Consider the following 461373-nt stretch of genomic DNA (forward strand, 5'->3'; position numbering starts at 1 on the left):
CTCATTGATACCGTCAAGTTCGTAAGTGATGGTGATGGCCAAGTCGGTCATGTCGAACCAAGTACCTGCAAGATCTTTTGTCTTGCTCCAACCATAGAGGCTTACAGATGTCATTCCGTCGCTGGAAATAGTGGTAGTCTCTGTTTTCGCATCATCCTCAATAAACAGCACAGAAGCTTCACCATCAGCCCAATTGCTGTAGTCAGTTAAGAGACTTACAGGAGTGAATATTACCTCATCAGTAGTCGTTCTTGCTTCGTCTACATAGAATGCTACTGTACCAAGTACCTGATCAGCACTGATTGTAACTTGAGTTCCATCATCAGATTTCTCCATGAACACCCAAGCATCATCCAATCCTAAACTTGCAGGATAGATGCCGCTTACATAATAGCCATCGTAAGCAAGGTATACATGGGCATCGCCACCAGCAAGGTCTTTTGTTTCCACTTGGTTTGTTTGTGAATTATAGCTCATTTCTTTGGCTGTCCATGTAGCCTTAGAGACATATTTGTTGATGTTTGATGCAGGCTGAATGTCAGGATTAGCAATCAGTGTACCAGCAACGGGTGCGGTGGGGTTTTCGCCGTTCTCATTGAAAATAGCGATGAAATGATTCATTGACAAAGCAGGGATGTACAATTCCTTATTCTCTGCAAAGTAATATGCACCGATGGTCGTCATGTCGTTTCTTGTAGCTGTGATGGCTGTTTTGGTCATTGCAACAGTTGCAGCGCCGTAAACAAACTTGCCATTCTTGCTCTCAAAACCTACTGTGCCGAGATTGAAGGTGATAGAGTCGGCACCCATTGAACTGTACTTATTGCTTGCTGTCTCAACAGTTCCTTCCATATAATCCAAGCCATACAGAGACAGATAGGCTTTTTTGTCAGCAACATAGTATTTGATCTCAGAGAACATGTTCTTCTGAGTGACACCCATAAAGTCGTTGATGACATATACTTGCTCTGAAATACCTTGCTCGCCGTTGTCGTCTGCAGCTCTCTTTGATGTCTGTGCCTTTGCGAAATCAGCCTTGAGCTGCTTCAGGGTAATTGTGTTGTCAAGATTCACAACCTTTGTGTTGAATGCCTTATTGGTATTTTTCTTCACTAGGTTCTCTACCGGTGACTTCGGTAAGTTTGCTTTCTGCTGAGCCATTACTACAGTAACAGTGGCTGCGGCAAGTGTTAAGAGTAAAAACTTTTTCATAATTAAATAATTTAATGTAAATAATAAAGAGTTGATTATCTAGTTAGTTATTGCTGTTCAGGACCGTCACCGAATGGGAAGTAGACAGGTTCTGCCATTAGTTTCATGTAATTACCTGATGTTTTCTGATCTATGAGTTTCAGATACGTTGGCTCCTTGATGTTGTCGGTTTCAATCTTGAAAGTACGGCTGTTTGTTTTGCTTTCACCAAAAGTCTGTACGGCATATTGCATACGCGCACCGTCCTTATTTGGATAGAATACCTCGGCGTTTCCAAGTTCGTCGAATTCACCATTGAACCATACCTCAATCTCATCGTTACTCTTCTCCTTATAGTCGAAATAACATTCTGATACAAAGACAGAATAGGGACTTGCTTTGTCAACAGGACCTACGGTTAAACCGAAGCGGTTACGCATCGTTCCGAAAACGGCATATCTGATGACCAGTTCCTGGTTATAGGCTTTACCAAAAGAGAGAAGGCCATTGCGGAACTGATTCCAGCGTGGCTTAGCAAAAGAGCCTAACTCTTCTGTTGTAAGATACCAGATACCGTCAACTAATTGTTCGCAGAGTGTTGGCGTGAATTTCTCCAGTGTAATGTTACCTGTACCTTCCTGTTTGTAGGTATCTGTATCAGATGCATAGCGGAAGCCATTCACCTTTTCGCCTTTAAAGTTGAAGGTTTCGTATAATGTTATACCGTTTGGAGTGATGATATAAGGCAATTTCTTTGTAAGACGGTTACCTTCTTCATCAGTAGTAGTATAACTTAACACGCGGTTACGTCGGTTGGCTTTCATTTTAATGCTGTCATTGCCAAGAATCATGTGGTAGCTACCTTTCTGCATGACTTTTGCAACGGCGGCAACCTCTCTGAGGTATTTGGCCCATACAGAGTCTGTGATTTCTGTGGTGTCATCGGTAAGTGGTGTCATCACGATCTTGGTGTCGTGCTTCTTACCGCGCATCACTACTGAGTCAGCAGATGCTGAGATGATACGGAACTCCAGGTCGGCGCCAAAGCCGTTCTCTGTCTGACTGTTGTAACCATCGTTGTTGACAGGGTCAGAGAAGTAGTGGAAGAGTTCACAGTATTCGTCGAACGACAAGACGACCCCGCTACTCTGTTCCAGTTTGAAGTGGCTGACAGCTGTCGTATCTGCAGCAAACTTCTCGTTGGCAATAGTTACTTTGCCGTTCTTCTCGAATTTGCACAATACGTTGAAGCCTCCGAAATCCAGGTCTCCATACATGGTCATGGCCCATCCGTTAGGAGCTGATGTCAGGATATCCATATATTTGGCTGTGGCCTCTTGCAGACGTTCGGAAGGACTCTTCAAGTCGTTGTCGTCACTGCAGGATGTATAAACAGTCAGCGCTGCCAGCAGCAGAGTTGCTTTTAATAGTATCTTCATCATATATTGTTTCCTCCTTCTGATTAGTCAAGTGTTCTTAAATCCATTTCCAATACCTCGTGAGAGCGGCGCAGTACAACCGTACGCAGATCGTCGAGTTCGAATCCCCATGATTCTTTCATGTATTTCTTGATGATCTCCAGCTTCTTCTCGATGGCCTCACGTCCTGTCTTATCGCTGCCTTTCTCGCCAGCTTTCAGAACTTTCTCCCAAGCTTCAGGAGTATGTGTGACGTATGTGGCATAGATTTCTGCCATATCCTCACGAGCCTCACCGCTGGCATAACCCGTAACGAAGCCTTCAAGGGGAGCTTCCTCATCTTTCACGTTAATCCAGTCGTTAGCATGATACTTGCCGGCAGAAACTGTATTGAATTCCATAGGATAGCTCTTGGTCTGCTGCAGGATATGCAGGAACTCGTGGTGCATCGTGTGGAAGAACCAGTAGTTCATATCAATGGGCACAGCAGCAGAATTGGGGAATGGACTGATACTGTCAATGAAGATATTGTCAATGTCCATCGCGTTGACGCGGAACAGCGTAATCTTCAAACCACCTTCAGCGGTACCCAGCACCATTGCACCATCGCTGCGATACTCAGCAGAGCCGATGTACTGGAAAATACGTGGGCTGTAGCTCTTGATGAAATCTGCACCTACCACCTCTTTGTAAGCGTCAATCCAAATATGTTTCATCATCTTGGCCAGTGCCTTGACGTTTTCCATCTTGGCGGGAATCACGTTGTATTTCTGGTCAGTCTCATCGTCCTGATAACGGTAGATAATATGGATGTTGTAAGGGTCCATATAATTTTTACGCAACCAGCGGTCAAAATCAGCCGAATCGGTCTTCAAATCGTTGGCAAAGATGCTTGGCTGCTTGGGCTCGTCGTCAGAAGAGCAAGCTGTAAAGCCCAGTGCTATAGCACATCCAATCAGAAAATATGATATCTTTTTCATCTTGTTGTTCATCATGAAAATAATTAATAGACTCTTTCATTATACATTTTCGAGGTGTTGGGCTTGTTCAGGTCAGGGTTCTGTCCTGTCATATGCTCAGCACCATTGCCAGAGAGGTCGTCTGTGGTGCGGGGGTTAGCCTGCAGACCAGCCGCAATGACGTCGGCAGGCAACTGGATGGCACCACGCAGGTCACCGGCAGTAAATGTAAGAGGATCCTCGTCCTCTATGTAGTGTTCATACTCAATACCATAACGCTTCAGGTCCATGAAACGCAGGCCTTGGAGCATGTTGGTGACACGGCGCATATAAAGAATCAGCTGAATCAGATTCTCCTGAGTGCCTGCCTCAACGGTGAAGCCCTGGGGATGGAGTGTCTTCTTGATGCTTCTCTCAAACTCGCTCGCAGGGTGAACGGCAGCATACTTGATGCTGTTCATGAAAGCATTTACGCTACTTTCAGTGAAACTCTTGCGGGTTGTACTGCCATACGATTTCTCTAGGTTGGCTTCAGCCCATGTGTTCATATCAGCCAGGGCTTTTGTATACTCCTTCTTATGAGCGTAAGCCTCTGCACGACACAAGATGGTCTCGTCGCCGGTGAAGAGTACATCGACAATATGTACATAGCCGATGCCGTTTACCTTGTCGGTATATTCAAAAATCTCTTCCAGCTTTGGTTCCCTGACGATGTTGTTGTTACCATACAGACTGTGAGCCGACCAAAGCAGACTGCTGCCTGATGTGGCCGTTGAGGGATTCCAGGGAGAATAAGCCCAGTAGGTGTCGTAACTCAGTACGGTCATATTGTGGGCGTAGCGCAGATAACCACCATCCAGTACACGGGCAGCGATAGAATAAGCGGGACCCATCAGGAAGTTACAGGGCTGACTTGACTGGATATACATATTGAAATAGTCGTCAACACCGGCTGCGGTATTATAGGGTTCACGCTGGCGCAGACAGTCTATAGGAGAACCACCCAGGGCCTTGGTTGCATATTCAATCACCTTGTCCCAATTCTGATAGTAGAGGTTGAAACGAGCGGCAAAGGCATAAGCAGCCTTGGTGTTGAAGTGATATTTGGGAATGTCGTAAGCGGCATCGTCAATCAGTGGCAGAGCCTCCTCAATATCAGCATTGATATGCTTATAGAGTTCAGCCAGTGTGCCGCGTTCGTAATGGGTATTTACAGACTGCTCTGGCTCCAGAGGGTAGGGCAGACCAAGATACTTGTCGGCCTTGAGTGAGTCGTATGCCATGCAGAACACGGTGCTCATCTGGAACATGCTGAAAGCGCGGCACAACAGGGCCTCGCCACGCTGGGCTTTCAAATCATCGGTATTACCCATGTCGTTAATAGCCTGAAGAGCTTCGTTGGCTGTAGCCACTGCTTCGTAGTAGCCATTCCAAAGGTTACGAGGACAGTCAATATCGCTGGCTGTAATGGTCTTGAAACGATACATCTCGTCCACCTGAGGAAGTGTGCTGTATTTCTTTCCGTTGTCGGTAACGTTGTCTGATGATATTTCCGATACCAGGATGGTGCTCACCGTAGGATAAGCTGAGGTGATGAGTTTAGACACCTTTGTTTTTGAATCTATGATAGCACGGTCATCGGGCAGTTTGTCCAGGTAGTCGTTACATGAGGTAACTGCTATGCTGAATAACAGAAGTGCAGGCGTTAGTTTATTTATCTTAATCATAATCTTCTTTTCAATTATCAATTATCATTTGTCGATTCCTTTACAGTCCGGCACGGAGCGTGAAGGTGAACTGGCGAGCCATAGGAACGGCTACACCACCTGTGTTGAAGAACTCGGGATCCTGACCGTTGAGTTTGCTGTCAGAATAGATCAGGAACAGGTTGGTACCCTGCAACTTCAGGTTGAGTGAGTTGATACCCAATGGGTTTATCCATGAGGCGGGCACATCGTAAGAGAGCGAAATCTCCTTCATACGAATGAAGTCACCCTTGGCAATACGAGCCGTAGAATAGTTGTAAGCGTTATAGGCATAGCTCAGATAAGGGTCTGCCTGGTTCATACGACGGTCTGCCAGAACGGGGATGTTGGTCTTCAGTTCGTCGCCACCTACTACCCAGCGGTCATTAAACTCCTTAGGCATAGCATCCAAATCGCTGTAGCTTGACCTGAATACGGGGTCAAGGCGAACGACATTGCCAAATGAATATGAAGCAAATACATTCAGGTGGAGGTTCTTATATGTAAAGGTGTTACCCAGTGAACCGGTGATGGTGGGATCCGTAGGACCTTCATAAACCAGGTGATCGAGTGCGTAAGACTGGAAGTCGTGATCACTTGTTGTCAGGTTACCGTCCTGGTTGATGAATGTGGGAAGACCATGTTCGTCAAGTCCCTGGAAGTCAATGCTCCAGAGGGCACGGTAGGGATAGCCCACCATCGTGAAACCATTACGCTGGTACTGACCGGTGAGATAGTAGATAGGACTACGGGAATCCAGGTCGGTTACCTCAGTCTTGTTGTGTGAGAAAATGAAATCGGTGTTCCACTTGAAATCACCAGCCACAATGTTCTTGGTTGAGATGCTCAGCTCCTCACCGTGTGATTTCATTGTAGCCACGTTGGCATACTTGGTAATAGCGCCGCCAACACCCGTTGTCATGCGAGGACCAATCAGGTCGAAGTTGTTACGCATCCACCAGTCGAAGGTCACGTTGATGCGGTTGTTCAGCAAACCGAGGTCAACACCTACGTTAAACTCGTGCTTCTTCTCGTATGTCAGGTCGGGGTTGCCAAACTGCTGAATGTCAAGCGCTGTCTCCTTGTCGGAAGCGAAGGGACGCCAGGGGTTCACACTCTCAATGATAACCATGGCATTGTTGACAGCAGGCTTGTCGCCAGTCAGAGAGTATGACAAACGCAGTGTAGCATGGTTCAGGATGTTCTTGAAGGTATCGGCAAACCAAGACTCCTCATGTGCATTCCAAGCACCAGAGATATTCCAAGTAGGCAGCCAGCGTGCTTTGAGGCTACGGCCCAACTGGTTGCTACCCTCGTAACGTACGGTTGGGGTGATGGTGTAGCGATGCTTCCATGAGTAGGTGGCTGTGCCGAAGAAGGCGACATTACGCTCGTAGTTGTTGCTTACCTCGTAGTACATGTTGTTCTCCTCGCTAGCCTGCTTGAAGAAGTGGTAATCATAAGCACCGAGCATACCCATCTCGTACTGCATGCCTACACCGTTGAAATAGTTAGCGTTACGCTCAATATCGTTGACCTCCATACCACCGAAGACATTGACGATATGCTCTTCTTCCTGTCCGAAGGCATCGTTATAGCTTGCGGTAGCGCGGAAGTTCTTACTGTTCATCACGTTCTTGTATGTGCGGTAGAAACCACCCTCTGGCAATACAGAGTATTTCAGTGAGTTGGGCACATCGGGATCCTGATAGAGGAAGGGGTTGTTGTCACGCATGGTGGCATCGTCCATGGCACGGAAAGCCATAGACTGGTTTGAGTTCTCCTTGATCATGTGTGTGCGGGTAGCCACAGAATAGTTGTAGGCTCCCAATGCAGCCAGCTCCAACTGACGGATGGGCTTGTATTTCAGTTCAGCCTGGAACTTCAGGTTCACCACGTCAAGATCCATGTAGTTGTTGGCCAACTCGTTATGGATATTGAAGGGAGCATAGTTACGTGTATAGAATGTATTAGGATCCAGCGCACGACTCGTGTTGATAGCATACGAATAAGGGTTGATGTCGAAGTCACGAGTTACCTGTCCTGACACGGGGTCAGCGCTTTGGTTGGTGGTACCCGGAGCCTCCTGTTTACGATAGGCAGCATTGCCAATCAGGTTCAAAGAGAGTTTCTTTGACAGGTTATAGAGCGCGTTGATGTTTGCTGTGTAACGCTGCACCTTGCTGCGCTCAGTCCATCCTGGATCGTTCATCACAGAGAATGAAGTATAGTACTGAGCCTTATCGGTACCTGAAGACATTGAGATAGAGTGGTTCTGTGAGATACTTGTTGAGAAGAGCTCGTCAAACCAGTTGGTGTTGCGGAACTCAGCTTCCTGCAGGTAGGCATACATAGCCTCGTCGGTATTGGGCAGGAGGAACTGTCCCGTGGCGGAATCGTAGGTGTTCATCAACTGGTACATCTTACCGTAAACACCGCTCTCTGAACCGCGGTAGGTGTCAGAGAATGTCAGCCAACCGGCGTTGTACATCTCTCTGTATGTGCTCATCTGCTCCTGAGAGTTCATGATGTTGAACTGTGAGTAGCTGGGCTTCAAACGCATGGTGAACTCACCTGTATAGCTGATATGTGACTGTCCGGCCTTACCTTTCTTGGTGGTTACGACAATCACACCACCCATCGCGCGCGCACCATATATAGAGGTAGCACTACCATCCTTCAAAACCTGGAATGACTCGATGTCGTCGGCGTTCAGTCCGGCAATGGCACTTGAAATCAGGGTATTGGCGTCACCACTTGACAAGGCGTCTGCGTCTACCTCGGTAACATCTTCCATTACGACGCCGTCAACAACCCACAGGGGCTTTGAGGCACCATAGATAGAAGTAGCACCACGCACACGAATCTTGGGCGCAGTACCAAAGGTACCAGATACGTTCTGTACAGACACACCGGCTACACGTCCTTCCAGAGAACGTGAGATATCGGCCACACCGTCAATCTTTGCTTTCTCAGCATCAATCTTGGTGGCAGCACCTGTAAACAGACGCTTGTCCTGTTTCTGCATACCAGTTACCACAACCTCTTCGATAACCTTAGAGTCTTGAGTCATCGTGACCTTCATGCCATTCTTTGGGGCAAGTCTCTTAGTTACGTAACCGATATAACTAAATTCGAGTTTTTTTCCGGAAGGTACATCGATTGTGAACTTTCCGTCTACGTTGGTAACGACACCATTGTTGTTTCCTACAACCTTCACTGTAGCACCGATCGCGGGTTCGCCGTCATCCTGCATCACAGTTCCTGTTATCTTGTTCTGTGCGAATGCTACTCCGATTGAGAGTAATAAGGCCGTCAGGAAAACTGTTAGTCTTTTTTCCATAAATTGCTAAAAAATCAATCTTTTTACTTTGTTTTTGATTTACTACTTTTACCAGATTTAATGGTTGAGCGTGCAAAAGTAATACTTTTTTCCGTTATTTCAATAAAATTTCAAAAAAAATGCGCTATTTTGCGTCATTTTTTCGTTTTTATCAACGGAAAAGTAACTATTTGGAAAGTTTTTGTTCGATTTCGGTTAATTTTGTGACTACAAAAATGTAGTCCTGCCAGTGCCCGCGAATGACCCCTTTCTGTTGTAAATCATCCATGCAATTGATAAGGGAATCCCAGAAGCCTTTCATGTTCCAGAGTATGATAGGCTTCTGATGAAACTGAAGGGTAGCCGCTGCTGCCACGGTAAAGAGTTCGTCGAGTGTGCCGATGCCGCCAGGAAGGATGATAAAAGCATCACCCTGTAGCATCATCAGGTCTTTGCGGTCCGTTAGGTTTTCTGTTGGGATATGTACGTCCAGATAGGGACTGAGTCGTCCCATCTCCTCTATTTTGCGTGGAACGACGCCGATGACTTGTCCTCCAGCCTCTTTTGCTGCCTTGCTTACGGCATGCATCAAACCGGCGTCATGACCTCCAAAGACAATGGAATGGCCATTCCGCGCCGCCCAACGCCCGAGTTCTTCTGTCATTGTGAAGAACTCGGGGTCGATATCCTGGTTGGCGGAACAGAAAATGCAGAGTTTCATTTCTTGTCGTTTGTGGGGAAAATCACCTGATACTGTCCACTGAGGTGCATGAACGCGAAGAGGCGGAGCAGACCGTCATAGTAGGCATCGAAGTAGCCATCCTCAAAAGGCTCGTGCTTAGCATTCCACAGTGCTTCGATGAATTCCTTCTTCTTGTCGTGCTGACAGAGCACAGAGGCGGCAGCAGAGGTGGCTACCAGTCCTATACTGTGACGCAGTTTGCGGAAGCCGCCAGCCTGCAGAATCTCATTGCCCTCAGGCAGACTGCCATCTACACGGTACTGGTCTACGAAGCTGTCGATGCCCTGGCTATAGAGGAAGTTCTGTATCTTCTCGCCATACTGCTGTTGCCATTCGCGGTCGGCACAACTCCATTCATAGTCCAGCGCAATATTCATGGGTACGCGCCAGGAATCGTAGCGGAAGTTATTGTTTCCATTCCTGCGTGGTGCTGCGTTCTGCTGTTGTCCCTGAGGCCTGCCCGGGAATCGCATCATCTCCATCTCGCTGCCGTCGTATTGGCATTGGTCACCGTTCAAGCCTGTTGTATCGTTGATGCACTTGTGCAGGAACTCACGGCTTTTCTGTGCGCATTCCATCCAATAGTCGCTCCGTCCGTCGTCGGCCCACTTGGCCCATACCTCATAGAAAGCAGGGATATGGTAGCTGGGGTCGGTGAAACGCTGGCCGAAACCATCAGGGGTAAAGGTGATGAGCTTTGTCTCAGGGTCAATCAGGTACATCTTCTGCGGACCTTGCTGCTGGGGACCAAAGCCTCCGAAACCTCCGAAGCCAGGACGTGGCTCAGGCGTATATTCCTTAGGCTGGATACAGTTCAGGATATGCTGTGCCTCGGCTTTGTAGTTGATACCCGTATCATTACCCCAACGGTTAGAGGCAAAGAGGAGCGAGGTAATATAATAGAGTTCGCCATCACTGGCTGCCCCATCGGCATTGCGTGTGCCGTCGGTCCTGCAGCTCCAGGCGAAATAACCCTTACGGGGACCGTCCTGATGCTGCATGTATTTCTTGCTCCAGCGCCACAGACGGTCGAAGATATCCTTCTTGTCCATCTGTACGGCAATCATCATGCCGTATGACATACCCTCTGTACGGGCATCATGGTTCTTGATATCCGAGATGTAGCCCATGGAGTCGCCTACCTCGAAATAGACTTTGTTGGGACCGTAGAACACGTCGTTGAAGACTTCCTGTAGTTTTTTGTCAACCTCCTCACGACTATGGCCAACTTCGGCAAAGAGGTTACGGTAGCGCTTGGTCTCGAAACCACCTTTGCTCCAGGGCTTACCGTCCAAGAGATATTTGTCGATATAAGCCTGTACGATGGGATACTGAATCTGAGGCAACTGACAGTGACCGTGACCACCGATGATGTCACAGCCCATACGGTCGGCAATGCCGAATTTCTCCCATACCTTCTGGGCTGCCTCGGCAGAAACCTTCATAGAGGGGTCGGCCAGCCATTCGTAGTCGGGATTACCCAGCAACAGCAGGGCGCGTGGACAAACCATTGCACAGAGCTCGTGCTGGTCGTAGGGCAGACGGTAAACGCTGTCGCCATGGAAGTTCTCCTTCTGACTCTCCAGGAACCAGTGGTAGTCGGTCTTGTCGATATCCTCCAGATTCTTGCCAGCCAACGTTAACTCATGCGATTTGCGCCAGGCGGCAGCACCGCCTCCGCCAGGCTCCTGTGCGATAGTCAGGGCGATGCGCTCATCGAAGGCACCGCAGTAGAGTGCCATCTTTCCTGCGTAAGAACAGCCCGTGACGCCAATACGACGGGTGTCGATCTTCGTCACCTCCGGACCCAGTTGCTGCAGACCGTCAATCAGTCGGCTCATGCCCCAGGCCCATTCGCTATAGGCACCATTATTCTTCAGTTTAGGATACAGACGGTCGAAGTTGTGCTCGCCGCGGTCATGATGCTTGCCAAACTGTTTATAGTCATTGACCTGTGCCGACGAGAACGTTGTCGTGGCGATAGGCCTGTCGTCGAAAAGCTGACGGGGCAGCGCTATCATATCCGTGCCAATCATCAGCGCATAGGGGGGCTGCCCAACCTTCGGATAGCGAATCTGCGACTTGAGTGTCAGCGTCTCTTTACCAACGGTGACATCGACTATCAGCGTGTCGCCCATCATACGTGCCTTCACCTGGTTAGCCTTTACTGCTGGTTTCTCACCAATGCCGTAGTGCTGGATGAGCGAGCCAATCTCGTTGCGGCGACGCTCCCAGTCCTCGAAGTTCTTGACCCCCTCAAGGGCGTTAGGCAGTTCGCGGATAACGGGTAATTTCTCAGGTGCCTTGAATTTCTTCAATGCATAACGGCTGCCTGTGTTCTCCTGGTCATATACCTGTGGCTGCGCCATGGCTGTCGCAGAAAGACAGACCATGAGCGAGCCAGCAAAAAAAGTTTTTAATGGTTTCATATTTCTATTATTACATATTTTTATTTATTGGGGACCGCCAAAGCCACCGCCAAAGCCGCCACCGAAGCCACCAGGTCTGCCGCCTCCGAAGCCACCGCCACCGAAGCCTCCGGGTCGGCCACCACCGAAGCCAGGGAACTGAGGAGCCTGTTCGCGTCCTACCTCAAGGAGCATCCTGACGAGTGCACGGCGACGCTGTGTCCATGTGGGATAGTCGTCAGCACGCAGTGTGCGCATCTTGAACCCACCCATCTGCTGGGCGCCCTGCATGAAGTCCAGCGAACTGGTTGTAAGAATCAGCGGTTTCGTCTTGCCCTCGGCCACCAGACGGTCGGCAATGGCGTCAGCACCACCAATCTTAAACCAACTCTCCATCGTGTCACCTTCGCCGGGAACCAATTGGATAAACGTTGGAATAGTCATGGTACGAGGCATCACCGAGGTGTACCACGCCTCCATGTGGTCTAAGTCGTACGACACCTTTCCGTGCTCAATCTCTCCCTGAGAAGCGAAGTTGAACGGTGAATGAGGATTGTCGGCAATACTGTATTTAAAGCCCTTGTCAGGTGATAAGTACATGTTGCTGGGGTCGCAAACGGGTGTGCCGTCAACCACGAAGCAGTATTTGAACGTATCAAAGAGATAATCATTGAGGGTGATGCTCCATACACCGTCAGAGTCGCGCTTCATGTCCAGATAGTCGGGCAACATCTCGCAGTCCAGCAACACCTTCTTGGCCTCAGGAGCCTTGAAACGGAATGTGATACCCTCAGGGGTATATTCTGGAGAGATGATGGGGCGGGGGAACAGGCGTGCCATCACATTAGCAGTGAACTGCTGTTCCTTTCCTGTCTTGGCGGGAGCAGGCTGTCCAGCTTTCATCGCAGCCTCGGAAGCTTTCTTGTTGAACAGCAAAGGCAGGGTCTTGGCCAGGAAATACTTGGCATTCATCCAGGTGTGGCCGAACTTGTCCGTTGTAAACTCCTTCACGCTCTGGATACCCTTGTCGTCCAGGAACTGCATGTAGTCGCGGGCATTGCCATAGAGGAAGTCATCCGTACCCACGCCCAACCAGAACAGATGCAGTTTCTTGTTGGTGTCGCCGGCCTTGTCATAGACATTTGGGATGTCTGTTGACGTGAACGAACTGTAAGAGCACAGATAAGAGAACTTGTCAAGATTGGTCAGACCGTTAAACAGCGCCTGGTTGCCGCCACGCGAGAAACCACCGATGGCGCGACTGTCGCGGTCGTTCTTGGTACGGTAGTTCTTCTCGATATAAGGCATCAGGTCGTTGATGAGGTCCTTGCTGAACACGTCGCCGCCGAAGCGTGTCTGAGGAGCAGAAGCCTCGGGACGTCCCTTCGTTGCTGCATCAGGAGCATCGGGGAGTTTCAGCTTTGAGGGATTACCATAGGGCATCACCACAATCATCTCCTTAGCTTTGTTCTCTGCCAGCAGGTTATCCATGATATAGTTCACGCGTCCCACCTTATAGTAAACTTCCTCAGTATCGGTAGTACCACTAATCAGGTAAAAGACGGGATATTTCTTCTGCTGGTCCTCCATATAGCGAGGAGGCAGATAGACAATAGCGTTATTCGTGGCCCCCAGACTCTTAGAGTAGTAGTGTACATATTCTACACGACCGTGAGCCACATCGCGGATGTCGTGAGCCAGCGGACTGCCCTGTGAGGGAATCTCCAACAGACTGTTCTTGAAACCTTCGTTGGGGAAATACTGAGGATTCATGGGGTCCATCACGCTGATACCGTCCACGATAAAGCAATAAGGATACATATCGGGGGCTGCAGGACCAAGGGTGACCGACCATGTGCCGTCGGCACCGCGCGTCATCTCTTTGCGACCGGCAAACTGCACATCGACCAGCACATTCTTTGCTGAGTCGTTCTTGTATTGGAAGGTCACTGTCCCGTCGTTATTCGTACGGGGTTGCGCCATGACCGTAGCTGCACAGGTCAGGAGCGTAAACATAAGCATTGTCTTTTTCATATTGTTTTAGTTTGTAGGATTTTTATTTCACGGTAAAGTCAAATGCCTGCAGGTCTTTATCGAGTGAAGACGTGCCATAAAGAATCTGGTAGCGACCAGGCTTTACAGCCAGTTCGTCGATCATCTCGTCGTAGTATTCAAAGGCCTCGCCATCCAAGGTGATAGTAGCTTTCTTGGTCTCGCCAGGCTTCAGTGTCAGTTTCTCGAAGCCCTTCAGCGCCTTGATAGGTGCACCTGGGTCGTCCAGACGCTTCACGTAAACCTGTACGGTCTCTGTTCCCTCTCGTTTGCCCGTATTGGTCACAGGCACGGTGATGGTCACCTTGCCGTCTTTCTTCATGTTCTTAGCACTCAGTTTACCCTTGCCGGTAGCAAAGGTGGTATAGCTCAGACCATAACCGAAGGCATACTGGGGGACACCGGTGAAGTAGCGATAGGTGCGGTTCTTCATAGAGTAGTCCATGAAATCAGGTAGGTCTGCTGTAGAGCGATAGAACGTCACGGGCAGTTTGCCGCCAGGGTTGTAGTCGCCCAGCAGTACCTCAGCCAGGGCCTTTGCGCCACCCTGACCAGGATACCACGCCTGCAGCAGCGCATCGTATTCACCCTCTACGCTACCGAATGCGATAGCAGAACCAGAGCAGTTCACGAAGATAACGGGCTTGCCGGTCTTATGCATGGCACGTACCAACATCTGCTGCACCTTGGGCAGTTCGATGTCCTGCTTGTCGCCACCTTCTCCCTCCATGCGTGCAGAGATACCACCGATGATGATGATGGCGTCGGCCACGCTCACCTCCTTAGCCAGGTCGGTGAAATCAGCCAGTTTGCGCTCGCAGATGTCGCCACGCAACATGGCGAAGTTGCCTGTGCCGCGACGATACTCAATCACCACGTCGTAGGTCTTGCCCTTCTCCACATTGAACGACTTATAGTCGGCACCACCGCGACGTCCGAAGCCTCCGAAGCCACGACGGCCACCGCCTTTGTTCTCCTCAACTACCTGACCATTCACCTTCAGCACATAGCCGTTATCGGTAGAGAGGGTGTATTTCATCTCGCCAGTAAAGGTAGCCTTATAGGTACCGCTGATGCGTACGGCCAGGTTATCGTTGGTGATACCCTCGGCAAAGCCCCAGGCACCAAAGGTAGAGAAGTTCAACTCCTTATAATATCCACTCTTGACGGGGTTCTCGAAGTTGGTGTTTCTGTCGTTCCAGAACTCTACCTTCACACCCTTTCCATCGTTGAATTCCTGCAGATGGTGTACGGTGGTATATTCATCATTCAGTTCACAAGCCTTGTTGTAGATGATTTTTGTGTTGGGCAGAGCGTTCTTGATGCCTTCGAGCAAAGAGTGCTGGTGGTTCTTGGTAGGCGTGCCGCCATAGTTACCGTTCAGCAGTTCCACATCATCGGCATTAGGACCGAGCACGGCCAGCGTCTTGATACTCTTTGAGAGCGGCAGTATGCCGCTGTTGTGCAGCAGCACCATAGACTCGCGTGCAGCCTGTGTAGCCAGTTGGTCGTGCTTCTCGCAACTGATGGTTGAGGCTGGGAGATTAGCCCAAGGCAGCATTTCGGCAGGGTCGAACATACCCAGTTCGAAGCGTCCCATCAGCGTCTTACGCAGGTGGTTGTCGAGGTCGCTCTCCTTGATGAGGCCCTTCTTCAGACCGTCGGTGAGGTTCATCATCACTTTGCCGCACTCCAGGTCGGTGCCGTTGAGCACAGCATCCACCGTAGCCGACAGAGGGTCCTTGTGGGTCTCGTGCTGACCGCGGTTAAAGAAGTTGTTGATAGCGTCACAGTCGGTCACCACCAGTCCGTCGTAGCCCCATTTGTTGCGCAGGATATCGATGAGCAGGCGGTCGCTGGAACAGCAGGGCTTGCCCTCGAAACGCTGGTAGGCACACATCACCTCCCTCACGTTGCCTTTCTTCACCAGGGCCTTGAAGGCTGGCAGATAGGTCTCCCAGAGGTCACGGTTGGTGGGCTCTACGTTCATTGAGTGGCGCAGAGGCTCTGGTCCGCTGTGCACGGCATAGTGCTTGGCACAGGCATGCGTCTTGATGTACTTGTCGTTGTTTCCCTGCATACCTAGTACGGTCTGCACGCCCAGCACGGCATTCATGTAGGGATCTTCACCACAGGTCTCCTGTCCGCGTCCCCAACGGGGGTCACGGAAGATGTTCACGTTGGGACACCAGAAAGTCAGTTCGGGATTACCAGGATAGTAGGTCTCGCCCATGCCCACATGCTTCACGCTGTGGTCAGAGCGGTTCCAGTTGGCACGAGCCTCGTCGCTTACCTGCGAGAAGACATCATACACCAGTTTGGCATTAAAGGCAGCTGCCATACCGATGGGTTGGGGGTAAACAGTATAGTCACCCTGACGCACACCGTGGCAGGCCTCACTCCACCAGTTGTACGACGGTATGCCCAGTCGCTCAATGGAGATGCTCTTGTTCATCATGAGTCCTACCTTTTCCTCGGGCGTCAGCATGCCCAGTAGGTTCTCTACGCGTTGGGTCCTTGGTAGTTTTGTATCCTGCCAGGGATATTGCGTTTGTGCACTGACGTTTTGAATCGCAAAGGCGCATAAAGCGGCCATCATTACTTTAGTCTTCATGTTAATGCTTATAGTTTTATGGTTCTACCGTGCAAAAATACAAAACATCCGGCGCATTGACTGCGTCGGATGTTTCATAAGTTATTCAATATGTCGCATGAGCGACAAAATCAGTGTTTACGGTTGGCTCGTTGCTCGCGATACTTGGCTTTTTGCCTGGCAGAACCGCTGCCGTGAGCTCCCGTAATGTACTTTTTCTTCTTGGCTTTGGTCTTCACCTTTCCTTCGTTGGGGTCTTTGCGTTCGCCACCTCTTCCGAAAGAAATGCCATTCTCAAGAATGCTTTGAAAATCGTCTTCGCCAACCATAGTATAAAAGGATTAATGATGGAACAAACGTACACCTGTGAAGGCCATGGCGATGCCGTATTTGTCGCAAGTCATGATCACATGGTCATCACGAACGCTACCACCAGCCTGAGCGATATACTGCACGCCACTCTTGTGGGCACGCTCAATATTGTCGCCGAAGGGGAAGAAGGCATCACTGCCCAGACTTACCTCGGTGTTCTTGGCAATCCACTCTTTCTTCTCGGCCAGGGTCAGCACCTCGGGCTTCTCAGAGAAGAACTGCTGCCAAGCACCGTCGCGCAACACGTCGTCGTGCTCGTCTTCAGAGATATACACATCAATGGTGTTGTCGCGGTCGGCACGACGGATACCCTCCTTGAAAGGCAGGGCGAGCACTTTGGGGTGCTGGCGCAACCACCAGATGTCGGCCTTCTGACCAGCCAGACGGGTACAGTGGATACGGCTCTGCTGACCGGCACCGATACCGATAGCCTGTCCGTCCTTCACGTAGCACACAGAGTTTGACTGTGTATATTTCAGGGTGATGAGGGCAATCATCAGGTCGCGACGAGCCTCAGCAGAGAAAGTCTTGTTCTGTGTGGGGATATTCTCGAACAATGCGGGGTCGTCCAACTGGATCTCGTTGCGGCCCTGTTCGAAGGTAACGCCGAATACCTGCTTCGTCTCCACGGGAGCGGGCTTGTAGGCGGGGTCAATCTTAATCACGTTGTAGGTGCCCTTACGCTTGTCCTTCAGAATCTCCAGAGCCTCGGGAGTGTAGTCGGGGGCAATGACACCATCACTTACCTCGCGCTTGATAATCAGGGCGGTGGTCTTGTCGCAGGTGTCGCTCAGGGCGATAAAGTCGCCATAAGAAGACATACGGTCGGCGCCGCGGGCACGGGCATAGGCGCAGGCAATGGGACTCTCGTCCAGGCCTGGGATGTCATCTACGAAATAGATGTGCTTCAACGTGTCGCTCAGGGGCAGACCTACAGCAGCACCAGCAGGTGATACGTGTTTGAAAGAGGCTGCAGAGGGCAGACCGGTGGCCTGTTTCAGCTCTTTCACCAACTGCCAGGAGTTCAATGCGTCCAACAGGTTGATGTAGCCAGGGCGGCCGTTAACAACTTCGATAGGCAGTTCGGTGCCATCGTTCATAAAAATGCGGGAAGGTTTCTGATTCGGATTACATCCGTACTTCAGGGCTAGTTCTTTCATGTTTTTGAGAAGAATTATTATTTCCGACTGCAAAGGTACGAATAAGTGAGAACAATACAAAACAAAAACTCCTTTTTTTTGTTTTTATTGTCGAGCGCAAGTACCTAAGAGCGTTAGCTCAAAGGTACGAATAAGTGAGAACAATACAAAACAAAAACTCCTTTTTTTGTTTTTATTGTTCTCTGCTACTGTAGACTAACCTTTGTTCTTGTTGGAGTGCAACAAGCAAATATACCTGTTCCTCCTTGTATATTTGAGAATATTTTCACAGGCTGTACTAATCCCTTCTCTGTCATGTTACCATGCCATGTTATGTCAGAATTGGCCATAAGACCAATTACATATTTGTAGTAAGATTCTGTTATGGAGAAAATAGTAATCACCCTTTCACAGCCTTCTGGCTGATTGTAATAAAAGGGTGCGCCCCGTTCCTCCATCATGATGGTATGGTGCTGTGTGGAGTCTCCAATATTGGTGAATGGAAATCCGTAGGTTGAAATAGTTTTTAAAGAACTGAGACTCTGGTTGATTTCTTGTGCGGTCAACATAAAATGCGGGTCTTTGGAATAGTCTACATTACCCATAGGCATATTATTGGCTGACGAGATGTATACGAAATAATAGTGATTTCCTGGAACCTTGTCCGTAAATGAGATATTGTAAGTATATGCAAGCTCATAGTCGTATCTTATTATTTCGTATGGCGTCACTTGTACGCTCTCAGGACCAGGCACTTTTTCTTTCTTTATCTCTATCTGGTCAATGATCACCCCTTGTGGTATTGTATCTGATGCAGTCAGTTCTTTCCCGTCTACTACAGTTCGAATTGTTATTCTATCGCCTGCATTCGGTCGTGCATCAGAACGATAAAATCCATTGCTATATGGCATAAGACCTTTAGGTTGATCGTTGATTAGCAACTCTACTTTGAGATTCGTGTAACTACTGGGTTTTTGTGTGTCCGTAAAAAACCATGTGGTTGATATGTCAGCCATAATCGTTGTGTCTGTATTCGCTACAACATTGAGAACTAATGTCGGTTCGCCCTTGTACTTATCCAGGTCGATAGTCTCCTCGCAACTGGAAAAAGTGTATCCTGCCACGAAAAATAGTACAATTTTCGTCAGCTCGCTCATGAATCTATTATGAAAATATCTTATTGTCATCTTTTTATATCTTCAGCGTATATGATAATGAAGGAATAATAGATAGCAGTCCATAAGTCTTGAATCTTTTTGTATCCCCTTGTCCTGTCCACTTTATCTCCTTGGTGATAACTACAGGATTCTCGCGGTTATAGGCGTTATACAAACTAACATTCCATGTGCCCTGCCACCCGTTGCGATAGTGCTGATAGAAGTTAACTCCTACATCTAAACGATGATAATCGGGAAGTCGGACATTGTTGCGTGATGTATAGAAGTCGGCCCCCCATTTAGCTGTGGGAACTCCTATTGGTGCTATGCTTGATCCAAAGCCTGCATTATCAAGGCGTTCATAGTTTTCAAGAGCCAGCGTTACACGGTTTCCTGAAATGAATGTCCAGCCCATAAAGAATTCCCATTGTGTTGATGCCTTATAATTAAGATTGATATTTAGCTTGTGGCGGTTGTCATATTTGGCAGGAAAACGTCTGCCCTCGTTAAGCATATCAAACAATCTTGTGTTCCACATCAAACCATAGGCAATGTTACCCGTAAGCTTTCCCTTCCTCATGCTTAGGCTAACATCAGTTCCGTATGCACGTCCATCACCTTGAGTAACTTTATCGCTCCACGACTCATCGGTTGTAAACAAACCTATGCCGTCGCGATATTCTAGTAGTCCTCGCATCGTCTTGTAGTATCCTTCTATTGAAACACGACAGTTGGCAGAGGGACTCCCATAGATGCCAACTGACCATTGGTCACTGCGTAGTGGTTGCCAAATGTTGCCAATAGGTAGCCATGCATCTGTAGAAAGGCTGATGAAACTGTTTGATACCTGTTGTTCAAACTGGTTTGTTTGCATATAGCTTCCCTTAATGCTCATCCTGTCGTGTACCTGCCAGCATACATTGACACGAGGTTCAAGCATCTTGTGGTGTTTGTGCTGTGACGCATATATCACTCCGCGAAGGCCAACTGAAGTCTGCAGTCTGTGGGTCAACATAAAGGTGTTGTGAATCCAGGTTGATATCTCATTAGCATGCACAATGCTATTGGGTGTACTAAGAAGTGCCTCATCGGCCTGTATGTTGCTACTAATACAAAGCCTTTCAGGGCGATAACGGTGGTGAATCATGCCAACACCACCTCTAATCACTATCGTCTGACCTATGCTGAGGCTACCCTGTGCAGAAAGCCCCATATCGGTAATTCCATTATCATTGGTCTTATGACTGAAGGTGTAGTTGTCATTTTTTTGCTGGTTGTTATCTAGAATAAATTGTGAAGTGTAATCGCTAACATAAGCATTTAATTCCAAATATTGCCCAGCATTAGGAGTGTAGTTCAGTCCGGTAGCAACACCAAAGTTGCCCCATTTCAGTCTCATTTGGTCAGTTTCCGTGTATGCACTCTCACTATCCTCTTGCAGGTACGATTCCTCATCCCCCATACTCATACGGTCTGTACTATAGTAGAAGTGAGTGTATCCCTTTAGCCGTTGACTTATCTTATAGTCTAGTTTTACATTGGCATCCAGAAAATAATAGCCATTAGATTGACTGTTTCCATCGTCAACCTTCATGCTGTTTACTTTATCCACTAATTTATCTGTCAGAAATCCAGCCCATGAGCGTCTGAAACCGATGGTAATACCCATGCGGTCTTTAATGATAGGGCCTGTCATGAAAATATTTCCTGCAAGCGCACCAAGCGTGGCCTTTGCATGAAATTGTCTGAAGTCCGACTCCTGTAGGGTTACGTCGCAGATGCCAGACAGACGTCCACCATAGTTAGCAGGGAAGTCGGACTTCAAGAATTGCACTCTGTCAACCATAGCGACGTTAAAAGCTGAGAACAAACCGCTTAGATGGTTGACCTGATAGAGTGGCAGATGATGTAGTAAGAATAGATTCTGGTCGCTCTCGCCTCCCCTTACCAATAATCCAGAGAGGCCTTCTATGCCTTCACTTACGCCAGGTTCACTACGAAGGGCACGTAATATATCTGGTTCGCCTAGCATCTGCGGACGCCTTTCTATCTCAGCACCTTGTAGCATTACCATGCTCATCTGTGGATGTAGGAGGGGGTTGTCACCCACAACTTCCACTTCACGCAACTGAAGGGTTGTATCGGCACGTTCTTCTTTTAGTTCCCCCTGCGCAAATGCGCACAGGGGGACTAATAGAAATTGTATAAAGAAAAACAATCTTATCTTACCTAATGATATCATTTTAAATATCTTTTTACCTTTAATAAATTGTGACAGGCCTTGTCGGGTGCAAAGATACTACACATATTGTACATGTAGATAGTTATCCGTATTTAAAACACCTTTCAAAACTTGTCAAAATGATATTTAAAGGAAACGAAAGGCTTATATTATCCTCAAAATCCTGTCGTCCAACTCTTTGGGATTGCCTGTTGTATCATATATTTTTTTTAGTAATCTCCTTCTGATATTTGAAATGTATGCATCATCCCTACCTAAGAGTTTGCTAATGGAGGCTGGTTTGAAGTGACAGCGTATCAAAAGGCATACTTCGTATTCGATTGCGCGTAATGGGGTTGAAGAGTTAAGCGCCCCATAAAAATTGGGAATCAATTCATTAATAAGATTTTTAAGTTCGCGGATATCGCTTGTTGTTGCTTCCTGAACTGGATTTGACTCTAAATACTCATGGAATCGTTGAATGACTTTTGCTTCAAGTATTTTATCTTCCAATGCAGGATCAATAGTTTTGGAAAGTCGCTTTTGGAATTCAGAGATTTTTGTTTGCAACTCTGCTATCTCAGTATTTCTCTTGGAAATAATTGTACTGATGTCAGCATCTCCACCACATAAATCCTGCAATTCTGACTGTACTTTCTCTAAGGCAATTAAGTTTGTTCTATATTCTGCAAGTTGTCTTGCTTTCTTTGATCTATAACGCATAAATAGGAGAATGCTTATTAGCAGGAGGGCCATAACCGAAAAAAGAGAAAGATGTTGGATTTTCTCAGCCCTTCTCTCGCTTTTCTCTGCAAGAATCTTATGATGGTTGTAGTTATATGATAATTGTAGCTTCTGAATATTCTGCATTTCAGATAATGAGTAAGCAGAATCGTTTAGAATATAGCTGAGATTTGCATATTTAGCTATAGAATCAGAATTATTTTTGGTGATAAATACCTCCTGTAGCCCTTTACATCCAGCTATCTGGTTATTTAAATCTTTACCTATGCGAAGTTCTTTACGGAATAGATATTCTGCAGAGTCAGCCTTGTTAACCGCTAAATAGTATTGACCTTTTATATAATAATATATTTCCAAGCCCTCGTCAATGTTTCCATCATTATCAAAGAAACCTGAATTGCTTTCATACAAATTACAATACTTTCGAGCTTTATCTAGATCTCCAATATTTATTAAAGATAAGATGGTTGTACTTATGGTCTGAGCAGCCCGGTCATGCCTATTAATGCTTGTAAATAATTGAGCCGCATGTTCTTGAATAAATATAATGGAATCGTGTTTATGTAAATAATCATAAGCGTCAGCTCGCTGTGCATAGCATTCTATTGCCATTAATGTATCTTTCCCTTTCCAGGCATAATATTCTGCAAGTTTTAGTTCTTTCAATTCGCTACGAGGCTGTACTTCTTTATGAAATATATTAGCACTTTGCGCATGAATACGGCTTAACTTAGCGTAGTCACAGTTGATGTCCAAAGTATCTGCACAATCAGCAGCCTCATAATACAACTCCAGGGCATGAGGAAGTTCGCCAAGGCAATAGTAGGTACGACCAAGGATATATTTTGCGCGCATACGTTCGTTTGGGGTACCATGACTGTCGAAATAATCGCAAAGGCTAATGGCCAATGTGTCGTTGGTCATCAAGGAGCCTGCAAGGTTTTGTCGTTCCAGTTCTTCCAACTGACTCAGCATCTGCTGATGATCGTTGCATGCGCAAACAGCTATGAAAAATATTGTGATTAGGAAATGTTTAATACAATGCATGCTGCAAAGGTAAGTAAATTCTTTTTACCTTGCAAATATTACTGAGCCTTTTTTGAAAAAAACGAATGCAATCAAAGAGAATTATGTATCTGTCCCGCTGATCTTAAGTGCTCGTCGAAATCGCGTGCACCACCCTGTATATGAAATACCTTCTGCAACAGACGCACACGCAGGTTGGTGACCGACTGGGGTGATGAGGCTGTGAGCACAGCAACCTCAGAAGGCTGGAAGCGCAGGCGGATGAGCAGACAGACGTTGAGTTCGCGCGACTGCAGGCTGTTGATGGATGAAAGCATCGTGAGGAACTGCGGACAATGCTGTCGGTAGGCCTCCACGAGAGCCGTCCAGTCAGCTTCAGATGCTGGTTGGCCACGTTGTGCCAAGGTACGCAGCCGGGCTATGATGTCAGCTGCAAGCAGTTGCTGTTGCTGGTCGGTCTGCTGTTGCTGATTCAGTTTCTGCCGCAACTGTTCCATGTCCGTGAGTTGTATGGATATATCGCTTACCAGTTGATTGTAATGCCGGATGCGCCATCGGTGGTAATAGCTGAGCGATAGCAACAGTAACAATAGTAGTGAGGCGATGCCTAATAAGATGATGACGAGCCGATACTGGCGTTGCTCAGCCTGTGCACGCTCGTACTGCTGTTGCATACCGTGAATACCAGTACGGTCGCTCAGTTCGCTACTTCTGCGATAGAGATCGTTCAGACGCTGCGACAGTTCGCTGCTCCTGCGGAAGTCCTGTTGTTGGCTAAAATGCCTGATGAGCTGTTCGTGGGCTTTGATTTGTAGGTCCAGCTCCTCCGCCTGTAATGTCTGATACCACAGGTTGGTGGCTCTGTTAAAGTCACCCTCACCTTTGGCAATATTGGCCAGCAGATAGTTGGCTTTGTCTAGATATGTCAGTTTAAGTGCCTGTAGTAGGCTCTGTTTGGCTGCTATTGTGTCGCCCTCCTTTAATTGGTAGCTTCCCATGTTGCAAAGCGCAACAGCCCGAATCACACCGTCGAGCTTAGGAAGTAGTGGTTCCACTTGTTGCATGTAGTACATGAAACTGTCGCGTTCTTCCAACTGGTCGAAAGTGGTAGCCATGTTGTTGAGCATTCGGGCTGCCCACTGGTCGTTGCGTGCCTGTCTGGCAGCATCCAACGAACGCTGATAGTAGTGCAGAGTGGCTGTCTTGTCGTAGGCGTTGTCGTACATATCGCCAAGTACGGCATACAGTTCGTAGCAGAAAGCGGGGTCGCCAAGCTGTGCAGCCATCTCTTCGGCCTCCTTGATGAGTGCGAATGCCTCGGCATAGGATTGCTGACTGTAGAGTACGATAGCGTGATGGAGCAGGCTTCGGGCTAATCTGCAATCGTTGTTGCCGACGTTTCTGTAATATTTCTCACTTTGGGCAATGAGCGTGTCGTTGTTGAAGGTGAGGCCCTTACGGTGGATGGCTTCCGTGAAGAGAAGTCCGTAAAGGGCGCTGTCCTGCGTGGTGGCGAGCGAGTCTGTGTTGAGAGGAGCCAGGAGCAGCATGGCTGAGTCTGGATACTGGTCTATGATTCGCTCTGCCTGCAAGAGAGAGTCTTGGCAAGGCTGCTCGTGTGAACAGCCTGCCAAGAAGAGAGATATCATTATTATGATGGAAAAGGTCTTCTGCATGAGTTTATTTCATTCGGAAAGTGACGGGAAGGGTGAAAAATACGCGTACTTCTCTTCCATTCTGCTTGCCAGGCTTCCATTTCGGCATACAGCGAATCACACGCAGAGCCTCTTCGTCGAGTGCGGGATACACAGAGCGTACAACCTTCGGAGTGCTTACCTGTCCGTCTTTCTCAACGATGAATTTTACAACAACGCGCCCCTGTATACCTTTAGCCATAGCCTCCTTAGGATACTTTATGGTGTGCATAAGAAAACTCATCAAACTGTCCTGGCCTCCAGGGAACTCGGGCAGATTCTCTACAACGTCGAATACCTTTTCTTTCGACTGGTTCATTGATATTACGGTCTTCTGTGCCGTTATCGTTGTTGTGCTCAGCAGGGCTACAAGCAACAAAAAAGCGATTTTCTTCATAATCTTTACATTTTAAGTTTTTAATGTTCTTTTGTCATGACGCTGCAAAAGTAGAAGTTTTTCCGTAAAACCGCAAATTTTCGATTACATCATATTACACAGACGGCATTTTTTGTGTATTTCCATGGTGTCTGGACATTTTTCATCTAGCCATATGCTGTTCTTTGATTTTTATCGCAACTCAATGGTTTCCTGTTTCCAAATTATAGGTTTACGATGCCTTTGTCCCTGACTTAGGATGCCTTAACCTATGGTTTCTAACTAAGCAGTAAAATTTTCCTAACTAGCCAGTAATATTTCTCAAGTTAAGCAGTAAAAAACGAAGGTTAAGGAGTAGTGAAACGACGTGTTGCTAATAGAGAAACGACGAGTTGCTCCTCAAAATGGCCTGAATGACGAGGGTGTAGTGTTGGGGTTAGTGTTAGGTGTAGTGTTGGGGTTACTGTTAGCACAACACTAACCCCTCCGTTCTCCTTTTATATAAAGGCCTTTTCTGAGATTGGGTGGGGTGTATGCTGAGATCAACGAGTTACGACCACTAACTCATCGAGTTGCTATGTTAAGATTGTTAAAACGCTTTGACATATAAACTATTCTCTTTATTTTTGCGAAAGATTTTATAACCAGAACTTAAACATTAAAGGTATTAAGCCGATGAAATCTTTCAGAGAATTTGCGATATTACTGCTTTCATCTTTTTGTTGCATCATGGTGCATGCCCAGAAGGAGTATAATGGAGTGATAACAGATACCAGTCCCCGTGACAGCTTTGCATATGCGCAACAATCTTGTAAAGACTGTTTATATGATCTCTATAATTGTATAGAGACGAGACAGTTGAAAACCATAGAAATCGGAACTTGCACTTATCCTGTTGAGCAACTATATCAGGGCAAGAATGATAGCATTATTATTACAGCAATCACAAATGCTCGTGTATTTAGTTATGGAAATCTCTTAGATTCCGTTGTAGAACTTCATTTAGGTGACAGGGCTCTATATTTTATGGTGTCAATAGAACCGCCTCGCAGTTTCAAATACCATGATATTAATTGCATCTATGACAGCAAAGGACAGCATCTTATATATGAAGACGAAAAAATGGTATTGCCTGCAGTTATTAATGACCCTGATGGCTTTACCTATGTTAGAGAGAAACCATCTATAAAATCTCGGATAACGTCTAAGTTGCTAACGAATGAAGTCTTTTTATACACACCAATCTTTGGTAGTGATTGGTATAGAGTTTACTCAGGAGAAGACGGTGTGTATATTGGGTATATTTACAAAAAACGAGTTCTTCCGTACGATAAATGTTCAAATTATAATAAAAAGAAAATGTCCAGGTTATTTTTTGACTAAATAATCAGTGGGACCTGTCCCCGTGGCATCTGAGAATCAGCGCCTTACTCATTCCCTGAACTTTTCCAAATAGACAGTTATCTTCCTTGCTGTACTCAACACTCCCTTTATAGCCTTTATACTCCAAAAAATCCATATTAATGTTTTGTGGCAAAAGTACCAAAAAATAGTACTAACTTCCAAGTTTTTTGTCGATTATTTACATTATGGTTACATGGTTACAGCTGTAACCATGTAACCGCTAAAGTATGAAGATATGGTAAAATTCATAGTAATATGTTGATATTCAATATCTTGCATACGTGTAATAGTATCCGTAATAGCAAAATGGTTACATGGTTACAGCTGTAACCATGTAACCGTTCTGTGTACTTGCAGCGTTTAGTATTAGTTCTAGTAAGTGCCCGTATTAGTTCTCGCAGGGAAAAACCTAGGTGTAGCAGGGGAAGAAACGGCTGCTCTCCATCGTTTGCCTACACCCAAACGGTTGTGCGCCCATACGCAAACAACTGTGCGCCTATACCCGTTTTAAATCGCAAAAAATATGAGTGATGCTCGTTATGCTCTCCAGTTTTTTTCCTATACAGGATTGTTCTCTGCAAAATCTGCATGCGCTCTTCAAGTTGGGCGATAAGATCAGCGGGACAGAGGTCTTTGATTTTTATAATAAAGGCCCTTTATCTCCGTTATATAGGATATATAAAGATTAATCACTATGTCGAAGAAAAAACGTGATGACAGATACTGTCCCCGTGGCATTTCAGGCATTTCATGTTAAGATTGTTAAAACGCTTTGAGATACAAACTATTATATTTATTTTTGCAAAAAGTATAATAACCAGAACTAAAACATTAAAATATTACGCTATGAAATCTTTCAGAGGATTTATAGTCTTATTGCTTTCATTTTTCTGCAACATCATGAGGTATGCGCAGAAAGAGTATAATAAAAGGTGCCAGTCCCCGTGGCACTCTTGTGATTTCAGAACTCGTCTGGTGGTTATCATTATTGTTTTTTGCACGATTTTGTCATGTATACCACCAATATGCAGCTCAAGACATGCTGCTATTTTTCAGAATATAACAAATGATACGTTGTTAATATGCGTTTCCCGTTATGATTGTATTGACAGCATGCTTTTTATTCTGTCGCCACTCTACAGACATGCTGATAACAACCTTGGTTCTGCCGGCATTGCACAATGGGAGGGAATAACCATTAAAGACAATGATTATGTTTCTCCTGACTCTTCATGTGTGACAGACGCAGATGCTTTGTTTGTAAGTCAAGACACCTGTTATTTCTTCTTAGTCAAATGGAAGGATGTGAAACAATATTCATGGGATGAGATCCGTGCAAAGAAACTGTATCGCAGGTGGATGACAGTAAAGAATAAGGATGGCGATTGTGATAGGAATATAAGATACTAATTCAGATTAGAATGAAGAAAGCAATCATTTAAGTTCTCGCTCTTTCTTGTCCCCGTGGCATCTATAGAAAACAAATAGAATAAAAAAAGTATGAAAAAGATAAATTTCATAATGTATCTTTTCTGTTTGCTCTTATGCTCTTGCACAGAAAAATGTAATGAAGAACATGTTGATGTGACAATATGTAATAATTCGTCAGAAAAGATTTATTATGCTGTTGAATTTGGGAGAAATATTCCAAAAGGAGATAGCTTAAAATCTAGTTCATTTCGGTATAAAGATTATTTTGTTTCTCTAGACGCTGGTCAGAAAGATGCAATAGATTTTCAAAAGAGGTACTTATATGATGGTTTGCAGATGCTTATCATCAAGTCTTCTACGATGGACATGTATGACAATAAGTCTTTTTATGAAGCAGACGACGTTTGTGACAAACGCTTCATCCTTTCCTATAATGAATTAGAGAAGATGGGATTTACGATACAATACGAAGATGATTTCTAATTAGTAATAATCAGCGGGACAGATACTGTTTTATAATAAACACCTCATCTCTCCGTTATATTATGCAAGAAATCCGCATTGGTCCTCGACAAATGTCACGCATTAGCGGACTGACATACTCTGTTATATATAAGTTGGCAAAACAATAAATGTATGGAAATCTATTTGAAGAAATCAAAGACCTGTCCACCTGATTTGTTCCAACCAGAAAGGATTGTTTATAAAATGAAAACGGGTAAAAGTTATGGCGTCTATGAAAAATATGAGTGAAATTAGTTTTGTATCAGAGTTTCTACATCCAACAGATTCTAGCAGTTATTATGCTGATATACTAGTAGTGGATTCTAAAGATGGTCTTTTTGAAGAGTTGAATAGTAAATTGGCTTTTCCTTATTTTGGCTTTAATTGGGATGCATTATGGGATCTTTATTGTGACTTTCATTGGATAGAGCAGAGGTATATAAATATATATCATCAAGGCATTACGCAAATGCCTTTTCATGAGTTGTCAGTATATCTTGGTATCGTAGTTGACTCTTGTGAAGAAAGGAAAAATTATTCACAACATAATGTGCATTTTATTTTTAATTCAAACGAAAAGGACTTTATTATGGATGTCATAAAGAAGAAACAGTAATGAATCAAGAGATCAGCGGGTTTTATAATAAAGGCCCTTTATCTCCGTTATATAGGATATGTTAAGGATTAATCACCATGTCGAAGAAAAAACGTGATGACAGGTACTGTCCCGCTGCATCTGTGGAAAAGAACTTTAAATTGAAATAACAATGAAACCCATAAGATTTCTCTTATTACTTGTTATCTTTGCAAGCTGCAAAAATGCTGATGTGAACAGAGGTGAACGTCAGTTGGATTCTTGTACGGTGACAGAAGGAAATGTAGAGGCTTGTCTGTCTGCAGAAGATTCGATAGTCGTAATGAAAGACATTGCGAAGTGTGATAGTATGATTCGTTTGGAAAAAGACACGAACGTTCTTTTCATGCTTTATCAGCAAAAGGTCAACTTGTTGGCAAGTATAGGAAAGGTAAGAGATGCCTATTATAACCAGGGACTGGCAATGAGACTATTGCCAGAAGATGATGCTAGACGTTTGGAGTACGAAGCATTTGGTGCTTACCTGCAGAATGACATGGACAGGTATTCAGTATTGCTGCACAAGGCAATCGATGATTATAAAAAGAATCCTAGCGATGCGACTCAGACGTTGAGTCAGGCTACCTGCTATACATTACTAGGTGATGACGAAGCTTCAAAGTCCATCCTAAAGAAGTTCCTGAATCATCAGGAGGATCAGACAATCTTGTATGCCTACGAGGATTATCCTCTCTTTAGAAAGCAGGTACTGGAAGGGCGCTCAAAGCTAGTTGAATTGCTAAAATCTGGTGATAGATAAGTGATGAAAGAACTCGTTACATTGATAAAACATAAAGAATTCGCGAAGGCAAAACGACTTCTGAAGAAGGCTCTGCAGACAGAGCCGGATAATGTCTATCTGCTCACGCAAATGGCGGGCGTACTGTGGAACCTCGGAAAAGACGAGGAGGCTCTGACTTTTGCGATGAAAGCAAAAGAGATTGACTCAGACTATCCGTTAATGCTCTTTACGTTGGGACAAATCCTGTGGTCATTAGAAGATAACTCCGCGTCAATCGAAGTATGGGACAAATTACTCTGTGCAGACATATCATCTGTGGCTGATAAGGGATGGGGCATAAAATGGGCCCAATCTGTGATGAATGACGCCAGATTCTACAAGGCTATGTGTCTCGATTCTCTTGATAGAATGGCAGAGGCGAAGGAACAGATGGAAAAGCACCTTGCTTGCAGGCGAAAAGGCTTGGAGAGTGATTTCACCCTGAAAGAAGCGAAGGAATTTCTTTTGGGGCTCACCTATTGTACTATACCAGACTCCTCCTCAGAGGATGATGATATTGGTTGGGTATCTCCAAAGCAGTGGAATAGGATAAACAGAATGCTCGCCAAGAAGAAATCTGACGAGCAGGCTTTGGTGTCATACCTGAAAAGGAAAAGTCGCGAGTTTCCACGTGAGTATTACCTAAAGACGCTCCTCGCAGAACATCTGGCTGACATGAAGAGATATGCCGAATCGTTACGATATGCAGAAGAGGCCTATGAGCAGGAACCCACAGACATGCTGGTGGCTTACGACTATGCTAATGCCTTGTGTTATAATGGCAAATATGACGATGCAATAAAGATTAGCAGCATTGTTATACAAACAGATGTCAACATTATAGCTTATGGTGACCATGGGGAAGGGCTGCGATGGGCCAAGACATTACAACGAGATGCGAAGAAAGTTTTGGAAGTATGTATGAAAGAGAAAAACGAGAGGGGCCTGTAGAGAGCCCCTTTCGTTTTAATCAGAACTTCCAACGCAGTTGGATGTCCAGGTCGGTGGTGTGTGATTGTGCGATTTCCTGCAGGCTGGTGCCGATGGATGAACGGTCGAAATAGTTGGTGTAGCCCAGACGGGTGGCTAATCGCAGGTGGTCGTTGAGGCTGACGTGTGCATAGAGAGACAGTCGCAGGCCGTTGCCATAGAAGGACGGGAAGGTGAACTCGTGCTGCAACTGTCGTTCGTAGAGATAGATACGCGCCGCGTAACTGTCGGTATCGAAATAACCCAGCGACAGACTGGCTTGCCAGTTGGCCTGCTGATAGCCTGTCTGCTGACTGATCATCCAACCTTGCGACATCTCTTTATATACCGAATAGATATAGTCGGCCTGTGTCTTAGACGTCCAACCGGCTTCTGAGGAATAGGTGATGCTGAGTCGAGTGCGGTGCTCGTTGCAGGGTATCAGACTGTTTTTGTCGCTGCCGTCTTTCTGTTGCAGGCGGGTGCGATGGCGTGCCTGAACGGTCCAGTCCAGCCATTGCCATGTGCCTTGCAACAGCATATCCCACGTATGTGAGTCCTGTGATACCTGATAGCGGGGCCAGGGGGAATAGGCGTAGTCTATATATCCCTGCAGGACCAGATGGGTGAGAGGGGCACACGTGATTCCCAGGTACAGGCCACTCTCGTTTTGTGTGCGTGTGGTGTTGCCAAAACCGTGGGCATACAGACCATTGTACCGATAGCTGTAGAAACGCTGGATGGCTATGAGGCTCAGGTCGCCTGATGACCGGAAGGTCAGGGCGTTGACGGTGGCGAGGGCGCCGTCCTTGTTGATGGCTGTCTCGCCGTTGATGGAAAAGCGATAGTGCAGGTAACCGTAGTCCACACTGGCATTCAGGAAGTTGTCGCCCTGGGGATAATAGCGGCGATAGGTTTCCGAGGTTTTGGGACGCAGGGTGCGGTCAATAGTTGAATAGACGGCATTCGCCCCGAAATGCAGTCCGTTTAGTCGATAACTGATGCTGCCGCCGTAGGCCGACAGATGGGTGTTGTATTTCTTTTTCATCTCATCCTTCGAACGGTGATAGCCACTGGTAATCAGCGTTTTTGCTGAGCCGTCGTCATTTAGTGTGGCGTCGATAGGACGAGAGGAGACAAAGGTGGTGAGTGTCAGTGGCTTGCAAAGTCTGACGACGGCTGCAGCCCCTTGGAAATAGTCGGCTTCCGAACGTGAACCATGTGCCCTGAGTGTGTTGGGCTGTCGGCCCATGTTCTGTAGCGTGGTCAGCTTACCCAACTTGAAACTCGTGTTGAGTATCAGTCCCATACCTGCTCCCATCTTGTATTTTCCTACGACAGCATTCTCAAGGATACCCAGTTTCTTCAGCTGAAGGTAATAGGAATAGGTGTCATAGCCCATGCTGTTCTGGTTGGCAAGGAAGGGCTCGCCGGCATCCTGTGCGCCAATGATGCCAGCCTTGACGTAGGAACTATAGTGAAACTCATAGCGCAAAGAGTGACGATAGCGGTATCCCAGATAGCCGTTTCGGTCGCCCTTTCGTTCGTAGAAGGGAACATGGCCTGTGGCCATCACCGTGTGTTTGCCGTATTTCATGATGTTATGAAAGGAGGGAAAGTGGGGTTGCTCCCTGGATACTTCGCCCACATAGGTGAAAAAAGGCAACAGGGCTATCTGCTGATAGTCGAGCGAGCCAATCATCTTCAACTCGTTCAGCGAGCGCATCGGCCCATACCTGTCCAGATACTCAATGATGTCCATCACCTGTTGGAAAGATAGAAACGGCAGTTGCTCCAGGTCCTCGCGACTTGTATGGTTCAGGTCTATGGGATGGTCGGCCAGTTGCTGCAGATATCCGTGGTAATCTTCCCATGCCTCATCCATGTCTTCCATATCTTCTGGTGTCATCGTCTCCTGCCATACGTCCTCCCATGTTCGCTCTTGTTGGGCAGAGACTGTGATACTCCAAATCATCAAAATAACGAGGCAACATTGTTTCATAGGTGCAAAGGTACATAATAATTCTTAATTTTTGACTTGTTATTCATTTATATATAGTAATTTTGCAGGCATGAAACGCATCACGATACTGTTGACGGGCATCTTGGTGGGGCTGACGGCCTCGGCACAGGATGAGATAGGTGAGCCGACGTTTGTGCCTTCGGTGAAGGTGGGCAAGACGCTGGTAGATGGCGATTCCATACAATATATGGAAATGTCGAATGTCTATGTGTATCCCGAACTGACGTTTAAGAGCAAGCGTCAGCAACAGGCATATCTACGACTGGTGAAGAATGTAAAGAAGGTGCTGCCCTTAGCCAAACAGGCGCGTCAGATTATTATTGAGACGGCTGAGTTTACAGAGACATTGCCACCAGAGGAGCGCAAGGCACACCTGAAACGCGTGGAACAGTCGGTGGTGAAGCAGTATAAGCCTCAGATGAAGAAACTGACGTTCTCACAGGGTAAGTTGCTGATTAAGCTTGTGGACCGTGAGTGCCACTCTACGGCTTATGAGGCAATGCAGGCTTTTATCGGTCCTGTGCGCTCAGGCATGTGGCAGGCATTTGCCTGGATGTTTGGTGCCTCATTGAAAAAAGGGTATGACGCAGAGGGTACCGACCGCCTGACAGAGCGCGTGGTACTGATGGTTGAGGCCGGTCAACTATAAGATCTTGAGGAGTTAAAGGAGTCAAGGAGTTAAAGGAGTTAAGACGTTAGTCTTTTTCCGTGTAAAGTACTTGTATCAGGGTTTGACCGACGGCTTTGAGCGTGTTGCGGTCCAGGTGGTCCATATCGTCGATAACGGTATGCCATGTGGGGCCAAAGCTACTCTCTTCGCAGTCGGGGTAGTAGTTGATGATATCAATGCAGGGAATCTTTGCCACTTCATTCACGGGTACGTGGTCATCGGTAATGCCGCCACCGTCTTCCTGTGGGAAATAACTGCTGAAGCCTGCGATAGCTGCTGCCTTCCATACACGCTTCACCACGTGGTTGGCATAATACTTCGAATAGCCTTCCTGATAGAAACGGGCACCTTGTCCGCCTACCATGTCAAGCAGGATGCCATAGCGATAGGTTTGAGGTTTGAGATTGGAGGTTTGAGATTTAAATTGTTTTGACCAATATTGTGCGCCCAGCGCCCAAGAGTCGTTGTCGTCATGACTGCCCCAGTCTTCAGCATCAAAGCAAACGAAATCTATACCTACAGGTAATAGACAGGTGTCTGCCTGAAGCAGACGGGCTATCTCTAACATCACGCCAACACCGCTGGCACCATCGTTGGCAGCCATGACGGGTTTTGTGTGGTTGGCTTCGTCAGGGTCGTTGTCAGCCCAGGGACGACTATCCCAGTGGGCACAGAGCAGGATACGCTGCTCTTTTTCTGGCTGATAGCGTGCAATGATATTATTGCTCTGAAGGGGAGTGCCGTCGAAACCTTTAAGTGTGGCTCGCTGTTCGGTCACATCCATGCCGTAGCCCTGGAACTTCTCAACAATCCATTGTCCACACTGTTCGTGAGCCTCACTGTTCATTGTGCGAGGACCGAAGTCGCATTGCTGCTGACAGAAGGTATAAGCGGAGTCGGCAGAGAACTGCGGTCCTACGGGCTTTTCTGTTTCTGACATCGTTTTCTTTCCGCCTCCACAGGCAGTCAGCAGCATGGCTACGGCCATAAGTATATATACTTGTTTCATTTTTCCTGTTCAAAAAAGTTTCTGCAAAGGTACAACTATTTTTTGATATAGTCGCCTGGTTTGATGCCAAATTGCTTCTGGAAGCACTTGGTGAAGTAGGAGGGATTTGAGAAACCTACCATATAACCCACCTCGCTGACCAGGTATTTACCTTCCTGGAGCAGTTGGGCTGCCCGCTTCAGACGTATAATCTGTATCATCTCGTTGGGCGTGACATCTGCCAGGGTCTTTATCTTGGCGAAGAGACCGCTGCGACTGATGCCAAGCTGTTCGGCCAGGAGGTTCACCGACAAGTCGCTATTGGCAATATTCTCCTCGATAATCTGGGTCATCTGCTTCAGGAATTTATCATCGGTGGGGTTGCTGGCAATCTCGGTGATAGGGGCTGTGGGCTCACTGGAGAACTTCTCAATGAGTTTTCTGCGCATGGCAATGATATTGCGGATGCAGGCCTCAAGATACTGCAGCGAGAAGGGTTTCTCGATGTAGGCATCAGCACCGACGTCCATTCCTTCCACCTTCGACTGTTCGTCGGTCTTGGCCGTGAGCATAATGAGGGGGATATGACTGGTAAGGGGATTGCTGCGTACCTGTTTGCAGAAGGTTGCACCATCCATACGGGGCATCATCCAGTCGCTGATAATGAGGTCGTATTCATGTTTGGACAGCAGGTCGAGTGCTTCAATACCATCGTGGGCTGTCGTGACCTGATACTGCTGACTGAAACTGCTGCTGAGGAATTCCAGCATATCCTCGGAATCGTCGACGATGAGGAGACGGGGAAGTTGAGAGCTGGGAGTTGAGGACTGAGAGGTCTGATTAGAATGTCCGTCCTGAGTGTAATCATACCTCTCCGTTCTCCGTTCTCCGTTCTCCGTTTTCAACTCTCCGTTCTCTGTTACCTCCTGACTGACAGGCAGGCAGATGGTAAAGGTGGAGCCTTGTCCTACTTCTGAGTCAACGCTGATGGTACCATGATGCAGATCTACGATATGCTTCACAATGTTGAGGCCGATACCAGTGCCTGGCTTGTTGTCCTGGGCCTGGAAGAAAGGTTCGAAGATACGCTGGCGGTCTTCCTCACGTATGCCCACGCCGTCGTCGCTGACGATGAGACGGAAATGTTCCTCGTCGGGCTCAACGACACAGCTTACCGTGACGTTCTTCTTACTGTATTTATTGGCATTGGTGAGCAGGTTGCTGACCACCTTGGTGATGGCCTCTCCATCGACGATGGCCGTGAAGTGCTCATCAGGATAATTCACCTTGAACTGTCGGCCGTTCTGCAGGAAGGTGGGCTCGAAACGTTCGCAGACGGCATGGAGCAGCTCGTTGATATTGCGTGGCTTGAAATCACTTACGATCATGTGCTGCTCAGCCTTGCGGAAGTCAAGTAGCTGGTTGACAAGTTCCAGCAGACGGTGTGCATTACGGTCAATGATACGCAGTTCCTCATTGTCGGTCTTCATCTTCTCCAACGGTCCGATGATGAGTGATACTGGCGTGCGTATCTCGTGGGCCACCATCGTGAAGAAGTTCAGGCGGGCCTCGCGTGCTTCTTTCTCTTTCTGCTCCTGTAGGCGCTGCATCTCGTACTTATGACGCTTCTCGGCTCGCTTCAGCCGGACGTGAACGTAATACCAGATAATGAATCCAATCAACAGAAGATAGAAGAGTTTGGCATACCATGTCCACCAGAAGGGAGGTGGTACAACAATCGTGATGGTTGCCTCTTTATCGCTCCATATACCATCATTATTGGTGGCTTTCACACGGAAGGTATAGGTACCTGCAGGCAGGTTGGCGTAGGTGGCGCGTGTCTGGTTGCCTACGTAGTTCCACTCTTTGTCATATCCTTCGAGCATATAGGCATACTGGTTCTTTTCTGGTGAACAGTAGCTGAGTGCCACGAATGAGAAGATCATCTGGTTGTGTGCCTCCTGAGCCGTGATATAGACAGGAGGTATCGTACGGTTGGCCTTGATTTGATAAGGGAAGAAGGCGTTGAAGCCGTTCACCGCACCAAAGAAGATGCGTCCGTCACTGGTCTTGATGCCGGCATTAGGCTGGAACTGTTCGCAGACCAGTCCGTCGTGGCGTGTGAAACGCTGGCAGTTGAGGTCCGAAACCGCAGATTTGGGGTTTAGGTTCTGAGGCTCGTATTTCACGATGCCGCGCTCAGTAGACAGCCATAATGCGCCTTGGTCTTCAATGATACTCATCACATTACCAGTCTCTACCGATAGCTCTACCCTGTTGAACTGTTTCTTGGCTATATCGTAATAGCAAAGACCTTCCAGCGTTCCTATCCAAAGACGTCCACTGGCATCTATCATCGTGCAGTTTACCTGGTTACTGGGTAGTGAGTACTTGTCGTCCTCATCGTGGAGATACTGCTTAAACTCCTTGCTATCGGGTGAATAGCACCACATGCCCGCTCCCTGGGTAGACAGCCATATACGGTGCTTGTCGTCCTCGTCGATGTCAATGGCAAGGGCATTGGTGGAACCAATATGCTGGAAATTGTCGGCCTCAGGGAGATAGAGGTTGAATCCTTCCATTGTGGCAACCCATGTGCGCCCCTTGCTGTCATGGCAGATGGCATAGGAACTGGCATCTCTCAGTTGGTTATAGTCATAGTGGCGCAGCTGACCTGTGGTGGTGTTTAAGACATAGACACCTCTGGTATAAGTGCCAATCCATAAGTCTGAGCCCTTTAGGGCAAGGGCATGGGCATTGACCGTGCTCAGTTCGTCCTGGTGGGCATAGTCGATGAATGCCTGTTGCTTGGGTGAATAGCACATAATACCACCATCGTCACTGGCCACCCACACGTTTCCTTCGTGATCTTCGCAGAAACGGGAGATAACGTTACCTCTCAGTCCGTTGTCCGTAGTAAAACTGTCAAACCGCTTGCCTATGGGTGACACATAATTGACGCCTCCATAGAATGTGCCTATCCAGAGACCTCCTTCGTTGTCGTCGGTGATGGCATATACAAAACGGTCTCGCTGTGACTGCTGTTGCCACAGGCGGTTCCATTGACGGGTGTTGGGATTGAAGCAAATCAGTCCGTCGTCACAACCAATACAGATGGTATTGTCGGGGCGTTCGAAAAGCGTATGGATATGGGTGGCACTACCTTCGGGAAGCATTTGTTCCAGATGGCCGTCGTTATGCATGAGCATAAGACCATTTTGCCAGGTGCCAAGCCATAGGCGTCCGTCATGGGTCTGCAACATGCATAGGGAATTGTAAGGGACGGGTGAATTGAAGGATATTCGCTCGAATTTCGCATGCAACCGGTTCAGGCGGCTCACACCATAGCTTCCCCAGTTGGTGACAGCCCATATCTGATTGGCATTGTCAGCAAAAACCTGTGACACATACCCATTCGTCTGAAGGAAATCGTAATGACGAACTTCCTTCTTGTCGCTGTTAATAGCGTAGCACCAGATGCCTTGCTGGTTGGTTGACATCCAGAGATTGCCTTCTTTGTCTATTGACAGGGAGGTGACTGCAGAATGAATATTGATAGGCAGACGTTCAAAGCCATCAGTGTCGTATCTGAGTAGGAAGACGCCACCCTCGGTGCCAACAAGGAGACCCTCGTCAATAGGGAGCAAGGCGGTGATATACTGATTACTCTTGTTTTCAGCTATACGGTAGGGCTGCACTTTGATACCATCGTAGCGGCAGAGGCCGTTGTCAGTGCCAAACCACATGTATCCATATTTGTCCTGAGTAATATGACGTACGGTATTGGAAGTCAGTCCATCCTCCATGCCGATATGCCGATACTGGAAATCATTCCCGCCCCAACTATTGGTAAGGGAACAAAGAATAAAGACAAGGACAAAGGGTAATTTTCGTAACATTGGTTTCATCGTTTTTAGCATTAGCCGTGCAAAAGTAATACTTTTCCAGTGTCTGTGCAAATAAAAGTGTGTCAAATATTATAGTATTCGCTTTTTTTAATTATGAGGTCTGACAATATCATCCAAATGATGTAAATATTGTCCAAATCCCTTAATTTAATACTTTTTTTGCATTGTTGAATGAAAAATAAATGTATCTTTGCCCGTGATTTCGAGAACAAAGATTTCATAACTATATTATTAACGAACTAACTAATTTTTCAGATGGTATGATTACTACTCATTTTAAAAAACTGATGGCAGTCGTCGTTTGCCTTTTGGCTGGAATGACAGCGCAGGCGCAGTTGACGGCAACCTATGAACCGTATGCAGCTACCGAATGGGGTAAAGAGAAAGCTGTAGATTTTAAGTTGACGGATGTGGCACAGGCATTGGAGACTGATACAACCACACTTGTTGCTGCACTTAATTCCTGGACGGCAGAGGGTAGTACCGATGCTAATATGTTCTTCCTGACTACAGCGGAAGGTCTGAGTGACAATTATACACAAGGCGGCAAAGGTGGCTTCTGGGTAAATGCAGAAGGTCTCCCTCAGGCTTGGAGTGATGATAATAGTGGTCTGCGCTGGTTTAATACCATCAGTTGGACATCCGCTGAGAATGAAGATGGAAAGTTTTCTGTTATGATTGGTCAGTTCCCTGGTCAATGCGCTGTAGGCGATACATTCAAGCCTAAGTTCGTGTTGAAGTTGGGCGACAAGGAAGCTACCTTGGAAATTACCATTAATATCATTGAGAAGCCAGCTGTTGATATACCTGAACCTGAATTGGCATGGGGTAAGCTCACCATTGTGGAAGAAATCACGAAGGATGTAACACAGAAACCTCGTTCTGGCTATGATGCAGATAAGGTGGAAGTAGATCTTACGGAGGCTCTCACAAAGCTTGGTGTCAGCGGAGATTTACTGAAAGATGAGTTAAGCCAGTTGCTCTTTGCAAAGATTGCCTATGTAACAGAGGATGCTGTGATGGGTGCTCAGATGAGTGACTCTTTGACTAACGAATCATCAGCAGGTGCCCCTGGCTTCTGGTTGCGCAATTTCAGCGATGCCGAGGGTAATCCTACTTTCGAATGTGGACGTTTTGCTTATGATGGTGATGATTGCTTCTATGCAGAAGCTTTCGCCTTCGATACTGAGACTGGTATCCTTTCTTGTAATATCGGCCAGATGCCTAATAAACTAAAGGGTGGTAATACATATTTTGCTGATATCTATATTGTATATGGTGACAAGGCCATCAAGATTCGTTATAACCTGATTCTGCCTGAAGTAAAGGTAGGAACCCTGGAAGATTATGAGAAGGCAGGTGAGAATACGATAAGAGTGGAAATGGAACCTGCGGAGAGTTATGACACCAAGAATTTCTCTATTGATATTGAGACTATGGTCAATGCCTTAGGTTGTCAAGTTGGAGAGATTGATGACTTCTATATGCTTGACAGTGAAATCGACTTTGCTACTGGTAAGAATCAGGAAGGTGTAGGCTACTGGGTCAGCATGGAAGGAAAGGTGATTAGTTGGGGTAATGATGCGATGTTCTATGTCACGCCAAAGGCTGATGACTACTCAAAGTTCGGTGTTGGTCAGTATCCTGGACATATGAATATTGGCGACTCTGCTCGTGCCACTCTTTATTTCGTGGCTGGCAGTAAGTATTATCAGCTGAATGTTGATTTGGTGATTGTTGCACCAAAACAGGTTGAAGTTGTCTTTGAAAGCGTGGCTCAGCGTTCTATCGAGGTGCAGCAGGTGCCTGGTGAATATGAATGGACATCTGGTGTGGAGATTCCTACAGAGTGGGTAGAGCAGCAGATTGGAACTAGTGATTGGGTTCTTTATGCCCTGGCTAAACTGAATGATGATGGAACAGAAAAGGAAGGTAATGAACGTTACTCAAAGTCATATACCTGCACACCTTATCCTGGCTTCTGGATGGATGGCGAAGGCCGCAATGTAGGTTGGAATCAGACTCCTACCCGTGTCGGTATTACTGTAGCAAGTCCTGAAGGTAAGTTCTCTCTGATGCAGCATCCTGGTGTGGTTCTTGGTGATGTATTCCGCTTCCCCATCTTCTTAGTTAATGAAGAGAATGGTAAGATGGTGACCTTCAACTTCACCTATAGCATTGTGGAGTCTGTCGTAGAAATCGAGGAAGTTGGCTCAGAGGATATTGTATTGCCAGTGTCAGCTGATGACGATGGTGCTTCTGCAACAATCGATCTGTCAGATGTTCTCAAAGCTTTTGATATTACCTTGGATGCATTAGCTAATGGACAATATTTGCACGGCATTACTGCTGATGGAACTTATGGTTCTGGCGTGTCTTTATATGATGGTCTGGCATTCAATGATAAGGGCGTCTGCGTAACAGAAGATCCGTTTATGTTCTTTGATGCAGAATTGAATGAGGATGGTAAGTCTATTACAGTGACAACCTGTGCTACAGCAGACGTTGCTGACGACTATAGTGCAATAGGTACTGTCTGCTTCCTTATAGAAGGCAAACGCTATGTCCTCAACGTGAAGTTTGTTTCTGAAGCAATCTATACTGGTATCACGGAGCATCACTCAGTACCTCATACATCTCTGTCAGCCGTTTATGATCTGCAGGGTCGTAAGGTGGTGAAGACACAGCGTGGTCTCTATATCCAGAACGGACGTAAATATATGGTTAAGTAAGCCATCGATAGACAATAATTAAGGAATCCACCTCGTTTTATAGCGAGGTGGATTCAATTAAAATGCAAAATGAAAAAATTTACTACATTAGTTTTCCTGATGACATTGGCTTCTGTTGCTTTCGCACAGAAGACCGTCTATATCCCTAATGAATGGCGTAATCCGTGGCCATCTGACTCGCTGCTCTACAAAGAGAGCGATCCGGATAATAAGTACACTTGGTCGAAAAGTCGCTCTGTGGAGAGTGATAACGTGATTATCTTCTGGGATAAGAACTACGGAAACAAGAAACCCAACGAACTGGCTACTAGCGATTGGAATTACGTAGATATACCTGACCTTTTGAATAAATGTGAGGCTTTCTACGATTTGGAAATTAACAAACTGGGCTTTGTTGACCCAGTGAAGAGCAACCACAGCAAGTATAAGATGATGGTGCTCATGAACTATTCAAAACCTGGCGACTGGGCATGCTACGGTGGTGGCTACGATTTCGTCATCTCTGCCTTGTGGCTTAATTCGGCAACGTGTAAGCCCGTAGGGCATTCTGTTGCTCATGAGGTGGGACACTCTTTCCACTACATGTGTTATTCTGAGCATGCCGGGCACCAGGATTCCAATACTGATAATACGGGTTTCCACTTGGCGTGCGGCAATGGTCAGGCTATCTGGGAACAGACAGCTCAATGGCAGGCTGCACAGTCATATCCGGAATTGATGTTTGACCAGAGCATCAGCGTGTTCCGTCGTTCTCATAACTATGCCTTCTCGCACGAGTGGCATCGCTATCAGTCATATTGGTTCCATTATTATCTGTGCCAGTATTACAATGATATTACGACTGTTGCTCAGGTATGGAATCAGCCTATGACAGGGCAGAGCAGGGGTAATGGAACTGATTTCAACCAGGCGCTGATGAAACTGAAAGGGCTGGATGCTACCGGACTGTTCCGCCTTTATTATGATTATGCTGCCCGTTGTGCTACATGGGATATTGACGCATGTCGTTCCTACGGAAAGAACTATATTGGTGATTTCGATTACCGTTGCGTCTTGGTGGGTGATACTGCATATCAGGTGGCTCTGGCTTCTGTACCACAGGCTTCAGGATTTAATATTATCCCACTGACCGTTCCTGCTGCAGGTACAAAGGTGACCACGCATTTCACGGCCTTGGCAAGGTATTCCAAACTGGCTGCAGGCGATCCTGCTGAGATGATGACAGGTGAAACACAGTGGGGTAAGACCTCACGCACCTCGTATGTGAGTGCTTCAAACTATAAAGATCGTGGTTTCCGCTTGGGCTATGTGGCATTGATGAATGACGGCACGCGTCAGTATTTCAATGCAGACTCCGTGTATTGCGAGGGACAAACACAGAAGACCTGTGAGGTGAGCATGACAGTACCAGAGAATGTGAAGCAGATGTGGCTCGTCGTGGTACCAGCCCCCAAGAGCTATATCCAACATAAATGGGATGAAAAGGCAGACAATGATGATATGTGGCCTTACCGTTTCCGTCTGGAGGGTGCTGAACTGGGTTCGAAGGCTCAGGTCTATGTGGCTTCTACAATCGATGATCGTGATGTGGCCGATATCACTTTTACTTACGATGTAAATCTGCCCCGTTTGAACTCTTATGACGCTGTGACTGTCAACGTTTCTGGGAAAGCTCAGGCTATGCTGGGTACTGCTTTTCAGATGAATGCCTCTGACATCGCAGACAAGATGCAGGCGTGGACCTCCAGTGGTCCTTCGGAAGGTAAGGTGATGTTTTACCCGATGAATCCAAAGTCGCAGGCACGTGTGAACCGTGGTAGTACGGCTAATGGCTATGGTCACTGGTTTAATGCGTCAGGTGGTGCCACTGATTATGGCAGCAGCGCTTATCTCTATAGCGAGTTCTCGCCAACTGGTCTTTCCTTTAATGTGGGTCAATATCCTAATCGACTGACTATCGGAAATGATTACACCATCGGTCAGATTCTGCGTTATAAACAGAGTGCCGACAAGGAGGCAATGGCCCGCTTCATCTTCCGCGTCCATGTGACAAGCAGTGACTATGGGGCTGAGTTGGCCAGTGTTGAGTATACTGACCCACGTACCACAGGTATCGAGGAAACAAAAACTCAAACCTCAAATCTCAAACCTCAAATCATCTATGACCTGCAGGGTCGTAGGCTCTCTAAGCCTCAGAAGGGATTGAATATTATCAATGGACGTAAAGTTGTTGTAAATAATAAATGATAAGAAGATTCATCACCGTTGTGCTGTATGCAGTTACGCTCTCGCAGCCTCTGCAGGCACAACAAAAGGAAAGCCCGCTCTGGAACGCACCAGGTGCGGGCAATCCGTTTATTCCAGGTTATTTCGCTGACCCAACTATTCGTAAGTTTGGCGATACCTATTATCTCTATGCTACCACCGACGGTACGGGTAATGGTTATGGACCGGCTCAGGTATGGGTGAGTAAGGATTTCGTGAATTGGAAGAACATCATTATGAACTGGCCTACAACGGAAGTGGTTTGGGCACCAGATGTGATGCAGGCTCCAGATGGCACCTATCGTTACTTCTACTGTGAACCATGTGTGCTTCACGAGGGTGTAGGCGATTCTCCTATTGGGCCTTGGAAAAACGTGTTAGGAAAGACAGATGCCGTACTCGTGCCCGACCGTTTTGTTCATAATGCGATTACGTTGGACGGTCAGACCTTTGTGGATGATGACGGTTCTACTTATCTCTATTTCGGTACATGGGGCATATATAAAGGTTTTGGTTGTGGTGTGGCCCGACTGAACGGAGATCTCAAATCTTTTGCAGAGAAGAAGTTGATTCCCAATACGGAGATTACCGATTTCTTTGAGGCACCTTATGTCTTTAAGAAAGACGGCGTGTACTATTTTACCTATAGCAGTGGCTCATGTCATGATGATACCTATCGTGTGCAGTATGCTACTTCTACGGTAGGTCCGATGGGACCGTATGAATATAAAGGTTGTATCCTCAAGACTAATGCTGACCAGACGGTTCATGGTCCTGGTCACCACAGTATCCTGGAGAAGGATGGCAAATACTTTATTGTCTATCATCGTCATAACCTGCCTCGCAGCGTTCATGGCTTTAATCGACAGATATGTATCGATGAGATGAAGTTTGATAACGAAGGAAACATTCTGCCTGTGGTGCCTACGCATCAGTCACCCTTACATCTCAAACCTCAAACGTCAGACCTCAAACCTATTGCAGTCACAGCGTCCTCTTATTACGATGGGTGGTTTAAGCCAGAATATGCTGTAGACGACAATAATGCCACGCTTTGGAAAGCTGCCAACACCAACTGGGGTAGGGGACTGCATCAGGACGAGTGGTTGCAGATAGACTTGGGTAAGGTGCAGAAATTCTCTGAGATATGGACGCAGTTTGAATATGCCACTTTCTTCTATCAATATAAGATAGAGACTTCTGTTGATGGCAAGTCATGGTTGCTCTATGCTGACCGCACCAACAATACCATGCAGGGTTCACCCATGATTGATACGGGCAAGTGCAAGGCTCGTTATGTGCGCATTACTATCACCGACACACAGAAAAACGGGCACATGCCGGCTATCTGGAACGTAAAGATATGGAAGAAGGCTCCAGCTTTACCTGACATCAATGTTGCAGGTAATGATGATTACCCTGGAATGCATCAGAAAGACGTAGAGACATCTGAACGTCAGTTTGCTTCTTTCACGCTCGATGCTTCCCTGCTGTCAGAAGGACATAAAGCTCCTTTTGATGTAACGGAAGTACAGTCCTTCAAGGCTAACAAGCCTATTCGTGTCAGGGTGAAAGACGGTCGTTGGGCACTTTTCTTCAATGGCACACAACGTCTGACAAGTGATGCGTTTTTACCGACAACTTATCGTTATAATGCTCCTTATACGATATCTGCCTGGACGTTAAGTACCAAGGTAGGCCCAGTGTCTACCGTCGCATCGCTTACTACTTCGCGTGCCGACCTTGCCACTACCGAATTTCGCTTGGGGTCAGATCCTCAGACGGGCCTTATCAATCATAATGGCTCGTTCGAAAGTTGTGGCCTGCCTCAGCAGATTAAGGAGGGCGAAGGAAAGTGGCAGTTCTGGACTATTACTTTCGACGGCTGGAAAGAACGTGTTTATCTGAATGGTGAATTGGCTCGTGAGCAGAATAACTTTCTGATGATCCGCCCGGAGGGACATATCACGATTGGTGCCGATGGCTCAGGGGCTAATAATTTTATGGGGTATATCAGTATGCTGACCATTTCTCCTAAGGCTACGACAGCCGAAGAGGTGATGGAACTCTATGACAAAACAAAACTGTCGGCTATTCCCTCCTTGGGCGATGATGATTTTGAGGAGGCCGATCCTGACAGCAAGTTCACGCTCTCACCGCTGATGAAACCTGTATTTGAGAAGAAGGAAACCTTCAAACTCAGCACTCAAAGTGCAGACTTCAATCAGGCTCCACTTAGTCATGGCGGTACTGTCTATAAAGAGTTAGAAGGCGACTTCGTCGTGATGACACGTGTCAATGATATGGAAGGTCTGAGTCAGCATAGCGTAAAAGGTTACAACGAAGTGGGATTACTCGTTGCCAATGGTAATACTTACTACCAGTTGGGTGCTTTCCCGCTCTATAACTGCGGCAATATGCTTACGGTACTGAGTCCTCATGGTCGTCCGCAGTTCCCCAACTCCAAGGGTTACGACTTCGACCCTGTCATGCAGTTTGAACGTCGTGGCGATTTGCTCTTTGCCCGCACCAGTAAGGATGGCGTGACATGGAATAACATGCCAGGTTCGCCGATTGAAGTAAAAACGAAGAAATTGTCTGTTGGCGTTTATCAGACCACCTATTCCGAAAACTATTCTTGGGCTACACTTAGTGACTTCACCATCTACCAATAGATTTCTATTGGGCGATGGTGAAGTTCGCCTCTATATTCACTTTTAGTAAGGTGCCGTTATAAGGATACTGGTATTGCATGGTCACTGCGTGGGCATCGTGCCAGCAGTTTTCCTTGTATAGGCCGCAACTCCAGTTCCATAGGTCGTTGAACACCTCGATATATACATGGCCTTGGGCATAATAACCTGGGTCGCCATCGCTATTAAACCATCCGCCAAAGACGCCGTTGGTGTGGTTCTCTCCTTCAGTACCATCAGTATATAGGGGCACAATGCTCAGTTCTGCTTCATTCATCTCGTTGGTGCTGAGGCCCATCAGATTGCATACCTGTTGCTTGCTGATGTGGACTTTGTTGTCCTGGCTATACCCCTGATACCAGTTCATGGCTGTATTTACCGTGATGCTTCCGCAGTATCTCTCTTTGTTGACTGGTTCACTGGGTGTGGGAATGTCAGCTACGAGATAGGAGAAATGGGTATTCCTGTTCTGAAGCCATTTTTGCATCTTGTTGAGTTCGGTATCAAAACGTTTTCCACTGATAGGCCAGCGCTGGAATTCGCGGTCAATAGCACCTGATGCACGCATCTGTTCTACATATTTCATGCACTCATTCCATGCATGAGTGACAATCGTATCCTTTACCGCTGCCCATTGCGCTTTATAGGCTTCTACGAATTCCGGACATGCAAACAGGTCGGTAAAGAATTGTGGCACGTAGTTATACTGTCCGTTTCGTTTCAGGGGGTTAGAGCCCATCACGGTCTCTGTAAAATCTGTAAAGAAGGTGTGTCCTGTGGTCATCTGTCCCCAGTCGAAGTCATAGCCGGCGTCAAAGTCCCATAGGGGTCCCATCACCCAAGGACCGTCACCATCCTTATGCATATAGATAGAGCGAGGGGCTGACAATTCTACGTTATACACAAATTCCTGAATGAGCAGGTATTTGATGAATGAGGGAACATCAAGCAACTGCTGAACCTGTGTATAATCCTTGTTCTTGATTGCTGTCTCAAGTTCGGCAAAGACATTGCGCACGGAATCAACGGTATTCACTGTCCAGCGTTCGTCATCGGGATACTTTACGCATACAGGCATTCTGTAGACCGTCGACCAGAAATTATCATTGGCATAAGGATTCTCGCCAGGACCATCATCCACATCGAGTGCAATAAGGATGCCATGCTCGTCGCTCACAGCCACGCGGTTTTTATTCTGCTGAACCTGTTCAGTCAACTGATAAATCCCTTTGTAGTCGCCATTCAGAAAGAGTTCTACGTAGCGAGTGTGGTTCGTATAGGGCAAGCCTAAGTCACGTCCCATCTCGAATACAAAGGTGTTCATGATGTCCGTCACATCACGATAGTTGGCGAGCAGTACCCAACTCTTGGCTTTGTCAAGTCCCAGCACTTTGTGTTTATCATTAAGCTTGATACGATAGGGCTTCTTGTCGTACCACAAAAAAGAACTGTTTCCGCGTCCGCGCATTTGGATATTGGCAGAGTAGCTGGTGAATGATTCCTGGGCATTCAGTGAGAGGTGAGCATCGGTATATGTCTCTTTCGAGGTGATATCCTGACCGTCCTTCGTGGTGATGTAGAGTTGGAATACTTTATATGGGTCTTTCGTTTCGGTAAGAGGCTCGTCTTCAAACGTTATACTATCAATGTGGTTCACGTCGAAAGGTATTCTTAATTCACCTGTGACGTCCGTCATCATTTGACGTCTTGCTTTGTCAAACGTCATCTCGTTGAGACTATCCACAACGATGGGAAAGTTCCATTTGCCTCCCATCTGGTTCATATAGACATGGGCCCGCTGTTGTGCTCCTGCAGTCAATGTGCAGAATATTGTTAGCAGTATAATAAGTAGTTGTTTCATTAAAAAGTTATTGCGTTATTAACGATGCAAAGTTACACATTTATTCTATAACGGGATTAAAACTTTCGTCCAAAAAGATACAAATAGCGTCTAATCTTCAGATTATTTGGACTATTTTTTTACGTTAGGGAAAATTTATTGCATACCTTTGCAACATGGTCAAGAAAAATGGACATAACATGAAGAGAATCCTGGTGGCGGGCATCATGTCTGCACTTGTGTTTGTTGGTGTGATGGCAACTCCTCGTAGCATTGTGAGCGTGAAAGACGTCAATGTGAAAGTGGCTGCTGGTAATGCACCCCAACTGCCTTATCAACTGTGGGTGACTTATACCGACGGGAAAGGTGAATATCGACAGGTGCGCTGGCTTAATTCGTCGCTCGACGTGGAGCAGGAACAGGCAGATGCCACACATCATCCTGTGGGTTCCACCTATGAGGTACGTGGTTTCATTGTGGGTGATAACACCACTTCCAATGGCTATCCTATCAAGGCGCGTGTCAGTGTGGTACAGCAGACAGAGAGACCTGCCTCGCATCCCGTTGCCCAGCCACTGCCATTGGACAAGGTGCAGCTGACGGGTGATGATCGTCTGACGCATAACCGTGATCTGGATATCGACAACCTATTGTCGCTTGATCCAAAACAGCAACTCTATAACTATTATGATACATATGGCTTGCCAACTACTGACTGTCCTGTCAGCGATGGTTGGGACTCACCTACTACAAAACTGAAGGGGCATGGTACAGGACATTACCTCTCTGCTATGGCCATGGCTTATGCCAGTTGTCAGGACAAACAGAAAAAAGCATTACTACTGAGTCGCATTGAATTGATGTTGAATGAGATGCGACGTTGTCAGGAACGGACTTTTGTCTGGAGCGATTCCTTAGGCCGCTATTTCGAGGCCCGTGACGTGGCACCAGAGGCAGAGCTGCGTGAACTGAAAGGCTCGTGGAAAGATTTCGATAACTATAAGCAGGACTATCGTCACTACGGCTATGGCTACATCAATGCCATTCCACCACAACACTGCGTGCTCATAGAGATGTATCGTCCCTATAACAACGAAGACTGGGTATGGGCACCTTATTATACCGTGCATAAGCAGTTGGCCGGATTGATTGATATAGCCAGTATCATTGATGATAAAGCCATCAGTGAGAAAGCGCTGCTCATTGCCCGTGACATGGGACTCTGGGTGTGGAACCGCCTGCACTATCGAACCTACGTCAAAAAAGATGGTACGCAGGCTGAGCGTCGTGAGCATCCTGGTAATCGTTACGAGATGTGGAACATGTACATTGCCGGTGAGGTGGGAGGTATGGCTGAGTCACTGGCCCGACTGTCGATGATGGTCACCGATAAAGAACAGCGTGCACACCTGTTGGAGGCTGCCACTTGTTTCGACTCACCAGCTTTCTTCGACCCCTTGGCTCGTAATGTCGATGCTATCCGTACGCGTCATGCCAACCAGCATATCCCTATGATAACGGGAGCCCTGAAATGCTATGAGGCGGGGGGCGGCACCTATTATTATAATATCGCACAGAATTTCTGGCACACCATTCAAGGGCGTTACCGTTATGCTATGGGAGGCGTGGGCAATGGCGAGATGTTCCGGTTGCCCTATACGCAGATGCTGTCAATGGCCAACAATCCTGAGCCTACGATTAATGAGACTTGTTGTGCCTACAACCTGGCTAAACTGACAAAGGATCTGAACTGTTTCAATCCTGATGATGCCAGCTATATGGACTACTACGAGCGCTTACTCTACAACCAACTCGTGGGTTCTATCAATCCCCATCAGTACCAGGTGCTCTATCAGTATGCCGTGGGTCTTAATGCCTCGAAACCTTGGGGTAACGAGACTCCGCAGAGTACCTGTTGTGGTGGTACGGGCGCTGAGAACCATGTGAAATATCAGGAGGCGGCATATTTCGTGAATGACAACACGCTTTGGGTGGGACTTTATCTGCCTACAATCGCTACGTGGGATGCCCAGAAAACCGTGATTCGTCAGGAATGCCAATGGCCCGCAGAGAAAAGTATCATCCGTATACAGAAGGGTGGGGGACGTTTTGCCATGAAACTTCGTGTGCCCTATTGGGCTACTGAGGGTTTCGACGTCAGACTGAATGGTAAATCCATCACCCATCACCCCACGCCTGGCACCTATGTCGAGATTCCGCTTCGCAAATGGACAAAGAAGGATGTGGTAGAGGTCATCATGCCCTTTACACGTCACCTCGACTATACCCCTGATAAACTGGAAGTGGCAGGAAGACAAACCTACAGCCCTATGTGGACGGCTGCGCTGATGCAGGGACCATTAGTGATGGCTGCTACGGGTGTGAAGACATGGGACGAGGCTACCATTCATGATGAGGCCGACTGGGACCGTTTTCATTTCGTGCCCGATTATGATGCCGACCGTCATGTCACCCATTACTTCCGACTGGATGCTCCAGTGCCTCCTGCTACTGAGGTCGATACATTGGTGCTGAGTCAGACATTGGCAATGGCAAAGGGCCGAATTGACGCTCAGCAGGCTTGGAATGCGCTAACGATAAAAGTGCCCGAACATGCGCCATGGGCGCCTCATGGTTATGCCCGCATGACGGAACAGTATCAGCAATGTGCAACCATTCTGACCTCCAGGATTAATCCTGTTGATGCGGAGAAGTTGCTGTCCAAACTGAATGCTGCGCTCACAGCCATGCGTCCAGGTAATCTGGCTGAGATGGAGGATATGGATGAACTGAAACAGCTGATGCAGCAAGTTCGTGACCTGCCACGTTCTGAAGTTCGGCGTGATGCCTTGTGGCGTGCAGAGCGTGTGGTGCGTTACGTCACCGATGGCAGTGGCACCAAGGATATGATTGATAAAGCAACCAACCAACTAAAAGACATATTGAAGTAACGATGAGAATAGGAATGACGATGGTGCTGGCCCTGGCATTGACGCAAGGAGTTTCAGCACAAGACAATACCAATATCAAGGATGCCTATCAGCGTGCCTTTGGCATAGGCAGCAGGTATTCCTGGAAGATGAAGTATGGCGATGTGAACGTGCACTTGAAACGTGGCACACATCAGTTCTGGTATTCCCTGTATGATGGCAAGGGACAGGTGTATAAATTGGTTGATGCCGACAAGAACACGGTAGAGGTGTTGACAGAGAATCCGGAGAAACCGCGTCAGCGCCCTGAATGGCGTGGACCGCAGCGTCACTGGATGGAGGTGCCCGATGAGAAGGATGGTTTCAGGATGTCGCCAGATGGTAAGTCTCAAGTGTATCTTAAGGACAATAACCTTTGGGTGAAACTAAATGGGGAGGAACGTGCTCTGACTACCAATGGTGATTCCACTTATTACTATTCGGCCTGGGGCTCGTACTCTGCCGACGGTCGCTATTATGCCACAGTGCGTATCAAACCAGCCCCCAAGCATTATGTCTATTATGTGGAATCATCACCCAAAGACCGTTTGGAACCCGTATTACACAAACAGGAATATGCCAAGCCTGGTGACTCGCTGAATTATCGTGTGCCTGTCATTGTAGAGATGGCGACAGGTCGCGTGATAGAACCTTCAACGGATTTGTTTAAGAGTCAGTATCAGGTGACTGCTCCCCGTTGGGATGCCGATAACGAACATGTGACGTTTGAATTCAACGAACGTGGTCATAAGACCTATCGTGTACTGGAACTCTCTGCGAAAACTGGTTTGGTACGAACGCTTATTGAGGAGAAAAACGACAAGTATATCAACTATAACCGTCAGCGCCGCATCGATCTGCAGGATGGTAAACGGATCGTTTGGACCAGTGAGCGTGACGGACGTAACCATATCTATTTGTATGACAGACAAAAAGGACAGTTGATACGTCAGGTGACGAAAGGTGAGTATTATGTGCGTGGCATTCAGCATGTGGATGAGAAGGCTGGTATCATCTATTTCTCGGCCTGTGGCATGAACAAAGGCGAGGATCCCTATCTGATACATTATTATAAGATAGGCCTGAATGGCAAGGGTCTGGTATGTCTTACACCCGAGGAGGGCAACCATAGCGTGACCTATACCGAAGATATGGTTTATCTGATTGATACTTATTCCACCGTTACGACGCCCCCTGTCACAGTATTGCGTTCGGGCAAGGATGGAAAAATCCTTCGTACCTTGGAAACTGCTGATATCACAGCTTTGGAAGCAGTGGGTTGGAAGGCCCCTGAGGTCTTTGTGGCCAAGGGACGTGATGGCAAGACGGATATGTGGGGACTGATTCAGCGTCCGTCGAACTTCGACCCCAACAAAAAATATCCCATCATAGAATATATCTACTCAGGTCCTGGCGATCAGTATGTGCCAAAGACGTTCACACCATGGCTCTATTACCTCCAGAATATGGCTGAACTGGGCTTTATCGTAGTGCAGGTTGATGCGATGACTACCTCATATCGTACCCGTGAGTTCGAGGAGGTATGCTATAAGAACCTGAAGGATGGCGGACTGCCAGACCGTATTGCCTGGATTAAGGCGGCTGCAGAGAAGTACCCTTATATGGATATCGACCGTGTGGGTATCTATGGCTGTAGTGCAGGCGGACAGAATGCGCTGGCTGCTGTGCTGTGGCACGGAGATTTCTATAAGGCTGCCTATGCTGCCTGTGGCTGTCACGATAACCGAATGGATAAGATCTGGTGGAATGAACAGTGGATGTCGTACCCTATCGACAGCTCTTACGTAGAATGTTCAAATGTGGAGAATGCCTACCGACTGGAGCGTCCGCTGATGCTAGTCGTAGGTGAACTGGATGATAATGTGGATCCAGCCTCTACTATGCAAGTGGTCAACGCATTGGAAAAAGCTGGTAAGGACTTTGAACTCGTGGTTATCCCTGGTGCCCATCATACGATGGGTGAGAGCTACGGCGACCATAAGCGCTACGATTTCTTCGTGCGTCATCTGTTGGGCGTTGACCCACCGAAATGGAGCGAACTAAAATGATTCAATAACAAAAAACGATATTAACATGAAGAGATTCTTATTTTCACTTGTTACTTTAAATCTGTCGCTACTTACTGGCATGGCGCAGACGGGTTATCCTATCACGCCTGTGCCTTTTACGTCGGTAAAGGTAACCCCTGGTACGTTCTGGGGACAACGTCTGGAGGCCAGTCGTAACACGACCATACCCCTCGCTTTTTCAAAATGCGAGAGCGAAGGTCGCTACAAGAACTTCGAGAATGCCGCTGCCCATCTGAAGGATCCTTCAAAGACGTTCAAGGTGAATGGTGTCGGTTACTCTTTCGACGATACCGATCCATACAAAACTCTAGAGGGTGCTGCCTATATCCTGCAGACCTATCCGGACAAGAAACTGGAGGCTTACTGCGACTCCGTTATCGATATCATTGCGACAGCCCAGGAGCCCGATGGTTACCTGTACACTGCCCGTACGCAGAACCCTGCCGACCCGCACCATTGGGCCGGTGATCGTCGTTGGGTTAAGGAGGAGGATCTCTCTCACGAGCTCTATAACCTGGGTCATATGATTGAGGGTGCTGTGGCTTATTGGCAGGCTACAGGAAAACGTAAATTCCTTGATATTGCCTGTCGCTATGCCGACGTGGCCTGTAAGGAGGTAGGGCCTAATCCTGGACAGATGTGCGTGGTGCCCGGTCATCAGATAGCAGAGATGGCAATGGCGCGCCTTTACCTGGCTACTGGTCAGCAGCGCTACCTTGACTTTGCCAAGTTCCTGCTTGATTATCGTGGCAAGACGAGTATCAAGACCGAGTATTCGCAGAGTCATAAGCCTGTCATTGAACAGGATGAGGCTGTTGGTCATGCAGTTCGTGCTGCCTATATGTATGCAGGTATGGCTGATGTGGCTGCCCTCACAGGTGATAAAGGCTATATTGATGCTATCGACCGCATTTGGGATAATATCGTCTCTAAGAAACTTTATATCACGGGAGGCATTGGTGCCACCAGCAATGGAGAGGCCTTTGGTAAGAACTATGAACTGCCTAATATGAGCGCCTACTGTGAGACTTGTGCTGCTATCGGTAATGTGTATGTTAACTATCGTCTGTTCTTGCTGCATGGTGACTCAAAATACTATGATGTATTGGAGCGTACACTCTACAATGGTCTCATTAGTGGTGTCTCACTGCAGGGTGATGGTTTCTTCTACCCCAACCCCTTGGAGTCAATGGGTCAGCACCAGCGTCAGGCTTGGTTCGGCTGTGCCTGCTGTCCTTCAAATATATGCCGTTTTATCCCCTCGCTGCCTGGATATGTCTATGCTGTAAAGGATAAGGATGTCTATGTGAACCTGTTCCTCTCAAATAAGAGTGAACTCACAGTTGGCAAGAAGAAGGTGGCCCTCTCTCAACAAACCAACTATCCTTGGGATGGCGATATTACTATTCATGTGGATAAAACCAATGCAGGTCAGTTTGCTATGAAGATTCGTATTCCTGGTTGGTTGAAGGGTAAGGTGGTTCCCTCTGACCTTTATTCCTATACCGATGGTAAGCGTCTTGGCTATACGGTAAGTGTCAACGGTAAGGCTTACTATCCTGAGAACCGTGATTATATCACGATAGACCGCAAATGGAAGAAAGGCGACAAGGTGCAGATTCATTTTGATATGGAACCACGTATTGTTCGTGCCAATAACAAGGTGGAGGCCGATAGAGGCATGGTGGCTATTGAGCGAGGACCATTGGTTTACTGTGCAGAGCATCCAGATAATCAGTTCGACATCTTCTCGGCACTCATCAATCAGGAGCCGAAGTTCACGTTGGGCAAGGGAGAGATTGCAGGAACTCCCGTTGTGACTTTAAAGACAGATGCACAGACCCTGGACTTCAATAAGCAGGGTAAACTTACCACAAAGGACGAGACGCTGACCCTTATCCCTTATTATGCCTGGTGTCATCGTGGAAGTGGTAAGATGCGCGTATGGTTGCCTCAGGACTTAAAGGCCACTACACCGGCACAGCCTGCTACGTTGGCCAGCGAGAGTAAGGTTACCAGTGGTTCACGTGTTCCAGCCTTGTCGTCTATCAACGACCGACTGGTGCCCCGTGACGAGAACGACCGTTCTGTGCCCTATACTCACTGGTGGCCCAAGAAAGCCTCTACGGAATGGCTTGCTTACGAATTCCCTGCAGCTGCTACTGTTCAGAGTTGTACCGTCTACTGGTTCGATGATGCTCCCTGGGGTGGCTGTCGTGTGCCGAAGTCTTGGCGCATCCTCTATCAGGACGAACAGGGACGGTGGAAGCCTGTAGAAGGTGCTGATGGCTATCCTACCGCCCGTGGCACTGCCTGCACAGTGAACTTCAATCCTGTGAAGACGAAGTCCCTGCGCCTGGAGGTTACCCAGCCAGATGATTTCTCGTCAGGTCTGTTTGAGTGGATAGTGAAGTAGATATAAAAAAGAATCCCGTGGTCATGTTGACTTCGGGATTCTTTTTGTGGTTGGACGACTCGGATTCGAACCGGGAATGACAGAACCAAAACCTGTAGTGTTACCATTACACCATCGTCCAATCGCTTTTTAGCAGCTGCAAAGGTAGGAAAAATTTGGCATATTACCAAATTTTTCCTATTCTTTTGTTATTTTACCGTAATCAGGTAATAGTTCTTCTTACCCTTCTGAGCAAGCAGGTACTTACCGTCAATCAGGTCTTCTGCAGTGATAGCACGGTTCTGGTCGGTCAGCTTCTCCTTGTTCAGTGAAACACCACCGCCCTGAACCATCTTACGCATCTCGCCCTTTGAGGGGAATACGGGGGCTACAGTGGTAAAGAGCTCTACTGCGGGCTGACCCAACTGGTCCTTGCTAATCTCAAACTTCTCTACACCATCGAATACGTCGAGGAAGGTCTGCTCGTCAAGCTTCTCCAGTGCTTCCTTTGTTGACTTACCAAAGAGGATGCTTGAGGCCTCAATGGCCATGTCGAGGGCCTCGCGAGAGTGTACCATCACGGTTACCTCTTCTGCCAGGCGCTTCTGCAGTACGCGGCGACCAGGATCCTGCTTGTGCTCTTCTGTCAGAGCGTCAATGGTCTCTTTGTCGAGTGATGTGAAAATCTTGATATAGCGCTCAGCATCCTCGTCGCTCACGTTCAGCCAGAACTGATAGAAACGATAAGGTGTGGTGCGCTTGGGGTCGAGCCAGATATTTCCAGACTCAGTCTTACCAAACTTCTTACCGTCGCTCTTTGTAATCAGCGGACAGGTCAGGGCAAAGGTCTCTACGTCATTACCTAAGGTTCGACGGATAAGTTCTGTACCGGTGGTCATGTTACCCCACTGGTCGTTACCGCCCAACTGCAGTTTTACACCCTTGTGCTGATAGAGATAGAGAAAGTCGTAGCCCTGGAGCAACTGGTATGTGAACTCTGTGAATGAAAGACCATCACGTGCAGTACCATTCAGACGCTGCTGAACGCTCTCCTTGGCCATCATGTAGTTCACGGTGATATGCTTACCTACCTCACGGGCGAAGTCCAGGAAGGTGAAGTTCTTCATCCAGTCATAGTTGTTCACCATCTCAGCAGCGTTCTCGTCCTTTGAGTCGAAGTCCAGGAACTTTGCCACCTGAGCCTTGATGCACTCCTGGTTATGACGCAGGGTCTCATCATTCAGAAGGTTACGCTCCTGTGATTTGCCTGAGGGGTCGCCAATCATGCCTGTAGCACCACCAACAAGGATGATGGGCTTATGACCACAACGCTGCAAGTGGCGCAGCATCATGATACCGCACAGGTGACCAATGTGCAGTGAGTCGGCTGTTGGGTCGGTACCCAGATAAGCGGTCACCATCTCCTTCTGCAGGAGTTCCTCTGTGCCAGGCATAATCTGTGCCAGCATTCCACGCCAGCGCAGTTCTTCTACAAAATTCTTTCTCATATTCTAATTTTTTATTTATGTCGATGTTGTGTTATCTCGTTATCACGAATGTTACGGCACGGGGTCGTACCCGCTTCCTCCCCAGGGATTACATCTTAAGATGCGCCAGATTGCCAGTCCGAGTCCCTTTATTGGACCATGTTTGATAATCGCCTCTTTAGCATATTGTGAGCACGTGGGAGTGAAACGGCAGGCAGGTGGCGTGAAGGGACTGATAATCCGCTGGTAGAAAATGATGGGTATCAGCAGTATCCACTTCAGCACGAGTGCGATATAATGCCATAAGCGCTTCATAAGCCTCAGTAAACAATCTTTTTTGCGATTCTTTCAAGCAGACTGCACACTTTATGGCTTATCTCAGCAGTAGGACAGGGGCGGTCGGAGAGCCAGATGAAAGCGATATCAATAGCTTTTCCCTCGGGAATCTTCTCAATGAGCACCTGTTTCTGTAGGCGGTAGGCTTCTCGTACTTGTCGTTTCGCACGGTTGCGGTCAACGGCGTGATGAAGCCTCTTCTTAGGAACGCTAATGAGCACCTTGACGGGTTCAGACCTGTCTTGGCGCTCTTGTTGCATATACACGGCTCTTAGTGGAAAGGCTGCCAGCGTGTGGCTTTGACCTCCACCGAAGAGTTCCTCTATCAGTTTCTGGCTGACGATTCGCTCCTGTTTCTGAAAACGAGCTGGAGCCGTCATATAATATATTCTTATATAATAAGGTGAATTAGTCTTCCTGCATCAGCAGATAGTGCTGCAGCGCACCTGTCATGGATGGATACTTCTCTGTGGGAGCTTCCAAATCCAGTCTCAGGCCTGCGTCATGAACAGCCTTTGCCGTGGCGGGACCAAAAGTTGCGATAGCGATATCACCCTGATTGAAATCGGGGAAGTTCTTGGTGAGCGACTCGATACCTGCGGGGCTGAAGAACACCAGCATGTCGTAGTCGAACGTCTTAATCTCTTCTTCAGTGAAGTCGTTGCTGACAGTCTTATACATCACGCATTCCGTGTGCTGCAGTTTCTTAGAGTCAAGCAGTTTGCTGACAGCATCGTTATGTACATCGCTCATGGGCACAAGATACTTCTCGGTCTTATGCTTCACCATGGTGGGCAGCAAATCGTCCATCTTGCCGGTAGTGCCGAAGAATACCTTACGCTTGCGATACTGTACATATTTCTGGATATAGAGAGCGATGGTCTCTGTTACGCAGAAGTATTTCATGTCTTCTGGTATGGTGACACGCAGTTCCTTTGCCAGCGTGAAGAAATGATCAATGGCATGACGTGATGTAAACACAACAGCTGTGTGGTCAAGTATGCTGACTTTCTGTGTACGGAATTCGCGTGCACTCATTCCTTCCACTTTGATAAACGGGCGGAATACCAGTTCTACATCAAAGCGGTTAGCAATGTCATAGTAAGGTGACTTTTCGCTTGAGGGTTTTGGTTGCGAAATCAGGATCTTTTTAATCATTCTCTAATGTCCTAAAAATTTATTTTCAAATTATTGACCGTCATGAGCCATACTCCGCTGAATGCAAGCAATGGCGTTATTTCGAGGGCACAAAAGTACAAAAAAGTTTGCAGAAAAAAGCCTTTTTGCCTAAAAAAGATGAACCAACACTTGTAAAATGTCAGTATTTTGTTCAAAATCAGAACTGAACAGAAGTAAAAGATGCATTTTTCTACACTTAAATCAAAGAATACCAGCAACATGACTAATGGCAGCGTAAGGGTGGTAGAACAGGCGGTAATGAATAGCTGCACCTTAAATAGCTGTATTGTTTTTTTACCTCCAAAGAAGACTGGATCTACGACGAAATGCATCAACCACTTGCAGAGGAAGTAGCCGCCCAAGAGTGCTGATAGTATGATGATGTTGGTGAAAACTGTGTCCCGGACAAAGATGCCAGGTATCTTTTCTGATGCCGCTATATATGAGGCGATGCCTAACAGCATACAGTCAATCACTACGAGTAAGATCTCAAAACGTAATTCATTGGAGGTAACGTTGTTAAGTTCTTCAGAGTGAACCTCATAGAAGAAATTCCTCAGTTGCCTGCTGATAAAATTGCGTGTGAAAGCGATAGATGCTGCGATGGTGACAAAGCACAACAACAATGTGATGGTGGTCAGGTCGTCATTACCCAGCTGACTGGGTATAGGGTGCCCTAACACACCAAAACGACTGCTGTGTGCCTGAGCGGCACACAGCAGCGAGTCGTTTATCAATGGCTCAAAGCCCAAATGCGTGCTTGATGTCATCTACCCGATCCAGTTTTTCCCATGTGAACAGTTCCACTTCGATTGTCTTTGTCTCATGGTAGTGGCTGGTGAAGGTTTTCTTCACAATCTCAGACTGACGTCCCATGTGTCCGTAGGCGGCTGTCTCCAGATACATGGGCTGACGCAGTTTCAATGTGCGCTCGATAGCCTTTGGACGCAGGTCAAACAGTTCCTCAATCTTCTTGGCAATCTCGCTGTCGCTCATGTTCACGCGTGAACGTCCGTAGGTGTTGACGTAGATATTCATGGGTTTTGCCACACCGATGGCATAGCTTACCTGTACGAGCATCTCGTCGGCTACACCTGCAGCCACCATGTTCTTGGCGATATGGCGAGCGGCATAGGCAGCAGAACGGTCTACCTTAGAAGAGTCCTTTCCGCTGAAGGCACCACCACCGTGTGCGCCTTTACCACCGTAGGTGTCAACGATAATCTTACGGCCTGTCAGACCGGTATCGCCGTGAGGACCACCAATCACAAACTTACCTGTGGGGTTCACGTAGTATTTGATGTCGTCGTTGAAGAGTGCGAGTACCTTCTCACTGTGAATCTGTGCTTTTACACGGGGAATCAGGATGTTGATAACGTCTTCCTTGATCTTTGCCAACATCTTCTCGTCCTCGTCAAACTCGTCATGCTGTGTAGATACCACAATGGTATCGATACGCTCGGGGATACCTGCATCGCTGTACTGGATGGTTACCTGGCTCTTTGAGTCGGGACGCAGGTAAGGCATCTGCTTACCTTCCTTACGGATGTCGGCCAGTGTACGCATGATGAGGTGAGCCAAATCCAATGAAACAGGCATGTAGTTTTCCGTCTCGTTGGTAGCATAGCCAAACATCATACCCTGGTCGCCGGCTCCCTGGTTCTCGTCATCCTCACGGTCTACACCGCGATTGATGTCGGCACTCTGCTCGTGGATAGCCGTCAGGATACCACAGGAGTTGCCATCGAACTGGTACTCAGCCTTTGTATAGCCAATTCTCTTGATGGTGTTGCGGGCAATAGTCTGCAGGTCGATATAAACCTCGCTGCGCACCTCGCCCATGATAACTACTTGGCCTGTCGTTACAAAACTTTCGCAGGCTACGCGTGCGTGGTCGTCGTAGGCCAGAAACTGGTCTAATATGGCGTCGCTAATCTGGTCGGCCACTTTATCGGGATGTCCCTCGGATACTGATTCTGATGAAAATAAATATGACATTTCTTACTTTGTAGTTAAATTTTGAGGGTGCAAAGTTACTGAGTTTTTGTGAGATAGCCAAATTTTAGTCTGTTTTTCGGTTAAAATCGATACGACAGCGCCAACCCCACGCTATTTGTCTCAGGCTGGTAAGTAGGCACAATCAGCATATCATCTTCCTTGTCCCAGCCAAGGATACGTTTCTCCATAGGCAACAGCCAGTAGGCGATATGTGTTGATAAGATACCGATGGCCGCGCCTGCTGCCACGTCGTGCCACCAATGCCGGTCGTTGTAAACACGAAGACAGCCTACGCCGATGGCGGTACCATAGGCAGCGATGCCCAGTCCGGTGCCATATTCCATCCTTACCAGTTCGGCTCCCATGAAAGCTCGTGCAGCATGTCCTGATGGAAAGGATTTGTTGTCTGTGCCGTCAGGCCGTTCTTCATGAATCGTATATTTCAGGCCGCCAGCCAAAGCCGTCATCACACAGAAGGCCGTTCCTGTGGTGAGGACACGTTCCCTGCCCGTATGCCTGGCCTCAATACCAGTCCATCCCATGCCGATATTAGCTGCCATGGGCGCATACTGCACATAATCCTCCAGATGCGTATGCTCATGAGCCTGCCCTTGGGTCTGAGACAAGGCTGTCCTGCTGAAACACAGCAGGACAGCACAAGTTAATATCAATGAGATGTCTCTCTTCATATGAAATCAGATTACTCCTCTGGCAACATAATCACCTCTGCACGGTTGCCTGGCTTCAGGAATTCCTGCATGAAGGCAGCGATGCTCTCAGGTGTCTGTGCCTGAACGGTAGCCTTGTAGTCTGTATGGGTATCAACACCGAAGAGACGCAGACGGTTGATCTGACGCAGCCAGTAGTTGTTGGTCTTTGCCTGGTCGTCAATATCCTTCAGCATGTACTCCTTCACCTTGTTCAGCTTCTCGGCGTCAACGCTCTTGGCCAGGTTCTCTACCTCTTCCTTCATGATCTTGGTGGCGATGTCACCCTTCTCAGGCTTCATGGGGCAGTAAACGAGCAACTGTGTCAGTGTGCGGAAATCGTCGCGTGATATGCCAGACTGAGCGGCAACGCTGTAGGCTGCAGAAGCCTCCTCACGAATCTTCTCCGTGTAAATCATGGTCAGGATCTGTCCCACCATAGAAGTGCGGATGACATTCTGGAGAGAATAGTCCATCTTGTCGTTCATCCATGTCATCACGGCGATAGCCTTTGGCGTCTCCATCTTACGTGTGAAGTCGTTGATGACCTCGCCCTTGAAGAGCTTCTCAACATCCTTGCCCTTCACAATCTTCTTCTGAGAGGGCAGTGCGCCAAGGTACTTCTCAATGAGCGGGCGGATGGTGGCCTCGTCATAGTTACCAATGATGGTGAATGTGAAGGCAGCGGCATTGCTGGTCTGCTCCTTAGCCATCTGGAGGATGCGGTCGTAGCTTACGTTCTTCAGGTCCTCAGTAGCAAGAGGTGCCTGACGCTTGTCGTGGCAGGTGAGTGTGAGCGACAGAGAATCGCTGAACACAGACTCGGGCTGCAACAGCTTGTTCTTCAGCATCAGCTCCGTGGTCTTCATCATATTGTCGTATGACTCCTGATCCTTATTGATATTGGTGAAGTAGAGGTAAACCAACTGCAACATGGTCTCTACGTCGGCAGGTGTTGATGAACCGCTGATATGAGCACGGTCGCTGCTCAGTGACAGACTGGCGCTGGCAATCTTACCAGCCAGAGCCTTCTCCAGTTCGGTGTGTGAGAAATTGCCCAGTCCGCTGGCTTCGATAACATCGTCGAACATCTTGATATTGGCAAAGTCGGCCTCGCCATACAGTGAGCTACCGCCAAAGCCCTCACCACTCAGGATGACCTGGTCTTTCTTCAGGTCGGTCTGCTTCAGAATCACCTTCGCACCGTTGCTCAGGGTCAGTTCCTTGTAGTCGAACTTCTTGCCAGCCACTTCCTTCTGAATCTTACCAGCCTTGGGCATGGTAGTAATCAGGGGCTCGTTCTTGACATTATCTACGTAGGCTTCAATTTGAGTGGCGCGTGCCTCGTCGATGGCCTTCTTCAGTGAAGCCTCAGTGGGATAAACGGCACCCTCTTTCTCCTGGTTGAAGTTGAGTACCACCATGTTAGAGTCCTTATCCTCGAAGAATCCCTTCATCAGTTCGTTGACAGATTCCAGTGGCAGGGCGGGAGCCAACTGCTTCATCACCTGATAGTAGTCATCCAGACTGGGGATAGGTTCCTTTGCCAGGTAGTTCTGCACATACTTGTTCACAAACTGACTGTTATAGCGCTTCTCCTTGTTAGAGTACTGCTTTTCCAACTGACTGATGAAGTTTGACTTGTAGCGCTGGTATTCTGTGGCAGTGAAGCCAAACTGTGCAGCACGGCGAGCCTCGATGAAGGCTGCCTTCAGAGCAGCTTCCGTCTGACCCTCTTTGGGCAGTACGCTCACCTCGAAAGCATCCTTGGTCTTTGACAGCAGGTACTGACCATAGTCTACGCTACCCTGCAGATATGGACAGTCGGCTTTTTGAGCCAACTCTGCCAATCGGTCGTTCAACATACCGAGGCAGGCATTCTTCATGTAGTTGATGACCAGATACTGCATGTTCTCCTTGATCTCATCGGGGATAGGATCGCTCTTGAACATCAGTTCCACGATGCTGTACTGCATCTCCTTATCCTTGTCGATGACGATAATAGCCTCCTTGTTGTCGGGCACGTTCTCGGCTACAACAGCAGCGGGGTTGGCAGGCATCTTGATAGGACCGAACAGGTTCTTGATTTTCTGTTCTACCTTGTCAACGTCCACATCACCTACCACGATGATGGCCTGGTTGTCGGGACGGTACCATTTCTCGTAATAGGCACGCAATACCTCGGGCTTGAAGTTATCGATGATTTCCATCAGACCGATAGGCATGCGGTAGCCGTATTTTGAGTTGGGGTACAGACGGGGCAGGTCGCGCTCCAGCATGCGCATCTGGGCGCTGGTGCGCATACGCCATTCCTCATGAATCACGCCACGCTCCTTGTCTATCTCCTCGGCTTCCAGCAACAGACCGTCGGCCCAGTCGTGCAGGATCAGCAGACAAGAGTCTACGATACCCTCGCGTGTGGTGGGCACGTTAGAGATGTTATACACCGTCTGGTCGATAGAGGTATAGGCATTCAGGTCGCGTCCGAACTTCACACCGATGGTCTCACACCATTTCACGATGTCGTTACCCTTGAAGTTCTCCGTGCCGTTGAAGCACATGTGCTCCAGGAAGTGGGCCAGTCCGCGCTGGTCGTCGTTCTCCTGAATAGAACCCACGCGCTGGGCAATGTAGAACTCGGCACGCTGTTCGGGCCATGCATTGTGACGGATGTAATAAGTCAGTCCGTTGTCCAACTTACCGATTTTTACGTCGGGGTCGGTGGGGATGGCTGGCATCTGCTGAGCCATCGCTGTTGATGCGCCTGCTACAAAGAGCAGTGCAGCAACCAATAGTTTTTTGTAGTTTCTCATATCTATTGTTTTTACTCCTCCAATTCTTACAACACCTTTATAATACCCATCAGGTAAACCAGTCCGAAACCCAGCACCATTGAGATCATACCCATGATGAATCCAATCTTCGCCATATCCTTCTGCTGTACCAGGTTGGTAGAGAAGGCCAGTGCGTTTGGTGGGGTAGAGATAGGCAGAATCATAGCGCTTGATGCTGCGATGGCCACACCGATGAGTACTGTTGCCGTACCACCGATAGGATCGAGCTTGTCGCCCATTGCACCGCAAACGATGGCCAGGATAGGCATCAGTAGGGCTGCAGTTGCTGAGTTAGAGATGAAGTTACTCAGCAGGTAGCAGATAGCACCACCGAGAATCAGGATGAGCAGGGGCGAGAAGGTGTCGAAGGGAATACTCTCAATGGCATTCTCTGCCAAACCCGATTTGTTCAACCCGTAGCCTAGTGCGAAGCCACCAGCCACCATCCAGATAACACTCCAGTTGATCTGCTCCAGGTCACGCTTGGTGATAACGCCTGTCAGGGCGAAGATACAGAAGGGAATCATAGCCACGGTGTTGGCATTGATACCTGTGAAACGGTCGGTCAACCACAAAGCAATGGTCACGAAGAAGGTCACGATGACCACGTTGGCGTGGAAACCTTTCTTCATCTCGCCGTCGATATTTAGTTCGATGGTCTTCTGTGTGAAAGGGAACATCTTCTTCAGAATCATCCAACTGATAAACAGCAGGATGATAACCAGTGGGAACATAAACATCATCCACTGACCGAAGCCCAGGTTCATGTTCAGACCCTCGGGGTCGTTCAGGTATTTCAGGGCGATATTGTTTGGAGGCGTACCGATAGGCGTACCCATACCACCCAGGTTAGCTGCTATGGGAATACTCAGTGCCAAGGCGACGCGGCCTTTTCCTTCGGGGGGCAACTGACGGAACACGGGGGTCAGGAATGTCAGCATCATGGCAGCCGTAGCTGTGTTTGATACGAACATGGAGAACAGACCTGTTACGAGCAGGAAGCCCAGCAATACCATCTCACTGCGTGTACCGAAAGGTCTGAGCAGGATTCTTGCCAACTGTGCATCAAGACCAGTCTTTGTGGCTGCGATAGCCAGTACGAAACCACCGATGAACAGCATGATCACAGGGTCGGCGAATGTGGCCATCACACCTTTGTATGAGAGCAGTGGACCAACCTCTTCCTCGTTGACCAGTGGCAGAATACCGCTATCCGTACAGAATAGTAGCATAATCACGATGACCGCTACCGATGTAGCCCACGAACTGACAATCTCAAAAATCCACATCAGTGTGGCGAAAGCAAAGATGGCAATGACACGCTGCTGGATAATCGTCAGGTTATTAATGCCAAACCAGTCGGTAGGCATGAACCAAAGGGTTAATGTGACTAGCAATACCAAGAATATCTTGATGAGTCTCAAGGTGGCATTACTTGGGTGATACTTGTGATTATGACGCAAGTTTCGGGCGGCCTGTACCAGGTGAAGCCCTCTGTAGTTAGTTAACATGTTATTTTATTTTTAGTGTTATTTGGCAGTTATGATTGTTCCCTTTTTCCAAAATTGTGCGCAAAGGTACATATTTATTATGAAATGAGCAAGTAAATGTAAAAAAAATCCTTTTTTATGCTATCTTTTTCGGAAAAAGGTAGTCGGATACGCTGGTTTCTATCTCAATGAGTTTGGGGTAGCAACTTGACGTGTACTGAATAAGTTTTCTTGACAAATCACTTTGGCTCCATTTTCTTGCTGATAGGACTATATTGCACAAAAATGGCCCTAAAAATTTGAGTTAACTCATTTCATGATTTGAGTTAACTCATTTCATGATTTGAGCTAATTCAAATCATCAAATGAATCAGCTCAAAATTATTATTGATTTAGCAAGAAATCCCGACGCAATTTAAGTAGTAAAAAGAAGTTACATTCTCCGTTTCTATAAAATATCATTCCGTAACCTGAAACTCATAGGGATATTGCTTATACTCTGGCGTATTTCCATGAGTCATTACATCTGCATGGTGTTCAGGGGCTCCCATTATAATAAGGAATAGATGCTTGAGGGGTTGGCCATTGGAAGTGAATGATGTTGCATTGACATCGCTATAGATGCTTTCGCCATTGGTAGTAATGCCAACAAAACCATAGCGAAGTTGGTTGCCACGCAGATGCAGATGGAAGATTGGCGAATTGAGGTTTACGAGATTGTCGAGTTTTATGGCATTGAATCCATAGCCCTCTGGCAACAATTTTGGACGAAGCCAACCATTGGAACAGGTCTCTAACTCAGTGTTGAAAGTAGCTGCATACTGACGTGTCTCTTTGTAGGCGTGGGTGAAGTCGAAGTTCACAAGATGCTGGTATCCGCGGAATATCTCGTCGCAGAAGGCTGACTGCGATAAACCGTTCATACGCTTGTAGGTCATGACGGGATCCTCGCCTATGACGCCCTGACGAAATAGTTCGGCAATGAACTGACGGCCGTGAAGGTCGCTCCACCACTGAAGTACATAAGGTGAGTGATAGATATTGTCCATATGCAGAAAGGCTTTATGGGTGAGTGTCTTGAATGCCTCGAAATGGTAGTTCTCATCAGTGATCCAGTCAGGGTTAACCTGCCAGAGCATCCATTGTGATGCCATTTCGAAAAATCCTGTACCGCCCCAGCACTGGCCAATGCTGTCGGCCATTATCTGTGCCTGGAAAGAGTGCCCCAACTCGTGGGCCATGCAGTTCATCTTTGTGTCCTGTATGCGATTGGGTGCCACCCAAAGAGCTCCGATGAAGTTGTCGTAGGTGCCACCATAGGCTGTGCCGTCGAGTGAGTAGTTCACCATGACCATCATCTTGTAATGGTCGGCCTTGCTTTGGTAGTTAGGGGTGACAAATCCCAGTGTGTCGCGGAAAAAGTGATAGAATGTCTGAATGCGGTCACGCAGATTCAGTAGATTAAACGACATATCGTGGCCTTTCAACTGCGGTGGGTTGCTTACATCGTTGCCGAAGCCCCGTTCCCACATAAAAATAAGGTCATCGGTCTCGATGCTCCGATTCAGTGACCACTTCGACGTGTCGGCTTTAAGATTCATACCCTGCAAGTCCTTTGGTATGTAGAGCTTCTTCTGTGCATATACCAGATTGCTCACCAATGATATGGTGATAAGACACAAGCATTTGATTGTAGTATTCATAGTTATAGTTTTTTTCTGAGTTGCAAAGGTATATGTTTCGCCTGATGAGCTCTAACACATTAGACCAAAATGATAGCAAAATCGTCTAATAGAAAAAGCGGATACGCAAATCTGCGCATCTGAAGTGAACCCTTTTAGTTGTGTTCAACTATTGGGATTTACTTTTGCTATTGATCTGATTGATGAGTCAAAGATATGTTTTGATCATCTTTCTTAAAAGATTACTTTTCCTGCTGGATATTCATCTGACACGATGGAGACATGACCATCCAAGAAGGAAAGATAACCACATTTTATAGGGTTTTCAGAATAAAGCTCTCTAGCGAGGAAAACCTTGCCATCTTCTATTTTCTCTATAAAATACTCTTGGTTGTAAATGAGTTTCACTTCATCACCACTCAATACGAATACCGTTAGGATTGGTGTACCAGCGGCATACGCACCGCCCCTAAACACAACAGCCGTGTGGTCAGAGTCAATTCTAAAGGATTTGAACATCTTTACTTTGGAATTCTCAACGCCAATATACGACCATCCTTCATCATCACTGAATGATGCAATTAGTGTATCACCTTTTTTAAACTCTATTTTTGAATAGATGTGATTTGTTTGTGGATCAAAATCCCACTCTTCTGTATCTACATACCAACTAACAGCATATTGATTATTTCCAAAATCCGGGATTGTTTGGGTGTTCGCAATCCTGTATGCGTGATTTCTTTCTCCATTAAAATAAAAGGGCATAATCAACGATGAGTCAGTTTCACAAATTACAGAGGAATTAACTCTACAAACTGCGGGTATTGAATTCATAAAACCCATGAGACACACCGCAAATAAAAAAAATTGTTTCATAACTTCTTATTTATAATAATATATTCCAAAATGACCGATTGTACCGAAGATGCCACAGGGACTGGTCTCTGTCATAACTCCAAAGTGAAGTGAACCCAGAAAGTTTTCTGTCCAAACTTTGGGGTTCACTTCATAATCTGTCCCCATGATCTATAATTGTCCTGGGGTCATATAGCCATCAGATGGGCGCTTAGTGTGACTAATCTTCCCATCTGCGTTAACATATACATACACAGTAATCATATTTATATCCCCTTGCCATCCATGAAATTTAAATGATACCAAGTAATAATCTTTTTCCTTTTTCACTGAAAGACTTTTCTTTATAAACTCAAGATCCTCTGAAGTTGAACCTGAGCCTTGTGTCAAGGGATCATATAATCCAATATCGTATACATCTTCAAACCATGCCTTATAAAAACCTTTAGTACAATATAAAGAAACCAATGAATTTAGCCGATTTTCATCTTCTAATTTTACGTCATATGTAAAATAATTGGTGTAGAACACTTTCAAACTATCCGCACAAGTTATTTTTTGAGCTGAAATGCTTAAAAATTGTGAGACAAACACTACTAATAAAATAACTTTTTTCATAATTAGCGATATATTTTATAACTTGTATTATTAAGTCGGTGGGGCAAAGTTATTCTTTTCTTTTTTCAAACAAAAAAATCTCCGTGTCATTTTCTTTCCTTTTTGTTTCATGGAGATAACACCTATCATATAAACCATTTTTTTTTCAGTGCGTGACACTGTTTTTACATCAAAATACATCAAATGTGATTATAGGTGTAGCTATAATACCCCCAAAAACCTCACTCGAGTGAAATCATCGATTGAGCTAGCCTTACCTTTGCAGAAAAATTATCATCGAAGGATGAATGATGAACAAAAGTTAATTCGTACCTTTGTTGTAGGAAGGACGGATTAACCTCCAGTGGGTAATCTAGTGAGCTAGCCAGACCATGAGTCTAATTTGAGTTATAGTCCCTCTGGGTTCTATCTGCGAAGGCTTAATAGGAAGATAGGCTCGGAGCCTGAGTAAGGTGATAGCCCTAGGCAGAAGATGGTTAATCACGTCCTGAGAATAATAATTCAGACACAAAGGTATGAAAAAAATCTTTATTGGCATCGATGTTTCGAAAAAAACTATAGATGCAAGCGTGATTATCCCGTCAATGACTGGTGACAAGCCCTCACTCCAAGTCTATGGCAAGTTCGACAACAGACCTTCAGGCTTCCGTAAAATGGTCGCTATGGTGCGTAAGGCAGCTGCAGGCATAGATACGTCCGAATGGACATTCTGCTGTGAGACAACAGGCGGATACGACATCGCATTGTGTGACTACATTACATCCAAACAGATGATTATCTGGCGTGAACATGCGGCGGAGATTGCAAAGATTCGCAGAGACCACGGCAAGGACGACCGCAGGGACTCGCTGCTCATTGCAGAGTATGCATGGCGCAACCAGGACAAAACACGCCCTTATACGCCAAAAAACGTTGAGATTCTGAATCTGCGACACCTGCTTCTCTATCGCAGGCAGCTGGTGGAGATGCGCAAGCAACTGGTCGTTAGATCAAACGAATTGAAACAGATTGCCGAGAACTGCGAACAACTCAAATTCATGTACAAGGACAGCCAGAAACTCATAAAAGAGATAACAGAGCGAATAGAGAACTGTGAGGTAAAAATGCGTGAACTGATGTCAACAAGTCCCACGATTGCTGCCAATTTCAGTCATATCATATCCATCACAGGCATAGGACTGGTCAGCACAGCGGCCATCCTCATCTATACGAATAACTTCATTGGCATAACATCATATAAGAAGTTTGCAAGTTACTGCGGTATAGCGCCATTCTACGAGGACTCCGGAACGACCGTGCACAAACGCGACTATATAGGACACAAGTCCAACAGTATAGTACGAACATATCTCACACAGGCTGCACAGGTCGCATCACGCTTCAACGTGGACATGGTTGAATACAAACAGCGCATGGCATTAGCTGGAAAACCTCAACAGGTGATTATCATCAATATTGCCAACAAACTGCTCAGAATCGTATTCTCTGTCATCAAGAACGACTGCGACTATGAGCCAAGACATGAGTACATGCGACAACAACGCATTGCACAAGAAAAAACTGTTGCATGAAACATATGAATTGAGAAAGGGCGTAGCCCCCTTAAACATCAAAAACATCGTCACAGGCGATAAACATATAAGAAATAATTGAAATTTAAATATTTTAATACTCAAAATTCGTGATTTACCATAGGAAGCTGAATTCATGAAATCACCCGGCTCAATTCATGAATTCAGCTATATAGTAAGATTACCTGCTTTTTGTGCTGTTTTTCTACCTTGCATCAATATACAGTTCGCCCTTCAGACATTCGCAGATGTGCTGAAGGGCGACGGGGAACCAGTGGAATATGTTCAGAGGTTGAGGAGATAATAACTGATGTAACAAACTAAGGATACGGCAAGTGGTTTTAATGGTGCCAATGTTTTGGTAAAATCAAAAATACAGAATGAGAATTATCAAATAAACAGATTAAAACGCCTCAAAAACACCGAATGAAATACCTCAAAAAACAAGATTTCCTTGCGTAATCCAAATATTTACATTAAGGTGGTCAGATGGCATACACCCGTCCTGATGGGGTAAAGATTATACCATTAGGTTGCCTTAAAGATTAGTCCTCTTAAAAGGTGAAGGACAAATTAAATAGGTTAAGTACTATAATACCCTTAAAGAAAAAAAAGCGGATACGCAAATCTGCGCATCCGCTTTTTCATTTATGGAGTTAATTCTTACTTTACCTCCCAGATGTCGTTGGTCTCGAGCAGCTCCTCGAAGTTGTGATACTTCTTCTGGGCGCTGACCTCTGCGAGCTGTGCGTGAACGGCATCGTTGTAGGTAGGAGCATCCACGTCGCGAATCACACCGAGGGCGATGGGGAATCCATCCTCAGGCGTCATCATGGCGAGCTTCAGCTGTAGGGTGTTGTCCTCGCAGTGAGCATCGTGAACCAATACGTCGTCGATGGTGTAGCCATCCTTACCGATCTCTACCACCTTCAATCCGAAGCCCTGCTGTACCAGTCCGAACTCATTGTTCTCACCGAACACGAGTTTCTCGCCGTGACGTACGTAGATGGCGTTCTTCTTACGACCTTCGTTGTTGTAAACCACATCGTGGCAGTGGTCGTTGAAGATGACACAGTTCTGCAGTACCTCAGTAACGCTGGCACCCTTGTGCTCGTAGGCAGCCTTCAGCACCTCCACAGTACCCTTGGCATCAGTAGCCACACAACGGGCGAAGAAGTGTCCGCGGGCGCCGAAACAGAGCTCTGCTGGGCGGAAGGGATCCTCAACGGTGCCGTAAGGGCTTGACTTAGACACGAAGCCACGGGGTGAGGTAGGTGAGTACTGACCCTTGGTCAGACCGTAGATACGGTTGTTCAAGAGGATCATGTTGAGGTCGATGTTTCGACGATTGGCGTGGATGAAGTGGTTACCACCGATAGCCAGTCCGTCACCATCACCACTAACCTGCCAGACGGTGAGGTTGGGGTTAGCCACCTTGGCACCAGTAGCGATGGCAGCGGCACGACCGTGGATAGTGTTCATGCCATAGGTAGCCATGTAGTGGGGCAGACGGCTTGAACAGCCGATACCAGAGATAACTGCTACGTTCTCGGGAGCTACGCCAATCTCGGCCATAGCCTTATGGAGTGAAGCCAGGAAGAAGTGGTCGCCACAACCAGGGCACCAACGGGGCTGGCCTTTCTTAAAATCTTGTGCTGTATAACTCATAACGGTTTACTTCTTTAAAATGTCCTCGAATGCGTTAACTAACTCTTCTACAACGAAGGGCTGACCCTTGACCTGATTGAACTGAGCAGGTACGAAGTTGTCGACCTTCATGCGCAGATAACCTGCCAACTGACCCATGTTCTGCTCGGCTACAACCACCTTCTTGTACTTCTTCAGTACCTCGGTGGTGTTCTTGGGCAGCGGGTTCAGGTACTTGAACTGTGCCTGAGCTACCTTGTATCCCTTAGCCTTCAGCTCGTCCATGGCAGAGTGCAGATGGCCGTAGGTAGAACCGAAGCCTACAATCAGCAGGTCGGCATCATTCACATCGCCATCTACCTCAAGGTCGGGCACCTGGATATTGTCAATCTTCTGCTGACGCAGACGAGTCATCAAGTCGTGGTTCTCAGGGTTGGTAGAGATAGCACCTGTCTCTGAGTCCTTCTCCAGTCCACCGAGGATGTGTGCGAAGCCCTCACGACCAGGAACAGCCCAGTAGCGGGTACCGTTCTCAGCACGCATGTATGGTGTCCACTTACCCTTCAGTTCCTCAGGAACATAAGGAGGATTGATAGCGTCGAGCTGAGCCATCTGGGGCAGTTTGAAAGCGCCAGAACCGTTAGCGATATAAGCATCGGTGAGCAGTACCACAGGCGTCATATGCTCAAGTGCAATCTTACAAGCCTGGTAGGCAGCATCGAAGCAATCGGCAGGACTGGTAGCAGCCATCACAGGCATGGGGCTCTCACCGTTACGGCCAAACAATGCCTGCAGCAGGTCGGTCTGCTCAGACTTCGTAGGCAGACCAGTAGCAGGACCGCCACGCTGTACGTCGAGTACCACCAGAGGCAACTCCATGATGACAGCCAGGTTCATGGCCTCGCTCTTTAGGCAGATACCAGGACCAGATGTAGAGGTGACACCCAGAGCACCGGCGAATGAAGCGCCGAGAGCCGAAGCACAACCAGAAATCTCGTCCTCGCACTGTACGGTGATAACGCCGCAAGACTTGTGCTTAGAGAGCTCGTGGAGCACGTCGGTAGCAGGGGTGATAGGATAAGAACCCAGGTAGAGGCGCAGACCAGCCTTCTCGGCAGCTGCGATGAAACCGTAGGCAGTAGCCTTGTTACCGGTGATATCCATATAGCGTCCAGGAGTCTTCTCCTTGGTTTCTACGCGATAAACATTGATGGCGTTAGAATGGGTGTTGTGTCCGTAGTCCCAACCAGCCTGAATCACCTTGATGTTGGCCTCGGCAATAGCGGGCTTCTTGGCGAATTTCTCCTTCAGGAAGTTGCCTACAAGGTTCAGGTCGCGGTCGAACAGCCAGCATACGAGACCCAGCGCAAACATGTTACGGCATTTCAGCATGGCCTTGTTGTCCATGCCAGAGTCTGCCAGACAGTCTTTCACCATCGTGGTCAGCGGGCACTGGATGACGCGATCGGGGTCGATACCCATCTCGCCCAGATAGTCCTCAGTCTGGAACTGAGCTTTCTCCAGGTCCTTAGGACCGAAGGAGTCGGTGTCGATGATGATGGTGGCACCTGGTTTGGCATAGCGATACTGTGTTTTCAGGGCAGCAGCGTTCATTGCTACCAGCACGTCGCACTTGTCGCCAGGGGTGTAAACCTTACCTGCACCGATGTGTACCTGGAATCCAGACACACCTGTCAGTGAACCTTGCGGGGCGCGGATGTCTGCGGGGTAGTCTGGGAATGTTGAGATACCGTTACCTACGGTAGCTGAGACCGTAGAGAAAATGTTGCCGGCAAGCTGCATGCCATCGCCGGAGTCACCTGAAAAACGAACGACCACTTGGTCGAGCTCTTTCACTTCCAATTGTTCAGCCATAATATATATTGGTTTAATAACGTATTGTACTACTAAAAAATCGACCGCAAAATTATTCATTTTTAACGGGAATACCAAAGAAAATACGTAAAAAATGCATATTTGTAGCAAAAAAGCCGCAAATATGCATTTTTATTGCGATAAATATGCAATTTAGTATTCAAATGATGAACCACCCAGGAACTCACGCAACAGAGAGGTAGGTGGAATCTGGTCCTCGGGAATAGGACGGATATACTTCAGGAACTTGCGCAGACGGTAAGCCTCGGCATACTCTGGACAGTCCTCGGGAACCTGTTCCAACAGAGGTTCTGCCTGACTCTTGATTACTGCCAGTTCGAAGAGCATGGCAGAATTGAACATCTGGTCGCAGTTCTCCTGGAAGGGGAATATCCATTTGTTCTCGCCCTTACGTACCGATGGCCAGCGACGGATGGTCTCCTGTGCGGATACCCCGCGATATTTGTAGTCGCGAATGATGCGTCGCAGCAGTCGGTTGTCGGTAGTGGGGATATAGTTGTGATTATCGAGCAGCAGCGTGGTCAGTGCCGAGGCATACACACGGTATATCTGTTCCTGAGGCACGGTGGCCATGAGTTCGGGGTTCAGAGCGTGGATACCCTCAACCACCAGAATCTGGTCATCCTCCAACTTCAGTTTGCGGCCGCTCTTCACGCTCTTGCCCGTGGGGAAGTCGTAACGGGGCAGTTCTACCTCCTCGCCACGGAACAGGGCATTCATCTGCTCGTTGAGCAGGGGCAGGTTGAGTGCGTGCAAGTTCTCGAAGTCGTAGTCGCCGCTCTCATCGCGTGGTGTCAGTTCACGATCCAGGAAGTAATCATCCAGTGAGATACCGATTGGCTTGATGCTGTTCACAGCCAGTTGCACGGACAGACGCTTGCAGGTTGTGGTCTTGCCACTTGACGACGGACCGGCGATGAGTACCAGTTTGATGCCTTTGCGGTTGGCTATCTCGTCGGCAATACGCGCAATCTTCTTCTCCTGCAGAGCCTCACTAATCTGAATGAGGTGCGAGCTGAAGCCCTTGTCGATACATTCGTTCAGGTCGCCAATGGTGCGCATGCCCAGGATGTCCTGCCAGCGGTGGTGCTCCTTGAAGATGCCAAACATCTTGTCCTGCATGATAAGCTCACCCAACTCGTCGGGGTGCTCGCGCGAAGGGATGCGCAACAGCAGTCCGTCATAGTATTTCTCCAGTCCGAAGAGATAGATCTGTTTCGTATTGGTGAGGATGGAACCATAGAAATAGTCGTAGTATTCGCCGATGTCGTAGAAGGTGGTGTAGAGCGAACCGGTGCTCTTCAGGAGTTTTACCTTTGAGAAGGTGTGCAAGGCGTTGAACATCTCGATGGCCTCCTTGGTTGTTGTCTCATGACGATGGATGGGCATCGCTGCGTCAATAATCTCCTGCATGCGCTTGCGGATACGGCCGGCATCCTCCAGCGTCACGGGATGTCCGATGTTCAGGTCCACATAGTAACCATTGCTCACAGGGATATCGATAGCCACCTTGCAAGGCGTGTACAGGTCGCGTACGGCCTTACAAAGGATGAAAAACAGGGTGCGCGTGTAGGCACGCTGGCCCGATGCCGAGGTGATATCGAGGAATTCCACGCGTTTGGGTTTGTAGATGCGATAGTGCATTCCTTCCACCTTGTTATTTACATGTGCGAGGATAGGCTCGTGCTCCATGGTGAGATTCATCAACTGCAAAGCCTCACTGAGGTTACTTCCCATGGGGATATCATAGTCCTGCCCATTGTTCAGACAGGTTACTTTTACTGTTTTTTCCATATCTTATATTGTTTTATCTGCATTTTTTTTATTCGTTTTAGGGCATGCGAGTGCAAATATACGAAAAGTTTTTTATTCAAACATGCAATTGTATGAAAAAAATTCGTATCTTTGCACGCAAAAGCAAACTAAAAAGAACATTCATAAAGTTATGATGCTCACACTATTTACCATGCTCGGCTCATTGGCACTTCTCATGTTTGGTATGAAGTCCATGAGTGAAGCCTTACAGAAGATGGCTGGTCCGCAGCTACGTCATGCCCTTGGAGCCATGACATCCAATCGTTTTACAGGTCTTTTAACTGGTTCGGTAGTTACCGCCTCTGTGCAGTCATCAACGGCTACAACCGTGATGACTGTTTCGTTTGTTAATGCCGGACTGCTCACCCTGACGCAGGCTATCTCCGTGATTATGGGTGCCAATATCGGTACCACGTTCACGGCATGGATTATCGCCCTGGGTGCGTCGTTCGATATCAGTATCGTGTCCTACATCGGATTCTTCCTGGGTATCATCCTCATCTATATGAAGAAGCACCGCTATATCGGTGACTTCCTCTTCGGACTGGGCCTGCTGCTCCTGGGACTGACCACTTTGCGACTGACGGGTCAGAAGATGGATCTGGGACATAATGAGGCTGTGCTGAGTTTCTTCAACTCGTTCGACATGCACTCCTATTGGACTATCTTCGTCTTCCTGGTGATGGGTGGCGTACTGACGTTCTGCGTGCAGTCGAGTGCTGCCGTGATGGCTATCACCATGCTGCTCTGCGGTAGTGGCGCCATGCCTATCTCCATGGGTATCGCCCTGGTGCTGGGTGAGAATATTGGTACGACAATCACCTCTAATCTGGCAGCCCTTTCAGCCAATACACAGGCTCGTCGTGCAGCCTTGGCACACATGTTCTTCAATATCTTTGGTGTTATCTGGATTCTGTGTGTGTTCTACTGGTTCGTAGAGGGTGTTGAATTGGCTGTGCAGTATGTTGGTGGCGAACTGTTTAACCAGGATATGACCAGTCTGCCGAAGGAGAAATACCTCACTTTCGTGCTGGCAGCCTTCCACTCAGGCTTTAATATCATCAATGCGGGCATCCTGATTTGGTTCATTCCGCAGATTGAGAAATTTGTTTGCTGGGTTATCAAGTCGAAGAAAGTGGACGAGGAAGAGGATTTCCGCCTGCACTTCATTACAGCTGGTATCATGAAGACGCCGGAACTCTCTGTGCTGGAGGCTCAGAAGGAGATTCAGGCTTTCTCCAACCGTATGCAGCGTATGTTTGGCATGGTGCAGGAACTGCTTGACCTCTCGTCAAGTGAGCGTCGCAAGGAGAAGAACAACGAGCAGGACTTCAACAAGCTCTACACCCGTATTGAGAAATATGAGGGCATCAGCGACAATATGGAACTCGAGATTGCCAAGTATCTGGAGAATGTGAGTGATGCTCACCTCTCTGACGATACGAAGGGAAAGATTCGCGCCATGCTGCGTGAGGTCAGCGAGCTGGAGTCTATCGGTGATGCTTGTTTCAATATGGCGCGTACGATTAATAGAAAATATGCGGCTAAGTCCGATCACTTCATTGAGAAGCAGTATAATCACCTGCATCAGATGATGGGGCTCACCGACCAGGCTCTTACGCAGATGAACAAGCTGATGCTGGGGCGCAAGGAGGCATACGACGTGAACCGCACGTTTAATATTGAGAACGAGATCAACAACTACCGCAACCAGTTGAAGGCTCAGAATATCATCGACGTGAACAACCAGGTTTACACTTATGCAGAAGGTACGATCTATATCGACCTTGTGAACGAGTGTGAGAAGTTGGGCGACTATGTGGTCAACGTCGTTGAGGCCCGTATGGGTACCAGGCAAAAGGATGCGTAACTCTGCACACGAAATCTGCGATTTGTTTCTATCGCAGAAAAAAGGAATCCGTGGTTTACATGGATTCCTTTTTCTCTAGGTAGTCGCAGTAGATGCGTGCCGCAGAGATAATCTGGTTGACGCAAGGGCGCTGCTTGTAGTATTCGGCGGTGCGCTCTGAGGCTTCGTAGGTTAGGGGAGCCCCCTTCTTGAGTTTCAAGAGTTCGGCACAAATCAGACTGCCGTGCTCTTCCTTGAAGCGTGCTGCCAGTTCCTGTACCACTTTATAATTATAAGACTTCCCCTCACGATCGCCGGGGGTCACCGAACCGCAATCCAGTCCTGCTAGTAAAGCTAATGCGTTGAAGGCGCCACACGACAGGCGTAGGCGTCCGATGCCACCGCCAAAGCCGGCGCTCATGCGCAGAGCCTGTTCTTCTGTATAACCATAGATGTCGGCAAAGGCAGCCACCACTGACTGTGAGCAGTTGAAACCCTGCATAAAGAGTTCCTCTGCCTTGCGGATACGTTGTTCCCTGTCTATTTGCATGATGCTATTCTGTTTAATGCTTCTAGTAATAATGCTTTGGGACACGCTATGTTCAGGCGGATATAGCCTTCGCCGCTTTGGGGACCATACATGGTGCCTGGGTTCACCCACACCTTAGCATTCTGCAGCAGGTGGTCGGCATATTCCTGAGAGGAGAGACCGGTGGCGGTGATATCTACCCATGGCAGGTAGGTGCCTTCAAGAGGCGTCATTTTCCATTGGGGGAGGTTCTTTGCGACGAAATCGCAAAGAACAGTGTAGTTATCCCAGAGATAAGCGTTGAGTTCGTCTAGCCAGTCCTCGCTCTCGTTATAGGCTGCCATCAGGGCTACGGGACCAAAGGGATTCACGTCGCACACCTCATTAATATTGATGGCACGGTCCAGTCGGCGGCGCCATTCGGGTTGACTGCAGATGATATTGGCAATCTGCAGACCGGCTATGTTGAATGATTTCGAGGGCGAGTTCAGGATAACGCTGTTCTGTCGGCAGACCTCGCTCACAGCCGCAAAGGGTTGAAAGCAATGACCGGGCATGATGAGTTCACAATGAATCTCATCGCTCACCACCTTGACACCATATTTCATGCAGATAGTGTTCATGCGCTCCAGTTCTTCCTTTGTCCATACACGACCCGTGGGGTTGTGAGGATTACAAAGCAGGAACACGGTGGTTTTCTCGTCGGCGCATTTCGACTCGAAATCCTGCCAGTCAACCTCGAAGCGGTTGTCGCTGCTGCTGAATTGCAGTATGCTCTCTGATACCTCACAGCCGTTATTACGGATGCTGGAGAAGAAACAGTTGTAGTCGGGCGATAGGATAAGTACTTTCTCTCCTGGCATTGTCAGCGCCTTGATGGCAACCGACATGGCAGGCACCACACCGGTGGTGTAGAGAATCTCTTCACGGCGGATGGTCCACTGGTGGCGACGCTGGAACCAGGAGATAATAGAATCGTAGTACGGCTCTTCGACAATAGTATAGCCAAAGATGCCATGCTCCATCCGTTTACGCAAGGCAGCCTGAATGGCTGGTGCTGCCTTGAAATCCATATCGGCCACCCAGAGGGGTATGACGGACCCATTTGGCATCTCATCCCACTTCACACAGCCTGTGCCGCGACGGTCTACTATTTCATCGAAATTGTATTTCATTGTCTGGTTTCTATCACACAGTCGTTGGGCTGTTTCACGTTCTTGTCGATGGTGATGCTGCCGATGCTGTCTGCCACGATATGTCCGCTTGAGGGGTTCTTGATATTCTCAATATGTCCGCGGATGTCGGCATTGACATGACTGTATTCAAACACGCGGTCGCACGATTTGTCGAAGGTACAGTTCTCGAGCACCAGATTGTCGGCATAGCACAGGAGCTGTTCGCCAACGAGGTGACAATTCACCAGGCGTACATTCTTAGAGTGCCAGGCCAGGTATTCACCGTCGAGCACGGAGTCGTAGATGTTGACGTTCTCGCATTCCCAGAAAGAGTCTTTTGTAACGATGTTCGCATTTCTCAGTTCCACGTTCCTGCAATACTGAAACACGTATTTTGAGTCGCATTTCAGACCATCGATTCGTACGAAGTCACAGAACATGAACGGATAGGTGCCTTCATGCAGCTCAAGATTCTTTGCCTCAATGAACTGGCATCGCCAGAATGTCTCGTCGGCATCATTGATAACAACGTTGTCCAGGTGGAGATGGTGCATCTCGCGGAACATCTTTGGGGCATCGATACGTGTGTCGCGCATCAGCAGGTAGCTGCTATACCAAAGGGCTGAGCGGGCACCGGCATCAAACTGACAGTCTTGTATGATGAATTTATCTACATGCCAGAAGGGGTATTTTCCCCAGAAACGGCAGTTCTCGGCTTCAATGTCCGAACATTCCTTGATGGCGCTCTCGCCATCGCCAATAGTGACATTCTCGAGTCGCAGATGGTGCGACTCAAATAGTGGGCGTTCGCCCTCAAAATGCTGATTCTTTATTAATTCCATTATTAGTATGTTGGTTTTTCGTGTGCAAAGTTACAATCTTTTCTGCATAAAACTGCAATAATATGTTTCAGTTTACGATTTATTAATTATCTTTGCACTCAAATAAACAATTAAGACTGTGTGTGTTATGAAGAAGAAAATTGTTGTGTTGACAGGTGCTGGCATGTCTGTGGAAAGCGGGTTGCGTACATTTCGTGATGCTGACGGCTTGTGGGAGGAATATCCCGTGCAGCAGGTGGCTACTCATGAGGGATGGGAGGCCAATCCGACGTTGGTGACAAATTTCTATAACATGCTGCGTAAGAAATGCTGGGGCGTAAAACCTAATGAGGGCCATAGGCTTTTGGCTGCGCTGGAAGAAAAATATGAGGTCACGGTGGTGACGCAAAATGTGGATAATCTGCATGAACAGGCCGGTTCGACCAAGGTGATACATCTGCATGGTGAACTGATGAAGGTGTGCTCCAGTCGTGATGTGGACAATCCGCGCTTCCAGCAGACGCTGACGCCTGACAACTGCGAGATTGTGCCAGGTACAAAAGCTGGCGACGGCTCTCTTCTGCGTCCTTTTATTGTGTTCTTTGGTGAGGCCGTACCCTTGATATCTGTGGCCGCCGAAGAAGCTCAGACTGCTGATATCTTCATCGTGATAGGCACCAGCTTGAATGTTTACCCTGCTGCCGGACTGCTGCATTACGTGCGCCCGGGTGTACCTATTTATCTTATAGACCCCAATCCTGTGAGTGCTGGAAGTGAGGTGAAGCAGATTCAAAAAGGAGCCAGTGAGGGGATGCGCGAATTGACGCAATTACTGATGTAAAGTAATTTGGTGGAAATAGAGAGAAAACTCGTTTTGTTTGATTAATTTTTGTTAATCCCGTTAAAATAAATAAAATTTAACGGGATAATCTTCTGTTTTGGTACTTTTGTAGTCAAAAAAGACTATATTTGTATTTTAAAAATGTAAAAGTGCGTAAATTATGTATACGCGTAGAGCCATAAACAGTAGAATAAAGCAACGCATTGCCCTATTAGTAGTGCTGATAATTTCTGTCGCGTTTTCAGAAACTATCAGTGCCCAGAATGTGGCTGTGCGTAATAATCTGCTTTATGACTTAACGCTGACACCAAACCTCGGTATTGACGTGAAATTAGGCGACCAATGGTCGGGAGGCCTGAGTGCCGGTTTCAATCCTTGGCCAACAAGCGATGATGTTAGCAAGAAATGGCGCCATTTGCTGATTGCTCCGCAGTTGCGTTATTGGACAAAGGGGGTCTTCGAGGATCGTTCTACCTATTGGGCACTTAATCTGATATATAGCCATTACAATGTAGCCGATGTGAAATTCCCATTTGGCATGTATCGCGACGTACGCGACAAGCGACTGCAGGGTGACCTGGGCGCGCTGGGCGTGTCGTTTGGCTATACGTGGCGTCTGAGCCGACTGTTCCGTATGGAGGCTGAGGCTGGCATGAGTGGTGGCTATGCGTGGAGCAAGCAGTATGCCTGCGGACATTGCGGTACGTACGAGGGACGTAATGACAAGGCATTCCTGATGCCGAAGCTGGCACTTAACCTGGTATTTGACCCAAGGAAGAAACCTGTACCTGAGCCAGAGCCAATCATTGTGATACCAGTGGATACCATGAAACCAGAACCTATCCCTGTAGTGAAGCCTGATATCATCAAGCAGCTAATGGCGGAGAATCCTGTGCTTTGCGATATCTCAGACTATCGTCCTTACGACCCCACGAAACCCATGCGTCGTGACTCTGCCGCTTTGCTGGTACACTTCGAATTGGATAAATACGACTTGAAACGTGACTTCCGTCAGAATGCCGCAACACTGGATCGTGTTATCAGTCTGACGCGTCAGATTGTGGCCGACTCTACTGCAGAGGTTCGTCTGATTCAGATTATCGGTTTCGCCTCTATCGAGGGTCGAATCAGGCACAACGAGATGCTGGGTGAACAGCGTGCTATTGCTCTGAAGCGCTACATCCAGAATGCTGTGGAAGTGCCTGACTCCATGTTTGAACTGAATAATGGCGGTGAGGCATGGGCCGAGTTCCGCGACCAGATTGCAGAATTAATAGAGAAGCACGATGATAAGTCGGGAACTACGGTTGCCGAACTGAAGCGTGCCATCAGTATCATAGATAATGAACCCGCTGCCGACCATCGTGAACAGCGCCTGCGTGTGCTCAATGGTGGACGTACCTGGAACTATATCAAGGAGCACGTTCTGGCCGATCAGCGTAACTCTGGATATATGCGTATATACTTAGAAAGAAAAACTCCTTAACTAAGAAAAAATATTTCCTTAACTAAAGAGTAAAAATGACCTAACCGAAGAAACAATAAACTTCCTAACCAGAATACGTGTAATACGAAAATAAATTAACATAAATATTAACTAATTCTTTAAGAACAATGAAAAAGCTACAATTACTAGCCTATGCAGGAGCGATAGCACTGCTAAGTACAGGGTTCACCGCCTGCTCTGATGATAACCTTACACAGGAGGTTACCCCCAGCCCAGGTTACAACCCTGAGACCAATGAAGTGAATGCCGACTTCGTGTTTAACGTGTCTACAGGAACGGGATCTACTACCCGAATGAGTTCTGAAAACGTTCAGGCTGCTATTACTTCATCAAACGAAGTGTTTCGTGGTATTGACAATGCGAAACTGTTCACTTACAAAATCAGAAATACTGACAATAGTGGCGTAAAGGATGGCTGGCATATTGCCTACGCCCCAACACCAACACCGGTTGTGAAGATGTTTGACCTCGGAAATGTTATGGGTAGGGGCTCAATCGCGCCTGCCAGCACAGACAAGACTAAGTCGCGCCGTGTGGTGGAACTGAACCTCCCAGTTGAGACCAACACTCTCCTGTTCTACGGAAAGGCCATCAAAGATGGAACAGACGTGACACAGGGTGCAGTGGATATGGAAATTAGCGCAAATGGTAACATGAATGCCAATTTCTTCCGCCTCAAGAAAATTATTGCTGACGGCTCAGACACGCAGACCGAGTTCCTTCAGTCTGAAACCTTGATATCCGCTGTGCTGAACAAGATTATCCGCTCAAGTTACGCTCTCCCGGCAGACCTGACCATGGAGGGAAGAACAATCCCTTCAGGTAGGAGCGTCAAGTGGCAGGACTATGTGACTATCACAAGAGATGGAACCGATGAAACCAAAATCACCAGTATCGTGGCAAAGACCACAGAACCAGTCTACCCGAGCGGTGAGTCGGCACCTGCCATGAAAGCTTTGGGAGAAATCCTTGCAAATACTTATGTGACCTTTAATACAATCTATGTCAGAAACTCACAAAGCGAACTCCGTGCCGGTTCAGGACCAGCCATCAAGCGTATGATGAACGACCTCTATACTACTATTGCTGCCGTAAGGGATGCATCTCCAACTAACGTGGAGGAGACAATGGCTAAACGTTTGGCAGGGGTTATTTGTAACAATATCGCAACTTGTTTCGACACGTCTGCTGGATGTGAGTGGAAAGCGAACTCTAACCTTAAGACCTTTACAGAATTGGTTGACGCTCAGGTTAACAAGATAGGCGACGATGAGAAATTTACAGATTTTCCAAAGACTGAGTTCAATTTACCTTATGGTGCAACCATACTCCAGATTTCTTATAACCCGACATTGGGTATTAGTGCTCCTGAGTACTCCTATATGGGTGCCATTCCTACTTACGCAATGGGTGGCTCTTCGGGCTCAACCTCAGCCTTTGACCCCTCAAACTGGGTTTATGCACCGGAACTTATGTACTTTGGCAACAGTCCAATCCGCGTGACTGACGCAACCAAGAGTACTGCTGATTATCCTGACGGAACAACAAACTGGGTAGATAATGACAATTCTCTATGGTCCGATTGGACAGACAACTCGCATGTGAAGTCTACCACACGCTCAGTTGCCATGCGCAACTGCATCAATTATGCCAACGCCCTGCTGAGAATGAACGTGAAGTACGGAACTAATGTCCTCAAGGATAATAACCACCAGATTCAGTATGAGCGCAACAACGGCGCCAACGAGCCTGATAACGTAATTAACGTGCAAAATGCAGGTATGTTTCAGCTCACAGGTATTGCTATCGGTGGTGTAAATCGCTCAGTAGGCTGGAACTTCCTGCCACGATATGACGCAACCGTTGATGGTACTAGTGGTGAACAGAAACCTAAGTTCGGTTGTATGGTATATGACAGCGCTATCCCAGATGGAACTATTCCAATGGCAACAGGTACTGCTGGTGGCGGTGCCTCTGCCTACAACTACACCCTCTTGTGGGATAACTGGGATGACGACCTCAAAGGTTCGGCTCAGCGTGTGGTATATGTAGCCCTTGAGTTTAAGAATATGTCAGGTAAGGACTTCTGGGGAATGAACAACCTCATCCGCAAAGAAGGTACATTCTACATCACAGCCAAGCTTGACCCGGATGCAGTCTCAGTTGAGGGTAAGAATGCACAACAGGTTATTGACGACAAGTCACTCGGTATTACTTGGCCAGATACCTACGAAATGCCTCCTTACTACACAACAGATCAGGCAACTGCCGATGGTGATCAAACACTTGATTCCAAGACCATTAAGGAACGCCGCGTATTCATGCAGGACTACATGACAGACGTGACCTTCGTGCTGACAGAGAACTCTCTGAAACATGCACTGGTTGCTGTGCCCGACTTGCGTTCTACACAGATCTCACTGGGTCTGAGTGTTGACCTCAAGTGGAATAAGGGCTTGGTATTCGATGACGTAAAACTGGAAGGTGGCCAGTAATTGTTTTATTATAATGTACGCGCGTAAGCGAAAATGAGATGAAGAGGTATATGAACATATGGAACCAGATAGGCATGATGATAACATCTTGCCTACTGGTTCTATGCCTCTTCACAAGTTGCTCGATGATTGACGACGACTTGGACAACTGTACGCAGTTGGACTATGAGTTGCAACTCATCACGAATATGACGACGGAGGTGCAGACACAACTCACGGCAGAGACGGATGTCAGTGTGGCTTCCGTGTTGCGTGCTCACTTGTCGGATATCTTCACCGACTATGCCCACGATGTGGACTTGTCGTTCTACGATACCAAGGGTGACTCTGCTCGCCTGCACCATGACGAACATATCATGGATGCCAACCAACATAGTTACACACTGTACATCCCTCGCCAGAAGTATATGCACCTGGCTGTGGCCAATATTGTGGACGACCCACTTGTTGACCTGATGTATGATGATCGCTGCTATACGGCGCAGGTGGCTTTGAGAGACCTGGCTACCTCACGAGGAGCAACGTCGATTCCTGACACTATCGACTCGCAGACAACGGGGCTGTTTACGGCCCGTCAGCTCATGGAGATGATTGAGGGTATTAACCAGACCTTTAACGTGAAGTTGTATATGGCCAACTGTGCTGCTGCCTTGGTGATGGACCCGCAAGGTCATAGCACCGATGGCATCAAGGTTTATTCTACTGGCTTCGCCACTGCATTTAATATTGCTGACAGTTCTTACGTGTTCAGCAATCCTTCGCCTATAGTACGCACAAAACTGCTGCATAGGGAGTCGGAGAATGATAACCTCACCTTCTGTTCGGTGACCTTCCCTTCGCGAGAGCCATTGGCTACCCGTACGGTGATAGAGACTGAAGAGCCGTTTATCGCTCAGCCCGATGAGAATGCCTTGTGGGAACTCCGTGTTTATGTGCCACAATCAGACGGCACTATTACAGAGACAGTACTGCGAGTGAAGGAGCCTCTGCGTGCCGGACAGTTAAAGATTATCAAGTGCAGGATAGGCAGTAATGGTGGTATAGAGGTGGATGGTGGCAGTTCGGAGGTGAGCACCTCTGTGACGCTTGACTGGAAAGATGGATTGGAAATAGAGACATGAGGAGCCTATATTATTATAATAAGGTGTTGATGGGAGCAGTACTGATGGGGCTGTTTCTGATGATGGCTTGCACTTCTGATGATGATCAGGGGGCAGGCCAGCCCTTGCGTTTGGTGAATGCAAACCTGACAATCTCTCTGCCCAAACGCATTGCCAACATACATCGCATCACCCGTATGTCGTCGGACATCGTGCAGGCTAATAGTGATGAGAACGACTTCCGTGGCCTGTCCGACATACACATGCTTTGCTTCAATCAATATCCCACACAGACTTCAAGTAACCTGGGGAATATGATCAGTATAAAAACCTCTGGCGATGAGGTCAATGATACTGTCACAGAGGAAGACTATTCCCTCTGTCAGGAGATAAGTATCCCCGTGGGTACCTCGCACTTTGGTTTCTATGCCCGTGCCGACGATGCTCCGAAGAACCACGAGGAGCGTATGAAATATGGTGTGATAGAGACGGTGGGCTTAGGTCGCAGTTCTTATCAGGGAAATAGTGGTATCCGCTTCCGTCCTGTACAGATATGCACATCGAGAGACAGCTTGGGCGACAGTCCTGCAGGACATGCTCTTCTCCGTTTGCTGGATGACCTGATGAATACCACCGTGGATGTGGCTGCTCCTAATAACTGCTGGCCTACGGTAGGCAATCTCTACATGAATGAGGCCTGGCAGCAGATGACACAGTTGACCACGCTATCTTCTTTTCATATCCAGACGATGCTGGATTATGTCTATAGGATGATGAATATGGAAAGCCCCGATGAACAGGGAAAGGAATTGGCAGAGGCTATATCTGCGAAGATTGCCAGCTGCTGTGTGGAGGTGCCAGACTCTGCAGGAAAACAACTGATTTTGAAAGACAACTATCTGGGCTTCCCTGCTGACATCAACCTGCCTGATGGTGCTGCACGCATCAGCTGGAACGCAGCAGAGAAACATTTCGTGGTGCCCAGCACTTATACTTATGGTAATAACCTTAATGCTACGTCAGTCACCGACTATGTCTACCCTATGAACCTGCAGTATCAGGTATTCTCTGATTTGCTGGCTTCTGAAGAGCAGGTCATCAATAAGATTGAGCCTGCAAGTAGCGATACGTTGACCGCGGATACAACCCAATACAAGAATTGGACAGACTTGATTAACAATGGCTATGCCGGTGCCGACAAGACCGTTCAGCCAACGACTCAGTCGGTGGCGATGGTTCAGCAGGTGCAGTATGCCATAGGACGTATAGCAGTAAAAACGCGTATTGGTACTGGCACCATCTATGATGCGAAAGGAAATTATGTGCCTGCTTTTGATGGCATGTTCACCCTGAAGGGCTATGTGGTGGGCGGACAGCATGAGGTGGACTATGACTTTCAGCCCATGACAACCAGTCGTGCCTATGCCATCTATGATACAGATGTCAATGGAGGACCGCAACCTCTGAAACGCCGTTATTTTACTGAGCAGGATCATATCCTTGCACTCGGTACGGCTCCCAATACAGCCATCCTCATTGCTTTGGAATTGGTAAACAATGGTGATGACTTCCAAGGAGCTGATGGCGTGATAGTGAAAGGGGCCACCTTCTATCTGGTGGCATCTATGAAGCCTCAGGATGGCATCAACTATAGTGAGACGCTGAATCAGATTGTCTGCAAAGACCGATATACCTCGGTGAATATCACAATCAATAGTCTGGCAGAGGCAACCTATGGCTTACCCAATATGCAGATTCCTCGTCCGGTGGTTGGCCTGAGTGTCGATCTGAAATGGGAGGAGGGCCTTTGGTATGATGAAGTGCCGTTAGAGCCTGTAATATTGTAAAACTATAATGAGAAAAAAAATAATAACCAAAATGATAACGATATGAAGAAATCTAAAACATTTACCTCGATGGTGACCGTTGCCCTTGTGGGCACAATGGTCTGCACAGCTTGCTCGTCGTCTGATGATGCCGTTAATGAGCAGCTTGTTTATAATGAGAATGGACAGGCTGGTGTAAAATCAGAGTTTGTCATCTCCATTCCCCGTTCGGTGGTTGGTACTCGTATGAGTAATGATGTGACGCAGGAGAGTGGTAGCGTGAGTCAGTTCCGCGGAATCGACAATATCCGCCTGATCCCGTTTGATGCGAAGCCTACTACGTCATCTGCCAAGCTCACCGATATCATGCGCCTGAGTTCTATCACAGCCTTGAGCAGTCCAGGTGCTGTGAACTACAAGGTCTATAGTGACAAGTTCGTACCTGTAGGAACCAAGTACTTTCTGTTCTATGGTAAGGCTATTGATGCTGTTGCCGATGAGGCTATCAGTTCTCGTAGCGAGAAATTTTATTATGGTACTCTGAATGCGAAAGGTTTGTCGGATGATGAGTTTACTACTGTTAACGACATTCTGTTCTCACCTGTTCAGATTAATACCTCTGCTGTAGCGCAGGCCGGTAACGCTACAGGACAGGCAATCGTGTCTTTCCTGACTCAGATGGCTAATATCAGTGTGTCGGGTGTAGCAGCACCTAATGATAAATGGAGCACTACCAGCAATGTGGCACTGGCCAGTCTTTACAAGAACTTCCTGGGACTGACCACTGGTTCTTCTAATTCTATGGCTATCATGCTGAGCAAGCTTTATTTCTCCATGGATATCGTGAAGAGTAATGATCCTGCACGTCCTTTGGCTGATGCTATCAAGAACAAGATTAAGTCGGCCTGCTCTTCAACGCCAGTCAATAACGATCCCGTTAAATTGACAAGTACTTATAGCGGCTATCCTGAGAATATTGGTCTGCCCGATGGTGCTGTACGTCTGCGTTGGAATCAGACTTCAAAGATTTTCGAGGATATTTCGGCAAACTATACCAAGGGCTTCCGCTTGAAGATTACCGACTATGTCTATCCTGCAGCTCTGTGGTATTATGCCAATACTTCGCTGAAGGCTGCCACAGAGAAGAAATCTGACCAATATGATAATGCCGGCACATGGAGTGGCGTGATAAATTCGGTATATAGTGGTGCTGAGGATGAGGTGGAAGCCGGTACGCGTTCCATTGCCCTGCGTAGTCCTGCCAATTATGGCGTAGGTCGCTTGCAGACCAAGGTGAAGATGGGAAGTGGCACCTTCTATGACGGTAACAGTAAGGAGGTGAATACGACTGCAGGCTACACTCTGAAGGGTATCCTGATAGGTGGACAGAACAGCGTGGGTTACGACTTTACCTCTAGGGGTGACGAGAACCTGGCTATCTATGACTGTATGATGTCGTCAAACAGCATTATTGCCAAAGCTGACTATACCACCTCTGCTAACCAGACACTTGCTTTGGAGACGAAGAGCAATCAGGTGGTACACGCTGCCCTTGAACTTGTCAATAATGGTGATGCCTTCATGGGCTTCGATGGCGTGATTCCTCATGGAGGCACCTTCTATCTGGCTGTAAAGCTTGATCCTACTACCGCTACTAACTATAAGAATACTGGTGATGAGGATGACTTGAATAAGATTGTGATGCAAGACCACGTTACGAAGTTGACTGTGACTATCAAAAATGGTGGTGCTACTGTTGACCGCAACAATGATGGCACGCCTGATGTCTATATCAAGGACGAGAATGGTGTTCCCACCGGTGTTGATGTTGATGGCGACGGATTAGTGGATCCTTACGATATCGATGGCGACGGAAATGATGATGTATTCATCACAGACCCTGTACACGGTGGTCCCGGTTGGGATATTGATAATGACGGTGAAGTGGATATCCATGTAACGCCCGATCAGGAGACAGGAAAATATCCTGATGCGCCTAATAATCCCGAGGGACTTGGCGGTGCTACCAATGGTGTGCCTGACCTTACAAGTCCTGGTATCGAACTGGGTACTTCTGTCGACTTGGAGTGGCAGGAGGGATTGATCCTGAATCCAGAAATCTAATTTGTTAAAAACTGGCAGAGAGTGATTAGAAGAAGATTATATCGCATGTTGCTGATGCCTGTGCTGATGGCGCAGGCATTCAGCGCGTGTACTTTCGTTGATCAGACCATCGACGATTCTTCTGAAAACTCTCCTCTTAGAATCGTAGACTCTGTTGCCGTAGGTTTAGGAGTCAGTTTTGAGAAAGGACATACGGGACAGACACGTATGTCTGCTAATGCCACACAGACTAATGGCACTTTTCGGGGAATATCAGACTTTTTCCTGATTCCTTATGCTACGGAGGGGGTAATCGGTCCTAATGACGTCCCTTTGAAGAAGAATATTGAACTGGGACGCTATATCAGCGAGACGCGTCTCATCAATAATAACAATGCAGCCTTCTATAAGCCCGTCTACGTACCTCGTAAGACGGCTTCATTCCTTATTTTCGGTCATGCTCCAGCAGGCGCGGATCCCTTTACTTACGGATCCCTTTCAGGTTTCGAGGATATAGAGAACCATACAAAGCCCAGTGATATCACGTTCTCGCTGAATCCTATCTATAACCAGACAGAAATCCCTGCTGTGGCTCAGGAACTGGCTGACTTCCTGACGGGTATTGCAACGATTCGTTATGAATTGCCTGAGGGTTATTATGGGGATATCTTCTACCGCGTGTTGCGTCATCCAGTCTATGTGTGGAGTAATCCAGACAGCTATGAGCATGAGGGGCTGGCAGATGCTTTCTCGCTTCTCTCGAATGACGATAGAGTGATGGGTGGTTCTTCACAACATGTCAGTTGCCTATTGACAGCTCTTTATAACAGACTCTATCAGGTGGCTACCTCTGATCCTACAGCAGTGAGTTATTACGTTAGCAGTAATGCTCCGACACCCGTAGGCACCATTTATCCATATAGAGAACTGTCAAAAGCTATTCGTACAGCAATAAATAATTCGGATTTTGTGCAACTAAGCGGTTATGGAAGTAACGTAACCGTTAGTCTGAAGACTCCTCGGAATCAGTATCCTACAAGTCTCAAACTGCCTGATGGCGCTGCTGCTATCCAGTGGAATGCTGATGCACAACGGTTCCAGGTGGTATTGCAAACAAGGGCTTCTGCAAAGGTGTTGAGTGCCAGTCGTATCTGTTATCCTCCATTACTGTGCTATTATGGCAATAGTCGTATCAAGACTTCGGATGCCGACTCTGAACAGGAGCATTATGTGCCCTCTAATAGTTGGAGCCAGATTTTGGATGAATATCAGAATTCATCGGCTGTGGTCAACTCAAAAACACAGTCGATAGCCATCAAGGATGCTATCAACTATGGGGTGGCTCAGTTGCGTGTTTGTATAAAAAGTCCGCTCATTTTGCATGACCGGGGAAATATGCATGAAATCAGTGTGACTGGAACGAACTTCCCCCTGACGGCACTTATTGTCGGTCCGCAATATGACGTGGCGTATAATTTTGATCCACTGGCATCATCCGACGAACATACGGTTTATGACCCACGGATTATTGATGAAGATAACAAGACAATTTATTTGTTACCGTATAATGTCGCTACGGCCTATGCCAATACCTTGGTATTGCCTACCAGAAAGGATGAGGTGATCTACCTGATACTGGAGTTTGAGAATAATAGTGGGGTAGATTTTAACGGGGCAAATGGTGTGATTTTGAATGGCTCGAAATTCTATATGACAGCAAAACTCGACCCCACGAAGGCTACAGGCTATAATGCTGACGACAACACGTTGAACCGTGTGTTCTCGCAGGATGGCTATACAGAGGTGACCTGTGTGGTGAGTGACCTGAAGGGCGCATGGAATGTGGTGCCCGACACACGTGACCCGCAGTTGGAGATTGGCGTGTCGATGGAAATGAAATGGACACATAGCACGACAACGAATGTGTTGCTGGATTGATATGATGAGATATTTAGTACTGATACTGACCTTAGTGCTTGCTGCATCTTGCGGGCATGACTCAGAGACAACATCTTCTCTGAAAGATGCTGGCGTGCTGAATATCTATGTCTATCCGGCAGACGACCCGATGGTGACCCGTGGTGACGAGGGACTGATTAGTGCGAAGGTCTTGGAGAATGCGGTGAAATCTCTGAAGATATGGGTCTTCAGACATGCGGGAGGTGCTGCTACGGATTTGCCGCTTCACTATCTGGCGCCGGCAGAACCAGAGTTGCAGGGCAGTCGTGCAAAACTGTTTCAGATAGCTTTGACGGAGGAGCAGGTAAAAGCGATAACAGGTGATGGCAATCAGGTGGATGTCTATGTGCTGACAAATGCAGAGAGTATCGGCTTGGGCACCTTGAATGGCAGTTCCAAGCGTAGTGAGGTACGCGATGCGGTGATTGCGTCCGACTATTTCGGAACAACCAGTCTGACAACGGACATCTCTGCAGCCGGACTGCCGATGGCGGGCTGTGCGGAGAATATCTCTGTTCAGGGCTCCTATCCTGTTCTGAGTCTCCCCGTGGTGAAGCTGACACGTTGCGTATCAAAGATTCGTTTCGTGATGGCTCAGAACAAAGATGTGGATGCGCAGTTCTCTATCACCAGTATCCAGTTGCATGGCAACCAGTTCCCTGAGGCGGAGCATGTGTTTAATACGACTGCCAACCCCTACTATATCAGCGACGGATATGTGACAGACCCAGTATCCATCACACCTCCTGCTGTCGTGGCAAAGACGGAGCGTATTTTTGATCTTGTGTATAAGTCGCAACAGATACAAGACTACGAGGATATCCTCGATAAGTTTGTAGCGGATGGTGAGGTCTCGCAATTAGGACCATATTATTTCCGTGAGAGTGACAAACGCCTGTCGGGTACGATTGGTTATCGTATTGAGGAGAATAATCAGGTGTATAACAAAACGGTGAACTTCCAGATGAACGAGGTTCCTGGCAACTATAACTTCAGTAGAAACCATTCCTGGATAGTCTATGTATATTATCTCGGAGGTGAGGAACTGCGTATGCTTCAGGTATATATCCGCTCATGGGAAGAGGCCGAGAGAGAACGTGATTTATATAATTGGTAAGGAGTGTGGTGATGAAACGTAGAATGACGATATATGATAATCTGTTATGGACAGTCTTACTGCTCATGATATGGGGTGTGTCGTCATGTTCTGATGATAATGAACCTATGGACGGGGATACGTTGCAACTGCTTTCCTACAGTCGTGAGTTTGAAGACGTAACGCGCAGCGCTACTGTGCCTGCAGGCTATCAACTTTATTCTGTGCAGCATCCAGAGGTGGCAGAAGAGGGACACGCTATCTGCACGTATCTGACTGTCGCGCCTCAAGAAGCAAGTCTTCGACGCTTTGTCTATGAGACAGACCGCTGGCATTCCAACGCCATCGTGAAGGACGGAGTGGACTATTATATCTATGGCTATCTGCCGATGAATGCGGTAGAGGATGTAGGGATATCTCCTTTCCAGGACGACTATAGTCTGGGTGCTACGCTTCATATGTCGGGGATAGATTATTTCTCGAATAAGGATATCAGTCTGATAGTCGGGGTGAAGGGTACTGAGAGTGTTGATGCCAATGTTGAGGTGAAAACGGGTAATTTCCTCTATCAAGGTAAGGGACGTAATCAGAATCATGTCTATCTGCTGTTCGATCATCTCTATTCTGCCTTGCGATTCAGCATTCGTGTCGATCAGAATTACGCGGAGATGCGGAAAATTCATATCAAGTCAATCGTGCTGACATCCAGTGCAACATCAAAGGTGAATGCTGATATCGTGATGAAACCGGGTGCTACACCTATTAACAGCATCACTTACACACCGACAGACGAGGCAAAGGGAGAATATACGCTGCTAGATACCGAACATGAGTTGACAACAGCCTATGAGACTCTGGGTGTTCCAACTTATTTCGCCAGTGGTGCCAGCGTGAATCTGAAACTGCAATGTATCTATGATGTGTATGACAGGAAGAATAACCTCGTACGTAAAGACTGTACCAGCGAGAATAAACTGCAGGATGTGCTGCAAACTATCAAACGTGGTGAGAGGAGAACGATAAAACTGACAGTGAAACCAACCTTCATTTATGTCCTGTCCGATCCGGATCTGGACAGTCCTACGGTGGTAACTGAATAACAATAGGAGAATGGACAATTGAGAATCAAAGATACGATAATAGGCTTCATGATGTTCCTGGGCGCCGTGACGGCTCAGGCACAGATTACCATTGGTGGTAACGTCTATGGCGGTGGTAATGCCGGTGATATGAACGGCAAGACGAGTGTTACCGTGCGTGCCGGCGATATCAATGGCTCGGTCTATGGTGGTGCTCGTCAGGCTAATGTGGGCGGTCATACCTTCGTTAATATCGATGGCGAGAATATGAGTGGCGATATCCTTATCAATTATGTATATGGTGGTAACGATATCGCAGGAACGATTGGAACATCGGTCTTGCCAACGAAAACGGTTCAGAAAATCAATCAGGCTACCAGTGAGATTACCTATGAAGAGGTGCCGCTGCTGAAGAAGGCAGAAGAAAATGGTATTGACAATTCTTATAATTCCTTGGTTCTCACCACAAAAGAGAAGATGGTAGGTTCAACCCAGCCATACAAGATTTATATTGGACAGGTCTTTGGCGGTGGTAATGGCGACTATGACTATACTTCGCAGACGAGTGAGTTCTATGGTATGGTGAAGCCGGAACTGAGAAAGGCGTATCTGGAAATCCGTGGCGGTTCTATTGTTATCCTCTATGGCGGTGGCAACAATGCCACAGTGACTGAGGCAACAGATATTTGTATTGATAATGAGAGTGCGATTACCTATAATATGACAGATGAGAAAGGTAATAGTAAACTGACTACCGAACGTCTGAAAGCCATGGGTATTTTCGCTCTTGGCAGTGCTGGTGAAAATGTGGCCACGAGTGATGCCTACCAGTTCTCTCGTGTGTTTGGCGGAAATAATAAGGCACCGATGGATATTCGTCCTAAGTGGCACCTGAACAGTGGTAAGATACGTAACCTGTATTCTGGTGGTAACCGTGGTGCGATGACATACGAGAAAGGTATCTTCCTGCCGGTGAACTCTGATGCTTTGGAAATCAATAATGTCTATGGTGGCTGTCGTATGGCAGACGTGAATCCAGGAAAGGCTATCGATGAAGAAACCATCGAAGGTGTGCTCTGTCCGGCTGGTTATGCAGCCCGTGTGCATATTGGTGGTGGTAATATCTATAATGTCTATGGCGGTAATGATATCTCGGGCATGGTCTATGGCGGTTCGGCAGTGGGTATCCACAGCACGGTCAATGGACAGGTGTTCGGAGGCGGTAACGGTTCTTACCCATATACAGATAATAAACAGCTGAAGACATCCGACCTCTATGGTGATTATTTCTACGATGTCAATGATATCCTAGGGCATGATAGTAATACTGTCTTTAACGGACAGGAGAGTGCTGAGGCACTTTATCAGTTCCGACCAAATACGGAGGCTGTGACTGTACGTCTGATAGGTACGGAGGCAAAGCCAACCTATATCGGCGGTTCTGTGTACTGTGGAGGCAATAGCGCAACACTACGTTCTACGAGTAGTACGGCAAGAGCTGAATTGAAAATTGGTGCCAATGTCTATGCTCACCAGGTGTTCATGGGCAGTAATGGTGAGAACATGCTGACAGAGAGTGTGCTGGCGCGCTTGGCTAAGTATGTGGATGAGAATGGAAACACCACTGACAACACGTCTGATGCCGACTTCAGTCAGATGAATCTTCTTGATGCCACTCAGTTTGCTACCTATATGAAAGGCTGCGAGATGGGCATCAAACCACGTGTGGTGTTCGATCCTGATTATGTGAACAAAAAGACCTATTTCGGCTCGTTCTTCTGCGGCGGCAACAGAGGTAGTGTGAATACTGAGGGCATGAACACTATTGACTTTAACTATGGTGTGATTATCTATGACAAACTGGTGGGCGGCAGCAATAACGCTTATATCAAACCTACGCAGTATAATGCGGCTTACAATGGTGGAATTATTGGTAGTCCTGACAGCGCTCCGGATGGGAAGATTGGAAATAAGCTGACGCTGAACCTCTCCGGTTTGGAAATCAGACCTATGCGATGGAAGACTGACTCATACGGAAATCTGATATTGGATAATAATGGCAAGCCACAGCTGGAATGGAATGTCTATACGAATCTGGGTGTGAAATCAGGAACACCGACGACGATAGGCGCGACGGATACAAGCGGTGGTAATACGACTACGGATGACTTGAACCGACGTCTTGTCGGTGGAAATATCTATGGCGGCTGCTATAATAGTGGTCACGTGAATGGTAATGTGATTATTAATATCAATGCCAGTCTGGTAGATACGAACGTTCTCTTCGACAAGGTGACCTTGGATGCAAATGGTGAAGAGAAACTCTTTGCAAGTGATGAGCTGCATCCTGGTAACGACAAGTATTTTATTGAGGAACGTCGCACGGGTGTCATCCGTGGTCAGCAGGGTATTGACGTGCTGGGTAAGAGCCTCAACGTATTTGGCGGCGGTAAGGGACGAGATACCGAGATATGGGGTAGTACCACCATTAACCTGAATGAGAAATCGTATGTGTTCCAGATCTTCGGTGGTAGTGAGGAAGGCATCATCGGTGAAGCTACTGGCACCTCAACAGAGCTTGATGGTACTTATGTCAATGGTGTCTATTCCTTCAATGGGAAGAGCTATCTATATAACCCGAACTACAGCTGCTATGTTAATCTGAGGGGTGCTAAGGAAGGTGTGCCGAAGAGTGCAACGAGTAGTGAGGAGATGGCTGACTGTGAATATATCTACGGTGGTGGCTTCTTAGGTCCTATCTGTGGTAACACAGTTATTAATCTTGGCAAGGGGCGTGTCTACCAGACCTTTGGTGGTTCTTGTAATGCTGATATCCTTGGTCATACTGAGACCTACGTGGGTAGGCAAGTGAATGCAGACGGCTCTTTCACAGAGGGATTCCCTTATGTTCGTGACTATATATATGGTGGTAATGACCTAGGTGGTCGTATTCTTAATAAGGCCGATTTCACCAGCAGAATACGTCAGGGGGTAAGTGGCCTGACGCTTCCAGGCATAAATGCAGCCAAGGAGGTGTCGGCTTATACAGAGTATACGCAGGGACATCTGGTGGGAATCTATGCTGGTTGCTACGGTACATATGACTATACGGAATTCCAGTTCAGGAAATTCTTCGATGAACATGGCAACGCCCGAGTGACTGCTGATGCTATCTATACCAAACCACGAATGGATAATGCCTTCGTGAATTTCCGGCCAACAGCGACAGCTCTCCTGAAGAATAATGCCAATAACACTGTGACAAAGGTCTATGGTGCCGGACAGGGTAGTCCAGGTGATGCTGACCGTGATATCATGCAGGACCGCAGCTATATCCTGATTGATATTCCGCAGGATATGGAGAACTACAAGCAGATGGAGGTCTTTGGTGCCGGTGCATGGAGCGGATTGGGCATGAGGGAATACGTAGCTCCTATAGCGACACCTAATGCTACGGAGAAAGCTGCCCTGGATAAGGTGTCGGCTATTATCGACTTGCCTCGAGGCCAGATTAACGCTGTCTATGGTGCCAGCTATCAAGAAGGATTTACGCGTCGTACGGAAGTGAATGTGCCTGAGAAATCTACCATCAGTCTGAATAAACTCTTCGGTGGTGCCTATGGTTTGAGCAATGACACTATCTGTGATGCCTATGAGGCTAATGTGAACTGGAATAGTTCTGATGCGCTTGTAGGGTATATCTTCGGAGGTAACAATAATGCGCGCCGCACACTCTATGGACGTGTGAATATCAATGCACCAGTTTGGACTAATAAGACATCCGGATATATGGCTTCTGTCTTTGGTGCTGGCTGTGGTGAGGATACGTGGTCACAATATACGGAGGTGAACTTCAATAAAGGGGCACAGGCTTATATTATCTACGGTGGTGGTCAGAATGGTCGTGTTTGTAATGTGGCTACAGCCCGCAGGATGTTGGTGGAGGAATTTAATGATCCTGCCTATAAAGGACTGGCTATTGGCAACGACTACGAAGAAGACGGTTTGAAGAATCCTTTGGCAAAGCCACGTCACGATGGCAGGAAATATAATACCAACGTCATCATCAACAAGGGCTCTGTTGTTGGTTCTTACCTTGGCGGCTATCAGGTAGGAGGTGGCTATGCCTATGGTGGTGGCATGGGTACCGTTGGTAAGAACAGAAGTGGTGATGTCAATGGCACTACCTATATCGCTCTGCTTGGTGGACTGGTTGAGAAGGATGTTGTTGCTGCAGGTTCTGTCGGTTCTGTGTTTGACCGTTACGGTAATCTGACGGATGAGTACGATAATCCCTTCGAGGCTTCTACGACTGCTTATATCGCTGCTGGTGTTGCACGTAACGTGTTCGGTGGTGGATATAAGGGTAGTGTAGGTAAGCACAAGACAACGGAGCCACTGTTGGACAAGGATGGTAATCCGGTTAAGGACAAGCAAGGTCAAAACATGATGGTAGAAGTGGATGCCGACCTCAATGCCACTACAGAGGGTGATATCCCTGCTCAGGCAAATATCATCATCGGTATTCGTAAGGACCAGGTAACCGATAGTCTGAAGAAGGCTATGAAATACCTGAAGGATGAGGCTGCAACTAATGGCTATGATACCGATACGGAGAATGACTATCAGTATGGTTATTATAATGGCGTACCTGCCATCCAGCGTAACGTTTATGGCGGCGGTGAGGGCGAGACTGAGAAGGGAGGCCGTGGCGGTGCTATCTATGGAACGGCCAATGTGACTCTCAACAATGGCTATATCGGTTATGACTATATCAATGGTGATTTCATTGAGAAGCTGAATGATGAGACCTGGACGGTGAGCGACAGTATCGGTCGCCTGAAGGACTATGGAAACATCTTCGGTGGTGGCTATAGTGATAAGAGTAATGTAGACGAGACCAATGTCGTGATGTGGGGAGGCGTAGTCCGTGGCAGTGTGCATGGCGGTGCCGAGATTGCTGCTATCGGACGTGGTGAGACGACTGAGAGTGGCGAGGTGAACCATATCCGTACGTTCGGCAAGATTACGAAGCCTGGTAAGACTCATGTGACCATGTATAATGGACATGTGAAGCGTAATGTGTTTGGAGGAGGTAAGGGCTATAACGTCTTAGGATTTGGTGGCTCCAATGATCTCTATACTGATGGTTATGTATTCGGTCAGACGGAAGTCTATATTCATGGTGGTGAGATAGGTACTGCAGAAGCTGTAAAGGAAGGCAAGAACTATGGTAATGTGTTTGGCGGTGGAGACCTGGGCTATGTCTATAGTAAAGGCTTCGATAATCCCAAGACAAAGGCTGACAAACAGGCCGGTATTACTACGGGTTCTCCTCAGCACTACTACTATTATTACGGGGAGAATGGTGAGGATAAACTGATAGAAGACTGTAAGGTGGTGGTTGAACCATACCTGCAGGTAAAGGCTGATCAGGCTACAATCAACGGAAAGACAAAAAACAAGTATGAGTATTTCGAGACCAACGACCTGAACACACTTCCGAAAGATAAATCGGCATGGGCTGATTTGTTTACAGGTGATAAGGATGCCAATGGTAATCCTGTTCCTGGTGATACCGAGGAGCGTGGTGTGCTCATTCATAATGCTGTGTTTGGCGGTGGCAACGTGTCGTCAAACAGTGATACGCATTATGCCAATGCTACCACGGTGTTTGGTAATACCACGGCAACGCTCTATGACTGTTATCACCGTGACTTTATCACCGTTGGTACCGAACATACCGGTGGCTTGTATGGTGGTGGTAACCTGTCGAAGAGTGATGGCTATCGTGAGTTGAATATCACGAACTATGGTACCGACTACTATGGTCTGTCTAGTCGTATCACCTTGGAAGAATACCGTAACTTGTCGAACCGTGAGCATGCTTACTTCCAACTGGAATATGTTTGTAAGGATGGTACGGAGCCCCATGAGGTGGAGGGCGTTACTAAGTATGGTGTCTATATAGATGGGGATTTCTACGAGAATGGACAGCGTGTCAAGGAGGAAGACTTTGAGAAACTGAAGAAGGCATCTGACTTCAATGCGTCCAACTGGGAGCAGTTCGGATTCTGTTCTATCTATGCCGGACGCTTGTTGAACACCATCCAGCGAGCAGACTTCTGTGCTGTCTTCGGTAGTCGTATGGTGCTTCAGGGCGCTAAGGACCGTGTGGCAGAGGTAGGCGAGGATATCGATTATACCATTAACCGTGTCGGCGAGTTGTCATTGAACAAACAGCGTTCGGTACGTACCGATGCGGCTGGTTATACAGGCAGTAATCCTGATACCGGTAGTGAGGCTTTGCATGGCAACTACTTTGGTATCTATAGTATTGTGAATTATCTGGGTAACCTGACCAGTGATGTGGCATTTGGTGATGACTATGTGGATAGTAATGGTAATCCGGTGACAGACCTCACAACCAATCAGCCATATACTTATTACAGTTTTAAGAAGTCACGCCCAACGGGTAATGACAGAAACTATGGCATGAGTCCTAACCAGGTGGCACTGGCCTCGGGTGTGTTCCTGGAACTGACCACTGAACTGACGGAACAGAATCCAAATAAGGAGAAAGACTATGGTCTGATAACCGGAGTGGTGGAACTTGACCTAATCAATGTGAAACGTTCTACAGAGGGTGGTGGCTTCGTCTATGCAAAGAACGAACACCGTGTGCCAAGATTCTATCCCAACAAGAAGAATGTAGTTCTCTCAGAATATAATAAGCCCAGAATAGTCAATGGCGAGGAAGTACGCGACGATGCACGTACCTATAAGCAGTATCGCTATTCTGAAGACCAGAAAGGTGACTGGAGCAGTACGGGCAGTTATATCATTAGTGGTGATGTGGAGGAGAATGCTTATAAGCCACAGCTTATTGAGACATCTGGAAACTTCATCCATCCCAGCGACAAGCGTATTATCGACGACTGTTATCCCACGAATAATGCCTACATCATCGGTGCTGACCCTTACTCTAAGGCTCATTACTGGTATGTAAAGGGTTCGGTATATGTTTATAAACAGGTGGTATCGGCCTATACTGGTAGTGCCAATGCCTACTCCAAGGATGTGCGTCTGCCACTTACTATTACGGCGGCTTCTAACGGACGCCTGAAGTTACTTGATGTCAAACCAAATCTCTATGCCTACTACTTTGAGGAAGGCAAGAAGATTGGTACAGAGGGAAATGATGGCAGTGCATGGGTCAATAACAATGCCGACAGGTATCATTTGAATGACGTTATCACTTGGTGGGACTGGAATCACCTGAGTGTGTCTGATAAGAAACTCTTTGTTACCGAGACTGTTGTCAACAGCAGGTCGTGCAAGATTGACGGACAGGAATATAAGATTGGAGAGTATGTGATGTTGCCAACGGATGTGAGCTCCTTCAAAGCGGATAATCATACAATCACCGACCTTGAGGGACATCCTTTCGTTGATATCCATGGACATCCTATGAGTAATTCGGAGGTGGTGGACGACGTGTTCCGCACATCAAATAATATCGGACATGATACTGGTTATGTGCTGACCTTCGATATGGACACACCAAAGATTTGGAGCGACTGGTATAGCCCTGTTACTGGTAATAGCACCTATACCGTCAATGGTAATACCGTTAGCACCACTAGAAAGACGAAGGAAGAGTATGACGCCCTCTCGTCAGAAAGTAAGTCAGACTGGGTGGAAGGTCCTACCTTCAGTCCTCAGACAACGGCGGTCTATGGTCGTCGTGACTATTCCGAGGGTGATATCATCACAAAGGCTGTCTATGAGAATACGAATGATGGCAAGGAGCATATGGAGGAGGCCTATGTGGCTCTTGAGACTGTAAGCTATACCTATCATGGTCAGAACAAGACGGCTAATTCGGGTACCGCTATTCCTGCCAAGGAGTATGGAGAACTGACCACAGAACAGAAGAAGTGCTTTGGAAAGGCCTGGGTTTGTATCGGTTCTTTGAAACTGGCTGAAGAAGACTATCTGTTGAATGGCGACCTGCTCACTGCATCGCAGATAGCAGCACTGAAGACTAAGTACCATAATGTGATAGACGAAGAAGAGATAGATGCTATCATGACGGAGGCCTATATCTGTACGCTGACAGGAAAATACGGTGGACTGACCTATGAGGCTAATATGAACTATAGTGCGAAGGACTCGTGGTGCTCATTATCTGAAGACGACCGTAAACACTTCGACTTCAACCACGATGCCTTAGACCTCTTCGCCGATCCTAACTATCTGGGCTTCTATAACCCTAACCCGTCTGAGAAAAAGACCACAGAGCAGGCCTACAGGGCGCCATATAGTAGCCAGGTGCCTGTGGAGTATAATGCAGTGTACAATTCAGATAACACACAGACGTTGATGTTTACAGATGGAACAACACGCACGTTCACGTCTAATACACCTGGAGCAGTACTTACAAGTGGCGAATTTGAGAGAATACGTAACGACAAACGTTATTATACTCGTATAGAGACCGGAACAACAGATACCGATGCCTATGTGGCTATCGACAACTTTACTGATGCTCAGGGAACACCGTATGGTAAGGGACAGGTGGTAGATGCAGATGTCTATAGCGCACATGCCGGTAAGGTAAATAAAGTCACGGGACTGACACCAAACTCAACGACCTACTACTGTTTTGAAGCACATCAGGAGGGAGACAATACGATAAGTGTCGGTCATAGAATTGATGAGAGTCGCTATAACGAGTTGATAGACCATCAGAAGTTCTTTACCATCCAAGGACAGGAACCTACAGAGACGACAACGCTCTTTGTGAACCGTGAGAGTGATATCAGGGATCTGACTAAGGAGAAAGTGGTTACGGTGGTATATCAATATACGTATTATGAGAATGGTGATAATGGTGATGTCAAGATGACTAATGAACTGCATGTGGTGAATATCCACCTGCAGTTGGAAAGTGGCGCACCTTCTATTGGCACGCTGAACGAACCGCCAATTGTATTGCCGGGTAGTGCCGTTGGTCTGGACCGACCTGAGGTAAGAGCCGGTATCTATGAGGTGCTTATCAATGGTTGGGAACTCTATTCCGATAAGAACGATGCCGACCACCATCGTAATGGCGTACCGTTTACGAACAACAAGACGCCGGTTTACTGGTATCAGAATAATGACCACTATATTGCGTTCTATTCAAAGACTTATCTGGGTAAGACCTATTCTAATAGTGTGCCTGTGAGGGTGGCCAACTATCACGACTTGGGTGAGGTGATGGAACGCTATAAGGATAATCACCTCTATATAGACCGTGCTGATGTGGACCGCCCAGCAAAGGTTTATATCAATGACTACACAACAGTAAGCGATGATGATCCACGCAAGGATAAAAATGGGCTGGATGAATTGAAGAACCTCTTCGACTTGAGTCTGCTCACACCATCTGAAGATGAGCTGGATGAGGATGGGCTCATCAAGACGGGAACCTTCCAGGGACATGCTCCTCTGGGTAGTCATATCCGTGGTGCTCAGAATCTGGAGTTCATCCTGCGTACAGATATTGATGGTTCTGTGCCTGATGGTTCTCCTGCCCGTCAAGCCATAGCTCCTGTCACAGGCGAGACCTGTTTCGGTGGTAATATGCATGGTGACGGACATCAGATAACAGGACTGACGAATTCTCTCTTCGGAAAACTCTGCGGTAATGTGTATAACCTCGGGGTGACGGGTTCATTTACTTCTGCCGGTGTGGCTGACGAGGGTGATGGCTTCGTCGAGAACTGTTGGGTAAAGACGTCTGCGACATCCCTCCCTGCTAATGCGGAGAAGGTGAATGCAGTATTCGGCAATCCGAGTGATCCGACGAATCCTAACTGTGTTCAGGTGGTGAACTGCTACTATCCGGAGAGTAATGCGGCTATCTATGCCGGCGGTCAGGCCCGCAAGATGGCGGATAAGGCTTTCTATGACGGTGAAGTGGCTTACAACCTGAATGGCTTCTACTTGTGTAAACGCTATTACGATGGCATCCACCTCGGCACCGGACAGGCGTATGAATACTTCCCCGCTCATGTCGATGGTACGCTGCCTACCAATACGGAAGGCACGAAAAATGTGACGAGTACGGCTTACTATCCAGAATCGTATGCTTACTATACGCCGCAGGGTGTACCATTGAAACAAGGTGTTACGCAGGCGCCAAAGATGGGCTATGTGGAACAACGCTACTATGATGGTGACTTCCGTTATGCCGCTGGTCAGATTCCTGAGGGCTACAACGTACGTAGAAGGGAGAGTGAAGACATCGACGAGTATGGTAACCCGATCGTTGCGTGGGCTCCTATATGGCCCGACGACTATCTGTTCTTTGGACAGACGCTGAGTTATGGCTATGTTGACGGACGCTCGCATCAGCATTTGCCTTCGGTTATCAATAAGTCGGATGAACGTCTGCTCACCACCGATGCCAATAACCGTGTCTATCGTGCACCAGCCTACTTCCGTAGCAGTAAGATGCGTATGGCCCACTTCAATCCTAATGCCGTCTTTGCCGAGACCATGAATGGCGATGCCACCAAGGTGGCCTATAAGGATATGACAGCTATCGACTTCACTGGCTATGGTGACGTATCTAATGGCTATCAGATAGAATGGACAACAGCTGCTCCTTACAACCATGTCGAAGGTGGCGTGTTCTATCCGCCATTGCTCGATGATGGTGGTCTGACGGCATTCCAGAATGTGAACCTGACGAAGAACCTGCTGGCATATACGGAAGCAGAGAGTGATGCCGCACAACTCATGCCGGCTCAGAAGACAGCCAATGTCATCAGCGCTAAGTTGCACGACTATGATTATATAGAGACTGATGCCGATTATAAGACTGTGGCAGAATGGGACTATACCTCAAACTATGAGGGTATGCACGGTCACTGGGTATATAAGTCGGGCACGGATTATATCGCCTCACTCGACCATTTCCTGTTGGATAAGCATGACTTCAATGCACCTATCGCCTATCAGTTTGACGACAGCCATCGTATGTGGTATCAGCGCAAGCCGGATATGTTCGTAGACCGTACAAAGGGGTGGGAGGGCGTCAGTCTGCCGTTCACTGCAGACATCGTTACTACTAATACGAAGGGTGAGATAACACACTTCTATAGTGGAAGCAACTCCGAGGACGAGACCACAAAGACTAAGGTGGGACATGAATACTGGTTGCGTGAACTTAAGGATGGCGGCACACTGTCTGATGACCAGAAGGTCTATACAGCCAACTTTGCCTATCCTACTTCCGTCAGCACCGATTTGAATAAGGAGGTGACAAACACGTTCCTTTGGGATTTCTATTATAAGGCCGACTATGACCGCCAGGATGCCAATAGTGATCTCTATCAGACCTACTATAGCAATACGCGTGAGTATGAGAAATATGCACGTCTCACTTCGGGTAAACCGTATATCATCGGATTCCCAGGTGCCACTTACTATGAATTTGACCTCAGTGGAACGTTCATTCCCGCTAACACAGCACCTGGCAGTTCTAAGGAACTGAAGAAGCAGGTGATTACATTTGCATCTGCCACAGGTGCAGAGATCAGCGTGAGCGACGAGGAGACGGCTAAGACTCAGGGTGGCGACGAGGCAGGTGTGACAGAAGATGGCTTTACCTTCAAGTCAACCTATCTGAATAATCCAGAGATAGCAGAGGGTAGGGATGTGTTCCTGATGGATGCTGATGGTAGCAGTTTCGACAAGACCGCTCCCGGCGAGGTGACTATCGCTGCTTTCCGTCCATACTTCACGAAACCAGCCACAGCCGGTTCACGTGCAAGAAAGGTCGAACAGATTGTATTCAGCCAGACCAACAGCAAGTTTGGTGTTGATGATCAAGACCCGAGGGATGATGAATACAGCGGTACGCTGAATATCTTCACCAAGAAGCACAAGATTGTGGTAGAGTCAACGCTGAAGCAGACTGTTGACGTTAATATCATCACACCTGCGGGCGTCACGCTGAATACCGTCACGGTAGAACCGGGTCAGACTGTCGAGACCAGAATGACCAATCGTGGCGTCTATATCGTTCAGAGTGCTGACGGACGCCATAAAAAGAAGCTGGCAGTAAGATAACAACACCCGCTGAAATAAAAATACATCTGATATGAACAAAATATATGAGAAGGGAGTAACAAGGAATCAGCAAGCCTATAGCCATACTATAGCCATACTCATGAGTATGCTTAGAGTATGGCTAGAGTATGGCTGGAGTATGCTTAGAGTATGGCTAGAGTATGGCTGGAGTATGGCTAGAGTATGGCTAAAGTATGCCTCGCCTACAACGAGGTTCTTGCGTCCTTTCAGTAGCAAGCGAGCAGAGCTCGAGCGACGGCTCGTCGGTCACGAGATTACTACTCACTCATGGCGAGATTACGGCTCACTCATGACGAGATTACGGCTCACTATATCCATGCTCCTGATGCTCACATTGGGAAGCGGCAGCGTATGGGGACAGACATCGGATTATTCGGGAGTGTATTATATCGGTACTGTAACTCATAGTACCGAAAGTACTACCGATAACTTCTATCTATGTCCCACGGAAAATTATTATTATTATCAATCTACATCCCCATACTATACTAATGGAGATAATGGCATGCCTTTCCTTACTACCTACAAATGTCGAAGTACGGAAGAATATGATGAAAGGAAAGCTCTGTGGGTTATTGAGAAGCACCCTAGTTTAGATTGCTATTATATCAAACATGCTATTGATGGGAAATATCTAACTTACAATGCTGGCTTTTTAACGAACAAGGGGCGTGTACGTTTTCATCTTGAAGAATCACCTTCTAATAATGATTACGCATTGTTTTATATTAACTACTACGACAATACATCTTCTTATGAAATCATTTCTAAATATGCCTCAGACAATAATATCGACCCCGATAGTAATAAGCCAAGAAAATATCTAAATATTAATAAAGGAAACCAACAGTCCCTTGCAGGAACTAGTGCTGATGCGACCCAGGCGATTTTGACTGGTGGTATCATTGGTCTATGGACAGCTGGTAATTCTGAAAGTTCAGGCAGTGGCAAGTTTTACCTTGAATCTGCAGTATCAATCGACCCTCCTACCATTACCAATAATTTTGATGGCACAATAACCATTGCGGCAGCGACTGGCGCCACCATATATTATACTACTGATGGCAGCACGCCAACCACAGAATCTTATGCAGGTACTGGTACTACTTCCGTTAATGTCAACCAGACGGAGAGCATGACAGTCATTAAGGCGATTGCCAAGGTGGAAAGTGATTACTTCCCTACGGTTGCTACTACATACAACCTGCCCAGCTGCGAAAGACCTTCTATTTCTGTTAGTGGTGGTTATGTTACCATCACTTGCACTACTGAAGGTGCTACGATTCATTATACAACAGATGGTACCCACGCCACATCATCTTCAACTGTCTATACTGGACCATTTGCTAAGGGCAGCGCTAATGAAATCAGAGCCATTGCCACAAAAGAAGGTTATGTAAACTCCAATGAGGCCGCTCTGTTGCCTCCAACAGAAGTTTCTTTTTCGAGTGAGATAACAGACATGAATGGTAATTATTCACTGGCGTCAAATTTCAGTTCTGATGTTTCTATAGGTACTTCAGAAAATCCTTTTAGTGGTACCATTGACGGCAACTACCAAACCTTCTCTCTTAGTCAAGCCTTTATAGACGTGGCCGATGGAGCTATCATCAAGAATATTATCATCAGTAGTGCTAACATAAGTGGCTCAGGCAATGCAGGAGCCATCGTAAATACAGCAAAAGGATCAACGAGAATCTATAATTGTGGAGTATTAAATGGTTCTATCAGTGGTGATGACAATGTAGGAGGCATTGCGGGTGAACTGCAAGGCTTATCACGTGTTATTAACTGCTACAACTATGCCGACATTGAAAGCGGAGATAATTGCGGCGGTATTGTAGGGTACAACCGAGTGGCATCCACCAGCAGCAACTTGCAGACTATGGTGATGAACTGTATGTTCTATGGTAACATTACAGGTGAAAACGCTGCTCCTATCTATGGTGGAGAAATAATCCACAACAAATATTCCAATGCAAACAATACAGGTCTTAATAATTACTGCTACTTCCTGTATGATGAAGAGAAAGTTCCTTATGTAAAAACGATTGCTAATGATAAATATCATGGTGCCCTTGGTGCAGAGGAACGCTTTCTGAATCGTTTCGAGTTCTTCCGCATGACACTGAATTCTACACGTAATATGGCGGCATTCTATGTCACAGGAGATGCTACTCAGAAGGATGAAATGGCTAAGTGGGTGCTTGATAAGAGCATAGCGCCTTATCCTATACTCAAAACACAAGGCAAATATCCTTCTGTTGTAAATCCTGATGCCGCTCATGCCACAGCACAGACTGACAGGAATAAAGGTGGATTGTTGGGCACCTTGTCTGTTACCATTAGTGGCGTAGGAGGCGGTGCGCAATTCACTGCACCATCAGGAGCTTCAATCACAACTAACAATCTGACTCTTAACATCACCGATAAGGACTACGACAACTTCAACTACAACTACAAGAAGGTACAGTTACCCTACTACAATGAGGTGGGAACTGGCAACTATACAAGTGGTCGCGTAGTAACAGGGTGGAAGATTACATCAATCACTGGAGGAACACCTGGCAGTTTTACTACTGACACCTATGACTATCCCTCCTTCAACTATGTCGACCGAAAATGCACTAACAAAGACCTCTATGGAACAGGCGGCAGTAATCGTGTGTTTGCACAAGGCGCATATTGGGAAGTGCCTGATGGCGTGGAATCCATCACCATCGAGCCATATTGGGCAAAAGCTGTCTATCTGAGTGATGCCAACTACGACGTCACATACAACGGAACATCAAAATATGGTGTTACTGTAGGAGGCTCTTGTCCTTCGACTTATAATGGACAGCAGGTGTATAATTCTGTATCTAGCGCTATGACTGCTTTAGGTAGCAATGCCTCACATTCCGTTTATGACTATGCTGTTGTATTAGTAGGAAACTATCATCAGTATTCCAATGATGCACTTGTCAAAGATAATAAACCTGTAACCTTTATGAGTGCCGACCTTGATGGAGACGACGAGCCGGATAACACTCTGTTCTATTATCACAATCAGCGTAAAAGAGTATCTCCGATACGTTTTGATTTCCTCAACATACCTGGTGTAGGTATGGTGAAACGCACCCATGATGCTACTATGGATCCAGAGCCAGGCATCTTTAAACCACGAGGATGGTTTGAAATAACCAATACCGTGTTCATCCGTTTTGGTCAGTTTGAATATGCTGGAGGAAACAATGGAGACACGAAAGATATTATGGCACCTCTTATTCTGCAGGGCGGAATTTATGAGCAGTTCGTGTCATGTACGCGAGCCAATGCCCAAAACACCAACTACCTACTTATTGGTAGCAATGCATGGTTTAAGAATTTTGCAAATGGATGCCACACGGCACAGGCAAACATAACCCCGAAAGTTCCTGTCAATGTATCTGGCGGTGACTACACAAACTTTTATCTCACAGGAATTTATCAGCCAAATACTAATGAAAATGAAGAGAACGCAGAATGTTACATCGACGGAGGACGCTTCACTGAGGTTGCTGGTGCCGGTATGCAACAAATAAAGGGTGATGTCACATGGCTTATTAATGCTGCAGACATTACAAGTTTCTTTGGCGGTGGCATCAATGCAACCAAGCCTATTACCGGTAGTATCAGCACTACCATCAGCAACAGTAATGTCGATGAATTCTATGGAGGTCCAAAGTTTGGAGATATGTACGAAGAAAAAACTGTCACTACCAATGCGACAGACTGCCATTTTGGTAAATTCTTCGGAGCAGGCTATGGCGGAACGGCATTCAACCGTGTAGGTTGCGAAGACGACAGTAAAACTGACAACAGCCGCGGTTGGGATTCTTGGGTAACTAAATACTATAAACGAGCATATGATGAAGGTAATGGCGGCATCAGTACTAACTATGATTATGAATTTATCTTACACTCCGACGGAAACCAGACTGTAGCACGTTTCTTTGTAAACTATGCATCTCTGTCATTGGCTTCTACAAGAAATGTCACAAACACACTATCAGGTTGCACCATTGGAACTTTCTATGGTGGAGGTAGTTTAGGAGCTGTTAATGGCGATGTCAATTCTACGCTTACGAACTGTACTGTTACAGGTAGCGCATTTGGAGCTGGTTTCTCTGCATCAGTACCAACGGTTGAAGTATGGAATAAATCAGCGTATCTCAATCCTAAGCCTACCTATAACCGCACGGCTAACGTATTTAATAATGCTAATGTTAAGACTCCAAAAGATAACAACCAATTTGTTGTATATACCTGGAGTAAAGAATACGGCACTAATGCGAACCCATTCACCGATACTGAAGATGGAAAGCACTATATCCATACCGATGTATCTCTGGATGGTCTAGGTGCTGTAACAGGCAAGGCGACCCTCACCATCAATGGCACAACCACCGTTGGTAAAAGTGTCTATGGCGGTGGTGAGGAATCCGGTGTAGCTGGCGATACTGAAGTGAATGTCACCAGCGGTACCATTGGTAGTCAGGGCCAGGGTGGTGTTGAGTATGGCAACGTCTATGGCGGTGGCAAAGGTAAGGTTGGTGACAAGGTGGCTGGCTACGTTAAGGGTAATACGACAGTTAACATCAGTCAGGCATCAGCAGACAAACCTACAACCATCTATCACAATGTCTATGGCGGTGGTGCTTACGGCTCTGTGGGTGATTTTACTTACGATGGCACAACAGGTATGCCTACGGCTTTGGCAACAGCAAACACAGGTGCTTGTACCATCAACATCACCGGCGGCACTTTAGGTAGCGACGGTAAGGAGAACGGTATGGTGTTCGGTTCGTCACGTGGTGATGTAGCCACTCCGGAAGGCGAGCCTGCCGTTGACCCCAATGACCGCATGGCGTGGGTTTACAGCACGCATGTCACCATTGGCGATGCCGATGCTGCAACGAGTCCTGACATCAGGGGCTCTATCTATGGTGGTGGCGAGAACGGTCACACCTTCCAGAATGCCGTTGTAGATATCAACAAAGGTAAAATCGGTATTACCGATACCAGCATTGATGGAGGCGCTGCTTATGCTTATCGTGGCAACGTCTACGGCGGTGGTTGCGGTACGGACAAGTACGACTCCAACGGCGACGGCATCAAAGACAAGTACAACCCGCTGGCAGGTATCGTACAGGGTACTGCCACTGTCAACATTACTGGTGGACAGGTAGTACACAATGTCTATGGCGCTGGTGCTATGGGTTCTGTAGGCGGTGGTGCTGAAGCCAACAGTGGTAAGACAACGATAAACGTTACTGGTGGTCGTATCGGCTATAATGGCGACGGGAATGGTTATCTGTTCGGCGCTGCCCGCGGTGAGTTTGGCGTGAGCACTGCTGCTTCAGGTCTCGCTAACGTTAGGGAGACGGTGGTAAACATCAACTATGCGACGACGCCTGCTGCCGATAATGCCGACAAGAATGTTCAGCTCATCGCCGGTTCTGTATTCGGTGGTGGTGAGGCCGGTACTGTCAAGGAGAGCGTAGCCGTCAACATGACGGGTGGTCTGATTCTGAAAGACGTCTATGGCGGTGGTGCCTTGGCTGATACGCAGACCGGCAACTGGGATGCTACTGCAAATGAAGATGCGGGCGACTGGGCTGACGCAGAAAAGAAATCTGCACTCCATACCACTACCGTTCGTCTGACTGGCGGACGTGTCGGTGAAGAGGTCTTTGGCGGTGGACTGGGAGAAGCCGGTAAACCTGCCTATGTATGGGGTGACGTACTGATTGACCTGAACGGAACGACATCGTCGGGCACAACAGGCACGCCCATCGCTGATGACGCAAAGGGTTGTGTTGTCGGACAGGTCTTCGGTTGCAACAACATCAACGGAACGCCAAAGGGCACCGTCACCGTACACGTCTATGCCACACAATCTCCTGACAAGGACAACATCAGCACCAAACCGGCTAAGGGTACTGAGACGTTTGACGTCGAGGCTGTCTATGGCGGTGGCAGCCTGGCTGCTTATGAGCCTGAAGGCGGCAAGAACACCAATAAGTCTACCAAGGTCATCATCGATGGCTGTGGACTGACGAGCATCCGTCAGGTCTATGGTGGTGGTAACGCTGCTTCTACACCTGCTACCAATGTGGAGGTCAATGGCACCTACGAAATCCTGGAGCTCTTCGGCGGTGGTAACGGTCTTGATAATCTTCCCGACGGCAGACCTAACCCTGGTGCTAACGTGGGTTACAAGAACTATACGATTTACGAGCAAGACGACGAAGACAATTGGATTGCCAAGGATGACCCTGCTTATGACACAAAAGAGGAGCGTACCGCAGGAAACAGTGCCATCACCTATGGCACCGGCCAGGCTTCTGTAAACGTCTTCGGCGGTACCATTCACCGTGTCTTTGGTGGTTCTAACACCAAGGGTAATGTGAGAAAGAGCGCTGTCACCCTGCTGGACGAGAACAGCGGATGTGACTTCTGCGTGGATGAAGCATACGGTGGTGGTAAGAGTGCACCGATGGATGCCGAGGCTAAGCTGCTGATGGCTTGTATCCCAGGTCTGAACGCTGCTTACGGTGGTGCTGAGGCTGCCGACATCCAGGGTGATGTGGTGCTCAATATCACTAATGGTACCTTCGACCGTATATTTGGTGGAAATAATGAGAGTGGTACCATCCGTGGTTCTATCGTCGTGAATATTGAGGAGACTGGCTGCCGACCACTTATTATCGGTGAACTATATGGCGGTGGCAACCAGGCCGGTTATTCAAAGTATGGTTATAAGAAAGTGGATGACGTGTGGGTGCCCCGTGAGGCTAAAGATGGACAGGAACCGGGCACTGTGCTTGCTGCTGATCCTCAGGTAAATGTCAGGTCGTTTACCAGTATAGGTAGTATCTATGGCGGTGGATATGGTGAGACGGCTGTCATGGTGGGCAACCCGCATGTGAACATCAATGTGACGGAAGGTAAGCATGCTGACAAGGTGGCTACAGACGCTTCCGATCCCGACTATGGCGTCTATGATGCAACAGGCTATAAAGGTGCAGAGAAAACCATTGATGGCCATCAGGTGATTATTCCTCCCCACGTAAAGGGTAAAATAGGTGCTATTCAGAATGTCTATGGTGGCGGTTATGGTGCCAAGGTGGATGGTGATACCTATGTGAATATCGGAACACAGGTTGGTGAGAGCATTGTGTTTAATACGCCCTTTACGAAAACGGTGAACAATATAGAGGTGAACACGACTTCTGAGGACCGTACCCATGAGGTGAAGGGTGTGGACATTCGTGGAAGTATCTATGGCGGTGGATATGGTTCTACTGCTGTGGTTACAGGTAATACAAATGTGCAAATAGGAAAGTGATGCGTAGATGGACCATATTGCTGCTGTTTTTTGTCTGTTCTGTGAAAGGATGGACACAGGAGAATGCATTCCCGTATCCAGAGATACCGGTATCGCTGACAGACGAGAAAGCACGGTTAGCCTATACGTTGGAACATTTCTGGGAAAACTATGACTTTAGAAACTCTTCGCAAACCAACCATCAGATTGGCGAACAGGGTTTTGTTGACTTTGCCAATCTGATGGCATATGCTGATTCTGCAACTTGTGCCAAGGCTGCGGGCATCTTTGCAGAGGGTGTGATATCTTCGGAACAAAGACTGAACTTCTTTGAAGAGTTGGCTCGTCATTATTTGGAGAACCCACAGTCTCCGCTTCGCAACGACATGGTGTATTGCCATCTGCTACGTGCTTTTCCTGCATCGCCGCAGCGGCAGTTCCTCATTCGTCAGTTGTCCCTGAATCAACCGGGAATGATACCGGCAGACTGTTCCTTTGTTGATGCAGAAGGAAACAGACAACGTCTTTATACTCTTCAGGGGCAACACATCCTTATAGTGTTCTTTGACCCTCAATGTGAGCATTGTCAGGAGCAAATGCCTCAGATAAAACGTGAGCCTTTGTTGCAAAAAACATCGGGACTCAAGGTCGTTTATATTGATACGAACTTGAATCCCGATGTGATGAAGGTTTTTTATTTGCCAGCGTTACCGTCGCTTTATCTCTTGGATGCCCATAAGCGGGTTGTCGTCAAGGACGGGTCGTTACAGCAGATTGTCAGTCAGCTTAACGTACTACTTCCGTAAACTCAGCTTTGGCATCCTTGCCTACGGTGACGTAGATAATGGATGTTGTCTCACCGCCACCGTTCATGCCACGGCTGGCAACCGTAAATTTGTAATCGGTGCCATCGGGTGTCTGACGCTTGCCTACTGTTTGTGGTGTGCCCAAGGGGAACTGATAGCTGGAGCAGGCGGCGTCGAAAATTTTTTTGTCGGTTTCTGTCACGGGCTTTTGCTCAGAGTAGTCGGGCAACTTCTCTACGCTCCCTTTCTTGTAACCATTCTCTTTCAGGAAACGATCCAGTTCTTTGGCGGCGGCATTTACGCGGGCAGTGCGTACACCATAGCCTTTTGCAATAGTGGCTTTGGGTAATGCTTTCTTGAGCGCATCTGAAGAGGTGTTCAGACCGCCACTGCCGAAAGTACAGAATGGTACTATCGTCTTACCGGCAAAGTCTTGCTCTTTTACCAGTGTGATGATAGGATTGGCATAGGTGCCAAACCAAATGGGGTAGCCTAGGAAAATGATGTCGTAGTCGGCAATCTGTTTCTTTAAAGGCTTAATAGCTGGCATCTCGCCGCTCTGCATCTCGCGTTGTCCGCGTTGGATTGTCTCTTGGAAATTGCCAGAGTAGGGCACTACAGCCTCTATCTCTTCGATATCGGCTCCTAACTGTTTCTGCAGCTCCTGAGCAATGGTCTTCGTTGTTCCTGTCTCAGAATAATACAGCACCAGCTGCTTTTGTGCATAACTTGTTGTCATTGTTGCCATCATGACGATAAGTGAAAATAGTTTTCTCATAAGTTTTTAGTTTATATGGGTTGATTTAAATGAGCTCGCGGTAGATATCAGCCATCTGACTGGCGACACTGTTCCCTTGAAAGCGCTTAATGTATTGCATGCTGCGTTCTATGCGCTGTTCGCGGCCTTCAGCGCCGTGTAGTGTTGCCATGATGGCATGCGCCATGCCCTCAGCATCATCTGGCGCCACATAGAAAGCGTCGGGACCGCCTGCTTCCTCGAGGCAGGAACCTGTGCAAGCTACAACTGGCAGACCGGAACTGATGGCTTCGATGATAGGAATGCCAAAACCTTCGTAGACGGAGGGGTATACAAAAGCCTCGGCATTGGCATAATAGGGCACGAGTTCGGGATTGCTGACAGCATGGAGCATGATAACACGATGTTCGAGACCATGCTTCTTGGCATAGGCTTTTACCTCATCGGCATAAGGCGTCTGCCTACCGATGATAACAAGGGATAAGTCCTCAGGCAAATATGGCAGTGCCTTCACAGCCAGCAGAATGTTCTTGCGTCGCTCAATCGTACCTACGCTGAGAATATAACGGGCAGGAAGACCGCTTCTGTCGGCTGAGGCTGACCTCTGGAACTTTGGAGAACAGCTCTGGTAGACCAAAGAGATGCGACTCTCGTCAACACCGCCAAGTTCTATGATATCCCGTTTGGTACATTCGCTGATAGCCACGATATGACTGGCCTCACGGATTGTCTGACGGAACTTCCAGGTGTATATCTTGACGTCAATCCAGTTGTAGAACTCAGGATGACGCATGAATATCAGGTCGTGGATTGTGACGATACTCTTGATGCCACTCTTGCTGATGTTAATAGGCAGTTCGCCGGAAAGTCCGTGATATAACTGAACACCATCGCGTTTCAAGTCGTTGGTGATGCCGCGACTACGCCATATGGCAGCCCGTAGTCCGGAAAGTCCCTGACCGGGGTAACAGAAAGTGACGTTGGGGCGCTCAATAATCTGTCCCCTTAGATTCGTACGTCCGGAATTGGGGGCATACAGACGAAGGGACAAGGAGTCATCCTGTGCAAGGTCATTGATAAGTGTTCGTCCGTAACTTCCCAATCCTGTGCCATTGCTGACAATTCTTTTTGCATCGAAGCCTATAATCATGCTTTTATTCATATTTTCGGCAAAGGTACGAAATAAATCACAGACGTAGTGTTATAATTCATAATTATTTCATACCTTTGCATACAAATAGTATAAAAAAGACTTGAGATTTGATAGAATGACGAGGATTCTGGTTATACACGCAGCTTCATTGAAAGAACGTGGTGAGCACATAGACCGAATGCTGAAAGGCATGGGGCTGGAGTATGAGTTCATAGCGGAGGCTGACCGTGACCTGTTGACCGATGAGCTGATGAACCGTTATCTTGCTGATGGACCGGAAAAGATGCGTGAGAAATTATCAACGGCATCGTGTACCATAAAACATTTTATAGCCTGCGAGAAAGTCCTGGAGGCTCATGATGACGGTGCTTTGATATTGGAGGACGACATCGTCCTGCACAAGGATTTCCAATCGCTTTTTGGAAGGTGTATGAGCGAGTATCAGCAGCATCATGCCGACAGCCCGATCCTGATTTCATTAGAGGATAGTTCTTTGCGGTTTGTCCCTCGTAGTCAACGCACTAAGGGACAAATGCTTTACCCTGCAGAGAAAGGCCGTATGGCAGGTGCCTATTATGTGAATAAGCAGGCCTGTCAGGCTATCATTGACAGTTTGAAGGCAGAGCGTTGCAGAATCCCGATTGACCACTATCACAACCTATTGATGAGTCGTGGTCTTATTCAATGCCTATGGGCTCAGCCAGCCATGGCCACCCAAGGGTCGTTTATGGGTGTCTTTGGCTCATCGCTCTCAAAGCGCAATGACCGGATGATCAAGTTGCGTTGGATATTTAAGAAAAATTACAAACGATTTCTTTATTGGTTAAGATAACCACAAATGATATAAAAATATGGGTACCCCAAGACGATTCTCGATACTTATCCCTACTTGGAATAACTTGGCTTTTCTGCAACTGTGTATTCAGAGCATCAGAAAGAATTCAGCCATAGATCATGAGATATTGGTTCATGTCAATGATGGTAGTGATGGCACTTTGGCGTGGGTCAAGGCGCAAAGCGATATTAAATATACGCATTCTGATGAGAATATAGGTGTGTGCTATGCCCTTAATGGTCTTCGCACGCTGATGACAACGGAATATGTGCTGTTCATGAACGACGACATGTATGTGTGTCCGGGATGGGATACGGCTCTTGATGAGGAGATTACGGCCATTGGCCATAACAGGTTCTTCTTGTCAGCCACACTCATACAGCCTCGTCCTTTCTTCTGTAAGAGTGTCATAGCTCCGGCAGACTATGGTCAGACGGTTGAGTCCTTTGATGAAGAACGTCTGTTAAAGGAATATCAGGAGCTGAAACATGATGACTGGCAGGGTGCAACATGGCCTCCTAATGTGGTACACCGTGATATGTGGGACTTAGTGGGAGGATATAGCATAGAGTATAGCCCGGGCATGTATAGCGACCCTGATTTTTCTGCCAAGCTGTGGAAGGCTGGTGTCAGACTGTTCAAAGGCGTGAGTCGTAGTCGTGTATATCATTTTGAGGCACGTTCAACACATCGCATCATTAAGAACGACGGTTCTACTCAGTTCCTCCGCAAGTGGGGTATTACATCTGCATCGTTTATCCGTGACGTGCTTCACCGGGGCGAAAAATGGAACGGCCAGCTTGATGCTCCGTCTTCACGTTTGAAGGCAGACTTGCTGCGCAGTCGTCTGAAACGTCTGCTGACGATATTCCGTGATGTACGTATCAAGAATATCTGGGAAGACTAGGTGTCCTGTTTCATGAACACCCGTTTGTCGTCATATTCGCGATAGGGGAGGTTATAGTCGAGATAGAAGAAGTTGTGCTGACGCTGATGATCGTGAGGAGGTACGACCATGTAGTCACCGTATTTCTGCGTGAGATAAGTATCAGCGTGCTCAACTCCCATCAAGGTCTTTCCTTCAAATTCAATGGGGGTAGGACGGCCTAATACAGATTTGTCGCAGATACCGTTCATGCCGTCATCATAGTCGGCCACCAGTGTGCAATCATCAAATGAGTAGCGTGTCATGATATTGCGCAAACGACGTTGTACGGCAGCATTGCTTGTCAGCCATTGACACAATAAGGGTATCCATGATGAAGGACCATGACCATGCTTGAAAGGATCGCGATGAAGAAAATATATGATGCGTTTCTGAATCTCGTAGTGTGAGAACTGAAAACGCTGTTTCCATGACTGTTGTGGTACACCATCGAGTGGGAATACATCAATATAGAGGCCTCCGATATAATTGATGTGGGCACGCTCTATTAATGTTGTGGAACTGTCCTGGATCTTCCCGAACGGACCTGGATAGAGCGGGTCGGTCTCAGCACTGACAGCTTCGTATGGAGCAGGGAGCCATTCGTGTGCGTGAGCCATCAGACGGTCGTAATCGGGACGTGGCATACAGATATCCATATCATCGTCCCAGGGAATGAACCCACCATGTCGCACTGCGCCTAACATGGTGCCTGCCCAAAGATAATATCGCAAATCATGTTCACGACAGACTTTGTCAACAGCTAAAAGTATGTTGAGTATATGTAATTGTAAGGGTCTGATGTCGTAATTCGCCATAGTGTAAGATGTGTTTCTTGCGTGCAAAGTTACATATTTTTCTTTAATTTTAAGACGATTTGTGCAGAGAGTTGCATTTTTATTTGTACTTTTGCATAACTCAAGAAATGGAGAACGAATGAAGGTTGTCATTGATCAGCAGTTCCAGAAGTACGAAAACTTCATCAGACAGATACCTCGTCTGATAGAAGACGGTGTTGGCACTACCGTGTATGATGGGCGTAATAAGGTAGTAAGACTGGAATATGAAGGAGAGACGATGATGGTGAAGTGTTTCAAGCGCGTGAACATCATCCAGCAGATTGTCTACACCTTCTTCCGTAAGTCTAAGGCTGAGCGGGCCTTTCTCTTTGCAGGAGAATTTGCCAGTCGGGGAATCAACACACCCCAGCGTATTGCCTTTTTGGAAGAGAAACGCTGTGGCTTGTTCCTGAAAGGCTATTTCGTCAGTAAGGAGGTTGAGGGAACGGAATGCCATCTGTTGCTGAGAGAGGTGAAAGAGTTCAGTCCTCAGTTGGCTGATGCCGTGATGAAACAGACTCTTTTGATGCATAGCAAAGGCATCCTGCATGGTGATCTGAACCTGTCGAACTTCCTCTGTACAGAGAAGTCTGGCAACTATTATTTTAATATGATTGACATCAACCGTTCCCGTTTCTGTGACGGTTATCCCTCCAACAAGGAATGTCTGAAGAATCTGGTGAGGACAACCCATCGGCGAGACCTTTATGAATATCTCGTTGCCAGTTATGCGCGTCAAAGAGGGTGGGATGAAAAGGAAACGGTCCAACAGGCTGTTGCACTGCTCGACCGTTTTGAACATCGGAGGTTTAAACTTTAGCTCTTACTTCCTCTATTGTTGTTTCCCGATATGGCTGATTCAGATCCATACGGAAGAAATGATGCTGTATCTGCTTCTCTTTTGGTGGCAGTTGCATATAGTCACCATATTTGTTTGAGAGATACTCATCAGCACGTTCTACTCCCATGAATGTCGTATCAGCAAAAGCGTATGGCTGAGGCGTTCCTAAGATGGTCTTCTTGATTGCTCCGCGAACACCGTCATCGTAGTCGGCCACATATTCCGAACTGTCATAGTCATATTTCGTCATCAGGCGTTTTACACGCTTCTGCAGATCCTCTAGAGAGAAGACCTGATGCAGCAGCCAAGGATACCATGAGCGTGGCCCGTAGCCATGCTTGAATGGGTTGCGACCACGTAGGAAGAGCAAATGGCGCCAGAACTTATAGCGCTTGAAGTGCTTTTGTCTTTCCTTCTCATCAGAAGGAACACCGTCAATGGGGAAGACGTCTATATAGATACCCTCAAGGAACGGAAAGTCTGGACGTTCCAGGACTGTTGTCGAAGCGTCTTCAATCTTTGCAAACGGATAAGGATAGGTGGGGTCGTTCTCGGCGCTGATCACCTCGTATGGTGCCGGGAGCCACTCTTTCCAATGCGCTAACAGCTTCTCGTAGTCCGGACGTGGCATGCAGATGTCCATATCGTCATCCCAAGGGATAAAGCCCTGATGACGAACGGCACCCAACATGCTGCCAGCCCACAGATAGTAGCGCAGTCCATGTTCACGGCATACCTGGTCAATAGCCTTGAGGTTACCCATTATCTTCTGTTGCAGGATATGGATATCGTAATTTGTTTCGTTATAGAGTCGCATATGTTGAGTCCTAAATATGGAGTAATTGACGATAGAGAGCGATATACTGTTCAGTATAGTGGTCGTAATTGAAGGTGCGTGAGTAAGCACGGGCATCCACGGCTTCCTGACCGTCTCTGCTCCATCCTTCCAGTCCTTTCCTTACTACCTCTGCCATAGCCTCTGGCTCATAGCTGTCCCAGTAGGAGGCATGTGTGCTGCAGACCTCTGGCAGACAACTGAAGCGTGACGAGAATACTTTCGTGCCGAAACGCATGGCTTCGAGGACAGGGATGCCAAACCCTTCCAGCTTACTGGGGAATAATAGGGCATCGGCATGAGCCATGAGCCAGCATTTCTCCTCATCCGCAATCTTTCCTGTCAATACAATGCGGTCTTTATCCTCCGGGGCTACCATGCTGCGTATCTTGTCGGCATAAGCCCAGTGGTTTGCGCCGCAGATGTAAAGATGATGATTGGGGAAGTATTTCATCATGGGCACCACGGTATGGATGTTCTTCTTCTCCCTGACATGTCCTATGCAAAGGAAGAAGGGAGCATGCTCATCCTTGACGAATGATGGTTGCTTGCGAGGGTGGGCCTCCACGTCGTCTATACCATTATAGATAACCTGTGGCTCTTTGTCAAGGAATGGAATGTGTTGCTCCACATCTTTCTTTACGTATTCGGAAATCACCGTGATAGCGTCGCTGCGATGGATAAGCCATGGCATCTCTATCTTGTGACGTAACAGATGGATGCCGTGCTTCTCGTAGAGGTAGTTCAGGTCATGCACCGTCAGCAGTTGCAGGGTGCCTTTTGTATGGCGACGGTAGCCGAACTGCTGATCCGTGGCATGCCACAGGTCGATATGGTTAGGATAACGACGTATTTCCCGCTTGCGGTTCTCGGTGGCTATATAGTCAATATGCGGACCGAACTCTCCGATATGTTTCTTTGGGATGATAAAGATGAAATGCATATCGGGCACATCAGCCACGGCCAGTCGGCGACAATAGTTGCGTACTATCTCGCCAAAGCCACTCAGTGCATCATAATTGGAAAAGTCAACAAGTACGTTCTTCATCTGTCTGATGGCCTAGGGGTTCATAATATCCAGATAGCGTTTCAGTACCAGGAGAGAGATGAGCTTCTCACGCTCACGGTCGCGGAACTGGTCTATATACTCGTGGGCATGGTCAATAATCTCCTGTGCTTTCTCCGGATGGGCTATGTAATATTCCATCTTGTCGATGAGGTCGCTATAGTCTTCCTCCACGCCGATATAGTGATAGTCGGGTTTCAGCTTACCCTCCATGAACCAGGTCTCACAGCGCAGCTTCGGACTGATGGCAATAGAGTTGGACGACATCACCCATTTCAGGTTTGACGCAACGTCATTACCTTCGAGTGACATGATGAACTTATAGTCCAGATGTTCTGGGATGGTCATCTTCTGCACTTGCCATTTGGGTTCCACACCACCTATCTCACCTACATCAACCATCGGGTGGCCGAAGTATTTGCAGGCAAAGTCGTAGCGGTTACGTTTCATCTCCTTGCTATTGGCCTGACCAATCTTTCCACGGAAGATGGCCATATCCTTCTTGTCGGTAAATTTCAAACGGTCCTTCACAAAGATAAAGTGGCGTACCTTCTCAAGCTTCATGATGACATTATTCGTCATGTCGCCTTCGATGAGGCGGCTCTTCACAATAGACGGCAGGGGTAGGGCATAGTCTATATCGCCAGCCTGAAGAATCCAGCGCAGGGACTGGTTGAACCAACGGGAGAACTCCAGCGCATCGTAATAGTAGACGGATGCACCGGTCTTTTTCGTATGACGCAGTTCTGTTGATGCTTTCAAAAAGGCTTCGCGGTCATAGGGTGTCTCGGCTGTCAGCCTGCAATAGTAGTCCACACGACTCAGGATATATTCCTTGTCAGGACGACTGTCAAGCTTGCGGAGCTCATGGTCCAGCATGGCGTTGAGTAAGGGCTTTGGTACAGCCTGACGAACGAAATTCACCAGGTAGTAGATGAATTTCGGGTTCTTTCCGCTGTGGAAAGTATAATAGAACTTGCGTTTCAAATCACTCATAGTTGTGTCTTTATATGTTTTGTTGTAAATTCTTTCAGCATCTGCCATACATGGTCTACCGTTGCTTCCTCGTTGCGGATGGCTACGGCTGGTACTTCATCCTGTGGTATCCATACCTGTGGATTGGCGACTGGTGAACAGACAACCAGTGACGGCTTCTGCATGGCATGTACGATGTGGCGTGCCCCACCTTCGTTTCCGAAGTACAGGTTGATGGCGTCACACATGGCAGCCAATTGTCTGCTGCTTCTGGCCTGTACGTCAATGAAGACGGAGGCCGGTGCGCCAAGGCGCTGGTAGATGTCGCGTGCATTCTCTTCCTCCTTGCCTGGGGCATAGTTGAAGATGAGTTGTATCTCCGGGAAACACTCAATAAAACGCTTAAGTACCTCGGTCATCTTTTCTTTTGGCCAGGTCTTATTCTCCAATTTGGCGGTGACACCTATCAGGGCAATAGGACGACTGAGGTCCATTCCCTGCTGATGGAGATAGGTCCTGAAGTCTTCCTTCTCCTGTTCTGATACCCAGAGGGTCATCTTCCGGTCGTATTGCACAGGACAGATACGCTCCAGGGGCTCCAGATGCTCCAGAATGTGGTCAATCATTGGTGTGTTCTCTACCGAACCGACACGGTGGTTATACAACAGCCAGGTGTAGGGCTTCTTCAAGGCCACACGGATGGGTGTGTGTAAGGAGAAAAGGGCAAATGGTGTCGTATTGAAGGTCGAACGTTTGTCGATGATGACGTCATAACGGGTCTCATGCATGATGCGCCACACCTTCTTCAGGTATGTCATCGTATCGTGACGTTCTTCCTTCGTAAAGGTGATGATGCGGTCTATAGAGGGATGGCCCTCGAAAAGCGCAGCCAGGTTATCATTGAGCACATAGTCGATGCGTGCATCAGGGAAAGTCTTCCTGATGGTGTTGCAGATAACTGTGGTCAATACGGCATCGCCCAGTTGTCGGAATCGTACTACGAGTACATTTTTTACTTCCATAGTCTTGTCTTTATGATTAACTGCCTGTGACATTGGGATCCTTGGGAATGGTACGTCCGTTCACCAGGTTATAAACCCGGTCGAACTCCTCCTTTGTGCGCTTCCAACGGTTGTGTGTCCACAGGTAGTAAACCGGGGCACGATAGATAGCTTTCTCCAGTAGCTGGAAGAACTGCTTGGTCACTTCGTTCTCGGGCAGTGAATTGATGTCATCTGTTATCTTACGGAACGTACAGGTATAATAGCCGCGTCGTGGACGGAACATGTCAACATAGAACACGGCATCGTTTGCCTTGCGCATGATGCGCTCTCCACCCGTGAAGACAGCGGTATCCTGATTCAGGAACTTAATCCATAGGTGGATGTTCATCCAACGTGGTGCCTGGTCGCTGATATAGCCGAAGAGATAGGGCTTCTGCTCCTGTCTGCATGTGATGAGGTGGCGCAACACATCCTTCTTGGGAATGCAACTGCCACCATGAGCCGAACGGACTGCAATGAAGAGCTTGTCAAACGCGTCATTATAGAGCGGATGATAGATAAGGCCCATCACAGCGTTGGGATAGCGACGGAAGGCCAGTCCTGTAGCTGACAGCCATTCCCAGTTGCAGTAATGGCCAAGGATGGCAGCGCAGTTCTGACCACGGTCGTAGCATTCCTCCAGTTCCTCTACATTCTGGAACTCAATATGCTTCAGGAGTTCCTTGTCGCTGATACTTAACAGCTTGATCGTTTCAACGATATAGTCGCACAACCACTGGTAGAATTCGTATTCTATACAGGATAACTCAATATCGTCCTTTTCAGGAAATGATGCCTTGAGGTTCTTCCACACTACTTTTCTCCTGTATTTCACGACGCGATACATCAGGAACCAAATACAGTCAGACAGTCCGTAAAGCACCTTGAAGGGCAACAAGGAAATCAGGTATGCGAAACCATACAGGAGATAATATAAGAGATTCTTCATCATCGTTAATTGGATTTTAGTTTAAATGTATTGAGAGCCTTAACCACCTCACGGGCCTCGTCGGGTGTCATCACTGGACTGATGGGCAGACTGAGTTCCTGGCGGTGGATCTTTTCCGTGACAGGAAGCGACAGACTGTTCCATTGGCTGTAGCATTCCTGCTTGTGAGGCGGGATAGGATAGTGGATGAGTGTCTGAATACCTTGCTCTTTCAGGTATTCCTGTAGCTCCTCCCTGTGTTCGCAGAATACGGGGAAGATGTGATAGACGTTCTGCTCATCTTCCAGGTAATCGGGGAGAGTCACCAGAGGATTGCTGATTCCCTCATAGTAAATCCTGGCGTTGGCACGGCGCGCGTCATTGTCTTCATCCAGATGATGCAGTTTGACATCCAGCACGGCAGCCTGTGTCTCATCCATTCTGCTGTTTCGTCCTGTATATTTGAAGATATATTTCTGTTGACTGCCGTAATTGGCCAGCGCACGGATGGTATCAGCCAATTCCTTGTCGTTGCAGGTTACGGCTCCTGCATCGCCTAATGCGCCAAGGTTCTTTCCTGGGTAGAAACTGTGTCCTGCCGCATCACCAAGACTGCCTGTCCGTCGGCCATCAGTATATCTGCAGCCGTGAGCCTGCGCATTATCCTCCACCAGCTTTAAGTTGTGTTTCTGGCATAATCTGCCAATCTCTTCCGTATATGCACACCGGCCGTAGAGGTGAACCAACAGGATGGAACGGGTCTTTGGTGTGATGAGGGCTTCCAACTTGCTGTCATCCAGCTCCAGTGTGTCATAACGAGGTTCGGCCAGGACCGGAACTAATCCATTCTCGGTCAGGGCAAGAATGGATGCGATAAAGGTGTTGGCCGGCACGATGACTTCATCGCCTGGCTGCATCACCCCCATCTCTATATAGGCGCGATAAATCCAAATCAGGGCATCCAGACCATTTCCACAGCCCACGCAATAGCGACTGCCGATATAGGCGGCATAGTCAGTCTCGAAGCGTTTGTTCTCCGCTCCTTGCAGATAATAGCCCGAGTCCACGACGCGTGTGATGGCTTCGTGAATCTCTTCTCCGTATTTCTGCGTGATGCGCTGTAGGTCTAAGAATTTTATCATCGCTCTAATTTATCTGTTTTGCAAGTCCGTAGTGGTCTGCTGTATGATGGCCTTGTTCAGGCGTGTCATCTGTTGTGCATCTTCGCACTCATTGATGAGGGGCCGCTTCAAGTCGAAATCATAGAGCTGTTGTCCAGTGGCGTTGTAAATCCATTGGGCATTGCTGTAGTTGTTCACCACTGTTGGGAGGGTATAGCTCTCTGAGAGCACGTCGCGACTGAATATAAAGTCGTCGTGGTTCAGATGGAGTTGCCCGAAGAGGGTAGCGGCCAGGTCGCTCTGATTACAGAGCCTGTCGATGACTCGTGGTTCACGAATGGTACCACCCACCCATAGCATGGGGATGTGGTTCTTCTGTAAGGGCTTTGTCTGGTCTATCTCTCCGTGAATGATACCATGGTCGGCAATCATCACGATGAGCATGTTGTCCCATCGGGGCGTCTGTTTCAGTTTGTTGATGAAATCATCAATGCAGTCATCCAGGTAACAGAATGCGTTATCGACCTCGTCATCCAGTTTCTTGACGGGTACCTCCCAGGGCTCATGACTGGAGAGTGTGCTGTATCCCCACAGGTGAGGAACATCTGGTGACGACTGAATCATCTGGTTGTAAATCCTCTGGAAAGTGATATCATCCCGCACGCCCCACTGACCAGTCTGCTGTTCCTTGAACGAGAAGTCCTTGATGTCCGTGAGCCGGTCCCAGCCTGTGGAGAACAGGTAACTGCGCATATTCGTAAAGTTGGCATCGCCACCGTACAGATAGCTGGTCTGATAGCCCTTTTCCTTTAATCTGCCGGCAATGCTGGGCAGGAACCCACTCTTCTCTGGCGTCTTCATGATAGAGATGGCGGGGAACGAAGGATAGCCGCTCAATACGCAGAGCGTTCCGCGGTCAGTACGCCAGGAGTTGGCAAAACACTGACTGAAATAGATGCCTTCTTTCTTCAGTTCCTGAAGATGTGGCATGACACTGGCAAACTGTTCTCCCGCACTTTCCAGAAGGATGATGAGGATATCGGGACGTTCGGTGGTGAGGAGGGTGTCCTGGTGCAGACTCTCTGTGGTGTAGACCCCTTGGAGCAGTTCTTCACATTCTTCCGGCTCAAAGAACAGGTATTGTGATAAATCTTCCAGTTGGTGAGACATGGAATAGAAGAAACAGAATATGGGGTTTACTGCAGAATGGTTCAGGAACTGGTTCTGCGAGTAGTATACCTGTCCGGTATTGGTTGTCGCATCTCCAAATCCGCCGCGAATGCCAATGACCATCAATGGGGCCGTCACGACATAGAGAATCAGCTCTTTCCAGTTGCCGCGTGACGAAGCAGGTACGCCTGCATGTCTGTCGTATGCAAAGAAGAAGACAATTGTGCTGAAAACCAAGACGATAACCCTGATAATCATATAACCAACGGATACACTGGCCATCACCTCGTTGGGCGATTCCAGGTATTGCAACCATGAGAAGTCAAGCTTGAAATGCCAGAATGCATACATGCTGGTGTCGCTGACGAATGCCAAGGCGAAAGCCAGTGCTATCAGGGCATAATAAGGTCTCATCAGCCATTTGGGTATCCTGACCCAGATGCTGACCATGGTGATGAGGAATGGCAGTATCAGGAAATAGAGAGCTGTTGACAAGTCAAGGCTCAGTCCATGCCATAACACGGCAAACATATCACCTACAGAGAATGTGCCTTCGGCATGATTACATATCATGAATGCCCATTTGGCAGCCATGAAAATCAGAACTGTCAATAGGTAGAACCTGATGAGATATAATAGTCGTTTCTTCACTATCCGCTATGCTCTTTTAAAGACTTTGCATGTCGTTCAGTTTCTTGTAGTAGCCATCCATGCTGAGCAGTTCATCGTGGGTGCCGCGCTCTACGATACGTCCTTCGTGGAGTACGCATATCTCGTCTGCATTCTTGATGGTCGACAGGCGGTGGGCAATAGCCACGGTGGTGCGTGTCTTCATCAGACGTTCCAGGGCATCCTGTACCAGTCGCTCACTCTCTGTATCGAGGGCTGATGTGGCCTCATCGAGAATCAGGATGGGAGGATTCTTCAAGATGGCACGGGCAATGCTCACGCGCTGGCGCTGACCACCCGACAATCGTCCGCCACGGTCTCCGATGTTAGTCTCAAATCCCTGTTCCGACTGCATGATGAAATCATAGGCGTTGGCAATCTTTGCTGCCTCGGCAATCTGCTCGTCTGTAGCTTTGTCCACACCAAAGGCGATGTTGTTACGGAAGGTGTCGTTAAACAGGATAGCCTCCTGGTTGACATTGCCTATCAGCTGGCGCAGGTCGTGTATGCCAAGGTCCTTCACGTTAATGCCATCAATCAGCACTTCTCCTTCCTGTACGTCGTAGTAACGTGGAATCAGGTCTACGAGTGTTGACTTACCGCCACCGCTCTGTCCTACCAGCGCGATGGTCTTTCCCTTTGGAATCACTAAGTTGATGTCCTGAAGCACCCACTTGTCGCCATAGCGGAAGGATACATGACGGAACTCAATCTGGTGTTCGAAAGAGCCGATATGCTTAGGATTCTCTTTCTCCTTGATGGTGTTCTCTGCCAAGAGGATTTTGTCAATACGCTCCATGGATGCCAGTCCCTTGGGGATGTTGTAGCTGGCCTTTGAGAATTCCTTCAATGGATTGATGATAGAATAGAGAATCACCATGTAGTAGATGAACGTAGGGCCGGTGATAGCCTGGTTGTTGAGTACCAGCATGCCGCCAAACCAAAGTACGATGACAATCATCACGGTACCGAGGAACTCACTCATGGGGTGAGCCGATGACTGACGGATATTAACCTTCATCAGATGGTCACGATAAGAAGAGTTGATCTTGTCGAAACGCTTGTTCATCTTCTCCTCTGCACAGAAAGCCTTGATGATGCGCAGACCACCAAGCGTCTCCTCTGCCTGACTCATCGTGTCGCTCCATAGGGCCTGAGCCTCGATACTCTTGCGCTTCAGCTTACGTCCTATCATTCCCATGATCCATCCCATGACGGGTACGATAATCAGGGTGAAAAGGGTCAGCTGCCACGATACAAACAGCATCGTAGAGAAATAGGCGATAATCAGTACGGGGTTCTTGAACAGCATGTCGAGTGATGACATGATGCTCGACTCTACCTCCAGTACGTCGCCGCTCATACGGGCAATGATATCTCCCTTTCGTTCCTCAGAGAAGAAACCCAGGGGGAGAGACGTGATCTTCTGATAAATCTGGTTACGTATATCGCGTACCACACCGGTACGGATAGGTACGATACAGGCTGAGGTGAGGAAGTAGAATCCCGTCTTCAGCATGGTTGTGCTTGCCAGGAACAGACCGATGAGCAACAAGGTAGTGGTTGGGCCATAGTCGGCTATCAGGCCGTTGACATAATAGTTCAGGTTGTTCATCAACACCTCCTGTACATTTCCCCAGTCCCATGCCATCACGGAGGTCGCAGCCTCTGCGTCGCCGGTCTGGAACAGGATTTGCAGGATAGGTATCAGGGCTGCAAATGAGAAAATGTTGAGCACTGCCGATGACACGTTGAAGAATATCGACAGGAGCAGGTATTTCTTATAGGGAGGCACGAAACGCCTCAGTACTTTCAAAAACTCTTTCATTTATCTTTTTTCAACTTTCACTTTTTGATTACCAACTGGTCGTTGTTCATACGCTGCATGTACTGCTGGATGATGGACTTCATCTGTCGCGTCATCTGGCTGAGCGTGTCGGCAGGTATGGATTTCAGTATATTGTGCGTAAAGGTGGAGTCTGTACGATAATGGAAGGCTGACGTGACCTGTTCGCCGTCAAACTCCAGTGCATAGGGGCCCTTCACGAATTCATAGCCATTGCTGCTCGCTACCCAGTGGAGTGCGTGGCTCTCTTCTGCTGACGTGTTGAGCATGTCCTTCCCGAAAGCCAGGTAAGGCTTGTCGTAATGCAGGTATGAGAGCACGGTGGGCATGATATCAGTCTGCTCCACGATGTGCTGCGTGTCATAGCCTCGCAAGGCCTTGTCGCCAGGAGCGTAGAGGATGATAGGCACGCAGTAGTTGCCCAGCGTGGTGCGGTAGAATGGGTCTGTGGCGCCACTGGTGTGGTCGGCGGTAATCACGAAGAGCGTATTCTTGAACCATGGCTGCTTTTTGGCAGTCTCAAAGAAGAGGCGGAGGGCATTGTCGCTATAGGCCACGCATTCCATCACGTCGTCTTCACCCTTGGGGAACTTCCCTTTGTATCTTTCGGGCACGACGCAGGGCGTATGCGATGAGGCCGTGAATACAGCAGTCATGAAAGGCTGTTGCATCTTGGTCATCTGCTGGGCATAGAACTGCAGGAACTCCTCGTCCCAGATGGCCCAGGTGCCGTCGAAATCATCGTCGCCATGGAAGTTGGGGTCTTCATTATATTCCGTTCTGCCGTAATAATTCTTAAAGCCAGTAGCACGGGCAAAGGCCTGGAATCCCATGGAATTGTTCTGTGCGCCGTGGAAAAATGCCGTGGTGTATCCTTTCTGCTCTCCCAGCTCGCGTGCCAGTCCTGACATGTGGTTCAGGGATGCAGGTGTGAGGAACAGCGGTTCTACATAGTTGGGCAGCGACGACAGTACCGATGGCATGCCCTCGATACTCCTTCGTCCGTTGGCATAGGAATACTGCCATGTCATGGCCCCGTTGGCTATCAGTGAGTCAAGGAATGGTGTGTATCCCTTGTAGGTGCCATTACGCAGCGTCTTGTTGTAATAGCCGAAATGCTGTTTGCCGAAACTCTCCAGAATAAACACAACCACATTCTTCGGCGTGAAAGCTACAGAGTCGGCCGGCGTATGAATAGGGGAGTAGAGTGCCAAGGCCTCTTCCTCGCTCATGTAATCGGGTGTGATGAGTGGTTTCTTGCTCAGCGTGCGATAGATGCTGAAAGGCGTGTTCAGTACGATACCTGTCTCAGCAGGACGGTCTACAAACTGATTGGCATTGCTGATGGTGATAGGACGCACAGCGGCGGTAAAGCCTCCACGCATACCGGCCACCGTCAGGGGGATGGTTACCAGTAACGCTACTGTCTGCACAATATAATATCTGAGCAGAGGTGATGTGAAAGCAGACTTTTCACTTTTCCCCTTTCCTTTTACTCTTGGCAGGAAGGTCTTCCACAGCACCCACGACAGCAGGAATGCCAGCAGTACCAGGTACCAGTTGGCGATAAACTGCTCGCCCATAATCTTGGTCATGCCGCCCACGCCTTCGTTACTGAACTCGTAGAAAACCGAGGTTGTGGTGCGCTTGCCCGTAAAGGGGAAATATACACAGTCGCAGAGATTTGCCCAGATGGCAACGGAGTTACAGATAACGTAAATCCACCTGACTACTTTGTAGTAGCCTTTACGCTCTTTCCAATGCAGGGGGAATAGCATCATCAGGATGACCAGGGCATTGGTATAGAGAATGGCTGTGGTATCAAAAATCAGTCCAGCGCCAAATAAGTCAAGGGCGTGACCCCATGTCATGGTGTCAGCATACATACCCCAGTTCAGCAGTAGGAATACCAGTCGGCAGAATGTGAACATCAGGTAGACAATGCCTAAGTTGCCAACCAGTGCTATTACGGGATGATTATAAAATGAACTTTTCATTTTTGTAAATGTACTTTTCATACTTTAAAGGTGCAAAAGTACGAAGAATTTACGAAAAATCAGCGTAGTAAAGGCTTTATTTCAAAAAATTGTACTACTTTTGCAGTCATATGGCAAAAAAAAGAGCAAAAAGAACGACTTTAGTCGTTATTCTCCTAGTTTTGATAGGGGCTGGTTTTTGGGCATCCAGTCGTTGGGATGCCTGGTTTCGTAATCCTGAAGAGGCGCCTTATGTATCTGAGGCAGAACCCCATCGTGTGCTGCTCACCTTTGGTGACAGTCTGGAATCGTCAAGAAATGTCAGTTGGCAGGCCGACAGTATCCTCCATCCCTCGTATCTGGAGCTGGCCCAGTTGCCTGATGGTGATACCGTAAAGGTTGAGGCCTATGGCGAAGTGTTCCGTTCACGCAGTGGCGTGGCCGCCTATTATGTGGCCCGTCTCCGTCAGTTGCGCCCTGATGCCCAGTATGCCTATCGTGCTGTGACCGACGGGAAAGCCTCTCAATGGTATCATTTCCAGACCTACAAGGAAAACCGTAACAACCTGTCGTTCATGTATGTTGGTGATGTGCAGGATACGGTGGGCGGAGCTTCCAACCGTATTCTGAAGGAAGCCTTGGCTTATCATCCCCAGACCGAGTTCCTGGTTTGTGGAGGCGACCTGACGGATCGTCCGAAAGATGAGTGCTGGGCAGAGACCTTCCGTGATGTGGACAGTATCTGTCAGGCGATGCCCCTGCTCACCGTGACGGGTAATCACGACTATCTGAAGGGCGTCATCGTATCTTTGGAACGCCGTTTCCCCCTGATTTATTCCTATTTCCTTGATTCCAAGATTGAGGATAACCAGGTCTATACCGTCCGTTATGGTTCTGCACAGTTCTTCCTGTTGGACAGTAACCGTGAACTGCCTTACCTGCTGACCCAGCGCAGTTGGCTGGAACGTGAGTTGCAGAACAGCAGCGCACGTTGGAAGATTGTGGTTCTGCATCATCCTCTTTTCTCGTTGAAAGGCCATAACAACCTGATTCAGCGATGGGTGTTCAATGACCTGATTGAGGAGTATGGGGTTGACCTGGTGATGCAGGGTCACGAACATGCCTATGGACGCATGACGCGCCATGATGACAATGACAAGGCAACGACGCCGGTCTATACCGTGAGCCATTGTTCACCCAAGAATTATCGCATACAGTTTGATGATGAGTTTGATAAGTTTGGTATCTCCAGTCGCTATTATCAAACCGTTGATATTAAGGGAGATACATTGGTGATGGCTACCTATGAATCCTATCATCACTCACTCTATGACTCCCTGCGTATTGTAAAGAAAGGTGATAGTGTGAATATCCTGGACTTTGGTCGTGATATTCCTGAATATATGGAATATACGCCCGACCCTTCCAGTAAGAAAGACCGGGCGTATGCCGAACGAATCGAGGCGTATAAGGCAAAGCATCCTGAGAGGATGCGGAAGTAGTCCTTATACTTCCTCGCCGAAAAGAGTAGCGCTGGTGCTGCCTGTGATGCGCACCCGTACTGTTTCTCCAATATGGTGGTTTCCTTTGTTGAAGACCACCATTTTATTTTGTTCCGTGCGACCGCAGAGCTGCTCACGACTGCGCTTGGAGAAACCTTCTACCAGCACGTCAAACTCCTTGCCCTCGTCCTTCTTGTTCTGCTGGGCAGAAATCTCAGTCTGCAGGGCAATGAGCTCGTTCAGTCTGCGAATCTTCTCTTCTTCTGCGATATTGTCGGGCAGATGTTTTGAGGCGTATGTGCCGGGGCGCTCAGAATATTTGAACATAAAGGCAGAGTCATAGCCTACCTCGCGCATCAGACTGAGACTGAGCTGATGGTCTTCCTCTGTCTCGTCGTGATAGCCTACGAAGATATCGGTGGACAGCCCGCAGTCAGGTATAATCCTGCGGATGGCAGCCACACGGTCCATATACCACTCACGGGTATATTTGCGGTTCATCAGTTTCAGGATACGGTCAGAGCCGCTCTGTACGGGCAGATGGATGTGCTTGCACACATTGGGCTCTTCGGCAATGACGCGCAAGGTCTCGTCGCTCATGTCCTTAGGGTGTGAGGTGGTGAAACGGATGCGCATCTGGGGTGCCTCGTGGGCCACCAGTCTGAGGAGCTGGGCAAAAGTGACTTCTTCATTGCCACTCTCCTTCACGACTTCACTCTTGTATGAGTTCACATTCTGTCCCAGCAACGTTACCTCCTTGAAGCCACGGTCACGCAGATCGCGTACCTCACGCAGGATGCTCTCTACGTCGCGGCTGCGCTCACGACCACGGGTGTAGGGCACGATGCAGTAGTGGCAGAAGTTGTTACAGCCACGCATGATGCTCACGAAACCGCCAATCTTATGACCCAGGCCAATGCGCTGAGGCACAACGTCCTTATAGGTCTCTGAAGTAGACAGTTCGATATTCATGGCCTTATGTCCCAGTTCGGCCTGGGCCACCAGGTCGGGCAGAGTCATATAGGCATCGGGTCCGGCCACGAGGTCGGCCCCATGATTCTCCAGCAGGTCCTGTTGCACGCGCTCAGCCATACAGCCCAGCACGCCGATAACCAACGGACGCTTGCGCTTGATGGCACCCAGTGCCTCCAAACGATGGTATATCTTCTGTTCGGCATTATCGCGCACCGAACAAGTATTCAAAAATACAGCATCGGCCTCTTCCAGACTTTCACAAGTCTCATAGCCAGCCATTTGCATTACTGAGGCCACTACCTCAGAATCGGCCACATTCATCTGACAGCCATAAGTTTCTATAAACAGTTTCTTCATCATATTAATTTAAATCCGGGTGCAAAGGTACGAACTTTTTTCTGCATATAGCCTTAAATAAAACTAATTTTTATCCACAGTTGGCACATGTGTCGTAGAAAATGTTTAATTTTGCACGCAATTTTTGACAATACACATTATTATATAATAAAAAAGCATGGATAAAGTAAGTTATGCCCTGGGTTTGGGCATCGGACAGCAGCTGGCACAGATGGGTGCTACAGATCTGAATGTAGATGATTTCGCACAGTCAATCAAGGATGTGCTCGCAGGTGCTGAGCTGAAGGTGTCGCATCGTGATGCCCAGCAGATTGTGCAGGAATATTTTGCAAAGAAGGAAGCCGCTATGAATGCAGAGCGTGCCGAGAAGGGCAAGGCTGCTAAGGAAGAGGGCGAGAAATATCTGGCTGAGAATGCCAAGAAGGAAGGTGTTATCACGACTGCCAGCGGCCTGCAGTATCAGGTGCTGAAGGAGGGTAACGGTAAGAAGCCTACCGCCAAGGATTCTGTGAAGTGTCACTACGAGGGTTTCCTCATCGACGGTACCGTGTTCGACAGCAGTGTACAGCGTGGTGAGCCCGCCGTGTTCGGCCTGCAGCAGGTTATCGCTGGCTGGACCGAGGGTCTGCAGCTGATGTCTGAGGGTGGCAAGTACCGCTTCTTCATCCCTTACCGCCTGGCTTATGGCGAGGGTGGCGCAGGTGCTATGATTCCTCCCTTTGCTACCTTGATTTTCGATGTAGAGCTCATCGAGGTGATGTAATTGGTATATCGACAAATAACACAATAAAAATTTAAAACAAAAATGAAAAAGATTTTTTCTATGGCTGTTGCAGCCATTGCTGTTGCTGGCATGATGTCATGCAACGGAAACTCGCCTAAGGCAAGTTTGAAAACTGATGTTGATACCCTGAGCTATGCTGTCGGTATGAGTCAGAGTCAGGGTCTCATGGATTATCTGTCACGTGCCAAGGGCGTAGACACCACCTACATCGCAGAGTTCCTGCAGGGTGTTAACGACGGTGCCAATGCCGCTGATGATCCTAAGAAGGCTGCTTATTTCGCTGGTATCGAGATTGGTCAGCAGATTTCCAACAACATGGTGAAGGGTCTGAACTATCAGCTCTTCGGTGAGGATTCTACTCAGACCGTATCTCTCCGCAATATCCTTGCAGGTTTCGTCAATGGTGTAAAGGGCGACGGCAAGATGACTGTTCAGGAGGCTGACTCAGTTGCCAATGTTCTGTTCGAGGCTATCAAGGCCAAGGCTCAGGAGAAGCAGTTTGGTGCCAACAAGACTGCCGGTGAGAAGTTCCTGGCTCAGAATGCCAAGAAGGAAGGTGTGAAGACCCTGCCTTGCGGTGTTCAGTACAAGGTGATTAAGGAAGGCAACGGTGCTATGCCTGCTGATACCTCTACCGTAGTGGTTAACTACGAGGGGCGTCTGGTTGACGGTACTGTGTTCGACGCTTCTAACCGTCATGGTGACCAGCCCGCCGAGTTCATGGTTGGCCGTGTTATCAAGGGTTGGCAGGAGGCTCTGAAGGCTATGCCTGCTGGTTCAGAGTGGGAGATCTACATTCCTCAGGAGTTGGGCTACGGTGCCAACCAGTCTGGTCAGATTCCTCCTTTCTCTGCCCTGATTTTCAAGGTAGAACTTGTTGAAGTGAAGTAATTCTGATATGAAGAAGATACTGACTATAGCACTCGCCCTCGTGGTGAGTGCTTCTTTTAGCACCATGGATGCTAAAAAGAAGAAGGATAAGAAGGCCGACAAGACCGAGGTGGTGAAGGCTCCCGTGAAGCTGCTCTCAAGCAGTGACTCGCTGAGCTATACCGTTGGTATGTCTGTTACCGAGGGCCTGGTAGGCTATCTGCAGTCTCAGCTGGGTGTTGACACCGCTTACATGACTGATTTCGTGGCTGGTTTCGAAGAGGCTGTCAAGGCACTGAAGGATCCCCGTCAGAAGGCGCGTATGGCTGGTGTGACGATTGCCGAGCAGGTGAGCGGACGTATGCTCTCTGGTTTGAAGCAGGAGGCCGATGGTGCTCCCGATTCCATCAACGAGCAACTCTTCTTCCGTGGCTTTGCTGATGCTTTGCTGGGTGATACCACGGTGATGACTACCGCAAAGGCTCATACCGTGTCTAGTCAGAAGACCGAGGCTAACCGTCAGGCCAAGATTGCTGCCCTGACAGAGAAAGGTCGTGCTTTCCTGGCCGAGAATGCCAAGAAGGAAGGTGTGATTTGTCTGCCCAGCGGTTTGCAGTACAAGGTGCTGAAGCAGGGTGATGGCATCGTGCCTCAGAAGACCGACAAGGTGAAGGTGCACTATGAGGGCCGACTGATCGACGGCACCGTGTTTGATGCTTCTTCTAAGCATGGAACCGAACCCGCTACCTTCCGTCCCGACCAGGTTATCAAGGGATGGACAGAGGCGCTCACCATGATGCCTGTTGGTTCTAAGTGGCAGCTCTATATTCCTCAGGAACTGGGTTACGGCGAGCGTGCTGCAGGACAGATTCCTCCCTATTCAACCTTGATTTTTGACGTAGAATTGGTAGGTATTGATAAATAAATCATCAATTTTTCCGAAAAAAGTTGCATGATTAAATAAAAAAGTGTACTTTTGCTATCAGATTGCAAAAGTACACTTTTTAAATGGAGAAAATTGATAACCTAGACAAGAAAATTCTGAGCATCTTGTCACAGAATGCACGCATTCCTTTTAAGGATGTTGCCGCTGACTGCGGTGTGTCGCGTGCTGCTATTCATCAGCGTGTGCAGCGCCTTGTTGATAATAATGTTATCACGGGCAGCGGCTTTGACGTTAACCCCAAGTCTTTGGGCTATCGCACTTGTACCTATGTAGGTATCACCCTGGAGCGTGGTTCTATGTACAAGGATGTGGTGAAGCGTCTGGAACTCGTCCCTGAGGTTGTGGAGTGCCATTTCACCACAGGTCCTTATACCATGATGGTGAAACTCTATGCGCGCGACAATGAGCAGTTGATGGACCTCATCAATGGCCAGCTGCAGGAGATTCCCGGCGTGGTGGCTACAGAGACGCTGATCTCGCTCGAACAGAGCATCAAACGTGAAATACCTGTTCATTTCGAAGAAATAGAATTGTAAATGAGGCATTTTGATTTGAATGCTATACTGGCCGAGGCTCATCAGGAATTCCCTGTCGCGCAGCGTCGGCCGGTTATTGGTATTACAGGCAACTATGGTGAGCTGACCTGTAAACTGGGTGAGGGATACTATAAACAGATAGTGGCTGCTGGTGGTGTGCCTATGATTATTCCGCCTGTGGCTGACAAGACAGTGCTGGCCGACACGCTCGACCGTATTGATGCCCTGATGCTCAGTGGCGGAGCCGATATCAACCCCCTCTATTGTGGTGAGGAACCTGTGCCGGGCCTGGGAGGCATCAATAGTGAGCGCGACCTGCCCGAACTGCTCATTGCCCGAATGGCCTATAACCGTCAGTTGCCTATCCTTGGCATCTGTCGTGGCATCCAGACCTTGGCTGTGGCTTTGGGTGGCAAGGTGGAGCAGGATATCAAGTTGACTACCGTGAAACATTCACAGGATGCCGATCGCTCAGAACCTACGCATTCTGTCTCCATTGAAAAAGATTCTACCTTGTATAAAATATACAGCGGTAGCAAGTCTTTCACTCTTCACTCTTCACTTTTCCCTCTCTATGTCAACTCCTTCCATCATCAGGCGGTGAGCGATGCCGGACCCCGTTTCCGTGTTGTCGGCCGTGCTGCCGATGGGGTGATAGAGGCTATTGAGAGTACTGAGTTCAAACCTATCCTGGGTGTGCAGTGGCATCCGGAGTGTATGGGTGCCGACGGACTGCCTGTCTTCCAGTGGCTGGTGGACGAGGCACGGAAGTTCAAGGAGGTGAAGCGTGTGCATCATCACACCTTGACGCTCGACACCCATTGCGACACGCCGATGTTCTTCCCTCAGGATGTGAACTTCGCCGCTCGCGACCCACGTATCCTCGTTGACTTGCATAAGATGACCGAGGGACGCCAGGATGCTACGATTATGGTGGCTTACCTGCCTCAGCAGAGTGACCAGTGGCAAGGCGTTAAAGGCGAGAAACGTGCTTTTGCTGACGATATCTTTGATAAGATTGAACAAATCGTGGCACAGAATGCCGATTATCTGGCGCTTGCCCGTACGCCTCAGCAGTTGTGGGATAATAAGCATGCCGGACGCAAGAGTATCATGATGGGTATCGAGAACGGTTTGGCACTTGATGGTGACATCCACAATATTCAGCATTTCAAGGACCGTGGCATCGTCTATATCACCCTTTGTCATAATGGCGATAATGACATCTGCGACTCTGCCCGTGGCTCTGAGACCCATGGTGGCGTGAGTGCCTTTGGGCAGGAGGTTATCCGCGAGATGAACCGACTGGGTATTATGGTCGATCTGAGTCATGCCCACGAGAAGAGTTTCTATGATGCCTTGGAACTGTCAAGGACGCCTATCGTATGCAGTCATAGTTCGGCTCGTGCCCTGTGTGACCATCCGCGCAACCTGACCGACGACCAGATGCGTGCCCTTGCCGCCAAGGGTGGCGTGTGCCAGATAACGCTTTATCATGGGTTTCTGAAGAAAGAGGGCGAGGCTACCATCTTGGATGCTATGCAACATTTGGACCATGCTATCCAGGTGATGGGTATCGACCACGTAGGGCTGGGTACCGATTTCGATGGCGATGGTGGTATCCGTGGGTTGGCAAACAGTAGTGAGCTGACCAACTTCACCCGCCAGCTGCTGGCTCGTCGTTATAGTGATGCCGATATCCAGAAGATATGGGGCGGCAACTTCCTGCGTGTCATGCAGCAGGTGCAAGGTAATAATGGATAATGGATAATTGAAAATTAAAAGACCTGATGAATATGAAGAAGATTTTTAGCTGGATGCTGACCGCCATCCTTGCTTGCGGTGCTATGAGTGCTCAGGCACAAGTGATGAAAGCGGCCGATTTGGAGAAATATGCTAAAGAGAAATATGGTGATAAGTGGCTCGATGCTGCTGCTAACCTGGCCAAGGAACTGACGCTGGATAAGAACGAGTCGCTGTCTTATCAGCAGGTTATCGAGGCCCCTGGTAAGACGAAGGCGCAGCTTTATGTGGCGCTGAACTACTGGGCTACGGCTACCTTTAAGGACAAGCAGGCTATCACGCTCAATGACAAGGATGCAGGCTGCATCATCATCTCTTCTTCTATCGATGGTATCGCTGATCATACAGGTACCCTCAACCGTTATGTGGTGAGCATCACGCCCGTCATCAAGATTGATATCAAGGAAGGACGTGTGCGTGTCACTTATACCGTACAAAACTATGACATCCTCAAGGCTGAGGCTGCTGGCTGGATTGGTGGTATTTTCGATAACAGTTCCAACCGTACAGATCGTCAGAATGTCTATGGTGATGGCAAGCGCCTGAAGGGTGACAATACCGATCGCCGTCTCTACGACGAGCAGTGGGAGATTGCCAAGCATTATCCTTTTGTGGAGAAAGATAATAAGAAGCGTACCTGCTCTAAGGCTCTCGTGATGACCCACGCCTATTCCAACGCTATCATGGATAAGGTGGAGGAAGCCATCAAGAATGGTATCGTGGGCAACGAGGACGAAGACTGGTAAGTCCGGCGGTATTTATTAAAAGTATTTCTTGAGTTCGCGGGTTCCTTCCCTGACCTCTTCAATGATTTGTTGGCAACGTTCACGAGACATGCGGATGTTCATGCCTACAGTTATCATGTCTTCGTCTGAGGGTAATCCTTTGAAGTTGATGGTTGAGGCGTGTTCCCCCAGAGTGGCATCGTTGGTCAGGTCGTAAGCGGGAGCCAACGACCACTTCCCGTCACGACAGATGAAACTGAAGTTGCGTGCATGGTCATCCATGTTGTGGGCAAAGACATTGAATGCCATCCGTCGGAACTGTTGTTCTACGGCCTTGGGCGATTGTGTCAGATAGCCTGTCAACTGCAACAGATTATGGTATTCCATCTTTGGGGGAGTGATGGGTTCATTCAGTAAGGCGCTGGCTGTGGCAACATGTAGGCGGACGTCGTTCTCAATGTCAAAGCGGCGAACGGCAAAGTATTTGCCTTCTATCAGTTTGAACTCTGGTACGTCTATGCCGCATTGGCGAGCAACCTTATTATAATCGTATTCTAATTGGCCGATGTACTTGGGGTCGTAGGTGTGGCGGAATTTTACCAGCCAATGTCCGTCAGCATCGGAGAAGATGGCCTTTGGACGTACACCACCAGAGTTCCCGCTCTTAAAATAGAGCATGTCGGCATTCTCTTCCGTCCGCTCTGACAGTACATCTAGTGCTATCTGCTGCATCTCATCAAAAGAGCGTTGGCTATCCTCTTGTTGTAGTTTCGTTTCAGGCAGATAACACAGAGCTCCCATTCCGGAATTGCCAACTATGCTCAGCCATTGTACGGGTGTTAATCCTTGTGGGTCAACGCCAGACTTCTTGAGCACTTTTCGTAGAAGGTATTCGCCATAGCCACCAGGCAGACTGTCTTCGAACACTCCGAAGTTACCATTGAACGGCTGGTAATCGGCAGTAAACAAACCAGCTTTCAAGGGTAATTGTAAAGGAGAAATTGAAAAACCGTCCGAAAGCCAGTCATTGTCATACTCAAATTGACAATTCGACCTGTTGCCCATAGACAGTGTTCCCACTTTTCGCCCATGATACATCACGCTGACTGCTTGTACATTCTTTATCATACGCCACGCTTTCTAGTACGGTTCTTGTTAATCTCCAGCAGTTCCTCCATTGTGTCGTATTTCGGTTCTGCCAACAACTGCATGATTTCCTCAGAATAGCCTAAGGCTTTCGCTAATTTTACATACGATTCTAAAGAAATGGAGTGCTTCAATTCAAAGCGCTGAATGGATGAAGCAGGCACACCGCTCATCTCCGCAAGACTCTTTGTGGAGAGTTTCTTCTCCAAGCGTCTTGTCTTCAGGTTCTCTGCCAACCGCTGCATCGTTGTTTGCAGCGGATAAGGATCAAATACGTATTTCTTATGCATCGTATATTATGCGTAATTCGCTAAATTTTCGTTTTATACATCAAATATGGTGTACAAAGTTACGAATAATAATCCAAACTACCAAATATTTAGTCCTTTTTCTTCGCATCGAGGTGATAGCTGAAGCTGAGCCCGATGTAGTGGTGGCGGAAGTCGCTCCACGAGGTAGTTTTCTGGTAGGCGGTCTGGTCGGCACGGAAGCTGTCCTCGTTGTTAAGAATGTCCTCAAACTCCAAGCCCAGTTTGGCTTTATTCTTGAGAATCTTCCAAGATACCGAACCATTCCACAACAGGAGGTCCTTGTTCATAGACTGCACGTTGTAGCCTCGGCGGGTGCTTTCTGTAAGATCGGTGTTGAAAACAAAGTTGCCAACGGTGACCTCGCCTTTGATACCAAATCTGTTGTTCCACAGCGTGGTGTTCTGCTCGGGTGAGGCATCATAACGCTGGCGGTTGGCATCAATCTCGGCAAAGACGGAGGTCTTCAGCCAGTTGCGGTCGAACGACAGGGTAATCTTTTCTTTTGGATGGAAGCTGCTTTGCTGGTTGAGCGTACGCTCCGTTTGTGTGGGCAGCAAGGTCAGATAGCCATAGCGTTGCTCAGTGCTGATTTCCAGGTTGTTTTGCAGACGGAAGTAATCGCCCAACGCCTGATCGAGGTTCAGACGGAACGACCATGTCTGACTGCCCTTCACATTCTCTGTGCGGCTGACATAGACGGCAGTCGTGGGGTCATAGCTCAGGGCGCTGATATGCTCGCGGTCAGAAGAGCGATAGCTCATGGTGAGGTTGAATGAGGTCTGACTCTTTGACAACACCATATTGTATGACAAAGAAGCATCATGGGTGTGGGTGTCTTTCAGATAGGGGTTGCCTTCGACGATGTAGAGAGGATTGGTAAGGTCGCGATAGGCCAGCGTGTTGAGTAGGGTGGGCATCTTGGTCTTGAAGCTATAGTTCACATTGAGGCCGATGGTCTTGGTGATTTTCCAGTTGGCACGCAATGATGGGTCTATCTGGAAACTATGACGTACGGCAGCCGTGTCGAGTTGTCCTCGCTGGTAGTCCTGATTCTCACGCTGCCATTGGGCTGATACGTTGGGCATCAGCTGGAGGGCTTTGAGGTTGATGGTCTGACTGATGTTAAATTCGTGAAGCAGTGTGGTGTGTCGGTCCTTATAGCTGTTGGCTTCGTCAACCAGACCGTCAGTCAGGAAATCGCAGTCCCTACGGTTGCGTTCATACGACAGTTTGTAGGTTGCTTTCATCCGCCATTTCTGGGTGAGCCAGCGATTGAAGAAGAGTTCGCCGAAGGTTTGGAACGTTTTTGAGGGTGAGGTGTAGAACTGGTTTAGTTGCGAGGAGCTGATAGATGCAGTATTTGAGGTGATGGTGCGCGTGGTCCAGCTCTCAGTCTTATTCTCTCTGTATCTGATGTAGTAGTTGATGCCCAGCGACCCATCCTTGACAAAATGTTCCCATCCTCCGCGAGACCAAAGGTTGGTTTGGTGTCCTTCGTCGTGCTGGGAGGTGAGTTGCGACAGCGTTGGCGCATAGGTGGAGGTGCCTGCCTGCATCTCCTCTTCCTCGACGGCCTGACGGCTGTGTGAGCGTGTCTTGGAATAATTCACACCGCCTCTTATATAGAAGGTGTTAAGTGTGTCTGGGCTCCAATCCGCTCCTGCTTGGATTCTTGGCGCCAGTCTATGGTTGCGCTGATAGTTCTTGGAAGTGGAACGGGTGGCAGCAGTATTGGGGAAATAGTTCTCTGTAATCTGATTGTTGGTTTTCCAATCATCATGGTGAATCAATCCTGCAGTGACGTCGTAAGAGTTCTCCAGATTGTGGTTTCCCATCTTCTTGGGCCAGTTGTGCTGATAGCCCGTGGAAAGGCCTTGTTCGATGCCGTAGCCTCTGCCGCCATTAAAGATCATCCAGTCGCGCATGTTGCGCTCATGTCCTACTCCTGTGTTGTTGGCATTGGCAAAGACCAAGACGGGGTCGGTCTTCGACAGGCGGTTCATCACCAGCATGCCTTCATAGTGCTGAGGGCTTTGCGCGCTGGCTGTGACGTCGCCATACCAGCGGTCCAGAAAGCCGGGCTTAATGGTGAGGTCGAGCACCATATCCTCTGTGCCGTCGTCCTTGCCTGTGCGCTCGCTGAATGTGGATTGCTTGTTGTAGGCTTTGATATCCTGCACAGCTTCGGCAGGCAACTGTCCCACGATGTCATCGTCCCCCAAGAGCCTCTGGCCACCCATCGTGATGCGGATGGGTTTGCCGTTCCATGACAGTTTGCCGTTTTCGTCAACCTGTACGCCTGGCAACTGGCGGATGAGCTCGTCAAGGCGTGCACCTTCCTGCAGGTGGAATGCCTCTGGATGGAAGACGATGGTGTCGCCTTTGACCGTGAAGCGACGGGCGCGCCCCTTCACCTCTACCATTTTCAGCATCTGTGGCGACATGGTCAGTTCGATGTCGCCCAGGTCGAGCGTATCTTTCCTGCTGTCACTAAAGGCAAGGAATGTTTTCGTCTTGGAATAATAGCCTAACATCGCAGCAGTCACTTTGTTGCGGCCTTCTGCGTTTATAGAGAAGCAGCCAAGCGAGTCTGTCTTAAAATAGGCCCATGTCCAGCCTTCATCGATATGATCAAACTTCAACTGCGCCTCGGGCAGCGGTTCCTTGGTCTCCGCGTCCACTACACGACCTTTGACGACGTCCGCGTATGCAGTTGTATTGCCGAAAAGTAGCGCAACGAGAATGAGAAGAGGGTTAAGGATGGTTTCCTTCATGATTGAATATGGTTGTTTAATGTTTTATCTTGAAGTACTCGAGTAGGGCTTTGTATTTAGCTCGTTTTCTGCTGCAAATATATTAAATTTTGTCGATACCGGCAAGAATTTGAGTGCGTTTTTTATTATTTCTTGTTGCTGAACACTTCAGTCAGTTTCTTTTCTATGTCCTTTCCATGCAGGCCGTCAGGGCAATGAGGGCAAGCAGGAGGGTCGTTAAGGCGTTTTTAATCATTGGTTTCCTATTTTTGTTTTTTTCTGTCACCCTCACCATGAACCGTCTGAAATGCCGATGTATAAAGGGGTTGATGGGTGTTGAGGATGCTCTTCATCCTACACTAATCCTACACTCACCCTACACTGCCCCCTCACTTACACCTCATGAAAAAATACGTCGTTGAGGTACTCCGATTACGTCGCCCACGTACTCTGAGTACGTCCCCTGCGTACGGACAGTTATACATGAATTTCATGTACTTTTCTTTTGTCTGCGACGCTACACGAATGACCATGAAAATCCATAAATGACTCATAAATATTGATTCATGAAATAATTTTTGTCCATTTATGATTATTTATGTAGCGCCGCAGGCAGACTAAAGGTTCTTTGGCAAAAGATTCTGAGGTAAGCGTATCCGCTTTGACGCCTTGCAGGCTATAGTGCCTTCCATCTGTCAGGCAGTAGCTCCCTGTATTTCTGTATGTCTACAGGTTTCTTAGGAGGTATCGCAGCAGCCCTGTTGATAATGTCAGAGATGTATTCAAAGAAATTAATCCCCAGGAGCCTGCACGAGCATGCCAGCGAGTAATATATGGCTGCACGCTCCGCTCCCTTATGGGATCCAAAGAAGAGTGAGTTCCTTCTTGATAGGGATATGTATCTGTTGAGTCTTTCTACAAGATTGTTGTCCAGATTGTAGTCGCCTCTGGTGAAGATATTCTCGATGGCTTCCCATTCGTTGATCATATAGTTCACGGCATTATGCCTGTCCGACTTGGGCAGCATCTCCGGATCAGCAGCCATCTGGTCGAGCTTCCTGCGTATCTTCTTCAGTATCCCTGGGGCATACTTCCTCCTCCAGCGGAGATTCTTCTCCGTTGTCCATCCGTCTGTTCCGATCTTGTGCTGATGCTCCATCTGATAGAGCTCATTGATGAGCCTGACTATAGCCTGTGCCTCTTCGTCATCGTCGCCGCAATCGAGGAATTTCCTCTTCACATGCTGCAGGCAGGACAGTCTCGTAAGCTGTGCCGCCATCTTCCTGTAGGGAGCAAAACCGTCTGACTGGAAGGTCCCTCCATAGTCGCCTATATAGTTAAGGATGACGTCCTGTCCTCTTGATCCGTCATGATAAAAGTAATAGACCAGGCCTGTATGTATCGCTGTCACTACCCAGATATATCCTTTCTTCGAGCCCTTTCCGCCAGGCACCTTGACAAGCACGCGGTGATAGGTCTCGTCGCCTGCCAGATAGTCGTCCTCCTTGACTGCCTGCCCCATCGCCTTGTACAGGTTTTCAAAAATGGCCTCTGTCTTGCGCAGCAGTCCGTGGGCCGTCCCCTTGTCCATATCGAAGCCGTTCTCAGCAAAATACTTCACGATACGCTCCACGGGCATGGAGTAGATGTAGCGCAGCTGGGCGATGCCTGCAATGAAGGAGCCGTCGTAGTTGGAGCCCTGCAGAGGAGCAAGGGGAGCCCTGCCCTCCATGATGCTTCCGTCCTGGGTATATACATGTACGTGATATATTTTCTTGATGAAGCGCATGGGTACGAGGATATAGCGTACCACGTCACGGGTATCGATCAGGCGTGCCTTCATCTCGTCGAAACGGGCATCGGTGGGATAGACGTCTTCTTCCTCTATTTCTACCTCGTAGTGTTCCTTACGCCTGGCACCGTAGTTGGTCTTCTCCCTCGGCTTCGGCTCTGGATCTGCCTGCACATCGTTGGAGTTTGGAGCAGGCTCATTGGAAGCAGCGACTGACGGAGTCTGCTTCTCCGACCTGTTCTGCTGTATCTTCGTCAGTCCCTTGATGATGTTGTGCTGTTTCTGTTCCTCGGCATTCTTCTGGACGAGCAGGTCCTCCAGCGATGACACCTTCCTGAGAAGCTCATCCACCTTACGGTTGGCATCTCCAAGCTGCTGTTGGAGAAAGGCAATCTGCTGCTGGAGCATACTGATAATCTCGTCCTTTTTCATACCACAAAGGTACAAAAAAAAGACGAGAGCACCAAAGAAAAACCAAACTATTTTTAAATTAATTTACTGATAATCAGACGATTGCAAAACACAAGAATTTTCAATTCTCAGTCTCTTGCGATATCTGACACTCTTGAGGCTCACACCCCGCATGATGGCGGAAAGTGTCCTGTAGGGCATCTCTACGGCCTTCTGACCAGGCCTGAAACGGGGAAGCTCGAAGGTGCCTCTCTCCAGCCGCTTCTGGTAGAGAAGGAAACCGTCGCCGTCCCAGCAAAGGAGTTTCACCATCTGACGGTTCTTGCCAAAGAAGATGAATACATCACCATTGAGCAGCGGACGCTTCAGTTCCTGAATTACCAGTTTTGAGAGTCCGTTGATTCCCATATTCATCCGCACATAGCGCTGGCACACATAATACTGTCTGCTTTCCTCTAATCCGAACATGGCACGCCCTCCCCGGAATAAAGTTTAAGGAATGAAACGACTGCCTCGGCACTGCCGCGACGAATATTGATCACCGTCCCGTCAGGAAGTGTCAGGCTGATACCCGTAAGAAGGTCACAAGGACGGATGGGAACATCTGGTTCAGATGCCAGACGGACTGGAAGAATCGATGGTGCTGACGACATAGATGAATCCAACGTGTCTGACTCATTACGAAACTGGAGAACGCGGCTCTTCGCATCGTGCACACTGTAGCCACGACCGTAAAGCCACTTCTCGAAACATCGTTGCTTTACGTGGACAGAACGAAGATATGCAGCAAGGCGCAAGCGAGGCTGCTTCTCTAATTCTGAAAGAAATTGATGCCAGGTCTTCTCATGACGGGCATCGGCTGTCTGTAATTCCATATTGCATAGTCTATTTAAATTAAGAATATGCAAAGGTACCGACTTTTGGGATACGAGTCAAGACGTCAAAGCGGATACGCTTACATTCTGAGTGTAGGGTCAGTGTAGGATATGGTGAGGGTGAGTGTAGGGTTGAGAGCACCCTACACTGGCCTCAAAGCCTTTGTTGCAGGGCGTTTCCTGCGTTTGGAGTGAGGGTTGATGGTAAAACGTTTTTCTTGTCGAGAAACGTCGTTTTGCTGATAGAGAAACGACGAGTTGCTCGTCAAGATGCTCTGAAATGGAGAATGTAATTTCTTTTTACGACTTAAATTACGTCGGGATTTCTTGCTAAATCAATAATATTTTTGAGCTGATTCATTTGATGATTTGAATTAGCTCAAATCATGAAATGAGTTAACTCAAATCATGAAATGAGTTAAGTGAATTTTTTAGGGTCATTTTTGTGCAATATAGTCCTATCAGCAAGGAAATGGAGCCAAAGTGATTTGTCAAGAAAACTTATTTGCCTTTTTTGCACGAAATCTCATGTCCAGTCAGAAACCATAGGTTAAGGCATCGTAAGTCATAGACTAAGGACTCGTAAACCTATGGTTTAGCAACCGTAAACCATAGAGTTACTACCTCAAACTCATTGAGTTGCGATCCCAAACTCATTAGTTCCTACAGGTAAGCCAAACATGTTGGCAATAGCTACATCTACCATTCTGATTCCTCCTTGTTATTGATGTTAATTTGCCCTGTAGCACGTTTCCTTTGATGGGCTTTCGTTGATTGAACTAATTGATAGTATTCGCTTGGACTTAACTGGTCTTCTTCAACGAGGGGTTGTAAAACGTCCAGCTTCCCCAGTGTGCGTAATAGTCTTACTAACGAGTCAAATGAACGAATCTCGCCTTTCTCAATTTTCTTAATAGTAGAAAGGGATACATTTGCAGCTATAGATAAACTTTTCTGTGTGATGTCTTGTCTTAGTCTAATAGACTTCAGTTTTTCTCCAATCTTTGTGAGAAGAGCCACATCTGTAAGCATGTAAATATCGTCCATAATAGTTTTGTTTTAAACCTTTACGGTGCAAATATACGTATAAAAGTTTAATTTAGAGCTGTTACTTGGTGATTATTTAATAGACTTTAACTGTAGCTGATAGAAACCATATCATTGAATTGTTACCTCAAACTCATTGAGTTCCGGTCTCAAAGTCGCTGTACATAGATTATTAAGTGAAGTCCCGCTGATTCCAAAGAAAAGTCTCAGTATTATTTGCATGATAAAAAGATTTTACCTATCTTTGCAGCATGCAACGAATTAGTAACTTTGCATCAGGAAACCTAAACCGAATTATATAATGATCAGGCTAAACCTTATGATAGGAAATCAAAGACCAGTCTCTCTGATCTTTGTGTTGTTTTGGACTTGTAGTCAGATAGTTTCTGCACAAGCTAGGATGAGTGATCCCTTGTATGACTTGCTCAGAAATGAGATAACCTATTACTATAAGCATCTGAGTCAGGACTCTGTGCCCGTACAGTTCATGTCGTTTGGCGCACTGGATGAGCAAACCGTCAGTATCGACAGCGACATGGGACACGCTTCGGTGCATGAAACGAATGGCCGCAAGTTCTGCCCGCAGATTTCGTTTGGCACGCTGAATGACGGAAAGGGCCTGAATCGTTATGCTTATAAGGAAGATGAATGGATGGACAGTCAGATGCAGATGGCTGATCTGCCTTATGAAAACGACACGGTAGCTATCAAGTCGGTGATATGGAATGCCTTGAGCCGGATGTATCGTGGGCAAATGGCTGTATGGCAAAAGACGAAAAAGAAATCCGCGCAAACGCCACTCGCTGCAAGGAAATCGGCGAACGTATATTATGAAGAACCGCTTGCCGATGTGTCTTTCGATAAGGAATATTGGAAGCATCTTCTGAATGAAATCACAGCGGCACAAGCACGCAAAATGCCTGAGGCCCGTTGCCTGGCACATATCGAAAGCCTGAACCAACGACGATATGTTATCGATTCAGAGGGTACGGCCGTGGTGAGCAACAGACAGTCGTTCGTCTTGGCTATTCGTGTGTCGGTCAAGGACTTCAGGGGTGTGGAATGTGCATTAGACAAGGAATATTTCGCCTACAAGACTTCAGAGCTGCCTAGTCAGGAAACACTTGCCCGAGATATGGAGGTTTTGGCCCAGCGGACTATTGCACTGAGCAAGGCACCGATGGCAGAGGCCTATAGCGGTCCTGTGATTCTGTCGGGAAATGCCAGCGCAGTCTTTTTCCACGAGGTGTTTGGACACCGGCTGGAACGTAAGGACTCTGAGTTTGCGTCCATGAAGGGGCATCAGGTGTTACCTTCGGATTTCAGCATCACCTGCAACCCTCAGCAACAATATTCCGGTGGAACCCCGCTGACCGGCTATTATCAGTATGATGACGAGGGTTCGATGGGGAAGAAGGTGGAATGTGTGATTGATGGAAAGATGGCGAACATGCTGACATGCCTGTCACAGCAGGCTGCCACCAATGGCCACGGCCGTTCTGCGTTTGGAAGTGAAGCCGCCCCAAGACAGTCAAACCTGATGGTGGAGACTTCTCATCCCTATACGGAAACTGAACTGCGCCAGATGCTTATCACCGATTTGAAGCGACAGAACAAGGACTATGGCTATTATATCAAGTCTGTCAGCAATGGATGGACAACACTCAGGGGTAGTGCGAAGGTAGCTTCTTCTTTCAATGTTTTCCCCATGGAGACCTACAAAGTCTATGCTGACGGAAGGGCCGACGAACTGGTACGTGGCGTGTCGCTTATCGGTACACCGTTATCCGCCTTCAGCAACATCAGGGCAGCAGGTGGAGATGTGGAAGTGTTCAACGGCCGATGCGGCTCCGGGTCTGGATGGATTCCTGTGTCAAGCCGTTCACCGATGATTTATGTATCGCAGATTGAAACCCAGGTCATTGATCATGGCGAGGGAGAGACGGATACGTCTTCCCGTCCAGACTTCCAAACTTGGGCTGAGAATGGATCGCAGGATGCCGACTCCGTCATTTTTAAGGCGATGAAGGATGAGATGGGTAAGGGAATGGCATTAGAAATCAACGGCCAGCACCCGATGTTCCTGGATTATTACGTACGTCGCCAGGCAACGACCAAGATTGTCTCGTCGTTGGGTAGTTGTCTGAAATATGAACCAGAAGGCGTGAGGAACTCCGGACTTGTCCAGGTTATTGCTGGCAACAGAATGCAGACCTCTCGTAGCGGTAATACATTGGGCCGGCCATTCCTCCTGCCAGACGACATTGGCTATTATCATCTGCGAAGTGAGTTAAGTCAGCGTACGGCTGCACAATTCCGTCACGCTACAGACTGGTTGACAAAGAATCAGAACGAAGTCAGGGCAGACAGTCTGCCAGAGTGGCTGGAATTGCCAGGCAGAACCGTCATCGAGCCCTCTGCGCTGGACGGATGGCAGGAAGATGCAGAACAGTTGAAGGCGCTGGCGGATAAGTTGTCGGAAGTCCTGGGTACATATCCAGAGTTTACTTCATCACGTGTAGAAATTGAGCAAAAGTATGCCGACTGCTACCGCACCACATCTGAGGGACTGAAGATGAGAACGCCATCCAAGCAGATCAAGCTTCTCCTGTATGCTGATTTACCGATGGCAAACGGCACAAAACTGAATGTGATTGATGGCTATGCCTCTATTTATGATGTGGTCGATCTGCCTCCGACAGATTCGCTTATTGCTTTCGTGAGGAGAATGGCAGAATTAAATATCGCTCAATGCAGGGCACCACGTTGTGATGACCAGGAATATATGGGACCCGTGCTGTACGAAAACTCTGCCGCAAATGTGTTCCTTCATGAGAATACTTACGATAAGACGCTCTCAACATATATCCACACCCACTTTAATCCGAACAAGAGAGAATATGATAATACCTGTCAGAAGATAGGCAAGAAGGTGGTCAGCAATCAAATTTCCCTGACTCAGTTGAGCGAAGATTCTGTGTTTGATGGGCGCCGACTATTGCGCTACAGACATTATGATGCAGATGGGGTTCGTCCACAGACAGTAGAATTGGTGCGTGACGGTATCTTGCTCAGACAGTTATCGGGACGTATTCCTTCTCCAGGAGCCAGGACTTCTACGGGTAATGAGGCGCTGAGGGAGGTGCAGGTACCATCATGGCCAACCATGTTTGAAAGTGGTGTGATGCGCATTGATTGCAAAAAGACCATGTCCCGCAGCAAGTTGCTGAAGAAACTTTGCGCCATAGCCCGTCAGCAAGGACTGCCTTACGCCTATATCTTGAAAGGCAGGGCTGTCCTGGTGCGTGTCGATACAAAGACTGGAAAAGAAGAACTGATGCAGCAGCGGTGCAACGACCAACCATCCATGCTGGAACTGATGGGCGACGTGATGGCATCGAATGGGATGACTGCAGAGCCGGAGACTTCCGTCATTCATCCTCAAGCCATCCTGCTGCCGATGGCTGACCTTTCGTTTGAAGACCAGAGAACATCTGCTTTGTGTGAACGGTTCCTGGAGTTGAGACATTGATAGAGGCTAATACTTGCATCCGATTAGTTTAACCAATGTTATGTAATTTAAACCTAAAACCGATAGATTCCTGTTGGACAGTAGTGATTAAAAATAGTATTATTATGAAACGATTATTATTATCTTTGTTTATGTGTATTACTGTTTCAGTGGTATTTGCACAGACAGGTTTTAAACAGTTGCAGTTCTATACCCAAATGATGGAAGGATCTGCTTATTGGGAAAGCATGCATCAGTATTTTATGAAGGAGCATCAGTATCGTTATGCTTGTATTACGTGCCCTTCGTCTGAGCCAGAGTCTTGTCTTCTTATCGGTGATTCAACTCTGACTATCGTGACGCTAGACAAGATGATCTATTCGTATTTGCGTGATAAGAAGTTGGAGAAAAAGCCAAAGATTACTCAAAAGACATTGTCTGTAAGTAAACGTTTTGTTATTGATCTTTGTAATCTGATAGACTTGGGATCTTTGACTTCTGATGCTTATGAAACCAGTAGAATGACTGATGGCACCACGACTTATTTCTTATCCTATTCCCAGATATATCATTCTTCAAAGACGCGCGCAAATGGGAGTGCTAATGGGGGCAACGAGGCTTCGCAGTTGATGAGATTATTGAATCAGATTCGCGATGCTGTTATTGGTAAGTGTCCTTTTGTGGAGTCTGACCTTATGACACAAATACATAATCAGCATAAACATCTTTTCACGCTCTTGCCCTCAAACTTTGCAGACCGTGAAATGTACGACTTGTATTTACCCCAAACTCATTGAGTTGTAGATTAGCGATATGGATTTGATAATATATCAGTTCGGGTATAATATTTAATGACTCTAATAAAATTATACCCGAACTGATATAATGTGAGATCACGGAATCTTAAAGTTATGAATTTTGCGATTTGCATAATATGATCTGGATAATATGAGAATGAGGATATGTGCGAGCTCTTGTGGCTTACGCAAAAAAGACTTAATCTTGATTTAATTTTTATATCTGTAAGTTTTTCTAAGGGTAAGGACGATTCGTGTTGGCGAAATAATTGGTATTTTTGCAGGCGATAACCAACAAACCGAAGTGATGGCTCGACTCTATCTTTGTTTGCTTCTGGTGCTCTGCTGCATCGACTCACTGGCTCAACGACGGCTGGTGGTGGTTGATATGGACCTGCTGGTGCCTGTGGCTGGGGCCAATGTGGTGAGCAGGCAGGGTGTGCAGACTACAGACTCGATGGGTGTGGTCTATGTGGCTAAGGACAGTAAGACCATCACTATCTCGCATGTGAACTACGAGAGTCTTATCCTGAACCTGAATAAGGAGGAGGGCGACACCATCTATATGCTGTCGAAACTGCTGAACCTGCAGGAGGTGCTGGTGCTTGGAAAAGGTAAACTGCCTGACTACAGGGAACTGAACAAGGGTTTTCAGTTGGATAAGACAGAGGCGCAGTTGGTAGGGGCGGATCCCAGTAAAGCTGCCAGTTTCGACCTCGGCAAGGTTATCTCGGCCCTGATTCCTAAGAAATGGCGCCCAGGTTATAAGAAGGCGCAGCGGAAGAAACGGCTGAAGGAAATACTGGAAGAGTATTGAAGAAAAATGGCTTTTCCTTTTGCATTTCACTCGCTTTTTTGTAACTTTGCACACAAACTAATCAAAACGGCAAATGAAAACTAACTACGAAATACGTTATGCTGCTCATCCTGAGGATGCCCGCCATTATGACACTGCACGTCTGCGCCGCGATTTCCTCATAGAACACCTGTTTGTTGGGGACGAGGTGAACATGGTGTATTCTATGTACGACCGTATGGTGGTGGGGGGTGCTATGCCTGTGAACGAGGTGTTGCCCCTGGAGGCTATCGACCCGTTGAAGGCACCGTTCTTCACCACCCGTCGTGAGGTGGGTATATATAATATAGGTGGAACGGGTGTCGTGAAAGTTGGTGACGAGAGCTTCGAACTGGGCTATAAGGAGGCTCTCTATATAGGACGAGGTGACCGTGAGGTGACTTTTGCGTCGAAAGATGCGCAGAAGCCTGCCCTCTTTTACTTCAACTCCACAACAGCGCATGCCGCATATCCCTGTAAGAAGGTGACGAAGGCGGATGCTGTGGTGGCTCATATGGGTGCCCTGGAGACGAGCAACGAGCGTAACATCAACAAGATGCTGGTGAACCAGGTGCTGCCCACCTGTCAGTTGCAGATGGGTATGACGGAATTGGCTACTGGTAGCGTGTGGAACACGATGCCGGCACATGTGCACAGTCGTAGGATGGAGGCTTACTTCTATTTCGAGTTGCCCGAGGACCAGGCCGTCTGCCACTTTATGGGTGAACCGCAGGAGACGCGCCATATCTGGATGCATAACCAGCAGGCGGTGCTCTCGCCTGAATGGAGCATCCACTCTGCTGCTGCCACGCATAACTATACCTTTATATGGGGCATGGGAGGCGAGAACCTGGATTATGGCGATCAGGACTTTTTTGACATAAAGGATCTGAAATAAGGTTTTTCTTGCCTGCGGCGCTACGTGAATATCCATAAATGAACACGAATGTTTCATAAATATTTATTATAAGAATTCTTTCCATGCGGAATTTTAAGGGATATAAGGATATCGTTTATGCCATTATAGGCTCAGCAATGGAGGTCCATTCAACTTTACATTGGGGACTTCTTGAGGCTGTTTACAACGAATCATTATGTTTGGAGCTTGCTGATCGAGGTATAAAGTGCGAGTCAGAGAAGTTGCTGTCATGCTTTTATAAGAGTCATAAATTGGAAAAGACTTATAAGATGGATGTAGTGGTTGACGATGTAATCGTGGAACTAAAGTCTGTAAAGACAATCATGCCTGCGCATAGGGCACAGTTGTTTAATTATATGCGTTTAACAAAGCATCCAATTGGAATCCTTATAAATTTTGGAGCTTCCAAGTTGCAGGGAGAACGATATGGGTATATAGAAGAAACCAACGAATGTGTGCTTCTTGACCGAAATATGGATATTTTGAGTGAAAGCGTTGATTGGGACGAAGATGACTACGATGAATAAAAAAATATTTGTGAATAATTCATGTACATTAAAGGTCATTCATGTAGTGTCACAGACATAATAGAATGATATTTATGAAACATTCGTGTTCATTAATGGGCATTTATGTAGCGTCGCAGACAAAATAAAAAGAGATATTAATTGTTTAACATAAAATAATTCAAGTAAAATGGCAAATTTGTTTTCATTAGAGGGTAAGAATGCGTGGATTACTGGCGCATCTTACGGTATCGGTTTCAACATCGCAAAGGCTTTCGTGGCTGCTGGTGCTAAGACCATTATCTTCAACGACATCAACGAGGCTGCCCTGCAGCGTGGTTTGGACAACTACAAGGAGGCTGGCATCGAGAACGTGAAGGGTTATGTGTGTGACGTGACCGACGAGAAAGCTGTGAAGGCTCTCGTTGAGAAGATTCACGCTGAGGTAGGTCAGATTGATATTCTGGTGAACAATGCCGGTATCATCAAGCGTATTCCTATGCACGAGATGAAGCGCGAGGAGTTCCAGCAGGTTATCGATGTGGACCTGGTTGCTCCTTATATCTGTGCAAGTGCTGTGATTCCTGAGATGATGGAGCGTCGCGAGGGTAAGATTATCAATATCTGCTCTATGATGAGTGAACTGGGTCGTGAAACTGTGAGCGCCTACGCTGCTGCTAAGGGTGGCTTGAAGATGCTGACCCGTAATATCTGCTCAGAGTATGGTGAGTACAACATCCAGTGTAACGGCATTGGCCCGGGTTACATCGCAACACCTCAGACAGCACCTCTGCGCGAGCGTCAGCCCGACGGCAGTCGTCATCCGTTTGATTCATTCATCTGCGCTAAGACTCCTGCAGGCCGTTGGCTCGATCCTTCAGAGTTGGGTGGACCTGCAGTCTTCCTGGCCTCTCATGCATCAGATGCAGTGAACGGTCATGTGCTCTATGTGGATGGTGGTATTCTGGCCTACATCGGAAAACAGCCTAAATAAAGGAAAATGCAACGTAAAGAAAATCCGGATTGAAAAAATTCGGATTTTTTTACGTTAAAATCCATTGTTATATTATTCTTTTTTTGTATCTTTGCAAACGATTTCGGTTACCAATTTCGGGAAACTTTTTGGAATCGAAAAATCAAAAAGTTGTCCAAAACGGATAACTTGCTGAAGACCAAGAACCTAAAAAATAATGATTAAATAATATAATAATGGAAATCAAGAACTTTACCATCACGAAGCGAGATGGCTCTAAGGATCGCTTCTCTCTTGACAAGATTATGAACGCTATTACGAAGGCGTTCGAGAGTGTTGAAGAACCTGCTGATTTGGGTGCTATTTCTAAGATTATCAGTCACTTAGATATTCATGATGATATCAAGGTGGAGGATATCCAGAACCAGGTCGAGGAGGCGCTGATGCGTGAGGGTTACTTCAAGGTGGCAAAGTCTTTTATCCTGTACCGTCAGGAGCATACGGAGGATCGTGAGACGCTGGAGAAGATGATGTTCCTCTCTGAATATATGGAGGAGTCGAAGAATGCAGCAACTGGTTCAAAGTATGACGCCAATGCAAACGTGGAGCACAAAAATATTGCAACTTTGATTGGTGAACTGCCTAAGTCAAACTTCATCCGTCTGAACCGTCGTCTGCTGGTTGACCGCATCAAGAAAATGTATGGCAAGCAGTTGGCTGATGAGTATATCGACAAGCTGACACACCACTTTATATATAAGAACGACGAGACATCGCTGGCTAACTACTGTGCCTCTATTACGATGTACCCCTGGCTTATCGGTGGCACACTGGCTATCGGCGGTAACTCTACGGCTCCTACGAACCTGAAGTCTTACTGCGGTGGCTTCGTGAACATGGTGTTTATGGTCAGCTCTATGTTGAGTGGCGCCTGTGCCACGCCTGAGTTCTTGATGTACATGAACTACTTCATTGGCAAGGAGTTTGGTCTGGACTACTGGAAACGTGCCGACGAGGTGGTTGACCTCTCACTGAAGCGTCGTACGCTCGACAAGGTGATTACGGACTACTTTGAGCAGATTGTATATTCGCTGAACCAGCCCACAGGTGCACGCAACTATCAGGCTGTGTTCTGGAACGTGGCTTACTATGATAAGTATTATTTCCAGAGCATCTTCGGTGAGTTCTACTTCCCCGATGGCTCTCAGCCCGACTGGGACGGTCTGTCTTGGCTGCAGAAACGCTTCATGAAGTGGTTCAACAAGGAGCGCACGAAGACCTTGTTGACCTTCCCTGTAGAGACCATGGCGCTGCTGGTTGACGAGAATGGTGAGTGCCGCGATAAGGAGTGGGGCGAGTTTACTGCCGAAATGTATAGCGAGGGTCACTCGTTCTTCACCTATATGAGTGACAATGCTGACTCTCTGAGCTCTTGCTGTCGTCTGCGCAATGAGATTACGGACAATGGCTTCAGCTACACACTGGGTGCCGGTGGCGTTTCTACGGGTTCTAAGTCTGTGCTGACCATCAACCTGAACCGTTGTATCCAGTATGCGGTAAACAATAAGATTGACTATCTGGAGTTCCTGGGTGGCGTTATCGACCTCTGCCACAAGGTGCAGACGGCCTACAACGAGAACCTGAAGGAGTTGCAGAGCCACGGCATGCTGCCTCTGTTTGATGCCGGTTATATCAACATCAATCGCCAGTATCTCACCATCGGTATCAACGGCCTGGTAGAGGCTGCCGAGTTCATGGGTCTGAAGATTACGCCAAACGATGAGTATCAGAAGTTTGTTCAGGGTATCCTGGGGCTGATTGAGAAGTATAACAAGCAGTATCGCACCAAGGAACTGATGTTCAACTGTGAGATGATTCCTGCAGAAAACGTAGGTGTGAAGCATGCTAAGTGGGACCGTGAGGATGGTTATTTCGTGCCACGCGACTGCTACAACTCTTACTTCTACGTGGTAGAGGACGACTCACTGAGCGTTATCGATAAGTTCAAGTTGCACGGTGCTCCTTATATCGAGCACCTCACAGGTGGTTCTGCCCTGCATATGAACCTGGATGAGCACCTGTCGAAGGAGCAGTATCTGAAGCTGCTGAAGGTGGCTGCTAAGGAGGGATGTAACTACTTCACATTCAATATCCCCAACACCGTATGTAACGAGTGTGGATATATCGACAAGCGCTACCTGCACGAGTGTCCGAAGTGTCACTCTAAGAACGTGGACTACATGACGCGTATCATTGGCTATCTGAAGCGTGTGAGCAATTTCTCACAGGCTCGCCAGGAAGAGGCTTCACGTCGTTTCTACGCACATGCGGAGTAATATTTAATGCTTATCATTAAAAATGCTGAAGTACGTAAATACTGGAGTTGTTTTTCAGGAGATACCCGACGAGGTGACGCTGGCTATCAATATCAGCAACTGTCCCTGTCGGTGTCCGGGCTGTCACAGCCATTATCTTTGGGACGATATAGGTATTCCCCTTACTACCGAGGCGCTCGATGATTTTGTTGAGCGCTTCGGTACGGATATCACCTGCTTCGCCTTCATGGGAGGTGATGCGGATCCGAAGGGAGTCAACCGCTTGGCGCAGTATATTCACGAGACGTATTCTGAATATAAGGTGGCGTGGTATAGTGGTCGCCTGCGTGTGGCGCCCGAGGTGAGGAAGACCGATTTCGACTATATCAAGATAGGTCCTTATATCCGTCACCTAGGACCGCTGAAGAGTCCTACCACCAATCAGCGTCTCTATCGGAAGACGGAGAGCGGAGATTTTGAGGATATCACCCACCGCTTTTGGCGCAAGGTGGCGCTATAGGAAGGTGGTTATACAAGACATAAAAAAAGATGCACAAGAGAGAATCCTGTGCATCTTTTTTCTTGGTACCCCGACCGAGAATCGAACTCGGAACTAAGCTTTAGGAGAGCCTTGTTATATCCATTTAACTATCAGGGCCCATTGGTTTTTGCGCGGCAAAGGTACTACTTTTTAGTGAAGAGTGAAAAGTGAAGAGTGAAAAATTTGCTACCGCTATACATTTATTAACAAAATTGTATGTGCGGCAGCAAATTTTTCACTCTTCACTATTACCTTTTACCTTAGAAGGTCAGTGTGTTGAGATTACCCTTGCTGTCCTTCTTTTTCTTGCTGCCAAAGGCAATGTTCATACCCATATTGAAGCTGACATTGCTGTTGAGGGGAACCATGTTGGCACCGGTCTTGCCGATGATATGGTCCATACCAAGGAAGAAGTTGAAGCCAGAAGGATGCACGTTGAGTACCCAACCCATGGTGGTGCAGAAAGAGGTCATGCCTAAGTTGATACCACCATTGAGCCAGTTCAGAGGAGCTACGTTGGCACTGAGGCGCCAGTCATTCCAGTTATAGATACCATCGAAGTGGTGGGTGTACAGGGCACCAGCACTCAGCTTGTCGTAGAAAGGCATGGGGTATTCCAGACCTACGCGTACGGTAGATGCCAGGCCAGTGGTCTTGCCACCCTTGTCGGGCTTTTCTTCCAAGTTGGCAAAGTCGGCCAGGTCGTCGCTGATATCATCGCCACCATTATCAAACTTACCATCCTTATACTTCATTTGGAAACCTTCGAATACGAATGGGTTGCCAGATGACTCTGCCACCATGGTGTTGCTCCAGCTGATGAAGCCAAGGTCGGTCAGCGCAAGGCTCACCTTCAGACCGTCGAGCCAGTCAACAGAACAATCCTTGAACTCGTAGATACCACCAAGGTCAAAACCGAGACCCCATCCGCCGACGCCGGCACCGTCGGTATCAAGACCTGTTACTTCATCATAGTACTTGCCTGGAACGGACTTGTACTCCTTGTGCTTGGTCTTGAACTTACCGCCTTTCATATTGATCTCGCCCTTGGCCTTACCTTCAAGAATCCACTGGTTGTTGTCGTTGAGCTGGGCATGCATGCCTTCCATAGACAGGTCGGCATAGGCTGCACCAAGCAGGATCTTTACCTTGGCACCAACGCGAAGGTTGTCGAAGATCTGACGAGAGTGGCCTAATCCTAATTCGGCATAACCCCAGGCGCGGGCACCCATATCGTCGAAGTAGTAGTCCTTATTGCTCATGCTCTTGGCGAAATCGAAGAAAGAGTAGGGCATTGACATAGCGAAGTGGTTGCGCTCCTTGAGTTCAACGGTATTGTAACCGCCCATACCCTTGAAGCCTACTGATACAATGGGGATGTCCATGTCGAAAATCAGGTTGTTACCGTCCTTGTCGAATCCCTTCATGGCTTCATCGTAGGAGATGTCAGGATGCAGGAATGTGGTGGTCTTCTTGGCACCGGGCTTCTTGCCGTAGTCGGGGTTCTTGAAGAGCACGTCGCCTACGCCAAAAGAGCCTTGCAACTTGAAGTTGAAGTTACCCAGGACAGGGATAGCTACATAGCCCTGGTCATTGCCATAGGCAGGGTTCATATCGTGACGATACTTGAAGTCGTCTGTGAAGTAGGCCGAAGTCAAGTCTTGCGCCATCATAGTGCCAGCCGTTGCAGTCAGTACTGCGGCCATGATATATCTTTTGAATGATGTTTTCATATCCTATATAATATATGGTGAATAAATTCTTTTCGCTTTCACTAATATGTCAAGACTTATTTCTTGTCGTCTTTCTTCTTGTCAGCATCGATAGAGATCTCACTGTTGACGCTGATCTTCAAGTCGTTGATATTGATGTAGTGGTTGTCCTTGTTGAGCGTGGTAGCATCCTTGGAGACAGCCGTAGCCTTGAACTTGATGCCGTCGAACTTCACATCCTTCAGGTTGACATTAGCGTCCTTTGTCAATGTGATCTTCAGGTCGCTTGGTGTCTTGTCGGTCAGGTTAGACTTGATGGTATTGGCAGAAACCAGCTTGATACCTTTCAGGGTATTGCCGTTGACGTCAATAGCTGTGGGGGCAAGGGTCAACTCCAGCGGACTGTTGTTGGTTACCTTACCGGTAATAACCAGTTCTGCTTCTCCACGCAGGTCAATATCGTTCTCGTCAATGTCCTCGTAGAAACCATCTGTCTTGTCATCATAAACAATTGTAGAACCTGCTTCCAGAGACAACGGAGCCTTGAAGCTATAGCTGGTAGAGATGGTGTAAGGAGTTCCCAGTTTGATGGTGCCGGCCTTGGTCTTGTCTACACGGGCATTAGCCTTAAACGTCACCTTCTCAGGAATCTTTGTCATTAGGTCTGACAGGTTTTCTACGACGTACACCTTCGTATAGTCTTGATAAGGCTCATTCTTGGGCTGACGGCAAATCAGAATCTTGGAGTTCTTCTTGCGTGGGATCTCGATATTGCTAATCTTAACCTCGCTGGTGGTTCCGTTGTTGAAAGTAGAGGTGAGCGTACCGTCGACAATAGCATCGAGGTCCACGTCGCTATTGATGTTCAGTGTAATCTGTGGGTCGGTAAGTGTGATGTTGACCTGTGGATCGTCCAGGAAGTCAGGCACATCCTTACTGTTAATCTTAATGTCGCCAATATCGTCTAAGTCGATTTTGGGGTCGAACTTACCCGTGGCGCTGGTAATCTTCACGGTAGTAATAGATGTGATACCGTTGATCTGCATCTTGGTAATGTCGCTTGAGCTGTTCTTCTTTACCAGGTCTGGGTATGTCACGTCTACCTTGACATCACCAAGCATCGTGATGTTTCCATTTTGGATGACAAGCTTGTTGGCTGCGTCAATCTCCTGGAATTTCAGACTCTTAAGCTTTACCTTGGAGTAGATGGTCGAGTTTGTGGCAACTTCGCCAAATTTCAGTTTGTTGCCAACCAATGTACCTTGGGTAGGTTCCTCTAGTGTCATATAAGCAGGGAACTCAATGTCGAACGAGGTAAACTTGTCAATGAATCCCTGAAGATGGGTATTGAAGTTAACGATAATAGTTGCTTCTCCCTCAACCTCCGCAGTTGTCAGGTCTAAAACGTCGTCGGGCTTGGCTGCACTATAGTTAAACGTCTTAAGTTCCTTAGAGATGCTGCCGGCTGTGCCAGTCAATGTTGTTCCTACAGGTAAGAGGTCAAAACCGGCAGGTTTCTCAGAAGGACCGATAAAAGGATCCTCGTCCTTAGATGTCTTCTCTGACACATTGATGATGTCAACCTGTGGATGGGCGGGATCAGCGGCATCGCCCTGCTTGAAGAACTCATAGTCGCCATTGGCTGTGGTGCTGATACAATCGTCATCCTTCAAGTCAAGCACGTCACCAAGGGTAATCTTTTCTGCCTGGCCAAGGGGAACGGTGAAATTGTTGAGCTTCACACCGATAGTGGTGTCTACTTCGCCTACGTCAATGCTGTCGTCGGTAGAACATCCTGCCAACGTCAAGCCGCCTGCTAAGAAGCAGCATGATAGCATCTTAATCTGCATCTTTTTTAGTTCCATATTCTTAAGTTTTTAATTATTTGTGAAATCAGGATAGTTGATTCTTTGGATTATTTTGCAAATTTAAATAATTTTAATGAAAGTACCAAATATTACGCGGATTATTTTTCTTTTTGACGTAAAAAATGTTTGATTTTAGATGTAAATTGTCTTTTTTTCTATGAAAAAGGATAAAAAATATGACGCATTTATTAAAAATAAGGATTCCATTGACAAGGGTGAGAGATTTTTTTTGTACCTTTGTGCCCATTATAAAATAGGAGAAAGCAAAATGGAATCAAAATTGGTAATCTACAATACGCTGACGCGTCAGAAGGAACGTTTCGAACCACTTCATGCTCCCAATGTGGGTATGTATGTCTGTGGTCCTACTGTTTATGGTGATCCCCATCTGGGACATGCCCGTCCTGCTATCACATTTGACCTGGTGTTCCGTTATCTGAAGCACCTGGGATACAAGGTGAGATATGTGAGAAATATCACCGATGTAGGTCACTTGGAGCACGATGCTGACGAGGGCGAGGACAAGATTGCCAAGAAGGCTCGTCTGGAACAGTTGGAGCCTATGGAGATTGCCCAGTACTACACCAACCGCTATCATCAGTATATGGATGCGCTGAATGTGCTGCGTCCCTCTATTGAACCTCATGCTACTGGTCATATCATTGAGCAGCAGGAGTTGGTACAGCAGATCCTGGATAATGGATTTGCCTACGAGAGCAATGGCTCCATCTATTTCGATATTGAGGCTTATAACAAGAAGTTCAAGTATGGCATCCTCTCTGGTCGCTCACTGGAGAATATCAAGGACGAGAGTCGTGAGCTGGCTGGCGTAGGCGAGAAGCGCAACCAGGCTGACTTTGCCCTGTGGAAGAAAGCACAGCCCGAGCATATCATGCGCTGGCCTTCACCTTGGAGCGATGGTTTCCCCGGCTGGCACTGTGAGTGCACGGCTATGGGCAGGAAGTATCTGGGCGAGGAGTTTGATATCCACGGTGGTGGCATGGATCTGATCTTCCCTCATCACGAGTGTGAGATTGCCCAGGCACAGGCCTCTATGGGACATCCCGCTGTGAAATACTGGATGCACAACAATATGCTGACGATTAATGGCCAGAAGATGGGTAAGTCGTACAACAACTTCATTACCTTGGAGCAGTTCTTCACTGGTAATCATCCGTTGTTGGAAAAAGCCTACTCGCCCATGACCATCCGTTTCTTCGTGCTCTCTGCCCATTATCGTGGCACGGTGGACTTCTCAAACGAGGCTCTTGTTGCTGCCGAGAAGGGATTGGAGAAACTGATGAATGCTATCAGCGACCTGGAGCGCGTACAGGTGAGCGACAAGTGTGATGCCGAGACGGAGAAGGTTGTCAAGGCTTTGCGCCAGAAGTGCTATGATGCGATGAATGACGACCTTGCCACACCTCAGGTAATCAGTAACCTGTTTGAGGCTTGCACCGTTATCAATAAACTGATTGACCACAAGGCTACCATCTGTGCTGACTGCCTGAAGGAACTCAAGGAGACGATGCATCTCTTTACTGAGGATATCCTGGGCTTGAAGGCTGAGAAGAGTGGCTCAAATGATAGTCGTGAGGAGGCCTTCGGAAAGGTGGTTGACATGGTGCTCGACCTGCGTGCCAAGGCTAAGGCCAATAAAGACTGGGCCACTTCCGACCAGATTCGTGACGCCCTTGCTGCTGCCGGCTTTGAGGTAAAGGATACCAAGGACGGTGCCACCTGGCGACTGAATAAGTAGGAGAAAAGAAAGGAGGAATATCTTATGAGACGTGTTGCATTTGTTCTGGTTACTGTTATAACCAGTGTTGCTGCTTATGCACAACTGGAAGTCAAGGAACTGAAACTGAGTAACGGCATGACCGTTTGGCTGAATGAGGATCACTCTCAGCCAAAGGTCTTTGGTGCCGTTGTGGTGAAGGCGGGTGCCAAGGATTGTCCCAACACGGGTATTGCCCATTATTTCGAACATATCATGTTCAAGGGCACCGACCGTATCGGCACCACCGACTATGCTGCAGAGAAGCCTTGGCTTGACAGTATCTCCGCGCAATACGATCTTCTCAGTCAGACGAAGGATGAGGCTATTCGTACACGTATTCAGAAACATATTAATGAACTGAGTATCAAGGCGGCCGACTATATCATTCCGAATGAGTACAGCCGTTTGATTTCAAAATATGGTGGCAGTTCGCTGAATGCTGGTACTGGTCAGGACCTGACCTATTATCATAACTCGTTCCTGCCTCAGTTCATGGAACAGTGGTGCTGGCTTAACTCAGAACGTCTCATGACACCCGTATTCCGTGGTTTTCAGGGTGAACTGGAGAATGTGTATGAAGAGAAAAACCGTGCCGCCGATGACATGGGCGATGTGCAGGATAAGATTTTCAAGGCTGTGTTTAAGACACAACCCTATGCGTATCCGGTCCTGGGCTCTACGGAGAACCTGAAGAATCCACGCCTGTCGGATATGGCGGCATTCTTCAAAAAATATTATGTGGCTTCGAATATGTGTCTGATTCTTTGTGGTGATGTCAGACCTGACGCAGCGTTGGTGACGTTACTGGAAAAGACCTTCGGACGCGTACAGACAGGTCCTGTGCCAGAGCGTCGTAAGAGTCCGATGTCTGCGATTGAGGCGGGCGACCGTCAGCAGATAAAACTGCCCATTCCGCTTATCGGTGCTGAGGCTTTGGTGTTTAAGGCTCCCACGGAATATGAGGCTGATGCCAACGCCTTGGATTTGGCTAATATGCTGTTATATAATGGCAAGGCAGGACTTCTTGATTCCTTGACCAATGAGCATAAGGTGCTGGTGTCTGCGGCAATGACCGCAGGACTGGATGATGCGGCTGGTTCGGCTATTATCGTCATTCCCAATCTCTTTGGCAAGATGAAGAAGGCTGAGGGACGTGTGTTGGAACAGGTTCAGCAGGTGATGGACGGTAACTTCAGTGAAGAGCAGGTGGAAATCCTGAAACAGCAGATGCTGATGGATGCACAGCGGGAGCTGGAGACCATCAGCAGCAGGTCTCAGCGCATGGTGATGACTTTCTCAAAGGGACGCTCCTGGCAGGATGTGCTGGATAAGATAGAGGGCATACGCCGACTGACGAAGGCTGATGTGGTGGCTGCGGCAAGGAAATACTATGGTGGCAACTATATCACATTGTCCAAGAAATACGGTACGCCCCAAAAGGAGACTCTGAAACAGCCAGGCTATAAGCCGGTCAGTCCGAAGAACCTGGATGCGAAGTCGGCTTTCGCCCTGCAGTTGGAACAGATACCTGTCAAGGATATGGCTGTGCGCACGGTTGATTTCGGACAGGATATCGAGATAAAGCCACTCAATAATCATGTGACGCTATATTACAAGGATAACCCCGTCAATGATGTGTTCACATTCACTTTACGTTATAAGGATGGTGAACTCCATACCCCAGCGCTTAGCGTGTTGGGCTCCTGTCTGTCACAGTTGGGCACAGATTCCTTGAACAGACAGCAGCTGGGTCAGGCCTGGCAGCGTATCGGTGCCACGATGGAGGTGGTGCCTGGCGATGTGGCCTTCAGTATCAACCTTACTGGTCCTGATAAGCAACTGGTGCCTGCCCTGCGGTTATTGGCTCATTTCCTGCGTTCGGCAAAGGGAGATCAAAAGGCCCTCAAAGATGCGAAGGATGAGGATAGGATAGACCGTAAGAGTTTTGGTAAACAGAAAGACGACGTGTTGCGACCAGCAATACATCGTATCGCTTACGGAGAAAGGTCGTCTTACCTCAAGCAGTTGAGCAGGAAAGAGGTGAAGGCTCTGAAGAACGATGACCTGATGGCCCTTTTCCGTGAGTTGCAGCAGTATGACTGTGAGCTCTTTTACTGCGGACGCCAGCCTATTGAGTATGTTGCTGCTCAGGCACAACAGGCGCTTCCCTTGAGTCAGTGCACGAAACCCCAGACTGACACCTTCCGTCCTTTCCTGCAGTATGACGAGCCTGTGGTCTATTTCTATCATGTCCCAAAGTCGCGCCAGAACTATATTGTCAGCTATGATGCCATCGGGGCGTTGCCTACACAGGAAGAACGCGTGAAGTTCAAGCTGTGGGATGAGTATTTCGGAGGTGGCATGTCGTCTGTGCTTTTCCAGAATGTGCGTGAGTTCCGCTCGTTGGCTTATGCTACAGGAGGAAGTGCTTTTACTACAAGTCTTGCGCAGCATTCCGATGCGTCTCAAGGTTATGTCACTGTTACTGGCACGCAGGCCGACAAGACGCTGGAGGCTCTCTCTACCGTTGACTCCCTGCTGCGTCAGTTGCCCATGAAGGAGAACAATCTTGAGGCGGCGCGTCAGAGTGTGCTGAATGATATCCAGAATAACTATCCCACCTTCCGTACATTGGGCAAATATGTGGCCAACCAACTAAGGGATGGGTATGTGTCGGATCCCAATACCGGTATTGCCCGTGGGATTCCTTCTGTCACGTCACAGGATATCATGCAGTTCCATCAAAAGCATGTCACTTCAAATAAGAACCGGATATGGATTGTTATCGGTGACAGGAAACTTACTGATATGAAGGCTCTTGCCCGATATGGCAAAGTGGTGGAACTGAGGAAAGAGGATGTGTATCGGTAAGGATTATTCTAGGTTAAGAAATGACTTGCCATACAAAGAAAGATATTCTTTCTTTTTGCTATTCGCTGACTTATTCGTACCTTTGCAGGCAGAATGAATGAGACATTAAAGGATTTTGAAATCATGGCGCCCGTGGGGAGCCGCGATTCTTTGGCTGCAGCCCTGAAGGCTGGAGCTGATTCGGTATATTTTGGCGTGGAGCAGTTGAACATGCGCTCGCATTCTGCCAACCACTTTACGATTGATGATTTACGTGAAATCGCTGCCACTTGTAATGAGGCTGGCGTGAAGACTTATCTCACCGTGAATACGATTATCTATGGTGAGGATATCGAGACGATGCATCAGATCGTGGATGCGGCCGTTGAGGCAAAGATATCTGCCGTCATTGCCTGCGATATCGCGGTGATGACCTACTGTCGTCAGAAGGGGATGGAGGTGCATCTTAGCACACAATTGAATATCTCTAATGTGGAAGCCCTGAAGTTCTATGCCCAGTTTGCTGATGTGGTGGTGCTGGCTCGCGAGCTTCGTATGGACCAGGTGGCAGAAATCTACCGTCAGATAGAAGAGCAGCATATCTGTGGTCCCAGTGGTGAACTGGTACGCATAGAGATGTTCTGTCACGGTGCGTTGTGCATGGCCGTGAGTGGTAAGTGCTATATGAGTCTTGACAATACAGGGCGTTCGGCTAACCGTGGTGCCTGTATGCAGATATGTCGCCGCTCGTACATCGTCACAGACAGGGAGACCGGTACCGAACTTGAGATAGACAATAAGTATATTATGAGTCCTAAGGACCTGAAAACCGTTCGTTTCATCGATAAGATGATGAAGAGCGGCGTGCGTGTCTTTAAGATAGAGGGCCGTGCCCGTGGTCCTGAATATGTGCTTACTGTGGTGCAATGCTATAAGGAGGCTATCCAGAGTGTGCTCGACGGCACTTTCACAGAGGAGAAGAAAGATGCCTGGGATGAGCGTCTGGCAACCGTCTTCAACCGTGGTTTCTGGGATGGTTACTACCAGGGACAGACGCTGGGTGAGTGGAACTCGAACTACGGTTCTAATGCTACGGAGCGCAAGAAGTATATTGGCAAGGGCGTGAAATATTTTTCAAAACTGGGCGTGGCTGAGTTTGCTGTAGAGGCTGGCACCTTCAGCGTGGGTGACAAAATGCTTATCACTGGTCCTACGACGGGAGCGCTTTACGTCACCGTTGATGAGATTCATGATGATACCAGCAGTGTGCAGACAGCCCAACAGGGCACACGTGTCAGCATCAAGGTGCCCGAGAAGGTGCGCCCAAGCGATAAACTATTTAAGATAATAAAGAACAATGACAATTAACGAACGACAAGACGAGGTTATAGAGGAATTCCAGGGGTTTGATGACTGGATGGATAAGTATCAGTTACTTATCGATCTGGGCAATGAACAGGCGCCTCTTGATGAGAAATATAAAGTGGAGAGCAACCTGATTGACGGTTGTCAGAGCCGAGTATGGCTGCAGGCCGACTATGAGGACGGAAAAATTCATTTTCAGGCAGAGAGTGATGCTCTTATCGTGAAGGGTATTGTGGCACTGCTTATCCGCGTGCTCAATGATTCGACACCTCAGGAGATTCTGGATGCCGACCTCTATTTTATTGAGCAGATTGGCTTGAAGGAACATCTGTCGCCAACACGCAGCAATGGTCTGCTGGCCATGGTGAAACAGATACGCATGTATGCGCTGGCTTTCTCCCAGCGTTAAGATCACTCTTTGTAATTGTTGATGCGTTGTAAGTAGTAATTCCGGAAGTCATTCCAATGGTAATACGGGGCTACATCTGTCTGCAAGGGCAGGGTGGCCTCGTTTTCGTTGAGCAGTACCTTGATAAGCACGTCTTTGTCGGCAGGGTTCTTGCGATAGAATACAATCTGCAGGTTGCCGGCCATCGGAATCATATGGTAGTCAACCCACCCCCGCCGTTCTAACTGTTCCAAATCGGTTGTGTTAAGGTCATAGCCATTGACGCCCAGCAGACAGATTAATGGCAGGAGGGCGGTGTCGTGACCATAACGCAGGTTGGCACCAGGATGAGCTAATTGGATGCAGCTGTCTGCACGCTCTATGATATTGCTGAGCAGGAAACGCTGGGAGTATGGCATTTTTCCACCGTTGGTAGGGCAGAAACTCCAGCCAAGATACCATTCTGTGTTCTTTTTCTTCCAGTTCAGGTAGAGTTCTTCTTCTGTAAATATGTCGTAGAGTGTCAGCTTGTTGCTGATATCCGTATCTTGTAAGTCAGAAGCCAGTTGAAACAGGTTGCCTACAATGCGCTCCTTGTTGACGTGCTTGCTAATGAAAGCTGTGTCTGAGAAAAGGGATGTGATAAGTCTGTCTGCCGTAGGGTATTTCTGGCAGAAGGCATCATAATAGGCCTTGTTCTCCTCAGACAGGGACCTGGCCGTAAGTACCGTGTCAATATGAAACAAGTGGTGCATATCACGCAGGCTGGCATCCTGGTTGATGACGAGGTTAGGACGCATCGCCTTCAGTTGTGCCATTGCGTTACACATAGACAGGATGCTGCGTATGGATGTGGTGCTTCTGGCTGTGATGGTTACCTTACCATTAAAGACCTCTGGAAAGCGCTCTACCATGCGACGCATGATATCCATATGTTGCCGGGCACCAATTGCTGTCAGTTCGCCCATACGCTCATGGGCATCGGCTTCTATCATCATGATGCGCTTCATGACGTCGATACCTAATGGCGTCAGAGCTTTCTGCTCTTCTGCCTGCGCCATGATCTGCAGCAGGTTCTGGAATACCTCTGGCTTGGTGATGTTGCGCGAGCCGTGGCGACCATAGTGGCTGATGTAGAAAGGTTTCTTGCCCTTTGGTGCTGGTGTCAGTTTATGCTGTTTTGGCCCAGGATAGTTCAGAAAGGAACCACCTGAAAACCTGAAGTCGTTTTTGATATCCTGCTTAGGTGTCTGCGCTGTCATCATCATGCTCAGACAGGCTATCCATAGTATAGAAATAATACGTTTCATAGAATTCATGTCAAAATCGTGCGCCAAAGTTACAAAAAGATTCTGATAGAAGAGCGATATTTCAGATTTTTTTGTAATTTTGCGACAAAATATATGAGGACATGGCAAAGAGTACTGTTTGGCAAGATGACTATTGGCTGATGCTGATGCAGATTTATCTGCACAAGCCTGTTGGTGTGAAGCCACTGTATAGTCGTGAGATGATTGATTTGAGCGTGGAGTTGCACATCGCTCCGCAGATATTACGCTCGCGTATGCAACAGATAGCTACGCTTGAGACACCTCGTATAGAGCGTATATGGCGTACTTATGCGGATAATCCCCGGAAACTGGCACGTGCTGTGAAACTGTTGCGCGAGATGAAGGGCTTTGGCTCTGCCGGCGACTTCTTCCAGGGTGTAGAGGTGCAGGAGACCTTCGAGAAGGATTTCCGTCCGTTAGCAGAGGATGAACGTTTTACGCCTGTAATGCTCATCCTGATACTTGATCTTTATTTTTGCCTGTCTACAATCACAATGGTTGAGGAGACACCGGAAGTACAGGAGTTGGCCAAACTGCTGAAGCTGAAATCATCTGATATCGTGATGGTACTCGATGTCTTCCAGACATGTGATCCATATCTGAATCGTGAGGCATCTGTCGATTCTGCCCTGTTGCTTCCGTGTCAGCAGATATGGCAGCGTTATGGTAATATGGAACCGCATGTGCTGGCAGCTTATGCGGAGGAGTTGAAAGAGTACTTTAGGAGTTAAGAGTTAAGAATTAAGAGTTAAGAGTTCTTGGCGGAGCCAAGCGGCGAAGCCGAGCGAAGAATTAAGGTTTAAGGTGGCACAAAGTCAGATACAGGAACAGAAACAGGAACAACGGTTGCAGCAGGCCGTATCGCAGCAGCAGTTGTTACAGTCGCATCTTATCGAATTGCCTATCCAGCAGTTTGCTGAGCGCATAGAGACTGAGATGCACGATAATCCTGCACTGGAGAGTGATTCGGAGAATCCCGATTTACAGGAATATCCTGACTATCCGGACAGTCCTGAGGCAACTGACGACTTTGATGTCCAGCGTGAGCGTGAGGAGCGCAGTGATGCTCTTGATGCCGCCTTGGAGAATATTGGACGCGACGATGAAGACCTGCCTGTCTATCATGGAGGACAGTCATCGGTGGAAGAGCGCGAGGAGATGGTCTATGGACAGTCGGTATCTTTCTATGATGAGTTGCTGGAACAGGTGGGTGAAATGGAACTCTCTGATCAGGAACGTTATGTGATGGAATACCTTATCCGTTCCCTGGATGATGACGGTTTCCTCCGTACGCCTCTTGAGAATATAGCCGATGAACTGGCTATCTATCATAACATTGACTTGTCGACAGGGCAGTTGGAAACTGTGCTGAAGAAGTTACAGCGTTTGGATCCGCCAGGTATTGGTGCGCGTACATTACAGGAATGTCTGTTGCTACAAGTAAACCGCAGGGAGAAATCTGCGATAACTCTGTCGATGGAGAAGGTGCTGACCGACTATTTTGATGAGTTTACCAAGAAGCACTGGGAAAAGATTGCCCAGCAGATGACGATGGATGAGCTGCAGGCAGAGACAGTATTCCATGAATTACGAAGACTGAATCCGAAGCCTGGTGCGGCCATGGGCGAGACGATAGGACGCTCCATGCAGCAGATAACGCCCGATTTTGTGGTTGACACTCAGGATGATGGCACTGTGACCTTCTCACTGAATAATGGGGATGTGCCCCAGTTGCAAGTGTCACAATCGTTTGCTGACCTGCTCAAGGAGTATCAGTCTAACAAGGATGGCCTGAGTCGTCAGATGAAGGAAGCTCTCCTTTATACCAAACAGAAGGTTGATGCAGCTCAGAGTTTTATTGATGCAGTACAGGTTCGTCGTCGCACGTTGACCCTGACCATGAAGGCTATTATTCAATTGCAACACCGTTTCTTTGAGGAAGGTGACGAAGCCTTGCTGCGTCCAATGATACTGAAGGATGTGGCCGAGCGAACCGGGTTGGATCTGAGCACGGTATCGCGTGTGTCAAATTCCAAATACGTACAGACACGATGGGGTATCTTCCCCCTGAAATATTTCTTTAGTGACGGTTATGTCACAGAGAGTGGGGAAGAGTTGTCTACTCGCGAGATAAAAGCTACGTTGCGTGAGCTTATTGACGCAGAGGATAAGCGGAAACCCATGAGCGATGATGCTCTGAGTGAGGCATTAAAGGAGAAAGGTTATCCCATAGCCCGTCGTACGGTGGCAAAATATCGTGAGCAGTTGGGAATACCTATTGCAAGGTTGAGAAAGTGAAATAATCATGATAAGCAGAGAGAAAAGTATTATCTATACCGCCAGGGTCGTCAGTTTGATATTCACCCCGTTCTATTTGCCTCTTGTGGGTCTTGTCATCATGTTCCTGTTCAGCTACATGAACCTGCTTCCATGGGAGTATCGGCTGATGGTTTTGACACTGGTCTATTTCTTTACCATTTTATTGCCTACGTTTCTGATACATCTGTATCGACGGGTGCAGGGTTGGACACGCATGGAACTGGGCCATAAGCGTCGGCGTATCATACCTTATGTGTTGAGTATCGTGTGTTATCTGATGTGCCTGTATGTGTTGGAGTCGCTGCACATCTATCATTTCGTGTCGAGTATTGTTATTGGCGCGCTGGTCGTTCAGGTGATGTGTGCCTTTATTAATATATGGTGGAAGATATCAACCCATACAGCTGCTATCGGTGGCGTGGCTGGAGCCTTGTTTGTCTTTGCCGACATCTTTGGTTTCAATCCCGTATGGTGGTTTTGCCTGGTTTTTGCCGTGGCTGGTGTGCTGGGGTCTGCGCGTATGATTCTGCGTCAGCATAGTCTGTCGCAGGTCGTAGGCGGTTTTGGTGTCGGTTTCGTTTGCGCCACCCTCGGTATTATCTTTTTGTAAGTATTGAAAAATATCATTATATGAAACCTATTGTCAGTATTATCATGGGCAGTACCAGTGATCTGCCCGTTATGGAAAAAGCCTGCAAGCTGCTTGATGAGATGCAGGTACCGTTTGAAGTGAATGCCCTCTCGGCTCATCGTACGCCTGATGCTGTGGAAGAGTTTGCCCGTACGGCAAAGGACCGCGGCCTGAAGGTGATTATTGCTGGTGCTGGTATGGCAGCAGCCTTGCCTGGGGTGATTGCTGCCAGTACTACACTGCCTGTAATTGGTGTGCCTATCAAGGGTATGCTCGATGGTCTTGATGCCATGCTTTCTATCATCCAGATGCCCCCAGGCATCCCTGTAGCTACCGTGGGCGTGGATGGAGCACAGAATGCTGCCATCCTTGCTGTTGAGATGCTGGCTTTGAGTGATGAGGCTTTGGCGCAGCGTCTGAGTGACTATAAGAGTGGTCTGAAGACTAAGATTGAGAAGGCTAACAAGGAATTGGCTGAGGTGAAATATGAGTACAAGACGAATTAGTAGTGTGACCCACGTGGGTAAAGTTGCCATTGGTGGCGACAACCCCATCCGTGTCCAGTCAATGGCAACCACGGATACGAATGATACCGAGGGTAGTGTGGCCCAGGCGAAGCGTATCATTGATGCTGGTGGCGAACTGGTGCGTTTTACCACTCAGGGTATTCGTGAGGCTGAGAATATGAAGAATATCTCAGCACGTCTGAAGGCTGATGGTTATGATACTCCCCTCGTGGCTGACGTCCACTTTACAGCACATACGGCTGATGTGGCTGCACAGTATTGCGAGAAGGTACGTATCAATCCTGGTAACTATGTGGACCCAGGACGTACCTTTAAGCATCTGGAATATACCGATGAGGAGTATGCTGAGGAGCTGAAGAAGATCGATGCTAAGCTCGTACCTTTTATTAATATATGTAAGGAGCATCATACGGCTGTACGTATTGGTGTGAACCACGGTTCCCTGTCTGACCGTATCATGAGCCGCTATGGCGACACGCCCGAGGGTATCGTTGAGAGTTGTATGGAGTTCCTCCGTATCTTCCGTCGCGAGAACTTCAATGATGTGGTTATCAGTATCAAGGCTTCCAATACGGTGGTGATGGTAACAACGGTACGTCTCCTGGTGAAGACGATGGATGCGGAGGAGATGCATTATCCCTTGCACTTGGGAGTGACTGAAGCTGGTGAAGGCGAGGACGGGCGTGTTAAGTCGGCATTGGGTATCGGTGCTCTGCTCACGGAGGGTATTGGTGACACTATCCGCGTGTCGCTATCAGAGGAACCTGAGTGTGAGATTCCTGTGGCTCGCAAACTGGTGGAACTGATTCCGGAATGTACCCGCTTGCGTGCGGAGGCTGAGGCCAGTATCAAGAATGATACGATAACGCTCGATGTGGATGCTCCCGATTGGGAAACCTTGCAACTGAAGGCTGCGATGGCTGTGGGTGCCCTGCTCATTGATAGAAAAGCCACTAAACTGGTAATTACCAGTCCTGCCGGTTATACAAGTCCTGCACGTCTGGTTAGTCTTGCTGATGCTATCCTCCAGGCTGCTCGCATCAAGTTCACTAAGACGGAGTATATCTCATGTCCTGGTTGCGGACGCACACTCTACAACCTGCAGGAGACGATAGCGAAGATAAAGGCGGCTACCAGTCATCTGGTAGGTCTGAAAATTGGTATCATGGGATGTATCGTCAATGGTCCTGGTGAGATGGCTGATGCCGACTATGGTTATGTAGGTGCTGGTCGCGGAAAGATTAGTCTGTATAAAGGCAAACAGTGTGTTGAGAAGAATATCCCCGAAGAGGAGGCTGTTGACCACCTGTTGTCGCTTATCCAGAATGATAGGAAATGAGACGCTCAAGCATAAAAAAGCACCGCTGTCCCTTTGTGGAATAGCGGTGCTTTATTCTTTTGTTGAAGGTGATTCTTAATCCTCGTTGTTAGCGATGATAGCCGAACGCTTCTCCTTGATGCGGGCTGCCTTACCAGTGAGTTTGCGCAGGTAGTACAGCTTAGCGCGGCGAACCTTACCAACCTTGTTCACTTCAATGCTGTCGATATTGGGCGACTCAATGGGGAAGATACGCTCAACACCTACGGTGCCAGACATTTTGCGAACAGTGAAACGCTTCTTCTCACCATGACCTACGATCTTGATCACTACGCCACGATAGAGCTGAATACGCTCCTTGGTACCCTCGATAATTTTGTAAGCGACAGTAACAGTATCACCAGCCTTGAAGGTGGGATGCTGCTTGCCGGTTGCAAATGCTTCTTCAGCAACTTTAATTAAATCCATTTTTCTTTTGATAATTAAATTTGTTGTATCGTTCCTACGCAACATAACAGGCAACTCTCCTATCTTCCTGCCAGCGATTACGCGGAAAGCGGGTGCAAAGGTACGATAATTAATTGATAACTGATAGTTGATAATTGATAATTGTGACTTTAATTAACTTTTTTTAGGATAAAAGTGGGCGCGTAAGTCGCAGAGAATGAAGGATTTTTCATAATTTTGCACCAAATAAATCTAAGTATGAGAAAGTTTCTACTTTTTTTTGTTATAGTAACAACCATGTTGTTCTCGGCTTGTGCATCCCATTATCAGGTGACTGGCGTGAGCCTTACAAGGATTCTGGTCGATACCGTTTATGATGCTCATCCCGACGAGACTGCAGTTGCTTTCCTGGCTCCTTATAAGCATCAGGTGGATTCTGTGATGGGACCTGTAGTAGGAATAGCGGCTTGTGATATGGCGGCTAATCGTCCGGAGGGTAATCTGTCAAACCTGCTTCCTGATATCTTTGTCTATATGGCGAAATACTATCAGGAGACACCAGATTTCTCTGTGTATAACATGGGCGGTATTCGCGCTGCTCTGACCAAGGGTGAAGTGACCTATGGTGATGTGCTGGATGTGGCTCCTTTTGAGAATAAGATCTGCTTTCTGACCTTGACGGGTGAGAAGGTGATGGAACTGTTTTCTCAGATAGCGAAACGTGGTGGCGAAGGTGTGAGCAGGGGTGTACAATTGGTGATTACCCGTGAAGGTGAACTCGTGTCGGCTCGCCTGCATGGCAAGGAGATAGATCCCCAGGCCGACTATCGTATAGCTACCATTGATTATCTGATACAGGGTAATGATGGTATGCCGGCTCTTGCAAGTGGCTTTAATCTGAATACTCCTAAGGACAAGAAGAATAATGCCCGTTTTATAATCCGCGACTACTTTCATGAGATGCTGATGAAGGGAGAAACGGTAGATGCTAAGGTTGAGGGGCGTATCGTGGTAAGATGAAGTGGAATATGAAACATGCTACTGCAATGAAGTATATGAAAAATGTATTGATTATTATAGTGTTGATGCTGGCTACGGTTGCCGGTGCGAAAGAACCTAAGAAGATTACCGTGCTTCATACCAGTGACACACATTCGTGTATTCTGCCTCTAAAGAGTAATCTGGAAGATAAGCGGATAGCGGGTCGTGGCGGTTTTGTGCGTCGTATCTCGATGCTTCAGCAGGAGCGCCTACAGAATCCAGATTTGCTGCTCTTTGATTGTGGCGACTTCTCGCAAGGCTCCAGCTATTATACGATGTTTAAAGGTGATGTGGAAGTGGGGCTGATGAATCAGATGCACTATGATGCTGTGACCATCGGCAACCATGAGTTTGACTTCGGCCTGGATAATATGGCGCGTCTTTTCAAGATGGCTAATTTTCCTGTTGTCTGCTCAAACTATGATTTCGGTGACACAGAACTGAAAGATATCGTGAAGCCTTACCTGGTTCTGAAGCGTAAGGGTGTGAAGATTGGCGTCTTTGCCCTCTGTCCTGAGATGAAGGGACTTGTCTCTCCCAAAAACTACGAACCTCTCCGTTTCCTGGATCCTATAGAAGTAACGGAAAAGATGGTTCCTTTCTTGCGGAATAAAAAGAAATGTGACGTTGTCATCTGTCTGTCTCACTTAGGTTGGGAAATCTCTGACTATACAGACAACCAGGTTATCCAGAATACCTCTGGTATAGATCTGGTTCTGGGTGGCCATACACATACCTATATGGAACGGCTCTCTTATGTAAAGGACAAGTCTGGACACATGGTGCCTGTAGACCATGAAGGAAAGAGTGGGGTCTATGTGGGCAAGATAGAGATAACGTTAGACAAGTAGAAGCCATGCAGTTTTCTACCTTGCACCAATAAACAGTTCGCCCCGCATCCATTTGCTGATTACAGCTTATTTTTCTCATAGAGTTATTGGTTAAAGTAATATTAAATGAGGTTACAAAAACAGAGCTTCATCTTGACATTTTTGAACTCAATGCTGCTGAAAGAAAAGCGGGTGAGTCAACAATTTGACTCACCCGCTTATGGGTTTATGAAGCTAATAGGATATTAGCCCAAGCTGATAGCCTCTGAAGGACAAACGCTAGCGCAAGTACCACACTCTGTGCAAGCATCAGCATCGATTACATACTTATCTGCACCCTCTGAGATAGCCTCTACGGGGCACTCACCCTGACATGTACCGCAAGAGATACAATCGTCACCAATTACATATGCCATAATGATATAAATTTAAATTGTTAATAATTTATTGTGATGCAAAGGTAACAACTTTTTTCTGTCCTACCAACTTTTTGGTATTTATTTTTCTAATTTATACATTATCGAAATAGATTCCGATATAATATCCTGCGTAATTTGCCGTTATTATTCATAGTAGATGAAAAGATTCACCATAACAGTTGTAATGGTTCTTGTAGCATTGGTGTCGTCGGCACAGATGCGCAAGGTGCAGAACAAGCCTTATATAGACTTGCGACCACTCCATTTTGGTATTAGTCTGGGGCTGAATCTGATGGACGCAGAATTTACCAATGTGGGAACACAGGTTCTGGAGGAAGGCATGACTCGTACGATTGCCTGCGATGTGGATAATTGGAACCCTGGCTTTAGTGTCGGTGTAGTGGGGGATATGCGTCTCAGCGATAACTTTAACCTTCGCGTATCACCTACGATGCATTTTGGCTCACGTCGTCTTACATTCCTGGATTTTGATAACCTGAATGATGCCGGACTGCCTGTTCACAGCACTCAGGATTTGAAGAGTTCCTATATGGCCGTACCTGTTGACTTAAAGTTCTCTGCCCCCCGATTCAATAACTATCGTCCTTATGTGGTGGCTGGAGTGAGTCCTATTATCAATCTTGCAGGAAAGGATCAGGAATATGTACGACTGAAACGTTTCGACAGCATGATTAACGTCGGCATGGGTTGTGATTTCTATCTCCGGTTTTTTAAGTTGATACCCGAGATAAAGTTTTGCTATGGCCTGACAAATGCGCTGGGCAATAATCATGTCAATGACCTTGATGATGTGAATAAGCGGCCTTTTGCTACGAGTATCAACGATTGCCGTACGAAGATGTTCCTCTTTACATTATACTTCGAATAAAATAAATCCTCATACCCTATGCAGAGTATGAGGATTTATTTTGGTATTAACCTTCTTCTTTATTAGTTGGCAGCCTTAGCCAGGGCTTCTACCACCTTGCGGATTTCTGCATCCTCAGGCTGTAACTCCTGCAATTTCTTTGCATAGTCGTAGGCTATCTTGTGAGTCTTCTGCTTGACGTAGTAACGCATCAGGAAAGAGTAGGCATCGAAGAGACGGGCCTTGTCGGTGTCGTCGATGGTCTCGTGTGCGTTGATGAGCTCTGCCAGGCGTTCGAAATAGGGCTTTGCAAGACCCTTTGAGAGGTCACCGTCAATCTGGGCGTTGATACGTCCACGCTGCCACAGTGCATACTCCTCGGCATCAGCAAATTTCTCTGTAAGTGAAGCGTAGGTCTGATCGGCTGTCTTCAGGGCTTCTACCTTTGCTTCACCCTCGAGGGTACGTGCGTAGGCGTTCTGGAGAATACCCAGTCCAGCCCAGTCGGTAGCATCAGCATTGGCGTTAGCCTCCAGGAACTGCTTGTAGCTGTCAATAGCCTTGGGATAGTCCTTCATGCCCTTATAGGCATCAGAGATGCTCTTATAAAGGTCGGCGTGAAGTGTGTTGTCTTCAGCGGGCAGTGCCAGTGCCTCGTTGAACTTGGCAATAGCCTCCTCGAACTGGTTGTTGCCTGCGAGTGCATTACCATAGTTCTGGTAGTCGATATCCTTCAGTTTGACGCTATCCTTGTCAACTTTGGTGAACAGCACCTCAGCGTATTTGATGGCTTCGGGGAACTTCTTCATATCGTTATTATTCATCAGGGCAAAACGGTTCAGTGTACCGTTCAGGGGCTCTTTAGCCAGACCAGCTTCTACAACACGCTGTGACTCCTCGAACTTTCTGCCGAGCTGCAGGGCACGCGCATAGTTGATGTAGTCGATACGCTCCATCTTGTCGAGGGGCACCTTGCTATAAGCCTCGATGGCGGTGCTATAACGCTGTACGTTGTAGTTGATATTACCAATCAGGGCATCTACGGGGTAGTCAGGACGCTCGTTGCGAAGCTCTTCAAGTTTCTGGGTAGCACCCTCCGGAGAGATGCGGCTATACACGATAGCATACTTGCGGTAGGGCTCTGGATCCTTGGGATTGGCAAAGATAGCCTGCTCGTAGTTTGATGCAGCAGCACCACCATTATCCATCTTTGAAGCGATGTCGCCCAGCAGGATGTAAGCAGGAGCGAAACTGTATTTCTTAATGCTCAGTGCCTGATTGGCAAATACTGCAGCCTGAGCCGTGTCACCCTCCTCAAAGAGAGCACGACCAATGGCTACGAGATTGTCGGCATTCTTCTTGTTAGCCTTGATGAAGTTCTTCATCTGTTTCTCATAGTCGGCAGGCTTGTTCTTCACTAAGTTTCTTGCGGCCTCCACATCGGCAGGTGTGCCGTCCTGGGCCATTGTGCCAAGGCTGCATCCAAACAGCAGGGCACCCATCATAAAATATTTCATAGTTTTCATAATCATTCTCATTATAGTGTTATACTTCTGTTGTTTATTTGATGTTTCTTTTCCATGTTGGTTTAATCAGTCTATAACGACGTCACGTACGGAGTAGTCGGCACGGGCAGGGAACAGTCCTGCGTTGAAGAAGATGAGCTGACCAGGGTTAGGCAGCCAGCAGAAGTTTGAAAAAGCACGAGGCACACCTGTTGAGCGTGGGTCAATGCAGATGGCATAGAGCGTGCGGATGAAGGGGTAATAGGCGTAGGCGATGTTGTACTGGTCTGGTGTATAACTATTAGCCCGCGTAGCCTCTGCAGCCTTACTGACGCGCATCACCTTAATGGTGCGGTTATAAATCAGATTGGTGGTGTCACGTTGGTCGTTCAGCCAGATGCTGCCCACCACACCAATGGCATTCTCGTGGTTCTCCACATACTCTACCACTTCAGCACTGGTCATGACTGCTTTTACGTTACCGTCTGTCTTTACCTTCTTGTCTTTCATGATAGAGTCGACAACGAAACGCAGGGTGCCTGACTTTGGATTATCGAAAGCGACTTTTATCTTGCCTAGTTTAGAGTCGGGGTTCAGTTCTTTCCATGTAGTAATCTCTCCGGCCATAATCTTGCGGAAATTCTCCACTGTCATTAATGAGTCCGGATTGGCCTTGTTTACAATGAGTGCCAATGCATCATAGGCCAAGGGTATGCAGCGTGGCTTATATTGTTGTTCTTTGAGGAAATTTTCTTCTTTGGGGGTGAGCGCTCTGGTTGTAAAGACGAGCAGAATCTCACGGTTCATCAGTTTCTCTATTGCCTCCTGCTCATTGATATAGAGTGGGTAGATAGAGTCACGTTTATTCTTCATATTGAAGATGTCCAGTTCCTCGTCAATGACGGGACTCAGACTTTCATCGGCAGCAAAGTAGCGGGCTTGCTCCTTGTATGCATTATCAGAAGGCTTGTCCCCACAAGAGGGGAACAAGCCTATTGAGAGTGCCAATCCAATAATCAAATTGTTGAATTGAGTTCGTTTCATGTTAAAAATGTGCTTACTGCAAACGGAAGGTTACAGGGAGTGTGAACTTCACACGTACGGCAGAACCGTTCTGCTTACCAGGATTCCACTTCGGCATTGACTTCACAACGCGAACGGCTTCCTTGTCGAGTGAGGGGTCAACAGATTTGATAATCTTGACATCGGTGATAGAACCGTCGCGCTCAACCACGAATGTGGTAACAACACGGCCCTGAATACCGTTCTCCTCAGCAATAACGGGGTACTTGATGTGGCTGTTCAGGTAAGCCATCAGGGCAGCATCACCGCCTTTGAACTGAGGCATCTGTTCTACAACATCGAAGACCTTTGTTTCTTCTACCTTTGGTGGAACCTCGTCCACAACCTTCTCATTTACCTTCAGAACGTGCTCAGCCTCGTTGCTACCCTGATCGTAGTCGATAGCACCGATTGCAACATCACTCTGGGCAACCTCATCCTGTGTCTTGGTAACCTGCTCGGGAGCATCGTCTTCCATTTCATAGGCGGTAAACTTCTCAGAGTTCATCACAGTCTCCTCAGCAACGAGCTGTTCCAATTCTTCAAGTTCGTAAACGATCTCTTCATCGTCCTTATCTTCCTCCAGCTCTTCCTCAATTGCCTCAAGAGCAACTTCGGTTTCGTGCTCTGCCTGAGCAGCTGCGATAGCATTCTGTGCTACGTTAACACCCAGGAATGCGATAACGATAAAGGCAAGACCGCCAACCAATGCCAACATGGCATAAAGGTTACGTCTGCTGGTGTCCTGACGAATAGTATAAGCACCATATGCCTCGTTTTTACCTTCGAATACGAGGTCAATCCATTTTTGGTCTAACAGATCTATCTTTGACATAGTTCTTTCGTTTTAATGGGTTATTGGAGTTTAATACCATTCTCTTCCAGAATTGGCATATCTTTTTCGTTAACCTTATCGATTACGTACTTACCGATACAACAAATCTGCATTTCGTCCAGTATTGTTACCAGGTTGTCATAATTAGAATTGTCCAGAGGCTTGATATTCACGGCCAGCGTGGGTACCATGTTTGTCTCTTCGTAATTCCTCATGTCCTTGTCAACCTTATCATACCTGGCCTTGTTCAGCTGACCATTTTCAACAATATCCACGTGACCTTTCTTAATCATAATCAAAGCACGGTTGTAGATAGAGTCGTTAGTCTCCTGCTGAGACTTTGGCAGTGTGTTGAACCAAGTGTCAAGCTGCTTCTTGGCATCCATCAGCACCTTGGTAGGAGCGTGACGGTGGTTGCGCAGTACTTCACGGATACCTTCCTTACCCCATGTGGTCTCTTTCAGGTATTCGGGTTTACCGAAATCTTCCTTCTTGTCCACGATGTAGTAATAGAGCTTGTTGTCTGCAGCCAGATACAGTGTGATCGTGTTCTCTGTCTTTGACTTATCCTTATCCTCAGCGGTCATGTTATCATCCTTTGCAGGCATGGTAAGGTGCATGGCCTGAGGCTTCTGCAGTGAACCCACCAGCATGAAGAAGGTAATAAGAAGCATCATCATATCCACCATAGGCGTGAAGTCCACGCGGGTGGTCATTTTCTTCTGCTTGCTTTCTTTTTTCTTAGCCATATCTTATTCCTCCAATTTCTTAGCTTGTGTAACCAACTTGTAGCGGCTCTCATTGATGTCCTGCAATTCAGCGATGACCAATTTGACAGCACTGTAAGGAGTATCCTTGTCGGCCTTGATATTGATTTCGAGCTTAGCGCTTGAAACCTCGGTCTTCTCTGCGTCAGACAGATCGTTGTACCACTCTTTGTAGCCATTCTTCATAGCTTTTACCCAAAGCTGGAATTCACTCATCTTGTCTTCGCGATTCTGCAGACTATCGGTTGGAATACCTGTCACCTTCATCAGTTTGATCTGATCCTCGTGGCTCTTGCTCAGGAATTCGGGCATGCTCTTCACGGGAATACCAATCTGATTGAAGTTGATAATCTCTTGCTTCTGGTCTGGCGTGAGATTGGTCTCACGGTCCTTGAGCATCTGATCGAGTGCCTTCTGCATCGTCACCGTCTTGTCAGTGCTCATCAACACGCGGCCTTCGGGGTCGATCGTGATATCAAGAATGGCTGATGAAGATACCTTGGCCATGGTTGTAGAACCTGGCGTTATGACCTTCACCACCTCGTTCTTCGTGAAGTTTACTGACAACATAAAGAATGTCAGCAGCAGCACCATCACGTCCGACATAGGCGTCATGTCGATCCAGACATCGTTTTTCTTAATTTTTATCTTACCCATAGTAGTAAATTGATTAAAGGGTTAGACAAAATTAAGCCTCGTCTGCGTGTGTAGCGTTGTAGGTCTGAGCAAGTGAATAACCAATCTCGTCCAATGCAAACGAAATCTTATCGATGCGGTTGGTGAAGAAGTTATAAGATACAACGGCGAGCCATGATGTACCGATACCGAATGCGGTGTTGATCAGAGCCTCAGAAATACCGGTTGACAGCTCAACAGAGTCACCGCCACCACCTTGTGCCAGAGCCTGGAATGACTTGATCATACCAACCACAGTACCGAGCAGACCAGTCAGAGTACCCAGAGTAACGATGGTTGCAATCAGAGGAAGGTTCATTGTCAGAGTAGGCATCTCTACTGCGATAGCCTCCTCGTGAGCAGCCTGGATGCGAGCGATCTTCACTTCCTTCTTAACACCCTGAGCGGCGTCAGCCTCTTTGTAGGCAGTGATAGTAGCGCGAACCACGTTAGCTACAGAACCACCCTGCTGTGCGCAGTGCTGCAGAGCAGCGTCGAAGTTCAGAGCCTTCAGGTCAGCCTTGATCTTAGCCAGGAATGTAGCGAGCTTCTCCTTACCGATACACTTGCTCAGAGCGAATACGCGCTCGATAGCCATGAAGAGCACAGTAAGCAACAGTGTGTGGATCACAGGCACGATAACACCACCTTTATAGATAGTACCCCAGATGTTCAGAGGAGCACCAGCGGCGTCACCACCTTCGAAGTTAGCGGCCTGACCGAAGTTGAAGAAGAAGTTGCAGAATGCAATAGCTGCACAAAGTACGATTACCCAGATAGCATCCTTGATACCGACGCTACTAGTTTTTTTTGCTGCAGGAGCAGCGGCTTTCTGTGTTGTTGCCATAATTGTTTTGTTTTGTTTTTAAGTTATAAGAATTTATTAAATTGTAATTGTTCGATTAAGTATTATTTAGCCGACGAATGCCCATAGGCTATTAGCCTCTGGGCGCAATCACCTCGCAAAGGTAGCAAATAAATGCGTACTTCCGCTTTAATTAACTACATTTAACGCTTATTTTAAGGATTTTAGTGCCTCTCCTATACGGCGCATTGCCTCACGGATATTGTCGTCGCTGGTGGCATAACTCATGCGGAAGCAGTCGGGGTCACCGAAGGCATCACCTCCCACGGTAGCCACATGTCCTACTTCGAGCAGATACATGGCCAAATCTGTACTGTTCTCAATTTTCTGGCCGTCGGGCGTTGTCTTGCCATAGAAACTTGAGCATTTGGGGAACAGATAGAACGCGCCCTCGGGAACATTCACTTCCAGTCCGGGAATCTGCTTGGCAAGTTTCACGATGAGGTTGCGACGACGCTCAAAGGCCTGACGCATCTCTTCCACGCACTGCTGACTCTGTGTGTAGGCAAACTCTGCAGCCTTCTGGCTTACAGAGCAGGGACCACTGGTGTACTGGCCTTGCAGTTTGTTACAACCCTTTACAATCCACTCAGGACCGGCGATGTAGCCAATGCGCCAGCCGGTCATGGCATATGCCTTGCTGACACCGTTGACGATGATGGTGCGCTCCTTCATACCAGGGAACTGAGCGATAGACTCATGATGACCCACGTAGTTGATATGCTCATAGATCTCGTCAGCCAGGACGTACAGATCCTCGTGTTTTAATATAATGTTCGCGAGCGCACGCAATTCCTCTTTATTGTAAACCGAACCAGTTGGGTTGCTGGGTGAACAGAGAATCAGCAGTCTGGTCTTTGGGGTGATGGCAGCCTCCAGCTGTTCGGGAGTCATCTTGAAGTTCTGCTCGAAGGTTGCCTCTACAAATACAGGCGTACCACCAGCCAGCAGCGCCATCTGTGGATAGCTGACCCAGTAGGGAGCGGGTATGATGACTTCTTCGCCGGGGTTCACCAATGCCATTACGGTGTTGCAGACACTCTGCTTGGCACCATTACTTACCAGAATCTCGCTCATCTGATAGTCCAGTCCGTTCTCACGCTTCAACTTCTCTACGATAGCCTTACGCAGTTCGGGATAGCCTGGTACGGGCGAGTAGCGCGAAAAGTTTTCGTCTACGGCTCGTTTGGCAGCCTCCTTTATGTGGTCGGGCGTGTTGAAGTCGGGTTCTCCGACGCTCAAGTTAATCACGTCAATACCCTGAGCCTTCATCTCAGAGCTCTTTTGCGACATAGCCAGTGTAGCTGAAGGTGCAAGTCGCTGCAAACGGTTAGATAATTGTGCCATATGTTTTCAAAATGTTTCTTTCGGCGTGCAAAATTAATCAAAAAGTTTCTCTTCGCAAAGAAAAAAATTCTAATTTTTGTTTTTTATGCACTATCTCCTGCTATTTGTTAAGATGTTGTACATACTTCACCTGTTCTCCGTCTTTCTTGAGTGCGTCGGCAAATGACTGTGGGGTGATTTTGACTGCACCTTTCATCAATTCAGGGATATTGTAACTCTTCATGAACTGGCGGTGATAATCGGGATCGGCACAGGGCAATTCGAACGGTTTTCCTCCATGCCCGTTTTTATCGATGTGAGCAATGAACGGACGCGTGAAATTCCCATCGTCACGACGGCTGCTGAAGACCACCCAGCGACCGTTGCTTGACCATGAGTGATAGCTCTCCACGTCGGGCGAGTTGATTTCGTCCATGCAGCGAACCTTTCCATTGGCAAGATCCAGCATATACAGGTCAGCGTCCTTATGCCAGATATGGAATACTCCATATTTGCCCATTGTAAACATCAGATAACGGCCATCGGGTGAGACACGGGGCAGGGTGGTGCTCATGTCTAGGGTATCTGCACGGAACACCAGTTCGCGCGGCCCGAATGTCTTGGTTCCCAGGTCAAAACGCTTCCTGTAGATATTATATTTCACCTCCTTGAAGCGCTGAATGAGTTCTACGCCAGGTGACACCGTATCCTTGAACTCGAAATGTGCACTGCAGTAGTAGAGTGCCTTGCCGTCAGGAGCCCAGGTCGGGAACACCTCAAATTCTGTTGCTTCCTTTTCAATATTCGTCACCTCGTTGCGTTCCACGTCGTAGGCTATCAAGTCGCTCTCCGTGTCAAACACTTCAATCTTGTCTGGATTGGTGATGTGGAAGGTCTGCATCGTCTTGTTCGTGGAATAGACTATCAGCGGCAGCCATGGATGCCAGGCAGGATAGACACCGGCCGAAAGGATTGAGTCGGACGTCATGTTAATCTTACGTATCTTTCCGTCGTAGGCGATGACGGTTCCTCCCTGATACTGACGCGCATGAAACTGCATCCGCTCAGGGTTGTACTGCTGATAGCTATGGCAGTTGACACACTGTCCGTCTACGGGATTCTGACAGAGCATGTTATCGTAGATCACCTCCTCGTCATAGTTCTCCAGGCACCGTTGGTTGATGGTTAGCTCCTCGTAGGTAATATACGATGGCGCTATCAGTCGGTAACTGATATACGGGTCGATGGAGTCGGGAGATACATAGATGTCAAATGGCTTGAACTTAGTCCACTGACCATCCTTCTGGATATAAACCTCCACCTTGATGGCCTGTCCTTTCGCACATTCTGTAAGACGGTGCCAGTCGTCGAAGTCCGGTTGTACCTTTGTGCCTCCGCAGATAATCTCCTTGTCACCAGCAGTCAGTCGTGCCACGATGCCATCGCTTTTCCCGTCAGGTTCGAAGGTTAAAGGTGCGATGTTGATGGGTACCGTGACACCGGTGTAGTCGGGATAGATGGCCGGCGACTCCTCTGACTCGGCGTATGTGGTGGGTATCTGGTTGCCGCAGGCCGTCAGTGACAGTGCGACGATAATGATAGCAAACAGTTTCTTCATATCAAAAATAAGTAATATCCTTTAGGAAGAAGAATTCAAAATAATAGGTTGTACCGTATCTCTGGTACAGATAGTTGCGTACCTGCGCATTAGGTTTCCAGTTGCATTGCTGCATGACCTGTATGAAGCCGTGGAGATTTTCCTTCACGTCCTTGTTGACAGGCAGTTCTTCTGTGAATGACAGGTTCTCCATATTGCCAAAGAGGTAGGCTGCCTCCTGGAAGATACGTGGCACAGGCCTGTTGGGATGCATGTTGACATAATGTTCAAAGCGTGCCCAGAAATCAGCTGTGTTCCTGGTCCACATCGCAGCCAGCACAGCCTGTTCCTGGAAATAAGGTTCGTTGGCGTCTGTCTTTGAGAGCACCTCCATGAGGTTCTTCTCTACGAAACCGTCACCAGCGCTTTGCACATCAGGATAATGCATCATGTGTGTGATGGGCCCCGTCTCCATATCACTGGCCATCAGGTCAGGCCGGTTGATAAGACCCTCAAAGTGGTCGGCCCAGTCGCCATAATAACAGGTCTGCCTGAGCAGGTTCAGGAACTTCATCGTGGCCCGTGCTTCATTGTTGAACAGCGCATTCCTTGCCATATATTGCAACCGTTCTACGCTCCATCCATACTCTACGCCTTCTTCCATGCATATACGGTGGCACTCGTTCATCATGCCGTAATGATAGTATATCAGCCGTCCGGCCGTGTTATACATGAATACATGCAAAGGTGTGTTGGGCTTTTTCGATCCTTTAGGAAAGCTGTACATCATGTCGCACTGTAGTCCCAACCGGCTCAGCGCCAGGTTGTGCATCATCACAATAGCACGTGTGGGCTCCCCTTCCTGCTTCTTTCCCTCGTCAATCACGCCTTGCCAGTCGGCCTGTTCTATGCAGCGCTGCATGCGTAGCTCGTGGTGGTAGTTGTCGTCCTTATACCAGAAATGCCAGATGCAGGCGATGAGGGCGACTAGGAGCAGGGCTTGGAGGAGGATGGGTTTAATGGGCTTAGTGGGCTTAATGGGTTTTGTGGGGTTCAGGCGGACAACCGCCATGACGAGAAAGTACAACGCCAACAGATGGTACGGGATATAGTAGGCGTATAGCGTCTCTGTTTCTGTGAAGACGGGAAGTGCCGTCAGGTAGATATCGCTGATGTGAGTCTGATAGTACACATAGCGATAACAGGCCAGGGGGATGACGATGATGCTCAGTAGGGCAATGACAGACACGCAGATGTTTTCTTTTCTTGCGTTTGTCAGCCGCCATGTCCAAATCCCCATCAGCAAGGCTGTGGCCAGGGCATAGGCACCCATCAGGGGATAGCCTGTTGCCACGGTCAGCACGACAAGCCCCATGCGTAACCAAATGTTATGTGGCAGGATGCGGAACAGCCATAATAATGCCACGCCAACTGTGGTGCCGATGGTTGCCGAGAAAAAATACCCCTTCAGCTTCAGGATGTAAATCCAGTAGTCCAGACTCGTGTCGGCTATCAGCAGGAACCCCACCGGTATGAGCGTCAGCAGCATCCACCTGTCGGGTATCTGGAACGCTCGTTTCACCAGCCACATAAGCAGCCACCACCAGCCGCATAGCATCACGACGCCTATCCATGGATGGTAGAAAAACTGTGTAAAGAATGTGCCAAGATAGGAGAGCATACCACCTGACGTCACCATCATTTGCTTAAAGAACAGTGATGAACAGAGGAACAGGTTCTGTTGCTGTACCTTCCAAAGCAGGTCGGACTCAAAACACAGCAGGGCGCAAGCTATCAGTGATAGTGCGCCCAGCCATAGTGCTATCGGTATAATTTTTTTCATTTGGGTTAGTGTTATTGGTGTTTGGTCTTAGGTTTTCGTCAGCGTGGTGGACTACAGGTGTAGTGTGTGTCCCATGCGCTCTTGTTTTGTTCTCAGATAGCGGAGGTTGTATTCGTTCGGTGTTACCTCGATGGGCACATTCTCCGTGATTTCCAGTCCGTAGGCCTCCAGTCCTACGCGTTTCACGGGGTTGTTGGTCATCAGACGCATCTTGTGTACGCCTATGTGGCGCAACATCTGTGCACCGCAACCATAGTCGCGCTCATCAGCCTTGAATCCCAGACAGAGGTTGGCATCTACCGTGTCATAGCCTTCCTCCTGCAGTTTGTAGGCGGCCAACTTATTCATCAGTCCTATGCCGCGGCCTTCCTGCTGCATATATACGATGACACCCTTGCCCTCTTTCTCTATCTTCTGCATGGCCTTGTGGAGCTGTTCGCCACAATCGCAGCGTCGGCTTCCCAGGATGTCGCCCGTCATACATGAAGAATGTACGCGTACGAGGATGGGTTCATCCTCTTTCCATTCACCCTTTATCAGGGCGAAGTGTTCCTGTCCGTTGCTCTTCTGACGGAAGGGGATGATACGGAAATGACCGTATTCTGTAGGCATATCCACCTCTTCGCCCACCTCAATCAGTGACTCCTGCTGCAGGCGGTAGGCAATCAGGTCCTTGATGGTGATAATCTTCAGGTTGTGCTCCTGGGCAAAGGCCTGCAGCTCCGGCATACGGGCCATCGTACCATCATCATTCATGATTTCCATCAGTGCACCTGCGGGGTAGAGTCCTGCCAGACGGCACAGGTCTACTGCAGCCTCCGTGTGTCCACTCCTGCGCAGTACGCCGTTGTCCTGTGCATAAAGCGGGTTGATATGACCTGGACGTCCAAACGTCTGAGGGGTTGATGCAGGGTCGGCCAATGCCTGGATGGTAGCGGCGCGGTCGTGAGCCGACACACCGGTGGTACATCCTTCCAGCTTGTCCACCGTCACTGTGAAGGGCGTACCCAGCACAGAGGTGTTCTCACTGACCTGATGGGGCAGGTCCAGTTCCTCACTGCGACTGATTGTGATAGGTGCGCACAATACGCCACGTGCATATTTCAGCATGAAGTTCACCATCTCAGGTGTAATCTTCTCTGCGGCACAGATCAGGTCACCCTCGTTCTCGCGGTCTTCGTCGTCTACCACGATTACAAACTTACCATCACGAAAATCATCGATGGCCTCACTTATCTTGTTCAGCTTGAATGTCTCCATCATTTTGTTGTATTTCAAGTTTTGTATAATCTTTATAAGTCTCGTCCAGCAACTTGTCCTTTTGCTTGTCGGCCAGCTCCTGGATAATTGGCATCAACTTGTTGCTAGTATTGCTGATGTCGCGCAGGTCGCGGTACAGGCGCAGGCGGAAGCGTATCATGCGGCAATAGAAGAAGATACCCAGGGGCAGGAACAGACCGCTGACGATATTCAGCCATTTCTTTTCAAACGGACGCGTGTGTGCATGCGTGGCTATGATAGGATACTCGTTGAGTGTATATAGTACATGCTTGTCGCGTGCGTATCCCAGGTCCTCGATAGTCGTCTCCAGCACCTCGTTGATATGTTCTATCTCATGATCGTCACCGGCACGGAAGAATACCTTGATGGGTGACGGCCAGCGTAATAGCTTGTGTGTTTCCGAATAGATGGCGATATCCTCGTTGATAGTCTGGAGCATATTGGCATCCATGCGGTATTTCGGCTCCTCGATAATCACCTCCTTGCGTGTGATGTTGCGCTTCATGCGCAGACCCAGTATGCGCATGAGGAAGAGGCGGTAGGCGTCAATGTTGAAGACCGTAGAGTCGCGGTTGGCCTTATACGTGAAGAAGACTGCCAGCGGTGCCAGTACTACCGTGGATATGCTGCGCCCGAACCATACGGTCCAGTTGTCATCACGGGCCATACGCATGCCTGTCATATCCAATAGGTAGAATACCAGGAACACAATGACCGACACGATGACAGGCACACCCAGTCCGCCTTTTCGGATAATAGCTCCCAGTGGTGCACCGATAAAGAAGAAGATGATACATGAAAGTGCCAGGGTGAATTTCCCGATGGCCTCCAGCAGGTGCACACGCTCCAGGCGGTTCTGGTATTTTGCGTAGTCGCTCTTCATCTCCACATCGCTCAGTGCGTTTTGTGCCTGACGTGCGGCCTGTCGTGCCACTTCGCGTTGCTTGTCCTGGTTCATCTTCGCATAGACGCTGTCCATGACGGGGATGTCCTCGGCGGTCAGTGACTGGAGCTTAACCGAGTCCTGCGGGGTCAGCTCCTCTGTCCTGAAGGTATAGTTCCTGGCCTCCTCGAAGAAGGAACGTCCTATAGAATCGTTGGATAACTTGATAGAGTCCAGGTCGTGCAGGATGCGCATGACACTCTTCGCACTGGCATCATTTGTGAAGTTGCTGGCATCGGCCAGATTGAAATCACCGTCAAAGTCCAGCAGAATCTGTTTATGCCCGAATGACTCGCGGCGATAAGGCACCTCGGCCGTGCCACCCATATCCTGTGAGCGCATGTTCTCAAACCATTCGCCATTCCATAGCGTCAGCAGCAGGTGCTTTTTCTCCGCTGTAGACTGCAACATGCCTGAGTCGGCAAGGATAATGGTCTGATCCTCATACGAGCCTGTCTGACGGTAAATCATGATGCCGTACAGGTGGCCGGTTTTCAGGTCCTTCTTCTCAACGTATAGGTTTGAATTGGGAATTCCGTCGTAGAATGTACCTTCAGGAATCTCCAGTTCCGGACTCTTCTGTTTCATGGATACCAGCAGTTGCTTCAGCTGCATGTTGGCACTGGGCACCACGACGTTCTGGAAGTAGAATGAGATACCTGCGATGCAGAGTACAATGAAAATGAGTGAACGCATAGACTGCATCAGGGAGATGCCTGCCGCCTTAATGGCAGTCAGCTCACTGCTTTCGCCCAGGTTTCCGTAGGCAATCAGCGATGACAGCAGTATAGCCAGGGGGAAGGCCTGCGGCATCAGTCCCAGGGCCATATACCAAAAGAACTGTGCCAGGATTTCCATGGACAGTCCCTTTCCGATAAGTTCGTCAACATAACGCCATAGGAACTGCATCATCAGCACAAAGAGGCAAATGAAGAAGGTTCCTACGAAAAGCAGTCCAAACTGTTTCGCGATAAATATATCTAATTTCTTTATCCTAAACATAATTCAGGCTGCAAAGGTACTCATTTTTTTTGAGGTTTGGGGTTTGAGGTTTGAGATTTCTCGTGTACCTTGTTATTTTTTAACAATAAACCTCCGCTCGCTTGTTACCGGAGGGATACAAAAACCTTAAACCTCAAACCTTAATCCTTAAATCTTAAAATCCGCTCGACTGATGCAGTCGGTCTAGATTGTCGTCCCACAGTTCGTGCAGGTCTTCAATATCTTCTGCTGGGGCAAAGTCCACTACGCACAGACAAAGTTCTTCCGTCAGTTCGCTCTTGCCAATTCTCATTTCCCAATAAGCTTCCGGTTCTTCTTCGTCTACCCATTGCAGACGTATATGACTGTTTTTCTGTCGCTCTACTATGTTGGCACTTAGTGTGTGATGTTCACCGTAAGGACTGCCCCACGTCAGCTGCATCACGCCGTTGTTTTCTACAACGCGGTCGGCCAACCAACGCTCCAATCCATGATCTGTGCTCAGTAACTGCCAAAGCAGGTCGGGTTTTCCTGCGGCAAGGGGATATTCCAAGTTTAATCGTTGTTTCAGCATATCGTTACTGGTAAGTTTTTACTTTATCACAAGATTAGTTATTCGGGTACAAAAGTACAAAAAAAGACGGAAAAAACCGCCATAGATACGGAAAAAATACGTGTTGTTTCATAAAAAATGTTAAGTAGAAGAAAATTCTTAATTCTTAATTCTTAATTCTTAATTTTTAGCAGTACCTTTGCACCCGCTTACAAGCAGATGGCGGGATAGCTCAGCTGGTTAGAGCGCATGATTCATAATCATGAGGTCGCCGGTTCAATCCCGGCTCCCGCTACCGAAAGAGGCGAAATGCTGGATTGTGCCGAGGATACTTTCTCGGCATTTTTTTTTAAGGTATTAGTATTATGCAAGACATTAGGAACATTGCAATTATTGCACACGTAGACCACGGTAAGACAACACTGGTCGACAAAATGATGCTGGCAGGAAATCTTTTCCGTGAGGGACAGAACCTGAGCAACCAGGTACTTGACGCCAATGACCTGGAGCGCGAGCGCGGTATCACCATTCTTTCCAAGAACGTTTCTATCAATTGGAAAGGCACCAAAATCAATATCATCGATACTCCGGGACACAGCGACTTCGGTGGCGAGGTAGAGCGTGTACTTAATATGGCCGACGGCTGTCTGTTGCTCGTCGACGCTTTTGAGGGCCCCATGCCTCAGACCCGTTTCGTGCTGCAGAAGGCACTCCAGATTGGTCTGAAGCCTATCGTGGTGGTTAATAAGGTAGATAAGCCCAACTGCCGTCCTGAGGAGGTCTACGAGATGGTATTCGACCTGATGTTCTCGCTGAATGCTACCGAGGACCAGCTCGACTTCCCCGTTGTCTATGGCTCTGCCAAGAACGGATGGATGGGTGAGGACTACAACAACCCCACCACTGACATTACCTATCTTCTTGATAAGATTGTAGAGGTGATTCCTGCTCCTCAGAAGCTCGAGGGTACCCCTCAGATGCTGATCACCTCTCTCGACTATAGCTCTTACACAGGCCGTATCGCCGTGGGTCGCGTACATCGCGGCACCCTCAAGGACGGTATGCAGGTCACCATTGCCCATCGTGATGGTTCTATGGAGAAGACCAAGATTAGGGAGCTCCACACCTTTGATGGTATGGGTCACCAGCGCACTGACGAGGTTGAGTGCGGTGATATCTGTGCAGTAATCGGCCTGGAGAAGTTCGAGATTGGCGACACTATCTGCGACCTCGAGAATCCCGAGCCCCTGCCTCCTATTGCTATCGATGAGCCTACCATGTCTATGCTCTTCCAGATCAACGACTCTCCCTTCTTCGGTAAGGAGGGTAAGTTCGTTACCTCTCGTCATATCAACGACCGTCTGCAGAAAGAGCTTGAGAAGAACCTCGCCCTCCATGTAGAGCAGTTCGAGGACTCTACCGACAAGTGGATTGTCAGTGGCCGTGGTGTGCTCCATCTCTCTGTGCTTATCGAGACCATGCGTCGCGAGGGCTACGAGCTGCAGGTTGGCCAGCCCCAGGTTATCTATAAGGAGATTGACGGTGTGAAGAACGAGCCTATCGAGGAACTCACCATCAACGTGCCCGAGGAGTTCGCTTCCAAGATGATTGATATGGTTACCCGCCGTAAGGGTGAGATGACCTCTATGGAGGCTCAGGGCGAGCGCACCAATATCGAGTTCGATATCCCCTCACGTGGTATCATCGGTCTGCGCACCAATGTGCTGACCGCTTCTCAGGGTGAGGCTATCATGGCCCACCGTTTCAAGGAGTATCAGCCCTATAAGGGAGATATCGAGCGCCGTGCCAACGGTTCTATGATTGCCCTTGAGACCGGTAATGCCTTTGCCTACGCTATTGATAAGTTGCAGGACCGTGGTAAGTTCTTCATCGATCCAGGTGAGGATGTCTATATGGGTCAGGTTGTAGGTGAACATGTTCACGACAACGACCTCGTGGTCAATGTCTGCAAGGCTAAGCAGCTTACCAACGTGCGTGCCTCTGGTACCGATGATAAAGCCCGTATCATCCCGAAGGTGATTATGTCACTGGAAGAGTGCCTTGAGTATATCAAGGAAGACGAGCTGGTAGAGGTTACGCCCAAGTCTATGCGTATCCGTAAGGCCATCCTCGACCACGACCAGCGCAAGAAGGCCAACAAGAATTAATACACATTGTTTTTCGTATATAAATGATAAAGGCTCCCGAAGATTCGTCTTGGGAGCCTTTTCTTGTATATGGTATGTAGTTCGTTTTTATTGATTCTTCATTTCCTGGAAATCAGAAGGTGTCATGCCAGTCTCCTTTTTAAACACCGTCTGGAAATAGCTGCGGTCACTGAATCCGCAATGCTGTGCCACCGTCTCATTGTTCCAGTCAGGATGCTCGCATAGCATACGCTTGGCCTCTTCGATGCGCAGGCTGGTTATCCAACCGGCATAGGTGAGTCCCTGCTGTTTGACCCATGCAGAGAGCTGGTATTGCGGTATACCGATGGCTTCGGCGGTAGTAGGCAACTTCATTCCTATCTGCAGGTATCCGCCATTATTAATCCATTTCGTGATTAGTTGGGCACTGAAGTCGGCTTGGTCGGTGTCCTCCTCCTTTTCATCTTCACTCTCCTCAGCCTCCTGCATTCGTTTAGGAGCCGAACTGACCACATAGTTTGAGAAACTGTCTACCAGGTAGAATATTCCCGCAAAGAACAGGATGCCGAATATGGCCAGTCCTTTACTCTCCACAAAGATGAGCAGTGGCACCATCAAGGCCAGTACCATCAGCACCAGGATGCTGAGCTGCATCCATAGCAGCATGCCGTCCATATCGCGGTCGTAGTAGTTCTGCAAGGTATTGCGCATAGAGCGCAGGTTCTTCAGGTGTCGCCAACTGTAATGGCCCTGTAGCAACAGGTATAGCACGGATGACGCTACCTCCGCCCAGTGCAGTTCCGGTGTGTCGCTGAATAGCGGCTGTCCGTCAATATAGGCGGCAGTGCCTATCAGCAGCAGTGCGATGAGCCATACGATGCCTCCCAGCCATCTATCCAGTGTGCTGACATGACCTCTGCGCTGCAGGAAGAGTATTGACAGTGAGATATTCCAACTGCAGGGGATGAACAATAACAGGTTGACCATCACTGCCTGGGTCACACCCATGGCGCGCAATCCTAATGTATATTGCAACAGGAACTGAATATCCAGTAAAACGATACCGGCAGTCATCAGCCAGCGTGCATTTCCCACCACAGGATTCACTCCCACCTTCTTTGGCAGGAGCAGCAGCTTCAGCGCAAGTAGCGTCAGCAATACGACGGCAGAAAATTGCATCAATTCCATTTCGGAGTGCAAAATTACGAAAAAATGCGGAAAAACGACGATTTAGGTGTTAAAATTCGCGGAATTTAAACACCTTATTGTGGAATTTCTAACACCATTGTGGAATTTTTAACACCTTCTTTTATATAAAAACATTACTTTTGCAGCCGAAAAATGGAATTAGTCAACCATAAACTTTAATGGCACACGAGTTATACCATATTGTTCTTCTGATGGCAGCCGGCATCAATTTCCTGATAGCCTTCGTGCTGCTGTATAATAATATCTGGTACCGCAATTATGGTGTTTACTGTCGTGCGCGTATGCTGGTAGCCCTTTGCTACGTCATCTTTGCCATCGGTTTTGCCATGCATGCCTATTTCGAGTGGCGCACCTCATGGCCGGCAGCTGCCTCTGCCCTTTCAGTCAGTTATTTCCATATCGGCGGTGTCCTCTTCGGATGGAGCCACACCTCACTGATGCGTCCCGACTATCTCAAGAAGAAAGTCGTCCTTCGCGACCTCACCATCCTCCTGGTCGGTCTCGCATCCTATTGGACAGCGGTAGCAAATTATTCACTTTTCGTTATCCACTTTTCCTTTATCATTTTCTTCGCTCATGCCAGTTATATTGCTTTCATTTTCTACCGCACCTATTTCCTTGTACGGCGCAACCTGATAAGCATGCCAGCCGATGAAATGGCGCCAAAATGGTGGACACCCGAAGCCAAGCGTACCGTACTCAGCGGTCACCACTCGTTTGTGATATCCTGCCATCTCATCGTACTTTTTGGGCTTGGCGGGATAGTGGTCACCGCCGTATTCCCTCACCAAATAACCCCCTATACCGTGTTGCTCTGCATGGGCATCGCGGTCTATTGCTATATATTCTACTCCCTGTCGGAGTATGGCAATGTGATCGATGCGGCCACCTATGCCACAGAAGATGCCGAGAAGCTATGAATAAAGAATAAACAATAATAATGATGAAACAAAACAGATTCTTTACCTTCCGTGTGTTGCTTGCCTGTCTGCCACTGCTTTTGTGTGGCATTCAGGCACACGCCTCTTCCAGAACGGTCAGACCTTCGTACAGAAGATGACCCGATAACGCAAAGGGCTTTATAGTCCAAAAGGTCCTTTAAGTCCGTAGACCAAATAGAATCCTAAGAAAAAAGAAACTCCGCAGACCAAGACGATCTGCGGAGTTTTTTATTTCTTTTTCTCCAGTCTCTCCTTAGCCCTGTGGTAGGCCAGGTACGACGTGAAGCCACTGGCTTCCGCTGCCGCCTCCGTCGTGGCCAGCGGGTTCTCCTTCATATACGCGTCATACTGCTTCAGGCGCAGCGTGTTCACATAGTCCGAGAAGCCACCGAAACGATCCGACAGCACCCCGGAAACATACGAACGGCCGTAGCTGCAATGCTCCACCACATGCTCCAGCTTCAGGTGCGCATCCATATAGCCCTTGTCCTTCTCCACGAACTGCACTATCTCCTCGGCTATCTTCCTCGTACGCTCCTCTACCAGCTCGTCGTGCTCCTCATCATGCTCCTCGTCCTCCTCTGAGAGCGACAGGATCACTACACGTCGCCATGCAGGCATCACATTAATCAGCAGGATGATATTCAGGACTGCCAGCACCAGGTTCGCCACAATCATCACATCGGGCGAGTCTGTGATAAAGCTCACCCAGAGCCATGGTGTGAACAGTACCGGGGCCAGCCACACACGATGGGCATAGTCTGCAGGGAAGTCCTCAGGGTTAGAGTAGTTCTGGTCGCGCGTCTCCTTCATCCATTTCCATATCTGGACCATGGCCATGACGGCATATCCCATCATCAGGATGCTCACCGCCACGATGACACTGCCCCATATCTTAGCACAGCTTCCTTTCAGCATACCCCCCGGAATCCATGCATCCAGTACCAGCGGCACCATGGCCACCATGGTGATAGCACCGGCAAGCGTGCTGACCTTCTTCCATTCATTCCATTGCTTCACCGAACCGAAGAAACAAAACAGCAGTGCGCCGCAATAGAAATAATAGGTACAGGGGAAGTACGACTTCCACAGCATCCATGCCGACTCGCTCCCGGGATTCAGCACATAGGGTAGCAAACAGGTGCCCAGCAGATAGAAAAAAACTTGCATCTTCCTGTCTGGCCAAATATAACTATGACGCTCCTTTGGTGCCCTGCAAGTGTGAAACCATCTCACACCAGCAAACACCCAGCAAGTCACCAAATAGGCCGTTGCCGACACGCCATACCAGTAGAAATTATCTGTACACATCATATCAGAGTGCAAAATTACGGAAAATCAAACACTTTCACGAAAATTTAACACCAAATTTTTCGGTACAGTGTACAATTTGATAGGTATTTGTATCATTTGATACCTTTTTTTTCCCCAATTCATCGTACTTTTGCACCCGTGAATGAGCAACCATAAACCTTAACCCTTTTTGGTAGAGCTACGACCACGACCTTAATTTTTTAAATATATATATTCAGATGTTTAATTATTTACAAACAAAAGCTTCAATGCGAGTAGTGATGACATTCCTGCTCGCATTGCTCGCGTCCGTGGGGACGTGGGCAACAGGAGGTACGCCTGCTGGTAGTGGAACTAGCAGCGACCCCTATGTGATTGCTGATGCCGACGACTGGACAACCTTCGTTGGCTGGATTAACAACAGTAATGGCACTTATGGCAGTAAGTGCTACAAACTGGGTGCCGACATCACCATCTCTTCGATGGCGGGAACCAGCTCTTACAAGTTTATGGGTACCTTCGATGGCTGTGGCCATACGATGACACTCGACAACTTATCTTCTTCTGGCGAGTTCTGTGCTCCATTCCGTTATGTCGATGGTGCAACCATTAAGCGCCTCCACACTACAGGAACGGTCGTTGCAGGTTCTAATACTTCCGATGACAAGTACCGCACCGGTCTTGTTGGTGAAAGCAAAGGTACTACCACTATTAGCAACTGCTGGAGCAGCGTCACCATTACTAGCGAAATCGCTGGTGATGGTACTCACGGTGGATTCGTAGGTGTTGTCAATGGTGGCACACTTACCCTTAACAATTGTCTTTTCGATGGTACTATCTCTGGTGCTGATACCTATGCCAATGGAGGTTTTGTGGGTTGGACAGGTAATTATACTACCAACATCAACAACTGTTTGATGGCAGGAACCATCAACACCGACACCCAGAATGGCGCTACCTTTATGCGTGGTAGTAATAATAATGCGAGATTCAATATTATAGTTAATAACAGCTATTATGTAAAAGCCTACGGTACTGTTCAGGGTACAGCCGTTGGCGATATGACCAATACCCAATTGCAGGCTGCTCTTGGAAGTAACTGGGAAATCAGTGGCAACAAGGTTGTGCCCATCATTGACATCAGGAACCTCACTACAGGCAGCATTGAATGTCCTAATTTCTATCCTTACACCGGCTCAGAGATTGCAGTGACACCTATCGTTAAGGATGCGGAAGGCAACACTGTTGCTGCCGAGAACTATGGTGTAGTTTTCTCGCCCAGCCCCGTACAGGCTTCTGGCAATTACACCATGATGGTGACAGGTAATGCCAACGGCTACAGCGGCACACTGACCCACAGTTTCCGTGTGGGTCTTCAGCTGAGTGGTGCAGGTACCGAGGCTGAGCCTTACACCATTGCTACCACTGCTGACTGGAATAAGTTTGCCGAGATTGTTAACGAGGGTTACAACTATGAGGGCGAGTTCGTGAAACTCACAGCAGATATCGACAACGTTACGACGATGGTCGGTCTGCGCGAGGACGGCGGCGACCAGCTGTTTGACGCTCCTTTCAAGGGAACCTTCGACGGTGACAACCATACTCTGACTGCCGCTATCGTCAGCGCAGCAACAGGCACTGGCGTCAACGAACAGGGAGTGGCTCCGTTCCACTATATCAAGCATGCTACCATCAAAAACCTGACGGTAGCCGGCTTCATCACTTCCGACAGCCAGTATACCGGCGGTCTGGTAGGCTGGGCTGGTAGCGGCTCCTCTAGCGAGAAAAACACCATCACCGACTGTGTGGTGACGGCCACCCTCACCATTGGTGCCAACTATGCTGGTGGCTTGGTGGGTAACGTTCAGATTTCTGACAATAACAACTACACCTATTTTACCAACTGCGTCTTTGCAGGTAAGATTCAGAGCAGCACCTCTGAGCAGCGTATGGCAGGCGCGATGTTCGGCTATGGCAATGCCTACACCTACACCACCAACTGTCTGGAGAATGGTACCTACGCTAACCTCAGTCTGATGAACCCCAGAGGTGCATACGGCTCTTATCAGAACAGCTATGTCACAAGTCTCTATTATGTCAATAAGATTGGCACCGTTTCTTTTATTTCGGACGACTATGGTTGTCATCAGGTGGTGACGGCCATTCCTGCTAAGGACATCTATCTTACGCGCACCATCAAGGACTATACTGTCTATCAGCCTGCTATCCTCAGCGACCTGAAGGATACCTATGCCTACAATAACGGCGAGGCCATCAGCGTCAACTACAAGCTGAAAATGGGAAAAACCACGATGACGAAGGACACTGACTACGAGGTGGCTATTTCTCCTGCTGCTCCTGCAGCTCTTGGCAACTACACCATCACCTTCACTGCTAAGAATGGCAATGAAGCTGGATACACCGGCTCTATCACCCGTTCATTCCGCGTGATGGTAGGTGAGAGTCTCGATGGCTATGTGTTTGCTACTGAAGGTGAGGACGACGACAAGGTCTATCTCATTAACGACGAGAGCGACCTGGAGCGTCTGGCTGCCTATGTCAACAGTGGTCATGAGTGTGTTGGTATGACCTTCAAACTGAGTGACGACATCACCATGACGGCAGCGCATACCGCCATCGGTGGATACTATGACAATAGATATATATATTTCCGTGGCACCTTCGATGGTAACAAAAGGAAAATTAGCAACCTGACTATCAAGAAACCATTTGAAAAAAATCAGGGTTTGTTCGGAATGCTCGGTCAAAACGCTCTGGTGAAGGACGTTATCGTCGATGCTTACGATATTACAGGTCAGAATTTTGTCGGTGCCATCGCGGGATATGCAAACGCTTCCTCAAGCAATCGTGCCACCATCCAGAACTGCCACGCTAGCGGTAAGAGCGTCGGCTCCGTCACCGATGCCGAATACCATGGCGGTATTGTAGGCTATGGCTATTGTGTGGACATCACCGGTTGTACTTCACAAGGTTCGATTTCCACCACTTCCGGCAGCCCGAATTACGGTGGTATTATTGGTTATGCATCCGATGTCAGTGTCACTTCTTGTGAGAATGCCGCCAATATTACTGGCGAGGGCAAATATCATGGTGGCATTGTGGGTTATGAGAATCATTCTGCCAACCGTTTCAGTCTATGTCTGAATACGGGTTCTGTCGAGGGTAGCAATAGCAGGGGTGGTATTGCTGGATATTTCAATAATTCTAACAACTATACCAACTGCTATTATGCATCTCCTTGCACGGTGAAGGCCCTCAATGAATCTAACCACAGTGGTCACGCAGAGCGTGGATATATAATTACTGCAGGCGACCATGTCGGTAGTATCAGCGCTGCTGAGGAAGGCGTGGTAGAGAGCGTACTGACAGGAAAGAAATATTATAAGAAAGGTGACTGGACGCTGACGCTGACACCCGATCTGACTGATGTATCTTTCGTTAGCTATGCTTGTGAGGGCGGTACGCTGACCAATCTGACAACCGTTGGCGGTGAGCACAAGCTGAGCATTACCGACCAGGACGTCACTATCTCAGCCATCGTTAGCAACAACAGCGGTGTGGACATGAGCACCGTTGAGATTGCAACCATCCCCGATCAGCGTTGGAAGGGCGTAGCTATCACTCCAGAACTGACAGTGACCAACGGCGGCACACCTCTTGTAGAGGGTACTGACTACATCGTAGAGGCCACTGACAACACCGTTGTTGGTACGGCAACGCTGACACTGAAAGGTATCAACGGCTATAAGGGCACAACGACGAGGACCTTCAACATTGTGGACTTCCCGCTCTTAGATCCGGAAAAAGCCAACAGTGAGAGCAATCCTTACCTCATAGCTGACGAGGAAGACCTGCAGGCATTGGCCAGCATCGTGAACAGCGGTGCCCGCTATAACGGCTATTACAAGCAGAAAGAAAACATCACCCTGACGAAGGAACACACAGCCATCGGTAATGGCAATTGCAGCTTCCAGGGCAACTACGATGGTGACAACAAGACCATCAGTGGTCTGTATATCAACAAACCCGATGGAGAGTATCAGGGATTATTTGGATCTGTTACTTATTGCTATTCTACCGCTATCAAAAATGTAGTCGTCGTTGATTGCGATATCACTGCAAAAAAATATGTTGGTGGCGTATGTGGATATTTAACCTACACAGGGATGTCTAATTGTCGTGTTAGCGGAGCCATTAAGACTGCCGACAATGTAAATGGACAGTACCATGGAGGTATCGTTGGTTACTCATCTTCGTATTCCATCTTAGACTGTATCAACTTAGCTAGCATAACGGGCAACGGTACAATGAGTGAGAAATATGGCGGTGTTTGTGGATACAAGCAATTTGACAAAATTGCGAATTGCTTCAATGCAGGAGAGGTGACAGGTACGAGTTATGTGGGTTCTGTTATCGGACAGTATTACAGCAGTACGCTCACTGCCAACTACCACACTGTATCTACTACTGGTGGCGTAGGTGCCCAGAACGTAGGCACAGGTACTGATCAATCTGGTGCAGAAATCGTATTTACTGTCACTGCAGGTGAGAATACACAGGTAACGCTGCCTGAAACTCCTGCTATGGTATATAATGAAACGAACTATTATAAGAATGGTACAGAGGTTACGTTGAACTACAACATGCCTGCAGGCAAGTTCTTCGATCAGTACACGGTATCCAATGGTTCTATCACCTATCCTTATGTCATTGATGGTAAGCATATTCTGTCAGGTGTTACCGACAATGTAACCATTTCGGGTTCATATACTGACAAGATGGATGTTGCAAGTAATGCCGTTAACGTTCGTTGTGGAATTATTCCTTATACTGGTGATGAGATCACTGTTTCACCTGTTGTGACGCGTCTTGGCGAGACACTGGTTCAGAGCACTGACTACACCGTTGCAACTACTCCTGCCGTTGTCAAGGATGCTGGTGAATACACGCTGACTATCACTGGTAAGGGTGACTACACGGGTACTAAGCAGACAACCTTCTATGTGAAGGAGGCTATCATCATCCAGAACGCTGAGGAATGGGCTACCTTTGCTGAAAATGTCAACAACGGTACAGGCAATGATGACTATTACAAGCTGGCAGACAACTTTGACAACACAGAAGCTGCAGTAACCGCAACAGTAGGTACACAGGAGCATCCGTTCACAGGTCTCTTCGATGGTAACGGCAAGACGCTGAACGTCAACATTAACGAGACCAGCACACAGGGTACAGCTCCGTTCCGTGAGATTGCCGGTGCAACCATCAAGAACCTCACCGTCAACGGTAGCGTCACCGGTACTACTCATGCAGCAGGTCTGGTAGGCTTCACACGCTCAGGTGTCAACTACATTGAAAACTGCGTGGTGAACACGAATGTTACCTGTGCGACCGGTTCTAACCATCACATCGGTGGTGTAGTAGGTCATGGCGCCCAGTCTACTGTCAATATCAGCAATACAGCTTATACCGGTGTTCTGTATAACAGCCAGAACTATGCCGGTGGCCTGCTTGGTTGGAGCGATGGTGGTAAGCTGAAGATCACTAACTGTCTGGTAACAGCCAGCAAGAGTGGTAACGGTAAGTTCCATCCTATTGCTATTAAGAACAATGGTGCCGTGATGGAAGTAAACGTCGATGGTGCGTTCTACACCAACGATGCGACACTGACCGATGCTAACTATATTGCAGCAACGGGAACAAAGGCTTATGCTGGTGCTCAGACGGCATTCTGTAAGAAGGAGTGGACTCTTAACGAGACGGACTACTACTCTAAGAAGGTTGTGGTTATTGGTAATGTAGCCGATCTCATAGAGCACACTGGTTCTGCCATTACTTTGGCACCGACCGTTACCTACGAAGGCGCAGTATTGACTGCCAACACCGACTTCACCTTCGCAACCGATCCTGCACCCGTAAAGGAAAAAGGCGAATACACGCTGACCATTACGGGTAAGGACAACTACGCCGGTTCACAGACCTTGAAGTTCAACGTGGTAGATGGCGTCTTGAACGGTGAGGGTACTGAGACAGATCCGTATGTCATCGCTTCTGATGAAGACTGGAGTAAGTTCGCTGGCAACATCACCAGTGGTGATTATAACTATAGTGGCAAGTTTGTCAAGATGACTGACGACATTACCGTCAGTACCATGGCTGGTAACAGTGAGGCAAACAGCTTCCAGGGAACCTTCCTTGGCACAGCAGGTAAGACCATGACGCTTAACCTGACAGGAGCTGCCGACGACTGCGCACCCTTCGGTTATCTGAAGAACGCTACAGTCAAGGATCTGACCATTGCTGGTACTGTTACCACAGGATATAAATATGGCGCAAGTATCGCAGCTCATAACTATGGTACTACCCATATCCAGAACTGCATAAGTACAGCGTCGATTTTCAGCACCTTCGATACTTCTAAAGACGGTATTCGTGGCGGTTTCGTAGCTCTGAACGAGAGTTCTGCTAAGCTGTATTTCAACAACTGTGCCTTCAAGGGAAAACTGCTTGGAGCCAATGGAGCCAATGCTACATCTAATGGCGGTTTCGTTGGATATTGCAGCGGAACCAGTGGTACCCAAATCACGTATACTGACTGTCTGTTCGCTCCTGCAGAGATTACTATGAGCACCAATAGTAGTGCTACCTTCAATCGCAATGGTATGAACTCGTTTACGCGTACTTACTACCTGACTCCATTCGGCTCAACTCAAGGCAAACAGGCGTTCGCTGCTGAGGATGTTCCTACAACAGGTCTCTTCGGTCAGATTACAGCAGCCGATGGCAATACTTACTATGTGGAGGGTTCTTTTAACGGCATCGACGATAGTTATGTTTATTCGGGCAATGCTATCAGCATCAATCCTACCTACGCTATCTCTAATGAGAGCGTATCATTTGTCAAGGATGCTGACTATGAGGTGACTATCACCAAGGACGGCAATCCTGTCACTGAGGTGAAGGGGATTGGTGACTATGTATTTACCTTTACCGCTAAGGATGGTGGAAAGTGCAAGGGCTCTTACACCAAGAATGTCAATGTCTATGCTGCAGTGCCAACCAACTTTATATGTTCAGAGTTAACTGCTTCAACTGCCACATTGACTTGGAGCGACAACTATGCTGCTAATTGGACTGTTGAACTCAGTGAAAGCAGCGACTTCTCTTCTATTCTTGATACCAAGAATGTAACAGAAAAGACTGTAACGTTCGATGGCCTGACGGTTGATGTCGATTACTATGCTCGTGTTAAGGCCATTTATGATGAGGTGAGCAGTGAGTGGAGCCCAACAATCTGTATCCAGCCTACAACTAAGCATGTCATTGGCTCAGGTACTGGCACAGATGTAAATTTGCCTAGCAGTAATTGGTATAATTATTCTTTGACCCAGCAGATTTATACTGCTGCTGAGATGGGACAGGCGGGTACTGTTATGAATATCGACTTCTACAATGCAGGTGGGGAAAACCGCACTCGTAAGTATGTTGTCTATATGGTGAATACCAGCAAGGAAAGTTTCAGTGGCAGCAAAGACTGGATCAATGTTATGGAAGAAGGTGTTGAGAAGGTGTTCGATGGCGATGTGACCTTCGCTCATGGTCAGTGGAGCACTATCACACTCGATACACCATTCTACTATGACAACACGAAGAACCTGGCTATCATCATCGATGATAATACGGGCTCTTACACAAGTAACACTCCGTTCCGTGTATTCTCATCAGAAAGTACAACTAGCCAGGCTATCTATGCGTACAATGATAATGAGAACTACGATCCGACGAAACCGACAACTTACAATGGTACAGTCACGTCAGTAAAGAACCAGTTGCGTATCCGCATTGATGAGAAAATTGAGCTGACTGACAACGCCACCGACAATAGCGCGAAGATTCTTGCAAACGACGGAAAGACTACTAATGTCGCTCTCAAAGACCGCACACTCTATAAGGACGGTGAGTGGAACACTATCTGTCTGCCCTTCAACGTGACGTTGGCAGGTTCTCCTCTGGAGGGTGCTACGGCTAAGACACTGACTGATGCTTCTGTAACAGGTACTACCGTTCATCTGACCTTCGGCGATGCCGTTAGTGAGTTGGTGGCTGGTACGCCTTACATCATCAAGTGGGATGCCGCTGCAGAGAATATCGTGGAGCCCGTGTTTAGAGGTGTTACCATCGACAAGACGGAACGCAACATTGCCTTCGACGGTGACTGTGTGAAGTTCATTGGCTACTACGATGCATTCCCCATCACGCCAGCTAACTCTGACATCTTCTACATGACGGTAGGCAATAAGCTGAAGTATACTGGTGTTGCTCGTACGCTGAACGCTTGTCGCGCTTACTTCCAGTTCGATGAGCATGTAGTGGCTGCTCGTGAGTTTGTTCTCGACTTCGGTGATAGCCAGACTACTGGCATCATGAGTGTGGATGCTGATTCTAAGGTTGATAACATCTATGACCTGGGCGGTCGTAAGATGAACAACAACAGCCACTTGAAGAAGGGTCTGTACATCCAGAATGGTAAAAAGACTGTTATTAAGTAAACAAAAAAAAACAATGAAAAAGAAAGCATATATCACACCAGATTTACTGGTTGTCAATGTAGCTCCTCAGTTGATGCAAACGATGAGCGGAGGCGGTTCTCAATCGGGCGACCCGACAACGGGAGGTCAAGACGACAGTTCCGGTACTGAAACTAACCGTTCTCGTTCCAACAGTTGGGATGACGAGGAAGAAGACTACGACTTCTAATTAATGTTGAAACCCTGATTCGCACCGCGGATCAGGGTTTCTTCTTGTTTATGGCCTCGTGATTCCTTTCCAATTTCATTCTAAGGAGTATAGGAGGGAAGGAGTGGCGGCGTAAACGCTGCAGAAATAACGTCTACGGACTTTAGGGACTCTAAGGACCGTGGCGCCAGCGCCACCTATGCAGGAAGAGTCCTAAAGGTCCTTTAAGTCCGTAGAAATAAAAAAAGAGGTACCCTTAGTAGGAATATCGGGAAAAAAGTGTTATCTTTGAGCTTTGCTCGAAGATAGGCTGCATCTCGGAAATACAAAGAAAAACGAGTTCTCCTTTGGTATTTCGCTCGATTTGCACTATCTTTGTCGCCAGAAACAATAAATATTGAGATTATGAGCATCGACACTTACAAGCTTACCAGCACGGAGGAACCTACCGACGAGGTGCTCTCGCAACTGATGCGTGAGGCTGCCGAGGAGGCACGCGAGACGAATGCAGAGGCGACACAACGCTATTTCGAAGAACTGAGGCGTGCAGCCGCAAACATCAGATAGCCATGAGCCAGACTGCACACCGCCCCGTACTCATCGTGATTGCCGGCCCCAACGGGTCTGGTAAGACCACGATTACCTCGAAGATCCTCAAGCACGAATGGCTGGAGAATGCACTTTACATCAATCCCGATCAGGTGGCGCAGGACCGCTTTGGCGACTGGAACTCGCCCGAAGCCGTGCTCCAGGCCGCACAGTACTGCGAGAAGCAGCGTGAGGAGTGCTTGCGAAGCCAGCAGAGCCTGATATTCGAGACAGTGCTTTCCAGCGATGGCAAGGTTGACTTTATTCGTCGCGTCCACGAGGCTGGTTACTTCATTCGCATCTTCTTCGTGTCAACTAACCACCCGTCAATCAATTCTTCGCGCATTGCTCGCCGAGTGATGAAGGGCGGTCATGACGTGCCGATCCCGAAAATTATCTCGCGCTACCAGAAGTCGATACTTAACTGCAAACGCGTGGCGGCCATTGCCGACCGCGTGTATGTCTATGATAATTCCGTGGATGACGTCGAGGCCCGTCTGCTGTTCCGCATGACCGACGGCAAGCCATTCAAGCGCTACACCGACGACATCCCCCTCTGGGCACAGAACATCATAGGCTAAGCCCCGACTTTATGTACCGTGGCGCCAGCGCTACCTATGGTGGCAAAAGTCCTAAAGGTCCTTTAAGTCCGTAGACTAGAAAAAATACTCCGTGGATGAAATAATGTCTACGGACTTTAGGGACGGTGGCGCCAGCGCCTGTAGACATTGGGGAGGTCAGACGATTCTGGTTGACGGTCTCTTTGATATAGGGGTAGGCAAATAATTTGTTCATTGCAGTTGACTTTTGGTTCTTGTTCTGTTGTGATGCAAAGGTACAACATTGGGGTACCGCCATTCGTGCACAACGTGCGTTTCGATGCGATAAAATGCACTAAAAATGAAAACCACTGATTTTGAGGTCCTAGTTCAGTGACTTTGAGGTCGGAAATCAGTGATTTAGACATCGTAAACCTATGGTTTAGAACCTCTAAGTCCCTGTTTTCCGACCCCTTAACCTATTGTTTTCCGAAAATGAGTTTTCTTTTCCTTCAATACACTATACACTTAAATACCGTAAATTCTTAAAAGTTATCGCGTACGTGTGTGTGTATACGTACGCAAAGGGGTTTATGAAATATGTGTATTTAAGTGTATTTAGTGTATTAAAAAGAACTCCCTCGCTGTAGATGTCCTACAGGAGGGAGTTGCTATATCGGAATCCTCTTTCAATTTAGTTGAAGAAGTATTTAAGTCCAATCTGCATCTTCCAGCAGTTGCTGTAGCTCATGTTGGTATCCCATGTCTGGGTGGGATATTTGCCATTGACCTTGTTCATTGAGAAGATAGGTGTGTTGGTTGCGTCAACACCCTCGTACTTCAGAATCTGACCGTAGTTACATACCTGTGCAATCTTGGGAACACCCCATTCAGAGTTGATCAGGTTGCCCAGGTTGATCAGGTCGAGTGATGCCTGCAGCTTGTGCTTGGTCTTGCCAATAGTCAGCTGGAAGTCCTCTGCCAGGTGCAAGTCGATGCGATGGAGCCAGGGAGCACGGGCGGCATAAGCCTCGGCATACTGACCCTTGTGGCTGCTCAGATAGTCGTCCTGCTCTACGAAGCGCCAGAAAGCAACGCGGTCGGCCTCGCTCTTGAACTGGATCTCGTTATCGTTGGCAGGGATGTACATCAGGTCCATAGACACACCGTCGCCATTCATATCATTGCTGTAGAAGTAGCTCAGGTTGCCTGCAGAGTAGGCCTTGTAGAACAGGCTCACGTGCGTGCCCAGCAGGAAGCTGCTTGATACCTTGGCAGGGATGTAGTAGTTGACAGATGCCATCACCTGGTCGGGTGTCACGTAGTTAGAGCGGTGCAGCTTGGTAGAGTTAGGTCCTTCGGCCGACAGGGTGCTGGTCCATGTAGACACGGCGTTCTGTCCGGGCAGACCAGATACCTCCTGAGACTCGGTGCGTGTGTAGGCAGCCATCAGCTTCAGGTTCTTCACAGGCTCTGCGTTCAGGGTGATATTGGCGGTGTAGCCATAGCCCTTGGACGTATTCTTCAGCATCACAGCATAGTATGAACTATTCGGTGTGTAGTAGAAGTCGTTGCTGGTATACTTAATACGGCTGTCTGCTCCGTTGAAGTGCTGCATAGAAGAAGGATCATCGTCCTTGATATTGATATTGTCCATGTAGACAGCATTAATGCTCTTGTTGTAGATGAACTCACCGGTCACCGTGAAGGGGAACGAAACGGGGAGCTGATAGTCGATGGCGATGCTTGACTTCCATACCTGAGGCATCTTGAAGTCGTTGCTCACACCAGTCATGCTCTTGGCATCCACGTGGTCGGCATTGGTCAGGGGCACCTCGAAGTAGTTCTTCAGGTCGTTCACACCCAGCAGCTTGCCAGCCAGGCCCTGCAGCTTGGCATCAATATCAATCGGTGTGGTGCGCTCCAGGTTCTCGGCAGCCGTGCCTGTTGCGGTATAACCGGCAGCATAGTTGAACTGGAACATAGCGGCATTCTGGGGCATGTTGGTCAGGTAAACCAAGGGGAAGCGTCCCAGGAAGAGACCAGAACCTCCGCGTACCTTCAGGCTCTTGTCGCCGAATACATCCCATGTGAAGCCCACACGTGGAGAGAGCTGCCACTTGCTTTCAGGCCAGCGGCCAGTATCGATATGATAGCCACCGAAGTCGCGTGCGTAGATCTTATCATTACGTGCGATATCCTGGTCGTCGAAGATGATATTGTCGGCACGAAGACCGTAGGTCAGCTTCAGGCGGTTGGTAGCCTGCCACTCATCCTGCAGGTACAGGCCAATCTGGTTGTAGCGCACGGCGCTGGTAGGATCGCTGATGCCATCATAGCCGTAGGTGAACGCTACTGCATCGGGCGCCTTCATGTTGAGGAAGTCGTCCACGCTCTTGAAACGGTAGTAACCTGTACCGTTACGCAGATAAGAGTTGTCGGCATAGATATGCTCGAAGCGGGCACCGGCAGTGAGCTTATGAGAACCCATGTAGAGGGTGAAGTTGTCCGTGATGTTGGTAGTCTTGGTCTTCACACCGTTGTTGTATGAGAACAACTCATAACCGGCAGAGATATAAGGCTCGTAGGCTCCATCATACAGGATGTCGATGAAGGGGAAGTTGCTTGAAGGCGTGCCACGGCTGTCGTCCTGGAAAGTATGGGTAAACAGCAACTGGTTGCTGGCCTTCTGACCGAAACGGCTGTTCAGGTCGGCAGAGAAAGACTCCACGTCATTGTGGAAATAGTACAGGCTGTTTGAATAAGCCATACTGCTGGCACTGATACGGCCGAGGTTGAACTTGGTACCGCCATACAGGGAAACATCGCTTGACATAGCATTTGTAGGACGCCAGTCCTCTACCTTGGTCTTGTTATAGCGCAGAGCCAGGTGATGGGCATCCGTGATGTTCCAGTCCAGACGGGCCAGGAACTTCTCGTTGGTATCCTCGGCGGGGAAGTCAGTGTAAGAACCTGGGTCGTAGCCATACTGTGTGCGCAGGAAATTAGCCACGCGCTCCATATCCGTCTTGGTGGTACGTGATACCATGCCGCCAGGAGTCTCGCCATCCTCGCGTGCGCGGTACTGTACAACCTCCTTCGGGGTCAGTTCCTTTTCATAGTTGACGAAGAAGAACAACTTATTCTTGAGGATTGGGCCACCCAGGGTGAAACCGTAGGTCTTCTTGGTGTCGGTAGCACGGGTGCCGAGGTCCTGACCGTTGATCTTGTTACCACGCATGGACTTGTCGCGGTAGAAGCCGTAGACAGTACCCTTGAACTCGTTGGTACCCGACTTGGTAACAGCATTGATACCACCACCGATGAAGTTGGTCTGGCGCACGTCGAAAGGTGCGATGACCACCTGCATCTCCTCAATGGCGTCGATAGAGATAGGCGTGCCGCCACCAGGCAGGTCGGAAGTCAGACCGAAACTGTTGTTGAAGTTGGCACCGTCAATGGTGAAGTTGGTAGAACGGGGGTCGGCACCGGCCAGGTTCATGCCACCACCGGAATAAGGTGACAGCTTAGCCACGGTAGCCAGACTGCGGTCCAGAGAAGGCATCATCATCAACTGCTCGTTGTTGATGTTGGTTGAGGCACCAGTCTTCTCGGCAGAGAACTTGGAAGCCTTACCGCTTACCACCACCTCGGCGAGGTCGTTACTGTTTTCAGAGAGTGATACGTTCAGGTTGTAGGTCTCACCAAGCTGGAGGGTGATACCCTTCATCGTCTTGGTCTGATGACCGATGTAAGACACGGTCACGGCATAAGGACCACCAGTACGCATACCCTGAATGGTGAAGCGTCCGTTCACATTGGTCACAGCGGTGTAGCGTGTGCCTGAAGGCTCATGCACAGCTTGCACAGATGCACCAATAATCTCCTCGTTACTACCCTCCATAGAGACCTTACCGGTCATGCTGGAAGTAGTCACCTGTGCCACTACTGACAAGGTCATTGTCAACATTAGGGCAACCAGAAAGAATAGTTTCTTCTGCATAAATGTTTTTGTTTTTATTTAAGGTTTGCTTTTCCGTTGCAAAAATACGAAAATTTTTTGAAACGTTTGCGTTTCTTGCCATTTTTTTTTCACATCTACTTCCGAATATGAGCATTACCGTTCTTTTCGAATACAACCTGGTGCTTGTGGAGGCGGTGGTGCTCGTGGTCGAAAATGAGGTTGGAATTGACATGGCGACCGGCCACGCGAACCTCGAAATGCACGTGGTCAGTGGTGGCACGGCCGGTGCGTCCCTCCAGGGCAACAACCTGACCTGCAGTGACTTGGTCGCCTGCCTTCACCAGGTTGCGACTGTTGTGACTGTAGAGGGTGGTGAGTCCGTTTATGTGGCGTATCTGCACGCAGTTGCCATAGCCCGAGAAAGGACCCGCCATCACCACGGTACCGTCGAAGACGGCCCGCACGCTGTCGTTGGGGAAACTCTTGATGTCTGTGCCGGAATGGTGCCGGCCACCGCGTCCGCCATAGGGACTGATGACCTTGGATTTCCTGAGCAGGTAGCACCAGTCGGAATCGGCGAAATTCTCCAGGTGAAGGATGAACCGGGTGCCGCCGCCAAAGGGGTTATAAACATAACTTCCCGGTGCCATAGGCACAATGGCATGCCTTGGCATCGAGAAGTCGGTCATGAAGGGGTATAGTTCGAAATGAAGTGACTTATAGTTGATGAGACTCTGCCTGTAGCCCGGCAACTTCAGGGGCGGCTGTGCCCAGGAGGTCACAACAGCCAGGAAGGAAATCAGAAAGGCTGCAAACAGTCGATGTCTCATTCGTCTTCATTTTCGTCTTCGTATTCAAAATCGTCGAGGTCGTCAACGTCCTCAACATCCACGTATTCAATGTCTTCGTCCTCACCCTCATCTTCCAGTTCCTGGGCAAAGACGGACATATCCTTGTCACGGTGTACTAAGGTATCCTCTGCAGTGATGGCCTGCAGCTTGTTGCTCTCGGCATTCAGTTCGCGCCACAGCACATCCTTCAGCTCTTCCAGACCGAAACCGGTGACGGCAGAGATAAACACCACAGGGAGATCCTGGGGCAGGGTGTCCTTGAGCATCTCGATCAGCTCCTCGTCGAGCAGGTCGCACTTGGTGACGGCCAGCACGCGGTGCTTGGAGAGCATCTCGGGGTTGAACTGCTTCAGTTCGTTGAGCAGAATCTCGTATTCACGCTTGATATCATCCGTGTCGCCGGGGACCATGAAGAGCAGCAGGGAGTTGCGCTCAATATGGCGCAGGAAACGCAGGCCGAGGCCCTTACCCTCAGAGGCACCCTCAATGATACCGGGGATGTCGGCCATCACAAACGACTTGCCGTCGCGATAGCCCACGATGCCCAGCGAGGGCTCCATCGTGGTGAAGGGATAGTTGGCAATCTTAGGACGGGCATTGCTCAGCGAACTGACCAGCGTGGACTTGCCCGCATTGGGGAAGCCCACCAGACCAACATCGGCCAGGAGCTTCAGCTCCAGGATGACGGTCATCTCCTGCATCGGTTCACCGGGCTGCGCATAGCGGGGTGCCTGGTTGGTAGCCGTGCGGAACTGGAAATTGCCCAGACCGCCGCGTCCGCCCTTCAGGAGCAGCACCTCCTGTCCGTCGTAGGCCACGTCGCAGACGAACTTTCCCGTCTCGGCATTATAGACCACCGTGCCGGGGGGTACGTCGATATAGATATCCTTGCCGTCGGTGCCATGACACTTGTCGCGTCCGCCGTTGCCGCCATGCTCCGCAAAGATATGACGCTCGTATTTCAGGTGGAGCAGCGTCCAGTAGTTGTGGTTGCCACGCAGGATGATGCTACCACCCTTACCGCCGTCGCCACCGTCGGGACCGCCGTTAGGATTGTATTTCACATGCTTCAGGTGCATGCTGCCCTTACCGCCCTTACCCGAGCGGCACATGATTTTTACGTAGTCTACGAAATTGCTTTCCATACTTTGTTTTTTCTAGGATTACCTAGGATGTCCTAGGTTTTCCTAGGAATTCCTAGATATTATCTACCACCTTGCAGATGTCTGCAAAAATGCGATCCAATTCACCCAGACCGTCGATGTGGTGGTGCAGGCCTTCCTGCTTGTACCATTCGATCAGGGGCTGAGTCTGAGAGTGATAGACCACGAGGCGCTTCTTGATAGTCTCCTCGTTGTCGTCGGCACGTCCGCTCTGCTGTCCGCGCAGAATCAGGCGCTTCATCAGTTCATCTTCGGGTACGGCCAGTTCAATCATGGCAGCCACTTTGTCGCCACGCTTGTTGAGCATCTCTTTCAGGGCCTCTGCCTGTGGGATGGTGCGGGGGAAGCCATCGAAGATGACACCCTTGTGCTCACGTCCGAAAGAGTCGTATACAGATGCCAGGATGCTTACCATCAGGTCGTCGGGAATCAGCTGACCGTTGTCGATATAGCCCTGAGCCGTCTTGCCAAGTTCTGTACCCTTCTTGATTTCTGCACGAAGTACATCACCTGTAGAGATATGCTCCAGTCCATATTTCTCAATCAGTTTGTCGCTCTGTGTGCCCTTGCCTGAGCCTGGTGCACCGAAAATTACAATATTCTTCATAATCCAGTTATATTTTTTATTGGTTATCCTAATCTTTTTTCCTTTTTTTTCGTGATAACGTTACAACGGGACCACGTGACAACGTGACAACGAGGGGCGTTACAACGTTATAACGCCGCTTATTCTGATACCAGGGTGTAAAGGTCTTTCAGACCGCGGCCCTGCTGGTCGTAGTCCAGTCCGTAGCCCAGGATGAAGTCGTTGGGAATCTCGAAAGCAGCATAGTCGATCTTCAGGTTCTCCTTCAGCTTCTCGGGCTTGAAGAAGGCCGTGCAGACATGCACTGAGGCAGGGTTGCGCGTGCCGAGTGAGTCGATCATCTGACGGATGGTGAGTCCGCTCTCCACAATATCCTCGAGGATGATGACGGTACGGCCGGCGATGTCCTCGTTGATACCCAGCACCTCCTTGATCTTACCTGTTGACATGGTGCCCTGGTAAGAGGCCAGCTTGACAAACGAAATCTCACAGGGGATGGTCATTTCACGCATCAGGTCGGCTGCAAAGATGAATGCACCGTTGAGCACGGCCAGGAACAATGGATTCTTGCCCTCCATATCCTTGGAAATCTGTTGGGCCAACTCTTTTACGCGTGCTTTAATCTGCGCTTCCGGCATCGACGTCTCAAACGTCTTATCCAAAATTTTTACTCTACTCATATCAGTAAATGGTAATTTTGATGCAAAATTACAAAAAAAATGAGAAAAATAGTCACTTATTACCAATTATTTAGTATTTTTGCATCGTTATGAAGATTTTTACGCACACACAGATACAAGAACTTGATAAATATACCATTACGAACGAGCCCATAAAATCAATAGATTTGATGGAGCGCTCGGCTCGTGCCATTACGCAGGCTATCACGCAGCGATGGATGAGCGACGTGCCTGTGGTGGTATTTGCCGGACCTGGTAACAACGGCGGCGATGCACTGGCTGTGGCGAGGATGCTGGCCGAGCAGGAATACCAGGTGCAGACCTATCTTTTCAATATCTCCGGACGCCTGTCGGCCGACTGTGCTGAGAACAAGGACCGGCTGGTGAGCAAGCGCGGAAACAGCCTGTTTACCGAGGTGACACAGGAGTTTGACCCGCCACGCCTGGAAAAGGGAATGCTGGTGATCGACGGCCTGTTTGGCTCCGGACTCAATAAGCCATTGGCAGGCGGTTTTGCCTCGCTGGTGAAATATATCAATGCCTCGTCGGCCATGGTGGTGAGCATCGACGTGCCATCGGGTCTGATGACCGAGGACAATACCTACAACGTGCGTGCCAATATCATCAGGGCCGACCTGACCCTGACGCTGCAGCAGAAGAAACTGTCATTCCTCTTTGCCGAGAACCAGCAGTTCATCGGTGAACTGGAGGTGCTGGACATCCGTCTGAGCAAGGAGGGCATGGACAAGATGGAGGCCCAGTATACCTGTACGGAAGAGGCCGACATCCGTGAGATGCTGCGCCCGCGCAATGCCTTTGCACACAAGGGACAGATGGGACATGCCCTGATTATCGGGGGCAGCTATGGCATGGCAGGTGCTGCCGTGCTGGCCACCAAGGCATGCATGCGTTCGGGAGCCGGCAAGGTGACGGTGCATACGCCGAAGCGCAACGCGCAGATTCTGCAGACAACGGTGCCCGAGGCTATCCTTCATATGGACCGTGAGGAGACGCTCTTCTCGGAGGCTGTGGCCACGGAGGACTTCAGTGCGCTGGGTATCGGTCCGGGACTGGGAACGGCCGAGCAGACCGGTATCGCCATGATATCGCAGGTGCGCCGTGCACAGTGTCCGGTGGTGATGGATGCCGATGCCCTGAATATCCTGGCGGCACGGCATGCATGGATGCAGCAGTTGCCCAAGGGCATTATCCTGACGCCCCATCCCAAGGAACTGGAACGGATGGAGGGACAGTGCATCGACAGTTATGAGCGACTGACAAAGGCGCGCCAGCTGGCAGAGAAACTGCAGGGCTATGTGATCCTGAAGGGGCATTATACGGCTATCTGCATGCCCGACGGACACGTGGCTTTCAATACAACCGGCAATGCCGGTATGGCAACAGCCGGCAGCGGTGATGTGCTGACAGGCATGATTACGGGACTCTTGGCGCGTGGCTACCAGCAACGCGAGGCTTGTATACTGGGTGTCTACCTGCACGGACTGGCAGGCGACCTGGCCGCCCGCGAACTGGGCGAGGAGAGCCTGATAGCCAGTGATATCATCCAGTACCTGCCGAAGGCGTTCTTAAAGGTAAAAAAGTAAAAAGGTAAAAAAATAAAATACATGAGAAAGTTACTTTTCCTGATTCTGGGCACCGTATTCTGCGGAACGGTGAACGCTCAGACACAGTTGACGGAATATAAGCCCGGCGTGACCACGGAGGGGGCTGTGTATTTCCTGCCCAAGACGGCCGTGCGCTTTACTTTCCTGGTGGAGAAGACAACCTATATACCGGGTGATTTCGCTGCCTATGCACAGCGCTATATGCGACTGAGGGATGTGTCGCAGGAGCCCAGCACGCAATACCGTATCCTGCAGATCAAGCAGACGCCTGTTGCGGTGGCCGACTCCACGAAGAAATATGCGATCAAGTTTGATGCGAAGACAGTGGCCGCCAATGTGGCACTGGCAGACGACGGACGCCTGCTGGCCATCAATGCCGAACCCAATGTGGATATGGAGGAGGCGCCTTTCAAGGCTGCTCCCAAGTCACAGCGCGTCAACCCGCGTCAGCTGATGAACCAGGATATCCTCTCGGCCGGCAGTACCGCCAAGATGGCACAGCTCACCGCCCAGGAGATCTACGACCTGCGCGAGAACCGTAACCTGCTGATTAAGGGACAGGCCGACTTTATGCCGAAGGATGGTGAACAGCTGCGACTGATGCTGCATCAGATAGATACGCAGGACGAGGCGCTGACCAGCATGTTCAAGGGTACGTATGAGTGTGATACCACCGAACATGAGATCGTGGTTTGTCCTGACGGCTCTTTCGACCGTCAGCTGCTGTTCCGCCTCTCGCAGGTGAACGGACTGGTGGACAAGGACGACCTGTCGGGTGCACCTTATTATATAAGTGTGACGGACCTGAAGACGGTACCCGAGCCGGTGTACGACGAGAAGGCTGCCAAGGCTAAGAAGAAGGGCTATGAGGCCGGTGTCTATGTGAACGTGCCCGGACGTATGCGCGTGACGCTCTATCAGGGCATTGAGGCCATCCAGACCAGCGAACAGCCTGCGGCACAGTTTGGTAACGTGGAACTGCTCAGTGGTGAACTGTTCAACAAGCGCTATACCACACACCTGTGGCTCAACAGTCTGACGGGTGGCGTAGAGCGACTGGAAGCGGAACAACCGAAATAAGGAGTTAAGGAGTTAAAGACGATAGATATAAACAAAAAATAATCCCCACCAAATTGGCGGGGATTAATTTTATCTGAATGATTGGATTAGCACTGAGCGAGTTTGCCGTCAGAACCGAGCACATTCACAATCTTGTGGATGTACATCTTCTTCATGTTCTCACGAGCGGGCTTCAGATACTGACGAGGATCGAAATCTCCAGGATGCTCAGCCAGATGCTTACGGATGGCAGCAGTCATAGCCAAACGAGAGTCTGAGTCGATGTTGATCTTACATACAGCGCTCTTAGCAGCCTTGCGGAGCTGCTCCTCGGGGATACCGATAGCTGCCTCAAGGTGACCACCGTACTTGTTGATGGTGTTAACCTCGTCCATAGGAACTGAAGAAGAACCGTGAAGTACAATGGGGAATCCAGGAAGCTTCTGCTCAATCTCGTGCAGGATGTCGAATGCCAATGGTGGTGGAACGAGCACGCCGTTTACGAGTGTGCACTGCTCAGGAGTGAACTTGTGAGCACCGTGAGAAGTACCGATAGAGATAGCCAGAGAGTCGCAACCAGTGCGAGTAGCGAAGTCGATAACCTCCTCAGGCTTGGTGTAGTGAGACTCTGCAGAAGAAACCTCATCCTCAACACCAGCGAGCACACCGAGCTCAGCCTCAACGGTTACGTCAAACTGATGAGCATACTCTACAACCTTCTTAGCCAGGGCAACGTTCTCCTCGTAAGGCAGTGAAGAACCGTCGATCATCACTGAAGAGAAACCGTTGTCGATACAGTCCTTACAGAGCTCGAAGGTATCACCGTGGTCGAGGTGCAGAACGATCTCAGGATGCTCACAGCCGAGCTCCTTAGCATACTCAACAGCACCCTTGGCCAGGTTGCGGAGAATGGTACCGTTAGCATAGTTACGGGCACCCTTGGAAACCTGCATGATAACAGGTGACTTTGTCTCAACAGCAGCCATAACGATAGCCTGCATCTGCTCCATTGTGTTGAAGTTGAAAGCGGGGATAGCATAGCCACCAGCCACTGCTCTCTTGAACATCTCGCGGGTATTTACGAGACCCAAATCCTTGTAATTTACCATAATTTTTTTTATTTATAAAAGATATTATCTCAAATTTTCGAGCGCAAAGTTACGAAAAAAAAGTGAAGAGTGAAAAGTGAAAAGTGAAGAATTTGCTGCCATGGCTCCTTTTTTTAGATAATTTGCCATGACAACAGACTATAAAGTCTGATTTTGTCAATCACACTTATCAAAGCGGTAGCAAATTTTTCATTCACAATTACCTGTGCGGTAGCAAATTTCATTCCCGACGTACCGTCGCCTACCCGTTGCCTTTCACTTTTCACTATTCCCTTTACCCTCACACCAGCGTGTGTTGCTCCAGAAAGTTCATCACCTCATCCTTGTAGTTGTCGGACACGGGGATGTACTGGTCGCCGAAGACGATGCGCAGGCGGTCGACAGACTGCACCTTGGACATGTGGACGATATAGCTGCGGTGGGTGCGCAGGAACTCGGGGTGGGGGAGGTAGTCCTCCAGACGCTTCATGGACATGAGCGACATCACCTTCTCACCCGACTCCAGGTAGAAGCGTACGTAGTCCTTCAGTCCCTCGATATAGAGAATATCGTCGAGGTCGAGGCGCAGCAGCTTGTATTCGCTCTTCACAAAGAGGAAACGGTCCTGCAGATGGACGTTCTGCTTCTTCTGTGTGGAGAACAACTCCAGCGCCTTGTCCGTGGACTTCAGGAAATCCTCATAGCCGATGGGCTTCAGCAGGTAGTCGAGCGCACTGACACGGAAGCCTTCGATGGCATATTGCGAGAAGGCTGTGGTAAAGATGACCTTTGTCTCATGGGGCAGGATCTTGGCGAACTCGATACCACTGAGTTCTGGCATCTGGATATCCAGGAACAGCAGTTGTACGGGGTCGTCACGCAAGTCGCGCATAGCCGTCACGGCACTGTTGTAAGTACCCTTCAGTTCAAGATAAGGGGTTTTCTTCACATAACTCTCTAAAAGACCCGCAGCCAGAGGCTCGTCGTCAATGATAGCACAAGATATAACCATTGGATTTTGTGTTTTATTATTTAGTATCTATTGTGATTCTTGAGTAATACGTCTTACCATCGTCGGTAACTCCTTTCTCCCAGATGTGTTTTTCCGGATAGATAAGCTGCAGTCGGCGCTCCACCTGCTGCAGGCCGATGCCGTGACCGCTGCGGTCTTCCTCCGTCTTGGGGAAGTTGGAGTTGCGGATATCGAAGGTCACCACACGGTTGGCCTTGTCGATAAACACCTGGATATGCACAAAACTGGGTTCCGTGGGACTGATGCCATGCTTGAAGGCATTCTCTACAAGCGAGATGATGAGCATGGGCGAGATGCGCAGGTCGCACGACAGACAGTTGACCTCAAACGACACATCGACCCCTGCCGGCATGCGCAACTTCATCAGATTGACGTAGTTTCTGATGAAATCGACCTCCTCCTTCAGGGGCACCGTGGGCTCCTGATACTCATAGAGCATGTGGCGCAGCATCTTCGACAGTTCCATGATGGCCTCCTGAGCCCGTTCGGCACTGATGGCGGTGAGGGCGTAGATGTTATTCAGGGTATTGAGCAGAAAATGAGGATTAATCTGGTTGCGCAGGTTCTTCAATTCTGCCTGTGCACGAGCTGCCTCTGTATCTTTCAGTTTCTGGTCGGTGGTGACCCACTTACGTGCCAGGGCCAGGGCGGTGGCACCAGCTGCGAAGACTGCCAGATTGAGACTGTCGCGTACAATATACGAGATCGTTCCTAAGAGGTCGTAGGTACGTCGCATATGATGGAGGTTGAACATCTCGTTGGTGTACTGCATCCAGTAGTGCAGGGTGACACCTAACACGGTGATCAGCACCACATTGATGAGCAGGTCGTAGCGGTGCTTGCCCTCGACAAAGAACTTAGGCGCCAGCACCAGATAATTGAGGTAGAACACAATCATCAGGAACAGGGGCTGCATACAGGTCATCAAGTAGTGGACCCCGTTAAAGCCCATACCCCTCCAGTAGGTGAGGGGCGACAGGAAAAGGAATGCCCAAAGGGCAATGTGGCACATGCCTGCGATATGCTTATTCATGACGGATAGCTTCTATAGGATCCATACGGGCGGCTTTAACGGCCGGTACATAACCGAAGCCAACACCGATAGCAACACACACGAGGAAGGAGACGTAGATGCTCCATGCCGGTACGCTGCTGGGCATGCCAAACAACGGTACGAGCAGTTCGCTGGCACTACAGCCCACGATGATACCCAACAGTCCGCCCGTCACGCTGATTAATACAGACTCGATAAGGAACTGCAGGGAGATGACGGCTCCCGTGGCACCTACGGCCATGCGGAGACCAATCTCCTTGGTACGTTCGGTGACGCTCACCAGCATGATGTTCATGATGCCGATACCAGCCACCAGGAGGGAGAAGGCGGCAGCCACCACGAGGATCAGTGTCACCATGTCCATGGTCGTTGACATGGTCTCCATCATCTCAGCCTGAGAACGGATGGTGAAGTCGTCGGCAGCCTCGCCCTTCAGCTTGTGGTTGTCGCGCAACATCTGGGTGAGTTCCTCGATGGCGGCATCCGAGAGGTCCTCGGTGATAGCCGAACAGACGATGCTGGAGAACCAGGTCTGGGCAGCGATACGCTTCATCACGGTGGTATAGGGCGCGATAATCACATTATCCTGGTCCATGCCCCATGAGTTATAGCCCTTGGCCTTCAGCACACCCACGATGGTCATCGGGATGGACTTGAAGCGGATGGTCTTGCCGATGGGGTCGGCACCCTCGCCAAAGAGTTCGGTAACGATGGTCTTACCCACCACCACCTTCTTGGCGGCCTTGTTGATATCCTCTTCGGTGAAGCAGTCGCCGCGCTCCACGGGCCACTGCTTGATATCCAGGTATTCCGTACTCTCACCATAGATGGTCGTCGTGGTGTTGTTGTTGCCATAGACCACCTGACCGCTGGCCGTTACCTCGGGCGATACCTTCGTGACGAATTTCTTCTCACGGATGATACGCTGGTAGTCGGCCATCTTCAGGGTCTGCATGGCCGACGGGTCCTGACGGACGCCGCCACGCATGTCGGCACCCGGACGGATGGTGAGCAGGTTGGTACCCATGGTGGAGAGTTCCGAGCGGATACTCTCCTTGGAGCCCTGTCCTATCGACATCATGATGATGACAGCTGCCACGCCGATGATGATACCCAGCATGGAGAGGAAAGAGCGCATCTTGTTGTTGCCTACGGCCCTGATGCTTATCTTGAATAAATTATATAAATTCATGCGGTAGCAAATTTTTCACTTTTCACTGTTCACTTTTCCCTTAGTCATCGTTCATCACGGGCAGGGCTGCCAAAGCCTCTGCTGCCGACTTGATGTTCTCGTTGTAGGTATCCTCACGGATCTTGCCGTCGCGCAGGTTGATATTACGGCTGCTATACTCGGCAATCTCAGGGTTGTGGGTCACGAAGATGATGGTGTGGCCCTGGCGGTACAGTTCCTGGAAGAGCACCAGCATCTCGAAGGAGGTGCGTGTGTCCAGGTTACCCGTAGCCTCGTCGGCCAGCAGCACGGCAGGCTCGTTGACCAGGGCACGGGCGATAGCCACGCGCTGCATCTGTCCACCCGACATCTGGTTCGACTTATGGTCGAGGCGGTCGCCCAGTCCTACTGCCTGCAGGGCCTTGATGGCACGTTCGCGGCGCTCGGTGGCCGACACGCTGGGGTTGTACATCAACGGCAGTTCCACATTCTCCACAGCCGTGGTCTTGGCCAGCAGATTGTAGTTCTGGAACACAAAGCCGATCTTACGGTTGCGCAGATGGGCGCGCTGGGTCTTCGACATCTCACGCACGGAGATACCGTCGAGCAGGTATTCGCCGCTGGTAGGGGTGTCCAGGCAGCCCAACTGGTTGAGCAGGGTGGATTTTCCCGAGCCTGACGTACCCTGGATGGTGACGAACTCGCCTTCATATATCTTGAACGAGACACCGCGAAGGGCCTTCACCGTCTCGCTGCCCACCTTGAAGTAGCGCTTGACGTTCTGCAGCTCAATGACGACGCGACCCTCCTCCTGCCCCTCCCTGCGAGGGAGGGGAGTGGTTAGCCCGTTCTCAGTCTTTATCTTGTCTTCATTCATATGATTATCTCTATCTACTCCCCTCCATTCAGGGAGGGGGCGGGGGTGGGTCTTTACTTTTTCTGTTGTTGTCCGTTCTGCTGCCTGTTGTTTCTTGGACGCGGCATGAAGGGGTTCTGTGCCTGCTGGTCCTGACCGGCACCGTCGCCACCGTCGATACTGAAGTCAACCAGTACGTCGGTACCTTCGGCGATGCCACTGACAATCTCGGTCAGCAGGCCATTGGTGGTACCCACTTCCACCTTATGGGCCTTGAACACATCACCTTCCTTGGTCCATACCTTGAAGTCGCCCTCGCAATCCTCCACCTTCTGCTGTTCGGTGAGCAGGGCCTCGTTGGGCGTGAAGCGCAGTGCCTTTGAGGGAACGGCCATCACATCATTCTTCTCCATGGTGTAGATGGTGACATTGGCGGTGAGACCTGGCTTCAGTTTGAGATCATTGTTGGGAGCCGAGATAACTACCTCGTAGGTCACCACATTACTCTCTGTGGTGGCCTGCTGGCGCACCTGTGTGACCTGTCCCTCGAAATGGTCATCGGGGAAGGCATCCACGGTGAAGGTGACACGCTGTCCCTCCTTCACGCCACCGATGTCGGCCTCGTCGATATCAGCAATCACGCGCATATCGGTCAGGTCCTGTGCAATGGTGAAGAGCTCAGGGGTGTTGAAAGAAGCAGCCACGGTCTGTCCCTCTTCCACGGCTTTCGACAGTACCACACCGTCGATAGGACTGGTGATGGTGGCATAGCCCAGGTTGGTCTGTGCCTTCTGCACACTCTCGCGGGAGGTGTTCACCTGTTCCTTGGCCTTGAGGTACGACAGTTTGGCTGTCTCATATTCATCGGCGCTCACCAGCCCCTTGTTGAACAGCGTCTGGTAGCGGTTGAAATTCGTCTGCTCGTAGTTCAGCGTGCTCTGTGCCGACGACAGGTTGGCCTGTGCCGTCTTCAGTTCACTGGTCAGGTTGGTCTTGTCCAGTTCGGCGATGACCTGACCCTTCTTCACCACGGAGTTGTAGTCAACATAGAGCTTGGATACGATACCGCTGACCTGTGTACCTACGGTGACGGAGGTAACGGGTTCGATGGTACCTGTTGCAGTGATGGAACTCTTGATACTGGTACGTTCCACCTTTGCCGTCTCGAAAGAGACGGTGTTCTCTTTCTTGCCGCCCGACAGGAGGTAGGCGGCGACAGCCACGACAGCCACAACGGCAATGACGATGGCCCAAGTTTTTTTGTTATTCATATCTTGTCTTATTTTTATTTCGTGATATCGGGGGTGGGTCTTCCTTCACTATAGAAACGCAGCAACTGCTGGTTCAGGATGGTCTGGTACTTGGACTGCAGACGGTTCTGCTGGGCCGACAGCAGCTTGTCCTTGCCATTCATCAGTTCGATGATATTGGTGAGACCCAGGTTGAACTTCTCTGCCAGCAGGTCATAGCTCTGCTGTTCACTCTCTACCGTGGTCTGGGCCGCACGGAAACGCTGTTGGTTGGTATTGGCATCCAGCCAGTAGCCTTCGATGGTCTGGTAGAGCGTCTTCTGCTGATCCTGCAGGTCCAGCTGTGCCTGCTGGCGCTGGATCTTGGCCTTGTTCACCGAGGTACGTGTCTGACGACCGTCGAACAGGGGAACGCTCAGGGTCAGTCCGGCCTGCGTACTGAAGTTGGTCTTCATCTGATTGCTCCATCCGTTGGACGACAGGGAGTTGGTGCTGGTAGAGAAACTGCCCGACAGGCTGAGGCTGGGCAGCCAGCCGGCCTTGGCAATCTTCACGTTGAGGTCGCTGCTCTCGATGGCCAGTTTGGAACTCTCTATCTCCGGACGGCTCAGCAGCGCCTGCTGGTATACGTTCTGCAGGGCGGGAATCTCGGCCAGGGCCTGGTCGTCGGTCGTCTGCGGGATGACCACGTCGAACTCCTCCTCACCGGTCAGCTCCAACAGTTGTTTCAGTTGCAGCTTGTAGTTGGCCATCTGTGCCTGTGCATCCACCACATTATATTCGTCGGAGGCACGCTGGGCGGTCAACTGTGCCAGGTCGGCCTTTGACATCTTGCCAACCTCAACCATCTCCTTGCCGCGCTCCTCGTTCTTCTGACTGGTCTCCAGACTGGCCTTGCTCACCTTGATGCTCTCGTCGAGATAGAGGATCTGTACGTAGAGCTGGGCAATGCGCTCCTGGATACTGTTGGCTGTCTCGGCCACCTGCAGTTCAGCCTGCTGGCCCGACAGTTTGTTGAGCTTCACATTGTTGGTGTTCTTGTTGCCGTTCCATACGGTCCACTGGGCATTGACGCCATAGGAGCCGTTCAGGTAGGTCTTGTCCACCTTGGTGTTGACCATACCGTTGGTCACCGTGGTGCTTCCCGTGTCCTGCCAGGGACGGTAGCCCAGGCTCTGGTTAGCCGATGCGCTGACGGTAGGGAGCAGGGCGCCCTTGGAGCCTTTGACATCCTCTACGGCCGACTGCTGACTGAGACGTGCTTTCTGCAGGGTGATATTGTTTTGCATGGCATAGTCAATACATTCCTGCATCGTCCACTGCTTTTGCGCATGGGTGGGTATAAAGGCGAAAAGAAAAAGGGGTATCATCCCTTTCGTTCCAACCTTTATCTTGTTAATAAATTGCTTCATGTTAATGTCTGTCGTTTTGATTACTTTTACATTTTCACGGTGCAAAATTAGAAACAATTTCCGATATAATGAAATAATATAGGCAGAATTTGTCTATTTATAGAATTTTTATGCCTTTTTGTCGGGGAAATGTGCGGTTTTTAATTTTTTTATGGCATAAAAAAAGGGTCACCGCTGTGACCCAACCTTTGTTAACCTTAAATCTAATACTATGAAAAACACGATGCAAAATTATACCTTTTTGCTTTCAGATACAAACTTTTTTGGCGATTTTTCTTTCAATCTGCAATATAATTGATTTATATCAATGTAAAATGCCTCTTAAAGCGTGTTCATATTACAATTACGCATCGCTGTACTTTTTTATTACAGTTCAGATATACTTCCAACGCCATTGTCGCTGAGCTTCTTCACGCCAGGGTTTCCGGCAAACTTGAAGGAGCCTACACCGTTGACCGTGGCTTTCAGTGTGTCGGTGGCGTGACAATTGATGCTGCCCACACCATTGACTTCTCCCTGCACACGGCGTGCCTTCAGGTTCCTGGCGTCAATGCTGCCCACGCCGGAACAGTCCAGTCTGACCCATGCGGCCTGGCCGCTCATCGTGATGCCGCCCACGCCCGAGCACTCTACGGCCAGCTTGTTGATACTGAGATTGCGGAGCTTCATGGCACCTACGCCCGAGTTCTCGACAGACAGGGACCTGGTTGTCAGACTGTCGATGATGATGGTTGCCAGACCTTCATTCTCCAAAGAACGCAGTTCGGGGGTGTAGATGGTGATCTTCACATCGTCTGTATCTAGGGCGCCACTGTGCATGATGTCGCCATTCAGTTCGTGACCGTCCACGCTGAACTTGTAGAATTCGATGTAGTTGTCAGGAGCCGATATCACCACACGGTAGTCATCACCCTTGCCCTGCACGATCTTCACATTGCCCATCAGGTCGAGGTCCACCTCATTGAAGGGCTCCATCTGGTACTCCTCCTTGACGATATTGCCACTTGGCTTCACCTTATCGATGTTGAAGCTGACACACGACGATAAAAACAGCATCGTGGAAATGAATCCACATACAATCATTTTTTCCATACTTACTTTTTCTTTTTTAGTTCTACATTTTATCCGTTAGACGTAAATAGTCGGGGAAATGTTGCAACGATACCTATTTTTTTCGTACCTTTGTATGCGTTATGGAACAACAGAACCAATACGTAAAGCAATTTCCCGAACTGATGAAGGGGAAAACAGTGATGTATCTCCACGGATTCGGCAGTAGCGGACAGAGCGGTACGGTGACGCGCCTGCGCACCATCCTGCCCAATGCCAACGTCATAGCACCCGACCTGCCCATCCATCCTGAAGAGGCGCAGGCCCTGTTGCGCGAGCTTTGTGAGAAGGAACAGCCGGACCTGATCCTGGGTACCTCGATGGGTGGTATGTATACCGAACAGCTCTACGGCTATGACCGTATCTGCATGAATCCCGCCCTGTGCCTGGCCGATACCATGCAGCAGCACGGGATGACGGGGACGCAGACTTTCCAGAACCCGCGCCTGGACGGCGTGCAGCAGTTCTATGTGGACAAGGCCCTGGTGAAGGAGTACCGGCAGGTGAGCGAACGGCGTTTCTCGGGACTGGAAGGCCTGGGCGACGAGGAGCTGGAGAAGGAGAGAAACCGCGTCTATGGCCTCTTTGGCGACAAGGACGATTTGGTGGATACGTTTGATATGTTTCGTGAGCGCTACCCCAAGGCGGCCCATTTCCATGGGGAGCACAGGATGGACGACCGTTCGTTCATGCATGCCGTGGTGCCCGTGATACGCTGGATCGACGACCGGCAGGAGAACCGTCAGCGTCCTATTATATATATAGGTATAGAGACGCTGGTGGATGCCTACAATAAGCCCAATAGCAGCAGTCAGAAGGCGGTGCGCCTGCTGATAGAGAACTATCAGGTGTATTTCGTGTGTGAGGATGAATACCCAGCGGAAAAGCGCTGGGGACAGTGGCTGGAGGAGTATGTCAACGTGCCGGCATGGCGCCATACCATCTATACGCACCGTCGTGACCTGCTCTATGGCGACTACCTGATCAGCAAGAAAAAAGAGGGCGACACGATGGCCACCCTCCTGGAATATGGTTCTGATACCTTCAAGACATGGGAAGATATCATTGAGTATTTCTCACGACTCGGCGGACAGTAGCAGCCTATGCCGGCTCTTCCGTCCCTTCCTGAGGCAGTAGTACGACGCCCGTCTGCTTCTTGCCGTCCATCATCACCTTGAGCGGACGCTCGAAGCGCACATGGCGCACATGTTCAGTCTCCTCGACGGCAGGCATGCTGTCGAGGATTTCTTTTTGCAGCACACCATCGCCCGTATAGGTGTTGATGGTGAAGTAGCCCACGCCAAACGAGGTGAGGTTCTGGAAGAAGTGGGTGCCCTGCGAGGGATCCACGTGATAGTTCTTCAGGCCGGCCTCCACGATGACGCGTGCGCCCGAGATATGCGGCCATTTCACGGGGATGCCCAGCCAGTAGTCGCTGGAGCCCCAGCGGCCCGGACCGATGAGGATATAGTTCTTGTCCTCGTTGAGGAACTTGCGGTTGATACGTTCTATCTCGTCGGCAATCATCGGGTTGTTGGCTGCCGTGAAGTTCTCGTCGGTCTTCACATATACCACGTCGGTCACATCCTCGGAGATACCATGGCCCAACGAGTTGTGTGAGCGCAACAGGCACTGTTCGTCGGGAATCTGCTGCAGGTCCTCATCGAGCACCTGCTTGGAGTCTACGATAGGACGTATCTGCAGGAGGTAGAACTCGCCCGTGCGGTCGTCATTGAGGTTGCAGGCAAACTCGATCTCCACAGGACGGCGCATCTCCTCGGCACCGAGCTTCTGCGACATCTGGAGGAGTTCGGGAAGGGGGAAGACACCCTGCTGCAGCACACCACAGAAAGAGATGATCTTGCGGCCACCTTCGTAGATGCCGTCGCGGATGACCTGGTCCATGGGGTCGTAGGTAGAGGCGATAAAGGTGAGCGAGCCGTCGGCATCGGCCTGACGCACACGCAGGTTCTTGATGTTGAAGCCGTCGTCCACCTTGAAGTCGTCGCCCACATGACTCATGTCCAGCGCATAGAAACGGGTCTGGGTGTCGCGCAGCGCCGTCTCCATCTCACTGGTCTGCAGCACCTGGTTCGGGTGGTAGGGACTGACGCGCAGGGTCTGTCCGCCGTCCACGATGTACTTGCCAAGACCCAGTGCCAGTGAGGCGATACCCTCCTCGGCCGTCTCGTCGCCAATGGGGTAGTAGTTGAGTGAGCGCAGCACACCCGAGAACGTGGGGTAGTAGAGGTCGCCATAGCGGTGGCCCACCACCTCCTGGAGTATCACTGCCATCTTCTCCTGGTCGATGACATTCTGCGTGGCGGTCATGTAGGCCTTGGAGTCGCGGTAATAGACCGAGGCATAGACGCTCTTGATGGCACAGGCCAGCATGCGCAGCATCTCGTATTTGTCGTCGAGCCAGGGTATCATATACGTAGAGTAGATACCTGCGAAGGGCTGGTAGTGGGAGTCCTCCAGCAAGGACGATGAACGGATGGCGATAGGTGTCTTAATGGCGTCGAAGAAGATGAAGAAGTCCTCTATGAGGTCATCGGGCAGCTGTGCCTTGAGGAAGTGCTGGAGGATGACCTCGTCGGGCGCATCGCTCAGCGCGATGGACCACAGGTTGTTGTCGTCCATGAAGCGGTCGAAGAAGTCGGTACAGAGCACCACCGTTTTGGGAATCTGCACGGTAGCATTGCCAAACTGGTTTAGTTCGGGATGGCGCTTGATGATATTGTCAAGGAAAGCCAGGCCGCGGCCCTTACCGCCCAGCGAACCCTCACCGATGCGGGCAAAGTGGGCATAGCGGTCGAACTTCAGTCGGTCGAACACGGCCACCACACCGATATTCTTCATACGTCGGTACTGTACGATGGCATCGAAGATAATCTGACGGTGGGCATCCACATCCTGCAGCTTGTGCCACGTGACCTGCTTCAGGAACTGTGATACAGGGAAAATGGCGCGGGCGCAGAGCCAGCGGCTCATGTGGTTGCGGCGGATATGGTGCATCAGTGAGTCGTGCGGTATCTTGAAGATATTATCCTGCAGCTCCTTCAGTGTCTTGACACGAGCCACCTCCTCGTGGGTCTCTGGGTCACGGAACACGAAATCGCCAAATCCCAGGTGCTCTTCAATCATCTTGCGCAAGTCCACATTGAATTTCTTTGAGTTCTTGTCCAGGAAGTCAAATCCCTCTGCCCAGGCCTTCTCACGATTCTCCACCTCACTGCTCTCTAATATAAGAGGTACGTACTCGTCGTGCTGACGGATGGTACGCAGCAGTTTCAGTCCGGCCTCAGGATCACCCTCCTCCACATGGCTCAGGCGACCGATGGGGGTCTGCATGGGGAAGCGCGTGTCACTGATCACGCCCAGGGTGTTCTCTGCATACTTCTCGTAGATCTGCAAGGCCTCCTCGTAGTTGGTGGCGAGCACCACCTTCGGGCGGCCGCGCTTACGCTGTGCGGCAGCATGGGGGTTGAGGGCCTCCGTAGAGAAGTTCTTTGACTGCTGCAGGATATAATTATATAGGTTGGGCAGCACGCTGGAGTAGAAACGGATATTATCCTCTACCAGCAGGATCATCTGCACGCCTGCCTCCTCGATATCATGTTCGATATTCATCTTATCCTCAATCAGTTTGATGATGGAGAGGATGAGGTTGGTATTGCCCAGCCAGCAGAACACATAGTCGAAGATGGTCATATCCTCGTTCTGCATGCGCTTGGTGATACCATGACTGAAAGGCGTCAGTACCACGCAGGGCACCGAAGGCTGGATGGCTTTCACCTCGCGTGCCACGGTAAAGGCATCGTTATCGGCAGTACCCGGCATACAGATGACCAGGTCGATGCTGGTCTCGTCGAGCACATGGCGTGCCTCCTCGATGGTACTCACCTGTGTGAAGATAGGCGGGAAACGCATGCCCAGTTCGGTATACTCATCAAAGATCTTCTCGTCTACGCGTCCGTCGTCCTCCAACATAAAGGCATCATAGGGGTTGGCCACGATGAGCACGTTGAAGATGCGGCGGGTCATCAGGTTCACAAACGAGACATCTTTCAGATAAAAGGTATTGAATTCCTGTGGTACATTTGCCATATGCTCTTTGCAATTTTAGGTTTGCGAGTGCAAAGGTACGTTTTTTTTAGTGAAAAGTGGGTTTTGAAAAGTGAAAAGTGTTATTTTTTGTTCTTTTTCCTTGGTTGTAAATTATTTTATTCTTAAATTTGCGGTGTTATAAAAACCATCTGATTAACTTTAAAATTTAAAAAAACTATGGAAGTTGAGAAAATAATGCAAGCTTTGGAGCGCAAGCATCCGGGCGAGTTAGAGTACCTTCAGGCTGTTCGTGAAGTACTGGAGTCCATCAAGGACGTGTACAACCAGCATCCTGAATTTGAAAAGGCAAAAATAGTAGAGCGCATCGTGGAACCCGAGCGTATCACCACGTTCCGTGTGCCCTGGGTTGATGACAAGGGTGAGGTACAGGTGAATATCGGTTACCGCGTGCAGTTCAATAGCGCTATCGGCCCGTATAAGGGCGGTCTGCGTTTCCATCCGTCGGTAAACCTGTCTATCCTGAAGTTCCTGGGCTTCGAACAGACCTTTAAGAATGCACTGACAACGCTGCCTATGGGCGGTGGCAAGGGCGGTTCTGATTTCGCACCCCGTGGAAAGAGTGATGCAGAGATTATGCGTTTCTGTCAGGCATTCATGACAGAGCTGTTCAAGGTCATCGGTCCTGACATGGACGTACCTGCCGGTGATATCGGCGTGGGTGGCCGTGAGATTGGCTATCTGTTTGGTATGTACAAGAAACTCACGTCACAGTTCCATGGTGCCACACTGACCGGCAAGGGATTGGAGTGGGGCGGCAGTATCCTGCGTCCCGAGGCTACCGGTTATGGCGCTCTCTATTTCGTACACCATATGCTGGAGACCCACAACCTGGATATCAAGGGAAAGACAGTGGCCCTCTCCGGCTTCGGAAATGTGGCATGGGGCGCAGCCAAGAAGGCTACCGAACTGGGAGCAAAGGTCATCACCATCAGTGGTCCCGACGGTTATATCCTGGATGAGGCCGGCCTGGATGCCGAGAAGATTGACTATATGCTGGAGCTGCGTGCCAGTGGCAATGATATCTGTGCTCCCTATGCAGAGGAGTTCCCCGAGGCGAAGTTCTTCGAGGGCAAGAAACCCTGGGAGGCCAAGGCCGATATCTATCTGCCCTGTGCTACACAGAACGAGCTCAACGGTGAGGATGCCGACCGTATCCTGGCCAACAAGCCTCTGTGCGTAGCTGAGGTGTCGAATATGGGTTGTACTGCCGAGGCTGTGAATAAGTTCATTGCCGCAGGCCAGCTCTTCGCACCCGGCAAGGCAGTGAATGCCGGCGGTGTGGCTACCTCAGGTCTGGAGATGACACAGAACTCTATGCGTATCTCCTGGACTGGCGAGGAGGTTGACCAGAAGCTCCATCAGATTATGCAGGGTATCCATGAGCAGTGCCTGAAATACGGCAAGGAGCCTTCTGGCTATGTGAATTATGTGAAGGGCGCTAACGTGGCTGGCTTCATGAAGGTAGCCAAGGCCATGCTCGCCCAGGGAATTGTATGAGTATAAGAAAAAAGATATTATTATTCATGCTAACAGTAAGCCTTACCGTTCTGGGCCAGATCCAGGTCGGTAAGGCTTCATATTATTCTAAGAGAGCTACGGGACGCATGACTGCCAGTGGTGACCGGTTGCATCATGATAGTCTGACATGTGCCCATCGCTCCTATCCCTTCGGCACACTGTTGCAGGTTACCAATCCCTCCAACGGAAGAATGATTGTGGTGAGGGTCAACGACCGCGGTCCTTTTGTCCGCGGACGTATCGTGGACCTGTCGTGGGCTGCTGCCAAGGTACTGGGCATCCTCTCAACAGGTGTGGCCAACGTGATTATTGAACCGTTGGAACATTTCCATATTCCCATGAAGAGAGACCGTGACAATATCCTCCCGAGGGTCTATGAGGCTGTAGAGACAGAGGAATTCCCCTGGAAACCTATTCACGGACATTCTTTGCCGTAGGCACCGTGAACTGGCGTGTCTGTGAGGTGACCTCCTTGCCTCCCTGTGCTACACCCACACGTACCATAATCTCCCCATCTTTCAGTCGCTTGTCGGCCAGTATGGTTGCCGTATAGCGCACGCCCTGACGCGGACCGATACTCTCAATCTTCAGGTTGGGCGAGATATTGATATGCTTGTTGCCCGTCACGTCCTCCACGAACGGACAGACGTCGTAGACGGTATTGTCGGACGTGTTGTGGATCTCGAACACCACCGAACACTCCTCGCCGCGTGTCAGTACGCCGTCGTGCTGTGTCTCGGTAATCATGGCATGGCGGATCTCCAGCATAGATATCTCATCGTCCATATAGATGATATCGTCGGCAGGCTGCTGACGGCGCTGGGGTATGCGCTCCTCGTATTTCCGTTCCTGCGCCTTGTCTATGGCCGATCCGATGGCTGCACCGGCCGCGATGCCGCCCACGGTACCGATGATGGCACCCGTGTGGTGTCCGCGCCAGCCACCTGTCAGTCCGCCGATGGCAGAGCCAATGACGTGTCCGAACTCACCGCCCATGTGGGCTCCCACGGCGGTATTCGATGTGCAGCTGCTCACCAGCAGGAGCACGCCTAAAATGAAAATCACTCCTTTCTTCATATCTTTCACGCTTTTGGTTTACGTCTTATCTGCAAAACGATGAGTGCCACGACACAGAGCAGTATCAGTGTCAGGGCTACATAAGCCAGGGTCTCTGTGGTGTCCAGTGACTTGGGGAAGAAGCTGAGCACCACCTCATGATGGCCGGCGGTGACAGGCATGGCACGCAATACGTAGTTGACGCGTCCCAGTTCCACTTCCTCACCATCCACGGTGGCAGTCCATCCCGGATAGTATATCTCAGAGAATACCAGCACGCCACCCTTCTTGCTCTCAACGCTATAGGTCAGCTGGTTGGGCTCGTAGGCTGTCAGTTCCACTGTTGAGGTGGAATCCTGTGGCACGGCCTCGCCCAGTACCTGCTGGAACTGCTTGTCGGCCACGGCCTCATGTCTCAGGTCTGTCTGTCCCAGGGCATCCAGTTCCTGGTTGGCATTGTCCACATACTTCACCTTGTCCACGAACCAGGCATTGCCATAGGCATAGGGGTTCTGTACCTCGATGTTCTGCTGTGCCAGGAGGAAATACTTGGTGTTGAGCATATTGAGCACATTCCAGATGCTGTCACCGTTGACCTGTGTCAGGTCACCATAGAACGACTGGATGGACTCCTTCACGGCATTGGTCTGACTGGAGATATAGTGCTCTATCAGTTCCTGGTAGCGGCGCAGTTTGGCGGCATGGTATCCGCCCACGCTCTTATGGTAATACGATGTCTCGTTCTCATTGAACACGTTCGGAGCCAGGTTTAGCACGCGGTAATAGAGCGTAGGATCATCCATGATACGCTGGTCGGCCTCTGTGAGCGGACGAATCTGCTGACGCTCCACCTTTTTCATGAACTGCTTCTTGTCGTTGGGGTTCAGATAGCGGCGGTTTACCTGCCACAGGTCAACCAGGCAGATAACCAGCAGCAGTGCAGCCATCATCCATGTCTTCAGTTTCTTCGCACGGTAGAGCAGCAGTACCAGTGTGCCCAGCACGATGATGAAGAATGAACGCCAGCAGTCGGCTGTGAACACGGCCTGACGGGCCTCACTCAGAGCCTCCAGCAGGGCGTCGGCATCAGCCGGCGGTGGGAGTATCTGATGGAAGATGTTGGCCTCTGCATCCGTGTAGAAGTCGAAGAACATGGTGGGAGCCACGGCAAACAGCAGGGCGATACCACCTGTCAGGGCAAAGGCGATGAGGATCTGGGGATTGAGGTTGCGAGGTTTGATGTCTGATGTCTGAGGCTTCTCAGAGATAACCAACTCCTTCAGTGCCAGCATGGCCATCAGCGGGATGGTGAACTCGGCAATGACCAGTATGGACTCCACGGCACGGAACTTCGCATACATGGGCATGTAGTCGATGAACAGGTCGGTAAGTCCCATGAAGTTCTTACCCCATGCCAGCATGATACTCAGGAGTGTGGCTGCCAGCAGGCCCCATGTCAGTGGGTTGCGATAGCAGATCAGCAGGCACAGCACTGCCAGCATCAGCACAAAGGCACCTACGTAGACGGGACCCATGGTGCCGTTGGCACCCTCTTCCAGGTTCTCTTCCCAGTACTGGGTGAAGTAGAGCCCCTGCTGACTCAGGTAGTCGAATACCTGTGAGGCCTTCATCACCTGTCCGTTGCCTACGTTGACCGACATATCCTTGATGGCTTTCTTGGCGGCGTCGTCCTCAAAGAGCAGGTGCATGGAAGTACCGCCCTTGGTATTGGGTACCAGCAGTGTCCATGTCTCGCCGATGCCGTAGCTGTAGTCAGTGATATATGAGCGCTCCAGACCACTGTCGGTCTGGTTGCTGGTGTTCTTCTTGACCAGTTCGCTCTTGCCGCGCATGGTCTCCTTGGAGTACTGCCATGTGTGGTAGAGGTTGGAGGCGTTGACCATCACGCCCAGCAGTCCGCCAACGATACAGACGCCCAGCGCCTTGCCGATGTGTGCGTACTCCTTTTTCATCACGGCATCCACGATGAATGCCAGTACCATCAGGAGGATGACGAACAAGTAGTAGTATGTCATCTGTACGTGGTTGGCATGTATCTCAAGGGCGCCAAAGAGGGCGGTAACCAACAGTCCCCAGAGGTATTTCTTCCTGAAGGCCAGGACGATACCGCCAATCATAGGCGGCAGATAGGCCAGCGCCATCACCTTCCACAGGTGTCCGGCAGCGATGATAATCAGAAAATAGGTGCTGAAGGCCCAGAGCACGGAGCCCAGTGCGGCCAGCTGCTGACGGAAATCGAAGGCACGCAGCAGGATGTAGAAGCCCAACAGGTACACGAACAGGTACCACACATTATCGGGCAGCCACAGATGGTAGGCATTCTCCACCTTCGACAGCAGGTCGGTACTGTCGTATGAGGGTGATATCTGATAGGTAGGCATACCGGAGAACAGTGAGTTTGTCCAACGTGTACGCTCACCCGTCTTCTGATAATACTGGGAAGCCTCCTCGCCCATACCCATTCCGGCTGATACGTCGCCCTGACTTAACACACGGTCTTGTACGTCAGCGGGATAGAAATAGGCAAAAGCCAATACAGCAAAGAATACCACTGCCAGCACATCGGGCAGCCACTGCTTAATCAATTTCATTTTTATATTACTTACTAGTTTTAAATTTCTGGCCGCAAAATTACGATTTTTTTCTTAAAGTGCAACACGATTCTGCAAAAAAGGCCGTGTAACAGGCCCTGCAGGTGCTTATTCCTCCATCTCCTCGTCCAGACGGTTGCCCCACAGGTATTTCCTGGTCTCACGGGCGGCAACGCCACTGAGCAGGATCAGGGCTACGAGGTTGGGTATCGTCATGAGCGCATTCATGCAGTCGGCAATGTTCCAGATGATGTCCAGGCTGATGATGGAACCGAAGAATAGTGCCACGATATACAGGATGCGATAGAAACGGTTGGTGCGTCGTGCCTCAATATAGTTGACGGCACACTCGCCATAATAGCTCCAGCCCAGGATGGTGCTGAAGGCAAAGGTGAGGATGCCGAATGTCAGCAGCGGTGCACCTACATAGGGTATCTTGGAGAAGGCTACCTTGGTCAGTGCTGCGCCATCGGAATAGCTGATGTCAGGATAGGCCAGGATGCTGCTGACGAGTACCAGGCCTGTGAGGGCACAGATGACAACAGTGTCCCAGAAGGTGCCTGTGCTCGACACCAAAGCCTGGCGTACGGGGTTGCGGGTCTGTGCCGCTGCAGCCACAATAGGGGCCGATCCCATACCGCTCTCGTTGGAGAATAGACCGCGGGCAATACCATAGCGTGCCGCCATCATCACCGTGGCTCCTACAAAACCGCCACCGGCTGCTGAGGGGTTGAAGGCCGACTGTACGATGAGTTCTATGGCTGGCCATACATAACTGCTGTTCATGATGAGAATGACGATACAGCCAATGACATACAGGGCTGCCATGAAGGGTACGAATACCGTGCATACACGGGCTATGGCCTTCACACCGCCAAGGATGACGGATGCCGTGAGGATGCAGATGAAAAGGCCGACGCCCCAGGTGGGGATGGCAAATGTCTCACTGGCCAGCAACGCGATGGAGTTGGCCTGTACCGTACAACCGATACCAAACGAGGCCAGTGCCGTGAAGATGGCGAAGAGGATGGCGAGCCATTTCATGTTCAGCCCGCGCTCCAGGGCATACATCGGACCGCCGTAGGTATGACCGTCGCTTCCCTTTACGCGGTATTTCACGGCCAGCAGTCCTTCGGCGTATTTGGTGGACATGCCAAAGATACCTGTGAGCCAGCACCACAGTACGGCACCGGGGCCGCCCAGGGCTACTGCGGTAGCCACACCGACGATATTTCCCGTTCCGATGGTGGCTGCCAGGGCCGTGGCCAGGGCACCGAACTGACTGACATCGCCTTTGGCTCCCGGGTCTTTCCTGACCGAGAGACGGATGCCTGTGAGTAGCTTACGCTGGGGGATGCCCAGACGGAAAGTCAGGAAGACATGCGTGCCCAGAAGGAGAATCACCATGGGCCAGCCCCAAAGCAGGGAACTGAGAAACGAGAAGAAGTCATTAATTGGTTCCATTCCGTCATGATTTAGTTTCAACGTGCAAAATTACACCATTTTCTTCATATTCCCAAAAATAAATCGTACCTTTGCAGTCAGACAAATAAAACTACGGATATGAAAATAGGAATCATTGTGGCAATGGACAAGGAGCTGAAACAGCTTCAGGAAGTCTTTAGGAATAGTGATGTGCTGGTACAGAAATGTGGTATCGGCAAGGTGAATGCGGCACTGGGGGCCCAGCGTATGATCAATGAGTTTCATCCTGACTGCATTATCTCCAGCGGCTGTGCTGGCGGTAATGGTGACGATGTCAATGTTCAGGATATCATCATCAGTAAGGAACTCTGTTATCATGATGTCTACTGTGGAAAGGCTATTGACGATACAACCGTCTATGGACAGGTGCAGGGACTTCCCGCACGCTATCAGGCCGACCCGGAACTGCTGCGTAAGGCACTCTGCATTCAGACATCAGGCATCAAGCTTCATCAGGGACTGATTGTCACTGGCGACTGGTTTGTGGACTCCAAGGAGAAGATGCGCGAGATTATTGGTCATTTCCCAGAGGCGAAGGCGGTTGACATGGAATCATGTGCCATTGCACAGACCTGTTATATTAATAAGGTGCCGTTTATCTCGTTCCGCGTGATCAGCGACATCCCCCTGCGCGACACCGATGCCTCACAGTATCATAATTTCTGGGATACCGTGGCAGAGCACTCGTTCCAGACAACCCGCGCCTTTGTGGAAAGTCTGTAGGGGAAGCATCAGAACACACAAAAAGACTTTAGGTTTTCGCCTAAAGCCTTTTTTTATGGTGTGATAAGATGTTTAGTTGTATTTCAGAATCTGACCAGGACGGAGTGTTACCGTCTTCTTGATGCGATTCAGGTTACACAGGGCCGAAACAGTGGTGTGGTGCTTGCGGGCAATGGCTGAGAGGGTCTCGCCGCTCTTCACCTTGTGGTAGCGTACATTGCTGCTGCTAGCCTGTGACCTGCTGGTGGGAACCTCAGCGTAGTTCAGCCCGTCACCACCACGATAGACGCCACCTGTACCGCGCAGACGGGTTGCCTCTGCTGACTCACGGTTGTAGGTAGAGCGGTTGAAGGTCCATGTATCGCCTACGACGTCCTGGTTCTTGAAGTCGAACATCACGGCAGGGTTCAGGGCAACACCACAGAGACGGGTCTCGAAGTGCAGGTGTGAACCGGTGCTGCGGCCAGTGTTACCACCGAGGGCGATAGGATCGCCGGCGCGAACTTCCTGGTTCTCGCTTACAAGCCATGCAGACAGGTGACCGTAGATGGTCTCCAGTCCGTTGTTGTGACGGATGACGATATACTTACCATAACCCTTGCGGGCTCCTTCGTTCCTGACGATACGTACTTTACCACTGAAGGCCGCACGGATGGTATCACCAATATAAACCTTGATGTCGAGGCCTTTGTGCTGACGGCCCCAGCGGGCACCAAAGTTTGAGGTTACCAGGCGGCTGGTGGTGGGCATGCAGAAATCACGTAGGTTGACAGTAAAAGAGTCGGGCAATGACGTAGCCTTGTGAGCATAGATATTGTCCCAGTCTTCATATAATTCGGCGGCAGGTGATTCCCATACCTCGTTTGTAATCAGTTGTTGTAGCATCAATGAGTCTACGACTTTCATCTTGCGGTCAATAGGTGCTTGGTTGGCCAGAAGATCCTGACCAGCAGCAGGCAACACGGCAAGTGAAGCAATAGCCATGACGGCAAATTTTTTCAATCTCTTTAATGACATATGCATTGGTTAGTCAATAATTCGATTGCAAAGATAATAAATAATTATGAGAAATAATTGTAAAATGTGCAATTATTTGTGGTCTTTTAACATAAACCTTATGAAATGGCGGCCCAATTAACATTTGTCTTGCGTAATTGGCGCAATCTGTTCCAAAGCATCTGATATTTAGGCGATTGGCATTGTGGGTCCTCGTCAATAATCTTCTGTGCTTCGTCACGGGCTAATTGCACAAGCTGGCCGTCGCGTGCAATATTGGCTATCTTCAGGTCGAAGGCCATACCACTTTGCTGTGTGCCTTCCAGGTCGCCGGGACCACGCAGTTTCAGGTCGGCCTCGGCAATACGGAAACCATCGTTGGTCTCGCACATGATGTCGATGCGCTTGCGGGTATCCTCGGACAGCTTGAAGGGTGTTACCAGGATACAGAACGACTGGTCGGCACCACGGCCTACGCGTCCGCGCAGCTGGTGGAGCTGTGAAAGACCGAAGCGCTGGGCTTCCAGAATCACCATGACGGAGGCGTTGGGCACGTTGACGCCCACCTCGATGACGGTGGTGGCTACGAGAATCTGTGTTTCGCCAGAGACAAACTTCTGCATCTCCTCTTCCTTCTCCTTGGCCTTCATCTTGCCGTGTACCTTACTGAGACGGAAATCAGGGAAGGCCTCGCGCAGGGTCTCAAAGCCCTGTTCCAGGTTCTTCAGGTCAATCTTCTCGCTCTCCTCGATGAGGGGGAATACGATATAAACCTGCCGGCCCTCGTGAATCTGCCGGCGGATACCGTCATAGAGCGACGTCATGCGATTGTCGAAGACGTGGGAGGTGCGGATGGGCTTTCTGCCTGGTGGCAACTCATCGATGATGCTCACGTCAAGGTCGCCATACAGGGTCATGGCCAGTGTACGCGGAATGGGCGTGGCTGTCATCACAAGGACGTGGGGGATGGTGTTGCCTTCTGTCTTTGCCCATAATTTGGCTCGCTGTGCCACACCGAAACGGTGCTGCTCGTCAATGACCACAGTACCCAGTTGTGCGAATTGCACAGTGTCCTCGATGACGGCGTGTGTGCCAATCAATATATGCACATCACCGGAGCGGAGTCCGTCGAGAATCTCCTGACGCTTCTTGCCCTTCACGATGCCAGTGAGCAGTTCTACGCGGATAGGCATGCCTTTCAGGAACTCACGAACGCTCTGCAGGTGTTGCTCTGCCAGGATTTCCGTAGGTGCCATCATACAGGCCTGATAACCATTGTCCAGGGCAATGAGCATGGTCATCAGGGCCACCAGTGTCTTTCCGCTACCCACGTCGCCTTGCAGCAAACGGTTCATCTGACGGCCTGTGCACATATCCTTGCGGATCTCGTGCATCACCCTTTTCTGTGCTCCTGTCAAGGCGAAGGGCAGGTTCTTCTGGTAGAAGTCGTTGAACAGAGGACCGATGCGATTGAACACAAAACCACGGTATTTGCGTCGCTGGTCGCTGGCATACCTTAGTATATTCAGTTGTACGAAGAAGAGTTCTTCGAACTTCAGACGCACACGTGCCCGCTCCAGGTCTTTCGTGTCTTGCGGATAATGCAGGTTGCGCAAGGCCTGGTCGCGACTCATCAGATGGAGTGGGGCGGTGATGAAATTAGGGATGGTCTCTGGTAACGGGTCTTTCAAAACGCCGACCAGCGTCTTCGTGAGTTTCTCGACAGCACGGGAGTTCATGCCCGCCTTCTTCATCTTCTCCGTCGTGTTGTAATAGGGCTGCATGCCCATGGCGGAGAGCTCCACCTTCTCAGCCAGGTCGATATCAGGATGTTGCACCTGGATGCGATTGTTGAAGACGCCTGGCCGTCCGAACACCAGGTATTTAGTGCCTATCTTGTAATTCTGCCTGGCATACTTACCTCCATTGAACCAGACCAGGTCCATGATGCCTGTGCCATCAGAGAAATGGGCCACCACGCGTTCCTTGCGAGGCCCCATCTCAAAGGTCTCGAAACTGAGGATGCGACCTACGACCTGCACGAATGGCATGTCGCCAGTTAGTTCGTGAACTGTATAGACCTTCGAGCGGTCCACATACTTATATGGATAATACTCGAGCAGGTCGCCATAGGTCTCGATGCCCAACTCCTTGCTGAGCATCTTCTTGCGGTTGGGACCTACCCCAGGCAAATACATGATATCCTGATCGAGTATATTCATCTATAATAGTGTCTCTGCTATTTTAAGGTCGAAAGGTGTGGTGATTTTGATATTCTCACGATTGCCCTCTACCATTGTTACCTCATGTCCGTAGGCTTCTACGACAGATGCGTCGTCAGTAAAGTTATCGGAATAAGGCTGTTTGTTGGCTGCCTTGAGCAACTGGATGTCAAAGCACTGGGGCGTCTGTACCAAGCAGTAATCGCTACGCAGTACGTTTTTCTGTGTGGGGATATGGCGTAAGGTCTCGACAACAGGTGTTACGGGGATGACTGCCTGCATGGTGCGTGCCGTCTCGTAACAGTGGCGGATCACGTCAACCGATACAAACGGACGCACACCATCGTGTACGCCGACAACGCCTTCTGCGTCGTCGGGAATCAGAGAAAGGCCGTTTTGCACTGAGTGAAAGCGCGTTTCTCCACCGGCAGCAAGCTGTATCTCCAGTTTGAAGTCATATTCCTCGCAAAGTTGTTGCCAATAGGCCTGTTGGGCTTTTGGCAGCACAAGAATCATCTGCAAATCCTTGGAGTATTCGTGAAAACGCTCCAGGGTCCGCATCAATACGGGTTTTCCGCCAATAGGCAGGAACTGCTTGGGGATGTCGCCCCCCATACGCAGGCCTTTGCCGCCTGCCACGATGATGATATAGTCCATTATGCCATCAAGTGCTTAAAACGCATGCCTTCTGCAATCTGGTCGCTGACTTCCTTGCTGACGAGTTGTGAGAGCAGTTCGTAGGCAAAGGGGAATGCAGCTGCAGGACCTTCTGCAGTAGTGATGTTGCCATCAACGGTGACGAGGTCGGCGGTATAGTCGGCTTTTGCCAACAGTTGCTCGAAACCAGGATAGCACGTGGCACGTTTGCCATCGAGTATGCCCAGCTGTGCCAATACCACAGCAGGAGCGGCACAGATGGCTGCAACCTTCTTGCCAGCCTTGGCCTGGGCGAGAACAGCCTGGCGCACACCCTCGTGCCCATAGAGGTTGGAAGCACCCGGCATACCACCTGGCAGGAACAGCAGGTCAGCATCGCTGAAGTCGCAATCCTCTATCATGGCATCAGCCACAATCTGTACGTTGTGGGCAGTCTCAACCACCTGTGAGTCACCAGTGATACTGACTGTAATCACCTCTACGCCACCACGACGCAACACGTCAACGGGTATCAACGCCTCCACATCCTCGAAGCCGTTGGCAAGAAAAACATAAACTTTTGCCATATTTTGAAATTAAATTTGTACTTTTGCACGCAAAGATACAAAAACTTTGCGAAATGCAAAAGAAAAAGGAGAAATATGTCAACTAAGACCCTTACATTTGCTCTCTTTGGCAACCTCTATCAGCGTGAGAAATCTGCTGCCATACAAGAGGTGCTGGCTTGTTTGAAAGTGCATGGCGCACGTGTCGTCATTGATGAGGAATACTATCACTTCATCAATGAGATGTGTAATGTGCATCGTATCCTGGATGCTGAGAAAGACCGTTTTACCACCTTTGTGGGTGATGATTTCGAGGCTGACTTCGCCATTTCGATGGGTGGCGACGGTACGTTCCTGAAGACGGCGTGCAGGGTTGGGGCCAAACATATTCCTATCCTGGGTGTCAATATGGGACGCCTGGGCTTCCTGGCTGATATCACGCCTGATGATATCGAGTCTTGTCTGCAAGCCTTGCATGATGATGACTATGCCGTGGAGAGTCGTGCCGTGATTCAGGTCCAGGCCGACGGACAGCCCCTGAACGAGTGCTCGTATGCACTGAATGACGTGGCTATCCTGAAACGGGATACTGCCGCTATGATATCTATCCGTACCAGTATCAATGGCGAGTATCTCACAACGTATCAGGCCGACGGACTGATTGTCTCTACGCCAACAGGTTCTACGGCTTATTCCTTGTCTAACGGCGGTCCTGTCATCGTACCTGGTACTGGCGTGCTTGTGATGACGGCTGTTGCACCGCATTCCCTGAATATCCGTCCTGTCGTTATTCCTGACAATGCAGTGATAACCCTTGACGTGGAGAGCCGCAGTCACTCTTTCCTGGTGGCTACCGACGGACGTTCGGAGAAATGTGGCGAAGGCACCTGTATCACATTACGTCGTGCACCTTATAATATACAGGTGGTGAAGCGCAGTAGTACACGCTATTTCTCTACACTGAGGGAAAAGCTAATGTGGGGGGCGGATGTTCGCTAAACTGAAACGTCTTTTCGAGATTCCTGATAATCACTTTACTGCAAAGGAGATATTCCGGTGGTTATGGAGGGTGCTGCAGGGTAATCGCCTGCAGGCAGTCCTCAATGCGACTATCGGACTGCTTGGCGTTGGCCTGGGACTGTCGTCTGTCTGGGCGATGCAGCGTGCCATCGATATTGCATCAGGGGCACTTGACGGGTCGCTCTATGTTGCGGTAGGGGTGATGGCTGCCCTCATCCTGGGTGAGTTTGCTGTGGGCATCTCACGTGTATGGGTGAGGAATATCCTTGGTGTAAAAGCACAGAACCGTATGCAGCAGCGTGTCCTGGCACGGTTGCTCCGATCTGAGTGGCGAGGACGCGAGGCGATGCATAGTGGTGATATCATCAACCGTTTGGAACAGGATGTGAAGACGGTGGTCACTTTCCTCACAGAGACGCTCCCTTCTACGCTTAGTACGTTGGCCATGTTTGTGGGTGCTTTCGTCTATCTGTTTCAGATGGATACGTGGCTAGCCATCACGACAGTGGCTATTCTGCCAGTCTTTATTCTTGTGAGTCGAGTCTATATAGCCTATATGCGCCGATATAACAGGAAAGTGCGTGATACAGACAGTCTGATTCAGAGTCTGCTCACAGAGACCATGCAACATCGTATGCTGGTAAAGACGATGGAGGCCGACGAACAGATGCTCGGCAGGTTGGATAACACCCAACAGACCTTACGACAGTGGGTACGTAAACGCACGGCCTTCTCTGTGGCCAGCAACTTCTTTCTGAACTTGGGTTTTTCTATTGGATTCCTGGTGGCTTTCCTTTGGGGCGCTCTCCGTTTGTATGCTGGCACACTGACCTTTGGCGGCATGACGGCTTTCCTGCAACTGGTAAACCGTATTCAAGGACCTGCCCGTGACCTGGCAAAACTGGTGCCTGCCTTCGTGAGTGTCTTTACTGCTGCTGAGCGCCTGATGGAGTTGGAGGATATTCCAGAGGAACAGCAGGGTGAGTCCTGCATGTTGCCGGCTCCTTGTGGCATTCGATTCGAACAAGTCACTTTCAATTATGGTGCTCCAGGTCAGCAGCCTGCACTTAGGGACTTTTCTGTTGACTTCAAACCTGGCACCTGTACTGCAGTGATGGGTGAGACGGGTACTGGCAAAACGACGCTCATTCGTTTGCTTCTGGCATTGGTAAAGCCGCAACATGGAGAAATAAAGATTTATAGCGGAAATGGTGATGGGAAGGCGGAAGCAAATTCTTGCGTCCCTTCGGTAGCAAGCGACCTGAGGTCGAGCGTTTCACTCTTCACTCTTCACTCTTCACTTACCCCCCTTCATCGTTGTAACTTTGTCTATGTGCCTCAAGGCAATACATTGCTTAGTGGAACGTTGCGAGAGAACTTGCAGTTGGGAAATCCACAGGCTTCAGACGAGCAGATGATGGATGCGTTGCAGATGGCCTGCGCTGGCTTTGTAGAGGAACTTCCTGATGGTCTTGATACCCGTTTCTCCGAGCAGGGTGGGGGACTCAGTGAGGGACAGGCCCAGCGCATCGCTATTGCGCGTGCCTTGCTCCGTCCAGGTAGTGTCATGTTGCTCGATGAGGCTACAAGTGCGCTGGATGCTGAGACTGAAAAGAAGGTGCTGGAAAACATTCTCAGCGACCATCGGCGCACCGTTATCTTCGTGACGCATCGTACCGCCGTTATTGATTATTGCGACCAGGTTATCACCATAGGCTCATAATAATTAATAAGGTGGAATTGTTAAAGTTTTGTTAATCACGTAAAATAATCAGCCAAATATTTGGTTGGTATCATAAAAACATCTACTTTTGCAGTGTACTATTCAACTGGTACACTATTACAGGGACGTTTTTAAGTTATAAGATAATTATGATCAGCGTAAACAACATTAACTTTAATTATGCCGGACAGAAGCGTCTGGTATTTGACGACTTCAGTTTGAAACTGGAGGAAAATCGTATCTATGGTCTTCTTGGTAAGAACGGTACAGGTAAATCAACCTTGCTCTACCTGCTTTCAGGCTTGTTGCGCCCCACTGCGGGTAGTGTGAACTGTGATGGTATTGCCACCTACAAGCGACAGGCAGAGATGTTAAGCCGTATCTTCCTTGTTACTGAGGAGTTTGAACTCCCTGCAATCCATCTCTCTGAGTATGTGAAACTCTACAAACCTTTCTATCCCCAATTCTCTGAAGAGATATTGAAAGGTTGTTTGGCCGACTTTGATTTGCCTGCGGATGTGCATCTGGGTAAACTCTCAATGGGACAGCGCAAGAAAGCCTACATTGCCTTTGCAATGGCCACCAACACGCAGTATCTGTTGATGGACGAGCCGACCAACGGGCTTGACATCCCCTCTAAGTCGCAGTTCCGCAAGGTCATTGCCCAGCACATGACAGACAACCGCACGGTAATCATCTCTACCCACCAGGTACACGATGTGGAGCAGTTGCTCGACCACGTCTTGATTCTCGACCAGCGCAGCGTGCTGCTGAATGCCTCGATGCAGGAGATAGAAGAGCAGTATGTCTTCGAATATCGCACACCCCAGCAGATGGATGCCGATGTGCTCTATGCCGAACCCACGCTTCAGGGCAATGCCGTCGTTGCTAGGCGCAAAGAGGGCGATGCCGAGACGCAGGTCAACCTCGAACTATTGTTTAACTGTATTACCCAAGCAAAGATTTAACTAATAACAAATAGAAAAATGGAAAACTTCAATATAACTAGATTTGGTCAGGCACTGAAGTGTCACTTCCTCGTATCACGAAAGTCGTGGATTCGCATCTTTGGCATCTATACGTTAGTCCTGTTCTTCGCTAACTTGTTCTTTACGCGTGTGGCAGGCAGTGGCTATTCAAAGATGGAGCAGATTTGTTCAGCAGAAGATTTGCTCTCCGAATATACTTTTGTTGTGAAGGAGACAATAGGTTTCGGCATGGTATTCTTTTGCTTTTCCATGCTCTTTGGTGCCAGTTATCTGTTTTCGCAGATGAAGGATACGCGTAAGCGCTCTGCCTATCTGCTCTGGCCTGTGTCAAATGGTGAGAAATATATCATTAGTCTGCTTCACTCTGTCATTCTGATGGCTGTTATCACTGTGGTGTCCATCATCGCTGCTGATGCACTGCGCGTCTTGATAGATGTTATTACAGGCCGTGTCATGGTGTGGGGCGTTCCTTTCTATATAGATTTCTTCTCATCTGCTCTTGATTGGCAGTCTGTGTTGATGCTAATTACCTGGATGTTCTATATCCATTCTCTCTTCATCGTGGGTGGCACGCTGTTCCGTCGTTTCCAGTTCTTGTCAACGAGTGCTGTCATCCTCATTGTCGTTATTCTGCTGACGATAGTCATCAAACAAACGGAATTGTATAATATAGACTATCACTTCATAGAGTATGAGCAGGGTGAGATACAGCATCAACTGCCTGACGGCTCAACTTATTATTCCTACCGTGCAATTTACACTCCCCGCTTCTATTTCGCCCTGCTGGGTGGCTGGCTAATCATTGCAGCTCACTATTGGGCTTCGTTTAAGCTCTTCTGCCGTGTGCAGGTGATAAACAATAAATGGTTGAACGTATGATATTTAATTCTGATAAACCGATTTTCTTGCAGATGGCCGATAGGCTGTGTGACGAGATACTGGCCGACAAGTACAAGGACGACGACCGCATCCCATCGGTGCGTGAGTACGCTGTACTGCTGGAGGTGAATACCAACACCGCCGTGAAGGCCTATGATGAACTGGCTCGCGCGAACATTATATATAATAAAAGAGGACTGGGCTACTTTGTGACTAAAGGGGCGAAGAAACAGATCCTGAAGGAGCGCAAGCATATGTTTATGAAAGAGCAACTCCCAGAGCTGTTCCGACAGATGCAACTACTGGGCATAACGTTAGAAGATGTTAAAGATGCGTATCATCTGCAACAAATCTGACATTGCGTGCGTCTAATGAACAAAAATGATAACGATTCCTCGTTATGACGCATAATCGTTGTGACGAAAATTACACAGAACAAAAGTGATACACTTAGAAAACGTAAACAAGACTTACTTTGGTGCTCAGCCCTTGCATGTACTGAAAGGAATCAACCTCGACATCGAGGCAGGCGAGTTCGTTAGTATCATGGGTGCCTCAGGCTCAGGCAAGTCCACCTTGCTGAATATCCTGGGTATCCTCGACAACTACGACTCGGGACTCTACACCCTGAATGGCGTGCGTATCTGGAACCTCTCTGAGAGCAAGGCTGCCGAGTATCGTAATCACATGATTGGATTTATCTTCCAGTCGTTTAATCTCATCTCGTTTAAGAATGCTGTGGAAAATGTGGAGTTGCCACTCTTTTATCAAGGGGTGTCGCGTAAAAAGCGACACACCCTTGCTATGGAATACTTGGAGCGCCTGGGTTTAAAAGACTGGGCCGACCATTATCCCAATGAACTGTCGGGTGGACAGAAACAGCGTGTGGCCATAGCCCGTGCTTTGATTACAAAACCACAGATGATTCTGGCCGACGAGCCCACAGGTGCGCTCGACTCGAAGACCTCTGTTGAGGTGATGCAGCTGCTCAAAGATCTGAATGCTCAGGAGCATATCACACAGGTCATTGTAACCCACGACCCTGGTGTGGCCGAGCAAACCAATCGCATTATTCGTATCAAGGATGGAATTATTGAATGAGATATGGCAGACGGCACGTCGCAATAAGTTGCGTACGGGACTGACCGGTTTTGCTGTAGCATGGGGCATCTTTATGCTCATCGTGCTGCTGGGAGCTGGTAATGGACTCATCAATGCCAATATGACACAGATGAATCGCTTCCTGAGCAACTCAATGGTGGTCTATGGTGGTGAGACGTCGATGCCTTATCAGGGTATGAAGGAGGGGCGTTGGATCAACCTGAAGGCACGCGACATCGACATTAGCAGTGAAGAGTTTCAGACCGTTATTGATGAGGTGGGTGCCCAATATCGCACTTCTGGTATGGTGAGCAACGGACAGCAGTATCTGACGGGTTCGATTGCTGGTGTCTATCCTAATCATATCAAGATTGATAAGGTGGAAATGTTACAAGGACGCTTTATCAACACTATAGATATCAATGGAAAACGTAAGGTTCTGATCATTAGTAACAAACAGGCAAAAGAACTCAAAACGCATGTAGGACAGTTTGTGAAGGTGGGAAATTTCGCCTTTAAGATTGTGGGTATCTACAAAGAACAGGAGAACGGACGCGCTGATATGTTCTCAGCCTATAGCACTATCAAGAGTATTTATGGCGCCAAGACGGATGACGCAGGACGCATAGAGTTCACTTTCCACGGCCTTGAGACAGAAGGTGATAACGAAGCCTTTGAAAAGGACTACCGTCAGCGCATCAATACGGCACATCAAGCCCATCCAGATGACGAGAGTGCTATCTGGTTGTGGAACCGGTACACGCAGAACTTGCAGATGCAGAAAGGTATCGGTATTATCCGTACGGCCCTATGGATTGTAGGACTCTTCACGTTGTTGAGTGGCATCGTGGGTGTCTCGAATATCATGCTGATAACGGTGAAAGAGCGCACCCATGAATTTGGTATCCGCAAAGCCATTGGAGCCAAACCTTGGAGTATCCTGAAGTTGATTATCATCGAGAGTATCATCATCACCACTATCTTTGGCTATATTGGTATGATTCTCGGCATTGCTGCCAATGAGTATATGGATGCCACTCTGGGTCATACGAAGGTGGATGCGGGCCTGTTCAAGGCCACCATGTTCCTGGACCCCACGGTAGGGCTCGATGTGTGCTTTGAGGCAACGATGGTCATGATTATCGCTGGTACTATTGCAGGGCTTATTCCTGCCTTTAAAGCAAGTAGAATCCGTCCCATAGAAGCACTCCGTGCCGACTAATAATGAACTGTGAACTGATATGAGATTAGATATAGATACATATAGAGAGATTCTCGATACGCTGACGCGCAACAAGAGTCGTTCGTTCCTGACGGGCTTCGGGGTGTTTTGGGGTGTCTTCATGCTGGTGGCGCTGATTGGTGGCGGGCAGGGTATGAAGGAATTGCTCAATCAGAACTTCGAAGGATTCGCTACCAATAGTGCTATGATTTGGGCACAACCTACCACAAAGGCTTACAAGGGTTTTCGCAAGGGGCGTCGATGGGATATGGAGTACAAGGACGTGCAACGTCTGAAAAGTCGCATACCTGAACTCGAAGTGGTGAGTCCTGTGCTTTTCTCTAATGGTGGTACGGCCTATTTCGGTGATCGTAAGACAACTGTCAGCATCAATGGTGTGCAGGAGGACTATCAGCGAGTGAGTGAACCTAAGATGCGCTATGGGCGCTACCTCAACGATATGGATGTGGCACAGCGTCGTAAGGTGTGCGTCATTCAGAAGAAGACCTATAAGGATCTCTTTCCTGGAGGTGGTGACCCCTGTGGCAGTTTCATCCGTGTTGACTCTGTCTATTACCAGATTGTGGGTGTTGACTATAGTTCTGCCGAAGGTATTAGCTTCGGTGGCGAATCGGGTACCACGATGCTTCTGCCTATCACACTGATGCAACAGACTTATAACATGGGGCAGAATGTTCACATGATAGCTGTAACGGGTAAAAAGGGCGTGGTTATGTCTACCATCACCGATCGTATTCGAGAGACGATAGCCCGTGCTCATACTATTGACCCGGAAGACGAGCAAGGTGTGATGGTGTTTAATACAGAGGTGCTATTCCAGATGTTGGATAGCCTGTTTAAAGGTGTCAACTTCCTCATCTGGCTGGTAGGTCTCGGTACTTTGCTCGCTGGTGCCATTGGTGTGTCAAACATCATGATGGTCACCGTGCGCGAACGAACCATAGAAATAGGTATCCGTCGCGCTATTGGTGCCACGCCAAAGATGATCCTCTCACAGATTATCTCCGAGAGTATTGTGCTGACGATGGTGGCGGGTATGAGTGGTATCCTCTTTGCCGTGATGATTCTGCAGATGTTGGAATTGGCCAATACAGAAGATGGTATCCTGTCTGCTCATTTCCAGGTGGGTTTCTGGACTGCTATCTTTGCTGCGCTCGCTATTGCGGCGATGGGTGTGCTGGCCGGATTGGCGCCTGCTGCACGCGCTATGAGCATCAAACCGGTAGATGCTATGAGAGACGAGTAAGGGTAAAAAGGTGAAAAAGTAAAAGGGTAAAAAATAAAAGGATATAGATATGAAAAAGTATTTCAAACTGGTCATCGCTGCTATTGTGGCGCTGATTTTCATCGGAACTTTCGTATTCCTGTGGCAGAAGAGTCAGCCAAAGGAGATTCAGTATTCGGAGTTCTCAACTGCTACGGACAGCATCCGTAAGACAACTATCATTACGGGTAAGATAGAGCCTCGTAATGAGGTCAACGTAAAACCACAGATTAGTGGTATCATCGCTGAACTGATGAAGCAGCCAGGCGACCGTGTGGAGCAGGGCGAGGTGATTGCAAAGGTGAAGGTGATTCCTGATATGGGACAGTTGTCGAGTGCTGAGAGTCGTGTGCGACTGGCTGATATCAACCTGAAACAGGTAGAGACCGACTATGCCCGCACGAAGAACCTGCATGACCAAAAACTGGTGAGCGACGAGGACTACGAGAAGGCGCGCCAGCAGTTGAAGCAGGCACAGGAAGAGAAGGCTGCCGCTGTAGATGCTCTGCAGGTGGTACGTGATGGTGTGTCGAAGTCGAACGCTTCGGCATCGAGCACGCTGATTCGTTCTACGATCAGTGGTATCATCCTGGATATCCCTGTTAAGGTGGGCAACTCGGTGATCAATTCAAATACGTTTAATGATGGTACGACGATTGCTACGGTGGCTAATATGAATGACCTCATCTTCCGTGGAAATATCGACGAGACGGAAGTGGGACAGTTGGCTATCGGCGTGCCCATGAAGATTACCATTGGTGCCCTGCAGGATTTGCAGTTTGATGCTACCTTGGAGTATATCTCGCCAAAGGCTACTGAGAGCAACGGTGCCAATCAGTTTGAGATCAAGGCGGCTGTTGTTGTACCTTCCGATGGTAAGATTCGTTCTGGCTATAGCGCCAATGCCGAGATTGTATTGGCTGAGGCCAACAATGTGCTCTGTGTGCCTGAGAGTGCTATCGAGTTCGTGGGCGACTCCACCTTCGTCTATGTGGTGAAGGGTGAGGGCAAGCAGAAGACCTACGAGCGTCAGGCTGTGGTGACAGGCCTCAGTGACGGCGTGAATATTGAGATTAGGAAGGGCCTCAAGAAAGACCAGAAGGTGCGTGGCCCGCAGATTATTTCAGAAGACGATAAAAACGAGTAATTATTATGCCAATCATTATTGTAATACTTGGACTGCTTGCTGTGTTGTTTGCTATGCCCATGCATGCTCAGACGCAGCCTTGGTCACTGGAACAATGTTGCGATTATGCCGTAGAGCATAATATCACCATCAAGCAACAGGAGAACCAGTGTCGCCAGCAGGAGATTCAGCTCTCGACTGCCAGGAACCAGCGCCTGCCTGATTTGAGTGGCAGTGCTGGTCAGAACTTCTCCTTCGGACGTGGACTGACAGCTCAGAATACGTACACGAATACCAATACCTCGTCTACCTCGTTCTCGTTGGGTACGAGTGTGCCGTTGTTCACTGGTTTCCAGATACCTAATAATATCAAACTGAACCAGTTGAACCTTGAGGCTGCTTCGCAGGACCTGGAGAAGGCGAAGAATGATATCCGTACGCAGGTGGCACAGGTCTATGTGCAGATACTCTATGATATGGAGATAGCTGATGTGGCTCTTCGTCAGATCAGTATCGACAGCGCACAGGTGGCTCGTCTGCAGGCGCTCCTCAATATCGGCAGGGCCAGTGAGGCAGAACTTGCCCAGCAGAAGGCAACGCTGGCGCAGAGTCAGTTGACAGCGACACAGGCTAATAATAACCTGCAGTTGGCGATTCTGTCTATGACGCAACTGCTGGAACTGGAAAGTCCTGAGGGCTTTTCCGTGGTCCGTCCTGAAATCAGTTCTGTAGGTCACGATATTATCGCGACTCCTGATGACATCTATGCCGATGCCTTGGCCACCAAACCGGAAATTCAGGCACAGCAGCTGCGTCTGCGTGCTACGGAGAACAGTATCAAGATTGCAATGGCAGGCTATTATCCTACATTGAGCTTCAGTGCCGGACTGGGTTCTAACTATTACAAGACCTCTGGTTTCAAGGCTGATGACTTCTCTACGCAGATGAAGAATAACTTCAGTCAGTATCTGGGCTTCAACCTGAATATCCCCATCTTCAACCGTTTCCAGACACGCAATAGTGTCCGTTCGGCTAAGTTGGACCGCGAGAACCAGACGTTGCAGCTTGACAATACGAAGAAGGCTTTGTACAAGGAGATTCAGCAGGTGTATTATAATGCCGTTGCTGCCAATCAGAAGCTGACAAGCAGTCTGCAGGCCAGCGAGAGCAGTGAGACGGCTTTCCGTTTGACTCAGGCAAAGTATGAGCAGGGCAAGTCCACGATTACGGAGTTTAATGAGGCAAAGAATAACTGGCTGAAGTCGGAGAGCGACTTGACGCAGGCTCGTTACGAGTATCTTTATCAGTTGGCCCTTATCCGCTTTTACTCAGGGCAGAGCTTAAAACTTTAATCGCGCAGTCTTAATTTGTCCCACGACGTGAAATACTTGTTCCACGTCGTGGGATATTTGTACCACGTTGTGGAATTCTTATCCCACGTCGTGGAACGCTTTTTACGTGTGTGATGGCATGCTTTTTTTTGTGGCACGGGCTGTTGTTCTCATGGCATGAAAATAGTTTTCTTGCTATGTAAAAGTTGAATTGTAGGCAAATAAATGTTGTAATGATTGCCTACACCATTTTTTTTCTGTACTTTTGCATGCTGTGAAACAGAGGATAACGGAAACAGTACCTTTATTGATGCCAGCTGTAAGCATGGCTATAGGTATCATTGTGGCGCCCATGATACCTCATGCGGGTATCATCCTGACGTCGTTGATTGTCTGTATCCTGATGGCGTGGCTGCTCCACCGTTGGGCACTAGTACAGAGTATGGCTGTCCTATTGTGCTTTTTCTTGATGGGTATGCTGGTAGGGCAGCGTGCTGAAAGGCCGCATCGCCACCAGCAAAAGGTACCGTCGCTCACCGCGCAACGGCCTCTCTCTCGCATGGAACGTGTACAGCAGCGATGCCTGGATTACCGACAGACATTGTTAGACCGCTACAGGACGTCGTCGTCGGCGGATGATGAGTATGCTGTGCTGGCTGCTATGACGCTGGGAGATAAGTCGGCCCTGACCAAAGAACTGCGAGAGACCTACTCAAAGACGGGCGCCTCGCATATCCTGGCCCTTAGTGGCTTGCATCTGGGCATTATTTATCTTCTGCTTTTCCGACTGACTTTAGGTAGAAGACGCTTCTGGCTGTCGCAGGTGGCTATTATCCTGAGCATCTGGGCCTTTGCCTTCTTGACGGGACTGTCAACGAGCGTGGTCCGTTCGGCTACGATGATTAGTATCTACGCCCTGTTCTCTGTGGGTGGACGTCACCGCTCTCCCGTGAATATCCTGTGCTTCACGGCTATCGTGATGCTATTGGTGAATCCTGCCTCTTTATTCGATATCGGCTTCCAGCTATCGTTCTCGGCGGTCCTGGCCATCCTGCTGCTGATGCCCTTGTTTGAGAGTTTCTTCCCTGAACATTATTTCGAAGGGCGTCCGCTGCAGCACTATATATATAATATGGTAGGACTCTCTGTGGCAGCACAGGTAGGTGTGGCACCTCTGATTGCCTTTTACTTCGGACGCTTCTCTACTTATTTCCTGCTGACTAACTTTATCGTGATTCCTGCAGCCACGATGATTCTGTATGGTGCCTTACTCGTGGTGATGATACCTTCGCTGGCTCCAGTACTGTTAGGCTTTGTGGGTATACTGAACAAGGCACTTGGGTGGGTTTCCCAAATGCCTTGTGCAAGTATTGACGGTCTTCATCCGTCAGTTCTTCAGATATGTCTTTTGTATGTAGTATTCTTCTGTGTCTATTTCTCCTTACGAATACTACAGCGGGTGCCACCCATTACATGATGTGCAGATAGCGCAGGATGTCGTTCATGTTCGCTACAACCATCAAGAGAATCAGGGCTCCAAAACCGATGTATTCAGCCTTGATGAGGAAATCCTCTGAGGGCTTCTTGCGTGTAATCATCTCGTAGAGCAGGAACAGCACATGACCACCATCCAATGCGGGGATAGGCAGGATGTTCATGAAGGCCAGGACGATGCTGAGGAAGGCTGTCATCAACCAGAACTGGTGCCAGTCCCATGCTGAAGGGAACAGGCTGCCGATAGCTCCAAAGCCACCCAACTGCTTCACGCCGTCGCTTGAGAATAGGTATTTTAGGTCGCTCACATAACTGCTCAGGGTGTTCCAGCCATACTTGATGCCTGCAGGGAAACTCTCAAAGAAACCATATTCGAAAGTGGTGGGCTCGTACAGAGTAGCAGGAGCAAAGCCCAACTTCAGGTCTTCTGCCAGCAGGGTAGAGGCGGTCTCGATATTCTCGCCACGCTGGTAAACGATTGTCAGCAGACGTGCATTGATACTGTCTGCATGTGTCTTTGCTGAGGCCAGCACATCGTTCATGCGAGTCAGTTCGTCTGTAAAGCCGTAGAATGATTTTACCTGCTGGTTATTGGCTGCCAGGATCTTATCGCCCTTCAGCAATCCTACCTTGTCTGCCGGCGTGTCAGGAATGACGCTGTCGATGACGGCAGGAAGAAGTGGACGTACAAAGGTGGGGATGGTCTGTGCCATCTCTACCAGACTGAGACCTTCCGGCATCTGGATGGTGACGGGCTTGCCATGGCGCAGAACATGAACTTCCTCGGCGTTGCAGAGCATGCGATACATATCGGCATCAGCCTTCTTGAAGTCCTTCTCGTTGGTAGAAACCAGAATGTCGCCATCCTGGAAACCAATCGCTTTTGCCTGTTCATTGAATTCCATTCCCTGTGACATCTTCTGCAGGGGAACGTATGTCTCGCCCCATGTGAAGAGCACCATGGAATAGATAAACAGAGCCAGCAGGAAGTTGACCAGCACGCCACCAACCATAATCAGCAGACGCTGCCAGGTGGGCTTGGTGCGGAACTCCCAGGGCTGGGCTACTTCAGAGAGTTTCTGGTTGGTCTCGTCAATCATACCGTCGATGGCACAATAGCCACCCAGGGGCAGCCAGCCCAGTCCGTATTCCGTTCCCACATATTCTTTCTTCTCCTTGCCATCCTCGTCCTTGACGGTGGGCACCACCTCGGGCTTCAGTCTGAACAGACGGCGTACCCAGGTGTCGTAGGTGCTCATGATGTGGAACTTAGGATTGAAGAAGAGGTAGAACCTTGAGACACGTACCTTGAAGAGTTTCGCAAACGTGAAATGGCCCAGTTCGTGGAGCAGTACCAGCAGGCTGATAGCCATCAGAAACTGCAGGGCTTTTATCAGAAATACTTCCATTTTTTAAATAAAAGTGAATAGTGAAAAGTGAATAATTTGCTTCCGCACTTTTTCTATTCGTTTAGTTAATTATTATCTTTATTTCTTGTATAGGGATAGCGGTAGCAAATTATTCACTTTTCACTATTCACTCTTCCCTTAAGCAACTCTGTTGCTATGCGACGTGCCTCTGCATCACTCTGAAGATAATCCTCATAGGTAGGCTTCTGGATGAAGGTGGCGCGCTGCATGGTGGCTTCAATGATGTCGCCCATCTGCAGGAATCCGCAACGGTCTTCCAGGAAGGCACGGTTCACAATCTCGTTGGCCGCATTGACGATACAGGGCATGTTGCCTCCCTGGTTCAAGGCCTCGTAGGCCATAGCCAAACAGCGGAACTTCTTCAAATCGGGCTCAAAGAAATCCAGATGCTGTGCAGCAAACAGGTCCAGTCTGTCGCCACTGAGCGGCAATCTCTTGGGGAACGAGAATGCATACTGGATAGGCAGACGCATATCAGGTACACCAAGTTGGGCCTTCACACTACCGTCCATAAACTGCACGGCGCTGTGCACGATGCTCTGGGGATGAACCAGTACCTGAATCTGCTTGGCATCAACGCCAAAGAGCCATTTTGCCTCGATGACCTCAAAACCTTTGTTCATCATGGAAGCAGAGTCGATGGTGATCTTGGCTCCCATGTCCCATGTGGGGTGACGCAGGGCATCGGCTTTTGTAACGTGGGCAATCTCCTCCATGGACTTCAAGCGGAAGGGACCACCACTGGCTGTGAGCAGAATCTTGTCGATAGGATTCTCGTCTTCACCAACCAACGACTGGAAGATAGCTGAGTGCTCGCTGTCCACAGGCAGGATAGAACAGTGGTTCTCCATAGCCAACTGACAAATCAGTTCACCAGCCACCACCAGTGTCTCCTTATTAGCTAAGCAGATGGTCTTGTGTGCCTTGATGGCGTGGATGGTAGGACTCAAACCTGCGAAACCCACCATAGCGGTGAGTACCATGTCGATGGGACCTGCCTCTACAATCTCGTCGAGGGCGCGTGCACCAGCATACACCTTCACGTCGGGCATGTCGCTCATCAGCTGTTTCAGTTCGTCATAACGTGCCTCGTTGGCAATGACGATGGCTGCAGGCTTGAATTTATGAGCCTGTTCGGCCAGCAGTTCCACTTTATTATTAGCAGTCAGGCAGTACACCTCATAGAGGTCGCTGTGCTCCTCAATCACTTCGAGGGCCTGTGTGCCGATGCTTCCTGTAGAGCCAAGAATGGCTATTTGTCTTTTCATAAGTCTAAGATGCCCTCAGGCAGGGCTATTGTAATCGTTTTATTATCTTTGTCAATGTCAGTTATCAGTTCCTCACTGGCAGGTATCAGCGTACCGTCTTCCAGTTCGAAGAGGATATTCAGTGTGCTCTCGTCGATGCTGGCTATGGTGCCCACCTTCTTGCCTGTGCTGGCATCGATGATGCCAAAGCCCACGAGGAAAGAGTAGGTGAGGACTTCCTCTTCATCATCAGTAACGTCGCGTGGGAAATAGACATCGCAATTGGTCAGCTCGCGGGCACGCTCCTGTGTATCGATATCCTCGAACTTCACCAGTGCGGTGCTGTCTGAGCGGAAGCGATACTCCTCCATGAAGAATGGTACCAGGATACCATCTACCTCCAGAATAAGGTATTCGGCCTCTACACGGTCGAACACGTCATCATCGAAATTGAATGACACCTCGCCTTTGACGCCGTGTGCTTTTCCTATGCGACCTATCTTGTAGACATCTTCCTTTCTAATCATGGGGGATATGGGGATGGGGATAATGGGGTTAATGGGCTTTAGGGGAGACGGGTGATCTTCGCGCCAAGGGCATTCAGACGACCTTCGATATCCTCGTAGCCGCGATCTATCTGTTCAATATTATCAATACGACTGGTACCTTTTGCACTCAGGGCGGCAATCAGCAGGGCAATACCTGCACGGATGTCGGGGCTCGACATACGTCCACCGCGCAGTTGCAGCTTACGGTCATGACCAACGATGACGGCACGATGTGGGTCGCAGAGGATAATCTGCGCTCCCATGTCGATGAGCTTGTCAACGAAGAACAGGCGACTCTCGAACATCTTCTGGTGTACCAATACAGAACCGCGTGCCTGTGTGGCTACGGTGATAAGTACAGACAGCAGGTCGGGAGTCAGTCCTGGCCAGGGCGCATCTGCCAGCGTCATGATGGTGCCATCGATAAACGACTGTATCTCGTAGTGGCGCATCTGTGGGATATAGAGGTCATCGCCCTCCTCCTTGATGGTGATACCCATGCGGCGGAATGTATTGGGGATGATACCCAGGTCCTTGATAGAGACATCCTTGATGCGGATGCCGTTGCCCACCATGGCTGCCATACCAATAAACGAGCCTACCTCAATCATATCGGGCAGAATGGTATGTTCTGTACCGTTCAGGTGGTCTACACCCTCGATGGTCAGCAGGTTCGAGGCGATGCCGCTGATGCGTGCACCCATCTTGTTGAGCATCTTGCAGAGCTGTTGCAGATAAGGCTCGCAGGCAGCGTTGTAAATCGTTGTGGTGCCTTTGGCCATCACAGCAGCCATCACAATATTGGCAGTACCTGTGACAGATGCCTCGTCGAGCAACATATAGCAGCCCTTGAGTTGCTGGGCCTGTATCTCATAGACATCGCGCTCTGCCACATGATGGAACTGTGCACCCAGACGTTCGAAGCCCAGGAAATGCGTATCCAGGCGACGGCGTCCTATCTTGTCACCGCCAGGTTTGGCAATCGTAGCCTTACCCATGCGAGCCAGCAGCGGACCAATCATCATGACTGATCCACGCAACTGTGCACATTTCTGCACGAACTCATTGCTTTGGAGGTAGTCCAGATTCAGTTCATCGGCCTGAAAGGTGTAGGTGTTGCCATCAGCAGCAACCTTCACCCCTACATCCTTGAGCAACTGGATGAGCGTCATCACATCCCTGATTTGCGGAATGTTATGAATGGTTACCTTCTCGCTGGTCAGCAGCGTTGCACAAATCACCTGCAGGGCCTCGTTCTTGGCGCCCTGTGGCTGTATCTCTCCGCTTAGCGGATGTCCTCCTTCAATAATGAATGCTGCCATTTACTTCTTTTTCTTTCCAGATGAACGCTTCTGTTGTGGTTCGCTGATATTGATACGTTCGAAGACGAAATTGTTGAGGTCCAGCTGTACGGCACCGTCAGTCATACGCGCCATATCATCGGCAACCTTCTCGTCGTCAATCGAACCGTGTCCCCATTGTACCAGGTCACGTTTCATCTGATTTGCTGTCAGACGTATCAACTCATCGCGTTCGCCACCTTCCGGCATGTCCTTGAGCTTCTCCAGCAGTTCACTGACCAGTTTGCCGTAATGACGCAGGCGTACATTACTCTGAGGCAGTTTCATGGGCTGGGGCTTATCGTGGAATTTCTCTGCCCCACTGATATCGTAGGGCCAGTCAATATCCAGCTGCTTGTGACTCATGATATACAGATGATCCCAAAGCGTCTGCTCGTAACCACTGTTTTCACGTATCTGTGGCACCTTTGTCTCCATCAGCTTCACGATAGTCTTTGCACAGAGCAGTCGCTCCTCCTTCGTGGGGAGTGTGACGGCATGGTCTATCATCCGCTGAATCTCGCGTCCGTATTCAGGCATCTGCAGCAGTTCACGCTGAGTGTTGTAGTCTAAACCTTGTATGTTCATAGTGTTAAATCAGTTTCTTTGGCATTTTTGCCACATAATCCTTCAGGTAGAAAGGCTCGAAATAAGCCACGTCCTCAGTCTGCCCGTTCAGCAGGCGGCGCTCTGCTAGGGGCTGCATCCATTTAGCCAGGGGTTCGATACCCTCGATGAGATGGGCATTGGGGTGATTGATGGTCTCCATGCACTTCGCAGCACCATTGCCGAAGAAATACACGGGACGCTCATCCAACCACTGCTTGTAGGTCTCTGCGTCCACCACATCAGCACCTACAGGACGAACCTCCTTCAGGGCACGGTCGTAGATGCCGGCATAGACCTCCATGCGGCGGGCGTCAATCATCGGGCAGAGAAGGGCGTTCTCTTCCACCATCTCGCGCAGCAATACTGGCACACACATCAGTTCCAGTGTGGGCACGGCGATGAGTTTCAGGTTACGGCCATAGCAGATGCCTTTGGCCATAGAGACGCCAATACGCAAACCAGTATAGGAGCCAGGGCCGCAACTTACGGCGACAGCATCAAACGGGATCGCATGATTATCAGTAAACGAGAGCGCCTCGTCCACCATGGAACCCAGACGCTCGGCATGATTTGGCCCGCTATGGTCTTCCAGCTGGAAGATGACGTGCGAGTCTTCAGAGACAGCTACGGAGCACACTTGTGTGCTTGTTTCAATATGTAGTATGCAAGCCATTGCTTTGTACCTTATTATATAATATGATTTGCAAAGGTACGAAAAAAATATGAATAACAAATTATGAATTAGCAATAATTATGCAGCGGCAGTAAATTTTTCACTTTTCGCTCACCACTTTACACTTCTTTTTTGTACCTTTGCAGCCTAGAATAAAAATAAAATAAAGATACATGATACAATCAATGACAGGCTACGGCAAGGTAGTCGTGGCTTTTAAGGACAAGAAGATTAGCGCAGAAATCAAATCACTCAATTCTAAGCAGTTGGATCTGCAGACGCGTATTGCTCCACTCTATCGTGAGAAGGAGATGGAGATTCGTCAGATGATTGCCGCCTCATTGGAGCGTGGCAAGGTGGACTTCTCTCTCTGGATTGAGAAAGAGGCCGGAGTGGATGCAACGCCTGTGAATGCCGCTCTCGTGGAGAACTACTACCATCAGTTGAAGGACGTAGCTACGAAGGTGGGTATCCCTGAGCCCGAGGACTGGATGTACACCCTGACCCGCATGCCTGATGTACTGTCCAAGACAGAGCAGGAGGAACTCACTGACGAGGAGTGGGATGCTGCCCGTAAGGCTGTTGAGGGCGCCATTGCTGCCTTGGTGGATTTCCGTAAGCAGGAGGGTGCTGCGCTCGAGAAGAAGTTTGCTGAGAAGATTGATAATATCGAACGTCTGCTGGCTGAGATTGAACCTTTCGAGAAGAGTCGTGTAGAGAAAATTCGTCAGCGTATCGTTGACGGACTACAGCAGATTCCTGGTGTGGATTATGACAAGAACCGCTTGGAGCAGGAACTGATTTACTATATCGAGAAACTGGATATCAGTGAGGAGAAACAGCGTCTGACCAACCACCTGAAGTATTTCCGCGAGACGATGCGTGATGGTCACGGACAGGGTAAGAAGCTTGGCTTCATTGCTCAGGAGATGGGTCGCGAGATCAATACCACTGGTTCTAAGTCCAATCAGGCCGAGATGCAGAACATCGTGGTGCAGATGAAGGACGAGCTGGAGCAGATAAAGGAACAAGTATTGAACGCGCTGTGATGAAAGGAAAAATGTTAATTGTTTCTGCGCCTTCGGGTAGTGGAAAGTCAACCATCGTGCAGTGGCTGATGAAGGAGCATCCTGAGCTGAGGCTTTATTTCTCAATCTCGTGTACCAGTCGTGCGCCACGAGGCTCTGAACAGAATGGTGTGGAGTATTTCTTCCTGACACCAGAGGAGTTTAAGTCGAAGATTCAGAACGATGAGTTCCTGGAATACGAGGAGGTTTATCAGGACCGCTTCTACGGCACCCTGAAACAGCAGGTGGAGAACCAGCGTAACCAAGGACAGAATGTGGTGTTTGATGTCGATGTGAAAGGTGGCATCAATATCAAGAAATATTATGGTGATGAGGCCTTGAGCCTGTTTATTCAGCCCCCCTCTGTTGAGGAGTTGCGTAAGCGCTTGGAAGGTCGTGCTACTGATACCCCAGAAGCCATTGCCGAGCGTTTGGCAAAGGCGGAATATGAGATGACCTTCGCTTCGCAGTTTGACCATATCATCGTGAATGATGACTTGGAGACAGCCAAGCAGGAGACCTTGAGAATCGTCAAAGAATTCTTGGGATGAGGTCAATCGGTATCTTTGGTGGTTCTTTCAACCCTATCCATAACGGACACATTGCCTTAGCACAGGCCGTGCTGAGGCAATGTGCGTTAGATGAGGTATGGCTGATGGTGTCGCCCCAGAATCCGTTGAAACGGAATGATGCCGATTTGCTGGATGACCATCTGCGCTTGGAGATGGCACAGAAAGCCCTTGAGGGTGTTGAGGGCGTGAAGGCCTGCGACTATGAGTTCCGTTTGCCCAAACCCTCTTATACCTGGAACACCTTGCAGCACCTGAGCAAGGACTATCCTGATTGCACGTTCTCGTTGTTGATAGGTGGCGACAACTGGGCCCATTTCCAGCGTTGGCGCAACTGGCAGGATATAATGAATCATCACGAGGTGATAGCCTATCCGCGTGAGTCCTATCCTGGCACCATCAATGTGCCTCTGCTTCCTGTGTCAAGTACGGAAATTCGTCAGCGTGTGCGTGCTGGTGAAAGTATCGAGGGGCTGGTGCCTGATAGTATCATCCCTCTCGTAGAAAAATACTATCGTCTTAACTCCTGAAAAGTCTATCGTCTTAACTTCTTAACTCCTTTAACTCCTTAACTTCAAAAAAGAACTACTGATAGTCGTATCTCCCTGTCAGCTTACTAATCCTATGTTTGACAGCCTCCCTGATTTGTTTCATGTTGCCATAGCGCAGGTTGCGTATCAGTTCTTCGATAGAGCGACCAATCTTCACCCATGGGTGTCCCCATGCCATGATGCGATAGATGCGACGCTTGTATTCCACATTCTCGATGACATATTTTGGATGGCGTAAAGGCCATTGCAGCTCATGACTGGGCATGGTGAGCAGTCGTTGCATTGCCTTGGGGAGCGTGTTCAGTGAACTCTGGAAATGAGCCGAATCCTCGCTCACGGCTGTATTGTGTATCAGGTTCTTTGTAGGTACGATGGTCAGTCCGCTATTCAGTGTGCAGGCCGTCCAGATTAGTGTCTCGTAGATGGGATTGCCAGATGCCTTGTGCTTGTAAAGCTTCTTCAGCATCTCCTTGCCACCCTCGCGCCTGTTGGCTACATAAGCCTCCAGCTGGTGCATGTTGAACGCATCATCAGCAATAGGGTACCCCACCTCACAACGCTCAAAGACCCTGCGCCATGAAGCCCATCCCCAGATGCTGAAGGCTGTGGTGAAGAGATAATCGTAGGGCGCATCCGTCTGTTCCTCATGATTAAAACCAGCTATCATCGTGATACGTTCATCGTACTCATAACGGTCGAGCATCTCCTTGCAGAAAGGGATAAACGACAATGAAGGCGTGGAGTCGTCCTCCAACACAATTACTTTATCTGCCAATGAGAATGCCCATGTCTGAGCCTTGTGGTTCGACAACCAGGCACCTGAGTTCTCGTTGTGGTAACTGCGTTGCACATCGCACTCCCAGTCTATCTCGCTGTCATCCACAATCTGTCGTGCAGCCTCCAACTTCAGCGCTTCCTGATCGTTGCGAGGACCGTCCTGATAGATAAACAGACGTGAGGGGCGGCACTGGCGGATGGCACCAAAGGTGCGCTTCAGTGTCTCCGTACGAGAGAAAATGATGAGTAGCACAGCCACATCGTTCTGTGCTGGATATTTCTTTATTTCTTCCATTTCAGCAGAGTCTTGTAAGTATGAATCAAGAGGTAAGCCAGACGTGCTGGCAGTTGGATGGCGATACGGTCCATGAAGGGGATGTCGTTGGTAAGTTGTTGGCGCAGAGGGCGATAATACGCATCGAGCACCTGGAATTGTTTTTTGTCGATGAATTTCTCGTACACCTTAATCTGATGATGCACGAAAGCCGAATGGTAGCGCTCCCACTCCGGCTGTAACGTCTGACGCAACTCCTCGTCATAGATACGAATCCAGTCCAGCGTCTCCTTGCGCTTGTTAGGCACATCTTCGTAGTGCAGATAGGTCGCCTGTTCTGTGAAAAAGACCTTGGGCTGTTTCATCAGACATTTTATCTGCATCAGCGAGTCCTCGCGCTCAATGACCTCACGAGGTGTACCCAGACAACCTTCCAGCAGTTCACGACGGAAGATGATGCCCCACAGCACGCAGAACTGACTGCGCAGGGCCAGTAGGTCGCGAATCAGATGCTCTGGTTCCACCCAGCCCCTCAGTCCTGAGTCGTGGCGCTGTCCGTACTGGTCATCGTAGGTGCCAATCACTTCGTCGGCGCCTGTCTCGTTGATGAGTCTGTACATCATGGCGAGGGCATCCTTCGTAAACAGGTCATCGGCATCGGCAAACATGATGAATCTGCCCTCAGCATGCTCCAATCCGTAGCGACGCGCTGCCGTCACCCCTCCGTTCTCCTTGTGGAAAGCCTTCAGTCGCGGTTCCAGTTCAGCCCATTGGTCGCAGATATCGCCAGAGCCGTCTGTGCTGCCATCCTCCACGACAATCACCTCGAAACTATCGAACGCCTGCGAAAAAATGCTCACAAAACATTTATCCAGGTATTCGGCCTTGTTATAGACGGGTATGATGACAGATATCTCCATCTCTCTATTTTTTTACTTTTTTACTTTTCACAAATTGTATGCATTCGCGCAGGATGACCACGTTCAGCAGACGCATCACACCAAAATACAGCAGACCAGCCAATAGCAGTCTGACGCCCAGCAGCAACCAGTTGTTCGTAATGCTCAGCGTAGCCAGATGACAGACGCCCATCACCACTGCTGCACACATCATAAATGGCACTACATCCTTCAGGAAGTCCATCGTGCTCACCCCGATAATCCGTTTGGCAAATATCTGCCAGGCACCCAGCCACAGGATGTTGAATGCCGAGTAGGCCACCACCATCATGGTCATCCCCTCACGATAGAAAGCGAAGATGACGCCCATCTGGAGCAACACCTGACAGATGTTGAGCCACATATTGATATCGCTGCGCCCATGACTGATAACGAGGTTCTGATAGAGTGTATAGAGGGGCATGAAGGCACCGCTGATACAGAGTATCTGGAGCAGCGGCACGATGTTAATCCATTTCTCGCCAATGGTGCAGAGGATGAACTCGCGCGACACCAATGCCAGTCCAAAGAGGGCAGGGAAGGAGAGAAAGGCCGTGAAGCGCATCATCTTTCGGAATACCTGCTGCTCGCGGTTGTGCTCCTCGCGCACACTCACTAAGACGGGCTGCGCCACTTGTCCCACCATACCGCCTACGGTCTGAAAAGCCATCGAGTCCCATTTGTAGGCCTGAAAGAAATTTCCCACCACGCGGGCATCGTGAAACAGGCGCCCGAAGATGACGGTCAGCACGTTCTGGTTGGCAGTATTCACAATCATCGTGACCAGTATTCCTATTGAGAACGAGAACGTTTGTCGGATATAGTCAAATGAGAAATGCCAAGTAGGCTTCCATTTCACGTAGAGGAATCGGCCAATGACCAGTACGGCAGCATTGATCACCTGTTGCCAGGCCAGGGTCCAGTAGGCCATGCCGCACCATACCATAATGATGGCCGAGGTGCCAGAGATGAGGAGTGCCGAGAGGTTGACAATCGTAATCTCGCGGTTCATCATATTCTTCACCATATAGGCATTCGTAGAGATGCCAAATGATGAGATGAAAAAGGCCAGGAACAGGAAGCGCGACAGGTCAGTGAGCCGTGGCTGATGGAAAAACCACGCGATGAGCGGTGCCGAGAAAAACAATATGAGATAGAGCACGCCACCCATCAGGATATTAAACCAGAACACGCTGTTGTACTGCTCCTTGGTGGGTGCCTTCTCATTGATGAGTGCCGTAGAGAATCCGCTTGACTGCAGATTGCCTGCTACGGCCGAGAAGATAGCCAGCATGCCGATGAGACCCGTATCCTCTGGCGTCAGATGACGGAGTACGAGGATGCCAATCAACAGGTTCAATACCTGCATCGTGCTATTGTTTACGGCTCCCCACATCAGTCCGCGGGCTGTCTTTTCCTTCAGATTCTCCATATCAACATGCAAAAATACGACATTTTGTTTGAAGTTCCAAATAAATTAAGTAAATTTGCAGCCATGAATGAAATAACACAAACGAAGAAGCCACGCATGGAGTGGCTCGATGCCCTTCGCGGCTTCACAATGATTATGGTGGTGGCCAACCACGTGGCGCAGATAGGTTTCGAGGAACAGTGGAAGCACTCTTCTTCACTTCAGTTCCTGTTGCTGTTCCGCATGCCGCTGTTCTTCTTCATCAGTGGCTTCTTGGCCTACAAAGCTTCGCAGGTGTGGGACTTGCGTAACCTGGGTACGCTGGTGCTGAAGAAGATGCGCGTGCAACTCATCCCCACCATCTGCTTCTTCCTCCTGGCTACAGCCATCCTGAAACCCAGTTTCTGGCCTGGCCTTGAAGAGTCGTTCCATTCGCCCACAAAGGGTGGCTACTGGTTTACGCTGGTGCTGCTCTACATGTTCCTGATCTACTATCCCTTTGCCTATCTGGAGAGTAAGATTACCTCGCTTTTCTCGAAAAACAAGGCCTTCTGGATATCCGCGGCACTCATCACCCTGCTGTTCCTTGTCTCGCTGGCTTTCTATGACTCGTGCTATCAGCCCCGTTATTTCTCATGGGCCAAGGGCTATCGTGGCGGTATGACCGATATCCACCGCTTCCTGCTGGATTCCAGTCTGGGGCAACTGATGCTGTGGATGCCGTTCTTCCTCTTTGGTAATATTGCCCATCGCTATTGGAATGGTTTCCAGAAACTGATGGACTCGAAGTGGTTCTTCCCCATCATCGTGCTGCTGGCTATCCTCTGTACGATGGATGCCCTGAAATGGCGCACCCTGCGTATGGCGTGGGCTATCATCCCCCAGACGGGAGCCATGTTCCTCTTGTTGCTCATCGCCCTGATGTATTTCCGCAACTACAAGCACTACTTCACCAAGATGACCGTCATCGGCGCCTCGTTGCAGTATATAGGCCGTCGCACGCTGGATATCTATCTGATTCATTTCCTCTTCGTGCCCAGTCTGCCCAGCGTGGGTCTGTTCTTCAAGAGCTATCAGCACAATTTTATCACTGATACCACGCTCTCCGTGCTCTTTGCCCTGCTGGTCATTGGTTTCAGCATTATCACCTCAAACATCCTGCGCATCAGTCCGTTCCTGAAGAAATGGCTGTTTGGCAGGACCTGATAAATACTCAGCACAAAGAAACCCGATTCCATGAGAGATCGGGCTTTTCTTTTTTTGTGTATCCGTTTCAACTTACAGGATATCCTTCAGAGTCTCGTCATACGAGCCGTCGTAGGGTTCTACGGTTAAGCGCTTCAGGGTTACAGAGGCCTCTCCGTTGGGTGTGGTAAGAATGATGTCGCCATTGGTGATAACGCCATGCCACGTACGGCCTTGCATCTCGAAGGTAATCAGTGTGCTGTCGTTCCCCAAGGTCTTGCTTTCATATTCGTGGGAACTGTAGCGCCCCTCGTAATACCAGTCGCCATTGTCCAGCTTCTCTGTCCAGTAGGTTGGTCCGTAGTCCGCAGGGAACCATCTGTAGTGCGAGAAGAAAATCCTGTGGTCTTTCTTGCTGCCCTTGTTGAAGGTCCATTTGTCATAGATAGAGGCATAATAGCCTTCCCATTTTATCTCAGTCCAGCTTTCGCCAGAGCAATGTATCTGATAACTATGCTGCGCCCACTGGATATCGCTGGGTTTCCTGGCTCCTCCTAATGGATCCTCTTCATCATCGCCACAGCTACTCATTACCAACGCCGAGAATAGAAGTCCTGATAACAGGCCGAAAAGTTTTAGATGTTTCATAATTTTATTGTTTTAGGTTTATTATTCACAGGTAATCATCATCTTGATGACCCTGCAAATGTACAAACAAAAATCTAATTATGCAAGAGAATGGGGAAAAATGCTGTGATTTCACTTTTCCCCCTAGCAAACGCTTTATGCTTTTCAAACGATTCCTAATCCATATACCTTTTTAAACTCTTCTTCTGAAATAATGTCTTTTGGCATTAAAGAACCGAGATAATTCTCAATAGAAATAGTATTTAAGATATTATAGAATCGGTCAGAGATGGTTATGTTGTTTTTTTCGTATTCTTCTGGTATGTAATACTCCTTCTCGTTGTCCTTGTTTACAAGAACGGACTTGATGTGTTCTAATTGGTGTATTTCCATATATAGGGTATCCTCATCGAATGAGAATCGGACGAAGATATGCTGGTCGTAGTCGTCCTTAGCCAGCTCCATTATCTCATCTCGGATTTTGCATATATTTGCTTTTGTTGCAGATTGTTTGTCAATGATGACACCCACATTGAAGGAAAAACAATTGTCGCAATCAGAAATCGCTGTGTAATGGGGTATGCTGATACGGTCCGTCCGCACCTGTGCCTGGTATTTCCGTTCCCCATACTCTTTCTCATAGCGGGCAGGATTGAGGAACATGATGTGTGAAAGGACGAATTTCTTGTCTGATGGATAGTAATAGCATGCCACACCATTTTTCACATCTTTAAACCACAGTATTCTGTATTTTTCTATTTTCTCTTTTTTTATAGGATTATTAGGGTCGTTAGTAAGCCAGTTATTCCTCCGTCTTATCCACCGCATGGGTGTAAAAGACATGATGAGACAATACATGAAGACTGAATAGACAAAAACTAGGAATCCGTAATATGCTATGCCGACCTCAGTATAAAAAGGAATAAGAGTGTAAATGGCGATGCAAAAGGGAAATACTAATTGATTGAAAACATTACCGATACGTCTCGTTGGTATGTACTTTTTTATTTTCATATGTTATACTGACAATCTTTTTTATTTGCTGCAAAGTTAAGAAAAATATATGAATGTAACAAATAAAAGGTGTCAGAATTGTCAGAAATAGAAAAACGACGAGTTACCCACACAGAAACGACGAGTTGCTCCACAGAAATTTGCATGTTCAAATAATAATCACTAATTTTGCAGGCAATAAAAAATAAGACGCAAGATGAATCATGAACTGACAGAACAGGAACTGACCCAGTGGAAGGCCATCATCACGGATGTGCTCAGGGCGTTCCATGAGATATGCGAGAAGTACGGACTGACCTATTATGCCATCGGAGGTACGGCTATCGGTGCCGTACGTCATCAGGGTATCATCCCCTGGGACGATGATATCGATGTGGGTATGCCGCGACCCGACTTTGAGCGCTTCATGGAGATTTGTCGCACCACGGATTTTGGCGACTACGAACTGGTGTCGGACGAGACGCACGAGGCTTACAACCTGCCGTTTCCTAAGTTCTGCAACAAGCACACCACATTGATAGAGCGGGCTGACGTGCCTTGCGTCATAGGTCTGTATATCGATGTGTTCCCACTTGACAGCACAAGCAACGATAAGGCTGAGGTAGAAGCGTTGGTGTATCGCTATAAGAAACTGCAGAACAGACATGAGGCTATCTGCACGCGCAGCACGTTTGTAGAGTATATCATGTTGCTCACGAAGCCGCATGAGTGGGGTCGCTTCTGCTACAAGACACTGGGATTCCTCTTTCGTCAGTACATGCGCCGCTCGCTACTCCGTCAGATGCGTGCAATCTGCTTGAAGTATCCCTACGGCTCAACCCACCACCTTATTAATTATGGTGGTGCCTATGCTATGCGCGAATTATTTGATAGCAGGGTACTGGATGGCAAACCTGTAGATATGCCGTTTGAGAATATCGCCATCCGTATGATGCCTGGTTATGACGAATACCTGCGCGGCGTGTATGGCGACTATATGCAGTTGCCCCCTGAGGAGAAACGCGTGCCCCACCACGTGAAGGCTTTCTTCGACATGCACCAGCGCGTAGAGAATCCCTTCGCTTAAGTCTTTAAAATTTCTATTGTTCTGCTGATGGCATCGTGGATGTCGTAATAGGGGGTAAAACCAATCCCCTTGATACGCTCATTGGCTAAGATAGACCTTGTTGCTACGGAATAGCCTTTGGATTCTGTCTCAGAAGGTAAGTCGAATACCACCTTCCTGCGACAACACTCGGCACAGATATGGGCAAAGTCCTTCAGGCAGATATTGGTCTTCTCGCTACTGACGTTGTAGGCAACGGCATCCTCGCCTCTGAGCAATACTGTCAGCAGTCCCATCACGGCATCAGCCACATAGGTATAGGAGAAGTACTGGTTGCCAGCAGATTTCAACACGATATCCTCGCCATCGACAGCCTTGCGAATAAACTGTGAAGAGGCTTTGCTATCTTCCATCAGCATGGTGGGACCAAATATTCTGCACAAACGGGCAATCTTTACCTTGACACCTCTCTCGGCTGCATACGACTGGCACAAGGCCTCGCTAGAACGCTTGGACTCGTTGTAGCACGCACGGGCATTACTGAGATTCAGCAGACCGTTGCTGCCTTCTGTGAATGACTGGTCGTCAATGGCATTGCCATAGACTTCGTTGGTAGAGGTATAGACAACTGTTGCTCCTGTCTTTTCTGCAAGATTCAAGGCATGCTCGGCACCTTTGAGATTAATCATCATTGTCTCAATGGGATATTGAGAATAGGCCAACGGATGGGTGTTGCTGGCCATAGGGATGATATAATCGGCATGGATATCGGCAGGGAAGGGCTGACAAACATCTTGTTCAAGGAAACTAAAATGCTTGTTATCGAAATGCATACCAAGTCTTGCGGAAGCCTTCTCACGACTACGTCCCACGGCAATGACATTCACATCGCCCTTGGCCATCAGCGCATCAATCAGCATGGTGCCAACCATACCTGTAGCTCCTGTGATTAGGATTGTTTTTCCTGACAGGGTATTCATTCCTTCTATGGAAAGAATCCTGGTAATGTCTTCCTTGTATAATGGATGTTGCTTATTCATCTTACTTCAACCAACTGTCTTTTTCTTTAGTCAGATAACCTTTGAATATTTCCAGATCGTCCTTTGTTGTCAACTTGATATTCTTGTCTGAACCTTTTGCAAAGTGCAGACGCACACCAAGTTCTACCATCATCGTATTGGCATAATGGGAACCATAGATGCCGATGCCTTTCTCGAAGGCCTCATGATATTTCTCGTCGAGCAGACCGAAGGTGTAAGCCTGTGGGGTAGAAACGCGGCGTAGGGTCTCTCTGGGGATAAACTGCGTGGTGGTGTTGGCATCATCGGCGCTGACCACAAAAATCTGTTCGTTATAGGGTAGTGACGTAACGGCATTGCCATACTGATGGGCCACTTCTATGACATCTGTCAGCACGCTATCATCTATCACCGGACGGATGCCGTCGTGAATGATAACAGTATCATCGGGCGATAGTTTGCCTTCAAGGTTGAAGACGCCATTACGGATTGACTCTTGTGCAGAACTGCCGCCTTTGACTATCCAACGTAGTTTAGTGATATTAAACTGATTGGCATAGGCCTGTACGATACTTTCCCAGCCTTCAATACATACCACCTCAATAGCATCAATCATCGGATGGCGCTGGAAACCTTCTAAAGTATATATCAGGACAGGCTTATCATAAACATTGATAAACTGCTTGGGAATATCCTGTCCCATACGGTTGCCGGACCCACCGGCGATAATCACTGCGTAGTTCATAAATTAGAAATGCTTGCGTACTTTCTTCGTACCGTTTTCGTCTGTGTATTGTTCTATCACGAGGCCGCGATGCTTACTGTCTTTCGGCAGGCGGCGTCCGCTGAGGTCAAAGAATTGCTTCTCTGACTGTATATCCTCTGTTGCCTCAATCTCGAAAACACCTGTGGGGTCGTACTCCGCAAACTGCCAGGAGTCAAACTGTGCATTGGTGGATTCGGTGAAAACGAAATAGAGGTGGTGTACTTTCTTGAAAAGGGCAGGGTCCAGATCGATGGTGAAATCCTGGAACGAGGTTGACGAGAACGTTACCGTGGCGGCAGCGGCCTTTGATTTGCTGTCAACGCGGATTTCCAGCTTACCCGTGCCTCGTGCTCTCAGGGTGAACTGGCGGGCACCGTTTGTGCCGAAGTCCACCTTGCGTACCATGGTCCATGCGCCTGCAGCCATCTTGACATACAGATTCTCAGAGGCATCATTGCCCAGCGAACTCTTGGACACGCTCTTGATATTCTTGAAGTCCTCATAGTTCACGCCACCAGAGGTCGACATCGTCTCGGCCTGCTGCAGCGTGTAGGGATTCATATTCTTGATGGCAGTCGTGCCAGTCTTGCTCATGCTGACTTTGCTCAACTTCTGCGTCTCTTCGTTCACCGTCAGTTTGTTGACACAGAGGGAACGATAGCCAGAGGCGTTGCTATTCATAGCATTCTTGCTCTTCATGGTCTTCTCAAGCACATTGCCATGATAGAAGAGGTAATACTCACCATTGAACTTATGCAGGTGGGTGTGGTTGTTGCCATAGTCGGCACCTAAAGCGCTGAAGCTGCCTTCATTGGGCACATACTCACCACGGAATTCCCATGAGTCAGGATCCAGTGGCGTGTCTGTTACCATATAGCACATGCTGCAGGCCGAGGGGGCTGCCAGTCCGTTGCGTTTCTCGTAGCTGTTCCAGTTGGGACGGTCGCCCCAGGAGGTGTTATAGGTATAGACAAACCGTCCGCCGATGATATTCAGTTCGCTGGCCTCAAAGAGATAGGGGGCAGGCATATTCACGGCAGCACCGTCGAGGGCTGTCATCGTTGACTTCAACTTCGCAATGCGTGAGTTGCCAGGCCAGAGCTTGGAACCTGACGACTGCGGGTCGCCGCCTCCAAAAGCAATCCATGCCGTACCTGTAGAGTCAATCACCACACCTGGGTCGAACAGCCAGTTACAGGGGTCAACACCTGCCATACCGTGGCGTATCATCGGTTGAGAAAGAGGAGACGAGAACGGACCAAGGGGTGACTTCGTACTCCTCATCACACCTACGCTACCGGCTCCATTGGCGAAATAGATATAGAACTCGTTGGTCTTCGTACCATTGCTATTCTCTTTCTCGCGCCATACGGCTGAGGGGGCCCATGACTGTCCTGCCCAGGTGCATACCTTACTCACGTCGATGGTGCCGTGGAAGGTCCAGTTCACCATGTCGTCTGTTGAGAAGACTACCAGCGACTTGATATTACCATATCCATTGCTGCCCGTCTTACCGTTCTTGATATACTGCTGGTGGTCGTTGGTGCCATAGACATAGAGGCGGCCGTTGTATTCAATAGCGGTGGGGTCTGCACAGAACACACTTCCGCTGATGGGATTGCCGCTAGCGGTACCCTTGTATTCCGTGGCAAGTGTCTGTGATTTTATCTGCAGGCATACCGTCAGTAGGATGGTAGCCAGGAGAATTATTTTCATCATTGGCGGTTTCAGGTTTTTAGGTCTTATCTTTAATTCTTATTTATTCTTATCCAATCGGCATCCACCCATCCGCGGTCAACTTTAGCGTTGGTCTCTACAGAGAGGAAACCGAATTTCGCACCAATCCATTTGCCTTGACGCATCTTAAATTGTTCGCCGCAATTCTGAAATTTCTTGCCGTTCAGACTATAGGAGAACTGCACCATAGGTTTGCCGCCGTGGGCAGCCCCTGCCTCGACATTGGTCACCTGCAGGCGCAGGTAGATATCTTCGTGGATACCGGGCTTATAGTCTATCTTGTCTTCTGCTGTGGGTTTCAGCGTGGCCAGCACGGTCTCTGTCTGCTGCTTGCCTTTATCAGCATCCTTGCAGGTGAGCTGTACCAGTTGGAACGCCTTGCCTACACGCTTCACCACGAGTGCTGAATAGTCGAGGCCCATCATGATGAGTCCCCCCATCTGTCCGTCGGCCTTCGAGGTGAAACGTATCTTTGCCGTTGCTGTAAACTCGTCGGCAGGTGTCTTCTGAAGGAGCATGTTGGGCACTTCCCAGAAATTCTTCCAGCCTTCCGACAGTTTATAATTATAGATACGATAGCAGCCAAAGGCGGTGGCAGTACCAAACTTTTCATTGTAGTTGCCGTGCCATTGCCACTGGAGCCCCAGTTTCGTATCGTTAAACTCGTCGCTTTCTGCAGGATTCTGGATGAGTGTGCTCGAAGCTTTCGGCTTTTTATATGTTACTACGGGCTCTCCGGTGTATCTACTCCCCTCTCTGCCCAGAGAGGGGTTGGGGGTGAGTCTTCCCATCACCGGCCATCCTGTGCTCCAATCTACGGGGTTTAGGTGTACCACGCGTCCGTAGGCCTCTTTGTCCTGGAAGTGCAGGAACCAGTCCTCACCGTATTTCGTGTGCACCCAACCGCCTTGATGAGGTCCGTTGATATTGGTCTTGCCTTGTGCCAACACAATCTTGTGCTCGTAGGGACCATAGGGCGACTTAGACCGCATGGCCAGCTGGAAGCCTTCTGGCACACCACCGGCAGGACACATGATCCAATACCAGCCGTCACGCTTGTAGAACTTAGGTCCTTCGCAGGTGCGGTTCTCTGTGCCGTTGCCATCAAACACGATGACGGGCTGTCCGATTGGTCTCATGCCGTCAGCACTCATCTCACGGACAGTCAGTACAGAGGCAAACTTCGAACGGCTGTTTGCCCATCCGTTGACTAGATAGCAGCGTCCGTCCTCGTCCCATAGTGGACAAGTATCGATATAGCCTTCGCCTTTGATGATACACACGGGCTTTTCCCATTTTCCTGCTGGGTCCTGAGTCCTCACCATCATCACGCCAAAGTCGGGATCGCCCCAATAGATATAGTACCAGCCATTGTGGTAGCGGATACTGGGTGCCCATACACCGGCACCATGCTGGGGCTTACTGCTGAAATGGGCAAGGAGCGCGTCATTGCCCTCGTAGAGGTTGCCTAATGCATAGTTGATGATTTCCCAGTTTACCAAGTCCTTGGAATGCAGGATAGGCAAACCAGGTGTACATTGAAACGAGGAGGCTGTCATGTAGTAGTCCTCACCACTGGCTCCCACACATACATCTGGGTCTGAATAGTCGGCATTAATCACTGGGTTGGTATAGGTGCCATCGCCATTGTCCGGACACCATACCGATGATTTGTACTGTGCCATTGCCAGCAAGGGCAACCACATGACCAAAAATATTAGCCTCTTCATTTCATGTTATTATGTTAATAACCTGTTATTATGTTACTGTGTCTTTAAAACCTGTTCTTGTGTCTTTAAAACCCAGTTCTTGTGTCTTAACCGACCTGTGAACCAGGCTTCACATCCTTTGTTGTGGTCACTACGCTCAGGCTCTCGTCAGCATCCACAGCGCTGAGAATCATACCCTGACTCTCGATGCCCATCATGGTGCGGGGAGCAAAATTGGCTACGAACAAGATGCGCTTGCCAATCAGTTCCTCAGGCTTCTCATAGAAAGCAGCAATGCCCGAGCAGATGGTGCGATCGGTACCAGTACCGTCGTCGATAGTGAACTGCAGGAGTTTCTTACTCTTCTTCACCTTCTGACAGTCCTTCACCAAACCAACACGGATGTCGAGCTTCTCGAAGTCGTCGAACGAAACGGTATCCTTGATAGGAGCGGCCTTATAGGCAGCAGCCTGATTGGCCTTCTTGGTAGCCTCCAGCTTGTCGAGCTGCTTCTGGATGACCTCATCCTCAATCTTCTCGAACAGCAGGGCGGGCTCGCCCAACTGATGTCCGGCCTTCAGCAAATCGGTAGAACCCAGCTGCTCCCACTCGAAACTGTCGATATTGAGCATCTCGCGGAGCTTCTTGCTGCTGAATGGCAGGAAGGGCTCGAAGGCGATAGCCAGGTTGGCTGTCAACTGCAAGCAGATGTTCAGGATGGTCTCACAGCGCTTCGGATCGGTTTTCCATACCTTCCAAGGCTCACACTCTGTGATATAGCGGTTGCCGATACGAGCCAGGTTCATAGCCTCGAACTGGGCATCACGGAACTTAAACTGCTCCAGCAGCGCCTCTACCTTACCCTTCACATCCTTGAACTCCTCAAGGGCTGCCTTATCTACATCCTGCAGTTCGCCACAAGCAGGAACCACACCGTTCCAGTACTTCTTGGTGAGCTGGAGGGCACGGTTCACGAAGTTGCCGTAAACAGCCACGAGCTCGTTGTTATTGCGATCCTGGAAGTCCTTCCAAGTGAAGTTGTTGTCCTTGGTCTCAGGAGCATTAGCAGTAAGCACATAGCGCAACACATCCTGCTTGCCAGGCATATCTACCAGATACTCGTGGAGCCATACAGCCCAGTTGCGTGAGGTAGAAATCTTGTCGTTCTCCAGGTTCAGGAACTCGTTGGCGGGTACGTTGTCAGGCATGATATACTTGCCGTGAGCCTTCATCATCACAGGGAAGATGATGCAGTGGAACACGATGTTGTCCTTACCGATGAAGTGTATCAAGCGCGTATCCTCATCTTGCCACCACTGCTCCCAGTTGCCCCATTTTTCAGGATTCTTCTCGCAGAGCTCCTTGGTGTTTGATACGTAGCCGATGGGTGCGTCGAACCATACGTAGAGCACCTTGCCGTCGGCACCCTCTACAGGTACAGGGATACCCCAGTCGAGGTCGCGCGTCATAGCACGTGGCTGCAGGTCCATATCCAACCAGCTCTTGCACTGGCCATAGACATTTGAGCGCCACTCCTTGTGACCCTCCAGAATCCACTGCTTCAACCAGTCCTGATACTCGTTCAGAGGCAGGTACCAGTTCTTGGTCTCCTTCAATACAGGCGTAGAACCGCTGATGGTTGACTTGGGGTTAATCAGTTCTGTAGGACTCAGGTCGCGTCCGCACTTCTCGCACTGGTCACCATAGGCACCCTCGTTGTGGCAGTAGGGACATTCACCTACAACATAACGGTCGGCCAGGAACTGCTTGGCCTCCTCGTCGTAGAGCTGAGCGGTGGTCTTCTCCACCAGTTTACCCTCGTCATAGAGTTTTTTGAACCACTCGGCGGCAAATTTATGGTGTGTCTCGCTGGTGGTACGGCTATAGATGTCAAATGAGATACCGAACTCCTCGAACGAGTCCTTGATCATCTTGTGATAACGGTCTACCACGTCCTGAGGTGTGATACCCTCCTTGCGGGCACGAACGGTGATGGGCACACCGTGTTCGTCAGAACCTCCGATGAACATCACGTCGCGCTTCTTCAGACGCAGGTAACGTACGTAGATGTCGGCCGGTACGTAAACGCCAGCCAGGTGACCAATATGCACACCACCATTGGCATAGGGCAGGGCAGAGGTCACAGTTATTCTCTTATAATTTTTCTGTTCCATATACATTATTAATTTTTCGGATGCAAAATTACTAAATATATTTGAGAATATCGCTGATTTTATCAACTTTTATAAGACGCTCGTGGTCTATATCCTCAAAATGCTCCAACTGCCACGTCACGTGGAAGGGAATATGGATGGCCCATGCGCCGATGGCCAGTGCCGGGGCACAGTCGCTTTTCAGGGAGTTGCCTATCATCAGCAGTTCTGAGGGATGTATCCCCTGGTGTTCGCACAGGGCCAGGAACTCACGCTGGGTCTTGTCGGAGGTAATCTCTACATCATCGAAATATTTCAGCAGACCAGAACGCTTCAGCTTGTTCTCCTGGTCCTGCAGTTCGCCCTTGGTGAAGCAGACGAACTTAGGGAAAAGTGAAGAGTGAAGAGTGAAAAAATTGCTACCGCTCTCCGATGTGTCGCAGAGTCTTTTCCTTAGCTCTTTCAACGTTTCTTCTACGCCTGGCAGGGGTGTGGCAGGCAGGTGGAGCAGTCGCTTGCAGTCTTGCAGGAGTTCGTCTAGCTGCATCACTGAGAGGTCGTTGCCTGCTATGCGCATGGCTGTCTCTAAAATACTGATGGTAAATGCCTTACAGCCATAACCAAGGTCGGCCATATTGCCCGATTCGGTCTTGAAGAGTTCCTTCTTGGGATCCTCGCAATAGGGGGCAATAAGGCGGTATAGGTGATTCTCTACTTCTTCGAAATAGCCCTGACAGTCCCACAGGGTGTCGTCGGCATCGAAGGCAATGACTTTAATCTTTTCTGTCATCATCATAAAATTTTGCTGCAAAGTTACTAAATAATTAGGAATAATTGATTATCTTTGCGCTTAAATTCCAGATATCAACTATGAATAGACTACGACAGGCATTCGTATGGCTTAGGCGCATAGGGCACTGCAGGGGCTTCGGCATCCAGTCGCCTACCGACTACCGTTTTGTGCGCTATGTCATCAACGAGCACTGGCCGTATTATGCCTATGAGGAGTTGGGACCGGATGACCGCTGGCTGCGACGCAAACTGGGACTGCTTTATTTCCGGCTGGCTAATGAGCTGCAGCCCCGTACTGTTATTGATAAGACGGGCTTCCATGATTATCTGCAGGCTGGATGTCGCAAGGCGCAGATTGTTGACAATGCCGATGCGGTGGATATGGCTATCGTGCCTGTCAAGACAGACTATAGACTGCTGTTCGCGAAATGCAGCGACAAGTCGGTGGTGGTGATTCAAGATATCTGGCGTGCCCCGGAATACTGGCGCAGTATTGAGCGCGACCCAAGGGCAACAGTCACCTTTGACCTCTATTACTGCGGCATCGTGTTCTTTGACCCTAAGCGCACGAAACAAAATTATATCGTAAACTTCTAAAAACCTCTTACCTAAAATCTCAAAACTTATGAAAATGACCAAGATTTATACTCGCACAGGCGATAAAGGTATGACTAGTCTGGTGGGTGGCATACGTATTAAGAAGAGTGATGTCCGTCTGGAGGCTTATGGCACTATCGACGAACTCTGTTCACATATCGGATTATTGGTTGCCCAACTGTCTCAGGATGATGATGAACGTGCGTTTCTGATTCACACGCAGAGCAATCTTTTTATCGTGGGTTCTCATCTGGCTACCGATCAGAGTAAGACGCCACTCTATCCGTCGGCGATCCTGCCTGAGGGTGAGACGGAGGCCCTGGAACAGCACATTGATGCGATACTGACCATTCTGCCGGAATGCCCTGGCTTCGTATTGCCAGGTGGCACCATTGCAGCAGCTCAGTGTCATGTCTGTCGCACCGTCTGCCGTCGTGCCGAGCGTCGTATTGATGCCCTTGCCGATGTGGCAGAAGTGGGTACGGATATCATTAAATTTGTCAATCGGTTGAGCGATTATCTCTTTGTTTTAGCAAAAAAAATAAATTTTAACGCTCATCAACATGAAATAATGTGGCAAAAACCTTGTAGATAAAAAATTATTTACTACTTTTGCGCCCAATTTAAGAACCGATTGGCAAAAATAGTGGAAACGACTAACATAAAAAGAATAAGAATATGTATTGGACACTAGAATTAGCATCAAAACTGGAGGACGCTCCCTGGCCTGCAACCAAGGACGAGTTAATTGACTATGCCATCCGTTCGGGCGCTCCACTCGAAGTGCTCGAGAACTTGCAGGAGATTGAGGACGAAGGTGACGTTTACGAGAGTATCGAGGACATCTGGCCCGACTATCCCACAAAAGAAGACTTCCTGTTTAACGAGGATGAGTATTGATAGGCTTCTTTAAGTCTAAACTATTTAATACCAGCGAGATAAGCAAATTCTATCTGTTTGTCTCGTTGGTGTTTTATTGTCTTATATAGTTTGTGCTAAATCTTGGCTTGTCAGAGCCAATTTGAAACAAACTTTCGGAAAATCAGCATTTTGAAGCCTTGTAGTGAAAGAATCTCAACGAAAAATTGTAATTTTGCAGCGTCAAACAGAAATAATGATGACACCAGAAAAGCTAAAAGCGATTATATCGCAAGGCGAAGGAACTGAAGTCGAGCTGAAAGAGTCGAAAGACAGCTTGGCTCGTAAGGTCTATGAATCCATCTGTGCGTTTCTGAATCGCAGAGGTGGTCATGTCGTGTTGGGAGTTGATGATGATAGAAACGTCGTCGGTATCAATCCCTCTAAAGTTCAGGAGCAGTTAGACCAGTTGGCAAAGGATATGAACAACCCTCAGTTGTTCAAACCTACTTACTATCTGAACTTTGAACCAATGGATTTAGATGGCAAGAAGGTCATCTACTTCTATGTGCCAGAAAGCACTCAGGGACACAGCTATAAAGGTGTTTTCTATGACCGCAACCAAGATGGTGACTTTGAACTACGCAGTACCGAACAGATTGCGAACTTGTTTATACGTAAGAGTAAGTTTAAGACTGAGGATAGGGTATATCCGATGTTAGGGATGAAGGATCTCGATGAGGAAGCCTTCGATGAGTTGAGACGGGGCATCCGTATTGAGAATTCACAGCACCCTTGGCTCAATTTGTCGAACGAGGAAATCATACGCTCGGCAGAGTTGCTTGCTGTTGACCCTGAAACAGGAAAGGAAGGACTGACGCTGGCTGCCATTCTTTTGTTTGGTAATAGTCATGCCATCACCACAGCCCTTCCTGCTTATCGCATAGATTTGCTTTGCCGCGTAAACAATACAGAACTCTATGATGACCGGGAATTGTTGAGCTGCAATCTGCTGAAGGCTTACCCTATCACGATGGCTTTCATTAAGAAGCATCTGCCAGAGCAACCCTATATTGAAGGTATACAGCGTTTCAGCCTTCGTGACACAATCTTACGAGAGGTGGTTCTGAACATGATTATACATCGTGAGTATAGCAGTGCTTATCCTACGACGTTTACTATCTATCGAGATAGCATCGTTACGGAGAACTGGAATATTCCATACGTCTATGGGCATATCGATCTTCAGACCATGCGTCCGCATCGTAAGAACCCAAAGATAGCCAAGGTGTTCTCTCAGATGGGAATCGTAGAAGAGCTTGGTAGTGGTATGAGGAAGATGTTCAAGTACACTCCTCTATATGCTAATGGTAAGGAACCCGTCATTGAGGAGCAGGACGTGTACCGCATAGAAATCCCTTATGTTCCTACTTTACAGTCCATAGATGCCGAAAGTGGACAGAAAAGTGGACCAGAAAGTGGACCAGAAAGTGGACCAGAAACTACCCAGAAAAGAATAATAAAACTTTTGAGAGATAATCCGGATATAACATCAAGACAGATAGCTGAGAGGCTGAAAATGGCCAGAAGTGGAATCAGTAAGCACCTTCATTTACTACAAGAGTTTGGTAAAATAAAGCATATAGGCCCAAATAAAGGTGGCCATTGGGAAGTGGTAGGGGATTAAAAATACAATTATACAAATTTGCGTAACGCATTTTCCGTGGATACCACATGTAATATTCCGAAAGACAAGCCTGCCAGTAATTGTTACAGGCAGGCTTGTAATTAATAATTTCGTTTAATTTTCAATTTCATGGGGTGGCCAATAGGGCATAAGGAATGTTATCGCATAGCATGGAACAAGCCGCTTGTTCGGCATCATTCTCAATGATCTGATTATCCATTACCATTTGGTCGATTACTGGAGAGGTCTGAGCAGTCAAGGGCTTTGCATACTTAGTGACAATGCGTGTCTGATACACGGTGTCTCGGACGGTCTCGGTATGCACAATGGTGTCGTGTTGCACAAGAATGTTTTGTGCCATTGGCTGGATGTCAGACTGTGACATGTTAACATGAACGCCGTAGCCAGCAATAAAACTGATGAAACTGGCGGCAATGGCTATCGCGGCTGCTATGCCACGGCTATGACGATGATGGGGATGCCACGTTTCAACGCCCATACGGCTGTTTACTGATTCACGCTGACGGCGGGCGGACTGGATAATCTGTTCGTTACTTATCTTCATATTTCTTGAGTTTTTTACGGATGATGTTCATTGTTTTGTGGAGACGCGATTTAACGGTGCCTTCAGGAATATCGACAATCTCAGCAATCTGCGGAATTGTCAGTTCTTCCTGATAGTGTAGAGAGAAGATTTGGTGCAATGACGGGGGAAGTTCTGCCAACGCCTGTTCCAAAGCTTGGTCTAATGTGGCTTCGTCCAACTCAACCTCAATCTGCTGATCATTCACTGGCTCAGCATCGAGGGTGGCTAACAGTTGCGCCTCGTAGGCATTGCTGCGATAGTGGTTGCGACAGATATTATAGGCTATGGTGAAGAGCCACGTATCAACCCGGCGTCCCTCCTGATAACTGCTCCTTGCCTCGTATGCACGCAGAAAGACATCGTGCATGGCATCGGCTGCCAGTTCCTCGTCGCCACCTAACTGTAGGAAGAAGAACCCTTTTAATCTACGCGCATAGCGGCGATACAGCTCTTCGAAAGCTGTATCGCTGCCTGCCGCAGCACGTGCCATCAGTTGTTCATCGGTCTGCTGGCGTAGTGGTTTAAAATGGAAGATGCTCATTTCAGATAGCCTTTGAATTCATCCACATCGTAGTTCTCTTTCTCCAGCCGATCGATGATGTCGGTAAAGATGCCGTGCAACCACTGATAGCGCTCCCGGTTGTGCTTCTTGTAGTAGGGCAGCTGGTCGTGCAACAGCCGCATATAGTTCATGGCGTATGCATTGGCAGAAAACGAGAAGAGCTGCGTGTCCTTCATTTTCGGATGGAACGGCATGCGCAGATACTCCAGCCGGTAGCGCTGTTCTATATTGCGACGCTTCACAGCCATATTGTCGTAGGGCTTGGTGGAGTAGCGTATGGTCAGCCCCTCGTTGTATAAGCGGGCTTTCAACTCGTCTGGCAGACCATATCCCAAAACATACCCCTGCATGTTGTGGGCCGACAGATAGACGGGTCGCTTGGAATGGTCGAAGATGTAGCGCATGATAGTCCGCTGCTTCTCCATCTGGTCTTCGTATCCCTCCCAGTACCACGCCTTATCAAAGGTAATGCCGATGTGTCCAAACACAGCCTTCACATACTCGGGATCCATAGAGGCATTCTCGTCATAGAGAATCTTGTCCTGATGCACGCCCAGCACCCGTTGCAGGATGAGCTTGCCTATGATGTCGCCCTCGTGGGCACCACAATAGACTCCGCCCGTCTCCATGCCCTGTAGCTCGTTGAAGTGGTATTGCAACGTCTCCTCTGGAAACTGCCCGCTCTCATAGCAGCGCTTCAGCAACTGGTCCATCCTCACGGTGTCACACTTCGGAATCAGGTGTTGTATCCAGCGCTCGTAGTCGCCAGCCAAGGCATCGGCAGGCAGCGCGGCAATGGCCGAATCGGCATAGGCATCGTGGTGCATATAGAACGTTGTCATATTATACTGCTTTGCCTCTTTCTCTACCTCTTCTGGCAGATAGCTGCCCTCGTATGCACTATAATAAAAGGTGTAAGTGCCAGGGATGGCTTTCTCCATGCGTCCCACCACGTTCAGCTGCTTGCGATAATCCTCACCGCCTTTCCAGTCCTTGGTGGTGCTGACCCAGCGGAAAACCTTCTTCTCCGATACCTCGAAGAGGTTACGCCAAGCCACCTCATCCTTTGGATGAACCTGTACGTAGGTGTTCCAGAAGTTGTAAAGACTATCCGTCTTCTCTGCGTTGCCGTATAGGGTCAGAATCTGGTGCCTGTCTATACGTTCTGTTTGCTGTGCGCTAGCTGTGGTCATCATCGTGGCTGCTGCCAGTAATGTCATCATTTTCCGTTTCATACTGTTCTTGTTTTGGGGTTATTTCATGACAGCATACACACGAAACATCAAATCGTTCATTTTATTTTCAAATTTATTTTTACCTTTTATTATATATACGCCGTAATCGCGGAAATATAGGTTGCGGGTGTTACTTTTTTAAACGCGAAATCCAGCGGCAAATGTACTACATCTTGTCCAAGTCATTTTTATATGAGGAATGCCGTCAAGCATAAAACTATCTGACGACTGTTTGAATCCGACTTTTTCGTAGAATCCCTTGGCATACTCCTGAGCTTCAATGTCTATGTGCGTCGCACCGAAATGTTTGATTGCTGTCTCGATAGAGTGAATCATAATCTGCTTACCATACCCTTTGCCTCGTACTGTTGTGATAACTCTGCCAATGGAGACTTCCTTCATATGAGTTCCAGCAGGACATACACGGGCCAGTGCTACAATTCTGTTTCCCAATGTCAACCAAAGATGAATAGAGTTCTGATCATCTCCATCCAAATCTTGATAGACACAATTCTGCCCAACCACGAACACTTCACTTCGAACCCTTAATAGTTCGTATAGCTCATCCGTAGTCAACTCTTGAAACGTTTTCTTATGCAATATAGGCTTGTTCATACCCTCTCGAAGTTATCTTTTTAAACTAACGGCAAAGGTACGGCAGATTCCTTACTTTTTCGTATTTTTACATTCAATATTACGATACTTTATGAATTAAGGACGAAAAAGTTGCTTGGCTTTGCTTGGCATAATCGCTAAATAAAACTAAATCTTTCTAGAAGAGTGATTTGTTCAGATGGAAAATGATTAATTTTGCAGCATAAATATGTATTGATTGATAATAATAACGGTATTATGGATTTATTCGATCAAATTAGTGAAGATATTAAGGCCGCGATGAAAGCTCGCGACAAGGTACGTCTTGAGACGCTTCGCAACATTAAGAAAGTTTTCTTGGAAGCAAAGACTGCTCCAGGGGCCAACGACACATTGGCTGATGCTGATGCGCTGAAGATTATCTCGAAGTTGGCTAAACAAGGTAAGGAGACTGCTGTTACCTATACTCAGGCCGGTCGTCAGGACTTGGCTGACGCAGAGTTGGCACAGGTGGAAGTGTTGGAGAGCTATCTGCCGAAACAACTTTCCCATGAGGAGGTTGAGGCTGAAGTGAAGAAGATAATTGCTGAGGTGGGAGCCACAAGCATGAAGGAGATGGGAAAGGTAATGGGCACAGCCAGCAAGCAGCTGGCAGGCAAGGCTGATGGCCGAGTCATCTCAGAGATTGTAAAGAAACTCTTGGCTTAAGCTTCATTTCAAAGAAAAACAAGCGGTGTGACTTCAGCTACATCGCTTGCTTTTTTTCTTTTCTTTTGTTAACCCGTAAAACTAAATATGAAGACAGACATTCAGATTGCTCGCGAAAGTGAGCTGAGACCGATTAGTGACATTGCAGAACAGTTGGGCATAGCACCTGAGAAGGTGGAACCCTACGGACGCTTTATGGCGAAGGTGCCTGTGTCGCTCATCGATGAAGAGAGAGTAAAGAAAAGCCGTTTGATTCTGGTTACAGCCATCAGTCCTACGAAGGTGGGTATCGGCAAGACTACTGTCAGCATTGGCTTGGCTATGGGCTTGAATAAGATAGGCAAGAAGGCTTCCGTATCCTTGCGTGAGCCATCGCTCGGCCCCTGCTTTGGCATGAAGGGCGGTGCTGCAGGAGGTGGCTATGCCCAGGTGTTGCCGATGGAGAAGATCAACCTGCACTTCACCGGCGATTTCCATGCCGTCACTTCTGCTCATAACACGATTAGTGCCCTCTTGGACAACTATCTCTATCAGCACCGCAAGGATGGGTTCTCTCTGCGTGAGATTTACTGGAAGCGTGTGCTCGATGTGAACGACCGTGCCTTGCGAAATATCGTCACGGGCTTGCGTGGCGATGGTGTGGTTTCAGAGACCGGTTTTGACATTACGCCCGCTTCCGAGTTGATGGCTATCCTCTGTCTGGCCACCAGCGAGGACGATCTGCGTCGTCGAATCGAAAACATCCTCCTGGGTATCACCTCTGATGGCAAGCCTTTCCGCGTTCGTGACCTGGGTGTGGGCGGTGCCATCACCGTGTTGATGCGTGATGCCCTTTCGCCCAACCTGGTGCAGACTACCGAGCAGACGCCAGCCTTTATTCATGGTGGTCCGTTTGCGAATATCGCCCATGGCTGTTCCAGTGTGATGGCTACAAAGATGGCGATGACTTTTAGTGACTATGTGGTGACGGAGGCTGGCTTCGGTGCCGACCTGGGTGCTGAGAAGTTCTTTAATATCAAGTGCCGTAAGGCTGGCTTGCAGCCTCAGTTGGTGGTCATCGTGGCTACGACGCAGGGATTGAAGATGCACGGTGGCGTGGCTCTTGACCATATCAAGGAACCCAATGCCGACGGGCTCAGGGAGGGCTTGAAGAACCTGAATCGTCATATCAACAATATGCAGGGCTTCGGACAGCCTGTCATCGTGACGCTGAACCGTTTTGACTCTGATACAGACGAGGAGATTGGTATCATCCGCAAGAACTGTGAGGACCGTGGCGTGGGCTTCGCTGTCAACGAGGCTTTCCTGAAAGGTGGCGAAGGTGCAGTGGAACTGGCTCAGAAGGTGGTGGATACCATCGAGCGCATCCAGCCTCTGCCTATCAACTTCACCTATCCTCAAAGTGAAACCATAGAAGGTAAGATAGAGAAGGTATGTAAGCGCATCTATGGCGCTGCTGCTGTGGAGTTTACCAAGACTGGTAAGAAACGCCTGGAGGCTATCCGTGAAATCTTTGCTGACGACAAGGATATCAGTAGCTATCCCATCTGTATCGCCAAGACACAGTACTCCTTCTCGGCCGATGCTACCCGCTATGGTTCGCCTGAGGGCTTTACGATTCGCATCCGCGATGTGATCCTCAACTGTGGCAGTGAGATGATTGTGGCCATTGCCGGCGACATGCTCCGTATGCCTGGTCTGCCTAAGAGTCCGCAGGCTGAGCGTATCACCATCGTTAATGGTGAGATTGAGGGACTGTCGTAAAATGACACTGGTCACACGGTCACAGCTGTGACCGTGTGACCGTTAGGGCTGTTGATTATTGTCTTATGTTGTGTAAGTTATTGTGTTTTAGTTAATTATAACAGTTTTGGCCTTTGCTTTGTATATCTGTGGTCACATGGTCACAGCTGTGACCATGTGACCGATAAGATTATACTTAAGGCTTGCAGGGAGAGAAACGTCTTCTTTCTATTATTTGCCTATACCCAAACGGTCGTGTGCCTATACCCCAACAACCGTTTGCCTATACCCGTTTTGAATCGTATTCCAAGACATTGATCCTCTAATATACCATTGGTGTCAGGAAAATAGACAATAAACCCTTTGGCTATTAATCATCTTGACACTTCGTTTTTACTTCTTGCGCAGTAACAAACTGCCGAGGGCTAGGAGGATGATGAGGGCAGTCACGATATAGGCCCAGACGTTGACGACACGTGATGAGGCGGTGATGGTATAGGGGCCTGAGATGAGGCGCTCGCCGCCCAACTGGTAATGAATCACCTTGCCATCATATTCGCCCATGCCGGCATCGGTTACGGTGCCTGGCATCATGAGGTCGTAGGGGTAGCCAAAGGAGAGCAGTTGTCCGTACTGTGCAGGTCCGCCTTCATACGTCTTTAGGAAGTTGGTATAGACATCTGTATGAAGGATGCCTTCAATTGATGACAAGAAGGCCTTGGGATTACTGTCTTCGACATTACCATTCAGTACGCTGGGCTGCATAACCAGCGAGTCGCGCAGACTGGTGAAGCGCTCCTTGCTGACGGGAGTATTCTGGATGCTGTCGTAGTTGTCGATGATGATGTTGCAGATTTCATAAAACCAGTTGGCATTGCTCCATTGGCTTATCTTCTTCTCAATCTTATCCAGTAACTCTTTCTGCTCTGCACCACTCAGGTGTTGTGTCAGGTTGGGCTGACCCGTGAACCAGAATGAGGCGGTGTCGGCACTCATGAAGTCGCTGAGGGGAATAGGGAATATGGGCTCGCCTTCGTAGGTGAATGTCTCGCTGAACGTGTAGTCGGTATAGAACCACTTGAAGCTTTTCTCCAGCGTGCTGGTGGCCTTGATGCCTTCCGCCTTCTTCAGATGATGATTATCCGAGCGGTATAGTTCGGCGCTCATCTCCTCCACGCTGTCATATGTCTTCTTGGCGTGCACCAGCAGCATATTGCCCAACGGTTTGTTGAGGTCCAGTTCCTGCATACTGTCGAGCTGGGCTTCAGTCAGCGGCACAGGGTAGCGTACGGAGTCAGCACCCTGTACAGACCAGGTGCGCTCCCAACTCTTGTCGATGATGCTGTCATAGTCCTCGTCGGCCGATGCTGCCAGCCACTGTTGGGTGGTCTTGAAAGTATACTCACGACTGCAGGTGCCGTCTTCGTTGATAACGGTGAGCATGTGGTCGTCCTTGTTCTTGCATGAGGTGGCGAGTAATGCCAGCATCAATGCCATGAAAATTCTACTGTTGGTTTTCATAAAGCAATTTTTTAATTATACTATAGGTCTTTGGCTGGTTCCTCTTTTGTTCCAGATAGCACTGAGCCTGTTCCATGAGTGTACCCTCTTTACAAGGGATGTTGACCTCTTCGGTATGGTGCTCTTTGGCTACGGTTTCTACAGGTGCCTCGGGCTCTTGCTGCAACCAGAGGAACAGTCCCACCAGATAGGTGGCTGCTGTAGAGAGAATGATACGCAGGGCGATGATCACCTTGCGGCGTGCTGTAGAGACCATCGCGGCGACGGAGGCCTTGGGGATGCCTGTCTGCTGGGCTATCTCGTCTGTTGAGAGATCCTCTGCGTGGCGCATCACAAACAACTGCCGCTCCCTTGGGTTCAATCGGGCCATGGCAGCATCCAGCATCCGTTGCATGTCCTCGGCTTCCAGTTGTGCCTGTGGGTCTGATTCAACAGAGGTGCTTGCGTGATTCTGGAGGGAATCAAAGACCTCATCCCCTGATTCGGCATGATGCCGCTTACGATACATAGAGATGCAGCAGTTCTTTGCCATCTTGACTGCCAGCGCCTCCACATTCCGTTCAGCGTCAATATGCTCACAGTAGCGCCACAGCTGTACCATGGTCTCCTGGGCTGCATCCTCGGCATCCTCTTGGTTGCCAAAGAAGTCGAGTCCAACCTTCAGTACTCGCTGGCGCAGTTGTGCGGCCATATGTTCGAATTCTGTGCGTGTCATACATCTATATTACGCAGCAGGGGGATAAAAGTTAAGTTGGAAAGAGCAGAAACATCCAAACGACCAGATAATTAGATGCTTATTTCTTGTTATTGAATACTTCCTCCAGTTTTATTTCAATTTGGTTTCCACGTAGTCCTCGGGCAAGGATGGTGCCGTCAGGACTGAAAAGAATGATTTCTGGGATGCCGCTGATGCCATAGATATCAGTAGCAATTCTCTGCGAGTTAATAATCTGCGGATAGGGAATCTGTTCTTCTGCGATGGCCTTCTTGGTATCCTCAGGCTTATCCCAAGCGGCGATGCCGAGAACCTGAAGACCACGATCCTTGTATTTGTTGTAGGCTGCGATGAGGTTGGGAATCTCCTGGCGACAAGGTCTGCACCAGGATGCCCAGAAATCTACGAGCACATACTGCCCCTTGCCTACGTAGTCGCTGAGACGGGTCGTCTTGCCCTCGTATTCTACGGCGAAGTCGGCAAACTTGTCGCCCTCCTGAGGTGCATGTGCCTCTAGCGTCACTTTTTCTCTCAGCAGGGAAAAATCGATATTGGTGTGCTGCATATCCTCACTACACATATCTATCATAGTCAGAATGTCCTTGGCTTCCATAAAGTTTGGTGCTTGAACGATGACAAAGATTGATGCAGGGTCAGCGGCATGTTGCTTCACGAAGTTGAAAGCCTCCTGTTTCAGTTTCTCTTTCTCGCCAGCCTTCGCCAACTCGCTTAATTTTATGCACATCGCAATACTCGCATCGTTGAGGGGTGTCCCCTTCAACAGCCCCCATTCGCTATCCATCTTGATATTACCAGGCTCAAGGATAAAGGGAATACCTTCGGTAGTTGTGTCTTTTCTCCCCTCAACTTCTATTTCCAGTTGTACCATGAGTTTCGAATAGATGGGGCGGCTGACGTTTCCGCTTATCTCGAACTTCCCGTCCTTCACGGCGTATTCTATAGGCGTACCCTTCAAAGAGTCGTTCCATATATATACGATATTTGCCTTTGCGGGGGGAAGGTCGAACTTGTTGGTCATGACTGACAGGTCACCGCTAATGGTGAATTTTTGCGCCCAGCCCGTCATTGCGATGAGGGCGAGAATCATTGTTAGGATGGTTTTCTGCATTGGTTTTTGTTGCAAAGATACTGTTTCTTGCCGATACCGGCAAGTTTTTATTTCTTTTTCTTCTTTGAAGATTCAAACCGGATGGTGACGGGCGTGTCGGTAATCGGAATCTTATTGATCCAATGCTGGCCATTAGACGCCGTTAGTGTGACACTTGATTGAGACAGCCACGTGCGAGGCAACCAGAAGGCGAAATGTCCAGTGGAGTCGGAGGCCGTACCTGAGCCCATCTGCGATTTTCCTTCCACATAAATCCAGACATCTGCCAATGGCTTGTCATCTTCGTTCAATACATAACCCTCAACATAGCGACGTGACTCCATCAGCTCGGGATGTTGGCGGACGTAGGCATCGCATAGCGTATCGGGATAGGTCGTGTATTCCGCAATAGTGCCCTTTACCTTCACACCATATTTCTCTTCAATGGATTGTTTGTCCTTCTCATTATAATAATACCTGGTACTCCGAATGGTCTGCTGATGCCTGTTAAAATACACGAGTTCGCCAATGGTGTTGGGCACGTTCTTGATGAAATCTACAGAATCGGGAAGTGGTGTGCCATTTATCACGATGAGTCTGCGCACGGTGCCTGGCTCCAAGACTTCTGGTGGCGGCGGAGTGGTCAGGCCAGTGATGACGTTCTGGGATGCTTCAAAGAGAGAATCCTTGCGGCTCACGTTACCCGTACGGACTGTTTCTGCCAGTTCGTTAGTAAACTTCACAAGCACGTTCTTATTACGATGTGACTTTGCAAACTTACCGTCTATGAAGTACTCCCACTTCGTGCCGTCCAAAAGAAAGACTTTCCTGTCCTCGGCAGCACCAACAGCAGTCCTCCATATTGCCCTTAACTGCTGCACCTGCTCATCGGAAATAGCAAGCGAGTAAGTCTTTGCCTCTGGTGCTATATAGTTCTTCGGACGCTTTCGCGGTACTGAATAATTCTTACCCTTGATCTTCTTCTCTTTATGCATAGCCCCGTACGTGCTATACCAGATGCTTTTTTCTGCTACCTTATATACGAGCGCTTGGGCCAATGAGTCGTAGGTCAGCGTCCATTCGGGCGAGAACGACGGAATACACTCCACGCCGAAGGCTGCGCCCTGCGGCATCAATAGCCGTGCCTTCTCACGGTCAAACATTTTTCTTTGCGAACTGGCCTTTCGCAAATCCTTTGATTCGCTGTCCACACGGATAAGCCTGTCCTGCGCTGCCGCTGTAAGAGCTACGAGAGCGAGTAATGTGGTTAGGATGGTTTTCTTCATTTCTTTTACCTATCGGCAAGTTTTTAGTTCATTTTCATGTTACAAAGATACAGATTTTTGCCGATACCGGCAAATTTTGGGCTGTTTTATTTCATCTGCTCCAATAGTCTTGCCAGCGCTTCGAGGTTGCGCGGGTCGGCATTGACATCAAGCACCTTTCCGTCGCGGTCGATGAGTTTGTAGGTAGGCCAGCTGTGGACCTGCAGGAAATGCTCTACGGCACTTTGCTGGTCGGCGGGCAGGTTGTAGTGTACGACATTCTCGCCCGTGACATTGTACTCCTTGATGACATTCTTCCATCCATCCTCAGGGCTGCGGTTGGCCAAATAGAGATACACGAGATTGTAGTCCTTCAGTCGCTCGTATTCCTCCTGACTGTGCGAGAGGGCTTCCTTGCAGGGGCCGCACCACGTGCCCCAGATGTCGAGCAAGACGAGGCGGCCACGATAAGGCTCAGTGAGCTTACGGAGTATCTGTTCGCCATCGCTCATATTTGCCACGTCATCGTTTGCTTTCAGGTTGCCCGACTTCGTGATGTCACGCTGCTGTATTTCCAGATATTTGTTTTGCAATGCCATGACGGCAGCTTTGGCCGACGGCAGTTGCACTTCCTGTTCCATCATGTTGACAGCGACATCGGGGAGGGGATCGCGCGACTCGTTGATAGCCCGATAGAACTGGCGTGCCAAAGAGATGTCGCGTAGTGTGCGGTCGCAGCCTATGGAATCAAGGACTGCCAATGTTTGGCGGTAACTAGCAAGATTCATCTCGTCTTGCAGCGGTTTCCCCAGGCGCTTTATCAAGGCGTTTAGTTTGGTGATAACCTCGCTGGTGTTGAAGGCGTTGATGATGGAGTTGCGCTCCTGCTGTGTAATATCCTTCCTGACATCAATCTCCAGTTGCTTGTGCATGGCTACATATTGATTCAACGCCTCACGCTCATCGTCGGTTAGAGTGACTACGCCTTGCTGGTCTAAACGTAGGGCAGTGCTTCTGAAGAGTTCGCCCCAGTCTCCTAGCTGCTGATCTCTGAGGTGATTGAGATAGTCACGAATAAAGGTACTGAAATCTCGATAGAGCGTATAGGGCTTGCAGGCTTTCTTCCAGAGTTCGTTGCCCACATAGTCCATATATTCTTTGGGAAGATCGTACCCAGGTATGGAGAAGCGGGCCTGCATCATCGATTCGCCCTGATCGGTCAGATAATAGCCGGTCAGATAGTCGATATATCGCTGTGAGAGGTTGGGATGCTGGGTCAGGCAGTTCTGTAGCTTGGTCATGCTGGCGGCTCGCGAGGCGTCCGTCCGCACCTTGAACTGCATAGCTGTTACCTTGCCTTCTTCCTTATCAGCAATGCGGTCTTCATTCCAATCGTGAGGATGGGCCAACAGTTCGTTCTGCAACCTTACATCATCGCCCATCCAAAGCATCTGTCCTGCCATGAAGTCATAGAGGAAGAAATAGGTCTTCCCCGGTTCCAACAGGGTACTCTTCGATGTGCGTCCCCAGTCGAGGAACACCTGCGAGGAGTTCAGAATGGGCATCTTCAGCGTAAAGCGCCCCAGAGAGTCCATCTTGGCATAAGAACTCTCCTCCTTGTCACTGAAGATGTTTTCAATACCGACGCAAAATTCCTTTCCTCGCTCCCACGCCTGCTTGGGCATATCCTTCATCCATCCGATGATGGTCACGCTGTCATTTGTTCGGTAGCCATTATCCACAAAACCCTTGCGCATATCCTTTGTGGGGTAGTCGGGCAGTGCAGCCGTCACGATAGGACTACACGTCGCGGGCTTCTCCTTGCCGATGGTGATGATTCTCTGGCCTTTCTTCATCTTCCCGACCTTGATGATTGTGCCGTCGTTGATAGTCAGCGTATAGGCGTCCTTCTTTTCCGTCTGGCTCACGATGTCCCACACCTTATTCTTGTAGATGACGTGGTTCGGTGTGATGCCAATCATCCAGTCGCCCGTCGATTCGTTGCGCCAGTAGGTGTTGGTGATATCCTCTGGTAGGCTGTTGGCATTGCGGATGTTCAGCAGTTGCAGACCGTCGGGCGACGTGAAGTCAAACCTCTGCGTTGTCACAGGCAGTGGCTCGAACGTCAACGTCAGATTCAGCGTGTCTTCCGTCATCGTGTAAGGCTCGTCCAGTTTGATGACGGTGGCTCCAGTCACCTTATATTCCTTGCCACCAGCTTTCAGGGCTGTTCCCCGACTGAAGCCCATCTGCCGACCTTTACGGTAGTCGATATGCAGGCTTACATCGGTGCGGTCTGCATAGAGAGCTACACGGTTCACGTTGATGATGGGGGCGTTGGCATAGCCCATAACTATGTTGTCCCAAACTTTCGTCTGGGCCTGCACTGTCAAAGCGGCGACAGCAAGGAGAATAGTGATGATTGTTGATTTCATATATGTTCTTATTTGAGTTTCTCTTTCAGTAATTCCAATTCAGTCTCTAAGTTGTCATATCCGTGAATCTGATAGAAATCACTAACACGTTGACAATCAGGGGTGATGGTCTCATAGTGAGGAAAAGCGTTGAAGTTGAAGAGTTCTTGCAGACGGGAGAATCCTTCATTGGTGAGACAAATTGTCGTTTCGTCACCAAGCCATTCCTTGACATAATTGTGATAGGCCTCGCTACCCTCGGCAGTACGCTCGCCAGCGATGAAGATTAGTTTTATGTCATCACGCTTGCCCACCTTGGCACGCAGTTCCTTGCTTTTCTGAATAGCCGAGCGACAGGATCCGCACCACATTGCCCAGAAGTCAATCATCAGATAGCGACCAGGATATTTTGCACACAGCGAGCGAATGAGGTCGGCTGAAGTGTTATTGACAGGCAGGGGTGAGGATGTCTCTGTCTGTGCCATCTGCAGAGCATAGAAGGCTTCGGCCTTTTGTCGGATGACGGGATGGGTGACGGTGCTGAGATATTCCTGCATTTTTTTTGGAATGTCTTCCTCATGGGCACGCCATTCTTTAAATTCACTTATCATATTCCTATAGTTGTGAAGCTGCACCATGAGATTGTCGTTATCAGTTCCCAAAATCTCGCATTTAGCAGCTTTACTGGGTAAAAAGAATTGTAAGCGGTTGAGAGTGATAGGAAATAATGCTGTTGCTATCAGTTGGGGATTATTGAAATCTACGTGACGCAACGGCTTATAGTTCTCCGGCTTGTCAAACTCCTTCAACTCAGCGCTGTCCGTAACTTCTTGATGCCAGACACCGTCACGTTCTTCTATGTTTGTGACCTTTTGCCAATGATTCCATGAATAATCTATCATGGCATAGGCAAAAATCACTTGCAGATCGGCCAAAGCCATCTGCATTTCTAGAGGCGTAAAGTGCAACTGACTGCCTTTTTCTTGCAGATGAGATTGCATATCCTGCCACGTTCTTTCTGCCTCCTTACCTACTTCGCTGAACTTCCCTTCAAAGTGGGCTAAAGTACGACTCCGGCTAAGGTTTTCTACAGTCAATCCCGACTTCAGCCAACGTTCCAAATCTTTGCTGCTGCCACTGTTGTAGAAGCATTCGTACTGACCATCGGCATTCGTCTTAACGGTAATGTCGATAGTCTCGCCAGGACGGGCATAGAAATACATATCTCTGAAACCGACCTTTGAATCCGAGTTGAAGAATTCATTAAAGACTGGATAGTTGGCTTGGAATTTTGTCTCGAACGTGCCGTCAGCAGCAATATTGAGTATAATTACTTCTTCCTCATGCTCTAACACATCCATATCATAGCATGTCATCGTTGTAAAACCAAACTTCTCAGCATCGAAATTCTCAATACGTCCTCTGATGGTGATGGTATCTGTTTGGAACCAGTCTTGTGGTATAGGCTGCGCCTGCCCCGTCAATGCAACAAGGGCGAGCATCGTAAAAAAAAACTTCTTCATTGGTTTATTTGTACATGACTGTTTTTTATTTCATCTGCTCCAGTAGGCGAGCGAGACCTTCGAGGTCGCGAGGGTCTACCTTCAGGTCGAGCAGGTTGCCATTGCGGTCGAAGAGCTTGTACGTTGGCCAGCTGTGGATATTGAGGTGGTGCTCAATGGCGGCCTGCTGCTCGGCGGGCAGGTTGTAGTGAGCCACGTTCGGGCCGCTGACATTATACTCCTTGATGACATTCTCCCACGCCGTCTGCGGGCTGCCGTTGGCCAGATATAGATATTGGATGTCGTAGTCCTTCAAGCGGGCGTATTCCTCGGTAGAGTGCGAGAGGGCTTCCTTGCATGGACTACACCATGTGCCCCAGATGTCGAGCAGCACGAACTTGCCCTTGTAGGGTTCGAGAATCTTCTTCAGCAGTGCCTCGCCCTCGCTGAGGTCAGCCAGATTGTCTGACGATTTGAGCACCAGCTTGTCGAACTCGCGGTTCTCGATGGCCAGGTAGTAGTCGTTCTGCTTCTCCACCATCGCGATGCAGACGGGGTTGCTGACCATTGTCTTCAAGGTGTCGATGACCTCTGGGAGCATCGCCGTACGACGGTTGTCTATCTCCTTATATATCCCCCGTGCGAGCCACAAATCCTTGATAAACTGGTCGGCACCCAGCGAGTCGAGCACCTGAACTTGCTCTTTCATCTGCGCAAAGAGGAGTTTGCTGTCCATCATTCGGTTGAAGCGCGAGCCGTTGAGAATCTTGTTCACCTGCTCGATCATCTCGGCATTGTCGGCGTTCAACTTGTCTGCAATCTGATGTCGTTCTTCGTCCGTGGCCGCAGCGTCCACTTTCTTCTGAGCATCAGCAATCCAGTCCTTCCAACGATTGAGGAGGTTGAGTTCCTGCTCATCTGCGGCTATTTCTGGCAAGTGGTCAATGTAGGAGTAGGAGAAATTGAATTCACGACGGCGTATAACGTCATCAAGATAGTCGTTCAGGAAACTGCCGATGTCGCGGTGCAGGGTGTAGGGCTTCTTCATCTTCGTCCAGAAGTTGTCGTAGGCATAACGGCGGGCGTTGTCAGGGAGTTGGAAGTTGGGACCTCTGAAACGTGACTGTCCGAAGTCGCGTGCTTGCTGCATCAGCGTGTTGCCCTTCCTGAATATGTTGAAGCGGGTGGAGAGCGTGGGGTGCTCCTCGCAGAGTTGGTTGATGACGGCACCCTGCACCTTCAGGAGGCTGTCGACCGAAGCGATATACTTGTTGAAATCCTTGTCGCCATCCTCCATACGTATGGACTTCCAGTCGAGCGGGTACTTGAAGAGTTCGTTCTGCAATCGGCAGTCGTCGCCCATGAAATAACGGCGGCCCTCCTTGAAGTCGTAGAGCATGAAGTAGGTCTTGCCAGGCTCGAACATCGTGCGGACGAAGCAACGCTCCCAGTCAATGAAGAACTCCGTACTGTTCAGCACGGGAATTTTTGCTATGAAGCGTCCCAGCTCGTCCAAGTCGGCGCTGACAGACTGATGCTCGTCCGTATAGATGTTCTCGTAACCGAAATCAAAGGTCTTCAACTGCTTGAATTGCTCCGGCATATCCTTAATCCAACCCACGACGGTAATGGTATCCTCCTTGTAGCCAGTATCCACAAAGCCCTCACGGGTGTCCTTCGTGGGATAGTCGGGCAGGAAGCGGGTGGTTATCATCGAATAGACCTTCTTGTCGCTGCCAATCTGTATCGGACGCTGGCCTTTCTTGTCCTTGCCGACCATGACCTTTAACTCATCGTTGCCGTTAGTCATAAGGATGATAGCCTCGCCAGTCTTCTGGTTCACGTCGCGTTGCTTGTAGTTCCAGAACTTGCAGTCGTAGATGGCGCAGTCCTCGAAGAAGGCAATCTTCCAGTCGCCGTTATTGTCGCGCCAATAGGAAGGGAACAGTTGTTTCCATCGTTCCTCCACAGGCTTGATGCCCTTGATTTGGAAAGCCCTATCACCATCGCCCTCGATGAAGTCGAACACCTTCGTTCCCTTCGGCAGCGGTGGGAAATGGAACGCCATGTCGCGCTGACCGTTCTTATTCGTCTGTACAAACTTGTTGAGTTCAATGTTATCGGCTGACGTGATAGTATAGCGTTGGTCGCCCACCTTCAGGTAGGTATCGCCGGCAAACAGAAAAGAGTAGTCGGGATCGTCAGAACGCTGCTGGGCAGTGATATACACCACCGTCTCGTCGGCCTTCAGTTCTACTTTCGTTACATCAAGGGCGAGGTAGAAGAATCCGTCGCCATAGCTGGTTCCAAACTCCGTAGTGGGCTGTTCCCACACAATCGCTTTCTCTTTTGCCTGTCCCGCCATTGCGACGAGGGCGAGCAGTATGGTGATGATAGTTTTCTTGTTCATTTTCATTTCATTTGCTGAATTTGTCGATAATTTCAATGAGGGTGTTCAAGTTGTCGGCATGTTGCCAGTTCAGGGGGTGGATGACACCCTGCTTGTCGATGAGCTTGTAGGTGGGATAGCCGTTGACACCGATATAGTGCTCGATGGCGCTTTGCTGGTCTGCGGGCAGGTTGTAGTGAACACAGTTAGGCCCCGTCAGGTTGTACTCTGAGATGACGCTCTTCCACGCCTCGTCGCTGCTCTTGTTGGCCAGAAAGAGATAGACAATATCGTAGTCCTTCAGGGCTTCTCTCACCCTCCACGACTCCTTCAGGTTCTCTCGGCAAGGAGCGCACCATGTTCCCCAGATGTCCACATAGATGAGCTTGCCTTGATAAGGTTCGATGAGTTTGCGGAGTATCTTCTCGCCATCGCTCATGCCCTCCACATCAGTAGATGGACGGATGCTGTTGGCATCGACAAATTGCTTTTCCGACTCTTTCACCTTCACGAACTCGCGGTATTGCAACACGGCACGGCGCATCAGCTCGGGGTTGGTGATATAGGGCAGTGTACTTGCCACCTCCTCGGCAGCAACACCATAGTCGGTACCCCATTCCAATTTGTAGAACAGATCACGAACCATACAAACCTGAGCACAGAAGTTTGTGGGGCTGAGATTCAGCTTTTCGTGCAGCTCGTTCATAGCCAGTTTCCTCGCTTCACGTAGACTTAATGTGCTGTTTTCCGTCAATATTTCTGCTGCTTCTAGATAATAGTCAATGGCTAATGTAGAACCTTTGATGCTAGATTGTTGCACGGGTTCCATGAGCGTGTACTCCATCCTGTTGAAGAAAAATTCGTCAGCGGCAATCATCAGCAATGGGTTGTCGAGCAGGTATTTCTCGCGAGGTGCCAAGAAGCTGAAATACTGCTGCCAGTAAGCTTCCTTGTCAATGTCGTAAACGCCGTCATTCTCTTTTACGAAGTCCATGAACATATAGTAGCGGTGGCAGATTTCATACAAGTATTGCGAAACCAAATACGTACGGAGGACGTCGGATGTCCTGGGTGAGCAACCTTCAAGTTCGGGCAGTCCAGCATTCATCTGGCGCACCAAATCATCCAGCTTTGCCACCTGCGCATCCCTCCAGTTCAGCAGCGAGTCAGGATGTGCCACGTGTGTTTGGCTTTTCAGAGTAACAAGGTACTTGTACATAAGAGGGAAGAAAAGTTTGCTCGCCTCGGCACTGACACCCTTTCCACTTAATGTGACATTGTCGCCTGGTCTCTGCATGGGTTTCGTAGCGTCATACGTCAACTCGACTGTGTCCCCAGGACAGGCATACACGCCTGCCAACGGATAGAAGAGTATAAACATAGGATAAGGTACGTGGATATTGAGCGAAAATGTGCCGTCTTCCTCGACTTTGAAGGGGATGGTTTCCTCCTTGCGCACAATGTAGTCACGCATGATGATTCTGACGTTGTTACTCAGTTGTTTTAACTTAGCAGAATCATCTGCTGTTACATGACCCTTGATGACCATCTCACCACCATGCATACGGTATTCGTTCCAGTCTGCGCTGGGATAATTCAGCAACTGTGGCACCTCTTCTTTCTTCACTTTCTTCTTTGCCTCCATGCCTATAGGAATGATGAGCAGGGTGAGCAGAAAGGCAATAATAGATTTTTTCATTGGTCGATTTGTTTTTCTTTTATCGTTGCTATCTTACTGGATACTTGAAATGGAAGTGTTTTTGTTCGTCATATTTTATATCTACATTGAGATATTCCACTCCTTTAGGAATGCTGATCTCTGTAACACCATCCGTTATGGTCTTTTCGGAAGCAATTATACCATCTGAAGTGGAAACGGAGACATTCTTGCCATAATTCTTGCCGAAGATCTTTAGCGTGGTACCTACATTATTCAACATGATTTCATTTTCCATTCCATAATGAAGTTGCACGCGCCAGGCGTATAAAGTATCGGAGTCCTCAAAGCCCTTTTTGTGAAATACGAATTTCTCGACGAAAACACCTGCATAGGAAATCGAATCGACAAGTTCTTTTCCATTAGTGTCGACATCATGTAGCTTCACTTTGACACCTCCCATCTCATTCTGAACCATCTCCATATGATATGAAAAGATATTGTCGTAGTTGTCGGTAGCTTTTATATCGTAAATCTTTGATCCATCATTGCTCGCAATGAAAACTGGTTTTTTCAGTTTCCGATTTGCACTGGAGCATTCTGCAAAACAATATACGACGCAAGAAAACGCGAACAACGCTGTAAGAAAATAAATCCTCTTTCTCATTTCTTTTTGCTTAAAGTATATATATTGATATAATATATGTTCTTATTTGAGCTTCTCTTTCAGTTGATCTAATTGCATTTCCAGGTTATAATAGCCATGAAAACGGAGGTCGTCACGGACACGGCGACAGTCGGGGGTGAAGGTCTCGTAATGGGGGATGCCATTGAACTGGAAGAGTTCCTGCATGCGGGAGAATTCGGCACTTGAGATGCAGATGGCTTCTTCATCGGCCAGCCATTCGGCTACGTATTTCTTGTAGGCATCGCTACCTCCGGTAATGCGTTCCTCAGCGATAAATACCAGTTTGATGTCATCGCGTTTGGCAATGTTGGCACGCAGGCTCTTGCTGCTTTGGATGGCAGAGCGACATGGACCGCATCCCATGCCCCAGAAGTCAATCATCAGATAACGGCCTGGATATTTAGCCGAGATGCTGCGAATCAAATCAGCAGCTACATTATTCTCTGGCAGAGGGGTGGAGAGTTCCTTCTGCGCCATCTTGCGCTCGTAATACTGCTCTGTCTTCTGGCGGACATAGGCATTGGCGTATCTGTTGGCACAAATGGGCGTAAGCTCATCAATCCATCCGTTTTGACGCCAGTCATTGAAATTATTCATGAAATCCTTGTGGGTGCTGACTTGTGCTATCAGGTTATCGTGGTCACATCCCATCAGTTGACGCCAACCGTCGTAGCTAAGTTGCATGCTTTTCACCTCGTTCTCGATTGTGGCCTCAATGGCCATCCCCTCATCCTTGTCGTTGATATTCAATGTACTGAATACGAGATTCCTGACAGGCGTGGCATACTGAACGCGGTTGAGAAGATGGCTGTAGCTACTGCTGGAGAGCATCAGCGGATTGTTGAAATCTATGCGGTGCAGCGGCTTGTAGTTGTCCATCTTTGACAGTTCCTGCCATTCCACACTATCCAGGATTTCTGTGTAATAGATGCCATCGCGTAGCTCTTGCTTCATCAGGTCCATCTCATGATACATGCCATAGTCTAAGATAGATTCAGCATAGAGAGTCAGTAAATCTGCAAGGGCCAGCTGTGCCTCGAATGGCGTGTAATGCCTGTCACGACATTCGTTGTTGAACAGGTAGAGCATGTTCTTCCATGTGCTTTCAGCTATGGCTGGCAGTTCGCAGTATTTGCCTTTGAAGTAAGCTAGCGGAAAACAGAGACTTTGGTAGAGGTGCTCTGATTTCAGCAGACGCTCCACATCCTTGCTGCTACCACTATTATAATAGCACTCATATTTCCCCTGAGTATTTTTCCTGACGGTGATGTCAATCGTTTCGCCAGGACGGGCAAAGAACGGTATGGCGTCGAAGCCAACTTTGGAGTCGTATGTATGGAATGTCTGCCAGATGGGATAGCTGATCTGGAACTTCTTCTGAAAGGTGCCGTCTGGGTTGATATCGAGCACTTGCGTGGCATCATCCTTCTCGAAGACATCCTCAAAGACACACTCCATTGAGGTGAAACCAAACTGCTCTGCGTTATACCCTTCAATGCGACCTTTGATAGTGATCGTGTCTGTCTTGAACCAGTCGGCAGGTACGTTGTAAGGGTTCTTTGTCTGTATCTCCTGTAAGGTGGGAACCTTGAGCTTCGTCTTTTGGTCGTGGATGCCCATCAGATAGAACGCCCTCATATTGTCGGCCTCCCTATAGTCAAACAGTTTCACCTTTTTGGGCATGGGCTCAAAGTGCAGCGTGAAGTCTTTCGACCCAGTTGATTCTCCGAATGAATTCAGCTTTATCCCCTCGGCCGAGCGCAATGGGTAGCGATTTCCTTCCTCGTCAATCAGGAAACTGGTGCTGCTGATGCTGAAATTCTGTCCCTTGGGATAGTCTAAGGTGAAATGAACGGTCGTCGCCGTATCCCTGAAGACAACTTCGCGGGCTTTCAACTCACCCCCGTGGATGTTGTGTGCCATCGCCACGGGGTTCTTGATGGTCTTAAAGGTTTTTGCTTCAATACCCACGCTGAGCAGGGCGAGCAGAATAGTGATGATGGTTGATTTCATTGCTTTTTCCTTTTTACCTATTTACTTTTTACCCTTTACCCTTACTTCAGCACTTTATCTACTGCCACCTTGAAGGGTTTGAGACCTGGGAAACCAATGTTCTTGAAGGTCTGATTGCCCTGAGCATCGTAGATGGCATAGGTGGGAATGCCCTGCGACTCGTACTTGTCGAGGATGTAGTTATACTGCTCCTTTGTCAAATAATAGTGGTCGCCGTCGATGTCCTTGATCATCTCCTGCCAAGTGGCGAGGGGCGAAGTAGGTGAGGTGATATAGACAAACTGGATATTCTTGCCTTTTAACTCCTTCTTCCAAGGCTTCATAGCCGCATGACCAGCCTTGCAGGGTCCGCACCACGTAGCCCAGATGTCGATAAGCACGGCCTTGCCCTTATATTTATCGAGGATGGTTTGTAGGATGTTCTCAGGCGCAACGTTGTCGAGTTTCTGATAGAATACATGCTCCTGACTGCCCAGTTGCTGGGCAATGCGCCGTTGTTCAGCCATGTATTCCCGGACCACATTCCTGCAATCCTCATCAGTAAGCATTTCCTTTACTACATCATCGGAAGCATCGTCCTTGATGTTTCTCAAAAGGGTAGGTATCAAGCACACATCCGTATTGAAAACACTCTTCTCAGAGGCTCTTAAGTCATAAGATCTCAACTCCGTATTCCAGAATGCCGCGCTGCATGGTGAGCCTGGCTCATTGAGGTATTTCCAGGTGTAATTCGCTTCACCGGCGGGAAGGGTAAGCATATCCTTGTTCTTCTCTACATCTTCAAGATAATGGTCATTTCCCCTATACACCATACCGTTTGCTGTCAGCCCATATAGACTGAATGTGCTGGCAAAATTGCGAGTCCATTTCGCGAATTGTCTTTCGGCCTCCATGTACAGCAGGTCCTTGGCTGCGGTGGTGTACTTGGTTTTCTTAATGGCTTCGGTGCGCTGGTTGAAGATGTCCGTCAGACATTGCAGGCGTTCTGCCGACGTGTTGCACTCCCTGACCTTGAGGTAGGTGTTATCTTCGTCCATCAAGGTCTCAAATTCGTTATCTGCTTTTGTGAGATCCATGTTTGTCTTTGCCATGTAGCCCTTGAAAGCTACAAACGGCTGATGGGCGGAGGTGACCTTCATCAGGATGTTGGTCTCCTGATCAGGGCCGATAACGATATTGGCATTAGCCATCCCCTCTACGCCTACGGTCACCTCACGTGTCAGCCACAGAGGCACTTCAAACTTCACCGTACCATCGTCGGCAAAACGGAACACTTTATTGAATCGGTCATTAGAACCCAGTGGCTGAAGGTTGTGCATGAAGAAATCCAACTCCATACCCTTCTTGAAGCCCAGCATCTTCACCTTGATGGTGGCTATTCCTTTTTTGATCTTTGCGGCAGGCAGAGTCTCGTCTTTGGCATATTTCACGTTCTTCCAGTCCTCAGGAATCACCACTTCCCGTTTCGTCTTGCCGTCGCAGATATTCCAGAACTTGAAGTCGCCATCATTATAACTCTCCAAGAAGTCCATCACCTTGGTGTCGAGGGGTACGGGCTTGAAATGCAAGGCCAGCTGGGCCATGCCACTTTCAGGCATCCAGAAGAGTGAGTCGGGTGTAAGGTCTGACTCCTGTTCGTTGGTTTTCAGACCATTTGTAATTCCGTATTTCTTGCCATCGGGTGTCTGCAGATAGGAATGCTTATCGAAGCGAATCCAATTGTGAGGCAGGTAGTTGGCTGTGATGTGCAGCACTGTCTCCGTAGGCTTCAGTTCTACCTGATTGATGAAAAACATGCCGTTATAGTTTCCCATAAAGGCTGAGGGGTTCTCCCAAATAATGTCTTTAGCTTGTCCTGTCAGAGCGACAAGGGCAAGCAGTAAAGTGATAATGGTTTTAAATCTCATGATTGCAATTTTTTTTTCTGTACTCAATAGCAGCCTTCCTAGCTGCGTTTCTCGATTTCCTGACCCATTTTCTCGATGTGTTTCTGCATCTCTATCATGTATTTGGTCATTTGTTTCTCCAGTACCTTCATCTGCTTCTTAATGGCCTTCTTCATCTGTCTGCGGCTCATCTTGGGTGCATTGCTGTCAAAATCGAAGTTGAAGCTTATGTCAGGAACATCGGGCATCTCTATCACATCTATTCCTTCTGGCTCATCAACCTCGACTTCGTCTTCATCGACCTCGGCATCGTAGACTGCGACCGTATCTGGTTTGTCTAAAACGATGGCTGCGACATAGTCCTCGTTATGCTGGTCGAAGAAAGACTTGAAGCGTCCGTTGCGCATATTGTCGGGTATGAGTTTCAGAATGGTGGGGCGAGGCAATACCTCGTACTGCCAGTAGCGCATTACACAACCCTCCTCGTTGGCGTGCTTCTTGAAGTAGTTGAGAATGATGGAGTCGGTCTCCCACTGCTTGTAATACTTATGGGCATTCTCTTCTAAATCATCAGCATCGGCCCACTGCTGATAGAACGTTGTGCCTGTGAGCTCGAAAGTACCGTTCTTCACTTTGATGTGGCATTCCTCGCCTGGTACGAAGGGGAAACGGACGCAGGCCGTGCAGACCTCGCCATTAGGAAAGATGGCTGTGAGGTCACCAACGAGTGGTTCGTCCAAATGGGTCTCAAATGCAGAGCGCTTGTTGACAACGTCAATTTTTCCGAGGAACTTACGTGCTGATTGGTTACGGTCGAAGACCTGAACGAGGTAGCCGGCATCCTCGATGCCCTGAGTTACCTTGACGTCAATCTTGAAGTCGTTGTTACCTTGAGCGCGTGTCTCTGTGAATGTCAAACTGCTCATGAGTAACATGAGGCCGATAATGTTTTTTGTCATAATGATTAAAAATTGGTTTACTGTTAGATACTCGTGTTTATTAGAGTTTTAGGACGTACTATAGTTTTAGTACTGCAAATATAGTATGTTCTGTATTATACTCCAAAACCATTTAATAGTAGTTGACGAAAAAAATGTACTTTTAAATTTCTTTATCACTTTATCGGACAAAGACATGGGACGCAATCTCTGCGTTCCATGTCTTGTCCCTAGGGTGAGAAAAACTTGTTTTATTTATGATGAGTAATTTATTTCACAACTACACGAGGATGATATTCAAAAAGTTTCTGGTTGTCGCGAAGTTCCTTGATGTTGAAGCTCTTTACCGAGCCGCTCCAGTTGGCTCCCCACATGGCGAAAGGTTCGCCCTCAGGAACAATATAGGTAATTGTCTCTGTCTCATCAGGTATGGGTTCGAATACCATTACGATGGCAAAGTAGTCGCCTGTGCATCCCTCTACCCAGAATAGATCGTTGTTAGGATAACCAATCACGTCCTTGCACTTATACTGATGACCCCGCTGGTCAACAAGAATATTGTTGCCGCCACGACCGAAATACTCGCGCATCCAGTTCATCTCGCAGGCCTCAGCCAGATAGGTGGCTTCAGGCGTACACCACATAGCATAGGTGCCTTCTGGTACTGGCTTGATGAGATGCGCATCATTATAGACAGCCCATGACTGGTAGTTGTCTTTGTCATAATCTTTTGCCTCGCTCACGAGGTGGGCCTCGTGGAACTTAGGCGCTTTGTCCCAGGAGCCTAATCCTCTGTATTCCTGCCAGAAGTGACCTGTCTGTGTGTTGAGGTTCACATCCATGCCTCGCATATACCAGTTGGGCACACCATAGATGCAGATTTCCTTGGTGGTCTCAGGCAGCTTGGGGAAAAAGATCTGGAAGTCCAGGATGGTGCCTTCTTTCTCCTTCACGCTGAACACCTTACCGTAGCAATCGGGATTTGTGCGACGCGACTGATAGATAACGCCTGTTTCCTTGTCGAGGATGACGCACTCGTCGCTACAGAGCCATAGGTTCGTTACGATGTCGGCAGGCATACGGAAATAGCAATGGAGCACGGTCTCGTCGTTCTCCTCTGTCAATTGCCATACAACGGGAAGGTAGGCATAATCTTCACGATTTATGAAATTGGGGAAGATGCTTTCGAGGCTGTCGATGGTGGGCACATTCTTCACAAAGCCCATGTTCTCGTGCCAGGAGTTGTTTTCTGTGTCTTTCCAGACAACAGTCTTCTTCTTGGTTTTCTTATCAATGGTTGCTTCAGGAACAGCTGCCATGAAAAAGGCGTCGCACTTTGCCAGGAACTTGACGTTCTGTTTAACGTCCTGCTTCTTCGTTTGCGTCTGCATAGGCTTTGCCTGATGCCAGGTTGTTTGTGCCTGCATCGTGAGGCAGGCAATAGCCAATAGGCTAAGGGTTACGATACGTTTCATAATCATATCTTTTTTGTTTTGTTGTTAATACTCTTTATATGCATGAGCTCATCGCGATATTCTTGGTAGCATGCGGACGACTCTTTGGTGCCCAATGGTGCGTGGGTGCAGTAGAGCAGAATCTTTCCATTTACACGCTCGGCAATCCAACGGTAGTGCAACTGCTGGCGCATATCCTTCAGTTCGAAGAAGAACTGCTGGTGAGAGAAACTCAACAGATAGCCGGGTGTCTCGTCGCTATACCAGCAGGCAGCTTGCAGTAATCTGCTGAAAACGTCTATTTCCTTTGTGTCAGGGAAGACGTAAACGGCGCTGACCACGTTGCTGTCTTGGGTGGCGGAGCATTTTAATTCACCCTCTTTTACCTTGTAATAATTGGCAAACTTGGTGATGAATTCGTCCACACGGGCTGGATTCTGATAGGGCAGGGTGTCCGTCTTTGTTACGTTCGATGCGTAATGCAGGTTCGGATCGTCTGCAGAGGTGTAGGCAGGAACATTTTCCTCCGTGGGTACCTCTTCTTCAATTGCGGCCTCCTTGTCGTTGACAGCAACTCGTTGTATTGCTGATGGCAACTCGTCGTTTTGCTGGTCGTAACTCGTCGTGTTGCTATCGGAGGGCTGCTCCGTTGTCTCAGTATGTTGTGCTGTCAGACCTCCAGGCTCTCCCTCTTCTCCTGAGGGCATCAGCGTGACGCCTATGCCGATGAGGAGGAGTAGCGAGGCGGCTGCGGCTATCCAGCGCCAAGGTCGGCGTGCTTTCCCTGCGACAGGATCGCTGGGCACGCGGGAAGGCGCGGCTTCCAGCTTTTCCTCCATCTTCTTCATGAAGTCGGCAGGCAGCTTGGGCGTCTCAGCATATTTCCTATGTAGCGCCTCGCGCAGGTCTGTATCTTTTATCTTATTCATTAAACATTAATCATTAAACATGAAACATTCTTTTCAGCGCTGAATGAATCTTCAATTATTTAACTTGCGATAGAGTTTCTTTCTCGTCCTGTATAGGCGGTTGGCCAGTGCTGCAGGTTCGATACCTGTGATATAGGTTATCTCTGCGAGCGGACGGTCTTCGAAGTAGTAGAGTGTCAGGAGCATTCGCTCGTCGTCTGGCAGTGTGTCAATCACCTCCATCAGTTGCTCTATTCTCTCTTCGCGCCCTGTGTTCAGTTCTGCCTCCAGCTCCTCGTCGCTGATGTCAGTATTGTCTTCCATCGCTACAATCACAGGCCGTCGTCGTCTCAGATGGTCGAGTGTCAGGTGGTAGGCGATGCGGCAGAGCCAGGTGGAGAGCGAAGCCTTGTGAGGGGCGTAGCTGTCGATATGACTGAAGGCCCGCAGGAAGGTGTCCTGTGTCAGCTCCTGGGCGTCCATCATGTCGGGCACCTGTCTCGCTATCATGGCGAAGACACGCTCGGCATAGCGACTGACCATCTCTGTCTGTCCCTCGCGCCGTCCTTGCCTGACGGCCTCTACAAGTTCTGTCTCTGTCAGAGCACTCATCTTTTTGTCTATCTCTATTTGTTATACGACAGTTTTAGGAAAATATCTCGCACTTTCGCGATTTTTTTTCAAAAAAAGTTTAATTGCACCTTTTAATGGTCTTTGGTTTGTCAAAATTAATACAATAATCCGTACCCTCCAAATAAATTGAGGGTAGTTAAGTGAAATTGTTCTGTTTTTAAGTTTTATTATTAAATTTTGCGGGAATGCTTTTTTTTGCTTAACTTTGCACACTGAATATAAATAGGTATAGAGAAGATAATGAGAACCGTCATAATTACTATCATACTATTATGCAGTGTAAGTCTGCAGGTGAGCGCATCTGCCATAGATTCTTTGCGTCAGATTCTTCCCACACTGAAAGGCAATGAGCGTTCCAAAGCCTATATGAAACTCTCGCAACTGCTTAGTAGTGAGGATGACCCCCAGAAAGCTCTTGACTGCTTGGATGAATGGATTGCTTTCGAACAGGATGAACGGAATATAGAGGGCGAGGGAAAGGCTCGTTGGAGTAAAGTGGCCGTGCTGACCAACTGCGCACTGGACTCAATGCTCCTGAAAGAGGCTCCTGAGCAGATGGCGTGGTTTAAGAAACACCGTCAGTGGAACCGTTATTATGACACGTGGGACAGTAAGGCCTGCGTCTATATGTATTCCTCACGTATCCAGACGGCCCTGCGCGAAGCCCAGGATATGTTGGAAGATGCCCAGAAGAATGATGATAACTTCGGTAAGGCTGCTGCCTATCAGCTGATGGGTGTGGTCTATGAGAGCATGGGTCAGTATGACCAGGCTGTCGATGTGTTTCGTGAGTGTATCAAACAGCTGAAACAACGCGAGAGCGAGGTGGAGGCCTTCACGACGGTATTCGACTACCTTTGTCAGACGTTGGACGAGAGTCACCGCTATTACGAGGAATTGGATGTCGCTAGGGAGTGGGAGCAGGGTATCCTGCACCGCATGCAACGTAAGGGGGCATTTCCAGAACTGCATTTCCCCACCTATATCGCCTGTCGTTGTAATAAGGCCTCGGCCCTTGCCGGACTGAACCGTCTGGAGGAAGCAGAACAGGAGATTCGTCAGGCGGAAGAGATGCAGAATGCTTGTGGCACCCCGCTTGGCAAATACCGTATCTATTATGTACGTGTGCATTATGCCCTTGCTGCAAAGCAGGCTGAGCAGGTGCTGGCCTATTGCGACAGTCTGGAGGCGCTCGACCTGAATGCTGGTGGCGATGTGGCCGCTTTCCGTGGTGAGGCCTATCTGCAGATGGGACGGATGGATGAGGCTGCCAAGACCTTCCGTGACCTCTATTATAAGAAGGACTCAGTGTTTAACCGTGAGATGCGCATCCAGTTGGACGAGCTGAACACGCTCTATAAGGTTGATGAACTGAAGATGCAGACCCAGTTGGAGCGTTCGCGCTTCCTCATCGGTATGGCTGTCGTACTGGTCGTAGCCCTTCTGCTGGCGATGTATCTCAGACATGTGGCAGCAGCAAAGTTGCGCCGTGAGCATGCCTTGCTGAAGGTGGCCAACGCCCGTGCCGAGGAGTCTTCGAAGATGAAGACCAACTTCATCCAGCAAATCTCGCATGAGATACGCACGCCGCTGAATGTGCTATCCGGCTTTACGCAGATTATCACGGCACCGGATGTGAAACTTGATGAGGCCACGAAGAATGATATCAATACACGTATCATCGAGAGTACGGACCGTATCACAGGACTGGTGAACAAGATGCTGGAACTGAGTGATGCTAACAGTACGGCTGTGATCGAGAGCCATGATGATGTGTCGGCTCCGCAGATAGCGTCGCAGGCCGCAGAAGAGGCACGTATGCAACAGGCCCGTCATATCACCTTCGAGATGCAGGTGGCACCCGATGTGGAGGCCGTCGTGCTGCACACGAATATGCGTCAGGCTTCACGTGCCCTGGAGCTCCTGTTGGATAATGCACGTAAGTTCACCAAGCAGGGCAGCGTCAGGCTGATACTGGAGAAGACGGACAAGATGATGCGCTTCGTGGTGGAGGATACGGGTATCGGTGTGCCTGCTGCTGAGGCTGATCATATCTTTGAGGAGTTCGTGCAGTTGGACAACTACTATGATGGTACAGGTATCGGTCTGACGGTGGCTCGTTCTATTGCCCGCCGTCTGGGTGGCGATGTGGAACTGGATACCACTTACCAGCCGGGTGCCCGCTTCGTGATGACACTTCCTTTGTAACATAAAAGTGAAATACCTATGAAAAAGAACCTTTGTATCCTGCTTCTGACCGTGGGCGCATTGATAGGCTGCTCTACAGGTCAGCATGTTGCCAGACAGCAGCATCAGGAAAGTATCGTGGTGCTCTACGAGAACGATGTGCACGGACAGATTGACGGCTATCCCAAACTGGCCGGTCTGCGTGATGCCATCAGTCAGAGTGATACGGCTTGGACGGCAGTGGTGAGCTGTGGCGACTATCTCTCGGGTGGTGTGGCCTGCTCGCTGAAGAAAGGTGAGTATATCGTGACGCTGATGAATAGCGTTGGCTATGATGCCGTGACGCTGGGTAATCATGAGTACGACTTTGGTATGCCGCGCCTCATGGAACTGCTGCCAGGGCTGAATACACCGGCTGTCTGCGTGAACCTCTACGACTATCAGGGTACAGAACCGCTGATGGCGCCTTATGTCATTAGGCAGTATGGTGACCAGCGTGTGGCTTTCGTGGGTGTCAGTACGCCCGAATCGATGGATGCTGAGGCTTACTCGTTCTTTGACGACAAGGGACGTCAGTTGTACGACCTCCATACAAAGGAGACTTATCAGATGGTGCAGCAGGCTGCCGATAAAGCGCGCAAGGAGGGAGCCGATTATGTCATCGTGCTGGCTCATCTGGGTGAGGTGGAGTCTGATACGGGTGTGGACTCCTACGGACTGGCTGCTGCGACACGAGGCATTGATGCGGTGCTCGACGGACATACCCATCACACCTATGCCAGAACGGATATCGTCAATCTGGATGGCAAGAAGATTCCTGTCAGTTCCACAGGCACGCAGTTTGCTAATTTCGGCAAACTGGTCATCAAGGATGGTAAGGTATATACTACTCTGGTGCCTGCGGCCGAGAATACCTATATGAGTGAGAAGGTGGCTGCTACGCTGGCCGATGTGAAGGCACAAATCCATGAGCAGACCTCAAGACGGCTGTGCAAGTCGGACTTCGAACTGACCATCAATGATGCCAGTGGTAAGCGACTGGTGCGTAGTGGTGAGACGAATCTTGGCGACCTTGTGACGGATGCCTATCGGAAGGCTGTACAGGCAGAGATAGGTCTGACCAATGGTGGCGGACTGCGCAACAGCATCAAGGCTGGAGTGATTACTTATGGTGATGTGCTCAATACGTTGCCTTTCGAGAATTATGTCATCAAGATGGTGGCTACTGGTCAGCAGATTATGACGATGCTGGAGAAATGTACTGCGCAACTGCCCAATGAGGAGGGTAACTTCCCACATGTGTCGGGCATGCGCTTCACCGTGCATAGCAAGAGTCACAGGGTGACGGATGTGGAGGTGCTCGACCCGTCGGACAATTCTTATAAGCCGCTTGACCTGCAGCGTCGCTATACCATAGGCACTATAGACTATACGCTGAAAGGCGGCATGATGAACAACTGTCCTCAGTTGCCCGTAACAGCCCAGCTGTATGCCGAATGTGTGGCTGATTATCTGAGTACCTTTGCCAACGGTATGGTGGATGCCGCCTATGCCAGATCGCAGGGGCGCATCACGTTCGTTGAAGATTAAGAAGAAAGAAAAATGCCGCTAACGGCGGACCACCTTTCTGGTCTGGCCGTTAGCGTATTTGATGATATACATTCCTGTTCCCATTGCTCCCTGAGGAATCTGACGTCCGCTCAGATCGTAAACCTCCTTGATTTGAGGTTTTAGGTTTGAGGTTTGGGATTGAATGGCTGTCTGACTATTGTTGCCTCCCATGAAGTCAAAAGATACCAGTCCGTTGTTCACACGGATATTCGTAATGGGTTTCGACATCAGTTTGGTGCCGTCCTGTGCCGCATGACGCAGCGTGGCGGCAGGGTTGGATTTGTTGGTCAGCGAGTCTTTCTCTCCATAGGGATAGGCCCATCCGCTTCCCATAGCGGTATAGTTCATGCCGTTGGCGGGAAAGATGCTGTAGTGATTGTCTTTATACGTATTGGGATATTCGTATTTCCATAAATGTTCGTCATAGTCGATGTGGAAGATCACAAGTCCGCTGCCAGGCAGGTATCTGTCCCATCCTTGCTGCTGACGATTCTCCAGGATATAATACTCATTGGGATAGGCATCATTGCGTATCATGTAGGCCACAGGCTCATCGCCGAGGGCTGGCATATTGGTGATGGATGCAGGCTCTGTCAGTTCCTTTATGTCGAGCCATCCCAGTATCATGCGTTCGTGGGCAGAATAGTTGGGCGGGCAATAGCCGTTATAGTTGTAATTGCCATGATCCATAATGTCCCAGTTGCCAACGATCTGTAGGTTGTTAAAGTAGAAATCAGGGAGTGTCATGCAGTGCCCGAATTCGTGGCAGAATGTGCCGAAGGTCGCACTGGTATTACCTATCTCAGGTATAAATCCATAATTATCTATTTTGTAGTTCTTGTCGCTACTATTCACGACGACAGGATCGTGTTCGTATATGGAGAGTGCTGCCTGGTGAGCCCAGATGGTGTTCTTGTCGCCGCCATCGTTCTGTCCCATGCCGGCATAGATTACCAATACTTGGTCTATGTAGCCATCATCATCCCAGTCGTAGGGTGCCCAGTCTGTCACTGTATTTTTCAAGGAGTCGGCCAGTGCCTCAAATAGCATGGAGGCATTCTCGTCATCGGTAGCAGTACTGTGATAGACGGCATGCTCTTTGTTCACTTTAAAGGCATACAGGTCGAACTGCAAGTTGAACTTTCCGTAGCTCTGGTTGTAGAAATAATCGTGTACAGACCCCTGATAGTTGCCCTCGTGATAGTTGGGCTGATTGAGAATATGGTTCCATAGCATAAGGGGATCCTCACTCTCAAAGTCCAGGTCGCTAAAAGAGGAAAGGACTACCAGTTGACGTTTATCACCAATATATGATTTGGCGCGTTTTGCCGCTGCAGCGCGCTTACTGCTGATGCTACGTGGTAGCATGTGGCGGCGAGGATGTTCATAAGAAAATGCTGTCAGCGAACTCACTAAGAGCAGCGCTGACAGCAAGTATTTTACTGTGTTTATGCCCATTTACTCAGGTCTTGTTCTGCAATAAACTTCATGTTGTTCAGGATGATGACCTCACGTGCCTTCTCACGGTTGTCGGTACGGAATACGAGGATTCCCTTGCCGCGCAGCAGGAAGGTGTACATATAGGCAATGCTGATGCCTGCATCGCTGAATATCTTCACGGCGTCGGCAGCACGTCCTGGTTCGTCGTCGAGTTCCAATGCAAGCACATCGCTCAGGGCAACGGCGACACCAGATTTCTTCAGCTCATCGTAAGCGCGCAAGGGCTCGCTGCAGATGAGACGATAGATACCATACTCTGCCGTGTCGGCAATGGTAGAGGCAACGATCTGTATTTTAGCCTCTTTCAGTACTTCAAGAACCTTGATCAGGGTGCCTGAGCGGTTCTCGATGAAGATGGATAATTGATGAATTGTCATAATATATAGATTTTTATTGATAAACTTTTCTCTTGTCAACCACACGCACGGCCTTGCCTTCGCTTACGGGCAGTGTGCCGCGAGGTACGAGTTTTACGCGAGGCGTGAGCAGAATTTCATCTTTCAGGGCGCGAGTGATGTCCTTACTGAGCTGTTGCAGACGGTTGTAGTCGTCGGTAAACATCTCGGCCAGTTCCACCTCAACAGTCATGTTGTCGTTGTCCTCATCGGTGGTCAGGGTAATCAGGTAGTTGTTGCCCAGTTCCTTGAACTGCATCAGGATTTTCTCAATCTGGATGGGGAAGATGTTGACGCCGCGCAGCACCATCATATCGTCTGAGCGACCGCGCATACGATCCAGACGCACATGATTACGTCCGCAGGGACAACTGCGTCCCAATACGCGGGTGAGGTCGCGGGTGCGATAGCGCAGCAGCGGCATGGCTTCACGGCACAGCGTGGTGAGCACCAGTTCGCCAATCTCGCCATCGGGCACTGGCTCCAATGTCTCTGGATCTACGATTTCTACGATATAGTAGTCCTCCCAGAAGTGCAGACCATTCTGCTCAGGGCACTCGAAACCTACGCCAGGACCGCACATCTCACTCATGCCGAATGAGTTGTAGGCCTTCACGCCCATCATATCCTCGATACGCTTGCGCTGCTCCTCAGAGTGGGGCTCTGCGCCGATAGCCAGCACCTTCAGTTTGGTGTCACGACGTGGGTCAACACCCTGTTCCTGCATCACCTCGTAGAGACGGGTAACGTAAGAGGGGACAGCATGGATGGCTGTAGTGCCAAAGTCCTTGATGAACTTAATCTGTCGCAGGGAGTTACCTGCAGCGGCAGGTACGGTGAGCATACCCAACTTCTCAGCGCCATACTGGAAGCCCAGTCCGCCGGTGAACATGCCGTAGCCGGATGAGTTCTGGAATACGTCGTCAGGACGCAGTCCCACCATCCACAGGTTACGTGCCACTTGGTTGGCCCATTCGTCAAGGTCTTTCTTCGTGTGCAGAATTACTGTGGGGTTACCCGTGGTGCCTGATGATGAGTGCAGGCGCACACAGTCTCTCATCGGCACGCAACACATGCCGAAAGGATAGGTCTCGCGCAGGTCTTGCTTCGTGGTGAAGGGTAACTTGCGTACGTCGGCCAGTGTCTGGATGTCGTCGGGTGTAATACCTGCTTCTTTGAATTTCTTTTGGTAGAACTCGTTGTTCATGCAGTGGCGAACAGTCTCCTTGAGTCGTTCCAACTGGTACGCCTCAATCTGTTCGCGACTCATGGTTTCGCGTTCAGGATTAAAATAAAGGCTCTTGTCGTTCATTGTTAATATTATAGTTTTCGGTTATCTATCACGTGGGCGCTCTTACCCTGACTGCGCTCAATGGTGCCAGGTGCTTTGAGCTGTACCTTGGCGGCGATGCTGAGCACGCTCTTTAATTTAGCGGCCAACTTCTTCTCCAGGGCATCAACAGCGGCAGGTGTGTCGAAGGTAGAGGTGAATACCTCCTGACGTAATTCAGCCTGAACAAGCAGCGTGTCGAGGTTCTTCTCACGGTCTACAATCAGCATGTAGCGTGGAGCAAACTCAGGCAGCGACAGGATGACGCTCTCCACCTGTGATGGGAATACGTTGATACCGCGGATAATCAGCATATCGTCGCTTCGACCCTGGATGCGACCCATGCGTACGTTGGTACGACCGCAGTCGCAGGTGCCTGGTATCAGAGAGCAGAGGTCGCGTGTGCGATAGCGCAGCAACGGCATACCTTCCTTGGTCAGTGTGGTAAACACCAACTCGCCCGTCTGTCCCAAGGGTAGGGGCTCCAGTGTGGTGGGATTGATTATTTCCGGATAGAAATGGTCCTCATTGATGTGTGAACCATTCTGCATCTGGCACTCATAGCTCACGCTGGGACCCATAATCTCTGACAGACCATAGATGTTATAGCCTTTCAGTCCCAGTTTATTCTCAATCTCCTTGCGCATCTGCTCTGTCCATGGCTCAGCACCAAAAGCACCGATACGCAGTCGGATATCGTCTTTGCTGATGCCAATCTTCTCCATCGTCTCGGCCAGATAGAGGGCGTACGACGGGGTGCAGGCAATACCGGTGATGCCCAGGTCGCGAATCAGTTTCAGGTGTTTCTCTGTGTTACCCGTGCCGGCAGGGATGACGCTGGCTCCCAGATGTTCCACACCATAGTGGGCACCCAGTCCGCCGGTAAACAGGCCATAGCCATAGGCCACAGAGAAAATGTCATCGCGCGACACGCCAAAGGCTGTCAGACAGCGAGCCATGGTCTCGCTCCATATACCGATATCCTTACGTGTATATCCCACGATGGTTGGCTTTCCTGTGGTGCCACTTGAGGCGTGGATACGGATTATCTCGCTCTGCGGGGCGGCCTGCAGTCCAAAGGGATAGTTGTCGCGCAGGTCTTGCTTGGTAGTAAACGGCAGCTTCGTGATGTCTTCGATGGTCTGAATGTCATCGGGACGAATGTCCATCTCTTGCAACTTATTGCGATAGAAAGGAACATTATGGTACACATACTCTACAATTTTGTGTAGGCGTTTGCCTTGCAGCGCGCTCATCTCGTCGCGGCTCATGCACTCTTTGTTAGGATTCCAAATCATGTCTATGTTTTTAGGTTTGTGTACTGCAAAAGTACAACAAATAATGCTTTCAGCCAAAAAATCCTCTTGAAACTTTTTGCCTTTTCCCTGAATTGTATTATTTTTGCAACAAAATACCAAAAACAGCTATGATAAACAAACAACTTCTTCAGCCAGAGAGCATCGTGGTGATTGGTGGCTCTAATAATGTGCATAAACCTGGTGGCGCCGTAGTGCGTAATCTGTTGAGTGGTGGCTACGAGGGTACGCTGCGTGTAGTGAATCCCAAGGAGGACGAGGTGCAGGGTATCAAGGCCTTCCATGATGCGCAGGAATTGCCGCCAACGGACCTGGCTATCCTGGTGGTGGCAGCCAAGTATTGTCCTGACTATGTGGAACTGCTGGCTAAGGAGAAGCAGGTACGTGCGTTCATTATCATATCTGCTGGATTTAGCGAGGAGACCCATGAGGGTGCTCTGCTTGAACAGCGCATTCTGGATATCTGTGACCAATATGGTTGTGCACTGATAGGTCCCAACTGTATCGGACTGCTTACGCGCTGGCATCACTCAGTCTTCACGCGTCCTATACCCAACCTTAATCCAAAGGGTGTTGACTTTATTTCGGGCTCTGGTGCCACGGCGGTGTTTATCCTTGAGAGTGCAGTGAGCAAGGGTTTGCAGTTTAATAGCGTCTGGTCTATTGGTAACGGTAAGCAGAATGGTATCGAGACGGTATTGGAATATATGGACGAGCATTTCGATGCCGAGCGTGACTCATTGGTGAAGTTGCTGTATATAGAAAACATTGCCGATCCGGATAAACTGCTGTATCACGCTACCTCATTGATTCGGAAGGGCTGTCGCATCGCCGCTATCAAGGCTGGTTCATCGCAAGCAGGCAGTCGTGCGGCCAGCAGTCATACAGGTGCCATCGCCAGTAGCGACTCTGCCGTTGAGGCCCTCTTCCGCAAGGCAGGTATTGTCCGTTGTTTCAGTCGTGAGGAACTCACCACTGTTGGTTGTATTCTCTGCCTTCCTCCTTTGCCTCAAAGAGAGGGCGGCCTGAATTTTGCGATTGTCACTCATGCTGGCGGCCCAGGTGTGATGCTCACGGATGCACTGTCGAAAGGTGGTATGAATGTGCCGCCACTTACGGGACCTGTGGCCGAAGAGCTGAAAGGAAAGTTGCTGCCTGGCAGTAGTGTGGCCAACCCGATTGATATCCTGGCTACAGGAACGGCCGAACATCTGGGTATTGCTATTGATTACTGTGAGCGCATGGAGGATATCGATGCTATTATGGTCATCTTCGGTACACCAGGGTTGGTTAAGATATTTGAGGTCTACGACGTCTTGCATAAAAAGATTCAAGAGTGTAAGAAACCTATTTTCCCCATTCTTCCAAGTGTGAGTACTGCAGGTCCTGAGGTTCAGGAATTCCTGAAACGCGGTCATGTGAACTTCTGTGACGAGGTGACGCTGGCCACGGCGCTGACGCAGATTATGAAAACGCCTGCTCCTGCTGAGCAGAATGTTGTGATTAATGGGGTTGATGTACCACAGATTCGCAGGATTATTGACGGTATTCAGACCCACCCCCAACCCCTCCCTGCAGGGAGGGGAGAGGATAGCTCTTCTACAGAGAAAACTGACGACAAGACTATATATTCCCCTCCATCACAGGGAGGGGCAAAGGGGTGGGTCTCTCCTTCGATTGTACACGACCTCCTTGCTGCTGCCGGCATCCCCACGGTGCCTGAGTTTGTGAGTGCCGACAAGGACGAAATCGTGGCCTTTGCCGAGAGGGTAGGCTACCCTGTAGTGGTAAAGGTGGTTGGTCCTGTGCATAAGAGTGATGTGGGTGGCGTGACGCTGAATATCCACTCCCAACAGGTGCTCTCGGCTGAGTTCGACCGTATGATGCAGATTCCTGATGCTACGGCGGTGATGGTGCAGAAGATGATTCGTGGTACCGAACTGTTTATTGGTGCGAAGTACGAGCCGCGCTTCGGACATGTGGTGCTCTGCGGACTGGGGGGCATCTTCGTGGAGGTGTTGAAGGATGTATCGTCTGGTTTGGCACCGCTGTCTTACGAGGAGGCTTACTCCATGATTCGTTCCCTGCGTGGCTATAAGATACTGAAAGGTACGCGTGGACAGCGAGGCATCAACGAACGTAAGTATGCCGAGATTATCGTGCGCCTCTCTACGCTCCTGCGCTTTGCTACGGAGATCAAGGAGATGGACATCAATCCGCTACTTGCCGATGGCGACGACATCATCGCTGTAGATGCCAGAATCTTGGTAGAAAAATAGCACTAACTTCCAAGTTTTTTGTCGATTATTTACATTGTCTACATATCTGGTTACATGGTTACAGCTGTAACCATGTAACCGCTAAAGTATGAAGATATGGTAAAATTCATAGTAATATGTTGATATTCAATATCTTGCATACGTGTAATAGTATCCGTAATAGCAAAATGGTTACATGGTTACAGCTGTAACCATGTAACCGTTCTGTGTACTTGCAGCGTTTAGTATTAGTTCTAGTAAGTGCCCGTATTAGTTCTCGCAGGGAAAAACCTAGGTGTAGCAGGGGAAGAAACGGCTGCTCTCCATCGTTTGCCTACACCCAAACGGTTGTGCGCCCATACGCAAACAACTGTGCGCCTATACCCGTTTTAAATCGCAAAAAATATGAGTGATGCTCGTTATGCTCTCCTGAAAAAATCAAAGTATCTGTCCCCTGATTACCATGTACCATGTAGATTTGTCTATGGTTATTTGCACAGATACAGTTTATTCTCGTCAAAGTCAAAGATGGCGGGCATCGTAAAGAACTTCAGTCCCAGGAAACCACACTCCTCCAAGGACTTGAAGGTGGACACACCCACAGAGACATTCTCGTACATCCTCTTGCAGATGGTCAGCTCTTCAGCATAGACGCCCTGTGCTACCACCTTTCCCGTTCTTTTGTCGCGTGCATCCTTCAGGCTGATCTTTCCATCGCTGAAGAGGTTTTCTACGCTGGCATTGCATTTGTTGAGGAAAAGCAGCGAGGCATTTCCCATATCCGCAATGAATTTTCCTGTGATGGTTTTTTGATATCCACCAGCAGAAATGGTTAATGAGGTCGTGATATCTGGCATTCCAAACTGGTTGTAGGTCATGTTCCAAGCCGAGGCTTCCCTTGTGAGTTTCTGCAGGGCATCCCTGCTGCAGACGCAGAATTGAGACTTACCAAGGTCTATTTTGACGATAGAACTGTTGTCTTGAGGATGATGGAGCATCTGGATAGGTATCTTGAGCTCATTGTCATCAGTGGTTATCTTCACAGGTCCTTCAAAGATAGCGTCACCCATCCGCAGGCGTGCCTGAGCCGTATATTTCACATGTCGCAGTCCGCCAAGATACCTGATTTTCTCGTCAGACTCCTTTACCTCCATTTTCAGGGAGTCTTTATGGGCTTTATAGAATGCCTCACTCATCATCAGGCCTGGTACGCCACTCTCCAGCATTAACTTAGCCTTTGCCCCGTTCAGGGTCGTCTCACAATAGAAATGTCCATGTTCCAGAGTCAGATTGAACATAGCCTCCGTTTGAGCCATGCAATATTGGCCCAGAAACAGGAAAAGCAACAATAAGGTGTGATAAATGCGCTTCATCGTGATTTCTTTTCATTAAAATATTGCAGTCGTTCGTTTAGCAGGTCGCAGAGTTCATGCTGCTTTATGGTAAGACCGTCGGTAGAGAACATCTTGACATAGCCGTTCCCATTCTTCAGATGGACGATCATATGGTCTGTGGGCAAGTTAAATCGCCATAGCTTGGTCGTCTCACATTCAAAAGACTTCACTTCATCGAAACGGACTTCCCATTGTCCACGTCGTTCGTTGACAAGGACGCGGTCATCGTTTATCGTCAGATAAGTGCGTTTGGGAATCATCAGTATCTTTTTTATGGCTATAAACAGAAGGAATACGCAACCCATAAAGCCACCTATGGAAAGGGGCCATGGAATCGATCTTGGATTGATTCCACTTACCTCCGTTAGGTAAATGACAGGGAAAACACAGCAGATAACCAGAAATTTGTTCAAATGATAATCTGACATGCCCAAGGCAGGACGCTTAATTAGGATTTCTTCCATCTACGATATCTTGATACTTTCTGATATTTTTAGTTATTGTTATGTCGCCATATTGACGTGACAAAGGTAGGATAATTATTTCTATCCTCCAAGTAATTTACATCTTTTATTACTGTAAACAGGTGCCTTCAAAAGTACCTGTTTTAATATCATTAGAGGTAAAACTACGTTTATTCCCATTCCACCGACATTACAGACGTCTTAACTAGTCCGTTATTGTCATAATGCGTACCAACAATTCGCGTAACCAAGCCGTCAGTTAAGAAATATTCGTATGTATCTTTAAAGTTTTCATCCTTATACGTTTCACTATTCATTTCGAAAGTCGATGGCAAATACTGAGGTTTCATGCCAAAATAGCCAGAATCCAGCAGACAGCCGTCTTCAAGGATTGAATATGGGATGATCATCCCACTCTTCCAAGGATTGTTTGAATATGAATAAGAGTACTTTGTATCGCCATTTCTTAGCTCCATGAGGTTATTGCCTTCCCAAACAAAATCATCACGATAAAGGACCTTACCATTCTTTTCTCTCGTTTTCGAAATCAATCTTTTAACGTCATCATAAGCGTAATAGTCAACAACCGCACCAGATTCATAGCTGTTTGTTATACTATCCCTTACAATCAAGCCATTTTCCAGTGTATACTTGTGTCTTTCAATATCTAGTTTACGCTCCCCTGTAGAATATGTAGACTCAGTAATCTCTTCGCATAAGATAAAATTATCCCCATACTGATACCTCCGATCATAAGCATACGTATGGTAGGAACTATCAACGTCATACACTCTGGTAACTCTGCCTCTAGAATCGTATGTATACTCGCTATAGTATGATTCATCAACAGAATCTTCCAGCCATTCTACATATTCTTTTCCTTTTGAAATCATCCTGACAACGTGTTTGGTACTGTTTCCATTTCCATTGTCTTCTACATCATCACTATCGCAAGAAGATAATCCTGTAGCTAATATAGTAGCCATCATAATGGTTACCAGACACAAAGCATTCTTTTTCATATTGTTTTTTGGTTATATTAATTTGTGTAACAATCTTTTCTGGTGCAAAAGTACAAAATTGTTTTATAAAAAGCAAGGAAAGTTTCTTTTTTTTATTTTGGTGGGCTGCTTTCTGTTTTGTAGGAAATAATTTGGCTGTTTCAAAAGAAAGTCTTACCTTTGCGCCTGAAAAGATTGTTACAAACAGCTATGAAGAAAATTAAAATTGTTTTCCTGAGCATGGTCGCCTTGCTGATGGCGAGCTGTGCACCAAGGGTGGTAACGGATATGTACACCAGCGAATATGCTGCGTTGTCACCAGATTCCGTACGCGTGTTCTTAATGAATGAAAAAGTGCCTGAGCAGACGCTGGCGATAGGTACGGTGAAGGTTGTTGACAGACTATCTTTAGTGGGTAGTTTTGAGCAGGTGCTCGGCATGGCTGTGAAAGCTACAGCAAAGAATGGTGGCAACGGTCTGGTCATTACCAAACATCTTATACCGGATAATCGTAGCAATATTCACCGTATATGGGGCACCATGCTGCGTATGCCAGAGACTGAGAGTGATACCAGCGTCGTAAAGGGGGCTCTTGACCGTGCACTTGCTCAGCCTGCAAATAATCAGTATATGGAGTCGTATCAACCTCTATACGAAAGTCTAAAAGAAATGAACAAGAATGCACCACGCAATATCCTGCGTTTCAGCGTAGGACCTTCATGGCTGATTTCGGATTTCCAGGTTGGTAAGAGAGTTTATAAGTCGAAGTGCGGTGTTGACGTGTCGGTGGATTATGACCACGTGTGGACGTCGGGCCTCGGCCTCGGTGTCAACTACCTGCACAACTATACGTCGTTTGAGGAAGGTTTTGATCAGCGTTTGGACTATATAGGTCCCAGTCTGGTGTTGGCATTGCCTTCTGACAAGTGGCGTTGGGATATGGCTCTTGGCTTTGGCTACTGCAGATATTCGGAGTCTGTGGGCAACCTGTCTGTTTCAGAAAGTCATATAGCACCGCTGATGCGTATGGGGTTGGAATACAAGGTGAGCAGTCAGATAGCACTGGGCGCACAGATGAATATGATTACCGTAAGACTGGATAAGCCCGAAGGCTTCGAGCTGAAGGATAATGAGTTTTATGGCATCAAGCGCTTCGGCATCCAGGTGGGTATGCGCTATTACTTCTAATGGAAATAAATAATAAAGGTGCCTTGCGGGGCACCTTTATTATTTTTCTTTATTCGTCATAGGAAACTTGCTTGCGTAGCAGGTTCACCTGCGTGACGTTGATATAGTAACCATTGACGAAAGCACCATATTTTCTGAGGTTTTCTACGTCCTTTGCCGTGAGGCGGATTCTGTAGGAGGTGGCTGTGCTGCTCACACTGGCACATCCCCATTCGTTGAGCTCGGAGTCGTTACCCTCAAGCGTCTCATCAGTGGTGTTGTAGATGGTCTTGAACACCCAGTACTTGGTTTCCGGGTCGTCCTTGTTGACCTCGAAGATAAACTCAAGCTTGTCGCCCTCGTTGGCTGAGGCGAAGTTCTCTGGTTTGAGCACAAAGCCGCCAGTCCAGTTCTCAAAGGCACATTCGCCCTTCCAGATACGGGTGGGAACCCACTTGGTATTGTTGCCTGGTGTCAAGTAGACATTGCTGATCCTGATGTTGCACGAGTCGTGCGGCTGAAGCACAATCTCATTCACTGACGTAACATCCTGTCCGTCGAAATAGCAGGTCAGCGAGGTAAGACCAGGTTTGCCGACGGTCTTGAACTTATTGGCCACCACCACCTGTACGGGTACGGGGAGCGGGTCGATGAACTCGAAGGTGACCGACTCATAGCCAGACAGGTCGGAGGGCATGTTCTGCTCAAGGAAATTGCCCACCAGGCCACCCCAGGGGATACCATTGTAGATAACGTTCTCGTTCTCGTCGAGGCCACAGTTCTCGTAGATGTTCCATGTGCTAGTGAACTTCAACGTGACGTCGTTGGCATCAACATGTCTGCTTTCCTCTCCACAGGCAAGGAGGAACAGCGCTGCTGACAGAAAAAGGATTAGTTTTTTCATCGTGGATTGTTTTCGGCAAAGATTGCCATTCGCTCTTCCAATTGGTCGTACTGGTGATCCTCAATAAATGAGGTGCAGACACGCAGACCCTCCTGATGAGAGCCTGTGGTGATGAGACAGATGGCAGAAACGCCGTAGTACATCAGCTCGCGAGCCAACTCGCCGCTGGTCATGCCTGGATAGCCAATGGTGAAATAGAAGCCGTCGGCAATAGGCTTATCGAGGTCTTTGTCGTAGACAATATAGAAATTGTGGCGACAGAAGATTTCCTTGAGTTTATGTGCACGCTCGCCATACACCTTGATATCGTCGCGGAAGCGGTACTCGCCGTCGCAGGCGGCACGGAACAGGGCTGCCAGGGCATACTGGGCCGAGTGGCTGGTGCCTGATGAGAGGGCATAGAGCATACGGGTAGAGAAAACCAGTCCGAAGGGCAGTCCCTCATAGCGATTGGCCAGGTCGGGGAAGTGACGATGGAACAGTTTGTCGCTGATGCACACCACGCCGATACGCTCGCCGGCATACGAGAAAGCCTTTGAACCTGAGATGAGCAACATGTAGTTGCCTGTATAATGGGCTACAGAGGGCTGATAGGGTGCCTGGAACGGTGTAGAGAGGTCCTGACGGAAGTCCATGGCGAAGTAGGCGAGGTCTTCCATCACGATGGCATCATACTTTGTGGCCAGGGTGCCGATGGTCTGTAACTCCTGCTCGGTCATACAGATCCAGGCGGGGTTGTTGGGGTTGCTATAGACGATAGCGCAGATCTTGCCCGTAGAGAGGTAGGACTCCAGTTTGGCGCCCAACTTGTCGCCACGGAAGTCGTACACGTCGAAGGTCTCGTATTTCACGCCCTGCACCTGCAGCTGCATCTTCTGAACGGGGAAACCTGGGTCGATAAACAGTACGGTGTCCTTGCCCTTGGTAGCCTGCGAACAGGTGAGGAAAGAGGCAAAGGTACCCTGCATAGAGCCGCAAACGGGTACGCACCCCTCGGGGGCAATGTCCACATTAATGAAAGCCTTGACAAAGCGAGAGGCCTGCTTCTTCAGTTCAGGGTAGCCCTGGATATCGGGGTAGGAGTGGGCTATGCCATCCTGTAAAGCCTTAATCTGAGCATCCACACCCACCTTTGCGGCAGGCAGACCGGGGATACCCATCTCCATCTTGATATATTCCACGCCGCTCTCCTTCTCGGCTTTGGCAGCTACCTGTTTTACTTCACGAATGGTAGCCTTGGCAAAATCCTTGATGCCGAGGCTCTCTATGAGAGTGTCTACGATTTCTTTCTTAATCGGTGTCGGTTTCATTGTCTTGTCGTTTTAAGTTTCCCTTTATAGTAAAAAAAGGATAGGTCATTTGTGTACCTATCCTTTTCTGAACTTACGTTTATCCTGAGCCTCTTGTCGGATTCGAACCAACGACCCCGAGATTACAAATCACGTGCTCTGGCCAACTGAGCTAAAGAGGCGGGTGGGCAGCGGTCTGCATCGCGTCGCTACGACCAAGTACCCTTGCTACGTTCCCATCCTGGGGGATTCCGAGGGAGCTGACCGTACAGGACTGCCCGTGTTTTGCGGGTGCAAAGGTACGAAAAAAAGTGAAGAGTGAAGAGTGAAGAGTGAAGAATTTGCTTCCGCCTTGGAAATTTTAACTATTTTTTAAGACAATGCCCTCGTTATGTGCAAGAAAATGCGTACTTTTGCACCGTCATACATTATTATATAACAAAAAGAAAAGACGTGACTGCACCAGAATATAGACAGTTGAAAGCCTTCGCCCGCGTTGACGGAGCATTGCTGGCCGTGCTGATGATTACTTGTTTTGCCTGTTATGTCGCAGGTCTTACCTCCCCACTGTATGGATTCCTGTCGATTGTCGCCATTGTGATGATGCCTTTCTTTGCGGGCATCCGCCTGAAGCGCTTCCGCGACACAGGACTGGAGGGTAGTATCTCGTTTATGCGCGGCTGGGCTTATATATGCCTGATGTTCTTCTACGGCGGACTGATATTCGCCCTGGCTCAGTATGCCTATATGGCCTATATGGACAAGGGCTATCTGGTGATGACGATTACCAATATACTGGCTTTGCCGGAGAATGCTGAGGTCATCAAGCAGTTGGGTATGGCCGATCAGGTGAGCGAGAGTATCCACATGCTTCAGGCTATGCGCCCCATTGACTTCGCGCTGAACATGCTCACAACGATTATCATGGGTGGCATCATGCTGGGACTGCCCATTGCGGCTATCATGAAAAAGGTGAAAGTGGATTATTAAAGGATTGAAATCAATATAAGACAATGGATATATCAGTAGTAATACCTCTGTATAACGAGGAAGAGTCGATTCCCGAACTCTATGCATGGATTGAACGTGTGATGAACGAGCATAACTTCTCGTATGAAGTGATCTTTATCAGCGATGGCAGTACAGACCGCTCGTGGGATATCATCACCGAACTGAAAGAGAAATCTGCTCATGTGAAAGGTATCAAGTTCCGTCGTAACTATGGTAAAAGTCCTGCGCTCTATTGCGGCTTTGAAGAGGCCGAGGGTGATGTGGTTATCACGATGGATGCCGACCTGCAGGATTCACCCGACGAGATTCCTGAGCTCTATCGCATGATTACGGAGGAGAGATACGACGTTGTAAGTGGTTACAAGCAGAAACGCTATGACCCCCTGTCAAAGACGTTGCCTACAAAGCTCTTCAATGCTACGGCTCGTGCCGTGAGCGGTATCAAGAACCTGCACGACTTTAACTGCGGACTGAAGGCTTATCGCCATGACGTGGTGAAGAATATTGAGGTCTATGGCGAGATGCACCGCTATATGCCTTACCTGGCTAAGAATGCCGGTTTTGACAAGATTGCCGAGAAGGTGGTTCACCATCAGGCTCGTAAATACGGTGAGTCGAAGTTCATGGGCTGGAACCGTTTTGTGAATGGCTACCTGGATCTGCTCACGCTGTGGTTCCTGAGCACCTTTGGCAAGAAACCTATGCACGTATTCGGTTTCCTGGGCACCATCATGTTCCTGATTGGTTTCTGTGCTGCCTTCATCCTGGGTGTAGGAAAGGTGCTGGGCATGCTCTATATCACAGACTCAGCTTTCTTCTACCTCTCGCTGACCATGATGATGATGGGTACGCAGTTCTTCCTGGCTGGCTTCCTGGGCGACCTGATTAGTCGTACGTCGAATGTGCGCAACGAGTATCAAATAGAAAAGAAGATATGAGGTATTTCTGCCTTTCAGCCTTCCTGCTTTTCCTTGCGGCTTGCTCCACCATCGACTGTCCTGTACAGAACAAGGTGGCGGTGAACTATGCCGTGAAGACCATCGTAGGGGGCGTTGAGGTGAACGACACGCTGAAGGATACGCTGTATGTGTGGTCCACACGCAGCGATGGCGATGATACGCTGATTTTCAACAGTGGCATTGATATCAGCTCGTTCTCCCTGCCTGTCAGTTATACCCATCCAGAGGATAAACTCGTGTTCTGCCTGGTAGATACGAATAAGGTGGCTAAGATAGACACCGTGTGGATTAAGAAAGAGGATATACCGCATTTCGAGTCGGTTGACTGCAGTGCGCATTTCTTCCACACGCTGACTGCCGTACGTAGCACCCACGAGGCGATTGACACGATTTTCATCAATAATCCGAAAGTAAACTATGACCCGTCTCTCGACCATATTCACATCCACTTCAAGAAGTAAGCGGTGGCTTGTTGTCATCCTGGCGCTCCACTTGTCGCTTCTTTCATCTTCCGCTCAGGGATTCCTGAAACTTGAGCGCGACACGGTGCCGTTCTTTCGTGGCTTTGCCGTATCGGCAGATCTCGTGGGACTGGCGCAGATGCAGTTGGGCGACTATGGTCAGTATGAGGCTGCGCTGCGTGTGAACCTGCACGACCAGTATTTCCCTATCCTGGAGGTGGGCGTAGGAAGGGCAAACCATGAGGACGATGAGGTGACGGGTATCACGTATAAGACCAGTGCCCCTTATTTCCGCCTGGGTGTGGACTTCAATATCATGAAGAATAAGCATGCGCCCAACCGTATCTATGCTGGCTTGCGCTATGGCTATACCAGTTATAAGGTGGATATCAGCCGGCAGACTTTCCCCGACCCTGTGTGGAAATGGGATACATCGTATGGTGTGACCGACGAACAGTGTTCGCAGCACTGGGCAGAACTGGTCTTTGGCGTAGATGCGAAGATTGCCGGTCCTTTGCATCTGGGATGGACAGCCCGCTATCGTAACCGTCTGAGCCATAACGACGGACAAATGGGGAATACGTGGTATGTACCTGGATATGGCATTCAGGATTCATCGACGCTGGGTGTCACGTTTAATGTTATCATAGATATTTAGTTCATAGTTGATGAGACGTTTACTTTTTATTGCTTGCAGTTTGCTGTTGCTCGTTTCCTGTGCTCAGAAGGAGTATCGGCAGAACTCTAATTTCGTGTTTGGTACTATCTATAATATCACGTATCAGAGTGATAAAGACCTGCAACAGGAGATAGAGGCCGAACTGATGAAGGTGGATGGTGAGTTCTCGATGTTCAACCCTCAGAGTACCGTAGCACGTATCAATAGCGGCGACTCTACCGTGGAGCGCAGCGAGATGTTCAATGAGATATATCAGTTGGCACAGACGGTCAGCAAAGAGACGGATGGTGCCTTTGATATCACCGTGGCACCGCTGGTGAATGCGTGGGGCTTTGGTTTCAAGCATGAGCAGTTGCCTACACCCGAGCAGGTGGATAGTCTCTTGCAGTTGCGCAACCAGATGGACTTCAGCGCTATCGCGAAGGGCTATGGCTGCGATGTGGTGGCTCGTCTGCTGGAGTCTCACGGCATCCATAATTATATGGTGGAGATTGGCGGTGAGGTCGTGGTAAGTGGTAAGAACGCGAAGGGGGATGACTGGCATATCGGCATCACCAAACCTACAGAAGACTCGCTGAACGTGGAGGGCGAGATGCAGACCGTGCTGAGTATTACCGACCATGCCATGGCTACCAGTGGCAACTATCGTAACTTCTACTATCAGGGCGGACGGAAATATGCTCATACCATTGATCCCCGTACGGGCTATCCTGTACAACATAGTTTGCTGTCGGCTACGGTCTTAGCCGAGAATTGTGCCACAGCCGATGCTTATGCCACCTCGTTTATGGTGCTTGGCGTAGAAGGTGCCAAGGCCGTTCTAGCCCGTCACCCTGAGCTGATGGCTTATCTCATCTATACCGACGAGAAGGGTCAGCTGACTACCTGGGCATCGCCAGCCCTCTCAGATTTTCAATAAATCTGTTCATCTGTAAATGTGTTAATATGTTACTGTGTCTTTAAAAAAGATACTCTGTCTTTAAAAACGTTCCTATGTCTGACTTCCGGTTATACGACAGTTTATTGCGTTTCCCTCTGTTTCAGGGCCTGAGTCGTGCGGAGTTACTCCAGTTGGCCGGACAGACGAAATTCGGTTTCCTGAAACTAGAGGCAGGGCAGACGGTCGTACGCGAGGGTGATGCGTGTCAGCAGCTTTTCTTCCTGATTAGTGGCAATCTGTCTGTCACCACCGTGAATGATGATCGTCGCTATAGCGTCATTGAACAGTTGGCTGCTCCCTGGCTCCTGCAGCCCGAGAGTATCTTTGGTGCTCATCCGCAGTATCAGAGTAGTGTGACGACGCTGACGGAGAGTCATTTCATTACGCTCACCAAGGATGAGGTGCTCCGATTACTCGATGACTTCCTGATTATCCGTCTGAACCTGCTGAATCTGTTGGCCACGCAGTCGCAACGCCGTGGTCGCTGGCCTTGGCGTAAGGCTCCATCCGATTTGCGTCAGCGCATCATCCGGTTCTTCCTGGATCATAGTGTCTATCCTGCAGGTCCCAAGACATTCCGTATCCTGATGAACCAGTTGGCCCAGGAGGTGAATGACAGTCGTCTGGATGTGTCGCAGGTGCTGAATGCCATGCAGGATGAGAATCTCCTCCGCCTGCGTCGTGGCATCATCGAGATACCCTCCCTGGAACACCTCTTGATGTAGTATCACTTCTCAAAGTGCTGATAGTCTTTCGTGCTGCGCCAATTGCCGCCCCACGAAAAACCATGTTCGATGAAAAGTTGGTAGCAGAGGTCGCCCTTTTCGAGCTTATAGGGGTATTTGTTCTTCCTGTTCGTATATTTCCTTCCGGCCTTGGGCTGTACCCATGTGCTCCCGTCCTTGCGCGTCTTCACGCAGGGATTCTGCAGGGGATTGATATCGATAGCCAGCCCCTGTGCATGCTTCGACAGATGTTTGCTGCCTGTGACGACGCGGTAACAGAAACAAGAGGTGTTGTTGGCTGTCATAGAACGTTCATCATTGGCGTCGTAGTCGTCAACGAGTGCCATCCGTTCAATAGGGTAGTGGGCTTCGTACAGCTTCTGGAAGATATCCAGCAGGTCGGCAGCAATCTTACGGTTGCACACCAGTTCTCCTTTGTGTACCTTCCCGTCGGCATCATAGTGTAATACCTGCAGGTATCTCAGGTCGCTGCGTTTGATGGTGCATCCTTTGGGATACGACTTCCCCTGCATCCGTGCAAACACGGCGTTGCTGAGCGTGTCAGCGGAGAAACCCTTTGTCTGGGCCATCATCTCAAGACTCAGGCAACATATCAGTAATATAAGGTATATCTTCTTCATGGTTGCAAAATTACGTAATATCTCCTGAAAAGCCAAATCATTTTAGGCATTATAGGGATTTTCCCCAGCGAAATAGGGAAACACCCCCTGAGGTTTAGGGACATCCTTTTGCGCCGTTATGGGAAAAGCCGTATCTTTGCACCAGAATCAGTCGAGATTCTATAGGTTTGTTTTTTAGGTTATTGTTTGCTTTAAGTACAATAAGGGCACAACCGATGCGATATCGGATGTGCCCTATTCTTTTATGTATGCGGATCTTTTACTTCTGAATGAACTTCACCGTCTTGACGCGGCCCTGAGCATCTGTATAGCGGGCAATGTAGCAGTTGCCACGCTGTGGCGTGATGACAGGCTGACCGGCCAGATTGTAGAGTGAAATCTGAGAGCCGTGAGCTGAGATCTGGGCTATGTCGATGCCAGTAACGTCGCCCTGCTCTACAGGAACGAGATAGCTGGTGCTGATATTGCTCTGGGCAATGGTAGGCACGTTCATCACGAAGATATCACTGCCACCGTCAGGATAACGGCCTACGGTCTGGTCGGCCTGATGGGCTGTATAGACCAGACGGTCGCTCCACGACTCATCAGCAGCGGTGAGAAGTACGCTGCCGCCATCAGCATCCAGTTTGAAGGAAGCGTGCAACTGGTCTTTTGACTCCAGTTTGTCGCACCATACGATGAGGTAGCCGTGGGCAGGAATCGTGGTGGATGCCTGTGAGTCGCCCTTGCTGATCTGATATTTCAGGGGCTTCTTCTCGTTATCGCTGAGGTACATGCCGGCCACGTCGATGTCTTTGTCGGTGGTGTTGTAGAGTTCCACCCAGTCGTTGCGCTTGAAATACTCATTCACGTGGATACCATTGGCAGCGCTGACCTCATTGATACGTATGGGGGTGAGGCCCTGCGAGGTTTTCTCGGCATCGGTGAGGGCCGTGAAACAAGCCTGCAGTTTGACGGCATCGGTACCCGTGACGCTGATTGCGGCATTGGTAGAATACTGTGTGCCACTCTTCTTCCAGCAAACGAAGCGGTAGCCGGCTGGGGCTTTGGCCTCCAGACTGAAGGTGCCGAAGAGATAGCCCTTGAAGTAAGCATAGGGTACGTTGATGCCATTGAGGGTGAGTGTGGCACCGTCAATATCGGTGGTGAGTTCCACAGAACGCTTGGACGTGCTGCTGAGGCCGAAGGCACTGAACTGCTTCATGTAGTCGGCCATGGTGCTGGCGCGTCCGCTGAGGCTGTTCTTGATCGTGCTTGCTGCACGGTCTGGGTCGTGTCCGTCGTTGATATACTGCTGTTTCATGAGCTGGCACATAGGCTTCACCTTGTCCAGCAGTTCATTGACGATATCCGAGGCGATACTGGGTTCGAAGACACTGCCTCCCATCAGACAGAATGTGGTGATGAACTTCTGACGGTAGTCGGTATTGTTCAGCAGGTTCAGGAAGAGGTTCACGATATCCTTGTTGTAGCTGGTGCGTGGTGCACTGTCGTTCTTGAACCTTGCGAAATTGGTGAACGGATTGTTCTCGCTGTCGCTCCAGCAGCCCTTGAAGGCATAGTCGAGGTCGAAGCTGATAAAGCGGTAGCGACCGTCGTTCCTGCTGCGATAGGCCTTCATGTTGTTGTCGGGCCAGTCATCATTATAGAGGTAGAACGTAGCAGCCATATAGTTGGTGAACTCATCAATGTCGAGCAATGTCTGCAGTTCTTCGTAGGCAGTGTTGTCGGAAGCCTGTTTGCCCAGTTCGAAGATACGCTTGATGGCTGTGTCATCACCATTCTTCATGGTGAGGTTCTCAAAGGCATCCTGTTCCTCGTCATCATAGCCGAAGTTGGCATAGGCAAACTTGTCGTTGTTGGGCTCACGCATATTGAACACACCACGCAGCTGTCCGTTGACATATTCTATCACGGGTACGTATGACTGTACGTCGAGGTCGATGCCGGAACGCTGGATGATGGTCTCAAGGGCAGGGTCAATGAAACGGGCATTATGACGCCAGATATCATTACCTCCGTTACGGATCAGGAGGGTCTTGCTGCGGATATAGGGCTTCTGTGGGAAGAAAGGATAGTCAAACTGGTTCTGACCGTCAAACACCTTGCTGCTCTTCAACTTGAACGAGCGGTATTGCTGACTGCGGGTGTAGCCGCCAGAGGCACTGATGTTGACATCCTGGTTGAACAGCATCTCGCCGTCGGTGCTGATATACGAGAAGTTCACAGGACGGTCCCAGTCCTGATTGTAGTTCTTCGGACTGCTCTGTCCGTTGCCAGTCTTACCATTTGTGCCGTCACCGTCGCAGTCGAAACCTATCTTCGGGTCGGTGAAGTATTTCTTGTCGCCCACGATGGAGATGATGGGCAAGGTGTAGTTGCTGCTGGTCTTGATATAGCTGCGGGTGACGGGTACGCTGGGCAGGTAGCCGTCCTTGAAGAGGCGGACGGTGAGGTTGGTGGTATTGTCGAAGGTGAACTTGCCATTCTTGCTCTCCTTCGTGGCTTCTAAGGTTGTGCCGTCGTCGGTATAGAGTTCCCAGCTCACGTTGTCGAAATAGTAGTTGTTGTCCTTCTTGTCAACATTCAGGTTGAACACGATGGACTGCATCCTGCCTGTAGTGCTCTGACCTGACCAATAGTCATAGCTGGCACCTGTCTGCTCATTGGTAATCGTGCCTTCGTAGGCAATCTCCTTCCATTGGGTGGTGACATTATAACTGCCGTCCATGATGCTGCCGTTGATGTAGTCGTGGGGCGCACCGTGGGCCTGTGTGGTGATGCGGGCGGCCTTATCGGCACGTACCATCATGCGGAAACGGTATTTCTCGCCAGTCTGCCACACGTGGTCAGGGGTGTAGACAAAGAGCTGGGCTGACCAGTCGTTGGATGCATTGGCAGTACTGTGTATCTTGATGCCCCGGGAACCATTATAGCCTGCGCCGTCGACGATACGCTGCACGTCACCGCTGCCGTTGGCATCGCGGCTTACAAGGCAGGTGGCATCCGTACCTTCACAGTCGCCATTGACAATGAAGTCCGTCCAGGGGGATGCTTCCGCTCCACCCTTGGGTGCTGTGGGCAGACTGCCATCGGTGGTGTACATCAGACGGGCACCGTCGGGGATGGTAACCTTGACGCTCAGGGTATTCTTGAAGATGGTACTGCCTTTGTCGACAACGGGTGCTTCCAGACGCTCGCTGGCAAAGACGGACGTAGCATTTGATGCCTCTGGGGTAGGCGTGGAGGTCCAGCCCCATTCGTTGCCACCATCCGTGGTACGTGCGTAGGCCGTACGGCTCATGGCCGACGGATATTGCAGGTTATCTACGACGGTACCGTTCTTATCCTTGAGGATGATGGTGCCACCGTCGCAATCCAGTTTGAACGGGGCCTGGTTCGACTTGATATCGTTTGAACCCATCCAAACGACCTTATATCCTTTAGCGGGGATGCTGCCTATGTTACTGGGCATCTGCCAGCTATGGTCTGCATCATCGCAGAGATACATGCCGGCAAGGTTGACGTTCTGATCGCTGGGGTTGTAGAATTCTACCCAACTGTCGAAATTCGTGGCAGGACTCATCACTGATCCTGCGTTGGAAGCCATCAACTCGTTGATGACTACTATTACAGACAAAATACTAGTCCACATTTTAAGTTAATATTATATAGGTATAGGTTTACTATTATATAATATACGAACAATGGGACAAAATCCCCGAAAAAATGTCTTCCAGACACGCAATGGCGTATCTGGAAGACAACTGTATAGGGATTGTAATTGCTTACTGCATGTCGTAGACCACCTGCATGAGGCGCTTGCCCAGGGCGTCGGCCTCCTCCATGGTCTGAGCCTCGCTATAGACGCGGATGATGGGCTCGGTGTTTGACTTGCGCAGGTGAACCCACTTGGTGGGGAAATCAATCTTCACACCGTCGATATCATTGACCACAGCCTCTGAATCGGCAGCAAACATCTCCTTCACCTTCACGAGGATGGCGTCGACATCGGTCTCGGGTGTGAGGTCGATACGGTTCTTGGCAATCTGATAGTCGGGGAACGTCTTGCGCAGTTCGCTGGCCTTCATACCCTTCTGGGCCAGACTGCTCAGGAACAGACCGATACCTACGAGGGCATCACGGCCGTAGTGGCTCTCAGGATAGATGACACCGCCATTACCTTCACCACCAATCACGGCACCTACTTCCTTCATCTTCGTAGTGACATTGACCTCGCCCACAGCTGCAGCGGTGTACTTGCCGCCGTGCTTCTCCGTGACGTCGCGCAATGCACGGGTAGAAGAGAGGTTGGATACAGTGTTGCCCTTGTCGTGTGACAGCACATAGTCTGCTACAGATACCAGGGTGTATTCCTCGCCAAACATCTTGCCGTCTTCGCAGATGAATGCCAGACGGTCCACGTCGGGGTCAACCACGATACCGAGGTCGAAACCGCCCTGCTTCATCTTATCCATGATGCCCTGCAGGTTCTTCTCCAGGGGCTCTGGGTTATGGGCGAACTGACCGGTGCATTCGCTGTTCAGGATCTCGAAGTCAACACCAAGTGCCTTGAACAGGTCGGGCAGGATGATGCCACCTACAGAATTGATGGTGTCGGCGCAGACACGGAATTTACGGGCCTTGATAGCCTCGACGTCAACCAGACGGAGGTCGAGCACCGACTGGATATGCTGCTGGTTCATGGTGTCGTCCTTGATAACACGACCCAGTTTCTCCACCGGAGCGTAGTCGAAGTCTTCCTTCTCGGCAATAGCCAGTACCTCAGCACCGTCGGCTGCAGTCAGGAACTCACCCTCGCTGTTGAGCAACTTCAGCGCGTTCCACTGTGTGGGGTTGTGAGAGGCGGTGATGATGATACCACCGTCGGCCTTGTGCCAGCGTACTGCCAACTCGGTGGTTGGTGTGGTAGCCAGACCAATATCAATCACTTCGTAGCCCATGCCGACAAGCGTGCCACAGACAACGTCGCGTACCATGGGACCAGAGATGCGGCCATCACGGCCTACAACGATTTTCTTTCCGTTGATAAACGTGGCGTATGCCGTTGTGAATTTCACGATGTCCAGGGGGTTGAGCGTGTCACCCGTATGTCCGCCGATAGTACCGCGGATACCTGAGATAGATTTGATAAGTGTCATAAAATTAGTATGTTCGTTGATAACTTATTTCGTAATAATAGGGATAGACATAGCTGGACGCTGTGGTGTGACCCTTGGAGTGGGGCACAATCAGCTTGACCTGGGCAATATGTCCTGTCTCATCGTCCTCGCGGCCTACATTGATATAGGGCAGCGGTGACAGCAGACCAGCGGCTACGGATGACGTGCCGTAGGTAGAATACATCAGACTGCCTGAAAGGAAGTAGGCAGAGTAGGATGTACCGGTGCGCTGTACCACCATATAGTCGGGATCGTAGGGGTCGGTATCGTTATAGACCTGTGTGGAGTCCATGATGCACATCTCAAAGAAACGCATCAGGAGCGTCACACGTTCATTGTTCTGCACAGGTGTACCGTATCCCTTATGTACAATCTGCATGTAAACACCGTCGTTGTTCAGATAGACATACTCGTTCTTGGCGGTATCGGTCATGTCACCCTGGGCGTGGAAGTCGGCCTCAGAGATCACATTGATGCCCTGTTCGGCAATGAAGTTCCTGATAGCTGCGCGCTCCTTGTCCTTTTTCTCACCGTAGGTCTCGTAGTCGTTGCATGACGTGAAACTGACGAGACAGCCAAGAATAGCCATAACGAAGAATACTTTTCTCATGTAGCTTATCTTATTTTGTTTAACTTTTCAATTTGTCCTCGAACGCCAGGATAGCCTTTTGGGCAATCTTGACAGCTTCCTCGAGCGAGCACTCCAGACGGCCGCCAGAGGCATTCAGGTGACCTCCGCCGTTGAAGAACTGTGCGGCAACCTCATTGCAGGGGAAGTCGTCGACAGAGCGCAGGCTGACCCAGATAAGGTTCTCTTTCTCAGTGTCCTCACGCAGGGAGATGCTCAACTTCAGGCCTTTGATCTGCTGTGGGATGTTGACCAGTCCCTCGGCATCGCCCTTGATGAAGTGGAAACGCTTCAGGTCGTCACGGCTCAGGGTGAAATAGGCTGCATGACGCGCTGCGTCGTACACCATCTTCTCGTAGAGCACGTAGCCCATCAGACGGATGCGGTCTTCGGAATAGTTATGATAGACGTTACGATAAATCTTGTCCTTGTTGATATGTTTCGTGAGCAACTGTCCGATGATGAAGAAGATATCAGGATCATTGCTGTTGAAGGTGAAACCGCCGGTATCTGTCATCATGCCGCAATACACGGGGATGGCAAAATGTTTGGTGGCTTCGGGGAAGAGCCCCAGCTGCCAGGCCAGGCGGAACACCAGTTCGCAGGTAGAAGAGGCCTGCGGAACAGAGATGGTGAGCGCATCCTCGACATCAGGATCCAGATGGTGGTCGATGAGCACCTTCTTTGCCTTGGTTGACGTCAGGGCCTCACATATCTCGCCCGTACGACTGAGTGAATTGAAATCCAGGCAGAAAATGAGGTCGGCGTGCTGGATGGTCCAGTCGCAGCCCTCCTTATGCTTGTCGTAACGGATAATTTTCTCGGTGTTGGGCAGCCACTGCAGGAAGTCGGGATACTGGTCGGGAATAATCATCTGGGCTTCTTTTCCCAGCATACGCAAACATTCCGTCCATCCCAGCACAGCACCGATGGCATCGCCGTCGGGACTGCGGTGGCATACACAGATGATAGTGTCAGCATGAGAAACAAGCGTGCGGAGTTGTTTGCACGCTTGTTCTGTTATAATGTTGTCGAGCATTTAAAACAGTTTGTTGGGGTAAACACCCTCGTCAACCAACTTCTGGATGCGGGCAACGGTAGCATCGCGGTCGGCAGCATAGGTTACGCCGAACCATACGCTGGTGGTATCGAGCACCTCACAGGTAGCCGTACCATCGTTGATGAGCTTGTTGACCATGAGGGGGATGAAGAACTCGGCCTTCAGATTCTCCATGTTCTTAGGATCACTGAGGAACTCCTTGAAGTAAGCTTCTGAGTATTCGAAATAGTCGGGTGTGAAGCCCCACATGTTCATTGATACAGGAGCGTTCTCCTCCAGAGCCTGCCATTCGCCCTGCTCGTCCTTGTACTTGATAACGCCGTCCATACGCAGTATCTCGGTGCGCTCCACGACGTCAGTCAGATGACGTTTGTCGTTGTAGGCACATACACCGCGGGCCACACTGCCGTTCTCACTCAGCGTGTTGCATACGCGGAAGCCTACCATGGCGTACTTGTTCTTTGTTCCCTCGGGCAGTTCGCTCAGGTACTTACCAATCTGCATGAAGGCATCACGACCGTAGAAGTCGTCACAGTTGATCACGCAGAAAGGCTCCTTGATGACGTCTTTACCCATCAGTACAGCATGGTTGGTTCCCCAGGGCTTTACACGACCTTCTGGAGCCTTGAAGCCCTCGGGCAGTGCATCGAGTGCCTGGAAGCACAGCTCGCAGGGTACATGACCCTCATATTTGGCCAGAATCTGGGTGCGGAACTGCTCCTCGAAATCCTTACGGATCACCCACACGATTTTGCCGAATCCAGCCTGGATGGCGTCGTAGATACTATAGTCCATGATGGTCTCGCCGTTGGGGCCCAGACCGTCGAGCTGCTTCAGGCCGCCATAACGGCTTCCCATACCTGCTGCAAGAAGAAATAGGGTTGGTTTCATTTCGTTTTGTATTTGTATTTATTATTTTCGTGGCAAAGATACTACTTTTAATCGAGAATTGAGAATCGAGCATTGAGAATTTGCCTCTGCTCTACCTTTTTTAACAATAAATGACGGCTTTTTCCTCTCTCCTCATGCCACGCTTATCGTCTTAGAAAGGATATCCGATGGCGAAATGCAGGGAGTGCATATCCTTGAAACGGGGGATGTTGAAGTAGCCCGACTTGCCCGTGTCGTAGGGCAGGTGGAGACCGAATCCCCAGTCCACACGGATTACCAGGAAGTCCATGTCGTAGCGCAGTCCCAGGCCCGTGCCGGTAGCCAGGTGCTTGAGGAGCTTGCCGGGCTTGAACTTCATGTCCGACACATCCTGGTTCCATTTATCCACGAAATCGTGGTCGTCATCGTCCACGTCGCCATAGCTCAGCGTATAGTCGCTGTTGCTCCAGATGTTACCTGCATCCAGGAAAATAGCTCCATAGAGACTGCCCACCAGCTGGCGGCGGTACTCCAGGTTCATCACCAGTTTGGAGTCACCATTCTGCAACAGGTACGATATCTGCTTGTTGCCCACGCCGCCCATCGACGGATAGGCGCCAGGCCCGATGCTGCGCACGGTAAAGGCGCGGATACTGTTGGCACCGCCCACGTAGAAGCGTTCACTGAAGGGTGCCTCGGTAGAGTTGCCGTAGCACCACATCCAACCTGCGTTGATATGGCCTACCACCTGCGACTTCGAGTCGATGGGCCACGTCTTGGTCACGTCGGTCTCAATCTTCACGTACTGGGAGTAGGGGTTCTTGAAGAGCGTCTTCTCCTTCTGGTTCCATCCGTTGCCCTGTATCAGCACGTCATAGAGTGCCGTCACGTTGCCCGACTCCTCTATCGTGGTCTCCCAGCGTACGGGCGAGTGGTGCTTCTTGGCCGAACCCTGATAGGTGAAGGTGTAGCGCATCTTGGGTATGAAGTAGTCATCCATCGCGGTCATCAGGTAGGGATTCTGGTTCAGAAGCTCATTGAACTGTGCCGTACGGGTGTTGATATACTGGTATTTCAGGGTGATGGGCGAGAACTCATGACGCTTGCTCTCACGTGGTTGCCAGCGATAGGTCCACTCACCGCTCACGATGTGCATCTTGTAATAGTCGGGGCGGTTGATGATGTCGGTGGAAACCTTGGCAATGGTCCAGGGAGTGGCAAAGAACTGTCGTGGCCGTTTGACGTGTCCGTTCTTGTCGCGCTTCACCCTTCCGTCCTTGTCGCGCCTGGGTGAGTCGCTGACGAAGGGTAGCAGGATGCGCGGGAATTCCAGGGAGGCATCGGCACCATACTGATACGTGTTCATGTTGGACTCCTGCGAACTGGTCTGCCATTCATACGAACCGTGCAGGTTGACATCCAGTTTCTCGCCGCCACGGAAAGCATTGCGCCGGGTGAAACCCAGTTTCAGCTCAGGTCCCATGCGACCGATGGTACGGTTCACGAAGTTGGTCTCCAGATACACGTCCCAGGGCTTGTCGAACGTGCAGTTGAGCGTCAGGTCGAGCGTGTCGCGGTCACGCGGTGTGAACTGCAAATCGACGGATGAGAAGACGCCCGTGCCATTGATTTTCTGGATGGACTTAGAGTAGTCGGCATAACTGAACAGTCGGCGTGGACGCAGTTTCAGGTCGCGCAGGATGACACGCGGACTGATAGGCGCATGTTTCTTGCCTGTGCCATAGAAAATCTTCAGGAAGCGGCGGCCGATGCTGTCCGTCATCTGCTGACGGGAACTCTCACGGAGTTGCATCCTGATGTTGCCCACATACCAGGGATGCAGGGCCTGTTCCGGCAGCGAATCGGCCAGCTGCAGACGCAGTTTCGCCCTGTTGCGCACGTCGAAGGTATCTGCCAGGTAACTGGCGTAGCCCGACTGGTAATAGTAGTAGCCGTTGTTGCGGAACAACTGACTGAGACGTGAGCGCTCGGCATCCAGTGTGGCCACATTGAACGGGTCGCCTTTCCTGGCCTGCGCCTCCTGCTGCGTGGAGTCTATCAGCGCCTGCATCTGCGGTGGGAAGTTCACGTAGCTCAGGGTGTCAATCGTAAACAGCGTGTCGAGGGTCACCGTATAGCCTATCTTCATCTTTTTCGGATTGCGCTGGGGCTTCTCCTCATACGTCACCTGACCGTGCATGTAGCCGTTCTTGCGGAGTACCGACTGGGCCACCGAGGCACGCAGGGCGGGGTTCACCTGACTCATCAGCACTGGGGCCTTGCCAAATGACTTGTTGAGCCATTTCTTGATCTTGCCGCTGGAGCCGTAGGCATAGTTCCATATCCACAGTCCGTAGGGGAATGGCGTGCGATAGTAGCTGCTGCCGAAGAGGGCACCGTTGGGCGCCGTGGCCAGTGCAGCCTCCACCTCTTCCTGCGTGGCGATGAAGTTGTCATCGTCGACATAGTTCTTGTATTCTATCTTTGTCAGACCGGTAAACAACTGGTCACCATCGGGCACATGCTTCGTAGTGGAGCAAGCCGACAGGCATACCATGCCAACCAGTAGGATCAGGAGTTTAGCGTATCGAGTCATTTCTTTGAGGTTTGATGTCTGACGTCTGAGGTCTGAGGGCGGAGGCCTGACGTCTGATGTCTGATGTCTGAGGGCGGAGTTCTGTTTTCTGAGGCTTGATGAGCTCGCTCAGTCTCTGCAGCTTCTTCTTCCAGATATAGCCGCCGCCGTATTTGCTGGTATAGCCCTCCAGCCAGTCGTATGAGTTCTGGTCGTAGAACAGTTTGACGTACTGGTTGGACGTAGGACTGAGGCGGTACTCCATCGTGACATTGTCGAAGAACGACTGGTTCTGGCCGTTCTGCTGGGCGGCATCGTTGCCCGATGACACCTTACCGCCTATCTGCACCTTCAGACGGTTGTTCCAGAAACGTTTGGCGAACTTGAACGAATAGTCGGTATGGGTCTGTCCGGTGGCATCGGTACTGTTGTTCAGTCCGACGCTCAGGTCCACGCTCTTCAGGGCGTTACCCGTGATATTGTTGATCTCGCTCTCCAGGAACGAACTGAGGGCCGAGTTCATGGAGAAACCACTGGTGTTGCCGTCGGCCAGATACATGCCCGTGGTCAGCATCGTGACAGCCAGTTTGCTGCGCTGTTCGGTTGACAGCGCACTCAGTTCGCTGTTGATGCTGTAGTCCTCAGGCGCCTCAATGATGAATTCCAGTCCCATCTTGTTGAGCGAGCCTGTGATGGCCACGCCACAGTTGAAGGCCACGCTGCGCGTCTGTTCGCCCTCCTGTCCTACACTGGCATTGGTATGCTCCGTTGCCGTGATGTTCAGGGTGGGGTCCATCGCGTCGCCAGTGAACTCCACATAACTGCCGTCCTGAATCGTGAATGTCTTCAGGGGTATCACGGGGAGTGAGTATTTCATCTGTCCGCTGGTCATCGTATAGCGTCCGGTGAGCCGCAGTTCGTCCGTACTGTAGATCATGCGCAGGTCGCCACCGCCAAAGAGGTCCACGTAGTTGCTCAAGTCGGCATTCAGGCCGCATTTCACGTGGGTGCCTGGGTCGATGCTGATACGCAGGTCCATATCCAGTCCGCCAGGTGCCGGACGGTGTACGACGGTCTGTGTGGTATCGTTGAAATCGGTGAATTTCACCAGCTCGTCCAACTGGTTGTCGGTCGACAGCGGTGAGTCGAGCAACAGGTACGTCAGGTCGGTGGTGCCCAGCACGTCGAGTCGTCCGCGCATCTTCAGGCGTTCCACCGGTCCGCTCATGCTGGCGTAGAAGTTCACGTATCCCTTACCGTAGGCTATCGATTTCGCCGTCTGTCGTGAGTTGATCAACTGGTAATTGGTGGCACGCATGCGCAGGTCCATCGTCATGTGGTCCAAGTCGTGGAAATCGATATTACCCATGATATTCAGCGGGTTATCGTTATAGGCATACATGGTGAAGTTCTCCAGCAGCAACTTCGACTGCTGTATGCGTACGGGGTCATTGTCGAAGCGCAGGCGGATGCCGTAGGGCTGACTGATAAGGAAGGCCGAGTCGACGTATACCTCACCGTTGACGTTGGGCTGGCTCAGCGAACCTTCCACGCTCATCTCACCCTCGGCATAGCCCTCGAAGCCAATCAGCTGGTCAGGTATGAAACCGTTGAGCAGGTCGAGCGGTGCACGCATCAGGTTCAGCGTACCGTCTATTTGTTCGTTGCCACCGGTCACCTTCTTGTTCCTGTAGTTACCGCTGAAGGTGGCCACCTCACGTCCGTTCTGTGCCAGTGTGCCCTCTACGGCGTGCGTGTCGTCCTCGCGCTGCATATACACAAACTCCGTGCTGAGCGTACCCATGTCGCAACCCTCGTAGCTCATGTTCCTTACCTGCATGTCGCTGGCCACGGATATCTGTTTCTGCTCGTCCATCATCAGGTGGTAGTCACCGTCCAGCAGACCTGTGATATGGGGCATGTAGGGGATGGCGGCCGTCAGCTTGTCCAGGTCGAAACGGTTCAAACTGATGGTGAGGTCTTGCAGCAGCGTAGAGTTCTGGTCTTCCGAATAGACCCTCACACCCGTGCCGTCGTCGGCCAGCAGACTCACCTTGGCCTGTAGCCTGAGGTTGTTCTGGAGGAACAGGAAGTTGTCGTCGTTGAGCGTGAACACCCGGTAGCCGATAGTTGGGTTGCTGGGCAACAGGTGGAAGCGCAGTCCGTTGTGCTCCATCTCTACCTTTGCTCCCAGGCGCAGGGCCAACTGGTCCTTGTCGTCATAGAAGCGTACGCCCAGACTGGCACCGTGCTCCTGCAGCAGTCCGTCGATGGTGGCGGTGAAGACAAACTGCGGATTCCTGCGGTTGTTGGCTATACGGCTCTGGAAGGTCAGTCCGTGGTTGGGCTTGTCTATAAGTGTCACGTAGATGGAGTCTATGCGTGTGGAGTCGGCATTCAGGCTGAACAAATGAGCTTCGCCGTTGATACCCGTGATGGGCGATGTGTTCACGTCGATCAGCAGTTCCTGGAAGTCCGTGTTGGCCACCGATTTCAGGAAGTCCGACATGGGGTTGTCGCGCCCGCTGGTCAGGTACAGGCGTGCCGTGGGCAACAGTGCCTTCAAAGTGGGCTGGTCTATGACGCGGCGGTTGAACTGTGACACCGCACTGTCGGCCAGTACCGACAGCTGGTTGACCAGAGGCTGGTAGCCACCGCTGGCATCCAGTTTCACAATCAGCGAACCACTCTGTGCCCGCAGGTAGGTGGTGTCTGGTCTCAGGTTCATCAGGATGCCCACTTTCTCCGGCCGGTAGCTCTTCATGGAGTCGCGCAGGTAGATATGGTCTATCAGTCCGCTCAGGCGGTGGGTGTCGTTCAGGTTGCTGTTCACCTCGAAGTCGCCTGCCAGTCCGATGGTCAGCGGGTCGGGGGTGACGCCCAGGGCATAGAGGTCTATATGACTCATCTGGGTAGACAGTGTCGAGAGGATGCTGTTGCGCTTGCCCTCCTTACTGATGCTCACGTCCATGTTGAGCGTGCCGTCAACCAGTGCGTTACAGGTCATCAGGTCTATCATGGCGTGCCCGTTCTTCAGGTGGGCCTGCATCTTGATATCATCCATGTTGTATTTGTCGTAGCCCAGGTGCGCTATGTTCACGTCGGCATCCATCCAGGTGCTGCGCTGCATGAAGTCGGTGCCCTTGCCTGAAATTGAAAGTTGAGAGTTAAGAGTCGAAAGTGGATAGTTGGGCAGGAAATGCTTCAGGTCCATGTTCTGCACATCGGCCTGCGCGTCGTAGGCCATCTGTCTGGCGTCGAAGAAGGCGCCCAGTTTGGCCGTGCCCTTACCCTCATAGGCGGTCAGCGAGGTCATATAGCGCTGTCCGTCCACCTGCACATTACCGTCGATGCTCAGTCCGTGGGGAATCCTGATGTCTTTCGTGGGTACGTCGAAGGTGGCCAGCAGTGGTTGCATGTCGTAGCTCTTGGCATACAGGTCTACGTCGGCCTCCATGTGGTCTGGATCCGTCAGGTTACTGATGGTGCCGCGGGCATTGGCTTCCAGCATCGTGGGCCACAGCAGTTGCTGGACGTTCAGCGCCAGGTGCTGCATGTTGCCCTTTACGTCGCCTTTCAGTTGCAGGGGCCATTCGGGCAAACGACTCATATCCATGCCGTTATAAAACCATGCCACGTCCTGCTTGCCCATCTGTGCATCCAGCGTGATGTCCATCTGTCCGGGGGCTACCGAGTCGGCTACGTTGAAGTCTACGTCGGCCCTCGCATAGATGTTGGTGTAGGGCGTTTGCAGGGTCATGCCGGGCAGGTGGATGGCTTTGTCGTCGAGGCTGACGGCACCGCTGAGCTCGTTGACCACCAGTCCGCATACATCCTTCATCGCCGCATGACGCACGTTCATCCTGGTCACCGGACTGGCGTAGAGTAGGGAGTCTATCTGCCAGTTGATGGCGCTCATGTCTATGTGGAAATAGTCCAGCAGTCCGGGCTCCTGACGCGGTTCGAAGGGCATGTCAAAACGGAACGTTCCGTTCTGCCAGGTAAACTTATCCACTTCGTAGCGCTCCTTTGCCAGGTTGATATGACTGCCGTCGGCCTGCATCTTCTCGGCACTCAGCGCTATCAGCATCGAGTCGCCGGGCATGTGAATGGAGAATTGAGAATTGATAATGGATAATTTGTTCGCGTCGATGATCCAGAGCAGGGGCTCCGACTCGGTGGTGTCAACGGCGGCGGTATCGCTCAGCAATACGGTGATGTCGGCATCCGACAGCAGGGCATCGCCCAGTTTGACGCGATTGCTGGCCAGTTGTATCTTGCTGGGACTCAGTGAGAAGCGGCCCAGCGCACCTTTCACCTGTACGTCGCTGATCAGGTCGAGTGTGTTGATGCGCGACTCCTGCAACTCCAGTTCATCTACCACGATATCACCGGCCAACAGGGGCATCAGTCCGATGCCTACCACCGCCCTGTGGATGTCGGCTATCGTGTCACCTTGTTGCACCACGGTGACGCCGTCAACGCCCAGGTCCAGCGGAAAACACAAATCCACGTGCTCCACGGTGATGTCGTAGCCCGTCTTTTCTGAAGCCACTTCGGCCACCTGCTGCACCAGCCAGTTCTGGATGGGCGGCACATAGATCAGCAGTGGCAGAGCCAGTACGGCTACAACCGTTACCGCGGCGATGATGGCAATATGTTTCAGACGGGATTTCATTCTGAGGAGTTAAATCTGAGGAGTTAAGGAGTTAAAGGAGTTAAGGAGTCAAGACGTTAGTTTTGCTCCTTCTGCCAGCTTTTCCCAGAGCGAATCATTGGGGATGGGGGCCTCGATGCAGATAGTCTCTTTGCTCACGGGGTGAACGAACTCTATGCGGTGGCTCTGCAGCGAGATGCTGCCGTCGGGGTTCGACCGCCTGGCACCATATTTCAGGTCACCCTTGATAGGACGGCCGATGGCGGACAACTGGCATCGTATCTGGTGATGGCGGCCTGTCAGCAGCTCCACCTCCACCAGGTCGTAGTTGTCGCCCTGGGTCAGCACCCTGTAGCGCAACTGCGCCTTCTTCGAGCGGGGTACCTCGTGGTCGTAGGCATAACTCTTGTTCTGCTGCTCGTTTCTGACCAGCCAATTTTCTAATAAATACCCGGAATTTTGGAGATCTGCTGGCGTCGCGGTAGCAAATTTTTCACTTTTCACTATTCCCTTTTCCCTTTCAACAATCGCCCAGTACGTCTTCTTGATATTGTCCTTTTCGGCGAACATCTTATTGAGGCGGGTGAGGGCTTTTGAGGTACGGGCAAAGACCACCAGACCACTTACAGGACGGTCCAGTCTATGTACCACTCCGAGGAACACGGCCCCGGGTTTCTGGTATTTCTCCTTGATGTAGTCTTTCACAATTTCAGAAAGGGGGCGGTCGCCAGTTTTGTCACCCTGCACAATCTCTCCGCTTTCCTTGTTGACTATGATAATATGGTTGTCTTCGTAGACTACTTGCATGCTTTTGTCTTTTCTTGCCTGCAAAGGTACGATTAAGTGAGTAAAAAACCAAATTTATTTGAGTTTTTTCGAACGTGAGTACCTTCGAGCACCAGTCCAAAGGTACGATTAAAACCCCAAATTAAAAACTATGGGAACAATTGAAACAAAAAAACGGCTCCTGAGGCGGAATGCTTCAGGAGCCGTTGTGTGTGTATCTGCAAACGGATGCTTACATGTTCATACCACCGTCAACCTGAATAACCTGACCGCTGACATAGCTTGACAGATCTGAAGCCAGGAAGGTAGCTACGTTGGCGATATCCTCAACCTGTCCACCACGACGGAGGGGAATCTTCTGCTTCCACTCGTTGCGTACATCCTCAGGCAGGGCAGCGGTCATGGCTGTCTCGATGAAGCCAGGAGCGATAGCGTTGGCACGGATACCCTTGGGACCCATCTCCTGGGCGATACTCTTAGCCAGGGCGATGAGGCCTGCCTTTGAAGCGGCATAGTTGGCCTGACCGGCATTACCGTGAACACCTACTACAGAGGCCATGTTGATGATAGAACCACCACGCTGACGCATCATCACGGGCACACAAGCGTGGATGAAGTTGAATGCTGACTTCAGGTTTACTGCGATGACAGCGTCCCACTGCTGCTCAGTCATGCGGAGCATCAGTCCGTCCTTGGTGATACCAGCATTGTTTACCAGAATATCAATTGAGCCGAACTCTTCCTTAACGGCCTTGACAACCTCTTCGGTCTGAGCGAAGTCGGCAGCATTAGAGGCGTAGCTCTTGGCCTTGACACCCAGAGCGGCAATCTCTTTCTCTGTCTCCTCGTTGACCTGCAGGTCGGTGAATGCGATGTTACAGCCTTCAGCGGCGTACTTCAGTGCGATAGCCTTTCCGATACCGCGTGCTGCGCCAGTGATCAGCGCAGTCTTACCTTCTAATAATCCCATTTTCTAAACTTTTATATAAAATGTATTCTAATCTTTTATCTTCACTTTCTTGCCCAGAGCACCATAGACGAACTTGGCTACCTGGGGCTTGGTGGCTTCCTCGGTCATGCCGCGGGCTATGCGTCCGTAGATATAAGGCACTTCCAGTCCCTTGATACAATAGTGGGTGATGTCGGCCACAAGATCTACGTTGTCGATATCAAACTCGCCACTTTCCTTGCCCTCGGCAAATACCTTGCGGAACAGCTCTACCTCGGCATCGTCGAAATGGCGGCGCACCTTCTCTACCATCCAGATGTTGCGGAAGAACTCGGCACGCAGGTTACCATTGCGCACCACGGTTTCACGAATCATGCTGAGGTGGGTGTAGATGAGTTCGATGACCTTCTCCTGCGGACTGATTTTGCGAGCGGCTACCTCGTCGAGCTTGTCACTAAGACGCTCCAGCTCGGTCTCGATAACGGCGTAGTAGATGTCCTCTTTTGACTTAAAATAGGTATAAAGTGTGCGACGTCCCTTGCCAGAGGCTTGCGCGATATCATTCATCGTGGTATTCTCCAATCCGTTCTTGGCGAACAGTTGGCGAGCCACATCTACGAGTAGTTGTCTGGTTTTGGATATTGACATTGCTTGTTGCGAAATTTAGCTTTTGCACACTTTATAAACATGTGCAAAATTAGTGGTTTTGTTTTAAACTGCCAAGTTTTTTAGCATAAATTATGGGGAAAAGAAAAAAAGATGCATGAAAATTTGCATATCTCGGAAAATAGTAGTACCTTTGCACCCGCAAAACAGGAAACAATGGTTTTGATTCCATGTTTTTGATTATTGGTTGAATATCGCGGAGTGGAGCAGTTGGTAGCTCGCCAGGCTCATAACCTGGAGGTCGCATGTTCGAGTCTTGCCTCCGCAACTACAAAGAACGCATTTGCGTTCTTTTTTTTGTTGATAATGATGAAGCCCAGCAACCGCTGGGCTTCTTTTCTTCTGTTATCTGCGTCCACCGCCACCGAAGCCGCCGCGTCCGCCTCGGCCTCCGCCAAAGCCTTCGCTACGATTGCCTCGACCGCCTTCGCCGCCGCCCCATCCGCTGCTGCCGCGGCCGCCGAAGAAGTTCATGCGATAGCTGATGTGGAGGATGGCATACGAGTTGATGGCATTAACCTCTTGGTCGCGCCAACCGTTGGCATTGACGGTGCGACTGAAATTGGTCTGTTCGCGCAGGATATCATACCATTGCAGCATCACGGTGAGAGCCTTGCCACGTAGGAAACTATAGCTCAGTTGGGCGTTCCATATCAGTTCGTCTGTATTCAGAGTGGCATCGGCATAGCCGCGCTTGCTATATACGTGGAAGTCGGTAGATAGTACGGGCCATGAAGAAGCGTTGGCCGACTGGCGTCCGTTCAGCTGATTTAAATCGATGCGTGTGTTGCCGCCGTAAGAGAAATTCCATGTGTCCAGATTACGTGAAGCCTGGAGTCGGTTCTCTGTGCGAGCGTATGTTGTCTGACCGTTGAGTGAGAAGTTAAGCCAGCGGTTGCGATAGCTCAGCGATACGTCGGGCGACACGTTGATGCTATGCGTCACGTTGCGATCAGGCGTTGCCGTGCGGTTCAGGTTGACATAGCTTACCTGGTGACGGTAGCTACCACGAATGCTACCACTCACGTCCCAGCGGTTCAGTGTGTCAAGTCCCATGTTGAACGTCACACCGCCACTGGCATTCCAGTTGCCGTCAAAGTTGTCCGGACGACTGATGCGGCGACCGGTATTCTCTTCGTAGGTCACGATATTGCCGATGGAATTGGTGGTGCGCTGGAACGAGCCGTTGCTGCTGAAACTCCAGTGGCGCTGGTTCTTGGGCACTTGGAAACCAAGACTGTCTTCCACGAGGGTGGGCTTGCGCTGCTTCTGGAAGTTGAAACTGAGGTTGGTGGTAAACGAGGGTTTTAATCCTGGATTACCCATTGTCACCGATAGTGGGTTGGTGTCATCGTAGATGTCGAGCAACTGCGTGATGCTAGGCTGCTGAGTCTGTCCGCGGAACTGCACCTGCAGATTGGTATACTGGTCAAAACGGTAACGCATGTTCAGGGTGGGCGAGAGGTTCACCACGGTGCGCACCGTGTCAACGGGCTTGCCCAGATACTGCTGGATGTAGTGTGAGCGCTGAGGCTGGATATTCACACCCACGTTAAGATTATATTTCTCGCGGTTCAGTCTGATTTGCACATCACCATTATGTGCATATTCCGTACGCTCAGAATAGCGACTCAGACTGGTTGACAGACGGTCTTCATAGTCCTCGGGCAGGAAACCGAAATCTCGATAGTCCAGCAGTGCGTTCTGAAACTGTTCTTCGCTGATGCCTAGCAGGTCGTAGGTGCTGGGGTCATTCTTCTGGAAGCTGTAGTTGAAGTTGTAGTTCAACTGCAGGAAGATGCCTTCTTGTCCCACCATCCTTCTGCCACGATTGCCAAACGGACCGCGTCCGTTTTGTTGCTGGAGGGTATCCTCAGGATTTTCCTTCTTCTTGAAGATATAGAGCGGTTCGGTATAGGTGGTACCGAGCGAGATGCTGTAGTTCTTGTTGTCTGAGGTTGTGTAGCGGTTGGTCTGATAGGTAGAGTCATTACCCAGGCTGTTCTTTTGTAGCCACAGATGCACGCCCGACAGGTTGGCATTGCGGTTGTCGCCGTCGCCATAGCTCAGGTTGGTGCTGATGGCGATGTTGCGTCCCTTGTTGTTCAATCGTCTATAGAGTTGTAGTTGTGACCTCAGGTTTTTGTTGGTACCATAGCTCAGCGACTTGTTGCTGCGACTGTTCACCACCAGACTGTCCTGACTCAGCTCCTGCAGTCCCATGGTGCTCAGCGGGTCGGTCACATACTCAAAGGGGTCCACATTAAACGAGGCCGAGTTGGAGGCGTTTTGGTTGTCATTACTTGAGAAACTGATGTTCGGGCGGAAAGACAGTGTGGTCAGAGAGTCTATGCTCCATTGTAAATTCATGTTGCCAGTCCACGAGTTGTTGCGCGAGTAGCTCTGACTGACACTATTTGAGAAGGCTCCACCGCGGGTATTGACGAAGCTCTCAGAGCCTGTACGACTCCAGTTGTTGGTATTACCGTGGCTCCACGTCACACGTCCGCTCATCTTCACCTGACTGCCGTTCTCCTTGCGCTGGTTCTCATAACTGATATCCAGGGCGGCCGTCTTCGTATGGCGCTGTCCGTTGTTGTTGCCACGGCCTCGTCCGCCACGACCGGAGAAGTTGCGGTCGTTCACATTGTTGGCATTGCCCATGAAGGTGTAGCGCATATCACCGAAGGGCTTCATGGCCGTGAGACGCACACCATAGCGCTTATCGGTACCATATCCCAAGTCCGGATTGGCCTGTATGCCGTTGCGCGCGCTACGCTTTGTGGTGAATTCCAACACGAAGTCGTCGTTGCCGTCATCAACGCCTGTCATCCTGCTCAGGTCACTCTTCTCGTCGTAGGCTTTTACCTTATCGATGACGTATGAGGGCAGGTTTTTCATCACGGCATCATTATTACCTGTCATGAAGTCGCGCCCGTCGAGCTTGAATTTCTTTACCTCTTTGCCATTGACGCTGATTTTTCCGTCTTCGTCAATTTTAGCGCCGGGCAGTACCTCTACCAAGGCCTCGATGACAGATCCTTCGGGCACACGGAAGGCGTCGGCGTTATAAACCACCGTGTCGTCCTTAATTACCATCTTGGGAATATTGGCGGTTACCACTGCCTCGTTGATGAGCACGCTATTGGGCTCCATTGCGATGCTACCCAGTGTAAGGGCACGTGTGCTCGTTTTTGTCAGTGCTTTCTTCTGCTCTTGATAGCCCAGGAAAGTGATTTTAAGCATATAGGTGCCTGCGCTGACATTCGTAAAAGAAAAGGCACCACGGTCATTGGAGAGGGTGCCTCCAACAAAGGTGGTGTCTTTTTTATTTCCAATACGGTAGAGCTGGAGGGTGGCCTTCGCAAGGGCCTCTTTGGTCTCCTTGTCAATAACACGTCCTGATACGTTGTCTGTTTGAGCGTTGGCATGAAGCACGCACAAGCAGATGAGTGATAGTAGGGTAAAAAAACGTAAGTTCATCTATTTTAGTCGTTGGGTTTATGTTTTTATAGACGCCTAACGTTCCCAATGGTTTAATTGCCGTTTGATTTCTTTTGCCCATATTTCGTATCCCGCCTCCGTGATGTGTAGCCCGTCGTAGCTCAGCTCGTCTCTCAGCATGTTGCTGGTGGGGTAGGTCATCTGGTGAAAGAGGTCCACAAACGTGATGTCGTTTGATTCGCAATAGGCGCGGATATACATATTCGTCAGGGGGATGTCATCGGTGCGGCCTGCCAGTGTGCGCCAACGCCCCGATTTCTCATTGATGGGCAGCAGACTCTCCACAATGAGTTTCGTGTTGGGGGTCTGCTGTCTGATAGCCTCTATCAAGCCGATGACCTGTTGGGCTACGTCAATACACGGTGCATCGTTTACCATGTTGTTGATGCCAGCCATCAGGAAGATGACTTTGGGTTTGTGGGGTGTAATCTGACAGAGACGTTCCGTCATGCCGATGGTGTTGTCGCCAATGATGCCGCGATTCACCACGTTGTCCATACCTAGACGCTCGCCCCAGTTTTTACCGTTCTCTGTCAGACTGTTGCCGAGCATCACAATACTGTTCTCGTTGATGCCGCCCTCGCGTTCAAACTGTGCCACACGTTTATTGTAGTGGGCCGTAGAACGATAGCTGACGTGCTGTGCCTGTGCCGTTGCGGTTAGCATACAAAGGCAGAGGGCAGTAAAGAATATGATGTTTTTCCTAATCATGCGACAAAGATAAGCAGAAAATTATAAAACAGGAAGGATTTTTAGGATAAATCGCAAAAAAAATCCAACAGCACGACCTCAATCACTGCTGTTGGATTCTTTTTTCTTCTTTGTGTTTTCTCTAAGTAACATCTCTAAGTAACATTAGTAATGATTACTTCATACGTCTCAGTACCTTTTTATAATATCTTTCGGTAGCGCGTAGACTGTAGTTGGGTCCACCGTTCCACAAACGAATCGCTTTCTCAATGTCGTTAGATGGATTGTACTTTGACTGAATCAGAAGGAACATCTCCTTTGACTTGGCCACATCAAATCTGTCTGCCAGGGTGTAGCGCTTCTCGCTACCACGTGTCTTCAGAATGTAGTTGCATTCACGTACGGCAACAGGGGTAATCTGCATGGCACCCACTGACTGTCCGCCCACGGCTTTGGGATTTCCTTCACTTTCTACCAGAATGATGGCCTCTATCACAGATGACCAGTCAAACGGCCCTGATTTTACCGCTTTGTTTTTCGCCCCAGCGCCGAGGGGCAACAAAGTTAGAATCGATAAGCTCAGGCATAGTTGCTTCGCTATTCTCATCATGGTTAGTATGTGTTTGGAGGGCTTTGCCAAGGCCCTTGATGAAACATTCGTCCTTGTCTCGTCACGAGACGTTGATGGGGACGTTTACCATTTTCTTTGTTTGCAAATGTAGGAAATTATTCGTAATATTCCTAATAGCGAAGCCTGATTTTGTATTTATTTAAGTTAAATTCGTGACTTTCGTCAATTGTATTCTAATTTTCGTCGTTAGAAAATGGGTGTTTCTTAGTCTATGTCCACAACGGTGATGCCGGCACCGCCAAACTGTACGTGTTCGTCGCGGAAATGACTCACATTGGGGATAGTGCGGAGGTACTGGCGGATGAGCTGGCGCAGTACGCCGGTGCCCGTGCCGTGGAGGATACGCACGCGCGACATACCTATTAATATAGCATCGTCGATGAAGTGCATCACGGCATCTATGGCCTCGTCGCCACGCATGCCGCGCACATCGATATCCTGATGGAAATTCTGCTTGCGGTCTTCCATGGTGGCACGCGTCATCTTCGAGGTCAGGATAGCCAGACCGGCATGTTTGTTGGCTGCGGAGGTGTCCTCGCTCTTCACCTTACCCTTGTCGCATCTCTCCAGCTGTTCGGCCTTCATCTTCGTGCGCACATCGCCAAAGATAACGGTGATCTGCTTGCCTTGGATGTTTTCCACTGTACCAATGGTGTTGAGACCTTTGATACGCACGGTGTCACCCTTCTGGAGGGGACGGTTGAGGTCGTTGGCGCTGTTGCGTTCGGCACCGAAGGTCTGTTGGCGCTTGTCGCTCTCCTCCTTCTTCTGTGCTTTCTCGGCCTTGCGCTGCGCCTTGCGTGCCTTGCGCTCTTCCATCTGGCGAAGTTTCCTGGCAAACTCTTCCTCGCTCATCAGTCCGCGGGTGTCGTCGCTCTGCACCTGCTGACGGAATTCCTGCAGTTCTTCGCGAATCTCGCGGGTACGCTCTTTCTCAGCCTGCGCCTCACGAATCTCGCGGATGGCATTCTCAATCTTACGGTTGGCCTCGGCCAGCAGTTCCTCAGCTTGCTGTTGGACGCGCTTCAGGATCTGCTTGCGTTCGCGCTCAATCTCCTCGAGGTTGGTCTCATAGCGCTGGATATGTCCTTCGAGGTTCTTCTCGTGCTGGTGGATGGTCTGGCGCTTGCCTTCCCAGTAACGTTTGTCGCGTACGATGTCCTGCAGGTATTTGTCGCTCTGGATATAGTCCTGGCCTACAATGTCGGAGGCGTCCTTGATGACTTCCTCAGGCAGGCCGGTCTTGCGGGCTATCTCGATGGCAAACGAGGAACCGGGCTGACCGATACTGAGCTGGAACAGGGCCTGCATCTGGTGACGGTCGTAGAGCATCGCACCGTTGACAACACCCTCGTGGTCGTCGGCGAAATGCTTCAGGTTCTGATAGTGGGTGGTAATCACGCCGAAGGCTTTCTTCTGCCAGAACTGCTTCAGGACGGCCTCGGCAATGGCGCCGCCAATCATGGGTTCTGTACCGCCACCAAACTCGTCTATTAATAATATGGTGTGGGCATCGCAGTTCTTGATCATCTGCTTCATGTTCATCAGATGACTGGAATAGGTGGACAGGTCGTCCTCGATGCTCTGTTCGTCACCGATATCAATCATGATATTCTTGAAGATGCCGCAGGTGGAACGGTCGCCAATGGGAATGGGCAGTCCGCATTGTAACATATATTGCAGCAGTCCAACGGTCTTCAGGCACACGGATTTACCACCGGCATTGGGACCTGAGATAATGAGCAGGCGCTTGTCCTGTTCGAGGAGGATATCAAGGGGCACCACTTTCTTTCCTTGTTTCTCCAGTGACAACTGGAGCAGGGGGTGAATGGCACGGATCCAGTCGAGATGCGGCTTGTTCTCTACCTTGGGCTCAAAGGCTTTCGTCAGTTGGGCAAAGGCGGCCTTCGCCTGAATCAGGTCGATGATAGCCAGGAAACGGTAGGAATCAAGAATCTCCTTGACGTGGGGACGTACCTCGTCGGTGAAGACGGTGAGGATACGGATTACCTCGCGACGCTCCTCGGCTTCGAGTTCGCGTACGCGGTTGTTGGCTTCCACGACCTCGGCAGGTTCTATGAAGACGGTCTTTCCTGTAGCACTCTCATCGTGAACAATACCATTGATCTTACGTTTCAGTCCAGGGGCTACGGGAATCATCAGACGACCGTCGCGCATGGTGGGCGCAGCGTCCTTGTCTACCAGTCCGTCGCGCTGGGCGGCATGCAGTATCGTATAGAGGGTGCGTGAGATGCTGCCCTCGGTCTTTTGCAGTTCGTGGCGTATGCTGGCCAGCGTCATTGAGGCGCCGTCCTTGATTTTACCATATTTATCCAGGATGGAGTCTATGCGACGGATCATGGCAGGGAACGTCATGATGTCGGTAGTCAGGCGCTGCAGGGCAGGGTAAGTGTAGGTCACCTTCTCTTCGTCCTCGGATGCGTTTCCTTTATTCAGATAGATGACAATATTGCTGATGGTCTCCAGTGAGCGGCGCAGGTCGAAGACTTCGTTTTCCTCCAGATGGGTGCCTGTCAGACGGATGCGTGCGATTGACTCGCGCATGTCGAAGAAATACTGCATGGGGAAATCGTCAGTCGTCTCTTTCAGGCGACGGAACTCATTGGCTTGCTGCAACCACTCGTTTACTTCGTCGGCATCAGAAGAAAATGCCAACTCGTCCACCATATTGCGACCCAACGAACTCTGACACCGTTCCTTCAATAGTGTACGGATATCGTCGAATCCTATCTTATTTTCAAAGTTATTAGGGTAAATCATGCTGCAAAATTAATCATTTTACATCTATTTTGCAAAAAAGTGCTCGAAAAATTTGCAAGTTTGAAAAAATACCCGTACCTTTGCACCCGCTTTGATGCAGTTCGAACACTGGAGAGATGGTAGAGTGGTCGATTACAGCGGTCTTGAAAACCGCCGTGCTGAGAGGCACCGGGGGTTCGAATCCCTCTCTCTCCGCCAAAACATTTTGAAGTCCCTTGTGAATCTAGTATTTACAAGGGATTTTTGCTTTTTGGTGGTATGGCTTTAATCAAATCTTACAAGGGACTTTCTCCAAAGTGGGGAAAAGACTGCTATTTCAGTGAGAACGCTACGATTGTAGGCGATGTGACAATGGGTGATCAGTGCTCAGTGTGGTTTAACGCCGTGGTGAGGGGTGATGTGGCTCCTATCACGATTGGTGACCGTACGAATGTGCAGGACGGCAGTTGTGTACATGTGACGCATGACACGGGTCCTACGCATATCGGCAGTGATGTCACTATCGGACATAATGTCACCGTTCATGCCTGTACCATCCACGATGGTGCGCTGATAGGCATGGGTTCCACGTTGCTGGATGGCTGTGAGATTGGTGAGGGGGCTATTGTGGCTGCTGGTGCCCTGGTGCTTCAGAATACAAAAATACCGCCTCACGAGATATGGGGCGGTGTTCCTGCGAAATATCTGAAGCCTACACGTCCTGGACAGACTGATAATGCAGCCCACTACGTGGAGTATGCTAAAGAGTATCTTAAATCTTAATTCATATCTTTATTTATTCTTCTCGTAATACTCAATAGCGAGTTTTACGTTCTTCTTGACGGCGTTACTTGAGAAGGTGGCACCTGTGCGTCCGTCGACCTCGGTCTTCTTGGCTTCAGATACCTTCATTCCATCCCATTTGTTCTGCAGGTGCTTCTTGCAGGCATTCCAGTATTTGGGCGTTTCCTGATTGGGCAGGAATTCTATCTTCTCAATCTTGTTCTTGCGGATATACACTTTCAAAGGGGTAGGACCTACGTAGCCATCCACCTGTTTTCCGAGTTCGGTGGTGTTGATGACATAGGCGCCATTCTCCTTGGTCATGATGCCATCGTCTTTCTTGGCGCTGCTCAGCAGTACCACGGCAGCTGCGGCTGCACAAATCAAAGCAATCTTTTTCATCTTATAAAGTTTAGTCTTATAGTTTAACATCAGAAAGAATGCGCTTGGTGGCGCCAGACAACTGTTTGACGTAGTTGCCAGCCTGCTGACCTGCGTTCTTCAGGTAGTCGGCATCACTCTCAAAACGGTTCATCAGGCGTTCAAAATCCTCGTAGTTGGTAATCTCGAAACCACCTTCGCAGGTTTTCAGGCCCTGGGCCTCGTGGAATTTCTTGTTGTTGGGTCCGAAGATAACGGGCACATCCCATACGGCTGCTTCCAGCGTGTTGTGGATACCTACGCCGAAACCACCGCCAACATAGGTCACGCCGGCATAGTTGTAGATGCTCGACAGAAGTCCGAAGCAGTTGATAATCAGAGCCTCTGCGTTTTCCAAATCCTTTGAGTTCTCAGAAACATCGGTATATCTCACAACCTTCCTGCCTTCCAGCAGTTTTTCTATCTGCTGCAGATGATCCTCGCCGATAACGTGTGGGGCGATGACCAGTTTCCAGTCGCGATGCTCATTGAAGTACTTGATGAATATGTCTTCATCGGGTTGCCAGCTGCTACCGGCAATGAATACTTTCTGTCCCTTGGTGAACTGTTCAATGACAGGCAGTTGCTTAGCCTGCTCCTTGATCTGGAGCACACGGTCGAAACGGGTGTCGCCAGTGATGGTCACGTTGTTGAGACCTATCTTATTGAGGAGCTCCTTGCTCTTCTCGTTCTGTACGTAGAAATGGGTGAAGCATTTCAGTACCTTGCCGTACTGACGACCGTACCAGCGGAAGAATACCTGTCCGTCGCGGAAAATGCTGGATACGCTATATACGGGTACGTTACGATGCTTCAGGATATGCAGGTAGTTATACCAGAATTCGTACTTGATGAAGAAAGCCATCTCAGGACGTACGGTGCGCAGGAAGCGGCGTGCGTTGGTGATGGTGTCGAGTGGCAGGTAGCAGATAATGTCGGCTCCCTCGTAATTCTTGCGCACCTCGTAGCCTGAAGGCGAGAAGAAGGTGAGCAGAATTTTGATGTCAGGATGCTCGCGCTTCATCTGTTCCATCAGTGGACGACCTTGCTCGAACTCACCGAGTGACGCTGCGTGGAACCATACGTAGCGGGCGTTTGGATCTACCTGCTCACGGAGAATGCGGAAGGCGTCGCGCTCACCGCGCCACATCTTCCGTACTTTCTCGTTGAAGCGACTGTAGACAGCCACTCCGAGCAGATAGAGATATATTGCTAGATTATACATTAGCCCAGTACCTCAATTGCTTTACGTGTTCTGCGAATCGTTTCTTCCTTACCGAGGAAGGCAGCCAACTCATACATGTCGGGACCCTGTCCGGCGCCAACGAGGGCGATACGCCATGCGTTCCAGGGCTTGATGCCCGCTTGTTCAGCCCAAGGGTCGATAACGGCTTTCAGACCTTCCACGTTCCAGTCGGTGATGGTCTCCAGCACATCCGTCATCTGGCGCATTTGGCCGGCCGTGTTCTCGTTCCAGTTCTTGCGGATGAACTTGTCGCCTTCGCGGTCAAACTCGGTGGGAGCCACGAAGAAGAATTTCGTCAGGGGCCACAGGTCGCTGGCGAACGAGATGTTACGCTTGCGCTTGGTGCCGTCGTTGTTGACAACCTCAACCACCTTTGTCTTCATCATTCTCACAACCTCGGCTTCCTGCTCGGCAGTGGCCTCAATGCCATTCTCCTTCAGGATCTTGTCGAAAGCGGGACACCAGTCAGCATCTGCCTGACGAAGGAGGTACTGGTGGTTGAACCATTCAGCCTTGATATGGTCGAACTTGGCACCGCTCTTTGAACATTTTGAAAGGTCGAAAAGGTTGACCATCTCTTCGAGTGTCATCAGTTCCTGGTCGTTGCCGGGACTCCAGCCCAGCAGGGCAAGGAAGTTGATAACGGCCTGGGGCAGATAGCCCTTCTCACGGTAGCCACTGCTGATATCGCCAGTCTTGGGGTCGTGCCATTCCAGTGGGAATACAGGGAAACCCAGTTTGTCGCCATCGCGCTTTGAGAGCTTGCCGTTGCCAATGGGCTTCAGCAGCAGAGGCAGGTGGGCGAAGCGGGGCATGGTATCTTCCCAGCCGAAAGCTCTGTAGAGCAACACGTGGAGTGGGGCAGAGGGCAACCACTCCTCACCGCGGATCACGTGGGTGATCTCCATCAGATGGTCGTCCACGATGTTGGCCAGGTGGTAGGTGGGCAGCTGGTCAGCACTCTTATAGAGCACCTTGTCGTCGAGGATATCGCTCTTTACGCGCACTTCACCACGAATCAGGTCGTCGACCAGCACCTCTTCGCCGGCGTCAATCTTGAAGCGCACGACGTACTGCTTACCCTCAGCAATCAGTTGGTCTACCTCTTCCTTGCTCAGTGTCAGTGAGTTGCGCATCTGACCGCGTGTCTTGTTGTCATATTGGAAGTTCTCTATCTCCTTGCGCTTGGCATCCAGTTCCTCTGGTGTGTCGAAAGCAATATAGGCCTTGCCGTTGTCGAGCAACTGCTGCACGTATTTCTTGTAGATATCGCGACGCTCGCTCTGACGATAGGGACCGTAGTTGCCACCAAATGATACACCCTCGTCGAACTTGATACCCAGCCAGTTGAAGGCCTCGATGATATAGTCTTCGGCACCTGGCACGAAGCGTGTAGAGTCGGTGTCCTCAATACGGAACACCAGGTCGCCGCCGTGCTGCTTGGCGAAGAGATAGTTGTACAAAGCGGTACGCACACCGCCAATATGTAGGGGTCCTGTAGGACTCGGTGCGAAGCGCACCCTTACTTTTCTTTCAGTCATTATACCTTATTATTATACAAATTTGGGTGCAAAGGTACGAAAAAATTAAGAATAAAGAATTAAGAATTAGGAATTATTTGTATCTTTGCCACCAAATTAGATGTGATATGAGTAAATTCGACATAAAAACAGACCTGACCTGGCGTGATATTGCGCTGCGTGTGGCCTTGGTGTTGTGTACGGTGGCCGTCATCGTATGGTTCATGCCACGCGATAATAAGCCCAATTTCAAGATGGAGGTCGACAAGGTGTGGCTTTACAGTGACCTGACGGCAACTTTTGATTTCCCTGTCTATAAGAGTGACAGTGTCGTGAAGCATGAACGCGAACAGGTGATGCGGGATTTCGAGCCTTATTACATCTACAGCGCATCGGTGGCTGAGCAGCAAAGAACGGCCCTCTCGCATTTTATCTGGCAGAAACATCCGGAACTAGGCTCAGACTTCCTGCGACTGGTGCTGACTCCTTTCGATATGCTCTATGAAAAGGGTATCGTGGATACGAAGAAACCGCTTGAACTTGAGACGGATACGATGAAGAACCTGCGTCGTATCGATGATAGGGAGGTGTCGGTCATCAATATCTCACAAGTCTATACGCCACGAGAGGCCTATGAAGAACTGCTGAATACGCCGTCGTTGCAGATTTATCATACATTGCTGGCACAGTTGGACCTGAATGAGTTCCTGTTGCCCAATCTGACCTATGACGAAGACCGGAGTGAGGCGGCACGCCTGGAACTGCTGAACAGCATTCCGCTGGCAAGTGGGGTGGTACAGAGTGGTCAGAAAATCGTGAATCAGGGTGAGGTGGTAACGCCTGAAATCCTTCAGGTGATAGAATCATATCAGAAAGAACTGGAACGCCGTGACCAGTCGAACTCGACTTTCGCCTCGATGATTATCGGTGAGGCGCTGTTCGTGCTCATCATCATTTCGATGTTTACCATCTATCTGACACTCTACAGGAAGGATTTCTTTGAGCACACCCGTCATATTGCGATGATGTACACATTGGTGATTTTGGCTACGGTACTGGCTTCCTTGATGGTAGATCATTCGCTGTTGCATGTCTATATCCTGCCATTTGCCATTGTGCCCATCTTTATCCGTGTGTTTATGGACTCACGTACGGCTGTGATGGCCCATGCTGCTGTGGTGCTGATTTGTGCGTCTATCCTGCAGCGACCGCTGGAATTCATAGCTGTTCAGCTGGCTGCTGGTCTTACGGCGGTATTCTCTCTGCGTGAGTTGTCAAGTCGTTCGCAACTGTTCTGGACGGCTATCGTCACCACGATGATGGCCATGCTGACCAATCTGAGTATCTTCCTGATTCGTCATAATGACTTCTCAAGTATTGATGGCGGGGAATATGTGTTCCTGGCCATCAGCGGCATCGTGCTGTTCTGTTCGTACCCCATGCTCTACCTCATAGAAAAGTTCTTCGGCTTTATCTCTGATATCACGCTGATAGAGTTGAGTGATATGAACAAGGTGCTGTTGCGCCGGATGAGTGAGGTGGCTCCTGGCACGTTCCAGCATAGTATTCAGGTGGGTAATCTGGCCGCTGAGATTGCCCGTAAGATTGGTGGTAATCCGCAACTGGTTCGTACGGGTGCCCTTTACCACGATATCGGCAAGATGCAGAATCCCATTTATTTCACGGAGAACCAGTCGGGTGGTATCAGTCCGCATAGTCAGTTGACGTATATTGAGAGTGCCCAGATGATTATCAGTCATGTGACAGAGGGACTGAAACTGGCTGACGAGAACAATCTCCCAGTGCAGATTCGCGACCTGATTGCCACCCATCACGGACAGGGAAAGGCCAAGTATTTCTATATCAAATACAAGAATGAATTCCCTGACCAGCCTGTCGACGACCTTCTGTTTACTTATCCTGGTCCTAATCCGTTTACCAAGGAACAGGCTATCCTGATGATGGCTGATGCTGTGGAGGCCGCTTCACGTTCGTTGCCCGACTATACCGAACAGACCATTCGTCAGCTGGTGAATAAGTTGATTGACGGTATGGTGGACGACGGTTTCTTCCATGAATGTCCTATCACCTTCCGCGATATCCAGTATGCCAAGACGGTTTTGATTGAGAAATTGAAGACTATCTATCATACCCGTATCAGTTATCCGGAGATGAGAAAGTGAATAATTTGCACACCAAAAGGACTAAATGTGCAATTAAATCATGCACAAACTGCTATAGTTTGTGCATGATTTAATGTTTATTAGGTTAATGAAGTTTAAAATATGCACACTTTTTTCTTTTGTGTGCGACAACAAACGTACCTTTGCAGCCGAATTTTTTAAGATTTGTTTAAAAAGGATATGAAAACAAAAGTAATTCTGGCTGGCATCATGCTGGCTGCAGCCGCCACAACAGCACAGGCTGGTGGTATCTTAACCAACACAAACCAGAGTATTGACTTCTTGCGCAATCCTGCACGTGATGCAGCTATTGGCCTCGATGGTGTTTATAGTAACCCCGCAGGTGTGGCTTTCCTGCCTGAAGGTTTCCATCTTGGTTTCAACTGGCAGTATGCTCACCAGACGCGTACCATCACTTCTACCAACCCAGTGCTGGCTTTGGGCAAGAAGAATGGCGGTTCTGATACTAAGATTTTTGAAGGCGTGGCCGATGCACCATTTCTGCCTTCTTTGCAAGCTGCATGGAATAAGAATAACTGGAGTTTGCAGTTCAATTTCTCACTACCTGGCGGCGGTGGTGCATGTGAATATGCTGACGGTCTGGGTTCTTTCGAGAGCACGGTAGGTGCCATTGCTAATCAGCTGAAACCGCTTGGTGCTTCTGGCTACGATATGGATGGCTATATGCAGGGACGCCAGTATTATTTTGGTTTTCAGTTGGGTTCTGCCTATAAGGTGAACGAGAATCTAGCTGTATATGGTGGTCTGCGTGTTCTCTACGGCACAGCTACCTACAAGGCTAAAATCAGCAATATCATGGTGAATACGGCTGGAGGCTATGTTGACTTCGGTAGTTTCCTGCAAGGCGCAGAGACAAAGGTAGATGCTAGCCTGACGCAGGTAGTTGCTGGCATGGCTCAGTACGAGGCAGCTCAGGCTACTGCTGCACCTCAGTATGCTGCACTCGTTGCCCAGAAGGCTCAACTTGAAGGTACAAAGGCCAGTCTTGGTGCTTTGCAGAAGTATTCTCAGGGTGTGAACCTGTTGTGTAATCAGTGGAGTGTGGGTGTTGCACCTATCGTTGGTGTCGACTACAAGATGGGTAAGTTCAACTTTGCCGCTAAGTATGAGTTCAAAACCGAGATTCACATGAAGAACGAGTCAACGGTGAACCAGGCAAGCGAGATTGCTGCCGTGAATAAGTTCCGCGATGGTGAGGAAATTCGCGAGGATCAGCCTGCGCAGTTGGCGCTGGGTGTCATGTGGAGCCCCATGGATGAGGTTCGTTTGAATGCTGGTTGGCACCACTATTTCGATAAGAGCACCACATGGTATAACAACTCGCAGGACTTGCTGGATCACGATACAAACGAGTATCTGTTGGGTGCTGAGTGGGATGTCAACGACCGCGTCATGATTTCTTTGGGAGGACAGCTGACCCGCTACGGACTTACTGATGCTTATATGAATGATATGTCGTTTGTGGTCAACAGCTACAGCATTGGTTTTGGAACGAGCTACAGGGCTACGGACAACGTGACGCTGAAGGCTGGTTACTTCCAGACAAACTATACCAATTATGACCGCGTAAGTCAGCAGAATCCGCTGATTAAGGATAGCTTTACCCGTACCAACAGCGTACTTGGTTTGGGTGTCGAGGTGACGCTGTGAAAGGTGTGCTCGAAGAGAGGATCGTTAAATCTCCTCTAAAGCATAATATTGATAATCACGGACGATGCGGCGAAGAAAAGCTGTATCGTCCGTTTCTTTTCTTTCGATATTCAGTTTTTCGCACACCTTACGGGCTAGTTGGGCCGTGCGCTCGGCAAAATCGCTTTGCTGCATAGAGAGGGTGTGCGTAATGATGTCTATCTGTTCCAGGGACAGGTCGGCAGCCTGCGGATAGCGGGGCACATAGCCTTTGGAGAGATAGTCGTACTCGTCAAGACTGATTTGTATCTTCTTGTATTTCTGTTTTTTTATAACCACCGTCCCTGCGGCAAGGTCGCCAAGTCGCTGGTTGTTGCGGGTGAGTACCATCACGATGAGTCCCATGTAACTGGTCATTGGTCCGTCAATCATAAACAGCAGCCAGCGCATCAGATAGGAACCCAGCGTGGGGCGTGAGCCGTCAAGTTTCACCACCTGCATATTCATAATCATCTTGCCGATGGACTGTCCCTGGTTGAATATTTCCATGAGGAGGGTGTAGAACAGGGGTATCACGCCTATGGTGATGATGTAATACCACTCGGTTTTGATGATATCTGCTGCTATAATGATGGCAAGCATGACGTAGGCAAACAATACAATCCAGTCGAGTATCTGTGCAAGGATGCGGTCGCCCACGCTGGCAACGGTTGGTTGAAGGCGCACGTATTGGCCTGTGATGATAGCTGATTCTGCCATTTTCTTTGCTATATATGTATTTTTGCGACAAAAGTAGATAAAAAAGTTGACATATTGCACATAATTATCAAATTATTTTGTAACTTTGTCGCTCGATAACTGGAAATTGATGAAAGAAGTAACGTTTATTCGGCAGAACCTTGACAAATGGCGCAGTTACGAGACGGTGGCTGAGAGTCCGGCACTCTCTACTCCCGACGAAATGGCTGACGCTTATATAGACGTCACTTCCGACCTGGCTTTTTCGCAGACGCACTACCCCCAGTCACGTATCACGCTTTATCTGAACAACTTGGCTTCTGCCATCCATCAGAATATCTACCGCAACAAGCGGGAGCGCTGGTCGCGAATCGTCACTTTCTGGACACAGGAGGTGCCGCTCATCATGTGGGATGCCCGCAAGGAGCTGCGTCTGTCGTTTGTCATATTCCTGATAAGTGCGCTCATCGGTGTGCTGTCGCAATGGCTCGACCCCGATTTCTCGCGTCTGGTGATGGGCAACCGTTATGTGGAGATGACGCTCAATAATATTGAGAATGGTACGCCGATGGCTGTCTATGACGGTGGTTCTGAGGGACTCATGTTCTTCATGATTACCAAGAATAATATAGGTGTGGCGTTCATGGCTTTTGTATCGGGACTGCTTACCAGTTTCGGTACGGGTTTTATATTGCTGCAGAATGGGGTCATGTTGGGGGCCTTTCAGACCTTCTTTGCACAGCATGGACTGCTGTGGGAGTCGGCTTTGGCTATCTGGCTGCACGGCACTATCGAGATATCGGCTATCATCGTGGCTGGTGCCGCAGGGCTCGCCATGGGCAACGGGTGGCTGTTTCCCGGCACTTACTCCCGATTGTATTCGTTCAGACGTGGTGCCAAGCGTGGATTGAAGATCGTGATTGGCACGGTGCCGCTATTCTGTGTGGCTGGTTTCATTGAGGGATTCCTCACCCGTCATACGGAGTGGCCTGATATGGGCCGACTGACCATCATCTTGCTTTCTGCCGCGTTTATCATCTATTATTATATAGTACTGCCTTACTTCAGAAATAAATCTCAAACCTCAAATCAAAGATAATCATGCAAATAGAAACTCCCCAAATTGAGTTGTACCGTGTTCGTACATTTACAGAGAAACTCACAGATACGTTTAATTTCTTGCGTGACAACTGGCGCTCTCTGCTGAAATACTTCTTGTACCTGATGCTGCCTACGAGTATCGTGGTGGCATTGCCGTTCAATCATTTCTTTGAGGGCTATTTTAAATTGATTACCCTCGCAGAGAATCCGAATGCGTTTAGTTCCTCGGATGCGTGGCTATATGGCTTATCGACTGTAGCCAGTGTTGTGCTAGGTCTCTTTTCTGTCATCCTGTTGCAGGCGTTCATCTTTGCTATGATTCGTGTCTATATGCGCAATCCACAGCGGTTGAAGGATATCATCTATGCCGATTTCCGTGACGATTTGTTTTTCTGCTTCAAGCGGGGTTGTATAGAGTCGCTGGTGGGTGTGGCACTGGCCGTTGTTGTCGCTTTGCTCTTTGTTGCTGTGATAGCAATCGCCTTCTCCGTAGGGGCGAAGTTTGGCGCGGTGATTAGCATATTAGGCGTCATCTTCTTATATGTCGTGCTGGTTATTGTGCTCCTCCCAATGATGATGGTTTCGCCCATCTATCTGTTGGAAGACGAGATAGGAGTCTTTGCAGCCTATAAAAAGGGATTCCGTCTGGGCTTTGCTACCTGGGGCGGCCTCTTTGCCCTGTTGTTTGTGGTAGGTATCCTGTCGAGTGTTGTCCAGACTGTCACCATGATGCCTTGGTATATCCTGTCGATGGTGAAGATGTTCTTTACGCTGAGCAATGATATGGATAAGCCTTTCCTGCATTCGTTTGTCTTTGCTTTCATCCAGTATCTCACTTGTATCCTGATGTATCTGGGCTATATGCTCTCAGAGATATTCACGCTTGTGGCTGTCACTATCCAGTATGGGCATGCCAGCGAGAAGATTGACGGTAAGGGCGTGGCTCAGCGCATCGAGAAGTTTGACGAGTTTGATAATTTCTAATATCCACTGGCACTACTTGGTATTCTAACGATGACGGCAGATACACTCCAACTGGACCAGGAACTCATGACTGCGTTGCAGTCTGATTCGCAGTACGACTACGACCGCGAGATAAACAGTGGTGGCGAGAGTCTGCTGGAGTGGCTTCGGCGTGTCATCAACGAATGGGTGTTCGACCACCTGGATATCGTGCTGAGCGATGATGTTACCAATTATATATTAATAGGTATAGGTGTGCTGGTGGTGCTGTTCCTGGTTTTCCTTTACTGGCAACTACGTCCCAAACTCTTTATACGTAATGAGAAGGGGGACGATCTGACGTATGAGGTGCAGGAGGATACCATCTATGGCGTCGATTTTAAGGGCGATATCGCTAAGGCTGTGCAGGCTCAGGATTATCGCATGGCTGTGCGCCTTGTCTATCTGCAGACGTTATGGCATCTGCAAAATGCTGAATTGATTAACTGGCAACCGTCAAAGACGCCGGTGGAATATATGCGTCAGGTCAACAAGTCTGACTTTACTGCCATGTCGCAACACTTTATCCGTGTGCGCTATGGTAACTTTGAGGCTACTCAGGCGCTTTTCGAAGAGATGCTTTCTTTACAATTGTCTGTTACCCAACAGCTAACACCTGCCACTCATGACTAATCGCACGAAGTTCATCATCGGTATCCTGGTACTCCTCGGCATCGTCTTTGCCATCGAGTTTCGCACCTCACCTAAGTTCGTGTGGATACCTACGTTTAGTCATACAGACGGGCAGCCCTTCGGATGTATGCTCTTTGATAGTGTGATGCATTCGTCTATGCCTCGGGGCTACAGCGTCACGAAGAAGACGGTGTGGCAGTTGCAGCGCGACAGCACATTCAAGGAGCCGAAGTCTATACTGGTGGCTACGGAGGACCCAATGGGTAAGGAAGATGTGGGTGAGTTGTTGGCTTTGGTGCAGCGGGGGCATACGGTTCTCCTGGCTGCAAAGAGTCTCGCTGTTCTGTGTGATACTCTGCATATCAGTTCCGTATTCAATAGCAGTGCATTTAATATCTCTAAATTTGCTGGAAAAAATATAGAGAAGGGGGCGCTGCGGTGGAAAGGGAAAAGGGGAAACTACAGGCACCATCCACTCGCTGTTTCTGCTTATGCACAACTGATACCTAACACCTTCGAAGGTAATGATAGTGTGGTTTGTGACACGTTGTTGGCGTTCTCTGGGTATGAAGCTATTAGTCAAGCGATTGATGGTGAGGGGGAACGTCCTGTTGCCCTTTCTTTCAAGCGTGGTAGGGGCGAACTGATTATTGTTTCGGCACCGCTGCTTTTCACGAATTATATGACTATCAGCGGGCAGGGTAGTCTGTTGCAGGCGCGCTTGATGGACAGGTTGAAGGTTCATCCCGTCATCCGTATGGAGAGTTATGTCAGTGGTACGGCGATGACAGAGTCGAGTCTGTTTTACGTGATGCTGAAGCATCCGCCATTACGCTGGGCACTCTATCTCTCAATCTTGGCTCTCTTGCTGTTTTGTGTCTTCACGGCTCGTCGTCGTCAACGTGTGATTCCTGTTGTGAGGAAGCCCGAGAACCGCAACCTGGAGTTTGTTCGTCTCATCGGTTCTCTCTATTGGCAACAGCACGATAATGCGGGACTGCTGGCTAAGAAACTGGCGTATGCCACGGAGGAGATTCGTCGACAGAATGTGCGTATCTCTGCTGAAGATGAGCAACTGCTCAGCGAGATTCGTGAGTATGCCTATGGGAATTATGTCATTCCTGATAAGACGCTGAAATACTATATCAACGAGCTGAACCGTATTCTTCAGTCGTTATAGAAAAGTAAGAAAGTAAAAAGGTAGAAAAGGTAAAAAAGTAATCTATATGGAACAAGAAAGAATTGACCTCACGCAGTTTGCAGCGCGCATCGAGGAGTTGCGCCAGCAAATTTCTCAAGTCATCGTGGGACAGTCGGAAAACATTGATTTGCTGCTCACCGCCGTACTGGCTAACGGTCACGTACTGCTCGAGGGTGTGCCTGGTGTGGCGAAGACATTACTTGCACGCCTGTTGTCAAAACTCATCGATGCAAAATTCAGTCGCGTGCAGTTCACGCCCGACTTGATGCCGTCTGATGTGCTTGGCACCAACGTGTTTAACATGAAGACGTCTGATTTTGACTTCCATGCCGGTCCGGTATTTGCTGATATCGTATTGGTGGACGAGATAAATCGTGCGCCTGCAAAGACGCAGGCGGCTCTCTTTGAGGTGATGGAGGAGCGTCAGGTCACCATCGACGGCACTACCCATCCTATGGGGCAGTTTTATACCATCCTCGCTACGCAGAACCCGGTAGAGCAGGAGGGCACCTATAAGTTGCCTGAGGCACAAACCGACCGTTTTATGATGAAGATAACGATGGGCTATCCTTCGCTTGAGGAGGAGGTGGCTATCCTTGAGCGTCATCATGCCAACCAGCGTCTCACTTCGTTGGAGAATATCCAACCTGTTGTCACTAAGGAGGAACTCGTACAACTGCGTCAGATGCTTGACGCTGTCTTTGTGGATCCTGTCTTGTTGCGTTATATCGCTGCTATCGTGATGCAGACACGCCAGAGCAAAGCGGTGTTCTTAGGTGCATCGCCTCGCGCCTCTGTGGCCTTGTTGCAGGCGTCTAAGGCTTATGCGTTGTTGCAGGGGCGTGACTTCGTAACGCCTGATGATGTACGCTTTGTGTGTCCCAGCATCTTGCAGCATCGCCTTATCCTTACGGCTGAGGCTGAGATGGAGGGTATCACACCTCTCAAGGCCGTACGACGACTCATCGAAAAGGTAGAAGTACCAAAGTAAAGACATAGTAACATGTTTTAAAGACACAATAACATAATAACATGTTTAAGATATAGGAACGAATATAATTCGTGTAATTCGTTGTTTTAAAGAAAAAAGTGTATTTAAGGTATCGCTTTTATTATCTGCTATCTGCTGTTATCCTGATTATTGCAATGGGATACGCAGTGCCGCCGCTGTTCACCATCGGTCGTCTCTTCTTTTGGCTGTTGGTGACTGGTGTCGTGGTGGATATCGTGTTGTTGTGGAGCAGGAGGGGCATCCGGGCTTTTCGTACCCTCTCGCCGCGTTTCTCTAATGGCGACGATAATCCTGTGGGCATTCGTCTGGAGAGCAGTTATCCCTTCGGGGTTCATACGGAGGTTATCGACGAGGTGCCGCCCGTCTTCCAGCGTCGCGACATCCTGTTCCTGGCCGACGTCAGAAGGATGGGGGAGGCTACGATTACCTATCAGTTGCGCCCAACGGAGCGTGGCATCTATAGCTTTGGACGTGTGCGTGTCTTCGTTAGTACGCTGTTAGGACTTGTACAGCGTCGCTATACCTGTTGTGAACCGCAGGACGTTAAGGTCTATCCTTCTTATATGATGCTTCGCCAGTATGAACTGCTGGCTATGAGCAATAACCTTACGGAGATGGGTATCAAGCGTATCCGTCGTATAGGCAATAATACCGACTTTGAGCAGATTAAGGACTATGTCGTGGGTGATGACTACCGCACCATCAACTGGCGTGCTACGGCTCGTCGTCATCAGCTTATGGTTAATGTCTATCAGGACGAGCGTTCGCAGCAGGTATTCTCTGTCATCGACAAAGGGCGCATGATGCAGCAGGCTTTTCAGGAGATGACACTCCTGGATTATGCCATCAATGCGGCTCTAGTGCTCTCTTACGTCACAATCAATAAGCAGGATAAAGCTGGTTTGGTGACCTTTGCCGACCAGTTCGGGACCTTTGTGGCGCCTTCTAAACAGGAGGGACAGATGCAGACGATTCAAGAGGCTCTGTATGCCGAACAGACACAGTTTGGTGAGACCGACTATTCAGCTTTGATGGCAGGCCTTTCCCGCCACGTAACACGCCGTTCCTTGCTGATTCTTTATACCTCGTTTACCTCAATGGCATCTATGCGTCGCCAGTTGCAGTATTTGCGCCAGCTAAACATGCGTCATCGCCTGTTGGTGGTATTCTTCGAGGACGAAGAGCTATCTCAGTTCATAGCTCATCATTCGCAGTTCACAACAGACTCTAATCATATCTCTCATCTTTCATCTTTCAATTCTCCTTCTACTGAGTCAGTTTATCAGCATGTCATCGCAGAGAAGTTTGCCTATGAGCAGCGCCTGATTGTGCAGACACTCCGACAGTATGGTATACAAAGCTTGTTAACCACGCCTCGGAATCTGTCCGTCGACGTGATTAACAAGTATCTGGAGATAAAAAGTAAGATGTAAAATGGATGATGGAAGAGGTAAGATGGTTTTCTTACCTCTTGATGATTTTCTTGCCGTCCTTGATATAAAGACCTTTCTTCATCATATTATTGTCTATGTTGCGACCTTGCAAGTCGTAGACAATACTTGGGGTCTTGGTCTTTGTGATAGGCTCTACACCAAGCTCCTCGGCTGTAGGTGCAGGTATCTCAACCTTGAATGGTATCAGGTTGATATTACGATCATCCCATAGGTCATTGCCAAGATAGTAACCATCGGTCTTATACGAGATGTTAAACCAGTAATATCCATCTACTTCCAGTGGTACCTCTACCTCGAAGGTCTCACTCTTGAGTTTGCCCAGACGTACAGGAATCTCAACTGACGTGATATCCCAGTAATAATTACCTCCATCGCTGTTTTGCAGCACTCTCACGCGGATATTGTCGTAGTAATCACTGGTTGTCTTCGCGTTCTGGGCCTTGAACCTGAGCTTGGCAACATTGCTTTTGATATAACCATTGGCATCAGCATTGAGCAACATGCCATTGGTCAGTTTCAGTTCGTTGGTCTTGGCAGCCTTGATGGTCACTGTGGTATTGGCAAGCTCGTTGTATTGCTCCATCCATTGGTTTTGCTCATCGTCGAAGACCCATGTTTTCAGGGCAAATACAATGGTATGCTCTCCTGTCTCTTCAGGAGTGAAATTCATATCTAAGTCGGCTGTCTCTCCTGGAGCTATCTCAAGATGTCTTCCACCCTTGAGCTCACCGTTAACCAGCAGGAATACCACGTTGTTAAAGAATGTACCGTTGTTTTTGATAGTTGCCTTGGCTGTTTGCGTGCTGTATACCTCCATGTTACCGTTTACTGCTACTGAGCCACTCGCATCAACAGTTGGGTTCTGCAGCGTCATCTGGTTGCCATTGATGGTAGCGGTGATGTAATACTGGAAGCTTCTTGAATTCTGATACCATGTGTCTGTACCCTTTTCCCGGCTGATAGCAGTAATGGCATAGGTGCCATCGGGTAGGGCAGGAATGTTGCAGTTGTAGGTGATTCCATTATAACCCCAACTTTCAGCAAATCTGCCATCGTTCATTTTCTGGGCGGATACCTCCTTGTTGTCCTTGTCGTACACACCTATGCCAAGGTCAAAGTCTTGTGTGGCACCAGTACGGTTATAGAAAGTGGCTGTCAGAGAGATGGGAAAATAGCTTCCCTGTTTGTTCACTACGCTTAAATTTGTATATAGCCCTTCTGATGTCATTCTTACTCCCCATTCTGGTTTGTTGTCGGTGTTGGGCTGTATGCCAATGATAGCATCCTGATCAAAGCTGTAGCCATCGCTGCTACTGCTGGCGCCGCTACCTGTATTACTATGTGGGTCGAGGATACTCAGCAGGAAATAGCCGTTGCAGCTACCGCCCCATCCCCAGTTCACGTGGAAGAGACCATCCTTGCTATAGCCGTCAATCACAAAGGCATGTCCACCGCCAATTGATTGTCCGCAATAGTATACGGGACGCTTTTGGGCCAGTTCGTTGTAGATTAATTCGTCCCATTCGCTGGCTTTGAATTCAATTCGGTTTACATGCCTCAAGCTCGTGTCATAGTCGAAGTAATTCTTAAATGCATTGAGTGCGGGTATCATGTAGGCATAACTACTGTAGGAGGTGTAGTCCATCTCCATGCTGGCGCCGCATAATTGCATCAGTGTGGCGATGGCATTTTTCTGAGCCGCAGTCTCGTTTCCGTTATAGTTGTTTCTGATATTACTCCAATCAATGGTTGTTACAGGAATTTCATTGACTGTGATACCTTTTGTTCCTGTTGTATAGCTTGGAATAGTGCTCGTGGTCTTTTCGGGATATTGATAATAATTCAAGATTTGTGCCATGACGGTTGCCAGACATCCAGTCAGACTTCTCTTGTCACCATCCATGGGGCATTTGTTGTTATAAGGACTGCCTTGATCCCATGTGCTCTGTATCAGTGGTCTGATGGTGGCGTGCTCTGCCGTCTCGGCTCTTCTGGTGTTGGCATGGGTGGCCAGGTATTCCAGTTGGTATGTGTATCCTTGCAGCCACGCTTTCATATTGTCTGGTATGTCGTTCCTATTGAATGTCCCCTCGTCGGCATAGCCCAGGATGGCTGGGGTTCTGTCGTCGGCACTGACTACGACGTAACCATCGTTCTGTCCCACGTTAAACACGTAGAAGCTCTCCTTCGTGGCGGTAGTCAACTCTTTGTTTACCTGCGTGCTCTTGGCTGCCAGTCTCATCTGGCGTTGTGATTGCGTGGCTCGCTGACTGTCTATAAAGGCCTTTGCCTTCTGCAGAGCTTCACTTTCCGTTACATTGCCTGCCCATGATGTTACGGTGACAAACAGGAATAGAATAGGTAATAGTTTTCTCATATCATGATGGTTTTGGTCATTTTGTTGGCAAAGGTAATAATAAATCTTGATATACTTGCAATTATCTATAAAAAATAGCCCCCACCGCATCTTGCGGTGAGGGCCGTTTTGTACCCTCCTTATGTGGGGAGGGGTAGGGAATGTCTATTACTTAACGACCTTCTTGCCATTGATGATGAAGAGACCCTTCTGAGCCTTGTTCACCTTCTGACCGTTCAGGTTGTAGATAGCATTGTTCATCACGTTGCTCTTCACGGTGTTGATGCTTGTCAGAGTATTCTCATCCTGCTCAGCATCGATGAAGTAGATGTGGCAGCCGTTGGTGTTCTTCACAACGATGTCGTAAGCAACACCTGCGGGAACAACCCACGTCTGCTCGGTGTAAGTCTTAGGAGCTGCAACGGCGTTGCCTTCAGCGTCCTTCAACTCTGTCTCACCTGCGAACAACTGTATGCCACGAGCCTCACTGCTCTTGTGTGACTCAACACCAATCTTGATGGTAGATCCACCCTTCACTGCGGGGATAGTCATAATGGTCTGACCCTTACCGCCGAACCAGAGGTATGAAGGACCGTTATAAGTACCAATAGAAGTTGAAGGATAGTTCACTGCAATAGCCAGTGCACGAGAAGCACCGTAAGCAGTGTTGAACTGCAGACCGGCAAACTCTGCAATAGCGGTACCGTTGGCAGTAGGCGTAGCCTCGCCTCCAACATACCAGAAGCAGTTGTCCTTTGAAGCGGCATAAGTATCACAGGTCGTGCCGGGCTTCTTTTCGTGGTCAGACCACAGTGCTCCGTTGTCCTCACACTTCGTGTTACCTTCCTTGTCAGGATCAGCAGATACAGTAACCTTTGCGGCCTCGGCCTTCAGGTTTGCAACGGTAGCCTCGCTCCACTTTGTGAAGTCCCAAGTATGAGTAACCTCTACAGGAACCTGATGCTTATAGACACCGGCAACCTTAACAACCTTTCCTGCACCAGTAAAGATAGTCAGAAGACTGATTTCAGGGATAATACCATCCTTGATTTCACTTTCATTATCCTCTGCGAAGACATACTTGAACTCGGTAATGCCAGCAGGCAGTTCCTTGTTCTTGTTGTTTGTCCAGAATGCATAACTGAGACCTGCAGGTGTGGGTTCTGTAAACTTGAAGAGAATGTAGTCGCAATTTGATACATCAACATTCTTCATCTTGAAGATAACGCTAACCTGGTCTTTAGTAGTATAGGTTATTACACCAGTCTTTTCATTCTTTTCGGATGTGGCCAGAGTTACAACACCACCCTCTTGATCCTGCTGTTCCTGTGCAATCTCTATGAGGTTAGCATCAAGGTTTGCCTTGTCAAACAGGATGATAGCGTCAGCCAGATTGGCCTTTGCGGTAGCGATAGTTTCAACAGTAGCGTCAGCAGCATTCAAAGCTATCTCGGCATCTGTGATAGCAGTAGCCAGTGCATCTGCACCATTCTTGCCTTCGGTTTCGATAGCCTTGGCTGCAGTGATGGCAGCCTCCAAATCAGCCTTAGCAGTAACAATAGGATTAACCTTGAAGGTGATGGTTACGGTAACTGCACTTGCAGGCATAGTGAATGTTGCAGTATTGGCAGCCTCGTTGATGGTGAGTTCTGCTTCTTGATTCTCTCCGTATACTACGTGAGCTTCGTCAACGATGTAGCCTTCTGCGGGTTTAGCAGTAAGGGTTACCACTTCACCCTCGGTAGCTTCTACGTCGTTTGCTGTAACAGTACCATTCTGTGTCTCTGCAATAGTAATGGCATACAATGTGGGAATAGGAGCAGGTTCAACGAGTGTGAGCTGGAAGTTATCCACGCAAACCCAGTTACCGGTACACCCCTTCATAACTGCACCGATAGTCAGGTCTGCCTTACGTGCGAGCTCTGTTTCTACGGTAACTGTCTCACCGCTAACAACTACAGCCATGCTATCAGTGTTTGCAATGAGGTAGAAGCCCTTACCAGCAGCATCACCGTTGCCTTGTTCCAAGTTCTGCATTTCTGCAGTCAGCTTATACTTACCAGCGGGCAGACCGGCGATAACCTGAGTCAGTGAACCGTCAGAGAGTTTGCCACCATTTGCAGAGTTAGTCCATTTTTCAACGAAGAATGAACCTGTAGCCTGATGGAAGTTACCGTTGTTGACAGAATTACCGCCATCCTTGCTTGTCCAACCATCGATGTTTCCAAACTCGAAGCTTGGGTTTACGATTGTACGGGTATAGACCTGTCCGGCAACGGCAGGAACGGCCTTAGCCAGCTCAGTGATAGCAGCGTCAACCTTCTTAGCCTCCTCAAGACCGTCGCCGGTGATAGCTGTAACGTCGATACCTGCAATAGCTGTATTGTATGCAGTCAGAGCAGCCTCATCCTTCACGATAGCTTTATACTTAGCGCCTTCAGCGAGCAGAGCCTCAACTGCAGGAACATAGGTGTTGGAAACGGTAGCAAATGTGAAGTAAGTAGGCTCCTCATTCTTTGCGGGGCCATTGTTGGCACCCTGATACAGACCAGTACCAATATTCTTGATGGTGAAGCCCTTTCCTTCTACATATTGTACATCGTAAACAGCACCATTCTTTATATCCTGACCGTTCTTATTATCCAGACCGAGAATGAATGAACAGTCTTTATTTGCAGGCTGTGAGTTCAGCCAACCACCCATACCCCAGCAGTTGTAGTCAGCGCCAGTAGGAGTAATGAGCTGGAAACGATAGTATTCATGTACGTCTGCATCTGCATCATCAGCTAGGCTGACGAGCTTCCACAGATAGCCAGAGTTAGAGCTTGAGAAAGCATTTGCGTAAGTGTCATAGGCCAGGTTCTGATTGTTAGAACCGTAGAGAGCCTTTCCTTCTTCCTTATTGATGATGGCGAAGTTTACGCCAGTAAGATCTGCAACACTTGTGAACTCTGTAGCGATACCAGTAGTAGGCTTAATCAAAGTAGCAGCGATTGTCTCTGTTGGCTCAACTGGAGCCACGTAGCTTACCAACTCGTTGTTCTGCTTGAACTCGTAGGTTTCCTGATACTTGGTCAGTATACCCTTTACGATTACCTCAGCACCAACCTTGATGTCGGTATATGCAACACCTTCCATGGTCAGGCCCTTGAAGCATTCGAACTGCTGACCTTCTTCTGTGCCATCAGCAGAAATCCAATAAGTAATATAGTTCTTAGTGGCATCTTCGGCATCTACGTTAACCTTTTCAATCTTAGAGATGATACCCTTTACGAATACGGTTTCGTTCAAAGCCTCACCGGCATCAATCAGTGCAATAGCTTCAGCAACAGTGTAAGCAGTCTCAGCTGTGTTTGCAATGTGAACGGGTTCTGCAGGAGTGAAAGTTGTGGTTTCATCATTTTTATCTGCCACAGTTACAATAACGTTCTTGATCTGAGTGTTTGCAGATACGAAAAGAACAACATTTGTAGAATTACCGGTCCATTCACCTTTTTCTGCAACAATACCATTAATAGTGTTAGCAGTATTCCATTTTCCATTGTTATAAACAACCTTTGTGATAGCTTTGCCCTCAGGAGCAACGATAGTCATTGTACCACCGTACATACGCATCTTTGGGCTTGTACCCCAATAACGGTTAACTGTAGAACCTCCACTTGGCGTAATAGTCATTGTTACACCGTCTTGTGTCAAAATTTCGTCCTCAGTGATGTCGCCATCATGTGAGTTGTTGCTAGATGTAGCATGGTTACCACCATCGAAGTCAAATGTAACTTCAGTCGCTACGGCTGCTGCAGGAGCTTTGTAAAGGAACAGGCCTGTTACGACGTTGTTATCCCTACTTTTGATAGAGTGAAGGTGAGCAAAGCCCTTGTCTGTGGTCAATTGTTTCAAATCAACAGAATATACATTACCTTCCTTAGCGAAGTATTTCTGATGCCAACTATCAGCATCACCCACGGTGTTGTCAATAAGATGTGATTCAGCCTCAGTTGCGTTCCATTGGCCATTGTCTGCATCACGGTTCAACAGAATACGTGGTGTTCCGCTGGCAACTGTAACATACAGCTTGTCAAAAGCAGAGAGATCTGCATAATCGTTTACGCCAGGGTCGCCGTATGACTGTCCTGTAGTCTTGAAGAGTTCCCATGTAGTATTGTATGTGCTTGTCTGCTGGGCATCAGCACCCCAACCGTTCCACTTTCCGAAGGGAACGTCTTTCAGACTGCTGAAACCTTCCTTGAAGGCCAAAGCTGTAATAGCGTCATTGATAGCAGTAGTAGCAGCGGTCAGACTCTCTGCTGTAGCACCCTCAGCAGCCAAAGCTGTTTCACCATCGGCAATTTTTGTTGTTAGTGTTCCAAACGTAGCATCTGTGTAAGCCAAAGCGTTGTACATCTTACCAAGTGCAATAGCAGCGCTTAACTCTGATTTCTGTGTTGCCAGAGGATCTGCAGACTTAAAGAAGTAGCACTCGGAAATTGTGATTGGTGCACGACAACCTCCCCAGTTAAAAATTGTAAAGTCTTCAATGGGGGTTCCATTTAGGTTCACAACATACTCTGTCAAACCTTTAAGACTCTTGAAACCGCCATATTCATTGACGTTCCATCCGTCGGCAACAGCCTCGGCGAACTTGATGACGATTTTGTCGTAATCGCCAACTTCCATGTTTAAGTACTGGAAGGCATTCTTGAAATCATCTTTCGGTGTGAAAGTTGCTGAATACAAGTTTGTCTTGTCCAAAGTACTTGGTGCTATCGGCACGATGTCAAAATCCGAAGTCGCCAATTCTCCGTTTTTGTCAACGAGAAGGATGGGCGTCTTGGTTCCATCTTGCGCGAAAGCATTTACCACGCCCATCATACATAACAATGTGAACGTGAGTAACCATTTTGTAATACTTCGCATAATTAATTGTTTTTAGTTAATGATTAAAAGTTAATTAATAAAACGTGATTAGATTGTTTCGGGTGGCAAAGGTACAATATATTTTGTAAAGACGTTTTTCATTTTGTTTCATAGGTTTTGCTAATTTGTCTCATTTTTCTAAGGAAATAAGCAAACATAAAAGTAGCTTATTGTTTAAGTATTTTGCAGATGGCGCTAAATCAGTAAGTTATGACAAATATAAGCCGGGCTTATGAAAAAGCCCCCACCGCTTTTTTGCGGTGAGGGCCATTGGGTTCCCCTCAAGAGAGGGGTAGGGAATTGCTATTACTTAACAACAGTCTTTTTGCCATTGATGATGAAGAGACCCTTCTTGGCCTTGTTCACCTTCTGACCATTCATGTTGTAGATAGTATCCTGCTGGCTGTCAGACTTCAGAGAATTAATTCTTGTCATGAAGGCAGCAGACTTGAAGGTAATATTGATGTTGAGTACCACAGCCTTCTCGTTTGCAACGAAGCCCCACTTTGCAGTGTAGGTATCGTTCTCCATGAAGTTAGCGTCGTGGGTACCCAGGTAATCAATTGTACCAGATGCAGGATCTTGAATCTTTGCACAGAGGCCATTGGTTGCATTTGCCCATTGAGTAGCATCACCATTAGCATCGCGCCATCCGTCGGTGGTATTCTCAACGAAGCTACCTGTTGTCACGTTAACGATGTAAGCCTTAGCATCAGCGATAGAAGCAATGTTGAGTGCTGTAGCAACCTCGGCAGCATCAAACTGAGCTGTCAGTTCTTCGTAAGCAACCTCAGCTGTCATATATACAGGTACGTCGATTGTCTTAACAATCTCAGGCTTGAATTCAGGAGCAGCTACGAATGTTACGTTGATGGTGTAGATCACCTTCTTACCGTTGGCTGCGAGCTGCCACTTGACGCTGTAGGTCTTGCCTACCTCGTCGGCACCGTTCATGTCGCAGATGCTGTACTTGCCTTCACCAGCGATTGCTTCGAAGAACTTCACGTTGATCTTAGTGTTATCACCCCAAGTTTCGGCAACTCCTTCACCGTTGAACCAACCGTCGTAAGCCTTAAAGTCACTGATGGCGTTACCATCGGGATTCAGAACGCTCAGCATATCTTCTGTGATAGCTTCAACACCCAGGAATGCCTTAGCCTCAGTGAAGTCTACGGTAGCCTCAGTAGCACCGTAACCCATGCCTGTATAACGCTCTACGTTAAGCGTCAGCTCAAGTTCTGTTACTTCGGGCTGCTTAGCCTGCTTATAGGTGTAGTTGAAACCGTAGAAGCCCAACTTAGTGCCAGCAGCATAGATCTTGTATGCCTTTTCTGCCTTCACGTCGAATGTGAAGGTGCCATACATCTTATCAGAAACTGTGATTCCATCGAAGTCGGTCAGTGCAGTACCATCCTCTAAGATGTAGAAAGACTTGTCTTTGTTCAGAACGACTGCAACGTCAATCTTACCGTCAAACTTTGGAACGATGGTGTAGAATGTGCCACCTTCCTTGTTGCCGTTTTGACCGTTACCATCTGTAAAGGCTTCAAATCCTTCAACTGCAGCGTTTGCAGCTGCTGCATGGAAGGCCTCACCACCAGCCTCACCATAGGTGATTGTAGCTACAACCTTATCCTCGTTCTTAACCTCTACAACGTCGGCAGAAACGTGAGTCTCGCCTTCCTTTAATGCATAAGTAACCTTTACTTCCTCAAATTCTTCTCCAGTAGCAGCCTCAACGGTGAACTCAGTAGTTGTGAATGGAGCAGCCTCAGTGAACTTGGGGAATGCGGCATTCAGCATCACAGCGTGTACCTTCTCTTCCTGAGCCTTCAGGAACTTGAACTTACCAGGCTCAACTACTTCATAGTCGGTACCCTCAACAAGTGCAGTACCACCAGCGGTAACGAAGCTGAAGGTTGTAGTCTGGTTCTCGAGCCATGTAGTATAGGCAGCAGCCTCTCCTACAGTCTCAGGATTCAACTCACCCTTAGCCACAGTCAGCTGTGAAGTGAGGTCGAGCTCGCTAACGGTCTCAGCAACCTCAAGTGCAGCCTGAGAAGCGTAGGTGAACTTCTTGGTCTTGCTGGCAGTGTTCAGACCTGCGGGCTGAGCAGGGAGCGTAGCCAGTGTGAATGCATTGTTTTCCAACTTGCAAGAAGCTGTAGCGCCTGCAATAGTGGCACTTGTCAGTTTGTTGTCGTTCAACTGAAGGTTCTTAACAACAACGGGAACATTAACAGTAGTCAACTGGTTACCATCCAAATACAAGTTTGCTCCCTCAACAACCTTTGACAGGTCTACCTCTGTCAGTAGGTTATTGTTCAGATAGGTATCCTTCAGGCTGGCAACCTTTGACAGGTCGATAGTAGCAATCTTGTTGTTCTGCAGGTTTGCGAAGCTAAGTGTTGCATTCTCTGGCAGAATCACACTCTCAAGAGCATTATACTGAGCGTACAAGTTGGTGAGCTTCGTGTTAGCACTCAGGTCAAGAGTTTTCAGAACACCAGGCTTGGTTGCGCTGGCAGCCATCACGTTCAACTGTTCAAGATTGGCATTGCCGCTCAGGTCGAGACTCTCAAGGACGCTCTCGAAGGCAGATGCAGTGTTGTTGTTGATAGTGAGGTTGGTCAGAGCAGCATTGTTCTTCACATTAATGTTCTTCAAAGAACCCTGTGAGAAGCCGAAGATCTTCAAGTCATCAAGACCTGTCAGGTCGAGAGACTCAACAGCTACCTTGCTCATCGTGAACTGAACAACCTTCTTCAGCTTGGGCTGGTCTACAGCAAGGGTAGCACCAGAAACAGCCAGATACCAGATGTCGCTGTTACCATATACCTTAATAATACCATCGCCAGCTACAGTACCCTTGAACTCAGTAACACTAGTGTGGGTAGTACCTTCCTTCTGAGGCCAGGTCTCAGTACCATCATTGACGCATACACCCTTATTCTGGTGACCTACAGAGTCTGTTACAAGTACACCATCACCAAAGTCAACTGAGAAGACGTCGAACTCATCATATACACCAGGCTTGATAGATACTTCTTCACCAACCTTGGCATTCAATGTAAAGATTGGCTCGCCAAGATTCTTAGTAACCATTACGTTCTTGAAGCTCAGCCAAGAGATGTTGTTGTCGGCAGCCACGTTGAACTTGATCTTCAGTACGCCGTTCTCTGCAACAGTACCTGTAGCAGTGAACTCCTTCAGGAAGAACTGTGAGGTACCAATCTGATCGCCTGCAGCTACGTTGACAGCTTCGCCGTCGTTAGCCTGCATGGTAATTCCAGTAGCAGGAGCCTCATAACCATTTTTAGCGCGTACGCGTACCCATGCGGTAACATCATACTTACCAGGTTCAACACCGTTCAGTGTAGCAGTGATGTCGTTAGCACCGAGCGAATTACCATCGCTAACCCAATACTCGAAGAATGGGGTGTAGAAGTTTGAACCGTCGTTGTTTCCCTCAACACTCCATGTGTTGATATACGGAGTGCCCTCAACAGTAGAAGTAAAGGCAGAGAGCAGCAGGGTGGGAAGGGTTCCCTCAAGACGAGAGCCATAGTTGAATGCAGAAGCATCAGCATCGCTCACCGTACCTTCTTCGTATCCCTTCTGTGCAGCGGCAACGGCAGCATCGAATGTAGTCTTAGCCTCAGCAGTATAGACGTTTGTTGCCTCTGCTATAGCAGTCATGTCATCAAGCACCTTCTTCATGTGGGCGTAAGCCTCAATAGATGCTTTGGCATTCTTTACGGCAGTCATCAGTGCAATAACATCACCAGCTTCCTTAGCTGTCGTAATTGCATTGGCAGCTGCTACACTCATCTTGCCTTCAGGAATCTCGATATCGTCAACAGAAGGCAGCGCTGCTACGTATTTCAGACGGAAATTGTCAGCCTTGTACCAATAGTAGCCACCAGCGTTGAATGTACCATCGCCATTGCCACCGACAACGCCGATAGTTGCTGTACCATCAATTACATAGAACTGCAGACTTCCTTCTTCGAACTTAGACTTTGTCGTTGTAGGAATGGCATCACTGTGGGCGCCATTGGCAATCAGGAAGATGCATGGCTTATCGTTGTTGCCTTCGCCAGCGTCGTTGGTTACAAGCACCTTCAACTCGTACAGACCATTGGGCAGACCTGCGATTGTCTGAGTGATGGGATTACCTTTCCACCATGTGTTGAACAGATAGTCACCATCGCATCCCTCGGCGGTGTAGGTAGCATTGCTGTTAGGCTTAACGCCAGTATCAGAACTATTAGTTACTGTCCAGCCAGTCAAGTCACCTGTCTCAAAGCTTGGGTTCACAATCTTGCTTGTCATATCGGTTCCAGGCTCGATAGCAGGCTCTGGCTCAACCTCTGCATCACCGAGACGTGTCAGTGTCCAAGGACCAATAACGGTGTAGTCAGACTCTGGTGTGCCGGTTCTGTTGATTCCAATTGTAACAGCACCATCAGCAGGCAGGTTGAAGGTAACCTCGTTTACATACTTGCCAGCAGCAAACCAAGCCTTCACAGCATCAGATGAGTTGGGAACGAACTTCTCGTTCACGGTTACAGAACCGCTGCCGTTGGCGTAGTCAGTCTCAGAAGCACCGTCATAGCGGTTTTGAACTTTGGTAGCTACGGTTTTCTCACCTACGGTAGCATAAAGCTGAACCAGTTTAGTGTCAGTACCGGCTGTAATAGCAGCAGCCTCTGCAGCCTCGTCAGCACCAAAGCGATAAGCAGCCTGTGCAGTTACCTTATATTTACCTGCGGGCAGGTTCGCGATAGTCTGCTTGAAGTCGAATGCTGAAGCATTTCCGACCTTCACAATACCGCCACTAATACCCTTCGTGCCTGTAGCATCGAAGCCCCCCTCACCAGTAAGGTCAGCATTTACGATATAGCTGGTATAGTCGTTAGGATCAGCAACCTCTACGTCGCCAGTCTTCTGAATGTAGACAAGGTCAAGAACACGGTTCTCGTTACCAACAGCAGGAATAGTAATATTGGTGGCTTTTGTTAATTCAAATTCTTCTGAAGTCTCAGAATAGACGTATCCTTTGGTATCAATAGACAATACAGTTGCTTCACCAGCCTTGATAACAAAGGTAGTAGTAGCGTTACCCCAAACCTGAGCGGTCAACTTGTACTTGCCAGGTTGGAGGGTCGTAACAACAGCATCGTTAGCAAAGAAAGCACCTTTACCCATTGAACAGCGGATATCGGCATTACTTGCGGCAGAGGCTGTTGCTCCCTCGATATCTTCTGCTTCTTTCAGGAATACGATGTCATTTGTCTCGGTAGCAGAATAATTAACTGTAATGACCTTGTTGTCTGCATCAAGAGTTGTAGTGTTTCGGTACTCCTTGTTGTTTGCTGGGGTATTGTATAATACTCCCTCTGATAATAAGTATTGAGGGAAATAATAAGTGATTGCGTCACTTTCGAATCCTGTTCCTTCAAAAATAGTTGTACCAAGACTACTCTTAACCGTATAGTTATAGGTTGCGGCCTCGCGGAATACTAATGTAATCACATTTGTAGCAGCATCTGCTACGGTTGTAATTGTTGAATTGCCAGATACATAGATGTATTTTTTATCACCCACGACGAAAGAAGCTATGTCGGCAGAACTTGCAGTCTGTTCAGAGCCAATAGCCACATTAGTATAAACGGCAGCATCCTTGAGTTCGTTGGTTCCGTCAGTAAACTTTACTGTATAGGATGTTACACTGCTGACATCGGCAGTAGTGATAACCAGTGTTGGCGCGTTTGCTGAAGCTTTACCATAAAGGTCTGCACCGCCAGCGTTTCCTGTCCATTGGAAAATGATGTAGTTCTGTCCTTCATTGAAGATGGCTTTTACGGCATCTGTTACATCCTGTGACAGATTTATTCTGTCGCCAGTACCTCCTGTTGAAGCAGCAGCAACAGCTTTGTCTGCGCGGTTGCTTGCATTACGGAGATCAAGACCCGTTTGACCTGCGAATGTAGCCCAATCAAGGTCAAAATCTTTCTTCATGTAATAGATAATGTCATCACGACCAGACCTGCCCCCCTGATTAACACTATACGTTAGTTGGGCTTTTGTGATAGAGTGACCTTCTGGAATGGTGTACGAGAACTTGGCGTAGGCACAACCAGCCCATGCAGTGGCAGCATCATTATTGTAATGCTCTTTCTCTGCATCAACAGTTGAAGCACCTGTGTTGCTGCCCCATTGAGCACCAGCCGTGTGGTCAAGCGTGGCAGTAATCTCATCAGCCCAAACACCTGTTGCTCCCAAAATCATCATGATACTTAGGAATAGCGTTCTTAGTAAATTTCGTTTCATTATTGTTTTTTGTTAGTAATGAAATATGCGCCTGCTGGTCCGTCAGCGCTTATAGTTTTAGTTTTGTAGGTCTTCTGTGCCCTTCTGCGGACCTATTATTACCCTCCATTCTTAGTGGTAGGGCCAGTGGGGGCACCTTATTTCCGGAAGTTTTCTTCTTGGAATGTTTAATTGTTTTTAGTTGTTGTTATTGTTAGTAAGTAAATTAGTTCACATAATCGGCTGCAAAAATAAATAGAAAAAATGAATAATCCAAGAAAAAGAAGAAAAAAATCAGTGCCATCTGTGGTGTCCGCGCGACAAGAAGAAAAAGAAACAGCCCCCACCGCGTCATTGCGGTGAGGGCTGTTTTTTGTTCCCCTCAGGGGAGGGGGAAGGCCTTATTTTACAAGCACTTTCTTGCCATTGATGATGAAGAGACCCTTCTGAGCCTTGTTCACCTTCTGACCATTCAGGTTGAATATGGCAGTCTTCTGAGCATCGGTAGTGATGTTGCTGATAGCGTCAGCAACGGGAAGCTGATGCTTGTAGACACCCTCAACCTTGACAGTCTGTGGATTCCAGAGTGTCAGCAAGGTAATCTGTGGCAGAATGTCGTTAGCGATAGCGCACTTGGCGTCCTCCGCAAATACATACTTGTATTCTGTTACACCTGCGGGAACTTCAACATTGTCTGTTCCGTTCTGAGCCCAGAATGCAATTTTGATACCTGCAGGTACAGGCTCAGCGAACTTCACAACCACGTAGTCGCAATTCTTCACATTTACATCATACATCTTGAAGATAACGCAAACATTACCGTCTGTGGTGTACTGGGTAAACCCTTCGCCTTCTACAACTGTTGCACGACTAGCACCGTCCTGGATATCAGAGCTCTGACTCTGAGCAATTTCTACAAAGCTGTCGTCAAGAGGTGTGATGGTGTAGGTTGCTTCAACAACTCTGCTCTCTTGGTCCTCCAGAACTGCGATAGCTTTCACAGTTGTTGTTTCGCTAATAGCAATAGGCTCAGTGTAGAGCGTGCTTTTTGCCGTTGGAATCGTACCATCGAGTGTGTAGTAGATAGAAGCGCCCTCAGTCTCGCAGGCAATAGTTACCTTCTTTGCTTTAGAGTATTCTCCACCAGCAGGGGTAAATATTGGATTAGCGGGCTTGACAGGCTTCTTGGCCCATACACCGAAGTTATCGAAGTAATAGGTGTTTGCCTCATTAATACAATTGAGGAAGATACCCAGACTCTTGAGATTCTTATATTCAACGGTAATGTCCTGTGAGAATTTGTTCCATCCCTTGCTGACTTCAATAAGATAGCCTTTATGGAGGTCTGCAGGTTCAAGTGGGTCGCCACAGAAAGAGAACATCACTACAGAGCCTTCGACTTTGGCTTTATAGTCGAACTCAACATGCAACTTTGTTCCCTTTGGCAGTGCTTCGCTAAAGTTAATGTAGAACTGAGTATCAAATGAAAGATTTGACTCGTTTGTCTTTACAACGATACCTCGGCTTTGGTCTTCACCTGCACCGGGAACGATATTGGCTCCAACGAATTCTGTAGCTTGGACAGTTCTCGTTAGGAAGCTCGTTACATCCTCAGAGGCAAGGTTACCATTCGAAATCAGACTATACCATCCTTGAGGAGCTGCGAGCTCTTCCTTATCAGGATTGATGTGTAAAGCATAGTTCACGTTCTTGAAGCTCAGCCAAGAGATGTTGTTATCGGCAGCTACGTTGAACTTGATTTTCAGTACACCGTCCTCAGCAACAGTACCAGTTGTTGTCACTTCCTTCAAGTAGAACTGTGAGGTGCCAACCTGTGTTCCATCGCAAACAGTAGTAGCCTTATCATCGTTTGCCTGCATGGTGATACCGTAAGGAGTCTTGATGGCAGAATCAGTATTCTTTCTGCGAATACGTACCCAAGCTGTGACGTCATATATACCAGGCTCAACACCATTTATAGTTGCGGTAAGAGTCTTGACAGCCAGAGAGTCACCATCGCCTGTCCAATATTCAATGAAAGGAACCTTGAATTCAGAGCCGTCATTCTCACCTTCAGTACTCCATGTGTTCACGTGATAACTGTCCCAGTTCATGGGCTCTTCATCCCATACGCTCATCAGCAGGTCGTCAACGTTAACATTGGCGCGCCATCCTGTTACGAGGAATGGATCCTGCAGCGCATTGGCTTCTGCCTTAGTAATCGTTCCGTCGAGATACTTCACTTCCCACTGGTCGTAGTATTCATTCTTGGCCTCGGCAGTATAAACATTGGTAGCGTCGATGAGTTCCTTCATCTTGGCCAGCTTAGCCTTGGCTTCGAGAGAGGCCTCACCCTTCTCGATGGCAGTCTTCAGGGTAGCGATGGCATTGTTGATAGCCTCGGCACCCGATACAGATTCTGTTGAGTTGATAGCATTATCTAGTACAGCCTTGATGCTTTCTACTTCCGTCTCATTGAATAATGAGAAAGCTTTCTCGCGCAATTCGTCTACCTGTTTGCGAAGAGACTCCGCCTTCACATCCTCGATGGTGGTATTCTTACCATAGTAGGTCAGGGTGAAGTTATCCCAGATACACCACAGGCTTGTGTTGCCTTCCAGTTTGGCACCGATGGTCAGTGTCTCGCCTTCTTTCAACTCGAAGACCAGGGGCTCGATAGTGTATTTGCCTGCAGAGAAAGACTGACTTGCAGCTGTCATAGAGGCTTCAGAGCCAGTCTTCAATGGGAATGTCTGAGTAGCGTCGTTGGCATAGAACACGGGTAGGTGCTCATTGTCACTGCCGTCCTGACCATAAAATCCCTGTGCTGTCAGTGCATAGATACCAGCAGGAGCGTCGGCCAGTGTCTGACTCAGGGTGAATGTTGAGTGCCATGACTCAGCACAGTTGTTACCAATAGTGCCATTCTTGTCCTCACCGCCAGAGAGATTCTGGTTGCTTGCAACCATTGTCCATTTGTCCTGATAGCGGTTGTTACGACCAAAGTCATGGTCTTCAATCAGCATGGTGGCGTCGAGCGGCTCTTCGAGCGTGGCGTTTACCAGACCGGCTTTTGCCTCGTCCAGTGGCATGATAAGCCAGATGGCATTCTCGTCGGTAGCCGTCAGGTTCTTACCCAGAACGGTGGAGGTGCCATCCCAACCAAAATAGTTGTCGCCATCAGAGATGGTATAGCCATAGATGGGCTTTGTCTCTTCCTCGTCCTGATAGCCAAGGGGCTCCTCAATCTTCTTGAGTGTCAGCGATACAGGGGCATTGCTGTCCATGTAGTCACCATTGAAATAATACTTATTGCCACCATTGCTTACCTGTGACTCCAACTTATAGGTGCCGTCGGCTTCGTTGTAGTCCAGTTTTACATACTCAGGATGGGCCACGAGTGAGGCTTGTGTGCCCCAGCCGTTGCCGGCGCCGAGGAATTTCTCTGAGGTATAGTTTCCGATGATATATTTCTGATAGGGGAGACAGTCATAGGTGTCGATGATGGCGCTGGTGGCATCTACGTTGATCTCTGTACCTGTAGCGGTGGTGGTCAACTTGGTGTTGGCCAGGTCTACGGTGCCATTCTTGAATGAGGCATCGGCCTCGATGGTCAGTTTGATAGCCTCACCAGCAGGGATGGCCTCACCACCCAGTGACAGCAGGGCTACACGGGTAGCACCGCTTTCCAACTTGTTCTGGTTGAAGTGAAGGGTTGTGTTGGCTGCAGTGGCAGCGTTAATCTTAAGACCCTTACTCAGAGTAATATCCGTTTGAATACCATAGATGGTTTGTCCCTCGGCTGCATCCAGGCTAATGGAAACAACCTTTGTCTTGCCCGGTACCAATGTGGCGTCGGCAACGGTGAGCGACTGTGCAGTCGCTCCCGTAATACCGGCCATCATGAGCACGAACATCGAGAACCATTTGGAAATCGTGTTTTTGTTCATCTTGGTTTTTGTTTTTATTGTTTGTTTACTTTACTAATACTTTCTTCACCTTACCATCGGCAGTACGAACGATGTTCATGCCCTTGCGCACCTTGTCGTTCTTCACACCACCTACGGTATAGCTCTCCACGTTAGCAGCACCGGCATAGATACCGTTGATGCCAGTGGTCTCTGTCAGACTCAGTGCATAGGCGTTAGCGGCAGCATCGGCAAACTCAATGTTGCTGATGGCGATGTTGTCGTTGCCTGTGATGTTGAGTGAGATGAGCTCACCCTCATTACCCTCGATAGCGGCATTGCCGGTAGAGAAGGCGATGATGCGGTAGGTGTTCTTCGCGATGCGGTTGTAGACAACCTGCAGGCTGGCAGCACGGTCGTTCAGTGATACGCTGTTCAGCATAGCACCCTCGACCAGTGTGACATCCATCTGGAAGCCAACGAATTCAGTGCTGTTGATCAGGTTGAGGCTGGTGCCGTTCTTCGTCAGGAAGTTCACGGCCTCCATCTCGCCACGTGCAGGAGCAGGAGTCTCAGCATTCAGTGCAATGTTCACGATACCAACGGCGTCGCTCACGGTGATATTGCCAGACTTGTTTACGTCGGCCACCTTCAGAGCCTTCTCAGAGGGAACTTCCTTCTCAAGAGCGAAGGTCACGGCTGCCACGGCGTCAGAGGTAGTTACCTCACCGTCGAGGTTAGCATCACCAAGAGGATTAGTGTCAGCCAGGACGAAGTCCTTTATAACGCTGCCCTCTGCAAATGAGATCTCTGCAGTAGCGGTCTTGTAGTCCTCAGAAGCCACAACAGTAGCGTTGTAGGTTCGACCAGTCTGGATTACGTTGAAACTGTAAGCACCCTCAGCGTCGGTCTTGCCTTCATACTGTACACCCTCGCCATCGGTGCTAACCAGTGTCACGGTAGCGTTCTCAATAGCAGCACCCTCGCTGTTCTTAACAGTACCAGAGATGGTGGCAGGCTCTACAGCCAGACCAATATGCAGTACTGGGAGAACAGTGTTTGTCCAACTGTTAGACTCGAATGTACTCTTGTTGTCATTGTAGTGATAATAGGTCAGGCCACTTGTTGCAGAAGTACTCTTCTCAAAGTTTGCAGATTTCCAGTCGTCAGAATTAGAGCGCATCACGATACGCAGTGCTTTACCTGCTTCGTAAACAAGAGGCTCTGCAAATGTCAGTGTGATGAAGTCTGCCAATTCTGTAGCACTTCCTGCTTCAGGCCAGGTCTTTTCCTGGTCAGCGATGAGTTGTGTAAGACCTTCCGTAGGATAGAGACCGTCGGCTGGTTTAGCCTGTTCGGCATCATCACTCCACTCATACCATAAGTTAAATGTTGACTTGGTTTGTGGAGTAGTCTTATAGCCTTTGAAAGTGATAGACTTAATCTTGGCACCGCTTGTCAGACCGTAAGAATTTGCAAGTACATCAGCTGTGTAGAGAGAAACTGACTCACTGTTATAGTAACTCAGGTTGAGTGGTGAGTTAGAGCTTGTACCATCTGCAGTAGCGGTCAGCTCGCTCTTTGCAACTTCTGCGGTAAACACTACATTGACGGGTTCTGTGGCAATGCTATAGTCGCCAGCTTTTACCTCAATGTATACGGGGAAGGTACCAACCTTTGGAGACTGGATACCAACAGTCAGTTGTGTGCCAGCGTCACTGAGCTTATTTGTGGTAGGCAGTGCAACAGCAGTACCAGTAGAAGTTGCCTTTCCATCGATGAATGCTGTTACGGTGTAGCTGTCAGCTTCTTCTGCTGCCAAACCGAGGTTCAGAATGTTTACGGTAGCTGCCGAAGGAATATTCTGCATAGCCTCAGTAGGAATGTAGCTAGAAGCAATCTTCAGGTCGTGAGCAACGGCAGCGGGAGTCAGACCGTAGATTTCGTCTACGTAAGCACGTCCACTAATCTCGATACCTATGAAGTAGTCGCCAGCCACGTGAATGGGTGCCTGGAAGGTCTGGAAGTCGGTTGTCATCGGCCTCTCTGTATCTTCTCCGCTAACGCTGAACAGCATGACACGGGTTGTTCCCTCCTCTGCATTCAGTACTTCCTCACGGGTAGCAGCGGCATAGACTGTAACCTTGCCTTCAGACCATGAAGAACTGTAGAGCTTAGCATCAAATTTCAACGTGTCATCAATAGCAGCCGTCAATTTCGGCGTAATGAAGATGTTGTCGGTAGTGTTGCTTGAAGTGATGTAATAGTTGGGAGCATTATAGGTGCCACCGTTGGTCTTGCTGATATTCTTCTGATATACAGAACCTGCAGGCCACTGGTCGCTCTCCGTGCCAAAGTTTGCATAGAACTTCGTAGGATCGAGCTTGGTTCCGCTCAGAGCCAAAGTGAAGGTCTTTTCAGTACCTGTACCATCCAGATAGGTGATAACCATGTCGCCATTATAGGTGGCAGCGTGGGTAGTAGAGAAAGTAATCTCTACAGCCTGTGCAGCAGCGCTCATATTGGTCTCATCGAAGGCAGCAACTGTGAATTCGCCAGCGGGAGTAGCAGTGAAGCCATCAGGAGCAACGATGCTCTTCACGGTCAGAGGAGCAGAACCCCAGTTGTACACGTAGAAGGTCTTCTTGTCGGCAGTGTTTGTCTTGCCAAATGCCACAGGAGTGGTGTAGTCAGTAGGCTCATACCACTTGCTTGAAGGAATGCTGTTGACGAAGTGGAAGATGGGCTCGTTGGTCACAGTGAGATCGAAACCTTCTGTCTCGTACTTCGTACCGTCGGTGAACTCAAATACAATCTTTGAACCCTCATATTTAGTCGTACTTTCTACCTGAGGTGTCCAGTTGAAGGTGAAGGTCTTAGAACTGCTTGCACTTGCAGTCAACTCAGCAGCGGTAGCTTCAGCCAAAACGGTCTCGCCGCATACATACTTCACGGTGTAGGCCTCGGCAGTTTCATCGCTCAGAGGAATAATATCGATTGATGGCTTAGAAAGAGAAGTACCGCTCTTTACAGAAGCATCGGGCCAGTTGACGTTCTTGATATAGAGGTCGTGGGCCACGTCAACCTTCTTCAGACCAATGATGTTGTCAATCTTGAACTCACCATAGAGTGCGAAAGCTACATAATAGTCGCCCTCGGTCTCGAAGGTGACAGCCTTGTTCACCCAATCAGAAGAACCAATGGCCTCTGCGCCTTCGGTCTCAGCATAGGTGAAGGTGGCAACAGGTTCGCCCCAGGTCTTGCGATCGGTAGAGACATATACTTTTGCATAGTAAGAGTTACCGTATGCACCCTTGATATCGAAGGTCAGCTGCTGACCAGCCGTAGCGTGCAATTTCGGTGTGATGAACTTATTGTTTCCAGAAGCAAAGCTACTCTGTGTGCGTCCCTTCAGGAAAATCTCGTAGGTGCCAGAATTGTAGCTGTAGTCGCTATTGATACCACTTTCTGCAATAGAACCTGCGGGATAGGCAGGTGTACTGCTGGTGTTGTCAAAGTTGGTTGCCCATGTACCGGCAGGCAGTACATTGCCAGAGAATGCCAGTGTGAAGGTCTTCTCTGCGCCGTCCTTATCAAGATAAACAATTTTTAAATCACCAGAGAAATCTCCCAGTGTGGTAGCTGGCAATGTGATATCCAGTGCCTGAGATGCACCCTTGGCAATCACAAGACCTTCAGTGGGAATCTCGGGCATGTTGGCAGATGTGAAGCCTTCTGGCAGGGTGATGCTCTTGATGGTCAGAGGAGCGGTACCCGCGTTGGCAATCTCAAAACTCTTGGTTGTCTCCTCGCTTACCAAGCCGTAGGCCTGTGCACCTGTGATGCTGCTGGTAGCGGTGCTCTCGGCTGCGCGGAACACGAATACGGGCTCGTAGGCGGTCACACCAGCGTAACGATTGGTAGAAGATGTGGTACCAGTGATATTCTCCTTGACAAAGAAATATTTCCAACCAGAGGAGTAGGGGATATTGAAGGTTACCTCTATAGTATCCGATGCACCTGCTGCAAGATTTTTGGGAATATTAACGCTTGCTTCGTCGAAATAGGTCTTGGTGCCGCTTGGATAGCTTGCATATGCCAGGGTCAGAGTATAGTTCTCGGTAGTGCCTGCGACGAGGTCAACATCACCGGTGTTGCTCAGCAATACCTTCAAGGGTACGCTCAAAGTTCCATCGGCCTGCTGCTCAAAGTAGGTTGTAGAACCCTCAGTGCCGGTCTTTCCTTCCATGTTCATCACAGAGATAACAGAAAGTGCCTTCTGGGGAATGATATTGACAACTGCTGCAGTGAAGTCGTCTAGGTAAACATATTGTGCACGGATAGCGATACGCTGCTCTTCTGTAAGAGTCAGAGTGATTTCTTTCCAATCGTCCTGGCCTTCGATAGCTGTATAGTCTTCAGACTCAGTGAAACGCTGAATCAGGTCACCGCGTGTGGTGCCGGCAGCATCAATCTTGTAAATCTCAACGAATGAAGGATTGCTGCTGCTTGCACTGCTGCTGGCCTTCACCTTCATGGTGATTTTGCCAGATACAAGTGGGGTAACCAGCAGGTCATAGCATACGGTTCCACCCTGGCTGTCGCCTGCATACTGACGATAAGCCTGGAGTGAACCTGTACCGTTAAAGCCACCATCAGCGGTATAGCTGTATGACATGTAGTAAGGTCCGTAACCATCATAGTTGCCAGAACCTACAACGTGTCCCCAGTTGCTGCCAAGGATGAATCCATGGTTGCTGGTCGCAATAGAAGTGTTGAAGTCGTAGGTGTAAGGCTGAGGCTCGGGAGTTGCTTCTGCGTATGTCACTACAATGCTCTTGACATATAGGGCCTTTGCTGCTGACGAAGGTTTTTTGACATTAACATTAATTTCGCCAGAGGCACTTCCCTCGAAAGTGTAGTCAGTTGCAGTTGTTGACAGACTCTTGGCATTACCACCAAAAGCGTTTCCGCCTACGGTCACATCGACCGTAGCAGATACACCACTTGCTGTTGATGCATTGACCACCACCTTTGTGATGGTTCCAGCAATGTCGCTTGTTGAAAGTTTAATGTATTCCACGACGGCACTGCCTGTTCCGTAATGGATGCCCTTGTTGTTGTCAAAGTTTGACTCAGTACCATCAGATGTTACTGTCCAAACTGCTCCGTCGCTTGCAGTGCCGCTTCCGCCGCAGGCAGCTGAAAATACCAGGCTGCTCTGCTTGTCAGCAAACGCCGTTCCGCACAACATCACCAATAACGTGAGCAATGAAAAACGTATTGTTTTATTCATTTGGTTTTGTTTTTAGGTTTTGCGCCTTCCGGTTCGTGAGCGCATGGAAATACTATAAAATGGTTGTCGTTTGTGCCCATCTGCGAACCTTTTATTATCTCCCAGTCTTAGTGGTGAGACCAGATGTGGTACACGTTATGGTTTATTGTTGCTTTTTTCTATAAAATGGTTACAATCTTTTTTATTTTTAGTTGATATTGATAATAATAGTTGATTAAAATGTCGTTTTTGATTACAAACTGCAAATTTACACATTTTGTCTGAATCCTCCAAGAAATTATCCAAATAATTGGATTAAGGGAAAAAAAAGAAAGGCCCGAAGGCCTTCCTTTTATTTGATGACAGTCTTTTTGCCGTTGATGACGTATAGACCTGGCTTCAGGTTCTTTGTCTCAACGCGGCGACCATCGAGCGTATAGCAGCCTGTGTGCTTGACGGCAACAGAGGGCTGAATGGTCTCAATACCGGTGATGGTACCCAGTGCTGCCGAGTTGGCATTGATGACATCCATGTCATACAGGTTGTCCTCCGTCACGGCATCCACCTTCTTCGTCAGCAGGCCAACGACCTTGATGTTGTCGGGATTCCATTCTTCTTCGAGTGTGAACTCATAGTTGGCCTCGTACTTGTTGTCGTTGCTGGTGACAGCATCACCGATGGGTGAGGTGACGTAAGCACGTAGCACATCATTATGCAGATAGTTCTGGTTGTTGGTCGTGCGTCCGGTGAGGGCATTCATGGTGGTCTGACGGCTCTTCACCTGATCCTCCGTAATCATCAGTGTCAGGGCCACGTCGCCATAGATGGCCTTTGCCTCGGGCAACATGTCGCCTGTGGCCTTGATGCCAACCTTGCGTGTGGCAGGGTCGTAAGTCAGCTTCAGGTCAACAGAGGCAAACGAAGGTGACTCGAAGTCCTGCATCAGCATATCGCTCAGGATGCCTGCGCAGAACTCAGCACCTACAGAGGGCAGGTAGTCGTTCATGTCATAGGCAATGTGCTCTTCGCCAGGGAAGAACGAGCGGTTGATGCTAAACGCGGGGTGCGTGTAGGCATACAGGTCGTGCAGATAGGCCGCTGAGGCCAGTGCCAGTGGCGTGTTGGGCTTGTGTACATTGACCGTGACCAGCGCACTTGAATTGTCGGCCACCAGTTTCACCATATCGTTCAGATACGGTGTGATGGGCGATGTCTGGTCGGTATAAACCTCCATATAAGCCTTCTGGCGCGCCAGTTTGTTGCGATACACACCAAAGGAAACACTCTTCATGTCGTACTTTGACCTCTCAGGAAGTGCCTCGCCCTCTACCTGACCTACGAAGACCTTCAGCGTGTGAAGCCCCGTGGCAATATCGTTGGGTAGTTTCAAGGAGAACTTCCAGTCGGCCTGAACGCCAGTGCGCAGGCTGTCGGTCAGGTTGCTCACCACAGGATCGTTGTCGTCCAGCTGATAGCACAGCTGATAGCGGCCAACAGCCTTACGGCCCACGTTAGAGAAATTGATCATCGCATCAATATTCTCGCCGGGCGCCTTGTATTTGAAACCGGTATCAAACCAGGTGATGTCGAGGTCGTAGAGGGGCAGCGAACTGACATCCACGATGAGCTGCACGCAGAGACGACCCAGGCCGCTCAGCGAGTAGAGGTTCAGTCCCTGACCGAAGTTGCCATAGGCATAGAGGGCACCCTCCATGTCGTCGCCAAATCCGCAGAGCCCCCCCTGGTCGGCAGTAATCATCTCAGGCGTCTCAACGTAGTCGAAACCGAAGAACAGCGTTTCGTCGCCCTTGATCTCGTAGCCGCCGTTGTTGAAGAAGATATTGTTCCACCCGGCATAGAGGCGTTGCTTCTGGATGCACAGCGTGTCCATCTTGTTGCTTTTCACCAGATAGACAAATGTGCTGGTACGTCCAAGATCCAGTGCGGCAGCCATGCGTATACCTACAATCTTACAGCCGGCATAGCTGGACAGGGTCTGTGGTGTCATCACGGCACCCACAGGGTAAGTACCAGCCGTACCGAAGGCACCACCGCTCACGGTGATACTGTCTGTCATGATATAGCCCAGCAGACGCTGGTTCTCTGAGAGTCCCTGTGCCAGTGAGGTGAGGGACATGACGGCTGCGAAGGCCGTGAGAAAGATATGACGTAGTTTCATGTGTTGTTTTACTTGCGTATTTTAATGGTTTTACCGTTGTGCTTCACGAGGTAGATACCTGCAGGCACAGCCTCCAGTTTGTTGCCCATATAAACGCCCGACAGGCTGTATACGGCTGTAGGCATGGCGGCATTGATGGCGGTCTGAGCGATACCGGCTGTACCCTCAATGGTGTAAGTCGCGATTTCTGATTCACCCGACTGATAGATGGCCTTGATGCCCACGGTGTGAGTGCCGGCCGACAGTACGGGGATGATGTATGAGGCCGTCTGGCTCTCACCAATCTTCTCGCCGTCAACCAGAATATCATAGCGTACCACGTTGCCATAGTCCACCACCTCGCCTTCGCCATTCTCAGGACCTACGGTGAAGTCGTCAATCTGACAGAGGAAGGTGTCGTAGGATACATAGTGGATACCGATGCGGATAGCCATGCCGTTAAACTGGCTCAGGTCTACCTGATAGATGGTCCAGCGCTCAGCGGGAATATTCTCGGCAATACTGATCTTCATGAAGTCATCAGGATTGTCACTGCCGTCTGATACGTAGAACTCCAGTGTCTCGGGATACATGGAAGAGTATGACTTAGCCTTCAGGGTGAGGCTGTAGTTCTCGTGGATGTCAATGACGGGCGAGATGAGCCAGTCGTCGGCTTTGGCCTGCTGAGGCGAGAAGAACGTGATACATTTCTCACCCGTAGGCGCAGCAATGGCGGGGTCGGTAGGCATCATGGCAGGCGTTGTCTTCCAGGGGTTGAACACCATCGGGGCGATAGACGTTGGTTTGGTGGCCGAACCAGAGCCGGGGAACGATACGATGTTGGTCTGTGAGCCCAGGGCGATGGGGTACACGGGGTATCCGTCGCGGTCGATGCTCTTCCATCCGCCGAAGGTACCGGTGGCGAAGTCGTCGTAGTCCTCAAAGCTGTCGCTGAAAATCAGTTCCTGGTTCCAGCGCAGGGTGTAGGTGGCGTCGTCGTTGAGCTTTGCCGTGATGTTATAGGGCTTCAGCAGGTAGTCGTTCAGCGTGATGTCGATGGTGGTATCAGCATTGATGGTCACGGGTTTCTGCAGTGCCTGGAATGCACCTTCCTCCGTGCTGATCGCATACTGTCCGTTGGGCAGTGATGCCAGCTCAACCTTTCCGTCAGTGACGGTCAGGTCATACGACTCCATGGTAGCTGTGTTGGTGAGTGTCAGGTGCTGGCCGTTGGCAGTCAGCTTACTGTTGGCGGTGACGTTCAGGATTACGTGTGAATAGGCATCCGAGGGAATGTTGGCCTCGATGGTTGTCGTCTCACTTTGAGCCTTCAGATAGGTAGCCTTGATGCCGATGGTATGGTTGCCGTTGGCAATGCCTTCCAGCACATAACTGCAGTCGGTAGTGGTGGTTACCAGTTCACCGTCCAGATAAATCTGGAACTGTTCGTTGGGAATGGCTGAGGCCTTGGCATTCATACCTACGAACACATTGTCAACCATCAGCATGAACGAGCCGTAACTGTTGTAGTGGCTGATATAGCGGATGGCAAACTTCACTTGTTTGCCTTCGTAGGCCTTCAGGTCGTAGGTGTATTCCTTCCAGCCGGTATAGTCGGCCTTCTCGTAGTTGTCCTGGTCCAGGCGTACGAAGTCCGACTGTGCAGGGTTGTCTGTCTTCGTGGTGACATATACCATGAAGCGCTCGGGAAAGCGGTCGGCAGCCTTGGCGTAGAACGAGAGCACATTCTCGGTGCCTACGGTGACAGCGGGCGAGATGAGCCAGTCGTCATTGGCATTACCGCTATTGGTACGGGTGAAACCGATATACTGCTTGCCGTCGTAAGGGCGCAGGATGGGGTAGTCGTACCACCACACAGGGTCTACGGCGAGCGGGTTGATCACCTGGGCATACTGCAGTACGCCGCGGTTGGGGTAGGTGCCTACCAGGGGAGCGGCGGCTTCCATGTCTACGTCGATGCCGGTCCATCCGCCAAAGTTGATGGCGAAGGGCTCATAACTCTCGAAGTCATCGAAGAAAGCCGGTTCTTCCGTGTTCCATGACAGGTTGATGGTGTTCTTGCCGGTGAAGATGTCGTGCACGGTCTCTGCCTTCAGGGCAAAGGGCTGACGCGTCTTCTCGGTCAGCTGGATATTGATCTGCTTCGTGGTCTCGCCTTCAGCAACGACGAAGTCCTGCTCCACGGGGATAAAGCCGCCGCGGTTCAGGCTGACGTGGTGGTTGCCGGCATAGACCATCAGGGTGCATTTCCCGTTAGCATCAAGTGACAGTGAGCCGTATCCCAGTTCGTAGTCGGTCTGGGTAATCTTCAGGCTCTGTCCCTTCAGGTTGTCGCCTTCAACAGAGGTCACCTGGATGGTCAGTTGGGTGTTTCGCTCCTGCGCATAAGCCGTGAGCGTCAGTAATAGAAATAAGAGAGAAAAGGGTAGATATTTTTTCATTGGTTGATGTTAAGCGAAAAGGGTAATGAGTGCACCGGCAGGCGATGCAACCCATTACCCCTGATATTCAGTATAAATTACTTGCGAATCACTTTCACGGTCTTTCCGTTGGCGGTCTTGATGATATACATGCCTTTCTGGTTGCCGTTGGCCACCTGTACACCGTTGAGGTTGTAAACAGCCACGGGAGCATCCTCGCTGGTGATATTCTTCACGCACTCAATACCGGTCTGGTCAGCATTACCTACGTGGTTGAAGGTGAAGTCATCGAAGAAGGCCAGGAAGCTGGCGCTGTTGGTGGTGTGGCGCACGGCGACGTAGATTTTCTTGCCTGCGTAGGCAGAGAGATCCACGTTGAAGTGGTGCCACTGGTTCTCACCCAGATAAGCCATCTCGGTGGGGTTCATCACGGCCTTGAAGTCGGTGGTCTTGGTATTACCAGTCTCGCTGACCAGCACCTCTACGCTGTGCAGGTCGTTGTCACCAACAAACACAGAACCGGTAGTAGAAAGGTTGCGTGCGTAGAAATCGAAGGTAGCACCCTCGGCAGGCGTTATCTGCTTGCTGATAAGCCAGTCGTTGGCGGCTGTCTGATCGTCGGGCGATGCTGCTGCCAGTGTGCCGATACCGTTGTGAGCCTTCAGGTTGGCATTGTAGTGCTGAGCCTGTGTGAAGGCGATGCGTCCGCCGTCGTCCTCAATAATGGTCTGGTAGTAGCCCAACTGGTGTGTCACCTTGCGGTCCACGTCGATGGTGGTGAAGTCATCCTTCCAGTTGTAGTCCAGAGGATTCATCTCGAAACCGTAGAAGAGTACGTCGCTTGCCAGACCTTCACCGCTCACGGGGAAGGTTACCTTGCTGCCGCTCTCAAACTCAACGGTCATCACGTCCTCGATGGCCTTGGCAGACTCGCCGGCATTGAACTGCAGGTTGAAGGTGATACCCTCGCCAACGGCAATCTCGGTGCCTGCGGCGATAGAGCTTTCGAAATTGTTGGTGCCGAAGCTGACGCTCTTCACCTTCAGGGCTCTCTTACCCTTGTTCAGCATGGTGAACTGGTCGCCAGAGTTAACGGCCTTGCCGAAGTTGATCTTGCCGGCATCCCAACCGTCCTGGTTGAATACGGCCATATCGTCTACGTTACCGTTGATCACGATGTTGTCAAGAGCTGCCTCACCGGTCTGGTTGGCGAAGCTGGTGTTAACCCAACGGAACTGTACCTTCTTACCTGCATATTCTGTCAGGTCGATGGTCTCGTTGCGCCAGTACTTCTTACCGTCTGTACCTTCGATGGCGTTCTCAGACAGGTATGAAGCCTGCTTCCATTCGCCGTCGGCAAAGATCTCGAATGCGATGTCGCTGACACCATTGCCGCCTTCTACGTTCTGCTTCTTCAGCAGACCGGTCTCGTCAACAATCAGGTCGCTGGGATGATCGTTACCCCAAACGAATGAGATGCTCATGCCCTGACCACCTGCGGGGAGGTTGAATTCGGGAGAGGTCAGGATAGACTGCTGGCCGGCGTCCTTCCAACCGGTAGCGAGTGAAGCACCCTTGCCACCATAAGGATAGATATTGTTGGGAGTCCATGCCTGGAACTTATAGCTGCCTGTAGTAGTGCTCAACCAGCCTGTGGGCACGGGAGCTTCATTGGTGCACTCGTCGAAGTTCTCGGTATAGGGGAACTCCATCACAGAGGCGTCGGGCTGTGTGGTGAACTTCCATGTGCTGGCTGTCGTAGCGTCGCCCTTGTCGTTATAGGCCACAACCTTCCATTTGTAGGTCGTCGCATAGTCGCACTGAGGAATGGTGTAGGTCAGCACGTTACCCAGGTCGCCACCGTCAATCAGATCGTTAACCTCGGCATTGGTGCCCACATAGAGCTTGTAGCCCTTGGCAAACTGAGCAGGCCCCCACTCCAGTTTCACGTTCTTGGGATATACGTCCTTGGCATTTGATGCTGGGGCAATCAGGGTAGCACTGCCGGGTACGCCGTTAGCACCATATACATGGGGCAGCAGCACGCGGTCCAGTGTGAAGTTTGAGTGGTCGTAAGCACCCTCGTCGTCGCTCTCGATAGCGGGGTAGTACCAGCGCACATAACTGTTGTCTGTACCATCCTCACCCAGGTCAACCTCGGCGGTGAGCAGTTTGTTCAGTCCGTTCTGATAGTCGCTGGTCCATACGGTCTTCCAGTTGTCGCCACCATCGGTCGACAGCTGCAGCTGGATGTCATATTCGGGAGCATAGTCGCCCTCATACTGATTATAATAGGTGAAAATTACTTTGCCGCCATCGGTCAGGTCCAGACGGGGAGAGCGCAGTGTGGTCACGCTGAAGTCGCCACCGGCATAGGCGCTCTGGTCGCCCTCGATAGCTGCGCTAGAGCCGCGCCATCCGTTGCTCTTCCATCCTGCAGGGGGGAAGTACTGGTTGAAACCTTCGAAGGTGTAGCCATCGGGAATGGCGATCTTGCTGGCTGAATAGGCAATCGTTACGTCGCCACCGGTGGTGTGAATCACGGCTTCGCCCTTGGCCGGTGTCAGCATCGATGCGCTGTAGGCCAACTGGAAGTTCACCTTGTCGTAAGTGCGCAGGTTAACACCCTCGGGATCCAGTGTGGTGCTGATGCCGTTGGGCAGGTCCATACCGGTAATCTTCAGACCGTTCTTACCTGTATTGGTCAGGGTAAATACCTCACTGTAAACCTTCTCGCCGATATATACCTCCTTGAAATCATAGCGATCCATTGAGATGCTGGCCACAGGGCCGTTGGCGGGGGTGAACTTCTTGACGGTGATATCGTCAATCCAAGCTACATTCGACATGGGGGCCAGCATCTTGTAAACGAAAGCCAGCTTCACCTTCTCACCTCTCCAGTCGCTCAGATCAATCTTTGAGGTGTGGGGATCCCATGCGTCGATGGGGAATACGGTGACACCACTCTCGCGGAGCATAGCCTCGTTCTGGATAGAGAACACGGTCTCGGCGCTGTTGATGTCGTTGTTGGTAACTACACGTACCTGAAGATCGTAGCGGGAGTTGTCGCGGTTGTTCATGGGACTAACCTTCCATGAGAACTGCAGCTGGTAGGTGTCGTTCAGGTCGAGCTCGGGTGAGAGCAGGATTTCTTCACGGGGACCCTGCCCGTCAACGGTGGCTCCACTTGAGATGGGACCGTCACAAGCTGCGCAGTTGGCGCCGGAAAGGGTAGGACCGGCCTGTGAAGTGGGATCGGCGTAGTAGTTGTACCAGTTGTACGTCGTGTTGGTGCCTTTGTACGAATCAATGGTCGTCCAACCTTCGGTACGTGTTAATGGGGTTTTGGCTGGCTGCGTTAATCCTGTTTCAAAATCTTCTTCTAAAATCGTTTGGCCAATAGCCGGCATTGTAGATGCCAGTGCTAGGGTCATGGTTAAAATTAATTGTAGTTTTTTCATATTATTACGAAATTTATGCTTTTTCTTTCAAATCGGCGTGCAAAGGTACGGTTTTTCTGATAAACCGACAAATAAAAATGCAAAAAACTTAGAATTTATTTTTATTATTTGATATTTCTTGCATATTAATGCGATTATAACCTGTATCATCTGCAATCTGTGGTAGAAAAAATCCGTTTCATCCGTTCAATCCGTTGTTCCTGGCTCTTTGCAAAAACAGTTCTCCCTATATAATATATAATAAGGTGAAGGTCTTTTTGTGTATTGATTTAAATCAAGAGTGCATAAAAAATGCATGAAAAAAGTGATTTTTTCTTGGAAAAGTTTTGGTGGTTCAGAAAAAAGTCGTACCTTTGCACCCGCAAATCAGGAACACCTCCTGACGAGCACAATAGGAAAGAGTTCTTTGAAAGATTTACATAGACAGAAGTAGTACAAGAAGCGAGAGCAGAAATGCTCTTGGGTAGAAGAAACAAACCGTTTAATTCTTAACTTGATACTGGATAGTCGTTCTGAGACAGATATAAAGATTGTGCAAGTCGGTTTTCCGGCTTGACTACAATTAGAAATACAAATTTTACAATGAAGAGTTTGATCCTGGCTCAGGATGAACGCTAGCTACAGGCTTAACACATGCAAGTCGAGGGGCAGCGAGAAGAAAGCTTGCTTTCTTTGTCGGCGACCGGCGCACGGGTGAGTAACGCGTATCCAACCTTCCCCTTAGTAGAGAATAGCCCGGCGAAAGTCGAATTAATACTCTATGTTGTTCGTTGCGAGCATTCAAGATGAACCAAAGGTTTACCGCTAAGGGATGGGGATGCGTCTGATTAGGTTGTTGGCGGGGTAACGGCCCACCAAGCCCACGATCAGTAGGGGTTCTGAGAGGAAGGTCCCCCACATTGGAACTGAGACACGGTCCAAACTCCTACGGGAGGCAGCAGTGAGGAATATTGGTCAATGGACGGAAGTCTGAACCAGCCAAGTAGCGTGCAGGATGACGGCCCTATGGGTTGTAAACTGCTTTTGTACGGGAATAAAGTGAGGGACGTGTCCCTTTTTGTATGTACCGTAAGAATAAGGACCGGCTAATTCCGTGCCAGCAGCCGCGGTAATACGGAAGGTCCGGGCGTTATCCGGATTTATTGGGTTTAAAGGGAGCGCAGGCTGGAGATTAAGCGTGACGTGAAATGCCGCGGCTCAACCGTGGAAGTGCGTCGCGAACTGGTTTCCTTGAGTGTATTCGACGTCAGCGGAATTCGTGGTGTAGCGGTGAAATGCTTAGATATCACGAAGAACTCCGATTGCGAAGGCAGCTGGCGAGGCTATAACTGACGCTAAAGCTCGAAGGTGCGGGTATCGAACAGGATTAGATACCCTGGTAGTCCGCACGGTAAACGATGGATGCCCGCTGTATGCGATATAGTGTATGCGGCCAAGCGAAAGCGTTAAGCATCCCACCTGGGGAGTACGCCGGCAACGGTGAAACTCAAAGGAATTGACGGGGGCCCGCACAAGCGGAGGAACATGTGGTTTAATTCGATGATACGCGAGGAACCTTACCCGGGCTTGAACTGCCAGCGAACGATACAGAGATGTTGAGGCCCTTCGGGGCGCTGGTGGAGGTGCTGCATGGTTGTCGTCAGCTCGTGCCGTGAGGTGTCGGCTTAAGTGCCATAACGAGCGCAACCCCTGCGACTAGTTGCCATCAGGTTAAGCTGGGCACTCTGGTTGGACTGCCACCGTAAGGTGTGAGGAAGGTGGGGATGACGTCAAATCAGCACGGCCCTTACGTCCGGGGCTACACACGTGTTACAATGGGAGGTACAGAGAGCAGGTGTTCCGCAAGGCGCATCAAATCCTCAAAGCCTTCCTCAGTTCGGATTGGGGTCTGCAACCCGACCCCATGAAGCTGGATTCGCTAGTAATCGCGCATCAGCCATGGCGCGGTGAATACGTTCCCGGGCCTTGTACACACCGCCCGTCAAGCCATGAAAGCCGGGGGCGCTTGAAGTCCGTGACCGCAAGGATCGGCCTAGAGCGAAACTGGTAATTGGGGCTAAGTCGTAACAAGGTAGCCGTACCGGAAGGTGCGGCTGGAACACCTCCTTTCTGGAGAGGATGACTATAAAAGGTAAAAGTGAATAGTGAAAAGTGAAAAATTTGCTACCGCTTTAAGTTAAGAAGGTTAGTTTTTAACCCAAGCTTCTTTACTGCTGATGTTTATAATATAAGAATAGAGAAAGATGAAGCTGAGCGTAGTAACGGCGAAGCTTGAAGCCAGTCCTATAGCTCAGTTGGTTAGAGCGCCACACTGATAATGTGGAGGTCGGCAGTTCAAGTCTGCCTGGGACTACATCCGACTCGAATAAAAGTTGGGGGATTAGCTCAGTTGGCTAGAGCACCTGCTTTGCAAGCAGGGGGTCAACGGTTCGAATCCGTTATTCTCCACCAAGTACGGACGACCTCTGAAATTTAATGTTTCATGTTTAATGTTTCAAGTACAGAGATCTTTGACATATTGACACACAAGACTGTAAGTAAAGACTTTAAGAAGTCAAACTGAGTAGATTAAAAAATCTCAAAATTACAGCTGAAAGTATGAGCTATGCATTGAATGTCTAATGTTTAATCTTTAATGTTTAATCATAAATGTTTAATGTATATAGGCGAAAGCAAGTTAGGGCGTCTGGTGGATGCCTTGGCTCTCGGAGGCGATGAAGGACGTGATAAGCTGCGATAAGCTCTGGGTAGATGCAAATAATCTTTGATCCAGGGATTTCCGAATGGGACAACCCAGCAGTCTGAAGGACTGTTATTCCTACAAAGGTAGGAAGGCAAACGGGGGGAACTGAAACATCTTAGTACCCCCAGGAAGAGAAAATAAACAATGATTCCCCTAGTAGTGGCGAGCGAACGGGGAAGAGCCCAAACCTGTTATGTAGCAATGCATAATGGGGGTTGTAGGACCACGCTGTGGTACTCTGATCATGAGCAGAATGTTCTGGAAAGTTCAACCATAGAAGATGAAAGTTCTGTACGCGAAGTGAAATGAGGCCTAGTGGTATCCTGAGTAACGCGGAGCACGAGGAATTCTGCGCGAATCTGCCGGGACCATCCGGTAAGGCTAAATACTCCCGAGAGACCGATAGCGAACCAGTACCGTGAGGGAAAGGTGAAAAGCACCCCTATTAGGGGAGTGAAATAGTACCTGAAACCAGTCGCCTACAAGCGGTCGGAGCTAGTTATACTAGTGACGGCGTGCCTTTTGCATAATGAACCTACGAGTTACCATGTCCGGCGAGGTTAAGCCCTTCTGGGGCGCAACCGCAGTGAAAGCGAGGCTGAAGAGGCCGCCCAAGTCGGATGGGGTAGACGCGAAACCGAGTGATCTACACATGTCCAGGATGAAGTCCCGGTAACACGGGATGGAGGTCCGCACCGATAAGCGTTGAAAAGCTTCCGGATGAGGTGTGTGTAGGAGTGAAAGGCCAATCAAACTCGGAGATAGCTCGTACTCCCCGAAAGGCATTTAGGTGCCGCGTCGGATGGTCACCGTGAGAGGTAGAGCGACCGATAGGTCAAGAGGGCTTCACCGCCTATCGAGACCTGACGAACTCCGAATGCTCACGGTCTGCAGTCCGGCAGTAAGGGGGCGGGTGCTAAGGTCCGTCCCCGAGAGGAGAAGAATCCAGACCGCCGTCTAAGGTCCCGGAATCCTGTCTGAGTTAGTCTAACGAAGTGTGGCCTCGATGACAGCTAGGATGTTGGCTTGGAAGCAGCCATTCATTCAAAGAGTGCGTAACAGCTCACTAGTCGAGAGGCCGTGCATGGATAATAATCGGGTATAAGACAGGTACCGAAGGCGCGGGATAGCATTAAAAAGTATCGGTAGGGGAGCATTCCAGCGGCGCCGAAGGTGAAGGATGACCTTCACTGGAGTTTCTGGAAAAGCAAATGTAGGTATAAGTAACGATAAGACGGGTGAGATTCCCGTCCGCCATAAGACTAAGGTTTCCCGGGCGATGTCAATCACCCCGGGGTGAGTCGGGTCCTAAGTTTAAGCCGAACGGCGAGAGCGATGGCTGACACGGTTAATATTCCGTGACTACCATACGGGGCGACGTGGTGACGGAGCAGTGACACTGCCGCGTGCTGACGGAATAGCACGTTGAAGCGTGTAGGTGCTGAGGAGTGCAGGCAAATCCACACTCCGAGCCGAACGTGACAGTACAGGGTCTTCTTCGGAAGAACTTGATAGCGCAGGTAAACATACTCCCGAGAAAAACCGCTAAGCTTAACCCGTGTGGTACCCGTACCGCAAACGGACACACGTAGTCGGGTAGAACATACTAAGGCGTTGAGAGATTCGTGGCTAAGGAACTAGGCAAACTGACCCTGTAACTTCGGGATAAAGGGTCCTCACTTTAAGTGAGGCGCAGAGAATAGGTCCAGGCAACTGTTTAACAAAAACACAGGGCTGTGCAAACTCGAAAGATGAGGTATACAGCCTGACACCTGCCCGGTGCTGGAAGGTTAAGAGGAGATGTCAGTGGTAACATGAAGCATTGAATTGAAGCCCCAGTAAACGGCGGCCGTAACTATAACGGTCCTAAGGTAGCGAAATTCCTTGTCGGGTAAGTTCCGACCTGCACGAATGGTGTAATGATCCGGACGCTGTCTCGGCCACGATCTCAGTGAAATTGTAGTATCGGTGAAGATGCCGATTACCCGCGATGGGACGAAAAGACCCCGTGAACCTTTACTACAGCTTAGCACTGACCTTGGTCATCGGATGTGTAGGATAGGCCGGAGGCTATGAAGTGGGCGCGCCAGCGTTCATGGAGCCGCCGTTGAAATACGGCCCTTCTGCTGCCTGAGGTCTAACACGCAGTTGCGTGGACACTGTTTGGTGGGTAGTTTGACTGGGGTGGTCGCCTCCAAAAGCGTAACGGAGGCTTCCAAAGGTGCCCTCGGGCCGATTGGTAACCGGCCTTATAGAGTGTAAAGGCAAAAGGGCGCTTGACTGGGAGGCAGACATGCCGAGCAGGCAGGAAACTGGGGCTTAGTGATCCGGTGCAAGTGTATGGAAACTGCATCGCTCAAAGGATAAAAGGTACTCCGGGGATAACAGGCTGATCCCCCCCAAGAGCTCATATCGACGGGGTGGTTTGGCACCTCGATGTCGGCTCGTCACATCCTGGGGCTGGAGAAGGTCCCAAGGGTTGGGCTGTTCGCCCATTAAAGTGGCACGCGAGCTGGGTTCAGAACGTCGTGAGACAGTTCGGTCTCTATCTATCGTGGGCGTGGGAGTCTTGAGTGGATCGGACACTAGTACGAGAGGACCGTGTTTGACTGACCTCCGGTTTACCGGTTGTACCGCCAGGTGCACCGCCGGGTATCCGCGTCGGGATCGGATAAGCGCTGAAAGCATCTAAGTGCGAAGCCGGCCACAAGATGAGGGCTCCATTGAGGGTCGTCGTAGACTACGACGTTGATAGGGTGCAGGTGTAAAGACAGTGATGTCAAAGCCGAGCACTACTAATTGCCCGAAGGCTTTCGCTGCTAAAGCGCATGCTTTCAACTGTGACAGTATTGACGCTGAAGTTTCAGCTTCAGTCTTAGTGTGATATGTCAACCTTATACGCGGTTGTATAATTGTCAATTATCAATTGTCAATTATCAATTTAGCGAAGATATTCAGGTGGCTATTGCGGCGGGGTCCCACCTCTTCCCATTCCGAACAGAGAAGTTAAGCCCGCTTGCGCCGATGGTACTGCAATGCAATGCGGGAGAGTAGGAGGCTGCCATTTTTTACAAGTAAAGACCCTGATTCAGCAATGAGTCAGGGTCTTTTTCGTGTTTACAAGTCTTGATATTCTGTCTTGGCATCAAAGCAAGGACAGGCTTTGTGGACATTGGGAAGGTCGCGATGACCCAGGATCTGCGCTTGGGGATGTTCCCGTTTGAGCCTCTTGAGCAGTGCAAGGAGCGCTCGCTTCTGTTTGATGGTCCTGGTATCGGCTGCTGTGCCTTCCTTGTCAAGGCCTCCTTCATAGCATACACCCAGGGAACGACTGTTATAGCCCTTGGCATGAGCACCTATGAGCTGCTCATGGCGTGTCTGGGTGACGTTGCCGTCGCGTGTGATGTAGTAGTGGTAGCCTGTGAACCCGAAGCTGTCGTCGTGGTCGCGGATCAGTTGCATCACGCTATAGCGCCGGTTGCAACGGGTGGCGGAGCAGTGCACTACAATCATGTCTATACTACGCATGGGCTACATACAACTAGCTACACCGAGTGCTGTGGCGATGGCCGACAGCATGCTGATGGTGGTCTGAATGATGAACTTCAAAAACACTTTATTATTCTCTTTCATATTTACTACGATTTTTTTTTAAAAAAACAACGGATTTAACGGATTTTCTATTTTAACCACGAATTATTCGTGGTTTCATTATCCCTCAGGGGCAGTGCCCCGGAATCAAGGGTTCACAGGGCCGCCCTCTGAGCTCCCGCCGCTATTGCCTCCTCCGCTGTTACCGCCGCCACCAGTAGTCTCGCTGTGGCTATTGGTATTGGCCGAAGCCTTCATCAGCGATGCCTCTAGGTTCAGGCTCTTGGTGATCAAATCACCAGTGGCACGTGCACGAAGTTTTACACCTTGGATGTTTTTGGCTACAGAGAAATCCTCTTTGCTCTTGGCACCGCCCTTGGTGTTCTTGATGCCCAGTGAGAAGATGGCGAGGTCGGCAATCTTCACGTTCTTGCCCTCCAAGAGCTGTTCCTTGATGATACTTACCATGTCGGTGAGCAAACCATTTACCGAACCCTTCGAGAAACCGGTGTTGTGAAGACACATCAGTTCGGCTAGTTTGGAGAGGGTGACGGTCTCTTTGATTTCAGGATAGGCAAACCAGTTGCCCTTAGATACAGACTGTGGGTTCTTGTTTTGTTTTAATACGTAAGAAATCATAATGTTGATGTTTGAAGTAAGATGAATGAGGAAGGATGCCGGCTGCGCGCAAAGCCAGATTCATACACTCGTCAGAGCGTTTCTCTGATAATGCAAAGGTACTACATCTGGATGCCACCATTCGTGCACAACGTGCGCATCGATGCTTACTGATGCGATAAAGTGCGCTTTTTTTTATGGTTCACCCAGGTGCTCTATGATTATTCTTACGGCTTGAGCCGAGTAGAACTTGGCGTGCCTGCTTTGGTTGCAACGGCTGAGCGCTTCCATGAGTGTGGGATTGCCTTTGATCCACTGTGTGAGGTGGTTGGTGGCCACGTGCGGGTCGCTGTCGGGGAAATACATTTTGGCTAGTTCACTCTTGGGGTAACTTTTGATAATCATTTCTTTCATCGTTTGTTTTGATGGTTTTGTAGGCGTTTTTGACTATTGCTGCTGAAATCAGTGGTTTAGACATCGTATAATAGCGACTTTGAGGTCGCAAATCAGGGACTTAGACTTACTAACCCTATGGTTTATGAGTTCTATTCCCCTACTTTCCAAGTCTTTAATCAGTAGTTTTCAGAAAAAGGGAAAATAAGGTCGGCAATGTCTATCTTTTCAGCCTTCTGAGAAGGCGAGGCTTGCTGCTCAAGTATACTACTGACGGTGACAGGATGGCCAAACACGTCGCTGGCAGCCTGAGCTATCTCATACCAGTCCTGATAAGTCTTTCCTGTCTCGTCGGTATCAGGGAAAAGGATCACTCGCCGTCCCTGTAAGGGCTTTAACTTCGCCACATTCAGTTCTGTTTTGCCGCCTGTGGCAAGCCAGGTGTAGTCGGGTTTGACGGCTGACATGATGACGGCTGTCTTCTCGCTCTCTACTACTGCTACGTTTTTCTTGCTGTCTTGCAGGAGGTGAAGTCCGAACAGACAGTGTTCTGTCTTCCAGTCCTCGGGCAGGTATCCGCCCTTTCGAAGCAGGTGGGACACCCAGGTGGGATTACGGTTGTGGTCACGATGACAGTCGGGACGGTAGTACATAATCTTTCCGTCGTGCATGATGTCGTTCTCGTCATACTGCCAGAAGATAACGCCACCCTTACGACTCAGGCCCAGTCGGTAGAGTAGGGTAGCCTGCTCCATCTGTTCCGTAGTCATATATCCGTTGGCCACGAGTGCCCTACAGAACGCAGACGCCGTAGAGATACGACGCTGCCAGAAGGGACGTGTGTCGCAGAGGGTGTTGTGTCCCAACTGTTGGTGCAAGGCTTTGAAGGTATGCTGCAGAATTTCGCACATTTTTGTCATAGTTGCTGTTTTTGAACAATCATGTATCTTTGTGATATTCCTGGGGGAATTGAGGCCTCCCCCTCATATTGGAGTCCCCCTTATAGGGGGACGGAAATATGGAGGGGGCGAGACCTCAGAAGGGGGCTGGAGCATAGAATGTCAGCCTGTCGCGAGTATACTTCGTTATGACTTTATGCTCCAATGCTTCTGCGAGCAGTTTGTTATAGAACTTGTATGAGCAGATATTGGCCAAATCGCATACTTCACTCTTTAACTCTCCACCTCCAATTTCTTCTTTGCCGTGCATTGCGTCGAGGAATAGTTTCTGTACGTCAAACTGCCAGCCGCCGTCCTCATTCTGTACGATATACTCCTTTTTCAGTTGTGGCAGCTTGTCTTGTCTGGTGTTATTGCTCTTCTCTTCAGGTGCATCGCTCATGATGGGCAAACCGTTTTCGTTTACGGTGAAGTAGAACTTCTGGTCCCAGTCGTATTTGCGCGAGTTGTCCTGTTCGAACTTGAAGATGCGGTGTGGCAACTTCTCGCAGGTATAAATCTCGAAAGCCTTATTGGTCAGTTCGGTACCAATCCATCCACGCAGGTTGTGATCTTCGCCACTTTTGTTCTGGTGGAGCACGCAGGCGATGCAGCACTGGTTGTCTGAGGCCAGTTTCATGAGTTCCTCCATTACCTCCTGTGCCAGCACGCCGTCGTTGATATCGTTCACCAGGTCACGTATGCCGTCGATGATCACCAAATCTGGGCTGCACATACGTACGGCCTCAAGCAGCAGTGAGCGCCGTTCCTTCCATTCCGTTATGCGTACGTTGAAGATGTCAAGAAGACATGGTGGCGATGGCTTGTCAAAGAGGGATGGTGATTGCGAGGGAACGACCATCTTCAGGATACGGTTTTTCAAAATGTCTTGTGTGGACTCGTCGCTTTGCTCGGTGTCGTACCATAACACGCGCAAAGGCTGTTCCTGTTCACGGTGGAAGAACAATACGTCGCGCATCTGACAGCACGCTATCAGCATAGACGATACGAATGTCTTGCCGCTCTTGGCCTTACCTGTAATGGCTACCAGTTCCTTACGCGGAAAGCATGGCTTGCCGTTTACCCGGAAGAGAAACTCCATCTTGGGCAGTTGCTTATCGGGCGTGATGCGCAGCTGCTCCAGTTGTAGCATCAAGGTACTGAGTGTGGTATCTTCGCCTGCATGTTTCAACTCTGTATCCAGTTGGGTTAATGCTTGATTATCCATAACTTCATTTTCTTTTGTTTACGTTGTACTTTCCTTCTAGAAAAACGTTCTTCTAACTGGATGCAAAATTATGAAATAAACAGAAATTTATCCCCCTATATAGGGGGTATGATAATCCTATATAGGGGGAAATGACGCTGAATGTCAGCTATTTATCAATCCTCGAAGATCTTGTCTATGTCCTTGGCGCGGTTGGGCAACTGACCCGTGTCCTGTGAATGCTGTTTCTCTTGGGCCAGGTTATTAATGCCCCATAGCATTTGGAAAGGTTTCCATTTAGTATTCTTAAGCTCTAATTTCTCAGCAAACAGTTCGGCAATATACCATGCCTGTTGTCTGGAGGTGCTGGGACATAACTGGTGGTTGCTGTCTACGAATCCCTCTTCTTCTAGTCTTTCCCAGTATTTCATGGCTTTCGGTGTACTGAGCTCAGGTGGCAGTTCGCAATTCCTCTTTGGGTTCTTGTGCTCATAGATCATGTCCTCCAGTTTGCTTCTTGTATGGTCCCAACCGGGAAATTCAGAAAAGTACTTGTCCCATTTTTCGTATTTCTCAATGGCTTTGTCGTAATCGAAAATACGCAGCACTCGAGCGAAGCGATGGATGAGCATCTCTTCGGTGACAAGTAATCCCTCTTGGGGAGTATGTATGTCTTGCTGCTGTATCATGATGATTGATGGTTTGTAGATCGTTTCCTGAAATGAAAGTTGAGGGGATGGTTAAGAAAATGAGTCTATGTGGAATAGCAATAACAACTCGTATGGCAGATCGGCGTTTCGTCGTCCTGCCATTACCCGCCTTGGGCGTATAGGATGTTATTTTCGTGTTGTTCATGAATGCAAAATTACGTAATATTTTCCAAAAACGAACGTAAAATATACAACTATTTTTTGCATTCTTCGCAAATAGGAGAATTTTACGTAAGAATGGAAAAGGGCCTCGCGGGCGCGGGTACAATATTAAAAAAAAAGGTGAGAGTTAAGAGTTAATAGTTAAGAGTTAATAGTTAGGAGGTGTTGTGCGGCAAAGCCGTACTTTCTCTCAAATAATAAAAAATCCTAAATAATGCTAATTTGGAGGTGGGTAGTATTGCGTATTCCATATAAAAGTTGTACCTTTGCACCCGCAAAAGTGGCCGTTGCGCTGGCAATTCGCTAACAACACACTGAAAAAGAGCAGTTTATGTTCCGAAAGAAAAGGGATCGGCTGTTTCTCATTTTTGTGTGCGTATAGGTGGATAAAAGGCAAAATGACACTAAAAGCAAAAGAGAATACAATATTTATTTATAACATTTTTATTATTAAAATTTTAAACTGAAATGCCAGGATTATTAGGAAGAAAAATCGGAATGACATCCGTTTTCAGTGCCGACGGTAAGAATGTACCGTGCACTGTTATCGAAGTTGGTCCTTGCGTTGTGACCCAGGTCAAGACAGTTGAGAAGGATGGCTACAAGGCTGTTCAGCTCGGTTTTGGCGAGGCAAAGGAGAAGAACACAACAAAGCCCATGATGGGTGTGTTCAAGAAGGCCGGCACAACACCTAAGGCCCACTTGGCCGAGTTCAAGTTTGAAGAGGACTACAACCTGGGTGATACCATCACCGTAGAGCTTTTCGCTGATACAGAGTTCGTAGACGTTGTAGGTACTTCAAAAGGTAAAGGTTTTCAGGGTGTAGTTAAGCGCCACGGTTTCGGTGGTGTAGGTCAGAGCACTCACGGTCAGGACGACCGTCTGCGTAAGCCCGGTTCTATCGGTGCTTGTTCTTACCCCGCTAAGGTGTTCAAGGGTATGCGCATGGGTGGCCACATGGGTGGTGACCGCGTAACCACACAGAACCTGAAAGTATTAAAGGTGATTCCTGAGCACAACCTTCTGCTTGTGAAGGGTAGCTGCGCTGGATGCAATGGTTCAACTGTTTTAATCGAGAAGTAAGAGATGGAAGTTAGTGTATTGAATATCAACGGTCAGGAGACCGGTAGAAAGGTAACTCTGAATGAGGCTATCTTTGGTGTTGAGCCTAATGACCACGTCATTTATCTGGACGTTAAGCAGTATATGGCCAACCAGCGTCAGGGCAACGCTAAGTCAAAGGAGCGTAGCGAGATCTCTGGATCTACACGCAAACTGGGTCGTCAGAAGGGCGGCGGCGGTGCTCGTCATGGTGATATCAACTCTCCTCTGCTGCGTGGTGGTGGTCGCGTGTTCGGTCCTACACCTCGTGACTATGGCTTCAAGCTGAACAAGAAGGTTAAGCAGCTCGCTCGTAAGTCAGCTCTGACTTATAAGGCTCAGGAGAATGCTGTTCTCGTACTCGAGGACTTCAACTTTGAGGCTCCAAAGACTAAAGATTTTGTAAATATTGCTAAAAATCTGAAAGTCGATGGTAAGAAGTTGCTCTTCGTTTTGCCAGAAGCAAATAAAAACGTATATTTGTCGGCTCGCAACCTGCAGAAGGCTGAGGTGATCGAGGCTGCCAACGTGAATACCTACAAGGTACTCGACGCTGACGTTCTGGTTATCACCGAGAAGTCACTGGAGACAATCGACGGAATCTTAAACAAGTAAAAAGGAGACATTAGACTATGGCATTTATTATAAAACCCCTGGTCACTGAGAAGATGACCAAGATTACGGAGAAGCAGCCTAACCGCTATGGCTTCATCGTACGTCCTGAGGCTAATAAGATTGAGATTAAGAAGGAAGTCGAGGCTCTTTATAACGTAACCGTTGAGGATGTCAACACGGTTCGCTACGCTGGTAAGCGCAGTCAGCGTTATACAAAGGCCGGTCTCGTGAAGGGACAGAAGAACGCCTTCAAGAAGGCTATTGTCACTCTGAAAGAGGGTGAGGAAATTGATTTTTACAGCAATATTGATTAATAAAAAATGGCAGTACGTAAATTAAAGCCCGTAACTCCGGGTCAAAGACACAAAATTATTGGCACGTTCGAGGATATTACTGCATCCGTGCCAGAGAAGTCTCTCGTTTACGGTAAGCGTTCTACCGGCGGTCGAAACAACACCGGTAAGATGACTGTTCGCTACATGGGTGGCGGTCACAAGAAGAAGTATCGTCTGATCGACTTCAAGCGAGAGAAAGATGGTGTACCTGCTGTAGTAAAGACAATCGAGTACGATCCTAACCGTTCAGCTCGCATTGCACTTCTTTTCTACGCAGATGGTGAAAAACGTTACATAATTGCTCCTAATGGACTGCAGGTTGGCGCAACACTGATGTCTGGTGCGGAGGCAGCGCCCGAGGTGGGTAATGCTCTTCCCCTTGCCAACATTCCCGTAGGTACGGTGATTCACAACATTGAGCTCCGTCCTGGTCAGGGTGCACTGCTCGTTCGTTCGGCTGGTAATTTTGCTCAGTTGACTTCTCGTGAAGGAGACTATTGCGTGATTAAGCTCCCTTCAGGTGAGACACGTAAGGTCCTCTCTGCTTGTAAGGCTACTGTAGGTGCTGTAGGCAACTCTGACCACGCACTGGAGGCATCAGGTAAGGCTGGTCGCTCTCGCTGGTTGGGACGTCGTCCTCACAACCGTGGTGTTGTTATGAACCCCCACGATCACCCAATGGGTGGTGGTGAAGGCCGTCAGTCTGGTGGACACCCACGTTCACGTAAGGGTCTGTACGCTAAGGGTCTGAAGACACGTGCACCTAAGAAGCTTTCAAACAAGTACATTATTGAAAGAGCTAACAAGAAGTAATCAAAGTAACAAGAGTTAAATTATGAGTCGTTCATTAAAGAAAGGTCCTTATATCAACGTTGCTCTCGAGAAGAAAGTTCTCGCTATGAATGAGAGCGGCAAGAAGAACGTCGTAAAGACATGGGCCAGAGCATCAATGATCTCACCCGATTTCGTGGGACACACTGTTGCAGTTCATAACGGTAACAAATTTATCCCTGTTTACATTACTGAGAACATGGTTGGTCACAAGCTCGGTGAGTTCGCACCCACACGTCGCTTCGGTGGTCACGCCGGTAACAAGAAGTAATGCTCCAGGGTGAATTAAGAATTAAGAATTAAGAATTAAGAAATTACAATGGGAGCAAGAAAACATATTAAGGCTGAAGAGAGAAAAGCAGCTCTTAAGACACAGTATTTTGCAAAGTTGAAAGGCTGTCCTTCTTCTCCGCGCAAGATGCGCTATGTCGTGGATATGATCCGTGGCATGGAGGTGAACCGCGCTCTGGGCGTGCTTCGCTTCTCAAAGAAGGCTGCTGCCGCTGATGTGGAGAAGCTTCTCCGCTCAGCCATCAATAACTGGGAGCAGAAGAATGATCGCAAGGCCGAGGCCGGCGAGTTGTTCATCACCCGCGTATTCGTTGACGAGGGCGTAACCCTGAAGCGCATGCGTCCCGCCCCACAGGGCCGTGGCTATCGTATCCGCAAGCGCAGTAACCACGTCACTCTGTTTGTTGACGCTAAAACTAACGACGTAAAAGAATAATAGAATGGGACAGAAAGTAAATCCAATTAGCAACCGTCTGGGTATCGTTAGAGGTTGGGATTCAAATTGGTTCGGAGGCAAGGACTTCGGAGATAACCTGGTAGAGGATCAGAAAATCCGTAAGTACCTCAACGAGCGTCTGGCTAAGGCTAGCGTTTCTAAGATTGTCATCGAGCGCACTTTGAAACTGATTACCATTACTATTTGCACGGCTCGTCCGGGTATCGTCATTGGTAAGGGTGGACAGGATGTAGACAACTTGAAGGATGAGCTGAAGAAGCTCTTCGACAAGGAAGTACAGATTAATATCTTTGAAGTAAAGCGTCCAGAACTTGACGCAACAATCGTTGCCACGAACATCGCTCGCCAGATCGAGGGCAAGATTGCTTATCGTCGTGCTATCAAGCAGGCTGTGGCCAACACCATGCGCGCTGGTGCCGAGGGTATCAAGGTTCAGATCTCAGGTCGTCTTAACGGTGCTGAAATCGCACGTAGCGAGATGATCAAGGAGGGCCGTACTCCCCTGCACACATTCCGTGCTGACATCGACTTCTGCCAGGCAGAGGCTCTGACTAAGGTTGGTCTGCTGGGCATCAAGGTCTGGATTTGCCGTGGTGAAGTTTACGGCAAGGTTGACCTCGCTCCTAACTTCTCTCAGGAGAAGCAGAGTGGCCGTGGCAACGGAGGTAACAATGGTGGCCGTAAGTTCCGCAATAAGAAGAAGTAATTAATTATTAAAGAAAGAAGCTATCATGTTACAACCAAAAAGAGTAAGATATAGAAGGCCTCAGGATGGACGTGGCAACAAAGGCAACGCCCACAGAGGTACAACACTGGCTTTCGGATCTTTCGGTATCAAGACACTTGACGCTAAATGGATCGACAGCCGCCAGATTGAGGCAGCCCGTGTTGCTATCAATCGTTATATGAACCGTGAAGGTCAGGTTTGGATCCGCATCTTCCCCGACAAACCCATCACTCGTAAGCCTGCTGACGTACGTATGGGTAAGGGTAAGGGTGATCCCGCAGGATGGGTTGCACCTGTAACTCCTGGTCGTATCCTCTTCGAAGTGGAAGGCGTACCTTTTGAGATCGCCAAGGAGGCTCTTCGCCTCGGTGCTCAGAAGCTGCCAGTTAAGACCAAGTTTGTTGTAAGACGTGACTACGATAAAAACGCTTAATTAGTATGAAGACGAAGGAAATTAAGGAGCTTGAGACCAAAGAATTGGCCGAGCGTTTGGAAACTGAGGTTGCTAAGTACAACCAGATGAAGTTCAATCACAACGTAACTCCGCTGGAGAACCCATCACTGATTAAGGCTGCACGTCGTGATATCGCACGCATGAAGACGGAACTCCGTCAGAGAGAACTTAACAAATAACAATGGTCCAGATGGAAACAAGAAATTTAAGAAAGACAAGACAGGGTGTCGTTATCAGCAACAAAATGGATAAAACCATTGTTATTGCCGCTAAGTTCAAGGAGAAGCACCCTATTTATGGTAAGTTCGTCCAGAAAACGAAGAAATACCATGTACATGATGAGAAGAATGAGTGCAATGTAGGTGATACAGTGCTCATTATGGAAACCCGCCCTCTGTCTAAGACAAAGCGCTGGAGATTAGTTCAAATCGTTGAAAAGGCTAAGTAATTATGATACAGACAGAATCAAGACTTACAGTATGTGATAACAGCGGTGCACGCGAGGCTCTCTGCATCCGTGTGCTGGGTGGTACCCGCCGCCGTTATGCCAGTGTAGGCGACGTGATTGTCGTTGCTATCAAGAACGCAATCCCTACTAGTGATGTGAAAAAGGGTGCAGTGTCGAAGGCTCTGATTGTTCGCACTAAGAAGGAAATCCGTCGTGCTGACGGTTCTTACATCCGTTTTGATGACAATGCATGCGTACTGCTGAACAATGCTGGTGAGCTCCGTGGTAGCCGTATCTTCGGTCCCGTGGCTCGTGAGCTGCGCGCAGTTAACATGAAGGTCGTTTCTTTGGCACCTGAGGTTCTTTAACATTAAAAAGATTAAAAAGTAATGAGCAAGTTACATATCAAGAAAAACGATACAGTCATGGTCCTGGCCGGTGAGGACAAGGGCAAGACTGGTAAGGTGCTGAAGGTCTTGGTAGAGAAGCAGCGTGCTATTGTTGAGGGTATCAATATCGTCAACAAGAGCACAAAGCCCAGCGCCAAGAATCCTCAGGGAGGTTTCGAGAAAGTCGAGGCTCCTATTCATATTTCTAACTTAAGTTTGATTGACCCCAAGAGTGGCAAGGCTACCCGTGTTGCTATCAAGCACGAGGGTAAGAACGTCGTTCGCGTGGCAAAAAAATCAGGAGAGGAGATTAAGTAATGAATACAGCACAACTGAAGAAAACTTATGCCGAGCAGATCGCTCCGGCTCTGATGAAGCAGTTCAACTATAGTTCTGCTATGCAGATTCCTGCCCTGAAGAAGATTGTCGTAAACCAGGGTCTGGGCGACGCTACTCAGGATAAGAAGATTATCGAGGTAGCTATCAACGAGATTTCTGCCATCACTGGTCAGAAGGCCGTTGCTACATATTCTAAGAAGGATATCGCAAACTTCAAACTCCGTAAGAAGATGCCTATCGGCGTTATGGTAACACTGCGTCGTGAGCGCATGTACGAGTTCCTCGAGAGACTCGTTCGCATCGCTCTGCCCCGTATCCGTGACTTCAAGGGTATCGAGAGCAAGTTCGACGGTCGTGGTAACTACACACTGGGTATCCAGGAGCAGATTATCTTCCCCGAGATCAATATCGATTCAGTAGACCGCATCCAGGGTATGAACATCACCTTCGTTACATCGGCTCAGACCGACGAGGAGGGTTATGCTCTGCTGAAGGCTTTCGGTCTCCCATTCAAGAACGCTAAAAACGACTAAGAGATATGGCAAAAGAATCAATGAAGGCCCGCGAGGTAAAGCGCGCCAAGCTCGTTGCCCGCTATGCTGAGAAGCGTGCTGCACTGAAGAAGGTAATCGCTACTGCCGACGTTAACACCGAGGAAGGTGCTATGGCTGCCTACGAGGCTGCCCGCAAGCTGCAGGAGATTCCCCGCAACGCTAACCCCATCCGTCTGCACAACCGTTGCAAGGTGACAGGTCGTCCAAAGGGTTACATGCGTCAGTTCGGTCTCTCTCGTATTCAGTTCCGTGAGATGGCATCAAACGGTCTGATTCCCGGAGTGAAGAAGGCTAGCTGGTAATCAAAAAAAGAGATTTTCATTTTTATTTAATATTGTCGGGGGAGTCCCGATTAATTAAACAATTATTTTTATGACAGATCCAATAGCAGATTTTCTGACGAGGTTGAGAAACGCAATCATGGCTAATCACCGTGTTGTGGAAGTACCAGCTTCAAACTTGAAGAAGGAAATTACTAAGATCCTCTTCGAGAAGGGTTACATTCTGAACTACAAGTTCGTTGAGGATGGCCCTCAGGGTACTATCAAGGTTGCCTTGAAGTATGATCCTGTAACAAAAGAGAACGCCATCAAGTTCTTGAAGCGCGTATCTACACCAGGTCTCCGTAAGTACACTGGTTACAAAGATATGCCGAGAGTTATTAACGGACTGGGTATCGCTATCTTATCCACGTCTAAAGGTGTAATGACAGACAAAGAGGCCGCAGCCCTGAAGATCGGTGGTGAGGTACTTTGCTACGTTTATTAATTGGAGGATAGAATATGTCAAGAATAGGAAAATTGCCAATTAGTATTCCTGCTGGCGTAACAGTCGCTCAGGATAAGGACGGAGTCGTTACCGTTAAGGGTCCCAAGGGTGAACTCTCTCAGAAAGTCGACAAGTCAATCATCGTTAAGATTGAGGACGGTCACGTAACTTTCGAAGTTGACGAGAACAGCCCTGTTAACTACAAGCAGAAGCAGGCTTTCCATGGCCTCTACCGCGCACTCGTTAACAACATGGTTGTTGGCGTAAGCGAGGGTTACAAGAAGGAGATGGAGCTCGTAGGTGTAGGTTACCGTGTTTCTAACCAGGGTAACATCATCGAGTTCGCTCTGGGTTATACTCACCCCATCTTCATCCAGCTTCCTAAGGAGGTTAAGGTTGAGACAAAGTCTGAGCGTAACCAGAATCCTCAGATTATCCTCGAGTCTTGCGACAAGCAGCTCCTCGGACTTATTTGTGCTAAAATTCGTTCTTTCCGCAAGCCTGAGCCTTATAAAGGAAAGGGTATCTTGTTCCAGGGTGAGGTTATCCGTCGTAAGTCGGGTAAGTCAGCATCAGCTAAGTAATTAAGAATTAAGAACTAAGATTAAGAATTCAAGATTATGACGACTAAGAAAGTAGAAAGACGAATTAAGATCAAATATAGAATTCGTAAGAGCGTGTTCGGTACAGCCGAGCGTCCTCGTATGAGCGTGTTCCGCAGCAACAAGCAGATCTACGTTCAGGTGATTAACGATTTGGAAGGTAAAACACTTGCATCTGCATCTTCTGCTGGCCTCGAGGCTATGCCTAAGATTGAGCAGGCTGCCAAGGTTGGTGAGATGATCGCCGCTAAGGCTAAGGAGGCTGGCGTAGAGTCAGTTGTCTTCGACCGTAACGGTTATCTGTATCACGGCCGCGTGAAGTCTCTCGCTGATGCAGCTCGTAAAGGTGGACTTAATTTTTAAACGATTATGGCAATGAACAAAGTTAGAGTAAATAGTGACGTTGAACTGAAAGACAGACTGGTTGCCATCAACCGTGTAACTAAGGTAACCAAGGGTGGTCGCACCTTCACATTCGCAGCTATCGTTGTTGTCGGTGACGGCAATGGCGTAATCGGCTGGGGCCTGGGTAAGGCTGGTGAAGTAACAGCTGCTATCGCCAAGGGTGTAGAGTCTGCCAAGAAGAATCTTGTTAAGGTTCCCGTGCTCAAGGGTACTATCCCTCACGAGATGGAAGCACGCTTCGGTGGTGCTCAGGTATTCCTGAAGCCCGCTGCTGCCGGTACCGGTCTTGTAGCCGGTGGTGCTATGCGTGCCGTTCTGGAGAGCGTTGGTATTAAGGATGTGCTTGCTAAGTCTAAGGGTTCTTCTAACCCCCACAACTTGGTGAAGGCTACCATCGAGGCCCTGAGCCAGATGCGTGACGCTTACACCGTTGCAGGCAATCGTGGTATCAGCATGAACAAAGTATTCAACGGATAAGGAGGTATAGACTATGGCAACAATTAAGATTCAGCAGATTAAGAGTAAGATCGGTTATCCCGTTGACCAGAAGCGTACCCTCGAGGCACTTGGCCTTCGTAAGATCGGCCAGGTCGTTGAGAAGGAAGATTCTCCCGCTCTCCGTGGTATGATTCGCAAGGTTCATCATCTGGTGACCGTTATTGACTAAACAGTAATAACACATTAAAACAGAATTCGATTATGAAACTGAATAATTTGAAACCTGCAGAGGGCTCTACCCACGCACGTCGCAGAATCGGTCGCGGACCTGGTTCAGGTCTGGGCGGTACTTCTACCCGTGGTCACAAGGGTGCCAAGGCTCGCTCTGGTTATAAGAGAAAGATTGGTTTTGAAGGTGGTCAGATGCCTTTGCAGCGTCGTGTTCCGAAGTCTGGTTTCAAGAACATCAACCACAAGGAGTACTTTGCTGTTAACCTCTCTACTCTCCAGAAACTGGCAGAGGAGAAGAACCTCACTAAGATCGGTGTTGCAGAGTTGGTGGCTGCTGGCCTGACCAACGGCAAGGAACTGGTTAAGGTTCTCGGTAACGGCGAGCTCAAGGCTAAGGTTGACGTGGAGGCTAATGCCTTCTCAAAGACCGCTGAGGAAGCAATCAAAGCAGTAGGTGGAAACGCAACAATAATCTAAAAACGAAAATGAAGAAGTTAATAGACACCCTAAAGAACATCTGGAAGATCGAGGATCTGCGTCAGCGCATCCTTATCACAGTATTATTCGTCGCAATCTACCGTTTCGGTACAAAGATTGTGCTTCCAGGTATTGATTACAATGGACTGGATGAATTACAGAACCAGACTGCAACAGGTCTGATGTCACTGCTGGATATGTTCTCGGGTGGCGCATTTTCTCACGCGTCAATCTTCGCGCTGGGAATTATGCCTTACATCTCGGCTTCTATCGTTATGCAGCTTCTCGCTGTCGCTGTACCTTATTTCCAGAAGATGCAGCGCGAGGGTGAGAGCGGCCGTAAAAAGATTTCAGCTTATACTCGGTACCTGACAGTAGCAATCCTGCTGTTCCAGGCACCGAGCTACCTCTTTAACCTGAAGTTCCAGGTTGGTCCTGCCCTTGCTTCGGGCATCGACTGGCCTGTTTTCATGGTTCCCGCTACCATCATCCTTGCTGCAGGTAGTATGTTTATCCTGTGGCTGGGTGAGCGCATAACAGATAAGGGTATTGGTAATGGTGTATCTCTGATCATTATGATCGGTATCATCGCCCGTCTGCCGAACGCTTTCTTCCAGGAGGCTGGCTCACGTTTCGCTGCCGCTACAGGTGGTGGTCTGGTGATGTTCCTCATTGAGATTATCATCCTCTACGCCGTTGTTTGCGCCGCTATTGTTTTGGTGCAGGGTGTTCGCAAGATCCCCGTGCAGTATGCAAAGCGTGTCGTTGGCAATAAGCAGTACGGTGGTGCACGTCAGTACATCCCCCTCAAGCTCTTTGCTGCTAACGTGATGCCTATCATCTTCGCACAGGCACTCATGTTCATCCCCTTAGCCATTGTACAGTATGCTAATCCTCAGGAGGCAAGCTGGTTCACTCGCTCGCTCATGGATCACCAGAGCTGGCTCTATAATGTGATCTTCGCTGTCCTGATCATCGCATTCACTTACTTCTATACTGCCATCACTCTGAATCCTACTCAGATGGCAGAGGATATGAAGCGTAACAATGGTTTCATTCCTGGCGTGAAGCCCGGTAAGGATACCGCTGACTACATTGACACGGTGATGTCGCGCATTACACTGCCTGGCTCACTGTTCATCGCATTCATCGCTATCATGCCTGCTTTTGCCGGACTGTTGGATGTTAAACAGGAGTTTGCTCAGTTCTTCGGTGGTACATCTTTGTTGATTCTCGTTGGTGTGGTACTCGATACCCTCCAGCAGATTGAGAGTCACCTCCTGATGCGCCATTATGATGGTCTGCTTAATTCTGGTCGTATCCACGGCCGCGGTGGTGTAGCAGCTTACTAAGCGAATGAAGATATTTCTGAAGACTGAAGATGAAATTGAGCTGATGCGCCAGGCCAACCAGCTGGTTGGAAAAACCCTTGGCGAATTGGCAAAACATATAAAACCTGGTGTAACGACCCTCCAGTTGGATTGTGTGGCCGATGAGTTTATTCGCGACCATGGTGCTATCCCGACTTTCAAGGGTTTCCCCAATCCATATGGAGGGCCGTTTCCTGCCAGTATCTGCACATCGGTGAATGATGTCGTGGTTCATGGCGTCCCCGATGAGGAGACAGTGCTGAAGGACGGAGATATTATCTCTATCGACTGTGGCACACTCCTGAATGGCTTCAATGGCGACTCTTGCTATACGTTCTGCGTGGGCGAGGTGTCAGACGAGGTCAAGAAACTGCTCAGGGTGACTAAGGAGTCGCTCTACAAGGGCATTGAGAATGCAGTGGCAGGAAAGCATATAGGTGATATCGGCAGCGCCGTTCAGGACTACTGTGAGGCCGAAGGCTACGGAGTGGTGCGTGAACTGACAGGACACGGTATCGGCAGGGAGATGCATGAAGACCCGCAAGTGCCTAACTATGGAAGACGTGGTAATGGTGTGATGTTGAAGGCTAACATGTGTATCGCTATCGAACCGATGATTACGATGGGCAAGCGCGACATCTATCTGAAACCAGATCGCTGGAGCATTTGTACACGTGACGGCAAACCGGCTGCTCATTTCGAACATACGATTTGCGTCCGCAAAGGCAAGGCCGAGATTTTATCATCATTTGAAGAAGTTGAATCATTAGAAGGTATAATTTACTAATAGCAAAGCATGGCAAAACAATCCGCTATTGAGCAGGATGGAACAATTATCGAGTCGCTCTCGAATGCAATGTTCCGCGTAGAACTAGAGAATGGTGTGCAGATCATTGCACATATTTCAGGTAAGATGCGTATGCACTACATCCGTATCCTCCCTGGCGACAAGGTCAAGGTAGAGATGAGTCCCTACGATTTGACAAAAGGAAGAATTGTTTTTCGATACAAATAAATTTATTAAGAGATATGAAAACAAGAGCATCGTTGAAGAAGCGCACCCCCGATTGCAAAATCGTACGTCGTAAGGGTCGCCTGTTCGTTATCAACAAGAAGAACCCTAAGTACAAGATGCGTCAGGGTTAAAAAAAACTAAAATAGCATAGCAAAGTGCGGAGGTTTGCGAAAATCTTCGTACCTTTGTGCGCTTTTTAGTAGAAATTCGAATTTTACACATTATTAATTATCTTTTATATTAACAAATGGCAATAAGAATTGTTGGAGTAGATTTGCCCCAGAACAAGCGTGGCGAAATCGCATTGACCTATATCTATGGTATCGGTCGAAGTAGTTCAGCAAAGATATTGGATAAGGCAGGCGTCAGCCGCGACCTGAAGGTTAGCGAGTGGAACGACGACCAGGCAGCTAAAATCCGTGAAATTATCGGCGCTGAATTCAAAGTAGAAGGTGATCTCCGCAGTGAGATCCAGTTGAATATCAAGCGACTGATGGATATTGGTTGCTATCGTGGAGTCCGTCATCGTAATGGTCTTCCTGTTCGCGGTCAGAGCACCAAGAACAATGCTCGTACTCGTAAGGGTAAGAAGAAGACTGTTGCTAACAAGAAGAAGGCTACGAAGTAATTCTGTTAAACATTAAAAATTAGAGATTAAAAGAATTATGGCAAAGAAAACAGTCACTTCAAAGAAAAGAAACGTGAAGGTAACGGCCATCGGTCAGTTGCACGTTCACAGCTCTTTCAATAATATTATCGTTTCGTTGGCTAATGACGAGGGTCAGATCATCTCTTGGTCATCAGCTGGTAAGATGGGCTTCCGTGGTTCTAAGAAGAACACTCCTTATGCTGCTCAGATGGCTGCAGAGGATTGCGCTAAGGTTGCTTTTGACCTGGGTCTGCGCAAGGTAAAGGCTTATGTTAAGGGTCCCGGTAATGGCCGTGAGTCAGCTATCCGTGCCGTACACGGTGCTGGCATCGAGGTTATCGAGATTGTTGACGTAACTCCACTGCCACACAACGGCTGTCGTCCTCCAAAGCGTCGTCGCGTATAATAATAGGACGATATAACGTAATAACGATATAACGTAATAACGAAACATTTTTATAGTATATGGCAAAGTATATTGGACCGAAATCTAAAATTGCACGCCGTTTTGGTGAACCCATCTTCGGCGCTGACAAAGTTTTGTCTAGGAGAAACTTCCCTCCTGGACAGCATGGCAATAACCGCCGCCGCAAGCAGTCGGAGTATGCTGTCATGCTGGCAGAGAAGCAGAAAGCCAAGTACACTTATGGAGTGCTTGAGCGCCAGTTCCGCATCTTGTTTGAGAAAGCTGCAAAGGCTGACGGTATCACCGGTGAGGTGCTGCTGCAGTTGCTGGAGTGCCGTCTCGACAATGTTGTGTTCCGTCTGGGACTTGCTCCTACCCGTGCCGCTGCCCGTCAGCTGGTAGGTCACCGTCACATCGTTGTTGATGGTAAGGTAGTTAACATTCCTTCGTACTCTGTGAAGGCTGGTCAGGTGATCGGTGTTCGTGAGAAGTCTAAGTCTCTCGAAGTTATCGGTGACGCTCTGGCTGGTTTCAATCACAGCAAATATCCCTGGATCGAGTGGGACGAGAATCAGAAGGCCGGTAAGTTCTTACACCGTCCTGACCGTGCCGACATCCCCGAGAGCATTAAGGAGCAGTTAATCGTTGAGTTGTACTCTAAGAACTAATCAAAATCATTGAATTAATGGCGATATTAGCATTTCAAAAACCCGATAAAGTGGTAATGTTGGAAGCCAACGAGCGATTCGGCAAGTTCGAATTCCGTCCGTTGGAGCCGGGCTTCGGTGTAACCATCGGTAACGCCCTGCGCCGCATACTCCTTTCATCGCTTGAGGGCTATGCCATCAACACCATCCGTATTGCTGGTGTAGAGCATGAGTTCTCATCCGTTCCTGGTGTAAAGGAAGATGTTACCAACATTATCTTGAATCTGAAGCAAGTTCGATTCAAGCAAATAGTTGAAGAATTCGAGAACGAGAAAGTCAGCATCACCGTCGAGAATTCAACCGAGTTCAAGGCCGGTGATATCGGCAAGTATCTGACTGGATTTGAAGTGTTAAATCCCGATTTGGTGATTTGTCATCTCGACTCTAAGGCTTCAATGCAGATAGATCTGACCATTAACAAAGGTCGTGGATACGTTCCTTCAGATGAGAACCGTGAGTTCTGCACTGACGTGAATGTCATTCCCATCGATTCTATCTACACTCCTATCCGTAACGTGAAATTCGCAGTAGAGCCTTTCCGCGTTGAGCAGAAGACCGACTACGATAAGCTCGTGCTGGAAGTCACAACGGATGGTTCCATTCACCCAAAGGACGCCCTGAAAGAGGCTGCTAAGATCCTTATCTATCACTTCATGCTCTTCTCTGATGAGAAGATTACCCTCGAGACCAACGATGTCGAGGGCAACCAGGAGTTTGATGAGGAGGTACTGCACATGCGTCAGTTGCTCAAGACCAAGCTCGTTGACATGAACCTCTCTGTTCGTGCCCTGAACTGTCTGAAGGCTGCCGATGTAGAGACACTTGGTGATCTCGTACAGTACAATAAGACTGACCTCCTGAAGTTCCGTAACTTTGGTAAGAAATCGCTCACTGAGCTTGATGATTTGCTCGAGAGTCTGAATCTGTCGTTTGGAACCGATATTTCAAAGTATAAACTGGACAAGGAGTAATATCGTTTTGATGATATGAAGATTGCCCAATAAAAAAAAGTAAAAAGAAAAATGAGACATAATAAGAAATTCAACCATCTCGGTCGTACTGCATCGCATCGCGCTTCCATGCTTGCCAACATGGCCATCTCGCTGATCATGCACAAAAGAATCACTACGACCGTGGCCAAGGCAAAGGCCCTCAAGAAGTATGTTGAGCCCCTGATCACTAAGGCTAAGGAGGACTCAACTAACTCACGTCGTGTAGTATTCAGCTACCTTCAGAACAAGGAAGCTATCAAGGAACTCTTCTCTACTGTAAGTGAGAAGGTTGGCGACCGTCCCGGTGGATACACCCGTATCATCAAGCTGGGTACCCGTCAGGGTGACGCTGCTCAGATCTGCTTCATCGAGCTCGTAGACTTCGATCCCGAAATGGCAAAGACTGAGACCAAGAAGAAGGCTACTCGTCGTTCTCGTAAGGCTACTAAGGCCGAGGCTCCTGCTCAGGAGGCTCCTAAGGCTGAAGAAGCTGCTGCCGAGGCACCCGCAGCCGAAGAGGCTCCGAAGGCTGAATAAGGTTTCGATCAATAGAAACAATATCTCTGATATGAAGGTCCGCATCACACGATGCGGATCTTTTTTTATGCCTGGTAGAAACTGAGGGGTAACTAGTAGATTCTAGTTATTACTAGTTTTACTAGTTCTAACTAGTTCTAACTAGTCTTTCTAGTTCTAACTTGTCTTTCCTAGTTTATCCTGTTTTAGGCTTGCGTGCTCTTTTGTGGTATTTTTAAGCCCCTATAAGGCTTTCCTCTGCTCTTTGTGATATCTTATGCCTCTATACAGAGAAACGCGCTCCTAGCCCCTGAAATTCCCCTGAAATTAAAAACGCCCCCAAGAGCGGATGCTCCTGGGGGCGAATGTTTATGAGTAGGGTAGGTTATTTGATAACCTTCTGAGTCTTGACAGTACCGTCGCTCATCATCTTCTTCACAATCTGGATACCCTTCTGGGCTGTCACGATACGACGTCCGTTCAGATCGTAGAGCTGCAGAGCGCGAACCTTTGCAGTTGCGGGTTCGTTGATATTGGTCTCGATTGTATCAACGGCTCTTCTGTAGTCAAATCCAGATACTGCACCTACCAAATCCAGCTTCACATCACCGAAGAAGTACTGTGAGTCGTTGCCATAGTAGAAACCGAGAGTCAGCTTACCGTCTGTTACGGTGATATCTTCCAGTGTATGAGCCAGATCCATGCTGTACTCGCTCAGACCATGATGCTTGGCAGCCTCGATGGTAGCGGTAGCGGCAAAGTTGAGTTCGCGATCAGCAGTCTCACCTTCTGCGGGCTCCAGTGTCTCAGATGTCTTAGCATATACGAAACCTAATGCGTCCTTACCAGACCATTCGCCAGTCTCGTCGTCATAGTCACCCTTCTGGTTACCCCAGTCAGTACCATACAGAGTTACGTTGTAGATACCTACGGGAAGGTCTGTAATGGTCTGTTCAACCTGTGCCTCAGAGTGGTAAACGGTTACTGCGATATCCTCAGGCAGACCTTCGATGTTACGTGGGTTACCCCAACCGTCGCCACCAGTACCCCAGAATCCAGGATTGCCCTTAACTACTGACCAACCAGGCATGTTCTCTTCAGAGAAGCCCTTGCTTGGAAGCATTGCGTACATGTTAGGATTCTTAACGAATACACTCAGGTCGTAAGACTGCTTAATCTCTTTTCCAGTCTCCTCGTCAAGGTCAATAGTGGGGAAGAAGGCCTCAGGATCCTTCATGCCTTCGTAAATCTTCTTTGTCAAAGCAACCTTAATCTGGTCTGCAATATTGTCGTCGTCAGAGATCAGGTTGTTAGCTGCTACAATCAGAGGATCTTCGTCATCATATCCGAAGTTCTTCAGCGCTTCAACACCACGACGGATACGGTCTGTCAGTACCTTGAATCCGGCATCACCGTTCTTTGATTCACCTTCAGTGAACATGTTAGCGCAGAGGTCGGCCATAGGCTTCAGCTCATTGTTTGCTGCGGTCAGTTCTTCATCGTCGGTCAGTTCCTTACCAGCAAATTTTGCTGCAAGTTCTTTCAACTGCTGATACAGATCGGTGCCGTTGAACTTGCTCTCAGCGAGTTCCAATGCAAGGTCTTGAATCTTCTGGTTGGCTGCGTCGTACTCGTCAACGAGTGTCTTGTGAGCGTTCAGAGCCTTTGACAGGTTGCTCAGGTCAAGCATAGCAGCATCGATAACGCTTGGAGCTGTGTAAGAAGGTGCCTCGGTGGTGTACTTAGTGATAGCTGCATCCAAATTGGTGTAAGCTGTGCCAGCGTAACGAGCATCGTTAGTATTATCTAATACGGTCTTAGCAGCTGCGATAGCATCCAACAGATCTTGTGATACCTTTGTGCCAGTAGAGAAGTTTACTTCGCAAGAAGAGTAGTCGTTACTGCCCAAGTTCTGTTCTGCGAAGATTTGGGTAACCGTAATCTTGTGCTCGCCATCGGCCAGAGCTTTGTCAGAGGTACGCTTCAGCGTGATGTCTGTTGAGAATTCCTCTTCAGCCTCGGCTTTCAGGGTCTCATTGTCCAGTTTAGCCTCAATCTTGTTGACGATAACCTTCTTATCGAATGTGAGCTTGAACTCGCTGATAGTGCTGGGCAGGTTGAATGAACCTTCCTCAGGATCGCTGGTCATCATCTCAGGTGCACCATAGGTGAAGGGCAGTTCGTCCAGTTCTTCGTTGAAGCGGCCGTTCTGTGTGAAGGCTTCAACTTTCTCGTTGGTGTCAATATTGAAGATGTTATAGTCGCCCTCAAGGTTGTTGAAGGTTACGACAATCTCATCGTCCTCACTCAGATATTCGCAGCCGTTGTCTGCAGCCCAGTCTTCGCTGATGAAGACAAGGATAGCACCAGTGACATCAATTTCAATAGACTCGAACTCAGCCTCCTTACCATTAACAGTCACCTTGAACATCTCGTTGGGGAGAATCAGACGGCGCTTACCACCAGCGTGCTGAACCATCAGACGGCAGGTGTTTACATAATAGGGGAAGAGAATCTTGATACTACCATTTTCACCATACTGAACATCAATCTGAGGCTCGTAAGCATCAACGTAAATGTTGTCGAAATAGTAATTGTTAGCATCTGCGATATCGTTCAGGTTGAATGCTACAGACTGGAACTTGTTACCATTGCCATTCTTTGCCTGACTACTTGTCACCTTGAGATCATTTTTCTCGTAGGTCTGCCAGTCGCCGGTAAAGCTGATGTTACCAAGCAATTCATAGTGGATATAGTCACCAGGAGCAGCGTGAGCCTGTGTTGCTACATCGCCAGAGAGGTCTGCTTTATAGTCGAATTTAACGCGATATTGGGTATTTGCCTCCAAAGGCTCATTGAAACGGAACCAGAACTGGTTGTCCCAAGCTTGTTCAACTTTTTCTGTTGCAGCAACCATAATACCACGGCTACCATCAACACCAACACCGTCTGAAATCACTGCGTTGGGAACAGGATCTGTACCGTCACGGTCAATCTTAGCGAAGAAGCTGCTTACGTCGTCACCTTCCATGTCGCTGTTGTTGATCAATGGCTTCCAAGTACCCCAAGATGACAGAACAGGCTTGTCCTCACCCATCTGCAGAATCTGAATCTTCTGGATGTAAACGGTACCTACTGTGCTACCCATCTGCCAAAGGATGTGCTCGTCGTTTCCTGTAGATGTTACGGCTGCAGTGTGGTTGACTGAATACATCACATAATCGTCGGACTGCTTAAACTCGAGGGTAGCGTTGCCACTTGTGCCCCATGTGCCGATAGACAGGTTGGCAGAACCATCCATCTCGGCTTTCAACCATACGCGAATCACATAGTCCTCGCCTTCGGTGGTGTTGAACCAGTCAAGTACGAATGGCTGCAGGTCATAGTTGTTGGCCTGAACTTCATTGTTTGCGATCCTAAGAGCACCATCGGTGATTTCAACGACAGCTGTACCATTACAGAAGAATGGTTGTTTTGCGGCATCGCCATCTTTGTCACCCATCCAATAGTACGGATAAGAATCTGTTGTACTGTAGTCTCGTTCCAAGATGACCTTGAGAGACTGAGCACTCATCGAACCCGCTACAAATAGCAGCAGGAGCGTTACTAAAGATTTAGTAATAGTTCTCATGTTTGTAAGTTAATAATAAGTTAAAAAATATGGTTAATAATTACATTGGTTTACATGTTAGGTTTTGGTCCTTTGGCTTACAAGTAAGGTTTTTGGTCCTTTGGTTTACTAGTAGGTTTTTAGGTCCTTTGGCTTTCGGGTGCAAATATACGGGATAATTGTTTACGCCGCTTTTTGTTATGTTACATTTGTTTTTTTTTATGTCTCACACACTAAAATGTGCCCTTAAAAACCCTTATTTTACCGTCTTTTAGGGAAACTTTGAGTGATTTTGTGTTTAGTTTTACCTCTTTTGTAAAACAGCGACCTTTTTCTGTTGCGGTAATCAGGATTTTTTGTTTTTCGTTGGTATTATTATACAAATAGATGATGCTTGGATCATTGGCATCCTGTATGGCGGTGACATCCGCGCCACTGATAAAGAACTTCATGGTATTGGCAATGGAGTGATTCTGGTCGGCAGTAAATGTGACGGCTGAACCACTCTTGGAAATCATTGTCTTGGCGGTGAAGACAGGAGCGCCATAGCGGGTGTTGACATTTTTCAGTCTGCACGCACGTTGTCCGGAAAAGTTGCTGAGCAGCAGATAGCGCGTACTATCTGGGTCGGCTGCCATGATGCCACTCCATCCTTCAGGCGTGGAGAGTTGCTGACAGGCGTCGGATAATTGCGCTGTTGATGCAGCATCGGTGTTTGAATAGTAGATAATGGCGCGACGGTCAACCAACTGGTCTTGCCCAACGGTGCGGGGCTCCCCGGAGTAGGAGGTGTAGAGACGTGCCGTCATGATAGAGTTGTTGTTGGCGCGTTCGCCGAAGGCTATCTGTTTGTTGCCGGTGGTGATGATGCCAAACGTATTGTCGATATTCACCCACGGGCCGCTCATGCGTGTCAGTGAGGTGCCGTCTGACTGTTGTGTACCATCGGCTGTATAGAGGGTGCGGGTGGTCTTTGTCATCTCGTCCACGCTGATAGCCATGAGCCCGCCTTTCTCGGCTGTGATGGTGCAGGGCTGCTTTGCGCGTACATTATCTATATAGATGACCGCATTACCTGGGGTGGAGTAGATGGCGAAGCGGTTGTTGAGGGTGCCGTCGTTAGTGTCAATTTCCCCATTCATCACATAACTGTTACCGTGGAGGTCATAGATGCCAGGAACGATGGGTGTGGCATTGGTCTTCTTGCCCTGAACCTCGTACCAGCCAAGGAAATTGCCGGTGTTGTTGGCACGGAAGGGGACGATGAGGTTGGATGTCTGAGGGCGGAGGTCTGAGGTCTGAGGGCTGATATAGCCGGTGTAGCTGCGCAGACCCTGGCTCCATGAGAAACAGGTGAAACGGTCGGGGGTGGCGGCTCGGACGATGTCCTGCGAAGACAGAATCTTCGCAGCGCTATATTCGCGGGTGAAATCTTCCCAGCGGGTGGGTGTGAGACTGGCGGTGGAGAGTACCTCGTGCATCAGCCATGTCATCATGACACGGTGGGCCTCTACGCCCATGCGACGGGCACCGACGTCAGCGCGCAGGAGCCAGGAGCCGTCTGTGGTGGTCTGCTGGCGGTGCTTGATCATCTTATACGCCAGGTTCTCGAGCATCAGCGCATGCGGATCGCGCAGAAAACAGGCGTTGGTGGAGTAGGAGGTAATCTGGTCGTAAAGGAACAGGCTCCAGTCGTTACCGTTGGGCATGGCCAGTTCGCCATCGCTGAGTGCCAGCCAATAGAGAACCTCCTGCATCACCTTGTCATTATGATGCATCAGGGCGTTGGTATGCCATTTTTCTGTACCGTAAAGTTCCTGTTGGAAGAGTTTCAGGGCCAGGGCAGCCTCGCCCAGTTCCTGAATGACCACATTCTGATAGGAGGTGTGGAAATAATTATGGTTCTGGAGCGTGAAGTCGTCATAGAGGTTCTGCCCTTTATAGAGGTCCTTCACGGTCTTGTTATCGTATGTGGGGTCGATAACAGTGGCGTCCGTGGCATCGTCCTTGTGGGAGTAGCTGTTGATAGCGAACTCGCGCAGGCGTTCGAACCACTGTGGAGCCAGCGGGTCGTTGGGGAAAAGGCCCAGGGTGACTGCCAGCACATCGGCTTCCCATCCGTTTTCCTCGGCCTTGGTATCACCGGCATAGCCTGTGGGGATGGTGCGGTGCAACTCGTAGTTGCACTCAGCCTTCAGCAGCTGGTATATATAGTCTTTCTGCGTGTCGCTCAGTTTGTCCCACTGAAAGAAGGCGCTATAGGCCACCGACATAGCCCAGAGAGAACTCTCCCATACGGCATCGCTTGATGACGTGGAGCCCCAGTAGTTATTACCGGAGCAGACCTTCAGTTTGTTGGCTTTGTGGGTGGAATAGGCAAAGACAAGGCTCTTCATGGTCATGGACTCGATGTCTGTCCAGGTGACGTCGGCGGGGAGACTCACCTTCCCCTTGCCGTATTTGCTCAGGAAGGCACAAATCATCGACAGGTCGGCATTAGGACGCACGCCGCGCTCATCATTGGCCATGGTATGCTCACCCTTGAAACAGCCGCAGGCCTCACCAATGCTGTTGGGGGCTGCACAGTCCTGGAAATCGTGCTTCATATAGGTGGCAAAGTCGGCCAGCATCTGAAGGAGGTCGGACTGCATGGATGCCTCAGCGACAAAATCGCCGAGCACGGGACTACGAGCCGCCATGGGAGCCGCTGAAAGCAAAACCGCGAAAAGCAGGGCAAGTAGTCTTTGCATATTCTGGGGAGGTGTGATGAGGGCCTGTTAGAATGTAACGGTGCGGGTGCCGTCGGTATTTTCCGTGATGGTCACCTTGACGGCATCTTCGGGAAGAAGGTCTTCGATGAGCTCGGGCCACTCAATGAAACAGAGGGCACCACTGTAGAAATAATCCTCATAGCCCATGTCATAGACTTCCTCCAGGCGCTTGATGCGGTAGAAGTCGAAGTGGAAGATGCTTTGATCATGAGCCTCATACTCATTGACAATGGCGAAGGTGGGACTGGTGATGACATCCTCAACACCCAGTTCCTCACAGATAGCCTTGACGAAGGTGGTCTTTCCTGCGCCCATCTTGCCGTAGAAGGCAAACACTTTATGTTCACCGATGTTCTGTATAAACTCACGAGCTGACTCGCGGATTGTGTCTATGTTTTGAATCTTTATTTCCATATTGTATATTATCTTTTCTTTCCTGTCATGGTAATCAGCGGGATAATCATCTCTTCCATAGAGATGCCTCCATGCTGGAAGGTATCTTTATAATAGGATACGTAATAGTTGTAGTTGTTGGGGTAGGCGAAGAACGAGTCGCCGGTAGCGAAGACATAACTGGTAGAGAGGTTGGGCTGTGGCAGCAGCGCCTCGTTGGGATTCTTGATAACGAAGAGATCCTTGGAGTCGTAGCTGAGATTCTTACCCAGTTTGTAACGCAGATTGGTATTCGTATTGCGGTCGCCCACAATCTTCACGGGTTTGGTGCATCGGATAGAGCCATGGTCCGTGGTAACGATAATCTTATAGTCAGTCTGTGACAACTGGCGGAAGAAGTCGGCAATGACGGAGTGGCGGAACCAGGAGAGCGTGATGCTGCGATAGGCCGACTCGCTGTTGGCGAGCTCGCGTACCATCCTGGACTCCGTGCGTGCATGGCTGAGCATGTCGATGAAATTGAAGACGACGACATTGAGGTCGTTGCGTTCCAGTGACTTCAGCTGCTGGATGAAACGGTCGGCCTCGGATGAGGTGTTGATCTTATGGTACGAGAACGTGTTGTGACGGCGGTAACGCTCCAGCTGTGTCTGGATAAGCGGTCCCTCGTTCAGGTTCTTGCCCTCCTCCTCGTCCTCGTCAACCCATAGGTCGGGGAACATCTCCGCAATCTTGTTGGGCATGAGTCCACTGAAGATGGCATTACGGGCATACTGCGTAGCCGTGGGCAGGATGCTGCAATAGAGATCTTCCTCAATATCGAACTGGTCGCCGATCTCCTGCGACAACATGCGCCACTGGTCGTAGCGGAAGTTATCAAGGACAATCAGGAATACCTTCTCGCCGTTATTGAGCAGCGGGAATACCTTTGTCTTGAAGACTTCGGGTGACATCAGGGGGCTGGGGGAGAGCTTTTTTATCCAGTCCAGATAGTTTTTCTTGATATACTTCGTGAATCCCAGGTTGGCCTCTTCTTTCTGCATGGCCAGCATATCGGTCATCTGTGAGTCGGTGCTTGAGAGCTGCAGTTCCCAGTGGACCAGCTGCTTATAGACTTCAACCCAGTCCTGCCAGGTACGACAGTCCATGATCTGCATGGCAATCTGCTGGAACTGCTGCTGATACTGACTCTGCGTCACTTCCGTCTCAATCTCGCGGCGGTGGATATTCTTTTTCAGGACCAGGAGAATCTGGTTGGGGTTGACAGGCTTGATGAGATAATCGGCAATCTTCTGTCCGATGGCCTGTTCCATGATATTCTCCTCTTCACTCTTGGTCACCATGACGACGGGGGTAGACGGCGATATCTGCTTGATGCGCTGCAGGGTCTCCAGGCCACTGAGACCTGGCATCTGCTCGTCGAGTAATACCAGGTCGAAGGAACTCTGCTGACAGAGGTCTATGGCATCCGTACCATTGGATACGGTGGTCACCTCGTAGCCTTTGTTCTCGAGAAAGATGATGTGGGCCTTGAGCAACTCTGCCTCATCGTCAACCCATAGTAGATGTCCGTTAGTCATACTTTTCTGTCGTTATTTAGTGTTTACCAAAGGTCGAAATCATCTGTATCGTCAGTTTCTTCCTCCTCTTCCTTGACCTCGGGTTCAGCATCCTCGGGGTCGATAATCTGGAGGTCAGGCGGAATATTGAGCAGTTCCTCATTGCTGATTTGCAGCGGCATGAACGTGCGCTCGTAGAACTCGTCATAGTCTTTATAACTGAATCGGGTGCCAATGAGCGTCAGGTTGTGGTCGCTGATGACCAGGCTGCGACAATGGCGCAACATGCGCGACATGGTGTCCGACTGATACAGCTGTCGGGCATATTGCTGGGCTTCGTCGAAATTCATGAAACCGCGAATCATCATGCGGTCAAAGCCTTGCTGGCGCTCTATCTCCAGGTCGAAGTTGCGCACCAGGAAGTTGGAGAAGTTGAAGCGTGCCATCTCGTAGAGCAACTGGTTCTCGTTGACGGAATCAGGCTGGAATGCCAGCAGGAAGGTAAACGGTACGTTGCGGTCGGCTGAAAGGGTGTCGGTTGAGGTGGAGTCCTGAGCTATGGTCAGGTCACGGCGCGACCAGAAGTCGTCAATGTCGAAGGTGCCGCCAGTCAGCGTGCGACCTTCCTGTACGCCTTTGATAATCATGCCGGCCATCTCGGACACCTCACTCTTCGGATATTTCTCAACCACGGTCTTCAGTTCTGCCACGCAACCGGAAGCATCGCCCTGGTTCAGCAGGCTGAGTCCGTTGAGGAAGATGAACTTCGGACGGTTCTCGCCCAAGGGGAAACGTTCGGCCGATAGCTTGGCATTGGCCGTGATGACGTCATGTCTGCCCTCCTTGAAAGCATCATAGGTGGCAGCATAGATGGAGTCCTCTATATGTTCGCCAAATCGGGCGTTCTCCTCGAAATAGGGATTGCTGAGCAGGATGGTCAACTCACTTTCCGGGTAGTTTTCCTTCATGCGTGCCAGACAACTGTCGGCAAGGTCGGTCTGTCCCTTGCGGGAGTAGAGCAGGAAGAGGTGATACCAGGCCTTGTCCATCTGTTCGTAGGTGGGATACTGGTAAGTCAGGCGGGTCAGCTGCTTCTCGGCCAGACCGTAGTTCTCCAGTTTATCCTTGAAGATAACGCCGGCATTATACAGACCATCCATGATGATCAGGTCGCTCTCGGCTTTCTGTTCGTCGGTAAAGGGTATCTGTGCCAGGTAGTACTCGCGGTTGTGCGGGTCGTTGGCCAGTGTGTCGGCCTCGGCAGAAAGACTGTCTTGGCTCTCCGCAACATCCGAGTTCTCCGGGTTTTCCAAACTGCCCAGGCTATCGGGAACTTCCTGTGCGCTTTCCATGTTCAGATTACCTACAACGGTCTTGTTCGTGCGCTGCCAGTCGTCGGCATTCTCACGCTTGCCCCATTGTTTCTGGAACGTCTGTTTACCTTGGTTCACGGCCATCTGGTTGTAGAAATACCACTGACCGTTGGTGGGGGTAGTCGACTGTGGGGTGGTGGGACGGGTGGCCTGGTTGCGGTTACCCACGGCACCTTGCTTCTGCTGGACGCGCTCCACCTCGGCCTCAAGGGCCTTGTCACGTTCCTCCTTTTCTTTCTTTTTCAGTGCTTCAATGACACGGTCGATAGCTGCCAGACGGTCTTTCTCGGGCATGTTGGCCAACTCCTGCAGGGAGTCCTGCAGGTGGACGGCATCGGTAAACGGTACCAGCTCGTCAAGGATTTTTGAGCGCTTGGACAGCATCTCATAGTCGTCACGTTCCTTGTCAAGCAGTCCGATAGCCTCGCCATAGCAGCGCTGCGCATCATTGTATTTCTCGAGCACCCAGTAGAGGTCGCCCAGTTTAAGCAGCAGCACACCTTTCTCTATACCGCTGCGTGTGGCTTTCGTATTGCCTTTCTCATAGGCAGCGATAGCCTGTGTGGTATCTTTCTGCATCAGGTAGATATTGCCAATGGCGTAATAAACCTGGTCCAGATAGTCTTTGTTGTTGTCTGAGCGTGCCATGCGCTTCAGACGACTGATCATTTTCTTGTAGTTGCCCTTTGCCATGACCTCGGTCTGGGCAATACGGGCATTGAACTCCAGTTCGTAGGGCGGATTCTGGCGTATCACCCTCTGATAGGCCTTGTAGGCTTCCTCGCGCTTGCCGATAGCCGTCTGTATCTGGCCCATGATATACCACTCACGGGCTTTCTGTGTCTTGCGGTGCTCGTGCCTGATGGTCTTGCGCAGATAGGGGATAGCCTTTTCAAATTCGCCAGTCTTCAGATAATAGCCGGCATAGACATTGTCCCAATCGTTTTGTGCCCGGTAATGGATGGAGTCGCGGCTCATGTTGCGGATCACATCCTCGGCATCGTAAATCCAGTCGAGCTCAGTATAGCAGCGGGCCAGCCATGCTCGGGCGATGGCGTTCTCCATGGGCTGTGTCAGGTAGAGGCGTGACATGTAGCTGAATGTGGCAGCGGCCTCTTCGAATTCACCTTTCTGGTATTGGGCCTGACCCATCATGAGCCATGCCTTCCACAGGAACGGGTTGTACTCCCTGCGTCCTAGCCACTCCTTGTCCTTTGCGGTCTTCCTGCGTGTCTTGTTCCATTCGGGCTTGACCTTGATAGAGTGTTGCTTGATGGCTTTCTCCATCTTCTCTATAGAACGGTCGAAATTACCTTTTCCTATCGAACGACTGTTCTTGTTGCCAACGGTGAAGAGGGGCAACTGTTCGGTGAAGTTGTCCTTGTTGCCCTTCTCTTTCTCCCTGGAGCCGTCGATATAGGCTTGCGAGCCATTATAGTAAGTGTTGTATTTCGCCGTGAATGATTGCCAGAAGCGACTCTTGGCCGTGTTTTTCTGCACAGAACAAGCCGTCATCAGCAGGCTGACGACGACCATTAATAGTATGTATGAGTATCTGCGCATCAATTATAGAAACTCCTAAATGTCTGATTTATTGCCTTCTCGCTTCTTTTTCTCTTCCATCAGACAGGCAATTTTACAGTCACCGGATACCTTACTGCTGCACGAGGCACAGTCGTGGGCCTCCACCACGGGCTCGTCGGTGCCGCCCTTGGTGAATATGGATGCCAGTGCCGCAACAATACCTAATACTACTATTGAACCGATGCAAATCAGCGCAAACTCCATATTGTCTTATTCTTGAATGGTGAATTGTGCCTTCTTTAAATCGTCCCAATAATGTGGGTAGGACTTAGTGACAACTTGTGGGTTGTTGATGCAGATTGGCATCTTGAATCCGAGTGGGGCAAATGCCAAAGCCATACGGTGATCCTCGTAGGTATCGATGGTGGTCTGAGCCCTGAGGTCTGAGCCCTGAGGTTTCTTTCCATCCCATTTTAGCTCACAACCGTTGATGGCTTCTATGTAGTATCCCAATTTGGCAAGTTCTGTTTTTAGAGCCTTAATACGGTTGGTCTCTTTGATTTCTAATGTCTGTAGGCCTGTGAAGTGGAATGGTATGTTCATAGCACAACAAGTGCAGACAAAAGTCTGAGTCAAGTCGGGCACATTGACAAAATCGTATTCCAGGCGAGGCACGCGATGTCCACTCTTAGTGAGCGTGACGGTGGTTGGCTTTCCGGGGGTCTTTGATGCAAAGATGGTCTTTACTCCCAGCAAACTGAAAATATACCGTACGCTGGAGTCACCTTGCTTGGAACCGTCCATCAGGCCTTCCAGTCTTACTTCTGCCTCAGGGTCGTCTGACAGGGCTACCATCTCGTACCAGTAGCTGGCAGCACTCCAGTCGCTCTCAATGAAATAGGGACGCTGGACGTATGGCTTCGGCTCCACCTTGATGGTGTCCATGGATATCCATTCGGCATCGGCACCAAATTCGCGCATGGTCCAGAGGGTGAGGTCTATATAGGGCCTGGAGATGATCTCACCATTCAGGCGCAGGGTCAGTCCCTTCTTCAGGACGGGTCCTATCATCAGCAGGGCAGAGATATACTGTGAACTGATGTCGCCTGCAACATCCAGTTCCCCGCCTTCCAGTGTCTTTCCCTTGATACGCAGTGGCGGAAAACCTTCCTCACCTTCGTAGCTGATGTCTGCTCCCAGGCGGCGCAGGGCGTCCACCAGGACTTTGATGGGACGGTGCTGCATACGTTCCGTTCCGGTGATGACATGCTCTCCATGTTCGGTGGCAGCCAAGAAGGCTGTCATGAAACGCATGGCGGTACCGGCCGCTTTGATGTTGATGACCTCAGGCATGTTTTTCAATGCCTGTATGATGACTTCGGTGTCGTCGCAATCGCTCAGATTCTCAGGAAGGATAGTGCCTCCCGACAGTGCATGAATGATGAGTGCACGATTTGATATACTCTTCGATGCGGGCAACTTGACGGTTGTCTGTAATCGTTTGGGTCCAGTTATTTGATATGTTGTCATAATTGATGCAAAGATACAAAATAAATGCAATAAACGTGCTATGGCACCGAAATAATTAAAGTTTTTTGCAAAAACGCAAAAAAAATAAGGAAAAATTTGGTAGTCTCGGAAAAACTCCGTACCTTTGCACCCGCATTCGACGAAAACGTCAGTGCTAAGCTTTAAGGATCGGGATTTAGCGCAGTTGGTAGCGCACACGTCTGGGGGGCGCGAGGTCGCTGGTTCGAGTCCAGTAATCCCGACCAAGTTAAAGGTCTGAGAGTCAACAGATTCTCAGACTTTTTTTGTTTTGTATGCCAACATAACAGGTTTTTTATGCTTTTTTTATGAAAAACTGATTATTTTTTTGGAGTTTTTGCGGATTTTGTTTAATTTTGCAGCGTCTACAGGTAGTGACCTAAAGCATTGACCAGTGAATAATTAACTCAATATAAACCTAACTATTTTATGATTGCCAACTGGTTTCTTTTTCTGCGACGGCCATGGGTATGGCTACGCATGAGTGATGTGAGTATGGGGAAACATGTTTTTCTCCTAGTACTGTTATTTGTATTCTCCGCCATGGGGATTAATGCCCAGACTGACTATAAGTCGTGGTATCCCTTCAAGGAGAATGTGACCTATATTACCAATGACGGTGACCCGTATATCAGGTGGGGTACCGTCGTGTGGAATGATGAGGGAGCCGATGAGGGTTTCTTTGAAGGCGACAACTACGCGTGGGGTCTCGGTGTACACATGAAGGTGGGCAGCGACTCCTATAAGTATGCCGGTAACCTGTGCTGTAACGAGAACGGTTATAACCGTCGTATGTATAACATCTATTCAAAGAAACAGTACTACTCCGACAAGCAGTGGACCACGAATGACTCATGGGACTATGGTGGACAGTTTAAGTACAGTTACCATGAAGGAACTGATGGAAAGGGAAAGATTACGTGGATGAGAACAATGTGGAAGATTCCCTTTGATATGCTTAATACGAATATCACCGTACGTCTGTGGGGTACCTGGTGGTATTGGAATAAAAGCAGTTCTACACTGGTGGACGTAACCCAGACTGTGGCCTGTCCTTATACCTTTAATGTACGTCAGTTGAACTGGAATGGAGAATTCAGCGTGTCGCCCGATGGTACGGTAACCATTCCTTATAGTTTTGGCGGTTCTCAGAATACGGATGGACGCACGCACCTCTGTACTGCCATCGATGGCAAATACGAGGGCAAAATTGGTATCAAAAACATATCGAACTATAACAATGGCTCGTATACATTCAAGTTGAGCGACATCGGCAAGGATATGCGCTCACAGTTTACCATTGCACCTTATCACGAATATGCGCATCCCCGTGACCGCGATGCCGGCAACGGCACAAAGTATTATACCTCGTCAGCTGGTGCAAAGACATTTGCTCAAATGCCTCTTGCCACCATTTCAGGTGCGTCGTACAATCAGGCTGATAATTCGGTGACGCTTCACTGGACAGCGGATAATGGTAATTACGAGACAGGCGATTGGGGCACTAAGTGGGTGATTTACCGTAATGGTAACAAAGTGGGGGATGTTGCTCAATCTGTGAAATCCTTTACCGATAATAATGTTCCGGTGGATCAGGAAGTCACCTATACGATATGCTATGTATGGAAAGGCTGGCCATTAGATACGCAACTCAAGGAACTGACATCCAAACCTTACCCGGTGAGCACCCAGCGTAAGGTGCCTGTCAACGGTTTCAAGGCTGAGAGTAAGGAAGACCGCATCGTGTTCACCTGGACATCCGACGGCTACCCTGCCAACTGGGGTAATAAGTTCAATATCTATGTAGACGATGAGACGGAGCCTATATATACCATCACGCCTACGAACAACCAGACAAGTTTCCGCTGGGAACATCGTACTACCGACAAGCATAACGACCGCCAGAATGGTGTTCAGGACGGAATCCATTACACTGAGGAACCGCTGAACGGTTGCGAGCCCCACAACTATCGTGTGGAGGGTGTCATCGGTGATAAGACATTTAATTCAGATGCCGTACAAAGCAAGGCTATCGGCAGTGGTACGCTGTTCTATGACTTCACTGCGACGAAGGGCGCTTATCCCGGTACGGTGAAACTGTCGTGGCATGTTGACCTGCAGGGCTCTACTACTTCCAAAACCTATATCGTGGACAGAAGGCGCACTGAGAAGGAAGATGAGGCCTGGACCACTCTTTATCGTACATCGAGCACCGATGAGTACCTGTTCTATACTGATGAGACGCCACTTCCCGGCATCTACTATGACTACCGCATCACCGTGCAGGACAAGTGTGACAACGGTAAGATCATCTCCAATGAAGCTACTGATATCGGTTTCGCACAGACTACCGGTACCGTGAGCGGACGAATCACCTTCGGTTCAACGGGCAGTTCTGTGGCCGGTGCCGATGTAATTGCGGAAAAGAGCTCTTCGTCAGGTGATAACCTGGAACAGTTCCACTCCATGCACTTCACTGATACCGAACAGAGTGTGGTGACGTGGAATTATCCCGATGCCAACTATGCCAAGAATAAGTTTGCCACTGGCGACTACTCCATGCAGATGTGGATTGCTCCCGAGGAGTATCCTAACAAGTGGATGGCACGACTGAAGGGTGAAAACGTGGGCGCATTTGGTATTTTCAGTGATGGCAGGATCATCTATTGCGACGGTAAGAAACAGTATTTCTTCAACATCAAACTGAAGAAAGGCGCCTACAATCATGTGGCGCTAACGCGTAAGGGGACGAGTGTGACCTGTTATCTGGTGGAGCTCGATTCACTCGGCAATCCAAAGCTGTTGAAGGAGACGCAGACCATTGGAACACTTGACCTGAGTAGCGCTACCCAGTTCCAGCTGGGTTACTTCAAGGGTTATGTCGATGAATTCCGTCTGTGGACAAAGTGTCTTACCGAGGATGAAATCAAGGAGAACTACGACCATCTGCTCGTGGGTAACGAGAAGAACCTGGAAACCTACTGGACCTTTGATGAAGGCTTGCGTACCCAGTTCTTCGACTACTCGCGCGACGGAACCGTCTATAACGAGCACCACGGTAAGATTGGCAGTAACACCGAAAGTTCAACGTTTACACCTGAGGACCTGGCATTGAAGGCCAAGACCGACAAGGACGGAAACTATATCATCCAGGGTGTTCCGTTCACGGGTGAGGGTACGACCTATGCCATCATACCTGCCTTGGGCGTTCATAAGTTCAACCCGCAGCAGCATCTGCGCTATGTGGGCAACAACTCACTGGTGCACAATGGTGTGGACTTTGACGATGTGAGTTCGTTCCCCGTTAGTGGCGTGGTATATTATGAACATACCAGTATTCCTGTAGAGGAGGCTTATCTGTATGTTGACGGCCTGATGGCTTCGAAGGATGGTGAGCCTATCATGACTAATTCCAAGGGTGAGTTTGAAATCAGCGTGCCTATTGGCGAGCATTTCATCCAGGTGAAGAAGAATGGTCATACGTTCCTGAACGATGGTCGCTATCCGGCTGATCCCAATGGCACGGGAGAGCGTGTCAACTTCGACAGGGAGTTGAGAGACGTGACCTTCTATGACCAGACTACGGTGACCGTAGCCGGACGTGTGGCCGGTGGTGATATCGAGTACGAAAAGCCTCTCGGTCTGAATCAGGGTAAGAACAATATCGGTAAGGCCACGCTGAAACTGGAGCTCTCGAACGAGAATGGCTATCTGAATGTGGAAGAGCCCGATCCTGACGATACGAAAAAGACCGTAAATATAAATAAGGTACAGCGCGACTTGGAAACATCGTATGGTAAGGCGTATGTACCCGGATCAAAGAACTTCATTACGATTGAGACCGACTCGAAGACAGGTGAGTGGGTGGCTCAGTTGCCCCCGCTGCGCTACGACGTGACCTCCGTGGCATTCCCCGGCAGACCCGATGAAGATGCCATCACGAAGGATCAGCTCAGTCTGCCCACCATCGACGCAACGAATCCCAACCTTGTTTACACCGACTCTGTTGAGGTGGACGGTGTATGGCAGAAGTTCGAGTATGTGGGCAGTGCAAAGATGGAGTATAAGGCTGTTTCAACGATTGAACTGTCTGAGAACAAGAATGGCACCTTTGGTATGAAGAACTACAAGGTGAAGGATCTCAGCGGCGTGGAGCATGTCGTGAAACTCTACGACTATGACGACGTTACCGGCAATGTCATCCCCAATGCCAACGGCAAGGTGCAGTACACCTTCGGTGTGAGCAATGAGAATCCCAACGGCTATCCTGTCTATCAGGAACTGTCTTCCTATAAGTACACGGTATATGCCTATGAGCGCTATACCAACTACGACGGAGACAAACCGGTTGTAGACGAGGTGCCCCTTGCTGGTAAGGAGGTGACCATCAAGAACCAGTATGCAACGACTACTTCCGTTTCACAGGCTGATGGTTCTGTGGGCGAGATGGTTGATGATAAACTGGAACTGGACGATAATGGTAAGGCGGTCTATAACTTTACCGTGGGTTTCCCCAATATCCAGGCTCCCTACACGCGCGGCCTGTCTATCAGCTACGATAACAATGGTACTGAGATGGAGTGGAGCGAGAACGGTAAGTTCAAGGTGATTGTGCTTGGCGGCCTGCCAACGGGTAATAACTTCGTGACGGAAGGTCCGGATGAGGTGCTCATGGTGCTGCGCGATCCCCCAGGAACAGGCTCTTCTGTGACATGGAGCAAGGGTACGACCATCAGCAAGACCAAGACAACGACCACGGAGTATACCAATGAAACGGGTATCAACTCAACGATCTATGCCGGTGTGAAGGCGGAAACAGGTGTTGGTGTCGGTTTCATGGTCATAAATGAATTGAGTAGCAAGGTTAATATCAAGGCTGGTGCCGAGTACTCTGCTAAGCGTACGTCGGGCAATACCACCGTGCAGACCACGACGACGACCCGTGATATCTCTACCAGTGATGCCATGGACTTCGTGGGTGCTGTAGGCGACGTGTTCATCGGTTCTTCCAAGAATATCATCTTCGGCGCCTGTCGTTCAGTGGATATCAAGTGGGACAACGTGAACGGTAAGGCAGAACTGATACAGGAAGATGCTCTTTCGATGGGTGAGGAGTTTACTACCGGCTTCATGTACGACCAGAACTATATCAAGAACGTGCTGATTCCGAATTTCGTGGATATGCGTAACAAACTGCTTACGCCTTCTGCCACGACGACAGGTATACCCCGTCCTGCAGTGGGCGAAGAGCCTCTGTACGTCACCACGCTGAGCGAGGACAATGAAAAGTATGGTACCAGCAATAGCGATAAGAGCGTCTGGGGTTCTCAGGCAGTAGGAGTTGATAAGGTGAAAGACGGTATCTATAGCGGACCGTCATACACAATGTTCCTTCCCATGGATCACGAGTTGGGTAAGGACTATCAGGATATGGTGAACTACTACAACGTACAGATTAACAAGTGGGAGAATGAGCTGCGCAAGAACGAGGAGGCCAAGGTGACGGCTATCCAGAACCGCAATAAGTGGCTGAAGGAAAACCATTCTATCTCTGCCGGTGCCAGCGTTACCCAGACGGTAAGTACGGAAAACGGAACTTCATCGACAAGTTCCCAGTCCGACGGATTCAACATCATTCTTGGTCTGGAGTTGGGTTACACCTTCTCTGGTCTTGGTATCGGTGCTGAACTGGAAGAGAAAAACGGTAACGAATGGACGAGCGAGGAGCAGAACGATACAACTGTTTCCGTGTCCATGAGCTATACGCTGGCCGAGGATGGTGACGACGACTACCTGTCGGTAGATGTGTTCAACGCCCCCGACGGCATGGGTCCCATCTTCGTAACCCGTGGCGGTGCTACCAGTTGTCCTTATGAGGACGAGGTGGTGACCGAGTACTACGAGAAGGGTACGGTGATTTCTGCAAAGACCGTGCAGATTGAGAAACCTGAGATTGAAGCCCAGACGCACACCATCACGGGTATTCCTGCTGGCGGTTCTGGTACTTTCAAGGTGTATATCCGCAACAATAGTGATACGGGTGAGGATCTGTGGTTCGACCTCTTGGTAACGCCTGATTCTAACCCCGACGGACTGATCGTTACGATGGATGGCGCCAACCTGAGCAAGGGTAATACCATCCTGGTGAAAGCTGGTGAGACGATGGTGAAGACGCTTACAGTGAGTCAGTCGAATCCCGATGTGCTGAATTATGAAAGAGTGCATTTGCGTATTGCGTCACAGTGTCAGAAGGATAATACCAGCACTTATGCTGAGATTGCAGACTCAACGGAATTCTATGTATACTTCCAACCGTCATGTTCGGATATTAAACTGACCGCTTCGCACACGCTTGTGAATACCGACACCGAGACACCTGTTACGCTGTCGATGAGTGGCTATAATTATGCGATGGCTTCGCTGCAAGGTATCCGTCTGCAGTATAAGGGCGAACATGATGCCGACTTCCGTACCTTGCAGGAGTATACGAAGGATGCCGCCAAACTGGCCAGTGATCCTAACCTCCTGGCGCTGCCTGCGCTGGCTGGTACGGCGAAGCTGAATTATGTGCTTGACTTGCGTTCAAGCAGCTTCAGTGACAAGACCTACGTGTTCCGCGCCATCACTGTGTGCGACCAGGGTGGTGTTGAGGTGAACAATGAGAGCGAGGAGATAACGGTTATCCGTGATATGACGCCTCCTATGCTGATGGCAACGCCAAGTCCTGCCAGTGGAATACTGACCAGCGGTGATGACTTGGTTATTACCTTCAATGAAGACATCCAGGGCTCTGCATTGACGCAGCCCAACAACTTTGATGTGTTTGGCGTACTCAATGAGAGTGAGGTGGCGCATGATGTGGCTCTCAGTGTATCCGGCAATTCCGTGTCCAAGACTGATGCTACCATCGACCTCAACGGCAAGTCGTTTACTACCAGTATGTGGGTAAACTACAGCACTGATGGTACGCTGCTGACCCATGGAACTTCTGATTACAACTTCAACGTAGCCATCGTGGATGGTAAACTGGCTGTCAGTGTGGCGGGTAAGACCGTGACGGGAGGTGATCCATTGCCCAAGAACAAATGGCTGTATCTGAATGTGGGCTATGATGCGCAGGCAAAGACGGTGAGTGCCGGCTATGCCATGGATTCAGAAACCGTGTCGCTTTTCAATAGTTTGACGGCAAATGCCTACGAGGGCAACGGACCGCTGAGTATTGGTGGCAACAACCTGACTGCCAAGGTACAGGAACTGGCCGTTTGGAACGGTAACCGCTCTATGGCTGAGGCTCAGGCAGAGATGTACACTACCAAGAGCCAGTTTACAAATGGCCTTATCGGTTATTGGCAACTGAACGAGGGACATGGCAGCGTGGCTACCGACAAGGCTCGCTCACGTCATATGACCCTGCCTTCTCAGAATGCATGGTGGATAGATGGCGACAACTATGCACTTGTGCTCGATGGTACGAAAACTGCTGCCGTCAATATTGGAAGCCTGAACACCACTGAAAAAGAGGATTATCTTGTGGAAGCATGGTTCAAGGCCGACAAACAGCAGGATGGTGCTGCTTCGGTACTGAGTACTGTCAAGATGGATTTGCGCCTGAATGCGCAGGGTAAGATGGAACTTGATGTTAATGGCTCGTCTGCAGAGGTCTATAACAGGGATTTGCGTGACGGACAGTGGCACCATGTGGCTGTGAACGTGCTGAAGAGTACCAATGGAATGGGTACTGTCTATGTAGATGGTCTGCAGTGCAAGCAGATTTCTGCATCGGCTATGCCTGAGTTGTTTGGTGACAAACTGATGCTGGGCGGTCGTCGTAATCAGGTTTCCAATGGCGTCTACACCTTCTCACAGCAGATGAAGGGCGCTATTGATGAGGTACGTATCTGGAAAGGACGTCGTACTGCTGATGTCATTAACAATAATATGTACGTACGCGTGAAGGCAGATGAACCGGGTCTGGTGGCTTATTATCCGCTGGAGAAACTCACGAAGGACGCGTACAACCAGATTGTGACAACGGGTACCTTTGATAACAGCGTATCCAAGAACTCTGCGGCAGAGCAGCTGTCCTGCTTCGATGCTGATGGCTTGGTTCTCACTCCCCAGCTCTCAACACTCAGTCCGGATAACACGGCAGCCCTGAAACAGGCTCCGAAATACGAGAATGTGTTGTTTGACTTTGTTGCCAGTGAGCGTCAGATTAAGGTGAATCTGAAGGAACAACCTGCAAAAATTGAAGGCTGCAACATCTGCATCACTGCCAAGAACGTGAAGGATGTGAATGGTAATACATGCGATCCTATTACATGGACTGTCTATGTGCAACAGAACAAACTGCGCTGGCAGGAGACAGAAGTTGAAGTCAACAAGGTCGGAACCAACGCCGCACGCTTTAATGCCACTATTGAGAATAGGGGATCAGAGAGTGAGAGCTGGAGCTTAAGCGGAATGCCGTCATGGCTGAGCGCTAACGTGGACGGTGGTTCACTGATGCCGCTGGCTTCTGCCCAACTGGCCTTTACCGTTGCAGAGAATCTGCCTATCGGTACTTACGAGACGACCATTTACCTGACGGGCTCACAGAATATTGCAGCTCCGTTGAATGTGACTGTCGTCAGTGAGGGACAGGCACCTCTGTGGAGTGTGAACCCAAGAGACTTTGAGGGCTCGATGAATATCATCGGACAGGTGAAGCTGGACGGTACGCTGATGAACGACAACAAGGATATCGTGGCTGCCTTCATTGGCGACGAGTGTCGTGGTGTCGCACATCTTGAATACAAGGACCGCTACGACGGTTACTTCGTGACGATGGATATCTTTGGAAATAATGCATCGGATAATAACAAGACTGTGACCTTCCGTGCCTATGATGCTTCTACGGGAACGGTCTATCCTGCTGTAGAGCCTGATCGTGCTGTGAAGTTTGAATCGCTTGCCCTGATAGGAAAGTACACAGAACCTGTTCTGTTTACCGTTCTTGACAAGATTGAACAGTCAACCGAGCTGAAGACTGGCTGGAACTGGATGTCTCTGAACGTAAAGGCTGATAATATGTCGGCTGAGTCCATCCTGGAGAAGATTGCTGACGACGTCAGCATCATCAAGACACAGAATAATGGATGGCTGATGTATGAAGACGGCAAATGGGATGGAAGTCTCAATGTGGATCTGACTAACGACCAGATGTATGCCGTGAAGATGAAGAACGACCGCAGCCTGTATGTCATCGGTCAGCGTGTGAATCCTGATGACTGCCAGATTACGGTGAACAAAGGCTGGAACTGGATTGGCTACTATGGTCGTCAGATTTCATCTCTGGACAATGCCCTGGCCGGTCTGAATGCTGTTGACGGCGATATGCTGAAAGGACAGAGTGGCGTGGCCTACTATGACGCGAGCGAGTGGGTCGGCTCCATGAGTCTTGTAGAACCTGGAAAGGGTTACATGCTGAAGAGTGTTTCTGATGGCGCACGTACTTTTGGTTATCCAACGGTTGCTGTGGCTGGGGCACGACAGGCTGTCTCTCCGGCAGCTCATTCATCGCTCAGTGTGTTCTCGCCTGTAGATTTCCGCCTCTATTCTGGCAACGCTGTCATGGCTGCAAGGGTTGTCAATGGTGGTAAGCCTGTGGGTCATGTGGAACTGGGCGTGTATGTGGACGATGAGTGCCGTACGGCTGCTGTTACCAATGAAAACGGTATGGCTTATCTCACGATTCCTGGTGATGATGCTGCTATGCTGAATTTCAAGGTGGCTGTTGAGAACGAGATTCTTGAGTTGCCATATGCACTTGCCTATGAGGCAGATGCTGTCTACGGCACGCCTAAGCAGCCGGTGCTTCTTGACCTTAATGAGGCCGTAGGTATCAGTGAGATTATGGTTGATGTTGATAATACAGCAGTCTATGATCTCAGTGGTCGTATGGTTCATCAAGGTAAGAACGCTCCTCGCAGGTTATCTAAAGGTGTATATATCCTTAACGGGAAAAAGAAAACAGTGAAATGACAGGCTTGATAAAATACCGATCATTTGTAACGCTATCCGTCCCCCTCCCCTCGTGGGAGGGGCCACGGACAGCCATCTTGCTGTTGCTTTTCTTGGTGATTCCTGGTTATCTGCAAGCGCAGACAGGAGGGATGTTTGATGATGTCAACCCTTACGACTATTATGGAAACATGTCAGTCTCCGTGGAAGTACGGATGAATGGCGTGCCGTTGCAGGATATTACGCCAGCCGTGTTCTCCGGCAATTCCATACGTGGCAAGGGTACGCCGTCTTCCCAGAAACCTGGCGTGTATTTCTTCACGGTATATGGTGACGAGACAGGTGAGCCTCTGTATTTTAAGGTTCTTTACGAGGGCCGTGTTATAGAGGTGGATACTGGCCTGTCATTTATATACAATGGTATCACTGGCTCACCAGGCAATCCTATTGTCATTGATTTGCCGGCCCCCGTTTCCATGACGACGAGTACTGAGGGGTGGGCTACTACATGCCTGCCTTTTGATGCAGCGGTCCCTGGTGATATATCGGTGTATGTGGCATCGCAGATCAGTGATGGCGTACTGAAGGTGAAGGAGGTGCCGGTCACGGTACTTCCCAAGAATGTGCCTGTGCTTCTGAGAGCCTCCGGACAGAAAAAGTATGAATGGCTGTCGCGTGTGGCAGATGCTGATGCCATAACAGACATGAACCTGCTTAAGGGTACGACGGAAGAAACGACTGTTGAAGCGGGAAGCGTCTTGACGCTGGGACATGCAAAGGATGGTGACAGGGAATTAGGTTTCTGGCTTTATAACGGTACAACTATTCCTGCAAACCGTGCCTATCTCGATTACACACCTGTCGCAGGAACAAGAGGCCTTGTCTTGCAATGGGAGGAAGAGCCGACGGTCGTAGACAGGCAGATGAACGTGGAGCCCAAGCAGACTGCTGCCGATTTGAGATATGATTTGTCGGGACGTCCTTCCAAAGGAACGGGTGGACTGGTGATAAATAAGGGTAAAAAGTATTTGGAAAGATGAAAAAGAGATATATGACGCCTTCATCCTGCGTCCTGCATGTGGAAAGCGTTTGTCTGCGCCAGAACAGTCTTCCAAAATCAGGAGACAGATTTACTGACGAGGTATTCAGCCGCCAGAGTGATGACTGCTGGGGTGAGGAGAAACGTTCTCGTGGGGTATACGATGATTTCGAAGATGAAGAAGATGACTATGACTACTGACTCTGAGTGAAGAGCCGTGTGTCAGAATGTGAGTGATACGCCGTAGCGCATGCCCCAGTGAGGTGCTGAAGGCAGGTCCTTGTAAGTCAGGCGTTTCACATATTCCACTCGGAAGAACTTGAAGATATTGTGGACTCCAACCACCATTTCCATATATGGCCGGTTGGGGTTCATGATATTGGTACCCTCGGGAAAATACATCAGACGGGGATTGCCAGGATTCTTCTCTGGGTTATTCTTATCTGAAAGGTCACCCCAAAGCATCCTTACTCCCAGGTACTCGCGCCAATAGAGTTTCTTGGCTAATGGAATGCGGTTCAGTATCTTTCCGTTCATATCCCATGCCAGCATCAGGGATACATAGCGGTCGTTGACAAACTCCATCGTATTGATGAGGCTGAATGTATTCTTCTGAATGATATACGACGCGTTGGAGGCCGGCATGATGAGGAGAGGGTAGGGTACCTGATCCCATTCGATACCGCCTTTCAGGTCTACGTCAAATTTTCCCCAGCTGTTCAGCCAGAAACGCTTGAAGATATGCGCCTCGGTCAGGTGGAAGTTGTAATCGCCTCCCAGGACACCGTTAAAACCTATCGTATGGCTGAGGCTGAATACGGGGGCATCCAGGTTGATGACGCGCCTGCGCAGCTTGTTGTTGATATATGTTTCGCCGGGGGCATACCTCACGTAAAAGGAGGCCTCTGTCGTACGCAGATATTCACCGTTGCCGGTTTTACTGTTGATGGGAACAAAGGGCTTGTCGAGTGTCTGGTAATTCATGGCCCCGAAGGCCTCGTTCTCTTCCGTCTTTCCGCTGATGATTGCTTTCAGGCCCCAGTCGGTCTCATATTCAAAGCTGACCTTCTGCCGGTTATAGGACATCATCTTATTGGTCTCGGCCCATTTCATGGCTACGAAGATGTTGTCCTTGTCGGACTCCATGAAACGGTCGTTAGGTGAACAGATATCCTGTGACGACTGTATGGTCATGGTGCGTCTGGGGAATTCGTGCGGCAGGTATTTCTTTGCATTGAGCGAATAGGTCATCTCTGCATCGTAGTAATTGCGATGACTGCCCCAGCCGTGAGCGTAATAGCCCGACAGAAAGAAATGCTTGTTGAGGTTGGCTGTGGTCTTCGCGCTGAGGCGTGTGCGCCATCCGTCCACGTAGTTCCTCGTTAGTAGGGTGTTGATGGGACAGATATCAATATAATTCGGATCGCCCGTCTCCATAGAGTTTTCCATGAGAGTCTTCAGTCCGTAGATGATGTATTTGAACCCTTTCATGTTCTGGATGTTCTCCATGAATTTGTCCATGGAGTTCTCGCTACGTGTCAGTTCCACCTGGCGGTATTGGTCCCAGAATGCCTTGTCACGCATCTGTGCATCGGCTTCTGTCACTTCCTTCTTTTGTCCGTGGAATATCTTGTTGGGCACCTCACTGAAGTCATAGTCTGAATAACGGGTGATACGCGTGACGATAGCACCGGCACTGATAAAATCAAAGAGTTGCAGTTCGGTAATCATATCATCAGTAGTCAGAACCCATTGTCCGTCGGGTAGCTTCTCGTATTCTTGCAGCACTTGCAGACTCTCCACGAAGTTGACATTGCTCTGTTTGGGGATAGACAACTGACAGCGACGCAGGTGAAGGGTTGAGTCCTTCAGTATATACAGGTCACCGCGGAATCCCATATCCTGCATATTGTTGGGGACGAAGGCCAGATGAATACAACTGTCTTGTCCTATGGCTAGCGTGTCCTCTATATAATAACGGTAGAAACCGATGCCCTTTTCCGACATGGGCGAGGTGAACGGGCGCTGAAGGATGCGGATATCATCCTGATAAAGGTCTACGTTGGTGAATACATCCTTGACCACGGTATTGATGATGTCGCCCGTCTGGAAATAGTCATTGATACCCGTTGACGTCTGTCCCTGGATGATATTCTTCTCGTCTTTCGGTGATTTGCGGTAGAATTTCTGTGAGACGGTCTCATCTACACTGATAGGGAGCACCAGCTTGTTGGTGTATGGATTGACCTCAACCTGATTGAGTAACCATGGTCTCTTGGCGAAAAACGGACTCTCCAGTTGCTGGGGCGTCAGGTCGTTGAGAGCCAGTGTCAGCTTCTCGTATTTGTTGTAACGATAATAGTCATTATTGCTGAGGTCGGTCTTTTTCTTTGCTGCCACCACGCGCCGCATCAGTTCCACGGCCGGATTGTCCTTCCGGCTATACCGGTTGCGCTTAGATTTTACGGTTACTTCGGCCAGTTCCTGCCTGGCGGGTTTCAGTGTGATATTCAGCTTGCGCCTCGTCTTGCTGTTGACAGGGATGATGCGTGACTTATAGCCTACGGCACTTACCGTGATATTCCAGCCTTCCTGACGGGGAATGGTATACTGGCCGAATACGTTGGCTACCGTGGAGATATTGTGCCCCTTATAGACAATACTGGCAAAAGAAATTGAATCTCCGGTCTCTTCGTCAGTGATGACACCGGTGATTTGTAACGATTGCTGGGCATGGATAGCCATGCCCAGTAACAGTGTGTAGATTAGAACAAATAATCTAATCCCCTTCATATTCAAATACGCCTCCGAGGTCTGGGGTCTCACCCATGTAGTCATCGTCGGCTATGGTGTTTCGTATGATTGGCTGGTTATACTCTTTGCGCATCGTTCCCGTCTTGAGTATGAAGTCGTTGAAATTGACCGTGGGTATCACAATGCCGAGAATACCGATGCCGCAACGCATACCCTGTACCTGGAAGGTGTTATGCAGGTGCATGGTAGAGAAGAGCAGGTGATTGTGGTATACCAGTGTGTTATGCTCCTGGAAACTCTTCATCGCCCCCGTATTGATGGTTGTGTCGGCAGTCGTGAAGATGTAACCGAAATTGTTGATGGCGTCATCAATCCAGTCGACAGCCAGACTGTCTCTTTCCTCGATGCACTGACGGATGTTGTCGTTCATCTCTTCATGCATCGTCTCTTCTGAGGGACAGGTAATGATAGCAAAGATGGCGATAACAGCAAGAATGGCAGCTGCGATGACAACACGTCCCAGACAACTGTGCTGGAACTCCACTAAGAGTGATTCTTTGTTGCGATATGATCCGCGATCTTTCTGATACATAATCTGATTACTATAAAGCGTTGTTATGATGAATGAGATTCATGAATTCCTGACGGGTCTTGGCCTGCTCAAAGGCACCACTGAACTCACTGGTTGTGGTGATGCTGTTCTGTTTCTCAATGCCACGCATCTGCATACACATGTGCTTGGCTTCGACAACAACCATGACGCCGAGAGGGTGGAGAGTCTCCTGGATGCACTGACGAATCTGCATCGTCATGCGTTCCTGTACTTGCAGTCGGTGGCTGTAGATATCAACCACACGGGCAATCTTTGAGAGGCCAGTGATATAGCCATTGGGGATATAAGCCACATGTACCTTTCCGTACATAGGCAGCATATGATGCTCGCAGAGCGAGAAGAAGTCAATGTCCTTGACAATGACCATGTGATTGTAGTCTTCCTTGAAAAGTGCGTCGGTGAGCACTTTGTGTGCATCCATTTCATAGCCGCGAGTCAGCACTTGCATAGCTTTTGCCACTCGCATGGGGGTCTTCTGCAGACCTTCACGATCCGGGTCTTCTCCAAGAAGTTCCAGAATTCGTTTATAGTGTACGGCCAATTCGTCGAGGCCTTCTCTGTATTCGGGTTCTAATGTCATTTTATAGATTCTGTGACGGTGATTTTTCCTTTGACGACTGTAGCAGCGTCGTAGCCCAGTTTTCGTACTTCCAGCATCTTTTCGTGGGCTTCCTCATAAGTGCGGTAGTTGCCTAACCGGCAAATCCATCGTGGAGAATAGAAGTGAACATAAACTTCCTCGCCTGGGAAGAGTGTCCTAAGTGAACGTCCGGCCTGTTCGGCTCTTTGCCTGTCCTGACGTGTGTTGCCTCCTGCAAATACCTGTACTCTGTAGCCTACAGTCTTGAATACACGCTTTGGGGTAATCTGTGTGCTGTCGGTCTCTGTCTCTTGCTGACTATGACTGACTGTCGTGTCTTTGATTTGCATGACAGGTGTGTCTTTTGCCTTTGTGACAGGTTTGACGGGTGCAGGTGTCGTCTTCTTTGGAGCCGGTGCGGGCTTCGCAGGGGATACCGGACCGTTGACCAGTTCATCGATGGCTGTATCCTGATGAATGGTTATAGTACCTTCACCAGCCGTAGTCTTCTGTATGCGCTGGGTGAAAGTCTGTGCGGTTAAAGGTAAAAAAGTAAAAAGGTAAAAGGGTAAAATGACTATTACCTTTTTAATAATAGATTGCAATAATCCTGTTTTCATACGCATAATCATTACTCTTTTTACTCTTTTACTTTCTTACCTTTTTACTTTTTACTTAAAGGCATCGATGATACCCTTGAAATCAGCAGCCTTCAGAGAAGCACCACCGATCAGACCACCGTCGATGTCGGGCTTAGCAAAGAGCTCAGGAGCGTTGCTTGCCTTGCAAGAACCACCATAGAGGATAGTGGTGTCGTCGGCAACAGCCTGACCGTACTTCTCAGCGATGATTGAACGGATGTAAGCGTGAATCTCCTCTGCCTGCTCAGCAGTAGCAGTCTTACCGGTACCGATAGCCCAGATTGGCTCGTAGGCGATAACGATCTTACGGAAATCCTCCTCAGAGAGGTTGAATACGCTACCCTCAAGCTCAGCCTTAACGACCTCGTTCTGCTTGCCTGCCTCGCGCTCCTCGAGTGACTCACCGATACAGAAGATAACCTTCAGGTCGTTCTTCTGAGCCAGCAGCACCTTCTCCTTCAGGATCTCGGGAGTCTCCTTGTAGTACTCACGACGCTCAGAGTGACCCAGGATGACATACTGAGCACCAGTGCTCTTTACCATCTCGGCAGAAACCTCACCAGTGAAAGCACCCTTCTCCTTGTCTGCGCAGTTCTCTGCACCCAGGCCGATGATGTCCTGGTCGAGGAACTGTGCAATAGAAGCGAGGTGGATGAATGGTGTGCAGATAACTACACCACAGTTGGGCTTCTCAGCCTTCAATGTCTCGTTCAGCTCCTTTGCCAGAGCAATACCATCCTGGAGATTCATGTTCATCTTCCAGTTTCCTGCAACAATTTTCTTTCTCATTTTTACTTCTTTTTTATTAATAGAATTACTATTTTTTCGTTTCCTTATCCATTTGGACCACATCCACAACCGGTCAGTGATGGAGAGCAGTAACAATGGTAATACAAACCAAAGCATCACCTCAGCGATATGGCGGCCCATCGTATTGCCGGCTGCCTGTCCTAACTCCAGTTCCTCCAGAGGTCGTGCCAGGTCATATTCATCGGGCAGCCTGTTATGGCTCCATTTACGTATCACCTTGCCGTCTTTCAGCAACAGCAGTCCGGGATTACTTCTGATCATCGTCTTCAGTACTGTCCCGTCGGTCTGGCAGAATGGGTAGTCGGCACCTGTGATGTCGCGCCAAAGGCTGATGCCCGATTCTCCGCTGGCTGTCAGGCAATAGAACAGATAGTCATTGTCTTCTGCATACTCGTAGACCTGGTTTATCAAGTCCAGTTGCGAATCGTCGGCTTTCTCCAGCCAGGGCGCAATCAGCAGAAAGGTGTAGCCTTCGTTGTTGAGCACCTGTTCCGTGATATCCTCCCCGTCATCGGCCTTCTCTATGAAGAAGTCAGCGTAGGGCGACTCGTTGCCCTCCATCATCAGGTTCCATCCTTCACGCAAGTCTGTTCCCTCGTGATAGGGACGGAAGTCAAACTGCGGTCTGTCGTACAGGCTCCATCCTGAGATAATCAGGATAAACAGTAACGAGTAATTGATGACAATCCATTGGTTTGACTTGCTGATGAATCGAATCATCCCGAAGGGCCATTTTGCAACGACGAGTGCTGCGGTCAGAAGAATGATGTTCTTCCAGAACGTCTGCCAGTTGGTCAATACGAGCGCATCGCCAAAGCATCCGCAGTCGCTGATGGGGTCGGTCAGTGCCAGCCATAGTGTCAGTGATGTCATGATAGCCAGAACAATCACCATTGTCCTGGATGTGAGCCTGCGCCTGATGGCAAACAGCATGAAGATTCCCAGACAGAACTCCAATGCCGACAGTCCTACGGCGAAGGCCAATAATGCCAAGTCGGGCAGCCACCCGCCCAGATCCATGGCCAGCAGATAGTCTTGCATCTTGTATAGCGTACCCAGCGGATCTACGGCCTTGACGAATCCTGAAAGGATAAAGACCGCCGCTAAAAGCAGGCGACACAGATTGACTATCGCTTTTTTCATTCTCCCAACTTAATCAGTCCGAAGACCGCGTAGTTGATGATATCCATATAGTTAGCGTCAATACCCTCGCTGACGAGAGTCTTTCCGCTCAGGTTCTCTATCTCCTTGATACGCTCAATCTTAGTGAGTATCAGGTCTGTGTAGCTGCTTACACGCATGCCGCGCCACGCCTCGTCATAGTCGTGGTTCTTGCGTTTCATCAGTTCCAGGGCCTCATGGGCATAATGGTCATAGAGTGCCATGGCGGCCTCATTGTCCATATCCACCGTATCGGCAAAACCTTTCTCCAATTGTATCAATCCTACGATGCCGTAGTTAATCAGCGCCACGAATTCAGGTCTGATACCTTCGCCAACCAGTGACTCCTGCTTGATTTCCAGTGAGCGGATACGCTTAGCCTTGATAAACAGTTGGTCAGTAAGTGATGATGGACGCAAAATGCGCCAAGACGCCTTGTAGTCGTGCAGTTTCTTGGAAAACATGTCACGGCATTCGGCAATGGCGGCCTCAAATTCTGCGTTTGTCTTTTCAAATCTATCCATAATTCGGGTGCAAAGTTACGAAAAGTTGAGAGAACGGCAAAGGAAAAACTCGCTTTTTTACTTTACGAGCACTTTTCTCGTTGAACCGTCGCTATAGCGAAATTTGGGATTTCCTACTTCTGGCAGGCAGTCTACTGGTCGTTGTGACTGTCTTGACTTTTCATCCTGATATACTTGATTTTGGCGCCTAAGGCATTCCATTGAACCTGCAGGGAGTCGCGGTGCATACGCAGTAATGTCAGGTTGGTGAGCTCCTCTTCTGTAGCCTGCAGGGCCGCTTTATGAGCCTCTACTTCTTTTTTCTTCTGTTCATATTCTGCCTTGACCGCCTCTAAGGTGGAGTCAACGACGGCCAACTCCTGTTGGGCGGCCTGTAAACTGGAGTCCTGCTTGTGCTTTAGGGCTGCTTTCCGCGCTTCAATCTCGTCTCTGCGTGAGTTGCTACATGCCGTTGTAAACAGTGTGGCGATGATGACTGGAATAATAATAAAATATCTTTTCATTCTTTGGAAATCATATTTAGATTTAATTCTGTGGCAAAGTTACTAAAAATAATTAAATTGACATACTAGGTGGTGTTTTTTTTGTAATTTTGCAGTCCAAATCATGAGAAAGATAAAGAATGAAGTTGTATTCTGACGAAGAACTGGCCGAGATATTAGACCAAAATATATTTCATCAAATCAGCGAGGCTGCCGATCGCTTAGGACTGGAGTGCTATGTGGTAGGTGGCTATGTACGCGATATCTTTTTAGAGCGCCCTTCAAATGATATCGATGTGGTTGTGGTGGGTAGCGGTATCTCCGTGGCTCAGGAACTGAAACATATGTTGGGACGCAAGGCCCATCTCTCTGTATTCAAGAATTTCGGAACTGCTCAAGTAAAATTCCACGATACAGAAGTGGAGTTTGTGGGAGCCCGAAAGGAGAGCTATAGCCATGACTCGCGAAAACCCATTGTGGAGAATGGTACGTTGGAGGATGATCAGAATCGTCGTGACTTTACGATTAATGCGATGGCTATTTGTCTGAATAAGAGCCGCTTCGGTGAATTGGTAGACCCCTTTAATGGCTTGGCCGACTTGGAGGATGGTATCATCGCCACACCTTTGGAGCCGGGTATCACATTCAGTGATGACCCACTGCGTATGATGCGTTGCATCCGTTTTGCCACCCAGTTGAATTTCCAGATAGAGGATGAGACCTTCGAGGCCTTGGAACGCATGGCCGACCGTATCAAGATTGTCAGTGGCGAGCGTATTGAAGTGGAGCTCAACAAGATTATCATGTCTCCCCATCCCAGTAAGGGCTTCGTTGACTTGCAGCGCTCAGGACTCCTGAATATCATCCTGCCTGAACTGGCTGCTCTCGACATCGTTGAACAGAAAAACGGACGCGCCCATAAGAATAATTTCTATCATACACTGGAAGTGCTTGAGAATGTCGTGGCTCACGATGGAGGCTTATGGCTCCGTTGGGGCGCCCTGCTTCATGATATCGGTAAGACCAAGTCTAAGCGTTGGGAACCATCTGCGGGCTGGACCTTCCATAACCATAATTTTATTGGTGCGAAGATGGTACCCGAGATATTCCGCCGCCTGAAACTGCCAATGGGTGGCGAGATGAAATATGTGCAGAAACTTGTTGACCTCCATATGCGTCCGCAGGTCATTGCCGACAGTGAGGTGACCGATTCTGCTGTCCGTCGTCTGTTGAATGATGCAGGCGATGATATTGATGACCTGATGACACTCTGCGAGGCTGATATCACCTCGAAGAATGAAGGCAAGAAAAAGATGTTCCTGGAGAATTTCCGTATGGTTCGCGAAAAACTGGCAGATCTGCAGGTGAAAGACTATAAGCGCCTGTTGCAGCCTGTTATCGACGGCAATGAAATCATGGAAATGTTCCATCTGCAGCCTTCTCGCGAGGTGGGCACGCTGAAACAGTATCTGAAAGATGCCGTCCTTGACAATAAGGTGGAGAACGAGCGCGAGCCTTTGATGAAACTGTTGATGGAGAAAGCACAATCAATGGGATTGAAAATATCATAACCAAAAACAATCAATAAAACAATGGAAACTGAAGAGAAAACACCGTTTTACAAACAAATCTGGTTTTTGGGCGGATTAGCAACACTTGCCATCTTTGCCCTGTGTTTTTTAGCAATCAATATGGTGGGTTCGCCCGATGATGACGACACACCAGAAGTGGAAATGGAGGTCATTGCGACCCTCCAGACAAATGAACCCCTGATAAAAATAGCACGTGAGCAGGGATGGATTGATGCCGACGCTACGGAGATGACAAGCGTTGATGCAGCAGCTGTGGATAGTATAGGTACTATCTTTAGTGGCTGCAACTTGAAGAGCTTCAAGGAGTTTCGCTATTTTGTGGGTCTGAAGCAGATTCAGGCAGAGGCCTTTGCTCATGCAGACCAGTTGACGGAGATTGTCATCCCTTCGCAAGTGGAAGATATTGCCTATGGCGCCTTTGCCGACTGTCCTGCCTTGGAGGCTATCAGTGTGGATTCCACCAATACACATTATGACTCACGCGACAACTGCAATGGTATTATCTGTACGTGGAAAGGTACGCTGATGCTAGTAGCAGGTTGTAAGAATACTACAATAATTGATCGCATTGGCTATATTGCCCCGCAGGCTTTCCGTGGTTGCAGAGACCTGACAGCCATCTCCTTCCCCGAACGAATGGAAGAGATTGGTGATTCTGCCTTCATGGACTGTGTGGCTTTGCAGGAGGTCTCACTGCCTCAGGGCGTTCGTTTTGTTGAACCAGCTACCTTTATGGGATGCAAATCTTTACAAGCCGTTACCCTTACTAAAAGCATTGAACGCCTTCAGAAGAATGCCTTCAAAGGTTGCAAGCGTCTGACTAAGATTGTGTGTCCCAAGAAGTATCCGCCCATCATCGATGAAGCCTTCGATTCCTACGACGTAACAGTATATGTGCCTGCAGGTCTGCAAAACAAATACTTCTCGGATAAGTTCTGGAAGTTCTTTAAGGATGTTAAGGAATCTATATAGAATATTAATAAAATATTAATAACATGTAAAAATAGAGGTATGAGTGTTACAACTTGTACCTTTTTTTATACCTTTGCAATTCGGAAACTTCATTTTTTCAATGAGTTTTCAATATCGGAACAGAATTTATATATAAATTTAAGTATTAAGAACTATTATGAAGAAGAACAAAATGATGCTGGTTGCAGTTGTTGCAACCGTGCTGATGTCGTGTGGTGGAGGCGGTGGCCGTCCAACGTTTGGCGACAATGAGTACCCTGTGGATGTTGTAGCCACACAGAATGCCTCGCTACAGTCCACCTATCCAGCAACGATTAATGGTGTTCAGGACGTGGAAATCCGTCCTAAAGTTTCAGGATTCCTTACTCAGATTAACGTGACAGAAGGTCAGACGGTGAGCGCTGGTCAGGTGCTTTTCGTGATTGACAACGAGACCTATCAGGCGCAGGTGCGCCAGGCTCAGGCTGCCGTAAACACTGCCCAGAGTGCGGTGAATACAGCCAAACTGACTTTTGATAATACGAAGAAATTGCATGCCAGCAAGGTGGTAGGCGACTATGAGTTGCAGACTGCCGAGAATACTTTCCTCAGTGCTCAGGCTCAGTTGGCCCAGGCCCAGGCAGCCCTGTCTTCCGCTAAAGAGGCTCTGAGCTTCTGCTATGTGAAGAGTCCTGCAGCTGGTGTCGTTGGTACGCTGCCATTGAAGAAAGGTGCGCTGGTGAGTGCTTCAAATGTACTGACCCACGTATCAGATATCAGCACTATGGATGTCTATTTCTCTATGACCGAGAAAGACATGCTGACAATGTCTCAGGGTGAAGGTGGCCTGAAGGGCGCCGTAGAGAAATTCCCTCCTTTGAAACTGCAGTTGGCCGACGGTACGATGTATGCTTATGACGGTCATGTGACCTCTATCAGCGGTGTCATTGACCGTTCTACAGGTTCTGTACAGTTGAAGGCT

Annotated in this window: 337 protein-coding genes, 9 tRNA genes and 3 rRNA genes (2 of these 349 only partly in view); 155 read left to right on the forward strand and 194 right to left on the reverse strand. The window is 49.0% G+C overall.

All coding sequences use genetic code 11. The features are described 5' to 3' along the window. The 16 genes from L6466_RS00735 to L6466_RS00810 all read right to left on the reverse strand — a co-directional run. Window positions 1–1212 carry the 5' portion of a hypothetical protein gene (locus L6466_RS00735; RefSeq protein WP_237802379.1) on the reverse strand. The gene continues 114 nt to the left of window position 1, outside the view, so only the first 1212 of its 1326 coding nucleotides appear in the window; the start codon lies at window positions 1210–1212; the stop codon falls past the left edge of the window. 47 nt (window positions 1213–1259) lie between these two features. Continuing rightward, entirely contained in the window at window positions 1260–2633 is a 1374-nt protein-coding gene (locus tag L6466_RS00740; protein WP_237802378.1) for a DUF4302 domain-containing protein, read from the reverse strand. A 20-nt stretch (window positions 2634–2653) separates the two neighbouring features. Beyond that, a complete protein-coding gene (locus L6466_RS00745; protein WP_237802377.1) occupies window positions 2654–3589 on the reverse strand; it encodes a zinc-binding metallopeptidase in 936 nt (311 codons plus the stop codon). 23 nt (window positions 3590–3612) lie between these two features. Beyond that, on the reverse strand, window positions 3613–5295 hold the full coding sequence (locus tag L6466_RS00750) for a RagB/SusD family nutrient uptake outer membrane protein (protein ID WP_237802376.1): 1683 nt from the start codon (window positions 5293–5295) through the stop codon (window positions 3613–3615). A gap of 40 nt (window positions 5296–5335) precedes the next feature. Then, window positions 5336–8656 (reverse strand): SusC/RagA family TonB-linked outer membrane protein, encoded by a 3321-nt coding sequence (locus L6466_RS00755; protein ID WP_237802375.1) that lies wholly within the window; start codon window positions 8654–8656, stop codon window positions 5336–5338. 166 nt (window positions 8657–8822) lie between these two features. Continuing rightward, window positions 8823–9356, reverse strand: coding sequence for an LOG family protein (locus L6466_RS00760; protein ID WP_237802374.1), 534 nt, complete (start codon window positions 9354–9356; stop codon window positions 8823–8825). Beyond that, on the reverse strand, window positions 9353–11806 hold the full coding sequence (locus tag L6466_RS00765; protein WP_237802373.1) for a family 8 glycosyl hydrolase: 2454 nt from the start codon (window positions 11804–11806) through the stop codon (window positions 9353–9355). Before L6466_RS00765 ends, L6466_RS00760 begins: the two co-directional genes overlap by 4 nt. 24 nt (window positions 11807–11830) lie before the next feature. Beyond that, window positions 11831–13819 (reverse strand): alpha/beta hydrolase-fold protein, encoded by a 1989-nt coding sequence (locus tag L6466_RS00770; protein WP_237802372.1) that lies wholly within the window; start codon window positions 13817–13819, stop codon window positions 11831–11833. Window positions 13820–13841: 22 nt separating this feature from the next. Continuing rightward, entirely contained in the window at window positions 13842–16451 is a 2610-nt protein-coding gene (locus L6466_RS00775; protein ID WP_237802371.1) for a glycoside hydrolase family 3 C-terminal domain-containing protein, read from the reverse strand. A 110-nt stretch (window positions 16452–16561) separates the two neighbouring features. Beyond that, a complete protein-coding gene (locus L6466_RS00780; RefSeq protein WP_091853261.1) occupies window positions 16562–16759 on the reverse strand; it encodes a hypothetical protein in 198 nt (65 codons plus the stop codon). 12 nt (window positions 16760–16771) lie between these two features. After that, the gene (locus L6466_RS00785) at window positions 16772–17962 is read right to left on the reverse strand and encodes a phosphoribosylaminoimidazolecarboxamide formyltransferase (protein WP_237802370.1); all 1191 of its coding nucleotides are present in this window, start codon (window positions 17960–17962) and stop codon (window positions 16772–16774) included. Window positions 17963–18147: 185 nt separating this feature from the next. Further along, entirely contained in the window at window positions 18148–19128 is a 981-nt protein-coding gene (locus tag L6466_RS00790; protein ID WP_237802369.1) for a DUF4249 domain-containing protein, read from the reverse strand. Between the two features lie 4 nt (window positions 19129–19132). Then, window positions 19133–21172: a TonB-dependent receptor plug domain-containing protein gene (locus L6466_RS00795; protein ID WP_237813057.1), complete on the reverse strand. Its 2040-nt coding sequence runs from the start codon at window positions 21170–21172 to the stop codon at window positions 19133–19135. Between the two features lie 312 nt (window positions 21173–21484). Then, window positions 21485–23038 carry a hypothetical protein gene (locus L6466_RS00800; protein ID WP_237802367.1) on the reverse strand — a complete coding sequence of 518 codons (1554 nt, stop codon included), beginning with the start codon at window positions 23036–23038 and terminating at the stop codon, window positions 21485–21487. A gap of 143 nt (window positions 23039–23181) precedes the next feature. Next, a complete protein-coding gene (locus L6466_RS00805; protein WP_237802366.1) occupies window positions 23182–24765 on the reverse strand; it encodes a tetratricopeptide repeat protein in 1584 nt (527 codons plus the stop codon). Between the two features lie 4 nt (window positions 24766–24769). Further along, on the reverse strand, window positions 24770–25180 hold the full coding sequence (locus L6466_RS00810; protein ID WP_237802365.1) for an energy transducer TonB: 411 nt from the start codon (window positions 25178–25180) through the stop codon (window positions 24770–24772). A gap of 654 nt (window positions 25181–25834) precedes the next feature. Between L6466_RS00810 and L6466_RS00815 the strand changes: the two genes are divergently transcribed. The 6 genes from L6466_RS00815 (at window position 25835) to L6466_RS00840 (ending at window position 30864) form a co-directional block, all read left to right on the forward strand. Further along, window positions 25835–26542, forward strand: a complete 708-nt coding sequence (locus L6466_RS00815) for an SH3 domain-containing protein (protein WP_237802364.1) — start codon at window positions 25835–25837, stop codon at window positions 26540–26542. A gap of 1134 nt (window positions 26543–27676) precedes the next feature. Beyond that, a complete protein-coding gene (locus tag L6466_RS00820; protein WP_237802363.1) occupies window positions 27677–27973 on the forward strand; it encodes a hypothetical protein in 297 nt (98 codons plus the stop codon). A 90-nt stretch (window positions 27974–28063) separates the two neighbouring features. Beyond that, window positions 28064–28477, forward strand: coding sequence for a hypothetical protein (locus L6466_RS00825; protein WP_237802362.1), 414 nt, complete (start codon window positions 28064–28066; stop codon window positions 28475–28477). Between the two features lie 262 nt (window positions 28478–28739). Next, complete coding sequence (locus L6466_RS00830) at window positions 28740–29114, forward strand: barstar family protein (protein ID WP_237813059.1); 375 nt, start codon at window positions 28740–28742, stop codon at window positions 29112–29114. 151 nt (window positions 29115–29265) lie between these two features. Continuing rightward, complete coding sequence (locus L6466_RS00835) at window positions 29266–29892, forward strand: hypothetical protein (RefSeq protein ID WP_237802360.1); 627 nt, start codon at window positions 29266–29268, stop codon at window positions 29890–29892. Between the two features lie 21 nt (window positions 29893–29913). Beyond that, on the forward strand, window positions 29914–30864 hold the full coding sequence (locus L6466_RS00840; protein ID WP_237802359.1) for a tetratricopeptide repeat protein: 951 nt from the start codon (window positions 29914–29916) through the stop codon (window positions 30862–30864). 19 nt (window positions 30865–30883) lie between these two features. Here L6466_RS00840 and L6466_RS00845 read toward each other — a convergent pair whose 3' ends face one another. Next, a complete protein-coding gene (locus L6466_RS00845; protein WP_237802358.1) occupies window positions 30884–32884 on the reverse strand; it encodes a helix-hairpin-helix domain-containing protein in 2001 nt (666 codons plus the stop codon). A 70-nt stretch (window positions 32885–32954) separates the two neighbouring features. On the opposite strand from L6466_RS00845, the gene L6466_RS00850 reads away from it, so the two are divergent. Next, window positions 32955–33554, forward strand: coding sequence for a DUF4294 domain-containing protein (locus L6466_RS00850; RefSeq protein WP_237793663.1), 600 nt, complete (start codon window positions 32955–32957; stop codon window positions 33552–33554). A gap of 46 nt (window positions 33555–33600) precedes the next feature. Here the strand turns inward: L6466_RS00850 and L6466_RS00855 are convergent, their stop codons facing one another. Both L6466_RS00855 and L6466_RS00860 read right to left on the reverse strand, forming a co-directional pair. Next, window positions 33601–34584 (reverse strand): M28 family peptidase, encoded by a 984-nt coding sequence (locus L6466_RS00855; protein ID WP_237802357.1) that lies wholly within the window; start codon window positions 34582–34584, stop codon window positions 33601–33603. A gap of 35 nt (window positions 34585–34619) precedes the next feature. Further along, window positions 34620–38462 carry a hybrid sensor histidine kinase/response regulator transcription factor gene (locus L6466_RS00860; protein ID WP_237802356.1) on the reverse strand — a complete coding sequence of 1281 codons (3843 nt, stop codon included), beginning with the start codon at window positions 38460–38462 and terminating at the stop codon, window positions 34620–34622. Between the two features lie 296 nt (window positions 38463–38758). On the opposite strand from L6466_RS00860, the gene L6466_RS00865 reads away from it, so the two are divergent. The 3 genes from L6466_RS00865 to L6466_RS00875 all read left to right on the forward strand — a co-directional run bounded on the left by L6466_RS00865 (window position 38759) and on the right by L6466_RS00875 (window position 46143). Next, window positions 38759–41203 carry a DUF4859 domain-containing protein gene (locus tag L6466_RS00865; protein ID WP_237802355.1) on the forward strand — a complete coding sequence of 815 codons (2445 nt, stop codon included), beginning with the start codon at window positions 38759–38761 and terminating at the stop codon, window positions 41201–41203. A 69-nt stretch (window positions 41204–41272) separates the two neighbouring features. Next, entirely contained in the window at window positions 41273–43450 is a 2178-nt protein-coding gene (locus L6466_RS00870) for a DUF6055 domain-containing protein (protein ID WP_091813427.1), read from the forward strand. Further along, window positions 43447–46143, forward strand: coding sequence for a family 43 glycosylhydrolase (locus L6466_RS00875; RefSeq protein WP_237802354.1), 2697 nt, complete (start codon window positions 43447–43449; stop codon window positions 46141–46143). The genes L6466_RS00870 and L6466_RS00875 overlap by 4 nt, the downstream gene beginning before the upstream one ends. Window positions 46144–46147: 4 nt before the next feature. On the opposite strand, the gene L6466_RS00880 is transcribed toward L6466_RS00875, so the two are convergent. Then, window positions 46148–48022, reverse strand: a complete 1875-nt coding sequence (locus tag L6466_RS00880; protein WP_237802353.1) for a CotH kinase family protein — start codon at window positions 48020–48022, stop codon at window positions 46148–46150. Between the two features lie 179 nt (window positions 48023–48201). Here L6466_RS00880 and L6466_RS00885 point away from each other — a divergent pair, with 179 nt between their 5' ends. The 3 genes from L6466_RS00885 to L6466_RS00895 are packed head-to-tail and all read left to right on the forward strand — an operon-like array spanning window position 48202 to window position 55476. Continuing rightward, window positions 48202–50952: a beta-L-arabinofuranosidase domain-containing protein gene (locus tag L6466_RS00885; protein WP_237802352.1), complete on the forward strand. Its 2751-nt coding sequence runs from the start codon at window positions 48202–48204 to the stop codon at window positions 50950–50952. Window positions 50953–50954: 2 nt separating this feature from the next. Beyond that, window positions 50955–53039, forward strand: a complete 2085-nt coding sequence (locus L6466_RS00890; RefSeq protein ID WP_237802351.1) for a DPP IV N-terminal domain-containing protein — start codon at window positions 50955–50957, stop codon at window positions 53037–53039. A 25-nt stretch (window positions 53040–53064) separates the two neighbouring features. Beyond that, window positions 53065–55476 (forward strand): glycoside hydrolase family 127 protein, encoded by a 2412-nt coding sequence (locus L6466_RS00895; RefSeq protein ID WP_237802350.1) that lies wholly within the window; start codon window positions 53065–53067, stop codon window positions 55474–55476. A gap of 47 nt (window positions 55477–55523) precedes the next feature. Here the strand turns inward: L6466_RS00895 and L6466_RS00900 are convergent. From L6466_RS00900 to L6466_RS00960, 13 genes are all read right to left on the reverse strand, one after another. Next, window positions 55524–55597, reverse strand: a tRNA-Gln gene (locus L6466_RS00900). A 67-nt stretch (window positions 55598–55664) separates the two neighbouring features. After that, window positions 55665–56963, reverse strand: coding sequence for a tyrosine--tRNA ligase (tyrS, locus tag L6466_RS00905; RefSeq protein WP_237793653.1), 1299 nt, complete (start codon window positions 56961–56963; stop codon window positions 55665–55667). Between the two features lie 51 nt (window positions 56964–57014). Beyond that, the gene (gene yidD, locus L6466_RS00910; protein ID WP_091813463.1) at window positions 57015–57257 is read right to left on the reverse strand and encodes a membrane protein insertion efficiency factor YidD; all 243 of its coding nucleotides are present in this window, start codon (window positions 57255–57257) and stop codon (window positions 57015–57017) included. Window positions 57258–57262: 5 nt separating this feature from the next. Beyond that, a complete protein-coding gene (locus L6466_RS00915) occupies window positions 57263–57658 on the reverse strand; it encodes a ribonuclease P protein component (protein ID WP_091813466.1) in 396 nt (131 codons plus the stop codon). Between the two features lie 28 nt (window positions 57659–57686). Then, window positions 57687–58436, reverse strand: coding sequence for a uroporphyrinogen-III synthase (locus L6466_RS00920; RefSeq protein WP_091813469.1), 750 nt, complete (start codon window positions 58434–58436; stop codon window positions 57687–57689). Window positions 58437–58447: 11 nt separating this feature from the next. Beyond that, window positions 58448–59227 (reverse strand): DUF4271 domain-containing protein, encoded by a 780-nt coding sequence (locus tag L6466_RS00925; RefSeq protein WP_237802349.1) that lies wholly within the window; start codon window positions 59225–59227, stop codon window positions 58448–58450. Continuing rightward, window positions 59199–60455, reverse strand: a complete 1257-nt coding sequence (gene metK / locus L6466_RS00930; RefSeq protein ID WP_091813476.1) for a methionine adenosyltransferase — start codon at window positions 60453–60455, stop codon at window positions 59199–59201. Before metK ends, L6466_RS00925 begins: the two co-directional genes overlap by 29 nt. An 80-nt stretch (window positions 60456–60535) precedes the next feature. After that, window positions 60536–61144 carry a phosphatase PAP2 family protein gene (locus tag L6466_RS00935; protein ID WP_237802348.1) on the reverse strand — a complete coding sequence of 203 codons (609 nt, stop codon included), beginning with the start codon at window positions 61142–61144 and terminating at the stop codon, window positions 60536–60538. A gap of 11 nt (window positions 61145–61155) precedes the next feature. Next, window positions 61156–63975 carry a M16 family metallopeptidase gene (locus L6466_RS00940; RefSeq protein WP_237802347.1) on the reverse strand — a complete coding sequence of 940 codons (2820 nt, stop codon included), beginning with the start codon at window positions 63973–63975 and terminating at the stop codon, window positions 61156–61158. A 26-nt stretch (window positions 63976–64001) separates the two neighbouring features. After that, a complete protein-coding gene (locus tag L6466_RS00945; protein WP_237802346.1) occupies window positions 64002–65507 on the reverse strand; it encodes an SLC13 family permease in 1506 nt (501 codons plus the stop codon). 437 nt (window positions 65508–65944) lie between these two features. Continuing rightward, window positions 65945–67189: a DUF6055 domain-containing protein gene (locus tag L6466_RS00950; RefSeq protein ID WP_237802345.1), complete on the reverse strand. Its 1245-nt coding sequence runs from the start codon at window positions 67187–67189 to the stop codon at window positions 65945–65947. 213 nt (window positions 67190–67402) lie between these two features. Further along, window positions 67403–68044: a hypothetical protein gene (locus tag L6466_RS00955; RefSeq protein WP_143010044.1), complete on the reverse strand. Its 642-nt coding sequence runs from the start codon at window positions 68042–68044 to the stop codon at window positions 67403–67405. A 150-nt stretch (window positions 68045–68194) separates the two neighbouring features. Continuing rightward, the gene (locus L6466_RS00960; protein ID WP_237802344.1) at window positions 68195–68641 is read right to left on the reverse strand and encodes a hypothetical protein; all 447 of its coding nucleotides are present in this window, start codon (window positions 68639–68641) and stop codon (window positions 68195–68197) included. A 515-nt stretch (window positions 68642–69156) separates the two neighbouring features. On the opposite strand from L6466_RS00960, the gene L6466_RS00965 reads away from it, so the two are divergent. Continuing rightward, window positions 69157–70212, forward strand: a complete 1056-nt coding sequence (locus tag L6466_RS00965; protein WP_091817140.1) for an IS110 family RNA-guided transposase — start codon at window positions 69157–69159, stop codon at window positions 70210–70212. A 663-nt stretch (window positions 70213–70875) separates the two neighbouring features. Here L6466_RS00965 and L6466_RS00970 read toward each other — a convergent pair. The 3 genes from L6466_RS00970 to L6466_RS00980 form a co-directional block, all read right to left on the reverse strand. Then, window positions 70876–71880, reverse strand: a complete 1005-nt coding sequence (locus tag L6466_RS00970; protein WP_091813512.1) for a 2-oxoacid:ferredoxin oxidoreductase subunit beta — start codon at window positions 71878–71880, stop codon at window positions 70876–70878. A 6-nt stretch (window positions 71881–71886) separates the two neighbouring features. Continuing rightward, window positions 71887–73734: a 2-oxoacid:acceptor oxidoreductase subunit alpha gene (locus L6466_RS00975; RefSeq protein WP_237802343.1), complete on the reverse strand. Its 1848-nt coding sequence runs from the start codon at window positions 73732–73734 to the stop codon at window positions 71887–71889. Between the two features lie 153 nt (window positions 73735–73887). Then, a complete protein-coding gene (locus L6466_RS00980) occupies window positions 73888–75549 on the reverse strand; it encodes a nucleoside kinase (RefSeq protein ID WP_237802342.1) in 1662 nt (553 codons plus the stop codon). Window positions 75550–75700: 151 nt separating this feature from the next. On the opposite strand from L6466_RS00980, the gene L6466_RS00985 reads away from it, so the two are divergent. Continuing rightward, window positions 75701–77440: a Na/Pi cotransporter family protein gene (locus tag L6466_RS00985; RefSeq protein WP_237793641.1), complete on the forward strand. Its 1740-nt coding sequence runs from the start codon at window positions 75701–75703 to the stop codon at window positions 77438–77440. A 55-nt stretch (window positions 77441–77495) separates the two neighbouring features. Here the strand turns inward: L6466_RS00985 and L6466_RS00990 are convergent, their stop codons facing one another. From L6466_RS00990 to L6466_RS01000, 3 genes are read right to left on the reverse strand one after another with little or no spacing between them, the layout of a single operon-like run. Continuing rightward, entirely contained in the window at window positions 77496–77969 is a 474-nt protein-coding gene (locus tag L6466_RS00990; RefSeq protein ID WP_091813524.1) for a C-GCAxxG-C-C family protein, read from the reverse strand. After that, window positions 77960–79123, reverse strand: a complete 1164-nt coding sequence (locus L6466_RS00995; protein ID WP_237802341.1) for a MalY/PatB family protein — start codon at window positions 79121–79123, stop codon at window positions 77960–77962. Before L6466_RS00995 ends, L6466_RS00990 begins: the two co-directional genes overlap by 10 nt. Beyond that, window positions 79120–79965 (reverse strand): DUF3737 family protein, encoded by an 846-nt coding sequence (locus tag L6466_RS01000; protein WP_237793638.1) that lies wholly within the window; start codon window positions 79963–79965, stop codon window positions 79120–79122. The genes L6466_RS00995 and L6466_RS01000 overlap by 4 nt, the downstream gene beginning before the upstream one ends. A gap of 127 nt (window positions 79966–80092) precedes the next feature. Here L6466_RS01000 and L6466_RS01005 point away from each other — a divergent pair, with 127 nt between their 5' ends. The 12 genes from L6466_RS01005 to L6466_RS01060 all read left to right on the forward strand — a co-directional run bounded on the left by L6466_RS01005 (window position 80093) and on the right by L6466_RS01060 (window position 114254). Further along, complete coding sequence (locus L6466_RS01005) at window positions 80093–80785, forward strand: SIR2 family NAD-dependent protein deacylase (protein WP_091813533.1); 693 nt, start codon at window positions 80093–80095, stop codon at window positions 80783–80785. 160 nt (window positions 80786–80945) lie between these two features. Further along, window positions 80946–82271 carry a DUF3575 domain-containing protein gene (locus L6466_RS01010; protein ID WP_237802340.1) on the forward strand — a complete coding sequence of 442 codons (1326 nt, stop codon included), beginning with the start codon at window positions 80946–80948 and terminating at the stop codon, window positions 82269–82271. Between the two features lie 128 nt (window positions 82272–82399). Further along, a complete protein-coding gene (locus tag L6466_RS01015; RefSeq protein ID WP_237802339.1) occupies window positions 82400–84787 on the forward strand; it encodes a hypothetical protein in 2388 nt (795 codons plus the stop codon). Window positions 84788–84837: 50 nt separating this feature from the next. Next, window positions 84838–85908: a hypothetical protein gene (locus tag L6466_RS01020; RefSeq protein WP_237802338.1), complete on the forward strand. Its 1071-nt coding sequence runs from the start codon at window positions 84838–84840 to the stop codon at window positions 85906–85908. Next, window positions 85905–87734 carry a hypothetical protein gene (locus L6466_RS01025; protein ID WP_237802337.1) on the forward strand — a complete coding sequence of 610 codons (1830 nt, stop codon included), beginning with the start codon at window positions 85905–85907 and terminating at the stop codon, window positions 87732–87734. The genes L6466_RS01020 and L6466_RS01025 overlap by 4 nt, the downstream gene beginning before the upstream one ends. 42 nt (window positions 87735–87776) lie before the next feature. After that, window positions 87777–89837: a hypothetical protein gene (locus tag L6466_RS01030; protein WP_237802336.1), complete on the forward strand. Its 2061-nt coding sequence runs from the start codon at window positions 87777–87779 to the stop codon at window positions 89835–89837. A 21-nt stretch (window positions 89838–89858) separates the two neighbouring features. Continuing rightward, on the forward strand, window positions 89859–91754 hold the full coding sequence (locus L6466_RS01035; protein ID WP_237802335.1) for a hypothetical protein: 1896 nt from the start codon (window positions 89859–89861) through the stop codon (window positions 91752–91754). 1 nt (window position 91755) lies between these two features. After that, window positions 91756–92892, forward strand: a complete 1137-nt coding sequence (locus L6466_RS01040; RefSeq protein ID WP_237802334.1) for a hypothetical protein — start codon at window positions 91756–91758, stop codon at window positions 92890–92892. Between the two features lie 11 nt (window positions 92893–92903). Next, window positions 92904–93971, forward strand: a complete 1068-nt coding sequence (locus tag L6466_RS01045) for a hypothetical protein (RefSeq protein WP_237802333.1) — start codon at window positions 92904–92906, stop codon at window positions 93969–93971. 18 nt (window positions 93972–93989) lie between these two features. Then, window positions 93990–106076 (forward strand): hypothetical protein, encoded by a 12087-nt coding sequence (locus L6466_RS01050; protein ID WP_237802332.1) that lies wholly within the window; start codon window positions 93990–93992, stop codon window positions 106074–106076. A 31-nt stretch (window positions 106077–106107) separates the two neighbouring features. Beyond that, window positions 106108–113469, forward strand: a complete 7362-nt coding sequence (locus L6466_RS01055; protein ID WP_237802331.1) for a chitobiase/beta-hexosaminidase C-terminal domain-containing protein — start codon at window positions 106108–106110, stop codon at window positions 113467–113469. Continuing rightward, window positions 113469–114254, forward strand: coding sequence for a DUF5106 domain-containing protein (locus tag L6466_RS01060; protein WP_237813062.1), 786 nt, complete (start codon window positions 113469–113471; stop codon window positions 114252–114254). Before L6466_RS01055 ends, L6466_RS01060 begins: the two co-directional genes overlap by 1 nt. Here the strand turns inward: L6466_RS01060 and L6466_RS01065 are convergent. Both L6466_RS01065 and L6466_RS01070 read right to left on the reverse strand, forming a co-directional pair. Further along, window positions 114235–115032: a flavodoxin gene (locus L6466_RS01065; protein ID WP_237802329.1), complete on the reverse strand. Its 798-nt coding sequence runs from the start codon at window positions 115030–115032 to the stop codon at window positions 114235–114237. The genes L6466_RS01060 and L6466_RS01065 overlap by 20 nt on opposite strands. Before the next feature lie 25 nt (window positions 115033–115057). Further along, window positions 115058–116173: a glycosyltransferase family 4 protein gene (locus L6466_RS01070; protein ID WP_237802328.1), complete on the reverse strand. Its 1116-nt coding sequence runs from the start codon at window positions 116171–116173 to the stop codon at window positions 115058–115060. Between the two features lie 106 nt (window positions 116174–116279). On the opposite strand from L6466_RS01070, the gene L6466_RS01075 reads away from it, so the two are divergent. Together L6466_RS01075 and L6466_RS01080 are read left to right on the forward strand one after the other, a co-directional pair. Beyond that, complete coding sequence (locus tag L6466_RS01075; protein WP_237802327.1) at window positions 116280–116996, forward strand: glycosyltransferase family 25 protein; 717 nt, start codon at window positions 116280–116282, stop codon at window positions 116994–116996. Window positions 116997–117015: 19 nt separating this feature from the next. Beyond that, window positions 117016–117906 (forward strand): glycosyltransferase family 2 protein, encoded by an 891-nt coding sequence (locus tag L6466_RS01080; RefSeq protein WP_091813575.1) that lies wholly within the window; start codon window positions 117016–117018, stop codon window positions 117904–117906. Here L6466_RS01080 and L6466_RS01085 read toward each other — a convergent pair. Then, window positions 117903–118742, reverse strand: coding sequence for a LicD family protein (locus L6466_RS01085; RefSeq protein ID WP_237802326.1), 840 nt, complete (start codon window positions 118740–118742; stop codon window positions 117903–117905). The genes L6466_RS01080 and L6466_RS01085 overlap by 4 nt on opposite strands. 118 nt (window positions 118743–118860) lie before the next feature. Between L6466_RS01085 and L6466_RS01090 the strand changes: the two genes are divergently transcribed. Further along, window positions 118861–119583 (forward strand): lipopolysaccharide kinase InaA family protein, encoded by a 723-nt coding sequence (locus L6466_RS01090; protein WP_091813582.1) that lies wholly within the window; start codon window positions 118861–118863, stop codon window positions 119581–119583. Here L6466_RS01090 and L6466_RS01095 read toward each other — a convergent pair. From L6466_RS01095 to L6466_RS01135, 9 genes are read right to left on the reverse strand one after another with little or no spacing between them, the layout of a single operon-like run. Continuing rightward, a complete protein-coding gene (locus L6466_RS01095) occupies window positions 119573–120421 on the reverse strand; it encodes a LicD family protein (protein ID WP_237802325.1) in 849 nt (282 codons plus the stop codon). The genes L6466_RS01090 and L6466_RS01095 overlap by 11 nt on opposite strands. A gap of 10 nt (window positions 120422–120431) precedes the next feature. Next, on the reverse strand, window positions 120432–121487 hold the full coding sequence (locus L6466_RS01100; protein ID WP_091854611.1) for a glycosyltransferase family 4 protein: 1056 nt from the start codon (window positions 121485–121487) through the stop codon (window positions 120432–120434). A 12-nt stretch (window positions 121488–121499) separates the two neighbouring features. Continuing rightward, complete coding sequence (locus L6466_RS01105) at window positions 121500–122501, reverse strand: glycosyl transferase family 90 (protein WP_176944223.1); 1002 nt, start codon at window positions 122499–122501, stop codon at window positions 121500–121502. Next, window positions 122498–123502, reverse strand: a complete 1005-nt coding sequence (locus L6466_RS01110; protein ID WP_237802324.1) for a glycosyltransferase family 9 protein — start codon at window positions 123500–123502, stop codon at window positions 122498–122500. The genes L6466_RS01105 and L6466_RS01110 overlap by 4 nt, the downstream gene beginning before the upstream one ends. Before the next feature lie 16 nt (window positions 123503–123518). After that, the gene (locus L6466_RS01115) at window positions 123519–124472 is read right to left on the reverse strand and encodes a lysophospholipid acyltransferase family protein (RefSeq protein ID WP_237803572.1); all 954 of its coding nucleotides are present in this window, start codon (window positions 124470–124472) and stop codon (window positions 123519–123521) included. A 5-nt stretch (window positions 124473–124477) separates the two neighbouring features. Continuing rightward, complete coding sequence (locus tag L6466_RS01120; protein WP_237802323.1) at window positions 124478–125593, reverse strand: DegT/DnrJ/EryC1/StrS family aminotransferase; 1116 nt, start codon at window positions 125591–125593, stop codon at window positions 124478–124480. A 9-nt stretch (window positions 125594–125602) separates the two neighbouring features. Continuing rightward, window positions 125603–127393 (reverse strand): LTA synthase family protein, encoded by a 1791-nt coding sequence (locus L6466_RS01125; protein ID WP_237802322.1) that lies wholly within the window; start codon window positions 127391–127393, stop codon window positions 125603–125605. A 16-nt stretch (window positions 127394–127409) separates the two neighbouring features. Next, a complete protein-coding gene (locus L6466_RS01130) occupies window positions 127410–129239 on the reverse strand; it encodes an ABC transporter ATP-binding protein (protein ID WP_237802321.1) in 1830 nt (609 codons plus the stop codon). Between the two features lie 17 nt (window positions 129240–129256). After that, on the reverse strand, window positions 129257–131254 hold the full coding sequence (locus L6466_RS01135; protein ID WP_237802320.1) for an LTA synthase family protein: 1998 nt from the start codon (window positions 131252–131254) through the stop codon (window positions 129257–129259). A 110-nt stretch (window positions 131255–131364) separates the two neighbouring features. Between L6466_RS01135 and L6466_RS01140 the strand changes: the two genes are divergently transcribed. Then, entirely contained in the window at window positions 131365–132735 is a 1371-nt protein-coding gene (locus L6466_RS01140) for a purple acid phosphatase family protein (RefSeq protein ID WP_237802319.1), read from the forward strand. Window positions 132736–132738: 3 nt separating this feature from the next. Here L6466_RS01140 and miaB read toward each other — a convergent pair whose 3' ends face one another. Beyond that, entirely contained in the window at window positions 132739–134067 is a 1329-nt protein-coding gene (gene miaB, locus L6466_RS01145) for a tRNA (N6-isopentenyl adenosine(37)-C2)-methylthiotransferase MiaB (protein WP_237803571.1), read from the reverse strand. Window positions 134068–134224: 157 nt separating this feature from the next. Between miaB and bamJ (L6466_RS01150) the strand changes: the two genes are divergently transcribed. The 6 genes from bamJ (L6466_RS01150) (at window position 134225) to L6466_RS01175 (ending at window position 139752) form a co-directional block, all read left to right on the forward strand. After that, on the forward strand, window positions 134225–134830 hold the full coding sequence (bamJ, locus tag L6466_RS01150; RefSeq protein WP_091813609.1) for a BamJ family beta-barrel-assembly machinery protein: 606 nt from the start codon (window positions 134225–134227) through the stop codon (window positions 134828–134830). A gap of 42 nt (window positions 134831–134872) precedes the next feature. Beyond that, on the forward strand, window positions 134873–135742 hold the full coding sequence (gene bamJ, locus L6466_RS01155) for a BamJ family beta-barrel-assembly machinery protein (protein WP_091813612.1): 870 nt from the start codon (window positions 134873–134875) through the stop codon (window positions 135740–135742). Between the two features lie 7 nt (window positions 135743–135749). Then, a complete protein-coding gene (gene bamJ, locus L6466_RS01160) occupies window positions 135750–136646 on the forward strand; it encodes a BamJ family beta-barrel-assembly machinery protein (RefSeq protein ID WP_237802318.1) in 897 nt (298 codons plus the stop codon). 83 nt (window positions 136647–136729) lie between these two features. Beyond that, complete coding sequence (locus tag L6466_RS01165; protein WP_091813618.1) at window positions 136730–137203, forward strand: Lrp/AsnC family transcriptional regulator; 474 nt, start codon at window positions 136730–136732, stop codon at window positions 137201–137203. Then, a complete protein-coding gene (locus tag L6466_RS01170) occupies window positions 137204–138967 on the forward strand; it encodes a membrane dipeptidase (protein ID WP_237802317.1) in 1764 nt (587 codons plus the stop codon). Window positions 138968–138999: 32 nt separating this feature from the next. Next, window positions 139000–139752, forward strand: a complete 753-nt coding sequence (locus tag L6466_RS01175) for a DUF4468 domain-containing protein (protein WP_237802316.1) — start codon at window positions 139000–139002, stop codon at window positions 139750–139752. 15 nt (window positions 139753–139767) lie between these two features. Here L6466_RS01175 and L6466_RS01180 read toward each other — a convergent pair whose 3' ends face one another. The 7 genes from L6466_RS01180 to L6466_RS01210 all read right to left on the reverse strand — a co-directional run bounded on the left by L6466_RS01180 (window position 139768) and on the right by L6466_RS01210 (window position 148066). After that, a complete protein-coding gene (locus L6466_RS01180; RefSeq protein WP_237803570.1) occupies window positions 139768–140856 on the reverse strand; it encodes a type II toxin-antitoxin system HipA family toxin in 1089 nt (362 codons plus the stop codon). Then, complete coding sequence (locus tag L6466_RS01185; protein WP_237802315.1) at window positions 140856–141167, reverse strand: helix-turn-helix domain-containing protein; 312 nt, start codon at window positions 141165–141167, stop codon at window positions 140856–140858. Before L6466_RS01185 ends, L6466_RS01180 begins: the two co-directional genes overlap by 1 nt. Window positions 141168–141256: 89 nt before the next feature. Further along, window positions 141257–143962 (reverse strand): outer membrane beta-barrel protein, encoded by a 2706-nt coding sequence (locus tag L6466_RS01190; RefSeq protein WP_237802314.1) that lies wholly within the window; start codon window positions 143960–143962, stop codon window positions 141257–141259. A gap of 655 nt (window positions 143963–144617) precedes the next feature. Continuing rightward, window positions 144618–146165 (reverse strand): IS66 family transposase, encoded by a 1548-nt coding sequence (gene tnpC, locus L6466_RS01195; protein WP_237802313.1) that lies wholly within the window; start codon window positions 146163–146165, stop codon window positions 144618–144620. A gap of 63 nt (window positions 146166–146228) precedes the next feature. Then, window positions 146229–146612, reverse strand: coding sequence for an IS66 family insertion sequence element accessory protein TnpB (gene tnpB / locus L6466_RS01200; RefSeq protein ID WP_237802312.1), 384 nt, complete (start codon window positions 146610–146612; stop codon window positions 146229–146231). Continuing rightward, on the reverse strand, window positions 146600–147019 hold the full coding sequence (locus tag L6466_RS01205; protein WP_237802311.1) for a hypothetical protein: 420 nt from the start codon (window positions 147017–147019) through the stop codon (window positions 146600–146602). The genes tnpB and L6466_RS01205 overlap by 13 nt, the downstream gene beginning before the upstream one ends. 699 nt (window positions 147020–147718) lie before the next feature. Further along, a complete protein-coding gene (locus L6466_RS01210) occupies window positions 147719–148066 on the reverse strand; it encodes a helix-turn-helix domain-containing protein (RefSeq protein WP_237802310.1) in 348 nt (115 codons plus the stop codon). Between the two features lie 400 nt (window positions 148067–148466). On the opposite strand from L6466_RS01210, the gene L6466_RS01215 reads away from it, so the two are divergent. The 8 genes from L6466_RS01215 to nrdG all read left to right on the forward strand — a co-directional run bounded on the left by L6466_RS01215 (window position 148467) and on the right by nrdG (window position 158442). Next, on the forward strand, window positions 148467–151598 hold the full coding sequence (locus L6466_RS01215; RefSeq protein WP_237802309.1) for a metallopeptidase TldD-related protein: 3132 nt from the start codon (window positions 148467–148469) through the stop codon (window positions 151596–151598). A 104-nt stretch (window positions 151599–151702) separates the two neighbouring features. Next, window positions 151703–152374 carry a hypothetical protein gene (locus L6466_RS01220; protein WP_237802308.1) on the forward strand — a complete coding sequence of 224 codons (672 nt, stop codon included), beginning with the start codon at window positions 151703–151705 and terminating at the stop codon, window positions 152372–152374. A gap of 307 nt (window positions 152375–152681) precedes the next feature. Next, window positions 152682–153191: a peptidase associated/transthyretin-like domain-containing protein gene (locus L6466_RS01225; protein WP_091854765.1), complete on the forward strand. Its 510-nt coding sequence runs from the start codon at window positions 152682–152684 to the stop codon at window positions 153189–153191. Window positions 153192–153264: 73 nt separating this feature from the next. Continuing rightward, the gene (gene kduI, locus L6466_RS01230; RefSeq protein ID WP_237793604.1) at window positions 153265–154107 is read left to right on the forward strand and encodes a 5-dehydro-4-deoxy-D-glucuronate isomerase; all 843 of its coding nucleotides are present in this window, start codon (window positions 153265–153267) and stop codon (window positions 154105–154107) included. Between the two features lie 83 nt (window positions 154108–154190). Next, window positions 154191–154655, forward strand: coding sequence for a GxxExxY protein (locus L6466_RS01235; protein WP_237802307.1), 465 nt, complete (start codon window positions 154191–154193; stop codon window positions 154653–154655). A gap of 169 nt (window positions 154656–154824) precedes the next feature. Continuing rightward, window positions 154825–155628 carry a gluconate 5-dehydrogenase gene (locus L6466_RS01240; protein ID WP_237802306.1) on the forward strand — a complete coding sequence of 268 codons (804 nt, stop codon included), beginning with the start codon at window positions 154825–154827 and terminating at the stop codon, window positions 155626–155628. Between the two features lie 215 nt (window positions 155629–155843). Beyond that, window positions 155844–157943 (forward strand): anaerobic ribonucleoside-triphosphate reductase, encoded by a 2100-nt coding sequence (nrdD, locus tag L6466_RS01245; RefSeq protein ID WP_237793603.1) that lies wholly within the window; start codon window positions 155844–155846, stop codon window positions 157941–157943. A 22-nt stretch (window positions 157944–157965) separates the two neighbouring features. Beyond that, window positions 157966–158442, forward strand: a complete 477-nt coding sequence (gene nrdG, locus L6466_RS01250) for an anaerobic ribonucleoside-triphosphate reductase activating protein (protein WP_237793602.1) — start codon at window positions 157966–157968, stop codon at window positions 158440–158442. 63 nt (window positions 158443–158505) lie between these two features. Here the strand turns inward: nrdG and L6466_RS01255 are convergent. From L6466_RS01255 to L6466_RS01265, 3 genes are all read right to left on the reverse strand, one after another. Continuing rightward, a tRNA-Arg gene (locus tag L6466_RS01255) sits at window positions 158506–158580 on the reverse strand. 143 nt (window positions 158581–158723) lie between these two features. Then, window positions 158724–160196, reverse strand: a complete 1473-nt coding sequence (locus L6466_RS01260) for a DUF5723 family protein (RefSeq protein WP_237802305.1) — start codon at window positions 160194–160196, stop codon at window positions 158724–158726. Window positions 160197–160252: 56 nt separating this feature from the next. Further along, on the reverse strand, window positions 160253–162040 hold the full coding sequence (locus L6466_RS01265; RefSeq protein ID WP_237802304.1) for a hypothetical protein: 1788 nt from the start codon (window positions 162038–162040) through the stop codon (window positions 160253–160255). A 271-nt stretch (window positions 162041–162311) separates the two neighbouring features. Between L6466_RS01265 and cysS the strand changes: the two genes are divergently transcribed. The 4 genes from cysS (at window position 162312) to L6466_RS01285 (ending at window position 168447) form a co-directional block, all read left to right on the forward strand. Next, entirely contained in the window at window positions 162312–163802 is a 1491-nt protein-coding gene (gene cysS, locus L6466_RS01270; RefSeq protein WP_091813664.1) for a cysteine--tRNA ligase, read from the forward strand. A gap of 24 nt (window positions 163803–163826) precedes the next feature. Further along, window positions 163827–166694, forward strand: coding sequence for a M16 family metallopeptidase (locus tag L6466_RS01275; protein ID WP_237802303.1), 2868 nt, complete (start codon window positions 163827–163829; stop codon window positions 166692–166694). Between the two features lie 93 nt (window positions 166695–166787). Continuing rightward, window positions 166788–168041, forward strand: coding sequence for a U32 family peptidase (locus L6466_RS01280; protein WP_091813671.1), 1254 nt, complete (start codon window positions 166788–166790; stop codon window positions 168039–168041). Beyond that, window positions 168031–168447, forward strand: a complete 417-nt coding sequence (locus L6466_RS01285; RefSeq protein ID WP_091813673.1) for a SufE family protein — start codon at window positions 168031–168033, stop codon at window positions 168445–168447. The genes L6466_RS01280 and L6466_RS01285 overlap by 11 nt, the downstream gene beginning before the upstream one ends. Before the next feature lie 2 nt (window positions 168448–168449). Here L6466_RS01285 and L6466_RS01290 read toward each other — a convergent pair whose 3' ends face one another. Continuing rightward, on the reverse strand, window positions 168450–169736 hold the full coding sequence (locus L6466_RS01290; protein WP_176757042.1) for a histidine-type phosphatase: 1287 nt from the start codon (window positions 169734–169736) through the stop codon (window positions 168450–168452). 101 nt (window positions 169737–169837) lie between these two features. Here L6466_RS01290 and L6466_RS01295 point away from each other — a divergent pair, with 101 nt between their 5' ends. The 5 genes from L6466_RS01295 (at window position 169838) to ispG (ending at window position 174573) form a co-directional block, all read left to right on the forward strand. After that, a complete protein-coding gene (locus tag L6466_RS01295; RefSeq protein WP_091854777.1) occupies window positions 169838–170488 on the forward strand; it encodes a hypothetical protein in 651 nt (216 codons plus the stop codon). Window positions 170489–170561: 73 nt separating this feature from the next. Beyond that, entirely contained in the window at window positions 170562–172055 is a 1494-nt protein-coding gene (gene rpoN / locus L6466_RS01300) for an RNA polymerase factor sigma-54 (RefSeq protein ID WP_091854779.1), read from the forward strand. A 7-nt stretch (window positions 172056–172062) separates the two neighbouring features. Next, window positions 172063–172686 (forward strand): phosphatase PAP2 family protein, encoded by a 624-nt coding sequence (locus L6466_RS01305; RefSeq protein ID WP_237802302.1) that lies wholly within the window; start codon window positions 172063–172065, stop codon window positions 172684–172686. 20 nt (window positions 172687–172706) lie between these two features. Beyond that, window positions 172707–173213: a 5-(carboxyamino)imidazole ribonucleotide mutase gene (gene purE, locus L6466_RS01310; RefSeq protein ID WP_237802301.1), complete on the forward strand. Its 507-nt coding sequence runs from the start codon at window positions 172707–172709 to the stop codon at window positions 173211–173213. Beyond that, the gene (gene ispG / locus L6466_RS01315; protein ID WP_237802300.1) at window positions 173194–174573 is read left to right on the forward strand and encodes a (E)-4-hydroxy-3-methylbut-2-enyl-diphosphate synthase; all 1380 of its coding nucleotides are present in this window, start codon (window positions 173194–173196) and stop codon (window positions 174571–174573) included. The genes purE and ispG overlap by 20 nt, the downstream gene beginning before the upstream one ends. A gap of 75 nt (window positions 174574–174648) precedes the next feature. Here ispG and rplS read toward each other — a convergent pair whose 3' ends face one another. Next, window positions 174649–175020, reverse strand: coding sequence for a 50S ribosomal protein L19 (rplS, locus tag L6466_RS01320; RefSeq protein ID WP_091813693.1), 372 nt, complete (start codon window positions 175018–175020; stop codon window positions 174649–174651). Between the two features lie 237 nt (window positions 175021–175257). Here rplS and L6466_RS01325 point away from each other — a divergent pair, with 237 nt between their 5' ends. Next, a complete protein-coding gene (locus tag L6466_RS01325) occupies window positions 175258–176019 on the forward strand; it encodes a 5'-nucleotidase C-terminal domain-containing protein (RefSeq protein WP_091813696.1) in 762 nt (253 codons plus the stop codon). Window positions 176020–176054: 35 nt separating this feature from the next. Continuing rightward, complete coding sequence (locus L6466_RS01330) at window positions 176055–176891, forward strand: bifunctional metallophosphatase/5'-nucleotidase (protein WP_091814212.1); 837 nt, start codon at window positions 176055–176057, stop codon at window positions 176889–176891. A 224-nt stretch (window positions 176892–177115) separates the two neighbouring features. Here L6466_RS01330 and fdxA read toward each other — a convergent pair whose 3' ends face one another. Beyond that, entirely contained in the window at window positions 177116–177286 is a 171-nt protein-coding gene (gene fdxA / locus L6466_RS01335; protein WP_091813699.1) for a 4Fe-4S ferredoxin, read from the reverse strand. A gap of 160 nt (window positions 177287–177446) precedes the next feature. Between fdxA and porT the strand changes: the two genes are divergently transcribed. Then, window positions 177447–178178, forward strand: a complete 732-nt coding sequence (gene porT, locus L6466_RS01340; RefSeq protein ID WP_237802299.1) for a type IX secretion/gliding motility protein PorT/SprT — start codon at window positions 177447–177449, stop codon at window positions 178176–178178. A gap of 62 nt (window positions 178179–178240) precedes the next feature. On the opposite strand, the gene L6466_RS01345 is transcribed toward porT, so the two are convergent. The 12 genes from L6466_RS01345 to L6466_RS01400 all read right to left on the reverse strand — a co-directional run bounded on the left by L6466_RS01345 (window position 178241) and on the right by L6466_RS01400 (window position 192411). After that, window positions 178241–179674: a tetratricopeptide repeat protein gene (locus tag L6466_RS01345; RefSeq protein WP_237802298.1), complete on the reverse strand. Its 1434-nt coding sequence runs from the start codon at window positions 179672–179674 to the stop codon at window positions 178241–178243. A gap of 75 nt (window positions 179675–179749) precedes the next feature. Further along, window positions 179750–180706, reverse strand: a complete 957-nt coding sequence (locus L6466_RS01350) for a PstS family phosphate ABC transporter substrate-binding protein (protein WP_237802297.1) — start codon at window positions 180704–180706, stop codon at window positions 179750–179752. A gap of 13 nt (window positions 180707–180719) precedes the next feature. Then, window positions 180720–181559 carry an energy transducer TonB gene (locus L6466_RS01355; protein ID WP_091813708.1) on the reverse strand — a complete coding sequence of 280 codons (840 nt, stop codon included), beginning with the start codon at window positions 181557–181559 and terminating at the stop codon, window positions 180720–180722. Window positions 181560–181579: 20 nt separating this feature from the next. After that, on the reverse strand, window positions 181580–182308 hold the full coding sequence (locus tag L6466_RS01360; protein WP_091813711.1) for an ExbD/TolR family protein: 729 nt from the start codon (window positions 182306–182308) through the stop codon (window positions 181580–181582). A 3-nt stretch (window positions 182309–182311) separates the two neighbouring features. Further along, window positions 182312–182983 carry an ExbD/TolR family protein gene (locus L6466_RS01365; protein ID WP_091813714.1) on the reverse strand — a complete coding sequence of 224 codons (672 nt, stop codon included), beginning with the start codon at window positions 182981–182983 and terminating at the stop codon, window positions 182312–182314. 31 nt (window positions 182984–183014) lie between these two features. Then, window positions 183015–183848 (reverse strand): MotA/TolQ/ExbB proton channel family protein, encoded by an 834-nt coding sequence (locus tag L6466_RS01370; protein WP_091813717.1) that lies wholly within the window; start codon window positions 183846–183848, stop codon window positions 183015–183017. A gap of 168 nt (window positions 183849–184016) precedes the next feature. Beyond that, window positions 184017–185213, reverse strand: coding sequence for a pyridoxal phosphate-dependent aminotransferase (locus L6466_RS01375; RefSeq protein ID WP_237802296.1), 1197 nt, complete (start codon window positions 185211–185213; stop codon window positions 184017–184019). Between the two features lie 100 nt (window positions 185214–185313). Continuing rightward, window positions 185314–186810 (reverse strand): TolB family protein, encoded by a 1497-nt coding sequence (locus tag L6466_RS01380; RefSeq protein WP_091813723.1) that lies wholly within the window; start codon window positions 186808–186810, stop codon window positions 185314–185316. A gap of 1 nt (window position 186811) precedes the next feature. After that, window positions 186812–188632 carry a DUF6057 family protein gene (locus L6466_RS01385; protein ID WP_237802295.1) on the reverse strand — a complete coding sequence of 607 codons (1821 nt, stop codon included), beginning with the start codon at window positions 188630–188632 and terminating at the stop codon, window positions 186812–186814. Between the two features lie 51 nt (window positions 188633–188683). Further along, window positions 188684–189892 (reverse strand): bifunctional 3,4-dihydroxy-2-butanone-4-phosphate synthase/GTP cyclohydrolase II, encoded by a 1209-nt coding sequence (locus L6466_RS01390; RefSeq protein WP_237796683.1) that lies wholly within the window; start codon window positions 189890–189892, stop codon window positions 188684–188686. Continuing rightward, window positions 189861–191858 carry an LptF/LptG family permease gene (locus L6466_RS01395; protein ID WP_091813729.1) on the reverse strand — a complete coding sequence of 666 codons (1998 nt, stop codon included), beginning with the start codon at window positions 191856–191858 and terminating at the stop codon, window positions 189861–189863. The genes L6466_RS01390 and L6466_RS01395 overlap by 32 nt, the downstream gene beginning before the upstream one ends. Window positions 191859–192012: 154 nt before the next feature. Further along, on the reverse strand, window positions 192013–192411 hold the full coding sequence (locus tag L6466_RS01400; protein ID WP_143005811.1) for an START-like domain-containing protein: 399 nt from the start codon (window positions 192409–192411) through the stop codon (window positions 192013–192015). Between the two features lie 200 nt (window positions 192412–192611). On the opposite strand from L6466_RS01400, the gene L6466_RS01405 reads away from it, so the two are divergent. Further along, window positions 192612–192685, forward strand: a tRNA-Met gene (locus tag L6466_RS01405). Window positions 192686–192755: 70 nt separating this feature from the next. After that, window positions 192756–194558: a translational GTPase TypA gene (typA, locus tag L6466_RS01410; RefSeq protein ID WP_091813734.1), complete on the forward strand. Its 1803-nt coding sequence runs from the start codon at window positions 192756–192758 to the stop codon at window positions 194556–194558. 87 nt (window positions 194559–194645) lie between these two features. Here the strand turns inward: typA and L6466_RS01415 are convergent, their stop codons facing one another. Next, entirely contained in the window at window positions 194646–195725 is a 1080-nt protein-coding gene (locus tag L6466_RS01415) for an AraC family transcriptional regulator (protein WP_091854794.1), read from the reverse strand. Window positions 195726–195904: 179 nt separating this feature from the next. On the opposite strand from L6466_RS01415, the gene L6466_RS01420 reads away from it, so the two are divergent. Further along, the gene (locus L6466_RS01420; RefSeq protein ID WP_237793589.1) at window positions 195905–196666 is read left to right on the forward strand and encodes a hypothetical protein; all 762 of its coding nucleotides are present in this window, start codon (window positions 195905–195907) and stop codon (window positions 196664–196666) included. Window positions 196667–196915: 249 nt separating this feature from the next. Here L6466_RS01420 and L6466_RS01425 read toward each other — a convergent pair whose 3' ends face one another. Beyond that, window positions 196916–198001 carry an AraC family transcriptional regulator gene (locus L6466_RS01425; protein WP_237793588.1) on the reverse strand — a complete coding sequence of 362 codons (1086 nt, stop codon included), beginning with the start codon at window positions 197999–198001 and terminating at the stop codon, window positions 196916–196918. A gap of 248 nt (window positions 198002–198249) precedes the next feature. Between L6466_RS01425 and L6466_RS01430 the strand changes: the two genes are divergently transcribed. From L6466_RS01430 to L6466_RS01445, 4 genes are all read left to right on the forward strand, one after another. Then, the gene (locus tag L6466_RS01430; protein ID WP_237793587.1) at window positions 198250–206550 is read left to right on the forward strand and encodes a fibronectin type III domain-containing protein; all 8301 of its coding nucleotides are present in this window, start codon (window positions 198250–198252) and stop codon (window positions 206548–206550) included. A gap of 13 nt (window positions 206551–206563) precedes the next feature. Continuing rightward, window positions 206564–206758 carry a hypothetical protein gene (locus tag L6466_RS01435; RefSeq protein ID WP_237793586.1) on the forward strand — a complete coding sequence of 65 codons (195 nt, stop codon included), beginning with the start codon at window positions 206564–206566 and terminating at the stop codon, window positions 206756–206758. 384 nt (window positions 206759–207142) lie between these two features. Continuing rightward, complete coding sequence (locus L6466_RS01440; protein WP_176756932.1) at window positions 207143–207304, forward strand: hypothetical protein; 162 nt, start codon at window positions 207143–207145, stop codon at window positions 207302–207304. A 2-nt stretch (window positions 207305–207306) separates the two neighbouring features. Next, window positions 207307–207906, forward strand: a complete 600-nt coding sequence (locus tag L6466_RS01445; RefSeq protein WP_237793585.1) for an ATPase — start codon at window positions 207307–207309, stop codon at window positions 207904–207906. Between the two features lie 652 nt (window positions 207907–208558). On the opposite strand, the gene L6466_RS01450 is transcribed toward L6466_RS01445, so the two are convergent. From L6466_RS01450 to hpt, 5 genes are all read right to left on the reverse strand, one after another. Then, entirely contained in the window at window positions 208559–211867 is a 3309-nt protein-coding gene (locus L6466_RS01450; RefSeq protein WP_237793584.1) for a TonB-dependent receptor, read from the reverse strand. A gap of 95 nt (window positions 211868–211962) precedes the next feature. Further along, a complete protein-coding gene (locus L6466_RS01455) occupies window positions 211963–212658 on the reverse strand; it encodes a M23 family metallopeptidase (protein ID WP_091852508.1) in 696 nt (231 codons plus the stop codon). After that, complete coding sequence (gene obgE, locus L6466_RS01460; RefSeq protein WP_091813769.1) at window positions 212655–213824, reverse strand: GTPase ObgE; 1170 nt, start codon at window positions 213822–213824, stop codon at window positions 212655–212657. Before obgE ends, L6466_RS01455 begins: the two co-directional genes overlap by 4 nt. Before the next feature lie 52 nt (window positions 213825–213876). Beyond that, window positions 213877–214449 (reverse strand): adenylate kinase, encoded by a 573-nt coding sequence (locus L6466_RS01465; protein ID WP_091813770.1) that lies wholly within the window; start codon window positions 214447–214449, stop codon window positions 213877–213879. Between the two features lie 119 nt (window positions 214450–214568). Continuing rightward, window positions 214569–215108 carry a hypoxanthine phosphoribosyltransferase gene (gene hpt / locus L6466_RS01470; RefSeq protein WP_091813773.1) on the reverse strand — a complete coding sequence of 180 codons (540 nt, stop codon included), beginning with the start codon at window positions 215106–215108 and terminating at the stop codon, window positions 214569–214571. An 89-nt stretch (window positions 215109–215197) separates the two neighbouring features. Here hpt and L6466_RS01475 point away from each other — a divergent pair, with 89 nt between their 5' ends. Together L6466_RS01475 and L6466_RS01480 are read left to right on the forward strand one after the other, a co-directional pair. Then, complete coding sequence (locus L6466_RS01475) at window positions 215198–216712, forward strand: NAD(P)H-hydrate dehydratase (RefSeq protein ID WP_091813776.1); 1515 nt, start codon at window positions 215198–215200, stop codon at window positions 216710–216712. A gap of 21 nt (window positions 216713–216733) precedes the next feature. Continuing rightward, a complete protein-coding gene (locus L6466_RS01480) occupies window positions 216734–217813 on the forward strand; it encodes a DUF4831 family protein (RefSeq protein WP_237793582.1) in 1080 nt (359 codons plus the stop codon). 86 nt (window positions 217814–217899) lie between these two features. On the opposite strand, the gene L6466_RS01485 is transcribed toward L6466_RS01480, so the two are convergent. The 8 genes from L6466_RS01485 to L6466_RS01520 all read right to left on the reverse strand — a co-directional run bounded on the left by L6466_RS01485 (window position 217900) and on the right by L6466_RS01520 (window position 226748). Then, window positions 217900–218901 carry a class II fructose-bisphosphate aldolase gene (locus L6466_RS01485; protein WP_091813784.1) on the reverse strand — a complete coding sequence of 334 codons (1002 nt, stop codon included), beginning with the start codon at window positions 218899–218901 and terminating at the stop codon, window positions 217900–217902. Between the two features lie 280 nt (window positions 218902–219181). Further along, the gene (locus tag L6466_RS01490) at window positions 219182–219892 is read right to left on the reverse strand and encodes a LytR/AlgR family response regulator transcription factor (RefSeq protein ID WP_091813788.1); all 711 of its coding nucleotides are present in this window, start codon (window positions 219890–219892) and stop codon (window positions 219182–219184) included. Between the two features lie 16 nt (window positions 219893–219908). Next, entirely contained in the window at window positions 219909–220946 is a 1038-nt protein-coding gene (locus tag L6466_RS01495) for a sensor histidine kinase (protein WP_237793581.1), read from the reverse strand. Further along, the gene (locus tag L6466_RS01500) at window positions 220939–222159 is read right to left on the reverse strand and encodes an ABC transporter permease (protein ID WP_237793580.1); all 1221 of its coding nucleotides are present in this window, start codon (window positions 222157–222159) and stop codon (window positions 220939–220941) included. The genes L6466_RS01495 and L6466_RS01500 overlap by 8 nt, the downstream gene beginning before the upstream one ends. A 40-nt stretch (window positions 222160–222199) precedes the next feature. After that, on the reverse strand, window positions 222200–223015 hold the full coding sequence (locus L6466_RS01505; RefSeq protein WP_091813795.1) for an ABC transporter ATP-binding protein: 816 nt from the start codon (window positions 223013–223015) through the stop codon (window positions 222200–222202). A 53-nt stretch (window positions 223016–223068) separates the two neighbouring features. After that, window positions 223069–224265 (reverse strand): efflux RND transporter periplasmic adaptor subunit, encoded by a 1197-nt coding sequence (locus L6466_RS01510; RefSeq protein ID WP_091813798.1) that lies wholly within the window; start codon window positions 224263–224265, stop codon window positions 223069–223071. Between the two features lie 14 nt (window positions 224266–224279). After that, window positions 224280–225656 carry a TolC family protein gene (locus L6466_RS01515; protein WP_091814227.1) on the reverse strand — a complete coding sequence of 459 codons (1377 nt, stop codon included), beginning with the start codon at window positions 225654–225656 and terminating at the stop codon, window positions 224280–224282. Window positions 225657–226022: 366 nt separating this feature from the next. Next, window positions 226023–226748, reverse strand: a complete 726-nt coding sequence (locus L6466_RS01520; RefSeq protein WP_091813801.1) for a head GIN domain-containing protein — start codon at window positions 226746–226748, stop codon at window positions 226023–226025. A gap of 101 nt (window positions 226749–226849) precedes the next feature. Here L6466_RS01520 and L6466_RS01525 point away from each other — a divergent pair, with 101 nt between their 5' ends. Continuing rightward, window positions 226850–227863 (forward strand): YqiA/YcfP family alpha/beta fold hydrolase, encoded by a 1014-nt coding sequence (locus L6466_RS01525; RefSeq protein WP_237802294.1) that lies wholly within the window; start codon window positions 226850–226852, stop codon window positions 227861–227863. A gap of 4 nt (window positions 227864–227867) precedes the next feature. Here the strand turns inward: L6466_RS01525 and L6466_RS01530 are convergent, their stop codons facing one another. Beyond that, window positions 227868–230876 carry a PEP/pyruvate-binding domain-containing protein gene (locus L6466_RS01530; protein WP_091813808.1) on the reverse strand — a complete coding sequence of 1003 codons (3009 nt, stop codon included), beginning with the start codon at window positions 230874–230876 and terminating at the stop codon, window positions 227868–227870. A 177-nt stretch (window positions 230877–231053) separates the two neighbouring features. Between L6466_RS01530 and gdhA the strand changes: the two genes are divergently transcribed. After that, window positions 231054–232394 carry an NADP-specific glutamate dehydrogenase gene (gene gdhA, locus L6466_RS01535; protein ID WP_091852518.1) on the forward strand — a complete coding sequence of 447 codons (1341 nt, stop codon included), beginning with the start codon at window positions 231054–231056 and terminating at the stop codon, window positions 232392–232394. A gap of 26 nt (window positions 232395–232420) precedes the next feature. Further along, a complete protein-coding gene (locus L6466_RS01540; protein WP_371836491.1) occupies window positions 232421–232852 on the forward strand; it encodes a septal ring lytic transglycosylase RlpA family protein in 432 nt (143 codons plus the stop codon). Here the strand turns inward: L6466_RS01540 and L6466_RS01545 are convergent. The 3 genes from L6466_RS01545 to L6466_RS01555 all read right to left on the reverse strand — a co-directional run bounded on the left by L6466_RS01545 (window position 232827) and on the right by L6466_RS01555 (window position 237547). After that, the gene (locus L6466_RS01545; protein WP_237802293.1) at window positions 232827–233492 is read right to left on the reverse strand and encodes a YMGG-like glycine zipper-containing protein; all 666 of its coding nucleotides are present in this window, start codon (window positions 233490–233492) and stop codon (window positions 232827–232829) included. The genes L6466_RS01540 and L6466_RS01545 overlap by 26 nt on opposite strands. A gap of 5 nt (window positions 233493–233497) precedes the next feature. After that, window positions 233498–236083, reverse strand: a complete 2586-nt coding sequence (locus L6466_RS01550; protein WP_237793578.1) for a YfhO family protein — start codon at window positions 236081–236083, stop codon at window positions 233498–233500. 108 nt (window positions 236084–236191) lie between these two features. Beyond that, window positions 236192–237547: an alanine/glycine:cation symporter family protein gene (locus L6466_RS01555; protein ID WP_237802292.1), complete on the reverse strand. Its 1356-nt coding sequence runs from the start codon at window positions 237545–237547 to the stop codon at window positions 236192–236194. A gap of 99 nt (window positions 237548–237646) precedes the next feature. On the opposite strand from L6466_RS01555, the gene mtnN reads away from it, so the two are divergent. Then, a complete protein-coding gene (gene mtnN, locus L6466_RS01560; protein WP_237793577.1) occupies window positions 237647–238291 on the forward strand; it encodes a 5'-methylthioadenosine/S-adenosylhomocysteine nucleosidase in 645 nt (214 codons plus the stop codon). 72 nt (window positions 238292–238363) lie between these two features. On the opposite strand, the gene L6466_RS01565 is transcribed toward mtnN, so the two are convergent. The 4 genes from L6466_RS01565 to L6466_RS01580 form a co-directional block, all read right to left on the reverse strand. Then, window positions 238364–239308: a M23 family metallopeptidase gene (locus L6466_RS01565; protein WP_091814230.1), complete on the reverse strand. Its 945-nt coding sequence runs from the start codon at window positions 239306–239308 to the stop codon at window positions 238364–238366. Between the two features lie 98 nt (window positions 239309–239406). Beyond that, a complete protein-coding gene (recG, locus tag L6466_RS01570) occupies window positions 239407–241509 on the reverse strand; it encodes an ATP-dependent DNA helicase RecG (protein ID WP_237802291.1) in 2103 nt (700 codons plus the stop codon). Then, window positions 241510–242166: a 2-C-methyl-D-erythritol 4-phosphate cytidylyltransferase gene (locus L6466_RS01575; RefSeq protein WP_237802290.1), complete on the reverse strand. Its 657-nt coding sequence runs from the start codon at window positions 242164–242166 to the stop codon at window positions 241510–241512. Beyond that, window positions 242166–242732: a DJ-1 family glyoxalase III gene (locus L6466_RS01580; protein WP_237802289.1), complete on the reverse strand. Its 567-nt coding sequence runs from the start codon at window positions 242730–242732 to the stop codon at window positions 242166–242168. Before L6466_RS01580 ends, L6466_RS01575 begins: the two co-directional genes overlap by 1 nt. A gap of 75 nt (window positions 242733–242807) precedes the next feature. Here L6466_RS01580 and L6466_RS01585 point away from each other — a divergent pair, with 75 nt between their 5' ends. From L6466_RS01585 to L6466_RS01635, 11 genes are all read left to right on the forward strand, one after another. After that, window positions 242808–243710, forward strand: coding sequence for an NAD kinase (locus tag L6466_RS01585; RefSeq protein ID WP_237793572.1), 903 nt, complete (start codon window positions 242808–242810; stop codon window positions 243708–243710). After that, on the forward strand, window positions 243700–245454 hold the full coding sequence (locus L6466_RS01590) for an ABC transporter ATP-binding protein (protein ID WP_237802288.1): 1755 nt from the start codon (window positions 243700–243702) through the stop codon (window positions 245452–245454). Before L6466_RS01585 ends, L6466_RS01590 begins: the two co-directional genes overlap by 11 nt. Window positions 245455–245603: 149 nt before the next feature. Next, window positions 245604–246422 carry an ABC transporter ATP-binding protein gene (locus tag L6466_RS01595; RefSeq protein ID WP_237802287.1) on the forward strand — a complete coding sequence of 273 codons (819 nt, stop codon included), beginning with the start codon at window positions 245604–245606 and terminating at the stop codon, window positions 246420–246422. Window positions 246423–246440: 18 nt separating this feature from the next. Further along, the gene (locus L6466_RS01600) at window positions 246441–247322 is read left to right on the forward strand and encodes a hypothetical protein (RefSeq protein ID WP_237802286.1); all 882 of its coding nucleotides are present in this window, start codon (window positions 246441–246443) and stop codon (window positions 247320–247322) included. Next, a complete protein-coding gene (locus L6466_RS01605; RefSeq protein WP_237802285.1) occupies window positions 247319–247678 on the forward strand; it encodes a GntR family transcriptional regulator in 360 nt (119 codons plus the stop codon). Before L6466_RS01600 ends, L6466_RS01605 begins: the two co-directional genes overlap by 4 nt. An 85-nt stretch (window positions 247679–247763) precedes the next feature. Continuing rightward, entirely contained in the window at window positions 247764–248423 is a 660-nt protein-coding gene (locus L6466_RS01610) for an ABC transporter ATP-binding protein (protein WP_091813855.1), read from the forward strand. Continuing rightward, window positions 248407–249645 carry an ABC transporter permease gene (locus L6466_RS01615; RefSeq protein WP_091813860.1) on the forward strand — a complete coding sequence of 413 codons (1239 nt, stop codon included), beginning with the start codon at window positions 248407–248409 and terminating at the stop codon, window positions 249643–249645. The genes L6466_RS01610 and L6466_RS01615 overlap by 17 nt, the downstream gene beginning before the upstream one ends. Before the next feature lie 19 nt (window positions 249646–249664). Next, window positions 249665–250912, forward strand: a complete 1248-nt coding sequence (locus tag L6466_RS01620) for an ABC transporter permease (protein ID WP_237802284.1) — start codon at window positions 249665–249667, stop codon at window positions 250910–250912. 49 nt (window positions 250913–250961) lie between these two features. After that, window positions 250962–252077, forward strand: coding sequence for an efflux RND transporter periplasmic adaptor subunit (locus tag L6466_RS01625; RefSeq protein ID WP_237802283.1), 1116 nt, complete (start codon window positions 250962–250964; stop codon window positions 252075–252077). Window positions 252078–252082: 5 nt separating this feature from the next. Further along, on the forward strand, window positions 252083–253408 hold the full coding sequence (locus L6466_RS01630; RefSeq protein WP_237802282.1) for a TolC family protein: 1326 nt from the start codon (window positions 252083–252085) through the stop codon (window positions 253406–253408). A gap of 289 nt (window positions 253409–253697) precedes the next feature. Continuing rightward, window positions 253698–254864 (forward strand): ComEC/Rec2 family competence protein, encoded by a 1167-nt coding sequence (locus tag L6466_RS01635; protein WP_091813870.1) that lies wholly within the window; start codon window positions 253698–253700, stop codon window positions 254862–254864. On the opposite strand, the gene rseP is transcribed toward L6466_RS01635, so the two are convergent. The 6 genes from rseP to tsaB all read right to left on the reverse strand — a co-directional run bounded on the left by rseP (window position 254857) and on the right by tsaB (window position 260728). After that, the gene (gene rseP, locus L6466_RS01640) at window positions 254857–256290 is read right to left on the reverse strand and encodes an RIP metalloprotease RseP (RefSeq protein WP_091813873.1); all 1434 of its coding nucleotides are present in this window, start codon (window positions 256288–256290) and stop codon (window positions 254857–254859) included. The genes L6466_RS01635 and rseP overlap by 8 nt on opposite strands. Window positions 256291–256403: 113 nt before the next feature. After that, window positions 256404–257579, reverse strand: a complete 1176-nt coding sequence (locus L6466_RS01645; RefSeq protein ID WP_237793560.1) for a 1-deoxy-D-xylulose-5-phosphate reductoisomerase — start codon at window positions 257577–257579, stop codon at window positions 256404–256406. Next, window positions 257576–258085 carry a ribosome maturation factor RimM gene (gene rimM, locus L6466_RS01650; protein WP_091813879.1) on the reverse strand — a complete coding sequence of 170 codons (510 nt, stop codon included), beginning with the start codon at window positions 258083–258085 and terminating at the stop codon, window positions 257576–257578. The genes L6466_RS01645 and rimM overlap by 4 nt, the downstream gene beginning before the upstream one ends. A gap of 38 nt (window positions 258086–258123) precedes the next feature. Next, window positions 258124–259428 (reverse strand): UDP-N-acetylglucosamine 1-carboxyvinyltransferase, encoded by a 1305-nt coding sequence (gene murA, locus L6466_RS01655; RefSeq protein ID WP_091813882.1) that lies wholly within the window; start codon window positions 259426–259428, stop codon window positions 258124–258126. Next, window positions 259429–260034 carry a DUF4290 domain-containing protein gene (locus L6466_RS01660; protein ID WP_091813885.1) on the reverse strand — a complete coding sequence of 202 codons (606 nt, stop codon included), beginning with the start codon at window positions 260032–260034 and terminating at the stop codon, window positions 259429–259431. A 4-nt stretch (window positions 260035–260038) separates the two neighbouring features. Then, on the reverse strand, window positions 260039–260728 hold the full coding sequence (gene tsaB, locus L6466_RS01665; protein WP_091813888.1) for a tRNA (adenosine(37)-N6)-threonylcarbamoyltransferase complex dimerization subunit type 1 TsaB: 690 nt from the start codon (window positions 260726–260728) through the stop codon (window positions 260039–260041). 173 nt (window positions 260729–260901) lie between these two features. Between tsaB and L6466_RS01670 the strand changes: the two genes are divergently transcribed. Genes L6466_RS01670 through nadD form a run of 3 tightly spaced genes read left to right on the forward strand, consistent with a single transcriptional unit; the run spans window position 260902 to window position 262894 of the window. Then, window positions 260902–261777 carry a YicC/YloC family endoribonuclease gene (locus tag L6466_RS01670; RefSeq protein WP_091813892.1) on the forward strand — a complete coding sequence of 292 codons (876 nt, stop codon included), beginning with the start codon at window positions 260902–260904 and terminating at the stop codon, window positions 261775–261777. Window positions 261778–261788: 11 nt separating this feature from the next. Further along, window positions 261789–262346: a guanylate kinase gene (gmk, locus tag L6466_RS01675; RefSeq protein ID WP_237793557.1), complete on the forward strand. Its 558-nt coding sequence runs from the start codon at window positions 261789–261791 to the stop codon at window positions 262344–262346. After that, the gene (gene nadD / locus L6466_RS01680) at window positions 262343–262894 is read left to right on the forward strand and encodes a nicotinate (nicotinamide) nucleotide adenylyltransferase (RefSeq protein ID WP_237802281.1); all 552 of its coding nucleotides are present in this window, start codon (window positions 262343–262345) and stop codon (window positions 262892–262894) included. The genes gmk and nadD overlap by 4 nt, the downstream gene beginning before the upstream one ends. 55 nt (window positions 262895–262949) lie before the next feature. Here the strand turns inward: nadD and L6466_RS01685 are convergent, their stop codons facing one another. The 3 genes from L6466_RS01685 to L6466_RS01695 are packed head-to-tail and all read right to left on the reverse strand — an operon-like array spanning window position 262950 to window position 266336. Then, window positions 262950–263987: a hemolysin activation protein gene (locus L6466_RS01685; RefSeq protein WP_237802280.1), complete on the reverse strand. Its 1038-nt coding sequence runs from the start codon at window positions 263985–263987 to the stop codon at window positions 262950–262952. Further along, window positions 263975–264886 (reverse strand): glycosyltransferase family 2 protein, encoded by a 912-nt coding sequence (locus L6466_RS01690; RefSeq protein ID WP_237802279.1) that lies wholly within the window; start codon window positions 264884–264886, stop codon window positions 263975–263977. Before L6466_RS01690 ends, L6466_RS01685 begins: the two co-directional genes overlap by 13 nt. Before the next feature lie 4 nt (window positions 264887–264890). Further along, entirely contained in the window at window positions 264891–266336 is a 1446-nt protein-coding gene (locus L6466_RS01695; RefSeq protein ID WP_237802278.1) for a lipopolysaccharide biosynthesis protein, read from the reverse strand. Window positions 266337–266399: 63 nt separating this feature from the next. Between L6466_RS01695 and L6466_RS01700 the strand changes: the two genes are divergently transcribed. Beyond that, the gene (locus L6466_RS01700; protein WP_176756934.1) at window positions 266400–267521 is read left to right on the forward strand and encodes an acyltransferase family protein; all 1122 of its coding nucleotides are present in this window, start codon (window positions 266400–266402) and stop codon (window positions 267519–267521) included. A gap of 72 nt (window positions 267522–267593) precedes the next feature. On the opposite strand, the gene L6466_RS01705 is transcribed toward L6466_RS01700, so the two are convergent. Continuing rightward, window positions 267594–268148, reverse strand: coding sequence for a hypothetical protein (locus L6466_RS01705; protein WP_237802277.1), 555 nt, complete (start codon window positions 268146–268148; stop codon window positions 267594–267596). Window positions 268149–268292: 144 nt separating this feature from the next. After that, on the reverse strand, window positions 268293–268955 hold the full coding sequence (locus L6466_RS01710) for a hypothetical protein (RefSeq protein ID WP_237802276.1): 663 nt from the start codon (window positions 268953–268955) through the stop codon (window positions 268293–268295). Between the two features lie 382 nt (window positions 268956–269337). Here L6466_RS01710 and L6466_RS01715 point away from each other — a divergent pair, with 382 nt between their 5' ends. Then, on the forward strand, window positions 269338–270207 hold the full coding sequence (locus tag L6466_RS01715) for a LicD family protein (RefSeq protein ID WP_091813920.1): 870 nt from the start codon (window positions 269338–269340) through the stop codon (window positions 270205–270207). On the opposite strand, the gene L6466_RS01720 is transcribed toward L6466_RS01715, so the two are convergent. The 6 genes from L6466_RS01720 to L6466_RS01745 form a co-directional block, all read right to left on the reverse strand. Beyond that, window positions 270204–271226 carry an NAD-dependent epimerase/dehydratase family protein gene (locus tag L6466_RS01720; protein ID WP_237802275.1) on the reverse strand — a complete coding sequence of 341 codons (1023 nt, stop codon included), beginning with the start codon at window positions 271224–271226 and terminating at the stop codon, window positions 270204–270206. The genes L6466_RS01715 and L6466_RS01720 overlap by 4 nt on opposite strands. Window position 271227: 1 nt before the next feature. Continuing rightward, a complete protein-coding gene (locus tag L6466_RS01725; protein WP_091813926.1) occupies window positions 271228–271950 on the reverse strand; it encodes an IspD/TarI family cytidylyltransferase in 723 nt (240 codons plus the stop codon). A 3-nt stretch (window positions 271951–271953) separates the two neighbouring features. Continuing rightward, window positions 271954–273690: a glycoside hydrolase family 43 protein gene (locus L6466_RS01730; protein ID WP_237802274.1), complete on the reverse strand. Its 1737-nt coding sequence runs from the start codon at window positions 273688–273690 to the stop codon at window positions 271954–271956. 29 nt (window positions 273691–273719) lie between these two features. After that, entirely contained in the window at window positions 273720–275438 is a 1719-nt protein-coding gene (locus tag L6466_RS01735) for a glycoside hydrolase family 43 protein (protein ID WP_237802273.1), read from the reverse strand. An 86-nt stretch (window positions 275439–275524) separates the two neighbouring features. Then, window positions 275525–277591, reverse strand: coding sequence for a methionine--tRNA ligase (metG, locus tag L6466_RS01740; RefSeq protein WP_237802272.1), 2067 nt, complete (start codon window positions 277589–277591; stop codon window positions 275525–275527). A gap of 31 nt (window positions 277592–277622) precedes the next feature. Then, the gene (locus L6466_RS01745; protein ID WP_237802271.1) at window positions 277623–278366 is read right to left on the reverse strand and encodes an HAD family hydrolase; all 744 of its coding nucleotides are present in this window, start codon (window positions 278364–278366) and stop codon (window positions 277623–277625) included. Between the two features lie 74 nt (window positions 278367–278440). Between L6466_RS01745 and L6466_RS01750 the strand changes: the two genes are divergently transcribed. The 4 genes from L6466_RS01750 to L6466_RS01765 all read left to right on the forward strand — a co-directional run bounded on the left by L6466_RS01750 (window position 278441) and on the right by L6466_RS01765 (window position 281504). Continuing rightward, window positions 278441–278959 carry a hypothetical protein gene (locus L6466_RS01750; protein WP_237802270.1) on the forward strand — a complete coding sequence of 173 codons (519 nt, stop codon included), beginning with the start codon at window positions 278441–278443 and terminating at the stop codon, window positions 278957–278959. A 28-nt stretch (window positions 278960–278987) separates the two neighbouring features. Further along, window positions 278988–279554: a cob(I)yrinic acid a,c-diamide adenosyltransferase gene (locus L6466_RS01755; RefSeq protein ID WP_237802269.1), complete on the forward strand. Its 567-nt coding sequence runs from the start codon at window positions 278988–278990 to the stop codon at window positions 279552–279554. 83 nt (window positions 279555–279637) lie between these two features. Next, window positions 279638–279859 carry a DUF2795 domain-containing protein gene (locus L6466_RS01760; RefSeq protein ID WP_021852076.1) on the forward strand — a complete coding sequence of 74 codons (222 nt, stop codon included), beginning with the start codon at window positions 279638–279640 and terminating at the stop codon, window positions 279857–279859. Between the two features lie 214 nt (window positions 279860–280073). Then, window positions 280074–281504, forward strand: coding sequence for an RNA-binding domain-containing protein (locus L6466_RS01765; RefSeq protein WP_091813945.1), 1431 nt, complete (start codon window positions 280074–280076; stop codon window positions 281502–281504). Between the two features lie 127 nt (window positions 281505–281631). Here the strand turns inward: L6466_RS01765 and L6466_RS01770 are convergent, their stop codons facing one another. Beyond that, complete coding sequence (locus tag L6466_RS01770; RefSeq protein WP_237802268.1) at window positions 281632–281889, reverse strand: hypothetical protein; 258 nt, start codon at window positions 281887–281889, stop codon at window positions 281632–281634. Between the two features lie 6 nt (window positions 281890–281895). Between L6466_RS01770 and L6466_RS14205 the strand changes: the two genes are divergently transcribed. Beyond that, window positions 281896–282018, forward strand: coding sequence for a hypothetical protein (locus tag L6466_RS14205; RefSeq protein WP_255779884.1), 123 nt, complete (start codon window positions 281896–281898; stop codon window positions 282016–282018). A gap of 37 nt (window positions 282019–282055) precedes the next feature. Here L6466_RS14205 and L6466_RS01775 read toward each other — a convergent pair whose 3' ends face one another. From L6466_RS01775 to L6466_RS01785, 3 genes are all read right to left on the reverse strand, one after another. Then, the gene (locus tag L6466_RS01775; RefSeq protein WP_237802267.1) at window positions 282056–282631 is read right to left on the reverse strand and encodes an RNA polymerase sigma factor; all 576 of its coding nucleotides are present in this window, start codon (window positions 282629–282631) and stop codon (window positions 282056–282058) included. Beyond that, a complete protein-coding gene (locus L6466_RS01780) occupies window positions 282628–283875 on the reverse strand; it encodes a hypothetical protein (RefSeq protein ID WP_237802266.1) in 1248 nt (415 codons plus the stop codon). The genes L6466_RS01775 and L6466_RS01780 overlap by 4 nt, the downstream gene beginning before the upstream one ends. A gap of 150 nt (window positions 283876–284025) precedes the next feature. Continuing rightward, window positions 284026–284502 carry a GNAT family N-acetyltransferase gene (locus L6466_RS01785; RefSeq protein WP_237802265.1) on the reverse strand — a complete coding sequence of 159 codons (477 nt, stop codon included), beginning with the start codon at window positions 284500–284502 and terminating at the stop codon, window positions 284026–284028. 237 nt (window positions 284503–284739) lie between these two features. Between L6466_RS01785 and L6466_RS01790 the strand changes: the two genes are divergently transcribed. Then, window positions 284740–285189, forward strand: a complete 450-nt coding sequence (locus L6466_RS01790) for a GatB/YqeY domain-containing protein (protein WP_237802264.1) — start codon at window positions 284740–284742, stop codon at window positions 285187–285189. Window positions 285190–285276: 87 nt separating this feature from the next. Next, window positions 285277–286953: a formate--tetrahydrofolate ligase gene (locus tag L6466_RS01795; RefSeq protein ID WP_237802263.1), complete on the forward strand. Its 1677-nt coding sequence runs from the start codon at window positions 285277–285279 to the stop codon at window positions 286951–286953. A gap of 372 nt (window positions 286954–287325) precedes the next feature. Here the strand turns inward: L6466_RS01795 and L6466_RS01800 are convergent, their stop codons facing one another. The 15 genes from L6466_RS01800 to L6466_RS01870 form a co-directional block, all read right to left on the reverse strand. Further along, window positions 287326–288453: a hypothetical protein gene (locus L6466_RS01800; RefSeq protein ID WP_237802262.1), complete on the reverse strand. Its 1128-nt coding sequence runs from the start codon at window positions 288451–288453 to the stop codon at window positions 287326–287328. Beyond that, a complete protein-coding gene (locus L6466_RS01805; protein ID WP_237802261.1) occupies window positions 288437–289168 on the reverse strand; it encodes an RNA polymerase sigma factor in 732 nt (243 codons plus the stop codon). The genes L6466_RS01800 and L6466_RS01805 overlap by 17 nt, the downstream gene beginning before the upstream one ends. A 79-nt stretch (window positions 289169–289247) precedes the next feature. Further along, a complete protein-coding gene (locus L6466_RS01810) occupies window positions 289248–290297 on the reverse strand; it encodes a TlpA disulfide reductase family protein (RefSeq protein WP_237802260.1) in 1050 nt (349 codons plus the stop codon). Window positions 290298–290344: 47 nt separating this feature from the next. Then, window positions 290345–291562, reverse strand: a complete 1218-nt coding sequence (locus L6466_RS01815; protein ID WP_237802259.1) for a hypothetical protein — start codon at window positions 291560–291562, stop codon at window positions 290345–290347. Window positions 291563–291648: 86 nt separating this feature from the next. Further along, on the reverse strand, window positions 291649–293976 hold the full coding sequence (locus tag L6466_RS01820; RefSeq protein WP_237802258.1) for a TlpA family protein disulfide reductase: 2328 nt from the start codon (window positions 293974–293976) through the stop codon (window positions 291649–291651). A gap of 8 nt (window positions 293977–293984) precedes the next feature. Beyond that, on the reverse strand, window positions 293985–295478 hold the full coding sequence (locus L6466_RS01825; RefSeq protein ID WP_237793536.1) for a TlpA family protein disulfide reductase: 1494 nt from the start codon (window positions 295476–295478) through the stop codon (window positions 293985–293987). A 25-nt stretch (window positions 295479–295503) separates the two neighbouring features. Beyond that, window positions 295504–297867, reverse strand: a complete 2364-nt coding sequence (locus tag L6466_RS01830; RefSeq protein WP_237793535.1) for a thioredoxin-like domain-containing protein — start codon at window positions 297865–297867, stop codon at window positions 295504–295506. A gap of 7 nt (window positions 297868–297874) precedes the next feature. Beyond that, window positions 297875–299545, reverse strand: coding sequence for a TlpA family protein disulfide reductase (locus L6466_RS01835; RefSeq protein WP_237793534.1), 1671 nt, complete (start codon window positions 299543–299545; stop codon window positions 297875–297877). 28 nt (window positions 299546–299573) lie between these two features. Then, window positions 299574–300170 (reverse strand): hypothetical protein, encoded by a 597-nt coding sequence (locus L6466_RS01840; protein WP_237793533.1) that lies wholly within the window; start codon window positions 300168–300170, stop codon window positions 299574–299576. 42 nt (window positions 300171–300212) lie between these two features. Next, window positions 300213–302204, reverse strand: coding sequence for a TlpA family protein disulfide reductase (locus tag L6466_RS01845; RefSeq protein ID WP_237802257.1), 1992 nt, complete (start codon window positions 302202–302204; stop codon window positions 300213–300215). Between the two features lie 41 nt (window positions 302205–302245). Then, window positions 302246–304111 carry a TlpA family protein disulfide reductase gene (locus L6466_RS01850; protein WP_237793531.1) on the reverse strand — a complete coding sequence of 622 codons (1866 nt, stop codon included), beginning with the start codon at window positions 304109–304111 and terminating at the stop codon, window positions 302246–302248. Window positions 304112–304149: 38 nt separating this feature from the next. Next, entirely contained in the window at window positions 304150–305049 is a 900-nt protein-coding gene (locus tag L6466_RS01855) for a hypothetical protein (RefSeq protein WP_237793530.1), read from the reverse strand. A 248-nt stretch (window positions 305050–305297) separates the two neighbouring features. Next, window positions 305298–306503: a hypothetical protein gene (locus tag L6466_RS01860; protein ID WP_237802256.1), complete on the reverse strand. Its 1206-nt coding sequence runs from the start codon at window positions 306501–306503 to the stop codon at window positions 305298–305300. Between the two features lie 2 nt (window positions 306504–306505). Next, window positions 306506–307411: a hypothetical protein gene (locus tag L6466_RS01865; protein WP_237802255.1), complete on the reverse strand. Its 906-nt coding sequence runs from the start codon at window positions 307409–307411 to the stop codon at window positions 306506–306508. A gap of 51 nt (window positions 307412–307462) precedes the next feature. After that, entirely contained in the window at window positions 307463–308002 is a 540-nt protein-coding gene (locus tag L6466_RS01870) for an RNA polymerase sigma factor (protein WP_237802254.1), read from the reverse strand. Window positions 308003–308263: 261 nt separating this feature from the next. Here L6466_RS01870 and L6466_RS01875 point away from each other — a divergent pair, with 261 nt between their 5' ends. Both L6466_RS01875 and L6466_RS01880 read left to right on the forward strand, forming a co-directional pair. After that, entirely contained in the window at window positions 308264–310231 is a 1968-nt protein-coding gene (locus L6466_RS01875) for a tetratricopeptide repeat-containing sensor histidine kinase (RefSeq protein ID WP_237802253.1), read from the forward strand. 18 nt (window positions 310232–310249) lie between these two features. Then, window positions 310250–311800: a bifunctional metallophosphatase/5'-nucleotidase gene (locus L6466_RS01880; protein ID WP_237802252.1), complete on the forward strand. Its 1551-nt coding sequence runs from the start codon at window positions 310250–310252 to the stop codon at window positions 311798–311800. An 18-nt stretch (window positions 311801–311818) separates the two neighbouring features. Here the strand turns inward: L6466_RS01880 and L6466_RS01885 are convergent, their stop codons facing one another. The 4 genes from L6466_RS01885 to L6466_RS01900 are packed head-to-tail and all read right to left on the reverse strand — an operon-like array spanning window position 311819 to window position 316344. Beyond that, the gene (locus L6466_RS01885; RefSeq protein WP_237802251.1) at window positions 311819–313279 is read right to left on the reverse strand and encodes a M6 family metalloprotease domain-containing protein; all 1461 of its coding nucleotides are present in this window, start codon (window positions 313277–313279) and stop codon (window positions 311819–311821) included. After that, on the reverse strand, window positions 313270–313698 hold the full coding sequence (locus L6466_RS01890) for an amino acid-binding protein (RefSeq protein WP_091814000.1): 429 nt from the start codon (window positions 313696–313698) through the stop codon (window positions 313270–313272). Before L6466_RS01890 ends, L6466_RS01885 begins: the two co-directional genes overlap by 10 nt. Window positions 313699–313711: 13 nt before the next feature. After that, a complete protein-coding gene (locus L6466_RS01895) occupies window positions 313712–315028 on the reverse strand; it encodes a phenylacetate--CoA ligase family protein (protein WP_237802250.1) in 1317 nt (438 codons plus the stop codon). An 8-nt stretch (window positions 315029–315036) separates the two neighbouring features. Continuing rightward, complete coding sequence (locus L6466_RS01900; protein ID WP_091852615.1) at window positions 315037–316344, reverse strand: phenylacetate--CoA ligase family protein; 1308 nt, start codon at window positions 316342–316344, stop codon at window positions 315037–315039. 128 nt (window positions 316345–316472) lie between these two features. Between L6466_RS01900 and L6466_RS01905 the strand changes: the two genes are divergently transcribed. Then, on the forward strand, window positions 316473–318641 hold the full coding sequence (locus L6466_RS01905; RefSeq protein WP_237802249.1) for an acetate--CoA ligase family protein: 2169 nt from the start codon (window positions 316473–316475) through the stop codon (window positions 318639–318641). Between the two features lie 467 nt (window positions 318642–319108). On the opposite strand, the gene L6466_RS01910 is transcribed toward L6466_RS01905, so the two are convergent. From L6466_RS01910 to L6466_RS01920, 3 genes are all read right to left on the reverse strand, one after another. After that, entirely contained in the window at window positions 319109–319993 is an 885-nt protein-coding gene (locus L6466_RS01910) for a hypothetical protein (protein ID WP_237802248.1), read from the reverse strand. Beyond that, window positions 319990–320274 (reverse strand): hypothetical protein, encoded by a 285-nt coding sequence (locus tag L6466_RS01915; protein ID WP_237802247.1) that lies wholly within the window; start codon window positions 320272–320274, stop codon window positions 319990–319992. Before L6466_RS01915 ends, L6466_RS01910 begins: the two co-directional genes overlap by 4 nt. A gap of 374 nt (window positions 320275–320648) precedes the next feature. Further along, on the reverse strand, window positions 320649–321500 hold the full coding sequence (locus L6466_RS01920; RefSeq protein WP_237802246.1) for a hypothetical protein: 852 nt from the start codon (window positions 321498–321500) through the stop codon (window positions 320649–320651). Window positions 321501–321689: 189 nt separating this feature from the next. On the opposite strand from L6466_RS01920, the gene L6466_RS01925 reads away from it, so the two are divergent. Further along, complete coding sequence (locus tag L6466_RS01925) at window positions 321690–322667, forward strand: hypothetical protein (protein ID WP_237802245.1); 978 nt, start codon at window positions 321690–321692, stop codon at window positions 322665–322667. A gap of 49 nt (window positions 322668–322716) precedes the next feature. Here the strand turns inward: L6466_RS01925 and L6466_RS01930 are convergent, their stop codons facing one another. The 3 genes from L6466_RS01930 to L6466_RS01940 form a co-directional block, all read right to left on the reverse strand. Further along, entirely contained in the window at window positions 322717–323550 is an 834-nt protein-coding gene (locus tag L6466_RS01930) for a hypothetical protein (protein WP_237802244.1), read from the reverse strand. After that, window positions 323547–324860 (reverse strand): aminotransferase class I/II-fold pyridoxal phosphate-dependent enzyme, encoded by a 1314-nt coding sequence (locus L6466_RS01935; protein ID WP_237802243.1) that lies wholly within the window; start codon window positions 324858–324860, stop codon window positions 323547–323549. Before L6466_RS01935 ends, L6466_RS01930 begins: the two co-directional genes overlap by 4 nt. 87 nt (window positions 324861–324947) lie before the next feature. Next, window positions 324948–325021: transfer RNA gene (locus L6466_RS01940), tRNA-Thr, on the reverse strand. Between the two features lie 271 nt (window positions 325022–325292). Between L6466_RS01940 and L6466_RS01945 the strand changes: the two genes are divergently transcribed. From L6466_RS01945 to L6466_RS01970, 6 genes are all read left to right on the forward strand, one after another. Further along, entirely contained in the window at window positions 325293–325829 is a 537-nt protein-coding gene (locus tag L6466_RS01945; protein WP_237802242.1) for a DUF4199 domain-containing protein, read from the forward strand. Window positions 325830–325852: 23 nt separating this feature from the next. Beyond that, window positions 325853–326788 carry a glycosyltransferase family 2 protein gene (locus L6466_RS01950; RefSeq protein ID WP_091814034.1) on the forward strand — a complete coding sequence of 312 codons (936 nt, stop codon included), beginning with the start codon at window positions 325853–325855 and terminating at the stop codon, window positions 326786–326788. Continuing rightward, window positions 326785–327270 (forward strand): DUF6452 family protein, encoded by a 486-nt coding sequence (locus L6466_RS01955; protein WP_091814037.1) that lies wholly within the window; start codon window positions 326785–326787, stop codon window positions 327268–327270. Before L6466_RS01950 ends, L6466_RS01955 begins: the two co-directional genes overlap by 4 nt. Beyond that, window positions 327227–327928, forward strand: coding sequence for a DUF6048 family protein (locus tag L6466_RS01960; RefSeq protein WP_091814040.1), 702 nt, complete (start codon window positions 327227–327229; stop codon window positions 327926–327928). The genes L6466_RS01955 and L6466_RS01960 overlap by 44 nt, the downstream gene beginning before the upstream one ends. 10 nt (window positions 327929–327938) lie before the next feature. After that, window positions 327939–328868: an FAD:protein FMN transferase gene (locus L6466_RS01965; RefSeq protein WP_237802241.1), complete on the forward strand. Its 930-nt coding sequence runs from the start codon at window positions 327939–327941 to the stop codon at window positions 328866–328868. 74 nt (window positions 328869–328942) lie between these two features. After that, window positions 328943–329614 carry a Crp/Fnr family transcriptional regulator gene (locus L6466_RS01970; protein WP_237802240.1) on the forward strand — a complete coding sequence of 224 codons (672 nt, stop codon included), beginning with the start codon at window positions 328943–328945 and terminating at the stop codon, window positions 329612–329614. 2 nt (window positions 329615–329616) lie between these two features. Here the strand turns inward: L6466_RS01970 and L6466_RS01975 are convergent, their stop codons facing one another. The 11 genes from L6466_RS01975 to L6466_RS02025 all read right to left on the reverse strand — a co-directional run bounded on the left by L6466_RS01975 (window position 329617) and on the right by L6466_RS02025 (window position 347611). Further along, window positions 329617–330255, reverse strand: coding sequence for a M15 family metallopeptidase (locus L6466_RS01975; protein WP_237802239.1), 639 nt, complete (start codon window positions 330253–330255; stop codon window positions 329617–329619). Between the two features lie 259 nt (window positions 330256–330514). Then, window positions 330515–333895 carry a lamin tail domain-containing protein gene (locus L6466_RS01980; RefSeq protein WP_237802238.1) on the reverse strand — a complete coding sequence of 1127 codons (3381 nt, stop codon included), beginning with the start codon at window positions 333893–333895 and terminating at the stop codon, window positions 330515–330517. A gap of 148 nt (window positions 333896–334043) precedes the next feature. Further along, a complete protein-coding gene (glmM, locus tag L6466_RS01985; RefSeq protein ID WP_237793509.1) occupies window positions 334044–335417 on the reverse strand; it encodes a phosphoglucosamine mutase in 1374 nt (457 codons plus the stop codon). A 4-nt stretch (window positions 335418–335421) separates the two neighbouring features. Next, the gene (bamK, locus tag L6466_RS01990; RefSeq protein ID WP_237793508.1) at window positions 335422–336048 is read right to left on the reverse strand and encodes a BamK family beta-barrel-assembly machinery protein; all 627 of its coding nucleotides are present in this window, start codon (window positions 336046–336048) and stop codon (window positions 335422–335424) included. Between the two features lie 19 nt (window positions 336049–336067). Further along, a complete protein-coding gene (locus L6466_RS01995) occupies window positions 336068–337105 on the reverse strand; it encodes a DHH family phosphoesterase (RefSeq protein WP_237802237.1) in 1038 nt (345 codons plus the stop codon). Next, window positions 337106–338017, reverse strand: a complete 912-nt coding sequence (locus L6466_RS02000) for a nucleotidyltransferase family protein (protein WP_091814066.1) — start codon at window positions 338015–338017, stop codon at window positions 337106–337108. A 151-nt stretch (window positions 338018–338168) separates the two neighbouring features. After that, on the reverse strand, window positions 338169–340592 hold the full coding sequence (gene tamL / locus L6466_RS02005; RefSeq protein ID WP_237802236.1) for a translocation and assembly module lipoprotein TamL: 2424 nt from the start codon (window positions 340590–340592) through the stop codon (window positions 338169–338171). Then, window positions 340576–345249: a translocation/assembly module TamB domain-containing protein gene (locus L6466_RS02010; RefSeq protein WP_237802235.1), complete on the reverse strand. Its 4674-nt coding sequence runs from the start codon at window positions 345247–345249 to the stop codon at window positions 340576–340578. The genes tamL and L6466_RS02010 overlap by 17 nt, the downstream gene beginning before the upstream one ends. Before the next feature lie 48 nt (window positions 345250–345297). Beyond that, complete coding sequence (locus tag L6466_RS02015; protein ID WP_091814076.1) at window positions 345298–346035, reverse strand: RluA family pseudouridine synthase; 738 nt, start codon at window positions 346033–346035, stop codon at window positions 345298–345300. A gap of 211 nt (window positions 346036–346246) precedes the next feature. Then, window positions 346247–346984, reverse strand: a complete 738-nt coding sequence (fabG, locus tag L6466_RS02020; protein ID WP_091852666.1) for a 3-oxoacyl-[acyl-carrier-protein] reductase — start codon at window positions 346982–346984, stop codon at window positions 346247–346249. A gap of 27 nt (window positions 346985–347011) precedes the next feature. After that, complete coding sequence (locus L6466_RS02025) at window positions 347012–347611, reverse strand: TetR/AcrR family transcriptional regulator (RefSeq protein WP_091814082.1); 600 nt, start codon at window positions 347609–347611, stop codon at window positions 347012–347014. Between the two features lie 213 nt (window positions 347612–347824). Between L6466_RS02025 and L6466_RS02030 the strand changes: the two genes are divergently transcribed. Next, a tRNA-Met gene (locus tag L6466_RS02030) sits at window positions 347825–347897 on the forward strand. A 77-nt stretch (window positions 347898–347974) separates the two neighbouring features. Here L6466_RS02030 and L6466_RS02035 read toward each other — a convergent pair. From L6466_RS02035 to L6466_RS02050, 4 genes are all read right to left on the reverse strand, one after another. Then, on the reverse strand, window positions 347975–351112 hold the full coding sequence (locus L6466_RS02035) for an outer membrane beta-barrel protein (RefSeq protein ID WP_237802234.1): 3138 nt from the start codon (window positions 351110–351112) through the stop codon (window positions 347975–347977). 36 nt (window positions 351113–351148) lie between these two features. Then, window positions 351149–351799: a GDSL-type esterase/lipase family protein gene (locus L6466_RS02040; protein WP_176756937.1), complete on the reverse strand. Its 651-nt coding sequence runs from the start codon at window positions 351797–351799 to the stop codon at window positions 351149–351151. Between the two features lie 199 nt (window positions 351800–351998). Then, complete coding sequence (locus L6466_RS02045; RefSeq protein ID WP_091852675.1) at window positions 351999–352433, reverse strand: transglycosylase SLT domain-containing protein; 435 nt, start codon at window positions 352431–352433, stop codon at window positions 351999–352001. A 225-nt stretch (window positions 352434–352658) separates the two neighbouring features. Then, window positions 352659–355235: an endonuclease MutS2 gene (locus L6466_RS02050; RefSeq protein WP_237802233.1), complete on the reverse strand. Its 2577-nt coding sequence runs from the start codon at window positions 355233–355235 to the stop codon at window positions 352659–352661. A gap of 110 nt (window positions 355236–355345) precedes the next feature. On the opposite strand from L6466_RS02050, the gene L6466_RS02055 reads away from it, so the two are divergent. Next, window positions 355346–355433: transfer RNA gene (locus L6466_RS02055), tRNA-Ser, on the forward strand. Window positions 355434–355493: 60 nt separating this feature from the next. Then, window positions 355494–355997 (forward strand): gamma carbonic anhydrase family protein, encoded by a 504-nt coding sequence (locus L6466_RS02060; RefSeq protein ID WP_091814101.1) that lies wholly within the window; start codon window positions 355494–355496, stop codon window positions 355995–355997. A 9-nt stretch (window positions 355998–356006) separates the two neighbouring features. On the opposite strand, the gene L6466_RS02065 is transcribed toward L6466_RS02060, so the two are convergent. Genes L6466_RS02065 through gltX form a run of 3 tightly spaced genes read right to left on the reverse strand, consistent with a single transcriptional unit; the run spans window position 356007 to window position 359204 of the window. After that, a complete protein-coding gene (locus tag L6466_RS02065; RefSeq protein WP_091852702.1) occupies window positions 356007–356399 on the reverse strand; it encodes an FMN-binding protein in 393 nt (130 codons plus the stop codon). 16 nt (window positions 356400–356415) lie between these two features. After that, entirely contained in the window at window positions 356416–357642 is a 1227-nt protein-coding gene (locus L6466_RS02070; protein ID WP_237802232.1) for a 3-deoxy-D-manno-octulosonic acid transferase, read from the reverse strand. After that, window positions 357642–359204, reverse strand: coding sequence for a glutamate--tRNA ligase (gltX, locus tag L6466_RS02075; protein ID WP_237793500.1), 1563 nt, complete (start codon window positions 359202–359204; stop codon window positions 357642–357644). The genes L6466_RS02070 and gltX overlap by 1 nt, the downstream gene beginning before the upstream one ends. 107 nt (window positions 359205–359311) lie before the next feature. On the opposite strand from gltX, the gene L6466_RS02080 reads away from it, so the two are divergent. Next, window positions 359312–361366 carry an HD family phosphohydrolase gene (locus L6466_RS02080; RefSeq protein WP_237802231.1) on the forward strand — a complete coding sequence of 685 codons (2055 nt, stop codon included), beginning with the start codon at window positions 359312–359314 and terminating at the stop codon, window positions 361364–361366. A 180-nt stretch (window positions 361367–361546) separates the two neighbouring features. Beyond that, window positions 361547–363037: an OmpP1/FadL family transporter gene (locus L6466_RS02085; protein ID WP_237802230.1), complete on the forward strand. Its 1491-nt coding sequence runs from the start codon at window positions 361547–361549 to the stop codon at window positions 363035–363037. Between the two features lie 24 nt (window positions 363038–363061). Here L6466_RS02085 and L6466_RS02090 read toward each other — a convergent pair whose 3' ends face one another. Next, on the reverse strand, window positions 363062–363775 hold the full coding sequence (locus tag L6466_RS02090) for an RDD family protein (protein WP_237802229.1): 714 nt from the start codon (window positions 363773–363775) through the stop codon (window positions 363062–363064). 109 nt (window positions 363776–363884) lie between these two features. Between L6466_RS02090 and L6466_RS02095 the strand changes: the two genes are divergently transcribed. From L6466_RS02095 to L6466_RS02120, 6 genes are all read left to right on the forward strand, one after another. Further along, on the forward strand, window positions 363885–364853 hold the full coding sequence (locus tag L6466_RS02095; protein ID WP_237802228.1) for a stage II sporulation protein M: 969 nt from the start codon (window positions 363885–363887) through the stop codon (window positions 364851–364853). A 2-nt stretch (window positions 364854–364855) separates the two neighbouring features. Beyond that, window positions 364856–365839, forward strand: a complete 984-nt coding sequence (locus L6466_RS02100) for a hypothetical protein (protein WP_143005706.1) — start codon at window positions 364856–364858, stop codon at window positions 365837–365839. Window positions 365840–365869: 30 nt separating this feature from the next. Continuing rightward, on the forward strand, window positions 365870–366490 hold the full coding sequence (locus L6466_RS02105; protein WP_237802227.1) for a DUF4129 domain-containing protein: 621 nt from the start codon (window positions 365870–365872) through the stop codon (window positions 366488–366490). Next, window positions 366483–367670, forward strand: a complete 1188-nt coding sequence (locus tag L6466_RS02110; protein WP_237802226.1) for a DUF4350 domain-containing protein — start codon at window positions 366483–366485, stop codon at window positions 367668–367670. Before L6466_RS02105 ends, L6466_RS02110 begins: the two co-directional genes overlap by 8 nt. Before the next feature lie 46 nt (window positions 367671–367716). Beyond that, on the forward strand, window positions 367717–368682 hold the full coding sequence (locus L6466_RS02115; protein ID WP_237793493.1) for an AAA family ATPase: 966 nt from the start codon (window positions 367717–367719) through the stop codon (window positions 368680–368682). A gap of 98 nt (window positions 368683–368780) precedes the next feature. Continuing rightward, a complete protein-coding gene (locus L6466_RS02120) occupies window positions 368781–370136 on the forward strand; it encodes a DUF58 domain-containing protein (protein ID WP_237802225.1) in 1356 nt (451 codons plus the stop codon). A 31-nt stretch (window positions 370137–370167) separates the two neighbouring features. Here the strand turns inward: L6466_RS02120 and L6466_RS02125 are convergent, their stop codons facing one another. The 8 genes from L6466_RS02125 to L6466_RS02160 all read right to left on the reverse strand — a co-directional run bounded on the left by L6466_RS02125 (window position 370168) and on the right by L6466_RS02160 (window position 400958). After that, window positions 370168–372534 (reverse strand): C10 family peptidase, encoded by a 2367-nt coding sequence (locus L6466_RS02125; protein ID WP_237802224.1) that lies wholly within the window; start codon window positions 372532–372534, stop codon window positions 370168–370170. A gap of 147 nt (window positions 372535–372681) precedes the next feature. Continuing rightward, on the reverse strand, window positions 372682–377427 hold the full coding sequence (locus tag L6466_RS02130) for an InlB B-repeat-containing protein (RefSeq protein WP_237802223.1): 4746 nt from the start codon (window positions 377425–377427) through the stop codon (window positions 372682–372684). A 306-nt stretch (window positions 377428–377733) separates the two neighbouring features. Next, the gene (locus L6466_RS02135) at window positions 377734–383763 is read right to left on the reverse strand and encodes a hypothetical protein (RefSeq protein WP_237802222.1); all 6030 of its coding nucleotides are present in this window, start codon (window positions 383761–383763) and stop codon (window positions 377734–377736) included. Window positions 383764–384143: 380 nt separating this feature from the next. Next, a complete protein-coding gene (locus L6466_RS02140) occupies window positions 384144–387692 on the reverse strand; it encodes a chitobiase/beta-hexosaminidase C-terminal domain-containing protein (RefSeq protein WP_237802221.1) in 3549 nt (1182 codons plus the stop codon). Window positions 387693–387717: 25 nt separating this feature from the next. Next, entirely contained in the window at window positions 387718–392946 is a 5229-nt protein-coding gene (locus L6466_RS02145; RefSeq protein ID WP_237802220.1) for an Ig-like domain-containing protein, read from the reverse strand. A gap of 331 nt (window positions 392947–393277) precedes the next feature. Next, complete coding sequence (locus L6466_RS02150; protein WP_237802219.1) at window positions 393278–395104, reverse strand: Omp28-related outer membrane protein; 1827 nt, start codon at window positions 395102–395104, stop codon at window positions 393278–393280. A gap of 8 nt (window positions 395105–395112) precedes the next feature. Beyond that, window positions 395113–397545, reverse strand: coding sequence for a choice-of-anchor J domain-containing protein (locus L6466_RS02155; RefSeq protein WP_237802218.1), 2433 nt, complete (start codon window positions 397543–397545; stop codon window positions 395113–395115). A gap of 77 nt (window positions 397546–397622) precedes the next feature. Further along, complete coding sequence (locus L6466_RS02160; RefSeq protein ID WP_237802217.1) at window positions 397623–400958, reverse strand: choice-of-anchor J domain-containing protein; 3336 nt, start codon at window positions 400956–400958, stop codon at window positions 397623–397625. Window positions 400959–401564: 606 nt separating this feature from the next. On the opposite strand from L6466_RS02160, the gene L6466_RS02165 reads away from it, so the two are divergent. The 5 genes from L6466_RS02165 to rrf all read left to right on the forward strand — a co-directional run bounded on the left by L6466_RS02165 (window position 401565) and on the right by rrf (window position 406795). After that, window positions 401565–403094, forward strand: a 16S ribosomal RNA gene (locus L6466_RS02165). A gap of 170 nt (window positions 403095–403264) precedes the next feature. After that, window positions 403265–403338: transfer RNA gene (locus L6466_RS02170), tRNA-Ile, on the forward strand. A 21-nt stretch (window positions 403339–403359) separates the two neighbouring features. Next, window positions 403360–403436, forward strand: a tRNA-Ala gene (locus tag L6466_RS02175). Window positions 403437–403651: 215 nt separating this feature from the next. Then, a 23S ribosomal RNA gene (locus L6466_RS02180) occupies window positions 403652–406547 on the forward strand. Window positions 406548–406682: 135 nt separating this feature from the next. Next, window positions 406683–406795, forward strand: a 5S ribosomal RNA gene (gene rrf / locus L6466_RS02185). Together the 16S, 23S and 5S rRNA genes with 2 tRNA genes alongside form the textbook arrangement of a ribosomal RNA operon. A 50-nt stretch (window positions 406796–406845) precedes the next feature. On the opposite strand, the gene L6466_RS02190 is transcribed toward rrf, so the two are convergent. From L6466_RS02190 to L6466_RS02220, 7 genes are all read right to left on the reverse strand, one after another. Beyond that, on the reverse strand, window positions 406846–407256 hold the full coding sequence (locus tag L6466_RS02190) for an N-acetylmuramoyl-L-alanine amidase (RefSeq protein WP_237802216.1): 411 nt from the start codon (window positions 407254–407256) through the stop codon (window positions 406846–406848). 3 nt (window positions 407257–407259) lie between these two features. Next, entirely contained in the window at window positions 407260–407361 is a 102-nt protein-coding gene (locus L6466_RS02195) for a smalltalk protein (RefSeq protein ID WP_237802215.1), read from the reverse strand. Between the two features lie 105 nt (window positions 407362–407466). Continuing rightward, a complete protein-coding gene (locus tag L6466_RS02200) occupies window positions 407467–407958 on the reverse strand; it encodes an HU family DNA-binding protein (protein WP_091854168.1) in 492 nt (163 codons plus the stop codon). A 174-nt stretch (window positions 407959–408132) separates the two neighbouring features. Beyond that, window positions 408133–408342, reverse strand: coding sequence for a DUF4248 domain-containing protein (locus L6466_RS02205; RefSeq protein WP_176757010.1), 210 nt, complete (start codon window positions 408340–408342; stop codon window positions 408133–408135). A gap of 167 nt (window positions 408343–408509) precedes the next feature. Next, window positions 408510–409241, reverse strand: a complete 732-nt coding sequence (locus tag L6466_RS02210; RefSeq protein ID WP_237802214.1) for a DUF6371 domain-containing protein — start codon at window positions 409239–409241, stop codon at window positions 408510–408512. 124 nt (window positions 409242–409365) lie between these two features. After that, on the reverse strand, window positions 409366–410496 hold the full coding sequence (locus L6466_RS02215; protein WP_237802213.1) for an AAA family ATPase: 1131 nt from the start codon (window positions 410494–410496) through the stop codon (window positions 409366–409368). Between the two features lie 155 nt (window positions 410497–410651). Further along, window positions 410652–411164, reverse strand: a complete 513-nt coding sequence (locus tag L6466_RS02220; RefSeq protein ID WP_237802212.1) for a hypothetical protein — start codon at window positions 411162–411164, stop codon at window positions 410652–410654. A gap of 651 nt (window positions 411165–411815) precedes the next feature. Here L6466_RS02220 and rplC point away from each other — a divergent pair. The 29 genes from rplC (at window position 411816) to rplQ (ending at window position 426485) form a co-directional block, all read left to right on the forward strand. Then, complete coding sequence (gene rplC / locus L6466_RS02225) at window positions 411816–412430, forward strand: 50S ribosomal protein L3 (RefSeq protein WP_237802211.1); 615 nt, start codon at window positions 411816–411818, stop codon at window positions 412428–412430. A gap of 3 nt (window positions 412431–412433) precedes the next feature. Next, window positions 412434–413063 (forward strand): 50S ribosomal protein L4, encoded by a 630-nt coding sequence (rplD, locus tag L6466_RS02230; protein WP_091818926.1) that lies wholly within the window; start codon window positions 412434–412436, stop codon window positions 413061–413063. Window positions 413064–413080: 17 nt separating this feature from the next. Further along, window positions 413081–413377, forward strand: coding sequence for a 50S ribosomal protein L23 (gene rplW / locus L6466_RS02235; RefSeq protein WP_091818927.1), 297 nt, complete (start codon window positions 413081–413083; stop codon window positions 413375–413377). Between the two features lie 6 nt (window positions 413378–413383). Beyond that, complete coding sequence (rplB, locus tag L6466_RS02240) at window positions 413384–414211, forward strand: 50S ribosomal protein L2 (protein WP_091818928.1); 828 nt, start codon at window positions 413384–413386, stop codon at window positions 414209–414211. 22 nt (window positions 414212–414233) lie between these two features. Then, window positions 414234–414500, forward strand: a complete 267-nt coding sequence (gene rpsS, locus L6466_RS02245; RefSeq protein ID WP_027448975.1) for a 30S ribosomal protein S19 — start codon at window positions 414234–414236, stop codon at window positions 414498–414500. Between the two features lie 48 nt (window positions 414501–414548). Then, window positions 414549–414956: a 50S ribosomal protein L22 gene (gene rplV, locus L6466_RS02250; protein ID WP_091818929.1), complete on the forward strand. Its 408-nt coding sequence runs from the start codon at window positions 414549–414551 to the stop codon at window positions 414954–414956. A 4-nt stretch (window positions 414957–414960) separates the two neighbouring features. After that, on the forward strand, window positions 414961–415683 hold the full coding sequence (gene rpsC, locus L6466_RS02255) for a 30S ribosomal protein S3 (protein WP_091818930.1): 723 nt from the start codon (window positions 414961–414963) through the stop codon (window positions 415681–415683). Between the two features lie 25 nt (window positions 415684–415708). Next, window positions 415709–416137 (forward strand): 50S ribosomal protein L16, encoded by a 429-nt coding sequence (rplP, locus tag L6466_RS02260; protein ID WP_091818931.1) that lies wholly within the window; start codon window positions 415709–415711, stop codon window positions 416135–416137. A 5-nt stretch (window positions 416138–416142) separates the two neighbouring features. Beyond that, window positions 416143–416337 carry a 50S ribosomal protein L29 gene (rpmC, locus tag L6466_RS02265; protein ID WP_091818932.1) on the forward strand — a complete coding sequence of 65 codons (195 nt, stop codon included), beginning with the start codon at window positions 416143–416145 and terminating at the stop codon, window positions 416335–416337. Window positions 416338–416339: 2 nt separating this feature from the next. Then, complete coding sequence (gene rpsQ, locus L6466_RS02270) at window positions 416340–416606, forward strand: 30S ribosomal protein S17 (protein ID WP_091818933.1); 267 nt, start codon at window positions 416340–416342, stop codon at window positions 416604–416606. Between the two features lie 2 nt (window positions 416607–416608). Further along, on the forward strand, window positions 416609–416974 hold the full coding sequence (rplN, locus tag L6466_RS02275) for a 50S ribosomal protein L14 (RefSeq protein ID WP_091818934.1): 366 nt from the start codon (window positions 416609–416611) through the stop codon (window positions 416972–416974). 21 nt (window positions 416975–416995) lie between these two features. Beyond that, the gene (gene rplX / locus L6466_RS02280) at window positions 416996–417313 is read left to right on the forward strand and encodes a 50S ribosomal protein L24 (RefSeq protein WP_091818935.1); all 318 of its coding nucleotides are present in this window, start codon (window positions 416996–416998) and stop codon (window positions 417311–417313) included. After that, window positions 417313–417867, forward strand: coding sequence for a 50S ribosomal protein L5 (rplE, locus tag L6466_RS02285; RefSeq protein WP_091818936.1), 555 nt, complete (start codon window positions 417313–417315; stop codon window positions 417865–417867). The genes rplX and rplE overlap by 1 nt, the downstream gene beginning before the upstream one ends. Before the next feature lie 5 nt (window positions 417868–417872). After that, window positions 417873–418190, forward strand: coding sequence for a 30S ribosomal protein S14 (gene rpsN / locus L6466_RS02290; protein WP_091818937.1), 318 nt, complete (start codon window positions 417873–417875; stop codon window positions 418188–418190). A gap of 70 nt (window positions 418191–418260) precedes the next feature. Next, on the forward strand, window positions 418261–418656 hold the full coding sequence (gene rpsH, locus L6466_RS02295) for a 30S ribosomal protein S8 (protein WP_091818938.1): 396 nt from the start codon (window positions 418261–418263) through the stop codon (window positions 418654–418656). Window positions 418657–418670: 14 nt separating this feature from the next. Next, window positions 418671–419240 (forward strand): 50S ribosomal protein L6, encoded by a 570-nt coding sequence (gene rplF / locus L6466_RS02300; protein WP_091818939.1) that lies wholly within the window; start codon window positions 418671–418673, stop codon window positions 419238–419240. Between the two features lie 36 nt (window positions 419241–419276). Next, complete coding sequence (gene rplR, locus L6466_RS02305) at window positions 419277–419621, forward strand: 50S ribosomal protein L18 (protein ID WP_091818940.1); 345 nt, start codon at window positions 419277–419279, stop codon at window positions 419619–419621. 6 nt (window positions 419622–419627) lie between these two features. Continuing rightward, on the forward strand, window positions 419628–420140 hold the full coding sequence (gene rpsE / locus L6466_RS02310) for a 30S ribosomal protein S5 (RefSeq protein WP_091818941.1): 513 nt from the start codon (window positions 419628–419630) through the stop codon (window positions 420138–420140). A 13-nt stretch (window positions 420141–420153) separates the two neighbouring features. Continuing rightward, window positions 420154–420330, forward strand: a complete 177-nt coding sequence (rpmD, locus tag L6466_RS02315; RefSeq protein WP_091818942.1) for a 50S ribosomal protein L30 — start codon at window positions 420154–420156, stop codon at window positions 420328–420330. A gap of 32 nt (window positions 420331–420362) precedes the next feature. Continuing rightward, on the forward strand, window positions 420363–420809 hold the full coding sequence (rplO, locus tag L6466_RS02320) for a 50S ribosomal protein L15 (protein WP_091818943.1): 447 nt from the start codon (window positions 420363–420365) through the stop codon (window positions 420807–420809). 8 nt (window positions 420810–420817) lie between these two features. Continuing rightward, a complete protein-coding gene (secY, locus tag L6466_RS02325) occupies window positions 420818–422161 on the forward strand; it encodes a preprotein translocase subunit SecY (RefSeq protein WP_091818944.1) in 1344 nt (447 codons plus the stop codon). 4 nt (window positions 422162–422165) lie between these two features. Beyond that, on the forward strand, window positions 422166–422966 hold the full coding sequence (map, locus tag L6466_RS02330) for a type I methionyl aminopeptidase (RefSeq protein WP_237802210.1): 801 nt from the start codon (window positions 422166–422168) through the stop codon (window positions 422964–422966). 9 nt (window positions 422967–422975) lie between these two features. Further along, on the forward strand, window positions 422976–423194 hold the full coding sequence (gene infA / locus L6466_RS02335; protein ID WP_091818946.1) for a translation initiation factor IF-1: 219 nt from the start codon (window positions 422976–422978) through the stop codon (window positions 423192–423194). Window positions 423195–423208: 14 nt separating this feature from the next. After that, window positions 423209–423325, forward strand: coding sequence for a 50S ribosomal protein L36 (gene rpmJ / locus L6466_RS02340; protein ID WP_009160995.1), 117 nt, complete (start codon window positions 423209–423211; stop codon window positions 423323–423325). 116 nt (window positions 423326–423441) lie between these two features. Next, on the forward strand, window positions 423442–423822 hold the full coding sequence (gene rpsM / locus L6466_RS02345; protein WP_027448994.1) for a 30S ribosomal protein S13: 381 nt from the start codon (window positions 423442–423444) through the stop codon (window positions 423820–423822). 37 nt (window positions 423823–423859) lie between these two features. Continuing rightward, complete coding sequence (gene rpsK, locus L6466_RS02350; RefSeq protein WP_091818947.1) at window positions 423860–424249, forward strand: 30S ribosomal protein S11; 390 nt, start codon at window positions 423860–423862, stop codon at window positions 424247–424249. A 59-nt stretch (window positions 424250–424308) separates the two neighbouring features. Then, window positions 424309–424917 carry a 30S ribosomal protein S4 gene (gene rpsD / locus L6466_RS02355; RefSeq protein WP_091818948.1) on the forward strand — a complete coding sequence of 203 codons (609 nt, stop codon included), beginning with the start codon at window positions 424309–424311 and terminating at the stop codon, window positions 424915–424917. Window positions 424918–424934: 17 nt separating this feature from the next. Next, window positions 424935–425927, forward strand: coding sequence for a DNA-directed RNA polymerase subunit alpha (locus tag L6466_RS02360; protein ID WP_091818949.1), 993 nt, complete (start codon window positions 424935–424937; stop codon window positions 425925–425927). Between the two features lie 51 nt (window positions 425928–425978). Next, window positions 425979–426485 carry a 50S ribosomal protein L17 gene (gene rplQ, locus L6466_RS02365; RefSeq protein ID WP_091818950.1) on the forward strand — a complete coding sequence of 169 codons (507 nt, stop codon included), beginning with the start codon at window positions 425979–425981 and terminating at the stop codon, window positions 426483–426485. Window positions 426486–426849: 364 nt separating this feature from the next. Here the strand turns inward: rplQ and L6466_RS02370 are convergent, their stop codons facing one another. The 7 genes from L6466_RS02370 to L6466_RS02400 all read right to left on the reverse strand — a co-directional run bounded on the left by L6466_RS02370 (window position 426850) and on the right by L6466_RS02400 (window position 439224). Then, window positions 426850–430095 (reverse strand): hypothetical protein, encoded by a 3246-nt coding sequence (locus tag L6466_RS02370; RefSeq protein WP_237802209.1) that lies wholly within the window; start codon window positions 430093–430095, stop codon window positions 426850–426852. A gap of 212 nt (window positions 430096–430307) precedes the next feature. Then, window positions 430308–432824 (reverse strand): hypothetical protein, encoded by a 2517-nt coding sequence (locus L6466_RS02375; RefSeq protein ID WP_237802208.1) that lies wholly within the window; start codon window positions 432822–432824, stop codon window positions 430308–430310. Window positions 432825–432851: 27 nt separating this feature from the next. Then, window positions 432852–433259: a tRNA (adenosine(37)-N6)-threonylcarbamoyltransferase complex ATPase subunit type 1 TsaE gene (gene tsaE, locus L6466_RS02380; RefSeq protein ID WP_237793475.1), complete on the reverse strand. Its 408-nt coding sequence runs from the start codon at window positions 433257–433259 to the stop codon at window positions 432852–432854. 8 nt (window positions 433260–433267) lie between these two features. After that, window positions 433268–434818 (reverse strand): T9SS response regulator signal transducer PorX, encoded by a 1551-nt coding sequence (gene porX, locus L6466_RS02385; RefSeq protein ID WP_091818954.1) that lies wholly within the window; start codon window positions 434816–434818, stop codon window positions 433268–433270. A gap of 23 nt (window positions 434819–434841) precedes the next feature. Then, the gene (gene porW, locus L6466_RS02390; RefSeq protein WP_237802207.1) at window positions 434842–437733 is read right to left on the reverse strand and encodes a type IX secretion system periplasmic lipoprotein PorW/SprE; all 2892 of its coding nucleotides are present in this window, start codon (window positions 437731–437733) and stop codon (window positions 434842–434844) included. A 15-nt stretch (window positions 437734–437748) separates the two neighbouring features. Beyond that, complete coding sequence (locus tag L6466_RS02395) at window positions 437749–437958, reverse strand: hypothetical protein (protein WP_091818956.1); 210 nt, start codon at window positions 437956–437958, stop codon at window positions 437749–437751. 6 nt (window positions 437959–437964) lie between these two features. Beyond that, window positions 437965–439224, reverse strand: a complete 1260-nt coding sequence (locus L6466_RS02400; RefSeq protein WP_237802206.1) for a 3-phosphoshikimate 1-carboxyvinyltransferase — start codon at window positions 439222–439224, stop codon at window positions 437965–437967. A 169-nt stretch (window positions 439225–439393) separates the two neighbouring features. Between L6466_RS02400 and L6466_RS02405 the strand changes: the two genes are divergently transcribed. From L6466_RS02405 to L6466_RS02420, 4 genes are all read left to right on the forward strand, one after another. Then, a tRNA-Pro gene (locus L6466_RS02405) sits at window positions 439394–439469 on the forward strand. Between the two features lie 202 nt (window positions 439470–439671). Beyond that, the gene (locus L6466_RS02410) at window positions 439672–449265 is read left to right on the forward strand and encodes a LamG domain-containing protein (protein ID WP_237813065.1); all 9594 of its coding nucleotides are present in this window, start codon (window positions 439672–439674) and stop codon (window positions 449263–449265) included. Beyond that, entirely contained in the window at window positions 449262–450284 is a 1023-nt protein-coding gene (locus tag L6466_RS02415; protein WP_237802204.1) for a hypothetical protein, read from the forward strand. Before L6466_RS02410 ends, L6466_RS02415 begins: the two co-directional genes overlap by 4 nt. Beyond that, the gene (locus tag L6466_RS02420; RefSeq protein ID WP_237793469.1) at window positions 450281–450484 is read left to right on the forward strand and encodes a hypothetical protein; all 204 of its coding nucleotides are present in this window, start codon (window positions 450281–450283) and stop codon (window positions 450482–450484) included. Before L6466_RS02415 ends, L6466_RS02420 begins: the two co-directional genes overlap by 4 nt. A gap of 21 nt (window positions 450485–450505) precedes the next feature. On the opposite strand, the gene L6466_RS02425 is transcribed toward L6466_RS02420, so the two are convergent. From L6466_RS02425 to L6466_RS02455, 7 genes are all read right to left on the reverse strand, one after another. After that, on the reverse strand, window positions 450506–453076 hold the full coding sequence (locus L6466_RS02425; protein ID WP_237802203.1) for a DUF5686 and carboxypeptidase-like regulatory domain-containing protein: 2571 nt from the start codon (window positions 453074–453076) through the stop codon (window positions 450506–450508). Further along, the gene (locus L6466_RS02430; RefSeq protein ID WP_091818959.1) at window positions 453063–453629 is read right to left on the reverse strand and encodes a hypothetical protein; all 567 of its coding nucleotides are present in this window, start codon (window positions 453627–453629) and stop codon (window positions 453063–453065) included. Before L6466_RS02430 ends, L6466_RS02425 begins: the two co-directional genes overlap by 14 nt. A 10-nt stretch (window positions 453630–453639) precedes the next feature. After that, window positions 453640–454230, reverse strand: a complete 591-nt coding sequence (gene folE / locus L6466_RS02435; RefSeq protein ID WP_091818960.1) for a GTP cyclohydrolase I FolE — start codon at window positions 454228–454230, stop codon at window positions 453640–453642. After that, complete coding sequence (locus tag L6466_RS02440) at window positions 454227–454850, reverse strand: SPOR domain-containing protein (protein ID WP_237793467.1); 624 nt, start codon at window positions 454848–454850, stop codon at window positions 454227–454229. The genes folE and L6466_RS02440 overlap by 4 nt, the downstream gene beginning before the upstream one ends. A 51-nt stretch (window positions 454851–454901) precedes the next feature. Next, entirely contained in the window at window positions 454902–456824 is a 1923-nt protein-coding gene (tpiA, locus tag L6466_RS02445; RefSeq protein WP_091818961.1) for a triose-phosphate isomerase, read from the reverse strand. Then, window positions 456821–457366 (reverse strand): DUF1599 domain-containing protein, encoded by a 546-nt coding sequence (locus tag L6466_RS02450; RefSeq protein WP_091818962.1) that lies wholly within the window; start codon window positions 457364–457366, stop codon window positions 456821–456823. The genes tpiA and L6466_RS02450 overlap by 4 nt, the downstream gene beginning before the upstream one ends. Before the next feature lie 131 nt (window positions 457367–457497). Then, on the reverse strand, window positions 457498–457869 hold the full coding sequence (locus L6466_RS02455) for a hypothetical protein (protein ID WP_091854204.1): 372 nt from the start codon (window positions 457867–457869) through the stop codon (window positions 457498–457500). A 119-nt stretch (window positions 457870–457988) separates the two neighbouring features. Between L6466_RS02455 and L6466_RS02460 the strand changes: the two genes are divergently transcribed. The 3 genes from L6466_RS02460 to L6466_RS02470 all read left to right on the forward strand — a co-directional run. Further along, entirely contained in the window at window positions 457989–459419 is a 1431-nt protein-coding gene (locus L6466_RS02460; protein WP_237802202.1) for a CCA tRNA nucleotidyltransferase, read from the forward strand. Between the two features lie 21 nt (window positions 459420–459440). Continuing rightward, window positions 459441–460412 (forward strand): leucine-rich repeat domain-containing protein, encoded by a 972-nt coding sequence (locus L6466_RS02465; protein WP_237802201.1) that lies wholly within the window; start codon window positions 459441–459443, stop codon window positions 460410–460412. Between the two features lie 157 nt (window positions 460413–460569). Beyond that, window positions 460570–461373: the 5' portion of an efflux RND transporter periplasmic adaptor subunit gene (locus L6466_RS02470; protein ID WP_091818966.1), read on the forward strand. It continues 375 nt past the right edge of the window; only the first 804 of its 1179 coding nucleotides appear in the window; it begins with the start codon at window positions 460570–460572; its stop codon lies off the right edge, out of view.

This window comes from Prevotella communis (genome assembly GCF_022024175.1).
Classification (GTDB): Bacteria; Bacteroidota; Bacteroidia; order Bacteroidales; family Bacteroidaceae; genus Prevotella; species Prevotella communis.

What these genes read in the sequence shown, in the direction of transcription:
- L6466_RS00740 (WP_237802378.1), bottom strand. Translation starts at nt 2,633, where the DNA reads ATGATGAAGATACTATTAAAAGCAACTCTGCTGCTGGCAGCGCTGACT.
- L6466_RS00745 (WP_237802377.1), bottom strand. Translation starts at nt 3,589, where the DNA reads ATGAAAAAGATATCATATTTTCTGATTGGATGTGCTATAGCACTGGGC.
- L6466_RS00750 (WP_237802376.1), bottom strand. Translation starts at nt 5,295, where the DNA reads ATGATTAAGATAAATAAACTAACGCCTGCACTTCTGTTATTCAGCATA.
- L6466_RS00755 (WP_237802375.1), bottom strand. Translation starts at nt 8,656, where the DNA reads ATGGAAAAAAGACTAACAGTTTTCCTGACGGCCTTATTACTCTCAATC.
- L6466_RS00760 (WP_237802374.1), bottom strand. Translation starts at nt 9,356, where the DNA reads ATGAAACTCTGCATTTTCTGTTCCGCCAACCAGGATATCGACCCCGAG.
- L6466_RS00765 (WP_237802373.1), bottom strand. Translation starts at nt 11,806, where the DNA reads ATGAAACCATTAAAAACTTTTTTTGCTGGCTCGCTCATGGTCTGTCTT.
- L6466_RS00770 (WP_237802372.1), bottom strand. Translation starts at nt 13,819, where the DNA reads ATGAAAAAGACAATGCTTATGTTTACGCTCCTGACCTGTGCAGCTACG.
- L6466_RS00775 (WP_237802371.1), bottom strand. Translation starts at nt 16,451, where the DNA reads ATGAAGACTAAAGTAATGATGGCCGCTTTATGCGCCTTTGCGATTCAA.
- L6466_RS00780 (WP_091853261.1), bottom strand. Translation starts at nt 16,759, where the DNA reads ATGGTTGGCGAAGACGATTTTCAAAGCATTCTTGAGAATGGCATTTCT.
- L6466_RS00785 (WP_237802370.1), bottom strand. Translation starts at nt 17,962, where the DNA reads ATGAAAGAACTAGCCCTGAAGTACGGATGTAATCCGAATCAGAAACCT.
- L6466_RS00790 (WP_237802369.1), bottom strand. Translation starts at nt 19,128, where the DNA reads ATGACAATAAGATATTTTCATAATAGATTCATGAGCGAGCTGACGAAA.
- L6466_RS00795 (WP_237813057.1), bottom strand. Translation starts at nt 21,172, where the DNA reads ATGGTAATGCTACAAGGTGCTGAGATAGAAAGGCGTCCGCAGATGCTA.
- L6466_RS00800 (WP_237802367.1), bottom strand. Translation starts at nt 23,038, where the DNA reads ATGCTGAGTCAGTTGGAAGAACTGGAACGACAAAACCTTGCAGGCTCC.
- L6466_RS00805 (WP_237802366.1), bottom strand. Translation starts at nt 24,765, where the DNA reads ATGCAGAAGACCTTTTCCATCATAATAATGATATCTCTCTTCTTGGCA.
- L6466_RS00810 (WP_237802365.1), bottom strand. Translation starts at nt 25,180, where the DNA reads ATGAAGAAAATCGCTTTTTTGTTGCTTGTAGCCCTGCTGAGCACAACA.
- L6466_RS00815 (WP_237802364.1), top strand. Translation starts at nt 25,835, where the DNA reads ATGAAATCTTTCAGAGAATTTGCGATATTACTGCTTTCATCTTTTTGT.
- L6466_RS00820 (WP_237802363.1), top strand. Translation starts at nt 27,677, where the DNA reads ATGCTTTTTATTCTGTCGCCACTCTACAGACATGCTGATAACAACCTT.
- L6466_RS00825 (WP_237802362.1), top strand. Translation starts at nt 28,064, where the DNA reads ATGAAAAAGATAAATTTCATAATGTATCTTTTCTGTTTGCTCTTATGC.
- L6466_RS00830 (WP_237813059.1), top strand. Translation starts at nt 28,740, where the DNA reads ATGAGTGAAATTAGTTTTGTATCAGAGTTTCTACATCCAACAGATTCT.
- L6466_RS00835 (WP_237802360.1), top strand. Translation starts at nt 29,266, where the DNA reads ATGAAACCCATAAGATTTCTCTTATTACTTGTTATCTTTGCAAGCTGC.
- L6466_RS00845 (WP_237802358.1), bottom strand. Translation starts at nt 32,884, where the DNA reads ATGAAACAATGTTGCCTCGTTATTTTGATGATTTGGAGTATCACAGTC.
- L6466_RS00850 (WP_237793663.1), top strand. Translation starts at nt 32,955, where the DNA reads ATGAAACGCATCACGATACTGTTGACGGGCATCTTGGTGGGGCTGACG.
- L6466_RS00855 (WP_237802357.1), bottom strand. Translation starts at nt 34,584, where the DNA reads ATGAAACAAGTATATATACTTATGGCCGTAGCCATGCTGCTGACTGCC.
- L6466_RS00860 (WP_237802356.1), bottom strand. Translation starts at nt 38,462, where the DNA reads ATGTTACGAAAATTACCCTTTGTCCTTGTCTTTATTCTTTGTTCCCTT.
- L6466_RS00865 (WP_237802355.1), top strand. Translation starts at nt 38,759, where the DNA reads ATGGCAGTCGTCGTTTGCCTTTTGGCTGGAATGACAGCGCAGGCGCAG.
- L6466_RS00870 (WP_091813427.1), top strand. Translation starts at nt 41,273, where the DNA reads ATGAAAAAATTTACTACATTAGTTTTCCTGATGACATTGGCTTCTGTT.
- L6466_RS00875 (WP_237802354.1), top strand. Translation starts at nt 43,447, where the DNA reads ATGATAAGAAGATTCATCACCGTTGTGCTGTATGCAGTTACGCTCTCG.
- L6466_RS00880 (WP_237802353.1), bottom strand. Translation starts at nt 48,022, where the DNA reads ATGAAACAACTACTTATTATACTGCTAACAATATTCTGCACATTGACT.
- L6466_RS00885 (WP_237802352.1), top strand. Translation starts at nt 48,202, where the DNA reads ATGAAGAGAATCCTGGTGGCGGGCATCATGTCTGCACTTGTGTTTGTT.
- L6466_RS00890 (WP_237802351.1), top strand. Translation starts at nt 50,955, where the DNA reads ATGAGAATAGGAATGACGATGGTGCTGGCCCTGGCATTGACGCAAGGA.
- L6466_RS00895 (WP_237802350.1), top strand. Translation starts at nt 53,065, where the DNA reads ATGAAGAGATTCTTATTTTCACTTGTTACTTTAAATCTGTCGCTACTT.
- tyrS (WP_237793653.1), bottom strand. Translation starts at nt 56,963, where the DNA reads ATGAGAAAGAATTTTGTAGAAGAACTGCGCTGGCGTGGAATGCTGGCA.
- yidD (WP_091813463.1), bottom strand. Translation starts at nt 57,257, where the DNA reads ATGAAGCGCTTATGGCATTATATCGCACTCGTGCTGAAGTGGATACTG.
- L6466_RS00915 (WP_091813466.1), bottom strand. Translation starts at nt 57,658, where the DNA reads ATGACGGCTCCAGCTCGTTTTCAGAAACAGGAGCGAATCGTCAGCCAG.
- L6466_RS00920 (WP_091813469.1), bottom strand. Translation starts at nt 58,436, where the DNA reads ATGATTAAAAAGATCCTGATTTCGCAACCAAAACCCTCAAGCGAAAAG.
- L6466_RS00925 (WP_237802349.1), bottom strand. Translation starts at nt 59,227, where the DNA reads ATGACATCAAGCACGCATTTGGGCTTTGAGCCATTGATAAACGACTCG.
- metK (WP_091813476.1), bottom strand. Translation starts at nt 60,455, where the DNA reads ATGTCATATTTATTTTCATCAGAATCAGTATCCGAGGGACATCCCGAT.
- L6466_RS00935 (WP_237802348.1), bottom strand. Translation starts at nt 61,144, where the DNA reads ATGAAGAGAGACATCTCATTGATATTAACTTGTGCTGTCCTGCTGTGT.
- L6466_RS00940 (WP_237802347.1), bottom strand. Translation starts at nt 63,975, where the DNA reads ATGAGAAACTACAAAAAACTATTGGTTGCTGCACTGCTCTTTGTAGCA.
- L6466_RS00945 (WP_237802346.1), bottom strand. Translation starts at nt 65,507, where the DNA reads ATGTTAACTAACTACAGAGGGCTTCACCTGGTACAGGCCGCCCGAAAC.
- L6466_RS00950 (WP_237802345.1), bottom strand. Translation starts at nt 67,189, where the DNA reads ATGAATACTACAATCAAATGCTTGTGTCTTATCACCATATCATTGGTG.
- L6466_RS00955 (WP_143010044.1), bottom strand. Translation starts at nt 68,044, where the DNA reads ATGAAACAATTTTTTTTATTTGCGGTGTGTCTCATGGGTTTTATGAAT.
- L6466_RS00960 (WP_237802344.1), bottom strand. Translation starts at nt 68,641, where the DNA reads ATGAAAAAAGTTATTTTATTAGTAGTGTTTGTCTCACAATTTTTAAGC.
- L6466_RS00965 (WP_091817140.1), top strand. Translation starts at nt 69,157, where the DNA reads ATGAAAAAAATCTTTATTGGCATCGATGTTTCGAAAAAAACTATAGAT.
- L6466_RS00970 (WP_091813512.1), bottom strand. Translation starts at nt 71,880, where the DNA reads ATGAGTTATACAGCACAAGATTTTAAGAAAGGCCAGCCCCGTTGGTGC.
- L6466_RS00975 (WP_237802343.1), bottom strand. Translation starts at nt 73,734, where the DNA reads ATGGCTGAACAATTGGAAGTGAAAGAGCTCGACCAAGTGGTCGTTCGT.
- L6466_RS00980 (WP_237802342.1), bottom strand. Translation starts at nt 75,549, where the DNA reads ATGGAAAAAACAGTAAAAGTAACCTGTCTGAACAATGGGCAGGACTAT.
- L6466_RS00985 (WP_237793641.1), top strand. Translation starts at nt 75,701, where the DNA reads ATGATGCTCACACTATTTACCATGCTCGGCTCATTGGCACTTCTCATG.
- L6466_RS00990 (WP_091813524.1), bottom strand. Translation starts at nt 77,969, where the DNA reads ATGCAAATAGACAGGGAACAACGTATCCGCAAGGCAGAGGAACTCTTT.
- L6466_RS00995 (WP_237802341.1), bottom strand. Translation starts at nt 79,123, where the DNA reads ATGAAATACAATTTCGATGAAATAGTAGACCGTCGCGGCACAGGCTGT.
- L6466_RS01000 (WP_237793638.1), bottom strand. Translation starts at nt 79,965, where the DNA reads ATGGAATTAATAAAGAATCAGCATTTTGAGGGCGAACGCCCACTATTT.
- L6466_RS01005 (WP_091813533.1), top strand. Translation starts at nt 80,093, where the DNA reads ATGAAGAAGAAAATTGTTGTGTTGACAGGTGCTGGCATGTCTGTGGAA.
- L6466_RS01010 (WP_237802340.1), top strand. Translation starts at nt 80,946, where the DNA reads ATGTATACGCGTAGAGCCATAAACAGTAGAATAAAGCAACGCATTGCC.
- L6466_RS01015 (WP_237802339.1), top strand. Translation starts at nt 82,400, where the DNA reads ATGAAAAAGCTACAATTACTAGCCTATGCAGGAGCGATAGCACTGCTA.
- L6466_RS01020 (WP_237802338.1), top strand. Translation starts at nt 84,838, where the DNA reads ATGAACATATGGAACCAGATAGGCATGATGATAACATCTTGCCTACTG.
- L6466_RS01025 (WP_237802337.1), top strand. Translation starts at nt 85,905, where the DNA reads ATGAGGAGCCTATATTATTATAATAAGGTGTTGATGGGAGCAGTACTG.
- L6466_RS01030 (WP_237802336.1), top strand. Translation starts at nt 87,777, where the DNA reads ATGAAGAAATCTAAAACATTTACCTCGATGGTGACCGTTGCCCTTGTG.
- L6466_RS01040 (WP_237802334.1), top strand. Translation starts at nt 91,756, where the DNA reads ATGATGAGATATTTAGTACTGATACTGACCTTAGTGCTTGCTGCATCT.
- L6466_RS01045 (WP_237802333.1), top strand. Translation starts at nt 92,904, where the DNA reads ATGAAACGTAGAATGACGATATATGATAATCTGTTATGGACAGTCTTA.
- L6466_RS01055 (WP_237802331.1), top strand. Translation starts at nt 106,108, where the DNA reads ATGAACAAAATATATGAGAAGGGAGTAACAAGGAATCAGCAAGCCTAT.
- L6466_RS01060 (WP_237813062.1), top strand. Translation starts at nt 113,469, where the DNA reads ATGCGTAGATGGACCATATTGCTGCTGTTTTTTGTCTGTTCTGTGAAA.
- L6466_RS01065 (WP_237802329.1), bottom strand. Translation starts at nt 115,032, where the DNA reads ATGAGAAAACTATTTTCACTTATCGTCATGATGGCAACAATGACAACA.
- L6466_RS01070 (WP_237802328.1), bottom strand. Translation starts at nt 116,173, where the DNA reads ATGAATAAAAGCATGATTATAGGCTTCGATGCAAAAAGAATTGTCAGC.
- L6466_RS01075 (WP_237802327.1), top strand. Translation starts at nt 116,280, where the DNA reads ATGACGAGGATTCTGGTTATACACGCAGCTTCATTGAAAGAACGTGGT.
- L6466_RS01080 (WP_091813575.1), top strand. Translation starts at nt 117,016, where the DNA reads ATGGGTACCCCAAGACGATTCTCGATACTTATCCCTACTTGGAATAAC.
- L6466_RS01085 (WP_237802326.1), bottom strand. Translation starts at nt 118,742, where the DNA reads ATGGCGAATTACGACATCAGACCCTTACAATTACATATACTCAACATA.
- L6466_RS01090 (WP_091813582.1), top strand. Translation starts at nt 118,861, where the DNA reads ATGAAGGTTGTCATTGATCAGCAGTTCCAGAAGTACGAAAACTTCATC.
- L6466_RS01095 (WP_237802325.1), bottom strand. Translation starts at nt 120,421, where the DNA reads ATGCGACTCTATAACGAAACAAATTACGATATCCATATCCTGCAACAG.
- L6466_RS01100 (WP_091854611.1), bottom strand. Translation starts at nt 121,487, where the DNA reads ATGAAGAACGTACTTGTTGACTTTTCCAATTATGATGCACTGAGTGGC.
- L6466_RS01105 (WP_176944223.1), bottom strand. Translation starts at nt 122,501, where the DNA reads ATGAGTGATTTGAAACGCAAGTTCTATTATACTTTCCACAGCGGAAAG.
- L6466_RS01110 (WP_237802324.1), bottom strand. Translation starts at nt 123,502, where the DNA reads ATGGAAGTAAAAAATGTACTCGTAGTACGATTCCGACAACTGGGCGAT.
- L6466_RS01115 (WP_237803572.1), bottom strand. Translation starts at nt 124,472, where the DNA reads ATGAAGAATCTCTTATATTATCTCCTGTATGGTTTCGCATACCTGATT.
- L6466_RS01120 (WP_237802323.1), bottom strand. Translation starts at nt 125,593, where the DNA reads ATGATAAAATTCTTAGACCTACAGCGCATCACGCAGAAATACGGAGAA.
- L6466_RS01130 (WP_237802321.1), bottom strand. Translation starts at nt 129,239, where the DNA reads ATGAAAGAGTTTTTGAAAGTACTGAGGCGTTTCGTGCCTCCCTATAAG.
- L6466_RS01135 (WP_237802320.1), bottom strand. Translation starts at nt 131,254, where the DNA reads ATGAAAAGTTCATTTTATAATCATCCCGTAATAGCACTGGTTGGCAAC.
- L6466_RS01140 (WP_237802319.1), top strand. Translation starts at nt 131,365, where the DNA reads ATGGCAAAAAAAAGAGCAAAAAGAACGACTTTAGTCGTTATTCTCCTA.
- miaB (WP_237803571.1), bottom strand. Translation starts at nt 134,067, where the DNA reads ATGAAGAAACTGTTTATAGAAACTTATGGCTGTCAGATGAATGTGGCC.
- bamJ (WP_091813609.1), top strand. Translation starts at nt 134,225, where the DNA reads ATGGATAAAGTAAGTTATGCCCTGGGTTTGGGCATCGGACAGCAGCTG.
- bamJ (WP_091813612.1), top strand. Translation starts at nt 134,873, where the DNA reads ATGAAAAAGATTTTTTCTATGGCTGTTGCAGCCATTGCTGTTGCTGGC.
- bamJ (WP_237802318.1), top strand. Translation starts at nt 135,750, where the DNA reads ATGAAGAAGATACTGACTATAGCACTCGCCCTCGTGGTGAGTGCTTCT.
- L6466_RS01165 (WP_091813618.1), top strand. Translation starts at nt 136,730, where the DNA reads ATGGAGAAAATTGATAACCTAGACAAGAAAATTCTGAGCATCTTGTCA.
- L6466_RS01170 (WP_237802317.1), top strand. Translation starts at nt 137,204, where the DNA reads ATGAGGCATTTTGATTTGAATGCTATACTGGCCGAGGCTCATCAGGAA.
- L6466_RS01175 (WP_237802316.1), top strand. Translation starts at nt 139,000, where the DNA reads ATGAAGAAGATTTTTAGCTGGATGCTGACCGCCATCCTTGCTTGCGGT.
- L6466_RS01185 (WP_237802315.1), bottom strand. Translation starts at nt 141,167, where the DNA reads ATGCATAAGAAATACGTATTTGATCCTTATCCGCTGCAAACAACGATG.
- L6466_RS01190 (WP_237802314.1), bottom strand. Translation starts at nt 143,962, where the DNA reads ATGAAGGAAACCATCCTTAACCCTCTTCTCATTCTCGTTGCGCTACTT.
- tnpC (WP_237802313.1), bottom strand. Translation starts at nt 146,165, where the DNA reads ATGAAAAAGGACGAGATTATCAGTATGCTCCAGCAGCAGATTGCCTTT.
- tnpB (WP_237802312.1), bottom strand. Translation starts at nt 146,612, where the DNA reads ATGTTCGGATTAGAGGAAAGCAGACAGTATTATGTGTGCCAGCGCTAT.
- L6466_RS01205 (WP_237802311.1), bottom strand. Translation starts at nt 147,019, where the DNA reads ATGGAATTACAGACAGCCGATGCCCGTCATGAGAAGACCTGGCATCAA.
- L6466_RS01210 (WP_237802310.1), bottom strand. Translation starts at nt 148,066, where the DNA reads ATGGACGATATTTACATGCTTACAGATGTGGCTCTTCTCACAAAGATT.
- L6466_RS01215 (WP_237802309.1), top strand. Translation starts at nt 148,467, where the DNA reads ATGAGTGATCCCTTGTATGACTTGCTCAGAAATGAGATAACCTATTAC.
- L6466_RS01220 (WP_237802308.1), top strand. Translation starts at nt 151,703, where the DNA reads ATGAAACGATTATTATTATCTTTGTTTATGTGTATTACTGTTTCAGTG.
- L6466_RS01225 (WP_091854765.1), top strand. Translation starts at nt 152,682, where the DNA reads ATGGCTCGACTCTATCTTTGTTTGCTTCTGGTGCTCTGCTGCATCGAC.
- kduI (WP_237793604.1), top strand. Translation starts at nt 153,265, where the DNA reads ATGAAAACTAACTACGAAATACGTTATGCTGCTCATCCTGAGGATGCC.
- L6466_RS01235 (WP_237802307.1), top strand. Translation starts at nt 154,191, where the DNA reads ATGCGGAATTTTAAGGGATATAAGGATATCGTTTATGCCATTATAGGC.
- L6466_RS01240 (WP_237802306.1), top strand. Translation starts at nt 154,825, where the DNA reads ATGGCAAATTTGTTTTCATTAGAGGGTAAGAATGCGTGGATTACTGGC.
- nrdD (WP_237793603.1), top strand. Translation starts at nt 155,844, where the DNA reads ATGGAAATCAAGAACTTTACCATCACGAAGCGAGATGGCTCTAAGGAT.
- nrdG (WP_237793602.1), top strand. Translation starts at nt 157,966, where the DNA reads ATGCTGAAGTACGTAAATACTGGAGTTGTTTTTCAGGAGATACCCGAC.
- L6466_RS01260 (WP_237802305.1), bottom strand. Translation starts at nt 160,196, where the DNA reads ATGAAAACATCATTCAAAAGATATATCATGGCCGCAGTACTGACTGCA.
- L6466_RS01265 (WP_237802304.1), bottom strand. Translation starts at nt 162,040, where the DNA reads ATGGAACTAAAAAAGATGCAGATTAAGATGCTATCATGCTGCTTCTTA.
- cysS (WP_091813664.1), top strand. Translation starts at nt 162,312, where the DNA reads ATGGAATCAAAATTGGTAATCTACAATACGCTGACGCGTCAGAAGGAA.
- L6466_RS01275 (WP_237802303.1), top strand. Translation starts at nt 163,827, where the DNA reads ATGAGACGTGTTGCATTTGTTCTGGTTACTGTTATAACCAGTGTTGCT.
- L6466_RS01280 (WP_091813671.1), top strand. Translation starts at nt 166,788, where the DNA reads ATGAATGAGACATTAAAGGATTTTGAAATCATGGCGCCCGTGGGGAGC.
- L6466_RS01285 (WP_091813673.1), top strand. Translation starts at nt 168,031, where the DNA reads ATGACAATTAACGAACGACAAGACGAGGTTATAGAGGAATTCCAGGGG.
- L6466_RS01290 (WP_176757042.1), bottom strand. Translation starts at nt 169,736, where the DNA reads ATGAAACGTATTATTTCTATACTATGGATAGCCTGTCTGAGCATGATG.
- L6466_RS01295 (WP_091854777.1), top strand. Translation starts at nt 169,838, where the DNA reads ATGGCAAAGAGTACTGTTTGGCAAGATGACTATTGGCTGATGCTGATG.
- L6466_RS01305 (WP_237802302.1), top strand. Translation starts at nt 172,063, where the DNA reads ATGATAAGCAGAGAGAAAAGTATTATCTATACCGCCAGGGTCGTCAGT.
- purE (WP_237802301.1), top strand. Translation starts at nt 172,707, where the DNA reads ATGAAACCTATTGTCAGTATTATCATGGGCAGTACCAGTGATCTGCCC.
- ispG (WP_237802300.1), top strand. Translation starts at nt 173,194, where the DNA reads ATGAGTACAAGACGAATTAGTAGTGTGACCCACGTGGGTAAAGTTGCC.
- rplS (WP_091813693.1), bottom strand. Translation starts at nt 175,020, where the DNA reads ATGGATTTAATTAAAGTTGCTGAAGAAGCATTTGCAACCGGCAAGCAG.
- L6466_RS01325 (WP_091813696.1), top strand. Translation starts at nt 175,258, where the DNA reads ATGAGAAAGTTTCTACTTTTTTTTGTTATAGTAACAACCATGTTGTTC.
- L6466_RS01330 (WP_091814212.1), top strand. Translation starts at nt 176,055, where the DNA reads ATGAAAAATGTATTGATTATTATAGTGTTGATGCTGGCTACGGTTGCC.
- fdxA (WP_091813699.1), bottom strand. Translation starts at nt 177,286, where the DNA reads ATGGCATATGTAATTGGTGACGATTGTATCTCTTGCGGTACATGTCAG.
- porT (WP_237802299.1), top strand. Translation starts at nt 177,447, where the DNA reads ATGAAAAGATTCACCATAACAGTTGTAATGGTTCTTGTAGCATTGGTG.
- L6466_RS01345 (WP_237802298.1), bottom strand. Translation starts at nt 179,674, where the DNA reads ATGAAATATTTTATGATGGGTGCCCTGCTGTTTGGATGCAGCCTTGGC.
- L6466_RS01350 (WP_237802297.1), bottom strand. Translation starts at nt 180,706, where the DNA reads ATGAAACGAACTCAATTCAACAATTTGATTATTGGATTGGCACTCTCA.
- L6466_RS01355 (WP_091813708.1), bottom strand. Translation starts at nt 181,559, where the DNA reads ATGTCAAAGATAGATCTGTTAGACCAAAAATGGATTGACCTCGTATTC.
- L6466_RS01360 (WP_091813711.1), bottom strand. Translation starts at nt 182,308, where the DNA reads ATGGCTAAGAAAAAAGAAAGCAAGCAGAAGAAAATGACCACCCGCGTG.
- L6466_RS01365 (WP_091813714.1), bottom strand. Translation starts at nt 182,983, where the DNA reads ATGGGTAAGATAAAAATTAAGAAAAACGATGTCTGGATCGACATGACG.
- L6466_RS01370 (WP_091813717.1), bottom strand. Translation starts at nt 183,848, where the DNA reads ATGGCAACAACACAGAAAGCCGCTGCTCCTGCAGCAAAAAAAACTAGT.
- L6466_RS01375 (WP_237802296.1), bottom strand. Translation starts at nt 185,213, where the DNA reads ATGGCACAATTATCTAACCGTTTGCAGCGACTTGCACCTTCAGCTACA.
- L6466_RS01380 (WP_091813723.1), bottom strand. Translation starts at nt 186,810, where the DNA reads ATGAAGAAACTGTTTGCTATCATTATCGTCGCACTGTCACTGACGGCC.
- L6466_RS01385 (WP_237802295.1), bottom strand. Translation starts at nt 188,632, where the DNA reads ATGAAAAAAATTATACCGATAGCACTATGGCTGGGCGCACTATCACTG.
- L6466_RS01390 (WP_237796683.1), bottom strand. Translation starts at nt 189,892, where the DNA reads ATGGAGACATTCAAGCTGAACAAGATAAGTGAGGCCATCGATGATTTT.
- L6466_RS01395 (WP_091813729.1), bottom strand. Translation starts at nt 191,858, where the DNA reads ATGTTTAGGATAAAGAAATTAGATATATTTATCGCGAAACAGTTTGGA.
- L6466_RS01400 (WP_143005811.1), bottom strand. Translation starts at nt 192,411, where the DNA reads ATGCTGAAACAACGATTAAACTTGGAATATCCCCTTGCCGCAGGAAAA.
- typA (WP_091813734.1), top strand. Translation starts at nt 192,756, where the DNA reads ATGCAAGACATTAGGAACATTGCAATTATTGCACACGTAGACCACGGT.
- L6466_RS01415 (WP_091854794.1), bottom strand. Translation starts at nt 195,725, where the DNA reads ATGGAATTGATGCAATTTTCTGCCGTCGTATTGCTGACGCTACTTGCG.
- L6466_RS01420 (WP_237793589.1), top strand. Translation starts at nt 195,905, where the DNA reads ATGGCACACGAGTTATACCATATTGTTCTTCTGATGGCAGCCGGCATC.
- L6466_RS01425 (WP_237793588.1), bottom strand. Translation starts at nt 198,001, where the DNA reads ATGATGTGTACAGATAATTTCTACTGGTATGGCGTGTCGGCAACGGCC.
- L6466_RS01430 (WP_237793587.1), top strand. Translation starts at nt 198,250, where the DNA reads ATGCGAGTAGTGATGACATTCCTGCTCGCATTGCTCGCGTCCGTGGGG.
- L6466_RS01435 (WP_237793586.1), top strand. Translation starts at nt 206,564, where the DNA reads ATGAAAAAGAAAGCATATATCACACCAGATTTACTGGTTGTCAATGTA.
- L6466_RS01440 (WP_176756932.1), top strand. Translation starts at nt 207,143, where the DNA reads ATGAGCATCGACACTTACAAGCTTACCAGCACGGAGGAACCTACCGAC.
- L6466_RS01445 (WP_237793585.1), top strand. Translation starts at nt 207,307, where the DNA reads ATGAGCCAGACTGCACACCGCCCCGTACTCATCGTGATTGCCGGCCCC.
- L6466_RS01450 (WP_237793584.1), bottom strand. Translation starts at nt 211,867, where the DNA reads ATGCAGAAGAAACTATTCTTTCTGGTTGCCCTAATGTTGACAATGACC.
- L6466_RS01455 (WP_091852508.1), bottom strand. Translation starts at nt 212,658, where the DNA reads ATGAGACATCGACTGTTTGCAGCCTTTCTGATTTCCTTCCTGGCTGTT.
- obgE (WP_091813769.1), bottom strand. Translation starts at nt 213,824, where the DNA reads ATGGAAAGCAATTTCGTAGACTACGTAAAAATCATGTGCCGCTCGGGT.
- L6466_RS01465 (WP_091813770.1), bottom strand. Translation starts at nt 214,449, where the DNA reads ATGAAGAATATTGTAATTTTCGGTGCACCAGGCTCAGGCAAGGGCACA.
- hpt (WP_091813773.1), bottom strand. Translation starts at nt 215,108, where the DNA reads ATGAGTAGAGTAAAAATTTTGGATAAGACGTTTGAGACGTCGATGCCG.
- L6466_RS01475 (WP_091813776.1), top strand. Translation starts at nt 215,198, where the DNA reads ATGAAGATTTTTACGCACACACAGATACAAGAACTTGATAAATATACC.
- L6466_RS01480 (WP_237793582.1), top strand. Translation starts at nt 216,734, where the DNA reads ATGAGAAAGTTACTTTTCCTGATTCTGGGCACCGTATTCTGCGGAACG.
- L6466_RS01485 (WP_091813784.1), bottom strand. Translation starts at nt 218,901, where the DNA reads ATGGTAAATTACAAGGATTTGGGTCTCGTAAATACCCGCGAGATGTTC.
- L6466_RS01490 (WP_091813788.1), bottom strand. Translation starts at nt 219,892, where the DNA reads ATGGTTATATCTTGTGCTATCATTGACGACGAGCCTCTGGCTGCGGGT.
- L6466_RS01495 (WP_237793581.1), bottom strand. Translation starts at nt 220,946, where the DNA reads ATGAATAAGCATATCGCAGGCATGTGCCACATTGCCCTTTGGGCATTC.
- L6466_RS01500 (WP_237793580.1), bottom strand. Translation starts at nt 222,159, where the DNA reads ATGAATTTATATAATTTATTCAAGATAAGCATCAGGGCCGTAGGCAAC.
- L6466_RS01505 (WP_091813795.1), bottom strand. Translation starts at nt 223,015, where the DNA reads ATGAATGAAGACAAGATAAAGACTGAGAACGGGCTAACCACTCCCCTC.
- L6466_RS01510 (WP_091813798.1), bottom strand. Translation starts at nt 224,265, where the DNA reads ATGAATAACAAAAAAACTTGGGCCATCGTCATTGCCGTTGTGGCTGTC.
- L6466_RS01515 (WP_091814227.1), bottom strand. Translation starts at nt 225,656, where the DNA reads ATGAAGCAATTTATTAACAAGATAAAGGTTGGAACGAAAGGGATGATA.
- L6466_RS01520 (WP_091813801.1), bottom strand. Translation starts at nt 226,748, where the DNA reads ATGGAAAAAATGATTGTATGTGGATTCATTTCCACGATGCTGTTTTTA.
- L6466_RS01525 (WP_237802294.1), top strand. Translation starts at nt 226,850, where the DNA reads ATGGAACAACAGAACCAATACGTAAAGCAATTTCCCGAACTGATGAAG.
- L6466_RS01530 (WP_091813808.1), bottom strand. Translation starts at nt 230,876, where the DNA reads ATGGCAAATGTACCACAGGAATTCAATACCTTTTATCTGAAAGATGTC.
- gdhA (WP_091852518.1), top strand. Translation starts at nt 231,054, where the DNA reads ATGGAAGTTGAGAAAATAATGCAAGCTTTGGAGCGCAAGCATCCGGGC.
- L6466_RS01540 (WP_371836491.1), top strand. Translation starts at nt 232,421, where the DNA reads ATGCTAACAGTAAGCCTTACCGTTCTGGGCCAGATCCAGGTCGGTAAG.
- L6466_RS01545 (WP_237802293.1), bottom strand. Translation starts at nt 233,492, where the DNA reads ATGAAGAAAGGAGTGATTTTCATTTTAGGCGTGCTCCTGCTGGTGAGC.
- L6466_RS01550 (WP_237793578.1), bottom strand. Translation starts at nt 236,083, where the DNA reads ATGAAATTGATTAAGCAGTGGCTGCCCGATGTGCTGGCAGTGGTATTC.
- L6466_RS01555 (WP_237802292.1), bottom strand. Translation starts at nt 237,547, where the DNA reads ATGGAACCAATTAATGACTTCTTCTCGTTTCTCAGTTCCCTGCTTTGG.
- mtnN (WP_237793577.1), top strand. Translation starts at nt 237,647, where the DNA reads ATGAAAATAGGAATCATTGTGGCAATGGACAAGGAGCTGAAACAGCTT.
- L6466_RS01565 (WP_091814230.1), bottom strand. Translation starts at nt 239,308, where the DNA reads ATGTCATTAAAGAGATTGAAAAAATTTGCCGTCATGGCTATTGCTTCA.
- recG (WP_237802291.1), bottom strand. Translation starts at nt 241,509, where the DNA reads ATGAATATACTCGATCAGGATATCATGTATTTGCCTGGGGTAGGTCCC.
- L6466_RS01575 (WP_237802290.1), bottom strand. Translation starts at nt 242,166, where the DNA reads ATGGACTATATCATCATCGTGGCAGGCGGCAAAGGCCTGCGTATGGGG.
- L6466_RS01580 (WP_237802289.1), bottom strand. Translation starts at nt 242,732, where the DNA reads ATGGCAAAAGTTTATGTTTTTCTTGCCAACGGCTTCGAGGATGTGGAG.
- L6466_RS01585 (WP_237793572.1), top strand. Translation starts at nt 242,808, where the DNA reads ATGTCAACTAAGACCCTTACATTTGCTCTCTTTGGCAACCTCTATCAG.
- L6466_RS01590 (WP_237802288.1), top strand. Translation starts at nt 243,700, where the DNA reads ATGTTCGCTAAACTGAAACGTCTTTTCGAGATTCCTGATAATCACTTT.
- L6466_RS01595 (WP_237802287.1), top strand. Translation starts at nt 245,604, where the DNA reads ATGATCAGCGTAAACAACATTAACTTTAATTATGCCGGACAGAAGCGT.
- L6466_RS01600 (WP_237802286.1), top strand. Translation starts at nt 246,441, where the DNA reads ATGGAAAACTTCAATATAACTAGATTTGGTCAGGCACTGAAGTGTCAC.
- L6466_RS01605 (WP_237802285.1), top strand. Translation starts at nt 247,319, where the DNA reads ATGATATTTAATTCTGATAAACCGATTTTCTTGCAGATGGCCGATAGG.
- L6466_RS01615 (WP_091813860.1), top strand. Translation starts at nt 248,407, where the DNA reads ATGGAATTATTGAATGAGATATGGCAGACGGCACGTCGCAATAAGTTG.
- L6466_RS01620 (WP_237802284.1), top strand. Translation starts at nt 249,665, where the DNA reads ATGAGATTAGATATAGATACATATAGAGAGATTCTCGATACGCTGACG.
- L6466_RS01625 (WP_237802283.1), top strand. Translation starts at nt 250,962, where the DNA reads ATGAAAAAGTATTTCAAACTGGTCATCGCTGCTATTGTGGCGCTGATT.
- L6466_RS01630 (WP_237802282.1), top strand. Translation starts at nt 252,083, where the DNA reads ATGCCAATCATTATTGTAATACTTGGACTGCTTGCTGTGTTGTTTGCT.
- L6466_RS01635 (WP_091813870.1), top strand. Translation starts at nt 253,698, where the DNA reads ATGCCAGCTGTAAGCATGGCTATAGGTATCATTGTGGCGCCCATGATA.
- rseP (WP_091813873.1), bottom strand. Translation starts at nt 256,290, where the DNA reads ATGGAAGTATTTCTGATAAAAGCCCTGCAGTTTCTGATGGCTATCAGC.
- L6466_RS01645 (WP_237793560.1), bottom strand. Translation starts at nt 257,579, where the DNA reads ATGAAAAGACAAATAGCCATTCTTGGCTCTACAGGAAGCATCGGCACA.
- rimM (WP_091813879.1), bottom strand. Translation starts at nt 258,085, where the DNA reads ATGATTAGAAAGGAAGATGTCTACAAGATAGGTCGCATAGGAAAAGCA.
- murA (WP_091813882.1), bottom strand. Translation starts at nt 259,428, where the DNA reads ATGGCAGCATTCATTATTGAAGGAGGACATCCGCTAAGCGGAGAGATA.
- L6466_RS01660 (WP_091813885.1), bottom strand. Translation starts at nt 260,034, where the DNA reads ATGAACATACAAGGTTTAGACTACAACACTCAGCGTGAACTGCTGCAG.
- tsaB (WP_091813888.1), bottom strand. Translation starts at nt 260,728, where the DNA reads ATGGCTTGCATACTACATATTGAAACAAGCACACAAGTGTGCTCCGTA.
- L6466_RS01670 (WP_091813892.1), top strand. Translation starts at nt 260,902, where the DNA reads ATGATACAATCAATGACAGGCTACGGCAAGGTAGTCGTGGCTTTTAAG.
- gmk (WP_237793557.1), top strand. Translation starts at nt 261,789, where the DNA reads ATGTTAATTGTTTCTGCGCCTTCGGGTAGTGGAAAGTCAACCATCGTG.
- nadD (WP_237802281.1), top strand. Translation starts at nt 262,343, where the DNA reads ATGAGGTCAATCGGTATCTTTGGTGGTTCTTTCAACCCTATCCATAAC.
- L6466_RS01685 (WP_237802280.1), bottom strand. Translation starts at nt 263,987, where the DNA reads ATGGAAGAAATAAAGAAATATCCAGCACAGAACGATGTGGCTGTGCTA.
- L6466_RS01690 (WP_237802279.1), bottom strand. Translation starts at nt 264,886, where the DNA reads ATGGAGATATCTGTCATCATACCCGTCTATAACAAGGCCGAATACCTG.
- L6466_RS01695 (WP_237802278.1), bottom strand. Translation starts at nt 266,336, where the DNA reads ATGGAGAATCTGAAGGAAAAGACAGCCCGCGGACTGATGTGGGGAGCC.
- L6466_RS01700 (WP_176756934.1), top strand. Translation starts at nt 266,400, where the DNA reads ATGAATGAAATAACACAAACGAAGAAGCCACGCATGGAGTGGCTCGAT.
- L6466_RS01705 (WP_237802277.1), bottom strand. Translation starts at nt 268,148, where the DNA reads ATGAAACATCTAAAACTTTTCGGCCTGTTATCAGGACTTCTATTCTCG.
- L6466_RS01710 (WP_237802276.1), bottom strand. Translation starts at nt 268,955, where the DNA reads ATGCGGTGGATAAGACGGAGGAATAACTGGCTTACTAACGACCCTAAT.
- L6466_RS01715 (WP_091813920.1), top strand. Translation starts at nt 269,338, where the DNA reads ATGAATCATGAACTGACAGAACAGGAACTGACCCAGTGGAAGGCCATC.
- L6466_RS01720 (WP_237802275.1), bottom strand. Translation starts at nt 271,226, where the DNA reads ATGAATAAGCAACATCCATTATACAAGGAAGACATTACCAGGATTCTT.
- L6466_RS01725 (WP_091813926.1), bottom strand. Translation starts at nt 271,950, where the DNA reads ATGAACTACGCAGTGATTATCGCCGGTGGGTCCGGCAACCGTATGGGA.
- L6466_RS01730 (WP_237802274.1), bottom strand. Translation starts at nt 273,690, where the DNA reads ATGATGAAAATAATTCTCCTGGCTACCATCCTACTGACGGTATGCCTG.
- L6466_RS01735 (WP_237802273.1), bottom strand. Translation starts at nt 275,438, where the DNA reads ATGAAGAGGCTAATATTTTTGGTCATGTGGTTGCCCTTGCTGGCAATG.
- metG (WP_237802272.1), bottom strand. Translation starts at nt 277,591, where the DNA reads ATGGAACAGAAAAATTATAAGAGAATAACTGTGACCTCTGCCCTGCCC.
- L6466_RS01745 (WP_237802271.1), bottom strand. Translation starts at nt 278,366, where the DNA reads ATGATGATGACAGAAAAGATTAAAGTCATTGCCTTCGATGCCGACGAC.
- L6466_RS01750 (WP_237802270.1), top strand. Translation starts at nt 278,441, where the DNA reads ATGAATAGACTACGACAGGCATTCGTATGGCTTAGGCGCATAGGGCAC.
- L6466_RS01755 (WP_237802269.1), top strand. Translation starts at nt 278,988, where the DNA reads ATGAAAATGACCAAGATTTATACTCGCACAGGCGATAAAGGTATGACT.
- L6466_RS01760 (WP_021852076.1), top strand. Translation starts at nt 279,638, where the DNA reads ATGTATTGGACACTAGAATTAGCATCAAAACTGGAGGACGCTCCCTGG.
- L6466_RS01765 (WP_091813945.1), top strand. Translation starts at nt 280,074, where the DNA reads ATGATGACACCAGAAAAGCTAAAAGCGATTATATCGCAAGGCGAAGGA.
- L6466_RS01770 (WP_237802268.1), bottom strand. Translation starts at nt 281,889, where the DNA reads ATGTCACAGTCTGACATCCAGCCAATGGCACAAAACATTCTTGTGCAA.
- L6466_RS14205 (WP_255779884.1), top strand. Translation starts at nt 281,896, where the DNA reads ATGAACGCCGTAGCCAGCAATAAAACTGATGAAACTGGCGGCAATGGC.
- L6466_RS01775 (WP_237802267.1), bottom strand. Translation starts at nt 282,631, where the DNA reads ATGAGCATCTTCCATTTTAAACCACTACGCCAGCAGACCGATGAACAA.
- L6466_RS01780 (WP_237802266.1), bottom strand. Translation starts at nt 283,875, where the DNA reads ATGATGACATTACTGGCAGCAGCCACGATGATGACCACAGCTAGCGCA.
- L6466_RS01785 (WP_237802265.1), bottom strand. Translation starts at nt 284,502, where the DNA reads ATGAACAAGCCTATATTGCATAAGAAAACGTTTCAAGAGTTGACTACG.
- L6466_RS01790 (WP_237802264.1), top strand. Translation starts at nt 284,740, where the DNA reads ATGGATTTATTCGATCAAATTAGTGAAGATATTAAGGCCGCGATGAAA.
- L6466_RS01795 (WP_237802263.1), top strand. Translation starts at nt 285,277, where the DNA reads ATGAAGACAGACATTCAGATTGCTCGCGAAAGTGAGCTGAGACCGATT.
- L6466_RS01800 (WP_237802262.1), bottom strand. Translation starts at nt 288,453, where the DNA reads ATGAAAACCAACAGTAGAATTTTCATGGCATTGATGCTGGCATTACTC.
- L6466_RS01805 (WP_237802261.1), bottom strand. Translation starts at nt 289,168, where the DNA reads ATGACACGCACAGAATTCGAACATATGGCCGCACAACTGCGCCAGCGA.
- L6466_RS01810 (WP_237802260.1), bottom strand. Translation starts at nt 290,297, where the DNA reads ATGCAGAAAACCATCCTAACAATGATTCTCGCCCTCATCGCAATGACG.
- L6466_RS01815 (WP_237802259.1), bottom strand. Translation starts at nt 291,562, where the DNA reads ATGAAGAAAACCATCCTAACCACATTACTCGCTCTCGTAGCTCTTACA.
- L6466_RS01820 (WP_237802258.1), bottom strand. Translation starts at nt 293,976, where the DNA reads ATGAAATCAACAATCATCACTATTCTCCTTGCTGTCGCCGCTTTGACA.
- L6466_RS01825 (WP_237793536.1), bottom strand. Translation starts at nt 295,478, where the DNA reads ATGAAGAAGTTTTTTTTTACGATGCTCGCCCTTGTTGCATTGACGGGG.
- L6466_RS01830 (WP_237793535.1), bottom strand. Translation starts at nt 297,867, where the DNA reads ATGAACAAGAAAACTATCATCACCATACTGCTCGCCCTCGTCGCAATG.
- L6466_RS01835 (WP_237793534.1), bottom strand. Translation starts at nt 299,545, where the DNA reads ATGAAAAAATCTATTATTGCCTTTCTGCTCACCCTGCTCATCATTCCT.
- L6466_RS01840 (WP_237793533.1), bottom strand. Translation starts at nt 300,170, where the DNA reads ATGAGAAAGAGGATTTATTTTCTTACAGCGTTGTTCGCGTTTTCTTGC.
- L6466_RS01845 (WP_237802257.1), bottom strand. Translation starts at nt 302,204, where the DNA reads ATGAAATCAACCATCATCACTATTCTGCTCGCCCTGCTCAGCGTGGGT.
- L6466_RS01850 (WP_237793531.1), bottom strand. Translation starts at nt 304,111, where the DNA reads ATGAGATTTAAAACCATTATCACTTTACTGCTTGCCCTTGTCGCTCTG.
- L6466_RS01855 (WP_237793530.1), bottom strand. Translation starts at nt 305,049, where the DNA reads ATGACAAAAAACATTATCGGCCTCATGTTACTCATGAGCAGTTTGACA.
- L6466_RS01860 (WP_237802256.1), bottom strand. Translation starts at nt 306,503, where the DNA reads ATGAAACGTATCGTAACCCTTAGCCTATTGGCTATTGCCTGCCTCACG.
- L6466_RS01865 (WP_237802255.1), bottom strand. Translation starts at nt 307,411, where the DNA reads ATGAATAAGATAAAAGATACAGACCTGCGCGAGGCGCTACATAGGAAA.
- L6466_RS01870 (WP_237802254.1), bottom strand. Translation starts at nt 308,002, where the DNA reads ATGAGTGCTCTGACAGAGACAGAACTTGTAGAGGCCGTCAGGCAAGGA.
- L6466_RS01875 (WP_237802253.1), top strand. Translation starts at nt 308,264, where the DNA reads ATGAGAACCGTCATAATTACTATCATACTATTATGCAGTGTAAGTCTG.
- L6466_RS01880 (WP_237802252.1), top strand. Translation starts at nt 310,250, where the DNA reads ATGAAAAAGAACCTTTGTATCCTGCTTCTGACCGTGGGCGCATTGATA.
- L6466_RS01885 (WP_237802251.1), bottom strand. Translation starts at nt 313,279, where the DNA reads ATGGGCATAAACACAGTAAAATACTTGCTGTCAGCGCTGCTCTTAGTG.
- L6466_RS01890 (WP_091814000.1), bottom strand. Translation starts at nt 313,698, where the DNA reads ATGACAATTCATCAATTATCCATCTTCATCGAGAACCGCTCAGGCACC.
- L6466_RS01895 (WP_237802250.1), bottom strand. Translation starts at nt 315,028, where the DNA reads ATGAACGACAAGAGCCTTTATTTTAATCCTGAACGCGAAACCATGAGT.
- L6466_RS01900 (WP_091852615.1), bottom strand. Translation starts at nt 316,344, where the DNA reads ATGATTTGGAATCCTAACAAAGAGTGCATGAGCCGCGACGAGATGAGC.
- L6466_RS01905 (WP_237802249.1), top strand. Translation starts at nt 316,473, where the DNA reads ATGATAAACAAACAACTTCTTCAGCCAGAGAGCATCGTGGTGATTGGT.
- L6466_RS01910 (WP_237802248.1), bottom strand. Translation starts at nt 319,993, where the DNA reads ATGAAGCGCATTTATCACACCTTATTGTTGCTTTTCCTGTTTCTGGGC.
- L6466_RS01915 (WP_237802247.1), bottom strand. Translation starts at nt 320,274, where the DNA reads ATGATTCCCAAACGCACTTATCTGACGATAAACGATGACCGCGTCCTT.
- L6466_RS01920 (WP_237802246.1), bottom strand. Translation starts at nt 321,500, where the DNA reads ATGAAAAAGAATGCTTTGTGTCTGGTAACCATTATGATGGCTACTATA.
- L6466_RS01925 (WP_237802245.1), top strand. Translation starts at nt 321,690, where the DNA reads ATGAAGAAAATTAAAATTGTTTTCCTGAGCATGGTCGCCTTGCTGATG.
- L6466_RS01930 (WP_237802244.1), bottom strand. Translation starts at nt 323,550, where the DNA reads ATGAAAAAACTAATCCTTTTTCTGTCAGCAGCGCTGTTCCTCCTTGCC.
- L6466_RS01935 (WP_237802243.1), bottom strand. Translation starts at nt 324,860, where the DNA reads ATGAAACCGACACCGATTAAGAAAGAAATCGTAGACACTCTCATAGAG.
- L6466_RS01950 (WP_091814034.1), top strand. Translation starts at nt 325,853, where the DNA reads ATGGATATATCAGTAGTAATACCTCTGTATAACGAGGAAGAGTCGATT.
- L6466_RS01955 (WP_091814037.1), top strand. Translation starts at nt 326,785, where the DNA reads ATGAGGTATTTCTGCCTTTCAGCCTTCCTGCTTTTCCTTGCGGCTTGC.
- L6466_RS01960 (WP_091814040.1), top strand. Translation starts at nt 327,227, where the DNA reads ATGACCCGTCTCTCGACCATATTCACATCCACTTCAAGAAGTAAGCGG.
- L6466_RS01965 (WP_237802241.1), top strand. Translation starts at nt 327,939, where the DNA reads ATGAGACGTTTACTTTTTATTGCTTGCAGTTTGCTGTTGCTCGTTTCC.
- L6466_RS01970 (WP_237802240.1), top strand. Translation starts at nt 328,943, where the DNA reads ATGTCTGACTTCCGGTTATACGACAGTTTATTGCGTTTCCCTCTGTTT.
- L6466_RS01975 (WP_237802239.1), bottom strand. Translation starts at nt 330,255, where the DNA reads ATGAAGAAGATATACCTTATATTACTGATATGTTGCCTGAGTCTTGAG.
- glmM (WP_237793509.1), bottom strand. Translation starts at nt 335,417, where the DNA reads ATGACACTTATCAAATCTATCTCAGGTATCCGCGGTACTATCGGCGGA.
- bamK (WP_237793508.1), bottom strand. Translation starts at nt 336,048, where the DNA reads ATGAGAAAAGTATTCTTCGTTATGGCTATTCTTGGCTGTCTCGTCAGT.
- L6466_RS01995 (WP_237802237.1), bottom strand. Translation starts at nt 337,105, where the DNA reads ATGCTCGACAACATTATAACAGAACAAGCGTGCAAACAACTCCGCACG.
- L6466_RS02000 (WP_091814066.1), bottom strand. Translation starts at nt 338,017, where the DNA reads ATGAAACCAACCCTATTTCTTCTTGCAGCAGGTATGGGAAGCCGTTAT.
- tamL (WP_237802236.1), bottom strand. Translation starts at nt 340,592, where the DNA reads ATGACTCGATACGCTAAACTCCTGATCCTACTGGTTGGCATGGTATGC.
- L6466_RS02010 (WP_237802235.1), bottom strand. Translation starts at nt 345,249, where the DNA reads ATGAAATCCCGTCTGAAACATATTGCCATCATCGCCGCGGTAACGGTT.
- L6466_RS02015 (WP_091814076.1), bottom strand. Translation starts at nt 346,035, where the DNA reads ATGCAAGTAGTCTACGAAGACAACCATATTATCATAGTCAACAAGGAA.
- fabG (WP_091852666.1), bottom strand. Translation starts at nt 346,984, where the DNA reads ATGGGATTATTAGAAGGTAAGACTGCGCTGATCACTGGCGCAGCACGC.
- L6466_RS02025 (WP_091814082.1), bottom strand. Translation starts at nt 347,611, where the DNA reads ATGTCAATATCCAAAACCAGACAACTACTCGTAGATGTGGCTCGCCAA.
- L6466_RS02035 (WP_237802234.1), bottom strand. Translation starts at nt 351,112, where the DNA reads ATGAACTTACGTTTTTTTACCCTACTATCACTCATCTGCTTGTGCGTG.
- L6466_RS02040 (WP_176756937.1), bottom strand. Translation starts at nt 351,799, where the DNA reads ATGCTAACCGCAACGGCACAGGCACAGCACGTCAGCTATCGTTCTACG.
- L6466_RS02045 (WP_091852675.1), bottom strand. Translation starts at nt 352,433, where the DNA reads ATGATGAGAATAGCGAAGCAACTATGCCTGAGCTTATCGATTCTAACT.
- L6466_RS02050 (WP_237802233.1), bottom strand. Translation starts at nt 355,235, where the DNA reads ATGATTTACCCTAATAACTTTGAAAATAAGATAGGATTCGACGATATC.
- L6466_RS02060 (WP_091814101.1), top strand. Translation starts at nt 355,494, where the DNA reads ATGGCTTTAATCAAATCTTACAAGGGACTTTCTCCAAAGTGGGGAAAA.
- L6466_RS02065 (WP_091852702.1), bottom strand. Translation starts at nt 356,399, where the DNA reads ATGAAAAAGATTGCTTTGATTTGTGCAGCCGCAGCTGCCGTGGTACTG.
- L6466_RS02070 (WP_237802232.1), bottom strand. Translation starts at nt 357,642, where the DNA reads ATGTATAATCTAGCAATATATCTCTATCTGCTCGGAGTGGCTGTCTAC.
- gltX (WP_237793500.1), bottom strand. Translation starts at nt 359,204, where the DNA reads ATGACTGAAAGAAAAGTAAGGGTGCGCTTCGCACCGAGTCCTACAGGA.
- L6466_RS02080 (WP_237802231.1), top strand. Translation starts at nt 359,312, where the DNA reads ATGAGTAAATTCGACATAAAAACAGACCTGACCTGGCGTGATATTGCG.
- L6466_RS02085 (WP_237802230.1), top strand. Translation starts at nt 361,547, where the DNA reads ATGAAAACAAAAGTAATTCTGGCTGGCATCATGCTGGCTGCAGCCGCC.
- L6466_RS02090 (WP_237802229.1), bottom strand. Translation starts at nt 363,775, where the DNA reads ATGGCAGAATCAGCTATCATCACAGGCCAATACGTGCGCCTTCAACCA.
- L6466_RS02095 (WP_237802228.1), top strand. Translation starts at nt 363,885, where the DNA reads ATGAAAGAAGTAACGTTTATTCGGCAGAACCTTGACAAATGGCGCAGT.
- L6466_RS02100 (WP_143005706.1), top strand. Translation starts at nt 364,856, where the DNA reads ATGCAAATAGAAACTCCCCAAATTGAGTTGTACCGTGTTCGTACATTT.
- L6466_RS02105 (WP_237802227.1), top strand. Translation starts at nt 365,870, where the DNA reads ATGACGGCAGATACACTCCAACTGGACCAGGAACTCATGACTGCGTTG.
- L6466_RS02110 (WP_237802226.1), top strand. Translation starts at nt 366,483, where the DNA reads ATGACTAATCGCACGAAGTTCATCATCGGTATCCTGGTACTCCTCGGC.
- L6466_RS02115 (WP_237793493.1), top strand. Translation starts at nt 367,717, where the DNA reads ATGGAACAAGAAAGAATTGACCTCACGCAGTTTGCAGCGCGCATCGAG.
- L6466_RS02125 (WP_237802224.1), bottom strand. Translation starts at nt 372,534, where the DNA reads ATGAGAAAACTATTACCTATTCTATTCCTGTTTGTCACCGTAACATCA.
- L6466_RS02130 (WP_237802223.1), bottom strand. Translation starts at nt 377,427, where the DNA reads ATGCGAAGTATTACAAAATGGTTACTCACGTTCACATTGTTATGTATG.
- L6466_RS02135 (WP_237802222.1), bottom strand. Translation starts at nt 383,763, where the DNA reads ATGAAACGAAATTTACTAAGAACGCTATTCCTAAGTATCATGATGATT.
- L6466_RS02140 (WP_237802221.1), bottom strand. Translation starts at nt 387,692, where the DNA reads ATGAACAAAAACACGATTTCCAAATGGTTCTCGATGTTCGTGCTCATG.
- L6466_RS02145 (WP_237802220.1), bottom strand. Translation starts at nt 392,946, where the DNA reads ATGAATAAAACAATACGTTTTTCATTGCTCACGTTATTGGTGATGTTG.
- L6466_RS02150 (WP_237802219.1), bottom strand. Translation starts at nt 395,104, where the DNA reads ATGAAACTACGTCATATCTTTCTCACGGCCTTCGCAGCCGTCATGTCC.
- L6466_RS02155 (WP_237802218.1), bottom strand. Translation starts at nt 397,545, where the DNA reads ATGAAAAAATATCTACCCTTTTCTCTCTTATTTCTATTACTGACGCTC.
- L6466_RS02160 (WP_237802217.1), bottom strand. Translation starts at nt 400,958, where the DNA reads ATGACCCTAGCACTGGCATCTACAATGCCGGCTATTGGCCAAACGATT.
- L6466_RS02190 (WP_237802216.1), bottom strand. Translation starts at nt 407,256, where the DNA reads ATGCGTAGTATAGACATGATTGTAGTGCACTGCTCCGCCACCCGTTGC.
- L6466_RS02195 (WP_237802215.1), bottom strand. Translation starts at nt 407,361, where the DNA reads ATGAAAGAGAATAATAAAGTGTTTTTGAAGTTCATCATTCAGACCACC.
- L6466_RS02200 (WP_091854168.1), bottom strand. Translation starts at nt 407,958, where the DNA reads ATGATTTCTTACGTATTAAAACAAAACAAGAACCCACAGTCTGTATCT.
- L6466_RS02205 (WP_176757010.1), bottom strand. Translation starts at nt 408,342, where the DNA reads ATGATTATCAAAAGTTACCCCAAGAGTGAACTAGCCAAAATGTATTTC.
- L6466_RS02210 (WP_237802214.1), bottom strand. Translation starts at nt 409,241, where the DNA reads ATGTGCGAAATTCTGCAGCATACCTTCAAAGCCTTGCACCAACAGTTG.
- L6466_RS02215 (WP_237802213.1), bottom strand. Translation starts at nt 410,496, where the DNA reads ATGGATAATCAAGCATTAACCCAACTGGATACAGAGTTGAAACATGCA.
- L6466_RS02220 (WP_237802212.1), bottom strand. Translation starts at nt 411,164, where the DNA reads ATGATACAGCAGCAAGACATACATACTCCCCAAGAGGGATTACTTGTC.
- rplC (WP_237802211.1), top strand. Translation starts at nt 411,816, where the DNA reads ATGCCAGGATTATTAGGAAGAAAAATCGGAATGACATCCGTTTTCAGT.
- rplD (WP_091818926.1), top strand. Translation starts at nt 412,434, where the DNA reads ATGGAAGTTAGTGTATTGAATATCAACGGTCAGGAGACCGGTAGAAAG.
- rplW (WP_091818927.1), top strand. Translation starts at nt 413,081, where the DNA reads ATGGCATTTATTATAAAACCCCTGGTCACTGAGAAGATGACCAAGATT.
- rplB (WP_091818928.1), top strand. Translation starts at nt 413,384, where the DNA reads ATGGCAGTACGTAAATTAAAGCCCGTAACTCCGGGTCAAAGACACAAA.
- rpsS (WP_027448975.1), top strand. Translation starts at nt 414,234, where the DNA reads ATGAGTCGTTCATTAAAGAAAGGTCCTTATATCAACGTTGCTCTCGAG.
- rplV (WP_091818929.1), top strand. Translation starts at nt 414,549, where the DNA reads ATGGGAGCAAGAAAACATATTAAGGCTGAAGAGAGAAAAGCAGCTCTT.
- rpsC (WP_091818930.1), top strand. Translation starts at nt 414,961, where the DNA reads ATGGGACAGAAAGTAAATCCAATTAGCAACCGTCTGGGTATCGTTAGA.
- rplP (WP_091818931.1), top strand. Translation starts at nt 415,709, where the DNA reads ATGTTACAACCAAAAAGAGTAAGATATAGAAGGCCTCAGGATGGACGT.
- rpmC (WP_091818932.1), top strand. Translation starts at nt 416,143, where the DNA reads ATGAAGACGAAGGAAATTAAGGAGCTTGAGACCAAAGAATTGGCCGAG.
- rpsQ (WP_091818933.1), top strand. Translation starts at nt 416,340, where the DNA reads ATGGTCCAGATGGAAACAAGAAATTTAAGAAAGACAAGACAGGGTGTC.
- rplN (WP_091818934.1), top strand. Translation starts at nt 416,609, where the DNA reads ATGATACAGACAGAATCAAGACTTACAGTATGTGATAACAGCGGTGCA.
- rplX (WP_091818935.1), top strand. Translation starts at nt 416,996, where the DNA reads ATGAGCAAGTTACATATCAAGAAAAACGATACAGTCATGGTCCTGGCC.
- rplE (WP_091818936.1), top strand. Translation starts at nt 417,313, where the DNA reads ATGAATACAGCACAACTGAAGAAAACTTATGCCGAGCAGATCGCTCCG.
- rpsN (WP_091818937.1), top strand. Translation starts at nt 417,873, where the DNA reads ATGGCAAAAGAATCAATGAAGGCCCGCGAGGTAAAGCGCGCCAAGCTC.
- rpsH (WP_091818938.1), top strand. Translation starts at nt 418,261, where the DNA reads ATGACAGATCCAATAGCAGATTTTCTGACGAGGTTGAGAAACGCAATC.
- rplF (WP_091818939.1), top strand. Translation starts at nt 418,671, where the DNA reads ATGTCAAGAATAGGAAAATTGCCAATTAGTATTCCTGCTGGCGTAACA.
- rplR (WP_091818940.1), top strand. Translation starts at nt 419,277, where the DNA reads ATGACGACTAAGAAAGTAGAAAGACGAATTAAGATCAAATATAGAATT.
- rpsE (WP_091818941.1), top strand. Translation starts at nt 419,628, where the DNA reads ATGGCAATGAACAAAGTTAGAGTAAATAGTGACGTTGAACTGAAAGAC.
- rpmD (WP_091818942.1), top strand. Translation starts at nt 420,154, where the DNA reads ATGGCAACAATTAAGATTCAGCAGATTAAGAGTAAGATCGGTTATCCC.
- rplO (WP_091818943.1), top strand. Translation starts at nt 420,363, where the DNA reads ATGAAACTGAATAATTTGAAACCTGCAGAGGGCTCTACCCACGCACGT.
- secY (WP_091818944.1), top strand. Translation starts at nt 420,818, where the DNA reads ATGAAGAAGTTAATAGACACCCTAAAGAACATCTGGAAGATCGAGGAT.
- map (WP_237802210.1), top strand. Translation starts at nt 422,166, where the DNA reads ATGAAGATATTTCTGAAGACTGAAGATGAAATTGAGCTGATGCGCCAG.
- infA (WP_091818946.1), top strand. Translation starts at nt 422,976, where the DNA reads ATGGCAAAACAATCCGCTATTGAGCAGGATGGAACAATTATCGAGTCG.
- rpmJ (WP_009160995.1), top strand. Translation starts at nt 423,209, where the DNA reads ATGAAAACAAGAGCATCGTTGAAGAAGCGCACCCCCGATTGCAAAATC.
- rpsM (WP_027448994.1), top strand. Translation starts at nt 423,442, where the DNA reads ATGGCAATAAGAATTGTTGGAGTAGATTTGCCCCAGAACAAGCGTGGC.
- rpsK (WP_091818947.1), top strand. Translation starts at nt 423,860, where the DNA reads ATGGCAAAGAAAACAGTCACTTCAAAGAAAAGAAACGTGAAGGTAACG.
- rpsD (WP_091818948.1), top strand. Translation starts at nt 424,309, where the DNA reads ATGGCAAAGTATATTGGACCGAAATCTAAAATTGCACGCCGTTTTGGT.
- L6466_RS02360 (WP_091818949.1), top strand. Translation starts at nt 424,935, where the DNA reads ATGGCGATATTAGCATTTCAAAAACCCGATAAAGTGGTAATGTTGGAA.
- rplQ (WP_091818950.1), top strand. Translation starts at nt 425,979, where the DNA reads ATGAGACATAATAAGAAATTCAACCATCTCGGTCGTACTGCATCGCAT.
- L6466_RS02370 (WP_237802209.1), bottom strand. Translation starts at nt 430,095, where the DNA reads ATGAGAACTATTACTAAATCTTTAGTAACGCTCCTGCTGCTATTTGTA.
- L6466_RS02375 (WP_237802208.1), bottom strand. Translation starts at nt 432,824, where the DNA reads ATGCAAAGACTACTTGCCCTGCTTTTCGCGGTTTTGCTTTCAGCGGCT.
- tsaE (WP_237793475.1), bottom strand. Translation starts at nt 433,259, where the DNA reads ATGGAAATAAAGATTCAAAACATAGACACAATCCGCGAGTCAGCTCGT.
- porX (WP_091818954.1), bottom strand. Translation starts at nt 434,818, where the DNA reads ATGACTAACGGACATCTACTATGGGTTGACGATGAGGCAGAGTTGCTC.
- porW (WP_237802207.1), bottom strand. Translation starts at nt 437,733, where the DNA reads ATGCGCAGATACTCATACATACTATTAATGGTCGTCGTCAGCCTGCTG.
- L6466_RS02395 (WP_091818956.1), bottom strand. Translation starts at nt 437,958, where the DNA reads ATGGAGTTTGCGCTGATTTGCATCGGTTCAATAGTAGTATTAGGTATT.
- L6466_RS02400 (WP_237802206.1), bottom strand. Translation starts at nt 439,224, where the DNA reads ATGACAACATATCAAATAACTGGACCCAAACGATTACAGACAACCGTC.
- L6466_RS02410 (WP_237813065.1), top strand. Translation starts at nt 439,672, where the DNA reads ATGATTGCCAACTGGTTTCTTTTTCTGCGACGGCCATGGGTATGGCTA.
- L6466_RS02415 (WP_237802204.1), top strand. Translation starts at nt 449,262, where the DNA reads ATGACAGGCTTGATAAAATACCGATCATTTGTAACGCTATCCGTCCCC.
- L6466_RS02420 (WP_237793469.1), top strand. Translation starts at nt 450,281, where the DNA reads ATGAAAAAGAGATATATGACGCCTTCATCCTGCGTCCTGCATGTGGAA.
- L6466_RS02425 (WP_237802203.1), bottom strand. Translation starts at nt 453,076, where the DNA reads ATGAAGGGGATTAGATTATTTGTTCTAATCTACACACTGTTACTGGGC.
- L6466_RS02430 (WP_091818959.1), bottom strand. Translation starts at nt 453,629, where the DNA reads ATGTATCAGAAAGATCGCGGATCATATCGCAACAAAGAATCACTCTTA.
- folE (WP_091818960.1), bottom strand. Translation starts at nt 454,230, where the DNA reads ATGACATTAGAACCCGAATACAGAGAAGGCCTCGACGAATTGGCCGTA.
- L6466_RS02440 (WP_237793467.1), bottom strand. Translation starts at nt 454,850, where the DNA reads ATGAAAACAGGATTATTGCAATCTATTATTAAAAAGGTAATAGTCATT.
- tpiA (WP_091818961.1), bottom strand. Translation starts at nt 456,824, where the DNA reads ATGAAAAAAGCGATAGTCAATCTGTGTCGCCTGCTTTTAGCGGCGGTC.
- L6466_RS02450 (WP_091818962.1), bottom strand. Translation starts at nt 457,366, where the DNA reads ATGGATAGATTTGAAAAGACAAACGCAGAATTTGAGGCCGCCATTGCC.
- L6466_RS02455 (WP_091854204.1), bottom strand. Translation starts at nt 457,869, where the DNA reads ATGAAAAGATATTTTATTATTATTCCAGTCATCATCGCCACACTGTTT.
- L6466_RS02460 (WP_237802202.1), top strand. Translation starts at nt 457,989, where the DNA reads ATGAAGTTGTATTCTGACGAAGAACTGGCCGAGATATTAGACCAAAAT.
- L6466_RS02465 (WP_237802201.1), top strand. Translation starts at nt 459,441, where the DNA reads ATGGAAACTGAAGAGAAAACACCGTTTTACAAACAAATCTGGTTTTTG.